The sequence below is a fragment of the Pantoea sp. X-Soil-MYKO-1785 genome, from assembly GCF_059730675.1.
Window position 1 is genome coordinate 3,375,993 of the sequence record NZ_AP036000.1, and the last position, 457,142, is coordinate 3,833,134.

General features: G+C 55.9%; 443 protein-coding genes, 8 tRNA genes, 4 rRNA genes, 2 other RNA genes, 2 pseudogenes and 1 riboswitch (2 of these 460 cut by a window edge). Of the genes and pseudogenes, 162 read left to right on the forward strand and 297 right to left on the reverse strand.

Annotated features, from left to right (window positions below; genetic code table 11):
- The 3 genes from AC6I8D_RS15955 to AC6I8D_RS15965 form a co-directional block, all read left to right on the forward strand.
- Positions 1-389: the 3' portion of a TerC family protein gene (locus tag AC6I8D_RS15955; protein ID WP_031376195.1), read on the forward strand. Its footprint begins 322 nt before the window's first position; only the last 389 of its 711 coding nucleotides appear in the window; the start codon falls outside the window, past its left edge; the stop codon is at positions 387-389.
- A 118-nt stretch (positions 390-507) separates the two neighbouring features.
- The gene (locus AC6I8D_RS15960) at positions 508-726 is read left to right on the forward strand and encodes a YgdI/YgdR family lipoprotein (RefSeq protein WP_031376196.1); all 219 of its coding nucleotides are present in this window, start codon (positions 508-510) and stop codon (positions 724-726) included.
- Positions 727-866: 140 nt separating this feature from the next.
- Positions 867-1,907, forward strand: coding sequence for an NADP(H)-dependent aldo-keto reductase (locus AC6I8D_RS15965; protein ID WP_312056029.1), 1,041 nt, complete (start codon positions 867-869; stop codon positions 1,905-1,907).
- Between the two features lie 40 nt (positions 1,908-1,947).
- Here the strand turns inward: AC6I8D_RS15965 and AC6I8D_RS15970 are convergent, their stop codons facing one another.
- The 5 genes from AC6I8D_RS15970 to AC6I8D_RS15990 all read right to left on the reverse strand — a co-directional run bounded on the left by AC6I8D_RS15970 (position 1,948) and on the right by AC6I8D_RS15990 (position 6,372).
- Entirely contained in the window at positions 1,948-2,397 is a 450-nt protein-coding gene (locus AC6I8D_RS15970) for a GNAT family N-acetyltransferase (protein ID WP_312758433.1), read from the reverse strand.
- Positions 2,397-3,170, reverse strand: coding sequence for an FCD domain-containing protein (locus AC6I8D_RS15975; protein WP_031376199.1), 774 nt, complete (start codon positions 3,168-3,170; stop codon positions 2,397-2,399). The genes AC6I8D_RS15970 and AC6I8D_RS15975 overlap by 1 nt, the downstream gene beginning before the upstream one ends.
- A gap of 95 nt (positions 3,171-3,265) precedes the next feature.
- Positions 3,266-3,583, reverse strand: a complete 318-nt coding sequence (locus AC6I8D_RS15980; RefSeq protein ID WP_031376200.1) for a PTS sugar transporter subunit IIB — start codon at positions 3,581-3,583, stop codon at positions 3,266-3,268.
- 15 nt (positions 3,584-3,598) lie between these two features.
- Positions 3,599-5,026, reverse strand: a complete 1,428-nt coding sequence (locus AC6I8D_RS15985) for a glycoside hydrolase family 1 protein (protein WP_497820458.1) — start codon at positions 5,024-5,026, stop codon at positions 3,599-3,601.
- A complete protein-coding gene (locus AC6I8D_RS15990) occupies positions 5,023-6,372 on the reverse strand; it encodes a PTS sugar transporter subunit IIC (protein ID WP_312056026.1) in 1,350 nt (449 codons plus the stop codon). Before AC6I8D_RS15990 ends, AC6I8D_RS15985 begins: the two co-directional genes overlap by 4 nt.
- Before the next feature lie 179 nt (positions 6,373-6,551).
- On the opposite strand from AC6I8D_RS15990, the gene AC6I8D_RS15995 reads away from it, so the two are divergent.
- Positions 6,552-6,884 carry a PTS lactose/cellobiose transporter subunit IIA gene (locus AC6I8D_RS15995; protein ID WP_312056025.1) on the forward strand — a complete coding sequence of 111 codons (333 nt, stop codon included), beginning with the start codon at positions 6,552-6,554 and terminating at the stop codon, positions 6,882-6,884.
- A gap of 8 nt (positions 6,885-6,892) precedes the next feature.
- On the opposite strand, the gene lysA is transcribed toward AC6I8D_RS15995, so the two are convergent.
- Positions 6,893-8,149: a diaminopimelate decarboxylase gene (gene lysA, locus AC6I8D_RS16000; protein ID WP_312056024.1), complete on the reverse strand. Its 1,257-nt coding sequence runs from the start codon at positions 8,147-8,149 to the stop codon at positions 6,893-6,895.
- A gap of 102 nt (positions 8,150-8,251) precedes the next feature.
- Here lysA and AC6I8D_RS16005 point away from each other — a divergent pair, with 102 nt between their 5' ends.
- On the forward strand, positions 8,252-9,172 hold the full coding sequence (locus AC6I8D_RS16005; protein ID WP_312056023.1) for a LysR family transcriptional regulator: 921 nt from the start codon (positions 8,252-8,254) through the stop codon (positions 9,170-9,172).
- Here the strand turns inward: AC6I8D_RS16005 and AC6I8D_RS16010 are convergent.
- Positions 9,169-10,332, reverse strand: a pseudogene (locus AC6I8D_RS16010) (MFS transporter). The gene AC6I8D_RS16005 and the pseudogene AC6I8D_RS16010 sit on opposite strands and share 4 nt — an antisense overlap.
- A gap of 367 nt (positions 10,333-10,699) precedes the next feature.
- On the opposite strand from AC6I8D_RS16010, the gene AC6I8D_RS16015 reads away from it, so the two are divergent.
- Positions 10,700-11,326 (forward strand): serine protease, encoded by a 627-nt coding sequence (locus AC6I8D_RS16015; protein WP_312758438.1) that lies wholly within the window; start codon positions 10,700-10,702, stop codon positions 11,324-11,326.
- Positions 11,327-11,408: 82 nt separating this feature from the next.
- On the opposite strand, the gene lysS is transcribed toward AC6I8D_RS16015, so the two are convergent.
- The 5 genes from lysS to xerD form a co-directional block, all read right to left on the reverse strand.
- Positions 11,409-12,929 carry a lysine--tRNA ligase gene (gene lysS, locus AC6I8D_RS16020; protein WP_312056020.1) on the reverse strand — a complete coding sequence of 507 codons (1,521 nt, stop codon included), beginning with the start codon at positions 12,927-12,929 and terminating at the stop codon, positions 11,409-11,411.
- Positions 12,930-12,938: 9 nt separating this feature from the next.
- Positions 12,939-14,037 (reverse strand): peptide chain release factor 2 gene (gene prfB, locus AC6I8D_RS16025; RefSeq protein WP_312056019.1). Its coding sequence is split into 2 segments (ribosomal slippage): positions 12,939-13,961 and positions 13,963-14,037, totalling 1,098 coding nucleotides; the frame shifts between segments, so codons are not numbered across the junction.
- Between the two features lie 218 nt (positions 14,038-14,255).
- Complete coding sequence (gene recJ / locus AC6I8D_RS16030) at positions 14,256-15,992, reverse strand: single-stranded-DNA-specific exonuclease RecJ (RefSeq protein WP_497820459.1); 1,737 nt, start codon at positions 15,990-15,992, stop codon at positions 14,256-14,258.
- A 3-nt stretch (positions 15,993-15,995) separates the two neighbouring features.
- Positions 15,996-16,709 carry a bifunctional protein-disulfide isomerase/oxidoreductase DsbC gene (gene dsbC / locus AC6I8D_RS16035; RefSeq protein WP_497820460.1) on the reverse strand — a complete coding sequence of 238 codons (714 nt, stop codon included), beginning with the start codon at positions 16,707-16,709 and terminating at the stop codon, positions 15,996-15,998.
- A gap of 21 nt (positions 16,710-16,730) precedes the next feature.
- Positions 16,731-17,624 carry a site-specific tyrosine recombinase XerD gene (gene xerD / locus AC6I8D_RS16040; RefSeq protein ID WP_312056016.1) on the reverse strand — a complete coding sequence of 298 codons (894 nt, stop codon included), beginning with the start codon at positions 17,622-17,624 and terminating at the stop codon, positions 16,731-16,733.
- Positions 17,625-17,726: 102 nt separating this feature from the next.
- Between xerD and fldB the strand changes: the two genes are divergently transcribed.
- On the forward strand, positions 17,727-18,245 hold the full coding sequence (fldB, locus tag AC6I8D_RS16045; RefSeq protein ID WP_031376212.1) for a flavodoxin FldB: 519 nt from the start codon (positions 17,727-17,729) through the stop codon (positions 18,243-18,245).
- 82 nt (positions 18,246-18,327) lie between these two features.
- Here fldB and AC6I8D_RS16050 read toward each other — a convergent pair whose 3' ends face one another.
- Positions 18,328-18,738, reverse strand: coding sequence for a protein YgfX (locus AC6I8D_RS16050; protein ID WP_312056015.1), 411 nt, complete (start codon positions 18,736-18,738; stop codon positions 18,328-18,330).
- Entirely contained in the window at positions 18,713-18,979 is a 267-nt protein-coding gene (gene sdhE / locus AC6I8D_RS16055; protein ID WP_031376214.1) for an FAD assembly factor SdhE, read from the reverse strand. Before sdhE ends, AC6I8D_RS16050 begins: the two co-directional genes overlap by 26 nt.
- 226 nt (positions 18,980-19,205) lie before the next feature.
- On the opposite strand from sdhE, the gene ygfZ reads away from it, so the two are divergent.
- A complete protein-coding gene (gene ygfZ, locus AC6I8D_RS16060) occupies positions 19,206-20,192 on the forward strand; it encodes a tRNA-modifying protein YgfZ (RefSeq protein ID WP_497820461.1) in 987 nt (328 codons plus the stop codon).
- 44 nt (positions 20,193-20,236) lie between these two features.
- Here the strand turns inward: ygfZ and AC6I8D_RS16065 are convergent, their stop codons facing one another.
- From AC6I8D_RS16065 to AC6I8D_RS16090, 6 genes are all read right to left on the reverse strand, one after another.
- Entirely contained in the window at positions 20,237-21,211 is a 975-nt protein-coding gene (locus AC6I8D_RS16065) for a sugar-binding transcriptional regulator (protein WP_046289226.1), read from the reverse strand.
- 122 nt (positions 21,212-21,333) lie between these two features.
- On the reverse strand, positions 21,334-22,191 hold the full coding sequence (locus AC6I8D_RS16070; RefSeq protein WP_089561208.1) for a phosphogluconate dehydrogenase C-terminal domain-containing protein: 858 nt from the start codon (positions 22,189-22,191) through the stop codon (positions 21,334-21,336).
- Positions 22,192-22,193: 2 nt separating this feature from the next.
- Positions 22,194-23,003: a sugar phosphate isomerase/epimerase family protein gene (locus AC6I8D_RS16075; protein ID WP_312056013.1), complete on the reverse strand. Its 810-nt coding sequence runs from the start codon at positions 23,001-23,003 to the stop codon at positions 22,194-22,196.
- Positions 23,000-23,779: a triose-phosphate isomerase family protein gene (locus AC6I8D_RS16080; RefSeq protein WP_312056012.1), complete on the reverse strand. Its 780-nt coding sequence runs from the start codon at positions 23,777-23,779 to the stop codon at positions 23,000-23,002. The genes AC6I8D_RS16075 and AC6I8D_RS16080 overlap by 4 nt, the downstream gene beginning before the upstream one ends.
- A gap of 2 nt (positions 23,780-23,781) precedes the next feature.
- Complete coding sequence (locus tag AC6I8D_RS16085; protein ID WP_497820462.1) at positions 23,782-25,527, reverse strand: dihydroxyacetone kinase family protein; 1,746 nt, start codon at positions 25,525-25,527, stop codon at positions 23,782-23,784.
- On the reverse strand, positions 25,524-26,846 hold the full coding sequence (locus AC6I8D_RS16090; protein ID WP_312056042.1) for an MFS transporter: 1,323 nt from the start codon (positions 26,844-26,846) through the stop codon (positions 25,524-25,526). The genes AC6I8D_RS16085 and AC6I8D_RS16090 overlap by 4 nt, the downstream gene beginning before the upstream one ends.
- A 451-nt stretch (positions 26,847-27,297) precedes the next feature.
- On the opposite strand from AC6I8D_RS16090, the gene rpiB reads away from it, so the two are divergent.
- Positions 27,298-27,756 carry a ribose 5-phosphate isomerase B gene (gene rpiB / locus AC6I8D_RS16095; RefSeq protein ID WP_312758454.1) on the forward strand — a complete coding sequence of 153 codons (459 nt, stop codon included), beginning with the start codon at positions 27,298-27,300 and terminating at the stop codon, positions 27,754-27,756.
- 142 nt (positions 27,757-27,898) lie between these two features.
- Positions 27,899-28,849, forward strand: a complete 951-nt coding sequence (gene tal, locus AC6I8D_RS16100) for a transaldolase (RefSeq protein ID WP_312758456.1) — start codon at positions 27,899-27,901, stop codon at positions 28,847-28,849.
- Positions 28,850-28,898: 49 nt separating this feature from the next.
- Here the strand turns inward: tal and trhA are convergent, their stop codons facing one another.
- Positions 28,899-29,552 (reverse strand): PAQR family membrane homeostasis protein TrhA, encoded by a 654-nt coding sequence (gene trhA / locus AC6I8D_RS16105; protein ID WP_312758458.1) that lies wholly within the window; start codon positions 29,550-29,552, stop codon positions 28,899-28,901.
- 167 nt (positions 29,553-29,719) lie between these two features.
- Between trhA and AC6I8D_RS16110 the strand changes: the two genes are divergently transcribed.
- Together AC6I8D_RS16110 and AC6I8D_RS16115 are read left to right on the forward strand one after the other, a co-directional pair.
- Positions 29,720-30,439, forward strand: a complete 720-nt coding sequence (locus AC6I8D_RS16110) for a MurR/RpiR family transcriptional regulator (RefSeq protein ID WP_312056008.1) — start codon at positions 29,720-29,722, stop codon at positions 30,437-30,439.
- Between the two features lie 115 nt (positions 30,440-30,554).
- Positions 30,555-31,994 carry a 6-phospho-beta-glucosidase gene (locus AC6I8D_RS16115; RefSeq protein WP_497820463.1) on the forward strand — a complete coding sequence of 480 codons (1,440 nt, stop codon included), beginning with the start codon at positions 30,555-30,557 and terminating at the stop codon, positions 31,992-31,994.
- Between the two features lie 38 nt (positions 31,995-32,032).
- On the opposite strand, the gene AC6I8D_RS16120 is transcribed toward AC6I8D_RS16115, so the two are convergent.
- From AC6I8D_RS16120 to AC6I8D_RS16155, 8 genes are all read right to left on the reverse strand, one after another.
- Positions 32,033-32,776: an SDR family oxidoreductase gene (locus tag AC6I8D_RS16120; RefSeq protein WP_312056006.1), complete on the reverse strand. Its 744-nt coding sequence runs from the start codon at positions 32,774-32,776 to the stop codon at positions 32,033-32,035.
- Positions 32,777-32,852: 76 nt separating this feature from the next.
- Complete coding sequence (gcvP, locus tag AC6I8D_RS16125; protein WP_497820464.1) at positions 32,853-35,726, reverse strand: aminomethyl-transferring glycine dehydrogenase; 2,874 nt, start codon at positions 35,724-35,726, stop codon at positions 32,853-32,855.
- A gap of 80 nt (positions 35,727-35,806) precedes the next feature.
- Complete coding sequence (gene gcvH / locus AC6I8D_RS16130) at positions 35,807-36,193, reverse strand: glycine cleavage system protein GcvH (protein ID WP_312056004.1); 387 nt, start codon at positions 36,191-36,193, stop codon at positions 35,807-35,809.
- A 23-nt stretch (positions 36,194-36,216) separates the two neighbouring features.
- The gene (gene gcvT, locus AC6I8D_RS16135; protein WP_312056003.1) at positions 36,217-37,314 is read right to left on the reverse strand and encodes a glycine cleavage system aminomethyltransferase GcvT; all 1,098 of its coding nucleotides are present in this window, start codon (positions 37,312-37,314) and stop codon (positions 36,217-36,219) included.
- A 437-nt stretch (positions 37,315-37,751) separates the two neighbouring features.
- Entirely contained in the window at positions 37,752-38,954 is a 1,203-nt protein-coding gene (gene ubiI, locus AC6I8D_RS16140; protein WP_497820465.1) for an FAD-dependent 2-octaprenylphenol hydroxylase, read from the reverse strand.
- 13 nt (positions 38,955-38,967) lie between these two features.
- Complete coding sequence (ubiH, locus tag AC6I8D_RS16145; RefSeq protein ID WP_497820466.1) at positions 38,968-40,146, reverse strand: 2-octaprenyl-6-methoxyphenyl hydroxylase; 1,179 nt, start codon at positions 40,144-40,146, stop codon at positions 38,968-38,970.
- The gene (pepP, locus tag AC6I8D_RS16150) at positions 40,143-41,465 is read right to left on the reverse strand and encodes a Xaa-Pro aminopeptidase (RefSeq protein WP_497820467.1); all 1,323 of its coding nucleotides are present in this window, start codon (positions 41,463-41,465) and stop codon (positions 40,143-40,145) included. Before pepP ends, ubiH begins: the two co-directional genes overlap by 4 nt.
- 59 nt (positions 41,466-41,524) lie before the next feature.
- Complete coding sequence (locus AC6I8D_RS16155) at positions 41,525-42,103, reverse strand: YecA/YgfB family protein (protein WP_031375757.1); 579 nt, start codon at positions 42,101-42,103, stop codon at positions 41,525-41,527.
- Positions 42,104-42,273: 170 nt separating this feature from the next.
- Here AC6I8D_RS16155 and zapA point away from each other — a divergent pair, with 170 nt between their 5' ends.
- From zapA to AC6I8D_RS16170, 3 genes are all read left to right on the forward strand, one after another.
- Positions 42,274-42,603 carry a cell division protein ZapA gene (gene zapA / locus AC6I8D_RS16160; RefSeq protein WP_031375758.1) on the forward strand — a complete coding sequence of 110 codons (330 nt, stop codon included), beginning with the start codon at positions 42,274-42,276 and terminating at the stop codon, positions 42,601-42,603.
- A gap of 39 nt (positions 42,604-42,642) precedes the next feature.
- Positions 42,643-42,826: non-coding RNA, 6S RNA (gene ssrS / locus AC6I8D_RS16165), on the forward strand.
- Positions 42,827-42,948: 122 nt separating this feature from the next.
- Positions 42,949-43,554, forward strand: coding sequence for a 5-formyltetrahydrofolate cyclo-ligase (locus AC6I8D_RS16170; protein ID WP_497820468.1), 606 nt, complete (start codon positions 42,949-42,951; stop codon positions 43,552-43,554).
- 271 nt (positions 43,555-43,825) lie between these two features.
- Here AC6I8D_RS16170 and serA read toward each other — a convergent pair whose 3' ends face one another.
- Positions 43,826-45,064: a phosphoglycerate dehydrogenase gene (gene serA, locus AC6I8D_RS16175; RefSeq protein ID WP_312055998.1), complete on the reverse strand. Its 1,239-nt coding sequence runs from the start codon at positions 45,062-45,064 to the stop codon at positions 43,826-43,828.
- 279 nt (positions 45,065-45,343) lie between these two features.
- Positions 45,344-46,003 (reverse strand): ribose-5-phosphate isomerase RpiA, encoded by a 660-nt coding sequence (rpiA, locus tag AC6I8D_RS16180; RefSeq protein ID WP_312758482.1) that lies wholly within the window; start codon positions 46,001-46,003, stop codon positions 45,344-45,346.
- Positions 46,004-46,185: 182 nt separating this feature from the next.
- Here rpiA and AC6I8D_RS16185 point away from each other — a divergent pair, with 182 nt between their 5' ends.
- Positions 46,186-47,091, forward strand: a complete 906-nt coding sequence (locus AC6I8D_RS16185) for a LysR family transcriptional regulator ArgP (RefSeq protein WP_009087111.1) — start codon at positions 46,186-46,188, stop codon at positions 47,089-47,091.
- A gap of 36 nt (positions 47,092-47,127) precedes the next feature.
- Here the strand turns inward: AC6I8D_RS16185 and AC6I8D_RS16190 are convergent, their stop codons facing one another.
- The 7 genes from AC6I8D_RS16190 to tkt form a co-directional block, all read right to left on the reverse strand.
- Positions 47,128-47,850 (reverse strand): oxidative stress defense protein, encoded by a 723-nt coding sequence (locus tag AC6I8D_RS16190; RefSeq protein WP_031375762.1) that lies wholly within the window; start codon positions 47,848-47,850, stop codon positions 47,128-47,130.
- 144 nt (positions 47,851-47,994) lie between these two features.
- Positions 47,995-48,618, reverse strand: coding sequence for an arginine exporter ArgO (gene argO, locus AC6I8D_RS16195; RefSeq protein WP_312055996.1), 624 nt, complete (start codon positions 48,616-48,618; stop codon positions 47,995-47,997).
- A 126-nt stretch (positions 48,619-48,744) separates the two neighbouring features.
- Positions 48,745-49,626 (reverse strand): small-conductance mechanosensitive channel MscS, encoded by an 882-nt coding sequence (gene mscS / locus AC6I8D_RS16200; protein ID WP_312055995.1) that lies wholly within the window; start codon positions 49,624-49,626, stop codon positions 48,745-48,747.
- Positions 49,627-49,818: 192 nt separating this feature from the next.
- A complete protein-coding gene (fbaA, locus tag AC6I8D_RS16205; RefSeq protein WP_031375765.1) occupies positions 49,819-50,898 on the reverse strand; it encodes a class II fructose-bisphosphate aldolase in 1,080 nt (359 codons plus the stop codon).
- Between the two features lie 105 nt (positions 50,899-51,003).
- Positions 51,004-52,167 (reverse strand): phosphoglycerate kinase, encoded by a 1,164-nt coding sequence (gene pgk / locus AC6I8D_RS16210; RefSeq protein ID WP_031375766.1) that lies wholly within the window; start codon positions 52,165-52,167, stop codon positions 51,004-51,006.
- A gap of 51 nt (positions 52,168-52,218) precedes the next feature.
- Positions 52,219-53,238, reverse strand: a complete 1,020-nt coding sequence (gene epd, locus AC6I8D_RS16215; RefSeq protein WP_497820469.1) for an erythrose-4-phosphate dehydrogenase — start codon at positions 53,236-53,238, stop codon at positions 52,219-52,221.
- A 308-nt stretch (positions 53,239-53,546) separates the two neighbouring features.
- Complete coding sequence (gene tkt, locus AC6I8D_RS16220) at positions 53,547-55,541, reverse strand: transketolase (protein ID WP_497820470.1); 1,995 nt, start codon at positions 55,539-55,541, stop codon at positions 53,547-53,549.
- A 271-nt stretch (positions 55,542-55,812) separates the two neighbouring features.
- On the opposite strand from tkt, the gene loiP reads away from it, so the two are divergent.
- The gene (gene loiP, locus AC6I8D_RS16225; RefSeq protein WP_312055992.1) at positions 55,813-56,568 is read left to right on the forward strand and encodes a metalloprotease LoiP; all 756 of its coding nucleotides are present in this window, start codon (positions 55,813-55,815) and stop codon (positions 56,566-56,568) included.
- Positions 56,569-56,627: 59 nt separating this feature from the next.
- Here loiP and AC6I8D_RS16230 read toward each other — a convergent pair whose 3' ends face one another.
- The 3 genes from AC6I8D_RS16230 to speA form a co-directional block, all read right to left on the reverse strand.
- Positions 56,628-57,038, reverse strand: coding sequence for a YidB family protein (locus AC6I8D_RS16230; RefSeq protein WP_497820471.1), 411 nt, complete (start codon positions 57,036-57,038; stop codon positions 56,628-56,630).
- 217 nt (positions 57,039-57,255) lie between these two features.
- Entirely contained in the window at positions 57,256-58,176 is a 921-nt protein-coding gene (gene speB / locus AC6I8D_RS16235; RefSeq protein ID WP_312055990.1) for an agmatinase, read from the reverse strand.
- A 170-nt stretch (positions 58,177-58,346) separates the two neighbouring features.
- A complete protein-coding gene (gene speA, locus AC6I8D_RS16240; RefSeq protein WP_072051014.1) occupies positions 58,347-60,323 on the reverse strand; it encodes a biosynthetic arginine decarboxylase in 1,977 nt (658 codons plus the stop codon).
- 845 nt (positions 60,324-61,168) lie between these two features.
- Between speA and metK the strand changes: the two genes are divergently transcribed.
- On the forward strand, positions 61,169-62,320 hold the full coding sequence (gene metK / locus AC6I8D_RS16245; protein ID WP_069728849.1) for a methionine adenosyltransferase: 1,152 nt from the start codon (positions 61,169-61,171) through the stop codon (positions 62,318-62,320).
- A gap of 453 nt (positions 62,321-62,773) precedes the next feature.
- Entirely contained in the window at positions 62,774-64,171 is a 1,398-nt protein-coding gene (locus AC6I8D_RS16250; protein ID WP_072051015.1) for a sugar porter family MFS transporter, read from the forward strand.
- Between the two features lie 72 nt (positions 64,172-64,243).
- Here AC6I8D_RS16250 and AC6I8D_RS16255 read toward each other — a convergent pair whose 3' ends face one another.
- Positions 64,244-65,503 (reverse strand): O-antigen ligase family protein, encoded by a 1,260-nt coding sequence (locus AC6I8D_RS16255; RefSeq protein ID WP_312758490.1) that lies wholly within the window; start codon positions 65,501-65,503, stop codon positions 64,244-64,246.
- Positions 65,493-66,602, reverse strand: coding sequence for a glycosyltransferase (locus AC6I8D_RS16260; protein ID WP_497820472.1), 1,110 nt, complete (start codon positions 66,600-66,602; stop codon positions 65,493-65,495). The genes AC6I8D_RS16255 and AC6I8D_RS16260 overlap by 11 nt, the downstream gene beginning before the upstream one ends.
- Positions 66,603-66,884: 282 nt before the next feature.
- Between AC6I8D_RS16260 and AC6I8D_RS16265 the strand changes: the two genes are divergently transcribed.
- From AC6I8D_RS16265 to ruvX, 6 genes are all read left to right on the forward strand, one after another.
- Entirely contained in the window at positions 66,885-67,397 is a 513-nt protein-coding gene (locus tag AC6I8D_RS16265; RefSeq protein WP_312758494.1) for a SprT family zinc-dependent metalloprotease, read from the forward strand.
- A 78-nt stretch (positions 67,398-67,475) separates the two neighbouring features.
- On the forward strand, positions 67,476-68,183 hold the full coding sequence (gene endA, locus AC6I8D_RS16270; RefSeq protein ID WP_312758496.1) for a deoxyribonuclease I: 708 nt from the start codon (positions 67,476-67,478) through the stop codon (positions 68,181-68,183).
- Between the two features lie 75 nt (positions 68,184-68,258).
- On the forward strand, positions 68,259-68,990 hold the full coding sequence (gene rsmE, locus AC6I8D_RS16275; protein WP_312055986.1) for a 16S rRNA (uracil(1498)-N(3))-methyltransferase: 732 nt from the start codon (positions 68,259-68,261) through the stop codon (positions 68,988-68,990).
- A 114-nt stretch (positions 68,991-69,104) separates the two neighbouring features.
- Positions 69,105-70,049, forward strand: a complete 945-nt coding sequence (gshB, locus tag AC6I8D_RS16280; RefSeq protein ID WP_031375778.1) for a glutathione synthase — start codon at positions 69,105-69,107, stop codon at positions 70,047-70,049.
- An 87-nt stretch (positions 70,050-70,136) separates the two neighbouring features.
- Entirely contained in the window at positions 70,137-70,700 is a 564-nt protein-coding gene (locus tag AC6I8D_RS16285) for a YqgE/AlgH family protein (RefSeq protein WP_312055984.1), read from the forward strand.
- Positions 70,700-71,119 carry a Holliday junction resolvase RuvX gene (gene ruvX, locus AC6I8D_RS16290; protein WP_312055983.1) on the forward strand — a complete coding sequence of 140 codons (420 nt, stop codon included), beginning with the start codon at positions 70,700-70,702 and terminating at the stop codon, positions 71,117-71,119. Before AC6I8D_RS16285 ends, ruvX begins: the two co-directional genes overlap by 1 nt.
- On the opposite strand, the gene AC6I8D_RS16295 is transcribed toward ruvX, so the two are convergent.
- Positions 71,113-72,108, reverse strand: coding sequence for a type IV pilus twitching motility protein PilT (locus AC6I8D_RS16295; RefSeq protein WP_312056041.1), 996 nt, complete (start codon positions 72,106-72,108; stop codon positions 71,113-71,115). The genes ruvX and AC6I8D_RS16295 overlap by 7 nt on opposite strands.
- A gap of 14 nt (positions 72,109-72,122) precedes the next feature.
- Between AC6I8D_RS16295 and AC6I8D_RS16300 the strand changes: the two genes are divergently transcribed.
- The 4 genes from AC6I8D_RS16300 to hemW are packed head-to-tail and all read left to right on the forward strand — an operon-like array spanning position 72,123 to position 75,144.
- Entirely contained in the window at positions 72,123-72,830 is a 708-nt protein-coding gene (locus AC6I8D_RS16300) for a YggS family pyridoxal phosphate-dependent enzyme (protein ID WP_312057593.1), read from the forward strand.
- Between the two features lie 12 nt (positions 72,831-72,842).
- Entirely contained in the window at positions 72,843-73,397 is a 555-nt protein-coding gene (locus tag AC6I8D_RS16305; protein ID WP_031375783.1) for a YggT family protein, read from the forward strand.
- Between the two features lie 21 nt (positions 73,398-73,418).
- Complete coding sequence (locus AC6I8D_RS16310) at positions 73,419-74,012, forward strand: XTP/dITP diphosphatase (protein WP_312057596.1); 594 nt, start codon at positions 73,419-73,421, stop codon at positions 74,010-74,012.
- A complete protein-coding gene (gene hemW / locus AC6I8D_RS16315) occupies positions 74,005-75,144 on the forward strand; it encodes a radical SAM family heme chaperone HemW (protein ID WP_497820473.1) in 1,140 nt (379 codons plus the stop codon). Before AC6I8D_RS16310 ends, hemW begins: the two co-directional genes overlap by 8 nt.
- Positions 75,145-75,183: 39 nt before the next feature.
- Here hemW and AC6I8D_RS16320 read toward each other — a convergent pair whose 3' ends face one another.
- The 3 genes from AC6I8D_RS16320 to trmB form a co-directional block, all read right to left on the reverse strand.
- The gene (locus AC6I8D_RS16320) at positions 75,184-75,900 is read right to left on the reverse strand and encodes a YggN family protein (protein ID WP_312057600.1); all 717 of its coding nucleotides are present in this window, start codon (positions 75,898-75,900) and stop codon (positions 75,184-75,186) included.
- Between the two features lie 106 nt (positions 75,901-76,006).
- Positions 76,007-76,333 (reverse strand): YggL family protein, encoded by a 327-nt coding sequence (locus AC6I8D_RS16325; protein ID WP_031375786.1) that lies wholly within the window; start codon positions 76,331-76,333, stop codon positions 76,007-76,009.
- Entirely contained in the window at positions 76,333-77,052 is a 720-nt protein-coding gene (gene trmB, locus AC6I8D_RS16330) for a tRNA (guanosine(46)-N7)-methyltransferase TrmB (protein WP_031375787.1), read from the reverse strand. Before trmB ends, AC6I8D_RS16325 begins: the two co-directional genes overlap by 1 nt.
- Positions 77,053-77,206: 154 nt before the next feature.
- On the opposite strand from trmB, the gene mutY reads away from it, so the two are divergent.
- Genes mutY through mltC form a run of 3 tightly spaced genes read left to right on the forward strand, consistent with a single transcriptional unit; the run spans position 77,207 to position 79,698 of the window.
- Entirely contained in the window at positions 77,207-78,292 is a 1,086-nt protein-coding gene (gene mutY / locus AC6I8D_RS16335) for an A/G-specific adenine glycosylase (RefSeq protein WP_312057602.1), read from the forward strand.
- Positions 78,292-78,564, forward strand: coding sequence for an oxidative damage protection protein (locus AC6I8D_RS16340; RefSeq protein WP_497820474.1), 273 nt, complete (start codon positions 78,292-78,294; stop codon positions 78,562-78,564). Before mutY ends, AC6I8D_RS16340 begins: the two co-directional genes overlap by 1 nt.
- A gap of 54 nt (positions 78,565-78,618) precedes the next feature.
- The gene (gene mltC / locus AC6I8D_RS16345; protein ID WP_312057605.1) at positions 78,619-79,698 is read left to right on the forward strand and encodes a membrane-bound lytic murein transglycosylase MltC; all 1,080 of its coding nucleotides are present in this window, start codon (positions 78,619-78,621) and stop codon (positions 79,696-79,698) included.
- A 1,571-nt stretch (positions 79,699-81,269) separates the two neighbouring features.
- On the opposite strand, the gene AC6I8D_RS16350 is transcribed toward mltC, so the two are convergent.
- Both AC6I8D_RS16350 and AC6I8D_RS16355 read right to left on the reverse strand, forming a co-directional pair.
- Entirely contained in the window at positions 81,270-83,423 is a 2,154-nt protein-coding gene (locus AC6I8D_RS16350) for an ornithine decarboxylase (protein ID WP_497820475.1), read from the reverse strand.
- A 96-nt stretch (positions 83,424-83,519) separates the two neighbouring features.
- Positions 83,520-83,738, reverse strand: coding sequence for a hypothetical protein (locus AC6I8D_RS16355; protein WP_497820476.1), 219 nt, complete (start codon positions 83,736-83,738; stop codon positions 83,520-83,522).
- Positions 83,739-84,021: 283 nt separating this feature from the next.
- On the opposite strand from AC6I8D_RS16355, the gene acuI reads away from it, so the two are divergent.
- Positions 84,022-85,005, forward strand: a complete 984-nt coding sequence (gene acuI, locus AC6I8D_RS16360) for an acrylyl-CoA reductase (NADPH) (protein ID WP_497820477.1) — start codon at positions 84,022-84,024, stop codon at positions 85,003-85,005.
- Between the two features lie 39 nt (positions 85,006-85,044).
- Here acuI and AC6I8D_RS16365 read toward each other — a convergent pair whose 3' ends face one another.
- From AC6I8D_RS16365 to AC6I8D_RS16390, 6 genes are all read right to left on the reverse strand, one after another.
- Positions 85,045-85,542, reverse strand: a complete 498-nt coding sequence (locus AC6I8D_RS16365; protein WP_312053009.1) for a CinA family protein — start codon at positions 85,540-85,542, stop codon at positions 85,045-85,047.
- A 94-nt stretch (positions 85,543-85,636) separates the two neighbouring features.
- A complete protein-coding gene (locus AC6I8D_RS16370) occupies positions 85,637-86,413 on the reverse strand; it encodes a heme ABC transporter ATP-binding protein (RefSeq protein WP_497820478.1) in 777 nt (258 codons plus the stop codon).
- On the reverse strand, positions 86,410-87,405 hold the full coding sequence (locus tag AC6I8D_RS16375) for a FecCD family ABC transporter permease (protein WP_497820479.1): 996 nt from the start codon (positions 87,403-87,405) through the stop codon (positions 86,410-86,412). Before AC6I8D_RS16375 ends, AC6I8D_RS16370 begins: the two co-directional genes overlap by 4 nt.
- The gene (locus AC6I8D_RS16380; RefSeq protein WP_312053014.1) at positions 87,395-88,219 is read right to left on the reverse strand and encodes a heme/hemin ABC transporter substrate-binding protein; all 825 of its coding nucleotides are present in this window, start codon (positions 88,217-88,219) and stop codon (positions 87,395-87,397) included. The genes AC6I8D_RS16375 and AC6I8D_RS16380 overlap by 11 nt, the downstream gene beginning before the upstream one ends.
- Complete coding sequence (locus AC6I8D_RS16385; RefSeq protein ID WP_497820480.1) at positions 88,216-89,247, reverse strand: hemin-degrading factor; 1,032 nt, start codon at positions 89,245-89,247, stop codon at positions 88,216-88,218. The genes AC6I8D_RS16380 and AC6I8D_RS16385 overlap by 4 nt, the downstream gene beginning before the upstream one ends.
- Before the next feature lie 50 nt (positions 89,248-89,297).
- Positions 89,298-91,670 (reverse strand): TonB-dependent receptor domain-containing protein, encoded by a 2,373-nt coding sequence (locus tag AC6I8D_RS16390; RefSeq protein ID WP_497820481.1) that lies wholly within the window; start codon positions 91,668-91,670, stop codon positions 89,298-89,300.
- A gap of 238 nt (positions 91,671-91,908) precedes the next feature.
- Here AC6I8D_RS16390 and AC6I8D_RS16395 point away from each other — a divergent pair, with 238 nt between their 5' ends.
- A complete protein-coding gene (locus AC6I8D_RS16395; protein WP_312053017.1) occupies positions 91,909-92,205 on the forward strand; it encodes an Rdx family protein in 297 nt (98 codons plus the stop codon).
- Between the two features lie 34 nt (positions 92,206-92,239).
- On the opposite strand, the gene AC6I8D_RS16400 is transcribed toward AC6I8D_RS16395, so the two are convergent.
- From AC6I8D_RS16400 to AC6I8D_RS16430, 7 genes are all read right to left on the reverse strand, one after another.
- Positions 92,240-92,776 carry a PadR family transcriptional regulator gene (locus AC6I8D_RS16400; RefSeq protein ID WP_497820482.1) on the reverse strand — a complete coding sequence of 179 codons (537 nt, stop codon included), beginning with the start codon at positions 92,774-92,776 and terminating at the stop codon, positions 92,240-92,242.
- A 77-nt stretch (positions 92,777-92,853) separates the two neighbouring features.
- Positions 92,854-93,636, reverse strand: a complete 783-nt coding sequence (locus tag AC6I8D_RS16405; protein ID WP_312053020.1) for a siderophore-interacting protein — start codon at positions 93,634-93,636, stop codon at positions 92,854-92,856.
- Between the two features lie 495 nt (positions 93,637-94,131).
- Positions 94,132-94,335 carry a hypothetical protein gene (locus AC6I8D_RS16410; protein WP_497820483.1) on the reverse strand — a complete coding sequence of 68 codons (204 nt, stop codon included), beginning with the start codon at positions 94,333-94,335 and terminating at the stop codon, positions 94,132-94,134.
- 231 nt (positions 94,336-94,566) lie between these two features.
- A complete protein-coding gene (locus tag AC6I8D_RS16415; protein WP_312053024.1) occupies positions 94,567-95,436 on the reverse strand; it encodes a helix-turn-helix domain-containing protein in 870 nt (289 codons plus the stop codon).
- A 207-nt stretch (positions 95,437-95,643) separates the two neighbouring features.
- Positions 95,644-95,811 (reverse strand): DUF2474 domain-containing protein, encoded by a 168-nt coding sequence (locus AC6I8D_RS16420; protein WP_312053025.1) that lies wholly within the window; start codon positions 95,809-95,811, stop codon positions 95,644-95,646.
- 1 nt (position 95,812) lies between these two features.
- Entirely contained in the window at positions 95,813-96,817 is a 1,005-nt protein-coding gene (cydB, locus tag AC6I8D_RS16425) for a cytochrome d ubiquinol oxidase subunit II (protein WP_312053027.1), read from the reverse strand.
- 1 nt (position 96,818) lies between these two features.
- The gene (locus AC6I8D_RS16430; RefSeq protein WP_312053029.1) at positions 96,819-98,231 is read right to left on the reverse strand and encodes a cytochrome ubiquinol oxidase subunit I; all 1,413 of its coding nucleotides are present in this window, start codon (positions 98,229-98,231) and stop codon (positions 96,819-96,821) included.
- A 784-nt stretch (positions 98,232-99,015) separates the two neighbouring features.
- Here AC6I8D_RS16430 and yghX point away from each other — a divergent pair.
- Positions 99,016-99,903, forward strand: a complete 888-nt coding sequence (gene yghX / locus AC6I8D_RS16435; protein WP_497820484.1) for a YghX family hydrolase — start codon at positions 99,016-99,018, stop codon at positions 99,901-99,903.
- A 72-nt stretch (positions 99,904-99,975) separates the two neighbouring features.
- On the opposite strand, the gene AC6I8D_RS16440 is transcribed toward yghX, so the two are convergent.
- Complete coding sequence (locus tag AC6I8D_RS16440; protein WP_497820485.1) at positions 99,976-100,362, reverse strand: winged helix-turn-helix transcriptional regulator; 387 nt, start codon at positions 100,360-100,362, stop codon at positions 99,976-99,978.
- 103 nt (positions 100,363-100,465) lie between these two features.
- On the opposite strand from AC6I8D_RS16440, the gene AC6I8D_RS16445 reads away from it, so the two are divergent.
- Positions 100,466-101,323 carry an SDR family oxidoreductase gene (locus tag AC6I8D_RS16445; RefSeq protein ID WP_312053033.1) on the forward strand — a complete coding sequence of 286 codons (858 nt, stop codon included), beginning with the start codon at positions 100,466-100,468 and terminating at the stop codon, positions 101,321-101,323.
- A 366-nt stretch (positions 101,324-101,689) separates the two neighbouring features.
- Positions 101,690-103,348 carry an alpha,alpha-trehalase gene (locus AC6I8D_RS16450; RefSeq protein WP_497820693.1) on the forward strand — a complete coding sequence of 553 codons (1,659 nt, stop codon included), beginning with the start codon at positions 101,690-101,692 and terminating at the stop codon, positions 103,346-103,348.
- 99 nt (positions 103,349-103,447) lie between these two features.
- Here the strand turns inward: AC6I8D_RS16450 and AC6I8D_RS16455 are convergent, their stop codons facing one another.
- The 5 genes from AC6I8D_RS16455 to AC6I8D_RS16475 all read right to left on the reverse strand — a co-directional run bounded on the left by AC6I8D_RS16455 (position 103,448) and on the right by AC6I8D_RS16475 (position 107,186).
- Complete coding sequence (locus AC6I8D_RS16455) at positions 103,448-103,954, reverse strand: ferritin-like domain-containing protein (RefSeq protein WP_312053034.1); 507 nt, start codon at positions 103,952-103,954, stop codon at positions 103,448-103,450.
- A gap of 10 nt (positions 103,955-103,964) precedes the next feature.
- A complete protein-coding gene (locus AC6I8D_RS16460) occupies positions 103,965-104,447 on the reverse strand; it encodes a YciE/YciF ferroxidase family protein (protein WP_312053036.1) in 483 nt (160 codons plus the stop codon).
- A gap of 511 nt (positions 104,448-104,958) precedes the next feature.
- Positions 104,959-105,123 (reverse strand): con-10 family general stress protein, encoded by a 165-nt coding sequence (locus AC6I8D_RS16465; RefSeq protein ID WP_031377082.1) that lies wholly within the window; start codon positions 105,121-105,123, stop codon positions 104,959-104,961.
- Between the two features lie 757 nt (positions 105,124-105,880).
- The gene (locus AC6I8D_RS16470; RefSeq protein WP_312758535.1) at positions 105,881-106,846 is read right to left on the reverse strand and encodes a diguanylate cyclase domain-containing protein; all 966 of its coding nucleotides are present in this window, start codon (positions 106,844-106,846) and stop codon (positions 105,881-105,883) included.
- Between the two features lie 264 nt (positions 106,847-107,110).
- Positions 107,111-107,186, reverse strand: a tRNA-Phe gene (locus AC6I8D_RS16475).
- Between the two features lie 225 nt (positions 107,187-107,411).
- On the opposite strand from AC6I8D_RS16475, the gene AC6I8D_RS16480 reads away from it, so the two are divergent.
- Positions 107,412-108,731 (forward strand): methyl-accepting chemotaxis protein, encoded by a 1,320-nt coding sequence (locus AC6I8D_RS16480; protein WP_497820486.1) that lies wholly within the window; start codon positions 107,412-107,414, stop codon positions 108,729-108,731.
- 40 nt (positions 108,732-108,771) lie between these two features.
- Here AC6I8D_RS16480 and mrdA read toward each other — a convergent pair whose 3' ends face one another.
- The 13 genes from mrdA to AC6I8D_RS16545 all read right to left on the reverse strand — a co-directional run bounded on the left by mrdA (position 108,772) and on the right by AC6I8D_RS16545 (position 122,737).
- Positions 108,772-110,655, reverse strand: a complete 1,884-nt coding sequence (gene mrdA, locus AC6I8D_RS16485; RefSeq protein WP_497820487.1) for a penicillin-binding protein 2 — start codon at positions 110,653-110,655, stop codon at positions 108,772-108,774.
- Positions 110,656-110,869: 214 nt separating this feature from the next.
- The gene (deoD, locus tag AC6I8D_RS16490) at positions 110,870-111,583 is read right to left on the reverse strand and encodes a purine-nucleoside phosphorylase (protein WP_010248951.1); all 714 of its coding nucleotides are present in this window, start codon (positions 111,581-111,583) and stop codon (positions 110,870-110,872) included.
- 29 nt (positions 111,584-111,612) lie between these two features.
- The gene (gene deoB / locus AC6I8D_RS16495) at positions 111,613-112,836 is read right to left on the reverse strand and encodes a phosphopentomutase (RefSeq protein ID WP_312053042.1); all 1,224 of its coding nucleotides are present in this window, start codon (positions 112,834-112,836) and stop codon (positions 111,613-111,615) included.
- 95 nt (positions 112,837-112,931) lie between these two features.
- Positions 112,932-114,260 (reverse strand): thymidine phosphorylase, encoded by a 1,329-nt coding sequence (gene deoA, locus AC6I8D_RS16500; protein ID WP_497820488.1) that lies wholly within the window; start codon positions 114,258-114,260, stop codon positions 112,932-112,934.
- 66 nt (positions 114,261-114,326) lie between these two features.
- Entirely contained in the window at positions 114,327-115,106 is a 780-nt protein-coding gene (gene deoC, locus AC6I8D_RS16505; protein ID WP_312053046.1) for a deoxyribose-phosphate aldolase, read from the reverse strand.
- Between the two features lie 284 nt (positions 115,107-115,390).
- Positions 115,391-116,203 (reverse strand): TatD family hydrolase, encoded by an 813-nt coding sequence (locus AC6I8D_RS16510; protein ID WP_312053048.1) that lies wholly within the window; start codon positions 116,201-116,203, stop codon positions 115,391-115,393.
- Positions 116,200-117,249, reverse strand: a complete 1,050-nt coding sequence (locus AC6I8D_RS16515) for a patatin-like phospholipase family protein (RefSeq protein WP_497820489.1) — start codon at positions 117,247-117,249, stop codon at positions 116,200-116,202. The genes AC6I8D_RS16510 and AC6I8D_RS16515 overlap by 4 nt, the downstream gene beginning before the upstream one ends.
- Before the next feature lie 225 nt (positions 117,250-117,474).
- Positions 117,475-117,636, reverse strand: a complete 162-nt coding sequence (locus tag AC6I8D_RS16520; protein ID WP_003848537.1) for a DUF1328 domain-containing protein — start codon at positions 117,634-117,636, stop codon at positions 117,475-117,477.
- 101 nt (positions 117,637-117,737) lie between these two features.
- Positions 117,738-118,352 carry a molecular chaperone OsmY gene (gene osmY / locus AC6I8D_RS16525; protein ID WP_031377075.1) on the reverse strand — a complete coding sequence of 205 codons (615 nt, stop codon included), beginning with the start codon at positions 118,350-118,352 and terminating at the stop codon, positions 117,738-117,740.
- Between the two features lie 259 nt (positions 118,353-118,611).
- Complete coding sequence (gene prfC, locus AC6I8D_RS16530) at positions 118,612-120,198, reverse strand: peptide chain release factor 3 (RefSeq protein WP_031377074.1); 1,587 nt, start codon at positions 120,196-120,198, stop codon at positions 118,612-118,614.
- Between the two features lie 293 nt (positions 120,199-120,491).
- Positions 120,492-121,595, reverse strand: coding sequence for a M20 peptidase aminoacylase family protein (locus AC6I8D_RS16535; RefSeq protein ID WP_497820490.1), 1,104 nt, complete (start codon positions 121,593-121,595; stop codon positions 120,492-120,494).
- A gap of 4 nt (positions 121,596-121,599) precedes the next feature.
- Positions 121,600-122,079: a YjiG family protein gene (locus tag AC6I8D_RS16540; protein WP_031377072.1), complete on the reverse strand. Its 480-nt coding sequence runs from the start codon at positions 122,077-122,079 to the stop codon at positions 121,600-121,602.
- The gene (locus AC6I8D_RS16545) at positions 122,066-122,737 is read right to left on the reverse strand and encodes a nucleoside recognition domain-containing protein (RefSeq protein ID WP_031377071.1); all 672 of its coding nucleotides are present in this window, start codon (positions 122,735-122,737) and stop codon (positions 122,066-122,068) included. The genes AC6I8D_RS16540 and AC6I8D_RS16545 overlap by 14 nt, the downstream gene beginning before the upstream one ends.
- Before the next feature lie 490 nt (positions 122,738-123,227).
- Between AC6I8D_RS16545 and ftnA the strand changes: the two genes are divergently transcribed.
- Positions 123,228-123,734: a non-heme ferritin gene (gene ftnA / locus AC6I8D_RS16550; RefSeq protein WP_089561944.1), complete on the forward strand. Its 507-nt coding sequence runs from the start codon at positions 123,228-123,230 to the stop codon at positions 123,732-123,734.
- 66 nt (positions 123,735-123,800) lie between these two features.
- Here ftnA and AC6I8D_RS16555 read toward each other — a convergent pair whose 3' ends face one another.
- Positions 123,801-126,164, reverse strand: a complete 2,364-nt coding sequence (locus AC6I8D_RS16555) for a glycoside hydrolase family 31 protein (protein ID WP_497820491.1) — start codon at positions 126,162-126,164, stop codon at positions 123,801-123,803.
- A 10-nt stretch (positions 126,165-126,174) separates the two neighbouring features.
- Positions 126,175-127,485, reverse strand: coding sequence for an MFS transporter (locus tag AC6I8D_RS16560; protein ID WP_312053059.1), 1,311 nt, complete (start codon positions 127,483-127,485; stop codon positions 126,175-126,177).
- 223 nt (positions 127,486-127,708) lie between these two features.
- On the opposite strand from AC6I8D_RS16560, the gene AC6I8D_RS16565 reads away from it, so the two are divergent.
- Entirely contained in the window at positions 127,709-128,773 is a 1,065-nt protein-coding gene (locus AC6I8D_RS16565; protein ID WP_031377067.1) for a LacI family DNA-binding transcriptional regulator, read from the forward strand.
- On the opposite strand, the gene AC6I8D_RS16570 is transcribed toward AC6I8D_RS16565, so the two are convergent.
- From AC6I8D_RS16570 to AC6I8D_RS16595, 6 genes are all read right to left on the reverse strand, one after another.
- The gene (locus AC6I8D_RS16570) at positions 128,770-131,619 is read right to left on the reverse strand and encodes an EAL domain-containing protein (protein WP_497820492.1); all 2,850 of its coding nucleotides are present in this window, start codon (positions 131,617-131,619) and stop codon (positions 128,770-128,772) included. The genes AC6I8D_RS16565 and AC6I8D_RS16570 overlap by 4 nt on opposite strands.
- 204 nt (positions 131,620-131,823) lie before the next feature.
- Positions 131,824-132,912, reverse strand: coding sequence for an MBL fold metallo-hydrolase (locus AC6I8D_RS16575; protein ID WP_497820493.1), 1,089 nt, complete (start codon positions 132,910-132,912; stop codon positions 131,824-131,826).
- Entirely contained in the window at positions 132,900-134,639 is a 1,740-nt protein-coding gene (locus AC6I8D_RS16580) for an ABC transporter permease (RefSeq protein WP_497820494.1), read from the reverse strand. Before AC6I8D_RS16580 ends, AC6I8D_RS16575 begins: the two co-directional genes overlap by 13 nt.
- 2 nt (positions 134,640-134,641) lie before the next feature.
- Positions 134,642-135,643, reverse strand: a complete 1,002-nt coding sequence (locus AC6I8D_RS16585) for an ABC transporter substrate-binding protein (protein WP_312053066.1) — start codon at positions 135,641-135,643, stop codon at positions 134,642-134,644.
- Between the two features lie 15 nt (positions 135,644-135,658).
- A complete protein-coding gene (locus tag AC6I8D_RS16590; RefSeq protein ID WP_312053068.1) occupies positions 135,659-136,726 on the reverse strand; it encodes an ABC transporter ATP-binding protein in 1,068 nt (355 codons plus the stop codon).
- Between the two features lie 135 nt (positions 136,727-136,861).
- Complete coding sequence (locus AC6I8D_RS16595) at positions 136,862-137,464, reverse strand: cupin domain-containing protein (protein ID WP_031377796.1); 603 nt, start codon at positions 137,462-137,464, stop codon at positions 136,862-136,864.
- A gap of 304 nt (positions 137,465-137,768) precedes the next feature.
- On the opposite strand from AC6I8D_RS16595, the gene AC6I8D_RS16600 reads away from it, so the two are divergent.
- A complete protein-coding gene (locus tag AC6I8D_RS16600) occupies positions 137,769-138,251 on the forward strand; it encodes a YlaC family protein (RefSeq protein ID WP_312053069.1) in 483 nt (160 codons plus the stop codon).
- On the opposite strand, the gene AC6I8D_RS16605 is transcribed toward AC6I8D_RS16600, so the two are convergent.
- The 3 genes from AC6I8D_RS16605 to AC6I8D_RS16615 all read right to left on the reverse strand — a co-directional run bounded on the left by AC6I8D_RS16605 (position 138,230) and on the right by AC6I8D_RS16615 (position 144,098).
- A complete protein-coding gene (locus tag AC6I8D_RS16605; protein ID WP_312053070.1) occupies positions 138,230-139,642 on the reverse strand; it encodes an aminotransferase-like domain-containing protein in 1,413 nt (470 codons plus the stop codon). The genes AC6I8D_RS16600 and AC6I8D_RS16605 overlap by 22 nt on opposite strands.
- Positions 139,643-139,732: 90 nt before the next feature.
- Positions 139,733-141,868, reverse strand: a complete 2,136-nt coding sequence (locus AC6I8D_RS16610; RefSeq protein WP_312053071.1) for a putative bifunctional diguanylate cyclase/phosphodiesterase — start codon at positions 141,866-141,868, stop codon at positions 139,733-139,735.
- Between the two features lie 151 nt (positions 141,869-142,019).
- Positions 142,020-144,098 (reverse strand): putative bifunctional diguanylate cyclase/phosphodiesterase, encoded by a 2,079-nt coding sequence (locus AC6I8D_RS16615; RefSeq protein WP_497820495.1) that lies wholly within the window; start codon positions 144,096-144,098, stop codon positions 142,020-142,022.
- A 530-nt stretch (positions 144,099-144,628) separates the two neighbouring features.
- Between AC6I8D_RS16615 and AC6I8D_RS16620 the strand changes: the two genes are divergently transcribed.
- Genes AC6I8D_RS16620 through AC6I8D_RS16640 form a run of 5 tightly spaced genes read left to right on the forward strand, consistent with a single transcriptional unit; the run spans position 144,629 to position 149,891 of the window.
- A complete protein-coding gene (locus AC6I8D_RS16620; RefSeq protein ID WP_312053073.1) occupies positions 144,629-145,198 on the forward strand; it encodes a spore coat protein U domain-containing protein in 570 nt (189 codons plus the stop codon).
- A 16-nt stretch (positions 145,199-145,214) separates the two neighbouring features.
- On the forward strand, positions 145,215-145,736 hold the full coding sequence (locus tag AC6I8D_RS16625) for a Csu type fimbrial protein (protein ID WP_497820496.1): 522 nt from the start codon (positions 145,215-145,217) through the stop codon (positions 145,734-145,736).
- 27 nt (positions 145,737-145,763) lie between these two features.
- Positions 145,764-146,462: a fimbrial biogenesis chaperone gene (locus AC6I8D_RS16630; protein ID WP_312053077.1), complete on the forward strand. Its 699-nt coding sequence runs from the start codon at positions 145,764-145,766 to the stop codon at positions 146,460-146,462.
- A gap of 7 nt (positions 146,463-146,469) precedes the next feature.
- On the forward strand, positions 146,470-148,917 hold the full coding sequence (locus tag AC6I8D_RS16635; protein ID WP_312758567.1) for a fimbria/pilus outer membrane usher protein: 2,448 nt from the start codon (positions 146,470-146,472) through the stop codon (positions 148,915-148,917).
- Positions 148,914-149,891, forward strand: a complete 978-nt coding sequence (locus AC6I8D_RS16640) for a Csu type fimbrial protein (RefSeq protein ID WP_312758569.1) — start codon at positions 148,914-148,916, stop codon at positions 149,889-149,891. Before AC6I8D_RS16635 ends, AC6I8D_RS16640 begins: the two co-directional genes overlap by 4 nt.
- Here AC6I8D_RS16640 and AC6I8D_RS16645 read toward each other — a convergent pair.
- From AC6I8D_RS16645 to exbB, 3 genes are all read right to left on the reverse strand, one after another.
- Positions 149,888-151,210 (reverse strand): MFS transporter, encoded by a 1,323-nt coding sequence (locus tag AC6I8D_RS16645; RefSeq protein WP_497820497.1) that lies wholly within the window; start codon positions 151,208-151,210, stop codon positions 149,888-149,890. The two genes, AC6I8D_RS16640 and AC6I8D_RS16645, sit on opposite strands and share 4 nt — an antisense overlap.
- A gap of 235 nt (positions 151,211-151,445) precedes the next feature.
- Positions 151,446-151,868, reverse strand: coding sequence for a TonB system transport protein ExbD (exbD, locus tag AC6I8D_RS16650; RefSeq protein ID WP_031376525.1), 423 nt, complete (start codon positions 151,866-151,868; stop codon positions 151,446-151,448).
- A 6-nt stretch (positions 151,869-151,874) separates the two neighbouring features.
- Positions 151,875-152,597 (reverse strand): tol-pal system-associated acyl-CoA thioesterase, encoded by a 723-nt coding sequence (gene exbB / locus AC6I8D_RS16655; protein WP_312053082.1) that lies wholly within the window; start codon positions 152,595-152,597, stop codon positions 151,875-151,877.
- Between the two features lie 353 nt (positions 152,598-152,950).
- Between exbB and AC6I8D_RS16660 the strand changes: the two genes are divergently transcribed.
- The 5 genes from AC6I8D_RS16660 to AC6I8D_RS16680 all read left to right on the forward strand — a co-directional run bounded on the left by AC6I8D_RS16660 (position 152,951) and on the right by AC6I8D_RS16680 (position 157,961).
- Positions 152,951-153,922 carry a TRAP transporter substrate-binding protein gene (locus tag AC6I8D_RS16660; protein WP_312053084.1) on the forward strand — a complete coding sequence of 324 codons (972 nt, stop codon included), beginning with the start codon at positions 152,951-152,953 and terminating at the stop codon, positions 153,920-153,922.
- A 49-nt stretch (positions 153,923-153,971) separates the two neighbouring features.
- The gene (locus tag AC6I8D_RS16665; RefSeq protein WP_031376523.1) at positions 153,972-154,478 is read left to right on the forward strand and encodes a TRAP transporter small permease; all 507 of its coding nucleotides are present in this window, start codon (positions 153,972-153,974) and stop codon (positions 154,476-154,478) included.
- 13 nt (positions 154,479-154,491) lie between these two features.
- On the forward strand, positions 154,492-155,778 hold the full coding sequence (locus AC6I8D_RS16670; RefSeq protein ID WP_031376522.1) for a TRAP transporter large permease: 1,287 nt from the start codon (positions 154,492-154,494) through the stop codon (positions 155,776-155,778).
- Between the two features lie 135 nt (positions 155,779-155,913).
- Positions 155,914-157,104 (forward strand): cystathionine beta-lyase, encoded by a 1,191-nt coding sequence (gene metC, locus AC6I8D_RS16675; RefSeq protein WP_497820498.1) that lies wholly within the window; start codon positions 155,914-155,916, stop codon positions 157,102-157,104.
- Positions 157,105-157,298: 194 nt separating this feature from the next.
- Positions 157,299-157,961, forward strand: coding sequence for a DedA family protein (locus AC6I8D_RS16680; RefSeq protein ID WP_312053090.1), 663 nt, complete (start codon positions 157,299-157,301; stop codon positions 157,959-157,961).
- A 33-nt stretch (positions 157,962-157,994) separates the two neighbouring features.
- Here the strand turns inward: AC6I8D_RS16680 and AC6I8D_RS16685 are convergent, their stop codons facing one another.
- Positions 157,995-158,903 (reverse strand): AraC family transcriptional regulator, encoded by a 909-nt coding sequence (locus AC6I8D_RS16685; RefSeq protein WP_312053091.1) that lies wholly within the window; start codon positions 158,901-158,903, stop codon positions 157,995-157,997.
- A 204-nt stretch (positions 158,904-159,107) separates the two neighbouring features.
- Between AC6I8D_RS16685 and dkgA the strand changes: the two genes are divergently transcribed.
- Positions 159,108-159,935, forward strand: a complete 828-nt coding sequence (dkgA, locus tag AC6I8D_RS16690; RefSeq protein WP_312053092.1) for a 2,5-didehydrogluconate reductase DkgA — start codon at positions 159,108-159,110, stop codon at positions 159,933-159,935.
- Between the two features lie 91 nt (positions 159,936-160,026).
- On the opposite strand, the gene ftsP is transcribed toward dkgA, so the two are convergent.
- From ftsP to AC6I8D_RS16710, 4 genes are all read right to left on the reverse strand, one after another.
- Positions 160,027-161,457, reverse strand: a complete 1,431-nt coding sequence (gene ftsP / locus AC6I8D_RS16695) for a cell division protein FtsP (protein ID WP_497820499.1) — start codon at positions 161,455-161,457, stop codon at positions 160,027-160,029.
- A 145-nt stretch (positions 161,458-161,602) separates the two neighbouring features.
- The gene (locus AC6I8D_RS16700) at positions 161,603-162,340 is read right to left on the reverse strand and encodes a 1-acylglycerol-3-phosphate O-acyltransferase (RefSeq protein WP_312053095.1); all 738 of its coding nucleotides are present in this window, start codon (positions 162,338-162,340) and stop codon (positions 161,603-161,605) included.
- A 45-nt stretch (positions 162,341-162,385) separates the two neighbouring features.
- Positions 162,386-164,659, reverse strand: a complete 2,274-nt coding sequence (parC, locus tag AC6I8D_RS16705) for a DNA topoisomerase IV subunit A (RefSeq protein ID WP_312053096.1) — start codon at positions 164,657-164,659, stop codon at positions 162,386-162,388.
- Between the two features lie 167 nt (positions 164,660-164,826).
- Entirely contained in the window at positions 164,827-165,594 is a 768-nt protein-coding gene (locus AC6I8D_RS16710; protein ID WP_497820500.1) for a transporter substrate-binding domain-containing protein, read from the reverse strand.
- A gap of 162 nt (positions 165,595-165,756) precedes the next feature.
- Between AC6I8D_RS16710 and AC6I8D_RS16715 the strand changes: the two genes are divergently transcribed.
- Together AC6I8D_RS16715 and AC6I8D_RS16720 are read left to right on the forward strand one after the other, a co-directional pair.
- On the forward strand, positions 165,757-166,338 hold the full coding sequence (locus AC6I8D_RS16715) for an NAD(P)H-dependent oxidoreductase (protein WP_312053100.1): 582 nt from the start codon (positions 165,757-165,759) through the stop codon (positions 166,336-166,338).
- A 47-nt stretch (positions 166,339-166,385) separates the two neighbouring features.
- On the forward strand, positions 166,386-166,694 hold the full coding sequence (locus AC6I8D_RS16720; RefSeq protein ID WP_312053102.1) for a putative quinol monooxygenase: 309 nt from the start codon (positions 166,386-166,388) through the stop codon (positions 166,692-166,694).
- Positions 166,695-166,993: 299 nt separating this feature from the next.
- On the opposite strand, the gene AC6I8D_RS16725 is transcribed toward AC6I8D_RS16720, so the two are convergent.
- The 6 genes from AC6I8D_RS16725 to nudF all read right to left on the reverse strand — a co-directional run bounded on the left by AC6I8D_RS16725 (position 166,994) and on the right by nudF (position 172,458).
- Positions 166,994-167,893, reverse strand: coding sequence for a LysR substrate-binding domain-containing protein (locus AC6I8D_RS16725; protein ID WP_497820501.1), 900 nt, complete (start codon positions 167,891-167,893; stop codon positions 166,994-166,996).
- 107 nt (positions 167,894-168,000) lie between these two features.
- Positions 168,001-169,896 (reverse strand): DNA topoisomerase IV subunit B, encoded by a 1,896-nt coding sequence (parE, locus tag AC6I8D_RS16730; RefSeq protein WP_031376511.1) that lies wholly within the window; start codon positions 169,894-169,896, stop codon positions 168,001-168,003.
- A gap of 49 nt (positions 169,897-169,945) precedes the next feature.
- Entirely contained in the window at positions 169,946-170,527 is a 582-nt protein-coding gene (gene yqiA / locus AC6I8D_RS16735) for an esterase YqiA (RefSeq protein WP_312053106.1), read from the reverse strand.
- A gap of 3 nt (positions 170,528-170,530) precedes the next feature.
- Positions 170,531-171,358: a 3',5'-cyclic-AMP phosphodiesterase gene (gene cpdA / locus AC6I8D_RS16740; protein WP_312053108.1), complete on the reverse strand. Its 828-nt coding sequence runs from the start codon at positions 171,356-171,358 to the stop codon at positions 170,531-170,533.
- Between the two features lie 42 nt (positions 171,359-171,400).
- A complete protein-coding gene (locus AC6I8D_RS16745) occupies positions 171,401-171,826 on the reverse strand; it encodes a DUF1249 family protein (RefSeq protein ID WP_312053110.1) in 426 nt (141 codons plus the stop codon).
- On the reverse strand, positions 171,823-172,458 hold the full coding sequence (gene nudF / locus AC6I8D_RS16750; protein ID WP_031376507.1) for an ADP-ribose diphosphatase: 636 nt from the start codon (positions 172,456-172,458) through the stop codon (positions 171,823-171,825). Before nudF ends, AC6I8D_RS16745 begins: the two co-directional genes overlap by 4 nt.
- A 213-nt stretch (positions 172,459-172,671) precedes the next feature.
- Between nudF and tolC the strand changes: the two genes are divergently transcribed.
- The 3 genes from tolC to AC6I8D_RS16765 all read left to right on the forward strand — a co-directional run bounded on the left by tolC (position 172,672) and on the right by AC6I8D_RS16765 (position 176,124).
- Complete coding sequence (gene tolC, locus AC6I8D_RS16755; RefSeq protein ID WP_312053111.1) at positions 172,672-174,138, forward strand: outer membrane channel protein TolC; 1,467 nt, start codon at positions 172,672-172,674, stop codon at positions 174,136-174,138.
- 143 nt (positions 174,139-174,281) lie between these two features.
- Complete coding sequence (locus AC6I8D_RS16760) at positions 174,282-174,956, forward strand: DUF1190 family protein (RefSeq protein ID WP_312053113.1); 675 nt, start codon at positions 174,282-174,284, stop codon at positions 174,954-174,956.
- 7 nt (positions 174,957-174,963) lie between these two features.
- The gene (locus AC6I8D_RS16765) at positions 174,964-176,124 is read left to right on the forward strand and encodes a glutathionylspermidine synthase family protein (RefSeq protein WP_312053115.1); all 1,161 of its coding nucleotides are present in this window, start codon (positions 174,964-174,966) and stop codon (positions 176,122-176,124) included.
- A gap of 38 nt (positions 176,125-176,162) precedes the next feature.
- Here the strand turns inward: AC6I8D_RS16765 and ygiD are convergent, their stop codons facing one another.
- Both ygiD and ribB read right to left on the reverse strand, forming a co-directional pair.
- Complete coding sequence (gene ygiD / locus AC6I8D_RS16770) at positions 176,163-176,948, reverse strand: 4,5-DOPA-extradiol-dioxygenase (protein ID WP_312758585.1); 786 nt, start codon at positions 176,946-176,948, stop codon at positions 176,163-176,165.
- A gap of 250 nt (positions 176,949-177,198) precedes the next feature.
- Positions 177,199-177,855: a 3,4-dihydroxy-2-butanone-4-phosphate synthase gene (ribB, locus tag AC6I8D_RS16775; RefSeq protein WP_046289251.1), complete on the reverse strand. Its 657-nt coding sequence runs from the start codon at positions 177,853-177,855 to the stop codon at positions 177,199-177,201.
- A gap of 110 nt (positions 177,856-177,965) precedes the next feature.
- A riboswitch (FMN riboswitch) is annotated at positions 177,966-178,124 on the reverse strand.
- 170 nt (positions 178,125-178,294) lie between these two features.
- Here ribB and ubiK point away from each other — a divergent pair.
- A complete protein-coding gene (ubiK, locus tag AC6I8D_RS16780) occupies positions 178,295-178,687 on the forward strand; it encodes a ubiquinone biosynthesis accessory factor UbiK (RefSeq protein ID WP_497820502.1) in 393 nt (130 codons plus the stop codon).
- 42 nt (positions 178,688-178,729) lie between these two features.
- On the opposite strand, the gene hldE is transcribed toward ubiK, so the two are convergent.
- From hldE to AC6I8D_RS16795, 3 genes are all read right to left on the reverse strand, one after another.
- Positions 178,730-180,157 (reverse strand): bifunctional D-glycero-beta-D-manno-heptose-7-phosphate kinase/D-glycero-beta-D-manno-heptose 1-phosphate adenylyltransferase HldE, encoded by a 1,428-nt coding sequence (hldE, locus tag AC6I8D_RS16785; RefSeq protein WP_312053122.1) that lies wholly within the window; start codon positions 180,155-180,157, stop codon positions 178,730-178,732.
- Positions 180,158-180,227: 70 nt separating this feature from the next.
- On the reverse strand, positions 180,228-183,080 hold the full coding sequence (gene glnE / locus AC6I8D_RS16790; protein ID WP_497820503.1) for a bifunctional [glutamate--ammonia ligase]-adenylyl-L-tyrosine phosphorylase/[glutamate--ammonia-ligase] adenylyltransferase: 2,853 nt from the start codon (positions 183,078-183,080) through the stop codon (positions 180,228-180,230).
- 33 nt (positions 183,081-183,113) lie between these two features.
- The gene (locus AC6I8D_RS16795) at positions 183,114-184,424 is read right to left on the reverse strand and encodes a CYTH domain-containing protein (protein ID WP_312053126.1); all 1,311 of its coding nucleotides are present in this window, start codon (positions 184,422-184,424) and stop codon (positions 183,114-183,116) included.
- A gap of 272 nt (positions 184,425-184,696) precedes the next feature.
- On the opposite strand from AC6I8D_RS16795, the gene AC6I8D_RS16800 reads away from it, so the two are divergent.
- Entirely contained in the window at positions 184,697-185,317 is a 621-nt protein-coding gene (locus tag AC6I8D_RS16800; RefSeq protein ID WP_312053128.1) for a TIGR04211 family SH3 domain-containing protein, read from the forward strand.
- Between the two features lie 158 nt (positions 185,318-185,475).
- Positions 185,476-186,708: a multifunctional CCA addition/repair protein gene (locus AC6I8D_RS16805; RefSeq protein ID WP_312053130.1), complete on the forward strand. Its 1,233-nt coding sequence runs from the start codon at positions 185,476-185,478 to the stop codon at positions 186,706-186,708.
- A 15-nt stretch (positions 186,709-186,723) separates the two neighbouring features.
- Here AC6I8D_RS16805 and bacA read toward each other — a convergent pair whose 3' ends face one another.
- Complete coding sequence (gene bacA / locus AC6I8D_RS16810; RefSeq protein WP_497820504.1) at positions 186,724-187,542, reverse strand: undecaprenyl-diphosphate phosphatase; 819 nt, start codon at positions 187,540-187,542, stop codon at positions 186,724-186,726.
- Positions 187,543-187,735: 193 nt separating this feature from the next.
- A complete protein-coding gene (folB, locus tag AC6I8D_RS16815) occupies positions 187,736-188,095 on the reverse strand; it encodes a bifunctional dihydroneopterin aldolase/7,8-dihydroneopterin epimerase (protein WP_312053133.1) in 360 nt (119 codons plus the stop codon).
- Positions 188,096-188,203: 108 nt separating this feature from the next.
- Here folB and plsY point away from each other — a divergent pair, with 108 nt between their 5' ends.
- Positions 188,204-188,809, forward strand: coding sequence for a glycerol-3-phosphate 1-O-acyltransferase PlsY (plsY, locus tag AC6I8D_RS16820; protein WP_046289254.1), 606 nt, complete (start codon positions 188,204-188,206; stop codon positions 188,807-188,809).
- Positions 188,810-188,839: 30 nt separating this feature from the next.
- Here plsY and tsaD read toward each other — a convergent pair whose 3' ends face one another.
- The gene (tsaD, locus tag AC6I8D_RS16825) at positions 188,840-189,853 is read right to left on the reverse strand and encodes a tRNA (adenosine(37)-N6)-threonylcarbamoyltransferase complex transferase subunit TsaD (protein WP_312053136.1); all 1,014 of its coding nucleotides are present in this window, start codon (positions 189,851-189,853) and stop codon (positions 188,840-188,842) included.
- A 278-nt stretch (positions 189,854-190,131) separates the two neighbouring features.
- Between tsaD and rpsU the strand changes: the two genes are divergently transcribed.
- The 3 genes from rpsU to rpoD all read left to right on the forward strand — a co-directional run bounded on the left by rpsU (position 190,132) and on the right by rpoD (position 194,431).
- The gene (gene rpsU, locus AC6I8D_RS16830) at positions 190,132-190,347 is read left to right on the forward strand and encodes a 30S ribosomal protein S21 (RefSeq protein WP_001144069.1); all 216 of its coding nucleotides are present in this window, start codon (positions 190,132-190,134) and stop codon (positions 190,345-190,347) included.
- Positions 190,348-190,465: 118 nt separating this feature from the next.
- Complete coding sequence (dnaG, locus tag AC6I8D_RS16835; protein ID WP_497820505.1) at positions 190,466-192,211, forward strand: DNA primase; 1,746 nt, start codon at positions 190,466-190,468, stop codon at positions 192,209-192,211.
- A 375-nt stretch (positions 192,212-192,586) separates the two neighbouring features.
- Positions 192,587-194,431 carry an RNA polymerase sigma factor RpoD gene (gene rpoD / locus AC6I8D_RS16840; protein WP_031376492.1) on the forward strand — a complete coding sequence of 615 codons (1,845 nt, stop codon included), beginning with the start codon at positions 192,587-192,589 and terminating at the stop codon, positions 194,429-194,431.
- Between the two features lie 83 nt (positions 194,432-194,514).
- Here rpoD and mug read toward each other — a convergent pair whose 3' ends face one another.
- Both mug and AC6I8D_RS16850 read right to left on the reverse strand, forming a co-directional pair.
- Positions 194,515-195,027, reverse strand: a complete 513-nt coding sequence (gene mug / locus AC6I8D_RS16845) for a G/U mismatch-specific DNA glycosylase (protein ID WP_031376491.1) — start codon at positions 195,025-195,027, stop codon at positions 194,515-194,517.
- Complete coding sequence (locus AC6I8D_RS16850) at positions 195,024-195,608, reverse strand: TetR/AcrR family transcriptional regulator (protein ID WP_497820506.1); 585 nt, start codon at positions 195,606-195,608, stop codon at positions 195,024-195,026. The genes mug and AC6I8D_RS16850 overlap by 4 nt, the downstream gene beginning before the upstream one ends.
- A gap of 138 nt (positions 195,609-195,746) precedes the next feature.
- Between AC6I8D_RS16850 and AC6I8D_RS16855 the strand changes: the two genes are divergently transcribed.
- Both AC6I8D_RS16855 and AC6I8D_RS16860 read left to right on the forward strand, forming a co-directional pair.
- The gene (locus AC6I8D_RS16855) at positions 195,747-196,538 is read left to right on the forward strand and encodes an SDR family NAD(P)-dependent oxidoreductase (protein WP_497820507.1); all 792 of its coding nucleotides are present in this window, start codon (positions 195,747-195,749) and stop codon (positions 196,536-196,538) included.
- Positions 196,539-196,728: 190 nt separating this feature from the next.
- Positions 196,729-196,804, forward strand: a tRNA-Ile gene (locus tag AC6I8D_RS16860).
- A gap of 623 nt (positions 196,805-197,427) precedes the next feature.
- Here the strand turns inward: AC6I8D_RS16860 and fliB are convergent.
- Together fliB and AC6I8D_RS16870 are read right to left on the reverse strand one after the other, a co-directional pair.
- A complete protein-coding gene (gene fliB, locus AC6I8D_RS16865) occupies positions 197,428-198,645 on the reverse strand; it encodes a flagellin lysine-N-methylase (protein WP_497820508.1) in 1,218 nt (405 codons plus the stop codon).
- A gap of 492 nt (positions 198,646-199,137) precedes the next feature.
- Positions 199,138-199,497, reverse strand: a pseudogene (locus AC6I8D_RS16870) (GntT/GntP/DsdX family permease); the annotation flags it as partial.
- An 86-nt stretch (positions 199,498-199,583) separates the two neighbouring features.
- Here AC6I8D_RS16870 and AC6I8D_RS16875 point away from each other — a divergent pair.
- The 6 genes from AC6I8D_RS16875 (at position 199,584) to ddlA (ending at position 206,471) form a co-directional block, all read left to right on the forward strand.
- Complete coding sequence (locus tag AC6I8D_RS16875; protein ID WP_497820509.1) at positions 199,584-200,327, forward strand: serine acetyltransferase; 744 nt, start codon at positions 199,584-199,586, stop codon at positions 200,325-200,327.
- Positions 200,328-200,923: 596 nt separating this feature from the next.
- Positions 200,924-201,613 (forward strand): DUF1120 domain-containing protein, encoded by a 690-nt coding sequence (locus AC6I8D_RS16880; RefSeq protein WP_312053147.1) that lies wholly within the window; start codon positions 200,924-200,926, stop codon positions 201,611-201,613.
- A 63-nt stretch (positions 201,614-201,676) separates the two neighbouring features.
- On the forward strand, positions 201,677-202,357 hold the full coding sequence (locus AC6I8D_RS16885) for a fimbria/pilus chaperone family protein (protein ID WP_312053148.1): 681 nt from the start codon (positions 201,677-201,679) through the stop codon (positions 202,355-202,357).
- A gap of 18 nt (positions 202,358-202,375) precedes the next feature.
- A complete protein-coding gene (locus AC6I8D_RS16890; protein ID WP_497820510.1) occupies positions 202,376-204,736 on the forward strand; it encodes a fimbria/pilus outer membrane usher protein in 2,361 nt (786 codons plus the stop codon).
- Between the two features lie 80 nt (positions 204,737-204,816).
- A complete protein-coding gene (locus tag AC6I8D_RS16895; RefSeq protein ID WP_312053152.1) occupies positions 204,817-205,284 on the forward strand; it encodes a DUF1120 domain-containing protein in 468 nt (155 codons plus the stop codon).
- 89 nt (positions 205,285-205,373) lie between these two features.
- Entirely contained in the window at positions 205,374-206,471 is a 1,098-nt protein-coding gene (ddlA, locus tag AC6I8D_RS16900) for a D-alanine--D-alanine ligase (protein WP_312053154.1), read from the forward strand.
- Between the two features lie 20 nt (positions 206,472-206,491).
- Here the strand turns inward: ddlA and AC6I8D_RS16905 are convergent, their stop codons facing one another.
- The 4 genes from AC6I8D_RS16905 to AC6I8D_RS16920 form a co-directional block, all read right to left on the reverse strand.
- On the reverse strand, positions 206,492-207,913 hold the full coding sequence (locus tag AC6I8D_RS16905) for a GGDEF domain-containing protein (protein WP_497820511.1): 1,422 nt from the start codon (positions 207,911-207,913) through the stop codon (positions 206,492-206,494).
- Between the two features lie 278 nt (positions 207,914-208,191).
- Entirely contained in the window at positions 208,192-209,667 is a 1,476-nt protein-coding gene (locus tag AC6I8D_RS16910; protein WP_312053156.1) for a SulP family inorganic anion transporter, read from the reverse strand.
- Positions 209,664-210,299 carry a carbonic anhydrase gene (locus tag AC6I8D_RS16915; protein ID WP_497820512.1) on the reverse strand — a complete coding sequence of 212 codons (636 nt, stop codon included), beginning with the start codon at positions 210,297-210,299 and terminating at the stop codon, positions 209,664-209,666. Before AC6I8D_RS16915 ends, AC6I8D_RS16910 begins: the two co-directional genes overlap by 4 nt.
- 581 nt (positions 210,300-210,880) lie before the next feature.
- Positions 210,881-211,690 carry a 5'-nucleotidase, lipoprotein e(P4) family gene (locus AC6I8D_RS16920; RefSeq protein ID WP_497820694.1) on the reverse strand — a complete coding sequence of 270 codons (810 nt, stop codon included), beginning with the start codon at positions 211,688-211,690 and terminating at the stop codon, positions 210,881-210,883.
- 108 nt (positions 211,691-211,798) lie between these two features.
- On the opposite strand from AC6I8D_RS16920, the gene AC6I8D_RS16925 reads away from it, so the two are divergent.
- Together AC6I8D_RS16925 and AC6I8D_RS16930 are read left to right on the forward strand one after the other, a co-directional pair.
- A complete protein-coding gene (locus tag AC6I8D_RS16925; protein WP_312053158.1) occupies positions 211,799-212,506 on the forward strand; it encodes a purine nucleoside phosphorylase YfiH/LACC1 family protein in 708 nt (235 codons plus the stop codon).
- A gap of 150 nt (positions 212,507-212,656) precedes the next feature.
- The gene (locus AC6I8D_RS16930; RefSeq protein WP_312758617.1) at positions 212,657-214,678 is read left to right on the forward strand and encodes an oxidoreductase; all 2,022 of its coding nucleotides are present in this window, start codon (positions 212,657-212,659) and stop codon (positions 214,676-214,678) included.
- On the opposite strand, the gene rlmG is transcribed toward AC6I8D_RS16930, so the two are convergent.
- Positions 214,679-215,797 carry a 23S rRNA (guanine(1835)-N(2))-methyltransferase RlmG gene (rlmG, locus tag AC6I8D_RS16935; protein ID WP_312758619.1) on the reverse strand — a complete coding sequence of 373 codons (1,119 nt, stop codon included), beginning with the start codon at positions 215,795-215,797 and terminating at the stop codon, positions 214,679-214,681.
- Positions 215,798-215,880: 83 nt separating this feature from the next.
- Between rlmG and AC6I8D_RS16940 the strand changes: the two genes are divergently transcribed.
- On the forward strand, positions 215,881-216,384 hold the full coding sequence (locus tag AC6I8D_RS16940; RefSeq protein ID WP_046289263.1) for a M48 metallopeptidase family protein: 504 nt from the start codon (positions 215,881-215,883) through the stop codon (positions 216,382-216,384).
- On the opposite strand, the gene AC6I8D_RS16945 is transcribed toward AC6I8D_RS16940, so the two are convergent.
- Positions 216,381-218,069 (reverse strand): chloride channel protein, encoded by a 1,689-nt coding sequence (locus AC6I8D_RS16945; protein ID WP_497820513.1) that lies wholly within the window; start codon positions 218,067-218,069, stop codon positions 216,381-216,383. The two genes, AC6I8D_RS16940 and AC6I8D_RS16945, sit on opposite strands and share 4 nt — an antisense overlap.
- A gap of 146 nt (positions 218,070-218,215) precedes the next feature.
- On the opposite strand from AC6I8D_RS16945, the gene AC6I8D_RS16950 reads away from it, so the two are divergent.
- The 3 genes from AC6I8D_RS16950 to sstT all read left to right on the forward strand — a co-directional run bounded on the left by AC6I8D_RS16950 (position 218,216) and on the right by sstT (position 221,895).
- Positions 218,216-219,202: a Gfo/Idh/MocA family protein gene (locus AC6I8D_RS16950; protein WP_497820514.1), complete on the forward strand. Its 987-nt coding sequence runs from the start codon at positions 218,216-218,218 to the stop codon at positions 219,200-219,202.
- Positions 219,203-219,458: 256 nt separating this feature from the next.
- Positions 219,459-220,427 (forward strand): TerC family protein, encoded by a 969-nt coding sequence (locus AC6I8D_RS16955; RefSeq protein ID WP_312053166.1) that lies wholly within the window; start codon positions 219,459-219,461, stop codon positions 220,425-220,427.
- 235 nt (positions 220,428-220,662) lie between these two features.
- Positions 220,663-221,895, forward strand: a complete 1,233-nt coding sequence (gene sstT / locus AC6I8D_RS16960) for a serine/threonine transporter SstT (protein ID WP_312758624.1) — start codon at positions 220,663-220,665, stop codon at positions 221,893-221,895.
- Between the two features lie 274 nt (positions 221,896-222,169).
- On the opposite strand, the gene AC6I8D_RS16965 is transcribed toward sstT, so the two are convergent.
- The 3 genes from AC6I8D_RS16965 to uxaC are packed head-to-tail and all read right to left on the reverse strand — an operon-like array spanning position 222,170 to position 226,531.
- Positions 222,170-223,660, reverse strand: a complete 1,491-nt coding sequence (locus tag AC6I8D_RS16965) for a UxaA family hydrolase (RefSeq protein ID WP_312053169.1) — start codon at positions 223,658-223,660, stop codon at positions 222,170-222,172.
- A gap of 4 nt (positions 223,661-223,664) precedes the next feature.
- Positions 223,665-225,113, reverse strand: coding sequence for a tagaturonate reductase (locus AC6I8D_RS16970; protein WP_312758626.1), 1,449 nt, complete (start codon positions 225,111-225,113; stop codon positions 223,665-223,667).
- A 2-nt stretch (positions 225,114-225,115) separates the two neighbouring features.
- Positions 225,116-226,531, reverse strand: a complete 1,416-nt coding sequence (gene uxaC, locus AC6I8D_RS16975) for a glucuronate isomerase (RefSeq protein WP_312758628.1) — start codon at positions 226,529-226,531, stop codon at positions 225,116-225,118.
- A gap of 397 nt (positions 226,532-226,928) precedes the next feature.
- Between uxaC and AC6I8D_RS16980 the strand changes: the two genes are divergently transcribed.
- The 10 genes from AC6I8D_RS16980 to AC6I8D_RS17025 all read left to right on the forward strand — a co-directional run bounded on the left by AC6I8D_RS16980 (position 226,929) and on the right by AC6I8D_RS17025 (position 233,699).
- Positions 226,929-228,233, forward strand: a complete 1,305-nt coding sequence (locus AC6I8D_RS16980) for an MFS transporter (RefSeq protein ID WP_312053175.1) — start codon at positions 226,929-226,931, stop codon at positions 228,231-228,233.
- An 85-nt stretch (positions 228,234-228,318) separates the two neighbouring features.
- Positions 228,319-229,095, forward strand: a complete 777-nt coding sequence (gene exuR, locus AC6I8D_RS16985) for a transcriptional regulator ExuR (protein ID WP_031377212.1) — start codon at positions 228,319-228,321, stop codon at positions 229,093-229,095.
- Between the two features lie 322 nt (positions 229,096-229,417).
- Positions 229,418-230,092, forward strand: a complete 675-nt coding sequence (locus AC6I8D_RS16990) for a DedA family protein (RefSeq protein ID WP_031377213.1) — start codon at positions 229,418-229,420, stop codon at positions 230,090-230,092.
- On the forward strand, positions 230,092-230,439 hold the full coding sequence (gene mzrA, locus AC6I8D_RS16995; protein WP_497820515.1) for an EnvZ/OmpR regulon moderator MzrA: 348 nt from the start codon (positions 230,092-230,094) through the stop codon (positions 230,437-230,439). Before AC6I8D_RS16990 ends, mzrA begins: the two co-directional genes overlap by 1 nt.
- 196 nt (positions 230,440-230,635) lie before the next feature.
- Positions 230,636-231,010 (forward strand): DUF1090 domain-containing protein, encoded by a 375-nt coding sequence (locus AC6I8D_RS17000; RefSeq protein ID WP_312053181.1) that lies wholly within the window; start codon positions 230,636-230,638, stop codon positions 231,008-231,010.
- 35 nt (positions 231,011-231,045) lie between these two features.
- On the forward strand, positions 231,046-231,351 hold the full coding sequence (locus AC6I8D_RS17005; RefSeq protein ID WP_312053183.1) for an ElaB/YgaM/YqjD family protein: 306 nt from the start codon (positions 231,046-231,048) through the stop codon (positions 231,349-231,351).
- A gap of 2 nt (positions 231,352-231,353) precedes the next feature.
- The gene (locus AC6I8D_RS17010; protein WP_312053184.1) at positions 231,354-231,749 is read left to right on the forward strand and encodes a phage holin family protein; all 396 of its coding nucleotides are present in this window, start codon (positions 231,354-231,356) and stop codon (positions 231,747-231,749) included.
- Positions 231,749-232,033: a YqjK-like family protein gene (locus AC6I8D_RS17015; RefSeq protein ID WP_312053186.1), complete on the forward strand. Its 285-nt coding sequence runs from the start codon at positions 231,749-231,751 to the stop codon at positions 232,031-232,033. Before AC6I8D_RS17010 ends, AC6I8D_RS17015 begins: the two co-directional genes overlap by 1 nt.
- Before the next feature lie 202 nt (positions 232,034-232,235).
- On the forward strand, positions 232,236-232,649 hold the full coding sequence (locus AC6I8D_RS17020) for a DoxX family protein (protein ID WP_312053370.1): 414 nt from the start codon (positions 232,236-232,238) through the stop codon (positions 232,647-232,649).
- Between the two features lie 75 nt (positions 232,650-232,724).
- Positions 232,725-233,699, forward strand: a complete 975-nt coding sequence (locus AC6I8D_RS17025; RefSeq protein ID WP_497820516.1) for a glutathione S-transferase family protein — start codon at positions 232,725-232,727, stop codon at positions 233,697-233,699.
- Positions 233,700-233,764: 65 nt separating this feature from the next.
- On the opposite strand, the gene fliR is transcribed toward AC6I8D_RS17025, so the two are convergent.
- From fliR to fliF, 13 genes are all read right to left on the reverse strand, one after another.
- Positions 233,765-234,544, reverse strand: a complete 780-nt coding sequence (gene fliR, locus AC6I8D_RS17030; RefSeq protein ID WP_312758632.1) for a flagellar biosynthetic protein FliR — start codon at positions 234,542-234,544, stop codon at positions 233,765-233,767.
- Between the two features lie 3 nt (positions 234,545-234,547).
- Complete coding sequence (gene fliQ, locus AC6I8D_RS17035; RefSeq protein WP_312053190.1) at positions 234,548-234,817, reverse strand: flagellar biosynthesis protein FliQ; 270 nt, start codon at positions 234,815-234,817, stop codon at positions 234,548-234,550.
- Between the two features lie 12 nt (positions 234,818-234,829).
- Positions 234,830-235,582, reverse strand: a complete 753-nt coding sequence (gene fliP, locus AC6I8D_RS17040; RefSeq protein ID WP_312053191.1) for a flagellar type III secretion system pore protein FliP — start codon at positions 235,580-235,582, stop codon at positions 234,830-234,832.
- Positions 235,579-235,983 (reverse strand): flagellar biosynthetic protein FliO, encoded by a 405-nt coding sequence (gene fliO, locus AC6I8D_RS17045; protein WP_312053192.1) that lies wholly within the window; start codon positions 235,981-235,983, stop codon positions 235,579-235,581. Before fliO ends, fliP begins: the two co-directional genes overlap by 4 nt.
- Positions 235,983-236,387, reverse strand: coding sequence for a flagellar motor switch protein FliN (fliN, locus tag AC6I8D_RS17050; protein WP_312053194.1), 405 nt, complete (start codon positions 236,385-236,387; stop codon positions 235,983-235,985). Before fliN ends, fliO begins: the two co-directional genes overlap by 1 nt.
- A 3-nt stretch (positions 236,388-236,390) precedes the next feature.
- Positions 236,391-237,389: a flagellar motor switch protein FliM gene (gene fliM / locus AC6I8D_RS17055; RefSeq protein ID WP_312053196.1), complete on the reverse strand. Its 999-nt coding sequence runs from the start codon at positions 237,387-237,389 to the stop codon at positions 236,391-236,393.
- A gap of 5 nt (positions 237,390-237,394) precedes the next feature.
- On the reverse strand, positions 237,395-237,913 hold the full coding sequence (fliL, locus tag AC6I8D_RS17060; RefSeq protein ID WP_312053198.1) for a flagellar basal body-associated protein FliL: 519 nt from the start codon (positions 237,911-237,913) through the stop codon (positions 237,395-237,397).
- A gap of 147 nt (positions 237,914-238,060) precedes the next feature.
- Positions 238,061-239,371 carry a flagellar hook-length control protein FliK gene (locus AC6I8D_RS17065; RefSeq protein ID WP_312758635.1) on the reverse strand — a complete coding sequence of 437 codons (1,311 nt, stop codon included), beginning with the start codon at positions 239,369-239,371 and terminating at the stop codon, positions 238,061-238,063.
- Positions 239,368-239,817, reverse strand: a complete 450-nt coding sequence (gene fliJ / locus AC6I8D_RS17070) for a flagellar export protein FliJ (protein WP_312053201.1) — start codon at positions 239,815-239,817, stop codon at positions 239,368-239,370. Before fliJ ends, AC6I8D_RS17065 begins: the two co-directional genes overlap by 4 nt.
- A 20-nt stretch (positions 239,818-239,837) precedes the next feature.
- Positions 239,838-241,199 carry a flagellar protein export ATPase FliI gene (gene fliI / locus AC6I8D_RS17075; RefSeq protein WP_312053202.1) on the reverse strand — a complete coding sequence of 454 codons (1,362 nt, stop codon included), beginning with the start codon at positions 241,197-241,199 and terminating at the stop codon, positions 239,838-239,840.
- A complete protein-coding gene (locus AC6I8D_RS17080; protein ID WP_312758637.1) occupies positions 241,196-241,915 on the reverse strand; it encodes a flagellar assembly protein FliH in 720 nt (239 codons plus the stop codon). The genes fliI and AC6I8D_RS17080 overlap by 4 nt, the downstream gene beginning before the upstream one ends.
- Entirely contained in the window at positions 241,902-242,888 is a 987-nt protein-coding gene (gene fliG / locus AC6I8D_RS17085; RefSeq protein ID WP_312053206.1) for a flagellar motor switch protein FliG, read from the reverse strand. The genes AC6I8D_RS17080 and fliG overlap by 14 nt, the downstream gene beginning before the upstream one ends.
- A complete protein-coding gene (gene fliF, locus AC6I8D_RS17090) occupies positions 242,888-244,534 on the reverse strand; it encodes a flagellar basal-body MS-ring/collar protein FliF (protein WP_312053208.1) in 1,647 nt (548 codons plus the stop codon). The genes fliG and fliF overlap by 1 nt, the downstream gene beginning before the upstream one ends.
- A gap of 281 nt (positions 244,535-244,815) precedes the next feature.
- Here fliF and fliE point away from each other — a divergent pair, with 281 nt between their 5' ends.
- The 8 genes from fliE (at position 244,816) to AC6I8D_RS17130 (ending at position 252,149) form a co-directional block, all read left to right on the forward strand.
- Entirely contained in the window at positions 244,816-245,148 is a 333-nt protein-coding gene (fliE, locus tag AC6I8D_RS17095) for a flagellar hook-basal body complex protein FliE (protein ID WP_497820517.1), read from the forward strand.
- 219 nt (positions 245,149-245,367) lie between these two features.
- On the forward strand, positions 245,368-246,234 hold the full coding sequence (locus AC6I8D_RS17100) for a CheR family methyltransferase (protein ID WP_312053211.1): 867 nt from the start codon (positions 245,368-245,370) through the stop codon (positions 246,232-246,234).
- Positions 246,231-247,277, forward strand: coding sequence for a protein-glutamate methylesterase/protein-glutamine glutaminase (locus AC6I8D_RS17105; RefSeq protein ID WP_312053212.1), 1,047 nt, complete (start codon positions 246,231-246,233; stop codon positions 247,275-247,277). The genes AC6I8D_RS17100 and AC6I8D_RS17105 overlap by 4 nt, the downstream gene beginning before the upstream one ends.
- A gap of 88 nt (positions 247,278-247,365) precedes the next feature.
- Positions 247,366-247,755, forward strand: a complete 390-nt coding sequence (gene cheY, locus AC6I8D_RS17110) for a chemotaxis response regulator CheY (protein WP_312053214.1) — start codon at positions 247,366-247,368, stop codon at positions 247,753-247,755.
- A gap of 3 nt (positions 247,756-247,758) precedes the next feature.
- On the forward strand, positions 247,759-248,400 hold the full coding sequence (gene cheZ / locus AC6I8D_RS17115; RefSeq protein ID WP_312758640.1) for a protein phosphatase CheZ: 642 nt from the start codon (positions 247,759-247,761) through the stop codon (positions 248,398-248,400).
- 106 nt (positions 248,401-248,506) lie between these two features.
- Complete coding sequence (flhB, locus tag AC6I8D_RS17120) at positions 248,507-249,652, forward strand: flagellar biosynthesis protein FlhB (RefSeq protein ID WP_312758642.1); 1,146 nt, start codon at positions 248,507-248,509, stop codon at positions 249,650-249,652.
- Entirely contained in the window at positions 249,652-251,748 is a 2,097-nt protein-coding gene (gene flhA, locus AC6I8D_RS17125) for a flagellar biosynthesis protein FlhA (RefSeq protein WP_312758644.1), read from the forward strand. Before flhB ends, flhA begins: the two co-directional genes overlap by 1 nt.
- A complete protein-coding gene (locus AC6I8D_RS17130; RefSeq protein ID WP_312758646.1) occupies positions 251,745-252,149 on the forward strand; it encodes a flagellar protein FlhE in 405 nt (134 codons plus the stop codon). Before flhA ends, AC6I8D_RS17130 begins: the two co-directional genes overlap by 4 nt.
- A gap of 38 nt (positions 252,150-252,187) precedes the next feature.
- On the opposite strand, the gene fliT is transcribed toward AC6I8D_RS17130, so the two are convergent.
- From fliT to fliD, 3 genes are all read right to left on the reverse strand, one after another.
- On the reverse strand, positions 252,188-252,517 hold the full coding sequence (gene fliT / locus AC6I8D_RS17135) for a flagellar protein FliT (protein ID WP_312053222.1): 330 nt from the start codon (positions 252,515-252,517) through the stop codon (positions 252,188-252,190).
- Entirely contained in the window at positions 252,514-252,918 is a 405-nt protein-coding gene (fliS, locus tag AC6I8D_RS17140; protein WP_312758649.1) for a flagellar export chaperone FliS, read from the reverse strand. Before fliS ends, fliT begins: the two co-directional genes overlap by 4 nt.
- A 61-nt stretch (positions 252,919-252,979) precedes the next feature.
- The gene (gene fliD, locus AC6I8D_RS17145) at positions 252,980-254,464 is read right to left on the reverse strand and encodes a flagellar filament capping protein FliD (RefSeq protein ID WP_312758651.1); all 1,485 of its coding nucleotides are present in this window, start codon (positions 254,462-254,464) and stop codon (positions 252,980-252,982) included.
- A gap of 448 nt (positions 254,465-254,912) precedes the next feature.
- Here fliD and AC6I8D_RS17150 point away from each other — a divergent pair, with 448 nt between their 5' ends.
- Positions 254,913-255,734, forward strand: a complete 822-nt coding sequence (locus AC6I8D_RS17150; RefSeq protein WP_312053226.1) for a flagellin N-terminal helical domain-containing protein — start codon at positions 254,913-254,915, stop codon at positions 255,732-255,734.
- Between the two features lie 653 nt (positions 255,735-256,387).
- On the opposite strand, the gene cheW is transcribed toward AC6I8D_RS17150, so the two are convergent.
- From cheW to flgB, 18 genes are all read right to left on the reverse strand, one after another.
- Entirely contained in the window at positions 256,388-256,897 is a 510-nt protein-coding gene (gene cheW / locus AC6I8D_RS17155) for a chemotaxis protein CheW (RefSeq protein ID WP_312053228.1), read from the reverse strand.
- Positions 256,898-256,922: 25 nt separating this feature from the next.
- Positions 256,923-258,944, reverse strand: coding sequence for a chemotaxis protein CheA (cheA, locus tag AC6I8D_RS17160; RefSeq protein ID WP_497820518.1), 2,022 nt, complete (start codon positions 258,942-258,944; stop codon positions 256,923-256,925).
- Positions 258,931-259,914, reverse strand: a complete 984-nt coding sequence (motB, locus tag AC6I8D_RS17165) for a flagellar motor protein MotB (RefSeq protein ID WP_312053232.1) — start codon at positions 259,912-259,914, stop codon at positions 258,931-258,933. Before motB ends, cheA begins: the two co-directional genes overlap by 14 nt.
- On the reverse strand, positions 259,911-260,807 hold the full coding sequence (gene motA / locus AC6I8D_RS17170; RefSeq protein ID WP_312053234.1) for a flagellar motor stator protein MotA: 897 nt from the start codon (positions 260,805-260,807) through the stop codon (positions 259,911-259,913). Before motA ends, motB begins: the two co-directional genes overlap by 4 nt.
- A 172-nt stretch (positions 260,808-260,979) precedes the next feature.
- The gene (gene flhD, locus AC6I8D_RS17175; protein WP_497820695.1) at positions 260,980-261,390 is read right to left on the reverse strand and encodes a flagellar transcriptional regulator FlhD; all 411 of its coding nucleotides are present in this window, start codon (positions 261,388-261,390) and stop codon (positions 260,980-260,982) included.
- 63 nt (positions 261,391-261,453) lie between these two features.
- Positions 261,454-262,182 (reverse strand): RNA polymerase sigma factor FliA, encoded by a 729-nt coding sequence (locus tag AC6I8D_RS17180; RefSeq protein ID WP_312053236.1) that lies wholly within the window; start codon positions 262,180-262,182, stop codon positions 261,454-261,456.
- A 178-nt stretch (positions 262,183-262,360) separates the two neighbouring features.
- On the reverse strand, positions 262,361-264,055 hold the full coding sequence (locus tag AC6I8D_RS17185; protein WP_497820519.1) for a methyl-accepting chemotaxis protein: 1,695 nt from the start codon (positions 264,053-264,055) through the stop codon (positions 262,361-262,363).
- Between the two features lie 89 nt (positions 264,056-264,144).
- Positions 264,145-265,065, reverse strand: a complete 921-nt coding sequence (gene flgL / locus AC6I8D_RS17190; protein ID WP_312053240.1) for a flagellar hook-associated protein FlgL — start codon at positions 265,063-265,065, stop codon at positions 264,145-264,147.
- A 44-nt stretch (positions 265,066-265,109) separates the two neighbouring features.
- Positions 265,110-266,753 carry a flagellar hook-associated protein FlgK gene (gene flgK, locus AC6I8D_RS17195; RefSeq protein WP_312053242.1) on the reverse strand — a complete coding sequence of 548 codons (1,644 nt, stop codon included), beginning with the start codon at positions 266,751-266,753 and terminating at the stop codon, positions 265,110-265,112.
- A gap of 106 nt (positions 266,754-266,859) precedes the next feature.
- On the reverse strand, positions 266,860-267,801 hold the full coding sequence (flgJ, locus tag AC6I8D_RS17200; RefSeq protein WP_497820520.1) for a flagellar assembly peptidoglycan hydrolase FlgJ: 942 nt from the start codon (positions 267,799-267,801) through the stop codon (positions 266,860-266,862).
- The gene (locus AC6I8D_RS17205; protein ID WP_409455969.1) at positions 267,801-268,922 is read right to left on the reverse strand and encodes a flagellar basal body P-ring protein FlgI; all 1,122 of its coding nucleotides are present in this window, start codon (positions 268,920-268,922) and stop codon (positions 267,801-267,803) included. The genes flgJ and AC6I8D_RS17205 overlap by 1 nt, the downstream gene beginning before the upstream one ends.
- Positions 268,923-268,932: 10 nt before the next feature.
- Complete coding sequence (locus AC6I8D_RS17210; protein ID WP_312053372.1) at positions 268,933-269,652, reverse strand: flagellar basal body L-ring protein FlgH; 720 nt, start codon at positions 269,650-269,652, stop codon at positions 268,933-268,935.
- A gap of 80 nt (positions 269,653-269,732) precedes the next feature.
- A complete protein-coding gene (flgG, locus tag AC6I8D_RS17215; RefSeq protein ID WP_312053246.1) occupies positions 269,733-270,515 on the reverse strand; it encodes a flagellar basal-body rod protein FlgG in 783 nt (260 codons plus the stop codon).
- Positions 270,516-270,538: 23 nt separating this feature from the next.
- Positions 270,539-271,294 carry a flagellar basal body rod protein FlgF gene (locus AC6I8D_RS17220; RefSeq protein ID WP_312053248.1) on the reverse strand — a complete coding sequence of 252 codons (756 nt, stop codon included), beginning with the start codon at positions 271,292-271,294 and terminating at the stop codon, positions 270,539-270,541.
- Between the two features lie 12 nt (positions 271,295-271,306).
- Positions 271,307-272,512: a flagellar hook protein FlgE gene (gene flgE / locus AC6I8D_RS17225; RefSeq protein ID WP_312053249.1), complete on the reverse strand. Its 1,206-nt coding sequence runs from the start codon at positions 272,510-272,512 to the stop codon at positions 271,307-271,309.
- Between the two features lie 35 nt (positions 272,513-272,547).
- A complete protein-coding gene (locus AC6I8D_RS17230) occupies positions 272,548-273,237 on the reverse strand; it encodes a flagellar hook assembly protein FlgD (protein WP_497820521.1) in 690 nt (229 codons plus the stop codon).
- Between the two features lie 11 nt (positions 273,238-273,248).
- Complete coding sequence (gene flgC, locus AC6I8D_RS17235) at positions 273,249-273,653, reverse strand: flagellar basal body rod protein FlgC (protein ID WP_312053252.1); 405 nt, start codon at positions 273,651-273,653, stop codon at positions 273,249-273,251.
- 8 nt (positions 273,654-273,661) lie between these two features.
- Positions 273,662-274,075, reverse strand: coding sequence for a flagellar basal body rod protein FlgB (gene flgB, locus AC6I8D_RS17240; protein ID WP_312758675.1), 414 nt, complete (start codon positions 274,073-274,075; stop codon positions 273,662-273,664).
- Between the two features lie 286 nt (positions 274,076-274,361).
- Between flgB and flgA the strand changes: the two genes are divergently transcribed.
- The 6 genes from flgA (at position 274,362) to AC6I8D_RS17270 (ending at position 280,110) form a co-directional block, all read left to right on the forward strand.
- Positions 274,362-275,066 carry a flagellar basal body P-ring formation chaperone FlgA gene (flgA, locus tag AC6I8D_RS17245; RefSeq protein WP_312053256.1) on the forward strand — a complete coding sequence of 235 codons (705 nt, stop codon included), beginning with the start codon at positions 274,362-274,364 and terminating at the stop codon, positions 275,064-275,066.
- A gap of 111 nt (positions 275,067-275,177) precedes the next feature.
- A complete protein-coding gene (gene flgM / locus AC6I8D_RS17250; RefSeq protein WP_497820522.1) occupies positions 275,178-275,474 on the forward strand; it encodes a flagellar biosynthesis anti-sigma factor FlgM in 297 nt (98 codons plus the stop codon).
- A 16-nt stretch (positions 275,475-275,490) separates the two neighbouring features.
- Entirely contained in the window at positions 275,491-275,934 is a 444-nt protein-coding gene (locus tag AC6I8D_RS17255; RefSeq protein ID WP_312053259.1) for a flagella synthesis protein FlgN, read from the forward strand.
- A 725-nt stretch (positions 275,935-276,659) separates the two neighbouring features.
- Entirely contained in the window at positions 276,660-277,010 is a 351-nt protein-coding gene (gene flhD, locus AC6I8D_RS17260) for a flagellar transcriptional regulator FlhD (protein WP_312053373.1), read from the forward strand.
- 10 nt (positions 277,011-277,020) lie between these two features.
- Positions 277,021-277,560 (forward strand): flagellar transcriptional regulator FlhC, encoded by a 540-nt coding sequence (gene flhC, locus AC6I8D_RS17265; RefSeq protein ID WP_312053260.1) that lies wholly within the window; start codon positions 277,021-277,023, stop codon positions 277,558-277,560.
- Between the two features lie 240 nt (positions 277,561-277,800).
- Positions 277,801-280,110: an HAD family hydrolase gene (locus AC6I8D_RS17270; RefSeq protein WP_497820523.1), complete on the forward strand. Its 2,310-nt coding sequence runs from the start codon at positions 277,801-277,803 to the stop codon at positions 280,108-280,110.
- Positions 280,111-280,609: 499 nt separating this feature from the next.
- Here AC6I8D_RS17270 and rnpB read toward each other — a convergent pair.
- Together rnpB and rsmI are read right to left on the reverse strand one after the other, a co-directional pair.
- An RNA gene (gene rnpB, locus AC6I8D_RS17275) (RNase P RNA component class A) lies at positions 280,610-280,988 on the reverse strand.
- 33 nt (positions 280,989-281,021) lie between these two features.
- Positions 281,022-281,885, reverse strand: a complete 864-nt coding sequence (gene rsmI / locus AC6I8D_RS17280) for a 16S rRNA (cytidine(1402)-2'-O)-methyltransferase (RefSeq protein WP_031377220.1) — start codon at positions 281,883-281,885, stop codon at positions 281,022-281,024.
- A 62-nt stretch (positions 281,886-281,947) separates the two neighbouring features.
- Between rsmI and AC6I8D_RS17285 the strand changes: the two genes are divergently transcribed.
- From AC6I8D_RS17285 to dolP, 4 genes are read left to right on the forward strand one after another with little or no spacing between them, the layout of a single operon-like run.
- The gene (locus tag AC6I8D_RS17285) at positions 281,948-284,014 is read left to right on the forward strand and encodes a penicillin-binding protein activator (RefSeq protein ID WP_497820524.1); all 2,067 of its coding nucleotides are present in this window, start codon (positions 281,948-281,950) and stop codon (positions 284,012-284,014) included.
- Positions 283,972-284,367 (forward strand): YraN family protein, encoded by a 396-nt coding sequence (locus AC6I8D_RS17290; RefSeq protein WP_031376378.1) that lies wholly within the window; start codon positions 283,972-283,974, stop codon positions 284,365-284,367. Before AC6I8D_RS17285 ends, AC6I8D_RS17290 begins: the two co-directional genes overlap by 43 nt.
- A gap of 14 nt (positions 284,368-284,381) precedes the next feature.
- The gene (gene diaA / locus AC6I8D_RS17295; RefSeq protein ID WP_031376379.1) at positions 284,382-284,969 is read left to right on the forward strand and encodes a DnaA initiator-associating protein DiaA; all 588 of its coding nucleotides are present in this window, start codon (positions 284,382-284,384) and stop codon (positions 284,967-284,969) included.
- 14 nt (positions 284,970-284,983) lie between these two features.
- A complete protein-coding gene (dolP, locus tag AC6I8D_RS17300; protein ID WP_031376380.1) occupies positions 284,984-285,556 on the forward strand; it encodes a division/outer membrane stress-associated lipid-binding lipoprotein in 573 nt (190 codons plus the stop codon).
- Between the two features lie 53 nt (positions 285,557-285,609).
- Here dolP and AC6I8D_RS17305 read toward each other — a convergent pair whose 3' ends face one another.
- On the reverse strand, positions 285,610-286,314 hold the full coding sequence (locus AC6I8D_RS17305) for a pirin family protein (protein WP_312053269.1): 705 nt from the start codon (positions 286,312-286,314) through the stop codon (positions 285,610-285,612).
- 129 nt (positions 286,315-286,443) lie between these two features.
- On the opposite strand from AC6I8D_RS17305, the gene AC6I8D_RS17310 reads away from it, so the two are divergent.
- On the forward strand, positions 286,444-287,343 hold the full coding sequence (locus AC6I8D_RS17310; protein ID WP_031376382.1) for a LysR family transcriptional regulator: 900 nt from the start codon (positions 286,444-286,446) through the stop codon (positions 287,341-287,343).
- Between the two features lie 38 nt (positions 287,344-287,381).
- Here AC6I8D_RS17310 and AC6I8D_RS17315 read toward each other — a convergent pair whose 3' ends face one another.
- From AC6I8D_RS17315 to pmbA, 11 genes are all read right to left on the reverse strand, one after another.
- A complete protein-coding gene (locus AC6I8D_RS17315; RefSeq protein WP_497820525.1) occupies positions 287,382-289,292 on the reverse strand; it encodes a BglG family transcription antiterminator in 1,911 nt (636 codons plus the stop codon).
- 126 nt (positions 289,293-289,418) lie between these two features.
- On the reverse strand, positions 289,419-290,159 hold the full coding sequence (dagF, locus tag AC6I8D_RS17320) for a 2-dehydro-3-deoxy-phosphogluconate aldolase (RefSeq protein ID WP_031376384.1): 741 nt from the start codon (positions 290,157-290,159) through the stop codon (positions 289,419-289,421).
- Entirely contained in the window at positions 290,156-291,277 is a 1,122-nt protein-coding gene (locus AC6I8D_RS17325; RefSeq protein ID WP_497820526.1) for a DgaE family pyridoxal phosphate-dependent ammonia lyase, read from the reverse strand. The genes dagF and AC6I8D_RS17325 overlap by 4 nt, the downstream gene beginning before the upstream one ends.
- Positions 291,261-292,391: an amidohydrolase/deacetylase family metallohydrolase gene (locus tag AC6I8D_RS17330; RefSeq protein ID WP_497820527.1), complete on the reverse strand. Its 1,131-nt coding sequence runs from the start codon at positions 292,389-292,391 to the stop codon at positions 291,261-291,263. Before AC6I8D_RS17330 ends, AC6I8D_RS17325 begins: the two co-directional genes overlap by 17 nt.
- Positions 292,392-292,434: 43 nt before the next feature.
- Positions 292,435-293,076 carry a DUF4310 family protein gene (locus AC6I8D_RS17335; protein WP_031376386.1) on the reverse strand — a complete coding sequence of 214 codons (642 nt, stop codon included), beginning with the start codon at positions 293,074-293,076 and terminating at the stop codon, positions 292,435-292,437.
- 12 nt (positions 293,077-293,088) lie between these two features.
- Positions 293,089-293,865 (reverse strand): DUF4311 domain-containing protein, encoded by a 777-nt coding sequence (locus AC6I8D_RS17340; protein ID WP_312053277.1) that lies wholly within the window; start codon positions 293,863-293,865, stop codon positions 293,089-293,091.
- 120 nt (positions 293,866-293,985) lie between these two features.
- The gene (locus tag AC6I8D_RS17345; protein WP_312053278.1) at positions 293,986-294,285 is read right to left on the reverse strand and encodes a DUF4312 family protein; all 300 of its coding nucleotides are present in this window, start codon (positions 294,283-294,285) and stop codon (positions 293,986-293,988) included.
- A gap of 2 nt (positions 294,286-294,287) precedes the next feature.
- The gene (locus AC6I8D_RS17350) at positions 294,288-294,650 is read right to left on the reverse strand and encodes an SFCGS family glycine-rich protein (protein ID WP_312053280.1); all 363 of its coding nucleotides are present in this window, start codon (positions 294,648-294,650) and stop codon (positions 294,288-294,290) included.
- A gap of 7 nt (positions 294,651-294,657) precedes the next feature.
- Positions 294,658-294,993 (reverse strand): glycine dehydrogenase, encoded by a 336-nt coding sequence (locus tag AC6I8D_RS17355; protein WP_031376390.1) that lies wholly within the window; start codon positions 294,991-294,993, stop codon positions 294,658-294,660.
- A 295-nt stretch (positions 294,994-295,288) separates the two neighbouring features.
- Positions 295,289-295,675 carry a cytochrome b562 gene (cybC, locus tag AC6I8D_RS17360; RefSeq protein WP_031376391.1) on the reverse strand — a complete coding sequence of 129 codons (387 nt, stop codon included), beginning with the start codon at positions 295,673-295,675 and terminating at the stop codon, positions 295,289-295,291.
- A gap of 67 nt (positions 295,676-295,742) precedes the next feature.
- Positions 295,743-297,083, reverse strand: a complete 1,341-nt coding sequence (gene pmbA / locus AC6I8D_RS17365) for a metalloprotease PmbA (RefSeq protein ID WP_312053282.1) — start codon at positions 297,081-297,083, stop codon at positions 295,743-295,745.
- Positions 297,084-297,197: 114 nt separating this feature from the next.
- Here pmbA and yjgA point away from each other — a divergent pair, with 114 nt between their 5' ends.
- A complete protein-coding gene (gene yjgA, locus AC6I8D_RS17370; RefSeq protein WP_031376393.1) occupies positions 297,198-297,740 on the forward strand; it encodes a ribosome biogenesis factor YjgA in 543 nt (180 codons plus the stop codon).
- A gap of 480 nt (positions 297,741-298,220) precedes the next feature.
- Here yjgA and mpl read toward each other — a convergent pair whose 3' ends face one another.
- Complete coding sequence (mpl, locus tag AC6I8D_RS17375; RefSeq protein ID WP_497820528.1) at positions 298,221-299,573, reverse strand: UDP-N-acetylmuramate:L-alanyl-gamma-D-glutamyl-meso-diaminopimelate ligase; 1,353 nt, start codon at positions 299,571-299,573, stop codon at positions 298,221-298,223.
- 168 nt (positions 299,574-299,741) lie between these two features.
- Here mpl and fbp point away from each other — a divergent pair, with 168 nt between their 5' ends.
- The gene (gene fbp, locus AC6I8D_RS17380; RefSeq protein ID WP_497820529.1) at positions 299,742-300,749 is read left to right on the forward strand and encodes a class 1 fructose-bisphosphatase; all 1,008 of its coding nucleotides are present in this window, start codon (positions 299,742-299,744) and stop codon (positions 300,747-300,749) included.
- A gap of 48 nt (positions 300,750-300,797) precedes the next feature.
- Here the strand turns inward: fbp and AC6I8D_RS17385 are convergent, their stop codons facing one another.
- Positions 300,798-302,357 carry a methyl-accepting chemotaxis protein gene (locus AC6I8D_RS17385; protein ID WP_497820530.1) on the reverse strand — a complete coding sequence of 520 codons (1,560 nt, stop codon included), beginning with the start codon at positions 302,355-302,357 and terminating at the stop codon, positions 300,798-300,800.
- Between the two features lie 171 nt (positions 302,358-302,528).
- Between AC6I8D_RS17385 and AC6I8D_RS17390 the strand changes: the two genes are divergently transcribed.
- The 3 genes from AC6I8D_RS17390 to ppa all read left to right on the forward strand — a co-directional run bounded on the left by AC6I8D_RS17390 (position 302,529) and on the right by ppa (position 304,083).
- Positions 302,529-302,939: a lysozyme inhibitor LprI family protein gene (locus tag AC6I8D_RS17390; RefSeq protein WP_497820531.1), complete on the forward strand. Its 411-nt coding sequence runs from the start codon at positions 302,529-302,531 to the stop codon at positions 302,937-302,939.
- A 63-nt stretch (positions 302,940-303,002) separates the two neighbouring features.
- Complete coding sequence (locus AC6I8D_RS17395) at positions 303,003-303,452, forward strand: DUF441 domain-containing protein (RefSeq protein ID WP_312053289.1); 450 nt, start codon at positions 303,003-303,005, stop codon at positions 303,450-303,452.
- 100 nt (positions 303,453-303,552) lie between these two features.
- On the forward strand, positions 303,553-304,083 hold the full coding sequence (gene ppa, locus AC6I8D_RS17400; protein WP_031376399.1) for an inorganic diphosphatase: 531 nt from the start codon (positions 303,553-303,555) through the stop codon (positions 304,081-304,083).
- Positions 304,084-304,143: 60 nt separating this feature from the next.
- On the opposite strand, the gene AC6I8D_RS17405 is transcribed toward ppa, so the two are convergent.
- Genes AC6I8D_RS17405 through tamA form a run of 3 tightly spaced genes read right to left on the reverse strand, consistent with a single transcriptional unit; the run spans position 304,144 to position 309,982 of the window.
- Positions 304,144-304,497, reverse strand: a complete 354-nt coding sequence (locus AC6I8D_RS17405) for a gamma-glutamylcyclotransferase family protein (protein ID WP_312053291.1) — start codon at positions 304,495-304,497, stop codon at positions 304,144-304,146.
- A gap of 2 nt (positions 304,498-304,499) precedes the next feature.
- Entirely contained in the window at positions 304,500-308,270 is a 3,771-nt protein-coding gene (tamB, locus tag AC6I8D_RS17410; RefSeq protein ID WP_497820532.1) for an autotransporter assembly complex protein TamB, read from the reverse strand.
- Positions 308,267-309,982: an autotransporter assembly complex protein TamA gene (gene tamA / locus AC6I8D_RS17415; RefSeq protein WP_312053375.1), complete on the reverse strand. Its 1,716-nt coding sequence runs from the start codon at positions 309,980-309,982 to the stop codon at positions 308,267-308,269. The genes tamB and tamA overlap by 4 nt, the downstream gene beginning before the upstream one ends.
- Before the next feature lie 520 nt (positions 309,983-310,502).
- Between tamA and paeA the strand changes: the two genes are divergently transcribed.
- Positions 310,503-311,825, forward strand: a complete 1,323-nt coding sequence (paeA, locus tag AC6I8D_RS17420; protein ID WP_031376402.1) for a polyamine export protein PaeA — start codon at positions 310,503-310,505, stop codon at positions 311,823-311,825.
- A gap of 193 nt (positions 311,826-312,018) precedes the next feature.
- Here paeA and AC6I8D_RS17425 read toward each other — a convergent pair whose 3' ends face one another.
- Positions 312,019-312,225, reverse strand: coding sequence for a DUF1107 domain-containing protein (locus AC6I8D_RS17425; RefSeq protein ID WP_003855513.1), 207 nt, complete (start codon positions 312,223-312,225; stop codon positions 312,019-312,021).
- 315 nt (positions 312,226-312,540) lie between these two features.
- Between AC6I8D_RS17425 and AC6I8D_RS17430 the strand changes: the two genes are divergently transcribed.
- The gene (locus AC6I8D_RS17430; protein WP_312758702.1) at positions 312,541-313,098 is read left to right on the forward strand and encodes a YtfJ family protein; all 558 of its coding nucleotides are present in this window, start codon (positions 312,541-312,543) and stop codon (positions 313,096-313,098) included.
- Between the two features lie 44 nt (positions 313,099-313,142).
- Here the strand turns inward: AC6I8D_RS17430 and cysQ are convergent, their stop codons facing one another.
- Entirely contained in the window at positions 313,143-313,886 is a 744-nt protein-coding gene (cysQ, locus tag AC6I8D_RS17435; RefSeq protein ID WP_312053295.1) for a 3'(2'),5'-bisphosphate nucleotidase CysQ, read from the reverse strand.
- Positions 313,887-314,179: 293 nt separating this feature from the next.
- Between cysQ and AC6I8D_RS17440 the strand changes: the two genes are divergently transcribed.
- Positions 314,180-316,120 carry a bifunctional 2',3'-cyclic-nucleotide 2'-phosphodiesterase/3'-nucleotidase gene (locus tag AC6I8D_RS17440; protein WP_497820533.1) on the forward strand — a complete coding sequence of 647 codons (1,941 nt, stop codon included), beginning with the start codon at positions 314,180-314,182 and terminating at the stop codon, positions 316,118-316,120.
- A 127-nt stretch (positions 316,121-316,247) separates the two neighbouring features.
- Here the strand turns inward: AC6I8D_RS17440 and bamJ are convergent, their stop codons facing one another.
- Positions 316,248-316,868 carry a BamJ family beta-barrel-assembly machinery protein gene (gene bamJ / locus AC6I8D_RS17445; protein WP_031376406.1) on the reverse strand — a complete coding sequence of 207 codons (621 nt, stop codon included), beginning with the start codon at positions 316,866-316,868 and terminating at the stop codon, positions 316,248-316,250.
- Positions 316,869-317,086: 218 nt separating this feature from the next.
- On the opposite strand from bamJ, the gene AC6I8D_RS17450 reads away from it, so the two are divergent.
- Positions 317,087-317,758: an OapA family protein gene (locus AC6I8D_RS17450; RefSeq protein ID WP_497820534.1), complete on the forward strand. Its 672-nt coding sequence runs from the start codon at positions 317,087-317,089 to the stop codon at positions 317,756-317,758.
- Positions 317,759-317,828: 70 nt separating this feature from the next.
- Here AC6I8D_RS17450 and rplI read toward each other — a convergent pair whose 3' ends face one another.
- Genes rplI through rpsF form a run of 4 tightly spaced genes read right to left on the reverse strand, consistent with a single transcriptional unit; the run spans position 317,829 to position 319,269 of the window.
- Positions 317,829-318,278: a 50S ribosomal protein L9 gene (gene rplI, locus AC6I8D_RS17455; protein ID WP_312758709.1), complete on the reverse strand. Its 450-nt coding sequence runs from the start codon at positions 318,276-318,278 to the stop codon at positions 317,829-317,831.
- Between the two features lie 39 nt (positions 318,279-318,317).
- A complete protein-coding gene (gene rpsR, locus AC6I8D_RS17460) occupies positions 318,318-318,545 on the reverse strand; it encodes a 30S ribosomal protein S18 (RefSeq protein ID WP_000135199.1) in 228 nt (75 codons plus the stop codon).
- A gap of 4 nt (positions 318,546-318,549) precedes the next feature.
- A complete protein-coding gene (gene priB, locus AC6I8D_RS17465; protein ID WP_312053301.1) occupies positions 318,550-318,867 on the reverse strand; it encodes a primosomal replication protein N in 318 nt (105 codons plus the stop codon).
- 6 nt (positions 318,868-318,873) lie between these two features.
- Positions 318,874-319,269, reverse strand: a complete 396-nt coding sequence (gene rpsF / locus AC6I8D_RS17470; RefSeq protein WP_031376410.1) for a 30S ribosomal protein S6 — start codon at positions 319,267-319,269, stop codon at positions 318,874-318,876.
- A gap of 405 nt (positions 319,270-319,674) precedes the next feature.
- On the opposite strand from rpsF, the gene AC6I8D_RS17475 reads away from it, so the two are divergent.
- Positions 319,675-319,878 carry a hypothetical protein gene (locus AC6I8D_RS17475; RefSeq protein ID WP_312053303.1) on the forward strand — a complete coding sequence of 68 codons (204 nt, stop codon included), beginning with the start codon at positions 319,675-319,677 and terminating at the stop codon, positions 319,876-319,878.
- Positions 319,879-319,933: 55 nt separating this feature from the next.
- Here the strand turns inward: AC6I8D_RS17475 and yjfP are convergent, their stop codons facing one another.
- Positions 319,934-320,683: an esterase gene (yjfP, locus tag AC6I8D_RS17480; RefSeq protein WP_312053304.1), complete on the reverse strand. Its 750-nt coding sequence runs from the start codon at positions 320,681-320,683 to the stop codon at positions 319,934-319,936.
- Positions 320,684-320,840: 157 nt separating this feature from the next.
- On the opposite strand from yjfP, the gene AC6I8D_RS17485 reads away from it, so the two are divergent.
- Both AC6I8D_RS17485 and bsmA read left to right on the forward strand, forming a co-directional pair.
- Positions 320,841-322,772, forward strand: a complete 1,932-nt coding sequence (locus tag AC6I8D_RS17485) for a methyl-accepting chemotaxis protein (protein WP_497820535.1) — start codon at positions 320,841-320,843, stop codon at positions 322,770-322,772.
- A 56-nt stretch (positions 322,773-322,828) separates the two neighbouring features.
- Entirely contained in the window at positions 322,829-323,155 is a 327-nt protein-coding gene (bsmA, locus tag AC6I8D_RS17490; protein WP_497820536.1) for a biofilm peroxide resistance protein BsmA, read from the forward strand.
- Here bsmA and AC6I8D_RS17495 read toward each other — a convergent pair.
- From AC6I8D_RS17495 to nnr, 15 genes are all read right to left on the reverse strand, one after another.
- Positions 323,129-324,757: an isovaleryl-CoA dehydrogenase gene (locus AC6I8D_RS17495; protein WP_497820537.1), complete on the reverse strand. Its 1,629-nt coding sequence runs from the start codon at positions 324,755-324,757 to the stop codon at positions 323,129-323,131. The two genes, bsmA and AC6I8D_RS17495, sit on opposite strands and share 27 nt — an antisense overlap.
- Positions 324,758-324,977: 220 nt before the next feature.
- Positions 324,978-325,712 (reverse strand): 23S rRNA (guanosine(2251)-2'-O)-methyltransferase RlmB, encoded by a 735-nt coding sequence (gene rlmB / locus AC6I8D_RS17500; protein ID WP_031376415.1) that lies wholly within the window; start codon positions 325,710-325,712, stop codon positions 324,978-324,980.
- Between the two features lie 70 nt (positions 325,713-325,782).
- Positions 325,783-328,275, reverse strand: a complete 2,493-nt coding sequence (gene rnr / locus AC6I8D_RS17505) for a ribonuclease R (RefSeq protein WP_497820538.1) — start codon at positions 328,273-328,275, stop codon at positions 325,783-325,785.
- 16 nt (positions 328,276-328,291) lie between these two features.
- The gene (nsrR, locus tag AC6I8D_RS17510; RefSeq protein ID WP_312053308.1) at positions 328,292-328,735 is read right to left on the reverse strand and encodes a nitric oxide-sensing transcriptional repressor NsrR; all 444 of its coding nucleotides are present in this window, start codon (positions 328,733-328,735) and stop codon (positions 328,292-328,294) included.
- A 218-nt stretch (positions 328,736-328,953) separates the two neighbouring features.
- Positions 328,954-330,252, reverse strand: a complete 1,299-nt coding sequence (locus AC6I8D_RS17515) for an adenylosuccinate synthase (protein WP_312053310.1) — start codon at positions 330,250-330,252, stop codon at positions 328,954-328,956.
- A gap of 163 nt (positions 330,253-330,415) precedes the next feature.
- Complete coding sequence (locus AC6I8D_RS17520) at positions 330,416-330,619, reverse strand: DUF2065 domain-containing protein (protein WP_312053311.1); 204 nt, start codon at positions 330,617-330,619, stop codon at positions 330,416-330,418.
- A gap of 56 nt (positions 330,620-330,675) precedes the next feature.
- Entirely contained in the window at positions 330,676-331,680 is a 1,005-nt protein-coding gene (gene hflC / locus AC6I8D_RS17525; RefSeq protein ID WP_312053313.1) for a protease modulator HflC, read from the reverse strand.
- A 3-nt stretch (positions 331,681-331,683) separates the two neighbouring features.
- A complete protein-coding gene (gene hflK / locus AC6I8D_RS17530) occupies positions 331,684-332,919 on the reverse strand; it encodes an FtsH protease activity modulator HflK (protein ID WP_312053314.1) in 1,236 nt (411 codons plus the stop codon).
- Between the two features lie 227 nt (positions 332,920-333,146).
- Positions 333,147-334,427, reverse strand: coding sequence for a ribosome rescue GTPase HflX (gene hflX / locus AC6I8D_RS17535; protein WP_497820539.1), 1,281 nt, complete (start codon positions 334,425-334,427; stop codon positions 333,147-333,149).
- Positions 334,428-334,503: 76 nt separating this feature from the next.
- Positions 334,504-334,815 (reverse strand): RNA chaperone Hfq, encoded by a 312-nt coding sequence (hfq, locus tag AC6I8D_RS17540; protein ID WP_279771160.1) that lies wholly within the window; start codon positions 334,813-334,815, stop codon positions 334,504-334,506.
- Positions 334,816-334,918: 103 nt separating this feature from the next.
- Complete coding sequence (gene miaA, locus AC6I8D_RS17545; protein WP_312053320.1) at positions 334,919-335,869, reverse strand: tRNA (adenosine(37)-N6)-dimethylallyltransferase MiaA; 951 nt, start codon at positions 335,867-335,869, stop codon at positions 334,919-334,921.
- Complete coding sequence (gene mutL / locus AC6I8D_RS17550) at positions 335,862-337,715, reverse strand: DNA mismatch repair endonuclease MutL (protein WP_312053322.1); 1,854 nt, start codon at positions 337,713-337,715, stop codon at positions 335,862-335,864. The genes miaA and mutL overlap by 8 nt, the downstream gene beginning before the upstream one ends.
- Positions 337,716-337,764: 49 nt before the next feature.
- Positions 337,765-339,435, reverse strand: a complete 1,671-nt coding sequence (gene amiB / locus AC6I8D_RS17555) for an N-acetylmuramoyl-L-alanine amidase AmiB (protein WP_312758720.1) — start codon at positions 339,433-339,435, stop codon at positions 337,765-337,767.
- Positions 339,432-339,908 (reverse strand): tRNA (adenosine(37)-N6)-threonylcarbamoyltransferase complex ATPase subunit type 1 TsaE, encoded by a 477-nt coding sequence (gene tsaE, locus AC6I8D_RS17560; RefSeq protein ID WP_312053325.1) that lies wholly within the window; start codon positions 339,906-339,908, stop codon positions 339,432-339,434. The genes amiB and tsaE overlap by 4 nt, the downstream gene beginning before the upstream one ends.
- Positions 339,905-341,425, reverse strand: a complete 1,521-nt coding sequence (gene nnr / locus AC6I8D_RS17565; protein WP_312758722.1) for a bifunctional ADP-dependent NAD(P)H-hydrate dehydratase/NAD(P)H-hydrate epimerase — start codon at positions 341,423-341,425, stop codon at positions 339,905-339,907. Before nnr ends, tsaE begins: the two co-directional genes overlap by 4 nt.
- Here nnr and queG point away from each other — a divergent pair.
- Entirely contained in the window at positions 341,424-342,563 is a 1,140-nt protein-coding gene (gene queG, locus AC6I8D_RS17570) for a tRNA epoxyqueuosine(34) reductase QueG (protein WP_312758724.1), read from the forward strand. The two genes, nnr and queG, sit on opposite strands and share 2 nt — an antisense overlap.
- Before the next feature lie 348 nt (positions 342,564-342,911).
- On the opposite strand, the gene AC6I8D_RS17575 is transcribed toward queG, so the two are convergent.
- From AC6I8D_RS17575 to orn, 4 genes are all read right to left on the reverse strand, one after another.
- Positions 342,912-342,987 (reverse strand) — tRNA-Gly (locus AC6I8D_RS17575).
- A gap of 24 nt (positions 342,988-343,011) precedes the next feature.
- Positions 343,012-343,087: transfer RNA gene (locus AC6I8D_RS17580), tRNA-Gly, on the reverse strand.
- Positions 343,088-343,111: 24 nt separating this feature from the next.
- Positions 343,112-343,187, reverse strand: a tRNA-Gly gene (locus AC6I8D_RS17585).
- A gap of 154 nt (positions 343,188-343,341) precedes the next feature.
- Complete coding sequence (gene orn, locus AC6I8D_RS17590; RefSeq protein WP_312053330.1) at positions 343,342-343,890, reverse strand: oligoribonuclease; 549 nt, start codon at positions 343,888-343,890, stop codon at positions 343,342-343,344.
- Between the two features lie 101 nt (positions 343,891-343,991).
- Here orn and rsgA point away from each other — a divergent pair, with 101 nt between their 5' ends.
- The 3 genes from rsgA to mscM all read left to right on the forward strand — a co-directional run bounded on the left by rsgA (position 343,992) and on the right by mscM (position 349,499).
- On the forward strand, positions 343,992-345,041 hold the full coding sequence (rsgA, locus tag AC6I8D_RS17595; RefSeq protein WP_312053331.1) for a small ribosomal subunit biogenesis GTPase RsgA: 1,050 nt from the start codon (positions 343,992-343,994) through the stop codon (positions 345,039-345,041).
- Between the two features lie 211 nt (positions 345,042-345,252).
- Positions 345,253-346,152, forward strand: coding sequence for an archaetidylserine decarboxylase (asd, locus tag AC6I8D_RS17600; protein WP_031375108.1), 900 nt, complete (start codon positions 345,253-345,255; stop codon positions 346,150-346,152).
- Positions 346,153-346,166: 14 nt separating this feature from the next.
- Positions 346,167-349,499, forward strand: coding sequence for a miniconductance mechanosensitive channel MscM (gene mscM / locus AC6I8D_RS17605; RefSeq protein ID WP_312053333.1), 3,333 nt, complete (start codon positions 346,167-346,169; stop codon positions 349,497-349,499).
- A 46-nt stretch (positions 349,500-349,545) separates the two neighbouring features.
- Here the strand turns inward: mscM and mdh are convergent, their stop codons facing one another.
- Entirely contained in the window at positions 349,546-350,484 is a 939-nt protein-coding gene (gene mdh / locus AC6I8D_RS17610; protein ID WP_312053335.1) for a malate dehydrogenase, read from the reverse strand.
- A gap of 431 nt (positions 350,485-350,915) precedes the next feature.
- Between mdh and argR the strand changes: the two genes are divergently transcribed.
- From argR to yhcN (AC6I8D_RS17630), 4 genes are all read left to right on the forward strand, one after another.
- Positions 350,916-351,386, forward strand: coding sequence for a transcriptional regulator ArgR (gene argR, locus AC6I8D_RS17615; RefSeq protein WP_031375110.1), 471 nt, complete (start codon positions 350,916-350,918; stop codon positions 351,384-351,386).
- Between the two features lie 489 nt (positions 351,387-351,875).
- The gene (yhcN, locus tag AC6I8D_RS17620; protein ID WP_031375112.1) at positions 351,876-352,139 is read left to right on the forward strand and encodes a peroxide/acid stress response protein YhcN; all 264 of its coding nucleotides are present in this window, start codon (positions 351,876-351,878) and stop codon (positions 352,137-352,139) included.
- Between the two features lie 94 nt (positions 352,140-352,233).
- Positions 352,234-352,506, forward strand: coding sequence for a YdgH/BhsA/McbA-like domain containing protein (locus AC6I8D_RS17625; protein ID WP_312053337.1), 273 nt, complete (start codon positions 352,234-352,236; stop codon positions 352,504-352,506).
- Positions 352,507-352,606: 100 nt separating this feature from the next.
- Positions 352,607-352,870, forward strand: a complete 264-nt coding sequence (gene yhcN / locus AC6I8D_RS17630) for a peroxide/acid stress response protein YhcN (RefSeq protein ID WP_312053339.1) — start codon at positions 352,607-352,609, stop codon at positions 352,868-352,870.
- A 53-nt stretch (positions 352,871-352,923) separates the two neighbouring features.
- On the opposite strand, the gene AC6I8D_RS17635 is transcribed toward yhcN (AC6I8D_RS17630), so the two are convergent.
- The 5 genes from AC6I8D_RS17635 to aaeX all read right to left on the reverse strand — a co-directional run bounded on the left by AC6I8D_RS17635 (position 352,924) and on the right by aaeX (position 357,918).
- On the reverse strand, positions 352,924-353,193 hold the full coding sequence (locus AC6I8D_RS17635) for a barstar family protein (RefSeq protein ID WP_312053341.1): 270 nt from the start codon (positions 353,191-353,193) through the stop codon (positions 352,924-352,926).
- A gap of 55 nt (positions 353,194-353,248) precedes the next feature.
- A complete protein-coding gene (locus AC6I8D_RS17640) occupies positions 353,249-354,700 on the reverse strand; it encodes an NAD-dependent succinate-semialdehyde dehydrogenase (protein WP_497820540.1) in 1,452 nt (483 codons plus the stop codon).
- Positions 354,701-354,812: 112 nt separating this feature from the next.
- Positions 354,813-356,765, reverse strand: coding sequence for a p-hydroxybenzoic acid efflux pump subunit AaeB (gene aaeB / locus AC6I8D_RS17645; protein ID WP_312053344.1), 1,953 nt, complete (start codon positions 356,763-356,765; stop codon positions 354,813-354,815).
- 9 nt (positions 356,766-356,774) lie between these two features.
- Complete coding sequence (gene aaeA, locus AC6I8D_RS17650; RefSeq protein WP_312053346.1) at positions 356,775-357,707, reverse strand: p-hydroxybenzoic acid efflux pump subunit AaeA; 933 nt, start codon at positions 357,705-357,707, stop codon at positions 356,775-356,777.
- A 7-nt stretch (positions 357,708-357,714) separates the two neighbouring features.
- Positions 357,715-357,918 (reverse strand): p-hydroxybenzoic acid efflux pump operon protein AaeX, encoded by a 204-nt coding sequence (aaeX, locus tag AC6I8D_RS17655; protein WP_031375118.1) that lies wholly within the window; start codon positions 357,916-357,918, stop codon positions 357,715-357,717.
- Between the two features lie 232 nt (positions 357,919-358,150).
- Here aaeX and aaeR point away from each other — a divergent pair, with 232 nt between their 5' ends.
- On the forward strand, positions 358,151-359,068 hold the full coding sequence (gene aaeR / locus AC6I8D_RS17660; RefSeq protein ID WP_031375119.1) for an HTH-type transcriptional activator AaeR: 918 nt from the start codon (positions 358,151-358,153) through the stop codon (positions 359,066-359,068).
- 33 nt (positions 359,069-359,101) lie between these two features.
- On the opposite strand, the gene tldD is transcribed toward aaeR, so the two are convergent.
- From tldD to csrD, 8 genes are all read right to left on the reverse strand, one after another.
- Positions 359,102-360,547 carry a metalloprotease TldD gene (gene tldD, locus AC6I8D_RS17665; RefSeq protein ID WP_312053349.1) on the reverse strand — a complete coding sequence of 482 codons (1,446 nt, stop codon included), beginning with the start codon at positions 360,545-360,547 and terminating at the stop codon, positions 359,102-359,104.
- Positions 360,548-360,611: 64 nt separating this feature from the next.
- Positions 360,612-364,433: an AsmA2 domain-containing protein YhdP gene (gene yhdP, locus AC6I8D_RS17670; RefSeq protein ID WP_497820541.1), complete on the reverse strand. Its 3,822-nt coding sequence runs from the start codon at positions 364,431-364,433 to the stop codon at positions 360,612-360,614.
- A 157-nt stretch (positions 364,434-364,590) separates the two neighbouring features.
- Positions 364,591-366,060, reverse strand: a complete 1,470-nt coding sequence (gene rng / locus AC6I8D_RS17675; RefSeq protein WP_279810019.1) for a ribonuclease G — start codon at positions 366,058-366,060, stop codon at positions 364,591-364,593.
- A complete protein-coding gene (locus AC6I8D_RS17680; protein ID WP_497820542.1) occupies positions 366,050-366,643 on the reverse strand; it encodes a Maf family protein in 594 nt (197 codons plus the stop codon). Before AC6I8D_RS17680 ends, rng begins: the two co-directional genes overlap by 11 nt.
- 8 nt (positions 366,644-366,651) lie before the next feature.
- Positions 366,652-367,140 carry a rod shape-determining protein MreD gene (gene mreD, locus AC6I8D_RS17685; protein ID WP_312053356.1) on the reverse strand — a complete coding sequence of 163 codons (489 nt, stop codon included), beginning with the start codon at positions 367,138-367,140 and terminating at the stop codon, positions 366,652-366,654.
- Positions 367,137-368,159, reverse strand: coding sequence for a rod shape-determining protein MreC (gene mreC, locus AC6I8D_RS17690; RefSeq protein WP_312053358.1), 1,023 nt, complete (start codon positions 368,157-368,159; stop codon positions 367,137-367,139). The genes mreD and mreC overlap by 4 nt, the downstream gene beginning before the upstream one ends.
- 148 nt (positions 368,160-368,307) lie before the next feature.
- On the reverse strand, positions 368,308-369,351 hold the full coding sequence (gene mreB, locus AC6I8D_RS17695; RefSeq protein ID WP_003855260.1) for a rod shape-determining protein MreB: 1,044 nt from the start codon (positions 369,349-369,351) through the stop codon (positions 368,308-368,310).
- 309 nt (positions 369,352-369,660) lie between these two features.
- Positions 369,661-371,610 carry an RNase E specificity factor CsrD gene (gene csrD, locus AC6I8D_RS17700; RefSeq protein ID WP_312053360.1) on the reverse strand — a complete coding sequence of 650 codons (1,950 nt, stop codon included), beginning with the start codon at positions 371,608-371,610 and terminating at the stop codon, positions 369,661-369,663.
- 285 nt (positions 371,611-371,895) lie between these two features.
- Between csrD and msrP the strand changes: the two genes are divergently transcribed.
- The 14 genes from msrP (at position 371,896) to AC6I8D_RS17770 (ending at position 385,046) form a co-directional block, all read left to right on the forward strand.
- Positions 371,896-372,900, forward strand: coding sequence for a protein-methionine-sulfoxide reductase catalytic subunit MsrP (gene msrP, locus AC6I8D_RS17705; RefSeq protein WP_312760719.1), 1,005 nt, complete (start codon positions 371,896-371,898; stop codon positions 372,898-372,900).
- The gene (gene msrQ, locus AC6I8D_RS17710) at positions 372,901-373,506 is read left to right on the forward strand and encodes a protein-methionine-sulfoxide reductase heme-binding subunit MsrQ (protein ID WP_312053363.1); all 606 of its coding nucleotides are present in this window, start codon (positions 372,901-372,903) and stop codon (positions 373,504-373,506) included. It begins immediately after the preceding gene.
- Positions 373,507-373,738: 232 nt separating this feature from the next.
- The gene (gene aroQ / locus AC6I8D_RS17715) at positions 373,739-374,191 is read left to right on the forward strand and encodes a type II 3-dehydroquinate dehydratase (protein WP_312057530.1); all 453 of its coding nucleotides are present in this window, start codon (positions 373,739-373,741) and stop codon (positions 374,189-374,191) included.
- Positions 374,192-374,216: 25 nt separating this feature from the next.
- A complete protein-coding gene (gene accB, locus AC6I8D_RS17720) occupies positions 374,217-374,678 on the forward strand; it encodes an acetyl-CoA carboxylase biotin carboxyl carrier protein (RefSeq protein ID WP_312057528.1) in 462 nt (153 codons plus the stop codon).
- 11 nt (positions 374,679-374,689) lie between these two features.
- On the forward strand, positions 374,690-376,039 hold the full coding sequence (accC, locus tag AC6I8D_RS17725) for an acetyl-CoA carboxylase biotin carboxylase subunit (RefSeq protein ID WP_312057526.1): 1,350 nt from the start codon (positions 374,690-374,692) through the stop codon (positions 376,037-376,039).
- A 72-nt stretch (positions 376,040-376,111) separates the two neighbouring features.
- Positions 376,112-376,354, forward strand: coding sequence for a YhdT family protein (locus tag AC6I8D_RS17730; protein ID WP_312057524.1), 243 nt, complete (start codon positions 376,112-376,114; stop codon positions 376,352-376,354).
- On the forward strand, positions 376,344-377,789 hold the full coding sequence (gene panF, locus AC6I8D_RS17735; RefSeq protein ID WP_312057522.1) for a sodium/pantothenate symporter: 1,446 nt from the start codon (positions 376,344-376,346) through the stop codon (positions 377,787-377,789). Before AC6I8D_RS17730 ends, panF begins: the two co-directional genes overlap by 11 nt.
- Positions 377,790-377,805: 16 nt before the next feature.
- Positions 377,806-378,687, forward strand: a complete 882-nt coding sequence (prmA, locus tag AC6I8D_RS17740; RefSeq protein ID WP_312057520.1) for a 50S ribosomal protein L11 methyltransferase — start codon at positions 377,806-377,808, stop codon at positions 378,685-378,687.
- A gap of 369 nt (positions 378,688-379,056) precedes the next feature.
- On the forward strand, positions 379,057-380,022 hold the full coding sequence (gene dusB / locus AC6I8D_RS17745; RefSeq protein WP_031375133.1) for a tRNA dihydrouridine synthase DusB: 966 nt from the start codon (positions 379,057-379,059) through the stop codon (positions 380,020-380,022).
- 23 nt (positions 380,023-380,045) lie between these two features.
- Positions 380,046-380,342 (forward strand): DNA-binding transcriptional regulator Fis, encoded by a 297-nt coding sequence (gene fis / locus AC6I8D_RS17750; RefSeq protein WP_003855228.1) that lies wholly within the window; start codon positions 380,046-380,048, stop codon positions 380,340-380,342.
- Between the two features lie 544 nt (positions 380,343-380,886).
- Complete coding sequence (locus AC6I8D_RS17755) at positions 380,887-381,912, forward strand: amino acid ABC transporter substrate-binding protein (protein WP_312057518.1); 1,026 nt, start codon at positions 380,887-380,889, stop codon at positions 381,910-381,912.
- Between the two features lie 69 nt (positions 381,913-381,981).
- Positions 381,982-383,160: an amino acid ABC transporter permease gene (locus AC6I8D_RS17760; RefSeq protein ID WP_497820543.1), complete on the forward strand. Its 1,179-nt coding sequence runs from the start codon at positions 381,982-381,984 to the stop codon at positions 383,158-383,160.
- 15 nt (positions 383,161-383,175) lie between these two features.
- Positions 383,176-384,276 (forward strand): amino acid ABC transporter permease, encoded by a 1,101-nt coding sequence (locus AC6I8D_RS17765; RefSeq protein WP_312057516.1) that lies wholly within the window; start codon positions 383,176-383,178, stop codon positions 384,274-384,276.
- An 8-nt stretch (positions 384,277-384,284) separates the two neighbouring features.
- Positions 384,285-385,046: an amino acid ABC transporter ATP-binding protein gene (locus AC6I8D_RS17770; protein WP_031375137.1), complete on the forward strand. Its 762-nt coding sequence runs from the start codon at positions 384,285-384,287 to the stop codon at positions 385,044-385,046.
- Between the two features lie 171 nt (positions 385,047-385,217).
- Here the strand turns inward: AC6I8D_RS17770 and rrf (AC6I8D_RS17775) are convergent.
- From rrf (AC6I8D_RS17775) to AC6I8D_RS17805, 7 genes are all read right to left on the reverse strand, one after another.
- Positions 385,218-385,333: ribosomal RNA gene (gene rrf, locus AC6I8D_RS17775) — 5S ribosomal RNA — on the reverse strand.
- Positions 385,334-385,366: 33 nt separating this feature from the next.
- Positions 385,367-385,442 (reverse strand) — tRNA-Thr (locus tag AC6I8D_RS17780).
- A 13-nt stretch (positions 385,443-385,455) separates the two neighbouring features.
- Positions 385,456-385,571, reverse strand: a 5S ribosomal RNA gene (rrf, locus tag AC6I8D_RS17785).
- A 131-nt stretch (positions 385,572-385,702) separates the two neighbouring features.
- Positions 385,703-388,606, reverse strand: a 23S ribosomal RNA gene (locus AC6I8D_RS17790).
- Between the two features lie 211 nt (positions 388,607-388,817).
- Positions 388,818-388,893, reverse strand: a tRNA-Ala gene (locus tag AC6I8D_RS17795).
- Positions 388,894-389,039: 146 nt separating this feature from the next.
- Positions 389,040-389,116 (reverse strand) — tRNA-Ile (locus AC6I8D_RS17800).
- Positions 389,117-389,189: 73 nt separating this feature from the next.
- Positions 389,190-390,729 (reverse strand): 16S ribosomal RNA (locus tag AC6I8D_RS17805).
- Together the 16S, 23S and 5S rRNA genes with 3 tRNA genes alongside form the textbook arrangement of a ribosomal RNA operon.
- A gap of 491 nt (positions 390,730-391,220) precedes the next feature.
- On the opposite strand from AC6I8D_RS17805, the gene AC6I8D_RS17810 reads away from it, so the two are divergent.
- Positions 391,221-391,775: a gamma carbonic anhydrase family protein gene (locus AC6I8D_RS17810; RefSeq protein WP_497820696.1), complete on the forward strand. Its 555-nt coding sequence runs from the start codon at positions 391,221-391,223 to the stop codon at positions 391,773-391,775.
- On the opposite strand, the gene AC6I8D_RS17815 is transcribed toward AC6I8D_RS17810, so the two are convergent.
- Genes AC6I8D_RS17815 through dprA form a run of 6 tightly spaced genes read right to left on the reverse strand, consistent with a single transcriptional unit; the run spans position 391,742 to position 395,527 of the window.
- Positions 391,742-391,999, reverse strand: coding sequence for a DUF1488 family protein (locus AC6I8D_RS17815; RefSeq protein ID WP_312057154.1), 258 nt, complete (start codon positions 391,997-391,999; stop codon positions 391,742-391,744). The two genes, AC6I8D_RS17810 and AC6I8D_RS17815, sit on opposite strands and share 34 nt — an antisense overlap.
- The gene (gene aroE / locus AC6I8D_RS17820; RefSeq protein ID WP_312057155.1) at positions 391,996-392,814 is read right to left on the reverse strand and encodes a shikimate dehydrogenase; all 819 of its coding nucleotides are present in this window, start codon (positions 392,812-392,814) and stop codon (positions 391,996-391,998) included. The genes AC6I8D_RS17815 and aroE overlap by 4 nt, the downstream gene beginning before the upstream one ends.
- A gap of 3 nt (positions 392,815-392,817) precedes the next feature.
- The gene (gene tsaC / locus AC6I8D_RS17825) at positions 392,818-393,390 is read right to left on the reverse strand and encodes an L-threonylcarbamoyladenylate synthase type 1 TsaC (protein WP_312057156.1); all 573 of its coding nucleotides are present in this window, start codon (positions 393,388-393,390) and stop codon (positions 392,818-392,820) included.
- A gap of 6 nt (positions 393,391-393,396) precedes the next feature.
- Positions 393,397-393,942, reverse strand: a complete 546-nt coding sequence (locus tag AC6I8D_RS17830; protein WP_312057158.1) for a DNA topoisomerase family protein — start codon at positions 393,940-393,942, stop codon at positions 393,397-393,399.
- Between the two features lie 24 nt (positions 393,943-393,966).
- Entirely contained in the window at positions 393,967-394,440 is a 474-nt protein-coding gene (gene smg / locus AC6I8D_RS17835; RefSeq protein ID WP_069729811.1) for a DUF494 family protein Smg, read from the reverse strand.
- Entirely contained in the window at positions 394,412-395,527 is a 1,116-nt protein-coding gene (gene dprA, locus AC6I8D_RS17840) for a DNA-protecting protein DprA (RefSeq protein WP_497820544.1), read from the reverse strand. The genes smg and dprA overlap by 29 nt, the downstream gene beginning before the upstream one ends.
- 115 nt (positions 395,528-395,642) lie before the next feature.
- Here dprA and def point away from each other — a divergent pair, with 115 nt between their 5' ends.
- The 5 genes from def to mscL all read left to right on the forward strand — a co-directional run bounded on the left by def (position 395,643) and on the right by mscL (position 400,399).
- A complete protein-coding gene (def, locus tag AC6I8D_RS17845) occupies positions 395,643-396,155 on the forward strand; it encodes a peptide deformylase (protein ID WP_312057161.1) in 513 nt (170 codons plus the stop codon).
- A 20-nt stretch (positions 396,156-396,175) separates the two neighbouring features.
- Positions 396,176-397,120, forward strand: coding sequence for a methionyl-tRNA formyltransferase (fmt, locus tag AC6I8D_RS17850; RefSeq protein WP_497820545.1), 945 nt, complete (start codon positions 396,176-396,178; stop codon positions 397,118-397,120).
- Between the two features lie 49 nt (positions 397,121-397,169).
- Complete coding sequence (gene rsmB / locus AC6I8D_RS17855) at positions 397,170-398,468, forward strand: 16S rRNA (cytosine(967)-C(5))-methyltransferase RsmB (RefSeq protein WP_497820546.1); 1,299 nt, start codon at positions 397,170-397,172, stop codon at positions 398,466-398,468.
- Positions 398,469-398,490: 22 nt separating this feature from the next.
- Positions 398,491-399,867 carry a Trk system potassium transporter TrkA gene (trkA, locus tag AC6I8D_RS17860; protein WP_312057164.1) on the forward strand — a complete coding sequence of 459 codons (1,377 nt, stop codon included), beginning with the start codon at positions 398,491-398,493 and terminating at the stop codon, positions 399,865-399,867.
- Positions 399,868-399,988: 121 nt separating this feature from the next.
- The gene (gene mscL, locus AC6I8D_RS17865) at positions 399,989-400,399 is read left to right on the forward strand and encodes a large-conductance mechanosensitive channel protein MscL (protein WP_031376667.1); all 411 of its coding nucleotides are present in this window, start codon (positions 399,989-399,991) and stop codon (positions 400,397-400,399) included.
- Here the strand turns inward: mscL and AC6I8D_RS17870 are convergent.
- From AC6I8D_RS17870 to rpsJ, 32 genes are all read right to left on the reverse strand, one after another.
- Complete coding sequence (locus AC6I8D_RS17870) at positions 400,370-400,636, reverse strand: alternative ribosome-rescue factor A (RefSeq protein WP_312758929.1); 267 nt, start codon at positions 400,634-400,636, stop codon at positions 400,370-400,372. The genes mscL and AC6I8D_RS17870 overlap by 30 nt on opposite strands.
- A gap of 58 nt (positions 400,637-400,694) precedes the next feature.
- Complete coding sequence (gene zntR, locus AC6I8D_RS17875; protein ID WP_312057166.1) at positions 400,695-401,111, reverse strand: Zn(2+)-responsive transcriptional regulator; 417 nt, start codon at positions 401,109-401,111, stop codon at positions 400,695-400,697.
- On the reverse strand, positions 401,112-401,483 hold the full coding sequence (locus AC6I8D_RS17880; protein WP_312057167.1) for a DnaJ family domain-containing protein: 372 nt from the start codon (positions 401,481-401,483) through the stop codon (positions 401,112-401,114). It abuts the gene before it with no gap.
- A gap of 97 nt (positions 401,484-401,580) precedes the next feature.
- The gene (rplQ, locus tag AC6I8D_RS17885; protein WP_009087575.1) at positions 401,581-401,967 is read right to left on the reverse strand and encodes a 50S ribosomal protein L17; all 387 of its coding nucleotides are present in this window, start codon (positions 401,965-401,967) and stop codon (positions 401,581-401,583) included.
- Between the two features lie 40 nt (positions 401,968-402,007).
- Positions 402,008-402,997, reverse strand: a complete 990-nt coding sequence (locus tag AC6I8D_RS17890; RefSeq protein ID WP_003850179.1) for a DNA-directed RNA polymerase subunit alpha — start codon at positions 402,995-402,997, stop codon at positions 402,008-402,010.
- Positions 402,998-403,022: 25 nt separating this feature from the next.
- Positions 403,023-403,643 carry a 30S ribosomal protein S4 gene (gene rpsD / locus AC6I8D_RS17895; protein ID WP_008927131.1) on the reverse strand — a complete coding sequence of 207 codons (621 nt, stop codon included), beginning with the start codon at positions 403,641-403,643 and terminating at the stop codon, positions 403,023-403,025.
- Positions 403,644-403,675: 32 nt separating this feature from the next.
- On the reverse strand, positions 403,676-404,065 hold the full coding sequence (rpsK, locus tag AC6I8D_RS17900) for a 30S ribosomal protein S11 (RefSeq protein ID WP_004160563.1): 390 nt from the start codon (positions 404,063-404,065) through the stop codon (positions 403,676-403,678).
- 16 nt (positions 404,066-404,081) lie between these two features.
- Entirely contained in the window at positions 404,082-404,438 is a 357-nt protein-coding gene (rpsM, locus tag AC6I8D_RS17905; RefSeq protein ID WP_003850176.1) for a 30S ribosomal protein S13, read from the reverse strand.
- 146 nt (positions 404,439-404,584) lie between these two features.
- The gene (gene rpmJ, locus AC6I8D_RS17910; RefSeq protein ID WP_004160566.1) at positions 404,585-404,701 is read right to left on the reverse strand and encodes a 50S ribosomal protein L36; all 117 of its coding nucleotides are present in this window, start codon (positions 404,699-404,701) and stop codon (positions 404,585-404,587) included.
- Between the two features lie 32 nt (positions 404,702-404,733).
- On the reverse strand, positions 404,734-406,065 hold the full coding sequence (gene secY, locus AC6I8D_RS17915) for a preprotein translocase subunit SecY (RefSeq protein ID WP_003850175.1): 1,332 nt from the start codon (positions 406,063-406,065) through the stop codon (positions 404,734-404,736).
- 7 nt (positions 406,066-406,072) lie between these two features.
- Positions 406,073-406,507, reverse strand: coding sequence for a 50S ribosomal protein L15 (rplO, locus tag AC6I8D_RS17920; protein ID WP_159861842.1), 435 nt, complete (start codon positions 406,505-406,507; stop codon positions 406,073-406,075).
- Positions 406,508-406,510: 3 nt separating this feature from the next.
- Positions 406,511-406,690: a 50S ribosomal protein L30 gene (rpmD, locus tag AC6I8D_RS17925; RefSeq protein ID WP_031376672.1), complete on the reverse strand. Its 180-nt coding sequence runs from the start codon at positions 406,688-406,690 to the stop codon at positions 406,511-406,513.
- A gap of 5 nt (positions 406,691-406,695) precedes the next feature.
- A complete protein-coding gene (gene rpsE, locus AC6I8D_RS17930) occupies positions 406,696-407,196 on the reverse strand; it encodes a 30S ribosomal protein S5 (protein WP_003850164.1) in 501 nt (166 codons plus the stop codon).
- A gap of 14 nt (positions 407,197-407,210) precedes the next feature.
- Positions 407,211-407,564, reverse strand: a complete 354-nt coding sequence (rplR, locus tag AC6I8D_RS17935) for a 50S ribosomal protein L18 (protein WP_031376674.1) — start codon at positions 407,562-407,564, stop codon at positions 407,211-407,213.
- Between the two features lie 9 nt (positions 407,565-407,573).
- Complete coding sequence (rplF, locus tag AC6I8D_RS17940) at positions 407,574-408,107, reverse strand: 50S ribosomal protein L6 (RefSeq protein WP_003850161.1); 534 nt, start codon at positions 408,105-408,107, stop codon at positions 407,574-407,576.
- Positions 408,108-408,119: 12 nt separating this feature from the next.
- A complete protein-coding gene (gene rpsH / locus AC6I8D_RS17945) occupies positions 408,120-408,512 on the reverse strand; it encodes a 30S ribosomal protein S8 (protein ID WP_031376675.1) in 393 nt (130 codons plus the stop codon).
- A gap of 32 nt (positions 408,513-408,544) precedes the next feature.
- Complete coding sequence (rpsN, locus tag AC6I8D_RS17950; RefSeq protein ID WP_010618564.1) at positions 408,545-408,850, reverse strand: 30S ribosomal protein S14; 306 nt, start codon at positions 408,848-408,850, stop codon at positions 408,545-408,547.
- Positions 408,851-408,864: 14 nt separating this feature from the next.
- Positions 408,865-409,404, reverse strand: a complete 540-nt coding sequence (gene rplE, locus AC6I8D_RS17955; protein ID WP_031376676.1) for a 50S ribosomal protein L5 — start codon at positions 409,402-409,404, stop codon at positions 408,865-408,867.
- A 14-nt stretch (positions 409,405-409,418) separates the two neighbouring features.
- A complete protein-coding gene (gene rplX, locus AC6I8D_RS17960) occupies positions 409,419-409,733 on the reverse strand; it encodes a 50S ribosomal protein L24 (protein ID WP_003850150.1) in 315 nt (104 codons plus the stop codon).
- Between the two features lie 10 nt (positions 409,734-409,743).
- On the reverse strand, positions 409,744-410,115 hold the full coding sequence (gene rplN, locus AC6I8D_RS17965) for a 50S ribosomal protein L14 (RefSeq protein WP_006120590.1): 372 nt from the start codon (positions 410,113-410,115) through the stop codon (positions 409,744-409,746).
- 127 nt (positions 410,116-410,242) lie between these two features.
- Entirely contained in the window at positions 410,243-410,713 is a 471-nt protein-coding gene (locus AC6I8D_RS17970; protein WP_312758923.1) for a hypothetical protein, read from the reverse strand.
- Positions 410,714-411,980: 1,267 nt separating this feature from the next.
- Positions 411,981-412,235 (reverse strand): 30S ribosomal protein S17, encoded by a 255-nt coding sequence (rpsQ, locus tag AC6I8D_RS17975; RefSeq protein ID WP_003850147.1) that lies wholly within the window; start codon positions 412,233-412,235, stop codon positions 411,981-411,983.
- A complete protein-coding gene (rpmC, locus tag AC6I8D_RS17980; protein ID WP_003850146.1) occupies positions 412,235-412,426 on the reverse strand; it encodes a 50S ribosomal protein L29 in 192 nt (63 codons plus the stop codon). Before rpmC ends, rpsQ begins: the two co-directional genes overlap by 1 nt.
- Positions 412,426-412,836, reverse strand: a complete 411-nt coding sequence (gene rplP, locus AC6I8D_RS17985) for a 50S ribosomal protein L16 (protein ID WP_008927134.1) — start codon at positions 412,834-412,836, stop codon at positions 412,426-412,428. The genes rpmC and rplP overlap by 1 nt, the downstream gene beginning before the upstream one ends.
- 12 nt (positions 412,837-412,848) lie before the next feature.
- Positions 412,849-413,547, reverse strand: a complete 699-nt coding sequence (rpsC, locus tag AC6I8D_RS17990; protein WP_009087585.1) for a 30S ribosomal protein S3 — start codon at positions 413,545-413,547, stop codon at positions 412,849-412,851.
- A gap of 17 nt (positions 413,548-413,564) precedes the next feature.
- Positions 413,565-413,897: a 50S ribosomal protein L22 gene (rplV, locus tag AC6I8D_RS17995; protein WP_046289651.1), complete on the reverse strand. Its 333-nt coding sequence runs from the start codon at positions 413,895-413,897 to the stop codon at positions 413,565-413,567.
- A gap of 13 nt (positions 413,898-413,910) precedes the next feature.
- Positions 413,911-414,189, reverse strand: coding sequence for a 30S ribosomal protein S19 (gene rpsS / locus AC6I8D_RS18000; RefSeq protein WP_001138115.1), 279 nt, complete (start codon positions 414,187-414,189; stop codon positions 413,911-413,913).
- A gap of 16 nt (positions 414,190-414,205) precedes the next feature.
- Positions 414,206-415,027, reverse strand: a complete 822-nt coding sequence (gene rplB, locus AC6I8D_RS18005; protein WP_031377829.1) for a 50S ribosomal protein L2 — start codon at positions 415,025-415,027, stop codon at positions 414,206-414,208.
- Between the two features lie 17 nt (positions 415,028-415,044).
- Positions 415,045-415,347 (reverse strand): 50S ribosomal protein L23, encoded by a 303-nt coding sequence (gene rplW, locus AC6I8D_RS18010; RefSeq protein WP_031377828.1) that lies wholly within the window; start codon positions 415,345-415,347, stop codon positions 415,045-415,047.
- On the reverse strand, positions 415,344-415,949 hold the full coding sequence (gene rplD / locus AC6I8D_RS18015; protein WP_003850711.1) for a 50S ribosomal protein L4: 606 nt from the start codon (positions 415,947-415,949) through the stop codon (positions 415,344-415,346). Before rplD ends, rplW begins: the two co-directional genes overlap by 4 nt.
- Positions 415,950-415,959: 10 nt before the next feature.
- Positions 415,960-416,589 carry a 50S ribosomal protein L3 gene (rplC, locus tag AC6I8D_RS18020; protein WP_312057173.1) on the reverse strand — a complete coding sequence of 210 codons (630 nt, stop codon included), beginning with the start codon at positions 416,587-416,589 and terminating at the stop codon, positions 415,960-415,962.
- 32 nt (positions 416,590-416,621) lie between these two features.
- Entirely contained in the window at positions 416,622-416,933 is a 312-nt protein-coding gene (rpsJ, locus tag AC6I8D_RS18025; RefSeq protein WP_001181005.1) for a 30S ribosomal protein S10, read from the reverse strand.
- Positions 416,934-417,328: 395 nt separating this feature from the next.
- Between rpsJ and AC6I8D_RS18030 the strand changes: the two genes are divergently transcribed.
- On the forward strand, positions 417,329-418,111 hold the full coding sequence (locus tag AC6I8D_RS18030; RefSeq protein ID WP_497820697.1) for a prepilin peptidase: 783 nt from the start codon (positions 417,329-417,331) through the stop codon (positions 418,109-418,111).
- Here AC6I8D_RS18030 and bfr read toward each other — a convergent pair.
- From bfr to fkpA, 11 genes are all read right to left on the reverse strand, one after another.
- Positions 418,098-418,571, reverse strand: a complete 474-nt coding sequence (bfr, locus tag AC6I8D_RS18035) for a bacterioferritin (RefSeq protein WP_312758919.1) — start codon at positions 418,569-418,571, stop codon at positions 418,098-418,100. The genes AC6I8D_RS18030 and bfr overlap by 14 nt on opposite strands.
- 128 nt (positions 418,572-418,699) lie before the next feature.
- Entirely contained in the window at positions 418,700-418,894 is a 195-nt protein-coding gene (gene bfd / locus AC6I8D_RS18040) for a bacterioferritin-associated ferredoxin (protein ID WP_312758939.1), read from the reverse strand.
- A gap of 173 nt (positions 418,895-419,067) precedes the next feature.
- Positions 419,068-420,252: an elongation factor Tu gene (tuf, locus tag AC6I8D_RS18045; protein ID WP_105099977.1), complete on the reverse strand. Its 1,185-nt coding sequence runs from the start codon at positions 420,250-420,252 to the stop codon at positions 419,068-419,070.
- Positions 420,253-420,320: 68 nt separating this feature from the next.
- Positions 420,321-422,435 (reverse strand): elongation factor G, encoded by a 2,115-nt coding sequence (gene fusA, locus AC6I8D_RS18050; RefSeq protein ID WP_031376823.1) that lies wholly within the window; start codon positions 422,433-422,435, stop codon positions 420,321-420,323.
- Positions 422,436-422,525: 90 nt separating this feature from the next.
- Positions 422,526-422,996 carry a 30S ribosomal protein S7 gene (gene rpsG / locus AC6I8D_RS18055; protein WP_013510774.1) on the reverse strand — a complete coding sequence of 157 codons (471 nt, stop codon included), beginning with the start codon at positions 422,994-422,996 and terminating at the stop codon, positions 422,526-422,528.
- 96 nt (positions 422,997-423,092) lie between these two features.
- A complete protein-coding gene (gene rpsL, locus AC6I8D_RS18060) occupies positions 423,093-423,467 on the reverse strand; it encodes a 30S ribosomal protein S12 (protein WP_003852912.1) in 375 nt (124 codons plus the stop codon).
- 124 nt (positions 423,468-423,591) lie between these two features.
- Entirely contained in the window at positions 423,592-423,879 is a 288-nt protein-coding gene (tusB, locus tag AC6I8D_RS18065) for a sulfurtransferase complex subunit TusB (RefSeq protein WP_031376822.1), read from the reverse strand.
- A 9-nt stretch (positions 423,880-423,888) separates the two neighbouring features.
- Positions 423,889-424,248, reverse strand: a complete 360-nt coding sequence (tusC, locus tag AC6I8D_RS18070) for a sulfurtransferase complex subunit TusC (RefSeq protein WP_312758913.1) — start codon at positions 424,246-424,248, stop codon at positions 423,889-423,891.
- On the reverse strand, positions 424,248-424,634 hold the full coding sequence (tusD, locus tag AC6I8D_RS18075; protein ID WP_312054419.1) for a sulfurtransferase complex subunit TusD: 387 nt from the start codon (positions 424,632-424,634) through the stop codon (positions 424,248-424,250). The genes tusC and tusD overlap by 1 nt, the downstream gene beginning before the upstream one ends.
- Positions 424,634-425,356, reverse strand: coding sequence for a helix-turn-helix transcriptional regulator (locus AC6I8D_RS18080; protein WP_031376819.1), 723 nt, complete (start codon positions 425,354-425,356; stop codon positions 424,634-424,636). Before AC6I8D_RS18080 ends, tusD begins: the two co-directional genes overlap by 1 nt.
- Before the next feature lie 165 nt (positions 425,357-425,521).
- Positions 425,522-426,358, reverse strand: a complete 837-nt coding sequence (gene fkpA / locus AC6I8D_RS18085; protein ID WP_031376818.1) for an FKBP-type peptidyl-prolyl cis-trans isomerase — start codon at positions 426,356-426,358, stop codon at positions 425,522-425,524.
- A 268-nt stretch (positions 426,359-426,626) separates the two neighbouring features.
- Between fkpA and AC6I8D_RS18090 the strand changes: the two genes are divergently transcribed.
- Positions 426,627-426,845, forward strand: a complete 219-nt coding sequence (locus tag AC6I8D_RS18090) for a SlyX family protein (RefSeq protein ID WP_013359251.1) — start codon at positions 426,627-426,629, stop codon at positions 426,843-426,845.
- A gap of 101 nt (positions 426,846-426,946) precedes the next feature.
- Here the strand turns inward: AC6I8D_RS18090 and slyD are convergent, their stop codons facing one another.
- The 4 genes from slyD to kefG all read right to left on the reverse strand — a co-directional run bounded on the left by slyD (position 426,947) and on the right by kefG (position 430,280).
- On the reverse strand, positions 426,947-427,507 hold the full coding sequence (gene slyD / locus AC6I8D_RS18095; RefSeq protein ID WP_312054415.1) for a peptidylprolyl isomerase: 561 nt from the start codon (positions 427,505-427,507) through the stop codon (positions 426,947-426,949).
- A 197-nt stretch (positions 427,508-427,704) separates the two neighbouring features.
- Positions 427,705-427,899 carry a YheV family putative zinc ribbon protein gene (locus AC6I8D_RS18100; RefSeq protein ID WP_010253033.1) on the reverse strand — a complete coding sequence of 65 codons (195 nt, stop codon included), beginning with the start codon at positions 427,897-427,899 and terminating at the stop codon, positions 427,705-427,707.
- Between the two features lie 23 nt (positions 427,900-427,922).
- A complete protein-coding gene (gene kefB, locus AC6I8D_RS18105; RefSeq protein ID WP_312054413.1) occupies positions 427,923-429,728 on the reverse strand; it encodes a glutathione-regulated potassium-efflux system protein KefB in 1,806 nt (601 codons plus the stop codon).
- Positions 429,729-430,280 carry a glutathione-regulated potassium-efflux system ancillary protein KefG gene (gene kefG, locus AC6I8D_RS18110; RefSeq protein ID WP_312054411.1) on the reverse strand — a complete coding sequence of 184 codons (552 nt, stop codon included), beginning with the start codon at positions 430,278-430,280 and terminating at the stop codon, positions 429,729-429,731.
- Between the two features lie 112 nt (positions 430,281-430,392).
- Here kefG and AC6I8D_RS18115 point away from each other — a divergent pair, with 112 nt between their 5' ends.
- Positions 430,393-432,297, forward strand: a complete 1,905-nt coding sequence (locus tag AC6I8D_RS18115) for an ABC transporter ATP-binding protein (protein WP_497820547.1) — start codon at positions 430,393-430,395, stop codon at positions 432,295-432,297.
- 52 nt (positions 432,298-432,349) lie between these two features.
- Here the strand turns inward: AC6I8D_RS18115 and tauD are convergent, their stop codons facing one another.
- Genes tauD through tauA form a run of 4 tightly spaced genes read right to left on the reverse strand, consistent with a single transcriptional unit; the run spans position 432,350 to position 435,767 of the window.
- On the reverse strand, positions 432,350-433,189 hold the full coding sequence (tauD, locus tag AC6I8D_RS18120; RefSeq protein ID WP_497820548.1) for a taurine dioxygenase: 840 nt from the start codon (positions 433,187-433,189) through the stop codon (positions 432,350-432,352).
- On the reverse strand, positions 433,186-434,013 hold the full coding sequence (gene tauC / locus AC6I8D_RS18125) for a taurine ABC transporter permease TauC (RefSeq protein ID WP_497820549.1): 828 nt from the start codon (positions 434,011-434,013) through the stop codon (positions 433,186-433,188). The genes tauD and tauC overlap by 4 nt, the downstream gene beginning before the upstream one ends.
- The gene (gene tauB / locus AC6I8D_RS18130) at positions 434,010-434,777 is read right to left on the reverse strand and encodes a taurine ABC transporter ATP-binding subunit (protein WP_031376811.1); all 768 of its coding nucleotides are present in this window, start codon (positions 434,775-434,777) and stop codon (positions 434,010-434,012) included. The genes tauC and tauB overlap by 4 nt, the downstream gene beginning before the upstream one ends.
- Positions 434,778-434,786: 9 nt before the next feature.
- Positions 434,787-435,767 (reverse strand): taurine ABC transporter substrate-binding protein, encoded by a 981-nt coding sequence (tauA, locus tag AC6I8D_RS18135; RefSeq protein ID WP_497820550.1) that lies wholly within the window; start codon positions 435,765-435,767, stop codon positions 434,787-434,789.
- Between the two features lie 237 nt (positions 435,768-436,004).
- On the opposite strand from tauA, the gene AC6I8D_RS18140 reads away from it, so the two are divergent.
- Positions 436,005-436,985, forward strand: coding sequence for a LacI family DNA-binding transcriptional regulator (locus AC6I8D_RS18140; protein ID WP_312054404.1), 981 nt, complete (start codon positions 436,005-436,007; stop codon positions 436,983-436,985).
- Position 436,986: 1 nt separating this feature from the next.
- Here the strand turns inward: AC6I8D_RS18140 and AC6I8D_RS18145 are convergent, their stop codons facing one another.
- Positions 436,987-437,589, reverse strand: a complete 603-nt coding sequence (locus AC6I8D_RS18145) for a LysE family translocator (protein ID WP_312054402.1) — start codon at positions 437,587-437,589, stop codon at positions 436,987-436,989.
- A gap of 60 nt (positions 437,590-437,649) precedes the next feature.
- On the opposite strand from AC6I8D_RS18145, the gene AC6I8D_RS18150 reads away from it, so the two are divergent.
- The 3 genes from AC6I8D_RS18150 (at position 437,650) to AC6I8D_RS18160 (ending at position 439,820) form a co-directional block, all read left to right on the forward strand.
- On the forward strand, positions 437,650-438,666 hold the full coding sequence (locus AC6I8D_RS18150; protein WP_312054401.1) for a hydrolase: 1,017 nt from the start codon (positions 437,650-437,652) through the stop codon (positions 438,664-438,666).
- Between the two features lie 4 nt (positions 438,667-438,670).
- Positions 438,671-438,889: a YheU family protein gene (locus AC6I8D_RS18155; protein ID WP_094120254.1), complete on the forward strand. Its 219-nt coding sequence runs from the start codon at positions 438,671-438,673 to the stop codon at positions 438,887-438,889.
- A gap of 61 nt (positions 438,890-438,950) precedes the next feature.
- Positions 438,951-439,820: a phosphoribulokinase gene (locus AC6I8D_RS18160; RefSeq protein ID WP_312054399.1), complete on the forward strand. Its 870-nt coding sequence runs from the start codon at positions 438,951-438,953 to the stop codon at positions 439,818-439,820.
- Positions 439,821-440,296: 476 nt separating this feature from the next.
- Here the strand turns inward: AC6I8D_RS18160 and AC6I8D_RS18165 are convergent, their stop codons facing one another.
- On the reverse strand, positions 440,297-440,701 hold the full coding sequence (locus AC6I8D_RS18165; RefSeq protein ID WP_031376804.1) for an OsmC family protein: 405 nt from the start codon (positions 440,699-440,701) through the stop codon (positions 440,297-440,299).
- A gap of 303 nt (positions 440,702-441,004) precedes the next feature.
- Between AC6I8D_RS18165 and crp the strand changes: the two genes are divergently transcribed.
- Positions 441,005-441,637, forward strand: a complete 633-nt coding sequence (gene crp, locus AC6I8D_RS18170; protein WP_000242758.1) for a cAMP-activated global transcriptional regulator CRP — start codon at positions 441,005-441,007, stop codon at positions 441,635-441,637.
- A gap of 57 nt (positions 441,638-441,694) precedes the next feature.
- The gene (locus tag AC6I8D_RS18175) at positions 441,695-443,770 is read left to right on the forward strand and encodes a YccS/YhfK family putative transporter (RefSeq protein ID WP_312054397.1); all 2,076 of its coding nucleotides are present in this window, start codon (positions 441,695-441,697) and stop codon (positions 443,768-443,770) included.
- A 1-nt stretch (position 443,771) separates the two neighbouring features.
- Here AC6I8D_RS18175 and argD read toward each other — a convergent pair whose 3' ends face one another.
- From argD to ppiA, 5 genes are all read right to left on the reverse strand, one after another.
- Positions 443,772-444,992, reverse strand: a complete 1,221-nt coding sequence (gene argD / locus AC6I8D_RS18180; RefSeq protein ID WP_312758900.1) for a bifunctional acetylornithine/succinyldiaminopimelate transaminase — start codon at positions 444,990-444,992, stop codon at positions 443,772-443,774.
- An 81-nt stretch (positions 444,993-445,073) separates the two neighbouring features.
- Positions 445,074-445,649, reverse strand: coding sequence for an aminodeoxychorismate/anthranilate synthase component II (locus tag AC6I8D_RS18185; protein WP_312054393.1), 576 nt, complete (start codon positions 445,647-445,649; stop codon positions 445,074-445,076).
- Positions 445,650-445,690: 41 nt separating this feature from the next.
- A complete protein-coding gene (locus tag AC6I8D_RS18190; RefSeq protein ID WP_312054392.1) occupies positions 445,691-446,284 on the reverse strand; it encodes a putative adenosine monophosphate-protein transferase Fic in 594 nt (197 codons plus the stop codon).
- Entirely contained in the window at positions 446,274-446,444 is a 171-nt protein-coding gene (gene ficA / locus AC6I8D_RS18195) for a FicA/YhfG family antitoxin (protein WP_312054390.1), read from the reverse strand. The genes AC6I8D_RS18190 and ficA overlap by 11 nt, the downstream gene beginning before the upstream one ends.
- A 99-nt stretch (positions 446,445-446,543) precedes the next feature.
- Entirely contained in the window at positions 446,544-447,116 is a 573-nt protein-coding gene (gene ppiA / locus AC6I8D_RS18200; RefSeq protein WP_031376799.1) for a peptidylprolyl isomerase A, read from the reverse strand.
- A gap of 260 nt (positions 447,117-447,376) precedes the next feature.
- Between ppiA and tsgA the strand changes: the two genes are divergently transcribed.
- Positions 447,377-448,555, forward strand: a complete 1,179-nt coding sequence (gene tsgA / locus AC6I8D_RS18205; RefSeq protein WP_031376798.1) for an MFS transporter TsgA — start codon at positions 447,377-447,379, stop codon at positions 448,553-448,555.
- 36 nt (positions 448,556-448,591) lie between these two features.
- Here tsgA and AC6I8D_RS18210 read toward each other — a convergent pair whose 3' ends face one another.
- Positions 448,592-449,869 carry a cytosine deaminase gene (locus AC6I8D_RS18210; RefSeq protein ID WP_497820551.1) on the reverse strand — a complete coding sequence of 426 codons (1,278 nt, stop codon included), beginning with the start codon at positions 449,867-449,869 and terminating at the stop codon, positions 448,592-448,594.
- Positions 449,870-450,089: 220 nt separating this feature from the next.
- Here AC6I8D_RS18210 and nirB point away from each other — a divergent pair, with 220 nt between their 5' ends.
- Genes nirB through cysG form a run of 3 tightly spaced genes read left to right on the forward strand, consistent with a single transcriptional unit; the run spans position 450,090 to position 454,367 of the window.
- Positions 450,090-452,627, forward strand: coding sequence for a nitrite reductase large subunit NirB (nirB, locus tag AC6I8D_RS18215; protein ID WP_312054385.1), 2,538 nt, complete (start codon positions 450,090-450,092; stop codon positions 452,625-452,627).
- Complete coding sequence (gene nirD, locus AC6I8D_RS18220; protein ID WP_312054383.1) at positions 452,627-452,953, forward strand: nitrite reductase small subunit NirD; 327 nt, start codon at positions 452,627-452,629, stop codon at positions 452,951-452,953. Before nirB ends, nirD begins: the two co-directional genes overlap by 1 nt.
- 49 nt (positions 452,954-453,002) lie before the next feature.
- On the forward strand, positions 453,003-454,367 hold the full coding sequence (gene cysG, locus AC6I8D_RS18225; RefSeq protein ID WP_312054382.1) for a siroheme synthase CysG: 1,365 nt from the start codon (positions 453,003-453,005) through the stop codon (positions 454,365-454,367).
- Between the two features lie 69 nt (positions 454,368-454,436).
- Here the strand turns inward: cysG and trpS are convergent, their stop codons facing one another.
- From trpS to dam, 4 genes are all read right to left on the reverse strand, one after another.
- A complete protein-coding gene (gene trpS, locus AC6I8D_RS18230) occupies positions 454,437-455,441 on the reverse strand; it encodes a tryptophan--tRNA ligase (RefSeq protein ID WP_312054380.1) in 1,005 nt (334 codons plus the stop codon).
- 16 nt (positions 455,442-455,457) lie between these two features.
- Positions 455,458-456,135: a phosphoglycolate phosphatase gene (locus AC6I8D_RS18235; protein ID WP_497820552.1), complete on the reverse strand. Its 678-nt coding sequence runs from the start codon at positions 456,133-456,135 to the stop codon at positions 455,458-455,460.
- Positions 456,119-456,802 (reverse strand): ribulose-phosphate 3-epimerase, encoded by a 684-nt coding sequence (rpe, locus tag AC6I8D_RS18240; RefSeq protein WP_031376791.1) that lies wholly within the window; start codon positions 456,800-456,802, stop codon positions 456,119-456,121. The genes AC6I8D_RS18235 and rpe overlap by 17 nt, the downstream gene beginning before the upstream one ends.
- A gap of 67 nt (positions 456,803-456,869) precedes the next feature.
- A protein-coding gene (gene dam, locus AC6I8D_RS18245) for an adenine-specific DNA-methyltransferase (RefSeq protein WP_312054376.1) crosses the window boundary here: on the reverse strand, positions 456,870-457,142 show its end. 543 nt of this gene lie beyond the right edge of the window; only the last 273 of its 816 coding nucleotides appear in the window; its start codon lies off the right edge, out of view; the stop codon is at positions 456,870-456,872.

The window sequence follows — 457,142 nt, forward strand, 5'->3', positions numbered from 1 at the left end:
AAACCATCGAAGGTAACGAAGCGGAACAAAAATCTAACGTCCATTCGTTCCTCGGTGCGATCGTGCAGATCATGCTGCTGGATATTATTTTCAGTCTGGATTCGGTGATTACCGCCATCGGCCTCTCCGATCATCTGTTTATCATGATGGCGGCCGTGGTGATCGCGGTGCTAATGATGATGTTCGCTGCCCGCAGCATTGGTGAGTTCGTTGAGCGCCATCCGTCGGTTAAAATGCTGGCGTTAGCTTTCCTGATTCTGGTCGGTTTTACCCTGATTCTGGAGAGTTTCGCGGTGCATGTACCAAAAGGTTACATTTATTTCGCCATGTTCTTCTCAATGGCGGTTGAGTGCCTTAACCTGATGCGCAGTAAGAAAAAAACCGCATAGAAATGTCAAGGGCGAGCGTGCTCGCCCGCAAATTTTCAGATTCCTACGATTACTCCGGCCGGCAAAACGATTTATTACTACACTTTTTGCAGTCGATGATGTGTGGAGATGAGGCGTGATGAAAGGATGGGCAGGTATCGCCATTGTGGCACTAACCGCAGCGATGTTAAGCGGATGCAGTTCTGATTATGTGATGGCAACGAAAGATGGCCGGATGATTATGACCGAAGGTAAGCCGACCATTGATAAAGAGACCGGGCTGGTGCAGTACACCGATCAGTCGGGTCACGCAGTACAGATTAACGGCGATGAGGTTTCGACCATCATTGAACGCTAAGTGCGAAATTGTCTCGCCTGCCACAGATTCCCCACTGGCAGGCGATTTCCCCGACTTTTCCCCCTTCCTTCCCCGCCATTGCTCGCGCTATAGTCCCTGAGGACACAACATTCCATTCCATAAAGAAAAGGAAGCTGGCAATGCACTATCATCGTATTCCCCATAGCACGCTGGAAGTGAGTCAGCTGGGGTTGGGCACCATGACGTTTGGCGAGCAGAACAGTGAAGCCGACGCCCATGCCCAGCTGGATTTGGCTATTCGTTCCGGCATTAATTTTATTGATACCGCCGAAATGTATCCGGTACCACCGCGTCCGGAAACCCAGGGTCTGACCGAACAGTACATTGGCAGCTGGCTGAAGCAGCGCGGCAGCCGTGACAAAATCATTCTGGCCAGCAAAGTGTCGGGCCCGTCGCGCGGTAATGATGCGTCGATTCGCCCTAACATGGCGCTGGACCGCAAGAACATCCGTGAAGCGCTGGATGCCAGCCTGAAACGCCTGAATACCGACTATATCGATCTTTATCAGCTGCACTGGCCGCAGCGTCAGACCAACTACTTTGGCAAGCTGGGCTATCAGTACAGTGAAACTACCGCCCAGGTGACGCTGCTGGAGACGCTGGAAGCGCTGACCGAGCAGGTTCGCGCCGGTAAGATTCGCTATATCGGGGTGTCGAATGAAACCGCATGGGGCGTGATGCGCTATCTGCAACTGGCGGAGAAGCATGAACTGCCGCGCATCATCAGCATCCAGAATCCGTACAGCCTGCTGAACCGCAGCTTTGAAGTGGGTCTGGCCGAAATCAGCCAGCATGAAGGGGTTGAATTGCTGGCCTACTCCAGCCTGGCGTTCGGTACCCTGAGCGGTAAGTATCTGAATGGCGCGCAGCCTGCCGGTGCCCGTAATACGCTGTTTAGTCGCTTTACCCGCTACAGCGGCGAGCAGTCGCAGCAGGCGATTGCCGAGTATGTGGCGTTAGCCCACCAGCACCAGATTGATCCGTCACAGATGGCATTGGCCTATGTGCGTCAGCAGCCGTTTGTTGCCAGCACCCTGCTTGGTGCGACCACGCTTGAGCAGCTGCAGACCAACATCGACAGCTTCAATCTGACGTTAAATGCAGAGATCCTGGAAGGCATTGAGGCGATCCACCGCCGTTATACCTATCCGGCACCCTGAGCCCTCCGCTGCCGGCCGCCACGAGTGCGGCTGGCACACCTTATATATCCCGATAATAGAGCTGCACGCGCTTATCGGGATACTCCAGCGCCTCGCCCTGCGGCTGCCAGCCAAAACGGTCATAGTAGCCGCTGAAGGTCGACCATAACCACAACCGCGAATACCCCTGATCCTGGGCGTGTGTAATCACCCGCTGCTGCAACGCGTCGCTGACGCCTTTGCCGCGCGCCGGCGCATCGACATAGAGTGCCGCCAGCCACGGGAACAGATCCTGACGGCTGATCAGATCGCATCGCCAGAAGCCTGCCGTGCCGATCGCCCTGCCCGCCTCGACGGCGACAAAGGTGACCGGGAAATCGGCGCCGCTCAGGCTGCTGGCGACGATGCTGGCGAAGAAGTCACGGCTGTTGGGGTCGCCGAAAGCGCGCCACTGCCATTCGGTGATCTGATCGGCAAAATGGGGCACGGCGCTGAGCGGCACAATCTCCATTACATCAGTTTTCCCTGGAAGATTGGCACTGAATCAAACAGGTAACCGTCGAAGTCTGGCGCATCCGCATCCGACAGCTCAAGCAGGGTGTTTTTCACATTTTCCAGGTGCTGCCAGGTGGCCTGCCATGCGCCCATCACATCGCGGCGACGCAGCGCGGCCAGAATGGTCTGGTGATCGCCCAGCCATTTCAGCCGGTAGGCGCGGGTTTCAAACTGAGGGCGTAGCTGCTGCCACAGCGGGCTGCTGTCGTGATGACGCCAGATACTGGTGACGGTGTCGAGCAGCATCTGATTCTGACTGGCTCCCGCCAGCAACAGGTGAAATAACTTGTCGTTATCCTGACTGCTGTCGTTGGCGGCGATGGCGCGCTGTTCCTGCTCCAGCGTGCGGCGCAGGTTTTCAATATCCGCTTTGGTGGCCATTTTAGCGGCAAACGCGGCGATGTTGCTTTCCAGCAACTGGCGCGCCTGCAGCATTTCAAACGGACCGACATCGCTGCGGAAAAAGGCCTCTTCTTCATCATCGCTGGCGGAGGGAATGCGCATCACGTAGACGCCGGAACTCTGGCGAATATCCACCGTTCCTTCCAGCTCCAGCATTAATAGCGCTTCGCGGACGATGGTCCGGCTGACGCCCCAGGTTTCAGCCAGCTGGCGTTCAGGCGGCAGGCGCGATCCCACCGGATAGTGTCCGTCGCAGATTTGCTGGCGCAGATGCTGACCAATTTCCTGATACTGTTTTTTTTCTTGCGGCGCTTCGGCTTTGTCCACGCTGTCACCCTTTGCAATCATTGCGCTAACGGCATTGCCGCCGTTCCCTGCGCGACAATGCCCGCGAGCCAGAGAAGTGACCCGCAAACTGAGACTCAGTGTATCAAAGCCAGCGCCTGATCGAGTACCTTTGCGCCATTCAGGGTGCCATAGGCAACAGAATCGATTACCGCAATCGGCAACTGATAGCTGTCGGTCAGTTTTTTGTTCGCTTCCAGCTTAAAGCGCACCTGCGGCCCCAGCAGCACCGCCACCACCTCGTGGCCGTAATTTTGCAGCTCCTCTTGCAGGTTCTGCTCGGGAATGGCGTAGATGTGGAAGGCTAATCCACGCGCGGCGGCCTCTTTTTCCATCCGCGTTACCACCATTGAGGTCGACATGCCTGCGGCACAGGCCAGCACAATACGTTTCATCCTCGCTTCCTCTTGTTATTTCGGCTCATCATCAAGCCACAGGGTAAATTGCTGACTGTCGCGCAGCGCCCGGAACCAGTGGGCGGATTTTTTCATGCGACGCTGACGCTGGTTATCTAAGTCGATTTCGATCAGGCCATAGCGGTTTTTGAAGGCGTTCATCGGCGAGACGTTGTCGGTGAAGGCCCACAGCATATAGCCCTGACAGTTGATGCCCGCCTGATGCGCACGGACCGCCTGATGCAGGTGCTCGCTGATAAAGTGAATGCGGTAGTCGTCCTGAATTTCCCCCTCAGCGTTTTTAAATTGCGCTTCGTTTTCGACGCCCATTCCGCTCTCGGCGACAAACCACGGGATGTTGCCGTACTCATCACGCATCCGCTGCGCCATATCCCAGATGATTTCCGGCTGAATTTCCCAGCCGCGTGAACGGTTCATCCGCCGGCCCGGCAGCTCAAAGTGCTCGTAATAGCAGGCAGGATGGAACGGCGTATCAGGATGCCAGGCACGGGACGGCGCCTTCACGCGGTGTGGATAGTAAAGGTTAAGCCCGACCTCATCGACGGTATTGGCGGCGATGATCGCCAGCTCCTCCGGCGTGGCCTGCCACTCAATCTGATGTTTATCCAGCAGCGCCAGCAGCTCCGCCGGGTACTCGCCTTTGATGGCGGGATCGAGAAACATCCGGTTATAGAACAGGTCGTAGATCTGCGCCGCCTGCTGGTCATGCGCGGCCGACGATCGTGGATAGGTCACTTCCGGGTTGAGGATGGTCCCGATGCGACCGGCATAGCCCTGCTGGCGGAACAGCTGCACCACCCGGGCGGTGGCGAGATTTTTGTGGTGGTTCCACTGCATCCATTTATGGGTGTTTTGCTCGTATGGCCAGCGCAGCGCGTCGAGATAGACCCGGGTCTGCACCACAATCGGCTCATTAAACACAAACCAGCGTGTTACCCGACCGGCATAGCGTTTAAACACCTGTTCGACGTAACGGATAAACAGTTCAACCACGTGCTTTGACTGCCAGCCGCCATACTGCTCCAGCAGCGTAGCGGGCAATTCGTAATGCTCCAGACAGAGCATCAGTTCAATGCCCTGGCGCTGCATTTCGTCAATCAGCCGGTCATAGTAAGCCGCGTACTCCTCATCCACCGTGGCGTTTTCATAATCGGTGAGAAAGCGCGACCAGTTGATCGAGGTGCGATAGTGGGTCAGCCCGCTGGCCTTCATTAGCGCCACATCTTCGGCAAAGCGGTTGATGAAGTCGGTCGCCACGGCCGGGCCATAGCCCTGATGCCAGACGTGCCGATCCTGCTGATACCAGGCGTCCGGCCACGAGTCCTGCCCGGCTTTTTTGCCGCTCCAGCCCTCGGTTTGCCAGGCTGACGCAGCGGCGCCCAGGATAAAATTCTGCGGGATCTGAATAAGCTGGCGACTCATAACACCTCCGATTGGTTGCGAGCCAGTTCAGGTTGTTGATTCTTCGCTTCGGCGGCATCGGCGCGACGGGCTGCCACTTTGACAAACGGCAGGTAGATCAGCACCGACACCATAATGCAGATAATCTGGGTCACCACCGCGCCCATCGATCCCGCAGTCGACAGCCAGGCGTTAATGATCGGCGGCGTGGTCCACGGCACCATCACCACCGCTTTGCCGGCAAACCCCATCACCGTGGCGAAATAGCCGATTGTGCCGGTTACCAGCGGCGTGATGATGAATGGGATCGCCAGGATCGGATTGAGCATAATCGGCATGCCAAATATTACTGGCTCATTGATATTGAAAATGCCGGGGCCGAACGAGAGTTTGGCGATTTCGCGCATCTCTTTGCGACGCGTCGCCAGCATCACCGCGGTCAGCAGCCCGATGGTCAGCCCGGAACCGCCGATGCTCATATAAACATCCCAGAACGGCATGGTGATGATATTCGGCGCCTCTTTACCCTGCTCAAAGGCGGTCATATTGACCATAATCGCCCCCAGCAGCAGCGGTTCACGAATCGGTTTCACCATCTGATTGCCGTGAATGCCGATCACCCAAAATAGCTGGGCGACGAACATCAGGATCAGAATCCCCCACAGGCTCTGCACCACCGACTCCAGCGGTTGCTGCACCACCTGATAGACCGCGTCATACAGATACATGCCGGTAACGCGATGGAAAATAAAGCCAAAGGAGGCGACCAGCGTCACGGTGATAATCGACGGGATCAGGGCGGAAAAAGAGGCGGCAACGTTGGGCGGCACGGTGTCAGGCATCTTAATTTTCAGCCGCTCAACCTGTTCGAGGCGGCAATAGATCTCCACCGACAGAATGGCGATAAACATGCCGAGAAACAGGCTCTTGGTATCGGAGAATTGTTTAGCCAGCACGTCGGTGACCAGATGCATCTGACCGTCGACCATCATCTGTAAAGTGGTCGGCGTCACGGAGACAAAGCAGATGATCGCCAGCAGACCAGGGAACAAGGTTTTGATGCCGTTGATGCGGCCCAGCTCAATGCCAATCAGGAACACCGCGCCAATGTTGAGGAAGCTGAGCGTGGCATAGTTAATGCTGCTGGTGATCGGTTTCAGGTCGGCTAAAAACCCCAGCGCAGCGAAGCTGGCGAGGCCATTTTTGCTGTCCAGCACCATGTTAGAGATCAGCACCGAGAAAGCGCCAACGATGATCACCGGCATCAGGGTGATGAACGAGGCTTTGATCGCCATGATGTAGCGATAGCTATTGAAGCGGGTGGCAAAGCTGCCCAGGGAATCGATAAGGCGGTCCTGTAGAGACATGGGTCAACCCTCAGAGATGTAAGATTGGCATTCCAGTAGTGGTCACTATCTTCCCGGTTAGTGGCATACCAAAATGACGATTCTTAACCTTCCTTTCTGTGACAAAGCTCCCGGAAACGTTTTTTGGCATTCCAGTAAGATGAAAAAACTGAATTTGGCATACCAATAATGAGGATTGTATGGATTTCGAACAAACCATGATGGAGTTGCTGATCAATGCAGGTGAAGCACGATCGTCAGCGATGATGGCGATCCAGTGTGCGCGCCAGCGTGACTGGCCGGCTGCCGATGCGGCGCTGGCTGCTTCCGATACCGCAGCAAAACAGGCGCACAAGATTCAGACGCAGTTGATTGGCGCGGATGAAGGCAGCGGCAAATTGCCGGTGACGCTGATCCTGGTGCATGCACAGGATCACTTAATGAATGCGATGCTGTGTCGCGATCTGGCGGAGGAGATGGTGATACTGCGTAAAGAGCTGTTTAGCGCTCAGGCGGCAGCGGATACCGCCTGAGCGGGCGGTTAGCCGCCTTCCAGCGCCAGTAACTCCTGAATAGTCTGCGCGCGACGGATCTCGCGCGGCTGCCCCTGTTCGAACAGCACTTCCGGGATCAGGGGGCGGCTGTTGTAGTTCGATGACATAGATGCGCCATAGGCACCGGTGTCATGAAATACCAGATAATCGCCGACCTGCGCAGCCGGAATCGCTCGGGTATCGACTTTGCCGCCTTCCAGCTGGGTAAAGACGTCGCCTGATTCACACAATGGCCCCGCCACCACGCTGTCGAGGGTCTGCTGCTCATCAATCTGCCGCCCATCGCCCGCCATCAGCGAGATATGGTGATAGCTGCCATACATTGACGGCCGCATTAAATCGTTGAAACCGGCATCGACCAGCACAAAGTGACGGCTGCCCATCGCTTTGACCGCCCGTACCTGCGACACCAGCACGCCCGACTCGGCCACCAGAAAACGGCCCGGCTCAATCTCCAGTTTGACGGCGTGGCCCAGATGCTGAGCAATGCGCTGACGCGCAGCGTCCCACAAGCCAAAATAGTGCCCGGTATCGATCGCCTCTTCACCGTAACGATAAGGAATCGACAAGCCGCCGCCCGCTGAGATCGCCGTCAGATCCTGACCAAACTCCACCACCAGGCTGACCATCGCATCACACACCTGTTGCAGATGCGCATAATCGACGCCGGAACCGATGTGCATATGAATGCCCACCAGCCGCAGATCGTACTGCTGGATTGCCGCCAGCGCTAAAGCCAGATCGCCATGCCAGATTCCGTGCTTGCTGTTTTCGCCGCCGGTATTGGTTTTCTGACTGTGGCCGTGCCCGAAACCGGGATTCACCCGCAGCCATACCGCATGACCCGGAGAAACAGCGCCCAGCTGATGCAGCATATCGACCGAACCGGCATTAACCGGCACCTGCAGCGCCGCAACCCGCTCCAGCGTTGGCTGATCAAACAGATCAGCGGTAAAGACGATTTCATCTCCGCCCGGCTGATACCCCGCCACCAGCGCACGTTCAATCTCACCCAGCGATACCGAATCAACCTTTACTCCGGCCGCCCGCATCAGGCGCAGGATATGAATATTCGAACAGGATTTCTGGGCGAAACGCACCACATCAAACGCCTGCAACTGGGCGATGCGTGCCTGAATGATTTGCGCATCGTAGGCCCAGAAAGGCCCGGCATAGCGGCGTGCCAGCGGCAGCAGATGAGTGATGTTGAGCGCGGTTTCAGTAGTCTGTATGGAACGGGGCATAAGGATTCTCCTGTGGCGATAAGCGCATTAAGCCAGAATCGTGTCATAGCGAAAAATATCTGTTTTAATAGCATCTATGCAAAATTGATATGGCCTAATCCGATGGCGAACATTAACTGGCGACACATCGAAATTTTTCACGCGGTGATGACCAGCGGCAACCTGACGCAGGCCGCCACCCTGCTGCACACCTCACAGCCTACGGTCAGTCGGGAACTGGCGCGGCTGGAGCAGCAATTGGGGCTACAGCTGTTTGGTCGGGTACGCGGACGTCTGCAGCCTACGGTACAGGGGCTGCGCCTGTTTGAAGAGGTTCAGCGTTCCTGGTACGGGCTGGATCGCATTATGGAGGCGGCTGATAATCTGCGTCAGTTTCGTCAGGGTGAGCTTTCTGTCGCCTGTCTGCCAGTGTTTTCGCAGTCGCTGCTGCCACCGCTGTGTCAGCCTTTTTTGCAGCGCTACCCGGATGTCAGCCTGAATGTGATCCCGCAGGAGTCGCCGCTGCTGGAGGAGTGGCTGTCAGCACAGCGCTATGACCTCGGCTTAACCGAAACTCAGCATGCGCCGGCCGGCACTGACCGCCATGCGCTCTTAACCTGCGATGAAGTCTGCGTGTTGCCGCCGCAGCATCCGCTGAGCCAGCGGGCCGTGCTGACGCCGCAGGATTTTGCCGGTGAGAATTATGTCAGCCTGTCGCGCACCGACAGCTATCGCCAGCTGCTGGACGCGTTGTTTCATGAGCAGGGGGTTGAACGTCGTCTGGTGCTGGAGACCCACAGCGCCGCATCGGTGTGCGCGATGGTCAGGGCGGGCGTCGGGGTATCGATCGTTAACCCGCTGACAGCGCTCGATTACGCCGACAGCGGTGTGGTAATGCGGCGATTCAGCGTTTCGGTACCCTTTACCGTCAGCCTGGTCAGACCGCATCACCGCCCCGCCTCGGCGCTGGTCGATGCGTTTGTCAGCCATCTGCAGCAGCAGGTGGCTGACTTTCCGGCACGTATCGCCGCCCGCTTAGCTTAAGCGCGCACCGCAGACGTCGCGCCACCCGATTTGCGGAAGGTGATCAGGCAGACCAGCAGACCGATCAGTGCCAGTGCGGCGGCGGCAACCGGCACCGCCGTCAGGCCGTAGCCCCGACCAATTACTGCTCCACCGACCCAGGCTCCCAGTGCATTACCAACGTTGAATGCAGAAATGTTCAGGGTCGACACCAGGTTGGGTGCCTCTTTACCGTGGCGCACCACGTTAATCTGCAGGCCCGGCACGGTAGCAAAGGTAGCCATCGCCCACAGGAACAGGGTGATTTCGGCCAGCCACAGCGCATGGCTGGTCCAGCTAAACAGCAGGGAGAAGATCGCAATCAGCGAAAAGCTGAGGATCAGGCTGAAAGAAACTTTCCAGTCCGCCATCTTGCCGCCCAGAATATTGCCGACCGTCAGCCCTGCGCCAATCAGGAACAGCGTCCAGCTGACGCCACGGTCGCTGATGCCGGTCACCTGTAACAGCAGCGGCGCGATATAACTGAACAACGCAAACATCGCCGCGGCAAAAAACACCGTCATCAGCAGTGACAGCCACAGTTTACCGTTGGCCAGCGCGCTCACTTCACTCGCCAGGTCGACCGGTTTTTCCTGCTTGTTATTCGGCAGGCTGACAATCAGGGCGATAAAGGCCAGTACGCCGATGATCGCTACGCCCCAGAAGGTGGCACGCCAGCCAAACAGCTGACCAAACTAGGTGCCGAGCGGCACGCCCAGCACGTTCGCCAGCGTGAGGCCAGTAAACATCAGCGCCACGGCAGAAGCCTGACGACCTGGTGCGACCAGACTGGCTGCGACCACCGCACCAATGCCAAAGAAAGCACCGTGACACAGCGCGGTTACAATGCGCGCCAGCATCAGCAGGTTATAGTTGTACGCCAGCGCGCACAGCAGGTTGCCGACGATGAAGATCACCATCAGCAGCGTCAGCGTCTTTTTACGCGGCAGCCGGGCGGTCAGCAGCGCCATAATCGGTGCGCCAATCGCCACGCCCAACGCATAGCCGCTGATTAACCAGCCCGCTGACGGAATCGACACCTGAAGATCGGCCGCCACGTCCGGCAGCAGCCCCATAATGACGAACTCAGTGGTGCCGATGGCGAATGCACTCAACGCCAGCGCCAGTAACGCTACAGGCATAACATTTCTCCCAATACCATGAAAATGCAGGTGAACCACGCGAACGCGTGGCCCAATCGACGCTTATTAAAATTTGATCTGCGTCACGCTGGCTATTACAGCACAGCCGATGAAGCCCATATACCCCAATAGCAGCAAAGGATTATTGCCACACCCGCAATAATTTCTGTCGCCCCTCAGCCCGCCGGTCACCGCCAGCGGGCCGGAAAATTCCAGGAATCACCCCCGCAGGCAATCTCTGGTTGTCATTTGCCTGTCACCGGTTACGCTTTTTAATGTGTTAACAATAAATAAAATTTTAGCGTTGCCGATAACCCCATTATGAAACGCCAGGTGATGTGATCGAATTCTGACGCGGGGAGAAAGAATGCAACGGCTCATTGCCTTGATGGTTTTTGCTTTAACCGGCTGCTCGGTTGGCCACTATGAGTACAGCAGAGAGGCCGAAAAGCGGGTCGATATGACCGTGACCGGCATTCCTACCGTGCTCGGCTTAGGCACGCTGGGTACCACCATTCCGCTGACGGCGGAATACAGTCTGACCGCCGCGCACGTGGCGAAATTTTCACTTTACCGGGTCAAAGCCTGGCATCCGCAATGCGATCTGGCGGTGGTCTACCACAAAAACAGCGAAGCGAGCCTGCCGCCCAGCTTTCGCAACAGCCATATCGGCGACCAGGTCAATCTCTACGGCTACAGCTTTATTTCGGCGATGCCGGTCAGTTCCAGCGGCCAGAACCTGATTAATACCACGCTGGCAAACAGCTGGAACAAAGCGGATTGTGTGGTGGTGGCGGCCAATGCCGGCGTGGTGAAAGGGATGTCGGGCGGCGCGGTGTATAACGCCTCTGACGATACGCTGGCGGGAGTGATCATCGGCTACAGCGACCGTATTAATGACAATACCAGCGGCAAAACTCTGTATAAGAACGTGGCGCTGTATGTACCTTATGCGCGGTTTCAGCAGTGGCTGGATGGCGTAGTGAAGTCGTGACCGTCGGTGTCTGAGCCGGACAGCGGCGAAAAAAAAGGCCGGAATCTCCGGCCTTTCTGCATTCTGCTTAACGCAAAGTGAGTTACTTGCTGCCCGGGCGCAGCGCCGGGAACAGGATCACGTCGCGGATGGTGTGGCTGTTGGTAAACAGCATCACCATACGGTCGATACCGATACCGAGACCCGCAGTAGGCGGCAGACCGTGTTCCAGCGCGGTGACGTAATCTTCGTCGTAGAACATCGCTTCGTCATCGCCTGCATCTTTGGCATTCACCTGCTGCAGGAAACGCTCAGCCTGATCTTCCGCATCGTTCAGCTCGGAGAAGCCGTTACCGATTTCACGGCCGCCGATGAAGAACTCAAAGCGATCGGTGATCTCCGGATTCTGATCGTTACGACGCGCCAGCGGTGACACTTCAGCCGGATACTCGGTGATGAAGGTTGGCTGAATCAGATGTGCTTCTGCCGTCTCTTCGAAGATCTCGGTGACCACACGGCCCAGTCCCCAGCTCTTCTCAACTTTAATGTGCAGCGATTCAGCAATCGCTACCGCTTTATCAAAGTCTTCCAGATCGGCCAGGTCGGTTTCCGGACGATACTTCTTGATCGCTTCGCGCATCGTCAGTTTTTCAAACGGCTTGCCGAAATCGAACTGATGTTCGCCATACGGCACCACGGTGGTGCCCAGCACATCCTGCGCCAGCGTACGGAACAGGCTTTCGGTCAGCTCGATCAGATCTTTGTAATCCGCATACGCCATATAGAGTTCCATCATGGTGAACTCAGGGTTATGACGTGGCGAAATGCCTTCGTTACGGAAGTTACGGTTGATCTCGAACACCCGATCAAAGCCCCCCACCACCAGGCGCTTCAGATAGAGTTCCGGAGCAATACGCAGGTACATATCGATATCCAGCGCATTGTGATGGGTGATGAACGGACGCGCCGATGCGCCGCCTGGGATCACCTGCATCATCGGAGTTTCCACTTCCATAAAGTCGCGGCTGACCATGAACTGGCGGATACCGGCCATGATTTTTGAGCGAATTTTGAAAGTGTTACGTGATTCGTCGTTGGCGATCAGATCGAGGTAACGCTGACGATAACGGGTTTCCTGGTCAGCCAGGCCGTGGAACTTATCCGGTAACGGACGCAGGGCTTTGGTCAGCAGACGCAGCTCAGAACAGTGAATCGACAGTTCGCCGGTTTTGGTTTTGAACAGCTTGCCGCGCGCGCCGAGGATATCGCCGAGGTCCCACTTTTTGAACTGCTCGTTGTAGATCCCTTCGGCCAGATCGTCACGCGAAACATAAAGCTGAATGCGTCCGCCGACGTCCTGCAGGGTAACGAATGATGCTTTACCCATAATACGACGGGTCATCATGCGTCCGGCAACGCTGACTTCAATGCCGAGATCTTCCAGCTCTTCGTTGCTCTTCTCGTCATAGCGTTCATGCAGCTGGTTCGAGAGGGTGTCACGACGGAAATCGTTAGGAAACGCCACGCCATTTGCACGCAGCGCGCTCAGCTTTTCGCGACGCGTTTTCAGTTCGTTGTTTAACTCAAGTGCGGCGTCAGCGCTCTGCGGTTGTTGTTCAGACATGTCGGTTCCTTATAACCCTGCTTTTAAACTAGCTTCAATGAATCGATCCAGATCGCCGTCCAGCACCGCCTGGGTGTTGCGCGTTTCCACACCGGTACGCAGATCTTTAATGCGCGAATCATCGAGCACGTAAGAACGAATCTGGCTGCCCCAGCCGATGTCGGACTTGTTGTCCTCCAGCGCCTGTTTCTCAGCATTTTTCTTTTGCATCTCAAGCTCGTACAGCTTCGCCTTCATTTGCTTCATCGCTTGATCTTTGTTCTTGTGCTGGGAACGGTCGTTCTGACACTGGGTCACGGTACCGGTTGGAATATGGGTAATACGTACCGCGGATTCCGTCCGGTTAACGTGCTGGCCGCCGGCACCGGAGGCGCGATAGACGTCAATGCGCAGATCGGCCGGATTGATGTCGATATCAATATCGTCATCCACTTCCGGATAGATAAAGGCTGAGCTGAAGGAGGTATGACGACGACCGCCGGAGTCGAACGGGCTCTTACGCACCAGGCGATGCACGCCGGTTTCGGTACGCAACCAGCCAAAGGCGTAGTCGCCTGACACGCGAATGGTCACGGATTTAATACCCGCTACTTCGCCTTCAGACTCTTCAATAATTTCAGTTTTGAAGCCGCGAGCTTCAGCCCAACGCAGATACATACGCATCAGCATGCTGGCCCAGTCCTGCGCTTCGGTACCGCCGGAGCCCGCCTGCAGATCGATATAGCAGTCGGCGCTGTCGTACTCACCGGAGAACATGCGGCGGAATTCGAGCTCGCCCAGTTTGCTTTCGAGGACATCCAGCTCGGCCACCGCTTCGTTGAACGTCTCTTCGTCGTCCGCTTCGACTGCCAGCTCCAGCAGACCCTGGACATCTTCCAGGCCTTGCGTCATCTGATCGAGAGTGTCAACAATCGCTTCAAGCGAGGAGCGCTCTTTGCCCAGTGCCTGGGCGCGTTCCGGTTCGTTCCACACGTCTGGCTGTTCCAGCTCGGCGTTTACTTCTTCGAGGCGTTCTTTCTTGGCATCGTAGTCAAAGATACCCCCGAAGAACGTCGCTGCGCTCACTGAGGTCCTGAATACGGTTTTTGACCGGGTTGATTTCAAACATGGCTTTAGCGTCTTTTTAGCGTTCGATGGGACAGGAAAATTAACGCATAAGTTTACCCGAAACTGACGACAGTTTGTAGCGCTGATGCGGTGGTGGCGCGGCGATCGATTAACCGCGTGGCGAGGGGTGTTTCACGTGGAGACTGGCGTGAAGAAAAGAAGGCGGCCCTGAGCCAGGCGGTCGGCCGCACACAGCTGATGTGCAACCACCGCCAGTGGTCAGTTTATTGGCCAGAGATGATCAATGATCAGCTGCACCGAGCGGTTACCGCGATACTCATTGATATCCAGTTTGTAGGCCAGCTCAACCTGACGCACGCTGGTGTCGGGCCACAGCGTGGTGTCGACATTGAAGGCGATGCCATCGATCAGCGGGCCGCCGCCCAGCGGTTCCACCATTACTTTCAGGTGCCGCTCGCCGACCAGCCGCTGCTGCAACAGCTTAAATTTGCCGTCGAACGCTGGCTCCGGGAACGCCTGGCCCCACGGACCCGCTTCACGCAGCATCTCTGCGGTCTGCAGGGAAAATTCCTGTGGCTGCAGCGCGCCATCGGACCAGATGATGCCCTGTAGCGATTCGCCATCCAGCCATTCGCCGACCAGTTCGGCAAAACGCTGGCGGAACTCCTCATAGCGTGCGGTTTCCAGCGACAGTCCCGCCGCCATCGCATGGCCGCCAAACTTCAGCATCAGGCCCGGATTAAGGGTATCGAGCCGCTCCAGCGCATCGCGCAGATGCAGACCGGCAATCGAGCGGCCGGAGCCTTTCAGCGTGCCGTCTCCGGCCGGTGCAAAGGCAATCACCGGGCGATGGAAACGCTCTTTCAGTCGCGAAGCCAGAATCCCGACCACGCCCTGATGCCACTCCGGATGATAAAACGCCAGCCCCAGCGGCAGGTCGCTCTGCTCACGTTCCAGCGCCTGACACAGCGCCAGCGCTTCGCTCTGCATGCCCTGCTCAATCTCTTTGCGCGTCTGGTTGAGCGCATCCAGCTCGCTGGCCAGCATCCGCGCCTGGCTGAGATCCTCAGTCATCAGTAACGCCACGCCGACCGACATATCATCCAGCCGCCCTGCCGCATTGAGCCGGGGGCCAAGCGCAAAGCCGAGATCGCTGGCCGCCAGCTGGCGCGCATCGCGGTTAGCGATCTCCAGCAGCGCACGAATACCGGGACGGCATTTACCGGCGCGAATCCGGCTTAGTCCCTGCCACACCAGAATGCGGTTATTGACGTCGAGCGGCACCACATCGGCTACCGTGCCGAGCGCCACCAGATCCAGCAGTTCAGCCAGATTAGGTTCGCTGCGGGTGGTGCCGAACCAGCCCTGCGTGCGTAGAAAGGCACGCAGCGCCAGCATCAGATAAAACGCGACGCCGACACCGGCCAGCGCGCGGGAAGGAAAATTGCAGTCCGCCAGGTTGGGATTAACGATCGCTTCCGCCGCCGGCAGGGTTTCGCCCGGCAGATGGTGATCGGTGATCAGCACCGGAATACCGTGCTGGTGCGCACACTCCACACCGGCATGCGATGAAATCCCGTTATCCACCGTCAGGATCATCGCCGCACCGCGCGCGCGCGCCTGCTCAACCACTTCCGGGCTGAGGCCATAGCCATCGTCAAAGCGGTTCGGCACCAGATACTGCACGTTGCTGCCGCCCATGCTGCGCAGCGCCATCACCGTCAGCGCGGTACTGGTGGCACCATCGGCATCAAAATCGCCCACCACCATAATGCGACGGCCATCAAGCAGCGCCTGATGCAGCAACGCCACCGCGTTATCGATGCCGCTCAGCGCCTGGAACGGCAGCAGGTTTTTCGCGCCGCGCTCCAGCTCAGCCGCGTCACGCACCCCGCGCTGCAGATAAAGACGTTTCAGCAGCGGCGGCAGGGTTGCCGGCAGCGCATCCTCAACCATCACCTCGCGGCGACGCAGTTCCACTTCGTTTTTTACCACCGATTAACCACCACGCTTTTGATTATCCAGCACCTGCTTCAGCTCCTGCGGACCCTGATAGCCCGGAATCATCATGCCGCTGTCGGTCAGGATGGCTGGCGTGCCCTGAATGCCAAACAGCACCCCGAGCTGGTAGTGTTGTGCAATATTGATTTTGCAGCTATCTGGTGCAGACATTTTTGGCGCATCGCCCTTCATCGCGTCGTCAAAGGCTTTATTACGATCGGCGCTGCACCAGATCGCTTTCATCGCGCCTTCAATCTGGCCATGCAATCCTTCACGCGGGAACGCCAGGTAGCGCACGGTGATACCCAGCGCATTGTAATCGGCCATCTGCTCATGCAACTTGTGGCAGTAGCCACAGGTAATGTCGGTAAACACCGTCACCACATGCTGCTCTTTTGGCGCTTTGTAGACGATCATTTCCGGCACCAGCGCCTCGACTTTTTTATCGAGCAGCTTGTTGGTTACGTTGACCGGTTGTGCGCCGCTGACGTCATACAGCGGGCCCTGAATCATGTGTTTGCCATCATCGGTCACGTAAAGCACGCCGCTTTCCGACAGCACGGTTTTAAAGCCCGGCAGCGGTGATGCGGTAATCTCAGTCTGATTTAAGCCGAGCTTTTTCAGGGATTGCTGAATGGCGCTGTCATCGGCCTGCGCCAGGCCGGAAAAGGCGCTGGCTAACAGCGCCAGCATGGCAAAATGCTTGTTCATCTCTTTCCTTATTTCCGCAGATCAGGCCCGCGGATGATGTTGTTGATGCAACTGACGCAGGCGCTCAGTGGCGACATGCGTATAAATTTGGGTGGTGGAGAGATCGCTGTGTCCCAGCAACATCTGTACGACACGCAGATCGGCTCCGTGGTTCAGCAGATGAGTAGCAAACGCATGGCGCATCACATGGGGCGACAATTTTTCACTGTCGATGCCGGCCAGCGTGGCGTAATGCTTGATGCGGTGCCAGAAGGTCTGCCGCGTCATCTGCTGCGCCCGGTTGCTCGGGAACATCACATCCAGCGTCTGTCCGTTAAGCAACCACGGACGCCCATGCTCCAGATAATATTCCAGCCAGTAAACCGCTTCTTCACCTAACGGCACAAGTCGCTCTTTATCGCCTTTGCCGATCACCCGCACCACACCCTGGCGCAGGCTGATGTCACTCAGCGTCAGGCCGACCAGCTCAGAAACACGCAAACCGGTGGCGTAGAGTAACTCCAGCATCGCTTTGTCGCGTAGCTCAAGCGGGATGTCGATATTCGGTGCCTGCAGCAGCCGTTCAACCTGCGCTTCACTGAGATCTTTCGGCAGCCGCTGCGGCAGTTTTGGTGCCGATAACAGCGCACTGGGATCGTCCGCGCGCAGCTTCTCGCGATAGAGATATTGAAACAGGCGGCGCATGGCGCTCAGCAGCCGGGCTGAACTGGTCGCCTTGTAGCCGCCCTCCAGCCGCTCGGCCAGAAACTGCTGCAGATCCAGCGGCATCACGCTGAGCAGCGTCAGGTTATGATGCGCCAGCCAGCTGGTCAGCGTCTGGAGATCCTGGCGATAGGAGGAGAGTGTATTCTGCGCCAGATTGCGTTCAATCCAGAGCGCATCGAGAAACTGTTCTGTCAGATCGCTGTCCTGCACGTTATCCCCGCCGTTCGCTGTAAAATCATGCTCATTATGCCTGATTCAACGGCGCTTCTGGTACAATTGCGCCAAAGTCAGTATTTACAGAGTGTTATCTGCATGAAAATCGGTCTTTTTTACGGTTCCAGTACCTGTTACACCGAAATCGTAGCGGAGAAAATTCGCGATTTTATTGGCGAAGAGCTGGTCACCCTGCACAACGTCAAAGATGACGATCCGCGCCTGATGGAACAGTACGATCTGCTGATCATGGGCATCCCGACCTGGGATTTTGGCGAGCTGCAGGAAGACTGGGAAGCGATCTGGCCGCAGCTGTCGACCCTGAATCTGCGCAATAAGATTGTGGCGCTGTACGGCATGGGCGATCAGATTGGCTACGGTGAATGGTTCCTGGATGCGCTCGGTATGCTGCATGAGCTATTGCAGCCGATGGGGGTGCGTTTTGTCGGTTACTGGCCGCTGGAAGGGTATGAGTTCACCAGCCCGAAACCGCTCAGTGCCGATGGGAAGCAGTTTGTCGGTCTGGCGCTCGATGATGTGAATCAGTTTGAGGTGACCGACGAGCGCGTCGAGCAGTGGTGCGAGCAGGTATTAACGGAAACCGCCGAACTGCTGTGATCGCTAAATGGCGTGGTCCGGCAGGCGGCTTTCGCCCTGACGCCTTAGCCGGATGCCGTAACGAGTGCTCTTCGTATTGCCATCAGTGATGCGCCTCGCTGAAGCAGCAGGCGCGTAACGCCCGCCATTCGCCAGGCTGCATATTGTCTTTCATCAGCCACCAGCGCAGCGTCTTACCCTGCTCGCTTTTCGCCACCAGCAGCACGCCAAACGGCAACCAGCGCAGCGGCTGAGTCGGCCGCCAGCGTGCGCCCTGCCAGCACCAGATTTGCGCACTTTCCCGTTGCAGCGAACCGCGCCGCTGAAGGAGCCGTCGATGATTACGCCAGCCTTCGGCCAGCAGCAGTCCGATCATCGCCAGTTTCATCAGCCATCCGCTGACCGGCAGCGTCAGCAGCAGTACCGCCGTTACCGTCACCCCCAGCCAGACGCCCAGCAGGCCGCGCGCCAGACGGGATGGCCGCAGCTTACATTGCCACGGGGCCGCGTTCACGATTGCGCTGCTGAATCAGGTTAACCATCCGCTTCAGCTCAGGATCGCTGGGTTCACCGTGGTTCATCAACCAGTTAAACAGGTCGGGATCGTCACTCTTCAGCAGCGCGATAAACACCTGCTTATCGGTGTCATTCAGGCTGTCATATTCATATTTAAAGAACGGCATAATAGCCACATCCAGCTCCAGCATGCCGCGGCGGCAGGCCCACTGAATACGTGATTTATCATTGATATCCATGCGTCAGTTTCCACAGTTCACAACCTGGCGGCTAGTGTAACCTGGATTGTGGCGGGCTGCAGGCGCAGCGCAACATACTGTGCAATCTGCCGCAAAGCAAACCGCATTTTTTCAGGGTTATCACGCGATTTGTGCGCCGTTATCGGTAAACAGGTTGCATTGCCGGTCGGCTCTTTTAATATTGAAGATATTGTTTCGGATGAACCCTCATACTCAGGATATCTCCATGCCAACCTTTACCTTACCGCCGCGCCAGCCTGCAGCCTCGTCCCGTCTGCCGTTAACGCTGATTTCACTGGATGCCTGGGCGCTGGTTTCCGTCTTCGGTCCCGACAGCACCGCCTATCTGCAGGGTCAGCTGACGCTGGACGTCGCCGCGCTGGATGCGGCGCACCATCTGCCCGCCGCCCACTGTGATGCCAAAGGCAAGATGTGGAGCAACCTGCGTCTGTTCCATCGTGGCGAAGGCTACGCCTACCTGGTTCGTCGTGAACTGCGCGACACCCAGCTGAGCGAATTAAAGAAATATGCGGTGTTCTCTAAAGTGACGCTGGCGGCCGACGATGAGGCAGTGTTACTGGGCGTGGCTGGTTTTCAGGCACGCGCCGCGCTGGCCAACCTGTTTGAACAGCTGCCCGACAGCGAAACCCCGGTGGTGCAGCAGGGCGAAACCACGCTGCTGTGGTTTGCGCATCCGGCAGAGCGTTTCCTGATCGTTACCTCGCTGGCCCAGGCCGAATCACTGCAGCAGAAACTGGCGGATGATGCCCGGTTAAATGACAGTCAGCAGTGGCTGGCGCTGGACATTGAAGCCGGCATTCCGGTGATTGATCCCGCCACCAGCGTGCAGTTTATTCCGCAGGCCACTAACCTGCAGGCGCTGGACGCCATTAGCTTTAAAAAAGGCTGCTACACCGGTCAGGAGATGGTGGCGCGGGCCAAATACCGTGGTGCGAACAAACGCGCGCTCTACTGGCTGGCGGGCCAGGCCAGCCATCTGCCAGCGGCAAATACGGCGCTGGAACTCCGGATGGGTGAGCGCTGGCGTCGTACCGGCAGCGTGCTGGCGGCAGTGCAGCTGGATGACGGTGTCAGTTGGGTGCAGGTGGTGATGAATAACGATCTGGAGCCGGATAGCGTGCTGCGGGTTGAGGGTGATGAAGGCGGACAGCTGACGATTCAGCCGCTGCCCTACTCGCTGCAGGAAGAGTAACCACTCAGGCACGCAGCCGCATAAGCTGCGTGCCTGCCCGGCGATTACTCCGTTTTCTGCGTCATGTTCAGCAGAGTGCGGATGTTTTGCGCCGTGGTGGCGATAATGTCGATGGCACCGGTACGCAACGCACCGAGAATCGCCATTGCTTTGGTGTTCTCTGAGGCGATGGCGATAACGCAGGGGATCTTGCGCAGCTCATCAATGCTCAGACCAATCACCCGATCGTTCATTACGGTATCGACGTGCTGTCCCTGCGAATTGAAAAAATCATAGCCGGCAATATCGCCCGTCACGCCCTGATTCAGACTGGCGTCGATAATTTCATGCGGCGTAAACCAGCCTAATTTCACCATATAGCTGTTTTCATTCATGTCGCCAATGCCGACCAGGGCAAAGTCGGCTTTGCGCGCCCGATCCAGCGTCTCTTTAATGGTGCCGTTTTGCATAAACGCCTCTTTCAGCGCCCGATCTTCAACATAAGCCGGGGCGTAGAGCGTTTCGCTGATGCCACCAAATTTCTTCGCCAGACGACGGCTGATATGGTCGGCATTGATCGCATCACCGGGGCGGTGCGTGCCGCCGATGCCGCTGATAAAGTGACAGTTACGCGTCGGCACCTGGCCCGGATGATCGGCGACCGCCGCCACGTTGCGCCCTTGCCCGACCGCCACCACCGAATTCTCTTTAAGCGATTGTTCCAGCCAGGAAGAGACCAGCGCCGCCACCTGACGCCGCTGCTCATCATTGTCCTGCAGGTCGAGGGCGATCAGCGCGCGCTGTAAGTGGGGGAAACGGTCAAGCAGCTGTTGCTCAAGACGGGTGCTGAACACCGGATGGTAACGCACGTTAATTTCAACAATGCCCTCTTCCCTGGCGCGCTTCAGCAGCCGTCCGACTTTGATGCGTGAAATGCCAAACTTACGCGCAATCTCTTCCTGGGTAATTTCGTCCTGATAATAGGCGACTGCGATTTCGGTCAGCAGTTCGGAGTCCTGAGAAAGCGTGTGTTTTTCCATGCGTTATCTGTCTCGCAGTGAGTTACCTGACTAAGCACAGGCGTTTCAGGAGGGAATTTATACCATTGATACGGCTCACCTCGCCAGGCATTGACGCGGCGAGCCGCTAGCAGTGTCACAGATTAGCGACGAATCGCGTCGATTTTCAGCATGCGGGCAATCACAATATCCAGCTCTTTCTGCTCGAAAATCTGCTTCCAGTCAGGCTTCACAATCTTCTCACGACCATACTCCATGGCGATCATGCAGGCATCAGAGAACGGGTTGGTGGCACGGAAGGCTACCGCCAGCGCAATCTGAATATGTCCGTAGAGCATCGCCTTTGCGGCCTCTTCCGGTACGCCACTGTGCTTAACCGTTTCGTCCAGCGCCTCTTTCATAAAGGCCCCGACCATGCAGGCAACGGTCTCCACCAGCGTCGGCTCAAGGTAGGCTAGCTGCGTTACGGTCACCCAGTGCACCTGCTCCACCGGACCATACATCACGCGGATAACCTTGCTGAGTTCGTCGCGCTGCGCATCACTGCCCGCTTCCCAGGCGGCGGCCACATGCTGAATAGCTGCAATTCCGCCAAACGCGTCGGCGTGCTCTTCTTTGGTGTAGCGCTCAAGGAAGACGGACGGGTGACACGGATGCGCCACCGCATAGTCGATATCGTCACGCTGGAAGATCAGGTTGGCATAAGCGGCCGCCGGATCGAGCGTTAACAGTACAGCGCCTGGCTTCATCTGCGGCACGACCGCTTCAGAGACCTTACCCAGCACAATGTCCGGCACCGCCAGAATGACGACGTCGCTTAACGGCACCACCGAATCGGCATCCGAAAGCTCACGCCCCTGTTGAGTAACCTGCTGCTGCGCAGCGGGCGAATTCTCGCAGTAAAAAACCTGGTAATCACTTTTCTGGAAGTTGGCTGAAATGCGCATGCCCATTTTGCCGCCGGCACCAATCACAGTAAGGGTTTTCAGTTGATTCATTATTATTACTCCCGATGTTGTTTACTACGTAAGAATTCCACGCTGCGCGCTGTCCATTCGGCCTCACGCTGACAGGTGGTGGCGGCGTCTTCCTGCCACGGCAACCAGTGTTCAATAATCTGGTTAATGCCTTTTTCGGCCGGGCGCACGCTGGCGATCATCTGGTCATAATCCAGCAAGCCTTCGCCCATCGGGCAACCGGCATAGGTGAAGCCAACCCAGCCGTCACGCCGGGTAAAGGCAAAATCTTTGATGTGAAGATTGCCGACCCGCGCCGCAGTCTGCGCGATGACCTGTTCAGGTAACTCCAGCCCGGCAACGCAGTTGGCCGGATCGAGACAGACCGCCAGCCACGGCGATGAAAAGCGGTTAATTACTGTCATCAGGTCGGCAGTTTTGACCTGTTCGTAGGTTTCAAGACATAGTCTCACCTGCTGACGCTCATAGTCAGGCAGCACGCGGGCGATCAGCTGCGCCGCTTGCTCCAGCGACGGCCGATGAGTGGCGGTATAGAACATGGAGCGCACCACCTGCGCGTCGAGCAGCTGGGCCAGTTGCAGATAACGTTGCAGATGGGCGGTGTCCAGCCCGCGCGTCCCCAGCTCCAGCGTGATGCCCAGCGCATCAGCCTGCTGACGCAACCGTTGCAGGTCAGCATCAGACCAGCTCTCAATCGCCGGATAATCACAAATCTGAAACAGCGACAAATCCAGCGCGGCGGTCTGTTCCAGCATCTGCTCCAGCGTCAGCGGCTGCGGTACCCGGTCTGACATGCGCCAGAAAAAGGCATAGGTGCTAAGTCCGATCTGGCTCATGGGTGACGCTCCGCCAGCAGCGCGCTGGCCTCATCGATAATCTGCGCCAGCGCGGCCGGATCATGGGCAAAGCGGCCGAGGAACAGGCCATCAACCGTTCCGCCAAGGCGCTGAATCAAACCCGGACCGGCGCTGCCACCGTAAATCACCTGCAGGGTAATACCCGTGGGCGTCGGCAGCTCGCGTAGCCCTTCGCAGACCGCGCGGATATAGTGTTCCGGAGCCGGTTGCGGTGCGCCTATCGCCCATTGCGGTTCCCAGGCGAAAAATAGCCTACCGGTCAGACCCTGCTGCTGCGCCAGCGACAGCGCCTCGGCCAGCTGCTGCTGGCACAGGGCGATCGCCTGCGAAGGTTCACCCTGTTGGGTTTCACCAATGCACAACACCGGCGTCAGGCCGTGTCGGAGCGACATCGCCACCTTGGCGGCTATCTGCGCGGCGTCTTCATGAAAATAGCGGCGGCGTTCGGCGTGACCAATTTCAGCCAGGCTGCAGCCGAGTTCCTGCAACATGCTGGCACTGACTTCGCCGGTCCAGGCGCCGTTTTCAGCCTGGCAAACATCCTGGCCGCCAATGCGTACCGGGGTATCGGCAAAAATAGCGGCAGCCGCCGGAATCGCCGGATAGGCGGGCAGGACAAACAGTCCGATATCGCCGCGCTGAATCGCCGGATGCCGACGCGCCAGCGCGGCAACGTCGTGGCACCAGTCGAGGGTTTGCTGGTAGCCGAAGTACATTTTCAGGCTGACACCCAGCCACAAAGCAGGTTGCGTCATGCTCAGGCTCCCTGCTCAGCGGTTGCGTGATCTTTCAACAAATCAGCCACGGTATTGACAATCATTGCCAGCGAAATCGCGCCTGCATCGGGCGTGCCGAGGCTTTTTTCGGCCAGCGGACGGGCGCGGCCCATTTTGGGCAGCAGTTGCGCCGTGGCCTGCGCCGCCTGGTCAGCCACGCGTGCGGCCTGATGCCAGGCCTCTGTCAGCGAGGCACCGCGCGCGACGGCTGCATTCAGGCTGTCGCTGAACGGCACCAGCACATCAACCATGGTCTTGTCACCGACCTGGGCTTTACCAAAATGCTGAATTCCTTCCTGCGCCTGCCGCACGCCGTTGGCGATTCGCACGGCGTCCGGCGTCTGGTTATCACCGATGGCGGTTCCGATGGCGGTCAGCGCCACGCCCCACAGTGCGCCAGAGGTACCGCCCGCTTTGTCTGCCCAGGCATCAGCAGCACGGCATAATAGCGTGCCGGCACCGGCGCCCCGGGCCGCAACTTCACGCGCCTTTTCCACCGCGCCCAGCACGCCGCGTTCCATGCCAATGCCGTGATCGCCATCGCCGGCGACTGCATCAATATCACCCAGTTTTTCGGCGTTGCGTTGCAGCATCGCGGCCACCGCCTCAAGCAGTTGCAGTACCTGTTGGGCGCTCTGCTGCGAGGCGGCGCTGGCGACGGGCAAGCTCTCTTCTGTCTGTTCCTGCATGGCGTCCTGACCCAGCGGTTCGGCCACGATAACGCTGCCTTTTCGATAGGCCGGCGCATTCGCCGGGGCGCGCCAGAAGGTTTCCAGCTCATCATCCAGCCACATTAAGGTCAGTGAGGCACCGGCCATATTGAAGCTGGTGACGAATTCGCCGACGTCCGGTTCGACGATCTGCAGCCGGGCCGCTTCAAGCAGCTGCGCCACCCGCCGGTAGACCACAAACAACTCTTCATATTTCACCGTGCCGAGACCGTTAAGAATTACCGCCACCCGCTGTCCCGCCGTCTGGCTGACGCCCGGCGGCAGCTCACCGAGCAGCCGGCTGACAAAAATGTCGGCCATCTCATCGGCGGTCGGCACCTCCGTTTCTTTAATGCCCGGTTCGCCATGAATCCCCAGTCCCAGCGCCATCCGCCCTTTTTCAACTTCAAACAGCGGGTGTGACGCGCCGGGTAAGGTGCAGCCAGAAAACGCCACGCCAAACGAACGGGTCCGGTTGTTGGCATGCTGCGCCACCCGCAGCACCTCCGCCAGCGTATAGCCCGCTTCAGCGGCGGCACAGGCGACTTTGAATACCGTCAGATCCCCCGCCACCCCGCGCCGCTTTTCAATCTCGTCGATGCCGGCGCTGGAGATGTCGTCGGTGACCGCCAGAATGTCGCACGGAATACCCTCGCCGCGCAGACGCTCACAGGCCTGACCGAAATGCAGCACGTCACCGGCGTAGTTGCCGAACATCAGTAATACGCCGCCGCCATTATTTGCCGCGCGGGCCACGTTATAAATTTGCTGCGCTGACGGCGAGGCGAACAGGTTGCCCATTGCCGCGCCGTGCGCCAGCCCCTGCCCAACCAACCCGGCGAACGCCGGATAGTGGCCGGAGCCACCGCCGACCACCACCGCCACGCTGCCCGGCTGGCTGCGGGTGTTGCGTACCACTCCGCCGGGCACCTGACGCACTTTATCGGCATTGGCGGCCACAAAGCCTTCGATCAGTTCAGCCGCGAAGGCTGAAGGTTGGTTAAACAGGTAAGTCATGGTAATTGCTCCTGTGCTAGAGAGGTCGGTTGCTGCTGGCGACTGCGATTCAGCAACAGCATCAGCACGGCTGACAGCAACATGAATCCGCCCACCACAAACATCGGTACGGTGTAACTGCTGGTCGCATCGTGCAGCGCGCCAGTGATATAGCCCGCCGAGAAGCCCGCGACATTACCCAGCGTATTGATCAGGGCGATAGCGGCCGCGGCAGAGGCACCGGTCAGAAACTGAGTCGGTAAAGTCCAGAAATTGGGTAAGGCGGCAAAGATCGAGCTGGCGGTAATCGCAATCACCATGATGGTGGTGAACGGTGAGTCCATGAACAGCGCCAGCGGCACGCTAATCCCACCGGTCACCGCCGGGATAGCGATATGCCAGGTTTTGCAGCCGCGCCGTGAGGCGTCACGGGACCAGAAGAACATCACTACCGCCGCGATCAGATAAGGCACGCCGGTGATCAACCCTTTCTGCATTACATTGAAGGTGGTGCCGAACTGCTGCTGGAAACCGCCGATGATGGTCGGCAGGAAGAAAGCCAGCGCGTAGAGGCCATAGATAAAGCCGAAGTAGATCAGACACAGCATCCAGACCCGACCATTACCCAGAATGCTGCGGACGCCCTGATGTCCGGTATGCTGCTTGGCCTGATGCTCAGCATCCAGCTCGCGGGTCAGCCAGTTTTTCTCCTCCGACGTCAGCCATTTCGCCTGACGCGGTGAATCCACCAGCCAGAACAGCGCCACAATGCCGATCAAAATCGCCGGGATGGAGACGCCGAGGAACATCACGCGCCAGCCCGCCAGGCCAAACAGGCCATGCTGCTCAATGAACGATGCCGCCAGCGGTGCGCCAAAGACCACGGTCAGCGGCTGAGCCAGGTAAAAAAGCGACAGGATTTTGCTGCGATGGCGCGCCGGTACCCACATGCTGAGATAGAGGATTGCGCCCGGGAAAAAGCCCGCCTCGGCAATACCCAGCAGCAGACGCAGGGTATAAAGCCCATTAATGCTGCTGACCCAGGTGAACAGCAGCGACACGATGCCCCAGCTGATCATGATGCGCGCCAGCCATCTGCGGGCGCCAAAGCGATGCAGGGCCAGATTGCTCGGCACTTCCAGCAGGATATAGCCGATGAAAAAGATACCGGAGGCGAGGCCGAACTGTACGGCAGTCAGGCCGAGGTCCTGCGTCATGCCATTCGGCCCGGCGAACGAAATTGCCGTACGGTCGAGGAAGTTGATAAAAAACATCAGGGCGACGAACGGCACCAGTCGCCAGGAGATCTTACGAATCGCGGATTGCTCCACTGCGGTCATTGTGGTTTGGGTCACGACGCACCTCCGGTCCGGGCGCGATGAAAGAGAGTGTCAGGTGTTGGCAACGCACGCGGTGCATTGTCGAAGCAGGTGCAAAAAACAGAGCCTGGGTAATCCATGTGCGAGTCCTCAATGGGTCTTCTTGTACATTGGTATCACTATTCGAACAAATGAACAGTACACGTATAATTGCGCAGCACTCAACTGCAACAATGAGATCTGTGATCCTCTTCAAACGAATCAAAACTGCTGCACTTTTCAGATAAACCGCCGAAATTGCCGCGCTGTGCGGCGTGAGCGCCCCATTTTCCGGTTTTTCACTGTCAGATCACCCGCCCAAACAAATGAAATAGACTTGAACATATGAACAGAAGTATGTCAGGCTGATGCTGAACATTTTTGCGCCTGCTGTTGCATGGCGGGCTGAGCGGGTAACTTGCTGGAGAAGACGATGAAAACGATCGCGATTGGCGCCGATGATGCGGCGATTGAGCTAAAAAACCTGATTAAACGTCATCTGGAAGAGAAGCAGTACGAAGTGGTGGATTACAGCAATGACGCCCGTAACGACCGGCCGATGTATCCGGATGTGGCGTTTGCGCTGGCGACCGCTATCCAGCAGGGAAAATATGAGCGTGGGATTCTGCTGTGCGGTACCGGAATCGGGGTGGCGATTGTCGCCAACAAAGTTCCCGGTGTTCGCGCGGCCCAGTGTCATGACACCTTCTCTGCTGAGCGCGCCCGTAAAAGTAACAATGCGCAGGTGATGACCATGGGCGCACGCGTGGTCGGTCCGGAGCTGGCGAAAACTATCGTTAACGCCTGGCTGGCCTCAGAGTTTGAAGCCGGCGGCTCAAGCGCTAAAGTCGATAAAATTGAGTACTACGAGCAGGCCAGCCTGAATAAATAAGCCGCCTTTGCTGTGCGGGCGAAGTCAGTCAAGCCAGGGCTTCGCCTGATCCCCTGTACCGACACCAGCAGAAATGCGACGCAGCTTTCGCAGGGAAAAGTGTGCCCGCCATGGCGCTGCAGAGCTGAATATGGAGTGAAAAATGACCCCCTTAGAGGCGTTGAAACAGTACACCACCGTGGTCGCCGACAGCGGCGATATCGAGGCGATACGTCGCTATCATCCGCAGGATGCCACCACTAATCCCTCACTGATTCTGAAAGCGGCGACCCTGAGCCGCTACCAGCCACTGATTAAAGAAGCGCTGGATTACGCCCGAACGCAGGGCGGCAGTAAACAGACGCAGATTATCAATGCCTGCGATCGGGTGGCGGTCAATCTGGGCGTGGAGATCCTGAAAAGCGTGCCGGGCCGGGTTTCGACCGAAGTTGATGCGCGGCTCTCATTTGACCGCGGCATGTGCGTCACCAGGGCTGAAAAGCTGGTACGGATGTATGAACAGCAGGGCATCGACCGCTCACGTATTCTGATTAAGCTGGCATCAACCTGGGAAGGGATCCGTGCGGCTGAAACACTGGAGCGCAACGGCATTCAGTGCAACCTGACGCTGCTGTTTTCTTTTGCTCAGGCGCAGGCCTGTGCCGAAGCAGGAGTGTTCCTGATTTCGCCGTTTGTCGGACGCATCTCTGACTGGCATCACAGCCGCAATCCGCAGGCGGAATACGCAGCGCAGGACGATCCGGGCGTGGTGTCGGTTCGCAACATTTACCATTACTACAAATCTCACCGCTATCAGACGGTGATTATGGGAGCCAGCTTTCGTAAAACCGAACAGATCCTGGCGCTGGCCGGTTGCGATCGGCTGACCATCTCACCTGAGCTGCTGCAGAACCTGGAAAACAGTAATGTGCCGGTGACGCGCCAGCTAACGCCTTCGACGGCGGTGGCGAATCGGCCCTCGCCCCTGACGGAAGCGCAATTTCGCTGGCTGCATAATCAGGATGCGATGGCGGTCGATAAACTGGCAGAAGGCATCCGCCAGTTCGCCCTCGATCAGCAGAAGCTGGAAGATATGCTCGCCTCACAGCTGTGATCGCAGTCAGGCGGAGAGTCGCTCCGCCTGACTATCCCCGACATACCGACTATCCGACATAAAAATAAATCGCGCAGAAGTGACAGACACAGCCGCCCAGCACAAATCCGTGCCAGATCGCATGGTTAAACGGAATGCGACGCGCGACGTAAAAAATGACGCCGAGCGAATAGATGATGCCGCCGATTGCCAGCAGCCAGATACCGCCGGGTGCCAGCGTCATCGCCAGCTGATACACCACAATCAGCGACAACCAGCCCATGCAGAGATAGGTCACCAGTGACAGCACTTTGAAGCGGTGCGCAATGGTCAGCTTAAAGATGATGCCGGCCAGCGCCAGGCTCCAGATCACTACCATCAGACCGTAGGCCAGCGGCGACCTCAGGCCCACCAGCAGGAAAGGCGTATAGGTGCCAGCAATCAACAGGTAGATGGCGCAGTGATCCAGCTTTTTCAGCCAGGGTCTGGCCGGGCCGTTGGGAATGGCGTGATAGAGCGTCGAGGCCAGAAACAGTAAAATCATGCTGCCGCCGTACAGGCTGTAGCTGGTGATCGCCATGGCATCCGCGCCCGTCTCTCTCGCCTGATTGAGCATTAATACCAGTGCGACAACGCCAAACAGACAGCCCAGTCCATGACTGATGCTATTAGCAATTTCCTCGGCCAGTGAGTAGCCTGCTGTGGGTAAACGCGTGGTGGTCATATGGTGTCCTGAAAGTGAAGCGATACGAAAAAACCGTAACCAGAGTAGCCAACATCGGTTTCGGTGTACAGATGTACGCTGAAATTGATCTGTGAGACCGTGTAACGGGCAAAGAAGCCGATGAATCTGGTAAACTGCCGGCTGGTCAACTGTACAATGAGTTACTCATGTTTTCGCATCGCGATCTCGCCCGCCTTAACGACCTGGAAATGCAGGTTTATCAGTTCATCATCAAACATCGTGAACGTGTCGGCTATATGACCATTCGCGAGCTGGCCGAGCAGGCTGCGGTCTCCACTACTACCGTGCTGCGCTTTTGTCGCAAGATGCACTGTGAAGGCTGGTCGGAATTCCGTATCCGGCTGCGCTTAACCGAGCAGCAGGCTGTGCCACAGGTTAATACCGCCAGCGTCAATGAGATGCTGAGCTTTTTTAAAAGTATTAATAATGCGGAGTTCGAGCAGATCGTTGCCCAGGCGGCGCAAAAGATTAACCGGGCGGAGCGGGTGTTTTTTATTGGCGTCGGCACCTCAGGCAGTCTGGCAAAATATGGCGCCCGTTTTTTCTCTAACCTGGGGAAATTCAGCCATGCGATTGACGATCCCTATTATCCGGTCAGCCCTGACCTGTATGAAAATGCGATTGCGATTATTTTATCCGTCTCCGGCGAGACCGAAGAGATCCTGCGCATTGCCAGCCAGTTCAGCCTCAACAAGTGCAAAATCATTGCCATAACCAACACCGAGAGCTGCTCGCTGGCGAAAATGAGTGATTTCAGCCTCTGCTATCACGTCCCGATCATTCGGATGGCTGATAATTCAGATATTACGACGCAGGTGCCGGTCACCTATATTATTGAAGCGATTGGCCGCCAGCTGGGAAAATAAAACAGCCTGTTTTTTTGCTGTAACAGATCACATTACTGGCGCGCTGTTATATCGTGACTTTCATTATTGCCTTGCTACACTCTCTCCAATTTCAATATCCGTAATGGGGTGAAGCATGAGTGCAGAATTGCAGTTACCAAAAGGGTTTCTTTGGGGCGGTGCGGTTGCGGCGCATCAGGTTGAAGGCGGCTGGGATCAGGGCGGCAAAGGCGTCAGCATCGCTGATGTGCTGACCGGCGGTTCACACGGCGTCGATCGGGTAATTACCGACGGTGTCCAGCCCGGCAATTTCTATCCTAACCATCAGGCCGTTGAGTTCTACTCACACTACAAGCAGGATGTCGCGCTGTTTGCTGAAATGGGCTTCAAATGTTTCCGCACCTCGATTGCCTGGACCCGCATTTTCCCGAATGGCGACGAGCAGCAGCCAAACGAAGCTGGCCTGCAATTCTACGACGATCTGTTTGATGAACTGCTGAAGTACGGTATTGAACCGGTCATCACCCTCTCCCACTTCGAAATGCCCTATCACCTGGTGAAACAGTACGGCGGCTGGCACAACCGCAAAGTGGTCGATTTCTTTGTGCGCTTCAGCGAAGTGGTGCTGAATCGCTATAAGAACAAAGTGAAATACTGGATGACCTTTAATGAGATCAATAACCAGCGTAACTGGCAATATCCGCTGTTTGGTTACTGCTGCTCTGGGGTGATCTTTACCGAGCATGACAAACCTGAACAGGCAATGTATCAGGTGATGCACCACCAGTTTGTCGCCAGCGCTAAGGTGGTCAAACTCGGTCATGCCATTAATCCAGACTTCCGGATCGGCTGTATGATCGCCATGGTGCCGGTCTACCCATTCTCCTGTCATCCTGATGATGTGGTGCTGGCGCAGGAAGCGATGCATCAGCGTTACGTGTTCAGTGATGTGCAGATGCGCGGTTACTATCCGGCCTACACGCTGAAAGAGTGGGCGCGTAAAGGCTATCAGATCGAGATGGAAGCGGAGGACGCCGACACCCTGCGTGAAGGCTGTGCGGACTACGTCGGTTTCAGCTACTACATGAGTAACGCGGTGAAGACCGATGCCAGCGGCGTGGACGATCCGATCACCGGTTTCGAAGGGGTGGTAAAAAATCCACACGTTAAAGCATCGGACTGGGGCTGGCAGATTGACCCGGTCGGCCTGCGTTACGCGCTTAACGAGCTGTATGAGCGTTATCAGAAGCCGCTGTTTATCGTAGAAAATGGCTTTGGCGCGATCGACAAGCCAAACGACGACGGGGTGATTGAAGATGATTACCGTATCGATTATCTGCGCGCCCACATCGAAGAGATGAAAAAGGCGGTAACGCACGACGGCGTGGAATTAATGGGCTACACGCCATGGGGCTGCCTGGATTGCGTCTCCTTTACCACCGGCCAGTACGATAAACGTTACGGCTTTATTCACGTCAATAAAAACGACGACGGCAGCGGCGATTTCTCCCGTTCGAAGAAGAAAAGCTTTAACTGGTATCAGCAGGTCATCGCCAGCAATGGCGAAAACCTGTAACGGATGACGCCGCGGCTGAAAAGCGGCGGCGCTGTCGGTTAGCGTCCGCCGGCGGCATCAATGATGCTGCCGGTAACGTAAGAGGCCGCCTCACTGGCCAGCCAGACGATCGCTTCCGCCACCTCCTCTGCCTGCCCGCCGCGGCCCATCGGGATCACACCGGCAAGGCGATCAACCCGGTCTGCTTCACCCCCGTCGGCATGCATCTCGGTATAAATAAATCCTGGACGAACTCCGTTTACCCGAATCCCCTGCTGCGCGACCTCCAGCGATAACCCTTTGGTCAGCGTATCCATCGCCCCTTTAGAGGCGGCGTAATCGACGTACTCTCCCGGTGCGCCAAGCCGTGCGGCGGCTGACGAGACGTTAACAATCGCGCCGCCCTGACCGCCGTGATGGGTCCCCATGCGTTTTACTGCTTCGCGGCTGCAGAGAAAGGTGCCGATGACGTTGGTGGCAAATACCTTATGCAGGCGTGCCGCATCCAGCTGCTCAACCCGGCACTGCTGGAACAGAATTCCGGCGTTATTGACCAGCAGCGTCAGCGGCGCTGACTGTTGATCGAGCTGCGCAAACATCGCCATCACCTGGGCTTCATCGGCAATATCTGCCTGCAGCGCAAAGGCCTCGCCGCCCTGCTGCTGAATCTCTCTCACCACCTGCTGTGCTTCAGCCTCGCGCTGGCGATAATTGACCGCCACCCGATACCCTCTGGCGGCCAGTAATAACGCCGTGGCGCGTCCGATACCGCGGCTGCCGCCGGTAACCAGTGCTAATTTCATTTTGCCTCCAGATAAAAAAAGGGCCGACGAATCGGCCCTGCTCAGGTTTGATTAGCTGCTATACGGTTGGCGTGCGTTACTGATAGTCGCTCATCGGTACACAGGAGCAGAACAGATTGCGATCGCCAAACACATCATCCAGACGTTTTACCGTCGGCCAGTATTTGTTGTGACTGCCCGCCGGGAATACCGCCAGTTCACGGCTGTAAGGATGCGTCCACTCGCTGACGATTTCCAGCTGGGTATGCGGCGCATTCACCAGCGGGTTATCTTCCAGTGGCCATTCGCCCGCCGCGACCCGGTCGATCTCCATACGAATAGAGAGCATCGCATCAATAAAGCGGTCCAGCTCGATTTTGCTTTCCGATTCGGTCGGCTCCACCATCAGCGTGCCCGCCACCGGGAACGACATGGTTGGCGCATGGAAACCGTAGTCGATCAGGCGTTTGGCAATATCCAGTTCGCTGATGCCGGTCTGCTCTTTCAGTGGCCGGATATCGAGAATACATTCGTGCGCCACCCGACCATCACGGCCGGTGTAGAGCACCGGATAGGCCGACTGTAAACGACTGGCAATATAGTTGGCGTTCAGGATCGCCACTGAGCTGGCCTGCTTCAGCCCTTCTGCTCCCATCATGCGAATATACATCCAGCTGATCGGCAGAATAGAGGCGCTGCCAAACGGGGCCGCGGACACCGCACCCTGCTGGGTTAATACGCCATCGATCTGCACCACGCTATGGCCTGGAACAAACGGTGCCAGATGCGCTTTTACGCCAATCGGCCCCATTCCCGGTCCGCCGCCGCCGTGCGGGATACAGAAGGTTTTATGCAGGTTAAGGTGCGAGACATCCGCGCCAATGTAGCCCGGCGTGGTGATACCGACCTGGGCATTCATGTTTGCGCCGTCGAGGTAAACCTGACCGCCGTACTGATGCACAATCTGGCAGACTTCGCGGATAGTCTCTTCATAAACGCCGTGCGTTGACGGATAGGTCACCATGATGCAGGAGAGTTTGTCGCCCGCCTGTGCCGCTTTCTCACGCAGATCGCCGAGGTCGATGTTGCCCTGCTTGTCACAGGCCACCACCACCACATCCATGCCGGCCATCTGGGCCGACGCCGGATTGGTGCCGTGCGCCGAGCTGGGGATCAGGCAGAGGTGACGGTCGCCCTGATTGCGGCTTTCATGATAACGACGAATTGCCAGCAGACCGGCATATTCGCCCTGTGCGCCGGAGTTCGGCTGCATGCAAAGCGCGTCGTAACCGGTGAGCTGCACCAGCCACTGTGACAGCTGACCGATCATCTGCAGATAACCGCTGGCCTGTTCTGCCGGGCAGAACGGGTGCAGTTCGGCAAATTCCGGCCAGGTAATCGGGATCATTTCTGCCGCAGCATTGAGCTTCATGGTGCAGGAGCCCAGAGGGATCATCGCCTGATTCAGCGCCAGATCCTTTTTCTCCAGGCTGTGCATGTAGCGCATCATCTCTGTTTCGCTATGATGACGGTTGAACACCGGATGGGTCAGAATATCGCTGTGGCGCTGCAAACCGGCGGGAATCGACTGGCTCTCCAGCGCGACTTCGCTGTCGAGCTTATCCAGATCCAGGCCGTGCGCATCGCCCAGCAGAATGGCGAACAGCGCCAGAATATCTTCACGGCGGGTGGTTTCATCCAGCGTGATGCCAACAGCATGGTGAATATCGCTTCGCAGGTTGACGCCAAAGCTCTGGGCGCGGTTCAGCACCGCCGCTTTGTCTGTTACCTCAACCGTCAGCGTATCGAACCAGTGCTGATGACGCAGCGTCAGGCCACCCTGTTTCAGGCCCGCCGCCAGAATGTTGGTAAAACGGTGAATACGTGAGGCAATGCGTTTCAGTCCGGCCGGACCGTGGAATACCGCATACAGGCCGGCGATATTCGCCAGCAGCACCTGTGAGGTGCAGATGTTAGAGTTGGCCTTTTCACGGCGAATATGCTGTTCACGGGTCTGCATCGCCATGCGCAGCGCGCTATTACCGGCGGCATCGCGCGAGACGCCGATGATGCGGCCCGGCATTGAGCGCTTATGCTCATCGCGGCTGGCGAAGAAGGCGGCGTGAGGACCGCCGTACCCCATCGGCACGCCAAAGCGTTGCGCGGAGCCAAAGACAATGTCGGCACCCTGTTTGCCTGGCGCTTCCAGCAGAACCAGCGACATGAAATCTGCTGCGACGCTGACCACCACTTTGCGGGCTTTCAGCGTGGCAATCAGCGCGCTGTAATCGTGCGCTTCACCGGTGGTGCCAACCTGTTGCAGCAGCACGCCAAACAGATCGTCATGATCCTGCGCTTTTTCAGCCCGATCGATAATCAGTTCAAAACCAAAGGTTTCGGCGCGGGTCCGCACCACATCCAGCGTTTGCGGATGAATATCATCGGCAATAAAGAATTTGTTGGCGCTTTTCAGCTTGCTGACGCGTCTGGCCATCGCCATCGCTTCTGCCGCAGCGGTCGCTTCGTCCAGCAGCGAGGCCGAGGCGATATCCATACCGGTCAGATCGAGGGTCACCTGCTGGAAGTTTAATAACGCCTCCAGCCGTCCCTGCGAGACTTCCGGCTGATAGGGAGTATACGCGGTGTACCAGCCTGGATTTTCCAGCATATTGCGCAGGATAACCGGAGGGGTGATCACCGCACTATATCCCATCCCGATCCAGGATTTATAACGCAGATTCTGGCTGGCAATCGCTTTCAGTTCAGCCAGCGCCTGTTGTTCCGTCGCCGCTTCACCTACCGCTGGCGGGCCGGGCAACTGAATGTCGGCCGGGACAATGGTGCCGATTAACGCCTCCAGCGAGGGGGCACCAATCGCCTCAAGCATCATCGCTTGCTGCTCGGGTGAAGGACCGATATGGCGCTCAATGAATGCACCGTTGTGTTCAAGCTGGCTGAGAGTCTGGGTCATTAGCAGTAAATCCTGAATCGGGCTGGGGAACAGAAAGTGCAAACAGAAATCTGCGGCCTCTGCGCGAGGCCGCCTGACGATTACTCGTCGATAGAGGCTTTGTAAGCGTCCGCATCCAGCAACGTGTCAATTTCAGACTCGTCGCTGGCTTTGATTTTGAATAACCAGCCGCCGCCATAAGGTTCGCTGTTGACCTGCTCTGGCGAATCGGACAGAAGCTCGTTGACCGCAACAATCTCACCGCTGATCGGTGCATAGATGTCGGAGGCTGCTTTGACGGATTCGGCGACCGCACACTCTTCACCGGCAGCAAAGGTTGCGCCGACTTCAGGCAGATCGACAAATACCATGTCACCCAGCAATTCCTGCGCGTGTTCAGTGATGCCTACGGTGTAAGAACCATCTTCTTCTTTGCGCACCCACTCGTGGCTGTCGCGGTACTTCAACGTATTCGGCACATTGCTCATTGGCCATTTCTCCTGAATAAAATTTACTGGGCGACCGGTTTACCGGCGCGGACAAAAATCGGTCGGGTAACCTTTACCGGCATCTGGCGGTTACGGATCTCAACGATGGCGGTGTCACCGATACTGGCTGGGACGCGCGCCAGGGCAATGCTGTAACCCAGAGTGGGCGAAAACGAACCGCTGGTGATGATTCCTTCCTGTGGCTGGCCCTGATCGTCGGTAAAGCGCACGGGCAGGCCGTTACGCAGCACGCCTTTTTCGGTCAGGATCAGCCCGACCAGTTTTTCAGTGCCGCGTTCGCGCTGTAACGTCAGCGCTTCACGCCCGATAAAGTCACGGTCGGCCGGTTCCCAGCTCACCGTCCAGCCCATGTTGGCAGCCAGCGGTGAAACGCCTTCGTCCATCTCCTGACCGTACAGGTTCATGCCGGCTTCCAGCCGCAGCGTGTCACGTGCACCGAGACCGGCAGGTTTAACCCCGGCGGCCAGCAGCCGTTGCCAGAAATCGGCCGCCTCTTCTGCCGGTAACGCAATCTCATATCCCGCTTCACCGGTGTAGCCGGTGGTGGCAATAAACAGCGCCTCCGCCTGCACGCCGAAGAACGGCTTCATGCCGGAAACCGCCTGCCGTTGTGCCTCGCTGAACAGCGTCTGCGCTTTTTGCTGGGCCTGCGGCCCCTGCACGGCAATCAGCGCCAGATCGTCACGTTCGGTGAGCGTAATGCCATAGCCCTGCGCATGTTCAGCGATCCAGCCGAGGTCTTTCTCCCGCGTCGCGGAGTTCACCACCAGCCGGAAAAAGTCTTCGCTCATAAAGTAAACAATCAAATCATCAATGACGCCACCCGATGCATTCAGCATGCCGGTATAGAGCGCCTTGCCGGGCTGAGTCAGTTTTGCCACGTCATTTGCCAGCAGGTAGCGCAGGAATTCGCGGGTACGCGGGCCTTCCAGGTCAACAATGGTCATGTGGGAGACATCAAACATGCCGGCGTCATTGCGCACCGCATGATGCTCATCCATCTGGGAGCCATAGTGCAGCGGCATCATCCAGCCATGAAAATCCACCATGCGAGCGCCGCAGGCCTGATGCTGTTCAAACAGAGGTGTTTGCTGAGTCATAACCATCCTGTGCAGAAGCGAGTGAGTACCAAACCGCGCCGCAAACCGTGCCGACGCAAACGTTCTCTTTAAGCTGACGTTACCACCGAACCTGACGATTCACCATAAGCAAACCGGGGTCGAAAGCTGATGCACAGCCTAACCAGGAATAATCACCGGCAGGATAAAAAACTGCGATTTTGTGATTAATCGCGCAATAAATGTAGGGAGGTTAAATATACGCAGCAAATTTATGCGAGAAGCCGTTCAGGATGTTAAAAAAATGCCGTCACCGACAAGTCACCAAATAAGAAAAAGTAATGCGAATTGAGCGGCAAAATTAGAATAAATCAAACGAGGGGCGATAGTGGTGCGGCACTGCCTTGTGATGGTGCAGAGGGGTTTCAGACAGAAAAAAAGCCAGCAAATGCTGGCTCAGAAGCGGGTCAGATCGGGGTTCAGCGTAGCCACGCCGGCAGGTCATTCAGGCCCATCGCCTGCTTCAGCATCCGCGGTTTAACGCCCGGCAGGCTGTCTGCCAGCTTCAGGCCGACATCGCGCAGCAGTTTTTTGGCCGGGTTGTTACCGGCAAACATCTCGCGGAAGCCCTGCATGCCAGCCAGCATCAGCGCGGCGCTGTGCTTGCGGCTGCGTTCGTAGCGGCGCAGATAGAGGTGCTGTCCGATATCTTTACCCTGCTGATGCAGTCGGCGAATCTCACCGATCAGTTCCGCCGCGTCCATAAAGCCCAGGTTTACGCCCTGCCCTGCCAGTGGATGAATGGTGTGGGCCGCATCCCCGACCAGCGCCAGACGATGTGCGGCAAAATTACGCGCATAGCGCGCCGTCAGAGGAAACGATTTACGCTCGCTTTCCAGCTGGCACAGGCCGAGCCGCATATCAAACGCCACCGACAGCTGCTGATTGAATAACGCTTCCGGCATGCTCTCCAGCCGGCTCGCCTCCTGCGGTGACAGCGACCAGACAATCGAACTCAGATGCGGGTCCTGCATCGGCAGGAAAGCCAGAATACCGTCGCCATGGAACACCTGACGCGCTACCGCATCGTGCGGCATCCCGGTGCGGACGTTAGCGACCAGCGCGTGATGATCGTAATCCCAGAAGGTCAGCGGGATATCGGCTTTGTTACGCAGCCAGGAGTTGGCTCCGTCAGCCGCAATCATCAGACGCGCGGTTAACATATTGCCATCCTGCAGGGTAATAAAGGCTTCGTTATCGCCAAACGCCACCTGCTGCAGCTCGGCGGATGCCATCAGCGTCACGTCGCTGCAGGCGCTGGCGCGTTGCCACAGGGCGCGATGAATCACCGGATTTTCGATAATATGGCCCAGGTGAGACAGCCCCTGCTGTCGATCGTCAAAGGCGATACTGCCGAAACTGTCCTTATCCCACACTTCCATACCGTGATACGCACTGGCACGCAGCGAGAGAATGGTCGACCAGACATCCAGCTTCTGTAGCAGACGCTCACTGGCCGCATTGATAGCCGAGACGCGAATCGAGGGTGTATCACTCAGGCTGACTGGCGGCTCGGGAGATTTTTCCAGTACCGCGATGCGCAGTCCGCTGCCCTGCAGGCCACAAGCCACTGCCAGTCCGACCATACCGCCACCGGCAATCACCACATCAAAAGTTTGCATCAAAGCCTCTTTATTAACGCTTAACCCAGCCAAGCGTGCGCTCAGCCAGTTGATTTCGTAGCCACGGCAGATGATCCATCGCCAGCAGACCCAGATTACGCCCGATGACCAACGGCGTATGACGGTTGGCAAAGATACGCACTAAGCCGTCGGTAATACCGATGGTCGCGGCGCGATCCTGCTCACGGCGCTGCTGATAATGTTGCAGTACCGCATAGCTGCCGGGATCCTTTTGCTGTTGATGGGCTGACGCCAGCGTCCCGGCCAGCGACATTACGTCACGCAGGCCAAGGTTAAAGCCCTGTCCGGCAATCGGGTGCAGCGTCTGCGCCGCATTGCCGACCACCGCCACACGATGTGTGACCGGCTGTAGCGACCGGTGCAGCGCCAGCGGGTAATATTCACGCTGGCCGGCATGGGTAAATTTGCCCAGCCGCCAGCCAAACGCCCGCTGCAGTTCACTGAGGAATTCGGCTTCGCTCCAGCGCGTGAGCGCGTCACGCTGTGACAGCGGATGGCACCACACCAGCGACAGGCGATGATCTGACATCGGCAACAGGGCCAGCGGACCGTGCTCGGTGAAGCGTTCAAACGCCTGCCCCTGATGTGGCAACGCCGTAGTGACGTTGGCAATCAACGCCAGCTGCTGATAGTCATCGGTTTGCCACTGAATGCCGCAGGAGGCGGCCAGCGCAGAGCGTGAGCCGTCTGCCGCCACCAGCAGATCGCCATTTAGCTGCTCGCCATTATCAAGCGTTACCGTTACCTGTTGCTCGCTGCGGCTGGCCTGAGTAACGCGAGCCGGACAGCGCAGAGTGACGCCCGGCGCTTTCTTCAGTTCAGTAAACAGACGCTGTCCGACATCAAACAGCTCTACCACCTGCCCCAGCGCCGGAATGTCATAGTCAGCCGCCGCCAGCGAAACAAAGCCCGCATGACCGCGATCGGAAACATGAATCCGGGTAATTGGCGTGGCGCAGCCGGCAATGCGCTGCCACAGGTTGATATCGGCCAGTTGCTGGCAGGTGCCCGCCGCCAGCGCAATGGCGCGACCATCATAGCCGGGGTGTGCCCGGCTGGCGGGTTCGCTGCTTTCAATCAGCGTCACCGGCAACCGGCCCTGGGTCAGATGGGATATTGCCAGCGCCAGCGTCGCGCCGGTCATGCCGCCACCGGCAATCAGAATGCTCATGCTGTTTTTGCCGCCGCCATTAATGCTTCGATCGCTGCGGCATCCTTCACCACGCTGTCGGTAAGATTTTCATTGCCGGTTTCGGTGATCAGAATGTCATCTTCGATACGAATACCAATGCCGCGATATTCTGCCGGTACATCGGCATCCGGGCCGATGTAAAGCCCTGGCTCAATGGTCAGGACCATGCCTGGCTCAAGCACGCGATCGCGGCTGGGCGTGCCATAGTGACCGACATCATGCACATCTAACCCCAGCCAGTGGCTGAGGCCATGCATATAAAACTGGCGATGCGCCTCTTCGGCAATCAGTGTGTCGACCTCACCCTGCAGCACCCCCAGTTCAACCAGTCCGCTGACCATAATCTGCACCACTTCATCATTCACTTCGCGGATGCTGATCCCCGGACGGAACAGGCTGAGCGCGGTATACAACGATGTCAGTACGATGTCATACAGTGCGCGCTGCGGGGCACTGTACTTGCCGTTAACCGGGAAAGTACGGGTAATGTCACCGGCATAGCCGTGGAACTCGCAGCCAGCGTCGATCAGCACCAGGTCGCCGTCGCGCAGTTCGCTTTCATTCTCGGTGTAGTGCAGAATGCAGCCGTTTTCACCGGCGCCAACAATGGTGTTGTAGGCGGGAAAGCGCGCCCCGTGGCGATTAAATTCGTGATGAATTTCGCCTTCGAGCTGATATTCAAACATCCCTGGGCGACAGGCCTGCATCGCACGGGTATGGGCCAGCGCGCTGATTTCGCCAGCGCGGCGTAACAGCGCAATCTCATCGGCATCTTTGAACAGGCGCATCTCATGCACCCACGGGCGCCAGTCGGTCACCGTGGCCGGTGCGCTAAGATTCTGGCGGAAACCGCGGCGCAGTTTATCCAGCGCGTTAAACACCAGCGTGTCAGCTTGCGCATATTCACCCTGCGCGTGGTAAACCACATCCAGACCGTTGAGCAGCAGGTGCAGTTGCTCGCCAATATCGTTCCACGGCAGGGCGCGATCGACACCCAACGTTGCCGGTGCCGCATCCTGACCCAGACGACGTCCGAACCAGACTTCTGCCGTCAGATCGCGTACCCGGTTAAACAGCACGCTATGGTTATGCGTTTCATCACTTTTAATCAGCACCAGCAGCGCCTGCGGCTCGTTGAAGCCGGTGAAATACCAGAAGTCGCTGTTTTGACGGAATGAGTATTCAGTGTCGTTGCTGCGCGTCACTTCAGGCGCGGCAAACAGCAACGCGGCGCTGCCAGGAACCATTTTCGCTAACAGCGCCTGTCGACGCTGCTGGAATCTGTCCAGTGAAATCATCTCTGCACTCCCTGTAATCTGACCTGTTTAAACTGACCAGGTGACCCGTTATCGTAAGCTTAGTGTAGCGTCGGTTTCTGAACTTCTGGCGCGGTCGGCTGTGGACGGGTAAAGGTATCGTGGCACAGCAGCGCTGCAACACGGACATACTCAATCACCTCTTCCAGCGACTGCTCCAGCTCTTCCTGATCTTCATCTTCTTCGTAACCCAACTGGGCGATGGTGCGTAAATCATCAATCGCCTCACCGGTTTCGCCAGTGACTTTATCCAGTTTAGGCTGTGTCACGCCAAGGCCGAGCAGAAAATGATTCACCCAGCCGGCCAGCGCGTCGGCGCGATCGAATACCGTGATGTCATCATCGCTGGGTAACAGCAGCTGAAACAGGAATCCCTCATCTTCCAGGGTGGTGGCGATATTTTCATGCAGTGCCTGTAACGGCATCGACAGGCTTTGTGAAAACGCCATGCCTTCATTGGCCAGATCGTGCACCAGGGTCTTCCAGCTGGGGTCCTGATTGCCGCCGCACAGGATGCCGCTCAGCAAGCCGTGCATTTCTGCGGGGGTCATCCCTACGCCCTGCTGTGAGAGCGCCGCCGCCAGCGCGTTGTAATCGGGGGTTGCGTTCTGTAAGGACATAAGTTTTCATCGTCGTTGGCAGAATAAGTTCGTGTTATGCTACCACTAGCTGCCTCAAGGTTTCCAGAAAAGGGGTTGTAACTTATTTCGCGGGTCTATATAGTTGCCCGCCTCCCAAGCCATTGACTGCTAAGGGAGTTGCGGGCGAAGTAATCAGTCAGGAAGGTGGCATGTCTGCACAACCGGTAGATTTACAAATTTTTGGTCGTTCGTTGAGAGTGAATTGTCCGCCTGAACAGCAAGATGCGCTGAATGCAGCGGCTGAAGATCTCAATCAACGGTTGCAAGATCTAAAAGTTCGCACTAGAGTCACCAATACAGAACAACTGGTGTTCATCGCCGCGTTAAACGTCTGCCACGAGCTGGCGCAAGAGAAAGTGAAAACGCGCGATTATGCTGCTAATATGGAACAGCGTATCCGTATGTTGCAGCAGACGATTGAACAGGCACTGGTTGAGCAAGGTCGCATCTCTGAGCGTGAGGGTGCGAAGTTCGAATAAAACTTCATGGTTGCTATACTCAGGCAACGGTGAGGTAAATTTTCTCTGAGATGTTTGCATGTGGGCCAGTCCCCTGAGCCGATATTTCGAAAAAACAGAATGTGACGCTCTGTAACCTGTGTGCATGCTCGGTTCGTCCGAGAAGCCTGATGGTTACGACGGCATGTTCACCTTGAACCAAGGGTTCAAGGGTTACAGCCTACGGCGGCATCTCGGAGATCTCTCTTCTGTAGTTCCAGCTAAAGTTCCCAGAGTAGTTCCCTGCTCGTCCCCTTGCGGTACCGGTATTTTCCCCGACTGTCATGTTATAGTTGCTTCAACTGCGACTTACCCGGCGGGGAAACCATGTCTGATTCTTCTCAGCTCCAGCTTCAAAGCCAGCGTCAGGCGATTCGCCAGCACGTTCGCCATTTGCGACGCGCCCTGACCGATGAGCAGCAGGAACAGGCGGCAGAGCAACTCGCTGAACATGCCCTCAATTACGCCCCGCTCACCGCCGCACAAAACGTGGCGCTGTTTCTGTCGGTCGATGGCGAACTCAACACCCGACCGCTGATTGCCCGACTATGGCAGCAGAAAAAGCAGGTGTTCCTGCCGGTGTTACATCCCTTCTCGCCCGGCAACCTGCTGTTTCTGCGTTATTCCACCGAAACCCAGTTGATGCGCAATAAGCTGCGCATTCCCGAGCCGCCGCTGGACATCCGGCAGTTGATTACCCTGGATCAGCTTGATGTGATGATGGTGCCGCTGGTGGCTTTCGACCAGTATGGACAGCGGCTGGGGATGGGTGGCGGTTTTTACGATCGCACCCTGCAAAACTGGCGGCAGCACGGTTTCCTGCCGGTGGGCCTGGCGCACGACTGTCAGCGCGTCGATAGCCTGCCGGTGGCCGACTGGGATGTGCCTTTGCCAGCAATAATGACGCCGTCAAAACTCTGGCAGTGGGAGTAGACGAATCGCAGTCACGCGCAGTTTCAGCCGGCCAGACACCCCGAATCAGAATGAATCTGGCAGCCACGAATCAGCTCAACGTGCAGGCACGGTCAGAAGGGGAAAGCGTCCCGCGCAAGGGACTGCGCGGGCCGGGCAGCAGGGATAACGTCTTTGCGACTTTCCGATCTGACCGTGTTTCCTGTGCATGCACGGTTTCACAGCAGATCGGGCCTGACGTTATCAATCATCTGAAGAGAGGTGACTGAGCCCCTCTTCAGGTTGATATTGCTTAGTAAAGCAGACGGGCGCGAATAGTACCCGGAATCGCTTTCATCAGCTGTAACGCTTTATCAGCCAGCTCTGGCTCAGCATCGATATCAATTACCACATAGCCCATAAATGGCGATGTCTGCAGATACTGCGCCGCAATGTTGATGCCCTGCTCAGCAAAAATCTGGTTGATCGCCGTCAGCACGCCAGGACGGTTTTCATGGATGTGCAGCAGACGGCTGGCGCTGACGCCGTGCATCGGCAGTGACACTTCCGGGAAGTTGACCGCTGACAGCGTGGAGCCGTTATCGGAGTATTTCGCCAGCTTACCCGCCACTTCAATCCCGATATTCTCCTGCGCTTCTTCGGTCGATCCGCCAATGTGTGGCGTCAGGATTACGTTATCAAACTCACTGAGCGGTGAGATGAACGGATCGCTGTTAGTCGCTGGCTCAACCGGGAAGACGTCAATAGCTGCGCCGCCAACCTGTTTGCTGGCCAGCGCTTCGCACAGCGCCGGAATATCCACCACCGTACCGCGTGAAGCATTAATCAGCAGTGCGCCAGGCTTCATCTGCGCCAGCTGTTCGGCACCGATCATATTCTGGGTGGAGACCGTTTCCGGCACGTGCAGGCTGACCACATCGCTCATGTTAAGCAGATCGGCCATATGGCGTACCTGAGTCGCATTGCCCAGCGGCAATTTGTTTTCGATATCGTAAAAGAAAACGTGCATACCCAGGCTTTCAGCCAGCACGCCCAACTGCATACCGATATGGCCGTAACCGATGATGCCCAGCTTTTTGCCACGCGCTTCAAATGAGCCTTTGGCGTTCTTGTTCCAGATACCGCGGTGGGCCTTGGCATTTGCTTCCGGAATGCCGCGCAGCATCAGCAGCATTTCGCCAATCACCAGTTCCGCCACCGAGCGGGTGTTGGAGAATGGGGCGTTAAACACCGGGATGCCGCGGCTGGCAGCAGCCTGCAAATCAACCTGGTTAGTCCCGATGCAGAAACAGCCGACCGCGACCAGCTTTTCAGCGGCGGCAAAGATCTCTTCGGTGAGTTGGGAGCGGGAACGGATACCAATAAAGTGCGCATCACGGATCGATGCTTTTAACGCGTCGGCGTCCAGCGCGCCCTTGTGGAATTCGATGTTGGTATAACCTGCAGCCCGCAGGTTTTCCAGCGCGCTCTGATGGACACCTTCCACCAGCAGGAACTTAATCTTGTCTTTTTCCAGTGATACCTTTGCCATTTCCCGACCCTATTCAGAATTCAATGAGGACTGCCATAAGCCAGCCTTCTGTCAAAATATCAAAAAATTCGCGTCCGGCAATACAAACGATTGCCTGCCCGACAGCACGGCAAGGCTCAGCAACAGCACATTGCCGTACAAAATCGTGATGTCTGCGATGAAGGAAGAACGAACCCGCTGTGGATGACGTTAATGTGACATAAGTCACCAAATTTCACCCTGACGAGAAAAGATGTTTTGCGGACAGAAATAACCGGCGTCGCACTGACGCCGGACAGATCATTTTTTGATGGTTTTAACCCCGTCAGGCCCGCCAATCAGTGCGATATCGGCACCTCGTGCGGCAAAAAGACCAACCGTGACCACGCCGGGCAAGGCGTTGATGGTTTTTTCCAGCGCGATCGGATCGAGAATGCGCAGATTATGCACGTCGAGAATAATGTTGCCGTTATCGGTGACCACATTCTGACGGTATTCCGGTAATCCCCCGAGTCTGACCAGCTGACGCGCTACGTAGCTGCGCGCCATCGGGATCACTTCAACCGGCAGCGGAAAGCGTCCCAGCACGTCGACCTCTTTGGAGGCGTCGGCAATGCAGATAAAGGTTTCCGCCACCGCGGCGACGATTTTCTCACGCGTCAGCGCGGCGCCACCGCCTTTGATCATCTGCATCTGCGGGTTAATCTCATCGGCACCGTCGACATAAACCGACAGAACGTCGATCTCGTTCAGATCGAACACCTGAATCCCCAGGCTTTTCAGCTTCTGGGTCGAGGCGTCGGAACTGGAAACCGCGCCCTCAATCTGATGCCTGACGGTCGCGAGCGCATCAATAAAGTGGGCCGCGGTCGATCCGGTGCCAACGCCGACAACCGTCCCAGGCTGCACATAATCGAGTGCAGCCCAGCCTACGGCTTTTTTCAGTTCATCCTGGGTCATGGTATGTTTAAAACCTGTGCGACAACGAAGTGCGCGTAGTATAAAACAAGGCTGACTGAAAATGCTCGGGTGACAGGCGCGGATTTATCGCTTTGGAAGCCAGACCACAAAAAACACCCGGTCGCTCACAGGTGACACTTTTGTGGCATAGTAACGTCCACCCTGAAGGAGAGAGAACAACAATGAAACGCCCGGATTATCGTACGCTTCAGGCGCTGGATTCAGTGATTCGTGAACGCGGTTTTGAACGCGCCGCACAGAAATTATGCATCACGCAGTCGGCGGTTTCACAGCGTATCAAGCAGCTGGAGAATCTGTTTGGACAGCCGCTGCTGGTGCGTACCGTCCCGCCCCGCCCGACCGAACAGGGCCAGAAGCTGCTGGCGCTGCTGCATCAGGTAGAGCTGCTGGAAGAGGAGTGGCTGGGTGATGAAAACAGCGGTACTACGCCGCTGCTGCTGTCGCTGGCGGTCAACGCCGACAGTCTGGCAACCTGGCTGCTGCCTGCGCTGAAAGATGTGCTGGCCGACTCACCGGTCCGGCTGAATTTGCAGGTAGAAGATGAAACCCGTACCCAGGAGCGTTTACGCCGTGGCGAAGTGGTCGGTGCGGTGAGTATTCAGCCACAGCCGTTGCCGAGTTGCCTGGTGGATCAGCTGGGTGCGCTCGACTATCTGTTTGTCGCATCACGTGACTTTGCCGACCGCTTTTTCCCCAACGGCGTCACCCGCTCTGCCCTGCTGAAAGCGCCTGCCGTGGCATTCGACCATCTGGATGATATGCATCAGGCGTTCCTGCAGCAGAACTTCGATCTGTCGCCGGGCAGCGTGCCCTGCCATATCGTTAACTCATCGGAAGCTTTTGTGCAGATGGCGCGACAGGGGTCGACCTGCTGTATGATCCCGCATCTGCAGATTGAGCGTGAGCTGGCGAGCGGTGAGCTTATTGATTTGACGCCCGGCCTCTATCAGCGCCGGATGCTCTACTGGCATCGCTTCGCGCCGGAGAGCCGTCTGATGCGGCGGGTGACCGATGCGCTGATCGCGCATGGCCATCGCGTGCTGCGTCAGGATGACGTCGCCGCGTAACCACAAAAGAAAACGGGGCGCAGGCCCCGTTTTGCATTATGGCGTGTTCGGTTTGATCTCAAACACCACATCGACCTGATCGTCAAAGTTGATGCTTTGTTGATCGTAGGTTTCCTGAGCCGAGGTATCGGCGGCAGCGGCGGCCTTATACATCCGGTTCATCGGCATCGGCTGATAGTTAGCCACCTGATAGCGAATGCTGTAGATCGATCCCAGCTGGGCGTTGAAGCCGGCTGCCAGCTCTGAAGCTTGCTGAGTGGCATTTTTGATCGCCGCTTTGCGGGCCTGCTGCTTATAACTTTCCGGATTTGCCACGCCTAACTCAACGCTGCGAACCTCATTCAGGCCGGACTTCAGCGCGCCATCCAGCAGGTCGTTGAGTTTGTCCAGCTGACGCAGGGTCACCTGCACCTGACGCACGGCACGATAACCTTTCAGTACCGATTTACCCTCTTTGGTGTAATCGTATTCTGGCTGGGTGCTCAGGTTGGCAGCATCGATATCTTTCTTCTCAATGCCATTTTTTTGCAGAAAATCGAAATACTGCGCAACCCGGCTATCGGCCTGCTTTTTCGCATCGGCGGCATCTTTTGATGAGACGTTAACCACGATGGATAAGGTGGCGATGTCCGGACGGGCATCGACCGTTGCCTTGCCAGAGGTCACGACGTGCGGCCCATTCGGCAACTCATCAGCTTGTACGCCGGGCAGTGCCCCAGCGCTCATTATTGCGGCCAAAGCCAATGCTTTCAGTTTCATGAAAGTCCTCCTTGAAAAGGTCAATATGACGGCTTCCAACCGGCGAAGCCCAAAAGCGCATCGGTATGCGCCATGCTTTGAGTGGTCATTATGGCAAAAGTTCGCCCTCAGCGCGGCAATTACCGCAGCCTGTTCGGGTGAAGTTTAAAAACCGGCGATGCCCTGACGCGCCAGCTGCAGCGCAATAAACCACATCACCACCCCGACCAGCAGGTTAATAATGCGCTGTGCCCGGGCGGTGCGCAGCCGTGGTGATAACCAGGCAGCCAGCAGCGCCAGGCCAAAAAACCACAGAATAGAGGCGCTGATGGTGCCCATGGCGAACCACTGACGGGCGGCAGTGGTCGGCAGCTGACCGCCCAGACTTCCCAGTACCACGAAGGTATCGAGATAGACGTGCGGATTCAGCCAGGTCACCGCCAGCAGCGTGGCGATAATCCGCGCCCTTCCCTGCTTCATCGGCTGGCCGTCGCCTAAATCAACGCTGCCGCTAAAAGCAGTACGCAGCGCGCCCCAGCCATACCACAGCAGAAAAGCTACCCCGGCCCAGGTAATCAGCATTAACAGCAACGGCGACTGGTTCAGTAAGGCGCTGCCGCCAAAGATACCGCCGCAAATCAGCACGATATCACTCAGCGCGCACAGTGAAGCGGTCATCAGATGATACTGGCGTTTTACGCCCTGATTCATCACGAACGCGTTTTGTGGTCCCAGCGGCAGGATGAGCGCAGCACCAAGAGCAAGCCCTTGAAAATAGAGAGTCAGCACCGGTTTAGTCCCAAGAAAGTTAAGATGGGGTGCAGTATAAAGAGGCTGGATGATTAGCGGAAATTGAAAGAATTAATCTGTGATAAGAGAAATTAATGGGCGACGCTTGCCGCCCATTGAGAGGGATTACTGCGGCTGAGCCTGAGAGGGCGCCGCGTCAGGCTGAGTTTGCTGATGCAGATGCACATCCAGCTGTGGATACGGAATGCCGATCTCTTTGGCATCCAGCGCCCGCTTGAAGTTCTTCAGCAGGTCCCAGTAGACGTTCTGCAGATCGCCGCTGTTGCTCCAGCAACGCACCACAAAGTTCATTGAGGAGGCAGCCAGTTCGTTCAGGCCAATCTGAATGCCCATCTCTTTCAGCACCCGGCTGTCGGCTTCAACCACCTGCTGCAGTAACGCAATCACCTCATCAACATCCGCATCGTAAGCCACGCCAATGATGAACTCATTCCGGCGGATTGGCTCACGGGAGAAGTTAACGATGTTGCCGCTGATAATCTTGCCGTTTGGCACCACCACGACTTTACCATCGGCCGTTTTAAGGGTGGTTGAGAAGATCTGCACCTGCTGTACCGTTCCCATCACGCCACCCAGATCGACGAACTCGCCGGTACGGAACGGACGGAAGGTCACCAGCAGTACGCCAGCGGCCAGGTTAGAGAGCGATCCCTGCAGCGCCAGACCAACGGCCAGACCCGCCGCACCCAGTACCGCAATCACCGAGGCGGTTTGTACTCCAATCCGCCCTAATGCCGCGATGACGGTGAAGGCAATCACCCCGTAGCGTACCAGCGCAGAGAGGAAGTCAGCCACGGTGGCATCGATATGCCGTGCGCGCAGCAGACGGTTTACAGCGTTAGAAATGATGCGGGCGATGATCATCCCGACGATAATGATGGCGATGGCCGCCACAATATTGACGGCATAGCTGATGATCAGCGCCTGATTGCGCACCAGCCAGCTGCCTGCGTTGGATAAGCCATCGACGACGTGTAAATCTTCCATTAATAAGCCCTGTAATTGGATTCCCGCCGGGAATAAACAAAAACTGCCAGATGTAATCCGACACCCCGTGATCTAGGGTAATCAATTATTGTTTGAAGCGCCAAAAAGCGGGTCGTTTAACCGCAATTTTCTGCCGCAGCTGCATAAAAAAAGGCCCTTTCGGGCCTTTTTTGTACGCTAACTCACTGGTTATTACAGTACGTCGACAGCGTTAAGCTCTTTGAAAGCCTGCTCCAGACGGACCACCATAGAGGCCTGGGCAGAACGCAGCCAGACGCGTGGGTCGTAGTATTTTTTATTTGGCTTGTCAGCGCCTTCCGGGTTACCCAGCTGCGACTGCAGATAGCCTTCGTTCTTTTTGTAGTACTGCAGGATGCCGTCCCAGGTCGCCCATTGGGTATCGGTATCGATGTTCATCTTGATCACGCCGTAGCTGATAGACTCTTCGATTTCTGCAGCAGAAGAACCTGAACCACCGTGGAAAACGAAGTCCAGCGCGTTGTGCGGCAGACCGTGTTTTTCACACACGTATTTCTGCGAATCGCGCAGAATGGTTGGGGTCAGTTTCACGTTGCCTGGCTTATAAACGCCGTGCACGTTACCGAATGATGCCGCGATGGTGAAACGCGGGCTGATGGCATTCAGTTTTTCGTAGGCGTAGTTAACATCTTCTGGCTGGGTGTAAAGTGCAGATGCGTCCATGTGGCTGTTGTCGACGCCATCTTCTTCACCACCGGTGCAGCCCAGTTCGATTTCCAGCGTCATGTCGATTTTCGCCATGCGCGCCAGGTACTTGCTGCTGATTTCGATGTTTTCTTCCAGTGACTCTTCAGACAGGTCGATCATGTGAGAAGAGAACAGTGGCTTACCGGTTTTCTTGAAGTGCTCTTCGCCTGCGTCCAGCAGACCGTCGATCCACGGCAGCAGTTTCTTGGCACAGTGGTCAGTATGCAGGATAACCGGCACGCCGTACTGTTCTGCCATCAGGTGCACGTGGTGTGCGCCAGCGATAGCACCGAAAATAGCTGCGCCCTGTGGCTTGTCGGTTTTGAAACCTTTACCGGCGATAAACGCGGCACCGCCGTTAGAGAACTGGATAATGATCGGCGCTTTTACTTTTGCCGCTGCTTCCAGTGCCGCATTGATCGAGTCGCTACCGACGCAGTTAACCGCTGGCAGTGCGAATTTGTTCTCTTTCGCAACTTTGAAGATCTTCTGTACGTCATCACCAGTGACAACGCCGGGTTTTACGAAATCAAAAATTTTAGACATGATTGTGTCCTGTTTCGTGACCGTGGATCCCCTGTGGGGACCTCGATTTAAACGCCCTGACGGGCAAGACTTCAGGCGATGCCACCCGGCATCGCCCCCAAAGGATTACTGCTTCGCACGCTCTTCCAGCATGGCAACGGCTGGCAGTTTTTTGCCTTCCACGAACTCGAGGAACGCGCCACCGCCGGTCGAGATGTAAGAAATTTTATCTTCGATACCGAACAGGTCGATGGCCGCTAAGGTGTCACCGCCGCCTGCAACCGAGAACGCTTCGCTGTCGGCAATCGCATTCGCCACGATTTCGGTGCCTTTACGGAAGTTCGGGAACTCAAAGACGCCAACCGGACCGTTCCACAGGATGGTTTTAGCCTCCTTCAGAATGGCGGCCATTGCCTGAGCGGTTTCGTCACCGAAGTCCATAATCTCTTCGTTATCCGCCACTTCCGAAACCTTTTTCACGGTTGCCGGGGCAGTTTCAGAGAATTCCGTGCCAACGCGTGAGTCGGTTGGAACCGGGATACCGTACTGGTCACGCAGGCCTTTAGCCGCTTCAACGAAGTCTGGCTCATACAGTGATTTACCGACGTTGTTGTCGATAGCCACGAAGGTGTTAGCGATGCCGCCACCGACGATAACGGTGTCAGCAATTTTCACCAGCGACTGCAGTACGTCGAATTTAGTCGATACTTTAGAACCGCCCACGACGGCGACCAGCGGACGCTCCGGGTTGCTCATCACTTTACCCAGCGCTTCCAGCTCTGCTGACAGCAGCGGACCGGCACAGGCGATCGGGGCAAATTTGCCGACACCGTGGGTAGAAGCCTGCGCACGGTGCGCGGTACCGAACGCATCCATCACGAACACGTCGCACAGGGCAGCGTATTTTTTAGACAGTGCTTCGTCATCTTTCTTTTCGCCTTTGTTAAAGCGAACGTTTTCCAGAACCACCAGTTCGCCAGCGCCCACTTCAACGCCGTCGAGGTAATCTTTTGCCAGGGTCACATTAGTGCCGCTCAGCTTCTCTTTCAGGTAGTTAACTACCGGCAGCAGTGAGAACTCTTCGGTGTATTCACCTTCGGTCGGACGACCCAGGTGAGAGGTAACCATCACTTTCGCGCCCTGTTTCAACGCCGCTTCGATGGTAGGCAGAGAAGCACGGATACGTGCATCTGACGTCACTTTCCCTTCTTTCACTGGTACGTTGAGATCGGCGCGGATCAGAACGCGTTTGCCAGCAAGATCCAGATCGGTCATCTTAATTACAGACATGGTGAACCCTCTCGTTGATTCTCATAAGTTTTGCCAGGCGCAAACCGCGCCCTAGCTGAAACCGCTTGCGGCCATTGCTAACGTCGTGTCGAGCATTCGGTTAGCAAAGCCCCATTCGTTATCACACCAGACCAGGGTCTTGATCAGGTGTTGACCACTGACCCGCGTTTGGGTGCCGTCCACAATGGCACTGTGCGGATCATGGTTAAAATCGACTGAGACTAACGGTAATTCCGTATAGTCAACTATACCACGAAATGCCCCTTCTGCCGCGCTTTGCAACAAGGCGTTAACTTCACACGCCTTCACCGGCTGGCGTACAGAAACGCTGAGATCAATCGCCGTCACGTTAATCGTTGGCACGCGCACGGCAATCGCCTCAAAGCGATCGTTGAATTTCGGAAAAATACGGGTAATCCCGGCCGCCAGCCGAGTATCAACTGGAATGATCGATTGGCTGGCGGCACGGGTACGACGCAGATCGCTGTGATAGGCATCGATCACCTGTTGATCGTGCATCGCCGAATGAATGGTGGTGACGGTGCCGGACTCAATACCAAACGCGTCATCCAGCAGTTTGATCACCGGAATAATACAGTTGGTGGTGCAGGAAGCATTCGAGACGATGCAGTCAGTCGCTTTCAGCCACTGCTGGTTGACGCCATACACCACCGTGGCATCGAGATCGTTGCCGCCCGGATGTGAGAACAGCACTTTCTTCGCGCCGGCCTGCAGATGCGCTTCGCCGTCGGCGCGCGAGCCGTAGACGCCGGTACAATCCAGCACCACGTCGATATCGAGTTCGCGCCACGGCAGATCGGCAATCTCAGCGCGGTGTAAAATGCGCAGGGTATCGCCGCCGACCCACATCACGTCGCGCTCCTGCCGCACATCAAAGGCAAAACGGCCATGGCTGGTGTCATATTTCAGCAGATGCGCCATACCGGTCGCTTCGGCCAGCTCATTGATGGCGACAACGGTGATCTCAGCACGACGGCCGGTTTCATACAGCGCACGCAATACGTTGCGTCCAATACGGCCAAACCCATTTATTGCTACCCGTATGGTCATTTCTCTCCTGCCACGTCAGACGGAAAAAACGTGCCGTTAGCCTGAGCGCTTCGCTGTAGTTTGTACAGGAGATTCTTACCCGGCATTGTCTGAAACCGGGGCGATCTGCCCGGCAACTGAAACGGTTCAGCCACAATAAAGGATGGGAGGAATAACAGGAATGATTGTGATCAATCGGACTGCGTATATTTGGATCTATGTCACAAAATGGCGCAAAAGATAGTTATTACTGCAGGAATAAAAAACGAAAAGGACGCCTGAAGCGTCCCTGATTTTAATCAGGCGGGTGTGAGCCCGCCTGACGGATGTTACGCCAGCAGCGCTTTCGCTTTAGCGACAACGTTGTCGACGGTAAAGCCAAACATTTCGAACAGCTGATCGGCCGGTGCTGATTCGCCGAAGCTGGTCATGCCGACGATAGCGCCGTTCAGACCGGTATATTTGAACCAGTAATCAGCGATACCCGCTTCGATTGCTACGCGTGCGCTGACCGCTTTCGGCAGCACAGATTCACGGTAAGCGTCACTCTGCTTGTCGAATGCATCGGTTGATGGCATAGAGACCACGCGTACCTGACGACCTTCGCTGGTGAGTTTATCCCAGGCGCCAACCGCCAGTTCAACTTCTGAACCGGTGGCGATCAGGATTAATTCAGGCGTCGCGTCGCAATCTTTCAGTACGTAGCCACCGCGCGCCACGTTAGCCAGCTGCTCAGTGCTGCGTTCCTGCTGCGCCAGATTCTGACGCGAGAAGATCAGCGCTGTCGGGCCATCTTTACGCTCAATGGCATATTTCCATGCCACTGCCGATTCAACCTGGTCACACGGACGCCACAGGCTCATGTTCGGCGTAGTGCGCAGGCTGGCCATCTGCTCTACCGGCTGGTGAGTCGGGCCATCTTCGCCCAGACCGATTGAGTCGTGGGTATAAACCATGATCTGACGGATCTTCATCAGTGCCGCCATACGCGCCGCGTTACGCGCATATTCAACGAACATCAGGAAGGTGGCGGTGTACGGCAGGAAACCGCCGTGCAGAGCCAGACCGTTAGCAATCGCGGTCATACCAAATTCACGCACGCCGTAATGGATGTAGTTACCCGCGGCGTCTTCGTTGATTGGCTTAGAGCCGGACCAGATGGTCAGGTTGCTTGGCGCCAGATCGGCTGATCCCCCCAGATATTCCGGCAGGATTTTACCAAAGGCTTCAATGGCATTCTGTGACGCTTTACGGCTGGCGATTTTAGCCGGGTTAGCCTGCAGTTGTTCGATAAACTTCTGCGACTCCTGCTGCCAGTTTGCCGGCAGCTCATTGCTGACGCGACGTTTGAACTCGGCGGCCAGTTCAGGGTGTGCCTGAGCGTAAGCGGCAAATTTCTTATCCCATGCGGCTTCTTTTGCCTGGCCCGCTTCTTTAGCGTCCCACTCAGCGTAGATGTCAGAGGGGATAACGAAAGGCGCGTGTTCCCAGCCCAGCTGTTTGCGGGTCAGTGCGACTTCATCATCGCCCAGCGGTGCGCCGTGCGAGTCATGGGTGCCCGCTTTGTTCGGTGAACCGAAGCCGATAACGGTTTTACACATCAGCAGCGACGGCTTATCGCTGACGCTTTTCGCTTCGTCGATCGCTTTAGCAATCGCATCAGAATCGTGACCATCTACGCCACGCACCACGTGCCAGCCGTAGGCTTCAAAGCGTTTTGCCGTGTCATCCGTGAACCAGCCATCAATATGACCGTCGATTGAGATGCCGTTGTCATCATAAAACGCCACCAGTTTGCCCAGCTTAAGGGTACCGGCCAGTGAGCAGACTTCGTGTGAAATACCTTCCATCATGCAGCCATCACCCATGAAGACATAGGTATTGTGGTCTACGATGTCATGGCCCGGACGGTTAAACTGTGCCGCCAGCGTACGTTCAGCAATGGCGAAACCGACCGCGTTAGCGATGCCCTGGCCCAGCGGACCGGTGGTGGTTTCAACGCCTGCGGTGTAGCCATATTCTGGATGACCTGGAGTTTTTGAATGCAGCTGACGGAAGTTTTCCAGCTCGCTGATCGGCAGATCGTAACCGGTGAGGTGCAGCAGGCTATAAATCAGCATTGAGCCATGACCGTTGGAGAGCACGAAGCGGTCGCGGTCGGCCCACAGCGGATTGGTTGGGTTGTGATTCAGGTAGCCGCGCCACAGAACTTCAGCGATGTCCGCCATGCCCATCGGGGCACCCGGATGTCCCGATTTAGCTTTCTGTACTGCATCCATACTTAACGCGCGAATGGCGTTGGCGAGCTCTTTACGAGAGGGCATTTTCTACTCCAGGTCGGATTAATGCTTCGCACCTTAACTTATTGTAATTAATGAGTTATCGGGCAAAACAAGGAAAAAGTTGCAGATCAATGTACATGAAAAACATGGCAAAAGTACATGCTGTAAAACGCTAAATGTGCCCGCTTCGTCTGGCTTTTCCGGCGATGTCTGCTAGCAATGCGAGGAGTGGCGCGCTATAACCGAAGAGTTTAATCACCTGGCAGTGTTTCAGGTGTTTGTTTTTCTTACCTTGTTATGAATGGGATACGGAATGAAAATCCAAAAAACGGTCGTCGCTCTTGGGCTGGCAACGCTGCTGAGCGGCTGTCAGGGTTTAGATAATAACGCGTTGATGCAGTCGGGCGCGCAGGCTTACCAGGCCTATACCCTGAGCGATGATCAGGTGAAGCAGCTCAGCGATCAATCCTGTGAGCAGATGGACAAAGAGAATCAGGTTGCACCTGCCAGCAGTGAATATCAGCAGCGTCTGAATAAAATTGCCGCCGCGCTGGGCGATAACATTAATGGCGTACCGGCTAACTACAAGGTGTATCAGACCAAAGACGTCAATGCCTGGGCGATGGCCAATGGCTGTATTCGCGTCTATAGCGGCCTGATGGATATGATGGATGACAACGAAGTGGAAGGCGTGCTGGGCCATGAGATGGGCCACGTGGCGCTGGGCCATACCCGCAAAGCGATGCAGCTGGCGTATGCTACCACCGCCGCCCGCACGGCTGCCGCCTCGGTCGGTGGGGTGATCGGTTCACTGTCGCAGTCGCAGCTTGGCGAACTGGGTGAAAAACTGGTCAATGCTCAGTTCTCACAGACCCAGGAAAGCCAGGCTGATGACTACTCTTACGATCTGATGAAGAAGCGCAACATCGATCCAATGGGTCTGGCGACCAGTTTCGAGAAACTGGCAAAACTGGAACAGGGACGCCAGAGTTCAATGTTTGATTCGCACCCGGCGTCAGAGGCGCGCGCCCAGCACATCCGCGAGCGCATCGCAGCAGACAGCAAATAACCTTTACCTGCGGAGCGCGTACCCGGTGCGCGCTTTCGCTCGCTGAGCCAGGCAGATCGCTAGCGCTTGAATATCTGATCCACCATCGAGCCTAAATCCAGCTTATTGTCGTGCAGCGCCTGTTCATCCATCCGTCCCTGCGGCGACATTTTATCGATCAGCTGTGGCAGCAGCGCCGCCAGCGTACCCGATGCGCCTTTGACGTCGGTGCCAAGCTTATCCGCCAGTGACTGCAGTTCCTCCTGACCAAAGGCCGACTGAATCTCGCTGTGGCCGACCGGATGATTATCGCCGGTGCCGATCCACGAGCTGAATATCTCGCCTAATCCCCCCTGCTGGAACTTATACAGCAGTACTTCAATACCGCCCTGCTCCTGCACCCAGTGCCAGACCGCCTGCAACTGCCCGGGCGGATGCCCTTCGCTCTGACTGCCGTCGAGTGCGCCTGCCAGTTCATCAAGAAAGCCCATGATCATCTCCACTCTGCAATTTTTACGCTGTAAGTTTAGTTGCAGATAGCGGTTCGCGCCTGGCGTACCTGAAGGGGATCATCGGGATTAAAAAGCGAGGATGGTGCAGCGGGCGAGGCGTCAGGTGACGATCAAAGCGGCGTCTGTCCGACAGGCAGAACACCGCTTTCAGTGCTGGCAAGCTGGCCGGCTTACGCAGTCCGGCCAGCGTATCGCATTAGCCTTTATTGACCGCCTGCACGTGCAGCATATCCAGTGCCAGAGTGGCCGCGGCCAGCGCAGTCAGGTCGGCGTGGTCGTAGCCTGGCGCCACTTCCACCAGATCCATACCGACGATGTTCATGCCCTGCAGACCGCGAATCAGCTTGGTGGCTTTATCGGTGGTCAGTCCGCCAATGACCGGCGTACCAGTGCCCGGCGCGTGTGCCGGATCAAGGCAGTCAATATCGAAGGTCAGATAGACCGGCAGATCGCCCACGGTGCGTTTCACTTCGGCCAGAATGTCATCGACGCTGCGATCGTTAACCTGCGCTGCATCCAGCACGTTGAAGCCGAGGCTCTGATCAAACTCGGTACGGATACCGATCTGGACCGAGTGCTGTGGATCGATCAGACCTTCTTTCGGCGCGGTGAAGAACATGGTGCCGTGGTCGAAGGTCGGGCCGTTGGAATAGGTATCGGTATGCGCATCAAAGTGAACCAGCGCCATCTTACCGAAGTGCTTCGCATGTGCGCGCAGCAGCGGCAGCGTCACGTAATGGTCGCCGCCAAAGGTCATCATGCGTTTGCCGTTCGCCAGCAGTTTTTCGGCATGCGCCTGCAGCTTGTCAGAAAGATCCTGTGAGTCACCAAAGGCATAAACCAGATCGCCACAGTCAACCACCTTCAGGCGCTGACGCAGATCGAAATCCCACGGCCAGCGGCAACCTTCCCACGCAAGGTTGGTTGAGATCTGACGGATAGCACCCGGGCCCAGACGGCTGCCGGGACGGCCCGAGGTGGCGGCGTCAAATGGAACGCCGGTGATCACCCACTCTGCATCGCTGTCGTAAGGCTGGAAGTTGAGCGGGAAGCGCATGAAACCAAAGGCGTTTGAGACCAGGGAGTTGTCGTACTGGTTGCCGAGGGTATTGTACATAGATCGTCCTCTCTGTTGGCATCCGTCGGGCCAGGCCCGCGAGCCATTAAGCTATAGATGAAAAAAATCCCCTCCGCGTCGTTAGGCCCGACGAGGAAGGGATTGTATGCGTCAGATTATCGACATTTCACCGGCAACTGCAATATGAGATTGCCGGCGATCTGAGCCGATTACTCGTCTTCCAGATAGGTGTAACCGTACAGGCCGCTCTCGAATTCTTCGAGGAACTGCGCACGCAGCTCGTCATCCAGATCGGAGGCCTGCACCTGATGACGGAACAGTGCCATCAGTTCGTTCGGATCGAGCTGCACGTAGCGCAGCATATCCGCCACGGTGTCGCCTTCGTCCGACAGCTGAACTTCGACGTCGCCATTCTCACGGGCATAGACATCCACCGCTTCGGTGTCACCGAACAGGTTGTGCATGTTGCCCAGAATTTCCTGGTAAGCGCCGACCATAAAGAAGCCCAGCATTGGTGGATTATCCACGTCATATTCTGGCATCGGCATGGTGGTAGCGATGCCGTCGCCATCAACGTAGTGATCGATGGTGCCATCGGAATCACAGGTGATGTCGAGCAGCACGGCGCGGCGCTCCGGCTTCTTGTTCAGCCCTTCCAGCGGCAGCACCGGGAACAGCTGATCGATACCCCAGGCATCCGGCATCGACTGGAACAGTGAGAAGTTAACGTAGATCTTATCCGCCATCCGCTCCTGCAGTTCGTCGATAATCGGACGGTGCGCACGGTTGCTCGGATCAAGATGCTGCTGAATGTAGTGGCAGATGCTCAGATAGAGCTGCTCAGCCCAGGCGCGCTGTTTCAGATCGTAGGTGCCGGACGAATAACCGGTATGGATATCAAACAGATCCATCTGGCTGTCATGCAGCCATTCACGCAGCGAACGACGGGTGTTCGGCTCGTGCATCTCCTGCCAGGTTTCCCACATGCTGACAATCGGGCGCGGCGCATCAGCATCCGGCGTTTCCGGGTTACTGAACTCGTTACGCTCAACACCGATGATGTTAGAAACCAGAACCGTGTGGTGCGCGGTTACCGCACGACCCGACTCGGTGATCACCGTAGGATGCTCCAGGCCGTGCTCATCACAGGCATCGCCAATCGCCCAGATGACGTTGTTGGCATACTCGTTCAGGCCGTAGTTGACTGAGCAGTCAGACTGCGAGCGCGTTCCTTCGTAATCCACGCCCAGACCGCCACCCACGTCGAAACACTTGATGTTAACGCCGAGCTTAGCCAGCTCAACGTAAAAGCGCGCCGACTCACGCACGCCTGTGGCGATGTCGCGAATGTTGGCCATCTGCGAACCGAGATGGAAGTGCAGCAGCTGCAGGCTGTCGATGCGGCCCGCTTCACGCATGATCTCTACCAGCTTCAGCACCTGGGTCGCCGACAGGCCGAATTTCGACTTTTCGCCGCCGCTCGACTGCCATTTACCCGAGCCCTGAGAGGCCAGACGGGCGCGAATGCCAAGACGCGGCACCACGTTCAGACGCTCCGCCTCTTCCAGCACCAGCCGGACTTCGGTCATCTTCTCCAGCACCAGATAGACCTTGTGGCCCATCTTTTCGCCGATCAGCGCCAGACGAATGTACTCGCGATCTTTATAGCCGTTACAGACGATCACCGTCCGGGTCTGCCCGGCGTGCGCCAGCACTGCCATCAGCTCAGCTTTCGAGCCGGCTTCCAGTCCCAGCGGTTCGCCAGAGTGGATCAGCGATTCGATCACGCGTTTGTGCTGGTTCACCTTGATTGGATAAACCAGGAAGTAATCGCCGGTGTAGCCGTAGGATTCACGCGCGCGCTTGAACGCGGCGTTAATTGAGCGCAGACGGTGTTGCAGAATCTGCGGGAAACAAAACAGTGCAGGCAGACGCTGGCCCTGCGCTTCACGCTCTTTGACCAGCCTGGCTAAATCGACGCGCACATCCGGGCGATCCGGATCGGGGCAGACACTGATGTGGCCCAGTTCGTTGACGTCGTAATAGTTGTTGCCCCACCAGGCAATGTTGTAGGTACGCAACATTTTGCTCGCATCCTGATCGTTCATTGCTACCTCCTGCATTGAGCGGAGTGCACCCTGTTCGCCAGCTGACGAACCCTTGATATTCTTTATGTCGTCAGACATCGCGAACCTCAATTTTCCGTTGAAAGATGAAACTGTTAACCGGCTTTCTGGCCGCTAATCTGAAAACTCGTTGCCACATTAAACGCAATGTCCTGTTCACCTGACGTTGCCGTCAGCGCGATTCACGCATGAGAGTTAAGTGTAAAACACCCTGGCCATATCCGTTGAAACCGAATGCATTTAACAGATTTGTATAAGAGGACCACGGATAACGTGCGTCGTTCAGCTGCGCACGCGCAGAGAAGAGACAAAACCGTAAGGATAGTGGTACAGATTAACCGGCGCTCGTGTCGGTAAAATTACCGCATCGAACATATTGTCGGCAGGACAGAGAAAGAGATGGGAGGCAGGAGACAGCCAGCGCAGCGCCGCAGCGCGCAGAACCGCAAAAAGAGAAAACGTGGTTCATTACTCGTATCACCTCCACACATGCCAGCGGCACATGGAACACAACTGGGTGAAAGTCAGACGCGTGTCTGACGGGCGCGACGCGATCTGGCGTCATCCTGATTGCTGCTACCAAAGCAGCGGCGTTTTATACAGTTTACAGCGGCAAAAAGCAAAAAGATTATCGGGGAAATGCGTGGAGTGTCAGGAAATTATGCCGATAAGCCCGTCAGGTAAAATGCTGAAACAGAAAAAGGGCTGGTAATTCGCTCATCCTGTAACCTAAAATAGCCGTCCAGATGGTTTTCCATCTAAACAGGTTAATATCCAGGCGGTGTTGGCCTGCTGTGCTGACACAACCTCACTGCTCGCGGCTTTGCCTGAAGGGGCGTTAAGTCAGATGATACTCACTTGCGCTATGCAGTCGAATTCAAACCATTTGTAAGGTAAAGAACAGAATGGCTAAACACCTTTTTACGTCTGAGTCCGTATCAGAAGGACATCCTGATAAAATCGCCGACCAAATCTCCGATGCGGTGCTGGATGCGATCCTCGAACAGGATCCTAAAGCACGCGTGGCCTGCGAAACTTACGTTAAAACCGGTATGGTTCTGGTTGGCGGTGAGATCACCACCAGCGCCTGGGTCGATATCGAAGAGATCACCCGTAACACCGTACGTGAAATCGGCTATGTTCATTCCGATATGGGCTTTGATGCCAACTCCTGCGCAGTATTAAGCGCGATTGGTAAACAGTCCCAGGATATCAACCAGGGCGTTGACCGCAGCGATCCGCTGGAGCAAGGCGCCGGTGACCAGGGCCTGATGTTCGGTTATGCCACCAACGAAACCGACGTGCTGATGCCTGCGCCGGTGACCTATGCGCACCGTCTGGTGCAGCGTCAGGCTGAAGTGCGTAAAAATGGCACCCTGCCGTGGCTGCGTCCGGATGCCAAGAGCCAGGTCACTTTCCAGTATGACGACGGCAAAATCGTTGGCATTGATGCGGTGGTGCTGTCGACTCAGCACGCCGAATCCATCAGCCAGAAAGATCTGCAGGAAGCGGTGATGGAAGAGATCATCAAGCCGGTTCTGCCTGCAGAATGGCTGAGCGCCTCGACCAAATATCATATCAACCCGACTGGCCGTTTTGTTATCGGTGGCCCGATGGGCGACTGCGGCCTGACCGGACGTAAAATCATCGTTGATACCTACGGCGGCATGGCTCGACACGGCGGCGGCGCGTTCTCGGGCAAAGACCCGTCAAAAGTGGACCGTTCAGCAGCCTATGCTGCCCGTTACGTCGCGAAGAACATCGTGGCGGCCGGTCTGGCAGATCGTTGTGAAATTCAGGTCTCTTACGCGATTGGCGTGGCGGAACCTACCTCCATCATGGTTGAAACCTTCGGTACCGAGAAAGTTTCAACTGAGCAGCTGACGCTGCTGGTGCGTGAGTTCTTCGATCTGCGTCCGTATGGTCTGATTCAGATGCTCGACCTGCTGCACCCAATCTATAAAGAGACCGCGGCTTACGGTCACTTTGGTCGAGAACATTTCCCATGGGAAAAAACCGACAAAGCGGCACAGCTGCGCGAAGCCGCTGGCCTCTGATTTAAGCCGGAATGATCAAAACCCTGCCACGACGGCAGGGTTTTTTTATGCCTGATGCCGGTCAGTCAGCCTCAAATCCGCGGTTACGCGCCCTGCCTGCAGCAAATCTTCTGATCTCAGCTACACTTCTTTTCGCCATTTCTGACAACAAAATGTTAACGATTACAATTTGAAACGCTTTGTTTATCTGCTATTTAGGATTTACTCTACGTAGTTATTCTTCTGAAAATGCGTTATTTTCAGCGTCGTCTGATAGCCAATAAATAGAGCCTTGTCAGAAACTTAATGAGTGCTATACCTCACTGGTTAATTAACCTTTCCGGGCAAAAAATGCTGAATTTCAGGGTTTCAGCGTGTGTAAACGATTACACTGATGTGATCGGACTCACTTTTTTCGCGCAAAGAGTTTTTTAACATTGATAAAAACAATGATGGATAAACCTGGAGGCTAAAATGCCTGGCAATACACACAAAAGCAGAACATCAAATAAGGCGATGACCTTATTTGTCTGCTTTCTGGCGGCCCTTGCGGGTCTGCTGTTCGGTCTGGATATCGGCGTTATCGCCGGTGCTCTGCCGTTTATCGCAAAAGACTTTAACGTTACCGCCCATCAGCAGGAGTGGATCGTCAGTTCCATGATGTTTGGTGCTGCGGTCGGTGCTATCGGCAGTGGCTGGATGTCCTCTCGCCTGGGCCGTAAAAAGAGCCTGATGGCCGGCGCGATCCTGTTCGTGATTGGTTCACTCTGGTCGGCTATGTCACCAAACCCTGAAATGCTGATCAGCGCCCGCGTTCTGCTGGGTCTGGCTGTCGGTATCGCGTCTTACACCGCCCCGCTTTATCTTTCTGAAATTGCACCAGAAAAAATTCGTGGCAGTATGATTTCGCTTTATCAGCTGATGATCACTATCGGTATCCTGGGCGCTTACCTGTCCGATACCGCGTTCAGCTTTACCGGCAACTGGCGCTGGATGCTGGGCATTATCACCATTCCTGCTCTGCTGCTGCTGGTTGGCGTCTTCTTCCTGCCAAACAGCCCACGCTGGCTGGCGGCGAAAGGCAACTTCCGTGATGCGCAACGGGTGCTGGATCGTCTGCGTGACACCAGCGAACAGGCGAAGCGTGAACTGGATGAAATTCGTGAAAGCCTGAAGATTAAGCAGTCTGGCTGGGGTCTGTTCACCAGCAGCAGCCACTTCCGTCGTGCGGTCTACCTCGGTATTCTGTTGCAGGTCATGCAGCAGTTCACCGGCATGAACGTCATCATGTATTACGCACCAAAAATCTTCGAAATTGCCGGTTTCACTAATACCACTGAGCAGATGTGGGGCACGGTAATTGTTGGTCTGATCAACGTACTGGCCACCTTTATCGCTATCGGCCTGGTCGATCGCTGGGGTCGTAAACCAACCCTGATCCTCGGCTTTATGGTGATGGCAGCCGGTATGGGCGTGCTGGGTACCATGCTGCATTTCGGTATCCATTCGCCGGGCGCGCAGTACTTCGCCGTGGGTATGCTGCTGATGTTTATCATTGGTTTTGCGATGTCAGCCGGTCCGCTGATCTGGGTTCTGTGTTCTGAAATTCAGCCGCTGAAAGGCCGCGACTTCGGTATCACCGTCTCCACCACCACCAACTGGATCGCTAACATGATTGTCGGTGCGACCTTCCTGACAATGCTGAACACGCTGGGCAACGCCAATACCTTCTGGGTCTACGCGCTGCTGAACCTGTTCTTCATTCTGTTGACGGTGATGCTGATTCCGGAGACCAAAAACGTCTCGCTGGAGCACATCGAACGCAACCTGATGGCCGGTAAAAAACTGCGCGACATCGGTTCACAGAATTAATCATCAAGCGTAAAAAAAACGGCGGGGTTTCTCTGGAAACCCCGCCGTTTTTATTTTATCCCTCGCCTCACGCTAGATCCGCGATGGTGCTACCGGTAGCCGCAGACAGCAGAGCGCCAGCGCCATAATGAAAATGGTGGCTGTCTGGTTATAGGGCAGCACCGAATCGGTCAGTCCAGCGACAAACAGCGCCAGCAGCGGCAGCGCCACCCCGCGCAGATCGCAGCGCTTCATTCCCCCCGCCAGTGCCACCAGATACAGCAACGCCAGCGACGCGGTCCCGAGCCATCCCTGTAAGGTGGTAACTTCGAGGAACTCGTTGTGCATGTTGTATTTAACGTTGGTGTAGCCTTCAAGGTTATTCGGGTAGTGCGCGCTAATAAACTGACGCGCCTGGGTGGTGCGCTCATCCGGAGTCGCAAAACCGGAATGATGCTGAATAAAGTTAACTGCCCCGCCCCAGATCGCCACCCGCGCGCCCAGCGACGTTGAACTGTTGGAGCCGTAGTTCTCAATATCCTGCACCCCTTCCACCCAGCGGTTACTGGTCATCAGCACCAGCACCGCCAGCAAACCCACCACCAGCGCGCTGGCACGCCAGTTTTTCAGCATCGCCAGACGATAGGTCTGTAACAGGAACAGCAGACCAACCGCGACCAGGGCAATAATGGTCACCCGGGTGCCGCACAGATAGAGCAACGCGAAGGTGACGAGCAAAGCGGCCACGTCCGCAATCTTCCAGTAAGGCTGGGTCTCAAAGCGGCTCAGCCAGAGCCAGGCGCAGTAGATAAACAGAATCATGTAGGAGGACATGGAGGCCGCTTCGGTGGTGAGCTTAATCCGTACGTTGGCGGTATAGAGATGCTCATAAATGCCGAAGCCGAGGGTGATCAGCAATCCCAGCAGGATCAAAACTTTCCCTGCCCGCAGCGTAGTGAGCGACACCCGCTGACTGTAAATTGCCAAACTCAACAGGACAAATGCGCCAAGCAGCAGGCGCTTAGCGCCCAGCAGATAGTTGCTGATGTTGGTGATACTGTCGCCCGAAGGGGCGGTTTCAATCGCTTTGACCTGAATCGCCCAGACCAGGCGAATCAGCGAAAAGATAATCAGCACGAAAAACAGGACGATGAAAAAGCGGTTTGGCTGAAAGGCTATTTTCCGGCGCACCAGTCCATAGGCAATCGACGCCACGGAGAGGTAAGAGACAATGTAGAAGATTTTTTGTGGCAGGCCGGTGACAAACATATTTAGCGCCAGCGCCAGGCAGAGCGCGATGACAGAAAAATTCACCGCTAAGGACAATCCATTAAGTTTGGTCTTATTCGTCATGCTTAACCTCAGAGAGGCGGTTAAGCACGTCCTTCAGATGCTTCATATAATTCTCCTCATAAAAACCGGTAATGCTCTGTTTAATAAGCTGGTGATCGGGAAAGTGAACCTGCCCGCTCAGGGCACTGAGAATCGCCGCCAGCGCCATGCTGTCATTCTTTTGATACAGTTGACCGTTGATGCCCGGCTTAATGATTTCCGCCGGGCCACTGACGCAGTCAGAAGAGACGCAGTAAACGCCGCGTGACATCGCTTCCAGCAGGATCAGCGGGAAGCCTTCGAAGTTGGAGGTCATCACCAGACAGGTGACCTGTTTGATCTGGCGGATCACGTAGTCCCAGGCATTCTCCTGCCAGCCATGCCAGCTGATGCGATCCTGAATTCCCCGCTGCGCCACATACGCCTGGCAGCGCGCCAGATCTTCTCCGTCGCCGACAATCTCCAGCGTCCACGGCACCTCTAGCAGACTGAGTGCATCGAACAGATCTTTAAGCTGCTTCTGGCGCTCAAAATGGACCCGGCCGATATATAAAAATTTCAGTTCCGCCGGCCGGCCGATCACGCTGTCGTTGCGTTTTACCGGATTATAAATCACGTCAATATCCGCCGCGCTGGCACCCAACTCGACCAGCTGCTGCCTGATCTGCTGACTGATGGCAAAATGGTGATCGGCGCGCAACAGATAGTGAGGACGGTAACGCTCACGCGGCGGCAGATGCATCCAGCTCGACAGCACGATTTTCCGGCCGGAGAGCGTAATCGCCCGGCGCGTCATCAGGCAGGGAATGGTGTTTAAGGTAATGACATGATCGGGCTGATAGCGGCGAAAAAAAGCGGCCATTCGCAGCGTATGAATGAAGTTCTTTATTTTTTTATTGCGCAGGGTACAGACGCTTTCCTGGAGCACCGCATTGGCGGTCCAGGCGCGTGAATGACTCTCTTCGCCGCTGTTGATGATAAACAGCCCGGCTTCCCATTCCGGGTCAGCATTCAGCGCCGTGATCAGCTGACCGGTCACGTTCTCCATCCCACCGCGTCCCGCCATCAAATCGGTGACCAGCACAATCCGTTGTTTCTTCACATTATTATTATCTTTCATCGCTTTATCCGTGCCCTGTGCCTTTCACCTGACGTCCATCCACCCTGCGGCAAATGCTAACCATAGGATATTCTAAAAAGGAGCATAACAATATTTAAACCAAAATTATCACCTGACGCCTGATGCGGGCTGCCGCGCCGGTTTCAGCCCGGCCGTCGCGGTGCGCGCGGGTCTGGCGGAGCAGAGAACGCTAACAGGCCGCCTGCACATTAATGGCATCGGTAAACGGCGATCTGTTCTGCCCGGTTGAGTTCCCGCCTGACGCCGATTATTCTGAGCGCCATGAAAACACCTCGTCTCCCCATTGCTCTGCAACAGGCCGTGATGCGCGCGCTGCGTCAGGCGCTGGAGCGCGCCAATCTGGCACTGAAAACCAACTACCCTGAACCAACGCTGCTCTATCAGCAGCGCGGCACCGCTGCCGGCACCGCCTGGCTGGAGCCGTGGGAAATCCGCCTTAATCCGATCCTGCTGCTGGAAAACCAGCAGGCGTTCATTGAGGAGGTGATTCCGCACGAACTGGCGCATCTGCTGGTGTGGAAGCAATTCGGTCGCGTGGCGCCGCACGGCAAAGAGTGGAAGTGGATGATGGAGCAGGTGCTGGGCGTGCCGGCGCGACGAACCCATCAGTTCGAGGTGCAGTCAGTCCGCAGCCGCACCTTTGCTTATCGCTGTCAGTGCCAGCAGCATCAGCTCACGGTACGCCGTCACAATCGGATACTGCGCGGCGAGAGCGAATATCGCTGCGTTCACTGCGGCAGCCTGCTGAAAGCCGGTGAGTTTGTGCCCGCCTGAGCCGATTTCTCATTCCGCGTGATTCCGCATTCTGTTACCCTGCCGCCCTTTTTAGAGCACTGAGTAGAAATCTGGAATATGTCTCGCATCATTAGTCTGGCCGTTGCGCTGTTATCGGTTCCTTTTGCGGCTGACGCCCTGAACCTGAATAATTACCATCAAAACAATTTCCAGCAGGCCAAAGCTTTTGCCGCTGAACTCAACGCCGATGCGCCGGGGTCTTTTTACTGCGGCTGTAAAATTAACTGGCAGGGAAAAAAAGGCCTGCCTGACCTGAACAGCTGCGGCTATCAGCCGCGTAAAAATGCCAATCGTGCGGCACGCATTGAGTGGGAACACGTTATGCCGGCGTGGGAATTTGGTCACCAGCGTCAATGCTGGCAAAACGGCGGCCGTAAAAACTGCAGTAAAGACCCGGACTATCGTCGCATTGAAACCGATCTGCACAACCTGCAACCGGCTATCGGCGAAGTAAATGGCGACCGCGGCAACTTCGCCTACAGTCAATGGAACGGCAGTGAAAAGCAGTATGGTCAGTGTGAGATGAAGGTGGACTTTAAACTTAAGCAGGCAGAGCCACCGGCGCGCGCACGCGGTGCGATTGCCCGTACCTACTTCTATATGCGTGACCAGTATCATCTGCGAATTTCGCGCCAGCAAACCCAGCTGTTTACCGCCTGGAATAAGCTCTATCCGGTGACGAAATGGGAGTGTGAGCGTGACCAGCGCATCGCGCGGGTACAGGGCAATCACAATCCTTATGTGCAGCAGGCTTGCCAGCGCTAAAAAGCCTGCCCTAAACTAGCTCTTTTCCCGATGACGCCGTGTCATTCCACACGGCGCTTAGTTCTCAGGAACCTTATGCGCATACCTCGCATCTATCACGCCGGGCCGTTGAGCGTTGGCAGTGACATTACGCTGGATGAAGATGCATCCAATCACGTCGGCCGGGTGCTTCGCATGTCGCCGGGACAGCGTCTGGAACTCTTTGATGGCACTAATCTGACTTTTGCAGCAGAGATCACGCATGTTGATAAAAAGCGTGTAAAAGTATCGGTCACAGAGAGCCAGCCGGACGATCGCGAGTCGCCGTTGCACCTGCATTTGGGTCAGGTGATGTCGCGCGGTGAAAAGATGGAGTTCACTATCCAGAAATCGATTGAGCTGGGAGTGAACGTCATTACGCCGCTATTTTCCGAGCGCTGTGGCGTGAAGCTGGACGCTGAACGCCTGGCTAAAAAGATTCAGCAGTGGCAGAAGATTGCGATTGCCGCCTGCGAACAGTGCGGCCGTAATCGCGTGCCGGAAATCCGTCCGGCGATGACGCTGGAAGCCTGGTGCGCTGAAGCAGAGAGCGGATTGAAGCTTAATCTGCATCCGCGCGCCAGCCACAGTATCAATACGCTGCCGCAGCCGGTTGAACGGGTGCGGCTGCTGATTGGCCCTGAAGGCGGGCTTTCCGCTGACGAAATCGCCATGACGGCGCAGCACGATTTTACTGACATCCTGCTTGGCCCACGGGTTTTGCGTACCGAAACCACCGCGCTGACCGCCATTACGGCACTTCAGGTGAGGTTTGGCGACCTGGGTTAAGCGATACTGCCAGCGGGCAGTCACAGACGCCGGTTCGCTGACGTGCTGACTGAACGGCCCACTGCTGACCGAACGAGACGAGACGGTAACCGCCGCCTCCCTGAGGAGATAATAATGATTAAACTTGGCATCGTGATGGACCCTATTTCGTCCATCAATATTAAAAAAGACACCAGCTTCGCCATGTTGCTGGAAGCACAGCGCCGTGGTTATGAAATTCACTACATGGAGATGCGCGATCTCTCCCTGCGCGGTGGTGTGGCGTTTGCCCGCACCCGTCTGTTAAGCGTTGAGCAGAATCCGGACAGCTGGTATCAGTTTGGCAGCGAGCAGGAGATCCCCCTCGCCGACCTGAACGTGGTACTGATGCGTAAAGATCCGCCATTCGATACCGAATTCATCTACGCAACCTATATTCTGGAGCGCGCAGAAGAGCTGGGCACGCTGATCGTGAACAAACCGCAGAGCCTGCGCGACTGTAACGAAAAGCTCTATACCGCCTGGTTTGCTGAGTTCACGCCGGACACGCTGGTAACCCGCAGCAAAGAGAAACTGCGTGCCTTCTGGCAGGAGCATGGCGACATCATCATGAAACCGCTGGACGGCATGGGTGGCGCCTCTATTTTCCGGGTGAAGAAAGACGATCCGAACTTTGGCGTCATCACTGAAACCCTGACCGAACATGAAAGCCTGTTCTGCATGGCGCAGAACTATATTCCGGCGATCAAAGAAGGCGACAAACGCGTGCTGGTGGTGGATGGCGAACCGGTGCCTTACTGCCTGGCCCGTATTCCGCAGGGCGGTGAAACCCGGGGTAACCTGGCAGCAGGTGGCCGCGGTGAAGCCCGTCCGCTGAGTGAAAGTGACTGGGAAATCGCCCGTCGCGTCGGCCCGACCCTGAAAGCAAAAGGGCTGATTTTTGTCGGACTGGACATCATCGGTGATAAACTGACAGAAGTTAACGTGACCAGCCCGACCTGCGTGCGTGAAATTGAGGCAGCCTTCCCCATCTCCATCACCGGCATGTTGATGGATGCCATTGAGAAGCGCCTGGGCTGAGCATGACGCCGGGGCCATGCTCCGAGATCAACCCAATACCGGTGCGGACGTCGCGTGCCGGTTATTTTTTTGGTACATCGTGTGAGAATGAATTTACAGCATCACTTTTTGATTGCCATGCCTTCACTGCAGGACCCTTTCTTCAAACGTTCCGTGGTCTATCTCTGCGAACATAACGAAGAAGGCGCAATGGGTCTGATCATCAATAAACCGATGGAAAACCTGACGGTTGAAGGCATTCTGAAGAAGCTCAAAATCTCTGCCGAGGATCGCGATCCGGCGATCAAACTGGATAAGCCGGTGTTTACCGGTGGCCCGCTGGCGGAAGATCGCGGCTTTATCCTGCATTCGGCTCAACGCACGTTTACCTCCAGCATCCGTATTTCAGATAATACGGTGATCACCACCTCCCGCGACGTACTGGAGTCGATTGGCACCGCCTCTCAGCCGGACAACGTGCTGGTGGCGCTGGGTTACTGCGCCTGGGAAAAAGATCAGCTGGAGAATGAGCTGATGGAAAATGCCTGGCTGACCACGCCGGCCAACAGCAACATTCTGTTCCAGACGCCGATTTCAGAGCGCTGGCGCGAAGCGGCGCGCAGTATTGGCGTCGATATTCACAACATGGCCAGCGACGCCGGACACGCCTGATGTCAACACAAACTCTGTTAGGTTTCGACTTCGGCACCAAAAGTATTGGTGTCGCGGTAGGTCAGCAACTGACCGGTACCGCCCGTCCGCTAGCGGCTCTCAAAGCGCAGGATGGCACGCCCGACTGGCTGCAAATCGAAAAGCTGCTGAAAGAGTGGCAACCCGATTTTGTGGTGGTGGGTTTACCGCTGAATATGGATGGCACCGAGCAGCCGCTGACCGCCAGAGCGCGCAAGTTTGCTAACCGGTTGCACGGCCGCTTCGGCATCCGGGTTGAGCTGCAGGATGAGCGTCTCAGCACGGTCGAAGCACGGGCCGGATTGTTCGAACGCGGCGGCTATCGCGCGTTAAACAAAGGCTCAGTGGATTCACAATCTGCCGCCATCATTCTGCAGGACTGGTTCGAGAACCATTACTGAAGCCACCCTTCTGCCTGGCGGGCCAGCCGGCTCTGCTCAAAGGTCTGCATACCGGCCTGCGCGCCGGTCTGCAGCAGCGCCGGGATCTGGTGCATCTTGCCTTCACGGATCAGGTTAGCGATGGCGGGCGTCGCTATCAGCACCTCGAACAGACCGATGCGTTTCTCATCGATCGACGGCACCAGCCGCTGGGCTATTACCGCCTTCAGGCTGCCCGCCAGCTGGCTGCGCACCAGCGCTTTCTCTTCAGCCGGGAACACATCGACCAGCCGGTCAACCGCCTGCGCTGCGCTGCGGGTGTGCAGCGTCGCCAGCACCAGATGACCGGTTTCCGCCGCGGTTAGCGCCTGACGGATGGTTTCGCTGTCGCGCAGTTCACCCAGCAGGATCACATCCGGATCTTCCCGTAGCGCCGCCTTTACCCCAAGGCTGAAAGAGGCGCAGTGTGGCCCTATTTCACGCTGCTGAATCAGTGACTGCTGGCTGTGATGGATAAACTCAATCGGATCTTCCAGCGTAATAATATGGCGCGCCTGCTGACGGTTCAGCGCATCCACCAGCGCCGCCAGCGTGGTTGATTTACCGCTGCCGGTCGCGCCGGTGATCAGGATCAACCCATCGCGCTGCTCCAGCAACGCCGGCACTATCGGCGGCAGCCGCAGGCTTTCCAGCGTCGGGCACTGCGCGGCGATGATGCGTAGCGCCAGCGACAGGCCGTTACGCTGCATAAACAGGCTGGCACGCAGCCGCTGGCCGGTTGCCAGCGTCAGGGCAAAATCAAGCTGCCGGTCGCGTTCCAGCTGCTGACGCTGCGGCTCATCGAGCCGGTGATCAATAAACTGCGCCATCCACGCGGCCGACAGTCTGACCTGCTGCGGCACCGTCTCCAGCTTTCCGTGACGTCGCCAGTAGGGCAAATGTCCGCTGCAAAGGTGCAGATCGGCGGCATTATGCTTTACACTAAGCTCCACCATTTCATCCAGATTCATAATTTCTCCTGACTATGACTTCAATCCAGCACAACCTACAGCAAGTGCGGCAGCGAATTGCCGCCGCCGCCGCGCGTTGCGGCCGCGCGCCAGAAGAAATTACGCTGCTTGCAGTGAGTAAAACCAAACCTGCGAGCGCAGTCGAAGAAGCTGCCGCTGCCGGTCAGATCGCCTTTGGCGAAAATTACGTTCAGGAAGGGGTTGAAAAGGTTCAGGCACTGACCGCACATCCTCAGCTGGAGTGGCACTTCATCGGCCCGCTGCAGTCGAACAAAAGTCGTCTGGTGGCGGAAAACTTTGCCTGGTGTCACACCATTGACCGTCAGCGCATTGCACAGCGGCTCAACGATCAGCGTCCGGCGACGCTGCCGCCGCTTAATGTGTTAATTCAGGTAAATATCAGTGACGAGAACAGCAAATCTGGCATCATGCTGGATGCCGTTTCCGGGCTGGCACAGCAAATCGCTGCGCTGCCGCAGTTGCGCCTGCGCGGACTAATGGCGATACCGGCAGCGGAAAGTGACTATGACCGGCAACTGGCGGTGTGCCAGCAGATGGCTGAGGCCTTCCGGCAGTTGCAGCAGGACTATCCGGCTATCGACACGCTCTCGCTGGGAATGAGCGATGACATGGAGGCGGCAATCGCCGCAGGCAGTACGATGGTGCGCATCGGCACCGCCATTTTTGGCGCACGCGACTCTGCGCGCAACTCACAACAATAATAGAGGAACTTCATGTTAACAATGACGTTTTTAGTAAAAACGCTGATCGATCTCTACGTCATGGTGCTGCTGTTACGCATCTGGATGCAGTGGTCCCGCTGCGATTTTTATAACCCGCTGGCACAGTTCGTGGTGAAAGTGACACAGCCGATAGTCAAGCCGCTGCGTCGCGTGCTGCCGGCGCTTGGCCCGATCGATACTGCTTCGCTGCTGCTGGCGTTTGTCCTGACGACGCTGAAATATCCGATTCTGTTGCTGATTCAGGTCGGGGTGTTCTCGGTCGATCCAACCAACCTGCTGGTCGGCTTGTTGTCGCTGGTCAAATCCGCCGGCTATCTGGTGTTCTGGGTGATTATTATCCGTTCACTGATGAGCTGGATCAGTCAGGGTCGCGGCCCGATTGATTATGTGCTGATCCAGCTGACCGAACCGCTGATGGCGCCGATTCGCCGCGTGCTGCCAGCAATGGGCGGCATCGATTTCTCGGCAATGATCGTCATCCTGGTACTGTATGCCCTGAACTTTCTCGGCATGGACCTGTTCCCGGGTCTCTGGTATCTGCTGTAAATGAACCAAACTGGAACTGTTATGCAAAAAGTTGTCCTCGCAACCGGCAATCCCGGCAAAGTGCGTGAACTGGCGGATCTGCTCTCCGCCTTCGGCCTGGATATCGTCGCTCAGACTGAACTCGGGGTAGAATCGGCTGAAGAAACCGGCCTGACTTTTATTGAGAATGCCCTTCTCAAAGCACGTCACGCAGCGCAGATCACCGGTTTACCGGCGATCGCCGATGATTCCGGCCTGGCGGTCGATGCGCTGGGCGGCGCGCCGGGTATCTACTCGGCACGTTACGCCGGTGACGAGGCCAGCGATCGGCAGAACCTCGAAAAACTGCTGCAGGCGCTGGAAAACGTGCCAGACGGCCAGCGTCAGGCGCAGTTCCACTGCGTGCTGGTCTATCTGCGCCACGCCGACGATCCGACGCCGCTGGTGTTCCACGGCAGCTGGCAGGGTGAGATTACCCGCGCGGCGGCCGGCGCTGGTGGCTTTGGTTACGACCCGATTTTCTACGTTCCGGCGCTGGGTAAAACCGCAGCCGAACTAAGCAAAGCGGAAAAAGGTGAAGTTTCTCACCGGGGTAAAGCATTGACGCTGTTGCTGGAAGCGATGCGTAATGCCTAATCTGCCGCCGTTAAGTCTGTATATCCACATTCCGTGGTGCGTACAGAAATGTCCCTACTGTGATTTTAACTCCCACGCGCTGAAAGATGAGGTGCCGCACGTCGAGTATGTGCAGCACCTGCTGCGCGATCTGGAGCAGGATTTACCGCTGATCGCTGACCGTGAAGTACGCACCATTTTCATCGGCGGCGGCACGCCCAGCCTGCTGAGCGGCAGTGCGATGCAGCTGCTGATGGATGGCGTACGTTCGCGTCTGGCGCTGACACCCGACGCGGAAGTCACCATGGAAGCTAATCCCGGTACCGTTGAAGCCGATCGTTTCAGCGCCTATCAGCGGGCCGGTATCAACCGGATCTCCATTGGCGTGCAGAGTTTCAGTCCGCAAAAACTGCAGCGGCTGGGGCGTATTCACGGTCCGGACGAGGCGAAGCGTGCCGCTAAGCTGGCGCAGGGATTAGCCTTACGCAGCTTTAACCTCGACCTGATGCACGGCCTGCCCGATCAGTCGCTGGACGAAGCGCTCGACGATCTGCGTCAGGCGATCGCGCTTAATCCGCCGCATCTCTCCTGGTATCAGCTGACCATCGAACCCAACACCCTGTTTGGTTCACGGCCGCCAGTGCTGCCGGATGATGATGCGCTGTGGGATATTTATGAGCAGGGTCACCAGCTGCTGAGCGCCGCCGGTTATCAGCAGTATGAAACCTCGGCCTACGCCAAACCGGGTTATCGCTGTGAACATAACCTCAACTACTGGCGCTTCGGGGATTATCTCGGCATTGGTTGTGGCGCGCACGGCAAACTGACTCAGCCCGACGGCCGCATCGTTCGCACGGTGAAGACCCGTCATCCGCGTGGCTTTATGCAGGGTAATTATCGCGAGAAACAGTACGACGTCGCCGATATCGACAAGCCGTTCGAATACTTCATGAACCGCTTCCGGCTGCTGGAAGCCGCGCCACGCAGTGAATTTGCCCGTTATACCGGTTTAGCGGAACAGGTGATTCGTCCGCAGATGGATGCGGCGATTGAGGCAGGTTATGTGGTGGAAACCGCTGAGCAGTGGCAGATCAGTGAGAAAGGGAAATTGTTCCTGAATTCGCTGTTAGAGCTGTTTTTGCCGGAAGAGTAACCAACAACTGAGCCTCAGCCAGCTGGCTGAGGCTCAGGATTATTTCTTCAGACCGGCAACCAATCCTTTGCGCTGGTCTTCTAACGAAATGACGCGATTGCAGACTTCGTGACCGAAGTTCTGGAAATCCTGCTCCTGCTTGCTCCACTCCGCCTGAATAGACTGCTGCAGACCGCCCAGATTACCCATAATGGCCTGCAACGGATTACTGCCGCCGCTGGCCTGCTGACTGCCCATCTCATTCAGGCTGTCCTGCATCACGCCACCGAGCGTTGACTGCACCAGCTGTTCGCCGTCGGCACGCACTTTGTCGATCGCCTGATGATGGAAGGTCAGGCCATCCGGCCGGTGTTCGATGATGCGGTTCATCTGCTGTTTCAGCTGGCCGTTCAGGGTGGTCAGGCGATTACGCACATTACTGTTCTCGCCCAGCTTCTCAACAATCACCCGATCCAGCGCCGCCCGCCCTTTTTCCAGCCGGGACGTCGCCCCGCTGTCAATCCACGGCAGATCTCGCCGCAGTGCGCTCTGGTAGTCGATGGCTTTCTGCCGATCGGCGGTATCCAGTGATACCTGCTGGCCGTTAAACTGCACCTCGCCCTGTGGCGTAATTTGCAGATTGCCGTTGGCGCCCACCACCTGCACACTTTGCGGCGTGATCACCACATCATCCTGTGGCTTAACGCTGCATTCATAGGCAGCCTGGGCCTGAGTCGCTGCTACCAGCAGCACAGCAAGAAGCGCTTTACGCATCATTGAATCTCCCTCACCTTCTGTCTGAACCGGATCCTGAAGGGCCGGGCGGCCTCGCCGTTATGGATCATCTTTCCATCCCGCGTCAGCCGGCCCGGCGTCGTGTTACTTAGTCCCACCAGACATCAAACAGTTCAGTCACCTGCACGTCCTGCAGCTTGCGCTCTTCCAGCCATTTACGTACCAGCTCGCGATGCTCATCGGTGCATTTGCCGGTTTTTTGCAGGCAGATTAGTCCTTCCCACACCAGGTAACCGCTGCCATCGAAGGCCAGACCGTTAGGATCGATCGCTTCATCAATGAACTGATTCAGCGTCTCATCGATCTCGCTTTCACTGGTGCCTTCCGGGAAACGCCAGGCGACGGAGAAACCCAGTTCCTGAAACTCATCGATATGCAGTTTTTTACGTAAACGGCGGCTGCGTTGTGTGGCCATTATTTCACCCTCTCAAACATTAAATCCCATACGCCATGGCCTAAACGCTGCCCGCGCTGCTCAAACTTGGTCAGTGGACGCGTCTCGGGACGCGGCACGTAATTCTGCTGCTCAGACTGATTGCGGAAGCCATCGATGCTGTTCATCACTTCAAGCATATGTTCCGCGTAGGCTTCCCAGTCGGTCGCCATGTGGAATACGCCGCCCAGCTTCAGCTTACGCATCACCAGCTCGGCAAACGGCACCTGAACGATACGACGTTTGTTGTGACGGGCTTTATGCCACGGATCCGGGAAAAACAGCTGGACCATACGCAGCGAGTTATCCGGGATCATTTTCTCCAGCACTTCCACCGCGTCGTGACACATTACGCGCAGGTTATCGACGCCCGCTTCTTTCGCGGAAGCCAGGCAGGCACCGACGCCCGGCAAGTGTACCTCAATGCCGAGGAAGTTCTGCTGTGGCGTATTTTGCGCCATGGTGACCAGCGAGGCGCCCATGCCAAAGCCGATTTCCAGCGTGACCGGCGCGTCCCGGCCAAACAGCTGGGGCAGATCGATCGGCTCCGGCTGATATTCCACCCCCATCTCCGGCCAGTAGGTGTCCACTGCCTGCTGCTGTCCTTTGGTTAAGCGGCCCTGGCGGCGTACAAAACTGCGGATCCGGCGCAATGGCCGCCCGTTCTCATCAAATTCTGGGGTGATGACGTCATTAATCATGTCGAAGCCTGCTGGTTAGCCTGTTCTGGGAAACGGGCATTATGCAAAGTTCATAAGCAGAAGCAAGCCTTTGCAATCTTCCGGTTTACACCCAGGTGCGCATGTGCTGGAATTCCTGCCTGAGTGTAGAGTAAACACGGAAAATTTCCTTCTTATGATGCAAGCGCCGCAGTTCGCGCAACAAGTGCTGGACTGGTACCAGCGCTTTGGCCGCAAAACCCTGCCCTGGCAGCTGGAAAAGACGCCTTATAAGGTGTGGCTGTCCGAAGTGATGTTACAGCAAACCCAGGTTGCCACGGTTATTCCCTATTTCGAACGCTTTATGGCGCGCTTCCCCACGGTTGGCGATTTAGCGGCGGCGCCGCTGGATGAAGTGCTGCATCTGTGGACCGGCCTCGGCTATTACGCCCGGGCGCGCAATCTGCATAAGGCGGCGAAGCAGGTTGTTGAGGTGCATCAGGGCGAGTTCCCGCGTAACTTCGATGACGTCGCCGCCCTGCCCGGCGTCGGTCGCTCAACTGCCGGGGCGATCCTGTCGTTATCACTGGGTCAGCACTTCCCGATTCTCGACGGCAACGTGAAACGCGTGCTGGCGCGGTGTTACGCCGTCGGCGGCTGGCCGGGGAAAAAAGAGGTTGAGAAACGCTTATGGCAGATCAGCGAAACCGTCACTCCCGCCGAGGGCGTCAGCCAGTTTAATCAGGCGATGATGGATTTGGGGGCGATAGTTTGCACCCGCTCGAAACCGAAATGCGATATCTGTCCGCTGAACAGCGGTTGCGAAGCCTATGCGCATAACAGCTGGGCCAGCTACCCCGGTAAAAAACCGAAGCAGGTATTGCCGGAGCGCAGCGGCTGGTTTTTGATGATGCAGCATGGCGATCGGGTCTGGCTGGAGCAGCGTCCTCCGGTCGGATTGTGGGGCGGCCTGTTCTGCTTTCCGCAGTTCACCAGTGAAGAGGCGCTGACTGACTGGCTGGCGGCACGCGGTATCCATGCTAAGCCACAGCAGCTTACCGCCTTCCGTCACACCTTCAGCCATTTCCATCTGGATATTGTGCCTATGTGGCTGGCGTGGCCTTCTGTCGGGGCGGCGATGGATGAAGCGGGCGGTCTCTGGTATAACTTAGCGCTGCCACCATCTGTGGGATTAGCTGCGCCCGTTGAGCGCCTGTTACACGAATTGCGCCATCCCCGACAACTGGCTTTGGGCAGTTGTGAGATCAATGAGGAAGAATAATGAGCCGCACTATTTTTTGTACTTTTTTACAACGCGACGCGGAAGGGCAGGATTTCCAGCTCTATCCTGGCGAGCTGGGCAAACGTATTTACAACGAGATTTCGAAAGAAGCCTGGCAGAAATGGATGGCGAAACAGACCATGCTGATCAATGAGAAAAAGCTCAACATGATGAATCCGGAAGATCGTAAGGTGCTGGAAAAGGAGATGATTAATTTCCTGTTTGAAGGCAAAGAGGTACATATCGAAGGCTATACACCGCCAGAAGCGTAAACAGTTTGGGCCTCAGCGTTGAGGCTCTTTATCCCGATCAGGCATGCATTCCCAATGAACAAAAAATTGATCGCCTTGCTGGTGATGGCACCACTTTTGGTTTCCTGCTCCGGACAAAAAAAACAGCAGTTTCATGAAGATTGGGTAAAAGACACCAACGGTTTCGATATTCTGATGGGCCAGTTTGCCCACAACATTGAGAATATCTGGGGTATTAATGAGGTCCTGATCGCCGGGCCGAAAGATTACGTCAAATATAGCGACAATTATTACACCCGCAGCCACATCAACTTCGAAAGCGGTAAGCTGACGATTGAGACCATCGCGGGCACCGATCCGATGGCCAGCCTGCGTCAGGCGATTGTCACCACGCTGCTGATTGGCGAAGATCCGGGCAACGTCGATCTCTATTCCGACGCCAATGACATTGTGATCAGTAAAGAGCCGCTACTTTACGGTCAGGTGCTCGACAACACCGGCCAGCCGATCCGCTGGCAGGGACGCGCCGAAGCCTTTGCCGATTATCTGATCCAGAATAAATTGCAGCGCCGTACCTCGGGTCTGCATGTGATCTACTCGGTCTCGATTCCGATGGTGCCTAACCATCTGGATAAGCGTGCGCACAAATATCTGCCGATGGTGCGCAAAGCGTCGGAACAGTATGGCGTCGATGCCTCGCTGATTCTGGCGATCATGCAGACCGAGTCGAGCTTTAACCCTTACGCCGTCAGCCACGCCGATGCGCTGGGTCTGATGCAGGTGGTGCAGCATACCGCCGGGGTCGATGTGTTCCGCATGAAAGGGAAATGGGGTAAACCAAGCCGCAGCTATCTGCTGGATCCGGAGAACAATATTGATGCCGGTACGGCCTATCTGTCGCTGCTGCAGCGCAGTTATCTGGGCGGCATTCAGGACCCGGTATCACGCCGTTATGCGGTGATCACCGCCTACAATGGCGGTGCAGGCAGCGTGTTGCGGGTCTTCTCCAGCGATAAAGATCGCGCGTTTTCGATGATCAACAACATGTCACCGAACAAGGTTTACCAGACCCTGACCAGCCAGCACCCTTCGGCGGAGTCACGTCGCTATCTGTATAAGGTGAGTACCGCGCAGCGTAGTTATCGTGGATTCTGATAGCAGGTGGGTTCGCCTGGCGGCGGGCTGGCATTGAGCGGGTTTCGCCCGCTGTGGGCTGGCATTGAGCGGGTTTCGCCCGGCGGCGGGCTGGCATTGAGCGGGTTTCGCCCGCCAGGCGGTGGGAAGTTTCAGCCTGCCCGGGCAGGCGGACGCGTCAAGGGGCGGCCGCCCGCCCCTTAACAATCCTGGCGTCCGGCTACCTGCGCGCCACGCTTCGCGCGGTCCCTTCGTCACTCCCTGCGGCCGACGGACCGGCCGGACGCGCCATCCCTGGCGCGATCCGTCCTTTCGCCGACCTCCTGTCGGCTCTCCTGGCCTCCGGTTGTTCCTCAGCGCTGCGGACGCCTCTGGTAAAACCTCGCCTGTAAGCTCTCTTTCTTTTATATGGACTGGTTTTGCCTGGTGGCTGGTGGCTTACGCCTGGCGGCGGTGCGCTTTGTAGCAGGTGCATGCTGTGCAGAGTGACCTCTGGCTGGTCTGGCATAAAGCAGGGTTTCACATGGCTGTGGGCTGACATAGAGCAGGTTACGCCCGCCGGGCGGTGGGGAGTTTCAGCCTGCCTGAGCAGGCGGTCGCGTCAAGGGGCGGACGCCTCTCACAACCCCCCGCCTGTTATATCTTTTATTTTCTGGGATTAAGTGTCGTCTGCTGGCCTGAAAGCCAAAAACAATCCCGAAAATCTTCAGCGATAAGATACTGAATCTTTTGAGAAGAGATAACAGCAGGGGGTTTAGGGAGGCCGTCAGAACCGCTAAGCCGATGAGGGATTTCAGGACGAGCGACAGGGATGTCGCGAAGAGGCGGGATCGCGCCACGGATGGCGCGTCCTGGCGTTCCGTAAGAAATCCGGAAGAGGCGAAGGGACCGCGAAGCGGCGGTGAAGCAGGCCGGAGCCCGGGGTCAAGGGGGCGCGGCGACTGGCGGCCCCTTGTCGGTCGCCGGCAGCGGCGAAACTGAAACTGCCGCTGCCAGCCGGCGAACGAAAACCTCTCAGCGCCTATTCGCGCTGCGAATATCCAGCCCGCTACCGCCCGGCGAACGGAACCTTATCAGCCCGTTCGCGCCGCGAACATTTCTGGCCCCCCGTCTGTGGTTTCTAAAACGTCTGGCAGCGGTGGATGAATGCTTTCTTTTTCTGGCGGCTAACGTCCCTGAACGTAACAGCAACGCTGAAAGTAATATTGCTCACTCCCCACAGCAACGCAGCACCAAACAAAGAAAAAAAGAGATAACAGCGAGAAGTTAGGAGGCCGTCAGAACCGCTAAGCCGATGAGGGATTTCAGGACGAGCGACAGGGATGTCGCGAAGAGGCGGGATCGCGCCACGGATGGCGCGTCCTGGCGTTCCGTAAGAAATCCGGAAGAGGCGAAGGGACCGCGAAGCGGCGGTGAAGCAGGCCGGAGCCCGGGGTCAAGGGGGCGCGGCGACTGGCGGCCCCTTGTCGGTCGCCGGCAGCGGCGAAACTGAAACTACCGCAGCCAGCCGGCGAACGAAAACCTTTCATAGCCCGTTCGCACAGCGGACAAAAGGCCCGGCGGGCCGCTACCCGCCTCTGCCCACGCTCAGGTCAGCGGCCCACCATCATGTTAGCCACCAGATACTTACGCCCTGCGGCGTCCTCTTCGGTGTAAACTCCCTGCAATTCCGGCGAGAAGCCCGGCAGTAAATTAACGCCCTCTTCCAGCGCCAGGAAGTAGCGCTGCACCGCCCCGCCCCACACTTCACCCGGTACCACGCAGAGCACGCCCGGTGGATAAGGCAATGCGCCTTCTGCAGCAATCCGCCCTTCGGCTTCAGCGATCGGCACCAGTTCAACCTCTCCGCGAATGTACGCCTGATGCGCATCCTGAGGATTCACCGCCACCGGCGGCAGACCTGCTTCGCGGAACATCATCCGTTGCAGGCTCTTCACATCGTGGCTGACATAAAGATCGTGCATCTCCTGGCACAGTCGGCGCAGGGTATAGCCGGCATAACGTTGAGCATTCTTGCGGTAAATCGTCGGCAACACTTCAGCCAGCGGCGCATCCTCCTTAACGTGCTGTTCGAACTGCGCCAGCATCGCCACCAGATTGGCCATTTTCTCCGGGCTTTCGGCTGGCGTCAGCAGGAACAGGATCGAGTTAAGATCGCACTTCTCCGGCACGATGCCGTTCTCACGCAGATAGTTCGCCAGGATAGTGGCGGGAATGCCAAACCCGGCGTAGTCACCGCTCGCCGCATCAATGCCCGGCGTGGTCAGCAGCAGCTTGCAGGGATCAACACGATACTGATCGCGGGCATAACCCGCAAAGCCGTGCCAGTTGGCCTGCGGTTCAAAGCTGAAATAGCGCAGATCGCGGGCGATCGTCTCAGTCGGGGCCGCCTGCCAGGGTTGCCCATCGACCGTTTCCGGCACAAACGGCAGGATCATCTCACACCGCTCAAGGATCGCTTTACGCGCCTCGATCCCCAGCGTAACGCACTCATCCCACATCCGCCGTCCCGCCTCACCCTGATGCATGCGGGCGTTGATGTCCAGCGCGGCGAACAGCGGATAGAACGGACTGGTTGAGGCGTGCAGCATAAAGGCGTTATTCAGGCGCTTATGCGGGCAAAAGCGTCGCTGACCACGGATGTGGTTATCTTTTTTATGGATCTGCGAGGTCTGCGAAAAGCCCGCCAGCTGCTTGTGCACCGACTGGGTGACAAAAATGCCGGGATCGTTTTCAGTCAGCGTCAGGGTCAGCGGCGAACAGCCTTCCATCAGCGGAATAAACTGCTCATAGCCGAGCCAGGCGGAATCGAACAGGATGTAATCACACAGGTGGCCGATGCGATCCACCACCTGACGCGCGTTATAAACCGTGCCGTCGTAGGTGCCCAGCTGAATAATCGCCAGCCGGAAAGGACGCGCTTCTGCGGCACGCTGAGGGGCCACCTTGCCGATCTGCTCGCGCAGATAAGCCTCATCGAAGCAGTGCGCGTCAATGCCGCCGATAAAGCCGAAAGGATTACGCGCGGCTTCAAGATAAACCGGCGTCGCACCCGCCTGAATCAGTGCACCGTGATGATTCGATTTGTGGTTATTGCGGTCAAACAGCACCAGATCGCCGCGCGTCAGCAGCGCATTGGTCACCACTTTATTGGCGCTGGAGGTGCCGTTAAGTACGAAGTAGGTTTTATCGGCGTTAAACACCTTTGCCGCGTACTTCTGCGCATCTTTAGCCGATCCTTCGTGAATCAGCAGGTCGCCCAGTTTGACGTCGGCATTGCACATATCAGAACGGAAAAGGTTCTCGCCATAAAAATCATAGAACTGTTTGCCCGCCGGATGCTTTTTGAAGAATGCCCCGCCCTGATGCCCCGGACAGGCGAAAGTACTGTTCTGCATATCCACATAGCGGGTCAGCGTCTCGAAAAACGGCGGCAGCAGAGCCGCTTCATACGCCTGCGCGGCGGCTTCCAGCGCGATCCAGTCCTGCGGTTCACCGTTCAGCTCACCGCTGACGCCAGGCAGGTGCATCACCTCTTCCTCAAACGCGTTAGCCACAAACACCGGCAGATTAAAGCCGGTGTGGCGCAACAGGGCCAGCACGCCGCTGCGGGTATCCGCCAGTGAGACGACCACCGCCGCAACATCGGTAAAGTCAGTGTTATCCAGCGTCACCACGTCGCGCGCAGTGTTAAGAGTAAGATTGGGCGCCACCGCGGCGCTGGCAGCAATTTTCAGTGGGGTCATAAGGCAAATCCCTAACGTCAGGGCGTGAGTGCCAGAGGCACAGCAATGGGGAGATCTCCCCGGCGGATAATGTCAAACAGGGGCATGCGGCTGCTTTCAGCCACCGATGATCGGTAATACGACATCTTTACCGATAGCCAGCAGCCAGCGCCAGACTCGCCTCACCGCATGGTGATGCAGAACGTGATCGGCGGAGCGGAGAATAATCGGGCGTAAGCCGGAAACAACGAACGGTAACCAGAGCGAGTGCGCGGTGAACCGGACATGGCAACGTCCTCTGAAAGCGATAAGCGGGTGCAAAAAAGTGGCGGTCATGATGTCATCTTTTTTTGGCGCGAACAAGCCGCAGAAAGCAATTAATTAGTCAACCTGCTAAAATTACAAGCTATTGTTTTAATTGATTTAAATAAAATTAAACCTGAAATATTCGACTAATTAACTGAATTATATGCTGATTTATGCACTCCTCCTTCGCTAATCCGTTCAGCGTTGCCGGCGGGGAGAGCGGCGCGGCCAGCCGTTAGCGGCCCTGTCCCTACCGTAATCACGCCAGCAGGCGTAAACTTATTTCCCTCTTTCCTATTTTGCCGGAGGCTGCATGTTCAAGGCACTGGTCATTGAAAATGACGAACAGGGTTACCGTTCTCTGCTGAAAGATCTTCCCGAATCTCAACTGCCCGACCACGATGTCACTCTCGACGTCAGTTACTCATCCCTGAACTATAAAGATGCGCTGGCGATCTGTAATAAAGGTCCGATCGTGCGTCAGTTTCCGATGGTTCCGGGTATCGACTTTGTTGGACGGGTCACCGCCAGCCGTCATCCCGACTGGCAACAGGACGACGTCGCCCTGCTTACCGGCTGGGGCGTGGGCGAAAAACAGTGGGGTGGCCTGGCGCAGAAAGCCAGCGTGACCGGCGACTGGCTGGTAGAGGTGCCCGCTACGCTCAGCCCGCTGCAAACCATGGCGATTGGCACCGCAGGCCTGACCGCGATGCTGTGCGTGATGGCGCTGGAAAAACAGGGAATTACGCCGGATCGCGGTCCGGTGCTGGTAACCGGTGCCAGCGGCGGCGTCGGCAGCTTTAGCGTCAGCCTGCTGGCCCGGCTCGGCTATCAGGTGATCGCCTCCAGCGGACGCGCCAGCGATCACGCTTATCTGCTGGATACGCTGGGTGCGGCTTCAGTTATTGACCGCAACGAACTCTCCCAGCCCGGTAAGCCGTTAATGAAAGAGCGCTGGGCGGCAGCGATAGATAGCGTCGGCAGCCACACGCTGGCCAACGTGCTGGCCGCGACCCAGCGTGACGGCGCGGTCGCCGCCTGCGGAATGGCGCAGGGACTGGATCTGCCGACCAGCGTTGCACCGTTTATCTTACGCGGCGTCACGCTGGCCGGCGTGGACAGTGTGATGTCTCCGATCCCGCTGCGCCAGCAAGCCTGGCAACGGCTCGGAGAATTACTTGATAGCGATCTGCTGAGCCAGCTGACGCAGGTGATCCCCTTAAGCGAAGCCCGCCAGGGGGCTCAGGACCTGCTGGAGGGCAAAGTGCGTGGCCGCCTGATCGTCGACTGTCGCTAAAACGGTTACACCTGTCGGATAAGGCGCAGCATTGCGCCTTTATTCCACCGGCAGCTGAAGTCGTTTAATCAGGCCTGCCAGCGCAAACTGCGCGCCCTGCTCCATTACCGATTTGGGATCGCCACTGAACTGATGACACTCGGCATCATCACGGCCATTCGGCAATACCCAGCCGAACCAGATGGTGCCCGCCGGCGTGCCATCTTCACCACCATCAGGCCCGGCATAGCCGCTGATCGACAGCCCGACCGGCTCGCCGGAGCGCGCGCAGGCCCCCTGCGCCATTTCCCGCACCGTCTGTTCACTGACCGCCGTATGCTGCTCCAGCGTCGAGGGACGAACCCCCAGCAGGCGGACCTTGGCATTCTCGCTGTAGGTCACAAAGCCACTGGTATAAAAGTTGCCGCTGTTCTCCACCGCCGCCAGCGTCATGCTAATTAACCCGGCGGTACAGGATTCGGCAGTAGCAAGATGAAGTCCGGAAGAGAGTAAAATTTCACCCAGTTGTTGAGCGGTCTGGTCTAATGATTGCGCCATTATTGTCTCCTTAATAACTCACCCAGGAACACAAGTATGGCGCAAAACTGGCAACACAGAGCCTCGCAACACAATGTTTTAAAAGCGAAACGGCCTAAACCCGCAGCTGGATATGCGGCTGTCCGCTCGCACCCTGCGTGACCTGCAACTCAGCCTGATACCAGCGGGTCAGCGTCGCTTCCGTCATCACCGCCTGCGGCGTACCCTGCGCCACCAGCCTGCCGGCGTGCAGCAGCAGGATGCGATCGGCCCATAACGCCGCCTGATTCAAATCGTGCAGCACGGCGCAGACGCTAAGCTCACCGGCCCGGGTGAGCTGTCGCAATAAACGCAGCGTCTGCTGCTGCCAGAAGAGATCCAGCGCCGAGGTCGGTTCATCCAGAAACAGCCAGCCGCGCGGCGCGCCATCCTGCCACAGCTGTGCCAGCACCCGCGCCAGTTGCACCCGCTGCTGCTCGCCGCCGGAAAGCTGGCGGTAGTCGCGCTGGGCCAGCGAATCACAGCCGGTCAGCTGCATGACCTCAGCCACAATCTGCCGGCTTCCGGCCTCCGGCCAGGGCGCACGTCCCATTGCCACCACCGATTCGGCGGATTGAGAAAAGGTCAGCTGGGTTTGCTGACGCATCACCGCCCGGCGGCGTGCCAGCTGATGGCGTGACCAGTCCGCCAGCCGGGTTGCGCCCAAGCGACATTCACCCCGATCGGGCGGCAGGAAACCCGTCAGCAGGCGCAGCAATGTCGATTTACCGGCACCGTTGGGGCCAATCAGCGCCACCATCTCACCGGCCGCCAGCGTCACGTCAAGCCGATCGATAATCGCCTTGCCGTCGCGGAATAAACAGAGATCCGTGGCCTGCAGTAATTCGTTCATTCGATGCCTCGCTGTTGACGCAGGATCAGCCAGAGAAACCACGGCCCGCCAATCAGGCTGGTGAGCAGGCCGACCGGCATCTCCGCCGGCACCACCACCGTGCGCGCCAGGGTATCGGCCAGCAGCAGCAGGATCGCCCCGGCCAGCGCTGAACCGGGCAGCAACCAGCGATGATCGCTGCCAAGACAAAAACGCATCACGTGTGGCACCACTAAGCCGACAAAGCCGATCACCCCGCTGACCGAAACCGCGGTGCCGACCAGCAGCGCGCTGAGGATCAGTAACTGGTGCTGAGTGCGTTTCACATCAACGCCCATGTAATGGGCATCTTCTTCCCCCGCCTGCAGCAGATTCAGCTGGCGCGCCCCGGTCTGTAACAGCAGCAGCGCCGGTAAAATCAGCACCGCGCAAATCAGCAGCGCCGGCCATTGTGCCTGGCTCAGGCTGCCCATTCCCCACAGCGACAGCTGACGCAGTTGCTGATCGTTGCTCAGCCACGACAGCACACCGACCGCCGCCCCGCACAGCGCATTAATGGCGATGCCCACCAGCAGCAGTCGCGACAGATTGCCGCGCGCCAGACCGCTGAAGCTGAAGATGAGCAGCGTCACCAGCAGGCTGCCGATAAACGCGGCGATCATCGGCAGCCACAGCGCCAGCGACGGCGGCAGGGCCAGCGGAACAATGATTGCCAGCGCCACCGCCAGTCCGGCACCGCTGCTGATGCCGAGCAGACCCGGATCGGCCAGCGGGTTGCGAAACACACCCTGCATCACCGCGCCCGACACCGCCAGCGCCATGCCGATCAGCACCGCCAGCAGTACGCGCGGCAGGCGGATATTCAGCCAGATTTGCCAGATCATATCGCTGAGCGGTGCCTGCCACAGGGCGCGCAGCGACAGGGACATCGCGCCAAGGTTGGCCGCCAGCACCATCGATACCAGCAACAATAGGGCCATCAGCGCCAGACCGCGCAGCGTATTACCGTTCATGCATCAGAGATTCCGCTGCCTGGCGTAACCGGAGGATGGCCCGCGGCGTATCCAGACCAAAGCCCAGCAGTGCCTGAGTATCGATCACCAGTAAATGATGCTGCTGACCAGCTGGCGTCAGTGCCAGACCGGGTAGCTGCCACAAACGCTGTTCGCCGCCGATAGTTTGCAACCCCTCTTCACCCATCACCACCAGGTCCGGCGCGGCAGCGATCACCCCTTCCTGCGACAGCGCCTGATAGTGCGGCACGCTGCCCATCGCATTTTCCAGCCCGGCGCTGCGGATGGCGCTATCGGCAGCGGTCTGCTGACCCGCGGCCATCGATTTCATGCCGCTGTTGGCCATAATATAGAGCACCTTTACCGGCAGCGTCTGCCGTGGCAGCTGGCCGATCTGCTGCGTCATCTGTTGTGCCAGTGCCTGCGCCTCGTTCTGATGGCCGAGCGCCTGGCCGATAGTGATAATTTTTTGCGGGATCGCCTGCAGGCTGTTCTCGCCGCTGACCGTGACCACGCGCACCCCGGCCTGGGCAATCTGTTGCAGTACCCGCGACGGCCTGGCCTGCGCACTGGCGATCACCAGCGTCGGTTTAAGCGCCAGAATCCCTTCGGCATTGAGCTGGCGCATGTAGCCAACATCCGGCAGCCGGGTGGCCAGCGCCGGATGCAGACTGGTGCTGTCGCGCGCCACCAGCTGCTGCTGGGCATCCAGCGCATAGATAATCTGGGTGACGTCACCGCCAATCGATACCACCCGCTCCGCCGCCAGCGCAGGCAGCACCAGCAACAGGCCCAGCAGACTCAGCCATTTCATGCCATTGCTCCCGCCGCGCGCAGGGCCTCGATCTGCTCGCGCCAGCGTCGCTGTTCCGCCGTGCCTTCATTACGCTGCCCGTACAACTGGGCGATCTGCGTGCCGTCGGCGGCAAACAGTTCCAGGCTGGTGACAAAGCCGTCGCCACTCGGTTTGCGGGTGATCCAGCTTTCGCTGATCTGGTCCGCCATCAGATGCAGGGTAAAGTGAGGATTAAAGACGTTGAGCCAGTTTTCCAGCGGCACCAGTTTGTCGATCGCGCCGGTGAAAATCTGGGTACAGCCCCGGTTACCGACAAAAATCATAATTTCGTTACCCGCCTGCTGCGCCATCTGCAACAGACGCGCCAGCGCATCGTTGCTGGTCTGCGAGGCCAGATCGTCACCGGCAGCGCGGAACGCCTGCTGGCGCGACAGGTTATGCCGCCTGAGCAGGCTGAAAAACTGATGAACGTCGGTCATGGCGCGCCATTCGCGATCGACGGCGGCGGCATCGACCGCAGGGTTGTGAGCGACGGCAGCGACCGGCTCCACCTGTAGCGGCGGCGCACTGACCTCGGTAAACGCGACGATCAGCGCCTGCCACGCCGCCCGGTCGGTCTGATCGGTCGCATAGATCTTCAGTACCGCATCACCGTGGCGATCGAAAATCTGAATGCTGTGCCGTTCGCCCTGTGCGGTTTGCTCCTGCAGGGCAAACGCACTGCGCCACTGGGCGACAAACAGACGCTGATCCAGCGCGCGCGGGTTCAGCACCAGGCCAGCATGGGCACCGAGCTGCAGGTTTTTATACTCGCCCAGCTGTTCATGAACGGCATAGGCGTTACGGGTAATGCTTTTGGTCTGGCCGACCGACTCCAGCGCTTTCAGCAGTGCCGGAAAGTCGCACTTCAGCCGTCGGGCATCTATCCCGATTCGTGCCTCACACAGCGCCGCTTCGCTGATGCCGATCAACGCCGCAAGGTCACGGGCATATTTTTTCGGTTGTTCGCCTTTCAGGGCGAGGTAGTGCTGGTAAACAGAATTCATGATGAGGTGCTCCCATGGTGATGCCCGGCATCAGCGCCGGGTATCAATGATCAGAAATCGACGTTAACGCCCAACTGGAAAGTACGGCCCGGCATCACCGCCAGCGCCTGATCGTTGCGTTCCTGCTGGGTGGCACTGGTCAGTTCACGGCTGCTGAGGTAATCCCGGTATTTACGATCGGTGATGTTATACAGCCCACCACTCAGCCTGACCTGTGGCGTCATCCGCCAGTAAGCCGTCATGTCCACCATGCCGTAACCGGGCACCCGCATATAGTCGGTGCTGGACTCTGTCAGGCTGCCGCCGCTGTTGGCATAACTGTTACGGTTGGTGGCACTGGCCTGTTTGCCTTTAACAAAGGTGGCGGTGACGGCCGCGCCATAGCCGCGCGCCTCGTCATCCCAGGCCAGTCCGACAATCGCTTTCATCGGAGCCACGCTCTCCAGGTCAATGTAGCGGTCGCCGAGGTAGCTCGACTTTGCCGCTCCCTGGGTGTAGCCAAACGCCAGCCTGGCGCTCAGGCCATCCACCTGCCGGAACCAGCTGCCGAAGTTCACTATGCTGATGATTTCCGCGCCGTAGATATACGCCTTGTCGCGGTTCTCCGCCTGGTAAGTGGTGTAGATGTTGCCGGGGACATTAACGAACTTACCCGGATTTGCCGCGCGGCTGTAGCGGGTAAAGGCGATAAAGTTTTTGTAGTCGTTATAAAACGCCGCGGCATTGACCGTAATGCCGTCGGTCAGCTGGCCTTTCACGCCCCACTCATAGTTATTGCTGGTCTCGGTTTTTAAATCCGGGTTGCCAATCAGCGCATACTGCGCGGGGCCGGCATAGCTGGAGCCGAGGTTCCATGAGCCATACAGCTGGCTGTCGTTGGGGAACTGCGCCCCGCGGGTATATTGCAGATAGGTCATCAGGCCAGGCGTGAGATCGTACTGGAAGGCGATCGACGGTAACACCTGAGTATCGGTGTTGGCCGAACCGTACAGCGCGGAGACTTCACTGGCATCGAGAACGCTGCTGTTGGTGGTCAGCGTTCCGACATCACGTGGTTTGGTGTTCTGGTATGCCACCCGCACGCCAGGGATCAGCGCCGCTTTATGTCCGTCAGCATCAAAATTGATTCTGTCCTGCAGATAGCCGCCCAGCGTATAGCTGCGACTGTTGGCCTGCGGCTGCATGATAACACTGTAAACACTGGGGGCCGGCGACTGACGGAACGGCCGCTCGGTATCCACCTGCCGCGCATTCAATCCGCCACTCAGCTCATGACGTCCCAGGGTTTTGGTCGCCCGAGTGTCGAAACCGTAGGTGTCACTGTTGTAATCGGAATAGACGTTTTGCCAGGCAGTGGCACTTGATGGCATCAGGGTATTGTCGTGCGCCTCAGTTTGTTGCCAGTAAATACGGCTGGTCAGGCTGTCGATGATCTCATTGTAAGGAGTGTATTCATCAGCAAGGCTGATGCCCCAGCGGCGCGTATCGCTCTGCTGCTGTGCGGTGCCCCAGATTGTATTGCCTGAGGTATCCCAGCTGTCGTAATGGCTGTGATTGGTTTTGTGGTAGTAGTCAACGGTAGCGCTCAGCTGATGCGCATCGTTGGGCTGCCAGATACCGGAACTCATAAAGGCGTCGGAGTGCCAGTTAGCAGGATACGCATCCAGCGTGTCGCTGTTATTGCGGGTTTGCTGGCCGTCGCGGCGGCTGTAGACAAAGATACCGCGCAGCTCATCGTCGCCTGCCGCGGCGGTAAGGCCGTTATGCCAGCTGCGGTTGGCGGAGTCGTAGTCGCTCTGGTAGCCAAAATAGGTCGATTTGCCGGGACGCAGGTAATCGTCGGGGGATTTGTTGCGGAACGAGACATTGCCGCCAATCGAGGTGTTGGGCTGATCAACCGCAGTGGCGCCCTTTTCAATGTCGATGCGGCCAAACAGATAAGGGTCGATGTAGTCCCGGCCAATGCCAAAACTGTCCAGCCCGGCACGTCCGACGTAACTGCGACCGGTTGCCTGGGGTAACGGGATGCCATCCACGTCCAGCCCGACGCGGTTACTTTCCAGCCCGCGAATGTTATAGCCGGTATAGCCCGCCCGATCGAAGCCGCTCTTGCCGGCAGACGATCCCCCCTGCGCGCCGGTGGCGCTGATCAGCGGTTCATAACGCATGATTGAGCCAAAATCGGTGGCCCCGCGCCGTTGCAGATCGGCTGCCGACAGGCTGGTTTTGCTGCCTGCCGTTTTTTTGATTTCGGGTGCCGTGACCATCATTACCGTTTCGGCCTGGCTTTGGCTGTAATCGGTGCGCGCCAGCGGAGCAGATTCGCTCCCGGCGGCATAACTGCAGGTGGCCTGGATGGCAGAGGCGAGTAACGCCAGTTTACACCGACGCAGTTGCGTCAATCCCTGAAAAAGTCGTGACATGGGCGCGAATTACCTGATTAATTGTTAGTATTCGCTCACTTGCTTGCTGGCATCATCAAAACGGCTCTGTATCAAAGCCGTAAAAACCGGACTTATTTCTGAATATAAATTATGATCCGCAATTTAATGCAATTGATAATCATTATCAATCTTATTTACATTTAACTCTATTTTGCAGCGCACAGTTTGTTAACTACAATTAACCGGTAATTTATCAATACGTTAAAGGAATAGAGTTATGGCACAAAAACCTGTGGTCGTTATCCACTACTGTATGCAATGCAACTGGCTGATGCGGTCAGCGTGGATGGCACAGGAACTGCTGCACACCTTCGCTGACGATTTGGCGGAAGTGACGCTCAGGCCGGGCACCGGCGGTATCTTCGAGATTACTCTTGATGAACATCTGCTGTGGGAGCGTAAACGGGACGGCGGCTTTCCTGACGCCACCAGCCTGAAGCAGCGGGTGCGTGACATCTGTTTCCCGGATCGTACGCTGGGCCACATTGATAAGCACAAACCTGAAGTAAGCTAAGTCGCCGGCTGGCTACCCGCAAAGGGGGAGAAGGTCAGCTACGGGTTATTTTTTCTGCCGCGTCCTGCAGTGCCGCGATCAGCGTCTGCAGCGCGGCCTCGGAGATATCCTGCTGCGCCAGTCGCGTATTAAGCGCCATTTTCAGTTCGTAAATCGCCTGTTCAACCACCGGAATACTGCGGTTGTTGACCAGAATAGCCAGTGACGATAAACGCCCGATCAGGCTGGCAATCTGGTCGCGGTTGGCGGCCAGCAGCGTCTCGCCAGCCCCGGTCAGCCGGTAGGCTTTGCGGGTGGCCTGCGCGTCCACCACCTCAATCGCCTCCATCTCTTCCAGCAGCGTCAGATTGGGATAAATGATGCCCGGACTGGGCGAATACTCCCCTTTCGACAACTCTTCCACTGACTTGATCAGCTCATAGCCGTGCGCGGCATTCTGCGCCAGAAAATGGAGCATCAGCAGACGAATATCACTCGCCTCCAGCATTTTTTCCCGACGCTTACGCCGGCTGCCGCAACCGCCCGCGCGCGTGGATTGATCGCCAGATGAAGATGCTGAATGGTCTTTCATTGCCTGCCCGGGGAGAAGAAAAGGAGATTGATGGTAGAACGCCGCCTGGCAAAATTCAACACAGGCGGCGGACCCGCTTACTTCTGGTGCCAGTACGCCACGGCCCGCACGTAATCACTGTTTAGCCCGCGCTGGACGGTGAAGTAATCACTCAGCGCTTTAACAAACTCGCCTTCGCCGGTGAGCCAGATGAAGTAATCTTCCGACGGCATTGCCAGTCGATCCAGCCGATCGGTTAGCTGGCTGAGCTGCGCCAGTTGCATCTGGCCGCTGCCGAGCCAGTTCAGATTAACGCCCGCCGTATCGGGTAAATAGTCACGGCCGGTGGCCTGATCGACATAGGCGAACAGGTGCAGATCCGACCCGGCAATATCAGGCTGACGGCGCGCAAAAGCAGGCAAGCCGGTCTCATCACAGACATAGAGCTGGAACGCGTAATCGGTCGGTACGATCAGCGAGCCGCGCGGACCGCCGACAATCAGACTGTCGCCGATCTGCGCCTGGCTCGCCCAGTCGCTGGCCACGCCCTGCTGATGAATGTAGAAATCGAGCGTCAGCGACGAGACGCCATCAAAGGCCAGCGGCGTGTATTCACGGGCCAGCGGACGCAAACCGTCTGGCCAGACAATCCCCTGGTCGGTTATCTGCGGCAGTACCGGCGTTTCACCGGCGGTGGCGGGAAAGAAGACCTTAATGTGGTCATCGAAGCCCGGCGAAGTAAAGCCCGCCAGATCGCTGCCGCTAAATTCAATGCGCCAGAAATTACCGGCAATGTTAGTTTTACTCGCCACCTGAATATGACGAAAGCGCAGTTCGTTACGGACGCGTTGAGGAAGACGATCAGAGTTAGCGTTTGGCAAAATATCTCTCCTGGAACGGGGTGAATGCCCGTCACGTCAGGGCATCAGCTAAACTATGGAATCAAAATCATTCTCATCTGAGTGGCTCAGGTTAGCTATGATATATCTTCAACACAATGACGAAAAATGCGATCGATCCAGATTAAGATATATTTTAGCTGCACATCTGATGCGACGTCAGGTGGCAATGTCAGCGATGAAACGGCGGGTCAGGATTGAAAAGGCCGGTCAGCAACAAAGGGCAAGCGATAGCGGCCAGTCAGCATCTGGTGCAGCTCAGTGAAGGCAGGAGAATAAACAGAATTGATAACCGGGCGGTTGCGCTGTCGGCTGGACGTGATGCAGGCGAGTGGTCATGTCGGCAGAAAATGGTGCAGTCAGGTAGTTGTCGACGAGAAGCGCTATCACCGTCACCGCAGGTGACAGGCGAGCTTTTCTGCCGGTAATGCCCGCCGCGCCGTTATCTGGGCGGCCTCGCGATTACCGGCAGAACGGTTACAGCGTGTCGTTAAATCCGGATGCGGCAGGATTATTCTGGGTATGCTGCGGCAGCTGGCCGTCGCCCAGAATTTCGTGCTGAGAGATCTGTGAATGCGGGTGCAGCCCGGCAGGTGGCGAGAACGGTTCTGCCAGTTGAGCCGCAGCCAGCATAGGCAATGCCGAAAGCATTGAAATAAGGAACAACATTGAGCGTCGCATAATTTTCTTCGTTTATCGTTTTTAGCCAGAAATGGCCGGAAATGCAGATGATTGTTTCAGCCCCGCCAGGAAAGCACGATGAATGGAGCACAGCAGGGTTTCGGTGAAGGATTTTACGCCAGAATGGTAAGTTATTTTATAAAATCGTGCGGTTTGTCACGGTTTACCGCACGGAATATGCATTTGTCTCACTGATGCCGCCTGGATCGGGCTAATGCGGCCTGCCGGAACTCAGGCTGGGGTCACCGGAATAGAAAAAACACCGCTCAGCCAGTCGGATTTACAGAGCGCAAAATCGAGCTGCAGCAGATCTTTGCCCTGGCGACGCGCCACGCCCAGCGTCGGCAGGTGCAGATAGTAGATATCCGCAATGAACCGCGTCAGCTGCTCGGGTGTGCCACTCCAGTCAATCCGCGCATACAGTCCACGCGTCTCGCTCCAGGTTTCACGCGGCCCTTCCAGCAGCGCGGCATGCTGCGGCTCCAGCGCCTGAAACAGGCTGATATTCTGCTGTTCGGCCGATGAATGGCCGGGGCCATACTGAAAACCCAGCCAGCCGTGCCGGGCCTGACTGCCGGCCAGCGCCACCAGCCGCCGCGCCTGCTCGGCCACCCGATGCTGATGATCGGCGATGTACTCGCCAAACTGGCACTCCCACTCCAGCGTCTCACCACACAGAAGCAGGTCATCATCCCGCTCAACCAGCGCTGCGCGTTCAATCGGCGAACGCACCGGAATCCGGCCATGGAAGTTTTTCACTGGCAGATGAGGAATGCGCCGAAACGCGCCGGGCGTCAGGGAAAAATGGCTTTTAAACACCCGGGTAAAGTTCTGCTGGTTATCAAAACCAAAGCGTACCGCAATGTCGATCAGCGGCATTCGCGTCAGCCGCAGTGCCATCGCCGCCATGGTCAGGCGCCGTTTACGGGTGTAGGCCGCCAGCGTTTGCCCGGTCATCTCTTTGAACATGCGCTGCATGTGCCATTTGGAATAGCCCGATTTGAGGGTGATCAGATCGATGTTGATGTCGTCGGTCAGATGGGCTTCTATCCACTCTACCAGAGCGTTAATGTGCTGTTTTTTAAGGGCCTGACTGAGCATAATGGCGATTTACGACGCGGATTGAAGGGTGATATTTGTCACAAAAGAATAACAAAAAATGTGACCGTCTGTAAGGAAAGGCCTGACCGGAGCGGTAGCCTGACGTCGATTTCGCATTAATTGCTTAGGTGACTAATTAAAAAAGGCTGACCGAAGTCAGCCTTACCTCTACACCGTCGCCGAACAAAGGGCGACGGTCGGTGACAATCAGTGACTGCGCATACCCGCGGCAGTCATCATCATGCGGAACAGTGAAGCGACCACGCCCAGTGCCAGCACGCTTGCGGCGTAAATAACCACCAGCCACATCACGCGTTTCCACCAGGGAGCCTTAGCCTCATTGTGGTTTTTCATGCTGCTGAGCTCGGTTTTCATATCAATGGTATCCTGCGTCTGGTTTGATTTTTCCACGGAACACGTAGTAGCTCCAGAAGGTGTAGCCCAGAATCATCGGAATGATCAGCAGGCTTCCGACCAGCATAAAGGCCTGACTCTGCGGCGGTGACGCGGCGGCCCAGATAGTAACGGACGGCGGAATGATGTTAGGCCAGATACTGATCCCCAGGCCGGAGAAGCCGAGGAAAATCAGCGCCAGCGTCAGCAGGAACGGCGAGTAGTGCGCCTGACGTTTGATCGCCCGCACGATACCCCATGAGCAGAGCAGCACCAGCACCGGAACCGGCAGGAACCAGAACAGATTGGGCTTGCTGAACCAGCGTTGCGCGATATCGGCGTGTGCAAACGGCGTCCACAGACTGATGATGCCGACAATGACCAGCAGCGCGATCACCAGCGGCGTCGCCAGCGCTGACATTTTGCGGTGCAGTTCATCTTCGGTTTTCATGATCAGCCAGGTGCAGCCCAGCAGCGCATACGCCACCACCAGACCGACGCCGCAGAACAGCGGGAACGGGGCCAGCCAGTCCATCGCGGAACCGGCAAAGTGACGTCCTTCAACCGGGATACCATCCAGCATTGCGCCAACGGCCACGCCCTGGCTGAAGGTCGCGAGGATCGAACCGGCGATAAACGATTTGTCCCAGAATGCCCGGTGCCCTTCTACCGCTTTAAAACGGAACTCAAAAGCGACGCCACGGAAAATCAGGCCAATCAACATCGCCGTCAGCGGAATCGACAGCGCATCGGCAATCACCGAGTAGGCCAGCGGGAACGCGCCATACAGCCCTGCCCCACCCAGCACCAGCCAGGTTTCGTTACCATCCCAGACCGGCGCAACGGTGTTAACCATCATGTCGCGCTCGCCCGCGTCCTTATTGAACGGGAACAGCAGGCCGATGCCGAGATCAAAACCATCCATCACGATATACATCAGGGTGGCGAAGACGATAATCGCGAACCAGATAATTGAAAAATCGATCATCTTAGTGGTCTCCATCCTTAAATGTGGCAGCCGAAAGTGGACGCGCCGGCGTTTTCTTCTGGCCCGGACCACCCTGCTCAGTAATGTGCCCTTCGCCGGTTTCAGGTCCCTGTTTAATCAGACGCATCATATAGTGGTAGCCGACACCGAACACCGAGCTGTAGACCAGAATAAAGGCCAGCAGACTGATGCTCATGTGCAGGTCGCCGTGCGCCGAGACCGCATCAATGGTGCGCTGTACGCCATACACCACCCACGGCTGACGGCCGATTTCCGTGGTGAACCACCCTGCCAGAATCGCAATCAGACCGGAGGGACCCATCAGCAGCGCAAACCACAGGAAAGGACGAGACTCATACAGACGCCCTTTGAAACGCAGCCACAGGCTAAGCACGCCGAGGGTAATCATCAGCAGCCCCATCGCCACCATTACGCGGAATGACCAGAAAATCACGGTGGAATTCGGCCGATCCTCTTTCGGGAAGCTCTTCAGCGCCGGAACCTGCTTATCCAGGCTGTGGGTCAGAATCAGGCTGCCGAGGTAAGGCACTTCCAGCGCATATTTGGTGCGCTCCTGCTCCATATCCGGAATACCGAACAGAATCAGCGGAGTGGCTTCGCCTGGCGGGTTTTCCCAGTGTCCTTCAATCGCCGCAATCTTCGCCGGCTGGTGTTCCAGCGTGTTAAGACCGTGCGCGTCACCGATCATCGCCTGAATCGGCGCGACAATCAGCGCCATCCACAGCGCCATCGAGAACATTTTGCGGATTGCCGGGTTATTTTTGCCTTTCAGCAAATGCCAGGCTGCTGACGCTCCCACAAAGAAGGCGCTGGCGAGGAAGGCCGCCACGGACATATGGAACAGCCGGTACGGGAACGACGGGTTAAAGACGATCTTAAACCAGTCCTGCGGGACCACGATGCCATTCTCAATGATGTAACCCTGCGGCGTATGCATCCAGCTGTTGGAGGCGAGGATCCAGAAGGTAGAGATCAGCGTGCCCAGCGCCACCATGCAGGTCGCAAAGAAGTGCAGTCCGGGACCGACGCGATTCCAGCCGAACAGCATGACGCCAAGGAAGCCCGCTTCAAGGAAGAAGGCGGTCAGGACCTCGTACGTCAGCAGCGGGCCGGTAATACTGCCGGCGAACTGCGAGAAGCCGCTCCAGTTAGTGCCGAACTGATACGCCATTACCAGACCCGATACCACGCCCATACCGAAGTTAACGGCGAAGATTTTCGACCAGAAATGGTAGAGATCACGATAGGTATGATCGCGGGTTTTCAGCCACATTCCTTCAAGCACTGCCAGGAAACTGGCGAGGCCGATGGTGATGGCGGGAAAGATAATATGGAAGGAAACAGTAAATGCGAACTGAATCCTCGCCAGATGAAAGGCATCTAATCCGAACATTGCTTACCTCTTTGCCACATAGAACACCACATATTTACTTATAATTAACAACTTAAGCCTGACGCACTAATTTCGTTGCGCTTAAATTAATTCCCGCCGCGAATTTAAAACTATTCGCAGCGAGGAAACAGAAACAATCGGGTTAATGAAAACTATAACAGTCTTTTTTGATTATGATCATTGTTTTTCATGGGAATTACTTATTTAAAAATAAGGCGTAAAGGTTAATTACAGCGTAGTTATGTGACATGAATGTTATGGTATTTGTCTGCTAAAAATGCCCGCCAGCTTAGGCCACCTTTAGCTAAAAAAAACCCTCAAGCTGCTGTTTTCCGGTGTTATTATTTTATAAACCCTGTTACCAGAAAGGTCAAATTTGACAGTAACCCCAGGAAATAGACTTACTTTTTAATGGGTTAGAATGCCCGATATTTTTGCCTGCCGCTTTGTTTGCTTTTTTGCCTGAGATTGTCTATTAACGCGTTTGAAATTGCAGGCGAAGCCGCATAATCGGGCTATTAGCCGGCTGCGCAGATGTTAATAAATTGGAATAATTCATTAACCCTAATTAACAGCCAGCGCATCGCTGGCGGTTATTCTGTTGCCTGTAGCAGCAGAAGCGGTTTAATAAGCGGCCTTCGCCCTGGGCGGGCTGAGTGAGTTATTTCCCTCTGCCGTTTCGTTAGCGCCGTTTTAATCGGCTGCTGCATACAGGTTGCCTGCGCGCTCAGGCTGTGCTTTGTTAAGGTGGCACACATCCTCTTATCCGGGTTAAAGAGTCGCTATGGCACGTCTGACCGCACAGGATTTTCCGCAGGAACTGCTGGAGCTTTACGATTACTACGCCCACGGCCGCATCAGTAAACGAGAGTTTATTGCGATGGCCGGGAAACTGGCGATTGGCGGTATGACCGGCGCAACGCTGCTCGGTATGCTCAGCCCCAACTATGCGCTGGCGACCCAGGTTGAGTTTACCGATCCCGACATCAAACCAGAGTATATCCACTACCCTTCGCCGCAGGGTCATGGTGAAGTGCGCGGCTATCTGGTGAAGCCAGCCAATCCCAAAGGCAAGCCGCCAGCGGTAGTGGTGGTACACGAGAACCGCGGTCTGAATCCCTATATTGAAGATGTGGCGCGCCGGGTCGCCAAAGCGGGTTATATCGCGCTGGCACCTGATGGCCTGAGTTCGGTCGGTGGTTATCCCGGTAATGATGAAGAGGGACGCGCCTTACAGGCGAAGGTCGATCCGGCCCGGCTGATGAACGATTTCTTCGCCGCGCTGACGTTCTTAATCGAACATCCGGAGGCGAGCGGAAAAGTGGGGATTACCGGCTTCTGTTATGGCGGCGGGGTTGCCAATGCGGCGGCGGTGGCGTTTCCGGAACTGGCCTGCGCAGTGCCTTTTTATGGCCGGCAGCCGAAAGCGGAAGATGTGCCGCGCATCCAGGCTCCGCTGCTGCTGCACTATGCCGCGCTGGATAACAACATTAATGCTGGCTGGCCCGCCTATGAGGCGGCGCTTAAGCAGCACCATAAGATCTATCAGGCCCACCTTTATCCCGGCGTGAATCACGGTTTCCATAACGATTCCACGCCGCGTTACGATAAACCGGCGGCGGAACTGGCGTGGCAAAGAACCCTGGCCTGGTTTGAAAAATATCTGCACTGACCCACGCGACTGGCGGGCGTCAGCGGCGAGCAGATGCGGCGGAAAACAGCGCCGCTGCGCCTGAGCGTAGACTTACTCTCTGTCCGCCTGGGCTTTTTCACGCTGCGCCAGAATCCGGCTCAGATTGACCTCCAGCCAGTCGGCCAGTCCGACCACCTGCTCACTCACTTCACGGCCAAGCGGCGTCAGAGAATATTCCACGTGGGGAGGCACCACATCGTAGGCGATGCGCTGCACGAAGCCATCTTCTTCCAGATGACGCAGGTTCTGCGCCAGCATCCGCTCACTGATGCCGCCGACTACCCGCCGCAGCGCGCTGAAACGCAGCGTTTGATCCTGCAGCGCCAGCAGAATCAGGACGCTCCAGCGGCTGGTGACCCGTTTGAGCACCTCGCGCGAGGGGCAGTTCACATTGAGCAATTCTCCCCGAATAAATTTTTCGCTCAGTTTTTCAGTCATTTACTCAGCAAACCCCATACTAACTCATCTGTAAGTACTTACGAAAAGTTAGTTTATAGCCCAGGATTGATTTTACCAACAGCGAAATAATCGGAGCGATACCATGTTTGCAGTAACCGGTGCCACCGGCCAGCTTGGCCGTTTAGTGATTGATGCATTATTGAAAAAAGTCCCGGCGGACGAAATCGTTGCCGCCGTGCGTACGCCAGCCAAAGCGGCCGATCTCGCTGCGCGTGGCGTCGTGGTTCGTCAGGCCGATTATGGCCAGCCTGAAACGCTGGTCACCGCATTTGCTGGCGTCGACAAGCTGCTGCTGATTTCCGGCAGTGAAGTGGGCCAGCGTGAAGCCCAGCATAAAGCGGTGATTGAGGCTGCCCGCACCGCCGGTGTGAGTTTTATCGCTTACACCAGCCTGCTGCACGCCGATCGCTCTCCGCTGGGGCTTGGCGTTGAGCACCGCGCGACCGAAGCGCTGCTGCAGGCTTCCGGCATACCGTTCGCCCTGCTGCGTAACGGCTGGTACAGTGAAAACTATGCCGCCAGTATCGCTCCGGCACTGGAACACCATGCCTTTATTGGCGCGGCAGGCGAAGGCCGGATTGCCTCGGCGGCACGGCAGGATTATGCCGACGCGGCAGCCGAAGTGCTGACCCGCGATAATCAGGCGGGCAAAGTGTATGAACTGGCCGGGGACGACAGCTACACTCTGGCGCAGTTTGCCGCTGAGATTGCCGCGCAGAGCGGTAAGAAGGTGGATTACGTCAATCTGTCTCAGCAGGAGTTTGCCGCGGCTCTCAAGGCGGCAGGATTACCTGAGGGTCTGGCAGAAATGCTGGCCGACTCGGATGCGGGCGCAGAGCAAGGCGGGCTGTTTGATGACTCTCACCAGCTGAGCCAGCTGATTGGACGTCCGACTACACCTTATCAGGATGTGATTGGTGCCGCACTGGCGCAGCACTAAGCCGCTATCCACCCGGCGGGCAGGATTTGCCCGCCCTTTTCGCCCGACTGAGGCGCGCTTTATGCCATTCTGGCGCTGCGTATGCCATCTTTTGCACCCTATTTTCCGCCGCGCTTATCTTACAGAATGTAAATAAACGCCGATTTTCTTCAGACAAAATATTTTTCTTTTGCTGACTAAGAGATTCATCTGAAATGCGTTTTTTATGAACAACCGCATATTTGGTTGAATTGTCTGGAATTTATGCAAAAACGCCGATTAATAGACAATTATTATTACGTTCATAGATATTCTGCATTGTTGTACCGCAGCATCAGAGGGCTATAATTTGTCCTTTGTGCAACCCCGACCGCTCAGGAGGCCGCTATTAATACTTATCGCCAGCAACTAAATGCACTTGAAGAGGTTCGTGCCGGGGCGGAAGTTGAGTATCAATACGATCCCCATGAACTGAAACTGGATCGCATGCAGGATTCTGAACCGGAGCCCGAGCTGATTGAAGGCTTACCGGCTCCGGATGCGCTCACCCCTGCCGATCGTTATCTGGAACTGTTTGAACACGTTCAGATGTCGCGCATTTTCGAGGATAGCAAAACCTTTCCCGACTGCTCGCCAAAATACGATCCGCTGGATGTGCTGATGCGCTATCGTCGACAGAAACGCAGCAGTGATTTTGACCTGTCGCGTTTTGTCGCCGATCACTTTTATCTGCCTGGCGTAAATGAAAGCTTTTATGTCTCCAACCCGGATAAAACGCTGAACGAGCATATTGATGACCTGTGGCCGGTTCTGACCAAAATGCCACAGCAACATATGCCGCACTCCTCTCTGCTGCCGCTGCCGAAACCCTACGTGGTGCCGGGCGGACGTTTTGGCGAGACCTACTACTGGGACTCCTATTTCACCATGCTCGGCCTTGCCGAGTCAGGTCGTGATGACCTGCTGCGCCATATGGCGGATAACTTCGCCTGGCTGATTGATAACTATGGCCATGTGCCAAACGGTAACCGCACCTATTATCTCAGCCGCTCTCAGCCGCCGGTGTTTGCGCTGATGGTCGAGCTGTTTGAAGAAGATGGCGTACGCGGTGCCAAGCGTTATCAGGAACAGCTGATGAAGGAGTATCAGTTCTGGATGGACGGTGCCGGTTCACTGATGCCGAACCAGGCCTACCGCCACGTGGTGCGGATGCCGAACGGTTCGCTGCTGAACCGCTACTGGGACGACCGCGATACGCCACGCGACGAATCATGGATCGAGGATGTGGAAACAGCGCGCCAGTCTAAACGTCCGGCGAGCGAAGTCTATCGCGACCTGCGTGCCGGTGCGGCATCAGGCTGGGACTATTCGTCACGCTGGCTGCGCAACCCGAAACGCCTGTCGAGTATCCGGACAACCCAGTTTATCCCGATCGACCTTAACGCGTTTCTCTACAAGCTTGAGCTGATGATTGCGACGCTGTCGCACGCCAAAGGTGAAGAGCTGACGGCGCTGGCCTGGCAGAAAAAAGCCGAGGCGCGTAAACGTGCAATTACCCGCTATCTGTGGGACAGCACGGCTGGCGTGTTCCGCGACTATGACTGGCGTCGTGAACGCTTCGGTGCGTTTACCGCCGCCTCGGTGGTTCCGCTGTTTGTCGGCTTAGCCACGCCGCATCAGGCGCATCTGCAGGCGATTGCGCTGCGTCACCTGTTGCTGAGCAACGGCGGTCTGCTGACCTCTATGGTGGAAAGCGGCGAGCAGTGGGATAAACCCAACGGCTGGGCCCCGATGCAGTGGATGGCGATTGTCGGCCTGAATAACTATGGCGAAGAGACGCTGGCGAGTGAAATCGCGGTGAACTGGCTGAATACGGTACATAATTTCTATCAGCTGCACCACAAACTGGTCGAGAAATATGACATCAGCGGCGATCGCGCCCGTCCCGGCGGCGGCGGCGAATATCCGTTGCAGGATGGATTCGGCTGGACCAACGGCGTTACGCGTCGGCTGATGACCATGTATGGCCATCTGATGGCGGATTAAGCCAGTTCTGGTGTATCGGCGTCGGGTAAGGTTTACCGCTTCATCTGACAGCCAGCCACAAAAAAGCCGGGCTTGCCCGGCTTTTTTTCGCGTTGGATATTATTTCTTAGCTTCAACACCTGGCTGTGCCGCACGCTGCAGGAACTGTTGCGTTACCTCAGGCAGATGCTGAAGCAGCCACTCGGCCATCGCCACTTCCTGCTCACGAATCTCGGTAAGCACTCTGACGCCCTCGGCATCACCGACCTGTTCAGCTGCGGCAATCAGGCTGGTATAGCTGGCGATCTCCGCGTTTTCGAAGACATAACCGCTGATAGCGCCTTTTACCACCTCATCTGAATTGAACATGCCGCCTACTGCCTGGCCGGTCGCGGCCACTTTGCCCATCACATCTTTCATCACTGAATGATCAATGCCGTGGGTGTCGAGCAGCTGCTCCAGCAGCCTGAGCTGATGTTTGGTCTCTTCCAGATGCTGAGCCAGACGCTGTTCCAGCGCCGGGTAATGCTCCAGGCGGCCAGACATTTTGCTCAGCATGCTTTCAGCCTGCTTTTCCATCGCATGCGCATCGCGCAGCCAGTCATGATAATTTTCGATTGCAGTCATTTGCTACTCCTTAAGACACAGTAATGGATTCCGCCACCGAAGTGAGCTTCACATCCGTCTGCTTCTCTTCATTCAGGGTCTGTTCCAGCAGTTTTGCCGCCTGGGTGTAACCCAGCTTCAATGCCAGCGCATGCAGGGTACCGTAGGTAGCAATTTCATAGTGCTCAACTTTTTGTGCCGCACCAATCAAGCCCTGATCGCGCACTTCACCCTTCTCTACCGAATCAATGATTTCCTGCGCTTCTTCAACCAGACCTTCAAGCGCATGGCATTTCATTCGCTTGATTTTTACCTCTGGCGTGGCTTCCACTAACTCGTCCAGCCGTTCGATTTGGCCACGTGTCTCTTCAAGATGCTGATTAAACGCAGCGATAAGTTTTTCATCACTGGCAGCGCGTGCCATTTTCGGCAATGCACGAGTTATCTGTTTCTCAGCGCTGTAAACATCAGACAAATCATGGATGAAAAGATCGTTTAGCGTTTTAATTGTCATAAGATAGCCTCATTGATTGAAAAGTTGCGGTAAGTCAGAAATAACGCAACGCCAGTCGTATCGTTGACACCTAAAAATTCTAGCGGAGATTTTTTATATCGCACGCCGCGTCGGTACGAATTTAAGCCAGAAGTAGCATGCAAAATGCATTTTTCTTTTTGCAGCAATACGTTAGCCATCTGATGTTTTTTGTTATTACGGCTTCGCTAAGACAGGAAACCTGTACAAATAAAAGTTAGCCTGTATAAATTCGAGCCGTTAAAAAACCAGTCATAAAATCTAACCGGCAGCCTGACCTGTACAACGTCTTATTAATCCGTACAACTTAAAAGCATAAGAAATAAAAAAACCGGAAGGGGTTATACCTTCCGGTTCAATCGACTATTCTGCCACCGCTATTGATTAAGCACTGGCATAATGCTGGCAGTAATTATCATGCAGGAGAATTAAATAGATTTAACATTGCCCAGCGAACTGATGGTAACTGCTGTTACAGCAGAGTTAAAGACGTTCAGCTCCGGCGACTTACTTTGCCTCCTTTCCGACCCGCCTCAATGGCGCGCTCGGGATCATTTTTAAAGTTACCGCCGCTTTTCTGGCCCCCTTTACGTCCCGCTTCAGCCGCACGCTCTCTGTCCGCAGCAAAATTTCCCGCTCCACCACGATATTGAGTCATTCTGTGTTCCTCATTGGATTTAATAATAGAAATAGCACAGTTGATGCTTCATCAGGCCGATTCAGCAAATATAAATGTAGCCATAAAATTCCGTCTATCAAGCCGGTCAAATAGAAAACCCCTGCCGATTTTGGTTAATTTATGGCGATTAGCTTTACTGGCTGATAAAGCTCCGCAACTAATCTTCATAACCACTGAAAAAAGTGCCATGGAAAATCAAAGGCCTTTCCAGAGCAATTGCGAACTCCATTAATCGATCATTTTCAAAAAAGTCCAATTGAAAACAATATAAGCGAAGCGGTGGGATAACATCGCCACTCAAAACAGTTAGTGAAGATGATCAACAAACGATCAATTTACCTAAGCGAAGCGTGAAAGCGGTTCCAAAGAGATTTCAATTTTGTAAAAAATAAGCGAAGCGTGAGTTAAGATTAAAACCAGATAAAAGCCGAGCGAATTGATCAATAAATGATCAAATAACCCTGTTTACAGGTAAAATTTATAAGCAGAGAGCTAAAAGCGGGACGGAGAAGCGTTTTATATAAGCGAAGCGTAAAAAATGTTTTGTATAATGACTGGCTGTTTTTTCTCGGATTAATACTAAAAATGTTTTTTTGTTTGAAAGCGCACTAAACAAACAGTGAAAAGAGAGGCAGTCTGGCTGGATTAGGGGATGTTGCTAACCGGTCAGCCAGCCTCGTACCGGTTCAGTTGACGGCACGATTCGCTCTGACGAGAGTAAGGCAGCAATGAAAACTCAGGCAGGATCGGGAAAGAGCGGGTCAAATGCGACACCGCGCTTACCACTTTTCTTAATGCGATACATCGCTTCGTCCGCACGCGCCAGGGCAGAATCAAAATCATCTTTTTTCTGCACCTGAGCCACACCAATCGATGCACCAATCATCGCATGGCCATTGGCCATATCAAATGGCGTCAGAACCGCATCCAGACAGGCATGCGCCAGCTGACTGACCAGCGGATTGTGCAGCGTAAACGGCATCAGAAGCACAAATTCATCTCCGCCCGGACGACCAATGATGACCGCTGGCGGACAAGCGTCGATAAAACGCTGACTGAGGAGGATCAGGACTTCATCGCCGCTGCGGTGACCGAGCGTATCGTTAACGTGTTTGAAATTATCTAAATCGATAAACGCGACGCACAGGGGTCCCTGAGCTTTGAGTTGGCGAAAATGATTTTGCAGCGCATGGCGGTTAGTCAGCATGGTCAGCGGATCGTGCAGTGCCAGCAGCGCGAGTTGCTCCTCATACTGCTTCTCTTTGGTCATGTCGATATGGGTGCCGGTGACCTTCAGCGGCCGGCCTTGTTCATCCCACTCGCTGACCCGTCCCCGATCCAGCACCCAGGTAATGCTGCCATTTTTAGCGATCATCCGGTGCAGCGCTTCATAATAGGGGGCTTTACCGGCGATATGATCGTTAAACGCTTTTAATACCTCAGCGGCATCATCGGGATGCAGGCTCTCTTTCCAGGATTCGAAAGTGGCGTCGGTTTCCTTTGGCTGAAAGCCCAGCATCGCGCCCCAGCGTCGGTTGAAGATCACCAGCTTGCCGCTGGGGATATCCAGTTGCCACAGGAACAGACCGGTCCCATCAAGCGCTGCGTTGAGTTTGTTACGGGCGTCATGGGCTATACGCTTCAGTCGCGCATTATGCTTTTTCAGGTTTTGTATCTGTAGTCGCAGCGCTTCTTCTGACATAGCCATAACAGAGGAGTTAAAGAGGCTATTGTGCCTGTACGCATGATTCTGTAAAGGGAGGCTTATAAAACACGATTAGGCGCGGCGAATTGCAGGCTGGACAGGATATCAGGCGGCCCGGCCCTGACGTTACAGCATAGAGGCGGGCTGAGAAATTAGTTTCCCGGTGAAATCTGTTCAGTCAATACCGCTGTAAAAAAGAGCGAGTGGCCGGGTTCGTTGCTCTGAAAAGCAAAAACCCGCCAGAGGCGGGTTCTTTAAAGATGGTGCCCGAACCCGGAATCGAACCAGGGACACGGGGATTTTCAATCCCCTGCTCTACCGACTGAGCTATTCGGGCAACGGGGCGCATTAAACCAAAGCGGCCCGACAGCGTCAAACGCTTTTCAACAAAATGAAATCGACTGACGGCTTTTCCATCAAACCTGCCTGCCCGCCCCGCCGCTGCCGGTAAAAATCGTGCTATCGGCTGCCGAAATTTCAACCTGGATGCCCGTTGAGGCTGAATTGTGGCGCTACCAGGCCGATAAATGTGACGAGACCAACACTAATAATAAGGATCACCATGTTTTACACCATTACATCAGGCATTGCTTCCCGCCTCAGTTGGCAGAAGCGTACACACTCCGCAGCAACCCTCACCTCGCTTAACGACTCGATCGCCATGATTGAGTTCACGGCCGATGGCACCGTTATCGGCGCAAATGCCCTGTTTCTTGAGCGGATGGGCTACACGCTGGCAGAAATTGCGGGCCAGCATCACAGCCTGTTCTGTACGCCGGATCAGCTGCAATCCAGAGACTACAAAGATTTCTGGCTGCGGCTGAACCGGGGCGAAAGTTTCAGCGACAAGTTTCTCCGCGTCGCCAAAAACAGCCGACCGGTGTGGCTCGAAGCCAACTATGTGCCGGTGCAGGATCGCCACGGACGGGTATTTAAGATCGTTAAGCTGGCGACCGACATCACCAGCCACATAAACGATGCACAAGAGCAGCGCGCCATGACCAATGCGATTGAGCGCTCAATGGCGGTGATCGCCTTTAACCTGAAAGGCGAAGTGCTCAAAGCCAACGACAATTTCCTTAAGACCATGGGATACCGTCGTGAGGAGATTGAGGGTGCGCACCACAGTCTGTTCTGTTCAGAGGCGATGCGAAACAGCCGCGAATACAGTGAACTCTGGCAGCAGCTGAATCGCGGTGAATTTATCTCGGGTCAGTTTCCCCGGGTGAATAAACAGGGCCGAACCGTCTGGCTGCGCGCCACCTACAATCCGGTGTTCGACCAGCAGGGCAAACTGTATAAAGTGGTGAAATTTGCCACCGACGTCACCGCCCAGGTTGAGAAGAATCAGCAGGAGCGTGAGGCGGCACAACGGGCCTATCACACCGCACTGCAGACCAACGAAAGCACCCGCGTCGGTGCAGATGTGATCGCTAATAGCGTGCAGACCATGAACGCGCTGGCGGGGGAACTGCAGGGAATTTCCGGCGATATCTCCGGCCTGAGCGAATCGTCAGACCGCATCGGCTTTATCGTGGAGAGCATTCGCCGCATTGCCGATCAGACCAATCTGCTGGCGCTGAATGCGGCGATTGAAGCAGCGCGAGCGGGCGCCCATGGCCGCAGCTTTGCCGTGGTTGCCAACGAAGTCAGAACGCTGGCGGCCAACATCAACCGCGCCACCGCAGAGATTGAGAGCCGGGTACAGCAAAACCACCTGCTGGCGAATAAGGCGCTGAAGGGAATTGAATCGAACCTGAAGCGCGCAGATCAGGGGGTGCAGCTGGCGCAGGAAGCGGGCGGCGTGATTGCGGAAATTCGTGAAGGCGCAACGGATGTGGTGCGCGCCATCAGCCACGTCACGGAGACGCTGAAATCTTAACATCCAGGGGGCCATGGCCCCTTTTTTTACCCCTGCACGGCTACTTCTTTTCTGCCGCCTCCGGCGCTTCTGGTGCTTCTGGCGCGGGCGGAATAAAGATGTGATCCAGAATGGCACGCATCACCGGTGCTGCCGTCACCCCTTCCCCACCGCCATTTTCCAGTATCAGCGTCACCGCCACTTTAGGCGCGTTAAACGGCGCAAACGCGGTATAGAAGATATGGTCACGCAGCCGGACCGGGATCATTTTGGCGTTATAGGTCTGGTTCTGTCGCAGACCAAACACCTGCGAGGTGCCACTTTTCGCTGCGATGCCATAAGGTGCGGTATGAAAATATTTATAGCCGGTGCCGTTAGGCGCATTCGCCATACCAAACATCGCGTGGCGCACCAGTGACCAGTACGGCGAATGCGGATCGCCAATCTGCGCCGCCGGCTGTTTCGGTTGATAGTTCTCCACCTGGTTACCGCGCTGCGCTTTCTGCAGCAGGTGCGGCGCAATCACCCGACCGTTATTAATCAGCGCTACCATCGCTTTTTCCATCTGAATCGGCGTCGCGATCCAGTAGCCCTGACCGATGCCGACTGAAATGGTGTCGCCCTGATACCAGGCTTTTTTGTGCACCTTCTGCTTCCACTCGCGGCTCGGCAATAAGCCGTTGTACTCTTCATTCAGGTCGATGCCGGTCGATTTGCCGTAACCAAACTGACTGAGCAGGGTGTGGATACGGTCGATGCCCATCATGAACGCCACCTGATAGAAGAAGGTATCGGCAGACTCCTCAATCGCCCGCGTAACATCCAGCATGCCGTGGCCGGTTTTTTTCCAGTCGCGATAGCGGCGATCGGTGCCCGGCAGCGTCCAGGTGGGCGCGCCAAAGAACTGCGACTGCGGCGTAATCACATGGGTCAACAGCGCAGACATCGCCATATAGGGCTTCACCGTCGAGGCGGGAGGATAGAGCCCCTGGGTAACGCGATTGATCAGCGGCAGATCCTTATTCTGCAGCAGCGATTTGTAGGCCTGATAGCTGATGCCCTTCACGAACGGATTAGGGTCGTAGCTGGGACTGGAAACCATCGCCAGCACCGAACCGTCACGCGGGTCCTCAATCAGCAGCGCTGCTCGCTGGCCGGCCAGCAGGCTTTCGGCGTACTGCTGCAGATGCAGATCCAGCGTCAGGGTGAGGTTTTTCCCGGCCACCGGCGGCACCTCTTTCAGCACCCGCACGATGCGGCCGTGGTTATCCACTTCCACTTCCTGATAGCCCGGCTTACCGTGTAGCAGAGTTTCGTAATAGCCTTCAATGCCCTGTTTACCGATGTTGTGGTCAGCGGCGTAGTTCTCGGCGATGCCTGCCGCATTCAGCCGTTTGTAGTCGTTATCGTTGATTTTCGACACATAACCGAGCACGTGCGCCAGATCGGCACCGTAGGGATATTCACGATCCTGATAAACTTCGATACTGGCACCGCTAAAACGAAACTGGTTAACCGCGAAGCGGGCCACCTGCTCCTCGCTCAGCTCCTCTTTCAGCACCACCGGCTTGTAGCGGCTGGTCTGTTTTAACGCATGCTGGAAGGTTTCAATCTCATCAGGTGTCAGGTCAAGGATCGGCGTCAGCGCCCGCAGCGTGGCCTGCATATCGGTGATTTTATACGGCGTCAGAGTGATGGCGTACCAGCTGACGTTGCGTACCAGCGGAATGCCGTTGCGGTCATAAATCAGCCCGCGCGTCGGGGCGATGGGGATCATTTTGATGTCGTTCTGGTTGGATCGGGTCTGATAGTAGCTGTGGTCGCGCACCTGCAGGCGATACAGATTCACAGCAAGAACAGTGAAGCAGAGACAGACCAGAGCGAAAGCTACCGTCGCGCGACGGGCAAACAGTTTCTCTTCAGCGTCGAAATTACGAAAATTCATCAGGCAGCATTATCAGGCGGTTATTTATTATTTGTTGTTCCGCAACATGATAAAGCGCGATCGCCGGGGCACCAGCGCGAAGATGCACAAGCCTGGCGAAAAGTGTGTCATTTGATGTGAATGTTACAGGACGGATAAGGCGAAGAAGATCGGGTCCTCCTCATCAGAAGAGGACCCGGCAGGCTGCAGGCGGTAACGTTACCCGCCGGATGGATTAATCCCCCAGCAGCACCGACTCCAGCGCAATTTTAATCATGTCGTTGAAGGTGGTCTGACGTTCAGCGGCAGTGGTCTGCTCGTGAGTACGGATGTGGTCCGATACGGTGCAGATGGTCAGCGCTTTAGCACCGAACTCTGCCGCCACGCCGTAGATGCCAGCCGCTTCCATCTCTACGCCGAGGATGCCATATTTTTCCATCACATCGAACATCTGCGGATCCGGGGTGTAGAACAGATCGGCGGAGAAGATGTTACCGACGCGGGCTTCAACACCCAGATTTTTGGCTGCATCGACGGCGTTACGCACCATGTCGAAATCAGCAATCGCCGCGAAATCGTGATCTTTGAAACGCATCCGGTTTACTTTGGAATCGGTGCAGGCACCCATACCAATCACGATGTCGCGCAGTTTAACGTCTGCACGGACCGCGCCACAGGAACCTACACGAATGATTTTCTTCACACCGAAGTCGGTGATCAGCTCTTTGGTGTAGATCGAGCAGGAAGGAATGCCCATGCCGTGGCCCATTACCGAGACTTTACGGCCTTTGTAGGTGCCGGTGTAGCCCAGCATGCCGCGCACATTGTTTACTTCAACCGGGTTTTCCAGGAAGGTTTCTGCAATGTGTTTCGCACGCAGCGGGTCGCCCGGCATCAGAACGACGTCAGCGAAATCACCCATTTCGGCATTAATATGCGGAGTTGCCATTGTTACTTTATCCTTGTTAAATCGCTGGGTTACAGCATGTTCTTGCCATAGTCCATGTCGGACAGGCCAAAATAGTGTGCAATTGTCTGACCAATATCGGCGAAGGTTTCGCGATAACCGAGTGAACCCGGCTCAACTTTCGGTCCGTAAATCAGAATCGGAATGTGCTCACGGGTGTGTTCGGTGCCTTGCCAGGTCGGATCGCAGCCGTGGTCAGCGGTCAGGATCAGAATGTCATCCTCGCCCACCAGCTCCATCAGCTCCGGCAGGCGACGGTCAAACAGTTCCAGTCCGCCAGCATAACCGGCGACATCACGGCGATGTCCCCACGTCGAGTCGAAGTCGACAAAGTTGGTGAAGACAATCGAGTGATCCGGCGCGATTTTCATCTCCTGAATGGTGGCGTCAAACAGCGCATCCAGACCGGTCGCTTTGACCTTTTTGGTGATGCCCTGCTCAGCGTAGATGTCCGCGATTTTACCCACCGAAATCACCTGACCGCCCTTCTCATCCACCAGCTTTTTCAGCATGGTGGCTGACGGCGGCTCAACCGCCAGATCGTGACGGTTACCGGTACGTTCGAAGTGACCGGCTTTGTCGCCGACAAACGGACGGGCGATAACGCGGCCGATGTTATAGCCGCCTTCCGTCAGCTCTTCGCGGGCGATTTCGCACAGCGCATAGAGGCGATCCAGGCCAAAGGTCTCTTCATGACAGGCAATCTGGAATACCGAGTCCGCAGAGGTGTAGAAAATTGGCTTGCCGGTTTTCATGTGCTCTTCACCCAGCTGATCGAGAATCACCGTCCCCGATGAGTGGCAGTTACCGAGGTAGCCCGGCAGCTCAGCGCGCTGCACCAGCTTATCGAGCAGTTCCTGCGGGAAACTGTTCTCCTGATCGCTGAAGTAGCCCCAGTCAAACAGCACCGGAACCCCGGCGATTTCCCAGTGGCCTGACGGCGTATCTTTGCCTGACGAAATTTCGCTGGCGTAAGCGTAAGCGCCGGTGATCTTCGCGTTCGGGTCGAGGCCCGCCGGGAAGCGGCCGGTCGAAAGCTCTGCGGCCTTACCCAGACCCAGCGCGGTCATATTAGGCAGATGTAAGGGCCCTTTACGGCCTTTGTCCGCTTCACCTTTGAAACAGGCTTCAGCAATGTGACCAAGCGTATCTGAACCCGCGTCACCGAATTTATCGGCATCTTTACTGGAGCCGATCCCGAAGGAGTCGAGAACCATAATAAAAGCACGTTTCATGCAAGTCTCCTGCGCAATGGCGCGTGACAAGTCAAAAAAAAGCGATCAGATCAGTATACCCGAATGCGTTGCCGCTGGCACCGATTACTGCCCGATTAACTGACATCGCTCACACGACGATAAACCACTGGCGTAGCGGCTGGCGCGCTATCGCCGATCACCAGCGCGGCTTTGACCGCAGCGGCAGCCTGTTGCCACTGCGCTTCGTTGCTGGCGTGGATTATCGCCAGCGGGCGCTGCGCATCGGCGCGTTCACCGAGAGTGATCATTTCGCTTAAGCCAACGCTGTAATCGATGCTGTCGCTGGCACGCTGGCGTCCACCGCCCAGTGCCACGACCGCCAGACCAAGCGCCCGGGTATCCATGCTGCTGACAATGCCAGGCTGGTCGGCATAGACCGCCTTGCTCAGCGTCGGCGCAGGCAGATAAGCATCGTAGCGCTCGACAAAATCGGCCGGCCCGTTCTGCGCCGCCACCATGCGGGCAAAAACCTCTGCCGCCCTGCCGTTATCCAGCACCTTCATCAGCTGCTGGCGCGCTTCTGTCTCATTAGCCGCCAGCTTGCCGGAAATCAGCATTTCGCTGCACAGCGCCAGCGTCACTTCCAGCAGGCGCGGGTTGCGCTGTTCACCGGTCAGGAAGCGCACCGCTTCCCGCACTTCCAGTGCGTTTCCGGCTGACGAAGCCAGCACCTGGTTCATATCGGTGAGCAGTGCGGTGGTCTGGCAGCCGGCTCCGTTGGCTACGCCAACAATCGACTGCGCCAGATCCTCGGAGGCTTCATAGGTTGGCATAAAGGCGCCTGAGCCTACTTTGACATCCATCACCAGCGCATCCAGCCCTTCCGCCAGTTTCTTTGCCAGAATCGAGGCGGTAATCAGCGGGATCGAGTCTACGGTGGCGGTAATGTCACGCGTGGCGTAGAAGCGTTTGTCGGCCGGAGCCAGTGAGTTGGTCTGGCCGATAATCGCCACCCCGACCTGTTTGATGATCTCCCGGAAGCGGTCATCGCTGGGGAAGATGTCAAAGCCCGGAATCGCTTCCAGCTTATCCAGCGTGCCGCCGGTATGACCGAGGCCACGGCCGGAGATCATCGGAATATAACCACCGCATGCGGCCACCATTGGTCCGAGCATCAGCGACGTGACATCGCCAACGCCGCCGGTCGAATGCTTATCCACCACCGGCCCATTCAGATTGAGCGATTTCCAGTTCAGCACGGTACCGGAATCACGCATCGCCATGGTCAGCGCCACGCGCTCAGGCAGCGTCATGTCATGAAAATAGATGGTCATGGCCAGCGCGGCAATCTGGCCTTCAGAGACGCTGTTATCACGAACACCGTTGATGAAGAAACGGATTTCAGCCTCAGTCAGCGCGTGACCGTCACGTTTTTTGCGAATAATTTCTTGTGGCAGGAACAAGGTAGCCCCCTTGGCTCAGGGAAATGCGGTGTGACAGAGGCGGTCAGTGACCGCCACAGGATGAGTTTAATAACCGGCTTTGCTGGTCTCGCTCTGATGACCCAGAGTATTCAGCAGACTCGCCAGCAGGCTTGATGCGCCAAAGCGGAAGTGACGCGCATCGGCCCATTCTGCACCCAGCGTATCTTCCGCCAGTTGCAGATAGATGGCGGCATCTTCAGCGGTGCGTACGCCACCCGCCGGTTTGAAACCGACCTGCTGGCTGACGCCTTTATCACGGATGACGCTCATCATGATCTGCGCCACTTCAGGCGTGGCGTTGACCGGGACTTTACCGGTAGAGGTTTTGATGAAGTCAGCACCGGCATCAATTGCGATTTCAGACGCCTGACGGATCAGCGCTTCCTGCTTCAGTTCACCGGTTTCAATAATCACTTTCAGCAGTACGTTGGCCTCAGCACAGGCGGTCTTACAGGCTTTCACCAGATCAAAACCGACCTGACTGTTACCGGCGATTAGCGCGCGGTACGGGAACACCACATCCACTTCATCGGCACCGTAGGCGATAGCGGCGCGGGTTTCAGCCAGCGCAATCTCAATGTCGTCATTGCCGTGCGGGAAATTGGTCACCGTGGCGATGCGGATCTCTGGCGTACCCTGCTCACGCAGCGTTTTACGCGCAATCGGAATAAAGCGCGGATAGATGCAGATGGCTGCGGTGTTACCCACCGGGGATTTTGCCTGATGACAAAGTGCGATCACTTTTTCGTCAGTGTCGTCGTCATTCAGGGTGGTTAAATCCATCAGTTTCAGGGCACGCAGGGCTTGCTGTTTGATATCGGTCATGAGGCTCTCCAAAGGATCGGGGTGCGATCCACCGGCTGGCCGGCGGAATGTTATAATAATAACACCGTCAGTCGGCCTGTTATGTGCCAGCAGTCACATCGGAATAAGAAAATGATGCAATTATGCCACGCTTACCGTGATCAGAATCGCATTTAACGCCGTTAACAGCCCATTATACGCCAGTCAGCGAAATGTTACTATTATCACATTTAGTGGCGCGGACCGGCATAGGTTGCAGGTATAGGTTGTGGGCATAGGTTGTGGGCATTAGTTGAGAGCATAGTTTAAAGCTTAGCGGGTTCATTACGAATGGCGGGAAAAGCGGGATCGAGCTGAAATAACTGCTGGCTGTTACGCCACAGCGCCCCGGCAATCACTTCAGGTGGCTCGTCGCGCAGGGTGCAAAGCGTCTCCCATACCTGGCGCGCCCGTTCAGGTCGGTTAGGCTGGCCCTGAAAGCCTTTTAACGGCATATCCGGTGCATCCGTTTCCAGCAGCAACGAGGAGAGCGGCAGTTGTGCCAGCGTCTGGCGGGTTTTGCTGGCGCGCTCATAGGTGATGGTGCCGCCGACGCCAATCGCATAGCCGAGCTTAATAAACGCCTGCGCCTGTTGCAGACTGCCGGCGAAGCCATGTACCACACCACGACGCGGCAGATCGTGGCGACGCAGATGCTGGGCCAGTTTGTCATGGGTGCGACGCGAGTGCAGGATCACCGGCAGATCATAGCGTTTCGCCAGCTTAAGCTGAGCATCCAGAAAGCGTTGTTGCTTATCAAACTGCGGATCGTCGCGATAAAGATCCAGCCCGATCTCACCGATCGCCACCAGCTTAGGCGGTCGCTGCTTAAGCCTCTGCTCCAGCTGATCGAGATGCGCTTCCTGATGTGCTTCTATAGCGATCGGATGCAGTCCGAGCGCGGCGTAGAGCGCAGCATGTCCGGCCGCCAGTTCGCACACCCGGCTGAAGCGGCTGGCATCGATCGCCGGGATGATGATCTTCTCGACGCCAGCCGCCGCAGCCCGCGCCAGGCTGGCAACGGTATCGCCCTCAAACGGCGGGAAATCAAAATGACAGTGGGTATCGATAAACTTCATGCCAGCGATCCTTTATCGTAATCAGCATCATTATCCGCCAGCGGCGGCGTAATAATCTCGCGGTTGTCCGGCGCATTGGCCACCGGTGCCGGCGGCGTGACGATACGAGGCGTGATGGGCTCTGCGTCGCTTAACCACTGGCCCAGCGTGGCGAGGAAATAGCGGCCGCAGCGCCGTCCAAGATGGTAATCCTGATTCAGTGACGAAATACGGCTGCCGAGCGCGCTGCTGGCCAGCACATGCGGTGGAAAGATCTCTATAATCCGTAAGTCACCGGGCGGATTTTCAATAAACTGCTGAATTTCCCGGTAGCTTTTTTCATGGTGATTGAGCACGTTAATCATCGGCTGAAAGGCACCGGCGCTTAGCCAGCGCTCCATCCGCTTAATCCATTTCGGCGTATAAAACATCTGAGAAGGCACGGTGCGGATCACCACAATGGTGTCTGCGCCACGGCGCGCCGCTTCCCGCACCGGAATCGCATCGCTGATGCCGCCATCCAGATAGCTAATCCCTTCAAGATTGACGCCAAGCCGGTAGAAGCCGGGAATGGCGCTGGAGGCTTTAATCAGCTCCAGCCAGTTGTCCGCCGTGGGGGTGAAATAGCCGGGCGCATAATCGTCGCTGCGGCAGGCGCACATATAGAACTCAAGCCCGCGCGAGAACATTTTTTCAGCGTGGGTCATCGCCAGTGGAAATTCACTGCGGGTGGTTTCCACCAGCCAGTCGAGATCGATCAGATTACCGCCGCGAACAAAACGCAGCGGATCAAAAAACAGTTTATTGGTGGTGTAACGGGTGATCACGCGGCGGGCATAGCCTGGCTGGCCGCAGACAAACGCCGAGAGGTTTTGCGCGCCCGCAGAGGTGCCGAGCAGCAGGTGAAACGGATTAAATCGGGCACGCTGAAATTCATCAAGCACCCCGGCGGTGAAAATGCCGCGTTGACCGCCGCCTTCACAGACCAGCGCAATTTTATGCGATTTGAAAGGGGTCAGCGCAAGAGGTTCAATGGCGCCGAGCGTAACAGGAATGCGAATACCCACTGTGTGAACCTCAGATGGGGTTCCGACGGGCAGGCTGATGGATGTTAACGTCTATCCAGCAGCATTCCGGAGAACCAGTCATACAATCCTTTAGCCGGACAGCCCGCGCAGGGGGGCTGCCCATGTAGCCGTGTGAAAAAATCCCGCTTCTCACTGATCTGGCTACAGATGACTGGTCTCCGCTTTATGCTTACTTGCTTTGCATTAAACTGCAGGACTCATCGGCTAAAGCTTTTTACGGCCGGTAAACAGGCTGATGAGGAACAGAATAATACCAACAACGAAGACAACTTTAGCTGCCCATGCTGCTGTACCTGCTAAACCACCAAAACCTAACGCTGCAGCAATCAGTGCGATCACCAGAAAAATAATGCCCCAACGAAACATAAGCCTCTCCTTACCCTATTGAAAATCGAACTGCTTATTTCATCCCCGGATGGGTATCTTTTATCCGTGCGGCCGGCAGTGACGCGACCGCACGGTTACCATTAAGATTTAACCGTCAGGTCATTCTTAACGCTTTTCACGCCTTCAATGGCTTTAGCGATGCTTTCAGCACGGTCTGACTGTGCCTGATTTGCAACCTGCCCTGAAAGCTGAACAACGCCGTCGGTGGTTTCAACTTTTACGTTGCGCGACGGAACAATATCATCCGCTAATAGCTTAGCTTTAATTTCGCTGGTCGTAGCGGCATCGCCCGCATAACCTTTCATCGATTGGGATTTGCTGTCTTTAACGTGTAGTTTGTCGCTGACGGATTTAACACCTTCGATTTTCTGCACCACGGCCACAGCTTTTTCAGCCTGATCCTGGGAAGTGACGAAACCGCTTAAGGTCACCACGCCCTGATGAGTTTTTACCGAGATATCCGTACTTTTAATCGCGTCATCATCAACCAGTGCCGCTTTGGCTTTGGCGGTGATGCCGCTGTCATCCATATAACCATCGACTTTTTTCATAGAACTATCGATTTTCGCACCCGTGCTGTCTGCCGTCTGCGACGCTTTCTGGGAAAGCGACTCGTCGGCCAGCGCGCTGCCGCTGATCAGTGCTGAGCCAATCATTGCAGCCATCAGGGTTTTGGCAATCTTAGTCTTGTTCATCGATATATTCCTTCTATCAGTTAACTCGCCCAAAACTGTGGGCGCAACAGCAGCAAACGGCGCCGCTGGGTTACAGGACGTAAGGACAAGAGAAGTCTCTTCCGCCGTCCGATAGAATAATCATAGACGGCATTTCGCGATTTGCCTGGCTAACTGGTTGATCACACGTCAAAACGAGAGGAAAAGCCGTTTTTTAGGAGGAGTCTGTAGCGGGGAAAACAGGGCCATTTCCTGCTGGAATGGCCCGGATAGCGTGCGATCAGTGCTCGCGGGTTTTACGGAATCTGACGTCAGGATAACGTTCCTGGGTAATATTCAGGTTCACCATGGTCGGCGCGATATAAGTCAAATTATCGCCGCCATCCAGCGCGAGGTTAACCTCGTTTTTACGCTGGAAGTCTTCGAATTTTTTCGCATCGTCGCACTCAACCCAACGCGCGGTAGAGACGTTGATCGCTTCATAGATCGCTTCGACGTTATATTCGCTCTTCAGACGCGCCACCACCACATCGAACTGCAGCACCCCGACGGCACCCACGATCAGATCGTTATTGTGTACCGGACGGAACACCTGCACTGCACCCTCTTCCGACAGCTGAACCAGCCCTTTCAGCAGCTGTTTCTGCTTCAGCGGATCGCGCAGGCGAATACGACGGAACAGCTCCGGCGCGAAGTTCGGAATACCGGTGAACTTCATGTTTTCACCCTGAGTGAAGGTATCGCCGATCTGAATTGTGCCGTGGTTATGCAGGCCGATGATGTCGCCAGGATAGGCTTCTTCAACGTGAGAGCGGTCGCCGGCCATAAAGGTCAGCGCATCGGAAATCACCACATCTTTGCCGGTGCGGACCTGACGCAGCTTCATTCCTTTTTCATATTTACCCGACACCACACGCATAAAGGCCACGCGGTCGCGGTGTTTCGGGTCCATATTGGCCTGAATCTTGAACACAAAGCCGGTAAATTTCTCTTCGCTGGCTTCGACGGTACGGGTATCGGTTTTACGCGGCATCGGACGCGGTGCCCATGACACCAGGCCATCCAGCATATGATCCACGCCGAAGTTACCCAGTGCAGTACCGAAGAATACCGGCGACAGCTCACCATTGAGGAACGCTTCCTGCTCGAACTCGTGTGATGCGCCCTGCACCAGCTCCAGCTCTTCACGCAGCTGCGCCGCCAGATCTTCACCCACCGCGGTATCGAGATCCGGGTTGTTCAGCCCCTTAACGATACGCACTTCCTGAATGGTGTGGCCTTTACCGGTCTGGTAGAGATAGGTTTCATCGTTATAAAGGTGGTAAACCCCTTTAAACAATTTGCCGCAGCCGATGGGCCAGGTAATCGGCGCACAGGCGATTTTGAGTTCGCTTTCGACCTCATCCAGCAGCTCCATCGGATCGCGGATATCACGGTCTAGTTTGTTCATAAAGGTCAGGATCGGCGTATCGCGCAGACGGGTTACTTCCATCAGCTTACGGGTACGATCCTCAACGCCTTTGGCGGCGTCGATCACCATCAGACAGCAGTCAACCGCCGTCAGGGTGCGGTAGGTATCTTCCGAGAAATCTTCGTGGCCCGGGGTGTCCAGCAGGTTGACCAGGCTTTCACGGTAAGGGAACTGCATCACCGAGGTGGTGATGGAGATACCACGTTGTTTCTCCATTTCCATCCAGTCGGATTTGGCGTGCTGATTCGAGCCACGGCCTTTTACCGTACCGGCGGTCTGGATAGCCTGTCCAAACAGCAGGACTTTTTCGGTAATGGTGGTTTTACCGGCATCCGGGTGCGAAATGATCGCGAAGGTGCGGCGGCGTGCCACCTCTTCTAAAAAGGGATTAGACATGAGTGAATTCTTCTCAATGGAGCAGCGCTCTCTGTCTGGCGCTGCTGATAAATCACGGTGGCCGGCAGAACCTTACCGGCGGGTAAACGGTGCCGAAGGCGACATTAAGTCGTCGGCGGGTCAGCGCGAAGTTACATTGGCGTGAATTCCGGTTACCTGGTCAGCTTTAAGGCGGCATAGCATACAATATTTTGCGCGCGCGGCCTACAGGGGAAGGCGGGGGATTTGGTCAGTGGCTCAGGTCGCTGAACCCGACAAACGGCCGGGACAGGCCAGCGCCCGTCCCGACATCATCAGCCCAGTACCTTGCGGACGCAGGCTTTAAAGATCTGCACGCCAATTTCCAGCGAATCGAGATCGAAGCGCATATCGGGATGATGCAGACCTGGCGTCAGGTTGGTGCCCAATCCCCAGAAGCCCGCCTTCACGCCGGGGCGTTTTACCGGGTAGTAGAAAAAGTCCTCGCTGCCTGGGGTGGTTTTAGTCGGCAGCAGCCCCTCTTCTCCCAGCACCTCGACAATCGCTGCGCGGATCACCCCCGTCGCCTCATCATCGATCTCTGCCGCAGGCATCTCTTTCAATACCCTGACCTGCGCCGTGGCCCCCAGCGCCGCCACGCTGTTAACGATGGCGCGCGTGACCTGCTCTTTCAGCAGCTCCATCGGAGCATTTTCCTGCGAGCGCAGATCCCACACCACCCGCGCTTCGTCCGGCACCGAGTTGGTCACGCCCGCGTCACACAGGAAACGCGTCGCTTTAACGCTCCAGTTAAGGCCCGGCGAAAGGTGCAGTGCGTTGACCGCATTCACCGCCTGCACTGCCGCATCCAGCGCGTTGACACCGAGATGCGGGCGCGCCGCGTGAGCCGGCTGACCTTTAATGGTCGCTTCCAGCGTACTGCAGGCCGAATAGAGTACCGCAGGCACCGCCTGCCCGACCACGCACTCCTCCAGCGGCCGCAGGTGAAAACCCAGAATCATCTCCACGTCATCCAGCGCGCCGCCTTCTACCATCGCCAGCGCGCCCGCGCCCAGCTCCTCCGCCGGCTGGAACAGAATTTTCAGCCGGCCGCGCTTCACAGCGCCTTCTTTCAGCAGCGCCGTCGCCGCCGTCAGCACCACCGAGGAGTGACCGTCATGGCCGCAGGTGTGACGCGCGCAGGGCACGCCATCGATGATGTGCCCCAGCGCATCCATATCGGCGCGCAGCGCCAGCACCGGGCCGGGCACTCCGCTGTCGATCTCCGCCACAATGCCGGTGGTGTTATTAATGTTGCGTGTCACCTTCAGACCCGCCTGCTCCAGTTGCCCGGCGATGTAAGCGGAGGTTTTTACCTCCTGGAATCCCAGTTCCGGGATCTCATGCAGAAAATGGTAATGCTCTAATACCTCAGACACGGCTTCACTCCTGAATAAACAGACGCATAACAAACATCGCGATCAGCGCATTGATGATGCTCACCAGCATCAGCAGCGGCCAGTATTTTTTCGGCACATCGGCCACGCCCAGCAGCCGTCCCATATATTGCAGTTGCGATCCCATCAGAAAAATCGCCGGCGCCAGTACGGTCACATCGGCGCCGGTCAGTAGCCCTTTGGTCAGCAGGCTGACCGCCACACCGGTCCCGGCAGACGAGGAGAGCCAGGCAGTCAGCAGCACGGTAATTGCTTCGCCCGGCAAGCCGAATACGCCCATCACCGGTGCAAACAGCTGGCCGAGAAACTGCATAATACCGAGCAGATTGAGCACTTCCGCCAGCACATACGCCATCACCACATTGGGCATCAGATTATGAATGGCAATATGAAAGCCTTTACGCGCGCCGGTGACAAACACATCAAACGGGTTATTACTGACGCTGACGACTTTATTGGTTTCCATCGCTGAAATCCTTTTTATAAACACTGTTTAACACGAAGCGGGTAATCGCCGCACCGACAAATTTCAGCACCAGCATTAAAATCAGCGGGATGATGATTGGCAGCGTCATTGAGGCAAACAGCGCCGAACCGATAGCAAAATAGTTGTTGATTAAACCGGCGCCGGAATATTGCCAGGCGCTCATTACCACCACCTCTTTTTTACCGATCTGCCTCTGGTCATACATCTCTTTGGTTAACGCCGCACCCGCATCGGTACTTTGCAGGTCGGTAATTAATGCCAGCCCGCAGCGTCCCGGCAGACCCATTAAGGGTTTCAGTAACGGCGTCAGCAGCCGGTGCGCCGCGCGTATCGCCCCGTAGTGGGTGAAGATTTCCAGTACGCCGAGCGCCAGCATCACGGTCGGCGTAAGGGATAACGCAAACAGGAAGCCTGCTTTGGCGCTGAGTCCGCCAGCCCCCAGAAAGGTGTTGCTGGCAGGATCTTTCATGGTGCCAAAACTGCCGCCCAGCGTGGTGAAGTCAAATGCCCCCAGCCATTTCAGCCCGTCAACCTGATAAAACAGCCCGGAGAAAAACAGAATGGCAAAAATTAACGCCACATAGCTGCCTTTTCCGGCACTGACCTTTTCCGCCTTAACCACACTCTGTTCCGACATTATTTTCTCCCGATAAGGCTGACCCGCCGGCGGTTTCGCGGCGCGGTAAGTTTCAATATATGGAACTAAGTTCTAAGCAGGATTTATGCCAGAGCGGCCAGCAGACTGATTATTTATCGCCATCGCCAGCCTGACGGAGCAATATTCGGTGCGCACGGGCTGAAATTAATTAGCAGGTGAGGGATAACCAGCAAAATAATATTTGCCGGCTGAAATCAGATTGCTGGAATTTAAATCACCGGAAAACAGCCTGCACCAGCATGATTCAGTCAGACCGTCCTGTTTCGCACTATAATGGTGCCAGTGGGTGAAGCCATAAGGTTGATGAAAAATGAGAATCCGTCGCATTCAATTTGTGAAATAATTCTATTTAAATCAACCAGATAAATTAGCCTGTTTTGCCGAAAAGGCTTCACATTGCTAACATGTTTGATGCATAATTCATCGCCTCTCACCTGTTTATTTAACATATTCTTATAAGGACTCGGCCATGCTGACTGCTGAAATGACTGGGCGTCTGAACGACCAGCTGAACCTGGAATTTTTCTCCGCTAATCTTTATCTGCAAATGAGTGCCTGGTGCAGCGACAAAGGATTTGAAGGTGCCGCCTCATTCCTGAAAATGCACTCACGTGAAGAGATGGAACACATGCAGCGCCTGTTCGATTATCTGAGCGACACTGGCGCGATGCCGGTGCTGGGCACCATTGCCGCGCCGCCGGTCTCTTTCACCTCACTGAATGAAATCCTGCAGCAGGCGCTGGAGCACGAGCAGCTGATCACCACCAAAATCAACGAGCTGGTGCATGCGGCGATGACCTCACAGGACTACCCGACCTTCAATTTCCTGCAGTGGTACGTGGCTGAGCAGCACGAAGAAGAGAAGCTGTTCAAAACCGTGCTGGATAAACTGGCAATGGTGAGCAACAGCGGTAACGGTCTGTTCCTGGTCGATAAAGATCTTGGCCGGATGAGCACCGAAAACCACTCCGCGTAATACTATCGGCCCGGTAAATGGGCCGACCTTTTTCTGCTGCGCCGGTGTTTCCACCGGCTGCGCTGTTTAGTCCAGCCGGTAAACGTCTGCTGGCTCGCCGTTAACCCACAGCGGCCGGGTTTCACCCGCGGGCAGTCGCAGGCTGATTTCACGCCATGCTGGCTGGTAATCACCGCGTTTTTCAATCGTCAAATCGATCCGCGTGGCGCTGCTGCTCAGCGTCCAGTTCAGCCACAGCGCATTTCCCTGTTGCCAGCCATAACTCTCACCGTCATCGTCGAACACCTCTCCATGCGATACCCCATCAGCGGGCGCCGGCCATAACTGCCACTGACGGACCGTATCCCGCTGCGCATCGGTGGTGCTTTCACACTCGCCCAGCGGAATCACCGCCCCGGCACGAACCAGCAACGGCAGCCGATCGAGCGGCGCATCCAGCGTGATCTGCTGACCACCGACAAACCACTGGCCGCTGTGCCAGTCATACCAGCCCTGGCCGTTATGCGGCAGATAAACTTCACGCTGCCGCGCGCCCTGCTCAACCACGCTGGCGACCAGCAGATCGCGTCCCAGCATAAAGTCATCATTCTCCTGCCAGCTGCGCGGGTCCTGTTCATGATCGAGAAAGGTCGGACGCAGCATCGGCTCATCCTGCTCACTGGCCTGCCACGCCAGGGTATAGAGATACGGCATCAGGCGATAGCGTAGCCGGATCGCCTCGCGGATCATCGGCGTCACCTCCGGATACATCCAGGGTTCGTTGACCGTGTGATCGTCATTCCAGGAGTGAATGGTAAAGCGCGGATGCATCACGCCGTTCTGTACCCAACGCACAAACAGCTCGGCATCGGGCTTGTCGCCAGAAAAACCGCCGACGTCATGGCCGACGTTGTACAGTCCGGAGAGGCTCATTCCCAGCCCCATGCGGATGTTGTAGCGCAGGGTTTGCCAGCTGGTCCGGTTGTCGCCGCTCCAGGTTTGCACATAGCGCTGCATCCCGGCACAGCCGGATCGCGATATCAGGTAGGGCCGTTTGTCGGGCGCAAACTGCTGCTGCGCTTCCATTGAGGCACGCATCATCAGCAACGGCATCACCGGCCGGATATGCTTGATGGCGATCGGCTGACCGAAGCCGTGGCAGCGTGCTTCACCATCCCACACCTCATACTCATTGTTGTCGTTCCAGGTGGCATCAATGCCCTTTTCCAGCAGCTGACGGGTGACATTCTCCTGCCACCAGCGCACCGCCTGCGGATGGGTAAAGTCGAGGTGTGACCCTTCATCGTCCCAGAACACCGAACGCTCGGGACGGTCCTGTTCGGAATCACGAATAAACAGCCCCTGCGCGGCCACTTCCTGATAGCGCGGATGATCCTGCAACAGACAGGGTTTGATATTGGCCGCCAGCTTCATGCCGGCACGATGAAACGCCTCGCTCAGCGCATTGGGGTCAGGGACTTTGTCGTAGTTCCAGTTGAAGACGTAACGTTTATTGTTAATCGAGGTATAGCCCGACGACAGCTGGAACGAGTCGCAGGGAATTTCATGCTCACGGCACAGGCGAATAAACGATTGCAGCTGCTGTTGCGCGTCGGGCGCATCGGTGTAGTGCATGGTCGAACCGCTGTAGCCGAGGCTCCATTTCGGCTGAAACAGCGTGCGGCCAGTCAGTCGCACAAAGGCTTTAGTGACCTCCAGCAGCGTCGGCCCCAGCATCATGTAGTAATCAAGATCGCCAGCCTCGGCGCGATAACGGCGATAAGGCAGATGGTAGTTATCCAGTTCGTTACCGAGGTCGAGCCAGCTGCTGCTGAGATTGTCATAAAACAGGCCGAAACTGACGCCGTCGCGCTGCGTCAGGGTAAACGGGATATGTTTGTAGAGCGGATCGGTGCTGGCGGCGTTGTAGCCCATCGCATCCAGATTACGCATCTCGAAGCGACGGTTGGCGCGATTCAGATCGCCGCTCTTTTCACCCAGGCCATAAACCCGATCCTGCGGCTGACGGCGCTGATAGTGTTCGACGCCGTCGCCGTGGACATTCAGCATATAAGCACCGGTATGGCGGTCAGCCGCCAGCGGTTGCCAGTTTGTACCATCGAACTGCTCCCAGCTCAGGCAGAGCGGCTGATGTACCGTCACCCGCAGCCGTCCGGTGCCGATCTGTACCTGCTGCGCATCATGCACCAGCGTAAAGTCGGGCAGCGCAAAACCGTCCAGCGCTTCGCGATCGCGGCCCTGCCACGGCACATCCTGACCGGGCGCAATGCTCCAGGTGCGGTTCAGCGCCAGCTGGCCGTCGCGCTTCAGCAGCACCCGCATCAGTCCCTCTTCGAGCACATAGATGCGCAGAAAATGACGATCCTCCACCTTCAGCTCAACGAAATGCGCAGCCTGCTGATGCAGTGTCCAGTTCTTCAGGGTTTTCATCGGGATATCCTTAATGGTTTACCGGGCGCTGGCGGCGTTCGGCGATCAACATCACCAGGAAAACCGCGCCAATCAGGTCAAAAAAGCCCATCGCCACAAACAGCGGATTGAAGCCGATGGTATCGGCGGTGACACCGATAATCAGCGAGAAAATAAAGCTGGCGATCCACGCGCAGGAGCCGCGCATACCGTTAACCGTCGCCATCTGGCGGCGATCAAAGCGCTCCACCACCAGCGCGCTCAGCATGCAGGAGATCACCTGGTGACCGAAGCCGCCGACTGAAATCAGCGCAATCGCCAGCCAGGGATCGTCAACCAGCGTCATCAGCGCCAGCGAGACCATCAGCAGCGCGCCGGTGACGGAGCTGGCGACAATCGAATTGACCCGGGTCAGGCCGAACCAGCGCACGTAAATTTTGGTCAGATAGCCGCTGGCGACGCTGCCGAGATCGGCGGCGAGAAACGGCAGCCAGGCAAACATCACAATCTGTTTCAGATCCATGCCGCGTTCGTTCGCCAGATAGAGCGGCACCCAGAAGCTCAGCACCGCCCACGCCGGTTCCGCCAGGAAGGCCGGGATGGCGATACCGTAAAATTTCTTCTCTTTACCGATCACCTTTAACGCGGTGAAGAACGGCAGCTTCTCCCCGATCGCTTCGTTATCCTGATTGATGAAAGCACGCTCTTCATCGGACAGACGCGGATGGCGGTCCGGTGCGTGATAGCCCCACCACCACAGCCCGACCCACAGCAGACCCAGCCCGCCGGTCAGCAGAAACGCGCCCTGCCAGCCAAAAGAGATGTGGGCAAGGTAGATGATCGGCGGGGCCAGCATCGCGCCGACCGAGAAGCCAACGCCCGCCCAGCCTGCCGCCACCGGGCGCTCTTTTTTCGGGAACCAGTCACCAATCGCTTTGGCGTTGGCCGGTGTCGCGGCCGCTTCTGACGCGCCCATCACGAAACGCAGCAGCGCCAGATGCAGCCAGCTGCCGGCACCCGCATGCAGCAGACAGGTCACCGACCAGATCAGCGCACAAATCAGGAATCCCATCTTCAGCCCGATCACATCGATCAGCCAGCCGCAGACCGGCTGGAACAGGGTGTAGGCCAACTGGAATCCCGCCACCACCCACGAATACTGTTCGGTACTCATGTTGAGGCTGTTTTTTAGCTCCGGTGCCAGGATACCGAGCGAGTTGCGGGTGATGTAGTTAACCGTCACCCCCAGCAGAAACATCCCCAGCATCCACCAGCGTAAATTTTTAATCACGCGCACCGTGCGCGAGGCGCTGATCGGCTTGGTTGTTGAATCGAGGCTCATAGTGCCACTCCTGATATGCATTAATGACTCACACCGCCGACTGGCGTACCGCGTGTCTGTGCAACGACGTTAGAAAAGTGTGAAACGTGGGTACAGCCTCTTTTTTGCAACTCTTTTCATGGCAGGCTAAAGCCAGCGCAAAAAGCGTGATCAATCGCTTATCTGACGCGATTCAGCACGTTATGAAAAATTTTTCATCAACAGATTTGAAGGCGATCACAGAATGAAACAAAGGTTGAAAGTGAGTGAAATTGCGGCGTTAAGTGGCGTCTCGATCAGCACCGTATCGCGGGTGCTGGCGGGCAAAGCGAATACCCGCCCCGCCACCCGTGACAAGGTACTGGCGATTGCTCAACAGCAGGGCGTGCTGGACAACCTGCACAGCGGTCGCCTGCTGCTGAATAATCTGATGGTGTTTGCCCCGCCGCGCGCGTTTGACGTGCGCAGCGACATTTTCTACTACAAAGTGATTCAGGGCATCAGTCAGGCGGTAGAGCCGCACGAGGTCAGGCTGCGCTACTGCGCGCTGGAGGAGATTGAGAGTGATGCGGCGCTGTTTATCGACAAGATGCAGCAGACCGAGGCCGCGCTGCTGATCGGCATTGATGACGAGCATATCCACCAGCTGGCGGCAGAGATGAACAAACCCTGCGTGCTGATTAACGCCCGCGATCGCCGGATGCGTTTACCTTCGGTCTCGCCGCATCATCAGCTGATTGGCGAGTTTTCAGCGCGCTATCTGTTTGAGCAGGGGCACCGGCAGATTCTGTCGCTGCACTGCCTGCGCCGTTACACCATGGAGCAGCGCTTACAGGGCGTGCGTGACGCCTGGCACGCGATGAACCTGCGGTTTGACAGCCGTCAGCATCTGCTGACCCTCAACAGCTTCAGCAGCAATGAGGCGGCGGAACGGCTGAGTGAATATCTGCGCCACTGCCCTGAAGCGCTGCGCCCGACGGCCATTCTGGCCAGCGGCGACTACATCGCGGCCGGTGCGGTCAGCGCGCTGGAGCAGGCCGGACTGCGGGTGCCGCAGGATATTTCGGTGATGAGCATGGATGGCTTCAATCTGGCCGCCATCCACGATATTCCGCTGACCTCAGTCCAGGTGCCACGTGATGAACTGGGCGCGGCGGCGGTCAGAATGCTGCAGGAACTGCGGCTGCATCCGGGCGCACCGCCCGGCACGCTGCTGCTGAATGGCAAACTGGTGGTGCGCGATTCGGTGCGCCGCATCCGCGATAATCTTAGCCATGCGCCGGTCCAGCAGCATGGCCTGTATGATTAATCCAGCGTTTTCAGCCGCAGCTCCGAAGGCTGCGGTCGGCCGAACAGGAAGCCCTGGAACAGCGTACAGCCCTCATCACGCAGCTTAGCGAACTGTTCGTTGCTCTCCACCCCTTCCGCGGTGATCTGAATATCCAGGCTACGGCTCATGCCGGTAATCGCCCGGATAATCGCCAGCGCCTCGCGGCTGTCGCCCATATCGTTAATAAACGACTTATCGATTTTAATCTTATCGAACGGGAAGGATCGCAGATAACTCAGGGAAGAGTAGCCGGTGCCGAAATCATCCAGCGCAATCTGAACCCCCAGCGCTTTGAGGTTTTGCAGGGTTCGGATATTGCCGAGCGAATCATCCAGCAATACCGACTCGGTGATTTCCACCTCCAGCCGCGCCGGGTCCAGCCCCGATTCCGTCAGCGCCCCTTCCACCACCGACACCAGCGAGCTGTTTTTGAACTGCAGCGGTGACAGGTTAACCGACACCGACTGCACTCCTTCCCAGCTTGACGCTTCACGACAGGCTTCATACAAGGCGAAAGCCCCCAGCATGTGAATCAGCCCGGTCTCTTCGGCGATCGGAATAAAGTCGTTCGGCATGATCAGCCCGCGGATCGGATGATGCCAGCGCATCAGCGCTTCATAACCAATGATGGTTTTGTTGTCGCCGTTGGTGATCGGCTGATAGTAGAGCTTGAGGTGCCCGCCGCTGATCGCATCGCGCAAATCATTCTCAATCACCCGCCGGCTGCGCGCCACGTCATCCATCGCCAGGGTGAAATGCTCGAAGCGATTACGGCCATTGCGTTTGGCTTCATACAGCGCCATGTCGGCGCAGCGCAGCAGCTGTTCCGGCGTATTGGTGATGGTGGTGCTGAGCGCGATGCCGACGCTCAGGCCGACCGACAGGTTATGACCTTCAATATTAACCGGCGGCCGAATCGCCTCGATCAGGCGCTGCGCCACGATGCTGGCTTCCTCGCTGCTGGTCACTGAGGGCAGCACAATGGCGAACTCATCGCCGCCAATGCGCGCCAGCGTATCCTGATCGCGCAGAGTACTGCGCAGACGTTTTGCCACCGAGCGTAACAGCTCATCGCCAATCTGGTGGCCCAGCGCATCATTGACGTTCTTGAAGTTATCCAGGTCAAGGCAGAGTGCCGCCGTCTGGCGCTCAGTCTGGCTGGCGGTGCGCAATGCTTCGCTCAGACGCTGGCGGAACAGGATGCGGTTGGGCAGGCTGGTGAGATTGTCATGGTGCGCCATATGGTGAATGCGGGCGTCGGCGGCACGCTGATCGGTGACATCTTCAACAATCAGCATCAGGTAGTTACGCCGTGCATCCTGACCATTAATCGCGGTCGCGCGGGTATGCAGAATGCGTTCGCCGCTGGCGGTCATCAGCAGCTGCTCACGCTGATGGATGCCTTCACTGCGCAGCGCCACGTCGGCGAGGTTGTTGAAATAGTCGCTCAGCTCGGGCGACATACATTCGTGTGGTCGTTTGTTGACGATCAGCGATTTCGACAGGCCAAACAACTGCTGCGAGCGGTCGTTGACCAGCAGGATCTCGCGGGTGATCGCATCTTCGACGATCACGCAGGAGGGAATATTGGCGATGATGTTGTCAAGGAACTTCGACAGCGCGGTCTTCTGCGCACTCTGCGCCTCAGCCAGATCGCGGGCGCGCAGCACCTGCTGTTCCTGTTCACGCCGTTCGGTACGATCGCGGGTGATTTTAGCAAAGCCCACCAGCTTGCCGTCATCATCATGGATCGCGTCGATCACCACATGCGCCCAGAACGCGCTGCCATCTTTGCGGTAACGCCAGCCCTCATCCTCAAAGCGACCGGTCTTCAGGGCGATGCCGAGATTGGCTTCCGGGGTGCGATTCAGCCGTTCCTGCGCGCTGTAGAACAGGGAGAAATGCTGACCGACAATCTCTTCAGCAACGTAGCCTTTAGCGCGCTGGGCACCGGCATTCCAGTTCACCACCCGCCCTTCAATATCCAGCATGTAGATGGCGTAATCGGTGACGCCTTCGACCAGCAGGCGGAAACGCTGCTCCTGTTCACGCTGCAGATTACGGATGCGCTGCCGCTCACTGCAGTCGCGGGTGATTTTGGCATAGCCGATCAGTTTGCCCTGATCGTCACGGATCGCGTCGATCACTACGTGTGCCCAGAACGCGCTGCCATCTTTGCGGTAGCGCCAGCCCTCATCTTCGAAACGGCCGGTGCGATAAGCGGTTTGCAGGTTCTGAGCCGGCAGATGATTGAGCCGATCCTGCGCGCTGTAGAAGCGCGAGAAATGCTGGCCGACAATCTCTTCGGCAACGTAGCCTTTGGCGCGCTGGGCACCGGCATTCCAGTTCACCACGTTGCCGTCGTGATCGAGCATATAGATAGCGTAATCGGTGACGCCTTCGACCAGCAGGCGAAAGCGCGCCTCCTGCTCACGTTCTTTGCGCTGATGCTCCTGCTGCCGGGTACAGTCGCGGATAATGTGGGCGTATCCCACCAGCTGACCGGCATCGCTGCGCATCGGATTCAGCACTTCATGCGCCCAGAACGCGCTGCCATCTTTGCGATAGCGCCAGCCTTCGGTTTCATACTGTCCGGCGGTGGCGGCGAGATCCAGTCCGCGCTGCGGCAGGCCCCGGCGACGATCCTCTTCGCTGTAAAGCAGGATGACGCTGCGGCCGATAATTTCGTCTGCCGTATAGCCCAGAGTGCGCTGGCCTCCGGGGTTCCAGCTGGCGACGGTGCCGTCCGGTTTTAGCATAGTGATGGCGTAATCCATCACGCTTTGTACCAGCATGCGATAGATGACATCAGCGTTATTATCCATTGTTTTTAGCCTGCTGCTGTGTAGCCGGATAGTGGCTTAGGAATGTTCTTAATAATGTGCGCAGACTACAGCCGAAATGGGCCGGGATCACAAGCGCAATAAGAAGAATCACCAAACTTAGTAGGAGGTTTATCGGCAGCAGCGGGTAAATATTCAATCGTGCCGCCGCGTCAGCCAGAGGAGAGACGCGGCAATGGCGATGCGTCAGGCGACGCTTTCCCAGCGCGAGGAGAGCGGATAATGAGGCTGCCAGCAGAGCGTTGCCGGACTTTGTCTTATCAGCTGCTGACACTGTTCCGGCGCGACGAACGCCGCGATCACTTGCCGGGCGGCCGTCTGTCTGATCAGCGTCAGCTGGTCGTCGAGCGGTGGATGGACGTTCCACGGCAACCAGCGTGCCGTGCCGGTTTGCAGCATCTCAAAGGCACGGGTGCCGGCGGAGACGTGGCTGCTGAAGATCAGGCGAAACCCGGCTTGCTGGCTGAGCTGCGCCGCCAGGCCACTGTCGGCGACTGCATCCGCCGCGACGATTACCGCGTCCGGTCGCCAGCAGTCCGGGGTGGCGACGCGCAGCAATCTGGCCAGTGCCAGCGTGGCGGCAACCGGCAGGCTGTTGAGCGCCAGCAGCTGCGCCACCTCTTCCCGCACCTGCGGGCACATCACCACCGGCAGCCCGCGCGCGCTGAGCTGCAACGCCATCTCCGGTCCGCGTCCGTGCAGCGGCGCGGTGACCACCGCGCCCGGCCGTGCTGCCAGCGCCAGCGCGTCGACCTGCTGCGCCAGCCGTTGGGTGCGGTCGCCATAGGAGCCATCGGTGATCAGCAGCCGGGCGCGCGGCGGGCAGTCAAACGGCAACAGCAGCGACTCGCGGCTCCAGTCGCCCATATAGGTGATGCCGCCCGCCACCGGCAGATGAAACCAGATCGATCCCGGCGAATGCCCGCTACGCCCGGTGAACAGATTCAGCGGCCCCAGCGCGCACTGGCCACGCAGCGGCAGGATGCGTCGCGCCTCTGGCGGTACGCCGCACTCGCCCAGCTGCTGCCAGGTGATGTCACTGGCATAGACCGGCGGCGAGCCAATATCGGCCCAGCTATCCAGCGCGGCCGCATGATCAACGTGGGAATGGGTCAGGCAAAGCGCATCGACCTGGCCGATGGCGGCGGCGTCGGGTCGGACGCCCGGCTGCGGCCCGGCGCCCAAATCCCACAGCAGCCGGTAGCCTTCGACCTCCAGCAGGAAAGCGGCCGGCAGTTTACCGCCGACGCCGCTGATCACCGTCAGGCTTGCCATGGCAGCACCCCCTGCGGCAGACGGCGCGTCAGCCGGCTGGCCAGCGCCATTAAGCCCAGCACCACGCCGATCATCAGACAGCCCACCGCCGCCGCCAGCGGGGCCGATCCGCCTTCATCAAGGAAGATAATGGTCGGGCCAAGCGTCTGGGTTTGCGCTGTGACCAGCAGCACCGAAACCTGTATTTCATTCAGCGCCGTGAGGAACACCAGCAGCGCACCAGCCAGCACCGAAGGGGCCGCCAGCGGCAGCAGGATGTCAGTCATCCGCCGCATCAGCCCCGCCCCGCACAGGCGCGCCGCTTCATCCAGAGAAGGTTCGATTTGCGCGAACCCGGCCAGCGTCGGCCTGAGCACCAGCGCCAGGAAATTGGCCAGATAGGCGGCGAGAATGATCCACACCGTGCCGTAGAGGGAAACCTCCAGCAGCGGCAGCGGCCGCAGGAAAAACAGCATCGCCGCCACGCCGGTGACAATGCCGGGCAGTGCATAGGTCAGTTCGCTGGCGAAGCCCAGCCCGCGCACCAGTCGGCTGCGACGCCAGCTGAGAAAGAACGCCAGAAACAGCGCCATCACGCTGAGTACTATCGCGCTGAGGCCGGTGAGCCACAGGCTGGTGACGAACGCCTGGCGGATCGCCGGATAGCCCCACAGCGCCTGCTGAAAATTCTCCAGCGTCAGGGTTTGCCAATTCAGCGCCTGACCAAAACCGCGGGTTAAGGCGGTGACCAGCAAGGCGCTCAGCGGCAGCAGCAGAGTGATTACCATCCACAGCCAGGCGAGGATTTCAGCTGGCAGCCGGGCGTGCCGCAGCGGCTGGTGCCAGGGACGCGGCGAGCCGCTGACCCGCACGTCACGCCGTCCACCGAGCCAGCTGCTGATCAGCATTCCGGCGAGGGTAATCAGTGCAATCAGCATCGAGTAGACCGCCGTATTGGGCAGCGCTCCCGGCCCGAGCGTATTGAGCTGTTGATAAACCAGCGTAATCAGCGTCGGCACCCGCGCCGGAATCCCCAGCATCGCCTGAATGCCGAAGTTACCGACGGCGGCGACAAACGCCAGCGCCGCCCCGGCGAAGATTGCGGGACGCGCCAGCGGCAGGATCACCGTGAACAGGATTTGTCGCGGCGAGGCGCCGCTGATGCGCGCTGCCTCTACCAGCTCGGCGGGCAAACGGCGCAGCCCGGCACGCACCGTCAGAAACACCAGCGGCGCATTGTGCAGGCCCAGCAACAGCACCATGCCGGTTGCCGAATAGAGCGGCTGTTCGCCGGCAGCCAGCCAGGTTCCCCCCAGCGCGCTGACCCGCGTGGCCAGCCAGCTGCCCGGTGCCAGCGCCTGTATCCAGGCCAGCGCGGTCACCTGCGGCGGGATCATCAGCGGCAGGATAAAGGCAAATACCCAGGCCGCTTTGGCACGCAGGTCGGTCAGCGCCACCAGCCACGCCGCCACCGTCCCCAGCAGCAGCGCCAGCAGGGTTGCGCTGATGCCGATCGCCAGCGTATTCAGCGTGGCGCTGAGCACGCGCTGGCTGACCAGTAATCGCAGCAGGCGATCGGGGTCCACCACCCCATCGGGCGCCAGCGCGGTGACCATCAGCCGGGCAAACGGTGCCACCGACAACAGGCCGATCGCCAGCACCAGTAGCGCCAGTACCAGCGGTTCCGCCCGCCATCTGCCGCGCCTGGCGGCCAGGCTGCTACGCCATTCGTTGCCCAGCACGCTCATCGTCAGCCACCAAACAGTTCGCTAAAGGTTTCACGTACCGCGGCGTCATCGGCCACCGCTTTCGCCACGTCCGGGGTCAGCAGTTTGATCTGATCAATCGGCGCAAAACCTTCAGGGGCCGCTACCCGCGGATCGACCGGCCGGTTGCCCTGCTTCGCCACCAGCTGCTGACCCGCTTCCGACAGCATAAAGGTAACAAACGCTTTGGCGGCCGGCAGGTTATGCACCGACTTCATGATCGCCACCGGTTCGGTGACGTAGGAAACGCCCTCCTGTGGATAGACCAGATCGATCGGCGAGCCCTGCTTTCTGGCGCGGATAATATCGGCGTCGGTGATCACCCCATACTTGTCCATGCCGCTGGCGACCGCTTTCAGCGCCGGTCCGTTGCCGCCCTGCGGCGCGATGCCGATGGCGGCCAGCTGCTGATAGAATTCCCAGCCGATAGACGGGGTGTTGATGTCAGTGTGCAGCTTGTACAGCGCCGCGCCGGAGTAGAGCGGACTCGGCACCGCAATCTGGCCTTTATTTTCTGCCACCGCCAGCGCTTTCCAGCTCGTGACCGGTTTGGCGCGCTGGGTGTTGTAAGCGATTACCGTGGCGATGATTTTGGTGCCGAAGAAGGTTTTATCCGCATCGTAATAGGCGGGATTAAGCTGGCTGACCGGCGCATCCTGCCAGGCATAAAGCTGGCCCTCTTTCTTGAGCGCGCCAAGATTGATCGCGTCGGCCACCAGCAGCACATCAGGTTTGACCTGGCCGCTCATCATCTCGGTGTGCAGTACGTTCATCAGCTGGGTGGTGCCGTTGCGGGTCCACTCCACCTCAACCGCCGGGTAAGCGGCCTTAAACGCGTCGATGGTCTGTTGCGCAATTTCAGGGGCCTGAGAGGTGTAGATCACCAGCTTGCCGCCGGGCGCGTCCGCCGCCAGCGACAGGGATGCGGCCGTGAGGCCCGATAACAACAACAGCGCGTGCAGCGAGGTGCGAAAAGCCGTTTTCATGGTGTCTGAAACCCTTTATGCAGGAAGAATCCAGCCGTCATCGACGGCGACGCCGACGGTGTCATCCACCGCCAGTAATGCAGCATCGTTAAGCGTCAGCGACAGGCTGACATCCGGTTGATTGAGGGGACGCAGATTGATCTGGTGGTAGCCGCCGCGGAAGATAATCCGCTCGACGCGGGCGGCAAACTGACGTTCACCGCTATCCGCCAGGCGGAAACTGACGTTATGGAAGCTGGCTTTGCCGTGCGGTAGCGGACGCTGCTGAAGCGAGCAGCGCAGCAACACCCGCAGCCCGCACAGCGTGGCGGTCGCCTTGCCCGGATCGAGCGGTTCAATATCGCTGACCGGCAGTACCCGTCCTTCATCAATAAAGGTGGCGACCATCTCGTTAGCCGGTTCGCGCCACAGGGTTTGCGGCGTGGCGAACTGCATCACTTTGCCGTGATCGAGCACCACGATGCGGTCGGCTAAGGCCATCGCTTCGCGTTGGTCGTGGGTGATATAGAGTAAGGTGGCACCACTGTGGCGGTGGAAGCGGCGGAACTCCTCTTCCATGGTGGCGCGCAGGTGAACATCCAGATTGGCCAGCGGCTCATCCAGCAGCACCAGCGTAGGCCGCGCCACCAGGCAGCGGGCCAGTGCCACGCGCTGGCGCTGGCCGCCAGAGAGGTCGGCCGGCCGGCGAGCGGCGAAGCGTTCCAGCCCGACCAGCGTCAGGGCCTGGCTGGTGCGCAGCTGGCGTTCGGCGCGTGCCACGCCGTTGACCTTCAGGCTGTAGGCGACGTTTTCCGCCACCGTCATATGCGGCCATAAAGCGTAGTTCTGAAACACCACGCCGAGATTGCGCGCTTCCGGCGGCAGATGCAGTCCGTCAGCCGCCACCCGCCGCTCACCGATGCTGATTTCACCGCTGTCGAGGGTTTCAAAACCCGCCAGCAGCCGCAGCAGCGTGGTTTTGCCACAGCCCGACGGCCCGAGAACCGCGACAAACTCGCCCTGGTTAATCTGTAACGAAATCGCATCCAGTACCGGCTGCGCCCCGAAGGCTTTGTGCAGTCCGGTTAACGAAATTGCCGCCATCTTACTCTGCCCCTGCCGTTAACGTTCCGGGCAAAACGTTACGACAGTTTGATGACAGCCCGGTGACAGTCAGGCCTGATGATGGCAGCCGAACGGGCGGTTACACTCCGGGAGGCATACGCCGCCGTTGCTGGCTTATTGCTGTGCGGTCAGCGCGGCAATCGGCTGCCAGATATCGGTCATGGCGCCCTCTTTGCCGGTAAACGGGTCCTGATGCGGCAGCGGAACGTTTTTGACCTGCGCCTGCGACGTTTTCAGCTTCGCTGGCTCATCCCGCAGCGTTTCCGGTGACATGCCTTGCGGATAAGCGCCAACCACGAGGAAATCTTCGCTGGCGCTGACCTGCCTGTGGCCGACGCCCGCCGGGATCAGTACCGCATCACCGGCACGCAGCGTCACCATCCGGCCGCTGTCACCGCCAAACAGCACTTCTGCCCAGCCCGCCGCCACACCCAGCAGTTCGTGGGTATTCGGGTGATAATGGGTATAGGGAAAGATCGGATAGCGCCAGGCTGGCGGCCAGCCGTGTTGTCCGAAGGTGGTTTCAAACCACGCAGCGATATCCTCTTCTTCATCCGGCGCCACGCGCGGCCAGATAATCAGGGGTAACGGGTTATTTGGCACGCCGCCCGACGGGCTGGCGAGCATCAGGTGCTGGGGATTGTCAGAAGCCCCGGCAGAGAAGGTGCCCGCGGCGAACGACATCAGCAACATCAGACTGGAGGATTGAACAGTCATACAGGTTCTCCGGTTTTTTTCTAAGTGTGGCAAAGCCCGGCCACAATGCAATGTGCGCCAGCCAGCACAATTAACATAATTAACTGATATTGCTAACTAAAGCCAAATGTGTCGTTAACAATGTTGCGACGCCATAGCACAGCGGTTGAGGATGGTGGTTATCACTGCACGAAATTGTTGCAAAATGTCAGGCGGCGGGCGCAGTGATGAGGGCAACTGTTATATAAAAAGTGCACAAATCTGTTTCTGATATTCTTGACTGTTATCTGTTCTAATCGCTAACAGATGACAGTGAGGTAAAAAAATGGACGCCATTAAACAAATCCTGATCGATGAGATCGCCACGCTTAACCGCGAAGAACGTCGCGACAATCGGCCGCGCTTTAGCCTCTCATTTCTGAAAAACCATCCCGGTCTGTGGGCGGTGATGTACCTGTGCTATGGCCTGTGCGTCGCGCTGATCTTCACCACTGAGATGCTCGGCTGGCCGGCCTTCTGGTTTGCCACCGCGTTCGTGCTGGTGATGAGCTTTTTGATGCTGCTGGATATCAATCCTAAATACCGTTTCGAAGATATCGATGCGCTCGATCTGCGCGTCTGCTACAACGGTGAATGGTATTACGTTCAGCCGGTTCCCGAGCACGCGGTGTCACGTATCCTGTCGCTGCCGGAGACGCCAGAGCGGGTTAAAAGCGGTATCCAGCGCCTGCTGACGCAAAAAGGCGAAGTCGATTTTTATGATGTCTACTACCTGACCTGGGGACATCAGGAAGCGGCGCGCGTCTGACCCTGCGCCATCAGCTTACCCAGCGTTTCAATCGCCGCCTCGGCTCGCGTATCCCACGGCCAGGCGGTATTGAGTCGAAAGCAGTGACTGAACTGCTCCCCCGCCGAAAATAACTGCCCCGGTGCAATACTGATCCCCTGCGCCAGCGCCTGCTGATACAGCTGGGTGGTGTTGATGCTGTCCGGCAGCGTCACCCACAGGAAATAGCCACCGCGCGCTTCGCTCAGCGTCGCCTGCGGCGGCAACACTTTCAGCAATGCCTGACGCACCATCTGCTGGCGCTTCGCCAGAATCTGTCGCAGCCGTTTCAGGTGGGTGTCGTAACGTCGGGTGGCGAGGAAGTCGGCCAGCGCCAGCTGCATCGGCGCGCTGGTAGAGAGGGTGCTCATCAGTTGCAGACGCTGAATACGCTGCGCATGCTGGCCGGCCGCCACCCAGCCAACGCGGAATCCGGCCACCAGCGACTTTGAGAACGAGCCACAGTGCAGCACGTTGCCCTGACGATCCCAGGCTTTAGCGGGCAGCGGCGGCGTGTCGCCTGCCCAGAGTTCAGCATAGACATCATCTTCAATCATCGGCACCTGGTAACGCGCCAGCAGTGCCACCAGCTGCTGCTTGCGCTCGGCAGACAGGGTGACGCCCAGCGGGTTCTGTAGCGTCGTCATCAGCCAGCACGCTTTGACCGGCCAGCGCTGCAGCGCCTCTTCCAGCTGCAGCAGATCGATACCGGTCTGCGCATCAACCGGAATCGCCAGTGCCTTGAGCTTCAGCCGCTCAATCGCCTGTAATGCGCCATAAAAGCTCGGCTGCTCAATCACCACATAATCGCCCGGCTCGGTTAACGACTGCAGGCTGAGGTTAAGCGCCTCCAGCGCGCCGCTGGTAATGACGATCTCATCCGGCGACAGGGTAATCCCCTGTCGCGCATAGCGTTGCGCCAGCAGCTGCCGCAGAGTGGCGTTGCCGGGCGGCAGATTGTGCAGCGCATCGGTCGGCGTCAGCTGATGGGAGACGTTGGCCAGCGATCGCATCAACTGGCGTTGCGGAAACAGTGCGGGATCGGGAAAGGCGGAACCAAAAGGAACGATGGCCGGATCGCGGGTCGCCTGCAGCACATCAAACACAAAGTCGTTGATATCGACCTGCTCACTGATGGTGACGCTGAGCGGTGCTGGCGCTAAGGCACGCGGCGCGACGTAGTAACCAGACTGTGGCCGGGAGACGATCCAGCCCTGACTCTCCAGCAGCTCGTAGGCGTGCAGCACCGTCATCAGGCTAAGCCCCTGCTGCGCAACCTGCTGGCGCAACGAGGGTAAACGGGTGCCAGGCAACCAGATGCCGGCCTCTATCTGCTGCTGAATCTCATCCATCAATCGCTGGTATTTCGCCACGGGTCGCCTCTCCTTTTCTACCCGCGAGACTTTACCATGCACAACGGTTAATGACAGGCCGGGCTTGCCACTTATCTTACCCGCGCCACGTCAGGCTGATACACCCTGGACCGCTAACGGCGATCCATCCGGCGTCTGCGCCGTGCCGATCGCCACTTTTTCATCGCCGACAAAATTAGCCAGTTCGTTGACCCGGTCAGGCGGGATCGGCTTACCCAGCAGATAGCCCTGCAGGGTGTTACAGCCGAGGCTGGTGAGAAAGGCCTGCTGCTCAGGCGTTTCCACCCCTTCCGCCACCACTTTCAGCTGCAGCGACTGCGCCAGCGCCACAATCGCCGAAACGATGGTGGCATCTTCGCTGTGATGCTGCAGCTCATTGACGAACGCCCGATCGATCTTCAGCTCGCTGGCCGGTAAACGTTTCAGGTAAAGCAGGCTGGAATAGCCGGTGCCAAAGTCATCAATCGAGGCTTTCACGCCAAGCTTGGTCAGCTCGGTCAGGATACGCACGCTTTCATCAGGATCGCGCATAGCGGTGGTTTCGGTCACCTCCAGCGTCAGCAGCTCTGGCGGGATCTCATGCTGCGCCAGCGCCCGGGTGACGGTCTCCACCAGGTTGCTCTGTTCAAACTGCAGCGCCGAGAGATTCACCGCCACCGACCAGTGCGGGTGGCCCTGCAGGTGCCACTGTCGCAGCTGGCGGCAGGCTTCGTTGATCACCCAGTTGCCGATGCCGACGATCATCCCGGTTTTCTCCGCCATCGGTAAAAACTGGTCCGGCGTCAGCAAACCGCGTTGCGGATGCTGCCAGCGCAGCAGCGCTTCAAAACCGAGGATCGGCCCGCGCGGCGCACAATATTTAGGCTGATAGAACAGGCGCAGCTCGTGGTTATCCAGCGCCTGCCAGAGATCGTTATTGAGCTGTAGCTGGCTCTGTGCCAGCAGGTTCATCGACGGCTGGAAGAAGGTGTAGCCGTTACGTCCGTTGTTTTTGGTGTGATACATCGCTGCATCGGCGTTGAACATCAGTTCACGTTCATCCTCGCCGTCGCCCGGATAGACCGCAATCCCGATACTGAGCGACACCACCAGTTCATAACGCGAGATATCAAATGGACGATCGACCGCTTTCACCAGCTTATCGGCGACCGCAGCCGCATCGTTGGGATCGTCAATCTCAATCAGCAGCACAAACTCATCGCCGCCCAGTCGCGCCAGGGTGTAGTAGCCGTTCATTTGCTGGCTCATCCGCTCGGTGACGCCTATCAGCAGATTGTCGCCAATATGGTGGCCAAAGGCGTCGTTGACCGCCTTAAAGCCATCCAGATCCATAAACATCAGCGCAAACTGCGTCTGCTCCCGATTCGCCTTGTTGATCGCCTGCTCCAGCCGATCCTCCAGCAGGATGCGGTTCGGCAGGCGGGTCAGGTTATCGTGCAGCGCCAGCTGGGCCAGTTCGCGGTTCGCCTCCGCCAGCGAACTGGCCAGAATCGAGGTGCGCGCCTGCATGCGGGCATCCAGCATCGACACCAGCAGCGTAATGCCGAGGATTGAGATGGTAACTACCGTGACCAGAATCGCCAGCCAGTTACTGTTGACGCCGTGGGTGGTCGGGTGGCTGTGCAGCGGAAACTCTGCCGCCATCATGCCGGTGTAGTGCATGCCGGCAATCGCCGCGCCCATTACCACCGAGGCGCCGATACGCAACAGCGTCACCCGGCCGGTCTGGCCTTCGCGCAGGTTAAAGGCCAGCCACAGCGCCGCGCCGGAAGCCGCCAGCGCGATGACCACCGACACGGCGATCCAGTGCCAGTTCCAGACAATACCCGGTGAGAACATCAACGCCGCCATGCCGGTATAGTGCATGGCGACCACGCCGCTGCCGAGGATCAGCGCACCACCCATTAACCGCGGTAACGGCAAATCACCGTTGCACACCAGCCACAGCGCAAAAATAGAGGCGCAAACCGCAATGCCAGCCGAAAAAGCCGTGAGCCCGGCGTTGTAGCTCATCACCATTTCCATATTCATCGACAGCATGCCGATGAAATGCATCGCCCAGATGCCGATGCCCATGGCAAAACCGCCGCCGAACAGCCATACCAGCGCTACTTTGCCGGTTGAATGCACCACCCGTCCCGCCATGTCTAATGCGGTAAACGAAGCAAGCATCGCAACAAGAATCGAAACGATGACGATAAAAGAGTCGTATGAGGTCACTAACATAGTGCATTCCCGAGAAAAGCCGTGCCAGCAGCTGGGTAGTAGGAGTAAGAATCAGGGATTGTGGTGTTGTATACATTATCGGCAGCACCTGCGGGTTAATTAACCCGTCACGATACATGTTTCCGATTTGTTCAGGCGTTAAAACCTATCGTCATGCGCCGCTCAGCCGGGGCACCGGCGTCGGCAGGCTGAATTCGCCGACCCGATCGGCCGGGGTCGGCTTGCCCAGCAGGTACCCCTGCAGGGCGTCAAATCCGAGGCCGGTCAGTAAGCGCTGCTGCTCTTCCGTCTCGACCCCCTCCGCCACCATCCGCAGATTCAGGCTTTGAGCCAGCGTCAGCATCGCGGTCACCACCGTAGCATCTTCGCTGTCGGGTCGCAGACAGTTGATAAAGCTGCGGTCAATTTTCAGCTCACTGGCATCCAGATGTTTCAGATGCAGCAGGTTAGCGTAGCCGATACCAAAGTTATCGATCGCCACACTGACGCCAGCCTGCTGTAATTCACCAATACGCTGCTGACTGAAGAGCGGATCGCGCATGGCGATGGCCTCGGTAATCTCCAGCATCAGCGCGCCCGCCGGGAGTTGATGGTGCGCCAGCGCCTGGCTGATGGTCGTCAGCAGATCGCGTTGATGAAACTGCAGGGCTGACAGATTTACCGAGACGGTCCAGTCGCTGTGCCCCTGATTATGCCAGATCTTCAGCTGACGACAGGCTTCATTAATCACCCAGTTACCGAGCGCAACAATCTGGCCGGTCTTTTCCGCCCGCGGCAAAAACAGGTCTGGCATCAGCAAGCCGCGCAGCGGATGCTGCCAGCGCAGCAGCGCCTCGAAGCCCATCAGCAGGCTGCCGCTGGAGCGAAATTTAGGTTGATAGAACAGCCGCATCTCCTGGCGTTCAATCGCTTTCCACAGATCGTTCGCCAGCTCAAGCTGATGCTGGGTCGCGGCGCTCATCGCCGGTTCAAACAGGCACCAGCCGTTGCGTCCGTTATGTTTGGTGTGGTACATCGCCGAGTCAGCATTCAACAGCAGCTCCTGCCTGTTGCGACCGTGCCGCGGGAAGATAGCGATACCGGCGCTGAGCGACACGTGCAGCGAGTAGCGGTCAAGCTCAAAAGTGACATCAATCACCCGCACCAGCTGTTGCGCCAGTTGGGTAGCGGCGCTGACATCGTAACCTTCCGCCATCAGCACAAACTCATCGCCGCCGAGGCGTACCAGCAGTATCGCCTCGCTGAGCTGATTGCGCAGCCGTTCCGCCACCGCAATCAGTAACCGATCGCCGACGTGATGTCCCCAGCTATCGTTGACCGCCTTGAAGCCGTCGAGATCCATGTAGATCACCGCAAAGTGGCTGTCATTCAGCGTGGCCTGCTTAATCGCCAGATCCAGCTGTTGCTCCAGCATCACCCGATTGGGCAGCGCTGTCAGGGTGTCATGCATCGCCAGCTGGCGCAGCTCCTGATTAGCCCGGTTAAGCCTGGCGGTCAGCCGCGCGGCGCGTAGCTGTGCATCCAGCATCGAACTCAGCAGGGTGACGCCCAAAATGGTGAGCGTAATCAGGGTGACCCACACCGCCAGCCCCTGATTGCTGACCCCGTGATGCTGCATGGCGCTGAGGTGACTGAACTGCGCCGCGGCCATGCCAACATAGTGCATCCCGGCGATGGCAACCCCCATCACCAGCGACGCCAGCCCGCGCATGATCAGCAGGTTGTATTCTCCCTGCCGCAGATGAAACGCCAGCCACAGCGCGACGCCGGACGCGACAAACGCAATCAGCATCGACAGCGCCACCAGCGGCCGGTTCCACCCGGGCTGCGGCGAAATCAGCAACGCATGCATGCCAAGATAGTGCATTACCACCATGCCCGCGCCGAGGATCAGGCTGCCGCGCAGCAGTCGACGCCGGGTCAGCTCGGCTCCGCTGACCGTCTGACTAAACGCCAGCATTGAGGCGATAATCGCCACCAGCAGCGAGATAATGGTCAGCCGGACGTCGTAACGCAGCGTCATCGGCATCATCATCGCCAGCATGCCGATGAAGTGCATCGCCCAGACGCCAATGCCCATCGCGGTTCCGCTCACCAGCAGCCAGAGCCGGGCGCACCAGCCACGGGACGCCGCCACCCGCCCCGCCGTGTCCAGCGCAGTGAAAGCAGCAATAAACGCGACGATCAGCGAAGCGCAGACCAGAACGCCATCCCAGGAGACCTGTAGCATGTGTAACTCCTCACCACCCGCTGGTAAACGGGCACTGTGTAAAGCCTGAAAAAACATTCTGAAAACACCCGTGGGTGAAAGTTATTTAGCGCCAGGGTTGATGTTGTCTTGACGTCCTGGCAACGCGCGACCTGCTCAGGGCAGCCGGTTATCACTGGCTGCTGTTGAGCAGTAAAACGTTATTTTGTCTGATTGGTGCAAGAACATATCACCGAAGCAGAAAGGACGATAGAGGGCAGGAAAATTATGATTTTCGTTTTCCTTTCTCGCTGTCACGCCTTGCTGTTACTGGGTTATCGGCGCTGAAGGCAATTTGATTAATGAAAAATAACTGCGCGTAATTAGCGTGACGCTTTAACTGTTCTATAGTAAATAAAACTGATATAAATCATTTAGCTTAAGTCAGCGATGTTTCTCAGGACGCTGGCATTACTTACATCATTGTGATTATTTTCTTTATTTTGGGTTGAACCGTTAAATTAACACCGGGTGAAAAAGCACTGACTCTGGATAATCGGTAAGGAATGATTATGAAACTCAAGCTTTTTCTTTTGGCCGCTGCGGGCATCTCCACAGCACTTCCGTCATTAACGCTGGCGGCGACCACCTCGGGAACCATCAATGCGACCCTGACGCTGACCACCGGTTGTCTGGTTAACGGTCAGTCAGCCACCGCCGGGGTTAATTTCGGTACCTTAAACTTCGGTAGCAGCGCGGCAACCTTTGATACCCTGAACGCCACGCTGGTCGGCGCGGCGGGTAACGGCATCTTCGTCCGTTGCACCACCGGTCAGGACTATAACGTGGTGGTTACCAGCAGTAATACTGCGCCCGCCACCGTCTATGGTACGGCCTCCACTTCACCGCGCTATCTGGTTCTGGGTTCTGATAACGCCCAGGGAATCGCCTATACGCTGTATAGCGATGCCTCCTTTACCACGGCGATTGCCAATAACACGCCAATTGCCGCCAGCGGCACCACCGATCCGACCTTAGGCACAAACTATGCCATTTACGGTCGGGTCATCGGCGGTGGTTTCAATCCGCTGATCCCGGCGGGCACCTACACCGATACCATTAACGTCGCCGTGAACTATTAACTGCATTCGCGGGTGAATGTGGGTGGCTGTCACGCGGTCCTGCCTGACGATTGTACGCGGTCTGTCCCTGCTGATATGGAGCGTTAGCGCCTGGAGTCTGCCGACCAGCACATTCCAGGTAACCGCTTCGATTGTGGCAGGCTGCGTGATATCCGGTACCAATACCGGCGTTTTTGGCACGCTCAATTTTGGCTCCCAGTCGGGGGTGGCAACCAGCGTTGTCAGCGCCAGCTATGTGCAAAGCACCACCCTCAACCTCGCCTGCACGCCAGGCACCACGCTGAGCATGAGCATTAATCAGGGCAATAACTACACCACGACGCGCAACCTGAAACTGCCGAACTTCAGCAATACCGTTCCTTATACGCTTTACAGCAACGCCAGCCGCACCACGGTGATTCCGGTGAATCAGGCGGTGCCGCTGAGCTACAGCAATGCCAATAACATTACGCTGCCGATTTATGGCCAGCTACAACTGCCGGGTACCGCGCGCGCCGGCGTCTATAGCGACACTCTGACCGTCACCCTGAGCTGGTGAGGCGATATCAACAACAAGGAAACCACGATGAAGTCACTGCGCGCCCTGCTATTACTGATCGGCACCAGCTTGCTGCCGCCGGCCTTTGCCGCCAACTCGGTGATGATCTGGCCGATCGATCCGGCCATCAACCCGGCGGAGAAGGCCAGCGAGTTGTGGCTGGAGAATCGCGGCAACACCACCACCATGATGCAGGTTCGGGTCTTCAGCTGGCAGCAGGTCAATGGCCAGGAGCAGTACCAGACGCAGCAGCAGGTGGTCGCCAGTCCACCGATGGTGCGGATGGAGCCCGGCCAGAAGCAGCTGGTCCGGCTGATCAAGCAGACCCCGCCGGCTGCCGGTCAGGAGCTGGCCTATCGGGTGGTGCTGGATGAGATCCCGACGCCGCGCCAGCCGGGCGAAAACCAGGCCGGCCTGACCTTCCAGATGCGCTATTCGGTGCCGCTGTTTGTCTATGGCGATGGACTGAACACCGACAGTGCGCACCCCGACCTCAGCTGGCAGACGCTCAGCGAAGGCGGCAAACGCTGGTTACAGCTGACCAACCGCGGCAACGGGCATGCCCGTCTCAGTAACGTCAGTATCGGCGGCCGCAAGCTGGGCGAAGGCTTATACGGTTACGTGCTGGCTAACAGCACCTATCGCTGGCCGCTGAACGCGGCGGTCAACGGTGAACTGGTGGCGGAGGTGAACAAGAACCCGTGGCGCAGCGCTGCCCTAAAGTAAGCGCCGGATGAAACCTTTTCCCCTCCATCGCTGTACGCTGGCGGTTGCCAGCGTTCTCTACTGTCTGACGTCGGGTAGCACGCTGGCGGAAACTTACTCATCCCTGCCGCCGCCGCCCAGCCTGCAAAATCAGGGTAACGGCCAGCAATATATGCTGGAGCTGGTGGTTAACCAGCAGGCGCGCGGTGACATCGTGACGGTTGAGCAGCGTGACGGCCATTTCTGGCTGCGCAGTGGCGACCTGCAGCGCGCCGGTCTGCCGCTGGATAAGCTGGGCCAGCAGCCACAAATCGACGTCAGCGCGCTGCCGCAGGTCAAAGTGGAGTATGACGATGCGCGGCAACGCCTGCTGCTCACCGTGCCGCCCGGCTGGCTGCCGGGTCAGGTGATTGGCGAGGCGCAAAACGGACCGCGCTACCCCGGCCGCACCAGCAGTGGCGCGCTGATCAATTACGATCTCTATGCCAGCCGGACCGATAACACCGGCACCCGCCTTTCCGCCTGGAACGAGCTGCGGCTGTTTGGCGCGGCCGGACAGTTCTCCAGTAATGGCGTCTGGCAGCAGCAGCTGGAGGGCAGCAACAGCTATCAGGATGACGGCTATATCCGCTACGACAGCTGGTGGAGCAATGAAAACGAAAATGCGGCGATCAGCTGGCAGGTCGGCGACCTGGTGACCGACTCACTGGCCTGGAGTAACAGCGTGCGGCTGGGCGGCGTCCGGATTGGCCGTGACTTTAGCGTCCGTCCCGATCTGGTGACCTATCCGCTGCCCGCCTTTTCCGGCCAGGCCGCCGTGCCCTCGACCGTCGATCTGTTTATTAACGGCTATCGTTCCAGCCAGGCCAATGTGCAGCCTGGGCCGTGGTCACTGACCAACGTGCCGTTCGTCAATGGCGCGGGCGATGCGGTGATCACCACCACCGATGCAGTTGGCCGGCGCATTACCACCACCCTGCCGTTTTATGTTTCCAGCAGCCTGCTGAAGTCGGGTCTGTCCGACTACGCCTTTTCAGCCGGGGCGATCCGTCAGAACTACGGGATAAAGAATTTCGATTATGGCGCGGCGGCGGCCAGCGGGTCTTATCGTTATGGCATGACCGACTGGCTGACGCTGGAGAGCCACGCGGAAGGAAGCGACAGCCTGGCGATGGGCGGTGTCGGCGGGCTGCTGCGCGTCGGCAGCTGGGGTGTGGTGAATGGTGCAGTGGCGCAAAGCCAGCTCGACGGCCAGACCGGCACGCAGTACAGCTGGGGATATCAGTACAACAACCGCTGGTTTAACCTCGGCACCCAGCACACCCAGCGCAGCCGTGACTTCGGCAATCTGGCGCTGGTCGGCAGCCGCGCTGGCACCGACGCCGGCAGCAGCTATGCACTGTCGCGCCGCAGCGCTCAGTACAGCGCCAGCGTGTCGCTCAACCGCTTCGGCAGCGTCGGCGCGGCCTATATCGACATCACCGGTGGCCGCGGCGATCGCACCCGGTTATGGAACCTCTCGTGGAGTAAAAATTTGTGGGGTAACAGCAGCCTCTATGTTTCAGCCAGCCGCGATCAGCAGGAAAAAAGCTGGACCGGGGCTATTTCGCTGGTGATCCCGTTCGGCGAACAGGGCAGTGCCGCCATCAGCACCGAACGCGACCAGCTGGGGCGCGATAATCAGCGGCTCTATGTCTCACGCGCAATGCCCAGTGACGGCGGCATCGCCTGGGACGCTTCGTGGGCCAATCAGAGCGGCGACAGCGGGGATTATCGTCAGGGCAGCCTGCGCTATCGCAACAATCAGATCGATACCTCGGCGGGCTTTTATGGCGATGATGACAACACCACCCAGTGGGCTGACCTCTCCGGCGCGCTGGTGTTGATGGACAACAGTCTGTTTATCGCCAATGAGATTAACGACGCCTTTGTGCTGGTCAAAACCAACTATCCCGACGTCACGGTCCGTTACGAGAACCAGTCGATGGGCCGCACCAATCAGCAGGGCTATCTGCTGGTGCCGTCGATCAGCAGCTACTATCCGGCCAAATATGATATCGATACCCTCGACCTGCCCGCCGATATGACCACCCCGCGGGTAGAGCAGCGTTTTGCCGTGAAACGTCAGAGCGGTTATCTGCTCAACTTCCCGGTGGAAAAACTGCGCTCCGCCAGCGTGATCCTGCACGATGCGCAGGGCCAGCCGTTGCCGGTATCCAGCCTGGTGCAGCGCCCCAATCACCCCACCGAATATGTCGGCTGGGATGGCATTGTCTGGATGGAAGATCTGACCGCCAGCAATCCGATACAGGTCGTGACGCCGGATGGCCGCCACTGTGATACCGAACTGCAAATTGCCGGCGGTCAGCCGCAGGCGCTGAGAACCTATGGGCCATTGACCTGCGCGCTGCCGGCAGCGGCGGCTGGCAGCGCCGCCCATCCTGCTGATGCTTTTACTACCGGAAACTCACCATGATAAATCGTCTGCTATTAGCCGGCCTGTTGTTGCTGCTGCCGTCATTCGGCTACGCCGCTTGCGCCCTGCCCGCCTCCACGGCCAGCTTCGGCTCCGTCACCACCTTTGTCGCCAATAGCACCGTCAGCGCTGTCACTACCAACGCCAACGTCAACTGTGGCGCCGGTGCGGCGCTGTCGCTGCTGGGCAATAACCAGATCACCTTTCAGCTGACCGGTGCCACTAACAGTAACGGCACCCGCGGCACGCTGAAGCGCAGCGGTGATACCGGCAGCGATAATGTGCCGGTCCGGCTCTGTACCGACAGCGCCTGCGCCACTGAACTGACGGTCGGTGGCACCCCGTTTGTCTATGGTTCGCAAACCCTGATCAACCTGGCTGGCCTGCTCGGCAGCCTGAACTTCGCGATTCCAGTCTATCTGCGCACCGTGCCCGGTCAGGTGGTCGCGGCGGGCACCTATCAGGTGACGCTGAATATGGCGGTCACCTACCGCATCTGTACCAGTATCGCGATCGGTAATCTCTGTTTAAGCGAACAGACCGGCAGCGGGGTGATTCCGATTACCGTCACGGCGATCCTGACCAATGACTGCACCACCATTACCGCGCCGAATATCAGCTTTGGCAGTGCGCCACTGGTCGGCAGCTTCTCCAGCGTGTCACAGACCATCAACGTACTGTGCAGCAAAGGCAGCACCTATACCGTCGGCCTGAGCAACGGCAGCTATCCGGTCGGTAGCGTCAGGAACATGGCGAGTGGCGCAAATCGACTGAGCTATGAGATCTACAAAAGCACCACCAGCAATCGCTGGGGACCGGGCGGGACTGAACGCTGGAGCAGCACCACCTCGTCGGCGGTGTCGGCAGATGGACTGACGCGCGGCTTTAACTACACCGCGCGGGTCCTGACCAGCCAGAACACGCCGCCGGCCGGAAACTACAGCGACAGCGTGGTGGTGGATTTGTCATTTTAGAGCGAGGCGCTGACCGGTGCACCGCTGTGGCGCGCCTGATACTGCTTCACCATCCGGCCAATCAGCAGCGTACCGATTAAGCCACAGACGGCGGCGAAGGTCAGCCAGACGCCCGGCATCGCTTTGTCGCCGGTGGCGTGGATCAGGTAGCTGGAAATCGCCGGGGTAAAGCCGCCAAACAGCGCAGTCGCCAGGCTGTAAGCCATAGAGAAACCGGCGGCGCGCACCTCGGCGGGCATGATTTCCGCCAGATACACCACCATCGCCCCGTTATAGCTGGCGTAGAGAAACGACAGCCACAGTTCCGCTTCCAGCAGGTGAGCGAAGCTGGCCGATCCCACCAGCCAGTGCAGCACCGGCCAGGTGGTGGCAATCATCAGCAGGGTAAAGACGATCAGCAGCGGGCGACGGCCGATGCGGTCTGACAGCGATCCCATCAGCGGCAGCCAGATCAGGTTAGAGATGCCGACGCACAGCGTCACCAGGAACGCCTGCTTATCGCTCATCATCAGCACCGTTTTGCCGAAGGTCGGCGTAAACGCGGTGATCATGTAGAACATCACGGTGGTGGTGACCACCATCAGCATCCCCGCCAGCACCAGCGCCCAGTTACTGGCCACCGAACGCATAATCTCGGTCATCCGCGGATGGTGTTTACGCTGGCTGAACGCTTCGGTCTCTTCCAGCATCCGGCGGATATAGAACAGGAACGGCACGATCAGGCAGCCGACCACAAACGGAATGCGCCAGCCCCACTCGGTGACCGCCTCTTTCGCCAGCAGATGATTCAGCGCCAGGCCGAGCAACGCGGCAAAAATGACCGCAACCTGCTGACTGCCGGATTGCCAGCTGACAAAGAACCCTTTGCGTCCTTCTGGCGCCACTTCCGCCAGATAGACCGAGACGCCGCCCAGCTCAACGCCTGCCGAGAAGCCCTGCAGTAAGCGGCCGAGCAGGATCAGTATCGGTGCCGCCGCGCCCAGTGTGGCGTAGCCAGGCACCAGCGCAATGGTCAGGGTGCCGATCGCCATCAGACCCAGCGTCAGCAGCAGACCTTTGCGGCGGCCATGATGGTCAATGTAGGCCCCCAGAATGATCGCCCCGAGCGGACGCATCAGGAAGCCGGCACCAAAGGTCATTAGCGTTAACATCAGTGAGGCGAACGGGTCGTCGCCCGGGAAAAAGGTTTTGGCAATGGCGGTGGCGTAATAGCCAAACACCATAAAGTCGTACATTTCGAGAAAGTTACCGCTGGTAACGTTGAAGATGGTTCTGGCCGCGCTTTTGGGCGACTTTTGTAAAGACGGGGTGTGACTCATAACGGCTTCCTGAAGTTTTTTAGCCGTTTTAGCCCGCCTGAGGCGGCATTAATGTGAGCGGGCTCACCATTGCACTTTACAAAACTGTGTTGAGTGGTAACAACCAATTAACAGGACTGTTTCAGCAGCATAACCGATCGGTGCAACAGCCGGTTCGCCTGATTTCGTCTGGTCTGGCTGAGGCAATAAAAAAGGCGGCTGAGTCAGCCGCCTTCTCTCTGTGCCGGTTAAGCCGCTATTTCTTCACGGTTTCCATGCCCATCAGACCAATTTTCAGATAGCCGGCGGTTCGCAGTTGATCCATCACGCTCATCAGCGTTTCGTAATCCACCGACTTGTCCGCCTGGAAGAAAATGGTGGTTTCTTTGTTGCCGCCGGTCTGACCGGTCAGCACGCTGACCAGCGATTCCGGCGTCACCTGATCGTTACCGACATAAAGCTGTTTATCGGCCTTGATCGACAGGTAAACCGGTTTTTCCGGCCGCGGCTGCGGGGCGCTGGTGGAAGCAGGCAGATTAACGCGCACGTCGACAGTTGCCAGCGGTGCCGCCACCATGAAGATGATCAGCAGAACCAACATCACGTCGATAAACGGCGTCACGTTGATCTCATGCATTTCGCCATCTGTTTCCAGGTCGTCGTTTAATCGCATTGCCATAACAGCTTACCCTAAGCGCAGTTTCTGGGTCGCCGCTGGACGCGGAACGTCAGTGGCGACGTTTCCCAGGTCAATATCACGGCTCTGTAAAAGCAGCACCTGCGCCGCCACATCACCGAGCGAGGCTTTGTAGTTAGCGATCATGCGGGCAAAGACGTTATAGATCACCACCGCCGGAATCGCTGCCACCAGGCCAATTGCCGTTGCCAGCAGCGCTTCCGCGATACCCGGTGCAACGACAGCGAGATTGGTGGTCTGGGTTTTGGCGATGCCGATGAAGCTGTTCATGATGCCCCACACGGTGCCGAACAGACCGATAAACGGCGCGACCGACCCGATAGTCGCCAGGAAGCCGTTGCCCCGGCCGGCATGGCGGCTAAAGGCGGCAACGCGGCGCTCAAGGCGGAAGCTGGTACGATCTTTAATGCCGTTGGTATCTTCAACGCCAGTGGAGAGCTCAAGTTCGTTCTGCGCGTCGTTCAGCAGCACACTGCTGTGGCTGTGCGCGGCGAACGCCTGGGCAATGCGGGCGGCGTCATTCAGATTGCGGGCTTCACCCAGCGCCAGTTGCTCACGCTTCAGGCGACGTTTAGCGGCGCTCAGTTCGGCATATTTGCCGAAGAAGATCGCCCAGGTCACCACTGAGGCCAATAACAGGCCAATCATGACCACTTTTACCACGATATCGGCATGTTGATACATGCCCCAAACGGAGAGGTCCGTTTGCATCAAATCACTGGCTACCACGCTGCTTCTCCAACTTCATCTACAGGGATGCAAGACAAGCGCGAATAATAGCAAAATAACGGCGAATTGATAGTCGTTCTCATTAGTATTTACAAAATCTGGCACCCGCTCTGCCCTGCCACGCCGTCAATATCACCCGAGGTTGCAGGTTCGTTTCGAAAATGTGATGTTGCATGAAAATTTATTAAAACAACGTTTCAAAATGTGATCTCATTCATTCAATCAGCATTGCCGCATTTTTCCAGCGGCAGTTTTCACTATGCTGGCTGCACGCGGCCCCTTGCTACACACGCCGGATTCCTGAGCGCCGCCCTTCCTCTGCTGGAGACAACATAATGAGAATGACCCAAACACGCCTGGCATGTGCCCTGGCGGCAATGATGGTGAGCGCCACCGCCTCGGCACAGGTGATTAAAGTGGCAGAAGTGCAGCCTGCTGGCTACCCCACCGTGGTGGCCCTGCAACACATGGGCGACAAACTTAAGCAGGCAACCGATGGACGGCTGGAGATGAAGCTCTATGCTGGCGGTGTGCTGGGCGATGAGGATCAGACCCTGCAGCAGGTGCAGCTGGGCGCAATTGATATGATCCGCGTCTCGCTGGCACCGGTCACCAGCATTGCGCCGGAAACCAGCGTATTGACGCTGCCCTATATTTTCCGCGACGTCGATCATATGCACAAAGTGCTGGATGGTGAAATCGGCAAAGAGATTGCCGATAAATTCGATAAAGATCCCAACGCCCGGATGGTGTTTCTCGGCTGGACCGACGCCGGTGAACGCAACATGATCACCAAAAAACCGCTGGCGAAGCCCGAGGATCTGAAAGGCATGAAGATCCGGGTGCAGAACAGCGCCATCTCCCTGGCGACGCTGAAAGCGATGGGCGCCAACCCGGTGGCGATGGGCGTCAGCGAAGTGTTCAGCGCCATGCAGACCGGCGTGGTTGATGGCACCGAGAATAACCCACCGACCTTCGTCGCCCATAACTATATGCCAGTCGCGAAGTACTACACCCTGAGCGGCCACTTCATTCAGCCAGAGATGATTCTGTTCTCGAAACGCGCCTGGGATCGTCTCAAGCCTGAGGATCAGGCGCTGCTGAAGAAACTCGGTAAAGAGGCGCAGGATGAAGAGCGTCAGCTGTGGGCAACCTATACCGAACAGTCGATCGCGAAAATGAAAGCGGGCGGCGTCACCTTCCAGCAAACTGACCGCGACTATTTCGTCAAGGCCACCCAGCCGGTGCGCGATCAGTTTGGCGGTAAATACCAGGATCTGATGACCCGGATCGCTGACGTGAAATAACCCTTCCCGCGCCACACTGCCGTGTGGCGTGCTTAATCAGGTATCAATTATGGCTGCTTATACGCGTCTGATGGATGGGCTCTATCTGCTGTGCATGCTGGTTGCCGCCGTGGCGCTGATGATTATGGTGACGGTGATCCCGATCGGAATTTTTGCCCGCTACGTAATGAACGGCGCGCTCTCCTGGCCGGAACCGGTCGCCATTATCTGCATGATCATTTTTACCTTTATCGGCGCGCCGGTCGGCTTACGCGCCGGCACCCATATCTGTGTCTCAATGATGACCGATCGGCTGTCACCTGCCCTGCAGCGTCTGCTGCTGCGGGTCTGCGATCTGCTGATGATTATCACCTGCCTGGTAATCTTTCAGGCCAGTTATAGCCTGTGTGAGGCGATGTGGGTGCAGTCGCTGGCTTCGCTACCCGCCGTTACCTATGGCGAGATGTATCTGCCGATCCCGATTGGCGCGCTCTTTACCCTGCTGTTTGTTGTTGAGCGATTGCTGACCGGCGATCAAAGCCAGCGGCCGATTGTCACGCTGGGCGGCACCCACTAATCCGGAGCAGAAGATGGACGCATTGATTTTATTAGGCAGTTTGCTGGCGTTGCTGCTGGTGGGTTTTCCGGTGGCGTTTGCGGTCGGCCTGAGCGCCTTTATCGGCGCCTGGTGGATCGATCTGCCGCTGGAAGCGGTGGTGATTCAGATTACCAACGGCATTAACAAATTCTCGCTGTTGACCATTCCGTTCTTTATTCTCGCCGGGGCGATCATGGCTGAAGGCGGCATCGCCCGACGGCTGGTCAATTTCGCCTACATCTTTGTCGGCTTCATCCGCGGCGGCCTGTCGCTGGTGAATATCGTCGCCTCAACCTTCTTCGGCGCGATTTCCGGCTCATCGGTGGCCGATACCGCCTCGATCGGCTCGGTGATGATTCCGCAGATGGAAGAGAAAGGCTATCCGCGTGACTTCGCCGCCGCCGTTACCGCCAGCGGTTCGGTGCAGGCGGTATTAACCCCGCCAAGTCATAACTCAGTAATCTACTCGCTGGCCACCGGCGGGCTGGTCACCATCTCGTCGCTGTTTGTCGCCGGAATCTTACCTGGCCTGATGCTAGGTGGCTGTCTGATGATAATGTGCCTCGGTTTTGCCCGTAAACGCGGCTACCCGAAAGGCGAGCGGATCCCGTTTCGTCAGGCGCTGAAGATCTTCTTTGATGCGTTCTGGGGCCTGTTCACCGTGGTGATCATTATGGGCGGGATTCTGTCCGGTATTTTCACCGCGTCGGAGTCTGCGGCGATTGCCTGTATCTGGGCCTTCTTCGTAACGATGTTTATCTATCGTGACTTTAAATGGAACCAGCTGCATATCCTGCTGTTCCGCACCATTAAAACCGTCACCATCGTGATGGTGCTGATCGCCTTCGCCGCCGGGTTTGGCGCGGTGATGACCTTTATGCAATTGCCGACCCTGATCACTGAAGCGTTTACCAGCCTGTCGGACAACAAGTATGTGATTCTGATGTGCATCAACATTCTGTTGCTGGTGGTCGGTACGCTGATGGATATGGCACCGCTGATTCTGATCCTCACGCCGGTGCTGCTGCCGGTCGCGACGACACTGGGCATCGATCCGGTTCACTTCGGCATGATCATGCTGACCAACCTCGGGATCGGCCTGATCACCCCGCCGGTTGGTACGGTACTGTTTGTCGCCAGTGCGGTCAGCAAGCAGAAGATCGAACAGGTGGTCAGCGCGATGCTGCCGTTTTACGGCATGCTGTTTATTGTGCTGATGCTGATTACCTATATTCCGGCCATCTCCCTCTGGTTACCGCGCCTGATGGGCGTGATGTAGCGTCAACCAAATCGGGTCCGTCAGCGGGCCCGATTTTTATCCTGCGACGCACTCTGATAATCGCCATTGAGTCTCAACCCTGCTGGCCGTTTCGTGATAACGTGAAGGCTTAGGCAGAAGCGGCAAAGGCGACTCATGACCACCAAAAAAATTGATACCACACTCGTCAGTGCAGGACGCAGCAAGCGTTATACTCAGGGCTCGGTAAACAGCGTGATTCAGCGTGCCTCCTCGCTGGTTTTTGACACGGTGGCGGAAAAAAAACGCGCCACCGCCGGTCGGGCAAAAGGCGAACTGTTTTATGGCCGCCGCGGCACCCTGACCCACTTTGCGCTGCAGGATGCCATGACCGAACTGGAAGGCGGCGCGGGCTGTGTGCTTTACCCGTGCGGCGCGGCTGCGGTCGCTAACGCGATTCTGGCTTTTGTCAGCGCCGGCGATCACCTATTGATGAGCGGCGCGGTCTATGAGCCGACGCAGGACTTCTGTCATAAAATTCTGCAAAAGATGCAGGTGTCGATCGGCTGGTTCGATCACTGCATTGGCAGCGAAATTGGTGCGCTGGTTCAGCCCAACACCCGGGTGGTATTTCTCGAGTCACCCGCCTCGATTACCATGGAAGTGCAGGATATTCCGGCCATCGTCGCGGCGGTTCGTGCCAAAGCGCCTGAGGCGATCATCATGATCGACAACACCTGGGCCGCCGGGATTCTGTTTAATGCTCTGGCGCATGGCATTGATATTTCAATTCAGGCCGGCACCAAATATCTGATTGGGCACAGCGACGCGATGATCGGCACCGCCGTGGCCAATGCGCGCTGCATCGATCAGCTGCGTGAAAACTCCTATCTGATGGGCCAGATGGTCGATGCGGATAGCGCCTACATGGCGAGCCGCGGCTTACGCACGCTCGGCACCCGACTGCGTCAGCACGAAGAGAGCGCGCTTCAGGTGGCGGAGTGGCTGGCGGCGCGTCCTGAAGTCGAACGGGTTAACCATCCGGCGCTGGCGCAAAGTAAGGGCCACACCTTCTGGCAGCGCGATTTCAACGGCAGCAGCGGGCTGTTCTCCTTTATCCTGAAACAGCAACTTAGCCCAGCGCAACTGGCGGAATATCTCGATCACTTCCATCATTTCAGCATGGCCTACTCGTGGGGCGGCTATGAATCGCTGATCCTGGCGAATCAGCCGGAGGAGCTGGCGGCGATTCGGCCGGTCGGTGGGGTTGATTTCACAGGCACGCTGGTACGACTGCATATTGGCCTGGAGCACGTTGAGGATCTGATCGCTGACCTTGAGGCGGGCTTTGCGCGCCTGACGCGCTGAGTAAACTAAACAGAACCTAAACGCAGTGGCCGCCGCCAGCCGAGATAGCCAGGCGGCGGCAAGATTATTGTTAAAATTTGTCCCGGACCGTTCAGGCGGCAGGCCGAAAATGAAGCGCTGAGTCAGCAGCTTCTGCATTTTCCGACGCGGCAGCCTGACAGGCGGGTTCTCCTTGTGACGTGATGGAATAGCTAATGGGTGTTTTACACGAGATTGTCCACGCGCTCTGGCATCAGGATTTTGCCGCGCTGGCGAATCCGGACGTAGTATGGGTGGTGTACGGCGTAATGTTCCTGACGCTGTTTCTGGAAAACGGACTGTTGCCGGCCTCTTTTCTGCCGGGCGACAGCCTGCTGCTGCTGGCGGGAGCGATGGTCGCCAAGGGCGTAATGGATTTCATTCCGACGATGGTGATCCTCACCACTGCCGCCAGCCTCGGCTGCTGGCTGAGTTATCTGCAGGGGCGCTGGCTGGGCAATACCCGGCTGGTCAAAAGCTGGCTGATGCACCTGCCGGCGCAATACCATCAGCGCGCCTGGAATATGTTTAACCGCCATGGCCTGATGGCGCTGCTGGTGGGGCGTTTTCTCGCCTTCATCCGCACTATTCTGCCGACCATGGCTGGCATTGCGGGCTTACAGAATGGCCGCTTCCAGCTGTTTAACTGGCTGAGCGGCGTCTTATGGGTCGGCATCGTGGTGGCGTTTGGCTACGGCATCAGCCAGGTGCCGTTCATCAAGCGTCATGAAGATCAGGTGATGGCGATTCTGATGGTGCTGCCGATGGTGTTACTGTTTCTCGGCCTGTTCGGCAGCATTCTGGTGATCTGGAAGAAACGTCGGCAGAAACAGGCCTGACGTTCCCCCAATCTGGTGAGGACCCACCGCCTGTCAGGCGGAAGGGTCCGCCACCGTCTGACGTACCCGACTCACTTCCTCGCCCGGCGTGACGCCAAAATAGCGCTTAAACTCGCGCGAAAACTGCGACGGGCTTTCATAGCCAACCCGCACCGCCGCCGCACTGGCTTTCAGTCCATCATGCAGCATCAGCAGCCGCGCCTGATGCAGGCGATAGCGTTTGAGATACTGCAGCGGGGAAGTCTGGGTCACCGCCTTAAAGTTGTGGTGAAAAGCTGAAACGCTCATGTTCACCTCCGCCGCCAGCGCGTCGACGCTGAGATTATCGGCGAAGTGATTTTCAATGCGCCTTAGCGCCCGGGCAATCTGACTGAACTGGGTCTGGCGACTCACCAGCGACAGCAGCGCGCCGCCAATCGGACCGGTCAGTACGTAATAGATAATTTCACGCACAATATGCGGTCCCAGTACCCGGGCATCGCGCGGCTGCGTCATCACATCCAGCAGCCGTTCCGCCGCACATAGCATCGGTTCGGTCAGCCACGCCGAGTGGATGCCGGAAGTCAGCGGCTGTGGCTGAAACTGTTCATCATCACCAATCTCAATCAGCAGATCCTGCAGGCTGGCGGTATCGACATTCAGGCACAAACCGGCGATCGGCACCTCCGGCGAAGCCCAGGTTTCGCACTCAACCGGCAGCGGCACCGTGAGCATCAGGTACTTGCTGGCGTCATACTGGAATACCGTGCTGCCGAGATAGCCGGTTTTACTGCCCTGAAACAGGATCACAATGCCGGGCTGATACATCATCGGCGTGCGCGGACGATACTGATTGGCATAAATCAGTGAAACATTACTGACCGGACAGAGGCGATCGCGGCCGTGGGTCATTAAGGTCACAACCTGCTGCGCCAGGCGGTGACACAGAGCATCATGCGCCATTGGGACTCCTTATCAGGACAAAAACTTAGTGTGCCGCGACACTGCCTGAACCGCCAGCAGATTGCAGAATCAGGCAAGAAGTTTGCCGGATCGGGCATGCCCCTGCCGTCGTGCCTGCTCAGCACGCCAGGCAGGGTGTAAATTGTTGGCTAGACTTAAGCACAGTGAAATCTCACTGGTTAACTGCAACGGAAAGGAGCAACTATGGCAGACCAACCGATTATCAAGCTGCACGATGGCAACATGATGCCGCAACTGGGACTGGGCGTATGGCAGGCCAGTATCGACGAAGCGCGTCAGGCGGTGCTGAAAGCCTTACAGGTCGGCTATCGCTCGATTGATACCGCTGCCGCCTACAAGAATGAGGAAGCGATTGGTCAGGCACTGCAGGAAACCGAGGTGCCGCGCGACGAGATTTTTGTTACCACCAAGCTGTGGAATGACGATCAGCAGAACGTTCAGCAGGCGATGGAAACCAGCCTGCAGAAACTGCAGCTGGAGCAGGTTGACCTCTATCTGATGCACTGGCCATGTCCGGAAAAAGATCACTACGTTGATGCCTGGAAGAAGATGATTGAGCTGCAGCAGCAGGGGCTGACCAAAAGTATCGGCGTCTGTAACTTCCATGAATCCCACCTTAAACGCCTGCTGGATGAGACCGGCGTGACGCCGGTAGTCAATCAGATTGAGCTGCACCCAATGTTACAGCAGCGCACCCTGCACGCCTGGAATGCGATGCACCAGATTCAGACCGAATCCTGGAGCCCGCTGGCGCAGGGCGGTAAAGGCGTGTTTGATCAGGAAGTGATTAAATCGCTGGCTAAGAAATATGGCAAAACCCCGGCGCAGATTGTCATCCGCTGGCATCTGGATAGCGGGCTGGTGGTGATTCCGAAATCGGTGACGCCGGCGCGTATCGAAGAAAACTTCAAGGTTTTCGACTTCCGTCTGGATAAGCATGAAGTCAGCGATATCACTAAGCTGGATAGCGGCAACCGTCTGGGACCGGATCCGGAAACCTTTAACGGCTAAGGTTTGTGGCGCGGCGTGACGCGGGTCATTGCTGTTGCCACACTGAAAAAAAGGGCAACGTAATGTTGCCCTTTTCGTTACGCCGCACGGTTTACTGGGTCGGCTGCACCACCAGTTGACCGGCGGTGCCGCGGTCGGCCAGTTCCAGCGTCTGGCTGTAATAGACAAACGGGAAATGGTCTGACGAACTCTGCGGGAAGCTGACCATCAGTTCCACATCACCGTCGACCCACACCGTATCTTTCCAGCCGCGATCTTCACCCATCGGCTGCGCGCCGTTGACGCTCTTAATCAGGAACATTACGCCCTGAATATGCAGCGCCTGGGGCCGATCGGCATGCACAATCCAGCGCTCAAAGGTGCCCTGCTGCGCGGTGGTATCAATACGGTTCATATCCCAGATCGCCCCGTTGATGCCCGGCATGCTGTCACCGATGCGGAATTCACGCGTGCGCACCGCCACCCCATCCAGAATCTGATCGGCCAGCAGCCGCATCGGCAGATTATCGGTGACCAGCGGCAGCAGGCCGGTCGGCCGTAAGGTCAGGATCAGGGTTGAGGTCAGGATGGAAGACGGCTCAAAGAAGCCGCGCAGCCGATCCATAATCCCCGCCGCGGTGCCGGCGGTAATCGACACTTCATCGCCCTGCGACATATCGATCAACACTTCGCGGCGTTCGCCCGGAGCCAGCGACAGACGCTGCACCGCAACCGGCGCAGGCAGATAGCCCTGATCGCTGGCTATCACCATAAACGGCCGGCTATCGCTCAACATCATCTCATAACGTCGCGCATTCGAGGCGTTCAGCAGACGCAGACGCACCCAGCCACGCGAGACCTCAACAAACGGGTTACGCACCCCATTGACCAGCAGCGTGTCGCCAAGGAAGCCGCCATCCTGCGGTGGATCGTAAACCGGCGTAGCGAAGTTATCGAGCCGCTTGTCCTGAATGATGATCGGGAAGTCGTCGACGCCATAATGTTTTGGCAGCGGCAACTGCTTGCTGACCTCATCTTCAATCAGCCACATACCCGCCAGCCCGTTATAAATATGCGGCGCCATGCGGTTTGGCGTGTTGGCGTGGTACCAGCAGGTCGAGGCCGCCTGACGAATCGGCAGGACCGGCGCCCAGTCGACCCCGGCGGACATCATCCGCGGTGCGCCGCCCATTAGCGCGCCCGGTAACTGCAGGCCGCTAACGGTCATTGAAACCGGCTCATTGAGGCGATTGCTGTAGATCAGCTTCACATCGTCGCCGCTGTAAACACGCACCGTCGGGCCGAGATAGAGGCCATTAATGCCCCACACCGGCACTTTGTTGTTGTCGCCATTGAATGACCAGTGGCTGCGCTGCATGGTTAAAAACAGCGGCTGGCCGCGACGGGATTCCAGCAACGGTGGAATCGGAAGTGGCGTATCACCATTGGCTGAGGACGCGGCACGGGCCGCATGAGGCATAACACCGGCGCTAAGCGCCACTCCAGCAGAAAGCTGGATGAACTGACGTCTGCTGAAAGACATAAAACTTCTGACCTTTTACGCGTGGCGCTCAGCGCCAACCCTGTTTTTATTGCTGTTATGTGCTGTGCTGCGTTCACGGCGAGCGGTTAATCACCGCGTCGCCGTGCGGCATCCCTGCAGGATAGTTCGGCGAAGCGATCGCCGGTCAGATTTTACCGTTTTTTTCGCGTTCTTCGACTTCGGCGTTGAGCTCTTCCAGCTTCGCCGCCATCAATTCACGGCAATGGGTTGCCAGCTTACGCACTGAGGAAGACTCGAACTGTTTAACGTCAACCGGCGGCAGCATCTCAACGATCACCAGCCCATTTTTCCAGCGGTTCAGTTTGATCTTATCGTGGGTATTGGACACCACAATCGGGATGATCGGAACACCCGCTGCAACTGCGGCGTGGAACGCACCGGTTTTAAACGGCAGTAAACCGCGTCCGCGACTGCGGGTGCCTTCCGGGAACATCCAGAACGAGATGCGCTTACGGTTAAACTGATCGACCAGCTGGCCGATAGTACCGTGTGCTTTCGCCCGGTTATCCCGGTCAATCAGCAGGTTGCCGGTCAGCCAGTAGAGCAGACCGAAAAACGGCACCCACAACAGACTCTTTTTGCCGACCGTCACCGTGGTTGGCTGCACGATTTTGGCGGCGGTCACCATGTCGTAGTTGTTCTGATGGTTAGCGATGTAGATCGCATTACCATAATTGTCGGCCCCTTCCGGTCGACGCAGTTCTACTTTAAGGCCAAATACCGTCGACAATTTACCGAACAGACGGCCAAAAGTAGCGACGTGGCGCGGATTGCGCGGTGAAAAAAGACACCAGATACAGCCAAACACAGAAACGAGTATCGAATAAATTACCACGATAATGGTACGCAGTATCAGTAACATAGTTCCCTCATTAAGCCACGGCTGACACAGCGTCAGCCGGGTAGTTTACGCGTCGCTGTCCGGGCTGCCCGGACGCGCAGGGGCATCCAGTTCAACACGATCAATTTTTTGCAGGCCGCGCGGCAGCAGCGTGCCGCGGCGTCCACGGTCGGCGCGGAATTTTTGCAGTTCTTCACTGCGCAGCAGCATCTTACGCTTGCCGACGTGCAGGGTAATGGCGCTGCCCGGTGGCAGAATCATCAGCCACGCCAGTTTATCCTGACCGGCGGCAGCTTCAGCGGCAGGGATCGAGATAATCTTGTTGCCCTTGCCCTTCGACATTTGCGGCAGTTCACCCACCGGGAACATCAGCATCCGTCCCGCCTGGGTGATCGCCAGCAGCATGTCATCTTCATGATGCACCGCCATAGGCGTCATCACCCGGGCGTTTTCCGGCAGCGTCAGCAGCGCTTTACCGGCGCGGTTACGCGAGACCAGATCGGCAAAGGTGCAGATAAAGCCATAGCCTGCATCGGAGGCCATCAGTAAGCGCTGCTCATCCGGCTCCATCAGCACCTGCTCAACCACCGCACCCGGCGGCGGCGTCAGCTTACCGGTCAACGGCTCGCCCTGCCCGCGTGCCGACGGCAGCGAGGTCGGATCCAGCGTGTAGCTGCGTCCGGTGGAGTCGATAAAGGCCACCGGCTGGTTGCTCTTACCACGTGCGGCGGCCAGGTAACTGTCGCCCGCTTTGTAGCTCAGCCCGGCAGGATCGATATCATGCCCTTTGGCGCTGCGCACCCAGCCCATCTGCGACAGCACAATGGTCACCGGCTCAGACGGGATCAGCTCGGTTTCGCTCAGCGCCTTCGCTTCTTCACGTTCGCGCAGCGGAGAACGACGCTCGTCGCCATAGCTGGCGCTGTCGGCCTGTAACTCTTTCTTCAGCAGGGTGTTCATCTTGCGTTCAGAAGCCAGCGTCGCCTGCAGCTGATCGCGTTCTTTCTCCAGCTCGGCCTGCTCAGCGCGGATCTTCACCTCTTCCAGCTTCGCCAGGTGGCGTAACTTCAGTTCGAGGATCGATTCAGCCTGGGTTTCGCTCAGTTCAAAGCGTGACATCAGCACCGGCTTCGGCTCATCTTCGGTACGGATGATGTGGATCACTTCATCGATATTGAGGAAGGCCACCAGCAAACCGTCGAGGATATGCAGACGACGCAGCACGCGGTCGAGCCGGTGATTAAGGCGACGTTTTACCGTATCACGGCGGAACACCAGCCATTCCGACAGGATTTCGTGCAGGTTTTTAACCGCCGGACGGTTGTCCAGGCCAATCATGTTGAGGTTTACCCGGTAGCTCTTTTCCAGGTCGGTGGTGGCGAACAGATGGTTCATCACCTGATCAAGATCGACCCGGTTAGAGCGTGGCACAATCACCAGACGGGTCGGATTCTCATGATCCGATTCGTCACGCAGGTCCTCGACCATCGGCAGCTTTTTATTGCGCATCTGGCTGGCGATCTGTTCCAGTACCCGCGCGCCTGACACCTGATGCGGCAGCGCGGTGATCACCACCTCGCCCTCTTCCTTCTTCCACACCGCACGCTGGCGAATAGATCCGCGCCCGTTCTGATAGATTTTGCGGATCTCGTCACGCGGCGTAATGATCTCCGCCTCGGTCGGATAATCCGGGCCCTGCACGATATCCAGCAGCGCATCCAGCGTGGTTTTGGGATGGTCGATCAGGGTGATCGCCGCCTGCGCCACTTCACGCAGGTTATGCGGTGGAATATCGGTCGCCATACCGACCGCGATACCGGTGGTGCCGTTCAGCAGAATGTTCGGCAACCGCGCCGGCAGCATCTTCGGCTCCTGCAGGGTGCCATCAAAATTCGGCTGGTAATCGACCGTGCCCTGACCCAGCTCACCCAGCAGCAGTTCCGCATATTTTGACAGGCGGGATTCGGTGTAACGCATCGCGGCGAAGGACTTAGGATCGTCCGGTGCGCCCCAGTTACCCTGTCCATCCACCAGCGGATAGCGATAAGAGAACGGCTGCGCCATTAATACCATCGCTTCATAGCAGGCGCTGTCGCCGTGCGGATGGTATTTACCCAGCACGTCACCCACGGTTCGCGCCGATTTTTTAAATTTGGCGCTGGCGGTGAGGCCCAGCTCGGACATCGCGTAGATAATGCGTCGCTGTACCGGCTTTAGCCCGTCACCAATGTAGGGCAACGCGCGGTCCATGATGACGTACATCGAATAGTTTAAGTACGCATTCTCAGTAAATGTGTGCAGGGCAAGACGCTCTGCACCATCCTGCGTCAGTTCACTCATTAATTTCTCATCCTCACATCGTGGCCCACAACGGCGGGACACCCGGCGGTGGTTTGGCGAGGATAGTACCTTATTCGCCGGTGTTAGTCACAGGGGAAGCGCGCGGTGACAGGCGCTCAGCTGGCGGGGGTTACGCCGTCAGCTGAGCGGGGATCAGACAGAATGCATTACGGCTGTGCACCTATCCACTGTCGGGCGATCTCGCGATACTCACCGGTGGCGGTGCTGAGGTGCAGCCACTGATCAACATAGAGTTTCCAGCTGATGTCATCGCGCGGGATCATGTAAGCTTTTTCACCATATTGCAGCGGCCGATCGGCATTGATCGCACACAGCGTCGGGAAGCGCTGCTGCTGATAGCGCGCCTCAGAGGCATCGGTGATCATCACATCAGCGTGGTTGTCGACCAGCTGCTGGAAGATGGTGACGTTATCGTGGAACAGGGTCAGCGAGGCCTGCGGCAGATGGCTGTGAACAAAGGCTTCATTGGTGCCGCCCGCCGGCTCCACCAGACGGACCTCCGGGCGATTGAGCTGCTCCAGCGTCTGATAGCGATCCTTATCGGCGCAGCGCACCAGCGGGATTTTGCCGTCCACGCCGAGCGGCTGAGCGAACCAGGCGGTCTGCTGCCGCTTCAGGGTAACGGATACGCCACCCAGCGCGATATCACACTGCTTCGCCAGAAAATCGGGCATCAGGGTTTTCCAGCTGGTGGCTACCCATTCTACTTTCGCGCCCAGCGAGGCGGCCAGCGCCTTCGCCATGCTGATATCCAGCCCTTCATACTGGCCGTCGGGACGCAGAAAGCTGTAAGGCTTGTAGTCGCCGGTGGTACAGACTTTCAGCACTTTACTGCTGAGAACACTGTCCAGACGTGACTGGGCCTGAGCGGCACCGCTGGCCAGCAGCAGAGCAAGGATGACAATTTTTTTCATTATTTTGTTTTCTCAGGCAGGTTGGTTTGCGTACTGAATGGTGCCATAAATCGGCGTATTGTTGCCGCTACAGCAAAAGTGTTGTGATCAGCCTCCCATTTCTCTGTCACCGCTTCGCGCGTAAGCTGAGCGTCATACACAGAAAACGGAGCAGATATTCAAATGAGTAAGATCTTAATTATCGACGGCGGTAAAACCTTTGCCCACTCAAAAGGCGAACTGAACCACACTTTGACCGACGTCGCCGCCAGCCAGCTGCGTGATATGGGCCATGAAGTTTCTGTCACCGTGGCGGACAGCGACTACGTGGTGGCTGACGAAGTACAAAAATATGTCGACAGCGATGTGATTATTTATCAGATGCCAGGCTGGTGGATGGGTGAACCCTGGACCGTTAAGCGCTACATTGATGAAGTCTTTACCGAAGGTCACGGTTCGCTGTACGCCAGTGATGGCCGCACCCGCTCTGACGCCGCCAAAAAATATGGTTCCGGCGGTCTGCTGCAGGGCAAAAAGTATATGCTGTCACTGACCTGGAATGCGCCACTGCAGGCGTTTACCGATCCGGAGCAGTTCTTTGAAGGCGTTGGCGTGGATGGGCTTTACCTGCACTTCCATAAAGCCAACCAGTTCCTGGGTATGGAAGCCCTGCCGACCTTTATCTGTAATGACGTGATCAAGCAGCCTGATGTACCGCGTGACATTGCGGCCTATCGCGCCCATCTGACGCGCGTTTTTGCCTGAGTCAGGCTGCCGTTAAGCTTTATCTCCCGCGAAAGAGGAATCCGCGAATGTTAACAGTCGTTGCTGAAATTTGTGTAAAACCCGGCCGCCGTCAGGCGGTGCTTGAGGCCGTGAAAGCGCTGATCCCGACCGTGCTGCAGGAAGAGGGATGCCACCAGTATGATGCGCTGCTGGACCATCAGGCACAGGTGCCGTGGAAACAGAACTCGCCGGACTCCATTTTTATGCTGGAACAGTGGGAAACGCTGCGTCATCTGGAGCAGCATCAGCAGATGCCGCACATGGATGCGCATCGCGCCATCATTAAAGATGATGTAGTGGATGTGAAAATCCTGGTGCTGGAACCCAGTGCCTGATGATTGCTGAAGCCCTGCCCCTTGTTCTGTAACCGGGCAGAGTCTGGCGATAAGCCTGAAGCAGGGTGCCTCTCGCAGCGATACATTAGCTCAACGCGCAGAGAGTATGGTCAGAAGAGGAAAGCGTCCCGCGCCAGAGACGGCGCGGGTCGAGCGTACCATGGATGGCGGTTGCTGGGCCTTTCGGATCTGACCCTGTTCCCTGCGCATGCACCCTCCCACAGCGAATCCAGCCAGACCTTATCAGCCTCCTCAAACCTCTGCCTCGTGGCAGGGGTTTTTTATGATGACATCAAAGCTTATAGCAGCTGGCGACAGTCGATCTCGGTGCGAAGAAAATCGAGAAAGCAGCCAATACGTGAGGAGAGCGTGGTGTTGCGATAGTAGACCGCGTGAACCGGCAGCCGCAGTTCGCGGGTTTCATCGGGCAATACCGGCACCAGCCGTCCGGCGGCGCAATCTTCCCGGCTGACAAAGTCGGAGAGGCGCGCAATGCCCTGCCCGGCCAGCGCCAGCTGTCGGATGGTTTCGCCACTGGAGGCGGAGAGCGTTGGCTTGATCCGCATAAACTCGCCGTCGGGCTGCCAGACCGGCCAGACGTTGTGATTATCAAGATGACTGAAACCGATGATCTGATGCTGTTCAAGATCGGCGACGGTTTGCGGCGTGCCGGCTTTCGCCAGGTAGGCCGGGCTGGCCATCAGACGAATGGCGCTGCTGCCCAGCATCCGCGCACGCAGCGTGGAATCGCGCAGTTCGCCGATGCGAATGGCAATATCGGTTTGCTGCTCCAGCAGATCGATCAGAATATCGTCGGTATTGAGTTCCAGCTGAATCAGCGGATATTGCGCGCGAAACGCATCCACCAGCGGCACAATCACATGCAGCATAAACGGGGTGGCGGCATTGACCCGCAGCCGTCCTGAAGGCATTTCGCGCCGCTGGGCAATCTGCTCTTCCGCCTGCTCTACCGACGCCAGAATCTGACGCGCATGCTCCAGAAATACCTGCCCTTCCTCTGTCAGTGCCAGCCGTCGGGTGGTGCGATGAAGCAGGGTGGTTTGCAGTTTGCTTTCCAGCCGACTTAAGGCGCGACTGATGCCTGAACTGGTCTGCGCCAGCTGGTCGGCTGCGGCGGTAATCGATCCGCTATCCACTACCGCGACCCAGGCACGTAACTCTTCCAGTGTAATTTTCACAATTGCTGCTGTCTCTGCTGTGTAGGCCTTCGCGGGCGGCTTGTTGCCCACCGGTCAGGGTTGACGCGCGCCACCTGTAAAACAGGACGCTGGCGCGTCCTGTTTTTTTATACTTCGATGTCGGCCATGTCGCCTTTTTCCTGCAACCAGTTTCGCCGGTCTTCGGAACGTTTTTTCGCCAGCAGCATATCCATCATACGTAACGTCTGGTCGACGTCTTCATCACTGATGGTCAGCTGCACCAGCCGGCGGGTATTGGGATCCAGAGTGGTTTCGCGCAGCTGCAGCGGGTTCATCTCACCCAGCCCTTTAAAGCGCTGGACGTTAGGTTTGCCCTTTTTACGCTTCAGCTGCTCCAGCACGCCCTCTTTCTCATCTTCATCCAGCGCGTAGTAAACCTCTTTGCCCAGATCGATGCGGTAGAGCGGCGGCATCGCCACATAGACGTGACCGCCTTTAACCAGCGAACGGAAATGCTTCACAAACAGCGCGCAGAGTAAGGTCGCGATATGCAGACCATCGGAGTCCGCATCCGCCAGAATGCAGACTTTGCCGTAGCGCAGCTGCGAAAGATCTTCACTGTCGGGATCGATACCGATCGCCACGGAAATATCGTGCACTTCCTGCGAGGCCAGCACTTCATCCGAAGAGACTTCCCAGGTGTTAAGGATCTTACCTTTCAGCGGCATGATCGCCTGATATTCACGATCGCGCGCCTGCTTAGCCGATCCACCGGCTGAATCCCCTTCGACCAGGAACAGCTCGGTCTTATTCAGATCCTGCGCGGTACAGTCCGCCAGTTTGCCAGGCAACGCCGGGCCGCTGGTGAGCTTTTTACGCACCACTTTCTTCGCCGCGCGCAGGCGACGCTGGGCGCTGGAAATTGCCAGTTCGGCCAGCTGCTCAGCCGCCTGCACGTTCTGGTTGAGCCACAGGCTGAAGGCATCTTTTACCACGCCCGACACAAAGGCCGCGCACTGACGTGAAGAGAGGCGCTCTTTGGTTTGTCCGGCAAACTGCGGATCCTGCATCTTCACTGACAGCACGTAGGCGCAGCGATCCCAGATATCTTCTGCGGAGAGTTTTACGCCGCGCGGCAGGATGTTGCGGTATTCACAGAATTCACGCATCGCATCCAGCAGGCCCTGACGCAGACCGTTAACGTGGGTACCGCCCTGCATGGTCGGGATCAGGTTAACGTAGCTTTCGGTGAGCAGTTCGCCGCCTTCCGGCAGCCACAACAGCGCCCAGTCGACCGCTTCAACGTCACCGGCAAAACTGCCGACGAACGGTTTTTCCGGCAGCGTTGGCAGCCCGTTAACCGCTTCGCACAGATAGTCAGTCAGGCCATCTTCGTAGCACCAGCGCTGCTCGGTGTTATTCAGCTTGTCTTTAAAGACGATTTCGACGCCCGGACAGAGCACCGCTTTGGCTTTCAGCAGGTGCGACAGGCGCGATACCGAGAAGCGCGGGCTGTCGAAGAAACTTTCATCCGGCCAGAAGTGCACGCGGGTGCCGGTATTGCGCTTAGCCACCGTGCCGGTGACCGTCAGTTCCTGCACCTTTTCGCCATTTTCAAAGGCGATGTCATACACTTCGCCATTACGGCGTACCGTGACTTCCACCCGTTTTGACAGGGCGTTCACCACCGAAATGCCGACGCCGTGCAGGCCGCCCGAGAACTGATAGTTTTTGTTGGAGAACTTGCCGCCGGCGTGCAGACGACAGAGGATCAGTTCCACCGCAGGCACGCCCTCTTCCGGGTGAATATCCACCGGCATGCCGCGACCATCATCAATAACTTCCAGTGATTGATCGGCGTGCAGAATCACTTCAACCCGCTTCGCGTGGCCGCCCAGCGCCTCATCGACGCTGTTATCAATCACTTCCTGACCCAAATGGTTGGGCCGCGTCGTGTCGGTGTACATGCCCGGGCGACGGCGAACAGGCTCAAGGCCAGTCAGGACCTCAATGGCATCCGCGTTATAGTTTGATTGACTCATCGTAAATGTCTGATTAGAAGGGTGAAATGGGGTGCGATTTCCGCATTACTCAGGGATGATTCAGACCGAGAAAGTCCAGAATCTGCGGGAAATGGCGCTCGAATCCAGTAAATGTATGGTTTCCGCCCTCTTCAACCGTATGGCGGCACGCGCTGTAATAGTCGAGCGCCTGACGGTAATCGAGAACTTCATCGCCGGTTTGTTGCAGCAGCCAGAGTAAATCGGGCGCTTCCAGCGGTTCAATCTGCATTACTTTCAGATCGTAAATGTGGCGTGACTCTAACACATATTGCTGGCCGGTGTAGGGATTCTGATTGTCGCCAAGGTAATCCGCCAGCAACTCAAAAGGCCGTACCGCAGGATTGACCACCACGGCGGGCAGCATAAAACATTGCGACAGCCAGGTGGCATAATAACCGCCGAGAGAAGAGCCAACCAGACCCAGAGTTTCACCGCTGCGGCTCAGCACTAACTCTTCCAGCATCGCGGCGGCATCGGCCGGAAAGGTTGGCAGCTGCGGCACGATCATCTCGATCGCCGGATGCGTTGCCTGTAGCCACTGACGGAACTGCGTCGCTTTCGCCGACTGGGGTGAACTGTTGAAACCGTGCAGATAAAGCAGCGCCGCCATCGGTCAGTATCCTTCAGAGTCTAAATCGGGACGGAAGATGTCGGTATCCAGACGGTTAACCTCGGTTTCAAGCTGACCGTCCGGGTGCAGGGTAAACCAGCGCCAGCCCGGTGCCACGGTATCAATCGCGAAGCTGGTGCAGTGCGGTTTGAACTGCACGCAGGTGGAAGGCGTCGCCAGGACCCGGCGGCCGTGCCACTCGACGTCCAGCTCCTGATGGATATGGCCACAGACCAGCGTTTTCGCCAGCGGAAACTGTTGCAGCACCGCATCCAGCTGATGCGAATTACGCAGGCTGTGCTGGTCAAGCCAGGTGCAGCCGGACGCCAGCGGATGGTGATGCAGCAACACCAGAGTGTGCCGTTGCGGATAGCGCGCCAGCGCATTTTCCAGCCACTCCAGCTGATAGTCGCTCAGCATGCCGTGCGGTACGCCGAACACCTGGCTGTCGAGCAGGACAATCTGCCACTGCTCGCCGATCAGCACCTGTTTGTGCGGATTAATGTGGGCGTCAGCTAAGGTATCGACCATTGCAGGCTGGAAATCGTGGTTGCCGGGCAGCCAGACGCAGGGTCTGGGCAAACGTGAAATACCCTCAGCAAAATGCTGATAGGCTTCAACAGAGTGGTCCTGGGCCAGATCGCCGGTGGCGATGATCAGGTCATAGTCCCGATGCTGCGCAATAATCGCATCCAGGACCGCCTTATAGCTCGACCAGGTGTTCACCCCAAGTAGCGATTCATGTTTTCCTGCGAACAGGTGGGTGTCCGTGATTTGCAGAATCCTGATTGCGGAACCGTTCGCTGCAGGAAGAGTTAGCAGGCTATCCAAAGCGTTTCCTTCGTCTCCACGCCATTTAACGCATTATACGCATCAGCAGACCGGAACTGCCATCGCGCCGTGCGCCAGGCAGTAGCGCAACCAGTCAGCGAGAAACTGGTTTATCTGATGTTTTTCATCACGCTGATGCAGTTTTTTATTAGGATAATCATAGCGCGCTTTGAAACGATAGATCTGTTGCGTTGAACACACTTCGGCGACCATCGCATCGTGATAGAGCCGCACCGACATTGAAGGCAGGCTCCAGTAGCTCACGGCGGGCGCCACCTGGCGGATCTCCACCAGCGTGGTGTAGCGCGTCGACTCCTGAATCGTCAACTGATAACGGGCGCCACTCACCTGATAGATCACCGATGCACCCGCTTGATCGTCGCGTGGCAGCAGGCGGCGTAACTGGGCGAAATTGGTTTCGCACAGCCGCATCATTTCGGGAAAGTCAGGGGTATAGCGCTGTTTCATTGTGGTATCCACTCTTCTCGTAGTTTCTCATGGTGCAGTGCCAGCCATTGCAAGGCGATGACAGACGCCGCATTATCAATAATCCCCTCTTCCACCCAGCGATAAGCCTGTTCGCGGCTCACCACATGGACAAGAATATCCTCATTCTCTTCCTCCAGACCATGGCATCCTGTTGCCTGGCTGGCATCCACTTCCCCAATCAGCACCGATAAACGTTCACTGGTACCGCCGGGGCTGGCCAGGTAATTAAGCATTGGCTTAATCCGTCCGACCTGTAATCCTGCTTCTTCGACCGCTTCGCGACGCACCACCTGCTCAACGGTTTCACCGGGATCGATAATGCCGGCCACCATCTCCAGCAGCCAGGGTGATGCACTGCTGTCATAGGCCGGGATGCGGATCTGTTCGATCAGCACCACTTCGTCGCGTAAGGGATCATAAGGTAGCAGCACGGCAGCATGTCCGCGCTCAAAAACTTCGCGCTGCACTTCGGCACTCATTTCGCCATTAAAACGGCGGTGACGGAAGCGATAGCGTACAACTGAAAAAAAACCATCGTAGACGGTTTCGCGTGCAATAATTTCTACATCGTTTTTTGTAAAAGTCACAGGGGATTTTTTTTCTTCCGACATCATCTGGTTCCTTATGCAGATTGGGGTGGAGCGAAAAAAGCCTGGCACAGTGCTCCATCTGAGTGGTTCTTTCTGAATTATTTACGTAAATTAGGGGAAGAAGGCACGTTCAGCCAACTTATCTCACAGTTGCCCTCTGCTAGAATCGGCGATAATTTTTTGGCTTACCCGGCAGCGCTACCACTGCAATTTGCTGCAACAAAAGGAATGCAAATGAAAAAACTGCTCCCATTTTTTATTGGGCTGAGCCTGGGCGGTTTCAGCTTCGCCAGCCAGGCCGAAGACCTGCTTCAGGTTTATCAACAAGCGCGTCTGAGCAACCCGGATCTGCGCAGCGCCGCTGCCGATCGCGATTCTGCCTTTGAGAAAATCAACGAAGCGCGTAGCCCATTATTACCGCAGCTCGGTCTGGGTGCGGATTACACCTATAACAACGGCTACCGTGACAGCAGCGGGCTTCATTCCAACACGACCAGCGGCACGCTGCAATTAACCCAGACAATTTTCGACATGTCGAAATGGCGCGCCCTGACCCTGCAGGAAAAAGCCGCCGGCATCCAGGACGTTACCTATCAGGTTGCGCAGCAGGATTTGATTCTGAACACCGCGACCGCTTACTTCAACGTACTGAAAGCGATTGATACCCTTTCTTACACCGAAGCGCAGAAACAGTCGATCTATCGCGAACTCGATCAAACCACCCAACGTTTTAACGTCGGCCTGGTGGCGATCACTGACGTGCAAAACGCCCGTGCGCAGTATGACAGCGTATTAGCTAACGAAGTCACCGCGCGCAACAATCTGGATAACGCAGTTGAATCACTGCGCCAGATTACCGGCATGGATTATCAGGCTCTGGCGTCGCTTAATATCGACCGCTTCAAAACCGATAAGCCGGATGCGGTCAGCGCCCTGCTCAAGCAGGCTGAAAGTCGTAATCTGACGTTGTTGTCTGCCCGTCTGAATCAGGATCTGGCACGTGAGCAGATTCGTTCAGCAGAAACCGGCCACATGCCGACGCTGGATCTGACTGCCTCAACCGGCATGTCTAACAGCAAATATGGCGGCAGCCGTGCTAACCAGAGCGCCGGTTCAACCGATTCGATTACCGGTTCTAACCAGGTTGGCCTGAGCTTCTCTCTGCCACTCTACAGCGGCGGCAGCGTGACCTCGCAGGTGAAACAGGCGCAGTATAATTTTGTCAGCGCCAGCGAGCAGCTGGAAAGTGCGCACCGCTCAGCGGTGCAGACCGTGCGCTCATCGTTTAACAACGTGAATGCATCGATCAGTACCATCAACGCCTACAAACAGGCGGTGGTCTCAGCGCAAAGCTCACTGGATGCGTCTGAAGCCGGTTATCAGGTCGGTACGCGTACCATCGTCGATGTGCTGGATGCGACCACCGCGCTGTATAACGCCAAGCAGCAGCTTTCTGATGCGCGCTACAGCTACCTGATCAACCAACTCAACATCAGCTATGCACTGGGAACGCTCAACGAGCAGAACCTGCAGGCGCTGAACAGCCAGCTGGGTAAAGAGATCCCAACCTCACCAGAAACGGTGGCACCGGAAAACGCACAGCAGACCGCGCGCGTGGATAATGGCCCGTCTGCCAACGGCTCTGCCGCCGCAGCACGCCCTGCGGCTCGCAATAGCAGCAGCAATCCTTTCGGTAACTGATGACGATGACGGGTCGCTTTGCGGCCCGTCTCTCTATCGAACGTATAGCTAAGTAAAGATCCCTACAGTATCAGGCCCTCAGCTTCAATTTTGACCCCTCATCCCCTATTCTATGCGCTACCTTTGGGCACAGGATAATCATAATGAAACGCACAAAATCTATTCGCTATGCCGCTTTTCGTAAGAGCTGGCAGGCACGCCATTTAACGCCCGTCGCGATCGCCGTTTCAGCGGTATTTATGCTGGCAGGCTGTGAACAAAACGATGAATCCGTTTCGATGTATCAGAACGCGGATGACTGTTCGAAAGCCAATCCAGGCCAGAGCGCACAGTGCACCACCGCCTTCAATGAAGCCAAAAAAGAGGCAGAACGCACCGCACCTAAATATGCGACCCGCGAAGATTGCGTCGCCGAATTCGGCGAGAATCAGTGTCAGCAGACCCCGGCTCAGGCTGGCGTCGGCAGCACCAACAATGCGGAAGCGCAACAGAGCGGCGGCAGCTTCTGGATGCCACTGATGGCCGGTTACATGATGGGCCGGATGATGGGCGGCGGCGCAGGCTTCGCTCAGCAGCCGCTGTTTTCCCCTAAAACGCCTAACAGTCCGGCAAACGGTCAGTTTGTTGATGCGTCCGGTCGTAACTATGGTGCAGCCACCTCAGGTAAAACCATGAACGTGCCGAAGACGGCGCTGGCACCGAAGCCTGCCACCACCTCGACCATCACCCGTGGCGGCTTTGGCGAGACGGTAGCCAAACAGAACAGCATGCAGCGCAGTAGCGCTACCGGCACCTCCAGCCGTTCAATGGGAGGCTAACGCCCCGATGCAACGCATTGCCATTTCAGAACGCCCAGGCTGGCGGGAAAAAGCCACCGAGTTTGGTTTTCGTTTTCATACCATGCACGGCGAGCCGTACTGGTGTGAAGATGCTTACTACCAGTTTACGCTGGCACAAATAGAGCAGCTTGAGGATGTCACCGCTGAGCTGCATCAGATGTGCCTGCAGGTGGTCGACAAAGTCGTTAACGATGAAGCGTTGCTGACCAAATTCCGCATTCCCAAACATACCTGGGATTTTGTGCGTGATTCCTGGCACCAGCGTCAGCCTTCGCTCTATTCCCGTCTTGATCTCGCCTGGGATGGCAAAGGCGACGCCAAATTACTCGAGAACAACGCGGATACGCCGACCTCGCTGTATGAAGCGGCATTTTTCCAGTGGCTATGGCTGGAAGATCAGCTCAGCGCCGGGCAGTTGCCGACAGGCAGTGACCAGTTCAACAGTTTGCAGGAAAAGCTGATCGCGCGCTTTGCGGCGCTGCATCAGCAGCACGGTTTTAACTGGCTGCATTTCGCCTGCTGCCGCGATACTGACGAAGATCGCGGCACGGTGCAGTATCTGCAGGATTGCGCCACTGAAGCAGGCCTGCCGAGCGAATTTCTCTATATGGATGAAATTGGTCTGGGTGAAAAAGGTGAGTTTACCGACGTCCACGACCAGGTCATCAGCAACCTGTTTAAGCTCTATCCGTGGGAATTCATGCTGCGTGAGATGTTTTCCACCAAGCTGGGCGATGCCGGTGTACGCTGGCTGGAGCCAGCCTGGAAGAGCATTCTGTCGAACAAAGCGCTGCTGCCGATGCTGTGGCAGATGTTCCCGAATCATCCTAACCTGCTGCCCGCCTTCTTTGCCGAAGATGAGGTGCCGCCGATGGACAAATATGTGGTGAAGCCGCTGTTCTCCCGCGAAGGCGCTAATATCCGCATTGTTGAAAATGGTCAGGAGATTGCCCGCGTCGACGGCCCGTATGGCGAAGAGGGCATGATCGTCCAGCAGTTCCATCCGCTGCCAAAATTTGGCGACAGCTACACGCTGATCGGCAGCTGGCTGATTGACGATCAGCCAGCCGGTATTGGCCTGCGTGAGGATCGCGATCTGATCACTCAGGATCTTTCGCGCTTCTATCCGCACGCCTTCATCGGGTAACGCCCTGATAAACAGACCCGTTTCGGGTCTGTTTGCATTCAGCCGACCTGCACTGACAACATGCTGATCGCGCCCATCTCCATGCCGTCCACCGGAATCGTGATCGCTTCCCCCTTCTGACGTGCGCCCAGCACATACAACAGCGGCAGAAAATGTTCCGGCGTCGGGTTTGAGAGCGCAGCACCAGGATGCTGCATAAAGTTGACCAGCGGATGCAAAGCCGCGTCACTCTCTGCCGTCAGGTTGTCACGCACAAACTGCTCAAAACTGCTGGCCCACGGATAGACCTCATCGCCGCCGTCCCAGCGTACCTTTCTCAGGTTATGCACCACGTTACCACTGGCAACGATCATCACGCCCTGGTCACGCAGCGCCGCCAGCTTCTGACCCAGTTCAAAATGCCAGGCCGGTGATTGGGTGCTGTCGATACTTAACTGCACCACCGGAATATCCGCCTGCGGATACATCTTGATCAAAACGCCCCACGAGCCGTGATCGAAGCCCCAGTCGTAATCCCGCTGTACCTGAATCGGTGCTAACAGAGTGACAAGTTGTTCAGCCAGTTCGGGCGATCCCGGCGCCGGATAGCGGGTATCAAACAGCGCCTGCGGAAAACCGCCAAAATCATGCAGCGTGCGGGGATCTGCCATCGCCGTTACCGCAGTGCCACGCGTATACCAGTGGGCCGAGACTGCAATTATGGCGCGGGGCCGCGGCAGCGTATCGCCCGCGTGACGCCACGCGGTGGTATAGCGGTTTTCATCCAGGGCGTTCATCGGGCTGCCATGGCCCAAAAACAGCGCTGGCATACGTGACTGGCTCATAACGGGTTCTCAGAATTGAATGTTTGATAGCCACTACGATACGCGCTTTACCCGCTATATCACGCGGATAAGCCTGATTAAGATGCTCAGAAAAATTGAATAAGATAGGCAACGAAGAGAATGATCGATCGGGGATAACGCCAGACGAAGTCGGGCTGACGGCTCAGATTACCGTCACCGAAGCGGACGTGCGAATTAACCACCGGTAAAACAGGCCGCGCTGGCCTGTTTTACCGCGTCAGCACGCTGATTAGCTGGCGTGACGCGTTTCGTGGCTGCGACGCCAGGCCACTAAATCCTCAATCGTCACCACCGGCATATTGTGCTGTCTGGCAAACGTAATGGCTTCCGGCGCATGGGCCATGGTGCCGTCATCGTTGGTCAGTTCACACAGTACCCCTGCCGGCTTGAAGCCCGCCAGAGTCACCAGGTCGATGGTCGCTTCGGTGTGGCCGCCACGGGTCAGCACACCGCCTTCGCGCGCACGCAGCGGGAAGACATGTCCAGGGCGATTGAGATCGCTGGGTTTGGCGTTATCAGCAATCGCGGCACGAATAGTGGTAATGCGATCCTGGGCAGAAACACCGGTGGTCACGCCTTCGGCTGCTTCAATCGTCACGGTAAAACCGGTGCCGTAGGAGCTGGTGTTGTTCTCCACCATCATCGGCAGATCTAACTGCTGACGACGCTCTTCGGTCAGGCACAGGCAGACAATGCCGCTGCCGTGGCGAATGGTCAGCGCCATCTGTTCAACGGTCATGGTTTCCGCGGCGAAGATCATATCGCCTTCGTTTTCACGATTCTCATCGTCGAGCACCATTACACCGCGTCCCTCACGAAGGGCGGCGATAGCACGTTCTACACGCTGTTCAGGCGTGCCAAATTCAGAAAGTAGCGTCTGATTCATGGTAATAAAAACCTTTAAATGTATGGGTTACCAGAATCAGGGCGAGCTTAGGAGTGACGTCAAAAAGACGTGGCAATAACGTGAAGCAGACACAATTGTCCGACAGATGTCGTTACCCTCTCCCATCCGGACTGTAACCGTCGGCCCCGGAATTACACCGGATCTGCTGACCTTCATAGCGAATTTTCATCATCATGAAGCGCTCGCGGGCTTTCAGCCAAGGCTGATTTACCGCCGGTGGGGAATTGCGCCCCGCCCTGAGAATAAGCGTTTTTACTATAGCGCCGTTTATCTGGAGCGGCAATCATCAATAGCGCAATTGCTTTTGCATTTCCTGCGTTGCCGATTTGAGGTTTATCCTTTTCATTTCTGGCATTACACTTAACCGTTATCAGGTTAGTAAAATGCTGACACAGCTCCCCGAAACCAGGAAATCATCATGATCGACACGAAAAAAATTGAACAACTTGCACGTCAGGTTCACGAAGCGATGCCGAAAGGGGTACGTGAGTTTGGTGATGATGTCGAAAAGAAAATTCGTCAGGTTCTTCAGGCGCAGCTGACGCGTATGGATCTGGTCAACCGTGAAGAGTTTGATGTGCAGACGCAGGTATTGCTGCGTACGCGGGAAAAACTGGCGGCGCTGGAACAGCGTCTGGCTCAGCTGGAAAGCCAGAGCGGCGCAACGCCGACAGCGCCAACCGCCAGCGCAACTGTTGCCACGGCAAACACCACAGCGGCGGGCGCAGCGACCTCTCCTGCCGCCTCACCCGCACCGTCAGTCATCACCACGCCGGATGTGGCCAAACCTGATACTGACAGCAACAGTTAATCACTGGTTTAGCGGGAGCACGCCTCCCGCTGACTACCGATTTTAGCTGTCGCCGCGAATGGTTTTAATAATATTGGTGGTTGAGATGCCATCTTCAAAATTAAGCACCTGCACGTCCCCACCGTTGGCCCACACTTCTTTACTGCCGGCGATATCTTCCGGTTTGTAATCACCGCCTTTCACCAGCAGGTCCGGCAGAATGCTGGCGATCAGCCGCTGCGGCGTATCCTCTTCAAACACCACTACCCAATCAACCGCTTCCAGCGCACCGAGTACGATCATGCGATTTTCCTGCGGATTTACCGGGCGGCTCGGGCCTTTCAGCCGTTTGGTCGATGCATCGCTGTTCACGGCCACGATCAGGCGATCGCCCAGCTTACGCGCATTGGCCAGATAAGAGACGTGGCCGGCATGCAAAATGTCGAAAACACCGTTGGTCATCACCACCTTTTCGCCGCGCCGACGCGCCATCTCCACTGCGGCTTTCAGTTCCGCTTCGGTCATGATGCCGAAGCCCTGCTCCGGACGGGCATGAATCGCATTTTCCAGCTCAACGGTGCTGACGGTGGAGGTCCCAAGTTTACCCACCACCACGCCAGCGGCGGCATTGGCGAGGAAACAGGCCTCTTCCAGCGAGTCACCTGCCGCTAACGCCGCCGCCAGCACGCCGATAACCGTGTCGCCCGCACCCGTCACGTCGTAGACTTCCTGGGCCTGAGTCGGCAGATGCAACGGCGCTTTGCCGGGTTGTAGCAGCGTCATGCCATTTTCTGAACGGGTCACCAGCAGCGCGGAGAGATCGAAATCAGCGATCAGCTGCATACCGCGCGCCACGATCTCCTCTTCGTTTTTACACTTACCGACCACCGCTTCGAATTCAGACAGATTAGGTGTCAGCAACGTTGCGCCACGGTAGCGGGCAAAGTCGGTGCCTTTCGGATCGATCAGCACCGGGACGTTTGCTTCGCGCGCCAGGGCGATCATGGTCTGCACGCTGCAGAGCGCGCCTTTGGCGTAGTCAGACAGCACCAGTGCGCCCGCAGCCGCCAGCGAAGCACGCATTTTCTGGTGGATCGGTTCCGGATCGACCTGCTCGAATCCCTCTTCAAAGTCGAGGCGAATCAGCTGCTGATTACGTGACAGCACGCGCAGCTTGGTGATGGTCGGATGGCTTTTCACCGCCACGAAATCGCACTGTACGTTGACGTCTTTCAGCGTGTTACTCAACACGCGCGCCGCATCATCTTCACCGGTCAGGCCAATCAGCCGTGAGGCGGCACCGAGTGCTGCAATGTTCATCGCCACGTTTGCTGCGCCGCCAGGACGCTCCTCAACGGTATCCACTTTCACCACCGGAACCGGTGCTTCAGGGGAGATACGGCTGGTAGGGCCATACCAGTAACGATCCAACATCACATCGCCAACGACCAGCACTGAGGCTTGGCCGAACGCGGGCAGAGTAACTTTCATTCCAGACACTCCAGACTGCATTAAAAAAAGTGCGCGGATGATAGCACAGTTGCGATTTGTGCTATCAGCATCACGCCGGGAGAGACGCGGGCGAGTTCAGCCAGCGCTGCCAGCTGGCAACAACCGTTTGCCGTTCGGCGGCGAAAGCATCCGGCTCCACATGGCCGGGCAGCTCCTGCAATGCCCGATGGTGCAAGGCATCACGCAGGGTAACGTACGCCTGCGTCAGCGCCTGTGCTTCATCGGCGGGCATTTTATGGTATTTCGCCATCAGTTCAAAAATACGCACATTGTCGGACCAGCGTGTCAGCTCAGGTTGTTCAGCGGCGTAGCGTAAGACAAGATATTGGGCGATGAATTCAATGTCGGTGATTCCACCCTGATCGGTTTTAATCTCCCAGCGTCCTTTATGCTTGTTACTGAGGTGAGCGCGCATCTTTTCTCGCATCTCTCGCACTTCAGTCTGTAACGCCTCAGCGGGACGCGGCAGACAGAGGATCGCCTGGCGGATGGTGTTAAAACGTTCGCCCAGCGCAGGTTCGCCAAACACCACGCGCGCCCGCACCAGCGCCTGATGCTCCCAAGTCCAGGCCTCATTACGCTGATACTCCTCATACGCCTCAAAGGTGCTGACCAGCATGCCCGCCGCGCCGGAAGGACGTAGCCGCGCGTCCACTTCATACAGAATGCCGGATGAGGTGCGGGTACTGAACAGATGCATAATGCGCTGGGCGAGGCGCAGATAGAACTGGCGGCCATCAATGCTGCGTTCGCCTTCGGTCACCGCATCCGCCGGGCAATCGTGCAGAAAAACTAAATCGAGATCGGAACTGTATCCCAGCTCCCAGCCTCCCAGTTTGCCGTAGCCCAGCACCGCAAAACCGCGTTCATGCTCATTACTCAGGTGCGATGGCCGGCCGTAGCGCTGCACCATCATATGCCAGGCCTGGCGCACCACCGATTCGATGATCGCCTCGGCCAGCCAGGTGAGGTGATCGCTCACTTTCATCACCGGTAGCGTGCCAGCGATGTCGGCAGCGGCAATACGCAGATGCTGCGCCTGCTTGAACTGCCGCACCGCCTCAAGCTGCTGCTCCTCATCATCGGTGGGAATGCGCATCAGATACTGACGCAGCTCATCACGGTAGGCGTCGGTGGCGGTTGGCTGGTAGAGCGTGGCGGGATCGAGCAGTTCGTCCAGCAACAGCGGGTGCCGGGCCAGCTGACTGGCCACCATCGGCGAGGCGGCGCACAGACGGATCAAATGCCGCAGTGCGCCGTGGTATTCGGTTAATAATTCGAGGTAGGTACTGCGGGTCAGCACGCCAAGCAGTAACGGCGTCAGGCGGCTGAGGGTGACGGCAGCATCGTCGCGCGGACAGACTTCGCTTAACAGACGCGGCATCAGCTGGTCCAGCGCCTGACGACCGCGCGGGCCGATAGTGCGCCGGCTGATATCCTGGCGAAACGTCTCCAGCGTCTGGTGCAGCGTGCGGCACTGTTCATCGCTGAGTTGTGGCACCAGCGGCGCCAGTTCGCTCTCTTCCAGCGGGTCCTGCCACAGCATCTGGTACTCAGCCAGTTCGCGCTGATCGCCAATCTCTGGCGTATCTTCGCCAATCAGCTCATCAAAAATAGCGCGAACCGCCGCCATCTGGCTTTCGAGCGCCGCCATCAGGGCGGGCCAGTCCGCGCTGCCCATCGCCCACGCCAGCCGGGCGCGATGCAGCTCATCTTCAGGTAACGTCTGGGTCTGCTCATCTCCAAGGCTTTGCAGCAGATTTTCCAGCCGCCGCAGGAACAGATAGGCTTCACGCAGCGCATCGACCTGGTCTGCCGTTAATAACGCCAGCGCTTTTATCGCTTCCAGCGTCGGCAGTAAGGCGCGCAGTTGAAGTGAGCGCTCACGCCCGCCACGAATCAGCTGAAATACCTGGACGATAAATTCGGTTTCACGAATCCCGCCTGCGCCCAGTTTGATGTTGTTTTTCAGGCCGCGCCGCCGCACTTCCCGGCTGATCATCCCTTTCATGTTACGCAGCGACTGGATCACGCTGAAGTCGATATAACGCCGGTAGACGAACGGCCGCAGCATCTGTTGCAGCTCCAGGCTCCAGCGATCGTGTTCGTCTCCCATCAGGCGCGCTTTGACCATCGCGTAGCGTTCCCAGTCGCGCCCCTGCTCCTGGTAATAATCTTCCAGAGCGGCGAAGCTCATCACCAGCGGGCCGCTGTCGCCAAACGGACGCAGACGCATATCAACCCGGTAGACAAAACCATCCATGGTCGGCTGATCGAGCACCTTGATTAGCCGCTGTCCCATGCGGGTAAAGAACTGGGCGTTATCCAGTTCACGCCTTCCGCCGCGGGTACTGCCGTTTTCCGGCCAGGCAAAAATCAGGTCGATATCGGATGAGAAATTTAGCTCGCCACCGCCCAGCTTGCCCATGCCGAGGATCAGCATCGGTTGCGCTTCGCCGTCAACGTTGCAGGGAGTACCAAAATCGCGACAGCAATCCTGATAAACCCAATCGCGCGCCCGGCTGATTAACACTTCCGCCAGCACGCTGAGCTGCTGCAGGCTCTGTTCCGTACTGGCGTGTTGCAGGCACTGCATCCACGCGATACGCACCAGCATCCGGCGGCGAAACAGTCGCAGTTCCCGCATCAGGCTGGCTTCGCTATCAACCGTCACCATCACCTGATTTAGCCAGTCAGCGTAGTGTTGCCACTCGTCAGCCTGCGGCGGCGCATGGCAAATAGCCTGCCACCAGTCGGGATGCTGTTGCAGGTTTTCCAGCACAAAATCACTGAAAGCCAGCCCGGCCGCCTGCTCCGCGCTCAGTGAAGCAAGGGGAACCTCAAGCTGCTCTGCGGCGCGTGCCGCCTGTTCGCGTATCAACGCGGGAAGTGCTGACAACATAAATCCCTCCATGATGGCGTGGCACAGCTCAGGTTAGCGGGCAGAACCGCTGGTGAGCCAGAACGGTGGCTGTTTCAGCGCCTGCGTGGTCAGCCAGGCTAATCCGGCTTCCTGTTGTTCATGAATCGCAGACAGCAGCTGTTGCCACGGTGCCAGCCAGACCGCCACCTCTTCCTGCGGATAGGCGCCGGCCAGCAAATGCACCGCCAGCAGCTGACGCGCCAGGCGCGTCGCTTTATCCCGATACTCATTAGGCTGTTTAACCGTGCTGAAAGTCTCTCTGAGATCGGCATTGATGCGGCTCAGCATGATGTCGCCAAAGCGTTTAAACGAGCCTTGTAATTTGGCCTGGCCTTTGGCATCCACCCACTGCTGCCAGTGCGATTCCACCAGCCAGTGCGTCAGCGCCAGCTGGGTTTCCACCGCCAGCGACGAGAGGCAGAAGCTGGTTGCGTCCACTTCATCATTGACCAGCGTCTCTTCCAGCGTGGTCAGCTGCTGACGTAAAGCACTGCTGGCCTTGCGTGGCACCAGCGCACCAAACAGGGTAAACGCCTGACGCAGCACATCCAGCGCTTCACGCACCGCATCCTGGGCCGCCGCATTGCCGCGCAGCCAGACTTCTTCGTGATACTGCCAGTGGCTGAGACCGGCCGACATGGCTGCCACCATGCCCTCTTCTACCGTGGCTTTGTTGCCGGCTTTCAACAGCGGGAAAGGCCGCAGCTGACGCGGCGGATTGCCCTGCGCCAGCTGATAACCGCGGGCGGCTTTACTCAGGCTGCCCATCCGTAAGCCGCCCATCGCCACCAGCTGCCGGGCAAAGGTCAGCATATCTTTTCGCTCACCGCGCTTTAATTCCAGTTCGATTTCGCACAGCGGTTCGCTCAGGGTTCCCGCCGTGACGTCGCCCTGATCAAACGCCAGCTCAATCTCGCTGTCGCCCACGGTAATCAGCCAGGTTTCACGCTGGAAATGGGTAGTGAACAGCGGCTGTAAACGTGACTGTAACGCCGCAATGTCGGTGCCCTGCGGCCAGATGTCGGCCGGCAGTTGCGCAATATCCAGCGTCGGCTCGCTCAGATCGACGTTATATTCCGGGCGCTGATGCAGCCCGCCAAGCGTTTTACCGGCCGCTTTCAGCGTCATTTCATAACGCTTATCGACGCCACGGATGCGCAATCCCATATCCCAGCGTCGCAGCTGGTTATCGTCGGTTTCAAAATAGATGTTGGTCAGCTCACGCGCAGGCTGATGCTGATGCGGCCACGCCGCGACAAGGTCAGCCAGTTTTCCGGCCGCCTGAGGAGTTGCAATGAACTTTAGTTCGATTTCGATGGTCATAATTTTTTATTCACTACGCCGCTGGCACTTAAGAGGATGTTTCCTGCATATTTCAGGCGATAATCAGCAGGTTACTCATGCTGTCGCCTGGAGGGCAAGGGGTTATCAGGCGAAGATTAATGCACAGAAGCCGCGCTGTCTCTGCTTTCTTTGTGCTTTCGCAGACCTTTTCGCACTCTCATGAGACCAGGATAGTTCTCATAGTGATTTATGCGAGGCCTCTCCAGACTGTGCCGGTAAATTTTTAGTCAGACTAAGCAAAACGAAATCGAATGAAAAAAATTACACTCGCTGGACTCACTTTGCTGGCCCTCAGCACCCTTGCACCTGCCCACGCCGAAGAAAAACGCTACGTGTCTGATGAATTATCGACCTGGGTTCGCAGCGGACCGGGCGATCAGTTTCGCCTGCTCGGTAAGCTGAATGCCGGGGAAGAGGTGCAGCTGCTTCAGACCAACAATGATACCCATTATGGCCAGATCCGTGACTCGGAAGGCCGCACCACCTGGATACCCCTGTCGCAGCTGAGCGCCAGTCCCAGCCTGCGTACCCGGGTGCCGCAGCTGGAACAACAGGTTAAAGATCTTACCGCCAAGCTGGATAATATCGACAACAGCTGGAATCAGCGCACCGCTGAAATGCAGAACAAAGTCGCCAGCAGCGACGGCGTGATCAACGGACTGAAGGGCGAAAACCAGAAGCTGAAAAACGAGCTAATCGTTGCGCAGAAGAAAGTCAGCGCCGCTAACGTCCAGCTTGATGACAAGCAGCGTACCATCATCATGCAGTGGTTTATGTATGGCGGCGGCGTGCTGGGTGTTGGCCTGCTGTTAGGTTTACTGTTGCCCCACATGCTGCCGCGCCGCAAGAAAAACGATCGCTGGATGAACTGACCCGTCTCTGCCGTTTTTCATCAGGGGATCGCCAGATCCCCCTTTTGGCATGCCTGCAATCTGCTGAATCTGTGCAACAATAGAGCAACATGCACTGCTGAAGTGTCGCGCGGGATGCGCCCGGCGTGCAGGTCATTTCTTTTTCTCTGGAGTTTTGCGTGAAGACGTTTCTTGTGGGCGGCGCAGTGCGTGATGCACTGCTAAAGCTGCCGGTTAAAGACAAAGATTGGGTGGTGGTCGGTGCCACGCCCGAGGCCATGCTTGAGCAGGGCTATCAACAGGTCGGTCGCGACTTTCCCGTTTTCCTGCATCCTGACAGCCGCGAAGAGTATGCGCTGGCGCGTACTGAGCGGAAAAACGGGAAAGGCTATACCGGATTCGTGACCTGGTCCGCGCCCGATGTAACGCTGGAACAGGACTTACAGCGCCGCGATCTGACCATCAATGCGATTGCACAGGATGAAAACGGCGAGCTGATTGACCCTTACCACGGCCAGCGTGATATTGCCCAGCGCCAGTTGCGCCATGTTTCTGACGCTTTCCATGAAGATCCGCTGCGGGTGTTACGCGTGGCGCGTTTCGCGGCGCGTTTCGCCCATCTCAACTTCCGTATTGCCGCCGAGACGCAGCAGCTGATGCAGCAGATGGTCAGCAGCGGCGAACTGGCCCATCTGACCGCTGAGCGGGTGTGGAAAGAGACGGAAAAAGCGCTGACCAGCCGCAATCCGCAGGTCTATTTTCAGGTGCTGCGCGACTGCGGCGCGTTGCAGGTGCTGTTCCCGGAACTCGATAATCTGTTTGGCATTCCGGCACCGGCGAAGTGGCATCCGGAGATCGACACCGGGGTGCATACCCTGATGACGCTGACCATGGCAGCCGCGCTCTCTGAATCAGTCGATGTGCGCTTCGCGACGTTGTTCCACGACGTCGGCAAGGCGCTGACGCCACCTGAAAAATGGCCCAGCCATCACGGTCATGGCCTGGCGGGCGTGCCGCTGGTGGAGGCGATTTGTCAGCGGCTGCGGGTGCCTAATGCGATTCGCGATCTGGCGCTGATCGTCACCGAATTTCACGACATCGTGCATACCATTGAGCGCCAGTCGGCCACCTCGCTGGTGGCGCTGTTTGATCGGATCGATGCCTGGCGCAAACCGCAACGCGTCGAGCAGATGGCGCTGACCAGCGAAGCCGATGCGCGCGGGCGTGCCGGTCTGGAAAGTATGGCGTATCCACAGGGTGACTATCTGCGGCGGGCGTTTGCGCTGGCGCAGGCGGTGCCGACCAAAGCGGTGATCGAGGCGGGCTTTAAAGGCGCAGAGGTGCGGGAAGAGTTAACGCGACGACGGATTGACGCCGTCGCGCAGGGTCTGGCTATACCGCAGCCTGACTAGCAGGCGGCGATTGGTTTACATGAAAACCATGTAAACCGCTGCCGCCACGATAAAGCGGTAGATGGCGAAGGAGACGAACGAGATACGCTTAATCAGCTCCAGGAAGGCTTTAATCGCGATCAGCGCCACCACGAAGGCGGTTACGAAGCCCACGGCGAACATCGGAAAGTCAGCCATGGTCAGGAAGCCGATGCTCTTGTACATATCCAGCACCGTCGCGCCCATCATCATTGGCACCGCCAGGATGAAGGAGAACTCAGAGGCCGCATAGCGGCTCACGCCCATCAGCATGCCGCCGGAAAGGGTCGCGCCTGAACGAGAGAAGCCCGGCCACAGCGCTAAGCACTGAAAGCAGCCAATCATAAACGCCTGACGATAGGTAATATCGTCGACGCCGACCGCTTTCGGCTGCTTCGGTTTGAGGTATTCTGCCGCCAGCAGCAGCACACCACCCACCACCAGCGCATACATCACGTTGATCGGATTAAACAGCGTTTTGATCTGATCGTGCAGTACCAGCCCCACGACTACCGCTGGCACCATGCCCAGCAGAATGTGGATCAGCGATAAACGTCCGCTACCGACACCTTCATGTTTGACTTCGCCAAAGTGGATACCGATCAGGCCAAACAGACGTCGCCAGAACATCACAACCACCGCCAGAATCGAGCCTAGCTGGATAACTACCTCAAAGGTCTCTGCTTTCTCGCCCTCAAAGCCCAGCAGGTGCCCCACTATAATCATGTGCCCTGTGGATGAGACCGGTAAAAATTCGGTCAGCCCTTCCACAACGCCCAGGATTGCAGCTACCCAAAGCTGATGAATATCTGCCATCAAATTTTTCCTCTATCCGTTTCAAAACCATTAAAAAGGCGCTAGCGCAAAGGCTATCGCCTGAAATCATGCCTGCATCAGCCTGAGTAAAACCTTAAGGTCTTAGGCCATTTCGCTGGCTCCAACGAAACGGCACTCGCTATGACAGACAGTAATTTGGTTTGGTTTCATTGTGATGGCAATCACATCGCATTTATTTAGGAATAGTCCCGCGCTCAATTCGCACGCCAACCTGCGCTGCCTGGGCGATAGCGCCCGGTTTGCTTACCTTTATGCGTACGCCAGGCGAATTGAAACGGTTCATCAACAGATCCGCGATTTCTTCAGCAACCCGCTCAACCAGCGCAAAACGACTGCCGGTCAGGTGCGTCAGAATCGCTTCAGAGACGTCGGCATAGCTGAGACAGTCGTTCACATCGTCACTGCGCGCCGCCAGACGGTTATCCCATGCCATTTCGACATCGAGCACCAGCTTCTGCTGCATCCCCTGTTCCCAGTCGTAAACGCCAATGGTGGTGAACACCGTGAGTTGTTCTATAAATACGATATCCATGATGATGGTCTCTGTTTTTGGCTAAGCCGGATACCACTTCCGGCGGATTATGCGTATTATCCACGGTTGATGAGATCAAAACGACCCAAAAGGTAACGGTACGGTGTTATGAGTGCTTTCGCGCCTGGTATGATTATTTTCGCGTATCTCTGCGGTTCGATTTCCAGTGCGATTCTGGTCTGCAAACTCGCTGGCCTGCCCGATCCCCGTACGCACGGCTCAGGTAATCCTGGCGCTACCAATGTGTTACGGCTAGGTGGCAAAGCGGCCGCAGCCTGCGTGCTGGTGTTTGATGTGCTGAAAGGGATGGTACCGGTCTGGCTGGCATATCTGCTGCATGTGACGCCGCTGTTTCTGGGCCTGACGGCGATCGCGGCCTGCCTCGGTCATATCTATCCGGTATTCTTCCAGTTCCGCGGTGGCAAAGGGGTGGCGACGGCTTTCGGGGCGATTGCGCCGATTGGCTGGGACTTAACCGGACTGGTGACCGGCACCTGGCTGCTCACCGTGCTGCTTAGCGGCTACTCATCACTCGGCGCGATTGTCAGCGCGCTGATTGCGCCGTTCTACGTCTGGTGGTTTAAACCCCAGTTCACCTTTCCGGTTTCAATGCTCTCCTGCCTGATCCTGTTACGCCATCACGACAATATCCAGCGTTTGTGGCGCGGTCAGGAAGGGAAGATCTGGAAGCGTAAGAAGAAATCGCAGGAATAAAAAAAGCCGGCGAAGCCGGCTTTTTTACCCTCAGATGGCGGGCAGTTCCGCCAGCGGCCAGCGCGGCCGTACGCTGACGCCTAATCCCCCGCGCGTTCCGCCTTTCAACCGTACCATGCCCGCATACGCGATCATCGCACCGTTATCGGTACAGAACTCAGGACGCGCGTAAAAGACTTCTCCGCCACGCTTCTGCATCATCACCGCCATCTGCTCGCGCAGCGTTCGGTTGGCGCTAACGCCGCCGGCAATCACCAGACGTCTGAAGCCGGTTTGATCCAGCGCGCGTTTGCATTTGATCGCCAGCGTGTCGACTACCGCATCTTCAAAGGCCCGGGCGATATCGGCGCGGGTCTGCGCGTCATCATCATTGGCGCGGATGGTGTTAGCGGCAAAGGTTTTCAGGCCCGAGAAGCTAAAGTCCAGCCCCGGACGGTCGGTCATCGGACGCGGGAAGGTAAAGCGCCCTGCCGTTCCCTGCTGCGCCATCTTCGACAGCATCGGGCCACCGGGATAATCCAGTCCGAGCAGCTTGGCGGTTTTATCGAACGCTTCACCGGCCGCATCATCAATCGATTCGCCCAGCAAGGTATATTCACCGATACCGGTGACGCTAATCAGCTGGGTATGGCCGCCCGACACCAGCAGCGCTACAAACGGAAACGCGGGCGGATTGTCTTCCAGCATCGGTGCCAGCAGGTGGCCTTCCATATGATGAACCGGCACCGCGGGCACTTTCCAGGCAAAGGCCAGCGCGCGGCCAATGGTGGCACCGACCAGCAGTGCGCCGACCAGTCCCGGACCGGCCGTATAAGCCACCGCATCGATTTGATTCGGCGCTAACCCAGCCTGTTTCAGCGCTGCCTGAATTAACGGCACGGTTTTACGCACGTGGTCGCGTGATGCCAGTTCCGGCACCACACCGCCATAGTCGGCGTGCAGTTTTACCTGGCTGTACAGCTGATTCGCCAGTAACCCGGTCTCATCATCATAAATTGCGATGCCGGTTTCATCGCATGACGTTTCAATACCCAGAATTCGCATTGCATCACCTCTTTCTCGCGGCGCGCAGTTTAGCACAGCAATTGTGCGGGCAGAGCGGGCAATCCTCGCAAAAAGTCATTTTCTGTCGGCTAAAGAGTACGCTATACTCCCGCCCCTGGAAAAACCGGCAGCCGCACAGGCAAACGCTCCTGTTGGTTTCAAATTATCCATGGTGCTTTACAAACCAACGCGAGTTGGAGTAAAATGCTGCACCATTTTGAAATGTGCTGGCGCCGCAGTCAGCAGCAAAAACCGAATTTTATCGAGGTGAGAGTTACATGCCGGTAATTAAAGTACGTGAAAACGAGCCATTTGACGTAGCATTGCGTCGCTTCAAGCGTTCCTGCGAGAAAGCAGGCGTTCTGGCTGAAGTTCGTCGTCGTGAGTTCTATGAAAAACCGACTACCGAACGTAAGCGCGCTAAAGCGTCTGCAGTTAAGCGTCACGCCAAGAAACTGGCTCGCGAAAACGCACGCCGCACTCGTCTGTACTAATTTCTTTTGGAGGTCCGCCTCCACCGCGTGTTAAACGCAGACAGAGTCAAGTAAAAGGCCGTGCTTTCCGAAAGGAAGCGCGGCTTGTTGCCGTTTATGAGCTGAAAATCTGGGGCGTATGGCTGGACGAATTCCACGCGTATTTATTAATGATTTACTTGCCCGCACGGATATCGTGGATCTGATCGATGCCCGCGTTAAGCTGAAAAAGCAGGGTAAGAATTTCCACGCGTGCTGTCCTTTCCATAATGAAAAAACGCCCTCTTTCACCGTAAACGGCGAAAAACAGTTCTATCACTGTTTCGGCTGTGGCGCACACGGCAACGCTATCGACTTTTTAATGAACTACGATCGTCTCGAGTTTGTTGAAAGTATCGAAGAGCTCGCTACCTCCCACGGTTTAGACGTGCCTTATGAAGCAGGCAGCGGGCCCAGCCAGATGGAACGCCATCAGCGCCAGAGCCTGTATCAGCTGATGGAGAACCTGAACGGTTTTTATCAGCAGGGCCTGCAGCAATCCAGTGCGCAGCCAGCACGCGACTATCTCGATCGTCGTGGTCTGAGCGCCGATATCATCAATCATTTCGCCATTGGTTACGCGCCTGCCGGCTGGGATAACGTTCTCAAACGGTTTGGTAAGCAGTCGGAAGACCGTGAGTCGTTAATGGAAGCTGGCATGCTGGTCAGCAATGATAAGGGTCGCACCTATGACCGGTTTCGCGACCGCGTCATGTTTCCGATTCGCGATAAGCGTGGCCGCGTCATTGGTTTTGGCGGACGGGTATTAGACAACGATACGCCTAAGTATCTGAACTCGCCGGAAACACCTATTTTTCATAAAGGTCGCCAGCTTTATGGCCTGTATGAAGCACTAAAAAACCATCCGGAACCCGCCCGTTTACTGGTGGTCGAGGGATACATGGATGTGGTGGCACTGGCGCAGTATGGCATTGATTACGCCGTCGCCTCGCTGGGCACCTCAACCACGGCTGAACATATTCAGCTACTGTTTCGCAGTACCGACAACGTGATTTGCTGTTACGACGGCGATCGCGCTGGCCGTGAAGCCGCCTGGCGTGCACTTGAGACCGCATTACCTTACATGAATGATGGTCGTCAGCTACGCTTTATGTTTTTACCGGATGGCGAAGACCCGGATACGCTGGTGCGCAAAGAAGGCAAAGCGGCTTTCGAAGCGAGGATGGAGCAGGCAATGCCGCTCTCTTCGTTTTTATTCGACAGTCTGCTGCCGCAGGTCGATCTGAGTTCACGCGACGGTAAAGCCCGCCTGAGTACGCTGGCTTTGCCGCTGATTTCGCAGATTCCTGGCGAAACCTTGCGTATTTATATGCGTCAGGAGCTGGGTAACAAGCTGGGTATTCTGGATGACAATCAGCTTGAAAAGCTGATGCCGAAGCTGGCCGCAAGCGGAACGGTGCCGGTTGCGCCACCGCTTAAGCGAACCACCATGCGGGTGCTGGTCGCGTTGCTGATTCAGAACCCGCAGCTGGCTTCTATGGTGCCGTTGCTGGATGGGCTTTCTGAGTCAAAAATGCCGGGATTACCGCTATTTATCGAATTAGTGGGCCGTTGTAATGAGAATCCTGGATTGACCACCGGACAGCTACTAGAGTTATATCGCGGGACAAATTTTAGTCAGACGCTTGAAACTCTGGCGATCTGGAACCACATGATAGTAGATGAGGAAGCCGAAGCGGTGTTTCAGGACTCGCTGGCCAGTATCTACGATTCTGCTCTGGAAGAGCGTCTGGAATTTTTGATTGCGCGCGAGCGCACCCAGGGATTGAGCGCCGATGAGCGCCGCGAACTCTGGACACTGAGCCAGGCTTTTGCCAGAAAATAACCATTTTTAATGATTTGCCCGTTCTGATGTATGAAAGGGCAAATTAAGCGTTTTATGGCCGGAATGGCGAGTAAGCCAGGCCATTAGCACAAATTTTAACGGCCGTCGGCGTCGCTGCCAGTCGGGTTACCGCCAGCGCACAGCCTCCGCAGCGTACTGAAGTACGTGAGGAAGGCGAGCACTGCCGGGGACCGGAATGGCGAGTAAGCCAGGCCATTAGCACCGAGTTTATACAAGCGGCTTAAGTGCCGAATACTGATGGGCAAAGCCCACGCCGCGACGAGGGCAGCGGCAAGAATTAAACGCCTTCACTGCTATTGTTGGCTCGCTGCCGACCGACACCAATCTAATTAACAGAAGTGTGGATACCGTCTTATGGAGCAAAACCCGCAGTCACAGCTTAAGCTTCTTGTCACCCGTGGTAAGGAGCAAGGCTATCTGACCTATGCTGAGGTCAATGACCATCTGCCGGAAGATATCGTCGACTCAGATCAGATCGAAGACATCATCCAGATGATTAACGACATGGGTATTCAGGTGGTTGAAGAAGCCCCGGATGCCGACGATCTGATGCTGAACGAAAACAGCTCCGATACTGACGAAGATGCCGCGGAAGCTGCAGCTCAGGTGTTATCCAGCGTTGAATCTGAAATTGGGCGTACTACCGACCCGGTCCGCATGTATATGCGTGAAATGGGTACCGTCGAACTGCTGACGCGCGAAGGCGAAATCGACATCGCGAAGCGTATTGAAGACGGTATCAATCAGGTTCAATGTTCCGTTGCTGAATACCCTGAGGCGATTACTTACCTGCTGGATCAGTACGACAAAGTTGAAGCAGGCGAATCACGCCTGTCCGATCTGATCACCGGTTTCGTCGATCCTAACGCGGAAGAAGATCTGGCCCCTACGGCAACGCACGTGGGCTCTGAGCTTTCTGAAGCCGATCGTGTTGACGATGAAGAAGAAGATGAAGAGAGCGACGATGACAGCTCCGATGACGATAACTCTATCGACCCGGAACTGGCGCGCGAGAAGTTTTCTGACCTGCGTAAGCAGTATGAAACCACCCGCAATGTGATTAAGAGCAAAGGCCGCAGCCACGCTGATGCCGTTGCCGAAATCCAGAACCTCTCTGACGTCTTCAAACAGTTCCGCCTGGTACCGAAGCAGTTCGATTACCTGGTGAACAACATGCGCGAAATGATGGAACGTGTCCGTACTCAGGAACGTTTGATCATGAAGCTGTGTATCGAACTGTGCAAAATGCCGAAGAAAAACTTCATTACCCTGTTCACCGGCAACGAAACCAACGAAAGCTGGTTCAAAGCGGCGCTGGCCATGAACAAGCCATGGTCTGAGAAGCTGCTGGAAGTGCAGGATGACGTGATGCGTTCCCTGCAGAAACTGGCGCAGATCGAAGAAGAGACCGGCCTGACCATTGAACAGGTAAAAGATATCAACCGTCGCATGTCGATCGGTGAAGCGAAAGCGCGTCGCGCGAAGAAAGAGATGGTGGAAGCAAACCTGCGTCTGGTTATTTCGATTGCCAAGAAATACACCAACCGTGGTCTGCAGTTCCTCGACCTGATTCAGGAAGGTAATATCGGCCTGATGAAAGCGGTTGATAAGTTTGAATATCGCCGTGGTTACAAATTCTCGACCTATGCGACCTGGTGGATCCGTCAGGCAATCACCCGCTCTATCGCTGACCAGGCACGTACCATCCGTATTCCGGTGCATATGATTGAGACCATCAACAAGCTCAACCGTATTTCGCGCCAGATGCTGCAGGAAATGGGCCGTGAACCGACGCCGGAAGAACTGGCTGAGCGTATGCTGATGCCAGAAGATAAGATTCGCAAAGTGCTGAAAATCGCTAAAGAGCCGATCTCAATGGAGACGCCGATTGGTGATGATGAAGATTCGCATCTGGGCGATTTTATCGAAGACACCACGCTGGAGCTGCCGCTGGACTCTGCTACCTCAGAAAGTCTGCGTTCTGCGACCCACGACGTGCTGGCTGGCCTGACCGCACGTGAAGCGAAAGTGCTGCGCATGCGTTTCGGCATCGACATGAACACTGACCATACGCTGGAAGAAGTGGGCAAACAGTTCGACGTGACGCGTGAGCGTATTCGTCAGATTGAAGCCAAAGCACTGCGTAAACTGCGCCATCCGAGCCGTTCGGAAGTGCTGCGCAGCTTCCTCGACGATTAAGTCAGACAAAAACCCCGGCACGCCGGGGTTTTTTATGCCTGTCGTTTAGCAATAACCGCCCTGCCCTGCTGTTACCGTCGGTTTTAACCCGCCTGCAATGCGTTATGGAGCTGTCGATAGGCTTCAACCATCTCATCCAGTGAAGCGCGATTCAGTCCACTGGGATTCGGCAGTACCCACACCGCCGTTTTACCGATCGCTATCGGCTGTTTACCCCATTCCACTTTGCTCTGCTGAAAGGCGCGCCGGAAGGCATCTTTACCCAGAATCGCCAAGGCTGCGGGCTGGTAATGCAGCACCTTTTCAATCAGGCGCTTGCCGCCATCGCGTAATTCATCCGGTGCTAACTCATTCGCCTGCACGGTTGGACGCTCAACCAGCATGGTGATGCCACATCCCGTCTCGGTTAACCGCTGCTCCTCTTCCGGTTTAAGCAGCTGTTGAGTAAAACCGGCCAGATGGATCACTTTCCAGAAGCGATTGCCGGGATGGGCAAAGTGATAGCCCTGATGTGCAGTTGACTGACCCGGATTAATGCCACAGAACAGGACGTTCAGATTGGCGCTGATGATGTCGCGGATACTGTGCTCAATCATGCTGCCACCAGTCCGGCGCGCTGCTTCAGGGCGTCACGGCTGCGCTGTAACAGCTGACCGGCATGCTTCGCATCCGGGCAGGCACGCGCCAGCGCCAGCGCCCCGACCATCTCGGCCTGCATACTGGATGCCAGCGCATCCGCATCTTCACGCTCCAGCTCGCGCAGCAGTTGCGCCAGGCCGTCATGCAGCGCATCGATACCCTGCGTAAAAATAGAGCGGGTCTGTTCAGGCAGATGCGCGACTTCGCTCACCAGCGCAGCGATTGGGCATCCTTCCGCTGGGGTATTGCGATGCGTCTCGGAAAGGTAGGTATCAATAAATCCGGCTAACCGTTGGCCTGGCTGGGTCACCTGATCCGCTGGCGCAAAACTGCCCGCCTCGGCAAACATATGCTTAAGCACCTCCTGTACCAGTTCCTCGCGTGAGGCAAAATGCGCATAAAAGCCGCCGTGCGTCAGGCCAACCCGCCTCATCAGAGCCGCCACACCAATGCCCTCGGTGCCGGTCTCACGCATAACTCGCGCAGCCTCACTCAGGATACGCTGCCGCGTATGCGCTTTGCTGGTCTGCTTCTCCATATCCTCTCCTGCGGTTTCAGATGCGTTGCTTCTGGCTATTATAGTAATTATTACGCTCATCATATTCCAGCTTGACGGCGCATATGATGGTCGTCATATTGGTGTGAATTATGACGACCATCATACGAGGAGTAAATTATGTCAACATCAGGTACGGCGTTAATAACCGGTGCGTCCAGCGGCATCGGCGCAACTTATGCAAAACGACTGGCTGCACGCGGTTACGATCTGATTCTGGTGGCACGCGACGAATCGCGTCTGAACCAGCTGGCGGCGTTACTGAGTGAGCAGCACGCTATTCAGGTTAAGGTGTTGGCTGCTGATTTAACCAGTGAACAGGATGTGCAGCGGGTAGAGTCTGAACTGGTCACTAATGCCAGCATTACACTGCTGCTGAACAACGCGGGTATGAGCGTGGAGGGAGAGTTCCTTGAGGCGGACATCAACCGCATCAATACCATGCTGACGTTAAATATCGTGACGCCCACCCGGCTGGCGCAGGCCGCTGCCCGGGTCTTCAAAGCGCGTGGCAACGGCATCATTATTAATATTGCCTCGGTGCTGGCACTGGTGCATGAGATGTTCAACGGTGCCTACAATGCCACTAAATCTTACGTACTGACGCTAACGCGTGCGATGCAGCGTGAGCTTGCTGACAGCGGTGTGCAGGTGCAGGCAGTGCTGCCTGGCGCAACCCGTACCGAGATTTTTGACCGTGCCGGCCAGCCGATCAACACCATCCCTGCCGAAATGCTGATGGAAGTCGATGAAATGGTCGATGCGGCGCTGGCGGGCCTCGACAACAAGGAAGCGGTAACGATTCCACCGCTGGAAGATCTGCAGATGTGGCAGGATTACGATCGCGTACGCGGCACTATGGTGCCTCACCTGTCGCGTAATAAATCCGCTACGCGCTACCACCAGAGCTGATTCCGCTACCCGTCAGGGCGTTTTTGATGAGGGTACGGCGGCATCCTGCCGTACCAGTTTGAGACCCTGTTACGGTTTATCAGGATATTTGTTATAGAAATCAGCAATTAAAAGCTTGCTGCTTATTTCAGCAACCGGTGGCTGAGTGCTGGATCGCTCAGAAGAGATACTTTATAATCCCCGCTCCGCTGGCCCCTTAGCTCAGTGGTTAGAGCAGGCGACTCATAATCGCTTGGTCGCTGGTTCAAACCCAGCAGGGGCCACCAAATTAAGCACTAAAAATCATATAGTTAAGCCGCTCATTGAAGCGGTTTTTTTGTTTCTGGATTTCCGAGTGGCGGTAAAGTGGCGGCACTGTTTAAGCTGGCATAAAGCAAAGCGCCAGTCTGAGGTCAGATTTGGGTTTGCAAAATAAATCCTGAATGTCACCCAGCTATTTATTTTACTGCTGAAATAATTCGCTAAGTAAGAATTCTACCAGGATAGGTTGCAATAACGGATGAAGTGAATGTCTTCACGATCGATAGCAAACATTATGATGACCCCTTCAAACGCTTGGCTTGTAGTTTTTCAAGCACCAGCTTTAGCAGATTGCGGGTGTGGAATTGCGCCTGATCGTAAACGCAGCTTCAGCCTCAAGGGGCAGGCTTTCTGCTCCTGCAATCAAGATATCGGCTTTCCGCTGCACATCTCAAAATAGCGCTGGCAATATCAAATGAACCAACTTGAGTGTGTTGATTTCAACCGTCAGGCGGTGTCAATACGGTCAATGACATTGACCGTTTCAGGCGGGGAAATGACCGCAGGAAAAAGCTTGCTGATGGAAAATCACCCCTGGGGTATGCTTAGCCGGCAATAACAAACGATGACTGCCCTTCTGCAGAAGGGTTTATCCAATCAAAAGCAGACAAGAGAATTTGTCATCGCTGTTGATTATATCAATCGCAGTATCCATGCGATCATTTATCTTTTTATCGTGCATCATATAGGCTGAAAAGCTCGCGAGGGTTTTCATCACAGCCTTCTGGTCGATATCATCCTGCATCGATTTTACGCTAAGTACGGTTTTCATATAGAAAAAATCCAGAACAATACGATACAATTGGTGCATGATGGTTGCCATATTGTTGGCGGGAAAATAAGTGCTATAGAGTTTATACAGCAGGTAGTTTCGTAATACCCAGGGCTCTGACAGACATGATTCCCTGCATAACATTTGCCACTGTTGATTGATCCTATCGAATTTAGCATCAAGTTCAGTGGGGTCAGTCTGGTTTGTATACCCCAGGTATTCTATAACGGTTTGATGTTCATTAATAATGAAACTGTCTCGTACGGTTTTTTTAGCGAAGAAATTGCCCATTGCGGATAGCGCCAGATAGCGTATTGCGTTTGTACGGGTCGGATTGCCTGGCCCCAGCAAGGATATACCGCCTTGTAACTCAGCCAGCAATGCTTCATAGACGTTTTCAACATCGGTTAAATGACTCTGCAAATCAAAGTTGATGCTTTGCAGATATAAAATAAATTGTGTCAGCGCCATTAAATTTTCTTCAATTTTAACAGCAGGCGACTTTATTAAATTCCAGGCAAAAAGATGGACCACCTTTTCGGCCTGCGTGACCGATGGGCGTTGTTCAACAAGGTGAGTTTCATACTTTGTCAGTTGTCGTTCCTGCTGCTGTAACACCATCGCATCCGGATCAAAAAGCACAAGCCGAACGACCTCCGGGCATGAGAGCGACATAATATGGCGAGTCTGGTCATCAAAACAGTTTCTAAGCCGTGGGTAGGAACTGCAGGTATACGATAGCGCACTCTCGCCTAAATCCTGGTGTACCATACAAAGCTTATTTTCATTGAGGAACGGACACTCCCCCTTTTCATTCATCTTAATAATTGAATAATCATCTTCCCCTTTATTTCTAAGAATAAGGTTATCCTTAGCTATCTTTGAAATCCCGGAATGAGCAGATGTGATATATTTTTTATGGTTTTTTTCATCAATGATTACGGCCCAACCCCTACAGCACAATATTAAGCACTCTGGCCCTACACACTGAAACCTGTTGAAGAAAGCGGGTATGATGATTTTATGAATTTGCATAGCGAATTTGTCATTATATAAAAAACAGAAAATACCATGACATCAGTGATTTCCTAAAGCGACATAACCCCACATTATATTTAGCAATTACCAGAATAAAATCATAATTAAATTTCACGTAAATCGTTTTAACATCGGCTAAAAGAATTGCAGAGCACACAAAAATCTCTTCAGCGCAGGTTAAAATTCAGCCTAGATCATCCGTTCTTTCAACGGCTTAAACAAAAAGGTCTTTTGTTTTATGCCGCCAGATCTGGCTTTCCAGCCTGTTTAAATCGGCTGCTTCCAGCAAACTATTTCCAGATGAGTTTTCGTGTCGACGTTCAATATGCTCGATGTTATGAGTTTTTCCGTACTGTTCTTGCCATGCATAACAGGCGTCACAGCGGCCGCCGACATCCTTCCCGGCCGGCGGGTGGAGAACTCACCTGCTGGCCGGGGAATGAATATTAACTCACGAACAATCCGGCTGAGTTTTGCAACCCAACATCCGATAAACTGACTAATCAGCATCACCATCCCCAACCCGACGACCGGGTTAATTAATTCCAGTAATCTCCCGGTTTTAAACGTGTCCTTCATAGAGATGCCAAACGATTCCTGAAACAGCAAAAAGCCGCCGTCATACATCAAGGTAATCGTGTTACTGCCACAGGCGACAGCAAGCAACATTAAGGCGGGATTGAGATCGAAGGCGCCAATCATCGGCGCGACAATGCCGGCAGAGGTGATTGCGGCAACTGCGCTTTGCCCGGTAAGAATGCGGATAACGGCAGTGATTTACCCGGCGATAGTAAAGGGCGAGAACGGAACGTGGCTCATTAACTGAACAATGCTGTCACCAACATCAGAACCTGGTCGCTGGTTCAACCCCAGCAGGGGCCACCAAATTAAGCTGTTAAATCAGAAGATTAAAGCCACCTTTTTGGGTGACTTTTTTGTTTTCTGAGATCGCTGCCCCTTTATTTATTGCCCCCTCATTTTTCCCTTTTCAGCAATCATCCAGTATCAATCACCAACTCTGCACGGGAAAAACATTCCCCGCTTCAGGCTGGTTCCACGTTGCCTCAGGCACTTTTTTCATTTACATTGCCGCGCAAATACCCAGGGATAAAAAGGTTATGGATAAACAATCAGGATCAGAACATTTACGCGAATGTTTACAACGCGAAGTGATGATGAGTGATAAGCGTTTTTCGTGGTTCAGCGTGCTGCATAAAGCAATAAAATGTCCCGACCGACGTTACTACTTCTGGTGGCGTATCGCCTGTTACTGGCATCATTCAGACAGTAATTTCCTGCGAAAGCGGGCAAAAAAGATCAACAGAAACCTTATTTTCAAATATGGAACGGATATACAACTGGGGGCACGCATTGGACCGGGCATGGTGATTTCACATCATCATGGAATTGTGGTGAATGGTTCCGTTGTCATCGGTCACTCTTTGCGGATAAGGCAGAATACCACCATCGGCATTACCGGCACCAACGTGAAAAAACAGCCGATAGCGATCTTAATTGGCGATAATGTTAGCATCGGCGCAGGTTGCTGTATAATTGCAGATCAGATTCAAATTGGTAATAATGTTGTGATTGGTGCGATGTCTTTTGTGAATAAGGACATTCCCTGTAATGTCACTGTTTATAATAATAAGACTTTACATGTCGTATCCAATAATTGATATACAATCTCAACCTGGATATGCAAAAGCGGATTTCATTTTCAGCTCAACAACCTCCGCCTGGGCTGCATTGAATCATGCGCGGTAGGTTTTGCTTTACTCTTAAGGGCAATAATTCGTGACAGGTATCAGCCACCTGCTGCCCGAGCTACCGCCTGTTTCCATCAGGGTATGCCGCATGGTATCGACGCTTCCCCCGGTAATGACGTGTTCCATGTCCGCAGCACTAAATTAGCCACGCGCATTGATTCTTTACTTTTTTTACACCAGCCTGTTTACCGTCAATACTAAATTGTAAAAATACAACCCATGTAATAGAAATGGAAAAATAGTGTTATATTTTTCAGTCAACAACGCTACTATAGAAACAACGAATGCCTTTTGATAATAGTTTTATTATTTGTCGCGGCACCGCTCAGACAATTCCTCATGATAATATCCCCCCTCTGATTTAAACTTTTATTTAGCAAATATCACCTTATGCTATATCTCAGAGTAATTAATCAGAACCTGCACCTTTCATTAATAATTACAGCAATTTAAACAGGGTGATATTTAACACCTGTTTGTAACCATAAATGACTCGAGATAATATTATGCGTAAATTACTGATCAACTCAGCTCTATTAATGGCCGTCACTACCGCCAGTTTCTCTGGACTGGCGGCAGAATCAGCCACTTTGTCTGTCACCGGCACCATCAATCCGGCTGCGTGTGATGTGTCGTTAAGCTCATCCTCAATCGCGCTGGGTTTTATTACGGCGTCGTCGCTGAAGCAGGCCATGAATACAAAAACAGGCAATGATATCACTCTCAACGTTGACTGTGACGCAGCCGCGGCAATCGCTGTGCAGACGACGGATAACCGAGCCTCCACTGCGATGACGGTCGCAGAGATAAGCGATGAATTGCAGACCAGCCTGCCCGAAATGACAGACGCTAATATCTTTGGTCTGGGCGCAGATACGGCTAATAACAAAATTGGCGTGCTGTTGCTGGGAATTACCGCCGCGACCAAAGACGGCGTAGCCAATTCTAATCTGCTTAGCAGTACCGATAAATCCAGCTGGACCGCAAAAAGCGCTTCACCTTCTTCTATTGTGAGCCTGGCTAAAAATGGTTATTTCGCGCTGGCTGCAGATTCCAGCAGCACTATTCCGGTTGCCGCGACAAAGGAAACTTACAATATCTATTCGGGAATTATGCTGAAAAAGTCGGATAAATATCCGTCAGGTGAAGCGGTAGAACTGGATGGTAACGTCACGTTCTCTGTGGTTTATCTTTAATTGTTAACAGGTGCAGCGAAGATATTTGATTCTACGCTGCACAGCACTGCTGGAATAAATGCCTTGCGTAAATTTTTACCTGTAACCCTGCTGTTTTGGTGTGCCACTTCCACCGTTTTTGCCGCCGGAATGAAGCCAGAAACACCGGTTTTATTTATTGATGACCAAACTCGCGAAGCGACTATCAACGTACTGAATACCGATACCGGCACAGCGCTGCTGCACAGTAGCCTGCAGACACTGCCGGAGGACAACGAAAACCAGCTGATTATTACTCCGCAACTGTCCCGTGTGGATGCAGGCAAAAAACAGCAGATCCGGGTGGTTCTGAAAGATGGCATTAAACTGGATACACAGAGAATGCAGCGTATTAATTTTGTCTCAATCCCGCAGGATGATGGTCAGAAAAATCGCGCACGCCTGCTGGTCGGGCAAAATATCCCTGTCATTATTTCCCCTGCAAATTTGCCGTTAAATACCACGCCATGGACCGGTCTGACCTTCCGCCGCTCAGGTGCGTCGCTTAGGGTGGAAAACCCGACGCCTTATATCGTCAGGCTGACCAAAGAGGTGGATTTAATGCCGGGGAAACAGCGTATTGAACTGCCAAAAACCTACATATTACCCGGCGAAAAATTTACTTTGCTGTTGCCGCAGTCGGGCAGTGATCAGGTAAAGGCGGTACGCCTGCATCCGGTCACCCGATTCGGCATTTTAACCACGCCGTTCGACGCTCAGCTGTAATTCAGTTTGCCGTTATCAATGAAAAATATTCTGTTGCCGATCCTGTTTACCTTATCTGCCACGGCGCTGGCAGAAAGCAAATACGATCAGGAGATGCTGCGTTCGCTGGGCTACGATGCTGGCGTAGCGGAGTTACTTGAGGCCGGCGCGCATTTTCTGCCCGGTCAACACCCGGTCAACATCGTGCTCAACGGCCAGGGTAAAGGGGTCCATATCGTGACGTTCGATCAGGCCGGTATTCCCTGCTGGTCGAAAAGTTTGCTGCAAACGCTTGGGATCGACGCACAGCATTTTATCCCGGCTTCGATTGCGGCCTGCATGGTTCCCGGCACAGACAGCGACATCATCATTGAGCAACAGGTTGACCGCAGCAGCCTGGTGCTAACCGTTCCGCTCGATGAGCGTTTGAGCGACCCGCAATATGCAGGCGGTGGCAAGGCACTGATGGTTAACTATGATGGCAGAAGCTATCAGTATCAGACCCACTCCGGCGGGCACAGCCGTTCGCAGACGTTAACCTCAGAGCTCGGGGCTAATTTCAACCACTGGATAATACGTAGCGGCCAGAGCTACGCCCGTTCTGGCAGCAACAGTCAGCTTACGCGCCTGTACAGCTATGGTCAGCGCTCCGTTCCCGGCTGGAATTCCGTCATACAGCTTGGAGAGATTAGCTCCAGCGATCCGCTATTTGCCGGCATTAATCTGGTCGGGGCGCAAATAACACCCGAACAAGGTTTGCAGCAGGGTGGCGGCAATCAGGTTTCACTCGATATATTGATGCCGCAGGGCGGTACGGTTGAAATCTGGCAGGCTGGAGTATTATTAAAAAATTTCCCGGTCTCGGAGGGAATGAACCGGCTGACAGGCATTACGGCACTCAGTCAGCAGGATGATTTCGTGGTGATCAGCCACGATGCCTCCGGCAATCAACAACAACGCATCATTCCTTATCTTCAGGCCCAACCGAATAGAGCTTTAGTGAAAACCGCGACCTCACTGGCTATCGGACAGCAACGCCTGAGCCCGCAAAAATCATCTCTGTTAATGGGCTCAACCGGCCTGTACAGCAGCGATCGGATTGCCCTTGTGGCGGGTGGGTTTGTCAGCCAAAACTATCAGGCAGCCTCGTGGCTTACCACGCTGCGACTCACTCAACGGCTGATGGCGACGCTGTCTCAGACCGGCTCAGTAACCCACCAGGCTGACGGTGAAGCGAAAAAACCGGGGCTGAGTCATCAAATCAGTGTCAGCAGCGCCATGACCTCATCCCTGTCGCTGAACGCCTCGGCTAATTTCCGCAGTCGTGATTATATCCATCCAGGCAGTGCCGGGTCCGCAGCGCAACCTCATGTTCAAAGCGGGCAGATCAAATCGCAATATGCAGCGGGATTGAGTTTTAATCAGCCGTGGCTTGGCGTCTTTTCCTTTGCCGGCAGCCAGTCGAAAAGCTGGCAAGGTTCCGATAGCCTGGGCTATATGTTGGGCTGGGGCCGATCGTTTGGCCCGGTGAACGTTAATCTGGGCATACAAAACAACCGCCTCACCGACGATCAACGTCACTATGATAATCGCTATGTTTATCTGACTTTCTCCGTCCCTCTGGACCGTAACCGCAGCGTGCGTAGCTGGGTTAACCGCACCGGCAAGAACAGCCGTGCCGGAGTTGGCTACGACAGTACGGTGAACGATAAATTTGCCTGGAGTGTCTCGGGCGAAAAAAGTGAGCGCCAGGATCCTTCGATGTCAGGTTCTGCGACCTGGACCAGCAAATACAGCCAGATCAGTGGCGGTGCTTCGCACAGCGATAACAATGCCAGCTATAACCTCGGAGCGCGTGGCGGCGCGGTATTACACAGTGAAGGAGTGACCTTCACCCCGCGTAAAGTCGGTGATACCTTTGGCATTATTTCATTGAACAGCCCTCAGCCTGACGTGGCGATTCGTACCCCAGGCGGCGTGGTCTGGAGCGATCGCAGCGGCCATGCCATCACCTCCTGGACCGCGTGGCAAAAAAATACGGTACAAATAGATAACCAAAGCCTGCCGAAAAATGTCCAGGTCGTCAGCGGCATTGCGGATGTTTCCCCGTTCCGGGGTGCGGTGGTGCCGGTGATGCTGCCCGCCTTCACGGTCCGCCGGGCGCTGGTAACCTTCCCGCCGAATCAGGGCCCGCTGCCCGGCAGCGCCATCAAAAACGATAAAGACGTGCTGCTCGCCTTTGTAAATGACGATGGGACGCTATTTTTTGACGATCTGCCCAGCGAGCCGCTGTTTGGTCAGCGACAGGACGGCAGCCGTTGCGCGTTAGATATCATTACGCCCTGGTCTGAACAACCCGGCTCTCTTTATGCTTCCCTGTCAGCGAGATGCCTCACGTGAAACATCATTTTTTATCCTCATTGTTGCTCGGTCTTGGCTGCACCATTGTCGCTTTCACTTCCCGTGCCGAATGTCAGATTATGCTAAGCGACCCTCAGATTAATTATGCCGAAACCACCCGCGGCGAACTGCTATCACGCCCCGGAAATTCTCTTGCCGCCAATGAGTTGCAGATCGGTGCCGATCGCGAGCTGAATATCACGGTCAACTGCGCCAGCCAGACTGCAATCGCCCTGCGCTTTGCTGGCCCGGTAACCACAGGGCGTCAGTATCTGTTTGGTGAACGTGGTCGGGTAAGCCTGGTGCTGCATGATGTCAGGATTGACGATCGCCCGGCACTGATTGCAAGCTCCGCCAGCCCTGCGGCCAGCCAGCCTTTCACCGCCGGTGAGGTGTTGCACTTCTGGCAGCAGGGACAGCCGGCCAGCGGCACCACCTTGCGCGGTAAAGTCACCCTTTCAGCCTGGTTGCCAAATGAGGCGACGCGGGTGAAGGACCGCCAGAGCTGGCAGCTAAACGGCAGCTTCCTGGTCGAAAGCGCAGAATAACACCGCCCCACAATCTGCTGCCCCACCCTGTTTTGATCGGAGAGCTGCGTGCTATCTTGTGGTTTTGATTTTTCAGCAGGCAGAAATTGATGACAAAGTTGCGGGTAGGGATCGTGTTTGGCGGCAAATCGGCTGAGCATGAAGTGTCGTTGCAGTCGGCCAAAAATATTCTTGATGCGATCGACAAAACCAGGTTTGAGGTGGTGTTGCTGGGCATTGATAAGCAGGGGCACTGGCGTCTTAATGATGCTTCTGACTTCTTACTGAATGCTGAAAATCCGGCCCTGATTGCCCTGAATCGCGCGGCTGAAGATGTGGCGCTGGTGCCCGGCAACCAGCAGCAACCGCTGATAACCCGTCGTGATGCGCATCCGTTGTCGCAGATCGATGTGATTTTCCCGATAGTACACGGCACGCTGGGCGAGGATGGTTCTCTGCAGGGTTTACTGCGCATCGCCTCGCTGCCGTTTGTCGGTTCTGACGTGCTGGGTTCTGCGGTCAGCATGGATAAAGACTTTACCAAGCGCCTGTTACGCGATGCCGGCCTTAAGGTCGCGCCGTGGCTGAGCGTCACCCAGGCTCAGCGCGCCACGCTGGACGCTGAAGCGGTAATTGCCCGCCTTGGCCTGCCGCTGTTTATCAAACCGGCCAATCAGGGCTCTTCCGTTGGCGTCAGCAAAGTCGACAGCGCGGACGCCTTTGAGGCGGCGCTGGAACTGGCCTTTACCTTTGACCGTAAAGTGCTGATTGAAACCGGGATAAAAGGCCGCGAGATCGAGTGTGCGGTGCTGGGAAATGATGCCCCGCAGGCCAGCCCGTGCGGCGAGATCGTGGTGCACGATGCGTTCTACTCTTATGACACCAAATATATCTCTGAAAGCGGCGCGCAGACGGTGGTGCCTGCGGCGATTCCTGCGGCGGTCAGCGAGGCGATTCGTGAGGTTGCCATCAGGGCGTTCAGTGCGCTGGAGTGTTTCGGTATGGCGCGGGTCGATGTGTTCCTGACCGATGAGGGCGAGATTATCGTCAATGAAGTCAATACTCTGCCCGGCTTCACCAATATCAGCATGTATCCCAAACTGTGGCAGGCTGCCGGGCTCAGCTATCAGGATCTGATCACCCGCCTGATCGAGCTGGCAATGGAACGTCACCAGCAGGCCAGCAGCCTGAAAAGCAGCGTCAGCTAATCGCTCTCAGCGACGTGGTTTCAGGCCACGTCGCTGGTAATGGCGCGATTATTAACCGGCGAGGTCTGATTACGGCCATTGCGTTTCGACAGATAGAGGTTTTTATCGGCTGCTGAAATCAACCGGTTAATCACCCGCGGCCACTCGCCGGCGTCACCCGCGATGCCGTGCGCCAGCCCTAAACTGACCGTCACCGTGACCGTACTGCCCTGCAGCCAGAATTTCTCTTTCGCCATCGTCTGACGAATCGATTCGGCGAGAAAATAGAGCGCTTGCGGATCCTGATCGAACAGCACCACCACAAACTCTTCCCCGCCAAACCGGCAGATGCGCCCTTTTTTGCCCACCACCCGCTGCATGCGACGGGCGATCTCTTCCAGCACGCTGTCGCCGGCATCATGACCAAAATTATCATTAATGGTTTTGAAATAGTCGACATCCAGCAGGATCACACCGGTTATACGCGACGGGCTGAACGGTTCAGTTCGAAGACTCTCATACAGACCGGAGCGCGACAGCAGCTGGGTCAGGAAATCGTAATTGGCCCGCAGCGCAAGTCGCTGATTGAGCTGACGGATCGCATCCATGCTCGCGGCCACAATCAGCGGGCTGATGGCAATTGTCGCTACGCCCAGCCGCGCCGAGGTCAGATGGCTGATCGGCAGCAGATTATCATTGCCCTGAATGTTCATCACGCCATGAGAAACCAGAATAATTTCCGTAATGCCGGTCAGCAAAATCACCAGGCTGGTGAGGGTCATCGGCAATACGATAGCGCACCAGACCAGCGCTGGCACCGGGAACGTCAGGCTGCCCGCGCCGCCCATCATCGCACCGATCACCAGCGAAAAGACCACCGCGATCACCGGCGAAAGCTTGCGGAGCTGCAACAGCTGACGCGGCGACAGGGTTCGCCAGTCGCGCGTCAGTAAAAACGGCAACAGCATCAGCCCGGTTGAGAACTGTTCACTGAACCAGTCGCCCCAGGCCGTCGCCAGCGCCGCATCAAAATTGGCCTGCTGCGCCAGTGCGCCCCACGACGCACAGACCAGCGCCGCCAGCAGGCAGGCCGGGAAGATGCGTAACACGCTGGTGATGCGTTCGCTGCCGGAGTCATGCTGAAGATGTTTTATCAGCAACGATACGGCGACCAGAATAAACAGCAGATTAGCAATGTTGAGCGTCAGGGCCGCCAGCGTCCAGCCGGAAAAAACCGCGTCGTTAAACACCATGGCGGTGAAGCAGGCGAAATAATAGCGAGCCTGATGCAGGAAAGGGTTGCGGACAATCACTCCGGCGACAATCGCATTGACCGGCCAGAACAGCGACAGCTCCTGTGGAATGCGCAGATGCCCACCGATAAAGCAGAACAGCAAGGTAATCAAAAACAGCGAGAGTGCATTTTTTATAACGTTGTGCTCTTCAAACAGCTTAACGTGCATACATCCGGACCTTGTCGCAGAGAGACGGGCTGTCCACGCCAACCTGAACGGGGCGTGGCGTCAGAATGATTTAATCCTGGGCGCCACCAAAGTCATCCTGCGATAAAACCACTATTCATGGGCTAACTTTGAAATCAGCGGGCAAATTTACCCCCTCACAGGTAAAACACGTCAGGCGGCAGCGGGAATGGGGCCAATTATGCCCGGTAAACAAAAAAATCGGATATCCGAGATATCCGATTTTTGCTGCTCTGACGATTTTACCGTTGCGCTTAACGCTATTTTACCGCAACCGGCCACTGACTGAGACGAATTCCGCGTTTATCTGCATTATCGCCAAAATCCTTCAGCACCGCTTTGACGTCCGGATCGATATATTCGGCGTTATCGTTATCAACAATCACCACGCTATTTTCCGGGATCTCGTCCAGCAGTCCCTGCAGCTTCGGGTTATGCATAAAGGTCAGGTTCTGCTGAAAGCGCAGCACATAGTGGTCGTCGTAACGGGTAAGCTGCAGCGCGTTGCGATGACTTTTGTAGATGCTGTAGAGGATCTGCGTCGCAATACCGATACCAATACCGACCAGCATCCCCAGGGTAATAATACCGACGATGGTGGCGAGGAACGGCACGTATTGCTGAGCGCCCATGCGGAACTGTTCGACAAACAGCCGCGGCGTTGCCAGCTTGTAGCCGGTATAGAGCAGCACTGCCGCCAGGCTGGCCAGTGGAATGGCGTTCAGCATCTCGCTAAACCACATCCCGCAAATCAGCAGCAGTACACCGTGAATGAAAATTGACAGTTTGGTTTGTGCGCCTGCACTGACGTTCACCGAACTGCGGACGATCACCGCGGTAATCGGCATTGCGCCAAGAAAACCGGCGGTCAGGTTACCGATCCCCTGGGCAAACATCTCTTTATTCGGCGAAGGCGCTGGCGTCTGTGGACGAAGCTTTTTCAGCGCCTCCTGGCTCAGCAAAGTCTCCAGGCTGGCCACCAGCGCTAAGGTCAGCGCCACCACCCACACCTGCGGGTTCTGCCACGCCATCCAGTCTGGCGTCTCCAGTTCCGCCACCAGCGCAGAGACGCTATCAAACGCCGGCAGTGAGATGCGCGCCAGGCCGCCCGCCATCTCAGGATAGAGCCGTCCACCCACTACCGTGGCCAGACAGCCAATCAGTACGGCAATCAGCGGTCCCGGGATCCACGCCAGTGCCTTGATGCGTTTCACCGGTGCGGTGGTCCACAAACACAGGATGGCTAAGCCGATGCCCGCTACCAGCATCGCCGGCAGTGAGAAGGTCATCTCGCCGGTGACCAGCGACACCAGTTCGGCATCCCCTGCCGCCCCCAGCGCCACCGGAATCTGCTGCATGATCAGTAACAGGCCAATCGCTGCCAGCATGCCCTTAATCACGCTGCCCGGCACCAGCGAGATAAATCGCCCGGCGCGCAGCAGGCCAAACAGGCACTGCAAGGCACCGGCGATAATCAGCGCGGTGAGAAAAGCAGAGAAGCTGCCGAGCGACGCCATGGAAGCCACCACAATCGTGACCAGTCCGGCCGCCGGGCCGCTGACAGCAAACCGTGACGGACTCAGCGAGGTGACGACCAGGCCGCCAATCACACCGGTCAGCAGACCGGCAAACGGCGGTAATCCGCTGGCTTGCGCAATGCCAAGACAGAGCGGCAATGCGACCAGGAAAACCACCAGACCCGCAGGAATGTCGCGGCGAAGGGTATCGAGATTCATGGTGAAGGTTCCTCTGCAGATTGCTGAATCAACTCTTTGAGATGGCCGGTGCGCAGGTCATAAACACAACCAAACACCTCCAGTGGCTGGCCCGATTGCCAGATTTGCCGGACCGGTGCGGTTTTCACCAGTCGGGCGAATTGTGCCTTCACGTTGGCCTCAACCAGGCGGTCGAGCAGCTCGCTCTGGCTCTCTGCTGCTGCGGGCGTTTCCGCCAGGCCGGCTTCAATCGCCTGACGCAGCGCGGTGATGCGGCGCGCCAGCGCCGAGTCCTGATGTTCCAGCACGCTGCCGGGCAGATTCAGGGCGGCTTCTACGCCGCCGCAGCCGTAGTGACCGCTTAATACGATCCGTTTCACACCGAGAAAAAACAGTGCGTATTGCAATACGCTCAGCAAATTGTCGTCATCCTCAACCACCATATTGGCGATATTGCGATGCACAAAAAGTTCGCCAGGATGGGAGCCGGTTAACACCTCTGCCGGTACGCGACTGTCCGAGCAGCCAATCCATAATGAGTGAGGCTTTTGTTGATGCAGGAATTTTTCAAAATAATTCGGATTACGCTGGCGGCGCTGTAATGCCCAACTGCGATTTTTCGCTAATAAGGGTTTAAGTGTCGTCACAATCATCTTCTCTCTACTACCGGGAGGTCGCATCCCGGCCAACCACGAAGTGTATCGGCTCATAAATAAAGCCGGAGCCGTCAGGGAAATAAGAAGCCAGTCACAGAAAAACGTTATAGACGCTAATCAATGTCAATGCACGACCAATATTCTGGCGTGCCGTCAGGCGTGACTTTTTGTCAGCACCAGGTCAATTATGGTCAGCGATAAGTAAATTTAATTAAGCGCGGCGGGATCGGATGAAAGCGTTAAATCAATATTTAATTGCATAAAATCAGTTAATTAAAATAAAATTATTTAGTAACTAAAGTTACCCATGACAAATAAATACAATTACTTTCAGCAGGGATAAACGCTGCCATACCAGGCGGACCGTTATTTACCAGGAATACTCTTAATTATAAATATTAACCATTAGCATAATTCACCGCCTTTAAGCCTGACAGGCAGTGGAACGTGCCGGATTTAATAGAGGAATGGAGCAAGAGATGATTTATTTAATTTGCAGCAAAATAGTGACAGATGAAAGTAAATCAGGACCGGTTGTTAACAGAGCCTGAACCGGTCAGGCTCTTTTTCTTGACGAATTATTTACCGTTCCAGCTTTGCAGTCGCGATTCCCGCACCGACAGCTGCTGTTCCGGCGTCAGTTTATTGTAATTTTCCGCCATTCCGCTCTCCCAGTCGCCGTACAGCGGATTAGGCAGCACGATAAACTGCGTGCCGAACTGCTGATGGTTCAGGTTCACAAAATCACGACGCTGCTGATTGCCCTGATGCCAGGTCGCACCGCCGAAGTCGTTCAGGTTATCGCCGACGTACAGCACTACGTTGTAGCCTTCATTTTTGATGGCATCGAAACGTGCCTGTTTGTTTGAGCTGTCGGTTTTCAGACGGACCGTTTTGTCGCTGACGTTGGGAAAGCCCAGCTGCTGCATATTGGCGACCGTTGCGGCATAGTCCTGCCGATCGCGATTCGACACATAGAATAGCGTGCCGCCGTGCCGGGTGACATAGCGCGCAAATTCCAGCGCGCCCGGCACCGCTTTGGCCTGACGCGCCTGGGTCCAGGCTGACCAGCTTTTACTGCTGAACGGCTGGCCGTTCTTCGCCTGCCAGGCGCTGTATGCGCTGTTATCCAGCATGGTTTCATCCAGATCAACAATCACCGCTTTGGGTTTGCCGGTCAGTGATGGCGCCTGGTCAAACGCAAGGCGCGCGCTGTTAAAGGCCTGCCAGGTCAGGGCCTGATATTCGCCTGACTGCTGGAACCAGTTCACCGCCAGTACCGATTGCTGACCGAGTTGCTGCTGCGCCGTCTGGTGCGACGAGGTTGCGCAGCCGGTTAGCAGCAGCGCGACCAGTCCGGACGCGGCGAGTTTTGCTGAGGTTTTCATCATGTCATCCTTAAGGTGAGAAAGGTCGGGGTGGGAAAGCTTCAAAAATGTAGCAGTTAACGTAAGCTGTGGGGAGCTCAACGCACGCCGTTATGACAGGAGATTCTTATGGCCGTGACCCCGCGCTCAACCTTACTCGACTCGCTCGACTGGCTGGATTACGCCTTTCAGGCCGCTGGCGACCCTCCGCCTGCCGATGCGGCTTATGGTCATCAGCGTCATAGCGCCACCGTGGTGACCGATGTTGAAAATACGCCACCAAAAAGCTGCGAGTCAGATGGCATCATCAGCACCGGCCGCCGCCCGGTGGCGGTCTACACCGCCGATTGCTTACCGGTGCTGTTCGCTGATTCTGAGCGTAAAACCGTGGCGGCGGTGCATGCCGGCCTGAAGGGCACGCTGGCGGGCGTGCTGACCCGCGCGGTCGAAAAGCTGCAGCAACAGGGCAGCGATCCACGAAACCTGACGGTGGCGATCGGTCCGGCAATGGGTCCCTGCTGTTACGAGCTGGGTGAACCGCAGCTGGCTGAGATGCAGCAGCGCCCGTCCCTTGCTGGCTGGCTTCGCTGGCAGCGCCATCAGCCGATCAATCCGCGGGCACAGCGTCCGCAGGCGATCGCCCGGCAGCAGGGTGTCTGGTTTGATCTGCCGGCGCTGGCGACGCAGATGCTGATACAGACTGGCGTGCCGCCGCAGCAGATCGAAAACGTCAACGTCTGTACCTACTGTATGGCGGAGAGCGGATCGAGCTATCGACACAATACCCACTTCGGCAGCGGCTATCATTCCCGCTACTCGTGGATCCGACGTCGTTAATCGCCCGGCTGGCACCGGCAAGGCTGCCCTGCCCGGCCCGTCGCCGGGTCAGATGTTTTTGATTTCACTCACACCCTGACACTGTTTCACTTTTTTTTAACCGGGAAGCCGCTAGAGTTGACTCATCCGACCACTTCGCAGTGAGTGATTATGACCCAGCTCAATCCACACTATCCCGCGCTGTTTACGCCGCTGGACCTTGGCTTTACCCAACTTAAAAACCGTTTTCTGATGGGGTCGATGCACACCGGACTGGAGGAACATCCGCAGGGTGCGGCGCGGCTGGCCGCGTTCTATGGCGAACGGGCGCGTGAAGGGGTGGCGCTGATCGTCACCGGCGGCATCGCTCCGAACCCACAAGGGGTGACAACCGCACACGGCGCAATGCTCACCGATGCGTCACAGTGTGACTGGCACCGGCCGATTACCGCCGCCGTGCACCAGCATCAGAGTAAAATCGCGCTGCAGATCCTGCACACCGGTCGTTACAGCTACCAACCGGATCTGGTCGCACCCTCAGCTTGCCAGGCGCCGATTAATCCTTTTACGCCTCAGGCGATGAGCGATGCCGACATCGAACAGACCATTGCGGATTTTGCCCGCTGCGCCCGACTGGCGCAGCAGGCAGGTTACGATGGCGTAGAGATCATGGGATCGGAAGGCTACCTGATTAACCAGTTTCTGGTTAAGCATACCAATCAGCGCACCGATCGCTGGGGCGGTGACTTCAGCCAGCGTATGCAGTTCGCCCTGGCGATCACCCGCGCGGTCCGTGCCGCCACGGGTGAGGCCTTTATCATTATTTTCCGCCTGTCGATGCTGGATCTGATCAAGGACGGCAGCACGCTGGAAGAGACGTTGCAGCTGGCGGCCGAGCTGGAGCAGTGTGGCGTGACGCTGTTCAACACCGGCATTGGCTGGCATGAGGCGCGCATTCCGACCATCGCCACCTGCGTGCCGCGTGCGGCGTTTGCCTGGGTGACGCAGCGCCTGCGTGAGCAGGTAAAGGTGCCGGTGATCGCCACTAACCGTATTAATCATCCCGCCGTCGCCGAGCAGCTGTTGCAGTCAGGCTGCGCCGATATGGTGTCGATGGCGCGCCCTTTTCTGGCCGATGCCGCCTTTGTCAGTAAAGCGCAGCGTGGTGACGATAACAGCATCAATACCTGTATTGCCTGTAATCAGGCCTGCCTCGACCAGGTTTTTGCCGGCAAGATCACCTCATGCCTGGTCAATCCTCGCGCCTGCCATGAGTCACTGATGCCGGTGGTCGCCACCACCGCGTCACGCCGTCTGGCGGTGGTCGGAGCCGGTCCCGCCGGGATGGCGTTTGCGCTGCAGGCGGCGCAGCGTGGCCATCAGGTGACGCTTTACGATGCCGCGCCCGACATTGGCGGCCAGTTCAATATTGCCCGGCAGATCCCCGGTAAAGCGGAGTTCAGCGAAACGCTGCGCTATTTCCGCCATCAGCTGGCGGCGGCGGGCGTAAAGGTCATCACCGGTTGCCGGGTCGAGGCTGACCAGCTCAGCGCCGCCGATGAAGTGATCCTGGCGACCGGCATTCAGCCGCGCACCCCGGCAATTCCCGGCATCGACCATCCCTGCGTGCTGAGCTACCTTGAGGTATTACGCGACAAACGCCCGGTTGGCGCGCGCGTCGCGATTATTGGCGCGGGTGGAATTGGTTTTGATACTGCGGAATATCTGTCCCAGCCGCCGCATCAGGATGAGCTGGCCGCGTTCTACAGCGAATGGGGCATCGATCGCAGCCTGAGCCAGCGTGGCGGCCTGATAACGCCGCAGCCGCCTGCCGCTGCCCGACAGATCTGGCTGTTGCAGCGCCGGGCCGGTAAACCGGGCGCATCGCTGGCTAAAACCACCGGCTGGATCCATCGCACCAGCCTGCAGGCGCGCGGCGTGCAGATGTGGGGCGGCGTAGAGTATCTGGCGATTGATGATGCCGGACTGCATCTGAAACGCGACGGCGAAACGCTGCTGTTAGCGGTCGATAACGTGATTATCTGCGCCGGGCAGGAACCGCAGCGCGAACTGGAAGCTGCGCTGCGGGCAAGAGGTCAAACGGTCACGCTGATTGGCGGGGCGGATGTGGCGCAGGAACTGGATGCGCGCCGCGCCATCGCGCAGGCGACGCAGCTGGCGCTCAGCATCTGATTAGCGCATTTTCACCGCACGCAGCACCACGAACTTCTGGTTCGAGGCGACCAGCGTGCAGTTGCCAAACAGCTTTTTCAGTTTGTGGTGATAATCGAGGTGGCGGTTGCCGACAATGCGCAACTCGCCGCCATATTGCAGGCAGCGTTTTGCATCGCGGAACATCTGCCACGCCAGATGATCGGTAACCGCATGCTGCTGATGGAATGGCGGGTTGCACAGCACCGCGTGCAGACGATCGGAAGGATAGCCACTCAGCACGTTATTGACGCGGAACTGGCAGCGGGTTAAATCCTCAGGCCGGTTAACTTCCACGTTACGCTGGCTGGAGGCGACCGCCATGTAGGACTCATCAAGGAAATGCACCTCGGCCAGCGGGTTCTGCTCCAGCGCCACCAGCCCTACCACGCCGTTGCCACAGCCGAGATCGACAATCTCGCCCTCAATATTTTCCGGCAGATGCTGCACAAACAGTCGCGCCCCGATATCCAGCGACGCACGTGAGAACACGTTGGCGTAGTTGTGAATCTGATAAGGGGTGCCATCCAGCGGCCAGACCAGCGTTGGCTCTGCGTCACGCAGCGCGGGCTGGGTGAACTGGCTGTAAATCAGCCGCGCTTTTTTCCACGCCAGCGAAGTGCGGGTTTCACCGATAACCTGTTCAAACAGCTGCAGCGTCGAATTATGGATCTCTTTGGCACGCGCCGCGGCCAGGATTACCGTCTCTGGCGTCGCCACCTGACGGATCGCGCGCAATTGATGTTCCAGCAGCGCCAGCGTTTTCGGCACCTTGATCAGCACCGCGGCCGGAGCGGCTGGCAGCGCAGCCAGGCTATCGAGGAAATGGACCTCGCCGTCATCCAGCGCGTTTAACGCCAGGTTCTGACGTGTCGCCTGCTGGCTCAGCCAGGAGTCGCTGACGTGCCAGACGGTACGCGGATTGAGCGCGCAGGTTAACGCACCAAAGCTGTCGTTAACCACCAGCACCGGGCCATCGGGCAGCGTCTGCTGCAACAGATATTCATCAGCCGCATCCCAGGCTTGTAATGGACTTTCGTCACGCATCTGCGGGAAACGATGCAGGATCAGTGTGCGATCGTTCAGTTCAAGTTGGCTCATGAATTCTCCGGCGTGGTACACTTTGATTGATTTTCGCCCCAAAAACGGGGGCGCAGTATACTGTCTTTCGTCGGGAATCCCTAATGTCCTCACTGATCTACCTGCAGGGTTATCCTGCCCCCATTCTTGAGCAGGTGCAGACGTTGATCACTCATCAGCGTTTAGGCGCGTTTCTGCAGCAACGTTATCCCGACACGCACGACGTGATGAGTGATAAAGCGCTGTATGACTACACGCTGGCGCTAAAAAACCGCTACATGCGCAACGCGCCACCGATCAGTAAAGTGATCTGGGATAACAAGATTAAGGTAATGAAACATGCGCTGGGTTTGCATACCGCCATTTCGCGGGTGCAGGGCGGCAACCTGAAGGCCAAGGCCGAAATTCGTATTTCGACCTTTTTCCGCCTCGCGCCGGAACCCTTTCTGCGGATGATCGTGGTGCATGAGCTGGCGCACCTGAAAGAAAAGGATCACGACAAAGCGTTCTACCAGCTCTGCTGCCATATGGAGCCGGATTACCACCAGCTCGAATTTGATGCCCGCCTGTGGATGACCGATCAGGCGATGCGCGGCAACGCGGCTTAAAGAAACTCCTGCGCTTTCTGGATCAGGCTGGTTTTAGTCAGCGCCCCAAGAAAGCGCCGTTCCTGCGGATTGTTCAGCACCGGCAACCGCTCCAGCGTCACCGCCGCAAACGCTTCCCAGCCCTCACGCATACTCTGATTCTGATAAACCACCGGAAACTCGTCATCCATCACGCACTGCACCGGTGAGTCGAGCGTGATCTCCTGCGCCAGCACCCGCCGTGAAATCTCATGGATCGACACCACGCCCAGAAACGCCCCGTTTTCATTGATCACATAGACGTAGCGTTCCCGCTTCAGCGAACTGACCGCCAGCGCCTGGCCGACCGACTCATGGGGCTGCAACGCCGCACCGGCAATGATCAGCTCAGCGATGCGCATATTATCGAAATCGTATTTGGCTTCGGACCGGTTGAAGTGATGACTCACTACCGGGTAGGTGCTGGTCGATTGCAGCCGGTAGACCACCATCGACGCCAGCACCGAGGCGATCATCAGCGGGAACAGCAGGCTGCTATTGAGCGTCATCTCCAGCACCATCAGCATCGCCATTAACGGAGCCTGACTGACGGCGGCCAGCACCGCCGCCATGCCAATCGCGGCATAGAGCAGCACGTTGCCGAGCGGCAAATGCAGTGCTGCGCCGCCGCTGGCGATAATTACCCCCAGCAGCGCACCAATCAGCAACGACGGGGTAAACAGGCCGCCGACCGCATTCGATCCCACCGACAGGCTGGTGGCGAGCGTTTTCAGCAACAGCAACAGCAGCAGGCCTGGCAGCAGATAGTGGCCCGCCATCACCTTAACGATCACTTCGTAGCCGTTACCGAGAATATCGGTGGAAATCAGCGCCAGTAAACCGACCGCGACGCCACCCGCGCCGAGCCGCAGCGGCAGCGACGCCACCCGGCTGAATAGCCGCTTGCTGCGGGCAATCAGCTTAATCAGCAGCCAGCCGGCCAGGCCAGCAACCAGACCAATCACCACCGTCATCAGCAGGCTGCTGAGATCCATCTGGAAACTGGCTTCTGCCAGCGGATAAAGCGCACTGCGAAAACCCAGCGACCACATGGTCATCACCGCCACCGCCGAGGCGATGATCAGCGGTATCAGCCGCTGCAACGCTGAAATGCCAAAGGCAATCTCCGCCACAAAAATCGCTGACGCCAGCGGCGCGTGATAGACCGACGACAGACCCGCGGCCGCTGCCATCGCCACCACGTCACTGTTTTTCAGGTTAAGCGACGCCGGTAACAGCCGGCCAATCGCGCTGCCGCACAGCGCCGACAGCTGCACCATCGGCCCCTCTTTCCCTATCGACGCGCCGCTACCGATACTGGCAATCGAAGATAAGGCGCGAAAAAGCGAGGTTTTGGTCGGAACCGCATCGAGACGGGCATTTATCACCTCAAGATAGTCGGTTTTAACCGTCTGCTGCTGCTCAATGGCGACCGCGTAGCGCAGAAAATAACCCGCCAGCACCCCGCCGCCGCCCACCAGCAGCGGCCAGAAAATCCACGGCCAGAGGTGTACCGATTCGGTGATTTCGCCGCCGCTGGCGAACAGCAGATGATTAATCAGTTCGATAACGCCACGAAACGCCAGCGTCACCAGCGAGGCCGCGCATCCGACCGGAATGGCAATCAGTACGGTGGTCCAGTTTAATGCGTGCTTGCTTGCTTTCACCTGCGCTCCCTGGTTTGTCCCTGAAAATCATCGCGCCATCATATTATTGGAATGCGGATCGCAGGATCAATGCCTGCCCGGCTGGACCCATTGCACCCGGCCGGAGAGATGTTACTCTGCCGCTTTACTACTGCCGGAGAGATGACGTGATTCGTTTTGCCATTGTGGGAACAAATTGGATTACACGCCAGTTTATTGATGCCGCCCATGAAACCGGGGCGATGAAACTGTGTGCGGTCTATTCACGCAGTCAGCAGCAGGCCGAGGCGTTTAGCCACGATTATCCCTGCCAGCAGACCTTTACCTCGCTGGAGGCGCTGGCCGCCAGCCCGCAGATTGATGCGGTCTATCTTGCCAGCCCTAATGCCCTGCATTGTCAGCAGGCGCTGCTGTTTTTATCGCACGGCAAGCATGTGATTTGTGAGAAACCGCTGGCCTCTAATCTGCAGGAAGTGGAGGCGATGATCGCCTGCGCCCGCCAGCATCAGGTGGTGCTGTTTGAGGCCTTTAAAACCGCCAGCCTGCCTAACTTCCTGCGGCTGCAACAGGCGCTGCCTGAGGTCGGCAGGCTGCGTAAAGCGTTGCTGAGCTACTGCCAGTACTCCTCACGTTATCCGCGCTATCTCAACGGTGAAAACCCCAACACCTTTGATCCGCGCTGGTCTAACGGTTCGATTATGGACATTGGCTATTATTGCCTGGCGTCGGCGGTGGCGCTGTGGGGCGCACCGCAGCGGGTGCAGGCCAGCGCCACCCTGCTGGAAAGCGGCGTGGATGCGCACGGCGTCGTGGTGCTGAGCTACGGCGATTTTGACGTGACGATCCTGCACTCTAAGGTGAGTGATTCCTCACTTCCGAGTGAAATTCAGGGCGAAGCGGGCACGCTGGTGATTGAGAAACTCTCCGAGTGTCAGAAGCTGACCTTTATTCCGCGCGGTGCGGAAAAGCAGGCGCTAAGCCAGCCGCAGCATATCAATACCATGCTGTATGAAGCCGAAACCTTTGTCCGGCTGGTTGAACAGCGCCAGGTGGACCATCCGGCACTGGAGGTTTCACGTATTACCGCCGCGCTGCTGACCGAAATTCGCCGCCAGACCGGGGTGATTTTTCCGGCCGATCGGCCAGCAGTGTAAATATTTCTAAATATTAACAACAACGATTGATTCCTGTTCGGCTAAGCCGTAACTTACGCTCCTGCAAAGGGGAGTAACTTGTAAGCTGATCGATCGTCACTACGTTGCGTAAGCATCCGGTCATCAGGCAACCCGGAATCTATTCTGTGTTGTAAGTGAGACCTTGCCGGAAGGCGAGGTTTGCTTACACCAAAAATAAGCGGCTGACGTCTTCTGACTTCAGCCGTTTTTTTTATTTTTCAGACAGGATACGAATATGCAAACTGTGGGTACGCCATTACTCTGGGGCAGCTTTGCGGTTGTGGTGCTGATCATGCTGGCCATCGACCTGCTGTTGCAGGGACGCCGCGGCGCGCAGACCATGACGTTTAAACAGGCGGCCGTCTGGTCGTTAATCTGGGTGTCAGTTTCACTGCTGTTCAGCGCCGCGTTCTGGTGGTATCTGGAAGGCAGCGCCGGCCGTGAAGTCGCCAACACCCAGACCCTCGCCTTTTTGACCGGTTACGTGCTGGAAAAAGCGCTGGCGGTGGACAATGTCTTCGTCTGGCTGATGCTGTTCAGCTACTTCTCGATTCCGGCGAACCTGCAGCGTCGCGTATTGATCTACGGGGTATTAGGTGCCATCGTGCTGCGTACCATCATGATCTTCGCGGGCAGCTGGCTGGTAACGCAGTTTAGCTGGATCCTCTATGTCTTCGGGGCGTTCCTGCTGTTTACCGGTGTTAAAATGGCGCTGGCAAAAGAGGACGATCATGCGGTCGGCGACAAGCCGGTGGTGCGCTGGCTGCGTAAACATTTGCGCATGACCGACGCGCTTGAAGGCGAGAAGTTCTTCACCCGTAAAAATGGCGTGCTGTTTGCGACACCGCTGCTGCTGGTGCTGATTATGGTGGAGCTGAGCGACGTTATCTTCGCCGTCGACAGTATTCCTGCCATCTTCGCGGTGACCACCGATCCGTTTATCGTGCTGACATCAAACCTGTTCGCGATTCTCGGTTTGCGCGCCATGTACTTCCTGCTGGCGAACGTGGCCGAGCGCTTCTCGATGCTGAAATATGGCCTGGCGATCGTGCTGGTGTTCATCGGCTTTAAGATGCTGATTGTCGATCTCTACCATATTCCGGTTGGTATCTCCCTCAGCGTGGTCGGCCTGATCCTGGCGTCAACGCTGCTGATTAATGCCTGGGTTAACCGCAAAAGAGACCAGAAAAAGCTGACACCATAATTACCTACAGGGGCAGCGGATGCCCCTGTTTTATTTTGCAGCTGCGTGCAGCGACATTTCATACCTCTGTCACACTTCCCATATCCAGCATAATAAAAATCCGACAGCGGCCACACTGGCAGAATTATCTCTTTTCTCATCCGATCTTTTCCTTATACTCCGCCGGGCAAACCGCTTTAGCCGATGCAAAACATCGCCGCTAAAACTACATCCGCGACAAAATATAGAAAACACTATGCAGAAAACTCTCTCCTCACGTCTGGGCGCACTGTTCGCAGGCAGCCTGGTGAAGCAAATCATGATTGGGCTGGCTGCCGGTGTGGCGCTTGCCTGGATTTCTCGCGATGCGGCACTGGCCGTTGGACTGCTGGGCGAACTGTTTGTCAGTGCGCTGAAAGCGGTGGCCCCGTTGCTGGTACTGATGCTGGTAATCGCCTCGATCGCTAACCACCAGCAGGGCCAGAAAAGCAATATCCGGCCGATTATCATGCTCTATCTGCTGAGTACCTTTTTCGCCGCCGTGGTGGCCGTGGTGTTCAGCCATCTGGTGCCACAGACGCTGACGCTGGCGGTCGGCAGCACCGAAATCACCCCGCCTTCCGGCATCACCGAAGTGTTACGCGGTTTGCTGATGAGCATGGTGGCGAACCCGATCACCGCGCTGATGAACGCCAACTACATCGGCATTCTGGTCTGGGCGATTGGCCTCGGGCTGGCTTTTCGTCACAGCAGCGACACCACCCGCAACTTACTGAATGATGCCTCTCACGCGGTGACCTGGCTGGTACGATGCGTTATCCGCTGTGCGCCGATCGGTATTTTCGGTCTGGTGGCATCGATTCTCGCCTCTACCGGTTTTGGCGCACTGTGGCAATACGCCCATCTGCTGACGCTGTTAATCGGCTGCATGTTGCTGATGGCGCTGGTGGTTAATCCGCTGCTGGTGTTCTCTAAAATTCGTCGTAACCCGTATCCGCTGGTGTTTACCTGCCTGCGCGAAAGCGGCGTCACCGCCTTCTTCACCCGCAGTTCAGCCGCCAATATTCCGGTGAATATGGCGCTGGCGAAACGTCTGGGACTGGATGAGGACACCTACTCGGTTTCTATTCCGCTGGGCGCGACTATCAGTATGGCGGGCGCATCAATCACCATTACGGTCCTGACGCTGGCGGCGGTGCATACGCTGGGTATCAGCATTGACGTCCCATCCGCGATTCTGCTCAGCCTGGTCGCCTCGCTATGTGCCTGTGGCGCGTCCGGCGTGGCGGGCGGTTCGCTGCTGCTGATCCCGGTGGCCTGTAATATGTTTGGCATCCCCAACGATCTGGCGATGCAGGTAGTGGCGGTCGGCTTCATTATTGGGGTATTGCAGGACTCGGCGGAAACCGCACTGAACTCCTCAACCGACATCCTGTTTACCGCCGCGGTCTGTCAGGCTGAAGCCGAACGCGAAACCAGCCGGGCTTAATCTTTCTGATAGCTCACCAGCTCAAAGAGCGGGTGGCAGAGTCCGAAAAGCAAAGCGTCCCGCCGTCCGGATAAAAACGCCGGGCGCGTTTTTGAACCACGCCAGGCGTTGGCCCGGCTACGGGCGCACCTCAGGGATGAGGTGCGTAATCGCGCGGGCCGGGCGGGTCATGGATGACGGCCTTTGCGATCTGACCGTGTTCCCTGCGCAAGCTCAGTCTCAGCGCCACGGAGCCGGACTTTTTCAACGATCTTAAACGACCCGCACTTTATTTTTACAACGTCACTCCACTTTTGAAGATCGCCAGTTCACGGAAATCATTCTTTTCGTTGTTGGTCTGTTTGCCATTGGCAATCGCCACAATGGTATCCACGAAATCTTCCAGCATTTGATCCATGCTCATGCCATCAATCAGCCGTCCGGCATCAAAATCGATCCAGTGTGGCTTTTTCCCGGCCAGCGGCGTGTTGGTCGCCAGCTTCACCGTCGGGACAAAACCGCCATACGGCGTGCCGCGGCCGGTACTGAACAGCACCATGTGACAGCCGGCACCCGCCAGCGCGCTGGTTGCCACCGCATCGTTGCCCGGCGCGCTCAGCAGGTTGAGGCCTGGCGTTTTTAACCGTTCGCCATACTTCAGCACATCCACCACCTGGCTTTGTCCGGCTTTCTGGGTGCAGCCGAGCGACTTCTCTTCCAGCGTGGTGATGCCGCCCGCTTTGTTGCCTGGCGATGGATTCTCGTAGATCGGCTGATGATGATCGATAAAGTACTGCTTGAAGTCATTAATCATCGCCACCGTTTTGCCGAAGATCGCTTCATCACGGCAGCGGCTCATCAGAATGCGTTCGGCACCAAACATCTCCGGCACCTCGGTCAGCACGGTGGTGCCGCCATTGGCGATCATCTGGTCAGAGAAGCGACCCAGCAGCGGGTTGGCGGTAATACCGGAAAAGCCATCCGAGCCGCCGCACTCGAGACCAAATTTCAGCTCACTGAGCTTGCCGGGCTGACGCTGGTCATGCCGCATTTTTTCATACAGCGCATGCAGCCGTTCCACCCCGGCTTCCACTTCATCGTCGTGCTGCTGACAGACCATAAACTCCACCCGGTCGCTTTCAAACGCGCCGAGGGTGTCACGGAAGGTATCAACCTGATTATTTTCGCAGCCCAGACCAATCACCAGCACCGCACCCGCATTCGGATGACGCACCATATTTTGCAGCATGGTGCGGGTGTTTTCGTGATCCTGACCGAGCTGAGAGCAGCCAAAGGTGTGGCTGAACAGGAAGACGCCATCAATATCTTCCGCCTGCTGCGTCTCTTTCAGGAAACGTTGCAGGATCTGCCGGGCGATGCCGTTAACGCAGCCGACGGTTGGCAGGATCCACAATTCATTGCGAATACCGACTTCACCGTTAGGGCGACGGTAGATCTGCACCTCACGATCGCCCGGCTGTGGCGGAATGGCCACGAAGTCGGGCTGATACTGATAGTGATCCAGATCGCTGAGGTTGGTGCGGGCGTTCTGTGAATGGATCAGCTCTCCGGCAGCAATCGGCTGGGTGGCGTGGGCGATCGGCAGACCATATTTGATCACCAGTTCGCCTTTGGCGATCGGCTGCAGGGCAAACTTATGCCCGCGCCCGATAGCCTGTTGCAGCGCCACTGAATGCGCCGGGAGTTCTGTGGTGACGCCGGCGTCTAAGTCACGCAACGCCACGGCGACGTTGTCGCGGGAATGTATTTTAATTGCGTCTTGCATAGCGTTATCTCAGTTGACTCAGCGCCTCACGCATGCCGTGGGCGATGATGTTTTGCAGGTGTCGGGTCACCACAGCCACCAGATCGGGCCGCTGGGTTAAATCTTCGCCCCAGTGCTGCGCATCACTCAGGATGCTGCGCACCAGTTGCTCTGGCGAAAGCTGATCGGCCTGTAGCGCCGTCCAGCCTTCGGCGTAGCGCTGCAGCCAGTGTGCATCATCCTGCAACGGCCAGCTTTTCCCGGCTGATTCGCCGCGATAAAAAGCGATCAGCGCCGCCAGGGCAAAGGTGATGCGAGTCGGCCACTCGCCGTTCTGCTGCTGCGCAGCCAGCAGCGGCGTCAGCAGGCGGGTGCGGAATTTGGTCATGCCGTTCAGCGCAATCGACAACAGCGCATGGCGAATAAACGGATTGCGGAAGCGACGCTGTACCGCGTCGGCAAAGGCGTGCAGTTCGTTCGCGGGCAGGTCGAGCGTCGGAATGACCTCGTCGCGCAGCAGCGCGTCCACGAAGCCGGCAATCGCCGGATCGTCCATCGCCTCGCCCACGCTCTCCAGCCCGGCAAGAAAGGCCACCGGCACCATCGCGGTGTGCGCGCCGTTGAGGATCGCCACCTTCTGCGCTTTGTACGGCGCAATGTCATCGACGTGTCGCACCTGGGGTGCCAGCGCGTCCAGCTTCAGCTCGCTAAACAGCGCCGACGGCCCCTGAATAACAAACTGGTAGTAGACTTCGCCCGCCACCAGATAGCGATCTTCATAGCCCAGCTCCGCCTCAATCTGCGCGCTTTCGGCCGGAAAGCCGGTGACGATGCGATCCACCAGCGTGTTATAGAAGGCGCAATGCTGGTTGATCCAGCGGTTAAATTCGGCGGGCAGCTGCCAGTGCTCAGCGTAGCGCAGCACCAGATCGCGCAGCGTATCGCCGTTGTGGTCAATCAGTTCGCACGGCACCACCAGCCAGCCTTTATCGCTGGCGCCCTCAAAGTGGCAAAAGCGCGCCCACAGCAGCTGGGTCAGCTTACCAGGGAAGCTGCTGGCAGGCTGGTCGGTGAGCCGATCGCGGCCGTCAAAAGCGATCCCTGCCTCGGTAGTATTCGAAAACACCATGCGCAAATCGGGGTTGTGCGCCAGCGCCATAAAATCATCGAACTGCTGATAAGGCTGAATCTCGCGGTTCAGGCTGCGAATCAGCCGGGTTTCGCTCACTGACTCGCCCCGATCGTTCAGGCCGCGAATCAGCGTAGTGTAAAGCCCGCCCTGCTGATTCAGGCTGTCGCTGACCTCACGGTTACGCGGCCGCACCACCACGATCCCGGCATCGGTGCCCTGGTGCTGGTTAAGCCAGTCAATCTGCCAGTCGATAAACGCCCGCAGAAAGTTTCCTTCACCGAACTGGATCACCCGATCGCGATAAACCGCACCCGGGAAGTCGTGCCGATTGAGCCTTTTCATCGTTAAGCTCCCAGCTCAATGCCGAAGTAATCGCGGGCATTGTTGAAGCAGATGTTTTGCACCATCTCGCCTAACAGCGCTTCATCCGCTGGCGCTTCGCCCTGCTCTACCCAGCGACCGATCATCTGGCACAGCAGACGACGGAAATATTCGTGGCGGGTGTAAGAGAGGAAGCTGCGGCTGTCGGTCAGCATCCCGACAAAGCGACTCAGCAAACCAATCTGCGCCAGCTGGGTCATCTGGCGCTGCATGCCATCCAGCTGATCGTTGAACCACCAGGCGGAACCAAATTGCATCTTGCCCGCCAGGCCTTCACCCTGGAAGTTGCCGGCCATGGTCGCCAGCACTTCGTTGTCGCGCGGATTAAGGCAGTAGAGAATGGTTTTTGGCAGCGCATTATTCAGATTCTGCGCCCCCAGCAGCCGGGCAAGCGGTTCAGCCAGCGGCTGATCGTTAATCGAGTCGAAGCCCACATCCGGCCCTAACAGCTGATACTGACGCGGGTTGGTGTTGCGTAACGCGCCAATGTGATACTGCTGCACCCAGCCGCGGCGGGCATATTCACTGCCCAGCCACACCAGCACTGCGGTTTTGAACTGGGCGGTCTCCTGCGGATTGGGTGCCGTGCCGCTGCGGCGGCGCGCCAGAATTCCATCCAGCGTGGCGTCATCCGCTTCGGCATAACAGACCACGTCCAGCGCGTGATCGGAAACTTTACAGCCGTGCGCCGCAAAATGATCCAGCCGCTGATAGAGCGCGCTGCGCAGATCGTCAAAACGCTGCACGCTGATGTCGGTCAGCTGCTCCAGCGTCTCAATCCACGGCAGGAAGGTTTCCGCTTCAATATTGAATGCTTTGTCCGGTCGCCAGCTCGGCAGCACTTTGACGGCAAAGCTGCTGTCCTGCGCCAGTGCGTGATGATGACGCAGATCGTCCAGCGGATCGTCGGTGGTGCCGACCATTTTCACCTTCATCTGCTGCATGATGCCGCGGGTGGTAAAGCTGTCCTGCGCCAGCAGTTCGTTGCAGCGATGCCAGATGTTATCCGCGGTCTTTTCCGACAGCAGCGTATCGGTAATTCCGAAAGGCCGGCGTAATTCCAGATGGGTCCAGTGATAAAGCGGGTTGCCGATGGTATGCGGCACGGTACGCGCCCAGGCGTCAAACTTTTCACGATCGCTGGCGTCGCCGGTACACAACGCCTCCGGTACGCCGTTGGCGCGCATTGCCCGCCATTTGTAGTGATCGCCTTTCAGCCAGATGTCGTAAAGGTTAGCGAAGCGATAATTTTCGGCAATCTGCTGCGGCGGCAGATGGCAGTGATAGTCGAAAATCGGCTGATCCTTCGCATAGTCGTGATAAAGGCGACGGGCGAACTCGTTATCCAGCAAAAAATCCTCGGTCATAAAACGCGACATACACACTTCCTCATCTACTGAACCGCTAATGGCTCAAAGTTATCATACCAATTTCAGCGCGCTGCGGATTTATTTGCGATCCTGCTCACATAAACGACGTTGCCTGCCGACGGTTATGGACACTTTTGTCGCCTGTAGCGTGCTAAATGGCTGTCATTTCGCAGGTTTCCAGTATCCCACAGCGCAGAAAGGGTTTTTGTGATGGCTCTCAACTTTTAAAGTTGTATAACAAGTTAGGCTCTCGCTCCATCGTGAGGGCGTTTTGACTCACAAACGGCAAGGTCATTAATGGTCGCTCAGACAGGACCTGCGGGCGTGAGCAGAGCTGCATCACGAGCTGTCCCGCTCCAGATAACAACAGCGGCATGACCGCATACAGAACTGGAAGAGGTAGAGGATGCGTAAAATCAAAGGGTTACGCTGGTACATGATTGGACTGGTGACGCTCGGCACGGTGTTAGGGTATCTGACCCGCAACACCATCGCGGTGGCGGCCCCCACCTTACAAACTGAACTGCATATCACCACCCAGCAGTACTCCTACATCGTCGCGGCCTATTCAGCCTGTTATACGCTGATGCAGCCTGTGGCGGGCTACGTGCTCGATCTGCTGGGCACCAAAATCGGTTATGCGGTGTTTGCCGTGCTGTGGGCCATCTTCTGCGCTGCCACCGCAATGGCCGGTAGCTGGGGCGGCTTTGCGCTGGCTCGCGGTGCGGTGGGTGCGGCAGAAGCGGCGATGATCCCGGCGGGTCTGAAAGCCAGCAGCGAATGGTTCCCGGCTAAAGAGCGCTCGGTGGCGGTTGGCTATTTTAACGTCGGTTCGTCAATCGGGGCGATGCTGGCACCGCCGCTGGTGGTGTGGGCGATTATGGCCCACAGCTGGCAGATGGCGTTTATCATCACCGGCGTGCTGAGCATGGCGTGGGCGCTGTGCTGGCTGGTGTTTTACAAGCACCCGAAACAGCAGACTAAACTCAGCGATGAAGAGCGCGACTACATCATTTCCGGTCAGGAAGCGCAGCATCAGACCGGCAACACCCGCAAAATGTCGGCGCTGGAAATTATCCGTAACCGGCAGTTCTGGGGGATTGCGCTGCCGCGCTTCCTGGCTGAACCCGCCTGGGGCACCTTCAATGCCTGGATCCCGCTGTTCATGTTCAAGGCTTACGGTTTCAATCTGAAAGAGATCGCGATGTTCGCCTGGATGCCGATGCTGTTCGCCGATTTTGGCTGCATCCTCGGCGGTTATCTGCCGCCGCTGTTCCAGCGCTGGTTTGGCGTCAATCTGATCGTCTCACGTAAACTGGTGGTCACCATGGGTGCGGTGCTGATGATTGCGCCGGGTACTATCGGGCTGTTTACCAGTCCGTACGTGGCCATCGCCCTGCTGTGCGTCGGCGGTTTTGCTCATCAGGCACTTTCTGGCGCCCTGATTACCCTCTCCTCTGACGTTTTCGGCCGCAATGAAGTGGCGACCGCTAACGGCTTAACCGGCATGGCCGCCTGGACAGCCAGCACCATGTTTGCGCTGGTGGTGGGGGCGCTGGCCGACACGCTCGGCTTCAGCCCACTGTTTGCCGCGCTGGCGGTATTCGACCTGTTGGGCGCGGTGGTGATCTGGACAGTGCTGAAAAACAAACCGGTTTCGGAGCTTACGCCTACCGTAACCGCACCGCCTGCCGCGGTGGCCCGCAGTTAGTCTTCCGGGCTGGCGCAAGCCAGCCCATTTCCTCGCCCGTCGCAAAGTGGTATAACAACTCTCTGTTTGCTACCTGGACTGTGCTATGGACCTCACTGAATCCCGTCGACTCTATCAACAGCTGGCCAGCGAGCTGAAACGCCGCATTGAAGCCGGAATCTACCCGATCGGCGAGAAACTGCCGGCCGAGCGTCTGATTGCTGAAGAGATGGAAGTGAGCCGCACCGTGGTCCGTGAAGCGATCATCATGCTGGAAGTCGAAGGCTATGTTGAGGTACGCAAGGGCTCGGGCATCCACGTGATGGCCAGCCAGCAGCAGAACCGCATTGCACCGACCAGCAGCCAGCTGGAATTCGCCACCTTCGGCCCGTTCGAGTTACTGCAGGCACGCCAGCTGATTGAAAGTAACGTGGCCGAGTTCGCCGCCACCCAGGTAACCCGTCAGGATATTATCGACCTGATGGCGATTCAGGAAAAAGCCCGTCAGGAAGATCATTTTCGTGATTCCGAATGGGATATGCAGTTCCACGTTCGTATTGCCCAATCCACTCAGAACAGCGCGTTAGCCGCCATCGTTGAAAAAATGTGGCTGCATCGCCTGCACAATCCCTACTGGCTCAAACTCCACGAGCATATCGACCAGCGCAGCATCCTCAGCTGGTGCGACGACCATGATCAAATCCTTAAAGCTCTGATGCGCAAAGATCCGGCCGCCAGTAAACTGGCGATGTGGCAACATCTGGAAAATACTAAACAGATGCTGTTCAATGCCACGGCGGATGATTTCGAATTTAACGTCGACCGTTACATGTTCGGGGAAAATCCGGTCATCCTGCCAGACGGGTCAAATAACGCCCGTTAACGGCGGTGGAAAAGCGCCCGGCATGGTCAGTTAATCTGCAATAGTGTCAGGTCATGTAAAGCTCCTTTTTACACGCCGTTTCACAAGGTAAAACTCCTGTTCGCCGAACAGTTTTCCTGTTTCGGGTGGGTGATTTTTGTTACAGTTATCGCCCTTTTCTTACCCTTTGCGACAGGGGTTTATAAAGTCGCTGATTTAACGATCAATTCTGGAAGGATCCGGAAAATCCTGCCCAGGCTGCGCGCCTAAAATTTACAACTAAATGCCAGTCTGTGCTCAAGTCCTGTGGGACATGTTTAACAATGATGTTCAGGAAAGATTGATGGATATTTTGCAAGCGTTGCTGCATGCCTTGTGGCAACAGGATTACGAAACGCTTTCCGACCCCACGCTGGTATGGGCCATTTACGGCGTGCTGTTTATGATTTTGTTTCTGGAAAATGGCCTGCTCCCCGCCGCCTTTTTGCCGGGCGACAGTCTGCTGATTCTGGTCGGCGTGCTGATTGCTAAAGGCACCATGAGTTTTCCCTTAACCATTCTGGTATTGACGACCGGCGCCAGCCTCGGCTGCTGGGTGAGTTATATTCAGGGGCGCTGGCTCGGCAATACGCCGACGGTGCAAAAATGGTTATCCCATCTGCCCGCGCAATATCATCTGCGCGCTCACAGCCTGTTTCACCGGCACGGTTTATCGGCGCTGCTGATTGGCCGCTTTATCGCCTTTGTCCGCACCCTGCTGCCGACCATCGCCGGATTATCCGGCCTGAGCAACGCCCGCTTTCAGTTCTTCAACTGGGTCAGCGCTTTCCTCTGGGTAGTGATTTTAACCGTGCTGGGCTTTGCACTGGGCAAAACGCCGATTTTCCGCCGTTATGAGGATGAACTGATGTTCTTCCTGATGATGCTGCCGCTGGCGCTGCTGGTGTTTGGCCTGGTGGGATCGCTGGTGGTTTTATGGCGTAAACGACAGGCGGATCAAAACGGGAAAGCGGAGTAATGAAATTACTACAGGCTATTCCTAAACGGTGGATGCCGTGGTTGATTGCTGGCGTTTTTGCGCTGATTGCCATCGGCGTTGCGCCGACGCTGATGCGCCATGAAACGGTGGTGCAGATTCGCGTTTCCCACGCCGGTGCCACTCTGCCCGACGGCTTCTACCTTTATCAACAGCTGAGCGCCCAGGGGATTCGCATTAAGAGCATTACCCCGGCCGGCGACGCGCTGATCATTCATTTCGACAGTGAAGAACAGAGTCTGGCCGCGCAAAAAGTTCTGCGCCGTCTGCTGCCTCAGGGCTTTATTGTGGCGCAACACGAACAGTCTCAACGCCTGTCGCTGGCGTAATCTCCTTTTCCTCGCTGTTATCACCTCAGGGCGTGTCGCCGGCGGGCACGCTCTGAAGTGAACTCTATCTCCCGGTGTTCTTTGAACTTTTTACCGCTGATGTCTATGCTTAACCGAGAGTTGATTCTCAGCACGCAGCGCCAGCGGATTCGCGGCGTGGTGATGGGTCAGGTAGCAACGGAAGGTACAAAGCCTGATGAAATATCAAGTATTACTGGGAATCGCGCTGTTCTCGCTGTCAGGATCGTTGCTGGCGGCAGAATCACTGTGTCAGCAGAAAGAGCAGGACATTCAGCGCGAGATTGAGGTGGCGCAGAAGCATAACAATCAGCGTCGCGTTAACGGTCTGGAGCGCGCACTGACCGAGGTGCGTGCCGACTGCACTGACAAGAAGCTTGAAGCTGCGCATCTGGAAAGAATTAACGCTCAGAAGCAGAAAGTTGCTGAGCGCGAACACGAACTCAGGGAAGAGCGTGATGAGGGCCATGACAAGGAGAAGATTGCTAAGCGAGAACAAAAACTGGATGACGCGCGCCGGGAGCTGAAGAAGTTACAGGCGGAGCCCTATTAATCGGAATTAATCTACTGATGTTAAAGGAGTATTTTATGTCTAAAGACACATCATCGGAACATTTGCGTGCTGAACTGAAAAACCTTGCTGACACCCTCGAAGAGGTGCTGAGCAGCAGCACTGAGAAATCCAAAGGCGAGCTGGATAAGCTGCGTAACAAAGCGCGTGTGGCGCTGGACAGCTCACGTGAGCGCTTAGGCGAATCAAGCGAGCGCATCGCTGCCACTACCCGCGAAGCCGCGCAGAAAGCGGAAGGCTACGTGCGTGAAAATCCATGGCAGGGTGTTGGTATCGGTGCAGCGATTGGCGTCGCACTGGGCATCCTCATTTCGCGTCGTTAATCATGGCAGATTCACAGCATAACCACGGCCCGGCTAAAGGGGTCATTAACATTGGTCAGCGTATCGTTACCACGCTGGTTGGTATGGTTGAGACGCGCGTTCGTCTGGCAGTGGTGGAACTGGAAGAAGAGAAAGCGAACCTGATACAGCTGCTGTTGATGGTTGGCCTGACGATGCTGTTCACCGCTTTTGGCCTGATGAGTCTGATGGTATTGATCATCTGGGCCGTGGATGCGCAGTATCGTCTGATGGCCATCGGGATCACCACCGGGACGCTGTTCCTGCTGGCGATTATCCTCGGACTCTGGACGCTACGTAAATCACGTCAGTCCACGCTGTTGCGCCACACGCGCAAAGAGCTGGATACTGACCGCAGCTTACTTGAGGATCAGCGTTAATGAGCCGCCGCGAGCGTGAAGAACGCATCCATGAACTGCTTAAGCATGTGCAGCAGCAGCGGCTTGATCTCAGCGCTGCGCGCCGTGACTGGCTGGAAGGGACCGCCCATTACGACCGCGGCTGGTTTGCTTTCCTCAGTTTACGTCGCTATCTGGCGATCGGCAGCAGCGCGCTGGCGATCTACTCGATTCGCAGTCCCAACATGCTGTTACGCTGGGCAAAACGCGGGTTTGGCGCCTGGAGTACCTGGCGCATGATTAAATCCGCCCTGCCGCCGCGTTAATCCTGCTTAAAGCCGGTCCTGAAAAGACCGGCTTCTCTTCATCAGAATTTCTGAAAAACATCGACAGTTTATATCGCTTACAACCTTTCCGCGCCGCGACTATTATCTCCAGCTATCAACCCAATGAATGGCAGCACAGCTTTCAGCGGGAATAAACCCTGCGGGCAACGGTCCTGCAATATTTATAGCGCTGGAGTAAATGATGAAAAAATTCGAAGATACTGGTTTGTTGCTGGCTCGCATCCTGATGCCAATCCTGTTTATTACCGCGGGCTGGGGCAAAATCACCGGTTATGCGGCAACCCAACAGTATATGGAAGCGATGGGCGTGCCTGGCATAATGCTGCCGCTGGTTATCCTGCTCGAATTCGGCGGCGGCCTGGCGATTCTGTTCGGTTTCCTGACCCGCTTTACCGCGCTGTTTACTGCCGGTTTCACCATCCTGACGGCGTTCCTGTTCCACAGTAACTTTGCCGAAGGCGTAAACCAGCTGATGTTTATGAAGAACCTGTCGATTGCCGGCGGCTTCCTGGTGTTAGGTCTGGTGGGTCCGGGCGCTTACAGCATCGACCGCCTGCTGAGCAAAAGAAAACCACAGTCTGCGATTGCACGCTAAACTCAGATAAGCATCATCACAGACAGACTTAACAGGGCGAGGAAATAACCTCGCCCTGTTTGCATTGGAGGCAATATGGGACAGCTAATTGACGGTGTCTGGCATGACACCTGGTACGACACCAAATCGACCGGCGGACGCTTCAAGCGTTCAGCCTCTGCCTTTCGCAACTGGGTCACGGCTGACGGCAGCGCCGGCCCGGACGGTAAAGCGGGATTCACCGCTGAGCGTGAGCGCTATCATCTCTATGTGTCGCTGGCCTGCCCGTGGGCGCACCGCACCCTGCTGATGCGTCAGCTTAAAGGGCTGGATAGCATGATTGATGTGTCAGTGGTGCACCCGCTGATGCTGGAAAATGGCTGGACCTTCGACGATGAGTTTGAGCAGGCAACCGGCGATAAGCTCTATCAGAATGAGTTTCTCTATCAGCTCTATCTGCACGCCGATCCACACTACAGCGGCCGCGTGACGGTGCCGGTATTGTGGGACAAGCAGCAGAACACCATCGTCAGCAATGAATCAGCCGATATCATCCGGATGTTCAACAGCGCGTTTGATGCGGTTGGTGCCCGGGCCGGTGACTATTACCCCCCTGACCTGCGTGAAAAAATCGATGAGCTGAACGGCTGGATTTATGACACGGTGAATAACGGCGTCTACAAGGCGGGCTTCGCCACCTCACAGTCGGCCTATGATGAAGCGGTCACCGCGCTGTTTCATTCACTGTCACGGCTGGAGCAGATCCTCGGCCAGCACCGTTACCTGACTGGCGATCGGCTGACCGAAGCGGATCTGCGCCTGTGGACCACGCTGGTGCGTTTCGATCCGGTCTACGTCACCCATTTCAAATGCGATCGTCACCGCATCGGTGATTTCATTAATCTCAGCGGCTTTCTGCGCGATATTTACCAGATGCCCGGTATCGCAGAGACGGTTAACCTGCCGCATATCCGCCATCACTACTATTGCAGCCATAAGACCATCAACCCGAACGGCGTGATTTCGCTGGGACCGGCGTTTGACTGGGATGAGCCGCACGGCCGCGGTTAAGCCAGCCTGCTCAATGCGGATCGGATGATGCCAGAGATGTCTCGCCCGATCCGCCGCCGCAGGGGTCAGCGAAAACCGATCAGAATACTGTTTAGCGTGGTGAAAATATCATTCATCAGATCGTGAAAGATCGGCGGGAAGTTATACATCACCAGCAACAGCGATCCGATCCCCAGCGTGATCGAGATAGGAAAACCGATGACGAAAATGGAGAGTTGCGGCGTCAGCCGGTTGAGTAAGCCCAGCGTCAGATTAAGCGCCAGCAACAGCGTAATCACCGGCATGCCAATTCTTAAGCCGCAGCTGAAAATAATCGCCGCCGCCTCGGTTAACAGATAAAAGCCGCTGTTACTGACCGGCGCGGCGCTAACCGGTAGCAGGTTATAGCTGTCGGCCAGCACCTTAATCAGGTAAAGATGCCCATCCAGCGCCAGAAACAGCAGGGTGAAGATCACATTCAGAATTCTGGCCAGCACCGGCATGGTCTGATTGCCGGAGGGATCAAAAAAAGCGGCAAATGAAAGCCCCATCTGCAGGCCGATCACTTCACCGCTATAGCGCATGGCGGCAAAAATAAACTGCACCGTCAACCCGATAGCAGCGCCAATAATCACCTCTTTCAGGGTAATCCATAAGCCGGTTAACGACAGCAGGGCAATCTGGCTGTCCGGCAGGTTTTGCCCGATAAGAAATGCGATCAGCACCGCCAGCCCAATCCTCACTTTCTTTACCGCCACTCTTTCGCTGAAAATCGGCGCGGTAGAAAACAGGGCCAGCGTGCGGGTTAATGGCCAAAAGTAGTGATTAATAAGGTCGGTGATCTCAGGCAGCGGCAGGCTTTGCATAATTTAACGGATTATCGTGGCGATATTACTGAATACGTTGTGCATATAATCCATTAACGTCCCCAGCATCCACGGCCCGAGCACAATAATCACCACGATCACCGTCAGGATCTTGGGAATAAACGACAGCGTTGATTCATTAATCTGGGTGGTGGCCTGTAATATGCTGACGATCAATCCGGTAAACATCGAGCCGAGCAGTAACGGCGCAGCCACCATCAGGGCCACCTTGATTGATTGGAAACCCAGCCCTATTACACTTTCTGGCGTCATTTTATGTCTCGCTTAGCTATAGAAACTTTGTGCCAGTGAACCGAGGATTAACTGCCAGCCATCGACCAGCACAAACAGCATCAGCTTGAAGGGTAACGACATGGTCGCTGGCGGCACCATCATCATTCCCAGCGCCATCAGCACGCTGGCGACCACCAGGTCGATAATCAGAAAAGGCATGAAAATAGTGAAACCAATCTGGAAACCGCTTTTCAGCTCACTGGTGACAAACGCCGGTAGCAGGATACGCATCGGCACCGCATCGCGGCTGGCGTAATTTGGCAGCCTGGCGATACGGGTAAACAGGGCCAGATCGGTCTGGCGGGTCTGCTCAAACATAAAATTACGCATCGGCAGCGCCCCTTTTTCCAGCGCTTCCTGCAGGGTGATCTTATCCTGAGAAAGCGGCAGCCAGGCATTATCGTAAACCTGGGAGAGCACCGGCGACATGACAAAAAAAGTCAGAAACAGCGCCAGTCCAAGCAGCACCTGATTCGGTGGAGAAGAGGCGGTGCCTAAAGCGTTTCGCAGCAGCCCCAGCACGATGATGATCCGGGTAAAACCGGTCATCATTAACAGCACGGCAGGCAGCAGCGTCAACGAGGTTAACAGCACCAGCGTCTGCACCGGCAGCGACCAGTTTTCGCCGTGCGCGCCATGTCCAATCAGAATATCGCCGTTAGCGGCCCAGGCTGAACGCGAACAGAGCAGCATCAGCAGCAGTAGCGGCACCAGACGGCCGATCCAGCCCGTGGCGCGTTTCATCCGCGATTCCCCGATTTTTTAGTGAGACTGCGCAACAGCATCTGCTGGAAATTGCTGGTAGTCGCGTCATCCTCCTCGTCAGGCGCGTGGTACTTATCCATTTCGGTCAGCAGCGTAATGCCGCTCGGCGTGACGCCTAGCAGTAACCAGCGATCGGCGACTTCGACAATCACCACCCGCTCGCGCTGGCCCAAAACAAAACTGTGTTTAATTTCCAGCAAACCTTTGCCGCTGGACAGCGCGCCTCCCCACCGACTGCGGCGCAGCAGCAAGGCGGCAATCACAATCGTTATCACCACCAGCGATAATGCACCACTGATGTTCAGCAACATTGATCCGGTCGACGCCGTTTCATTTAACAGCGGAATAGCCTGGATGTGGGCGGGGATCGCGGTATTCATTATCGACTCAGTCGCTGCATTCTTTCTGAAGGCGTAATAATATCGGTAATGCGAACGCCAAATTTATCCGACACCACCACCACTTCGCCCTGGGCAATCAGATAGCCGTTGATCAAAATATCCAGCGGCTCACCGGCCAGTCCCTCAAGCGGAACCACTGATCCCTGACTCAGGCGCAACAGTTCTTTAATTGTCATTTTGGTGCGGCCTAATTCCACGGTCATTTTTACCGGGATATCCAGCACCAGATTCAGATCCTCTGACAAACTTACCAGCGGTTCTTCTTTCGTCAGCGCCGGGGTGGCAGCGCTGCTTTCAACAGCCAGTTGCTCACTCATGGCTTCACCCCAGAGATCGTCAACGGCCTGCTCGTCAGTACCGGTTGGCAGAATGGTGTCACTCATTCGTTATTTTTCCTTGTTGAAAGGTAATAAAGAGGGCGCGAAAATGTCGTCAATTTTAATCGCCAGCTGTTTATTAAGCAGACCATATTTACCGCTAAAAACAGGATGTCCGTCTGAATAGACCTGAATGACATCAGGCTTATCCAGTGAAATGACATCCCCTTTCTTTAAATTCATAATTCGGGAAACATGGGTAGGAATTTCCGCCAGTCTGGCCACCAAATCCAGTTCAGTATCCCGTACCTGATGCGATAAGGTACTGTGCCATTGCTCATTTTCATGACGTGAATGTTCACGCGGTGGATTGGTTAACAGCTCACGCAGCGGCTCAATAATGCTGAACGGAATACAGATATCCAGCTCCCCGGTGTGCGAGCCTATCTCAATTGAAAATGAGGTGGTCACCACAATGTCATTGGGTGATGAGGTGATATTAGTAAACTTGATCTGCGTTTCTGAGCGTACAAACTGGGTCTGAAGCTTGAATATTGAACTCCATGCCTCATCATACGAGGACTGCGCCATCGACATAATACGTCTGATAATACGCTGTTCTGTCGGCGTAAATTCACGCCCGTCGACCTTGGTCGGAAAGCGCCCATCGCCGCCAAACAGGTTATCCACCGCCATCGACACCAGGTGGGGTGAGAAAGCGAAGAGCGCGGTACCGCGCAGCGGATTCATATGCACTAAATTAAGATTAGTGGGAACCGGTAAATTACGCGCAAATTCATGGTAAGGCTGAATACGGATAACGCCAGCGGTGACGTCCGGGTTACGGCGCAGCAGGTTAAACATATCCATCCGAAACTGGCGCGCGAACCGTTCATTAATGATTTCAAGCGACTGCATACGATCGCGAATAACACGACGCTGCGTATTAGGGTCATAGGGTCTGATCTCGTCATCCCCTGATGTTGCCTTAACATTTTCACTTTCTGCGCTGTTGCCGCCATTTAAAAGACGGTCAATTTCAGCCTGAGATAATATACTGTCAGACATAGTTTCTACCGTATAATAAAGGCATTAAATAATACGTCATCAACTGTTGCGTGGTGCTGATCGGTTAATGGCAGACTCACGACGTCTTTTATTTTCCTGATGAGATCAAGCTTACCCGTCTCGGTTGCCAGTTCAGCCCCGCTTTGCTGAGAAAACAGCAGCAATAAACGGCTGCGAACTTCAGGTAAGAATTGCCCAATCAGCACCTTCGAATCTTCATCTTTTAACCGCAGCGTTAAACCAACATATAACACGCGATCGCTATCATTTTCGACCGGCTTAAGACTGACGGTAAAGGTATCCAGTTCGATATAGATTGGCTGCTTTGCGGCGACATTTTTTTCAGCGGGTTCAGTTTTTTGCGCGGTCTCTTTCTCTGCCTTACCCTGAGACTTTATGGTATTAATTTGGTAAAACATGTAACCAGCCATGCCGCCCAATGCCACAATAATTAACATCAGCAGCAAAATAATTAATGATCGTTTACTTCCGTTTCCAGATGCTTTCTTTTTTGTTTTTGGCATTAGATTTAAATATCCTGTTCACAATCCTGTCAGGTCTGACGTTAAGCGACGTGCTGGATGAGCGGTGCATTCTATTCTATTATTCCGTCGGGTAATTGATTTAAAAGATGATACAACTGTCAACAATTCCCGACTTAATATTCATCCTTAGGCGAAGGTATTAACGCCCGTACTATAACTTACTGTTCTGACAGTTTTTTCAATCTGCTCTTCTCTGTTTTGATTAATTTCACTGCGCTGCGCCTGGGCGAAATTCTGCCGGTCAGCCTGTTCTGGCTGGCCCGATTCATTCCAGCCAGACGAGGAATCAGCCCCCACGCTACTCTGACCCAGCTCAATGCCTGATTCCGCCAGCGAGCTGCGCAGATGAGGTACCGCCGCTTCAATCGCCGCGCGCACCTGATGACTGGCCGAAACAAAGTGCATTTGTGCCTGTTCATTTTTGAGTTGCAGCGTGATCTGAATCGAGCCCAGCTCCTCCGGATGTAAACGCAATTCCGCGTGTTGAATCCCGTTACGGGTAAAACAGGCCAGCTGCTGGCCCAGCGACTGCTGCCAGGCCGGCGTACCCATCTGCTGGGTTAGCTGGCCACTGGCGGCTGGTGGCTCGGTTCCCGCAGCGCTGTCGGACGGGTGCAGCGCTGCAGAGGAGAGCGCAAGTTCAGGCTGAGCAGCGACCGGCTCTGCAGGATGAGCAGGTGCCGCGACTTTTAGCGGCATCGCGGTGATTGCCTGTTGCAGCGTGGCAGGAGGCTGCTCCGCCGCCGCGCTCATTACGCTAAAAGGGATGATTGCTGTGGCGTCAGCCTGCACCAGCTGCTGATCGGCCGCCGGTTGTCGCACCGCAGCCGGCGTGGCAGGTTGGGTAAAATCAGCGGCACCCCCCTCTTCAGCAAGTCCGGTCGATGGGTCTGCGGTGACCGGCAGCACTGCCGCTTCCGCCATCGCTACGCCAGGTTGATCGGATGCCGCGCGCTCTGCACTCAGCGGCCCCGCCGCAACGGTCTGCGCTGCCGGCTCAACGGCCAGTGGCGCCGTCTCAACGGTCTGCGGGGTCACATCCGGCACGATCATCTGCGCCAGCGGCTGAGCCACGCCAAAAGGTAAGCCACCGTCCGGCAGCGCATCATCCTGCGCCGACAGCGTCACTTTTTCGGCCGTCTCTTCAGTCGGCAGGCTATCGTGAAGCTGATTCAGCCACACCATCAGTGACTCACTCGCACTATTTTCTGCTGACCCAGTGCCGTGCTGATCGGCTACCCCGGTGGGCGTGTCGTCTGCCGGTTTGGCGGCCTTGCCCTTTGGCTGGCCGCGAGACGGCAGCGGCGATTTTGCCGTTGAGCCGGTGGTTTTCTCATCCAGTACCCGGCTAAACGCCTGCGCATCGGCTGGCGTCTCATCCTGCGCGAGCCGCGTGCCAGCCACTGGCTGTATAGCGGCGACTTTGGCAACCATCATACGAATTTCTTCCTTAATAAAGTCTGGCTGGCGAACTCATCCATTAACTTCTGTTCCAGCCGGTTTTCTTTTAGCTGAGCGGCCGCATCCGCCCGGTTTTTCAGCGTGGTAAAGGCGTTAAGCCGCAGATGGTCATGTTTCCACGCGGAAACCGCGTGATTGACGGCGGTTTCGCAGGCCGTTACGTGGTGGCTGTATTGCTTTACCACCCGGTTTAATGAGTCGATAAACGACTGATAACTCAGGATATGGGAAATCAGCAATCCTGAGTCGGCGGTGCGCGCCGTCAGCTGTTGCTGATACTCCTGTTGGTAACTCTCCAGCTGGCGCAGCTGGGCGCACGCCTGTTCATAGCTCAGCCGGGTTTTACCCAGTTGCTGGGTGGTATCATCCAGCTGCTCGCGGGCTTTTTCGCGCAGCATTTCCATTGGCGATCGGGTTGCCATTATCACCACTCACTTGGTTGTCAGGTCGAAGGAAACAGCGCGTTTAGCTGTTCAAGGGCATTTTCATATTCGCTGCAGTCATACATGCCCTGCTGCAGATACCCTTCCATTTTTGGGTAGAGGGCGATGGCGTCATCCAGCCGCGGATCGCTGCCGGCGGCGTAGGCACCAACGCTGATCAGGTCGCGGTTATGCTGATAAGCGGAAAGAAGCTGTTTGAAGCGCTGGGTTTTCTTATAGTGCGTGTCGTCGATCAGTTCGGTCATGGCACGACTGATCGAGGCTTCAATGTCGATAGCCGGATAGTGTCCCGACTCCGCCAGCTGGCGTGACAATACAATGTGCCCGTCAAGAATGGCGCGCGCCGAGTCCGCTACCGGGTCCTGCTGATCGTCACCTTCGGTCAGCACGGTATAGAAGGCGGTAATTGAGCCTCCGTTTTTGATGCCATTACCGGCACGCTCCACCAGCGCGGGTAGCTTCGCAAACACCGAAGGGGGATAACCTTTGGTGGCGGGCGGTTCACCGATCGCCAGCGCGATTTCTCGTTGCGCCATCGCGTAGCGGGTCAGTGAATCCATAATCAGCAGCACGTCGTTGCCGCGATCGCGAAAATCTTCTGCAATCCGGGTGGCGTAAAGTGCGCCCTGCATTCTTAATATCGGCGACACATCGGCCGGCGCAGCAATCACCACCGAACGGCTTCGTCCCGCTTCACCGAGAATATTTTCGATAAAATCTTTTACTTCGCGGCCGCGCTCGCCAATCAGCCCGACCACAATCACGTCCGCTTTGGTATAGCGGGCCATCATGCCCAGCAGCACGCTTTTGCCGACGCCGGAACCGGCGAACAGGCCCATTCGCTGGCCGCGTCCGACCGTCAGTAAGCCATTGATTGCCCGCACCCCGACATCCAGTACCTGGCGGATCGGGTCACGCTGCAGCGGGTTAACCGATGCGGTAAACAGCGAACCGGCAGTTTTGCGGCTCGGCGCGGGTAAGCCATCCAGCGGTCGTGCGCTGGCATCCAGCACCCGGCCGAGCAGCTCCGGCCCCAGCGGTAACTGTTTACCGTGGACCGTGGCCTCTGGCTGGGCGCACACCCGCGCACCCGGTAGCACGCCCTCGACGTTTTCCAGCGGCATGATATAGAGTACCCGGTCGTTAAAACCGACTACTTCGCCTTCGACAAACGCGGTGCCAGCGGCACGTTTGCGCTCGATCATGCAGAGCGTGCCTATCGGCAGTTTCAGCCCGACCACCTCCATCACCAACCCTGTGGCGCGGACCAGCTTGCCATACTGCTGATAAGGCGGCAGCGTCATGATCTGTTGCTCGCAGCGGACCAGGGTGTCGAGCCAGTTTTTGAGACGCGTGCTCATGAGGTGTAATCTTCCTTGCTCAGGTTGCACAGCCTCTGCCACTGGGTGGCCAGCGTTGCATCCAGCTCGCCCTCGTCCGAGGTGACGCGGCAGCCGCCCGGCGCAATGCTTTCATCGGCGCGTAATGCCCAGTGCTGGCTCGCCAGGATCTCGCCCAGCTGCTGCTGTACCAGCGGGAAATCCTCTTCACTGACCGACAACACAATGTGGCTGGTAAACTGCAGGTTCTCCTGCAGCAGATGCTCAATCTTTTGCAGTAACAGCGTGGTATCAAAGATAATCTGCTTACCGAACAGCGAGCGGACGGCATTCAGCGAAAGCTGAACCAGCCGGGCCGGGATCACGCTGTCGAGGCTATCCAGTGCGGCCTGAAATTCATTGATTAGCGATGAAAATCGACTGACCAGCAACTGCTGCTGCTGATCGACGTCTGCTGCGCCCTGCGCCCGTCCGGCTTTTTGACCCTCGCTGAATCCCTGCTGATACCCGAGATCCTGGCCCTGTTCCCGTCCTTTCTGTTCTCCTGCCGCATAACCTTCCCGCTCAGCCTGCTGCCGTAAGCGGGCCAGCTCGGCCTGGAATTGCAGATCGGTAGCCGGATCGGCAGCCGGTGTGGCTGGCTGAGCCTCCGCGCTAACCGGCGCGACACCCTCCAGCAGATTTTCCGGCTGCCAGCGTTGCCAGCTGCCCGCTGCCGGGCGATCAGACGTAGACATCTTCACCTCCGCCCAGCACAATCTCTCCGCTTTCCGCTAAGCGACGGACAATCAACAGAATATTTTTCTGCTCAGCTTCAACCTGCGACATGCGCACCGGTCCACGCGAATTGAGATCTTCCATCATGATGGCGGCAAAACGCTTCGACATATTGCGGAAGAACGCATCGCGCAGCGGTTGCTCTGCTCCTTTCAGTGCAATGACCAGCGTTTCGTTTTCCACATCCTGCAGCAGGCGTTGAATGCTGCGATCGTCGAGTTCGACCAGATTTTCGAACAGGAACATCTCATCAACAATTTTCTGCGCCAGCTCATGGTCAAACTCACGTACCGCCTCAATCGCCGCCTCTTCCAGATGCGATTTCATCAGGTTAAGGATTTCAGCGGCCGGTCGTACCCCACCCATTTTACTGCGCTTCATATTCTGGCCGGTCAGCAGGTTATTCAGCACCTCGGTGAGCTCCTGCAATGCCACCGGCTGAACGCCGCCAAAGGTGGCGATACGCAGCATGATGTCGTTACGTTCGCGATCGTCAAACTTGGCCAGCACATCTGCCGCCTGGGCGCGTTTTAAATGCACCAGGATGGTGGCAATAATCTGTGGATGCTCTTCACGGATCACGTCAAAGACCGATTGAGGTTCCATGAAGTTAAGCGTTTCAAGGCCATTAACGTGGGAATGCGTATCCAGCAGATCTTCCAGTAAACTGGAGGCGCGTTCCTCACCCAGCGCTTTCACCAGCACGTTGCGCAGATAATCGTTGGTATTGAAGTTCAGCGCGGCGAAGTCAGAGACCTCGCGTTCAAACTCTTTCATCACCCCGGCAAGGTTATCGTGGGTCACGCCTTCAAGATTGAACATGGCGCTACTGATTTGCGTCACTTCATGGCTATTCAGGTGTTTAAAGACTTCCGCTGCGCACTCATCGCCCAGCGTTAACATCACCATGGCACATTTTTCGGCTGCGTTCATTACGGCTTTTGCTCTCTCATCAACCACTTACGAATTACAGCAGCCAGAACATGCGGTTCCTGCTCGGCAAGTTGTCGCAAATGCTGAGTGGTAATTTCAGTATCGACGCGCTGTTTGGCTTTATTTTTCTCAATGCTCTCTATGCGGCTGGTTTCTGCATCCAGTTCAGCCTGCCGCGCCTGTTTTTCCATTTCGAGCCGCTGCAGCGCCAGTTGCTGATGTTTGATCCAGAAAGGCTGCACCGCTTTATGCCACAGCAGCCAGGCGACCAGCAGCAGCAACAGATAGCGTCCGGCCTGCAGGGATACGCTGATCACCTCCGGCTGTTTCCAGAGCGGCACCGCCGCCTCTTCGTCCGAATGGGTAAACGGCGAGTTCACTACGCTCAGGCTGTCGCCACGCTGCGCCGAAAAGCCAATCGCCTGCTTCACCAGCTGATTAATCTGGTCGATCTGCTCTTTCGCCAGTGCAACCGGCTTGCCGTCTTTACCGGGCAAATAGTTGATCACCACCGCAGCGGAGAGCCGCTCGATTTCACCGGAGTTACGCCGGATATGCGTCAGGGTCCGATCAAGCTCGTAGTTGACGGTTTCATCGTTATGGGTGTTGTAAGGAAGACGTCTGACGGTCGCGCTATTTCCTTTTTGCGCCGTCGCATCAATCGGCGCGGAAGTGGGTACCGGAGGCTGATTGCTCAGCGCACCCGGCACGCCGCCGACCGCCTCTTTACCGCCCTGCTCACTGCCGCTGCTCTGGCGACTGCGGATCGACTTTTTATCCGGTGAGCTATTGGGCTGATACTGCTCCGCCGTCTGCTCATTGACAGAGAAATCAATTTTGGCGGTCACCTGCGCGCGCACGTTACTACTGCCGACAATCGGCGCGAGGATCGCCTGAATGCGGCTCTGATAATCGCTTTCTACTTTGTTGATGTACTTAAGCTGGGAAGTCTGCGTTGCCCGTTCGCCACTTTGCGTCAGCAGGTGGCCATTTTGATCAACAATGGTGACATCATCAGCCGACATGCCGGCAACCGCACTGGAGACCAGATGGCTAATCGCGCTGATCTGGCCCGCATCCAGCGTCCGTCCACCCAACAGGTTAAGCGTGACCGACGCCGACGCCGGTTTCTGCTCCTGCACAAACAGCGACGCTTTCGGCAGCGCCAGATGAACGCGAGCGCTTTTTACCGGCCCCAGGGTGTCAATGGTGCGCGAAAGCTCCCCTTCCAGCGCGCGTTGGTAGTTAATCTGTTCACTGAACTGGCTGATACCAAACTTTTCCTGGTCCAGCAGTTCAAACCCAACCGATCCGCCTTTCGGTAAACCCTGCTGAGCCAGTTTTAACCGCACGCCGTAAACCTGATCGTCGGGCACCATAATGGCACCCCGCCGTTGATCAAAACGGTAAGGTACATTCATTTTGGTCAGCTGCTCGACCACCGCACCGCCATCCTGGTCGCCGATGTTGCTATATAACACGCCATAGTCCGGCGTATTCGCCCAGAAGAAAACAATAATGACGATCGAAATCGCCGCGGCAGCAATAATAATAAAAATGATTCTCGGGTTTGAACGAAACCGATCAAAAGCTGCCAACAGGCTCATGGTATTTTTGTTGTTATTACCGCTAGATGTGGCATTCATGCCATTTTCCTGTAAAAAATATAATGACACAATGTAAACGTGATATGACTCACTAACGCATAATTCATTGGTAAGCACTCATGCCGTTACAGCATTTCAAATAGCCAAATCAGGCCACTTATTATGTACAATTTTATCGCCACCTTAATCAGGAATAAGCGAAAGCTTCTGTCAGCTATTCATATTATATTTTCCAGGCTTTCCTGGTTATCATGCTGCGATTGAACTGGCAAGCAGATAACGCCAGATAAAAAATTCCAAGAGTGTGAAGGATTCAAGCGATGTCTATTCAGTCGATGACTGACATTATCGATCAAATCCATTTTCAGGCCCGCGAACTGTCGGGCCTGAATAAGGCTGATCGTGCAACCGCGACGAAAACGGGCAACATCATGCCGTTTTCCGATCTGCTGCTTAACAGTATTAACAGCCTTAATCAGTCGCAAAATATGGCTAAAGATCAGTCTCAGGCATTTATGAAAGGTTCATCGGATATCGGATTGAATGATGTTATGGTCTCGTTGCAGAAATCATCACTCACCCTCAATCTGGGTATTCAGGTGCGCAATAAACTGGTCAGTGCTTATCAGGATATAATGGGAATGTCATTATAATAAAATTTTGAAGAGCGTTATTTACCACCCGCGAGCATGTTCTCGTGCCGTCAGCCAGAATGCTTTGCCAGTGGCAGAACATACCGCCTGAGCGGGTTTCCCAGACCTTTAACGTGTGCATATTGCTCATATTTTTCCGCCAGCGTATTGACTGGCGGCGTGCGATGCCGCTACCGGCTGACTCTTTCGCCTGACTGAATGACTACGAAGCTATAATCCATGCCTGAGATATTGAATAAGAATACAGTGGTTCTCGCTGACCGGTATGCACAAAGCAACCTGACGGATATAGAATTAGATAAAATTATTAAATTAATTTATCAGCGTGCCGGTATCGTCATTACCCGGCAGCGTCGTGATATGGTTTATAACCGGCTGGCGCCGCGTTTACGTGAGCTGGGCATAGAGAGTTTCAGCCGTTATTTAGCCCTGCTGGAATCGATGCCGGGCAATGATGAATGGCAATTATTTATCAACGCCTTAACCACTAACCTGACCTCTTTTTTCCGCGAGGCGTATCACTTCCCTATTCTGGCGAAGCATGCGGCCAGCAGAAGCGGCGGTTATAACGTCTGGTGTACCGCGGCATCGACCGGTGAAGAACCTTACTCTATCGCCATGACGCTGGATGAGGTGCTGGGAAGTACTCTGACCGGTCCGCGCATTCTGGCTACCGATATAGACACCAATGTATTGGCCAAAGCCAGAGCCGGTACCTATCGACTGAATGATATTAATAACCTGACCCAGGAACAGAAAAAGAAATATTTTCTGCGAAAAATTACCACCGCTGAACAGCAGCAGGTCAAGGTCAGAAATTCTTTACAGAAAGATGTGCATTTTCAGCAGTTAAATCTGATCGCCGAAAACTGGAATATCCCCGCACCTTTCGACGCCATTTTTTGCCGCAACGTTATGATCTATTTCGATAAGCCTAACCAGCAACGATTATTAAACCGTTTTTCGAAACTGTTAAAGCCGGGTGGTCTGCTGTTTGTGGGTCATTCTGAACATTTCAACAATATGGACAGTCCTTTCCGTCTGCAGGGTCAGTCGGTCTATTATCTGGCTAAGGATAAGGTATGAGCAAAATAAAGGTACTTTGTGTTGATGACTCAGCCCTGATTCGTACCATCATGACCAATATTGTTAATCAGCAACCCGATATGGAGATGGTGGCGACCGCGCTCGATCCGATTATCGCTCGCGATTTAATTAAACAGCATAATCCGGATGTGCTGACGCTGGATGTCGAAATGCCGCGCATGGATGGCCTCGATTTTCTCGAACGGCTGATGCGCCTGAGACCGATGCCGGTGATCATGATCTCTTCCCTCACCAGCAAAGGCTCAGACATTACCCTGAGCGCACTGGAGTTAGGCGCGGTCGACTTTGTCACCAAACCACAGATGGGGCTGCATGAGGGCATGTTGCAGTACGCGGAACTGATTGCCGAAAAAATTCGCACCGCCGCCAAAGCGCATATCCGCCGCGGCCTGACGGCTGCACAACAGCCAAAAGTTATCCGCACCCCGCTGATCGGCAGCGAAAAGATCATTGCGATTGGCGCCTCGACTGGCGGCACCGAGGCTATCCGTCAGGTGCTGATGTCGATGCCCGCCTCGTGCCCTGGCATTGTGATTGCGCAACATATGCCGCAGGGCATTACCCGCTCCTTTGCTGAACGGCTGGATAAAATGTGCCAGATCTCAGTGAAAGAAGGTGAAGACGGCGAACGCGTCCTGCCCGGCCACGCCTATATTGCACCGGGCGGTCGCCATATGGAGATGTACCGCAGCGGTGCTAACTACCATATCCGCTTAAATGACTCACCGCCGGTCAATCGTCATCGCCCGTCAGTGGACATGCTTTTGCAATCGGTGGCGAAAGCGGCCGGCAAAAATGCCGTCGGGGCGATCCTGACCGGTATGGGCCATGACGGCGCAAAAGGTATGCTCCAGTTACACCAGACCGGTGCCAAAACGCTGGCACAAAGCGAACAGACCTGTGTTATTTACGGCATGCCTCGTGAAGCTGTCGCCCTGAATGCGATAAGCGAAATCGTTGATCTCGACCAGATTGCACAAACTATTCTGAAAAATGTTGTCGGGCAGGCACGCCGAATTTAGGCACGGTATCGCGTTATTATTCCGAGCCACCTGTCGTTATTCACCACTAAGCCCAGATAAAGGCGCAATTAACAGGACCATTATTACTATGGCTGATAAAAACTTACGTTTTCTCGTCGTCGATGATTTTGCCACCATGCGCCGTATTGTGCGTAATTTACTTAAAGACCTCGGATTTAATAATGTCGAAGAGGCAGAGGATGGTCAGGATGCGTTGAATAAAATGCAGCAAACCAACTTTGACTTCATCATCAGTGACTGGAACATGCCCAATATTGACGGACTGCAGCTGCTGACGCAAATCCGAAATACGCCGGCATGGAGTACGCTGCCGGTATTAATGGTCACCGCAGAAGCCAAGAAAGAGAACATTATTGCGGCGGCTCAGGCTGGCGCCAGTGGTTACGTTGTTAAACCTTTCACCGCTGCCATTCTGGAAGAAAAGTTAAATAAAATTTTCGAAAAAATCGGGTGGTAATCAGTGGAAACTCAAGAAAAAACGCCAGAATCAGATAATTTCAAATCTATTTTTTCGCGCATCGGGCATTTAACCCGCCAGCTGCGCGACGGGATGTCCAGCCTCGGCCTGGACCGCGCCATTATGGATGCCGCTGAGGCGATTCCGGATACGCGTGAACGGCTTAATTATATCGTTAACAAGACCTCTCAGGCGGCCGATCGGGCATTAACCTGCGTCGAAGAAGCACGCCCGCTGCAGGACCGATTAAACAGCGAGGCTAAGGGGCTGACCGGGCGCTGGGATGCCTGGTTTGAGCAGCCGGTTGAGCTGCCAATAGCCCGTGATCTGGTGAGCGACACCCGGCTTTTTTTGCGTGACGTCCCGACGCTGACCGATCAAACCAATGCGCAACTGATGGAAATCATGATGGCGCAGGATTTCCAGGACCTGACGGGCCAGGTGATTCAGCGCATGATGCACCTGATTGAAAATATTGAAAAAGAATTGATTCAGGTGTTGATAGAAAACATGTCTGGCATGGCTATTCCGGTGGCCGCCGAGCCGGAAAGCCTGAAAAACGGTCCGCAGATTAATCACGCACAAACCGGCGTGGTGGCGACCCAGGATCAGGTGGATGACCTGCTCGCCGACCTGGGCTTTTAAGTTGCGGTCAGTGTTCAACGGGCCGGCAAACCCGCTTATTTTCCGTCTGACAGATTGACCTCTGTCAGCCACTGAACGTTGCGAGTCCGGCACGCCAGGTTGAGTCATGTCTGAAGAAAGTGATGTAGAAAAAACCGAGGAACCCACTCCCCAGCGACGGCAGAAAGCGCGTGAAGAGGGGCAAATTCCGCGTTCAAAAGAGCTGACATCTTTAATGATGCTACTGGCTGGCTGGTCATTAATTTTTGTCAGTGGTGCAAGTACGGCTGACCAGCTGGCGCAGCTGCTGCATAACGGCCTGATGTTTGACCGTCTGCTGCTGACCGATATCGCCAGCATGCTGCATAAAACCAGTGGATTAATGTCGCTGATGTTAACCGCGTTACTGCCGATGCTGCTGGGGCTATTTTTGGTGGCGATTGCCTCATCGACCTTTATTGGCGGCCTGCATTTCAGTAAGAAATCACTAAAAATCGACCTTACCCGCCTTTCACCAGGCGCCGGTTTAAAACGCTTATTTTCTTTTCAGGTAATTTCTGAACTCGCTAAAAGCCTGATGAAGACCCTGTTAGTCGGCAGCGCATTTACCTTCTTTCTTATTAAGAATAAAAGTCATTTTATTCAGCTGGCTAATGAATCGCTCGGCGATTCACTCGGTGATGCTCACCGGTTGATCTCTCACTGTTTAATTATGGTGATTTGCGCGCTTATTCCGATGATGGGCTATGACGTTTTTTACCAGTTAATGAGTCACCTAAAAAAATTGCGTATGACCCGCCAGGAGATCCGTGACGAATTTAAACAGAGCGAAGGGGATCCTCATGTAAAAAGCCGCATCAGGCAGCTGCGCCGTGCAATGGCCCAGAGCCGGATGATGGAGGATGTGCCTCAGGCAGATGTGATTGTGAATAACCCCACCCACTATTCGGTCGCGATCAGCTGGAAAGCGGGAAAAATGGCGGCACCGGTGGTGCTGGCAAAAGGCGCAGGCGACATCGCTCTGCGTATCCGTGAGCGGGCTCAGCAACATAACGTTCCGATGCTGGAAGCGGCCCCGCTGGCGCGTGCGCTTTACCGCCATTGTGATATTGGCGAACCGATTCCGGCGGAGCTGTATAGCGTGGTCGCTGAAATCCTCGCCTGGGTTTATAACCTGCGCCGCTGGCGAAAATCCGGCGGCAGTAAGCCCAAAAAACCTGTCAACCTTTCAGTGCCTGCGGCGCTGGATTTTGCCCATGAGAGTCAAGAGTGATGGCAAATTTAACCACTAAACTCCGCCTGCCCGATTTAAAACAGACCCAGTGGCAGATACTGGCCGGGCCGATCCTGATCATGATGATTCTGGCCATGATGGTGCTGCCGCTGCCGGCATTTATGCTGGATACGCTCTTCACCTTCAATATTGTGCTGTCACTGATGATATTGCTGGTGGCGATGTTTACCCAAAAGACGCTGGAATTCTCCTCATTCCCGATTGTGCTGCTGTTCTCCACCCTGCTCCGGCTGGCGCTGAATATCGCCTCAACCCGCATCATTCTGATGGAGGGGCATACCGGTGCTGGCGCAGCGGGCCGCGTAGTGGAAGCCTTCGGCCATTTTCTGGTTGGCGGCAATTTCGCGATCGGTATCGTGGTATTTGCCATTCTGATCATCATTAACTTTATGGTGATCACCAAAGGTGCCGGACGTATCGCCGAGGTCGGCGCACGCTTCGTACTGGATGGTATGCCCGGTAAGCAGATGGCGATTGATGCCGATCTCAACGCCGGCTTGATTGCCGAGGAAGAGGCGAAACGCCGTCGCAGCGAGGTGACGCAGGAGTCTGACTTCTACGGCTCAATGGACGGTGCCAGTAAATTCGTGCGTGGCGACGCCATGGCCGGCTTGATGATCATGGCGATCAATATTGTTGGCGGCCTGATCATCGGCATCGCTCAGCACGATCTCTCCTTCAGCGACGCGGCACAGACCTATACGCTGCTGACCATTGGTGATGGTCTGGTGGCCCAGATCCCGGCCCTGATTATCTCGACAGCGGCCGGTGTGATTGTCACCCGGGTTTCTAATGAGACCGATGTCGGCGAGCAGATGGTCAGCCAGCTGTTCAACAGTCCGCGCGTGATGATACTGGCGGCCGGCGTCATCGGACTGCTGGGCGTGATCCCGGGCATGCCGAATACGGTCTTCCTGCTGTTTACCGCCGCCCTGCTCGGCCTGGCCTGGTGGCTGCGCGGTCAGCAACTTAAACAGCCGGCCAGCGTGAACGGCGTCGCAGGCAGCATGGCGGGCAGCGTCAGCGAAGCGACGCAGGCGCCTGAGGCGTCGTGGTCAGATGTGGAAATGGAAGATGTGCTGGGGCTGGAAGTCGGCTACCGGCTGATCGCCATGGTGGATGATTCGCAGGATGGCCAGCTGTTGATGCGGATCCGCGGAATTCGCAAAAAATTCGCGCAGAAAATGGGGTTCCTGCCGCCCGCTATCCATATCTGTGACAACCTGGATCTGAAACCAACCGCCTACCGCATCATGCTGAAAGGCGTCGAGATTGGCAGCGGCGAAGTGAAGCCGGAACGCTTAATGGCCATCGATCCCGGCTGCGCAGAGGGAGAACTTGAGGGTATTGCCGGGCTTGATCCTACCTTTAAATTGCCGGCCGTCTGGATTGATGAGGTGCTGCGTGAGCATGCCCAGATTATGGGCTACACGGTAGTCGATCCGGCGTCGGTAATCGCCACCCATCTGAATCATCTGATTGAGATGCACACCGATGAATTGTTTAGTCGTCAGGAGACTCAGCTGCTGCTGGAACGCATCTCCCGCGAGATGCCAAAACTGGTTGAAGATTTCATTCCGGGGATTATGTCGCTCTCGCTGTTTCATAAGGTGTTGCAGAACCTGCTGGCGGAACATATTTCGATTCGCGATATGCGCACCATTATTGATACCCTGGCGGAACATGCCGATAGCCAGCATGATGCCGATGATCTGACCTCGCAGGTGCGGATCCGGCTGGGTCGGGCAATAACCCATCAATGTTTCGGCAATGAGCCGGATATTCAGGTGATTGGGCTGGCGCCCGCCCTTGAAGGGTTACTGATTCAGGCGAAACAGAATGGCAGCGCGCTGGAACCCGGTATCGCCGAGAAGATGATTGAACAAACCGGCCAGGCGATCAGCCAGCAAAACGCGATGGGCGCCGCACCGGTTCTGCTGGTTAATCAGTCTCTGCGACTCATGCTGTCACGCTTTCTGCGGCGGGTTTATCCGCAGCTGGTGGTGCTGTCCAACCTGGAAATCAGTCACAACCGCACGGTTCACATGTCCTGTACCATCGGCGGCGCACAGTGAAGCGCTGGCTGGTGATGCTGGCTGGAGTGGCGTTGAGCGCAGCGGCGAGCGGTGGCAGTGGCAGCTGGAGCGGAAGCAGCGTCGGCGGTCGGGTGAGTGTTGGTCAGCAGACGCTGGTCAGCCGGCCCATCAGCCCGGCAGCACCGCTGCCGGCTACGGCAATCCTCCGTTCGCTGACATGGCGGATCACCCTGCTCAACCGGCCGCCGCCCGGCTTACAGATTAAACTCTGCGCCCAGGCGGCCTGCTTCCCGCTGCCGGGCTTATCCGGCACGCTGCAGCTCAGCACACCGCACCCGGCGAATACCGTTTTTCATTTTATTTATTCAGTGAACAGCCGCGGGCCGCTAATGCCGGCCCTGCAGGTGGTGAGTAATCAGTTGAACGTGAACTACCATTGAAGGAATCTGTGGATAACCTGATGTCGCCGCGTTGCCAGTCAGCCAATGCGGCGCGGGGTTTGCGCGGCATAATCCCGACAGCCGCTCTTACTCTGTTGTAGTCTGACCATATTCTGTTCCAGCTGATGCATCCTGGCCCGCAACCGCTCGACAATCTCTCCCTGGCTGCGCTGTATCGCCTGCAGCTGTTCGGCCATCGCCTGCTTTTCTGCTGCAGCCGACGTCTGCTGGTAAGCGCCGATCATCTGCTGCACCGCTGCCAGATAAGGGGGTGAGCTAACGGCAACCGCGTCCCACTGCCCCTCTCTGAGCTGTTCCAGCAAGGCCTGACTCATCTGAGCCAGGGTGAAAAGCGATGCATCAGTCATGCAGCCCCCGCCTGAATCTTCGGTAAGATTTCATCCCAGACGGCGGACATTTCCGTCAGTAACCGATCGGCTTCCAGCAGTTTGTTCACATCACCCTGGCTATTGGCCTGTAACAGCAGCCGGGAGATATAGTCATACAGCCGTTCCAGATCCGTCGCAATTTGCTGGCCTTTTTCATGATCGAGTGAGGCGCGTAATCCCTGATCGATGATGTTGATCGCTTTACCGATCATTTCACAACGCTTAGCTACCGCGCCTTTTTCAAAATAGATTTTTGCCCGCAGCAGCGCATTATGTGCCGCTTCAAACAACATCGCGATCAGCTGGTGTGGCGTAGCGCCTGCCAGCCGCGCATCAAGCGAAACCTGGTCATAAGCCTGTGAGCTTTGCATTTGGTACATTATCATTTCCTGCATATAAAACAGGGACATCGCCCGGTCTGCGACAACCCCTGCGTCGGGATTACAACTTGCTGAACATACCCGCCAGGGTAGTACTCATATTGTTCATCTGATTAAACAGGGAATCGGCATTGGCATACTGCTTTCTCAGTAACTCAACTTTAGAGTCGATCAACGCCTGCGTGCGGGTTATCTGATCGGTGGCATTATCGATTTGGCTATTGAGCAGATCGGTAGCGGCTTCGAACACCCCCTTGATATTTTTCTCGGGATTACCGACAAGGTATTGAGTGAAAATTTCTCCCAGCCTATTGTTCAGGCCGCCATTTCCCCCTACGCCCTGAATCATTTTCTGTACATCTTCGGGATTATCGGCAATGGCTTTATCCACTTTGGTTTCATCAAGCGTCATCAGGCCCGTTTTGCTGTCCGTGGTGATGCCCAACTGCGAAAGAGAGGTGTAGATATTGCCTTTGTAGCTGCCATTGACGGCATTGCGAATGTCGCTGACCAGGTTACGTAACCATGATTCTCCCCGCAACGCACCGCTCTGCTCGGTGGTCTTCTCACTATCCCCGTCTTTGCTGGGTGCGACATATTTGCTGTCGGCCGTCGCTTCGGTTAACAGCGCATTGTATTGCTTAACAAAGTCCTGCAGCCCGGCTTTGATGGCGCTGGTGTCCACCGTCAGGGTCAGCTGTTCCGGCTCACTATCGGCTGCGGATACCGCATTCAGGTTGAGGGTCACGCCGTCAATGACGTCGCTGATGGAATTTTTGAAACGGGTGTAATCGATGCCGTCGACGCTGAACTTAGCGTCCTTAGCCGCAGAGACAGCGCTCATCTTATCTGCGCCTGTCCCGCCATTGCTGGTATTAAGGATAGCGCCGAGACTGTCATCACCCTCCACGCTGATCGACATCTCGCCAATTGTCCCGGTGACTTTTGAACTCAGCATCAGCTGATAACCGCCGTTACCATCACGCTGAACCGAGGCGGAAACGTTGCCACCTTTTGCGGTGTTTTCCTTGTTGATCAGGTTGGCGATGTCGTTCAGTGCGGTCTCACCGTCCTTTAATTCCACCTGCAGCGGTTTAATATCATCATCATCAATGTCCCCGTCCCCGTCGGTATCGCCGTTTCCCTGGGTAATGGTAATGGTACGGGTCCCGCCGCTGGTCGTGCCGCCAAGTTGCGTAATGGCGCTGTCAAAGACAGTACTTTTCAGCTTGTGCGCAATCGCCAGCTGATCAACTTTTACCGTATGGGTGTCCGCCAGGGCACCACTTGCGGCGGTGGCGGTAAACGCGGTATTAGACGTGACTTTCATAGTGTCAAAGGCCGAATGATTGAGTACGTCAATCGAGGTCTGCAGGTTAGTGGTTAAATTTTTAATGCTGCCCCAGGCAGAGATTTTCTTTTTACAGCTATTCTGCAGATTGGTGTAAGGATTGAGACGCAGTTGTTCGCTATCCGCCATGCTATTTAACAGATCGGTATAATCCCAGCCGCCAACCCCCGCGCTGGCTATTGATGATATTGCCATGTTAATCTCCTGTTAATATTAACCAATCTTCATTTTCTTTTGGTCTATAAAATATCGGCGCCGGCCAGAAAAAATAAAGGCAGAATAAAAAATTTAACTGCGCCGTTTAATCTTTACACCACTACCCGCCAGTTCTGACCTTTTTTTTAAATCGACGCATCGATAAGTAAAAAATCAAATCACCCGAAATAAGGGCAACTCTGTCATTAATTCACCTTACAGAGAAGATTAACTTTACCGCGACGGGTAAAACCGGTCTTCTGCCCTCTTTATACAGTCAAAAAAACGTGCAGGCCTGTCTGCCTGAACCGCAGGTTTAAATTTCCCTTCGCTTATAACCGCAGTAAAAAAAATTTCAGTAAATTTTCACCACGCCGATATTTAATATCATGCGAAGTGAACACGCATACTCACATTTAATAACCTAATATTAGTGAAGGAAAATTACATGACACAGGTCATTAACACCAACACCCTGAGTTTGATTGCGCAGAACAACCTGAATCGCTCACAGTCAAGCCTCGGCACCGCGATCCAGCGCCTCTCTTCTGGCCTGCGTATTAACAGCGCTAAAGACGACGCTGCTGGCCAGTCAATCAGTAACCGCTTCACCGCTAAAATCAATGGCCTGTCTCAGGCTTCGCGTAACGCTAACGACGGTATTTCAATCGCGCAGACCACTGAAGGTGCGTTAAACGAAGTTAACGATAACCTGCAGAAAATCCGTACGCTGACCGTTCAGGCTAACAACGGCACCAACTCTGATTTGGACAGAAAATCAATCCAGGCTGAGATTACTCAGCGCCTGGCTGAAATTAACCGTATCTCTGAACAAACCGAATTCAACGGCGTGAAAGTGCTGAGCGCAGACACCTCACTGAACATCCAGGTTGGCGCCGACGATGCCCAGTCGATTTCAATCGGTTTGCAGAAAATGGATGCTACCACTCTGGCCATGGATTCTTATGACGTCACCACCATCGACGGTACCGGTTCAGACGGTCTGATCAAAAAAGTTGACGCCGCACTGGATATGGTCGGCTCACTGCGCTCCGATCTGGGTGCGGTGCAAAACCGATTTGACTCAGTCATCAACAACCTGAATAGCACCGTGATTAACCTGTCGGCCTCTCAGTCACGTATTCAGGATGCCGATATGGCGACCGAAGTGTCCAATATGTCCAAAGGTAACATCCTGCAACAGGCAGGTACCGCGGTACTGGCGCAGGCGAACCAGACTCCAAACAATATTCTTTCGCTGCTGCGTTAATATTAAACCGCCCGACAGACTGACAGTATTAAAGTCGTCGGGCGGGTTACTATCATCCAATGCGCAAGGCCCGATGCCGGTTGCTACCGACATCGGGCTTTTTTGCATTAAAGATTATCGTTTTTTCACCTCTCCTTTAGCGCGTTTCCCGGCTCCCCGCCCGGTAGACAGCGGCTGAACAGCCCGTAACTACCCTATTCCGCTTTCCTTAACACTATCCCAGTACAGCGTCATCCTCTGACAGCCTGAATCGCCACAGCGCACCGCCGGCGCGCATCCAGCCTGCCGGTTGATCTCATGAGGTCGCCGCTGGAGGCTGTCGCCGGTGCGGATCGGCTGACAGCTTCAGCGCACCCCGAGTCGCTCGCAGAGAAACCGGTCGATGGGCGGCAACCCGCTGCAACAGCGTCCGCGTTTACCCCGCGTCACAACGGCGCACGCTGGCAGTATCCTGGGAAATTTCCATGGCGCAAGCCATACGGCAACCGCCAGATTGCAGCGTTGCATGGCTTGCTTCAGATTAAGGGCTGAGTGTGAGGGCGGCTGAGTTCAGAGCAGGTCTTATCGGGGGGAATGGCAGGCGAATGGCGTGAAAAGCACGCCAGGCCGACACTGAACGCGTGTTGTGGCCTGGCAATAGATAAAAACGGCGTTTAGTCGCAGGTCGCGAGGGCGCTATTTTTTTCGACCAGCTCCATCTCTTCACTGTTTAACAGCTTTTCGATATTAACCAGAATCAGCATCCGGTCATCAATCGATCCTAATCCTTCGAGATATTCCGTCGACAGCGTCACCGAGAAATCCGGTGCCGGACGAATTTGCTCAGCAATTAATGACAACACGTCAGAAACGCCATCGACAATAATCCCCACCACCCGGCTGCCAAAATTCAGCACGATCACCACGGTGTGTTCATTAAATTCGGCGGAACTCAGGCGGAATTTAACCCGCAGGTCGACTATCGGGACAATGACGCCACGCAAGTTGGTGACGCCCGCAATAAAGTCAGGAGAGTTAGCGATACGGGTCATCCGTTCACAACTGCGGATCTCCTGAACTTTTAGAATATCAATGCCATACTCTTCATTGCCTAACCTGAAGACCAGATATTCGTGGCCAGCAATATCGCCAGCATCTTTATTTTCCGAGCCAGATAAATTCATTTTTTCACCTTAAAACAGCACGCTATTAACCGGCTTTGGTTGCCTGTCGCTTTTCCTTCGCCAGCATGGCTAATACCGCGACATCCAGTATCAGTGCCACGCTGCCGTCGCCAAGAATGGTCGCCGCCGACACGCCAGGAACCCGGCGGTAATTAAGCTCAAGATTCTTGACCACCACCTGATGCTGACCAACCAGTTGATCCACTAACAGGGCGTAACGGCAGCCGGCACTCTGCACAATCACCGCAATGCCCTGATTGCTCTCATCAGCCTGGCCCGGCAGATTAAACACCTGTCGCAGTTCAACCAGCGGCAGATACTCTTCGCGGACCTGAAGCATCAGTTCGTCACCGGCCATGCGGTAGAGCGCTTTCTCTGACGGCAGCCGCGACTCCATCACCGTGCCGAGCGGCAGAACATAAATTTCGTCACCGACCCGCACCGACATCCCGTCAAGAATCGCCAGCGTCAGCGGCAGAATAATGCGGATGGTCGAGCCTTTATCCTGTTCAGAATAGATTTCGACATGGCCGCCCATCGCCTGAATGTTACGTTTCACCACGTCCATGCCGACTCCGCGGCCTGAGACATCCGTCACCTTCTCGGCGGTGGAGAAGCCCGGAGCGAAGATCAGCATCCAGATCTCTTCATCACTGGCGTTTTCAGCCACCATCAGGCCTTGCGACTGCGCCCGGGCGAGGATCTTCTCGCGGTTAAGGCCGGCACCGTCGTCAATCACTTCAATCACAATATTGCCGCCATGATGCTCAGCAGACAGGATCAGATTGCCTTTTTCCGGCTTTCCTTTGGCCACTCGGGCTTCGACCGGTTCAATGCCGTGATCGAGGCTGTTACGCACCAGGTGGGTCAGCGGATCGATAATTTTTTCAATCAGCCCCTTATCCAGTTCCGCCGAGCCGCCACGCAGGATCAGCTCAACCTTCTTATTCAGTTTTGTCGCCAGGTCATGCACCAGTCTTGGGAAGCGGCTGAAGACATATTCCATCGGCATCATACGAATCGACATCACCGATTCCTGCAGATCCCGCGCATTGCGTTCCAGCTGGGCAATGCTGTTCACCAGCGCATCATGCTGGGAGGCATCGAGCCGCGACGAGAGCTGCGTCAGCATCGCCTGCGTAATGATCAGTTCACCCACCAGATTGATAATCTGGTCAACCTTATCAACCACTACCCGGATGCTGCCGCTTTCACTGGCGGGTGCTTTCGGTGGCGCTTTGTGTCTGGCTGGGGCGGGTGCGGCGGACGCGTCCGGCTTCGCCACGGGTGCCACCGGGACAGCGGCGGCTTCAGCTTCAACCGCCTCAGCAGCGCTGGCTGGGGTAATCACTATCTGATGCGGTTCCAGCACAAAGCACATCACCGCGATGATGTCGTCGATGCTGGTGGTGGTTTCGAGGGTAATGTCAATCTGGCCGCCATCATCCTGCTTGTTGATAATGGTCCCCAGATTAGCCAGCTCATCGGTTAACGGCTGTTTATCCAGCTCATTAATGCCGGTCAGTCTGACAGCGAGTACCGAACCGCCGGTTGCCGGCTCCGGTTGCGCTTGCTGGGCGGCTACCGGTGGCACGCTCTCCGGCTCTGGCGCCGCCGCAACGGCAGGCTGCGACGCCGTGGCAGCAGACGGCGGCTCAGCTTTGCTCTCTAACGCAATTTGCCGCAGCGCTTCGCAGATATAGCGGAAGCTTTCTTCATCCGGCTGTTGCGAAGATTTATACGCATTCAGTTGTTCCTGCATAATATCTTTACTCTCAAGAAACAAATTAATAATTTCACTGGTCAGCTGTAATTCGCCGCAACGGGCCTCATCGAGTAAATTTTCCAGTATATGGGTTGTTTCTTGTAATACCGTAAAGCCAAACGTGCCGGCACCACCCTTGATTGAGTGAGCGGCCCGAAATATGGCATTTAATAAATCCTTATCGGGTGAAAGGAAGTCCAGATCCAGCAGATGTTTCTCCATATCTGCCAGTAACTCATCAGCCTCATCGAAAAAAGTCTGATAAAAATCACTTATGTCCATCGTTTTCCCTCTGCTCTATTTTTCCTGGAGAGATAACCGGCTGCCCAGGGGCTTGCGCATCGGCAGGCACAATCTTTAACGCCGACGTTAATTTTTCCGTTTCCGGGGTTGCAGTGAGTTTATTTAAAAGCGACTGCTCTTTGAGAATTTCCTTCTCTTTTTCTTTACTGTGAACCAGTATGGTTATCCGTCGATTAAGCGGATTATCCTGGCCGCCGTTATCGAGACTGACGCTATCAGCCATGCCGACAATGCGCAGGAATTTATCCGCCGACATGCCACCTTTAATTAACGCGCGACGCGAGGCATTAGCACGATCGGCCGACAGCTCCCAGTTACTGTAGGCGGCATCACCACCGGCATAACGCAACGAATCGGTGTGACCAGAGAGGGTAATGCGATTGGTTAAGCCATTCAGCGCCGGTGCCAGCGCCTCAAGAATGGCGCGCATATACGGCTCGGGTTCGCGGCTGCCAACCTTAAACATCGGCCGGTCCTGACTGTCGGTGATCTGAACCAGCAGCCCATTATCAGTCAGCGACAGTCGTATATTGGACTGGAAATTACTCAGCCGTGGATCCTGGACGATCAGGCTCTGCAGCTTTTCACGCAGCGCCTGTAAATTGTGATCGGACTTTTGCTTCTTATTTTCCAGCTTATCCGGCGTTTGCTTAAGCTCTTCACCGTCCTGCTTAATCACGTTATCGCCGCCGCCGGGGATCACGCTGTCACTCAGGCTCGATTTGTTGCCCTTCGCCAGTGCAACCCGTAACGGCATTTTAAAATACTCCGCCACCTGCTCACGGGTTTGCGGTGTTGAGGTTGAGAGTAACCACATCACCAAAAAGAAGGCCATCATTGCCGTCATAAAGTCGGCATAAGCAATTTTCCACGAGCCACCGTGATGGCCACCATGGGCAGACTTACGCTTCCGTTTGACCACGATGACGGCATTGTTTTTCTTATTCATGCAGCCTCTTCCGCTGCCGCCGCTGGCTCTGAAGGTGCCGCTTTCACATCACGAATGTGCTCTTCCAGCTGATAGAAGGTCGGGCGCACCGAGGAGTAGAGCGTTTTGCGACCAAACTCCACTGCGATTTGCGGTGCGGATTCATTAATCGCCGCCAGCAACACCGCTTTAATGCAGAACAGCGCTTTGGTTTTTTCCGCACTTTTCTGACGCAGCAACGCCGCCAGTGGACTGACGAAGCCGTAAGCCAGCAGGATACCGAGAAAGGTGCCGACCATGGCATGGGCGATCAACTCGCCGAGTTCGGCAGCCGGACGATCGGCGGACGCCAGCGCATGCACCACGCCCATCACCGCGGCGACAATACCAAACGCCGGAAAGCCGTCACCCAGCGCGCCCAGACTGTCGGCGGGGACCGCCGCTTCATGTTCAGCGGTTTCAATCTCTTCATCCATCAGCGCTTCAATTTCAAACGCATTGGTACTGCCGCTGATGATCAGGCGCAGATAATCGAGTAAGAAATTCATCAGGAAGCTATCAGCCAGTAACCGCGGATAACGGGTGAAGATGGCGCTATTTTGTGGATCTTCGATCTCCGCCTCCAGTGACATCATTCCTTTCTGGCGACCGCTGGCCAGCAGCAGATAAAGCAACGTCAGCAGGTCGATATACACCGCTTTGGTATAACCGGCGCCTTTAAAGAGCTGCGGCAACGCTTTAAGCGTGGCTTTTATCGCTTTCGCATTATTCCCCACGATAAAGGCACCGACGCCTGCGCCACCAATAATTAACAGTTCAGTTGGCTGAAACAGCGCGCCTAATTCGCCACCCGACAGTAAAAATCCGCCAATGACTGCGGCAAAAACCACGATATAGCCCAGAACAACCAGCACAATAACCTCTTCATTATTAACAAACCTTTCGCCAGCCGGAACCGATCCCAGGTGATAAAAGGGGGATACCTAAATAGCCGTTAACGACCCGGCGAGCCAAAAGGGTTTACCTGGCTGAACAGCGTTATTTCATGGTCTCTTCAGCATTCGCTGCAATAACCCGTCGTTCGGATTAAACCGGAAAGGCTTTTTTATCCGCACTCGCCAGGCTGACAACGTTGTTCATCGAATCTGAGAGAGACTCTTTTTTCTCCATGCCGTGCAGCAAATGGGTCGATAAAATAATGCCGGCATGAATCCCCTGCAGCGCTTCAAGACGAGAGCTTTTGGTAATGGTATTTAATACCGCTTCGCTTTCAATGCGTAACTGACAGATCAATCTGTCTACCGACGCCAGCCGTAATAATTCCGGCAGCGGCAGATTCTTTAACAAATTAATCAGTTCTTCATTAATGCCTAAAAAAAAAGCTGCCGTACAGGCGTCCTGCTGGATAAGATGCTGAGCAAGCAGCAGGTAAGAAAGATTGAATGCATAAATATTTTGCAGCCGATCATCATAACTATACATACCTGTTTTCATCATATTTATCACTCGATTAGACTTTTTGCGTCGCCCGGCGCGATTAGCGCGATTAATCAGGCAGCACTACGATGATTTATTGACATCTAACCTGGCGCGCAGTCGTTTAATTGCCTGACTGTGCAACTGACTGACCCGCGTTTCGGTGATGCCAAGCACGTAGCCCACCTCTTTCATATTCAGCTCCTGCTGGTAATAGAGATTCAGCAAGGTTTGCTCCCGGTCAGGCAGGTTTTTTATTTCCCGGCTGATGTGAGCGGTTAATCGGGTAAACAGCGCTTCGTTGAGTGGATTTAACGCTTCGTGATTGCTGTCTGGCTGTTCAAAGTTATCGCCATACTCTTCCTGCAGCTCATCCAGCGAATAGATCATGCTGTTGTTATTTTCTGCCAGCATCGACTGATATTCTGCCAGCGAAACGCCCATTTCCTGCGCCACGTCCGCCTCTGTAGCCGTTTGCCCACTCTCCTGCTCAATCCGCTGGATCGCTGTAGAGAGCCGACGGGAATTACTGCGAACCCGCCGAGGTACCCAGTCACGCTCACGTAATTCGTCGATTAATGCCCAACGAACCCGCTGACTGATATAGGTACTCAGAGCAATGCCTTTTTTTGGATCATAATTATCAATCGCATTTAATAACCCAACGGCCCCGGCCTGAATAAGATCGTCCAGTTCCACGCTGACCGGTAATTTCACCTTTAACGTCAGCGCTTCTTTACGCACCCAGAAACGGTACTTCAACCACAGCGCATTTTTATCGATCACACCTTCTGAGGTATAGATACCATCCAAAATTAGCTATTCCACTACAACAAAACAGAAGACGATTATTAACGATTGACCAATAATCAAATAGTCTGATAAGCCCGTATAACTACGCGCATTTCGCCTGCCGGGGGAAATGAATATAAGGGATAAACAAACAACGGTGAAATACCCTTGTTTGTTTATCGACTTAGCTGTTATTTACTCAGAAATCAGACCAGTCGCCTTCAGATTTATTTTTTCCGAACGCCGGTTCGCTCAGTACCATGGTTTTTTTAATGGTGTTAGTTGCGGCATATTTGCTGCTTTTTTCTTCACTTGCCTGATTTCCTTCCTGAAGTGAAAACTGCGACACCGCCTGCTCCAGATTATGCGCATACTCTTCGACACTGCGCGCAACGCTGGCAGCCTGCTCCACCATGCCGGCATTTTGTTGGGTGACGGAATCCATCTCATTCACCGCCTGCGCGATTTGGTTGATGCCGGTGCTTTGCTCATCTGACGCCGAGGTGATCTCTGACATGATATCGGTAACCTGGGTAACCGATTTCACCACTTCGTTCATCGCGGTGCCGGCCAGTTCCACTTCCTGCGAACCGGTATTCATGTTGGCGACGGCGATATTGATCAGCTGACGGATCTCTTTCGCTGCATCCGCACTGCGCTTCGCCAGGCTACGAACTTCACCGGCCACCACGGCAAATCCACGACCTTGTTCCCCGGCACGCGCCGCTTCAACGGCCGCATTCAGTGCCAGAATGTTGGTCTGGTTAGCAATGCTGTCGATCACGCCGTTGATATCCGCAATCTGCCGTGAATTATCGGTAATTTCACGCATGATGCTGTCGAGGTTAACCATCACATCGCCACCCTTACGGGCACTGCTGTTGGCCGTTTCAACCAGCTGTTTGGCGCTGTGGGCATTGTCGGCGTTCTGACGCACGGTAATTTTTAACTCTTCCATGCTGGCCGCGGTTTGTTGTAACGCCGAGGCCTGCTGCTCGGTGCGCGAAGAGAGTTCGTTGTTGCTGTTGGCAATTTCTTTTGCACTGCCGTAAATGCTGGTGACACCATGGCGGATATCCGACACGGTTGCGGTCAGCGTGACGCGCATTTTCTCCAGCTCGGCCAGCATTTCACCGATTTCATTTTTCGAGCCAATATCAATCGGCTGACTTAAGTCACCGGAAGCCAGCATCGCAAAGGTTTCGCGGGTCTGATGTAAGCGGGTGAACACGGTTCTTTTCAGCCAGATACGCATGAAAATCATCATGCCTATCGCCACTAACAGGATGACACAGGCGTAGCTCAGCATTCTTGAGTTTTGCGCATCTGCCAGCGCTTTACGCTCTTCCATTAACGTGTTGAGAATGACGCGGTATTCATACAACGCTTGTCTTATTGCGGTATTGTATTTGGCCGTTTCATCTGCGACTTCATCCGGAGAAAGCAGGGATTTCTTCGGATCAATAATAGTATCGCGAATTCTTAGGGTGAAATTATGTAAATCGTCATACGCTTTCTTAATCTCTTTCTTTTTTTCCGTTTCCCTATGCGATATCACAGGCTGACTCATAAATAGCTTGTAGTTATCGTCCGCTAATTTAATGTCTTCGTTAATTTCTGCTAATGCCTGTTCATCGAGATTGCTGGTGCCTGTTTTAACAAACTCCTCATGCTGAGCAATAGATGAAAGCGAAACTGAACCCAGTGCAATATTGAGCCTGCCGATGGAATCCTGAATGACATTATCTGCATTTGAGATAGTGAGTGCTTCCGTCCGCTGTCTGTCGAACCGATGTGCACCAGAGATATTAAAGAACGAAATTAACGCCAGGAACAAGATAAAAACATACATCAGGGAGTTTATCCCTGTTGAAACTTTAATATTTTTTAACATGATAACCCTACAGGATTCTAATGAATCGATGAATAATTACTGATGTTTTCACTTTGCCATTAAGCCGAAAAATGAGTAATAGATTTTTATTATGTGAAGTTGAAAATCGATATTTTCTGCATGGCCTGAAATACTGTCATTGACGAGGTAAGGGCAAATTCAGACATTTTAGACTGGGTAATCAGGCCAATCTGGGTGTCAGAATCTGATCCTATCGCCTGCTGCAGTCGCGCCGTGACGTTGATTTTTTGCGCCTCGGCGCTGAAGGTCAGGGTGTCGAGGTGTTGCTGGTTAGTCCCCACTTCTGACTGGATTTTGCCAATGTTATCCACATTTTTTTTGACGGTAACGTTCACGCTGTCCAGCGTATCCATCAGCGCCTGACGATCGGCATCACTGGCACAGGGCTTATTTAATGCGGCGATCGCCTTGTCGACAGCGGCCAGCAGATCATCACTGCTGCCGCTCATGAAAAGCTGTTGCCCGGTATGGCTTACCGGTATCTCAAGGTTATCGCTGATCTTTTGAGTTATCTGCGTATCGCCGCCCACGTAGCTGCCATCCTCAGCGAACGGCGCGCTGCCGGTTTTATAACCAGCAAAGATATAGCGCCCGCTGCTGTCGCGGGTATTGCCCAAATCGGCCAGATTGTTGCGAATGCCCTGTAACTCAGTCGCCAGTGCCTGACGGTCCTGATCGGAATAAGCGCCATCGCCGCCGGCAATAATTTTTGACGTCAGATTACCGGTCAGCACGCTTTGAATACTGCTCAGGGTGTTATCTTCCTGGCCTAACGCATCCTGTGCGTGAGTTCTGGCCGTATCGTACTGGCTCATTCCGGCTAAGCTATTTTGCAATGCCACCGCCTCAGACGCGCCAGCAGGGTCGTCCGACGGTGTTAATAGGGTCTGCCCGGCAGCAAGGCGTGCATTAACGTTATTTCCGCTGGACATTGATTTAGTGATGCTATCAATATTGTGTTGGTACATATAGTGAGTACTAAAACGCATCCCTATACCCTCTGTTAATTAATGAAAATCGGCCACGAAAAGATCTATTTAATATTAAGTATGGTATCGAACAGCGTAGTGGCCGTTTGTAATACCTGGGAATTAGCCTGGTAGTACTGGGTATACATCTGCATGTTGATATACTCTTCGTTGATATCTACCCCAGCAACCGACTGCTGTTGCTGGCCCCACTGATCCAGTACGCCGGCAGCGGTCGAGCAGGCCGATTTCACCGATGTCATTGAAGAACCCACCGAACTCACCAGGCTGGCGTAGGCCTCGCTCAGGGTCGCTTTACCAATCAGCTGCTGATTTTTGATATCAACCATCTGTTTAATATTTTCATTATTGCTTTCCTCGGTTGCATCAGCAGAGCTTGAGGCGGCAATTTGATCACCACTGCTAATCGCCACCGTCAGCGAGGCAGCGGCACCGGCCAGCGGATTACATTCAAAGCTGTCGCCAGCCTGCGGTGTGCCCTGCGGGGTAACCGTGATGCCATCAAAACTCAGCGAGCCATCGCTGCCGACCGTCGGGGTAATCGCTTGTCCGTCAGCAGTTTTTACCGTCCAGTCGCTGGCGGAGGGACCGGTGAAGGTCAGGGTATAATCCTGTCCCTGGACTGCGCTGTTGTCGCTACGTGAAACCGTCAGTGACGCATTGCCGCTGTTATTGCTGTTGGCAATCGCCTGCGGCTCGTCAAGGGCGAAAATAGCGGTACCGGCGTCGCCATTCTGATCGTAACCCGCCTGGTTAACCTGATTGAATGTATTTGCCATCTGCAACGCCAGCTGATTAAGCTGATTTTCGGCGTCTTTCAGATCGGTATTGCGGAATTTAAGCAACCCACCCAGCGTACCGGTACTGATGGTATTGTCATCCAGCAGCCGGTCGGCACCGGTATTATCGGTGTACGCCACCACCAGTGTGTTCGGGTCCGCGGCTGAGGGCTTGGCTTTTAATTGACAAGTATCATCGCCATTCACCAGTGAGTAACCGTTCGCTAGCGTGACATCGACCCGGCCCGTGGTGCTGTTCTCATTCACTTTAATGCCGGTCAGCCCGCTGAGCTGGCCTAATACCTGATCGCGTTGGTCCATCAGGTCAGAGGGCAGTTTGCCGCTGGAGGCATGCACTTTGGCGATTTCTTTATTCAGGTTGGCGAGCTGGCTGGCGCAGGCATTGATATCGTCAACCGCCTGACTGATTTTAGTATTGGTGCTTTTTTCTAACCCTTTCAGCGTATCGCTGCTGGTGCGGTATTGATTCGTCAGTGCCTTGAACTGTGAATAGACTTCCTGGCGTGCCGCCGGGCTGGCGGCATTACCGTTGATCTCTTCTAGCGCAGTAAATACATTTCCCAGCGTGACGGAGACATTATTGGTGGTATCACCGAACATGTTATCAATCTGGCTCAGCTGCTCGTAACGCCCGTTCAACCCTTCAAACTGCGCGTTAGCACCGCGAACCTGATTATTCAGGAAACTGTCGTAGCTGCGCTTAACATCATTTGTCTGAACGCCATAGCCGAAAAAGCCGTAATTAGTGCTGCGACCGCCGGCTTCCCCCAGAATGATATTTTGTCGGCTGTACCCGTCGGTCATCGCATTACTTAAGTTGTTACCTACCACAATCAGGGCAGATTGGGCTGAATCCAGTCCGCCCTGGGCAATATTAAATAAACTCATCGCTTTACCAGCCTCATATTTTATGAGTCGAGGCCAGACTCTGGCCTGGAAATTTTATATCGTTATTTATTTATCGTGAGTTCCGGCTAAAACTAAAATGAAAACGCTAAAATATTTCCTCCAGCGTTTTTTTCACGCCACCCGCGCGGTTTGCAACATTTCCCTGAACATAATGAATAATGTTCATTAACTTTTTCGCATAATTCGGATCGGTTGCATAACCGCTTTCCTGTAAAGCATGCGCCGCTTTTTCAACTGACGGGCTATTAATCACGTTCTGATAACGCGGATTGCCGGTTAAGAAAGTGGCATAGTCTGTTAAGGCATCCGCGTAATTTTTATAAACCTTAAACGAGGCTTTTACTTTCCGCAGTGCGCCGTTGATATACTCCGAGGTGGTGATCTCAGTGGTTTCCCCTTTCCAGTCAGGCGTCGCTTTGATACCAAACAGGTTATGGCTCGGCTTGCCATGTCGGGTCGGGATCTCACGATTTCCCCAGCCTGACTCCAGTGCCGCCTGGGCGATAATCAGCTGATGCGGTATCCCGCTGTGACGCGCCACTTCCCTGGCGGGTGCCATCAGGCGTGCGATAAAGCTGTCGTTGTCCGGCTGCGCCTCCACCGGCGCACGCGGATGCGCCGGGTGGGTGTAGGGCTCTGCCGTCTGCGCCATCGGCTGTGGACGCAGGCTGGCGTTGATCAGCGTTGAAATCAGGGTTTCGTGCGCCGGTGCAGCGGGCTCGGGTTCGCTGGCCGCCATCTGCTGCATCATTTGATCGGCAAAGCCCAGCGTTCCCTGCGCCGCGATATCCTGAGAAATCTGCTGATCGTACATTGAGGTAAACATCTGCGACTGTTGATTATCGAACAGCCCGCCTTTGAAGGACGCCTCACGCATGCTTTTCAGCATCATCTGGATAAACAGCCCTTCCATCTGCTGAGCCGCGGCTTTCAGCCCCTGCTGAGGTGAACGCTTTGCCGTCAATTTGAGCGCTTCCAGATTGCGTAAATCGAAGGCGGCTCCGCCAGTAATGCTGCTGTCGCTCATCAGTCAGTTTCCAGTCGGGCATGGAGACAACCGGCGCTTTTCATCGACTGAAGAATCGCCATTAAATCGTTCGGCGTCGCGCCCAGGCTGTTTAGCGCGCGTACCACACTGTTGAGATCGGCGCTGGTGTTGAGCCGCTGCAGCGATCCGCCGCTGTTGCGCACCGACACCTGAGTGTCAGGCGTGACCACCGTGTTACCGCCTGCCAGTGGCGTATCGGGCTGGCTGACCTGGTTGTTGCGCGTCACTTCGACGGTTAAATCCCCCTGCGCCACCGCACAGGCATCCAGCGACACATGGCGATTCATCACCACCGAACCGGTACGGGAGTTGATGATAATCCGGGCGTCACCCGCATCGACCCTGATCGGGATATTCTGGATATTAGCCAGAAAACGGACCCGCGCCGCACTGTCCTGCGGCGCGTTCAGGCGCACGGTTCTGGCATTTTCCGCCGACGCGGTGGTGCCGCCGTAGCGCCGGTTGATTTCATCGCTGATCTGCTGCGCTACGGAAAAATCATCTTCATTCAGCTGCAGACGCAGCACGTTGTCACCGGCGAAGCTGGTCGGCACTTCACGTTCGACCATCGCGCCATTGCTGATGCGCGCGCCGTTCAGCTGGTTAACCTGAACCCGGCTGCCGCCGCCCTGCGCACCTGCGCCGCTGACCAGCAGATTCCCCTGGGCGAGGGCATAAATCTGGTTATCTACTCCTTTGAGAGGCGTCATCAGCAGCGTGCCGCCGCGCAGGCTTTTGGCGTTACCCATGGAAGAGACCACCACATCGATCTTATCGCCTGCCCGGGCAAAGGCCGGCAGTTCGGCGGTGACCATCACCGCAGCCACATTTTTCAGCTGCATATTGGTGCCGGACGGCACGGTAATGCCCAGCTGAGAGAGCATATTGTTCAGGCTTTGGGTGGTAAACGGCGTCTGCATGGTCTGATCGCCGGAGCCATCCAGCCCGACCACCAGACCGTATCCCATCAGGGAATTGCTACGAATACCCTGCACTGAGGTTAAATCGCGGATGCGTTCTGCGTGCACCGCAACCGGGAGTAAGATATTCAGACCTACGCAGAGCAGAGTCAGATAACGCTTTAGGTGTGCGATTTTCATAATCAGTGAGTTAAAACGGAGAAAGGTTAAGGAAAAGGCGCTGTAACCAGCCCATTTGCTGCGCTTCGTTGATATAGCCGTTGCCAACATATTCAATTCGGGCGTCAGCCACCTGCGTTGAGGCAACGGTGTTCATACCACTGATGGTGCGCGGATTCACCACGCCGGAGAATCGGATAAACTCGGTTCCCTGATTGATCGCTATCTGCTTTTCACCCACCACCCGCAGGTTGCCATTTTCCAGCACCTGGTTGACGGTCACCGTCAGCGTGCCGCTAAAGGTATTTTTGGCTGCTGCGCCGCCTTTGCCGCTGAAATCATTGTTTGCGCTGATGCTGGTGTTGGCTCGGTCACTGCCAAATAAGCCAGCCAGAAATCGCGGTGTCGCATCAAATGCCAGCGAATCAGAGCCATCCCGGCTGGCGTTGGCCGAGGAGCTTTTACTGGCGCTGACATTTTCCTGCAGGATGATGGTCAGGATGTCGCCGACGTTACGCGGCCGGCGATCTTCAAACATCGGCTGATAGCCATAATTCATCGCCTGGCCGGTCTGGAACACCGAACCGTTGTTTACCGCCGGCACCGCAACAACCGGAGCGGCGGTGGTTTTTCCCTCTACCAGCGGCGCGTGCGGGATATACGCACAGCCGCTGAGCGCTAACACCAACGCGATGCCAAAAAAAAGGGTGCCAGAACGGCGCAAAATACGAGGGGGGGCGATGAGCGTCATCGCCGAATAAGCCTTACCATTCATGTTATAACCACATCTCTTTATGCGGCGGTGCCGTTAACAGCCCGCGGCGACCCGCGTTATAAATTCGACAGCCGCTGCAACATCTGATCGGATGTTGAGACCGCTTTACTGTTAATTTCATAGGCGCGCTGGGTCTGGATCATATTGACCAGCTCTTCCGCCACGTTGACGTTAGAAGTTTCGACATAGCCCTGTCTGAGCGTCCCGCCACCGTTCATGCCCGGTGTGGTTTCATTCGGTGCGCCGGACGCCTGGGTTTCGTGGTAGAGGTTCTCACCCAGACTTTCCAGCCCGGACTCATTGATGAAGGTGGTGAGCGTTAGCTGCCCCACCTGCTGCGGTGCGGTTTGTCCCGGCAGGGTTACGCTCACCAGACCGTCGGTGCCGATAGTCAGCGACTCGGCATCCTGCGGGATGGTGATGGCGGGCTGAACCGGATAGCCGCTGGAGGTCACCAGCTGACCATTCTGGTCAAACTGAAACGAGCCATCGCGGGTATAACCGATGGTGCCATCCGGCAGCTGGATCTGGAAAAAACCGCCGCCCTGAATCGCCACATCTTTACTGTTGTTGGTCTGCGTCATGCTGCCCTGGCTGTGGATACGCTCCGTCGCCACCGGACGAACGCCGGTACCAATTTGCAGACCGGAAGGAATGGTGGTCTGCTCAGAGGACTGGGCGCCGGGCTGACGCAGCGTCTGGTAGATCAGGTCTTCAAATACCGCACGCTGGCGTTTGAATCCGTTGGTGCTGACGTTAGCCAGGTTATTGGATATCACATCCATATTGGTCTGCTGCGCTTCGAGACCGGTTTTAGCAATCCATAAAGAACGGATCATGGTTTGAATTCTCCTCGCCGGGTTTAGCCCAGCGTTAGCAACTGATTGGCGCTTTTTTCATTTTCATCAACGGTGCTGATGATCTTCATGTGCATATCGAAGCTACGCGCGGTGGCGATCATATCGACCATGGTCTTCACCGGGCTGACGTTGCTGCTTTCCAGCATGCCCGGCATCAGTCGCAGCGTCGGGTCCAGCGGCAGGGGCGCAGCACCGCCCGCGGCTGCGCTGTTACTGAGATGGAACAGTCCGTCATCTCCCATCTTCAGGGCAGCGGCCTCAGCCTTTACCATCTTGATCTGCCCGACCTGCGCCAGTGCCGTTGGCTGATCGCCGGCACCCAGCGCACTCAGGGTGCCATCGGGCGCAACGGTGACCTGCGACTGCGGCGGTACGCTGAGCGGGCCACCGTCACCCATCAGCGGCAGACCATGCACCAGCAGCCCGCCTTCGCTGTCCACTTCAATATTGCCATCGCGGGTGTAGGCCTCACTGCCATCCGGCAGCTGAACGGCCAGCCAGCCATCCTGCGGTAGCGCAACATCCAGGTCGCGATCGGTCTGATGCACCGCGCCCATGGTGGTGTCGTTCCACGGAGTCGATTCCGCCACCAGCGTGCGGGTCGCCACCGACGGTCCCTCAACCGGCACCGCCCGATACGCCATCAGCTGCGCCCGGAAGCCGGTGGTTGAGGCGTTAGCCAGGTTATTTGCCGTGACCGCCTGGCGGTTAAGCGCCGCATTCGCCGCGCCCATGGCGGTGTAAATCGCACGATCCATAGTGATCCGCCGTTAGCCGAGGTTAACCAGAGTCTGCAGCAGCTCTGATTGGGTCTTGATGGTTTGTGAATTGGACTGGTAGTTACGCTGGAAGACGATCATGTTGACCATCTCTTTACTCAGATCGACGTTAGAGGCTTCCACCTTATTGCCGTACAGGGTGCCGAGACTGCCTGAGCCGGAGATGCCGGTCACCGGCTGACCCGACTCTGGCGTTTCGCTCCAGCAGTTATTGCCCTGCGACGAGAGTCCGCCTGGATTGGTAAAGTTGCTCAACACCACCTGGCCCAGTAACTGCTGCTGGCCATTGCTGTAAGAGGCGATCACCTGGCCGCTATCACCGACGGTGTAGCCATTCATCAGGCCGGGAGCATAACCGGTGGTGGAGGGGCTGTTCATTGAGAACTCTGACGCCTGCTGGGTCATGCCGGTCAGGTCTAAATCGAAATTAAGCGCTTCACCGCCGTCATAGGCCGCGCCCTGAACGTTGAGTTTCGCCGGGCTTGTGGTGAGCTGGCCGGAGGTATCAAACTGCAGCGCGGTCTGCTGAAAACCCGTGCCTGGCGCGGTAATGTCCTGGGAATAGGCTGTCCACTGGTTATCCGCCGTTTTGGCGAAGTAAACATTGATGGTGTGCTTGTTACCCAGACTGTCGTAGGCGTCAATCATGGTTGGCGCGGTGCTGTAGCTGGTGCTGTCGGTCGGATCAAAGGTGGTGTTGGTGACCACCTCGCTGCCGGATGGCAGGTTACCGTTGAGCGTGCCGCTGTCCGAGGCGCGCGCTGGCATCTGGCCGTCAGGGATCTGAATCGGGCCGACGGCGGCACCCGGCTGAATCGTTGGCGGCGTGCCGGTGGCTTGATAGCCGGTAAGGAACATGCCCTGGTTGTTAATCACATAGCCATTGGCATCTTTCTGGAACTGTCCATTGCGGCTGTAAAAAACGCGCCCGGCTTCATTCTGCAGACGGAAGAAACCGTTGCCCTGGATACCCATATCCAGGCTGCCGGTGCCTGCGCCCAGCACACCATCGGTGAAGCTCTGGTTTACCGCCGAGACCTGTACCCCCATACCGACCTGCGAACCGGCGAACACGTCGGCGAAGGCAATTGATCCGGTTTTAAACCCTACCGTCTGGGAGTTAGCGATATTGTTACCAACAACATCCAGCGCTTGTGACGCCGCATTCAACCCGCTAAGGCCTTGTGAGAAGCTCATTATTCTTTTTCCTGGTCGATCACTAAATGATTGAATTACTCGATTTCGTAAACCTGTCCGAGCGTCGCGGTGCCGTTAACGCCAAGTTCCAGCAGTGAGCCGCCGGAGGAGAAGGCTACGCTGTCGACTTTGGCTTTTTTCAGCGCCACAATGTTCGGTGTGTCACCGTTGCTGTTGGTGGCGGTAAAGGAGACGTCAAAGCGGGTGCCTTCCGGCGGTAAAGCAGGATCAAAGTTACGCAGGTCATCAAGGCTGTAGCTCTTAACGCCCGCTTTGACGTTTGACAGTTCGGCGTGGTAAACACGGTCTTCTTTGTCAGTGAGCGTCACTTCGACATTATCCGCATCGCTATCCAGCGCGAATGAGAAGACCTTGTTGGCGCCCTGCTGGCCGCTGGTATCGACCACCGGTTTGCCTTCAACCATCACCGTGCGGCCGACCCATTCCGCTGCATTCATCTGCTGCATACTGGACACCAGCGTTCCGACGCTATTGAGCGTGTCGTTAAGCTTCTCGACCCCGGAGGCGGTATTAAATTGCGCCAGCTGCGAGGTCATCTGGTTATTATCCATCGGGTTTGTCGGGTCCTGGTTTTGCATTTGCGCCACCAGCAGCGTCATGAAATTATTCATTAAGTCCGCGCTGCTGGTGCCATCCGTGGCCGCAGTGGTGGTGCTATTCACGTTGCTGTTGTTGTTACTGCCCATTACTGGCGAGACTGCCATTCTGTTATTCCTTATTGACCCAGCGTCAGCGTTTTAAGCATTAAGGTTTTCGCGGTATTCATCACATCGACATCAGCCTGATAGCTGCGCGAAGCGGAAATGGTATTCACCATTTCACCGGCCACATCGACATTCGGCATATGGACATAACCTTTACCGTCCGCTAAAGGATTACCCGGCTCATACATCATTCGATCCGGCGCGGTACTTTCCACCACCTCACTCACCCGAACGCCACCAATTTGCTGGCCCGGCGCGCCATCAACTTTGAAAATAACCTGTTTTGCCCGGTAAGGTTTACCATCCGGACCGGCAACGCTGTCGGCATTGGCCATATTACTGGCGCTGACATTGAGCCTTTTCGATTGCGCCGTCATGGCTGAGCTGGAAATATCAAAAATACTGAGCAGTGACATCTCAATAATTACCCCTGATTAATCGCATTCATCATATTTTTAATTTGCGCACCGAGAATCGTCAGGCCTGATTGATATTTCACACTGTTATCAACAAAGTTGGCGCGTTCGCGATCCATATCAACCGTATTCCCGTCTGCAGAGGGCTGATCGGGAATGCGATACAAAAGATTGGGGTCACTCATCGCCGGTGCCTTTGCCGCAATGTGCTGGCCTGAGGTCAGGGTTAATGCCAGCGGCCCCGACTGACTGGCGGTGCGGGAGAACGCCGCGTTTAACTGCGACGAGAAATCGATATCTCTGGCCAGATAGCCCGGCGTGTCAGCATTTGCCACATTTGAAGCCAGAATATTCTGGCGCTTATTGAGCAGAGACAGCGCGGCCTGCTGGAAGCCTAACTCCCTGTCGAGTTTATCAAGCATAAGGATTATTTATCTCGTGCCGGTGGAATTCTAATTGCGCCATTTTAAAAGAGAGCAGCAGAAATCTATAATTTGAAAAATCGACAGAAGCAGCACTACTTGGTCGGTTAACAAGGCAATTAAAAAAGAAGCGCAGGTGCAATCCGGCTAAATAGCCACATTTATGTCATTACTTTCTTCATCAGAAAGTTAAGCTTTTACCGTAGAATTATTCAATGCCGATGGTTCAGGCCAGATCATTATTAATCCGCAACTTTTCATTGTTTCCGTTCAGGACATTCATATCGTGGCAACACAATATTCCGTTATCATTAAAATCATCACGCTCATCGCACTGCTGACAGCCGCCGATATTTGCAGTGCCGCGCAGGCGGATATTCAGCTAACGGAAGCAATTACCGCCCTGTTGAACAACAACATCAATTTACCGCCATCGGTGCGACCGCGCCTGAGGGTGCGGTTGCTCACGCCCAGGGCGCAACTTGCCACCCTCTGTGCCAGTCCGGTACTGACGCTGAGCGGAAATCTGAGCCGGTTGGCTGGCGCGCACAGCATCATTGCGCAGTGCGACGCCCGCCGGCACTTTATTCAGATTCATCTGGATGTCACGGCGACCTGGTGGCAGGCAAGTCGCCTGTTGCGGCCCGGAGAGCGGGTCAGCCGGGAATCGATTCATCCGCAACGCGGCTCGCCTGAACATCTGCCCAGCGGGCTGATCTACGATCCGCAGCGGATTATCGGGCGCGTCACGTTACGCGCGATTCATCCGGGTGAGAACCTGGTCGAAAGTCAGCTGCGCCAGCGCTGGGCGATCGTTGCCGGAGAGAAGCTGGAAGTCAGTTATCAGGGGGATGGCTTTACTGTCCATGCCGCCGCGAAGGCGCTGGACAATGCCGCGCTGGCGCAACATTTACGGGTGCAGACCCCGACCGGTCAGATCCTCACCGTGACGGCGACGGGCACAGGCCAGGCCGCCGTGGCGGTAGATTAATCCGGCTGGCGTAAAAGATAACCGGTCGGCCGCCTTCAGTAATTTCGACAACGCCCGATAATTTACTTTAACTGGAAAATATTTTTACCGAACAGATTGTCGAGGATATTGATGAGCATAGAACGCAGCCAAAAGATCACGCCTGCCGTATTCACCGAAATTCATCCGGAAGCCTCAAAGCGTGCTGACCGACGTCATGTGGAGGGAGCCACCTCCGCCAGCAAAACCCGTACCGGGACTAAAGTCAGCCTGAGTAATCAAATCCAGTCGCTGCAAACTAACAGCAGCCAGGATATCAACATTGAATATCTGGACAAGATCAAAGCCGCACTCAGCGCCGGTGAACTGCCGATTAATACCGATAAGATTGCCAGCGCGCTGACCAAAGAAATGTTTCAGATAATCTGACGTGGGTAGTTAACTGATGAATGATCTCCGTATTACCCTGGTAAAACTGCACAGTCTGTTAGCAGAGCTGAAACCGGTGCTGGAAGAAGAGCTAAGCCAGCTCAACCGGCCACAGCTTAATCCGGTGACCCTGCAGATGCTGTCTGACAATAAAAGTCGTCTGCTATCGACGATTAATTTTTACGAAGAGCAGCGCAAAGTAGAAGAAAACCGGCTGGGTATGGCCGCACCTTATCACCAACAGCCTCTGCTGAATTCGCTGTGGGACAATGTGATCGCCATTGCCCGCCAGACCAGCTCGATGAATATGAGCATCTATCCGATTTTAGAACTTCAGATGCAGAAAGCCTTAACTCTGAAAAGTATGGTAAAGCAGGTGAGCCATCGCGCAGCGCTGTATGGCGCGGATGGTACCGCACAGCAAAACCTCAAAGGAATGGCGTACAACATCAATATTTAATGGCAGAGGATGCCCGGCCAAAGAGATAAGCCGTAAAATACCCCCAATACAGGGGGAAGGATGACCGGAGAATAACGGTTTCATGACGGCAGGAATTGTCCAGGCTTATCTCAAAGTAGCAGAACAGTACGGCAGTCACTGCCTCACATATACCTCTAAATGGTTATTCCAGCACCTTCTTCTTCGCTAATCATCATTCGCTTAGATCGACCGTGTCCGGTAGCATTTCAAAAACTGCAATAATTCTCATAACATTCTCTTTTCAAAAACCAGCATTATTTAAATCAGAGGCATGACAAAAAACATGCTGCACCAAAAGTCACAGCCAGATCTGACAAAATGAATCACACTGAATAATCGCACCTTCAGAAAATGAATTTCTTTACGACGGAAACAGTGTAATGATCTAAATCATAGACGCTGAGACAACCGACTGTTCCGATAGCGATTATCAAATTGAATAAATTTCCGCGCTCGCGAATAACCTTTTAAATAATGTGGTTACTTGCCAAATAGCCTCTATTATTTTGCTTATTTAGTGACATCAGGCTTCGCTCAGAAAAATTACAATGGTATACTTATGTAAATAATCTTTTTATTTCCCCCTGGCAGTAGTAAGGCGGTAATAAGCAGCGCTACGGCGCTGACATTACCTGCCTCGCATGTCAGCATCTGTCGAAACATAAAGGTAACATAACCAAAGGAAATACCAACAAGTGAAAAATATGCATTACCAGAATACAACAAACGAGCATGTTCAGAATATCAATGATTTGAACTTATCTTATCTGTTGCTGGCGCAACAATTAATAAACCAGGGAGATAAAGACGCCGCAAGCTTCCGGCTTGGACTGCCTGACCCATTGATTTCTATGCTTAAAGACCTGTCAATTTCACAGCTGATAAAATTAGCTTCGACCAATCAGCTTATTTGCCAGCTGCGGATTAACAGTGAAGCGGTGATCGAATTCCTGACTAAAGATTCCCGTCTTGACGCGCTCCAGCATATTCATACCGGTATCATTCTTTCGAGTGATATTCTGCATTCTCTTTCTGAACCAACCCTGGCAAAGTGAAGATAACCCCATGAATGATCAAAGCATTTTGGATGAAATTTATGACACGCAGCTGGCGATGGAGCTGGTCTCTTCTGGTGCACGTATGCAGGTACTGGAGAGCGAAACATCACTTAGCCGCCGCAAGCTGTTGCGCCTGTATAAAGAGATAAAAGGCTGTTCACCGTCTAAAGGCATGCTGCCCTTTTCACCCGACTGGTTTACCTCATGGGAACAAAATATTCACTCTTCTTTATTTTATAACATCTATCTTTATCTGCATAAAACAGAGAACAAACGTCCTGTCGAATCGTTACTAAAGGCATACAGACTTTACAGCGAACAGTGTCCGTGCGAACCTGGTGAAAAACCGGTACTGGAATTTACCCGCGCCTGGACGTTGCTGCGCTTTATTGACTGCAACATGCTGGAGCAGATTCCCTGCTCGACCTGTGGCGGGAAATTCATTTCGGCACCACGCTACATCAATACGCTATTTATTTGTAGCTTATGCCATCCCCCTTCACGCGCGAGCAAGAAAAATTGCGCTAAGGCCCACGTATCTCATTGATATCGGAAATACCTGTTGTTTTTTCCAGGCCGGTAAACGGTAAATATCTGTTTCCGGCCAGGGGTTAACGGGCAAAAAGCTGACACTAACCTCCGCTACTCTTTCAATATTCATTAACATCGATCAGGTAAAATAAAAATGTCTATATAACAATAATTTTTACGGATATTTATGATGAATATGCCCTCTGTTTCATTTGAACGTATAGAACAAATATTTCAGCAAAGTAATGCTAAAGTCTTGTCCCTTGACTGTTTCGATACGCTTTTCTGGCGTAACGTTTCTCGCCCGTTTGATATATTTACCCGACTGCAACATGGCCTGTGTCCGCTTGCCAGAGGCGTAGCCGAAGCCGATGCCAGAAAGAAAAAGCGTATCGCAACCGGGCTGGAGGAAGTCAGCCTGGCGGAAATTTATGGCGAGCTGAAAGGCCAGTTTGATGCTGAACAACAGCAGCAGATGATGGAGCACGAGCTGGCGCTGGAGATCGACAACGGCTTTCTGTTTCCACCGGCGCTGGCGCTATTACGTCAGGCAAAAGCACGCGGTATCCGCACCATTATTGTCAGCGATACCTATTTAGATGCCGGCCAGTTGAGTCGCCTGTTAGCGGCGCACTGTGATGAGATTCCAGACCTGATTGACCATATCTATTGTTCGTCAGAATTTGGTCACAGCAAATCAGGCTCGCTCTGGCCAGAGATCGTTCAGCGCGAGCAGGTTAAGCCGCAGGATATTTTTCATGTCGGCGATAATCACCGGGCGGATTACCTGCAGCCGGTGAAGTCCGGCATCACTGCCATTCACTTTAAACAGAATGAAGCGTTGGTGACCAACGTGCTGGAACAGCGCAGCGTTGCGGCTAAGCTGCTGTTCCCGGCCTGCGGGGCGACAGCACCGGTCCCCTCACTGTTCCATGCCTGTTACTCCGTCGCGCTGCGTAATGAGATCAGCAGCGAGCAACTCACCGGCTGGACCACGCTGGGTCCGATACTGTATGCATTTGCGCTCTTTATTAAACAGCAACGCGACCTTATGCCCGGCGTCCGGCTGGGCTTTTTGATGCGGGATGGCTACATGCTCCGCGAGGCGTATCATGCGCTTTATCCTGACGAACAATCTGCCTCGCTGAATATTTCCCGTTTCACCGCCATAAAAAGTGCCTTTCACTCTCGCCAAAGCATCGTCGACTATTTAGGGAAAACATTACGTGCGGCGGAGCGAGTCACTGCGGCGGGATTCGACATGATTAGCCGACATCTGATGCTGAGCGAACGGCGGAAAAAAAAGATCGCATCGCAGCTTAAATTACACAATCACTCGGCAGATTACCTCTATAAGTCACTTCTGAGCCATGAGGTGGTGAAGGAAACACTTGCCCGTTCAGCGGCCTGCCGCCAGCGGCTGATAACCCATCTGCAAAATAAGCTGCAGCTGCAGCCGGGCGAAACCCTGATGCTGATCGATCTTGGCTATGCGGGCACGGCGCAAAACCTGCTGGCACCGCTGCTGGAAGCAGCGCTGAATATACAGGTCCGCGGCTGCTACCTGATTGCCGCCTGGACAGCCGGCTGGCAGCAGAATCGCACCGCGCTGGTTAATCCTGACACCGCTGATTTCCGCCTGATTCGCACCCTGACCCGCTTCATCGCCTCGTTTGAAATGCTCTGCTCTTCGCACGGTTTTTCGGTGGTGGATTACACCGATGATGGCGAGCCGATAGGTGAAGGCGTGATGCATTCAGAGAAAATGATCTCGGCGGTAAAGGCGATTCAGCATGAAGCCTTAAGGTGTGTCCGCCAGGTGGGAGAACGGGCAATCCCGGCTTCACCGGCGCTGTGGGACTCTGCGGCTATCGATCTGGTCCGTTATACCTATTTCCCGCTGGCGATTGAAACTGATCTGCTGCAACACCTGACGTTCGACATTAATATGGGAACCGATGCGACGCAGCAAATGGTTGATGCGGAGAAGGCGATTGGCTATATGCGCCGCTACGGCGTAGCGCGTCTGGCGCAGGATGAAAACAGCGAGAGCCGCACCAATACCCCTTCTGAACTGCGTCATTGCGGTATTGAATATTCTCTGTCACTGCTGTCGGCTTCCCGCAACGCACTCTCCTGGTCGCTCTCTCAAAGCTCACAGCGTCAGCAACCGCTGGAGGTATTATTTATCCGCAACGATCAGCCTCCGCTGACGGAAAAGCTGTTTGCCACCAGCACCTTCGACGGTTTTTTCTCAATTTATATTCCAATGGTCACCGCTGAGGTGGTGATTGCTATCGGAAACTCATTGCGGGATTTTGAAGTGGATAGCCTCAGCCTGACGTCGCAGCAGGCGCTGTTTAAAAGCACTGAACAGCAGCAGTCCTACCGGCTGGATAAGGATAAAGACTACTTTATTGATGGTGCGACCCAGCACGATAAGCTGGTATTAAATATGCAGCCAGACGGCTTTATCTATGTCAAACCGCAAAAAAGCCCTGCCCAGGCGGTGCTGCATTTTGTCTATCGGCCGTTAAACCCACAGATTCAGGCAGTGAATGACTGAAATAAAATAGGGGTATCTCAGCTGCCGGGCAGCATGCAACAGGGTGACGGGGAAATCCGTTATCGCAATGGTGCAGCATCCATCTTGTGCGGCATCCCGTCGGCTGTTCGCCGACGGGATGCACTCATCTCTCCCGCACACTGCGGACTATGACCACAACGTTACATTCCCTCTGGCCCAGCCCAGCCCAGCCCAGCCCAGCCCAGCCTGAAACAGCCCGGCCTGCTGCTGACGACAAAAGCATGACTGCCGTTAACTGTGAAAAATCGCATGACGGGATTGATTCTGTCAGCAGGGAGCCGCCGCTGTGCGATCGGCTGACCGTAAACCGGATCGCTAACCAAGGGGGCACAGGAATAAGGTAAACAACGGGTGCCGGAACAGGAAAAGGGCTCATGTCGCCCGGCAGACGCGCTCCAGTTCCGGGTGAGGGTGGTGGCACCTGAGAAGGGTTGGGTCTTTAAACGGAAAACCCCGCCGAAGCGGGGTTTTTAGAAGTAGTCGAAGCTGACCGTTAAGCCGGGTTCTGTCGTGGACAGTCATTCATCTAGGCCAGCAATCACTCACTGGCTCAAGCAGCCTACCCGGGTTCAGTACGGGCCGTACCTTGTGAACCCCTATTTGGCCTTGCTCCGGGTGGAGTTTACCGTGCCACGAACTGTTGCCAGTCGCGCGGTGCGCTCTTACCGCACCCTTTCACCCTTACCTGATCCCATTTCTGGGCCATCGGCGGTTTGCTCTCTGTTGCACTGGTCGTAGGCTTGCGCCTCCCAGGCGTTACCTGGCACCCTGCCCTATGGAGCCCGGACTTTCCTCCCCTCTGCCCGTCTCCCCACAAGTGAGGACGACGACAAAGCGGCGACTGTCTGGTCAGCTTCGGCGCGGGATGATAGGGCATTCGCCGCCATTTGTCACGCCTCTTGCTGCTCCAGCGCATATTTGTAGAGCGCATTTTTCTTCACGCCATGGATCTCAGCGGTCAGGGCAGCGGCTCGCTTAAGCGGTAGCTCTTTCTGCAGCAGCGCCAGCGTGCGCAGTGCGTCAGGCGGTAGCGCCTCTTCGTCCGCCTTGTGGCCTTCGACAATCAGCACCATCTCGCCTTTGCGACGATTTTCATCCTCTTTCACCCACGCCAGCAGCTCGGCGACCGGCGCACCGTAAATCGACTCCCAGGTTTTAGTCAGCTCGCGCGCCAGCACCACATACCGGTCAGCGCCCAGTTCAGTCACCATGTCCTGCAGGCTGTCCAGCAGACGGTGGGTCGATTCGTAGAAGATCAGGGTACGTGGCTCCTGCACCAGCGCACGCAGGGTATCGCATCGGCCTTTGGTTTTGGCCGGCAGAAACCCTTCGTAACAGAAACGATCGGACGGCAATCCGGCAGCACTCAGGGCAGCGATGGCGGCACAGGCGCCTGGCAGCGGCACCACCCGAATCCCCGCTTCGCGACAACGTCGTACCAGATGGTAGCCGGGATCGTTGATCAGCGGCGTGCCGGCATCAGAAACTAAGGCTATGCTTTGACCCTCTTGCAGCTTCGTCAGCAGCAGCTCGGCCTTCTGTTGCTCGTTGTGGTCGTGAAGTGCGAAGAGTCGCGCAGTGATGGCGAAATGTTGTAGCAACAGCCCGGTATGACGTGTATCTTCCGCAGCGACCAGATCGACGCTCGAAAGCACCGTCAGCGCCCGCTGGGTGATATCACCCAAATTACCAATCGGGGTTGGAACGATGTAGAGCGTGCTGGCAGAAATCTCTGCCCGATCGAGTTGTTTCATTGTTTCATCCGAATTGCCGATTTAATATTGAGCATCTTGAAAAAAACATCACTGGATACAGTATGCTTCCTTCAAAAGTCGTTCGTCGTAAAGCAGGACGCTTTCTGCCTGTCATTCTTGCCGGGCTGATTTTAGCCGCGTGTAGCGGTCAGGGGCCGCAAACCTCAACCGTCAATATTCAGGGGCCTGCTACCGCCAGCTCAGCCTATTATCTGCAACAAGCGCAGCAGAGCAGCGATGATAGCAAGACCGACTGGCAATTACTTGCAATCCGCGCCCTGTTGAAGGAAGGAAAGTATCCTGAGGCGACCCAGCAGCTCAGCCAGCTGCCGCAGCAGCTTTCAGACACTCAGCAGCAGGAACTCTTGCTGTTGCAGGCGCAGCTACAGCTGTCGAAACAGCAGATTAAAGAGGCGCAGGCGCGTTTAGAGCAGGTGAAAACCAGCGAACTGTCGCAGGATCAGCTGGCCCGCTACTACGGTTTGCAGATTGCTCTCGCCCAGGGCCGTCCCTCGCTCTCGCTGCTGCGCACCTATATTGCGCAGGAGCCGCTGCTGAAAGGCCCGGATCATCAAAGTAATATTGACGCCACCTGGCAGGCACTGACCCAGATGCCGCCGCAGGAAGTCAGTAATCTGGTGATCAACGCCGACGAAAATGTTTTGCAGGGCTGGCTGGATCTGCTCGCGGTCTGGCGTGCCAATAGCCAGGATGCTGAGATGCTGAAATCCGCCATTAAAGACTGGCAGACCCGCTATCCGCAGAACCCGGCAGCCAAAACCTTGCCGACTCAGCTGAGTCAGATGCAGAACTACACCAAAGCCTCCACCAGCACCATTGCGCTGCTGCTGCCGCTCAACGGCCAGGCGCAGGTGTTCGCCAATGCAATTCAGAAAGGCTTTAATGACGCCAAAAATGGTGCCCTGACGCCAGCGCCGCAGCCTGCAGCAGCCCAGCCCGCGCCAGCGGATGCCAGCGCCAGTGCGCAGCCCGCCGCTGCTGATGCGGTGGTCAGTCCTTCTGCCGCCCCTATCAGCGCGCCGCAAGCGCAGCCAGCCGATGCGGCAACGCCACAGCCGGCTGCCACCCAACCTGCTGAGACTCAACCTGCGGCGACCCCACCCGCCGCCGCCGAACCGGCCAGCAACGCGCAGATCAAGGTCTACGACACCAGCAGCCAGCCGATTCAGCAGGTGATGCAGCAGGCGCAGCAGGATGGCGCCACCATCGTGGTGGGTCCACTGCTGAAGAGTGACGTTGAGCAGGTCGCTAACAGCCAGACACCACTGAATGTGCTGGCGCTTAACGAACCGGAAAAGATCCAGAACCATCCGAATATTTGTTACTTTGCGCTTTCTCCTGAAGACGAAGCGCGCGATGCCGCGCACCATATCTGGGAGCAGGGCAAGCGTCAGCCGCTGCTACTGGTGCCGCGCAGTGGGCTGGGCGATCGCGTGACCAACGCATTTGCTCAGGAATGGCAGTCGCTGGGCGGCACCACCGTGCTGCAGCAGCGCTTCGGTTCCACCGCTGAGCTGAAACAGGGCATCAACAGTGGCGCAGGCATCAGTTTATCCGGCACGCCGGTTAACGCCGCACCTGCCGAGCCGCAGGGCGTCTCGATTGCGGGCGTGAACATTCCGGCTCCGCAGCAGAGCACGCCAGACGTCGCCAGCCCCAGCGGTGACGGCGCGGTCGATGCGGTCTATATCGTCTCAACACAAGGCGAGCTGCAGCTGATTAAACCGATGATCACCATGCGTACCGGCAGCCGCAGCAACATCGCGCTGTATGCCAGTTCCCGCAGTGCCCAGGCGGGTGCCGGTGCCGACTTCCGGCTGGAGATGGATGGCCTGCAGTTCAGTGATATTCCGCTGCTCTCCGGCAACAATCCGGGTCTGATGCAGCAGGCGTCTAAGTCCTTTAACAATGACTATTCGCTGGTGCGTCTGTATGCGATGGGAATTGATGCCTGGACGCTGGCGAATCACTTTAACCAGATGCGTCAGTCACCGGGCTTTACGCTGGACGGCAATACCGGCAAGCTCAGCGCCGATGCGGATTGTGTGATCAACAGGAAGTTGACATGGAACCAGTATCGTCGGGGCGAAATCGCGCCGGCCAACTAAATCGCCGTCAGATTGGTGCCGGGCACGAACAGCGTGCCCGCCGCTATCTGGAGCAGGCAGGCCTTAAATGGGAAGCCAGCAATGTCCATTGTCGCGGCGGGGAACTTGACCTGATTATGCGCGACGGGCACTGTTGGGTGTTTGTCGAAGTTCGCTACCGGCGCGATGCGCGTTACGGTGGCGCCCTCGCCAGCGTGACCCGCGAGAAACAACATAAGCTGCTGCGTGCTGCCGCTCTCTGGCTGGCACAACGCGGCGGCAGTTTTGAAACAGTGAATTGCCGTTTCGACATCATCGCCATTACCGGCACGGCGCTCGAGTGGCTGCCGAATGCCTTTAATGCAGACGTTTAGAACCAGGTGGTCGTGTGCAGGACAGAATTAAAGCGTGTTTTACCGAAAGTATCCAAACCCAGATTGCCGCTGCAGAAGCGTTGCCCGATGCCATTTCCCGTGCGGCGATGACGCTGGTGCAGTCGTTACTGAACGGCAATAAAATCCTCAGCTGCGGCAATGGTGCCTCATCAGCCAATGCGCAGCACTTTGCCGCCAGCATGATCAACCGTTTCGAAACCGAGCGCCCCAGCTTACCCGCGCTGGCGCTGAGTGCCGACAATGTGATGCTGACCGCGATTGGCAACGATCGCCTGCATGACGAGGTGTACGCCAAGCAGGTGCGGGCCCTCGGCCAGGCAGGCGACGTGCTGCTGGCCATCTCCACCCGCGGCAATACCCGTGACATTGTTAAAGCCGTTGAGGCAGCAGTGACGCGCGATATGACTATCGTTGCGCTTACCGGGTATGATGGGGGCGAACTTGCCGGACTGCTGGGCCCACATGATGTGGAAATTCGCATCCCGTCGCACCGCAGTGCCCGTATTCAGGAGATGCACATGCTGACCCTCAACTGTTTATGCGATCTGATCGATAACACCCTGTTTCCACACCAGGAATGACCGAAGGAGCTCCAATGAAAGCATTGAACGCTGTAGCCATCCTGTTAACCGCAATGCTGCTGCAAGGCTGTGTTGCCGTGGTTGCCGGCAGCGCCGCTGTCGCCACCAAAACGGCCACCGATCCACGCACCGTTGGCACCCAGGTCGACGATGGCACGCTGGAATTACGCGTCTCTAACGCCTTAGCCAAAGATCAACAAATCAAAAGTGATGCCCGCGTTATCGCTACCGCTTATCAGGGCAAAGTCCTGCTGACCGGCCAGGCCCCTTCGCAGGAGATCGCCGACCGGGCTAAACAGATCACCATGGGCGTTGATGGCGCAACCGAGGTGTATAACGAAATTCGTATCGGCCAGAAAGTGACGCTGGGAACCTCTTCTTCAGATACCTGGATTACCACTAAAATCCGTTCGCAGCTGCTGGGCAGCGATCAGGTGAAATCATCTAATGTGAAAGTCACCACTGAAAATGGCGAAGTGTTCCTGTTGGGTCTGGTGACGCCGCAGGAAGCGCAGGCAGCAGCCGATGTGGCCAGTCGGGTAAGCGGCGTGAAGCACGTGACCACCGCATTTACCATGCTGAAGTAAACCTTCAGACAGCAAAAAGGCGGCCATGGCCGCCTTTTTTTATGGCTGAATCATCAGACCGGGATATCAATAATTAACGCCCGGGTGGCAGTTTTCGCCGTCAGCCTGAGCTGCTGCTCTTCCTGCAAAAATGCCCCATCACCACAGCCGAGCTTCTCCTGATACTCGGTACCAGAGACCGCTTCCAGCGAGCCATGAATCGACTGCAGGTAGGCGCGCGGTCCGTGCAGCTGCATCAAATGCTGTTCACCGGGAGCCAGTTCCACCTGATGAATCCACACCTGCTGCCGCAGTTGCAGACTGCCGTCCGCACCGTCTGGCGAGGCCAGCAACTGGGTGGTTTGCCCCTCTGACAGCGCGATTTTCTGCATCCGTGGGTTTTCCCGCTCCGGACAAGCGGCCAGCCACAGCTGCATCCGCGTCAGCGGGCGCTCTTTGCTCAGGTTGATCTCACTGTAACTCACGCCCGGCTGGGCAGAGAGCAGCAGCGCTTCCCCTTCACGAACGATGATGTGGTTGCCCTCGCTGTCGCGGTATTCCGCTTCACCCTGCAGTACGATGTTCAGTACATCGACCTGCGGATAGGTGCGCGGCTGAAAAGCAGCGCCCGGTGCCAACACTTCCTGGTTGAGGACCCGGAGTGAGGCATAGCCCATCAGTTTGGGATCAAAATAGTGGCCAAAAGAAAAACTGTAGCGCGCCTGCAACCAACCGAAATCGGCCTGACCACAAGCGGACGCACTGCGTGTTGTTATCATTGTTTACCTCCAGCATCCGGTGGCGAGGATCGGCCACGGACTTTATGCCCATATGGTAAAAGTCTGGACGCCGGATTGTTAGCCAGTTAATCTGCCTGGCATGTTCAAATTTCCTGACAGAGAACCGGGATGGCTAAAGAGCGTGCGTTAACCCTTGAATCTTTACGCGTTATGGATGCAATTGATCGACGCGGAAGTTTTGCAGCAGCCGCTGACGAGCTAGGCCGGGTGCCTTCCGCTCTCAGCTACACCATGCAAAAACTGGAAGAAGAGCTGGATGTGGTGCTGTTCGACCGTTCCGGTCACCGCACCAAATTTACCAATGTGGGACGCATGCTGCTGGAACGTGGCCGGGTGCTGCTGGAAGCGGCCGATAAGCTGACCACCGATGCGGAAGCGCTGGCGCGCGGCTGGGAAACCCATCTGACCATCGTCACCGAAGCGCTGGTGCCGACCGAGGCATTGTTTCCGCTGGTGACGCGGCTAGCTGACAAAGCCAATACTCAGTTTTCGCTGGTCACTGAAGTGCTGGCTGGCGCGTGGGAACGGCTGGAACAGGGACGGGCCGACATTGTGATTGCCCCCGATCTGCACTTCCGCGCCTCAACCGAGATCAACACCCGCAAGCTTTACACCATGATGAGTGTCTATGTCGCCAGCGCCGACCACCCGATTCATGACGAACCCGAACCGCAGTCTGAAGTGACGCGCGTGAAATATCGCGGTATTGCAGTGGCGGATACCGCGCGTGAGCGCCCGGTGCTGACCGTTCAGCTGCTGGACAAGCAACAGCGCCTGACTGTCAGCAGCATGGAAGATAAACGCCGCGCCCTGCTGGCCGGCCTGGGCGTCGCCACCATGCCCTATTCGCTGGTTGAGCAGGATATTGCCGAGGGCCGTCTGCGGGTGGTGAGTCCGGAATATACCCGTGAGGTGGATATCATTATGGCGTGGCGTCGTGACAGCATGGGTGAAGCCAAAGCCTGGTGCCTGCGCGAGATCCCCCGCCTGCTGGCGAAAAAGAACTGACTCTCTCCCCGCGCCGCCGGGGAGCATCCCTTCGCCGCTTATAACCGGCTGAGACAGTCGATCGCCACCGCCTTAAAGCAGGCGAAGTCGGTGCTGTCGCGCAGCCGGCTCATCGCCCTTTCGCGCAGAAACGTCACGAACAGATCGTAGATCGCCATCGCTTCTTCATATTCACTTTTGCTGATGGCCAGCAGAAAAATCACGTAGGCGGTGTCGTCTCCCCAGGCGATGCCGTGCGGGGCCAGCACGGTGTAGACCACGGTTTTCTTCGCCAGCAGCCCCAGCGAGTGCGGCAGCGCAATGCCTTCGCCCAGCATGGTGCTGACAATCGCTTCACGCTCCTCTACCGACGGATAAAACGCCGCATCAACATAGCCCTCCGCCTCCAGCTGGTCACAGAGCTGCCGGAACAGTTCAGACTGGGTCATTGGCCGGTCAACGATGTGAAAATGCTGAGCATCAAAAAATTTAGCCAACATGTAAGGCCGGGTGCGATCCACCAGCACCAGCTTGCCTATCTGCTCCAGCTGGAAACCGGTCGGGAACGGCGACATCACCACCACCGGCTTCTCTTTTTCGCTGAGGCGGATGGTTGAGATGACAAAATCCTCATCAATCCGGCTGCGCGCCTCATATTCCCGCTGCGACAATCGCCCCGTCACCTGCAGCTGCGGATAACGGCGCAGCAGCATCGCCTCAATCATGCGTAAGGTTGAATTACCGCTGTCGCACACCAGCAGCACCTGCGGATGGCGCTGATAGCCGACATCATAATGCCGCTCCAGCCCGACGCCGATATGCAGCACCAGGAAGCCGATTTCGTTTTCACTGATCACGTAAGGGGTATATTTTCCCCAGCTGGTTACCGCCGCCAGCGTGACGTCATAGGCCATCGGATAGTGCTGTTTGATGTTGCTCAGCAGCGGATTAGGAATGTGAATCTGGTAGCGCACCCGGGTGATCATGGTTTTAATATGGGTCAGCAGATCGGCCCGCAGCTGCTGGTCGTTTTGCAGGTTGAAGTTGTAGTGGGTATTGATAAAACTCAGCAGGTAATCGACCAGGGCATCGGCATCATCGGCATTGATGGCGCTGGGAGCGATTGCCTGAATGCGTCGCGCGGCGATATTCACCCGCAGCCAGTTCTCTTCAGCGGGCGAGATCGGTTTGCTTACCAGCGGGCGCATCAGGTTAATCAGCTGATGCGCCGCTTCCCGCACCTCGTCGCCAATCTCTTCCGCGCCGGGATCGTTGAGCGGATAGCCTTCACTGATGCGCCGAACCGCCACCGCACAGTAGAGCCGCAGGTAACGTTCGCCTTCATCGCTGATGCGGATGTTGTGCTGGGCAAAGCAGCTTTGCAACAGCGGACGCAGCGTATCAAGCATGCCGCTGTTTAACGCTTCGATCGTCAGCAGCGGGCTGTCCGGCTGCGCCTGATCGATCTCCCACAGCAGATCGGTCAGGCAGGTACGGATCGCCACTTCGCTGCCAAACAGCTTCATGCCGTAGTGCGGTTTGCTCTCGATCGTCAGGTGATAGCGACCCAGCCACTCCCGCACTTCCGCCATATCATTTTGTAACGTGGCGCGGCTGACGAACCACTCTTCCGCCAGCTCCTCAAGCTTGATCGAATAGGCCGCGGTGAGAAACCGGGTCAGTAAATAGCGCACACGATCCGGCGAAGTACGCGGCACCCGCAGCGGCGATGCGGTCTGCTGTTGCAGGTGCTGGAAACGCTGAGCATCCTCAATCTTCAACTGGTAACCTGCGCCGCGGTTCAGGATAAACTGCGCGCCGTGCTGCGCCAGCAGCGCATTCAGCGCGGTGATATCGGTGCGTACGGTGCGCGTCGACACGGCAAAACGCCGCGCCAGTTCATCCTGGGGCAGCGTTTCGTTTTGCAGGGCATCAAACAGTTGCGCAAGGCGCTGATTGGGAAATCTCACGATGGTTTACCTGTTGCTGCGGTTGGAAAAAAGCCGGGATTCAGCGGTCAGCCTACGGGGATCGTGGGGCAACGTCCATGTTGTCTGACGCCCACCCGGTTAGCGGCGGGCGTCTGGCAAAGATCCTCAGGCCAGCAGCTTTTTACAGATTGCCAGCAGTTGCTGCACATCTTCAATACGGGTTTCACCGCTGGCTTTATCAATGATCGAACTGTAGACGTGCGGGATCACTTTACTGACGCCCGCCTCCAGCGCGATACGAATGATCTGCTCAACGTTATCCAGATCGATACCACCGGTTGGCTCCAGCCAGAAATCCTGTCTGGCGCAGGCTTCCGCCACCGCACGATATTCATCAATCGTCTGCAGGCCGCCCATCGGGAAGTACTTCACCGAGCTGCCACCCATGTCCTGCAGCATAGCGATGGCGGTGCCGATCGGAACGATCGCGTCGTCGCTTTTTGCGCTGCGGGGTCCGGTGGAGATTTTTACCTTGCCCGGCGTGCCGGTGGGCGAGATCAGACCATTGACCACCGTCTGCGACTGACCCAGCAGCGCACGGCTGGTGGCGACGCCGGTGAACACCTGGTTCACATGCTGCGGTTGCAGCACGGCCGAGATCTCACTCACCATCTGCGACTGACCCGGATCGCCCGCTCCCAGACCGACCGACAGCGCATTATCGATCAATGCGGCATATTCCCGCATATCGGCGATCGCCGCCTCATTGCTGGCGTAGTTTTTTGACAGCACCCCGACCAGCACGTGCCCTTCCGCCGCCTGCCAGATGGCGCGCGCATTCTCTTTCGATCCTGCCAGCACGTTAAGGCACAGGCGATCCTGATAAAAATTGGGTGTCAGCGTCATGCGTTTTTCTCTCCGGTTAACAGCGCCTGAATACGGGCAAAAATGGTCTGCAACTGATCGGCGCTGACGCTGCGCACGTCCGCCTCAATGATCCCTTCGTTAGCTTTGTAGCCGCGAAAATAGATGGCGGTGTCACCCTTTTTCAGCGCCTGCACCAGATCGCCGGTGCGCTGCTGGATCGTCGCCTCATCAAAGGCGATCTCGGCACGGGCGATATCCCGTCCCGCCGCATCCCACACTACCCGGGCCGTGACGCCCTGCAGTTGGTTAAGCTGGTTGATAAACGGCGTCATTTTTTCCACCATCTGCGCGCCGCTGATTTTCGGCTGCGTCAGATAGTTTTCAATGGCCTGCGTCAGGCCAAGGATGCCCTCTTTGCCGACTTTCATCGCACGGCCAATGCCGTTGGTCTGACGTTTCACCCATTCAACGTAGTCGTGACGGCCAATCACCAGCCCGCTGGTCGGCCCTTCGATCGCTTTTGCACCGCTGTAGATCACCAGATCCGCGCCCGCCTGGTAATAACAGTGCAGATCTTCTTCCGCGGCCGCATCGACGATCAACGGCACGCCATGTTCACGCGCCACTGCCGCCGCCTGCGCCACGTCGAGGTGGCTTTTCTGCACGCAGTGATGCGATTTTACATAGAGGATCGCCGCAGTCTGTGGGGTGATCGCCGCTGCCAGCTGTGCTGGCGAACACTCATTGCTGTAGCCCGCTTCGACCAGCTGTCCGCCGCCCAGCGCCACCATGCTGCCGACCGGCGCGCCGTAGTTAACGTTATGTCCTTTCGGTACCACAATCTGGTGCGGCACGCTGAGCGGCGCTGCGTGCAGATTATCCAGCAGCCAGTCGTTATCTTTAACGATCACCGCCGCCACGCTCTGGGCGATGCCGGCTGAGGCGCAGGAGACCACCAGCGCATTCTCTGCGCCAAGCAGACCGGCAATGTAGGCACCGGTCTTGTCCACCAGATCCTTCATTTCGAAGTAGTGATCGAGACCATACTTCACCGTATCGATCACATCAGAGGACGGGGTGGAAACCCCAAGAATCGTCATACGGCCAGAGGCGTTAATTACCGGCTTCAGGCCATACTTTTCATATACCGAGCTCATTTACTGCTCCTTCTTCTGTCGCGATCCACTGACCGGCGACCACTGCCGCCAGTGGGACCAGATGCTGCTCACCCGCCACCTGTTCACCTTCTGAATCGATAAACGGTCGGGTCTGCTGTTTGACGGTAAAAATGGTCAGGTCGGCGTCGTAACCTACCTCCAGCCGGCCTTTACGCGTCAGGCGCAGCGCGTCCGCCGCGTGGGCCGTGACGCAGTTAATCACCTGCGGCAGCGTCATGCCGACGCTGAAAAATTTCGACATCACGTGTGCCAGGTTGTGTACCGGCCCCGCCAGCCGGTTGCGGCAATAGATGTCGGAGCTGATGGTGTCCGGCAGAATGCCCTGAGCGATGGCCACGCGCGCGACCTCAAAGCTGAAGCTGGCGCTGCCATGGCCGACATCCAGCTTAACGCCACGGGCGATAGCCTGCTTTACCGCCGCTTTCAGTTCACCCTGCGGCGTCAGAATGCGGTTAGGCTTGCCGTTAAAACAGTGGGTGATGATGTCGCCGGAGGTGAGTAAATCGGCAATCTGCGCCAGATCGGGCGGATTGTTACCGATGTGAACCATCAGCGGCAGGCCGCCGACTGACTGCTGGATCGCCTTGGCTTTCACCAGCGGCTTAACGCCGTTTTTGCCCACTACGCTGCTGCTGATGCGTGCCTTAAGCCCAACGATAAAATCGGGCAGTCGGGCCACCGCCTCAGTCACCGCCTGCTCGTCAATCTGCGTCATGTCAGCCAGTTCGTTCTGAGTGACAATGCCGGTGCGGGCGATGTTGATCAGCGCATAAACCTGGGTCTGTGCCGCGCGCGTCAGCTGATAGAAATCATCAATGTGCTGCGCGCCGGTGCTGCCGGCATCCACCACGCTGGTAACGCCGTGACTGACGCCGATTGCATCCGCTTCATCATGATAAATCGGCGATTTCGGGTAGCAGTGAACGTGGGAATCGATCCAGCCAGCGCTGAGGTAGCAGCGGCCAGCCAGATCGCGCTCGCTGTGCGCCTGGCCCTGTACCTCGCCGATGGCGGCGATTTTGCCGTCCTGCAAGGCAATATCCACCACCTGCTCATCGCTGAGGCGTGCACGGCGAATAATTAAGTCGAACATGGGGACTCCTTAGCGGCGGCCCGCTGCCGGACCGCCGGTGACATCAGAGCGCAATCGGGAAAATCGCACCAAGGATCATCGCACCGAGGATAGCGCCGCCGGTGATGGGCTTGTTCCACAGGTAGAACAGCAATGCGCCCAGCAGCGAACCGAGGCCAATCGGAATAGAGGCGGCCATCGCTGACAGAATGATCAGCGGCCCCAGGAAGCGGCCCGACGTGTTACCGGCTCCCATCATCACGTCGGCCCCGTAGGTGGAGTCGCTCTGATTGATGGTGAATTTACGCGCCAGAATAATCAGGTAGCCAATCGCCACCCCGATGACCAGACCGGTCACCAGCGAGGCAGCGAAGTTGGCAACCGGGAAGATGATACCGGCACCCAGCAACAGCGCCGGCACGCCCAGCCCGACGCCGGTCTGAATTGCGCCGCCGATATCGAGAATGCCGACCAGCGATCCTTCAATAATGCGGGCGAACAGAAAGCTGGCACCGAATGCGGCGACCGCGCCGTAGACGCCGGTCTCCATGCCGGCACGCAGCATCGAGACAAACGCCACCTCGTTGAAGGCACCAATGCCATACAGGTAGTACATGTGCGTCCCGGCAAATACGCCGGATGAGAGCAGGCCAACAAAGATCGGGAAGGACCAGTCGGCGTACCAGAAGCCTTTATTTTCGTTCATCAGCATCGCCTCTTATTTGCCGCTTACTGAGTTATGAATCATGTCGAGCCAGCCAGGAATGCCGAGCTGGAAGGACTGCAACAGCTTCATGTCGAAGCCACGGAAGAAACCGCTGAGGACAAACAGCAACACGATGGCGGTCATCATCACTTTGGTGACCTTGTTCCAGCCGCTCTCTTCCACGCCTTTGCCGATCAAAATACCCAGCACCAGTCCCGGCACCGCGTTTCCCATAATCAGCTGCGCCAGGCCGCCAAAAATAGTGGCCCAGAAGCCCGATTTGCGGCCCGCATCAATCGCCGCCAGCCAGAAGATCACCGGCATCACGGTATTGACCAGCAGGTTAGCCGCTGGCACCAGCACTTTCACCGCGGTAACCTGCAGCGCGGCCGGTACCGCTGAGGCGGTAGAGTTGAGAAAGGCGACCACGATCATGCCGATGATGCCGCAGGCGATAGCCATTTTTTTCGGGTCGTGCAGCGTTTCGGCCACGTTGCGGTTTTTGACCATCAACGCGGCGGCGCCCCAGTTTGGAATGATGCGGTGATCCACATCCTGCGTGAACGAACCGGCTGCAACAGAAGATGCCCAGGCGTTAAAGAAGAAGCCAAGACCAAAGGAGAAGTGAGAGGCTGGATCGCCTTCGCACGAGTTCAGTTCGCCCAATGTACGAAAGGCGCCCATTCCCTGGGTGGTCGGCGCGTGAAACATCCGCGCAGCGCCGGCACCGACGCCGACACCCACCAGCCCGCCAATGATCAACGACTTAAACAAAATGATTAAAAACATGTTGTTGTACCTTTGTTGTCGTTTTTACCCATCACGCGTCAGCCGTCGCCTTGACCGCCGCGACGCTGCGGCCAGCGCGCCGTCGGGCAACCGGCTTTCTGACATGAAAGGGCACTGTTTTTAAGGTGTCACCGTGAACGTGACCTGTTCGGTGTCGAAAACGGTGACGCTGACGGTGATCTCCAGCTCTACGCTGTAGCTCCGCCGTTGGCGCGCCAAAAAGAAGAACAGAAATTTTTCGGTTTTGACGCTCTCCCGTGCGTTCAGCACCCGCACATCTTCGGGCTCAATCCGCAGCAGAATTTTTTGCGTCGCGCGCAGAACCTGGTTCTGTACGCGACTCAGGGCATCGGCAAAGGCTTTCGCTTTGCTGTCGCCTTTGCCCTCTACCGTCACCTGCGTAACGTATTGTTGTTTCATAATCAGCTGCCGTGCTTCTTGTTCCAGGCCTGCACCAGCCGTTCGCCCAGCTCTTCTTTATCCATGAAACCGAAACCCAGGACGTTAGCGCCTTCGTTGATGGCGGTGACGCCTTCATCGATGGAACGCATGCCGTGTTTCGCCTTGTAGCCATATTTGTTCTGGGCGGTGATGGCACCTGCGCCACCGCTGCCGCAGAAGGAGATGCCGAAATCGGCATTTTCTGCCTTCATCACGTCGCCGAGCTTCATGTCTGCTGCCACGCCCGGTACCACCACCGCGCGTCCACCGGCTTTCTCGATGCCTGCCGCAACTTTCTGTCCTTTACCTAAACGATCGCCAATCACTACGGTTACCATGTTCATTTCCTCTTCAGTTGTTTGATCGGGCGACTTCGATATGCACCGAGAGCAGCCATGCTTCTTCGCGTGGCAGATTGCCAAACAGATCCACTACCTGCTGCGCCAGCTGCAGCGTTTCTGGCGGGATATCCTCGAACAGCTCGGCTTCCACCTCGGGCAGCGGTTCACCGCTCAGGGAGCGTGATGCCATTGCGCCGACATGCGACACCAGCATCTGCTGCTGGACCGCATTCGGCACAATGCCGTGCTGCTGATAGATCGTCGCAATCTGCGCCATTACCCTGTCCGCCAGCTGCTGCACTTTCTCCGGTGGCGCGTCTTGCACCGGAACGCCGTTATTGCTCACCTTGCTACTCCTGTTAGACCGGATAATTCGCGTTGAAAATAAATTACCCCTGATAGCGATCCCTGTGGAGACGCAACATTTCCAGCACCAAGCGGAAATCGAGGTGAAGAGCGTGCGCCAGATCGCAGGCTGCACGCTTAGTGCGACACAGCTCTCAAAATGCGTTAAATATGTGTCAGGTCAGCAGGATGCGCGCAGGCTGTGCGGTGAAGTTCGGCGAGGCGAGGGGAAAAACGGTGAGTAATAAGCAGAAGTGATGATAAAACTCGCCGGTCGGGAGTGACCGGCGAGAGCGTTAACGGAATTTCTTATGGTTGGCGTTGCGGATGTCGTCAAATTTCGCCGCTTCGCGTTTCGCACCGTCGACGTTATTGGCTTTTGCCAGCGTGCTGACCACATCAATCTGCGCAATCAGCGAGTCGATACCGGCGTGAAAATCTTTGACCTGCGCGCTGTCAGCCGGCTGGCCTTCCAGCTTGTCTGGCGTGCCCTTACGCGCATCCTGCGCCGCGGCACGCATTTTGGTCAGCGCCTGCTGCATCTCCTGCGCATCGTCGGTTTTCTTGACGATCTTCAGGTTGGCATTCAGCGTATCCATATCCTGCTCCAGATCGGCCGCATAGAGGCTGACGCTGGAGAACAACAGAGAAGCAGACAACATTGCAATCACATGCTTACGCATCGCTCTTTCCTTTCTTATTGTGATGAAAAAAAAGCAGCCATCAGGCTGCTTTCAGAATCCATCTTTCTTATTGTCCCGCGATCTTCATTTCGGGCAGTAACACCGAACCGCACTGGATGTTGCTGCGGGTTTCGATGTCATCACCGACGGTCACCATGTTACGCCACATGTCTCGCAGATTGCCGGCGATGGTGATCTCACTGACGGGATACTGAATTTCGCCATTCTCGACCCAGAAGCCAGCCGCACCGCGCGAGTAATCGCCGGTAATGGCGCTGACGCCCTGCCCCATTAGTTCGGTGACCACTAAGCCGGTCCCCATCTGCTTCAGCAGGTCGTCAAAGCTGTGGCCCTGACCGGCGATGCGCCAGTTATGGATGCCACCGGCATGACCGGTGCTTTTCAGGCCAAGTTTGCGGGCTGAGTAGGTAGTCATTAACCAGGTTTGCAGCACGCCATCTTTAATAATGTCGCGCGCCTGAGTCCGCACGCCTTCGCTGTCGAACGGCGTCGACGCCAGACCTTTCAGCAGGTGCGGCTGTTCGTTAATCGTCAGCCACTCTGGCAGGATCTGCTGTCCCATTGAATCGAGCAGGAAGGTCGATTTGCGGTAAACGCTGCTGCCGCTGATCGCCCCGACCAGATGGCCGAACAGGCCGGTTGCCACTTCAGCGGCGAAAATCACCGGCGCTTTCATGGTGGAAAGCTTACGCGGTGCCAGACGCGACAGCGTGCGACGCGCACATTCCGCACCGACCCACTCCGGGCTCTGCAAATCTTCAAAGGCGCGGCCAATGGTGTAAGCGTAATCGCGCTCCATGTTGCCATCCTGCTCGGCAATCACACTGCTGGAGAGCGAGTGACGGCTGGAGCAATAGCTCTGCAACATGCCGTGGCTGTTACCAAACACTTTGATGCCGACGTGGCTGTTGAAGCTGCCGCCTTCGGTATTGACGATGCGTTTGTCGGCCCGCAACGCCGCCTGTTCTGCCTGCGCCGCCAGCTCAATCGCGCGATCGGCATCGATCTCCCACGGATGGTAGAGATCCAGATCGGGCGCGTCATATGCCAGCAGATCAGCATCCGCCGGACCGGCAAACGGATCGGGCGAGGTATAACGCGCAATATCGATGGCCGCCTGCACGGTGCGTTTAATCGCGTCCGGGCTGAGGTCGGTCGACGAGGCGCTGCCTTTACGATTCTGATGATAAACGGTGATGCCAAGCGCGCCGTCGCTGTTGAATTCGACGTTTTCCACTTCACCGTAGCGGGTGCTGACGCCGATGCCAGTGGTTTTACTGACCGCCACTTCCGCGCTGTCAGTGCTTGCTTTAGCCAGTTCGAGCGCCTGTGCAATCGCCTGCTCTAACACTTTTCGCTGTTCTGCAACCTGAGTAGATACGTTCATCGACCTGCCGTCTAATCTTATGTATGTATGATTTGAGTCTATCAGAGTCAGAGAACAATTTCGCAGTCACCCGATAAACTGGTAGGATTAGCCTCTTTTTTTGGGAGTCCACTAATGACCAAACAGCCCGATGAGTGGCTCGACGATGTGCCAGATAATCATGAAGAAGAAGATGAAGAGATTATCTGGGTCAGTAAGAGCGAAATAAAGCGCGACGCTGAAGAGCTGAAACGCCTGGGTGCCGAACTGGTCGACCTGGGCAAAAATGCCCTTGATAAGATCCCGCTGGATGAGCGTCTGCGTGCCGAAATCGAACTCGCGCAGCGCATTAAGAAAGAGGGTCGCCGTCGCCAGTTGCAGCTGATTGGTAAAATCATGCGCAGCATGGACGTCGAGCCGATCCGCCAGGCGCTGGATAAGCTGAAGAACCGCCACAACCAGCAGGTTGCGCTGTTCCATAAGCTAGAGATGTTGCGTGACCGCCTGATTGAACAGGGCGATGACGCCATGACGGATGTGATCGCCCTCTATCCTCAGGCCGATCGTCAGCAACTGCGCAGCATGATCCGTAATGCGCAGAAAGAGAAAGCGGGCAACAAGCCGCCGAAATCTGCGCGACAGATCTTCCAGTATCTGCGCGAGCTGGCCGAAAGCTAAGCGATGTCGGGGCGGGCAGTTTGCCCGCCTGCAGGCAGCGTTACGCGACCCGATGCCGCTGTGCCATCACAGCAGGCGTTTACCGGCAGCGGCCGGACCTCCGCGATAATCCCCAATCCTCTGCCGCAATCCGACGCGCTCCCCAGGCGCCAGGATGCACGGCCCTTCTCCGCATTCTCAGGCTACGGGTGAGTAAACGATCGGGCATTGTCTTTGTCGGCCCGCTTATTTATCCCGCCCCGGCACGCTGTCAGGCAGTTCGCTGCCGGTCACTCTCACGGCAGACGCCACATCACGCGTATTGGCTTCAGCTCAGGTTAGCCCTCACGGCGCGCGGCGATACGGTTGCAGTTGCAGCACGGCGCTACGTTAAGCGTGCCGTGGCGTGTGAAGTCAGGAGCGGCGAAGTCGGGCGGGCAATAAAATGCGGAGCGTTGTCAGGCTGAGGTAAAAAAAGCGCCCCGGTGGGCGCTTGTTCGGTTAAGCCAGTTTATCGAGCAGCTTCTGGTGAATACCGCCGAATCCGCCATTGCTCATCACCAGGATCGAATCACCCGGCTGCGCCGCTTTGGCAATCATCGCGACCAGGGTATCGATATCCGCAGTGGTGTGGGCAGGCTGCATACAGGCGTCAGCGACGTCTGAAACCTGCCACGGGATGTGGTGCGGCTGGAACAGAAAAACTTCGTCAGCACGCGCCAGTGACGGTGCCAGTTCGTTTTTATTCACACCCATTTTCATGGTGTTCGACCGTGGCTCCAGCACCGCCAGAATCCGGGCCGTTCCGCCCACTTTGCTGCGCAGCGCAGCCAGGGTCGCCAGAATCGCGGTCGGGTGATGCGCGAAATCGTCATACACTTTGATGCCGTTGACCTCGCCGCGCAGCTCCAGCCGGCGACGCGCGTTGATGAAGCTGTTCAGCGCATGGCCGGCATCTTCTGGCTTCACGCCGACATGCCGTGCTGCGGCGATCGCCATCAGTCCGTTGTGCATGTTGTGCTCACCCACCAGCGCCCAGTTCACTTCGCCCACTTTGGCACCATCAAGCCACACTTCCCACTGCGACGCATCCGCGGTGAGTTTTTTCGCCTGCCAGCGGCCGTGCTCGCCGATACTCTCCTGCTCGCTCCAGCAGCCCATCGCCATTACCTGCCTGAGGTTATGATCGTTTTCTGGCAGCAGGATCTTACCCTGCCCCGGCACGATCCGGATCAGATGATGGAACTGCTTCTGGATCGCCCGCAGATCGTCAAAAATATCCGCATGATCGAATTCAAGGTTATTGAGGATCAGCGTGCGCGGGCAGTAATGGACAAACTTGGAGCGCTTATCAAAAAACGCGCAATCGTACTCATCCGCTTCGATCACGAAGAATGGACTTTTTCCTAATTTTGCCGAAACGTCGAAGTTTCCTGGCACACCACCAATAATGAAGCCCGGCTCCAGCCCGCAGGCCTCCAGAATCCACGCTGCCATGCCGGCGGTGGTGGTTTTGCCATGGGTTCCCGCCACGGCCAGCACCCAGCGATCGCGCAGCACGAAGTCGTGCAGCCACTGCGGGCCAGAGAGGTAAGGAATGTTGCGTTCCAGAACTGCTTCCACACAAGGATTACCGCGCGTCATCGCATTACCGATGATCACTAAGTCCGGTGCCGGATCGAGCTGGCTTGCGTCATAACCTTCTGTTAATTCAATGCTTTGCTGCTCAAGCAGCGTGCTCATTGGCGGGTAAACGTTGGCGTCCGAACCGGTCACCTGATGGCCAAGCGAACGGGCCAGCATCGCCATACCGCCCATAAACGTGCCACAAATCCCAAGGATGTGAATGCGCATAACGAGATCCATTACTCAAAAGTTCGGCGCACAGTGTAACCCTGCTCGCAGACGGAAGAAACGGATTAGGACTATGGTTTTTGAAGTTCAATCGGCTAAACTGCGTACGCATACGTTGGCAGACTGTTACGCATGCTGCCACTCCATCGAAGATTCAGGGAATGTGTTATGAAAACGTTAGGCGAATTTATCGTCGAGAAGCAACACGACTTTCCGCACGCCACAGGTGAACTGACGGCGCTGATTTCAGCCATCAAGCTGGGCGCCAAAATTATCCACCGCGACATTAACAAAGCCGGTTTAGTGGATATTCTCGGTGCCAGTGGGGTTGAGAATGTTCAGGGTGAGCAGCAGATGAAATTGGATCTGTTCGCCAACGAAAAACTGAAAGCGGCATTGAAAGCCCGTGGCATCGTCGCCGGTATCGCGTCTGAAGAAGAGGACGAGTTCGTTATCTTTGAAGGTGAGGAAAACGGTAAGTACGTGGTGTTGATGGATCCGCTGGATGGGTCGTCAAACATCGACGTTAACGTTTCGGTCGGCACCATCTTTTCTATCTATCGCCGCGTCAGTGAGCCGGGTACTCCGGTGGTCGAAGCTGACTTTATGCAGCCGGGCAACAAACAGGTCGCTGCCGGTTATGTGGTGTACGGTTCGTCAACCATGATGGTCTACACCACCGGCGCAGGCGTGCATGCGTTTACTTACGATCCGTCGCTGGGCGTTTTCTGCCTGAGCCACGAGCGCATGACCTTCCCGGCAACCGGTTATACCTATTCGATTAACGAAGGCAACTATATTCGTTTCCCGCAGGGCGTGAAGAAATACCTGAAGTTCTGTCAGGAAGAGGACATTGCTACGCACCGTCCTTACACTTCCCGCTATATCGGTTCGCTGGTGGCTGATTTCCACCGTAACCTGCTGAAGGGCGGCATCTATCTCTACCCAAGCACCGCCAGCCATCCGCAAGGTAAGCTGCGTCTGCTGTATGAGTGCAACCCGATGGCGTTCCTTGCGGAGCAGGCGGGCGGTAAGGCCAGCGATGGTCAGAAACGTATTCTGGATATCCCCCCGGTCACGCTGCATCAGCGCTGCCCGTTCTACTGCGGTAATGAGGCGATGGTCAACGACGTTGAACGTTTCCTCGGCGAATTCCCGGATTGCCGCCAGGGCTAATCTGACGACAATCTCAGGGCGCGAATATCGCGCCCTTTTTTTTTGCTTTCAGACCGGCTGCAAGCGGAACTGCGCCATGGTCGCCTGTAGCTGACCGGACTGGGCCTCCAGCGACTGGGTTGCCGCAGTTGCCTGCTCCACCAGCGCGGCGTTCTGCTGCGCAGCTTCATCCATCTGCGTTACTGCCAGGTTGACCTGCTCAATGCCGCGGCTCTGCTCGTCAGAGGCCATCGAGATCTCTTTCATCAGTGCGGTGACGCGCATCACCTCACCTGAAATTTCATCCATGGTTTCCCCGGCACGCGTCGCCATCTCGCTGCCCTCTTTGACCCGCGACTGCGAATCGCCGATCAGCGTGCGGATCTCTTTGGCGGCGTTGGCACTGCGCTGCGCCAGGGTGCGTACTTCATTGGCGACCACCGCGAAGCCGCGGCCCTGTTCACCCGCGCGCGCCGCTTCTACCGCCGCATTAAGCGCCAGGATATTGGTCTGGAAGGCGATACCGTCGATTACGCTGAGAATGTCGCCGATGCGATTGGCGCTGTCGGTGATCTCATGCATTTTCTCCATTACGTAGCACACCACTTCAGCGCCGCGATCGGCGGTATCTGACACCGCGTTTGCCAGCTGATGTGCCTGCTGCGCGTTGCTGGCATTGAGCCGCACCGTTGCGGTTAACTGCTCCATACTGGCTGCCGTCTGCTCCAGCGAGGCTGCGGACTCTTCGGTGCGCTGCGACAGATTGACGTTGCCTGCGGCCAGTTCACGGCTGCCGATGTCTATTTGCAGGCTGGCTTCCCGCACCTGGCTGACCGAGGCGCGCAACGCCTGCTGCATCTCTGCCAGCGCATGGTTGAGCCGTCCCAGCTCATTGTTACCCGCTGCCGGCAGGGTTTGTGATAAATCGCCAGCGGCAACCTGTTCGAGGTGCACAATGGCGTTGTTAAGCGGCTGAAGCAGCATCCGGCGCAGCAGGTGCCAGGCGAGTACCAGCAGCAGCAGCGTCAGCACCACCGCGACGGCGATCAGAACTTTCATTTTGGTTTCGTTATAGGCCGCCTGCGCCAGCTGCGCGGCGGTCACCTGATTGGCGTACTGGCCGAAATCGTCCACCGCTTTGCTGTAGCGGGCGGCCAGTGAGGCCAGGTTACCCTCCAGCAGCTGGTAATATTCGTCGGTATATTGCTTATCCAGCGCGCTCATCATCGGCCGGATGCCCTGCTCAAGATAGGCTTTGTAGCTGCCCGCCACCGCATCCGCCAGCGTTTTGCCGTGTGCCGTGACCGTGCCCGCATCAATAAAACGTTTCAGGTTCTGCTGCGATGTCACTACATCGGCCTGCGCCAGCTTAGTGACGCCGGCACCTTCTTCCAGCAAGCCAATTTCAATTTTCCGCACCGCCAGCGCCGCGTTGGCACGGGCGCGCATTAAATCCGCGTTGCTCTGATACAGGCTGTTCAGCTCAACTCCCTGAATGCGATTAATCACATCCAGCGATCGGTTCCCTTTGTTAATTGCCACGATACCCATAAAACTCACCGCCAACAGCAGCAGTGTCATAAATGCCAGCAATGCCAGCAACCCCGTGCGAAGTGATAACTGTTTCATCTTGATAGTTTCCGTGTATGAGAAAAGGCGAAATTTCCAGCGGCCCTAAAACGGAACAGGTATCGGCCATCACCCCGCTAAACTTTAACCTTAATGAATGGTTATCGGCTTGATCATCACGGAGACATCTATCAAGCTGGACGCCGCTTATCAGTTACCCGGAGAAGAATAATGAAAACAGGATGGCTTCTGGCCCTGCTGTTGGCCAGCGACGTGGCAATGGCGCAGGATCTGCCAGCGGATGCCGCACTGACACGCTGCCTGAACGGCGCATCGACCACCCTTGCGATGAATCAGTGCTATGCCACAGCCAGTAAAGCCTGGGATCTGGAGATGAATAATCAGTATGGCAAACTGATGAACCGGTTAACCGGCGAGCCTAAAAACAGCTTACGTCAGGCCCAGCGTGCGTGGCTCAGCTACCGCGACAGCTGGCTGGCGGCCAGCCGCAGTCAGCTCAGTAGCCAGGGCACGCTCGGCAGCGTGGCGCTGAGTGCGCAGAGCGTTAGCCTGGTGCGTAACCCGGCGTTGATGCTGCAATCGCTGAACACCGGCAGCTGCGCTAATCCGGATGATTGTTGATGACCACCCGTTTATGCGCTGGCTGAAGTCCTCAGCGCATCCATTCATTTTCAGGGAGAAACCATGGCTGCTTATGCCTCGACCATTATTCTGATCTGCCTCGCCGTGCTGAGTTATTTCGTTCATAACAACGCCGTCACCCTCTCCATTCTGGTGCTGCTGGCGATCAAGATCACGCCGCTGGCGCAGTTTTTCCCCTACGTGGAGAAGCAGGGCATTACCTTAGGCATCATTATCCTGACCGTGGCGGTGATGGCGCCGCTGGCCAGCGGATCGCTGCCCGCCTCAACCTTGCTCAAATCCTTTGCCAACTGGAAGTCGATCGTGGCGATTCTGGTCGGCATTTTTGTCGCCTGGCTGGGCGGTCGCGGCGTTAACTTTATGAGCGTTCAGCCCTCGGTCATTGGCGGGTTATTGATTGGTACGGTGATTGGCGTGGCGTTTTTCCGTGGCGTGCCGGTTGGACCGCTGATTGCAGCCGGGATTGTTTCGCTGTTTGTCACGGCAAAGTAGCGTTAGGGTGCATTCCGAAACGCCAAAAAGAGGGCATACTTTCAGAGTCAGTTGGCTATAATAGCCGACACTCAACATACGACTACTGAAGGAATGCCCGATGAGTTTGAACCAGGTGCCAGCAGGTAAAGACCTGCCAGAAGATATCTACGTAATCATTGAGATCCCGGCCAATGCCGATCCGATCAAATATGAAGTTGATAAAGAATCTGGTGCCCTGTTTGTAGACCGTTTCATGTCTACCGCCATGTTCTATCCGTGCAACTACGGCTACATCAACCACACCCTGTCACTGGATGGTGATCCGGTTGACGTGCTGGTCCCAACACCTTACCCGCTGGAGCCAGGTTCTGTGATCCGCTGCCGTCCGGTTGGCGTGCTGAAAATGACCGACGAGTCTGGCGAAGATGCCAAACTGGTGGCGGTTCCGCACACCAAACTCTCTAAAGAGTATGATCACATCAAAGATGTGAACGACCTGCCAGAACTGCTGCGCGCACAGATCACCCACTTCTTTGAACATTACAAAGATCTGGAAAAAGGCAAATGGGTGAAAGTAGATGGCTGGGATAATGCCGAAGCTGCCAAAGCCGAAATCATCTCTTCTTACGAGCGCGCACAGAAGAAATAATTCTGCTGTCAGCCGATAAGTCGAAAAAAAAAACACCGTCCAACTGGACGGTGTTTTTGTTCAGGCCTCTGGCTCCTCATCACGCTTTAGCCAGTCCCCGCTCATGATACGCTGGCGTCCTGCCACTGAGCGTTGATAAACATAAAGCCATGCGCTGCCAAACGGCGTCTGAATCAGATGACGTTTGTACTCCCCACCCTTAGTGCGTAACGCATCCAGCTCGCCAAGGGTGGAGGCATCAATGCGGTACACTTCACACTGTACCGTTCCATTGCCTTCAATCACGCCGGGATAATGTCCCAGACTGTAAAGCTCAAAGCCCTCAATCTGGAAATCACCCAGCCATTGCGCATTCGTCATCCAGTGACTGTTTCCCTGTTTGCGCCGTAAACTGCCGTAGACAATTATTCGCATTGCTAAAACTCAAACTGATAGAGCAAATCGAGAGCCTGATCCACACCGGACACGGCTTCCAAATAGAGTTTAGGCATCAGGCGGTAACGCAAGGTTAACGTCGCCAGTGAATCAAAAATGCCGACACCGTATTTTACCTGCAGACCCGGTAGCACATAGCCGCTGACCTGCACCTGCTGGCTGTCGCCAACACCGGCAGTATCAAGGGCCAGATTACTGACACCGAAGGTCTCGCCGATTTTACCCACAACCTGCCCACTTTGTGCAACCCCTAAGCCAACAAGCGCTGAGGTTAGCGCATTACTGTCGCCGTCGCTGCCGAGTCCCTGACCGCGCAGCAGGTAAGAGAGCGCTTCCTGTTGCGACATCGCCGGATCGGAGAAGACTTCAGCTTTTGGCTCATCCGCCAGGCCGGTGACGCGCAGTCCGGCGGTGACATCATCTTCAGTCGCCTCCGGGTTACGGATCGCTTCAAGGTTGATGTAAGGCTGGTCAGGCGGTCCGGCAAACTGCAGTTCGCCCTTACGCACAATCAGATCCTGACCATAGGCGTGGAAGCGGCCGGAAGGAATATTGATCTGGCCGTTGAGGCCGAGACCGGATTTATCCTGCACCAGTTTAAGATCGCCATTGAGCTTCGCTTTCAGCCCGAACGCAGAGAGGCGGACATCGTTACCGACGTGGATCACCAGGTTGCTGTTGATCGGAATGGCGGCGGTTTGCGGCTGAATCGGTTTGAGGTTCTGATCCAGCATCACTTCATCCGAAGAGACCCCGGTGGCGCTTTCCGGCACTTCCTGCACCGTGATGCGCGCCCAGGGAACATCCACCCGGCCCGACAGGTTAAATGCGGCTGGCGTGGCTTCAAACACCAGATCCGGCGAGACATCCATCCGCACCATCGGCGGCACCGTCACCCGCACCCGACTGCCCTGCGCCGCCACGCGTGCACGCCAGTTATCAAGCTGGCTCCAGTCGGCGTTACCGTTGAGGTTAATGTTGCCCTGCGCGGTCTGAATCAGCCCGTTGAGGGTCGAACTCATGCCGTTAAACACCAGATTGAGGTTAGCGGCGGTCAGATCGACCGGCATGAAGCTGCCGTCAACATCGACATCCGACAGGCCGAGCTGACCAAACACCTGCGGCTGCTGCACGCTCCCCCCCAGCCGTAAGCTGCTGTTCAGGTTGCCTTTGATCTTCTCACCCTGCATCAGCGCCGGGTTCAGCATCGCCAGTGACAGATTGCGGATATTGACGTTACCGCCCAGCGTGCGGCGGTTTTCCGGATCGGTGATCTGGACGTTACCATCCAGCTGACCGTTGTTGGCAATGCGGATCAGCCAGTCGAGCTGCGCACGGCCGTCACGCAGTGCCGCATTCAGGTTCAGGGTGTCGAAGGCGACGGGCAACGTATTGCCCTGCACGTCCTGCTGCACTTTGACGCCGTTACCTTTCAGCGCCACCGTACCGGTTGGCAGGCCCTCGCCGGCACGCCAGTTAACCCGCACGTCACCGCTGAACACCCCGCTGAGCTGGGTCGCATCAGGCATAAACGGTTTAACCATCGCCAGATCGAAGCGATTCAGTACCACGTGCGCCTTGCCGCTCGGACCGGCCTCCACCGGTTCCGGTACGCAGAGCTGGGCGTTCGGGTTCTGCCAGCAGTGCGGCCCGATGGTGGCGGTCTGTTTGCTATTGAGGTAGTCGATGGCCATGGCGCGCGTCAGGCGCCATTCCCCTACCGGGGTATCGAAGCGGGTATTGTTCAGTTCGCCTTTCCAGCGCTGCGCCTGGCGATCAAAGCTGCCGTTCAGCGCCAGCTGACCTGACACCGGCTCGCCCTGCACATTGAGCTTCAGCTGATGCTGATGCTCGTTGCCGTCAGCATTCAGGGTCAGCAGGTTAATGCTGAGCGCATCCTGCTTCAGCTGTTCAACGCGCAACTGCAGCTTGCCAGCCACCTGCTCGCCGGAGCGGACATCTCCGTTCAGCGTGACGCGGTTAATCTGCATCTGCTGCCAGCGCAGGCCACGGGCATTAAGATCGGCCAGCAGCTGCGGCGCGCTCAGGGTGCCACGCGCTTTGATTGTGCCGTTGACCACGCCGCCCAGACCGGGCAGCGCATTGTCGAGCTGCGGCGCGTCGATGCGGGCATCAAGATCCAGCTGCTCACCCAAAGCGCCCTTCACGTCCAGATGGTTACGACCCAGCGTCAGTTTAATGCCGGGTATTGTCCACTGGTTGTAGCTGTTGCCGGTGAGCGAGCCATCCGCCGTGACCGCGTTCTGCTTCACGTTCCCTTTCAACTGCAGCTGCGGCACGCTTAACTGCCAGCTGCCACCGTAAAGGCTACCGCGGGTGGTGATTTTGCCATCCAGCCGGGCGGGCCAGTCGGGATACTGCTGAGCGGTGTTGATGCCGGCCAGCATCAGTTCGCTGCGCCAGCTGATCGCCTTACTCCAGTCGACCAGCGCGGTCAGATCGATATTGCCCTGCAGTGCCGCGATGCGCAGTTTATCGAGGCTGAACTGCTCAACGTTACCTTTACCGGTCAGTGAAATATTGGCCGGTGGCACTGCATCCCCTTTCACCGCAGTCCGCAGCGACATCACGTAGTCGGTCGCTTTACCTTTGAACTGGTAGTCGAGGTTATCGGCCTGGTACTGCACTGCGCCGGTTAACGGCCAGCGCAGCTGCGGACTGGTGAGCCGCAGCGACAGCGGCAAACCCGCTACCGCCAGCTGGGTGGTGGCATCCAGCTGTGCTTTCACCGGACCGGAAAGGTTGAGCGCCAGCTTCAGCTCATCGCGCATCGCACCGTTAAGCTTCAGCGCGATTTTTTCGCCTTTGATCGGCTCGCTATTCACGTCACCGTTAAGCGAGAAATCGACCGGCCAGTTATCCGCCAGCGTTGCCTGACCGCTGCCGTTCAGCTTGCCGAGGTTCGAGTCCACCTCCAGCGTGCTGAGCTGCATCTGGCGGTCAGCGGTTTTGGCTTTCAGCAGCAGCCGGCTAATCGCAATGTCGGTATCACCGGTGATGCGCAGCTGTTCGCCAAGGATCTGCTGCACATCAATATCCAGCGGCAAGCGGAAATCGGGTAACGCCGGCAGCAACGGCTGCGCGAACATCGCCTGCAGGGTTTCACCCAGCGGCTTTTCCGCCGGTTGCGGCTGCTGCACTTTCGGTTGTACCACCTGCTCATCAGCCACCTGCGCCGCTTTCGGCAGGGCAATCAGCAGGCTTTGAATGTGAGTCGGATTGAGCGTCAGCGCCCGATCCTGCCACTGCAGCCCGGTGGTGAAATCCAGCAGCGAGATGGCGGTATCATCAACTTTCACATTGATATTGTGCAGGCCAAGATGCCGCAGGGTGATCGGATAAGGCGTGCTGAGGTTGGCGTTGCCGCTCTGCTCTTCCGGCGGCGGCTCGCTGGCCGGCGTCATCTTCTTGCTGTCGACCACCACGCTGATATCACTCAGCGAAACATCGTTGACGCAGACCGATGAGTGCAGCAGACAGTTGAGATCGACAGCGAGGTGAATCTTCCCGGCATCGACGCTGACGCCAGGCATTTCATAACGCAGCCCACTCAGGGTCAGATTACGCCAGCCGCCATCGACCTGCTTGATCGATAAACCCGGCACCCAGCGCGAAGCGCCGTTTAGCAGCAGATGTAAACCGGGCGTGGTGCCGACTAAAAACGCCACGCCGCCTAATAGCAGCACCAGAAAAATCAGAATGCCGATCAGGACCTTTTTCCACAGCTTCATAGTTCAGGCCCCAGTCCGATGTAAAATTGCAATCCATGCTCCTCGTCATCCCCAATCGGTCGGGCGATATCCAGCTTGATCGGCCCCACCGGTGAAGACCAGCGTACGCCGAAACCGGCGCCGGTTTTAAGGTTGCTCTGTTTGATATCGTTGACGGCTTCGCCCGAGTCGACAAATACCGCTCCCCACCATTTGCCACTGACGTTGTACTGATATTCCAGCGATCCGGTGGCGAGCTTAGAGGCACCGGTCAGTTTGCCGTCCTCATCGCGTGGTGAAATGTCTTTGTATTTATAACCGCGAATGCTGCGGTCGCCGCCCGCGAAGAAGCGGAGATCCGGCGGCACTTTTTCGAAGTTGTTGGTTTCGATCCAGCCGAGATTGCCGCGCGCGACGAAACGGTGTTTATCGCCGAGCGTGCGGATCCAGACGTTCTGCGCCTGCAGAATCAGGAAGTCGACATCCGAGCCCCAGGTGGTATCGGAGACATCCACCGAGTAGCGCTGTGAGTCGCCCCAGGTCGGCATTAAGCCACCGCGTGAGCGGGTTCGGTTCACGCTGACCCCAGGATAGAGCAGCATGGTGGTGTCGGTGACGCTGCCCTGGGTAAAGTGGTCCAGGCTCCAGCGCAGATTAATCGCTTTCTGCCAGCCGCTGCTGCTGTCCCAGTTGCGCGACATCGCCAGCGTGGTGGTATCGGCTTTGGTATCGTTGAGATCGGTGCGCTTCAGGCCACCTGAGAAGGTGTAATACTGCTCCAGCGGGCTTTTCAGCAGCGGAACTTTATAGCTCAGATCGACCTGCTGCTCCGGCGCTGAAACATAGGCGCTGGCCGCCAGACTGTGGCCGCGATCGTTGATCCACGGTTTTTTCCAGGTGCCTTTCAGTCGCGGTCCGACATCCGTCGAGTAGCCAACCCCGGTTTCAATGGTGTTTTCGGTGCGTGGCGACATCACCGCATTGAGCGGCAGAACTTTGGTTTTGCGCCCCTGTTTAAACTCCGGAGCCACCACCACGGAATTAAACCAGCCGGTGGCGGAGAGGCGGCGGTTCAGCTCGGCTAAATCGCGGGAGGTGTAGTAGTCGCCCTGCTTAAAGGGCACCAGATTTTGCAGATACTCCTCGCGAATTTGCGAGCCTTCAAAGCTGACGTCGCCAAAACGGTAACGCTGACCGCTGTCGTAGTCGATATCCCAGAACGCTTCGCGCCGTTCGACCGATACGCCTAACTGGCTTTTCTTAAAGTTGCCATCGAAGTAACCATTGCGCAGAGCAAGATTAGAAAAACCACTTTTGAATTTGTCATACTGACCGTGATTGAGCTGGGTGCCCACTTTGGGCCGTCCCTGCGCCACCCAGGCTTTATAGTCGGCATCGTTACGCGCATCGCCTTCAATGACGATGCTGCTGCCGCCAATTTTAACCGGTTCGCCGGGCGTGACCCGCGCCACCAGCACCGGACGACCGCCGTTTGCCGGCGCAGGACGGGATTCGAAGTCAATCACCGGCTCATAATAGCCGAGCGCGCGCAGGCCCTCTTTTATCGCTACCGAGACGCGCGCGCGAAAGCGGCCGTCGTTCGAAACCTCATCGTTGCCAATGGTCGACAGGCGCGCCCTGACGTTTTTTTGCAAATCCCCGGTTAAGCCTTCTACCTGTAATCGTACCGTTGCCGCCTCAAGGGCGGGCGCGGCAAGCAGCAGGCTGGCCATACAATAGACATAAAATCGTGGCACCTGTACTCCTGTTAAACATGCCGGCCCCTTTTCCGCGGGGCACTTATTAATCATCTTTGCCTGCGCTAGCGCGACGGCAACACCCTCATCATAGCCGCACTTTATGCTAATCGGCGGCGTAAAATCGACTTCTAAGTCAAATGCCCGGGTATTGTCGGTAAATGACGCGGACGATACAACCACTGTGGTGAGGAATGATTGTCGCCGCTGACTCCACTCAGATCAATCCGAGTGCAGCCAGGCCGGACCGGTCAGCTCTCCGCGCGTCAACAGGGCGTTTGCCCTCTGGCGGCCCGGTGATAGCACCTGCTATAATCTGCCACCACAGGCATTTCGCCTGTTTTCATTTCTGCCCCGACATTGTCCTTTCCTGTCGAACTGGCGCAGACATTTTTGGCACGGATAGCCCTGTTTGACGGGTAAGCAGATCACTTGCGATCTCACCTGTACGCTGCCCAGGCCAAAAATGACAAGTGGATAACCCTTTGGATCTCTTATGTTAGATAGCTTACTTGTCATCCTGTTACTGATCGTAATCAGTGCATTTTTTTCCCTGTCGGAAATCTCGCTGGCAGCCGCCCGCAAGATAAAACTCAAGCTGCTGGCGGATGAGGGCAATATCAATGCGCAACGCGTATTGAAAATGCAGGAAACGCCGGGCATGTTCTTTACCGTGGTGCAAATTGGCCTGAACGCCGTGGCCATCCTCGGCGGTATTGTCGGCGATGCGGCTTTTTCACCGGCGTTCAGCAGCCTGTTTAACCGCTTTGTCGCGCCGGAACTGGCGGAGCAGCTCAGTTTCATCTGCTCGTTCACCATCGTCACCAGCCTGTTTATCCTGTTCGCCGACTTAACGCCAAAACGGGTCGGTATGATCGCCCCGGAAACCATCGCCCTGCGCATCATCAATCCGATGCGTTTCTGCCTGCTGTTAATGCGCCCGCTGGTGTGGCTGTTTAACGGTCTGGCTAACGTCTTCTTCCGCATCTTTAAACTGCCAATGGTGCGTAAGGACGATATCACCTCTGATGATATCTACGCGGTGGTGGAAGCCGGGGCGCTGGCCGGGGTGCTGCGTAAACAGGAACATGAGTTAATCGAGAACGTGTTTGAGCTGGAGTCACGTACCGTTCCGTCGTCGATGACCTCACGCGAAAACATCGTCTGGTTTGATCTGCATGAAGATGAAACCAGCCTTAAAACCAAAATCGCCCAACATCCCCACTCTAAATTCCTGGTCTGCAGCGGCGATATCGATCATATCGTCGGTTACGTTGACTCGAAAGAGCTGCTGCTGCGGGTGCTGGGAAATCAGAGTATGGCGCTGAACAGCGGTTTGCAGATCCGTTCTGCGCTGATTGTGCCGGATACGCTTACGCTGTCTGAGGCGCTGGAGAGTTTCAAAACCGCCGGGGAAGACTTCGCGGTGATCATGAACGAATATGCGCTGGTGGTTGGCATCATCACCCTGAACGACGTGATGACCACGCTGATGGGCGACCTGGTCGGTCAGGGCATGGAAGAGCAGATTGTGGCGCGTGATGAGAATTCATGGCTGGTAGAAGGCGGTACGCCGATTGATGATGTGATGCGGGTGCTGGACATCGATGACTTCCCACAGTCAGGCAACTACGAAACCATCGGCGGCTTTATGATGTATATGCTGCGTAAGATTCCTAAGCGTACCGACTTCGTGAAGTTTGCCGGTTATAAGTTCGAAGTGGTGGACATCGACAGTTATCGCATCGACCAGCTACTGGTGACCCGCATTGATGAGCGGCCGCCGGTGCTGAATATGACCAAAAGCGAAGAAGAGTAGACTGACTAAGCGCCTGGCCCATCAGGCGTAATTTTTGCAGACAGTCTGGACTCAGACAGCGCGGAACAAGCAGGCTTACAGGTACTACGTAAGGGTTGGGCGCACTGACCCGGTTAAGACTGGCAACGTTCAGACTGACAAATAACATAGCCTGACTGGATAAACGCTAAGGGCGCCATCGGCGCCCTTGTGATTAGTTGAACTCAAGTTTCAGACGAACGACCTGGCGGTTAATTTCTGACATCACGCTCAGGTGCTGTTTGTCTTTCACGCGCGGGATTAACACTTTCCCTTTATCAAACTCAAACGCGCCGACATCCTTGATATACAACCTTCCTTTGAACAGCGTTTTTACATATTTCGCTATTTGCAGCGGATTATAGCGCTGGAAGATCTTCATACTGATTAACTCCTGTACAATTTTAAGCACGCTTCGCCGTTTCCAAAATAGGTACGAGCCCATGAAGCGCGAATTCGGGGTAAACTATAGAACACTCAGCGCTGCTGGTGTTCCGAAAAATGAATTTTTTTACTGAGTTGACACATCATTACAGAACACTCTGTTATTACGCTCACACAACACAGTATAAACCTTCAGTCGTTAAGGATTTGTGGTGCTGATAACAAACCTGACACCTTTCCAGGACAGCTGCATCATCCCCGCCTACTATTGCAATAAAATGACTAACTGGTCTGATCACTTAAGGAAACAGCGATGCGAATCACTCTGGCAGCGATAGTTTTGTCGTTACTGATACCGGCAAGCGTTATGGCGCATGATTTGAAGCAGGATGCGCGTGTACCGGCCGTCGGCGTGAATGACAAAGGTGAGCTGTTATTGCAGCAGGATAAGTTTAGCTATAAAAACTGGAACAGTGCGCAGCTGAGCGGGAAAGTTCGCGTGATTCAGCATATTGCCGGGCGTTCATCAGCCAAACAAATGAATGCGGCCTTAATTGAAGCGATCAAAGCCGCGAAGCTGCCGCATGAACGTTATCAGACCACCACCATCGTTAATACCGATGACGCGATTCCGGGTACCGGCATGTTTGTGCGCAGCAGCATTGAGAGCAATAAGCAGCAGTACCCATGGTCACAGTTCATCGTCGATGACAAAGGCAATGTGCAGCGCGCCTGGCAGCTGCAACAGGGCGGCTCTGCCATTGTGGTACTCGATAAACGCGGCACGGTGAAATTTGTTAAGGATGGGCCGCTGACGCAGGAAGAAGTACAGCAGGTGGTGACGCTGGTGACCTCCCTGCTGGCGCAGTAGCGGTTGCAGAGTGGCGGGAGGCGAGCCTCCTCCCGCTTAACCGGCTAGAACAGAGAGACGCGAAAGCCGGGATTGAGGAAGGATTCGCGTGGCGCGTAATCCAGGGTTTTGCCCTGCCAGTCGTGTACGTGGGCACCCGCCGCCATCGCCACCGCGTGACCTGCGCCGGTATCCCAGATGTTGGTCGGCCCGAAGCGCGGATAGAGCTGGGCTTTGCCTTCCGCCACCAGGCAGAACTTCAGCGATGAACCGGTCGCCACGGTCTGATGTTCACCCAGCTGTTTCAGATACTGTTTCATCTCATCATCGTCGCCGTGTGAGCGGCTCACCACCACCAGCGGCGGCCGGGCGTCACGCGCCTGAATCTGTTCACGGTGGCCGCCCTCTTCTTTCCAGGCTTTGCCTTCTGCGGCAGAGTACATCACCCCCAGCGCGGGCGCATAGACCACGCCCAGCACCGGTTTGCCAGCGTCAATCAGCGCAATATTGACGGTGAATTCGCCGTTACGCTTGATGAACTCTTTGGTGCCATCGAGCGGATCGACCAGCCAGTAGCGCTGCCAGTGCTGACGCACCTCCCAGGCCGGCGGGTCCTCTTCTGACAGGACCGGCAGGTCAGGCGAAAGCTGCGCCAGACCGTTAACGATCACCTGATGCGCGGCGATATCGGCCGCGGTGACCGGCGAGTCATCCGATTTGTGAGAAACGTCAAGCGGCGCGGCGTCGTTGTAAACCTGCATAATCGCGTCGCCCGCTTCGCGTGCCAGTTGGCAAATTTGCTCTAACATTTTTCACCTCGTTGTGTCCATCTGCTGCACGTTCAGTTCAACGCCTGATGGTTACATTTTAGCAGTTCCGCTCCGCCAGCCGATCGCGCGACGGCAGTCCGGAGCAATTTATAGATATATCAATATCATAGTTAACTGCTTATCGCCACGCCTGCCGGCCCTGCCACAGTCTGAAAGCTATAAACCGCTGAGCGATGCGCCAAAACGATACATCCATCACGATTTAAACTGACCACTCGTCAGGCTTTTACATTACTTTGAGAGCCTTAACTTATCTGGCAGCAGGAGCAAGCATGTTTAAGCCTGGAATGATGTTACTGGCCCTGAGCATTTCCGTCGCCGCATCGGCGGCAACGGTCGATTTGCGGATACTCGAAACCACCGATCTGCACAGTAACATGATGGATTTCGACTACTACAAAGATACTCCGACCGAGAAATTTGGCCTGGTCCGGACCGCCACGCTGATTCATGCGGCGCGCCAGCAGGTTAAAAACAGCGTACTGGTCGATAACGGCGACATCATCCAGGGCAGCCCGCTCGGCGATTATATGGCAGCCAAAGGGCTGAACGCGGGCGAGATCCATCCGGTTTACAAAGCGCTTAACACTCTCGACTACAGCGTCGGCAATCTGGGTAATCACGAGTTTAACTATGGCCTGCCTTACCTGAAAAAAGCGCTGGCCGGCGCACGCTTTCCTTATGTCAACGCCAACGTTATTGATCTCAAAAGCGGCAAGCCCCTGTTCACCCCCTACCTGATTAAATCGACCGAGGTGGTAGATCGTGACGGCAACGCGCAGACGGTGAAGATTGGCTACATCGGCTTTGTGCCGCCACAGATTATGGTGTGGGATAAAGCCAATCTGCAGGGCAAAGTGCGGGTGGATGACATCACCGAAACCGCCCGCCGCTACGTTCCTGAAATGCGCGCTCAGGGTGCCGATATTATCGTCGCCATTCCCCATTCCGGCCTGAGCAGCGAGCCGTATCACGCGCTGGCGGAAAACTCGGTTTACTACCTCAGCCAGGTTGAAGGTATCAACGCCATTATGTTTGGCCATGCACATGCGGTGTTCCCGGGCAGTGACTTCGCCACTATCAAAGGCGCAGATATCGCCCAGGGAACGCTGAACGGCGTTCCGGCCGTGATGCCCGGCATGTGGGGCGATCATCTGGGTGTGGTCGATCTGGTGCTGAATAATGACGGCGGACGCTGGCAGGTCAGCAGCGGCAAAGCCGAGGCGCGGCCGATTTATGACAGCGCAGCGAAAAAGTCGTTAGCGGCGGAAGATCCGGCGCTGGTGCAGGTGCTGGCTGACGATCATCGTGCTACGCGGGCATTTGTCGCTAAGCCGATCGGCAAATCCGCCGATGTGATGTACAGCTATCTGTCACTGGTGCAGGACGATCCGACCGTGCAGATCGTGAATAATGCGCAGCGCGCCTACGTTGAACATTTTATTCAGGGCGATCCGGATCTCGGTCGACTGCCGGTCCTCTCTGCGGCAGCACCGTTTAAAGCGGGTGGCCGCAAGAACGATCCGGCCAGCTATGTTGAAGTAGAGAAAGGACCGCTGACCTTCCGCAATGCCGCCGATCTCTATCTTTATCCGAATACCCTGGTGGTGATGAAAATCAGCGGTGCGCAGGTGAAAGAGTGGCTGGAATGTTCGGCGGGCCAGTTCAATCAGATCGATCCGCACAGCAGCAAAACCCAGTCGCTGATCAACTGGGATTTCCGTACCTACAACTTTGACGTGATTGATGGGGTAAATTATCAGATCGATGTGACCCAGCCAGCGCGTTATGACGCTGAGTGTCAGCTGATCCATCCGCAGGCGTCGCGCATTCGCCAGCTGAGCTGGCAGGGCAAGCCGATCGATCCACAGGCAACCTTCCTGGTGGCGACCAACAACTATCGCGCTTACGGCGGCAAGTTTGCCGGCACCGGCGATAAGTACATTGCCTTTGCTTCACCGGATGAGAACCGTTCCGTGGTGGCCGCCTATATCAGTGCGGAAACCAAAAAACAGGGTGAAGTCAGGCCGCAGGCGGATAATAACTGGCGTCTGGCGCCGATTGCCTCTGCCACGCCGCTGGATATCCGCTTTGAAACCGCGCCTGCCGATAAAGCGACCCACTTTATTCAGCAGCATGCACAGTATCCGCTCCAGCCAACGGGCACGGATGCGATCGGTTTTGCTCTCTGGCAGGTAAATTTACAGCAGTAAGAAGGAAGAGGCAGCGGCGGGCAGAACCGCCGCTGGCGTTCCCTTTGTCTGGTCATCTGACAGAGGCTCAGGTCAGGCCCGCGAGGGGACGCAATGCTGCCCCCGCCAGGGGAGCAGCGCCGGGGTATTACAGGATTTCCAGCAGCTCTACTTCAAAAATCAGGGTGCTGAATGGCGGGATAGAGGCACCGGCACCACGCTCGCCGTACGCGAGGTTGTGTGGGATCACCAGTTCCCATTTTGAGCCAACCGGCATCAGGGTCAGCGCTTCAATCCAGCCGGCGATCACGCCGCTGACCGGGAATTCTGCTGGCTCACCGCGTGCTACGGAGCTATCGAACACGCTGCCGTCAATCAGTTTGCCGGTGTAGTGCACGCGAACGCGGTCCTGGCGTGAAGGGATAGGACCTTCGCCCTGGGTGATGACGCTGAACTGCAGGCCGGATTCGGTGCTGCTCACGCCTTCACGCTGCGCATGTTCCAGCAGGAATGCCTGACCTTCTGCCGCCATCGCTTCGGTGCGCTCACGGCGCACGCCTTCTGCGCGTTCATGCACTTCACGCAGTGCGCGATGAACCACATCAACCGGTACCGCCGGCGAGTTCCCTTCCAGCGCGTCGCGCAGGCCCGCGAGCAGTGCTTCTGGCTGCAGCCCCTGCAGACCAGATTCCAGCAACTGCTGGCCAACCTGTAAACCAATACCGTAACTTGCTTGTGCTTCGACGCTGTCGAAAGAAGGGGTAGTCATCTTCGTTCCTTTCACTCTCGGATAAATTCGAACCGGCAGCATAGCAGTGCAGGCCGCTGGCGTAAAATGCCCTGCATCGCAGATGACTTTTCGCGGCGAAAGAGAAACAATACCCCGGTCAAATTTATCAATGCTGGCAGGCACTTCGCGCCGGTATTGCCCATACTATAACTGTTGACGGAATTACGCCGTCTGTTACACACAAAAAGAGAGAACACATGGGCCAGATCGCCCCACGACGCCGCAGGACGCGCGCAACGCGTATTGTATCCCGGCTGCAAACCTGGCTGGCCGCACGCAAGCCGCAGCAACCCGCTGGAGAGGAGGAACCACGAATGGCTTCAGACGCGTCATCACGGCTACCGACATGGCTTCATCGTATCTGGCATGTTACCGACCACATCGGCTGGATGGACCCGCTGCCTGCGCCGCATCGCCGTGGCATTGTTATCGCGCTGCTGGTGATGCTGCTGGCGTTTCTCTGGCCGGTCAGTACACCGCGCTATCCGGTGGAGCGTCCGGTTACGCCGTCGGCTGAGAAAGAGGTGCCGATGCAGGCGGATATTTATGACAACAAAACCGACTCATCCGCTTCTCAGCCGCAGCCGACGCCAAAAGCGGATTCACAGGGAGAGTGGCGCAACTATACGGTCGCCTCAGGCCAGACGCTGGCCCAGCTGTTCCGTGACAACAGTCTGCCGGTGAATGATGTGTTTGCGATGGCGCGGGTGGAAGGCAGCGATCAGCCGCTGAGTTCACTGAAAAGCGGTCAACAGGTCAAAATCCGTCAGGATGCACAGGGCGCAGTGACCGGACTGACCATCGAGGGCGCTAACGGCCCGGTGCTGTTCACGCGTCAGCCGGATGGCAGCTTTATTCGCGCGCAATAGCGTTCTGGCGGCGATAAAAACAAAAACGCCGGCACAAGGCCGGCGTTCCCGCAGCGCTCAGTAATAAAAATTACTCAGCAACGATATTCACGATCAGTTTCGCGAATACTTCACTGTGAACCTGGAAGTTCACTTCGTGCTCACCGGTGGTGCGCAGAACGCCGTTCGGCAGACGAACTTCGCTCTTAGCCACTTCAACGCCAGCTGCAGAAACTGCATCAGCGATGTCGCGGGTACCGATAGAACCGAACAGTTTACCTTCGTCGCCTGCTTTAGACGCGATGGTTACGGTGCCCAGTGCATTGATTTTCTCAGCGCGTGCATTTGCTGCAGCCAGAACGTCGGACAGTTTAGCTTCCAGTTCTGCACGGCGTGCTTCGAAGAATTCAACGTTTTTCCTGGTAGCAGGAACAGCTTTGCCCTGTGGTACCAGGAAGTTACGAGCGTAGCCCGCTTTAACGTTAACCTGATCACCCAGGCTGCCCAGGTTTGCTACTTTATCAAGCAGAATAACTTGCATTACCTTATCCTCTTAAAGTCGTTAATGGACAGTTGCCGATTACTGATGACGATCAGTGTACGGCAGCAGAGACAGGTAACGCGCGCGCTTGATAGCACGAGCCAGCTGACGCTGGTATTTTGCGCGAGTACCAGTGATACGGCTTGGTACGATCTTGCCGCTTTCAGTGATGTAGTTTTTCAGCGTTGCGATATCTTTATAATCGATCTCTTGAACGCCTTCCGCGGTGAAACGGCAGAACTTGCGACGACGGAAATAACGTGCCATTTGGCTAGTCTCCAGAATCTATCAATTCAATCTGCTCGGCATGTAACACCATTTTGCTCTGGCCATTGCGTGCCTGATGGCAGCTAATGAAACCGTCGAGTGTGAGTTGCGTGCCGACCGTTATATGTTGAGTAATCACCTGATGGGCAGTGCCGCTGATAATCACCGGCATACGACACCAGGCTTGCCGGTGAAACCCGGCCTCCTCCTGCACTGAGCGGTGCTCAAGCACAAACTGACAGTGCGGAATTCCTGACGGGCTAATTTTTCGAACCGGCGTCTTGCACACCGTGCCAGACAAGCGCAGTCGATTAACCGTCACGATGGATTACTCTTCAGAATCCCCAGCATCTGAGTCATCAGCGGATTCGTTAGCAAAATCTTCGCGGCGCTCACGACGCTCGTCTTTCGCTTTAACCATCGGTGATGCTTCAGTTACCGCGTTTTTAACGCGCATAACCATGCTACGGATAACGGCGTCGTTGAAGCGGAAGTTCGTTTCCAGCTCATCGATCGCTTCCTGCGGCGCTTCAACGTTCAGCAGAACGTAGTGCGCTTTGTGCAGTTTGTTGATCGGGTAAGCCAGCTGACGGCGGCCCCAGTCTTCCAGACGGTGAATCGTGCCCTGTGCACCAGTGATGGCACCAGTGTAACGCTCGATCATGCCCGGAACCTGTTCGCTCTGGTCAGGATGGACCATAAATACGATTTCGTAATGACGCATCGAAATTGCTCCTTACGGATTATTCAGCCTCCTGTCGGGGTCAACCGCGGCCCATGGAAGCAAGGAACGTTATAGGCTGTGTCCCACAAAGGTTCGTTGTGACGAGCACTTGTGGGACACAGCCTGAGAATGCGGCTGAAAAATTGACGCGTAATCATACTGGCGGCGACCACTAAACTCAAGCGCACATTTCAACAAATGCCATCCGGCGTGCCAGATACGCAGCCTTTTCGTGCTAATCATGTGAATACAGCGGGTTAAACGGGGATTGTTCAAAAACGTTGATAAAGAGGTTCAGGCGGACGATCTGGCGATAATATCGCCAGTCGCTAAACTTAATGCAGACGTTACGGTTTGGCTTATCGGCGTCTAACAGAGTGTCTTCCCTGAAGTGAGGAGTCGGCCATGAAAAGGTACGTCATCGCCACTTTACTGGGTCTCTTCCTGTCTCTACCCGCTCTTGCCAGCAATGCTGACTGTGCGCAGCAGATGAGAAGTCACAGCAGCAAAGCGGCCGCGGGTTATGTTTACGTTAATCGACTGGATGCACCGGAGAATAATCCGGTCAGTGCGCCAGCCCGACTGTCAGAACGGTTCACTGCCCGCTGATAAACGGGTCGGACCCGGGCGGAGCAGACCCCTCCGCCCTTTTTTACGTCTGAGGTTAAAGCTGGTGCTTAAAGAAGCTCACCAGCGCCGTCAAACCTGACGGCGTAATCTTATGCCCAATCTGCGTCTCCGACAGGGAAGTCAGATGCTGCGCTAATCCTTTGCTGCGCAGCGCGGTTTCCAGCCGGGCGCTTTCAGCAAAGGGCACCACCTCATCGGCTTCGCCATGCCACAGCAGCAGTGGACGATTGGCCAGTGTCTCCAGCCGGGTGCTGGGATCGTATTCTGCCAGCGGGGCCATGCGGGCCTCAAACTGTGCCTGCTGTTCCGGCGAGCGCACCACCAGCGGTGGGAACAGCGTCTGGCTGAGCTGCATAAAGTAACCGGAGCCCATCATACAGGCGACGCTGTGAATCTGCGGATAGCGGGCCATCGCCCCCAGCGCCGTCATACCACCCATCGACGCCCCGGCGACCGCAAACCGTTCTCCGGCAATCAAATCCGCACTGCGCAGCGCCGATTCCAGCTGCGGCAGCTCATCAATATTTTTTTTCAGGATATCCCAGAAGCGACTCAGGCGGCTTTCGGCATCGCCGTGATAGCGTGCGCCGTGCAGATCCGCATCCGGCATCACCGCCCGGAATCCGGCCTGCGCTAAGGCGACGGCGAAATAGGCATAGACCTCTTTCGACGAGGTGAAGCCGTGATAAAACAGCACGGTCGGCAGCCGGTTACGCCGCTGACCAGCCGGCGCGGCGTGCAGACACTCAATTCCTGCCAGCGTTTCCGTGTTGAGTTCGATCATATTCTCTCCTGAAGGGGCAAAGCACAGGCTTTGAGTGTAGGTTCTGCCACCCCATTTGCGAAGCCATTCCTCGCAGCCCGTCGTCAGCTTCCGCACTAAACTTTTCCGTGTTGCTGCCGTTGATCCGGTATCCCCCTCAAGTGATCAAAGGTAATTTATGAAGCGTCTCTCTCTCAGCGGCCTGAGTCTTGGAGTTAAGCTGTCTGTACTGACGTCTCTCAGCGTAGCGTTATTACTGCTGGTTCTGACGCTGACCCAGAGCCACACCGCCTCACGCCAGCTGGAAAACCTCGCGATTGATGATATGCACAATCAGGTGCAGGGCATCAGTGAAATGGCGACCATGTTCAACGCCACGCTTTCCGAAGAGGTGAGCAACTACACCACTTTGTTTAGCAGCTTTTTACCCAAGCGCTTTAGCCTCGATGAGAGTGCCCGGGTGCAGGTGGGCAGCTTTTCGACGCCGGTGCTGCGTGCCGGCTTAAAGACGCTCAACCTCGATCAGACGGCGGTGGACGATTTCACCGAGCGCACCGCCGCGGTCGCCACCATTTTCGTGCGTGACGGCGATGATTTTATCCGTATCTCCACCTCACTGAAGAAGCAGGATGGCAGTCGCGCCATCGGCACCCAGCTCGACCGCGCCAGCGCCGCCTGGAAAAGCGTGCATCAGGGGGAAATCTACCGCGGCCTCGCCACGCTGTTTGGCCATCGCTACATCACCCAGTATCAGCCGGTCAAAGATGCCAGCGGTACGGTAGTCGCCATTCTGTTTGTCGGGGTCGGAATCGATCAACAATATGCCCTGATGCGGGAGAAGATCCTCGCACGCCGGCTGGGCGACAGCGGCCATTTTTATGTGATTAACGGCGCGCCCGGCAGCGCTCAGGGTCAGTATCTGTTTGATCAGCAAAACGAAGGGAAACTGCCGGGCTGGGATAACGCGATACAGCAGCAACTGCTGACCCAGCCGCAGGGGATACAACAGCTGGAGGTAGCCGGTGAGACCCGCATGCTGGCCTGGCAGCAGTTACCGGGCTGGAACTGGGTGATTGTCGGCGAGGTTAACCGCGCCAGCCTGCTGGCACCGATTACCCACAGTCGTAACCTGTTTTTACTCACCGGCCTGGCGCTGGTGCTGGTGTTTGCGCTTGGCTTTGTCTGGTACAGCCGCCGGGCGATTACCCGCCCGCTGCAGCAGGTGATTCATCTGGCGCAGCAGTATGCCGCCGGTAATTTGCAGGTGCATCTTGATACGCCGCGTCGCGACGAAGTGGGCCAGCTGATCAACGCCATCAACGGCATTGGCGATGGCCTGGAGAAGATCGTCGGCCAGGTGCGCAGCGCCGCGCAGGAGATCAGTGACGGCACCGATACCATCGCCGCCAGCAGCCACAATATCAGCGAACAGATTGGTCGTCAGGCCAGCAGCGTTGAGCAGACCTCGGCCAGCATGGAGCAGTTTGGCGCGACGGTAGAACATACCGCCGATAGCCTGCGCCAGGCGATGTCGCTGGTGTCTGAAGCCAGCGCTATCGTCAGCCAGGGCAGCCAGACCGTGGTGCGCTCGGTTAACACCATGTCGGCCATAAAAATCTCGTCGCAGAGCATTGCTGATATCACCCATGTGATCGAATCTATCGCCTTCCAGACCAATATCCTGGCGCTGAATGCGGCGGTTGAAGCCGCGCGCGCCGGTGAACAGGGACGCGGATTTGCGGTGGTAGCGGCCGAAGTGCGGGCGCTGGCGCAGCGCTCGGCGCAGGCCGCGAAAGAGATTGATGGGCTGATCGCCACCTCAATCGGCAACGTGGCGGAAGGCCATCTGTTATCTGAGCAGACCCGCGACGCGATGACCCACATCGTGACGCACATTGAGCAGGTTCAGGCGCTGATGGGCGAGATTAACGTGGCGGCGCAACAGCAGGCCGCCGGCATTGGTCAGGTTAATCTGGCGATGAACCAGATTAGCCAGGCGACGCATCAGAACAGTGAACTGGTGGCACAGGCGGAAAACAGCGCCCAGAACCTGAGCGATAAAGGCCATCATCTGACCCAACTGGTCAGCGTTTTTAGCCTCAAATCCTGACGGCATTCGGGACGATGACATACACTTAATGCTTCGTCCTGCATGAGGGTTTTTCTATGCGTTTCGCTTACTTACTGGTGTTAAGCCTGTCACTGGCAGGCTGCTCTGCGTTTCAGACGACCCCAAAAGCGCCGCCCGCGCCAACGCAACAGGCGCAGGAAATTTTACGGGCGCAAAGTGCCGGTTTACCGAAGCTGGGCAATATCACCGTCAACGTGCACGGTTCACCCGATGATGCACAGCGCGCCGTGGCCGCCCGGGCCAATCAGTCCGGTGCGACTTACTATCAGATCGTGGCGCTGAGTGAAACGGTGATGCCTGGCTTATGGTACGCCAGCGCGATCCTCTACGGCGCTTCACCCACCGCAGGCGCGGGCCAGTAAGCGGTCGGCCAGCGCGGCGTCAAGTGGACGTGAGCCGCGCTGATCGAGCCATTGCCGGCACCAGCCATCCGCCAGCGGTGGCTCGGCGTATTTCAGCAGCTGTGCGCCCGTTGCCAGCAGCAGCAGGCTGCGGGTCAGTTCCCGCGCCTGCGCCTCCGGTATTTTGTGCAGCCGCAGACGCAACTGTCGCCAGCGCGCATCGAAATGGCGGTTGCTGCCTTTGACCGCCTCAAATTCCTGGCTGAGCATCTCTGCCGCATCGCTCTGCCGCGAAAGCGCGCGCAACACGTCGAGGCACATCACATTGCCCGACCCTTCCCAGATACTGTTAACCGGGATATCGCGATACAGGCGCGGCAGCTCACTGGCTTCGCAGTAGCCGATGCCGCCTAACACCTCCATCGCTTCCGCCACAAACGGCGCGCCCGCTTTGCATATCTGGTACTTCGCCGCCGGGGTAAACAGGCGGGCAAAGGCAACCTCATGCGGTTTTGCCGGCTGCGACCAGGCGCGGGCCAGCCGCATCAGTAAGGCGGTCTGCCCTTCCAGCTGCAGCGCCTGCTGCGCCAGCACCTGATGCATCAGCGGCTGATCTACCAGATTTTTACCCAGCACCTGACGCTGGTGCGCATGATAGAGCGCAACTGAAAAAGCGCGCCGCATCTGACCGTGACTGCCAAGCGCGCAGTCAAAGCGGGTCATGCCGCCCATTTTCAGGATCAGCCGCACGCCTTCACCCTCTTCCCCCAGCAGCCAGCCGGTGGCATCGCGAAACTCAACTTCGCTGCTGGCATTGGATCGATTGCCCAGCTTATCTTTTAGTCGCTCAATCAGGATGGCATTGCGGGAACCGTCCGGTAGCAGGCGCGGCAGGAAGAAGCAGCTCAGGCCGGCCGGCGTCTGCGCCAGCACCAGATGCGCATCGCTTTGCGGCACTGAGAAAAACCACTTATGACCGGTCAGCCGGTACCTTTCACCGGGGCCGCGCGCACCCAGCGGCTCAGCACGGGTGGTGGTAGTGAGCAGATCGCTGCCGCCCTGTTTTTCTGTCATGCCCATGCCGATCAGCAAGCCGCGTTTTTGATCGCCAGGCTGGGCATGGGTGTCATAGCGATCGCTGAGCAGCGGATCGAGCCAGCCTTCGAACGCGGCCGGCAGATAGGTCTGGAGCAGCGGGATGGCCGCGTGGGTCATCGTCACCGGGCAGAGCGTGCCCGCTTCAACCTGAGCATGCAGAATAAAACGGGCGGCACGCGCCACACTGGCATGTTCGCGCACCGTTGGTTGCCAGCTGAGATTGTGCAGACGGCTGGCGCAGACGCCCTGCATCAGCAGATGCCAGGCGGGATGAAAACGCACTTCATCAAGCCGCACGCCACGCGCATCGTAGCGCAGCAGTTCAGGCGGTTCGGCATTGGCCAGCCGGCCAAGCTCCAGCGATTCAGCACTGCCAAGCTGCAGTCCGACGGAAGCCAGCCATTCGCGATCCCACTCCGCGCCCTCGCGCTGTAGCGCTTCACTCAGCGGCGTATCGGAAAGGAACAGATTGCTGTTACTGAGAGGATGGGGCTGATTAAAAACGGTGTGTGTTGTCCAGGTCATAACCACTCCTCGCGGATGTCACTCAGTAAGTATACCCGTCGTCTTTCAAGCTGCATTTTTGTTGGCTGCGTTCACTCACCCGAATCACTTACTCATGTAAGCTCATCGGGATTCGTTCTCTTACCGCCTCAATGCAACCCGAAATCCTTTGGGTATATACGAATGACGCGCAGTTATGCCTGGTACAGAAACTAATTTGTGGCGAGGATCACAGCGGGGATCAGGCGTTGCGCTGGCGCACCGCTTCAAACAGGCAGACGCCGGTCGCGACCGAGACGTTCAGCGAAGAGACGCTGCCCGCCATCGGAATACTGATCAGCTCATCGCAATGTTCACGGGTCAGGCGACGCATACCTTCACCCTCTGCGCCCATCACCAGCGCCATCGGGCCGGTCATTTTGCTCTGATACACGGTATGATCGGCTTCACCTGCGGTGCCGACTACCCAGATGTTGTACTCCTGCAGCAGACGCAGCGTCCGGGCCAGGTTAGTGACGCGGATTAACGGCACGTTCTCTGCCGCACCGCTGGCTACTTTTTTGGCGGTGGCATTCAGCGGAGCGGAGCGATCTTTTGGCACGATCACCGCATCCACGCCCGCCGCATCGGCGCTGCGCAGACAGGCTCCGAGGTTATGCGGATCGGTAACCCCGTCCAGCACCAGCAGAAACGGTTTCTCCAGGCTCTGCAGCAGATCCGGCAGATCGCCTTCCTGATACTGACGGCCCGGCTTAACCTGCGCCACGATACCCTGATGCACGCCGCCTTCAACCTGGCTGTCCAGCCACTTACGCTCTGCCAGTTGAATCACGATCCCCTGAGCTTCCAGCGCGGCGACCAGGGGTTGCAGGCGACGATCGTCGCGGCCTTTGAGGATAAAGACCTGCTGGAAACGTTGTGGGTCGCGTTCCAGCAGCGCCTGCACGGCATGGATACCAAAAATAATTTCGCTCATCGATCTGCTCAGTGTTTGGAAATGAATAAATTACCGCCCTTTCCCGGCTGAGAAAGGGCGGCTATGCGCATCAGTCAGTTTGCGCTTTTTTGCTGGCGCGCTTAGCCCGCGTGGCGGCGGCGATTTTACGGCTTTTTTCCGAGACGGTTTTACTTTTTTTCTCGGTTTTTGCCGCTGCCGGTTTGCCCTTGTCACCGCGGAAAGCTGCGTCTGGTTCAAAATTGGACTTCTTGCTGACATCACGACGGCGTTTTGACGGTGGCTTACCATCACGTTTCGCCCGATCGCGCTCGGTTTTACCTTCGCCGCGCACCTGACGCTGGCTGGAGATCAGGGCAAAGTCGATTTTACGCTCGTCCATGTGCACCGCTTCGACCCGCACTTCCACAATATCGCCAAGACGATAGGTGCGGCCGCCGGACTCGCCAATCAGGCGCTGACCCACCGGATCAAAACGGTAGTAGTCGTTATCCAGCGTCGAAACATGCACCAGACCATCGATAAACAGATCGCTTAAGCGAACAAAGAAGCCAAAGCCGGTGACGCTGGAGATCACGCCATTGAACACGTTACCGACCTGGTCCTGCATGAAGTCACACTTGAGCCAGTCCGCGACGTCGCGGGTCGCTTCATCAGCCCGGCGTTCGGTCAGGGAACAGTGCAGCCCCAGCTGCAGCATCTCCGGCATATCGTAGTGATAGCCACCGGTCGCGGTCATCCGATCTTTGATCGCGTTGCTGTCTTTCGGCATCAGATATTTGATGGCGCGTTGTACCAGACCTTTACCTTCACCCTGCTCTTTTGCCAGCAGATATTTGATGGCGCGATGCAATGTCAGATCCGGGTAGCGGCGGATTGGCGAGGTAAAGTGGGCATAGGAAGTCAGCGCCAGACCGAAGTGGCCGCGGTTTTCCGGATCGTAAACTGCCTGCTTCATCGAACGCAGCAGCATGGTTTGCAGCATTTCCGCATCCGGACGATCGGCCACCTGTTTCAGCAGCGCCGCGTAGTCGATCGGCTGTGGTTTGTTGCCGCCGGGCAGGCTCAGTCCCAGCTCGTTTAATACGGTACGGAAACTTTTGATGCTTTCGTCGGTTGGGCGATCGTGATCGCGGAACAGCGCCGGTTCCTGATTTTTCTCAACGAAGCGTGCCGAGGCGATGTTCGCCAGGATCATGCACTCTTCAATCAGTTTGTGGGCGTCATTACGTGAAACACGCTCAACACGCTCAATGCGGCGCTCGGCGTTGAAGATGAACTTCGCTTCTTCAGTCTCAAACGAGATACCGCCACGCTCTTCACGTGCTGCTTCCAGCGCCTGATACAAGTTGTGCAGCTCTTCAAGGTCTTTCACCAGCGGCGCATACTGCTGACGCAGCTCTTTGTCGCCCTGCAGAATGTTCCAGACTTTGTTGTAAGTCAGACGCGCATGCGAATTCATTACCGCTTCGTAGTGTTTGAAGCCGGTCAGTTTCCCTTTCGAGGAAACGGTCATTTCGCACACCATACACAGGCGATCGACCTGTGGATTGAGCGAACATAAACCGTTCGACAGCACTTCCGGCAGCATCGGTACCACCTGCGACGGGAAATAGACCGAGGTACCGCGCTGATGGGCTTCGTTATCCAGCGGCGTGCCGGGGCGAACGTAATAGCTCACATCGGCGATAGCCACCCACAGCCGCCAGCCGCCACCGCGTTTTTTCTCACAGTAAACCGCGTCGTCAAAGTCACGGGCGTCTTCGCCATCAATCGTGACCAGCGGCAGCTTACGTAAGTCAACGCGTCCTTTTTTGGCCTCTTCCGGCACTTCTTCTTTCAGCTTGCTGACCTGCTCTTCAACCTCTGGCGGCCAGCTGTGCGGGATTTCATGGGTCCGCAGCGCCATATCGACCGCCAGGCTGGTGCCCATATCGTCGCCCAGAATCTCAGCTACTTTACCGATCGCTTTGCTGCGACGCGTTGGACGCTGAACTAACTCCACCACCACGACCGAGCCCATGCGGGCATTCATGGTTTCTTCCGGTGGGATCAGGATGTCAAAGCTCAGGCGGCTGTCGTCCGGCACCACAAAACCAGCACCGGCGTCGGTAAAGTAACGGCCAACAATCTGGTTGTTGCGAGGTTCCTGTACCCGGACCACGCGCGCTTCGCGGCGGCCTTTACGATCGGCACCCAGCGGCTGTGCCAGGATAACGTCACCGTGCATGCAAAACTTCATCTGTTCGGCGGAGAGGTAGAGATCGTCCTTCTGACATTCTGCCCGCAGGAAGCCGTAGCCATCACGGTGGCCGATGACCTTCCCGCGCAGCAGATCCAGACGTTCCGGCAGGGCATAGCATTGACGGCGGGTGAACACCAGCTGACCATCACGCTCCATGGCGCGAAGACGGCGACGCAGAGCCTCAATGTGCTCTTCTTCCTGCAGGTTCATCTCTTGCGCCAGCTCTTCGCGGCTGGCCGGTTTTTCACGTTTTTCTAATAGCGCCAGAATAAATTCACGGCTTGGAATAGGGTTTTCGTATTTTTCAGCTTCTCTATCCTGAAAAGGATCTTTTGACATAGCGGTTCCTCCGATGTCATTGAGTATTTATTGCCACCGGCGGTTCGGACAATATGATTTCATATAGTTGGGTGTTCCCTTCAACCAAATCCGCCAACGTGTAACTATCCAGTTCCTGCAGGAAGCACTGCACCGCGTCATGTAGCGCCTTCTTCAGGCGACAGGCGGGCGTGATGGAACAGGATGCGCAGTCCACTAACTGTAGCGGCTCCATCTTACGCACTACGTCACCAATCACAATCTGACTGGCTGGCATGCCAAGACGAAGTCCCCCGTTTTTGCCGCGCGTTGCTGCGATATATCCCGCCCGGCTCAGTTGATTAATAATTTTGACCATGTGATTACGTGATACACCGTAAGTGTTGGTCACTTCAGTGATGTTGGTCTGCCGGCCTTCGGGTAACGAAGCCAGATAAATCAGGGCCCGTAAACCATAATCAGTAAAACTCGTCAGCTGCACAGTAACCTCAGTGAATCATCAAAAGTGGCATCGCATAACTCGCCTTGCGATTGATGTCAGGAATAAATCGGATCGCCATGCGATTGGCTACGATGATAAACCAGAGTCTGATTGATCGTGCGTTTTTTTCAGCCAGCACTGGGTTGGACAAGCGAAGGGAGGTTTAGTGGCATCAATGAGTGGAAAAACAAAGGCCGGACAGGGTCCGGCCTGGGTGATTATGCGTCGAACGGATCGCGCAGAATCATCGTTTCACTGCGGTCCGGGCCAGTTGAGATAATATCAACCGGAACACCCGTCACTTCCTCAACACGCTTGATATAGTCGCGAGCAGCTTGTGGTAAGCCCTCCAGCGTTTTGACACCAAAAGTGGTCTCGCTCCAGCCTGGCAGCGTTTCGTAGATCGGCTCAATGCCTTCCCAGTTCTCTGCCGCCAGTGGCGTGGTTGTTACTTCACGGCCATCCGGCATCCGGTAAGCCACGCAGATTTTAACTTCTTTCAGGCCATCCAGCACGTCCAGTTTGGTCATGCAGAAACCAGAAAGGGAGTTGATCTGCACCGCACGACGCACCGCAACCGCATCCAGCCAGCCGGTACGACGACGACGGCCGGTGGTGGCACCGAACTCGTTACCCTGCTTACAGAGGAACTCACCGGTTTCGTCAAACAGCTCGGTCGGGAATGGACCAGCACCGACGCGGGTTGAGTACGCTTTCACAATACCCAGCACGTAATCGACATAGCGCGGGCCAATGCCTGAACCGGTCGCCACGCCGCCAGCGGTGGTGTTGGACGAGGTCACGTACGGATAGGTACCGTGATCGATATCCAGCAGCGTACCCTGCGCGCCTTCAAACATGATCAGATCGCCACGCTTACGCGCGCCGTCCAGCAGCTCAGAGACGTCAACCACCATGCTGGTCAGGATGTCGGCAATCGCCATCACATCGTTCAGCACTTTATCGAAGTCGACCGCCTGCTCTTTGTAGTAGTGAACCAGCTGGAAGTTGTAGAAATCAACCACTTCTTTCAGCTTGGCGGCAAAGGTCTCTTTGTTGAACAGATCGCTGACGCGCAGCGCACGGCGGGCGACTTTATCTTCATAAGCCGGACCAATACCGCGGCCGGTGGTTCCGATCGCCTTCGCACCACGCGCTTTTTCGCGCGCCATGTCCATGGCAACGTGATACTGCAGAATCAACGGACAGGCTTCAGAAATCAGCAGACGTTCGCGTACCGGAATCCCGCGCTCTTCGAGGCCTTTCATCTCTTTCATTAAGGCTTCAGGAGAGAGCACTACGCCGTTACCAATAATGCTGGTGACGTTATCGCGCAGAATGCCAGAAGGGATCAGGTGGAGGACGGTTTTTTCACCGTTGATGACAAGTGTGTGGCCCGCATTGTGGCCGCCTTGATAACGCACAACGTAATTCGCGCGTTCAGTCAGAAGGTCTACAATCTTACCTTTACCTTCGTCACCCCATTGGGTGCCCAGTACGACGACGTTCTTACCCATTTCTCAAAATCACCGATTGCTTAAAAAAGGATTCTACCATCTGATCCGGTGGTTTTCAGCACTTTTAGCATACGATTGCGCGCTTTTTTGCCTGCGTTTTGATCTCTACAACATGTTGGGGAAAATAACGGTAACAGGCACAATTTATGCGCCAGGCCAGCCACTATGACAGGTTACCGTGCAGGCTGAGCATGCAATAGATCACCATTCCGGCCACCACCAGCCCGCCACCAAAACGGTGCAACAGGCGATCGGGCAGCTGCGTCATTGCCAGGATCATCCGGCGCCAGGCGCGCGGCATAAACATCGGGCCCAACCCTTCCAGCACTAATACCAGCGCCAGTGCCATCCAGATGCTTGTTTTCATACTGATACCCAAAAAAAAGGCCGACAACATTGTCGGCCTGTAGGTTATATCAGTTCTTAACGTGTCGCGTTAGAGGGCGCTTTCATATATCGGAAGAAGTCGCTGTCCGGGCTCAACACCATCACATCCTGATTGTCATTGAAGCTGTTTTCATAAGCTCGCAGGCTACGGATAAAGGCGTAGAAGTCCGGGTCCTGACTGAATGCCGCGGCAAACAGTCGCGCCGTCTCCGCATCGCCATCACCACGGGTAATCAGCGCTTCACGCTGGGCCTCGGCCAGGGTACGCGTTACCTGGTAATCAGCCTGGGCGCGCAGTTTTTCCGCCTCTTCCTGACCTTGTGAACGCTGGCTACGCGCTACCGCTTCACGCTCTGCACGCATACGGTTGAAGATCGCGTCAGAAACTTCGGTCGGCAGGTTGATCTGCTTAATCCGCACATCCACCACCTGAATACCTAACGCCGCCATACTGTTCGGGTTCGGTGCCGGTTCGCTGCTGTTGGTTTCACGTTCTACGCGGGCCGCTGCACTGGCAATCGCATCATCGGCGGCCGGGGTGGCGATTTCGTCATCGCTGCCTGCGGTACCGGTGTTCAGCGCATCACGCACGTCGGTGGTAAGACGACCACGCGAGTCGGTCACGATGTCTTTCACATCCAGACGACCCATTTCAGAACGCAGACGGTCGCTGAACTTACGTTTCAGCAGTACTTCTGCCTGAGAAACATCGCCGCCACCGGTGGCCAGGTAGTAACGACTGAAGTCGCTGATACGCCATTTGATGTAGGAATCAACGATCAGATCTTTCTTCTCTTTAGTGACGAAGCGATCGGCCTGGTTGTCCATGGTCTGAATGCGGGCATCCAGCGTTTTAACCGTTTCGAGGAATGGGATCTTGAAATGCAGACCCGGCTCAAACACCTGCGGTTTGTTTTCGTCGTCGCGCAGAACTTTACCGAAGCGCAGTACAATGCCGCGCTGACCTTCCTGCACCACAAACAGCGACGCATAGAGCGCCACCAGCACGACGATGATTAATACTACTATTGGCTTACGCATCGATTACTCTCTCCCTTCGCGCTGGCTGTCGTTGCGCAGAGCGTTAGCCCGACGCTGATCCATGATGCTGTCCGGACTGTATGACGACGTGTCACTGCGGCTGGCGCTGCGATCGGAGAGCGCAGGCTGCGCACCATTGCCCCCTTTCTGACCGTTGTGGCCGGTTGATGCCTGACCGCCACGCATCAGTTGATCGAGTGGCAGCACCATCAGGTTATTACCCCGATCGTTAACCAGCACTTTACGCGTGTGGCTGAGCACCCGTTCCATCGTTTCGATATAGAGACGCTCTTTGGTGATTTCCGGTGCCGCTTTGTACTCAGGCAGGATCTTGGCAAACCGCGCCACTTCACCCTGCGCTTCCAGTACCGTCCGCTCTTTATACGCGCGGGCCTCTTCCAGAATACGCTGCGCCTGACCGTTAGCACGCGGCTGAACTTCGTTGGCGTAGGCTTCCGCTTCGCGGACATACTGCTCGCGGTTTTCACGTGCGGCAATCGCGTCATCAAACGCGGACTTCACTTCTTCCGGTGGACGGGCCGCCTGGAAGTTAACGTCCAGCACCGCGATGCCCATATTGTAAGGGCGAATCGTTTCGTCGATTTCACGCTGGGTTTCGCTACGAACTACGGTACGGCCTTCGGTCAGGATACGGTCCATGGTAGAACGACCAATGACGCCGCGCAGTGCGCTGTCGGTCGCCTGACGCAGACTGTCATCCGCGCTGGTAACGGCATAAAGATAACGTTCCGGATCGGTAACCCGGTACTGGACGTTCATCTCAACCCGCACCACGTTCTCATCCGAGGTCAGCATCACGCCTGACGCGGCCAGTTCACGTACTGCTTCAACGTTAACCGCACGCACCTGATCGATAAAGGTCGGTTTCCAGTTCAGACCCGGCTCAACCAGATGACTGAACTTGCCGAAGCGCGTTACCACGCCACGTTCCGCTTCTTTGATGGTGTAGAAACCGCTTGCTGCCCAGATGACGACGGCTGCAACAGCTACAATACCAACAATTTTGCCGCCGCTGCCGGAGCCGCGCTGACCGTTGTCGTTCTGTTTGCCACCGCCCAGACCACCAAGCTTCTTGCTCAGCTTACGGAAGATATCATCCAGATCAGGAGGCCCGGATTCCCGTCCTCCTTTATTCCCCCCAGAGTTGCCGCCTTGATTATTGCTGCTTCCCCACGGGTCGCGGTCCTGTCCGTTATTTCCGGGCTGATTCCACGCCATGTCTCTACTCCATTTATTGTATTTGCGATTTTTACCCTTCATCTTTCGGATTGCAGCGGTGTTGGCTGCCTTCGCTCACCCCGTTCACTTACCTGCGTAAGCTCCCGGGGATTCACTCAGTTGCCGCCTTGCTGAAATCCGAAATACTCGGGTAACGCCTGCGTATTCGGGTCTGCAACGAAAGTGCGACAATCTTCAATTTTTAAGGTAAATGCGTTTGGGCAATATCAAACAATATAACTGGTCAGCGACGGTTCCTGTTTGCATAAGCGCAACCATTCAATGATTGGCATACGAATCTGCAATCCTACACTGCCGTCTTCCTGATTCCACTCTTTCTCAATCGCCTGCAACTGGTAGAAACGGCTGCGCAAGCGCCCCGCTTCGGGTGGCAGACGTAATTCGTATTGGGCAATTTCGCCCGACAGCCGCTCAGACAGCGCCTGCCATAATAACGGAATGCCAGCACCGGTCTGGGCAGACAGCCAGACGCGAATCGGCAGATTTTCTTCGTTACGATCGATGCGCGGTTCAAAGCCATCGAGCATATCGATCTTATTCATGACCAGTAAGGTGGGAATTTCGTCAGCGTCGATCTCTTCCAGTACGGTATCAACGGCTTCAATATTTTCCGTGACGCGAACGTCAGCACCGTCAATCACATGCAGCAGCAGCGTCGCCTGACGCGTCTCCTGCAGAGTCGCTTTAAAGGCAGCAACCAAATCGTGAGGAAGACGGCGGATAAAGCCGACCGTATCCGCCAGCACCACTTCACCGACATCGGCGACGTTCAGGCGGCGCAGCGTTGGATCAAGGGTCGCAAACAGCTGATCGGCGGCAAAGACGTTGGCTGAGGTCATGGCGTTAAACAGTGTCGATTTACCGGCGTTGGTATAACCGACCAGCGACACGGTTGGCACATCGGCCTTGGCGCGTGCCTGACGTCCCTGCTCACGCTGTTTCTCTACCCGTTCCAGACGGGATAAAATCTGGCTGATACGGCCGCGTAATAGGCGGCGGTCCGTTTCTAACTGTGTTTCACCCGGACCGCGTAAGCCGATTCCGCCTTTCTGGCGTTCAAGGTGCGTCCAGCCACGTACCAGACGCGTGGCAAGGTGGCGTAGCTGTGCCAGCTCAACCTGCAATTTACCTTCGTGGGTGCGTGCGCGTTGGGCGAAGATATCAAGAATTAAGCCGGTACGATCAATCACCCGGCATTCGCACAGGCGCTCGAGATTTCTTTCCTGAGCGGGCGTAAGGGCATGATCGAATAAGACGACCGATGCTCCTGTTGTTTTTACCGCATCGGCAATTTCAACGGCCTTTCCTTCACCGACAAAATACTTGGGATGTGGCGCTTTGCGGCTGCCAGTGACCACTTGCAGCGCGTCAACGCCAGCAGAAGAGACCAGGGTTTCAAACTCCTGAAGATCTTCTACTTCTTTGTCTTGGGAGAACCAGATGTGTACCAGTACGGCCTGCTCACCGGCATCATAACGGTCAAACAAGCTATAACCTCGCTAAAATAAAAGACCAGGACGGAAAACCATTTACGCTCTCCGGTCCTGGCTGTACGGCGACGCGTTATTCTGCGTTATCACCGTCTTGTTGTGGCTGTGGCTGCGCAGATGAGTTGCTGCCGCCATGATGATAATTGTTGCTGCCGCCACCGGTATTATTACTATGGTGAGAAACCGGGCGCGAAGGAACAACGGTAGAAATGGCGTGTTTATAAACCATCTGACTTACCGTGTTTTTCAGCAAAATTACAAACTGATCAAATGACTCAATCTGACCCTGCAGCTTGATACCGTTAACCAAATAAATCGAAACCGGAACACGTTCACGACGCAGTGCGTTCAAAAACGGGTCTTGTAATGATTGCCCCTTAGCCATTCTATCTTTTCCTTATATGCTTGTTGTTTGTTGCTCGTAGAACCTATGGTTCTGAAAAAACTGCGTAAAAATTTGCGCACGATAACCCGTCAATTGTACACAATCACCCATGCTTCGCACTAAGAACCTGTAGCACCTTGTCACGCGCCAGTTGGGGTTCGTCACTGTCGAGCCAGTGGACATTTTCCCAGCCGCGTAACCAGGTCATCTGGCGCTTAGCGAGTTGCCGGGTTGCGCAAATTCCCCGATAAACCATCTCGTCATAATCGATTTCGCCCGATAAATAAGACCACATCTGGCGATAGCCAACACAACGAATGGAAGGCATGTCCGTATGCAAATCACCTCGTGCAAACAGGGCCCGAGACTCCGCTTCAAATCCTGACGCTAACATCTGCTCAAAACGCAACGCGATGCGCTGATGTAACAGTTCACGGCTCGCGGGGGCGATGGCAAACTGGTACACGTCGTAGGGTAACGCTTCACCGGACGTTTTTGTCAGTTCCGTTAAAGTTTTACCCGAAATGAAAAAAACTTCCAGTGCTCGCGAAAGTCTCTGCGGATCATTCGGATGAATACGACTGCCGGCAACCGGGTCGATTTCACACAGCTGGCGGTGTAAAGCTTCCCAGCCTTTTTCACGCGCCGTTTGCTCTATCCGCTGACGAACCTCGGGATCGGCCGAGGGCAACGGCGACAATCCTTCAAGTAACGCCTTGAAGTAGAGCATGGTTCCACCAACAAGCAACGGAATTCGTCCGGCCTGAACGATATCCGCCATTTCTGCTAACGCATCACGTCGAAATTCCGCCGCCGAATAGGCTTCCGCGGGGTCGCGTATGTCCAGCAAACGATGGGGCGCCACTGCTAACTCCTCAGCCGACGGTTTCGCCGTGCCAATATCCATCTGACGATAGATTAAGGCAGAATCTACGCTGATTAGTTCCACTGGCAAATGCTTACGTAGCTCAATCGCTAACGCCGTCTTGCCAGACGCCGTGGGTCCCATCAAAAATATAGCCTTTGGCCGGCCAGCCTGGTTTAGTTCACTCATGCTTCAACGCGTCAATCGCGCTCTCAATCTCTATGGCCTGTATCAGACCTGAAGGCGGCGATTTTAATAGCTGTGGACAGAGCCGTTCCAGCTCAGCCAGCAGGTTAATCGCCTGTGAGTGATTCCAGTCAGATGACTCTGCATCCTGACGTCGCGCCAGCCACTGGGCCAGTTGCGTCGCAGAGTTATCTTGCTGCCGGGCGAGATAGCCTAACAGGTCAGGAATCAAGATTTGTAAATTTTGTGTTCGTAACGGTAAAGGAACCGCGCGCAGGGTCACATGGTCACCTTCCAGCTGCAGTTCTATTCCCATCTGATTGAGCAGACTGCTGTTTTTCTGTGCAGCCTGCCGTTCAGCCTCGGCAATTTTGAGCCGCACCGGAATCAGTAATGGCTGCGGTTTTAAGCCGGTTTCGCCGGGCTGAAGCTGCGCCTGTTTTACCCAGCGCGCCGCCACCGGCAGCGCCAGCAGCAGCAGTTTCTGGTCCTGCTCCAGCAGCGCATAGTGGTGATGCAGCACCGTCAGTACCCGGCCAAAACTCTGCGCATGCGCCGCCAGCGGTGACGCTTTGACGACGGCACGCGGTGCCGGTTCAGCAGGCTGTGCCGGTGGCGCACTGCCGGTGGGGGTTTTCAGCAGCTGCTGATAGACAGCACCTTCCCGCTGACGATAACCGCTCTCTTTGCTTTGCCAGGCTGGAGCGGGTCCCGACGCCGAAGCTGCCGGCGCTGGCTCGCTGCGACGCGCGGCGGGCTGTGAAAAATGGTTTCCCCCGGCCGCCTGACGATTCTCGGGCTGCCAGCGCGGCGCGGGTTCTTCCGCCTGCCGTGTCGGCAGTACCGGGGCCGCGCTCGCCTGTAACACGCTCATCACGCCCTGATAGATAAAATCATGCACCAGCCGCGACTGATGAAACCGCACCTCATGTTTTGCCGGATGAACGTTGACATCCACCTGGTGCGGATCGATTTCCAGATAGAGCACATAGGCAGGCTGCTGATCCTCCTGCAGCTGGGTCTGGAAAGCCTGACGGATAGCATGATTGATCAGTTTATCCCGCATCATGCGGCCGTTTACGTAGCAATACTGCAGGTCGCTGACCTGACGCGAACCGGTCGGATCGGCCACCCAGCCGCGCAGCGACAGATCGTCGTGCTGCCAGTCGATGCGTAACGCATGCTGCATGAAGGTGACGCCACAGATAGACGCCAGCCGCCGTTCGCGCTGACTCTCATCACTGACCGCCCGATACTGACGCATCATTTTGCCGTTGTGACTGAGCGAAATCGCCACGTCAAAGCGAGCCAGCGCGATGCGGCGTATCACTTCATCGATGTGACCGAACTCGGTTTTTTCGGTACGCATGAATTTGCGGCGCGCCGGGGTGTTGTAAAACAGATCCAGCACTTCCAGCGTGGTGCCGCACGGATGCGCAGCAGGCTTAACCGTCACCGCCATATCGCGCCCTTCGGCATAGGCCTGCCAGGCTTCAGTTTGATCGGCGGTGCGCGAGGTCAGGGTCAGGCGAGAGACCGAGCTGATACTGGCCAGCGCTTCGCCCCGGAAACCGAGGCTCATGATCGCCTCCAGATCATCCAGTGAGGCAATCTTGCTGGTGGCATGGCGGGCCAGCGCCATCGCCAGTTCGCTTTTTACGATGCCGCACCCGTTGTCACGGATGCGTATCAGCTTCGCGCCGCCCTTTTCAATCTCAACATCAATGCGCGTTGCGCCAGCATCAAGGCTGTTTTCCACCAGCTCTTTCACAACCGATGCAGGACGCTCGACCACTTCACCCGCCGCAATCTGGTTTGCCAGTTGCGGCGGTAAAATTTGTATCGGCATGGTGGATATCCTTTTAGCTGATAGCCCGGCGCAGTGGCCGGGCGAACATTCAGGATGCAGGAATTTTAAGGTTCTGCCCCAACATCACGTTGGTCGACTTCAGATTATTGGTCTGCATTATCGCTTTCGGACTGACGCCGTAGTGGGCGGCAATACCGGTCAGCGAGTCGCCGCGCACCACTTTATGCCGGACTATGCCGCCGCGCGTAGAGGCTCGGTTGGTCCGGCTGGCGGCAGCGCTGGCCGGCACTTTCAGGCGCTGTCCAACCCACACCACATCTCGCTTCAGCGTATTCATCTCGCGCAGGGTGGCCATGCTAACGCCGTACTTCGCGGCGATGCCCGACAGCGTCTCGCCGCGCGTCACCGTATGACGCTGAATAGCACCGGTATACTGCGTCACGCCGGTCGCCGGATTGCTGGCGACGCTAACCGCTGGCGACGAGTCCAGCGGCCGGTTTTCCTCCTTTGGGATGGATTGCAGCGGGTGCGCCAGGAAATAAGTGCGCAGACCTTTATAGATCGACTGCGCAATCTTATCCTGGTGTGCGCTACTGCCAAGCAGTCGCTCCTCCGAGGAATTACTGATAAAGCCGGTTTCCACCAACAGCGAAGGAATATCCGGCGAACGCAGCACGCCAAGGCTGGCATGCTCTGGTAAGCGTTTATGCAGCGAGGTGACGCCGCGTAATTGCTGTAATACCCGCTGGGCAATGTCATAACCGACGCGCTGTGAATGACCAAACTGCAGGTCGAGCACCGCCTGGCTGAGATAAGGGTCCGCCTGACTGTTCGCCAGCAGATCGCCTGCGCCGCCCAGCAGTTCAGACTGCTTCTCTTTCTGCTCCAGCCAGTTTGCCATCTCACTGTTGGCACGACGGTTTGACAACACCCAGACCGACGCACCGGTCGCCGCATGGCTTGGCGCGGCATCGGCGTGAATAGAAACCAGCACGTTGGCGTTGGCTTTACGCGCCACGTCAGAACGGCCCATCACCGAGATAAAATAGTCGCCATCACGGGTCAGTACGCCTTTAAACATCGGGTCGTTGTTCAGCAACACCCGCAGCTTACGGGCGATAGCGATGGTGACATTCTTCTCTTTCAGTCCGCGCTGTCCGATAGCGCCGGGGTCCTGACCGCCGTGCCCGGCATCAATCGCCACAATCACCGTGTCGTTGCGGCTGACTGTGCTGCCCGGACGTACCGTGCTGGCTGTGCTGGTGACGGCGGTAACCGGATTGGCATTAAACGGGTTGGCGGCGGCGCTCTGAACCGGGGCGCGGACCGGCGCAGGATCCGGCTTCGGTGCCGGGCGGGTTACCGCCGGCCGTGAACCGGTAATGGTAAATACCACGCTGTAGCTGCTGCCGTTACGCTGCGTTACCGCCCGGGTTTTGCCCGGCTGCGTCAGTTCAAACACCAACCGTACGCTCTGTTTATCTTTTGGCGTGCTGGTGCGGATGCGCTTTACAATGTTTTCTCCGCTGAAGTTCAGCGGCAGTCCCTGCACCACACCGCTCTGGCGCACGTCCAGCACCACCCGATCCGGGTTGCGCAGCGGGAAGAAGCCATACACCGGCTGCCCGGCAAAGTTCAGGGTCACCGTGGCCTGGTTATCGCCATTGGCGACTTTGATATCCGACAGGGTGGCCGCGAACAGCGGCGTGCAGACCAGCAGCAGCAGGGTCATCAGGGCTAATTTCATCCGTGACTTCATGCCGGGTCCCTGTGTTGTGTGAGTGAGGTCATCCACTGCTCTGCCTGCGGCGTGTGGGCCGCCAGCTCCGCTTCACGCGCATCATCAACATAGCGCAGGGTTAAGGAGAGATCGGGCGGCGGCAGAAACCCTTCGCCCTGCTGTGGCCATTCGACCAGACAGATGGCGTCACCGCTGAAATAGTCGCGGATGCCCATAAATTCCAGCTCTTCCGGGTCGGCCAGTCGATAGAGGTCAAAATGATAAAGTGAGCGCTCACCCAGGGTATAAGGCTCAACCAGCGTGTAGGTCGGGCTTTTTACGTTGCCCTGATGACCCAGCGCCTGCAGAAAGCCGCGGCTGAAGGTGGTTTTACCCGCCCCCAGATCGCCATAGAGATAAATGACCGCCGCGTTGCCACAGGCACGCGCCAGTTGAGCGCCCAAACCGAGCGTAGCCGCCTCATCGGGCAAAGAAATAACACAGGTCTTCATGCTTCTTGATTCATCTCAGGATTAACAAATTGCCACAGCAGCTCAAGTAAATCTGTTGCCAGCATACCGCGCGTGCCACGTTGTGCGGCCACCGCATCCGCTGCCGCACCGTGTGCGACGCAGCCGGCACAGGCCGCATCAAACAGCGTCAGTTTCTGCCCCATCAGCGAGGCGATAATCCCACTCAGGAGATCGCCCATGCCGCCGGAGGCCATGCCAGCATTGCCTACATCGGCAAACGCCATTTCACCCTGCTCGCTGGCGATCAGTGTTCCGGCACCTTTCAGTACCACCACGCCACCGTAGCGCTGGGCTAAGCTCTGCGCTGCATGTAAGCGGTCACTCTCAACTTCACTGGTCTTGATGTTGAGCAAGCGCGCTGCTTCGCCAGGATGCGGCGTAATGATGCGATTCTGACGTTTCTCTGCACTGATTGCCAGCAGGTTAAGTGCATCCGCATCCCAAAGCATCGGCTTTTCGCTTGCCGCGACCCGTTCCAGCGCCCGGTTGCCCCACTCACGCTGCCCCAGGCCCGGTCCAATCGCAATCACATCAGCCCATTCCAGCGCCGCGCTGAGCTGTTCATCGGTCAGCTCATCGACCATGATTTCCGGCCGCGCCGTCAGGATCGGGATAATATTATCTTTGTGAGTAAGTACTCGCACTAGCCCGCTACCGCTGCGTAACGCCGCTTCTGCCGTCATCCGAACCGCGCCGGCGGTACCGGCATCGCCACCCACCACCAGCAGGCGGCCGTGATCGCCTTTGTGCGAGGTCGGCTTACGCGGTCTGAGCCACTGGGTGAGCGCGCTGGCATCATAGCGCGCCATCGGGGCGGTTTCCGCCGCCAGAAAAGCCTGCAGGCCGAGATCGGCATAGAACAGCTCGCCGATATAGTCCCGCGCTTTACCGGTAATCTGGCCCGGCTTAAGCGCCACCACGCTCAGGGTGTGCGTGGCCTGTATTACCTCGCCGGGCGCGCTGCCGGTGCTGGCAACTAGTCCGGACGGCATGTCGATAGCGAGGATCGGCGCAGCATGAGCATTCGCCTGCTGTATCAGGGTGCGGTAAGGTTCGCCCGGCGCGCGATTAATGCCGGTTCCCAGCAGCGCATCAACGATCACCCCGACCTGCTCTGGCCAGGCGGCATCGGCGGCATGAATTTCGCCGCCCGCATCCAGCCAGGCGTCCCGGGCGCGTTGCGCCTCCTCGGGCAGCGGTTTCTCATCGTCACAGGCCAGCAGTGTGACCTGCCGGCCCGCCGCCTGCCCCAGACGAGCCACCACGTAGCCATCGCCGCCGTTATTGCCATGACCACACAGAATCAGCCAGTGTCGGGCGTCAGGCCAGCAGGCGGTAAGGTGTTCATAGGCTGCCTGTCCGGCGCGCAGCATCAGTTCATATAAAGTGATGCCGAGCGCATCAGCACCTTCACGCTCCAGTTGCGCCACGGCCTGCGCAGGCCAGACAGAATATGGTAAACTGCGGCTGTTTTTCTTCGAACCCTGGTCACTCATGTCATACCCTCTCGATCTTCATCAACTCGCACAACAGATTAAACAGTGGGGATTGGATCTCGGCTTTCAGCAGGTCGGCATCACCGATACCGATCTGAGTGCGGAAGAGCCGCGTCTTCAGGCGTGGCTGGACAAGCAATATCATGGCGAGATGGAGTGGATGGCGCGCCACGGTATGATGCGGGCGCGTCCGCATGAACTGCTACCCGGTACGCTGCGCGTCATCAGCGTTCGCATGAACTACCTGCCAGCCAAAGCGGCTTTTGCCAGTACGCTGAAAAATCCCCGACTGGGCTATGTCAGCCGTTATGCCCTCGGTCGTGATTACCACAAAGTATTGCGCAATCGACTGAAAAAGCTCGGAGAAATGATCCAGCAGCATTGCGGTGAGCTTAATTTCCGGCCATTTGTTGACTCCGCCCCGCTGCTTGAGCGCCCGCTGGCGGCTAAAGCGGGACTGGGCTGGACCGGTAAACACTCTTTGATTCTCAATCGTGAGGCGGGTTCATGGTTTTTCCTCGGCGAGCTGCTGATCGATCTGCCGCTGCCGGTGGATACGCCTCAGCCGGAGCAGTGTGGACGCTGCGTCGCCTGCATGACCATCTGCCCGACCAACGCCATCGTTGAACCCTATGTGGTCGATGCGCGGCGCTGCATCTCCTATCTCACCATCGAACTGGAAGGGGCCATTCCGGAAGAATTCCGTCCGCTGATGGGCAACCGGATTTATGGCTGTGACGATTGTCAGCTGATCTGTCCGTGGAATCGTTACGGGCAGCTCAGCGATGAAAGCGACTTTTCGCCACGCGCCGCCCTGCATGCGCCCGAACTGATCGATTTGTTTCAATGGGATGAAGCGAAGTTTCTGCGCATTACGGAGGGATCGGCGATTCGGCGCATCGGTCATTTACGCTGGCTGCGCAATATCGCTGTGGCGCTGGGTAATGCGCCCTGGTCGCCCGGGATTATTACGGTGCTGGAACAGCGGCTGGGTGAGAGTGATTTGCTGGATGAGCACATTCAGTGGGCCATCGCCCGGCAGCAGGATAAGCGTCAACAGGTGGTTATCGACGTGCAGCCCGCGCAGCAAAAGCGCCTGGTTCGTGCAGTTGAGAAGGGGTTACCGCGTGATGCATGAGTGTACAGCCAGCCCGCAGAATTGCGTTTTCCACATGCTGTGAATAAAAATAAAAAGCCGTTGTCATTCAACTGCCATAAGGCTGATAACGCAGGTAAATAACAATCTGAAATATTTTCATATTGTTAATTATCAACCAGTTAACGAAAAGTTGTGTTTATTTAATAATGAGTCTATCGCTTCGGTTAACAGATAAAGCTGTGGATAACTCTGTTCAAAAGCATTTTACAGATCGGGGTATATGGCGCAAATGATGGGGTGCAGCGCTGTGGATAACCTTCTGGAAACTATCCTGGCCCGCAACAATTAATAACCTGGTAATTGGCTTGATAGGGTCTGACGTAAAACTGGAGCGGGAAACGAGACTCGAACTCGCGACCCCGACCTTGGCAAGGTCGTGCTCTACCAACTGAGCTATTCCCGCATAGAAGGGCACTGCTAAAAAATCTGGAGCGGGAAACGAGACTCGAACTCGCGACCCCGACCTTGGCAAGGTCGTGCTCTACCAACTGAGCTATTCCCGCAAAGAGGGTACTGCTAATTAAATCTGGAGCGGGAAACGAGACTCGAACTCGCGACCCCGACCTTGGCAAGGTCGTGCTCTACCAACTGAGCTATTCCCGCGCCTTGTACCGTTAATAAATTCTTCACCGGTACGGGGTGCGCATTATACGAGAAATCGTTGCTGCTGCAAGCCTCTGAAAGCAAAATTTTGCGCTTTCAGCGCGATTGCCGATTAAATCAGCAACCTGGTGATTTCCTGCGCACCCATTGTCGATTAAAGCTGCAAAAAGTGCTCGCGGTAGTAAGCCAGCTCCGCCACTGACTCGCGAATGTCATCCAGCGCCTGATGCGAACCGCTCTTTTTGAAGCCGGGCAGGATGTCGGGCTTCCAGCGGCGCGCCAGCTCTTTCAGCGTGCTGACGTCCAGATAGCGATAGTGGAAGTAGGCTTCCAGTTCAGGCATATATTTGAACAGGAAACGCCGATCCTGGCCAATGCTGTTGCCGCAAATCGGCGAGGTGTTGGCCGGTACCCACTGTTGCAGGAAGGCAATGGTCGCCAGCTCCGCCGCCCGATCGTCAATCTGGCTCGCCTTCACCCGTTCCACCAGCCCGCTGCTGGTATGGGTGCGGACATTCCAGTCGTCCATCAGGGCCAGTTGTGCATCGGACTGGTGCACCGCCATTACCGGGCCTTCCGCCAGGATGTTTAAATTGGCGTCCGTTACCAGGGTAGCAATCTCAATAATGCGATCGCGCTCCGGATCCAGTCCGGTCATCTCAAGATCAATCCAGATCAGATTCTGTTCATTTCCAGTAGCCATGCTGTTTCCTGCGGTTGCTGTAGTCGTCATTCAGGATGAATAAGGTGTATCATAGACGTTTTGCCCAGCCGGGCGAAATCTGGCTAACGCTGTGAGGGTGAGTGAGCAAAAATAAACTGTCGAAGGGCCAACAACGTCGCGTAAGCGCTAACCACGATCGCCGTCTCAACCAACGCAGAGAGCGTCCGGATGCGGATGATAATCTGTTTGGTGAAACTGCAGATGGGGTCGTTGTCAGCCGTTTTGGCATGCACGCCGATGTCGAGGACAGCGCAGGCGTCGCCCACCGCTGCAATATTCGCCGCACGATCCGCTCGCTGGTAACCGGCGACCGCGTGATGTGGCGTCCGGCGCTGAGCGGCGGCAAAGGCATTGTCGAGGCGGTGCATGAACGCACCAGCGTGTTAACCCGTCCCGATTTTTATGACGGCGTGAAACCGATCGCCGCCAATATCGATCAGATCATTATCGTGTCGGCGATCCTGCCGGAACTGTCACTTAACATCATTGACCGCTATCTGGTCGCCAGCGAAACGCTGGATATCGAACCGTTGCTGGTGCTGAACAAAACCGATCTGCTGGATGACAAGGCACGCGCTTTTGTTGATCAACAGATGGATATTTATCGCGAGATTGGTTATCGGGTGGTGATGGTGTCCAGCCGGGCGAAAAACGGCCTTGATGAGCTGGAAGCGGCGTTAACTGACCGCGTCAGCATCTTCGCCGGCCAGTCGGGCGTCGGCAAATCCAGCCTGCTAAATGCCCTGCTCGGCCTTGATAAAGAGGAGCAGGTCGCCATTCTGACCAATGAAGTGTCGGATGGCTCCGGACTGGGCCAGCACACCACCACCGCCTCGCGCTTGTATCACTTCCCGCATGGCGGCGACGTGATCGATTCGCCTGGGGTGCGGGAGTTCGGTTTATGGCACCTTGAACCGGAACAAATCACCCGTGGATTTGTCGAATTTCGGGCCTACCTCGGCGATTGCAAATTCCGTGACTGTAAGCACGGCAGCGATCCCGGCTGTGCGATCCGTGAAGCGGTAGAACAGGGAAAAATCAACGTTTCCCGTTTCGATAACTATCACCGCATTCTGGAAAGCATGGCGCAGGTAAAAACGCGTAAAAATTTCCCTGACGGCGAGAGTTAACCGGTATAACCGCGTCCTGAGTTCAGATTTCATCCGCCGCGCGGTGCGACCCACAGCAAGGTGTCGCCGGGCTACAGTGCCACGCGCGGATCGGCCTGTGGCCGACGATTCGCCGCGCGCCATAAATCGGCTATAGTCGCCATCTGACCGGGGCGCTGCTACAATCCGCTCCCTTTTTTATCAACGTCATGAAAATAGCCAGGAGGCTAAGGTGTTTGATCGTTTGAAACTCGGCTTGAATCATATTCTCCCGAAGAAATGGCTGACTGAACTCGCCGGTTGGGGCGCCAGTCGCCGCGGTGGTTGGTTGACCAAACTGGTCATTGACATCTTTGTCTGGTTTTACAAAGTCGACATGGCGGAAGCGCGTAAGCCAGACACCGCCAGCTATCGCACCTTTAACGACTTCTTCGTCCGTCCGTTAAAAGACGATGCGCGTCCGGTGGATGCTGACGCCAACCTGATCGCCCTGCCCGCTGATGGCGCAATCAGCCAGCTCGGCCACATTGATGGCGACCAGATTTTCCAGGCGAAAGGTCATCACTACACGCTTGAAGCCCTGCTGGCCGGCAATGAGCAGATGGCCGCCCGCTTTGTCGACGGCGAATTCGTCACGACCTATCTGGCGCCGCGCGACTATCACCGGGTGCATATGCCGTGCAACGGCATCCTGCGTGAGATGATTTACGTACCCGGCGATCTCTACTCGGTCAACCCGCTGACCGCGCGCAACATTCCTAACCTGTTTGCCCGTAATGAGCGCGTTATCTGCTATTTCGAAACCGATATCGGACCGATGGTGCAGATTCTGGTCGGAGCCACCATTGTCGGCAGCATCGAGACGGTATGGGCCGGTACCATTACGCCGCCGCGTGAAGGGGTGATTAAGCGCTGGCATTATCCGGCAGCGGATGATGAAGGAGCGGTGGTGCTGCTGAAAGGCCAGGAAATGGGCCGCTTCAAGCTGGGCTCGACCGTCATCAACCTGTTCGCACCTGGCCGGGTTAAACTGGCTGAAAGCCTCGAAGCTGAGAGCAAAACCCGTCTGGGCCAACCGCTGGCGATTGCCCTGCCGGTAGCAACAGACGTTTCCGACGTTATCGTCGACTAAGTTGAGTATCTCCTGTGCGTTCGATTCTCCTCCTGCTGCTGAGCCTGTGGCTCAGCAGCCCGGCCTTTGCGGCCAGCCTGCCTGACGCCAGCCAGCTTAAACAGCAACTGGAAGAGACCAAAGCCGCCAAAAGCTCACCGGCCCAGGCGGAACAAATCCAGTCGATTGAAGCGGCGTTAAACTTCCTCTCTGAACGTGATGACTCGCTGGAGCGCGCCGCGCAATACCAGCAGGTTATCGACGATTTTCCGCGGCTGGCACGCGAGTTACGCCAGCAGATCGCCACGATGGGCGACAGCGCGAAAACCGTGCGCAGCAACATGAGCAGCGCCGAACTGGACCAGGAAATTCTGCAGGTCAGCAGTCAACTGCTGGAAGAGGGTCGCCAGGCGCAGCAGGAGCAGGATCGGGCACGCGAGATCAGCGACTCCCTGTCGCAGTTGCCGCAGCAGCAGACCGAAGCGCGCCGTGCCATGACCGAAAGTGAGCGTCGTTTGCAGGGGGCCAGCAACAGCGCCTCGCCGCAGGGCCAGCTGCAACTGGCGGCGCGTCAGGCGGAAAATGCCGCCAATAAAGCCCGGGTCGATGAGCTGGAGCTGGCGCAGCTCTCCGCCAACAACCGTCAGGAACTGGCGCGGATGCGGGCCGAAGTGCACCAGCGTAAGGCTGCCCAGCTGGATAACTATCTGCAGGCACTGCGCAATCAGCTCAACGATCAACGTCAGCGTGAAGCCGAACTGGCGCTGGCGCGTACCGAACAGCTGGCCGAAAACAGTGGTGATTTGCCACCAGCAATCAGCGATCAATTCCGCATTAACCGCGATCTCTCCGTCGCCCTGAATCAGCAGGCGCAGCGGATGGATCTGGTGGCGTCGCAGCAGCGACTGGCGACCAATCAAATTATTCAGGTGCGTCAGGCGCTCTCTACCCTGCGCGAACAGTCACAGTGGCTGGGCGCGTCCAATCTGCTGGGCGAAGCGCTGCGGGCCCAGGTGGCGCGCCTGCCGGAAATGCCAAAGTCGCAGCAGATTGATAATGAGATGGCCCAGCTGCGGGTTCAGCGTCTCTCTTATGAAGATCTGCTGGAGCGCCAGGAGGCGCTACGAAAGGGTCACCAGGCCGATGGTCAGCCCTACACCAGCGAACAGAAGCGCATCCTTGATGCCCAGCTTCGCACCCAGCGCGAACTGCTTAATTCGCTGATCTCCGGTTGCGATACCTTGATCCTGGAGATCACCAAGCTGAAGGTCGGCAATACACAGCTGCAGGATGCGCTGACCGAAGTGAAAGATGCCACCCACCGTTATCTGTTCTGGACCGCCGACGTTAGCCCGATCGGCCTGAGTTACCCGCTCGATCTGGCTAAGGATCTGTCGCGTCTGCTGTCGCTGGATACGCTGGGCCAGCTCGGCAAAGCGATGGCCATGATGTTCACCAGCCGCAGCACCGTACTGCCGATCATTGGCGCCCTGCTGCTGGTCGGCTTTAGTATCAGCTCACGGCGTCACTTCAATGCCTTCCTTGAGCGCTCCGCCAGTAAAGTCGGCAAAGTAACGCAGGATCGCTTCCGGCTCACTATCCGTACCGTTTTCTGGTCGATTCTGGTGGCGCTGCCGCTGCCGGTACTGTGGGGGACGCTGGGTTATGGACTGCAGAACGCCTGGCCCTACCCGATTGCGGTCGCCATTGGTGACGGGATTACCGCGACGCTGCCACTGCTGTGGGCCTTTATGATCAGCGCCGCCTTTGCCCGCCCGAACGGACTGTTTATCGTTCATTTCCGCTGGCCGCAAAACCGCGTGGCGCGTGCCATGCGCTATTACTCCCTGAGTATCGGGCTGATTGTGCCGCTGATCATGCTGTTAATCGCCTTCAGCAATCTGGAAGATCGCCAGTTCTCCTCGTCACTGGGACGTCTCTGCTTCATCCTGATCTGCGGTGCGATCAGCATCGTTACCGTCAGCCTGAAACGCGCCGGTATTCCGCTCTATCTGGATAAAGAGGGCAACGGCGACAACATGGTCAACCGCATGTTGTGGAACCTGATGATCGCCATGCCGCTGATGGCGGCCCTCGCCTCGGCGATCGGTTATCTGGCGACGGCGCAGGCGTTGCTGGCAAGGCTGGAAACTTCGGTAGCTATCTGGTTCCTGCTACTGGTGATCTATCACATCATCCGCCGCTGGATGCTGATTCAGCGGCGTCGTCTCGGCTTTGATCGCGCCCGTCAGCGTCGTGCTGACATGCTGGCTAACCGTGCGCGCAGTGAAGAAGAGAAAGAGCAAGGCGCACAGAATACCGACGCGATTGAAATCGAAGAGCCGGTGATCGATCTGGATGCCATCAGTGCTCAGTCCCTGCGGCTGGTGCGCTCAATCCTGACGCTGATTGCGCTGGTGTCGGTGATCGTACTGTGGTCGGAGATCCACTCCGCGTTCGGCTTCCTGGAGAATATTCAGCTGTGGGATGTCAGCACCTCGGTGCAGGGCGTGGAGTCTATCCAGCCGATTACGCTGGGCTCGGTGCTGATCGCCATTCTGGTGTTTATTATCACCACCCAACTGGTGCGTAATATGCCAGCGCTGCTGGAGCTGGCGCTGTTGCAGCACCTTAACCTGACGCCCGGTACCGGCTACGCCATCACTACCCTGACCAAATATCTGCTGTTGCTGATTGGCGGACTGATTGGCTTCTCGCTGATTGGTATTGAGTGGTCGAAGTTGCAGTGGCTGGTCGCCGCGCTGGGTGTCGGACTGGGTTTTGGTTTGCAGGAAATTTTCGCCAACTTTATTTCGGGTCTGATCATCCTGTTTGAGAAACCGATTCGTATCGGCGATACCGTTACCATTCGCGATCTGACTGGCAGCATTACCCGCATCAATACGCGCGCCACCACCATTACCGACTGGGACCGCAAAGAGATAATTGTGCCGAATAAGGCTTTTATCACCGAGCAGTTTGTTAACTGGTCGCTGTCAGATTCGGTGACGCGCGTGGTGCTGACTATCCCGGCACCGGCGAAGGTGAGCAGTGAAGAGGTGACCACCATCCTGAAGCAGGCGGCTGAACGTTGCAGTTATGTGCTGGATTCGCCGCCGCCGGAAGTGTTCCTGGTCGATTTACAGCAGGGGATCCAGCTGTTCGAACTGCGTGTGCATGCAGCCGAGATGGGACATCGCATGCCGCTGCGTCACGAACTGCATCAGCTGATTCTGAGCGGATTTGAGCAGCACGGCATCGAGATGCCGTTCCCGCCTTTCCAGATGCGAATGGAAACGCTGGGCAAGAAACTGCCGGCCAGCAACGGGACACCGGCCGCACGCGCCTATAAATCAGGCGGCCTGTAAACGACAACGCCCGGCTAAGCCGGGCGTTGTTGGATTCAGGCGGCGATTACTGCTTCACAAATGCTTCGCCCTGCTCGATATCTTTCTTCAGCGTTTCCAGCATGCCGTTCAGCGCCTGCTGTTCGAAAGCGCTCAGGGTGCCAATCGGCTTGCGTTCGGCAATGCCGTTTTTACCCAGCAGCAGCGGCTGTGAAAAGAAACGCGCATATTCGCCGTCCCCTTCTACGTAAGCACACTCCACCACGTTAGCCTCGCCGTTAAGCGCCCGCACCAGCGACAAGCCGAAGCGAGCCGCAGCCTGCCCCATCGACAGCGTCGCAGAACCGCCACCGGCTTTGGCCTCAACCACTTCGGTTCCGGCATTCTGGATGCGTTTGGTGAGGTCAGCTACTTCCTGCTCGCTAAAGCTGACGCCTGAAACCTGCGACAACAGCGGCAGGATGGTCACGCCGGAATGACCGCCGATAACCGGCACCTCAATCTCGCCAGGCTGTTTGCCTTTCAGCGCCGCGACAAAGGTATTGGCACGAATAATATCCAGCGTGGTGACGCCGAACAGACGATTTTTGTCATAGACGCCGTGTTTTTTCAGGACTTCAGCCGCAATCGCCACCGTAGTATTGACCGGATTGGTGATCACACCGATTAACGCTTTGGGCGCGGTGGTCGCCACCTGGTCAATCAGGTTACGCACAATGCCGGCGTTAACGTTGAACAGGTCGGCGCGGTCCATACCGGGTTTGCGTGCCACACCGGCAGAAATCAGTACCACATCGGCACCCTGCAATGCTGGCGTGGCGTCTTCTCCACTAAATCCCTTGATCGCCACCGCAGTCGGAATATGGCTGAGATCGACGGCAACGCCCGGTGTCACCGGCGCGATGTCATACAGTGAAAGTTCTGAACCTGCGGGAAGCTGGGTTTTGAGTAGAAGTGCGAGCGCCTGGCCTATGCCGCCAGCGGCACCGAGTACGGCAACTTTCATTCTTAACTCCTTATTAAGGTGGGGCAGAGAAGAGCCGGAATTCCATCTGTGTCAGACCTTAATCAACTGCTCAGGTGATGACGCGTATCCGTTGTCAATTCTACGTGTTTTCACACGCGATCGCCGGATTCATAAGTTACTTATCATCTTAATACCTGAATGACCGACAACTTTGCCGTCGGCAGACAGAGAACGGCTACGTGCGTTTTCTGTTACTACACCACCAATAATATAACAACTTTGCAACCTTCGCCTTTCGGCGCTGTGACAGGGGTTTTGGTCTGGGACGATTTCTTTGCTATTATCGCCGCCCGCTAGCCGCCCGAACCCTGCTCATCAATCAACCGATTGCATAAAAATGCATTTAAATGCATAATCACCACTCTGCCGCGGGCGGATGTGCGGTTATTCCCTCTATTTATTGGTAACCTATGCGAAACCCATCGAAACAAGACGATCTGATCAAGGCTTTCAAAGCCTTATTAAAAGAAGAAAAATTCAGTTCCCAGGGCGAAATCGTTCAGGCGCTCCAGGATGAAGGCTTCGAGAACATTAACCAGTCAAAGGTTTCTCGTATGCTGACCAAGTTTGGCGCGGTACGCACCCGTAATGCCAAGATGGAGATGGTTTACTGCTTGCCCGCCGAGCTTGGCGTGCCGACTACCACCAGCCCGTTAAAAAATCTGGTGCTCGACATCGATTACAACGATGCGCTGGTCGTGATTCATACCAGCCCAGGCGCCGCGCAGCTGATTGCGCGCCTGCTTGACTCGCTGGGTAAATCAGAAGGCATCCTCGGCACCATCGCTGGCGATGACACTATCTTTATTACCCGCGCGCGCGACTTTACGGTTAAGCAGCTGCACGGGGCGATTCTTAACCTGTTTGAACAGGAACTCTGATAACGAGGCTGTTGATCGGGCCGCGCGCGACCGGTCAACAGCCCTTTCTGCCCGCCCCTGCCTCTTTTCCGGCCTCATCCTGTTTTAAAACAAATAGTTAGCCCGCACTTCGACCTGCTTTCGTCTTTGAAAATATTGGTCATACCTTTTGGTCTGCTTAACCTTTTGCGGTATTTTACACTGCTTTACATCACTACTCTGGCGTCATTACCCAGATCTAAATCAAAGACCAGTCTGATCGACCAGGGATTTTCGCACAAAAAGATAAATTGGTTTATCTCCCTGTTTTTGCAATAAAAAACGGCGAAAAGGTCATTTTTCCGCCGTTTTTTATAACGTTGAGTTATTAAAAGTAGCCATAAGGATAAAGAATCACAAAAAAACATTATTAGCGGGGTATTAATTTCTTACGTTATTAGTTCTATACTTCTTTTCGTGATGCAAATCACACCAACTAAAAAGATAAAAATTGACGACGAGGAAAAATATATGAACGTAAAAACGACTATCGCCACCCTGAGCATTCTCTCTGCCCTCTCTTTTGGTGCTGTAGCAGCAGAATCTGTCACAGCCGCACAGGCTCAGGATCTGCAACCGGCGGGTACCATTAGCGTCAGCGGCGTTGCGGGCTCACCGATGGAAATTAATCAGCAGTTGAGCGAAAAAGCCGATCAGCAGGGTGCAAAAGCCTACCGCGTGATTGAGGCGTACAACAACGGTAACTATCACGCTACCGCCCGTCTGTACAACTAAGTTCAGCCCAACCCCATATCGCCAGTAGCCCACTTTTTGATGCGCGGTTATGCGCCTCGGTGGGAAACGGCAACACAGTTCAGGAGAGTTGACCATGAAAACCACATTCGCTATTGCCGTACTCGGTCTGGCTTCGCTGTTCTCAGTGGGAGCCAGCGCAGCCAGCCTGGTTTCTAACCAGCAGGCACAGAGCCAGAATCTGCAGCCGATGAATCAGACTATCAGCGTCAGCGGTCGTGACGGAGATCAGACCAATATCCGTCAGGTTCTGTCAGAGAAAGCGGATGCGCAGGGCGCCAGCCACTATCGCATCATCGAAAACAACCAGGATGACACCTATCACGTCACCGCTGAGCTGTATAAATAATTAACCGTTATGACGCCGTGAAAGGCGCCTGAGAGACCAGAGTCGACGACCCGCTTCTTCTTTTCACCGCAGGTTGTTGAACGTATTGAGGAGACGAAAAATGAAAATCAAAACAACCATCGCTACAGTCAGCCTGCTTTCCGTTATGGCGTTCGGTGCATCTGCCGCCCAGCTGGTAACCGGCGAGCAAGCGCAGACTCTGCAGCCTGCGGGCACCGTAACCATCAGCGGTACAGCGGGAGCCCCGATGGATTATCGCGCTGAGCTGTCTCAGAAAGCCGATGAACAGGGTGCCAGCGCTTATAAAGTGATTGAAGCGCGCACCGGTGATAACTATCACTTCACCGCTCAGCTGTATAAATAATTCCTCGTCAGATTCATGACGAACCCTTTGGCCCCGCTCGCCGGGGCCCTTTTTCATCTGACGTTAAAATGCAGCTGGCCTTCCAGCTCCTCTTCCGCTTCATCAAACAGCAGAATCAGCGCGCCATAACGTCGTCGCTGCCCTTTCCCCAGGTTCACAAACTCTATTTCCAGCGGCATCGGCAATGATTCGCCGGTGACCACATCCCATAATCCATCCAGGTCGCAGATCCGCCGCTCCTCCAGCGAAAAACGCTCGCTGAACTGGCGAAAGAAGTGGGCCTGATCGACGATCTCATTGAAATCAAAACGCTCGGTTTTCATGCTGACGGCTCCCATGCTCCGTCTGCGGGCGACCCGCGCCGCCCGTTCATATCCGCTAGCCCAAACCGCCGAGGTGCAGCGCTTTGACCTCCAGATACTCTTCCATGCCCAGCACTGAACCTTCGCGGCCCAGGCCAGACTCTTTCACGCCACCAAACGGCGCCAGTTCGGTCGATACCGCGCATTCGTTAATGCCGATCATGCCGCTTTCCAGCGCGGCAGAGACGCGGAATACCCGCTGCAGGTTCTGGGTGTAGAAGTAGGCGGCCAGACCGAACGGCGTATCGTTGGCACGGCGAATCACCTCATCTTCGTCATCGAAACGAAAGCAGGCCGCGACCGGACCAAAAGTCTCTTCCTGCGCCAGCTGCATCCCTTCGTGCGCCTCGGTAATGACCGTCGGTTGCCAGAAGTTGCCGCCCAGCGCGTGGCGTTCACCACCGGCCAGCAGTTTGCCGCCTTTGGCGACCGCGTCCTTCACGTGCTGCTCCACTTTTTCCAGCGCAGAGGCTTCAATCAGCGGTCCGACAATCACCCCTTCCTCCATGCCGTTGCCCACTTTCAGCTTGTTCACTTCCTCTGCCAGCTGGCGGGTAAAACGGTCATAGATGGCGTTATGAATGTAGAAGCGGTTAACGCTGACGCAGACCTGGCCTGCATTACGGAATTTGTTGGCGATAGCCCCCTGCACCGCCGCATCGATATCCGCATCCTCGAATACAATATAAGGCGCATTACCGCCCAGCTCCATTGAGACCTTTTTCATGGTTTCTGCCGCATTGCGCATCAGCAGCTTGCCGACCTCTGTCGAGCCGGTGAACGAGATTTTACGCACCGCTTTGCTGGCCATGATGGCGTCACTGATGGCATGCGTATCACCTGCCACCGCGTTGAGCACGCCATCCGGCACGCCCGCCTGTTTCGCCAGCGCCAGCAGCGCGAAGGCCGAGAGTGGCGTGTTGTTCGCCGGTTTAATGATGCCGGTACAGCCAGCGGCCAGCGCCGGCCCCAGTTTGCGGGTCAGCATCGCCATCGGGAAATTCCACGGCGTGATGGCGGCGACGACGCCAATCGGTTCACGCGTTGCCAGAATGCGGGAACCCGGTTTGGCTGGTGGAATAATTTCGCCGTTGGCGCGTTTTGCCTGTTCGGCAAACCACTGGATAAAGCTGGCGGCATACTCGACTTCGCCTTCCGCCTCTTTCAGCGGTTTACCCTGCTCGGCGGTCATCAGCTGGCCCAGCCAGCGTTTGTTTTCAATCATCAGCTGATACCAGCGATAAAGGATTTCAGCGCGCGCTTTGGCCGTCCGGGCACGCCAGGCGGGGAAGGCCCGCTCGGCGGCGGCTATCGCCTGTTCGGTTTCTGCTTTGCCCGCTTTAGCGACCTGCGCGATCACCTCGCCGGTGGCGGGATTGGTGACGTCAAACATGGTGGAGGTGCGATGCCATTGGCCATCGGCTAAATAGCCAGTCTGGAATAGTTCGCTTGATTGCAGTGATGTCATTGATTCGCTCCTGTCATTTTACCCTTCCGTCCGAAGAGTATAGTTGGCAAAAGCGACAGGTTTTGTGACGGGATGGCATTGCGCAGGCCGCTGCGGGTGACAGCGGCCGGTTTCAGATTTGGATGAGGGTGTTCTGATACTTGTTCAGCATGGTCGCCAGCCGTTTTACCGGTTCGGTGACGCTAATCGGCGCATCGTAGTGCAGCAGTTTTTCCTGATACACCTCCAGCTCCTGCAATAGCTGCTCAAAGTAGTGGCGGCGCTTGTCGTCGCTGCTGGCGGAGATCACCCGATCGGCGGTGTAGCGCAGTTGCCGGTGGTAGGCTGACAAATCATCATTCACCGGTATTTCCGCATTGCGTAACCGCTGATGTCCAATGATCAGCGTCAGCGCGATACGGTATTTGTCGATATCGCCGGGGAACAGATTCAGCAGCAGAAACAGTTGCTGGTAGAGCGCCGGCAGATGGTTTTCACGGCGGCGCGCCTGATTGGTGGTCATTGCCGACACCGCGGCATACATAAAGCGGTTAAGCAGTTTACGGCCGGTGCGCGCTTTAGATTTATCGCGGATCAGCAGGATCACCATCATTGCCACGAAGCAGCCAATCACCTGGCCGAGCACGTTGTCGAGAAAGACGTTAAATTCGAACTTCATCGGATTATCCAGCACCAGTACGTTAATGGTGCCGATTAGCGCCCCCAGGGTGCCCAGCTGTCGTCGCTGAATGAAGATCCCGCCAATAAAGCCCAGCAGGCCGATAGCAATACAGAGCAGCAGCGCGCTCTGCTGGGTGTTGGGCAGCACATAGATGAAGTAGAGCGCGCCGAGCGGCACCGCCACCGTCATGCCGTAGAGGAAATCTTTCGCCATCATCAGCGGATTCGGCATGCGCATCGCCAGGGCGGTAATCACTGCCAGCATCACCATGCAGCCGCTGCCGGACGTCCAGCCGGTATACAACCAGAACAGCGACCCCAGCGCGGTGGCCACAAAGGTGCGGATGCCGTTGATCATCGCATGATGGGTCTCAGCCGATCGCGCCTGAATCAGCACCTCGCGCTGCAGGATCTCCTCCTCCAGCGGGGTGATACGGCTGTTACTTTTAATGCCGTTGCGCAGCAACAGATATTCGGTCGCCGCACCGACCCAGCTCACCAGCGTAACCGGCGTGGTTTTGCCGCTGGCGCCAATCACCCGTCGCATCACCTTCATCCGCTTATGAACCTCATCAGCGGTTGTCGCCTCTTTTTCAACCAGCAAACGGTACTGCGGCGGAATGTAGTCAGGTCGTGAATTCTGGATCAGAAAGGTTTCTGCCGCCTGAGTAATCAGGGTCAGAGAGAGGGTGTTGAGCATCTGCAAACGACGGTTGCTGTTCTGCCAGCGCGAAGATTCCATCATCAGCTGGCTGCGCATACTGTTTAACGCCGTGGTACGCCGCACCAGCGCGCTCCAGGCTTTATCAACTTCCTCTTTATCGCCGTGCGCCACGCACAGCTGCAGCAGCTGATAATGCGCCACCAGCAGGGAATCCACTTCAGCGTCGATCACTTTTTTAATCGAGCGCGGCGAGAAGATCATATCCGCCAGAATGGCGCACAGAATCCCGAGCACGATTTCACTGCAACGCTCTACCGCGTACTGCGGTGCCAGCGTCAGGCCACCACTGGCGTCTGCGGTGACCACGATAATCAGCGCGGTGTAGCCCGCCAGTCCCAGCGCGTAGGAGTTTTCAACTTTAATCAGCGAAGAGAGCCAGACGCAAAGCCCGGCCCAGATGCAGCACAGTAGCAGCATCACCACCGGCGCACGCACCGTGGCAATCATGATGGTCAGCGCGGCGATACAGCCGATGAAGGTGCCGATAATACGCAGAATGCCGCGATAACGCAGTGCGCCTGAATAGGGATCGCCACCGGCGGCGAAGGCGGTACCGCCAGCCACAATGCCCGCGGTCATCACCGCCCAGCGAGGCGTTTCAAGATTAAGGTGAAAGCCAATCATCAGCGCTGCAACCAGCGCGAAGGTCAGCTTCACCGGGAAACGCAAAAACTCGATCATATCGCCCTCTTAACCAAACTCACGCAGGCGATTGAACAGTCGGGTCATCGGCGAAACCTGTTCCGGCTGGCGATCGGCCTGGCCGGTGATCACCACCGTTGCCGTGGTGCCTGCCGGGAAGCGGTTGCCTGGCTGTTGATCAAGACGAATACGCACCGGCACACGCTGCGCCAGACGGACCCACTCCAGATTAGAGTCGATGGTTGCCATCCCTTTGCTGTCGACCGAACTGCTGCTGTTGGTAACGCCGGCAGCCACGCTGTCCACCGTACCGCGCAGCACTACATTACTGCCCAGCGGCGTCACTTCCGCGCGGAAACCCCGTTCAACGCCGTGTAGTTTGGTCTCTTCCAGGTAGGCCAGCACGTAGAAGGAGTGCTGCTGAACCAGCGCCACCGCCACCGAGCCGCGGGTGATGAACTCCCCTTCGTAGACATTCAGGTTGGTCACCCAGCCATCGGACGGCGCTTTCACGGTGGTGCGTTCCAGATCGATCTTCGCCAGATCGCGGGTCGCCACCGATTTCGCCAGCTGATGTTCGCTGGTTTGCAGATCGTTGTTCGCCTGGTCGATCGCTTCGCGTGACATGGCGGAGGTGCCCAGCTGGTTACGACGTCCCGCTTCACGGCGTTTCTCGCTGACCAGCGCCTGGTAATATTCGACGTCTGCCTGTGCCTGATCCAGCGCTTTCTGGTAGCGCGGCCGATCGACCACAAACAGGGTATCGCCCTTCTTCACCAGCTGATTATCGTGAATCGGAACATCGGTAATCAGACCGGTGACATCGGGTGAGATAGCGACGACGTCGGCAGCGAATTTTGCGTCACGGGTCCAGGGCGATTCGGTATAAAACACCCAGGCACGGAAAATAATCACCACAGCAATGATGACCAGCAGGATCGTAATCGCGTAACGCGCGATTTTTCTTATGAGTGCTTTCACTTAAACCTCAGACAAATAAACGGGATACAAGGTAAAACACACAGCAGTAAAGCGCTGTATTAAAAAGTGCCGGATGCCAGACAAGATCATAAATACCGCTCGGCGTCAGCACGCGTTTCACTAACCAGAACAGCATTAGCGAGATAATTAATTCGATGAAAACGGGCGGAAAAGAGAGCCCAAACATGACAAATACCGGAAGCACACTCATCAGAAATCCTTAGTTCGACCTTGCCGGGAGACTCCTTTGCCTCGTCAGATGTCGCAGGAAAACCCACTGGCTGCTCTATCCGAACCCCAGCTGGCTTAATAATAGCGTATCATCGAAGGGCATCAGGCAATGAAGAATCACCGGGAGATACCCCGGCGCGCTTATAGTAACGCGCCTGACTATAAGTTTTCTACAGAATGTGATCTAAATCACTTTTAAGCCAGAGTAAATAATGGAACGACTGAAGGGCATGTCCATTTTCGCCAAAGTGGTTGAACTGGGTTCATTTACCGCTGCCGCGCGCCAGCTTCATCTGAGCGTCTCATCCATCAGCCAGATCGTGGCAAAACTGGAAGATGAGCTACAGGTCAAACTGCTTAATCGCAGCACCCGCAGCATCGGACTGACCGAAGCGGGCAAAATTTATTATCAGGGCTGTCGTCGCATGCTGGCCGAAGCCACTCAGGTGCACGAACAGCTTTATGCCTTTAACAACACCCCGATTGGCGTGCTGCGTATTGGCAGCTCTTCGACCATGGCGCAGAACGTGCTGGCTGGCATGACCAGCGATATGCTGCGTGAGTATCCGGGACTGAGCGTTAATCTGGTCACCGGCATTCCGGCCCCGGACCTGATCGCCGATGGACTGGATCTGGTGATTCGGGTCGGGGCGTTAAAAGATTCCAGCTTGTTTTCGCGTCGCCTTGGGGCGATGCCGATGGTGGTGTGCGCAGCCAAAAGTTATCTGGCACAGCACGGCACGCCGGAAAAACCGGGAGATATCGATAATTTCGCCTGGCTGGAATACAGCGTACGTCCCGATAATAACTTTGAGCTGATTGCGCCAGAAGGTCTGGTAACGCGACTGGCACCGCAGGGGCGCTTTGTCACCAATGATTCCCTGACCCTGATTCGCTGGCTGAAGGCGGGTAACGGCATCGCTTATGTGCCGATGATGTGGGTGATTGATGAGATCAACGCCGGTGAGATCGATATTCTGTTTCCGCAGTATCAATCCGAGCCCCGTCCGGTCTATGCGCTTTATACCGAAAAGGATAAGCTGCCGCTTAAGGTGCAGGTCTGTATCGACTATCTGACCGGCTATTTCCAGCAGGTGGCGGAACAGTATCAACAGCAGCGTAAAAGCTAACAACCCGCCTGGCGGCGGGTTGTTAACAGACTATCAGGCGGTGCCGCCAATCGTCAGTTTATCCAGCTTCAGAGTAGGCTGACCGACGCCAACCGGCACGCTCTGGCCTTCCTTGCCGCAAACGCCAACGCCTTTATCCAGCGCCAGATCATTCCCTACCATTGAGATCTGCTGCATCGCTTCAATGCCGGAACCAATCAGCGTCGCCCCTTTCACCGGTTTGGTGATTTTGCCGTTCTCAATCAGATAGGCTTCTGAGGTTGAGAAGACAAATTTGCCTGAAGTGATGTCCACCTGGCCGCCACCAAAGTTGGGCGCATACAGGCCATATTCCACGCTTTCAATGATCTCCTGCGGCGTCGACTTACCGGCCAGCATGTAGGTGTTGGTCATGCGCGGCATCGGCAGGTGGGCATAAGATTCACGACGACCGTTACCGGTAGGACTGACGCCCATCAGGCGCGCATTGAGTTTATCCTGCATATAGCCTTTAAGTACGCCGTTCTCAATCAGCATATTGTACTGACCCGGCACGCCTTCATCATCGACCGCCAGTGAACCGCGCAGCCCTTCAAGGGTGCCGTCATCGACCACGGTGCAGAGTTCTGATGCCACCAGCTGACCCATCTTGCCGCTGAATACCGAGGTGCCACGACGGTTGAAGTCGCCTTCCAGTCCGTGTCCGACGGCTTCATGCAGCAATACGCCCGGCCAGCCTGCGCCCAGCACCACCGGCAGCGTACCGGCAGGTGCCGCCACGGCAGAGAGGTTAACCAGCGCCATCCGCACCGCTTCACGCGCCCAGGCATCAGCGCGCACATCGCCGTTTTCATCGGCGAGGAAAAATTCATAACCGGTACGCGCACCGCCGCCGCTTGAGCCGCGTTCACGTTTACCCTGATCTTCAACCTGCACACTGATTGAGAGACGCACCAGCGGACGCACATCGGCCGCCAGCGTGCCGTCCGTCGCGGCGACCAGCACCTGCTCGTATACACCGCTCAGGCTGGCGTTGACCTCCTGCACGCGCGGGTCGGCAGCACGAGCCACCTGATCGACACGGTGCAGCAGGGCAATTTTATCTTCACGCGTCAGGCTGCTAAGCGGATCAACCGGGGAATAGAGCGAGCGGTTCATCACTGCGGAAAGGGTATGCGCCTTACCGTTGCCCTGTTCACGTACGATGCTGCGCGCCGCTTCCGATGAGAGGCGCAGCGCATTCAGGGTGATCTGATCGGCATAGGCGAAGCCGGTTTTCTCACCGCTGACGGCGCGCACGCCGACGCCCTGGTCAATATGGTAAGAGCCATCTTTAATAATTTTGTCTTCCAGCACCCAGGATTCGTGGAAACTGGACTGAAAATAGAGATCGGCATAATCCAGACGACGTTCTGAAAGCTGCCCTAACAGGGAAAAAAGGTCCTGCTGATTAATGCCGTTAGCAGTCAGTAACTGCTCACTTACCAGGTTCAGAGTCATCGTTTCTCACTCATTATGTGCTCGGATAATCATAGCCTGCGGTAATTCCGGTACCGCGTCAAATTCACTTGTTGTCAGTTTCACGCGGTTTACGCAGCACTTCATTGATTTCCGGTTTATCCAGCGGGCCGCTGATGTGATAACGCAGCAGCGAAATCCGGTTCCACACCGGTCCCAATACTTTACTGGCGGCGAACACTGCCGCGCCAATCACCGGATTGACCACGAACGCCGCCGCGACGCCGACCGAGGCAGAAATTTCCGGGGTGATGACCGCTTCCATATCGATTCGACGTTTAACCAGGTCCATATTGCCCTGCATCGCGATGTCCGCTTCCAGTCCATCGACCTGCAGGTTATCGGTGCGCATTACGCCATTTTCGATCCAGGCGGTACCGTTAATCGAATCAAAATAGAAGCCATCATTAAAGGTGTCACTAAAATCGAAGCGCAGCTTGCGCAGCAGTGCATCAAAGCTGAACAGACGCAGAATTTGTCCAGCGGTCCCGGTGTTCACATCGGCAATCTGGCCTTTGCCAAAGTGGGTTTTCAGGGTGCCGCTCAGGGTTTCGGCTGACGGCTGCCACGGTGCCGCACGCCAGTGCAAATCGTAATCGATATTGAACGGCGCATCGCGCAGCGGGGTATTCACGCCAAACCAGTTGGTGGCGTTATTGATATTCGGCCCTTTCAGCGTGCCTTTCAGTGAGGTGCGCGGGTCATCGTGACGGTTAACCCATTCACCCTTAATTTTCAGCTGCGAGCTGCCGGTGTCTACCGTGCCGTTAGTCAGTGCTAACGTATCGCCTTTCGGTTGCAGCGTCGCCGCGACCCGGCCATATTTCTGGCCCAGCACCCAGCACTCCGCACAGCGCAACTGCAAGGCTGGCCAGCCGCTGAAGTTAATCTGGCTGGCTGGCTGAGCGCTGGCGTTGCCGCCCTGCTGCGCGTCATGATCCCACTGTGGATTGTAATAGAGGTAATCCAGCCCGATCTGCCACGGCGCCTTCGCGGCTATTTCCAGCTTACCGCGTATTTCCTCAGCGTTAATGCTGACCTGCGCGTTGCCACCGGCCGTTTCTGCCAGCGTCGCGTCTACCGCATGCCACTGCTGCCCCGCCAGCGTGACCGCCGGACTGCGCAGTGTGAGGTTGCCCGGCAGCGTCACGCCGCCCAGCTGACGCTCTCCGCCGCTGCCGCCGGCAGCACCATTTGCGCCAGCCATCATCGCCACCCAGGCTTCGCCATCCAGCGGCGGCAGATTCAGCACCATGCCGGCATGATCGGGAAGCGCTGGGGTTTTCGCTGCGTCATTCAGCCAGATGCCGCGATCGACGCGTAAGGTCGGCTCGAGCAGCCAGCGGCTGTTAAATCGATGGCGCGCAGCCACGCTGCCACTGAGATCGAAATGCTGAAGGTCGCCACTGGCTTTGATATTCACCGGCATCGCTTCACCGGCCTTTTTATCCAGTGGTGAAGGTAAGCGACTGCTCACTTCTTTGGCATCGCCTTTTAGCTCTACCTGATACCGCGCCCCGCCCCGATGCGGCAGCGTGATATCCACGTCGCCCTGCCACGGCAGATGCCCGGCGAGCTGGCGGCTAACGGCGGCAGGAAGCTGGCTGATTTTAGCCGGTTGCCAGTCACCCAGCAGTTTCACCTTAACGCCAAAATCATCCGGGTTCTCTTTGGTGCTGAAACTGACACCCAGCGGCTGTCCGAACCACAACGCCTGCATCTCTTCACTTTCCAGATTGCCGTTGTTGTAACGAAAACGACCGGTGAGATTGGTGAGCGTGGTTTTTAGCGGCTTGATAAACAGCGAATTATTGTTCATGACCACGTTACCGCTGGCGTGGACCTGCTGGCCATCCAGCGGGATATCGAGATTCAGGTGGCCACGGGTGGTGCCTTTAATTTCCAGCTGCTCCAGCGCGGCGCCGAGTGACGCTTTCAACGGGGTCTGCTGGAAGTAGTCGGCGATTTGTTTCCCGCCTCCGCTGACGTCGCCATCAATAATCAGCTTCTCTTTGAGGTAGTCCGGGATAACCGCACTGACGTTACGTGCCTCAACCTCGCCAAGGCGCGCGTTTGGGGCGTTCATCCACAAGCCGTCGTTCAGGAAGTTAAGATCGATATCCAGATCGCTGAGCGCTGGCCATTTGGGCTGGAAGGCATAGGTCGCCTGGCGCAGCGGTACCCAGACCTGGAACATACCGTCGTTGTGCTTGAATGGGAACAGCGCCGGATTACCGGCAAACAGCAGCGTGGCGTTATCTACTTTTCCGCCCTTCACCGCCCCGCTCAGATAATGCGTCAGTCCGTTGCCCATCAATGGCACCGGGAAATAGCGCCAGGCATCGCCCGCATCGGTTATCCGGATACCGGCAAGGATATCCAGCCGCGGCTCGCCTCCGCTATTTTGCTGGTAGCTAAAGTCGCCCCGCGCCCACAGCGAGCGCGCCTGCAAATCGAGGTTTTCCCCACTCAACGTCAGGCCATGTTCATCGCGCTGCCAGCTTACGGCACCGGTAACCTGCTTAATCTCAAGCGGAGCCTGGAAAACATCGCCATAAGGCACGGTCGCCGCGCCCATATCAACGCTGACCTGGCCGTGATTCATGCTGCCTCGCGCTTCGCCGCTTAAATGGCTGATGCCGGGCAGAAGCTTCCACTGTTGCCAGCTGAAGTCGCGCCATTTCACCTGCAGACGAGTCTGTTCAGGCTGCTGTAACGGAATGTCCAGCGCCAGGCCATCAATGGTGCCCTGAGGCCGCAGCGTACGCCAGTTTTCAAACAGCGCCGGCGAGAGCGGCGCAAACAGCGGCACGACTGGAGCAATATGATCCAGCGCCAGCTGGGTCGCGCGGACCCGCACTTCCGGCTGACCATTGGCGCCCAGCATCTGTTTATCTTCCGGTCGCCACAGCAGCGAGAAGTGGCCAGCCGGCCAGGGATTGCCGTCGGTGCTGAGGCGGTTTTGTGGCACATTCACCAGCCAGCCGTTCTGGAAGCGCGACAGGTGCGCCGTCAGGCCGTCCATCTGCAACGTATGCTGGCCGGTTTCGCCCTGCCAGCTGGCACCGCCGCGACGCAGCAGCAGATCACCGGCGTAAATATCGCCGTCGCGCAGGTTGACCCAGGCCGCCAGGCTAAAACGGGCGCTCTCGAGCCGGGTATTATCCCGCATCCAGCGCCCCAGCCACGGGCGCACATCCACGTCATCGGCCTGCATCCAGATGCGGCCATCATTCAGCAGCCCGTTGCTGTCATTCAGATCGAGCCGCACCTGAACCACGCCGTGCTGGCCGGTAAAGCTCGACAGGCTGACTTCACCCTCTGCCCGATGGCGGGTTTTCTCATTCAGCCAGGTGAGTCGCGGAATAGCCAGCTCGGCATGCTGCCCGGAAGGCGTACGAAAACGAATGGTGCTGTCACGCAGATCGAAGTGGTCAAACTGGCGCAGGAACAGTTCATTAATCTGCGCCGGACGGAAGCTGTTCTTCTCTTTGTCGCTGTCCAGCAGCGGGCGGTTGCTGTCGAGGTGCAGCTGCCAGAAAGTGAGGTCGCGGAATTGCCAGCGCCAGTGCAGCAGGGATTGCCAGACGTCGAGCGCCAGATTGATGCGGGCGATGGTCAGCTTGCCGTTTTCCTGCAGATCGACGCTGAGATCCCGGACCTGCAGGGTGGGACCAAAATTCTCCCACTTGCCCTGCAGCTGGCTGGCGTGAACCGGCACGCCGGTGCGATCCGAGACGAATTGCAGAAGGTTATTGCGATAGCTGTCGAGATGCGGCATCACCAGACGCAGCCCGCTGACCAGCAGCGCGACAATCACGATGATCGCGGCGACCAGCAGTAACAAGATCCTCGGCAACTGCCTCACTCACACCTCTCCTTGCCTTCCGTAAACGACGGATAGTTAGTTCTGATACCCGGCCGTCTTCAGACAACAGCGCCGGCAAGGCGGATGTTATCGCAGACAAGGGCGATTTTTTAGCCCGACGATTTGAGCAAAGCCGGTCGGGCTGACGGGTCTGATTTTACATCATCACCACGTCAAACTGCTCCTGGGTATAGAGCGCTTCGACGTGGACTTTGACCTGTTTACCGACAAATATTTCGACCTCTGCCAGCGCATGGGACTCATCGGTTTTCAGTGCTTCGCCGACGGTCGGCGAGACGTAGACCAGGAAGCGGTCAGCATCATAGGCATGATGTACCCGCACAATCTCACGCATGATTTCATAACAGACCGTTTCAACCGTCTTCAGCGTGCCGCGTCCTTTACACACCGGACAATCTTCACACAGCACGTGCTCAATACTTTCACGCGTTCGTTTGCGCGTCATCTCCACCAGGCCGAGCGCCGAGAAGCCACTGATGCCGGTCTTCACCCGATCCTTACTGAGGGCGGTCTCCAGCGAGTGCAGCACCCGACGGCGATGCTCTTCGTTGCTCATGTCGATGAAGTCGATAATGATGATGCCGCCAAGATTACGCAGCCGCAGTTGACGCGCTATCGCCTGAGTGGCTTCAACATTGGTATTAAAAATGGTCTCATCAAGGTTACGATGGCCGACAAAGGCACCGGTGTTGATGTCGATGGTGGTCATCGCTTCGGTTTGATCGATGATCAGGTATCCGCCAGACTTTAGTTCAACTTTGCGATCCAGCGAGCGCTGAATCTCATTTTCTACATCAAACAGATCAAATATCGGCTGTTTGCCATTGTAGAGCTCCAGCTTACCGGCCATTTCCGGGATATATTCACTGGTGAACTCCACCAGCATATCGCAGGTCAGACGCGAATCGACCCGGATGCGGTCCAGCGCTGCGCCGGCGAAATCACGCAAAATACGCTGGGCTAATGCCAGCTCACCGTAGAGCAGACAGCGAGTCTGGTTGCGCTTTTTACGCTCGCTGACTTTGGTCCACAGACGCTTGAGAAACGCCGCGTCCTGCGCCAGCTCCTCTTCGCCGATGCCTTCTGCGGCGGTGCGGATGATAAAGCCGCCCAGGTGATCGCAATAGTCGGCGACCACCGCCTTAAGACGTTCGCGCTCTTTTTCACTGTCGATACGCTGAGAAACGCCGACGTGCGACGCGCCCGGCATAAACACCAGGTAGCGCGACGGCAGCGTGATATCGGTAGTCAGGCGTGCGCCTTTGGTGCCCAGCGGATCTTTCACCACCTGCACCACCAGGTCCTGCCCCTGACGCACCAGCTCGGCGATATCACGCACGACAAAGTTTTTCTTTTCATCACCTGCCACACATTCGGTGTGCGGCATGATGTCTGAGGCGTGCAAAAAAGCGGCCTTATCCAGACCGATATCGACGAACGCGGCCTGCATGCCCGGCAACACCCGGCTCACCCGGCCTTTATAAATATTGCCGACGATACCGCGTCGGGCTTCGCGCTCAATGTGAATTTCCTGCAGTATGCCACCATCAATATAGGCAACACGCGTTTCAGAAGGCGTGACGTTAACCAGTAATTCAGCCGTCATGTTGACCCCTTACGGCACGCAGTGACTGAAAGTGACTGAGCAACTCTTCGATCTCAACCAAAGGCAGTCCAACCACCGCGTGGTAGCTCCCATTAATTTTGCGGACAAAGTTGCCGCCCCTGCCCTGAATGCCGTATGCACCGGCTTTATCCATTGGCTCACCGGTGGCAATATAATCGGTGATATCGGAGGCGGTTAAGGTGCGAAATGTCACATCGGTGGTCACCACACAATCCAGCGCCTGGTGACGATCGGCCAGCGCCACTGCGGTCATCACCTGATGCGTCTGTCCGGAGAGCTTATGCAGCATTTCGGCCGCATGCGCCGCATCCTGCGGTTTTTCCAGTACTTCACCGTTCAGCACCACGATCGTATCAGCCCCCAGCACCGGCAGATCCTGCGCGGCCAGCCGGACACCCGCCTGCGCTTTGTCATTGGCCAGGCGGCGAACATAGTTTTCTGCCACTTCATTTGGCTGACGCTGTTCTTCAACGTCAGTCACGATGCGCTCGAAGGTCAGGCCAAGCTGCGTTAACAGCTCACGCCGACGCGGTGAACCGGAAGCAAGATAAAGGGTTACCATAAATTTCCTTATTGAACAGCAAACTGACGACGAATCTTTCTCATGAGTAAGAATAGCCATGGCCAGAGAATACCGTCGACGACACTGCTCCAGAAAATTTCAGGTCGGAATGAAACGTTGATAACCAGGAATTCCGCCCAGAAGACAATCACATCCATAGCCAGAGACAGCACCATAACCATTAACGCTTGCTGCCACAACGCTAAGTTGCGGAATAACTGGAACTTAAAGGCGATCAGATAGGCGATAATGCTGAGCGCCAGCGCCCGCACGCCGAGGGTGGAACCGGCGATCAGATCCATGATGGCGCCCAGCAGGAAGCCGCTGCCGACGTTAACCCGATGCGGCAGGGCGAGCACCCAATAGATAAGGATCAATAACAACCATGAGGGCCGGAACATATAGATCTGATCCGGCCACGGCATGATTTGCAGGACCAGCGCAACCAGGAAAGAGAGCCAGATGACCCAACGTCCCTGGCTACGATATCGACTCAAGGCTGACCTCCGCGTGAACGCGAAGAATTACCCTGTCCGGCATTGCTGCCGTTTGCCGGTGCTGGCGGGCCCATCTGCGCAGCTGGCGCAGGCGGTCCCATTTCTCCGGCTGGCGGCAGAACCTGCGGCATCATTTGCATCAGCCGTTCGTTGGCGACGCGATGCACTTCATCCTGCGGCAGCGGCATATCACCATTGCGGTCGGCTCCCCACAGCAGCAGCAGATAGCGCAGACGCTGCAGGCCTGCGGTCGGATGGGCCTGAATCACGGTATAAGCGCGTTGGGTATCGACCTTAACCGAGGAAACCACCCCCACCGGATAACCTTCCGGGAAGCGGCCGCCAATACCGGAAGTCACCAGCACGTCACCGACCCGGATATCGGTGTTACCCGGCAGATGCTCAAGCTGGAGATCTTCGGTACAGCCGTTACCGGCGGCAATGACGCGAATGTCATTACGCAATACCTGGATCGGCAGCGCATGCGAGGCATCGCAAATCAGCAATACGCGGCTGGTCAGCTGACTGACCGCAATCACCTGTCCGACCACCCCTTTATCACTGATGACCGGTTGACCTTCATAGACACCGTTAACGCTGCCTTTGTCGATCACCACCTGGTCGGTATAAGGGTCAGTGCCGGTTGAGATGACCTGCGTTACCATCTTTTGCTCGTCCTGACGCAGCGGTGAACCCAGCAGTTCACGCAGGCGTGCGTTTTCCTGCTTGTATTGCCCCAGCATTAGCAGGTTACTGTTTTTCAGGAAGAGCTCGCGACGTAAGGCTTTGTTTTCCTGCTCAAGCTGCTGACGTGACGCCAGCGACTCTGACACACCATCCAGAATCTGGCGCGGCCCATTGGCCAGGAAGTAAAACGGACTGACCGACGTATCCAGATAGTTGCGTATTTGGGTAAAAGAACCCACACGGCTGTCAGCAATGATAATGGCAATCGCCACGATGACGGCCAGGAAAAGACGCAACTGCAGGGATGGTCCCCTGCTAAAAATCGGCTTCATATAATCTGCGTGATCCTCGACGACAGGTAAGGAAGCCCGGTATAAAACCGTGCTTCCCTGAGCTGGACGCATTGCACCGGCGCATAGCGCGCCGGTTGACACGCGACTTCCTGCGCATCGTCATGACGTTCCCAGCCGGTTGAGGCAATTATTCTTCGCTGAACAAATCGCCGCCATGCATGTCGATCATTTCCAACGCCTTGCCGCCACCGCGCGCCACACAGGTCAGCGGATCTTCAGCGACAACCACCGGAATGCCAGTCTCTTCCATCAGCAGACGATCCAGATTACGCAGCAGCGCACCGCCGCCGGTCAGCACCATGCCGCGTTCGGAGATATCCGACGCCAGCTCTGGCGGACACTGTTCCAGGGCGACCATCACCGCGCTAACGATGCCGGTTAACGGCTCCTGCAGCGCTTCAAGAATTTCATTGGAGTTCAGCGTAAAGCCGCGCGGTACACCTTCAGCCAGGTTACGGCCACGGACTTCAATTTCGCGAACTTCATCGCCTGGATAGGCTGAGCCGATCTCATGCTTGATACGTTCTGCGGTCGCTTCACCAATCAGTGAACCGTAGTTACGACGCACATAATTAATAATAGCTTCATCGAAACGGTCGCCACCAATACGGACCGACGAGGAGTAAACCACGCCGTTCAGCGAGATCACCGCCACTTCTGTGGTACCGCCACCGATATCGACTACCATTGAACCGGTCGCTTCTGATACCGGCAGGCCAGCGCCGATCGCTGCCGCCATCGGCTCTTCAATCAGGAAGACTTCACGTGCGCCAGCACCCTGAGCGGACTCACGGATGGCGCGACGTTCTACCTGCGTTGCCCCAACGGGTACGCAGACCAGCACGCGCGGGCTGGGACGCATGAAACTGTTGCTGTGAACCTGTTTGATGAAGTGCTGCAGCATCTTTTCGGTGACGAAAAAGTCAGCAATTACGCCATCTTTCATCGGGCGAATCGCTGCGATATTGCCTGGCGTTCGGCCAAGCATCTGTTTTGCGTCATGACCCACGGCCGCGACACTTTTCGGTGAACCGGCACGATCCTGGCGAATAGCTACCACGGAAGGCTCGTTCAGCACGATGCCTTGTCCTTTCACATAAATCAGGGTATTCGCGGTACCCAGGTCAATGGACAAGTCATTGGAAAACATGCCACGAAATTTTTTAAACATACTAAGGGATAATCCTGCAAGCTGGGGGCGGAAAATAAAATCCGCTTACTTTACCAACCACACGAAGCTGCCACAAGGCGCAAAAACGTTCTGCTTCGGTGAAAAAAGACGCCAAATTGCGTTTAAGTCATCGGAACCGGCCATCATTGACAGCGGAAGGGCGATAAGACGCCATCGGTGCCGCTTTTTATCGCCGTAGAGGCCGATGTTTCCGACATAAAATCTAACATTTCCGGCCAGCAGTTTTGCGCCCCGACCCGGACTCAAGGCTAAAAAAAGCCTGCGTCAGCGTCAAAAGCTGGCAATCCGCTAAATCCGGTAACGTTGTGAGTACTTTTTCACATTACTGTTTACCGGCTGCGAAGGGGCAAAGAAGTCGCCCTGTCCGCCCGCCACGCCTAACGCCACCAGCGCCTGCCACTCCGCTTTAGTGCGAACGCCGGCAGCAAACACCTGGGTATGGGTCGATTTGCACACTTCCAGCAGGCTCTGCACAAACAGCTGATTTTCGGTGCGGCGCTCAATATTGCGCACCAGACCGGCATCAAGTTTGATCAGTTCAACCGGAAGCTGGCGAATGTAGGCGCTGCTGACCACGGTTAAACCAGCCTGATTAACCGCGACACGACAGCCAAATGCCTTAAGGGCGCGGAACACCGGCGTTAAACGGCTGATGTGTTGACAGACATCTGCCTCGGCAAGTTCAAATAAAAATCGCTTTCTTTGCCCTTTGGGGCATTGCAGCAACATATTCTGCAACCAGAGCACGAAAGATCGGTGCAGCAGCGAGTTAATAGTGACCGGTATCACCAGCGTCTCTTCCGGCCAGAGTTCAGATAAGGCGGCAATGCGGGTGACCATCTGGCGATCCCAGCTATCGGCCATGCCGAGCTGCTGCACCAGCGGCATATATTCAGCCGCCAGCACCTCTTTATCACCATCAAAGATACGGGTCAGCATCACGCGGTGCTGCACCTTGCCTTCAATATTGACCGCCGGTTTCTGATACAGGCGCGGACCGCCGCGGCTGAGGGTGTTTTCCAGCAGAGTACGCCAGCGCACGCTTCCGCGCCCGGCATCCTGAGGATTACCGGCCCCGTTGGTCCAGTTGTTGCCTCCTAACAGCGCCGCGCGTCGGGTAGCCATTTCGACATTGTCCATCACCTGCGGCACCGTCTGCCCGCTGTGCCAGGCGCTGATACCGATATGGATCAGGTCATCGCGATTCACCATCCGCATCGGCGGTAGAGAATCGACGGCATTGATCAGCTGATCGGCGATGCTGTTGGCCTCTTTCAGGCTGCGGTGCGGCAGTAACACGGCAAAATCACTGCGGAAATAGCGCGCCAGTAGTGCGCCAGGATAACGCAGCACAAAGGTGGAGAGCATGTTGACGATATTAAACAGATACTCATCGACCAGCCCTGGCTCCAGCGTTTCGCTCAGCGTCTCCAGATCCGGCAGCCGCACCATCATCACCACGCCATGGGTGCCGACATCCTCCTGATCCTCCAGCAGCGTGGCGAGCTGACTATCAAAGAACAGGCGATTATTCAGACCGGTACGGCCATCCTGAGCAGCAAAGGTGCGGATCAGCGTATCGATACGCAGACGCTGCTCCCCGGCTTCCTGTAAATCGGTGAGCAGTACATCCAGCGCGCGGCTCGCCCTGGGCGGCCATTCATCCAGATTGCGTTTTGGCCCCACCCCACGCTCACCGTCAATAATCGCTTCTGCGCGTATTTCCAGGTGCTCCATGCCGCGCCACTGGCGGCGTAGCCAGCGATGCAAAATAAACAGCAGCAGGCTCATTATCAGCACTACCGTCGACACCGTGCCCATTGCATAGGTGCCAATAATTGAGCGCAGCCAGGTCCGGGCGGGATCGAGGGTGACAACCCGTACATTTACACCCGGCTGATGGATTAACGGCACCTCAAACTGGATGAAGCGATTGGGCTGGTGGTCGAGCATCAGGTTTTCGTGACGGGAAAGAGAGAAAAAGATGTGGTCGCCGCTGTAAAGTTGAATCTGCTCGGCATTAATGATCGGCATTAATCGGGTAATCCAGCCGTGCAACTGGTCGGGCGACTGGACAAGCAGCGCCTGATCGACCTCGGTTGCCAGCACCTGCGCGCGCTGTTCTCCCCGCTGTTGGCTGAACCAGAAAACGCTAAAAGCACAGCCCACCAGCATTAATATCATTGCCAGTATGCTAAGAAAGGTAATAAACGCAGATAGTTTTGTGGTTAATCGCATCCCTGTGCCTGTGTTACTGCGGTGATAACCGGATCACCCAACCTTGTACCGTCAGCCTGACGAAAACGCGAGCAAAATAGCATAATTTGCCTTTAGCGACAGTATCGTGACGACTGAAGCGGAAGTATATCGTCGGGAAAGCGAAGCTGATGTTGATCCCGGCGCTTTTCGGCGCATTCTCATCGACGCTGGCAACCAGGAAATTTCACATTTTAACGGCGAAACTGGCGGCGATCGGTAATAGTCATCATGCTGGTCAATAAGACCACGGCTGGAGAGTGCACCATGAAGCGCAATGATTATCTGACGGAAGCCGACGTAACGCCGGAAAGCATCTTTAATATGAAGCGCCGCCAGGTGCTGAAAACGCTGGGACTGAGCGCAGCGGCGATCGGTCTGCCCGGCGTGGCCAATGCGGACATTCTCAGCTGGTTTAAGGGCAACGATCGCCCGCCCGCCCCTGCTGGTCGGGCGCTGGACTTTAGCAAGCCGCCACAATATCAGGCCGACCTGACCTTAACGCCGGCCGGGAAGGTTTCTGGCTATAACAACTTTTATGAGTTTGGCCTGGATAAGGCCGATCCTGCAGCCAATGCCGGCACGCTGAAAACCGATGCCTGGAAACTGACGATTGATGGCGAAGTGGCGAAACCGATCACTCTGGACATGGATGATATCTTCAAACGCTTTGCCATGGAGCAGCGTATCTACCGCATGCGCTGTGTCGAAGCCTGGTCGATGGTGGTGCCGTGGGTCGGTTTTGAGCTGAATAAGCTGATTTCTCTGGCTGAACCCACCAGCAAAGCGCGTTTCGTCGCCTTTCAGACGCTGTATGACCCTGAACAAATGCCGGGCCAGAAAGATCGTTTTATCGGCGGCGGGCTGAATTATCCCTATGTTGAAGGGCTACGACTGGATGAAGCGATGCACCCTCTGACGCTGCTGAGCACCGGCGTCTATGGCAAGGCGCTTCCGCCGCAGAACGGCGCGCCGATTCGCCTGACGGTGCCGTGGAAGTATGGTTTTAAAGGGATTAAATCGATCGTCAAAATCACCCTGACCGCTAATCAGCCGCCGACGACCTGGAACCAGATTGCGGCGGATGAATATGGCTTCTATGCCAACGTCAATCCGCACGTCAATCATCCGCGCTGGTCGCAGGCCACCGAGCGCTTTATTGGCCCCGGTGGCAGCCTGAAAGTTGAGCGTCAACCTACCCTGCTGTTTAACGGCTACGCCGATCAGGTCGCTTCACTCTATCGCGGACTCGACCTGCGGGAGAATTACTGAGTGGTACGCCTGTCGTTAAAACAGATCACCTGGCTCAAGGTGATCCTGCATCTGGCGGCTTTGTTGCCGCTGGTTTATCTGATTCTTGCCGCCATGCAGGGTGGATTAAGCGCAGACCCGGCGAAGGATATTCAACATTTTACCGGGCGCATGGCGCTGAAACTGCTGCTGGGCACGCTGCTGGTATCGCCTCTGGCGCGCTATGGCAAACAGCCGCTGTTGATCCGCACCCGCCGTCTGCTGGGCGTCTGGACCTTTGTCTGGGCCTCTCTCCATCTGCTGAGCTACTATCTGCTGGAATTGGGCGCCGATAACCTGCGACTGCTCGGCAGCGAGTTAATTTCTCGTCCCTATCTGACACTCGGTATTATCAGCTGGCTGATACTGCTGGCCCTGACGCTGACCTCATTTCAGCGGGCGCAGCGCAGGCTCGGCAAACGCTGGCAAACGCTGCATAACGCCATCTATCTGGTAGCGATCCTGGTGCCGATTCACTACATCTGGTCGGTCAAAACCGTGTCGCCCCAGCCACTTATCTATGCCGGACTGGCCGCCTTATTGTTAGCGTGGCGTTACAAAAAGTTTCTTAAATGGTGGCCCCGCTAGTCCTTCTGTGGTTGTTTTCCTCCCCGACTATCTGCTAAAAGATGTGGCCTTCGGGTCACATCCGATCATCTTCGCAGATAAGACCAGTATTTTGCTGCGAAATGACACGAAACGGATATAATGCCCGGCTTTATTGCAAAGCGGGTCTTGTTTTTCATCGTGAAAGGTGACAAATGGAGATTGGCAAGGTATTTTACGCGATGCCTCAATGATTGCGGGAGATGGCAGCAAGATGGCGCATAAATTACATATTCTGCTTTTAAACGGTCCCAACCTGAATCTGTTGGGCAGCCGTGAACCTGACAAGTATGGTCACACCACGCTGCAGCAGATTGTGGACGATCTTGCTCGTCAGGCAGACCAACTGAATGTGGAGTTAAGCCACTTGCAATCCAACGCTGAATTTCAGCTGATTGATCGCATTCATGAGGCCAAAGGCAATGTGGATTACATCATTATCAATCCTGCCGCGTTTACCCATACCAGCGTCGCGCTGCGTGATGCCCTGTTAGCGGTGTCGATTCCGTTTATTGAGGTTCATCTCTCAAATGTGCATGCACGCGAGCCCTTTCGCCATCACTCCTATCTCTCTGATGTATCAGCTGGCGTCATCTGTGGGCTTGGCGCTGACGGCTACACATGGGCTTTACAAACGGCAGTAAAACGCCTGTCTCAAACTAATTAATCACACTGAGTACGGAACCCCACTCATGGATATTCGTAAAATTAAAAAACTGATCGAACTGGTTGAAGAATCTGGCATCTCCGAGCTGGAAATCTCCGAGGGCGAAGAGTCCGTTCGTATCAGCCGTGCACCTGCAAATGTTGGCTATCCGATGATGCAGCAGGCTTATGCTGCGCCAGTACAGCAGCCTGCCCTGGCGACCGCCGTAGCACCTGTTGCTACCATCGCGGAAGCGGCGCCAGCTGAAATCAGCGGCCACATCGTGCGTTCGCCAATGGTCGGGACGTTCTATCGCACCCCGAGCCCGGACGCGAAAGCCTTCGTCGAAGTGGGTCAGAAAGTTAACGCTGGCGATACCCTGTGCATCGTCGAAGCTATGAAGATGATGAACCAGATCGAAGCCGACAAATCTGGTGTGGTGAAAGCCATTCTGGTCGAGAGCGGTCAGCCGGTCGAGTTTGACGAGCCACTGGTTGTCATCGAATAACGGGGCGGACCATGCTGGATAAAATTGTTATTGCTAACCGCGGTGAGATCGCGCTGCGCATTCTGCGTGCCTGTAAAGAACTGGGCATCAAGACTGTGGCGGTACACTCAAGCGCGGACCGTGACCTGAAGCACGTGCTGCTGGCGGACGAAACCGTCTGCATCGGCCCGGCGCAGTCAGTCAAAAGTTACCTCAACATCCCGGCGCTGATCTCCGCAGCAGAAATCACCGGCGCGGTGGCGATTCACCCCGGCTACGGCTTCCTGTCTGAGAATGCTGATTTTGCCGAGCAGGTTGAGCGCTCAGGCTTTATCTTTATTGGCCCGAAAGCCGATACCATTCGCCTGATGGGCGATAAAGTGTCCGCGATTAACGCCATGAAGAAAGCCGGTGTACCAACCGTCCCCGGTTCTGACGGATCGCTGACCGATGACATGGAAAAGAACCGTGCGTTCGCGAAGCGCATTGGTTACCCGGTGATCATCAAAGCCTCTGGCGGCGGCGGCGGTCGTGGTATGCGCGTAGTGCGCAGCGACAAAGATCTGGAACAATCCATCAACATGACGAAAGCGGAAGCCAAAGCGGCTTTCAACAACGACATGGTTTATATGGAGAAGTATCTGGAGAATCCTCGTCATATCGAGATTCAGGTACTGGCCGACGGTCAGGGCAACGCCATCTATCTGGGCGAACGCGACTGCTCAATGCAGCGTCGTCACCAGAAAGTCGTGGAAGAAGCGCCAGCGCCAGGCATCACGCCAGAACTGCGTAGCTTCATCGGCGATCGCTGTGCCAAAGCCTGTATTGAGATTGGCTACCGCGGTGCAGGTACTTTCGAGTTCCTGTATGAAAACGGCGAGTTCTACTTCATTGAGATGAACACCCGTATTCAGGTAGAGCATCCGGTGACCGAGATGATTACCGGCGTTGACCTGATCAAAGAGCAGCTGCGTATTGCTGCCGGTCAGCCGCTGTCGATCAAACAGGAAGAGGTGATCATTCGCGGCCATGCGGTTGAATGCCGTATCAATGCTGAAGATCCGGTTTCTTTCCTGCCGAGCCCGGGCAAAATCACCCGTTTCCACGCGCCAGGCGGTTTCGGCGTGCGCTGGGAGTCGCATATTTACTCCGGTTACAGCGTGCCGCCTTACTACGATTCCATGATCGGCAAGCTGATCACCTACGGCGAAACCCGTGAGGTGGCGATTGCCCGCATGAAGAATGCGCTGGCGGAACTGATCATCGACGGTATCAAGACCAATATTGAACTGCAGATGAAGATCATGTCCGACGAAAACTTCCAGCATGGTGGAACCAATATCCACTATCTGGAGAAAAAACTCGGCTTGCACGAGAAGTAATCGCAACGCTGAGTTAGTCTGAGGCCGGTTAATCCGGCCTTTTTCTTTTGCCGCTAGCGTTAAGGTTGAAACATGGATGCTCGTTTTATACAGGCGCATAAAGAGGCCCGCTGGTCACTCTATCTGACCCTGCTCTGGCTGGCCGTTTGGGGGCTTGCCGCCTGGCTGGGCGGGAGTGAAACGGGGATCACCGGCTTGCCGCGCTGGTTCGAACTTTCCTGCGTGTTTGCTCCGCTGCTGTTCATTTTTTTATGCTGGCTGATGGTCCGCGTGATTTTCCGCGACATGTCGCTGGAGGATAAAAATGAATTTTGAAATTATCCTTCCGTTATTAATTTATCTGGTGCTGATTGCCGCGCTGTCAGTCTTCGCGGTCCGTAAACAGCGTCAGGGCAACTTTCTGACCGAATACTTTCTTGGCAGCCGCTCTATGGGCGGGTTCGTTCTGGCCATGACCCTGACCACCACCTATATCAGCGCCAGCTCGTTTATTGGCGGGCCCGGTGCCGCCTATAAATATGGTCTGGGATGGGTCTTGCTGGCAATGGTGCAGGTGCCTGCCGTCTGGCTGTCCCTCGGCGTGCTGGGCAAGAAATTCGCTATTCTGGCGCGTAAGCACAATGCGGTGACGCTGAATGACATGCTCTATGCGCGTTATCAAAGTCCGCTGCTGATCTGGCTGGCCAGCCTGAGCCTGCTGGTAGCATTTATCGGGGCCATGACGGTGCAGTTTATCGGCGGCGCACGGTTGCTGGAAACCGCGGCGGGCATCCCGTATGACACCGGCTTACTGATTTTCGGCGGCACCATTGCGCTTTATACCGCCTTTGGCGGCTTCCGTGCCAGCGTGCTGAATGACGCGATGCAGGGCGTGGTGATGCTGATCGGCACGTTCCTGCTGCTGTTCGCCGTGATCCATCAGGCTGGCGGACTGGGTACTGCCGTGCAGAAGCTGCACGCTATCGATCCGCAATTACTGACGCCACAGGGACCGGGCGAGATCATTACCCCGACCTTTCTGAGTTCGTTTATCGTGCTGGTCTGCTTCGGCGTGATCGGCCTGCCCCATACCGCCGTGCGCTGCATCTCCTATAAAGACAGCAAGGCGGTACATCGGGCGATCATGCTGGGCACCATCGTGGTGGTGATCCTGATGCTGGGTATGCATCTGGCGGGTGCGCTGGGGCGGGCCATACTGCCCGATCTGACGGTTCCGGATCGGGTGATCCCGACGTTAATGATCACCGTCCTTCCGCCGCTGGCGGCCGGGCTGTTTCTGGCGGCACCGATGGCGGCGATTATGTCGACCATTAATGCCCAGCTGTTGCAGGCATCCGCTACGCTGATTAAAGATCTCTATCTGCGCGTGGCACCGCAGCAGATGGAAAATGAGCCGCGGCTGCGACTGTTATCTGGCGCCATTACCTTTGCGCTCGGCATCCTGCTGCTGATTGCCGCCTGGAATCCGCCCGATATGATTATCTGGCTCAACCTGCTGGCGTTTGGCGGTCTGGAAGCGGTATTTCTTTGGCCGCTGGTGTTGGGACTTTACTGGGAACGCGCCAACGCAGCAGGAGCCATTACCGGCATGGTCACCGGCGGCGGTTGCTACGCGTTTCTGGCGAGCCTTAACCTGCAAATCATGGGATTCCACCCGATTGTGCCTTCCCTGCTTTTAAGCCTGCTGGCATTTTTAGTCGGCAACCTGTTTGGACGCGCGCCGCAAACTGCCGACGCGCCGCAACATTGAATGTAAGAGAGACGTTATGCCGTGGATTCAAATCAAGATAAACAGCTCGGGTGAACACGCTGAAACGCTGAGCGATGTGCTGATGGAGACCGGTGCTGTTTCGGTCACTTTTCAGGATACGCATGACAACCCGGTCTATGAGCCGTTGCCGGGCGAAACTCGCCTGTGGGGCGATACTGACGTTATCGGCCTGTTCGATGCCGAAAGTGATATGGCGGCGATCGTCGCTGAACTGGCGCAACATCCACTGTTAGGTGCTGATTTCCGTCATAAGATCGAACAGATCGAGGATAAAGACTGGGAACGCGAGTGGATGGAAAACTTTCACCCAATGCGTTTTGGCGAGCGGCTGTGGATCTGTCCAAGCTGGCGCGATGTACCGGACCCCGAGGCGGTGAATGTGATGCTCGATCCGGGCCTGGCGTTCGGCACCGGCACGCATCCGACCACCTCGCTGTGCCTGACCTGGCTGGATGGGCTGGATCTGACCGGTAAAACGGTGATCGACTTTGGCTGTGGCTCAGGGATCCTGGCGATCGCTGCGCTCAAGCTCGGCGCGGCGCAGGCGATTGGTATCGATATCGATCCACAGGCGATCCAGGCCAGCCGCGATAACGCTGAGCGCAATGGCGTTTCCGATCGTCTGTCGCTCTACCTGCCCCACCAGCAGCCGGAAAATCTGCAGGCGGATGTGGTGGTCGCCAATATCCTGGCGGGCCCGTTACGTGAGCTGGCACCGCTGATTAGCGTACTGCCGAAGCCCGGCGGCCATCTGGGACTCTCTGGCGTACTGGAGAGCCAGGCGGAAGGCGTCTGCGAAGCCTATGCAGCGCAGTTCGCGCTCGACCCGGTGGCGGTCAAAGAAGAATGGTGCCGGATTACCGGTGTGAAGAACTGAATCTGCGAAGCGCGCTTGTTGCCTGAATGCCCTCCAGGCCAACGCTGAAAGGGCTTAACAGCATATTCAGCCAGCCCGTAGCGTAAGTTACGGGCTTTCTGCATTATCAATGGTTGCTTGTATCGTTAATCACGGCATGTGACGTTTATTATCTGGCTAAGAGATCTGCTTTTTCGGAAAAACGTTTGCTCACAATTTCAGCATAAATGCCTAATATCATGATATTTAAGTATAATTTTAACGTCGAGTGGTAATCACCCGGATTTCATTGATCTTTCTTGCCAATTGTTCAAAGTTTGGCCTTTCATCTTCCGGAAAAAATGCGTAATATACGCCGCCTTGCAGACACAGTATGGCCATTCTGACTTCATGCGTATTGGAAACCTCCAGCTGAGAAATCGACTGATTGCAGCACCGATGGCCGGGATTACCGACAGGCCATTCAGGACGCTGTGTCATGAAATGGGTGCAGGCATGGCGGTCTCTGAGATGTTGTCTTCGAACCCGGAAGTCTGGGCCAGCGACAAATCTCGTTTACGTATGGTGCACAGTGATGAGCCAGGCATTCGCGCCGTGCAAATCGCCGGTTGCGATCCCAGCGAAATGGCGCAAGCTGCACGGATTAATGTTGAGGCCGGTGCACAGGTTATCGACATTAATATGGGCTGCCCTGCCAAGAAGGTTAACCGCAAAATGGCGGGTTCAGCCTTGCTGCAATATCCCGCCGTGGTGGAGTCAATCCTCTCCGCAGTGGTCAATGCAGTGGATGTGCCGGTAACACTGAAAATTCGTACTGGCTGGGATCCTGAAAACAGGAACTGTGTCGCGATTGCCCAATTGGCTGAACGCTGTGGTATTCAGGCTCTGACGATACATGGCCGCACTCGTGCCTGCCTGTTCAACGGGGAAGCTGAATATGACAGCATTCGGACAGTTAAGCAGAGTGTTTCTATTCCGATTATCGCGAATGGAGACATAACTGACCCGCATAAAGCCAGAGCGGTGCTCGACTATACAGGGGCCGATGCTCTGATGATAGGACGCGCTGCTCAGGGAAGACCGTGGATCTTCCGGGAAATCCAGCATTATCTGGACACTGGGGAGCTGCTTGCCCCGCTGCCAATGGCAGAGGTCAAGCGCTTGCTTGTTTCGCATATACGTGAGCTGCACGACTTTTACGGTTCAGGCAAGGGATACCGTATAGCGCGAAAGCACGTCTCCTGGTATCTGCAGGAGCACGCCCCGAATGACCAGTTTCGGCGCACATTCAACGCCATTGAGGATGCCAGCGAACAGCTGGAGGCGTTGGAGGCATACTTCGAAAATCTTGCGTAACGAAATAAAGAGCTGAAAGAACTATGTTCGAACAACGCGTAAATTCTGACGTACTGACCGTTTCTACCGTTAACTCACAGGATCAGGTAACTCAAAAACCTTTGCGTGATTCGGTTAAACAGGCACTGAAGAACTATTTTGCTCAACTGAACGGTCAGGATGTTAGTGACCTGTATGAGCTGGTTTTGGCTGAAGTCGAGCAGCCTCTGTTGGACATGGTGATGCAGTATACCCGTGGCAACCAGACCCGTGCTGCCCTGATGATGGGTATCAACCGCGGTACGCTGCGTAAGAAATTGAAAAAATACGGCATGAACTGATTCTGGTTCTGTCTGTTAATTACGCCAGTCTTTGGGCTGGCGTTTTTATTTGTGCGCTGTTCCACAAAGCGTCGGCAAAACCCGTGAAACAGTTACCGTCAATATGGTAACTATAGTTGCAATCGCTGAGGTGATATTTCACTGCCTCGCTTTCTTACCCTGTTCTTCTGCCCCCTCCTTCCCACCGCGTCTGCCTGCCAGCCGTTCCCGGTCAGCACTGGCTTCTGTGATCCTGTACACCTTAAAAAGCAAAGCATCTTCCACATACATTTCCGTCTGAGCGATGGCTCACATTGCTTCCATATAGTGAAACTAATTGCACTAAATGTGATCGGGTCGACTCGCATTGCTTCCTTTTGGTGCGCGATATTAGCGGAACTTTCAAATCACTTCTGATTATTAACCGTACCTTCATGAGAATTCAGGATTCTGCAAACCTGGCATCAGCTTTGCAGAGTCGTGAATGGCTGACCGCCACAGACAGTAAAAACGCACATTAAAGTGCGCAAACATAACAACATGATTCCTCCACACAGGATGCTTTATGAAAAAGATGATGCTCTCTACGCTGGTTGCTGCGGCCTCGCTGTTGGCCGTTGCTCAGCAGGCACACGCCGGCACGACTCTGGATGCAATTAAGAAGAAAGGCTTTGTTCAATGCGGGATCAGTGACGGCTTACCCGGCTTCTCTTATGCAGATGCCAGCGGCAAGTTTACCGGTATCGATGTTGACGTCTGCCGGGCAGCGGCTGCAGCGGTGTTTGGCGACGCAACCAAAGTGAAATATACCCCGCTGACTGCCAAAGAGCGTTTCACTGCGCTGCAATCAGGCGAAGTCGACATCCTGTCGCGCAATACCACCTGGACCTCATCACGTGATGGCGGCATGGGCTTCCTGTTTGCGGGCGTCAATTATTACGACGGCATTGGCTTCCTGACTCACCAGAAAGCCGGGCTAAAAAGCGCTAAAGAGCTGGACGGGGCCACGGTTTGTATTCAGGCGGGTACTGATACCGAACTGAACGTGGCTGACTTCTTCAAAGCCAATAAGATGCAGTACACGCCGGTGACCTTTGACCGCTCCGATGAGTCCGCCAAGGCGCTGGACAGCGGTCGCTGCGATACGCTGGCCTCTGACCAGTCTCAGCTCTATGCGTTGCGCATCAAGCTGGGCAAACCTGACGAATTTATCGTGCTGCCGGAAGTTATCTCAAAAGAGCCGCTGGGTCCGGTGGTCCGTCGCGGTGATGACGATTGGTTCACCATCGTTAAATGGTCGCTCTACGCCATGCTGAATGCTGAAGAGATGGGCGTTTCATCGAAAAACGTTGATCAGATGACTGCCAAACCGACCACGCCAGATATGGCGCACCTGCTGGGTGCCGAGGGTGATTTTGGCAAGGATCTGAAGCTGGACAATAAATGGGCCTACAACATCATTAAGCAAGTGGGCAACTATCAGGAAAGCTTTGATCGTAACGTCGGTAAAGATAGCGCTCTGAAGATCGCGCGTGGTCAGAATGCGTTGTGGAACCAGGGCGGCATTCAGTACGCACCGCCAGTACGTTAATTCTCCCTCGCCAATCGGGCACCGTATTCTGCGGTGCCCTACCCCAGCTTTCGTTACTGAGGTTTCAACATGTCACAACGCCCAACCGTGAAAAGGGATTTTTCATTCGGTAATCCCACGGTTCGCGCCTGGCTTTATCAGTTAATAGCGATAGTCGCGGTGCTTGGTGTGGTGGGTTATCTGGTTCATAACACCATTATCAACCTGGCTAACCGCGGTATCACCTCCGGGTTTGGATTTCTTGAGCGCACTGCCGGTTTTGGTATCGTTCAGCATTTGATTGATTACACTGAGGGAGATACCTACGCCCGGGTGTTTATGGTCGGATTAACCAACACCCTGCTGGTCTCCGCGCTCTGTATCGTTTTTGCTTCTGTTCTCGGTTTCGCTATTGGTCTGGCGCGCCTTTCCGACAACTGGCTGCTGCGGAAGCTCTCCAATATCTATATCGAAACCTTCCGTAATATCCCGCCGCTGCTGCAGATCTTCTTCTGGTACTTTGCCGTGTTACGCAATTTGCCAGGCCCGCGTCAGGCACTGAATGCGTTTGACCTGGCGTATGTCAGCAACCGTGGTTTATACGTTCCGTGGCCAACCTATGCGCCAGGCAGCTGGCCGTTTGTGATCGCACTGCTGCTGGCGATAGCCGCCAGCTATGGGCTGTACCGCTTCAACCGCAAGCATCAGTTGAAAACCGGTCAGCTACGTCGTTCGTGGCCGGCGGCTATCGCGATGCTGATTCTGTTCCCGCTGATTGCGCACCTTGGTTTCGGCGCAGCGATCCACTGGGATGTGCCACAGCTACGCGGTTTTAACTTCCGTGGAGGCTCGGTGATGATCCCTGAGCTGGCGGCGCTGACCCTCGCCTTGTCGATCTACACCTCATCGTTTATTGCTGAGGTGATTCGCTCAGGGATCCAGTCCGTGCCGTACGGGCAGCATGAGGCGGCACGTTCGCTGGGTCTGCCTAATCCAGTGACCCTGCGACAGGTGATTATTCCGCAGGCGATGCGTGTGATTATTCCTCCGCTGACCAGCCAGTATCTGAACATTGTGAAAAACTCCTCACTGGCTGCCGCCATCGGCTATCCCGATATGGTGTCGCTGTTTGCCGGATCGGTACTCAATCAGACCGGACAGGCGATTGAAACCATTGCTATCACCATGGGTGTTTATCTGATTATCAGCCTGCTGATTTCACTGTTAATGAACCTATACAACCGCAAAATCGCGCTGGTTGAGCGTTAAGAGAACGGGATGACTATGTCTGTTACAACACATGAAACGCCCCCGGTCCCGACGAATCTGGCGAGTCGCGCCTGGCGTTGGGCGCGTAAGAATTTATTCTCCAGCTGGTTTAACTCCCTGCTGACGCTGTTTTGCATCTGGGTCATCTGGCACGTGATCCCGCCTGCGCTGAACTGGCTGATTTTTCAGGCTAACTGGTTCGGTACCACCCGTGCCGACTGCACCAAAGAAGGTGCCTGTTGGGTGTTTATTCACGCCCGCTTCGGTCAGTTCATGTATGGACTCTATCCGCATGAACTGCGCTGGCGAATCAACCTGGCGCTGGTGATTGGGCTGCTGTCGATCGTTCCGATGTTTATCAAAAGCCTGCCGTCTCGTGGGCGCTACATCGCACTCTGGGTGGTGGTTTATCCGGTGATTGTCTGGCTGCTGCTGTATGGCGGCTATCTGGGACTCGAGCGGGTCGAAACCCGGCAGTGGGGCGGTTTAACCCTGACACTGATTATCGCTTCGGTCGGGATTGCCGGCGCCCTGCCGCTGGGGATTTTGCTGGCACTGGGACGTCGTTCAAAGATGCCGGTGGTGCGTACGCTGTCGATTATCTTCATCGAGTTCTGGCGCGGCGTTCCCCTGATCACCGTGCTGTTTATGTCATCGGTGATGCTGCCGCTGTTTATGGCTGAAGGCACCACCATCGATAAACTGGTACGTGCGCTGGTTGGGGTGATTTTATTCCAGTCCGCCTATGTGGCTGAAGTGGTGCGTGGCGGTTTGCAGGCGTTGCCGAAAGGTCAGTATGAGGCCGCCGAGTCTCTGGCGCTGGGTTACTGGAAAACACAGATGCTGGTGATTCTGCCGCAGGCTCTCAAGATGACCATTCCGGGTCTGGTGAATACCATTATTGCGCTATTTAAAGATACCAGCCTGGTCATCATCATCGGCCTGTTTGATCTGTTCAGCAGCGTCCAGCAGGCTACCGTCGATCCGACGTGGCTGGGCATGTCGACCGAAGGCTATGTCTTTGCCGCGCTGGTCTATTGGATTTTCTGTTTTAGCATGTCGCGCTACAGCCAGTATCTGGAAAAGCGCTTTCACACCGGGCGTAAATCGCACTGAGGTTTTACATGACACACTCTATGACACACTCTTCCGACGCGTTGATGATTTCGCTTGAGAACGTGAATAAATGGTACGGACAGTTTCACGTACTGAAAGACATCAACCTGCAGGTTAAACCCCGCGAGCGCATCGTGCTGTGTGGCCCATCGGGCTCCGGTAAATCGACCACCATTCGCTGCATAAATCATCTTGAAGAGCATCAGCAGGGACGCATTGTCGTCGATGGTATTCATCTGAATGATGATGTGCGCAATATTGAGCGGGTCCGTACCGAAGTGGGAATGGTCTTCCAGCACTTTAATCTGTTTCCGCATCTGACCGTGTTACAGAACTGTACGCTGGCGCCTTCCTGGGTCAGAAAGATCCCGAAGAAAGAGGCCGATGAGCTGGCGATGCACTATCTGCAGCGGGTGCGTATTGCCGAGCATGCGCACAAGTTTCCGGGCCAGCTCTCCGGCGGCCAGCAGCAGCGTGTAGCCATCGCACGATCGCTCTGCATGAAGCCGAAAATTATGCTGTTCGATGAGCCGACGTCAGCGCTCGATCCTGAGATGGTGAAGGAAGTGCTGGATACCATGATCGGCCTGGCTGAGGATGGCATGACAATGCTGTGCGTTACTCATGAAATGGGCTTTGCCCGCACCGTTGCCGACCGGGTGATCTTTATGGATCGGGGGGAGATCGTTGAAGTAGCGCCACCACAGGAGTTCTTTGCTCATCCTAAATCAGAACGCACCCGTGCTTTTCTGTCGCAGGTGATTCACTGATGTAGCGTGTAATCTCTTATCACCCGGCCTGGTGCCGGGTTTTTTATTGCCGACAAATCAGGCTGCGGCTGTTGAATGCGGTGGTTTGCAGCGAATAAAGAGGAGGGATTCTGACGGCTGCCACAACGAAAAAAGCCCTTCGCATACGCGAAGGGCTCTCTCTTATTTGATGCCTGGCAGTTCCCTACTCTCGCATGGGGAGACCCCACACTACCATCGGCGCTACGGCGTTTCACTTCTGAGTTCGGCATGGGGTCAGGTGGGACCACCGCGCTACAGCCGCCAGGCAAATTCTTTATTTACCGAACTCATGTCTTAACTGGTGCTGATACCCAGAGTCGAACTGGGGACCTCACCCTTACCAAGGGTGCGCTCTACCAACTGAGCCATATCAGCACACTAATTTGATGCCTGGCAGTTCCCTACTCTCGCATGGGGAGACCCCACACTACCATCGGCGCTACGGCGTTTCACTTCTGAGTTCGGCATGGGGTCAGGTGGGACCACCGCGCTACAGCCGCCAGGCAAATCTTGGTGCACGGAACGAATCTTTTACGTCATGGCCGTGCTGCCATGCCGCAGAATCCTTCGTTCCCGCTAATTTTTATCCGGTAACAAGCTGAAAATCTGTCTCTCAAAAACGCCTCTGGCGTTGTAAGGTTAAGCCTCACGGGTCATTAGTACCGGTTAGCTCAACGCATCGCTGCGCTTACACACCCGGCCTATCAACGTCGTCGTCTTCAACGTCCCTTCAGGACCCTTAAAGGGTCAGGGAGAACTCATCTCGGGGCAAGTTTCGTGCTTAGATGCTTTCAGCACTTATCTTTTCCGCACTTAGCTACCGGGCAATGCCATTGGCATGACAACCCGAACACCAGTGGTGCGTTCACTCCGGTCCTCTCGTACTAGGAGCAACCCCCCTCAATTCTCCAGCGCCCACGGCAGATAGGGACCGAACTGTCTCACGACGTTCTAAACCCAGCTCGCGTACCACTTTAAACGGCGAACAGCCGTACCCTTGGGACCTACTTCAGCCCCAGGATGTGATGAGCCGACATCGAGGTGCCAAACACCGCCGTCGATATGAACTCTTGGGCGGTATCAGCCTGTTATCCCCGGAGTACCTTTTATCCGTTGAGCGATGGCCCTTCCATTCAGAACCACCGGATCACTATGACCTGCTTTCGCACCTGCTCGAGCCGTCACTCTCGCAGTCAAGCCAGCTTATGCCATTGCACTAACCTCACGATGTCCGACCGTGATTAGCTGACCTTCGTGCTCCTCCGTTACGCTTTAGGAGGAGACCGCCCCAGTCAAACTACCCACCAGACACTGTCCGCACCCCGGATCACGGGGCCACGTTAGAACATCAAACATTAAAGGGTGGTATTTCAAGGTTGGCTCCACGCAGACTGGCGTCTGCGCTTCAAAGCCTCCCACCTATCCTACACATCAAGGCTCAATGTTCAGTGTCAAGCTGTAGTAAAGGTTCACGGGGTCTTTCCGTCTTGCCGCGGGTACACTGCATCTTCACAGCGAGTTCAATTTCACTGAGTCTCGGGTGGAGACAGCCTGGCCATCATTACGCCATTCGTGCAGGTCGGAACTTACCCGACAAGGAATTTCGCTACCTTAGGACCGTTATAGTTACGGCCGCCGTTTACCGGGGCTTCGATCAAGAGCTTCTCCTTGCGGATAACCCCATCAATTAACCTTCCGGCACCGGGCAGGCGTCACACCGTATACGTCCACTTTCGTGTTTGCACAGTGCTGTGTTTTTAATAAACAGTTGCAGCCAGCTGGTATCTTCGACTGGCTTCGGCTCGGGGAGCAGGTCCCTCCACCTACGCGCCAGCGTGCCTTCTCCCGAAGTTACGGCACCATTTTGCCTAGTTCCTTCACCCGAGTTCTCTCAAGCGCCTTGGTATTCTCTACCTGACCACCTGTGTCGGTTTGGGGTACGATTTTGTGTTACCTGATGCTTAGAGGCTTTTCCTGGAAGCAGGGCATTTATCACTTCAGCACCGTAGTGCCTCGTCGTCACGCCTCAGTGTAAAGTGAACCGGATTTGCCTGGAACACACACCTACACGCTTAAACCGGGACAACCGTCGCCCGGCCGATATAGCCTTCTCCGTCCCCCCTTCGCAGTAACACCAAGTACAGGAATATTAACCTGTTTCCCATCGACTACGCCTTTCGGCCTCGCCTTAGGGGTCGACTCACCCTGCTCCGATTAACGTTGAACAGGAACCCTTGGTCTTCCGGCGAGCGGGCTTTTCACCCGCTTTATCGTTACTTATGTCAGCATTCGCACTTCTGATACCTCCAGCAGCCCTCACAGGCCACCTTCGACGGCTTACAGAACGCTCCCCTACCCAACAACATATAGTGTCGCTGCCGCAGCTTCGGTGCATGGTTTAGCCCCGTTACATCTTCCGCGCAGGCCGACTCGACCAGTGAGCTATTACGCTTTCTTTAAATGATGGCTGCTTCTAAGCCAACATCCTGGCTGTCTGTGCCTTCCCACATCGTTTCCCACTTAACCATGACTTTGGGACCTTAGCTGGCGGTCTGGGTTGTTTCCCTCTTCACGACGGACGTTAGCACCCGCCGTGTGTCTCCCGTGATAACATTCTTCGGTATTCGCAGTTTGCATCGGGTTGGTAAGCCGGGATGGCCCCCTAGCCGAAACAGTGCTCTACCCCCGAAGATGAGTTCACGAGGCGCTACCTAAATAGCTTTCGGGGAGAACCAGCTATCTCCCGGTTTGATTGGCCTTTCACCCCCAGCCACAGGTCATCCGCTAATTTTTCAACATTAGTCGGTTCGGTCCTCCAGTTAGTGTTACCCAACCTTCAACCTGCCCATGGCTAGATCACCGGGTTTCGGGTCTATACCCTGCAACTTAACGCCCAGTTAAGACTCGGTTTCCCTGCGGCTCCCCTATACGGTTAACCTTGCTACAGAATATAAGTCGCTGACCCATTATACAAAAGGTACGCAGTCACCCCATAAAGAGGCTCCCACTGCTTGTACGTACACGGTTTCAGGTTCTGTTTCACTCCCCTCGCCGGGGTTCTTTTCGCCTTTCCCTCACGGTACTGGTTCACTATCGGTCAGTCAGGAGTATTTAGCCTTGGAGGATGGTCCCCCCATATTCAGACAGGATACCACGTGTCCCGCCTTACTCATCGAGCTCACAGCCTGTGTGTTTTTGTGTACGGGAGTATCACCCTGTACCCTGCGACTTTCCAGACGCTTCCACTAACACACAAGCTGATTCAGGCTCTGGGCTGCTCCCCGTTCGCTCGCCGCTACTGGGGGAATCTCGGTTGATTTCTTTTCCTCGGGGTACTTAGATGTTTCAGTTCCCCCGGTTCGCCTTGCAGCACTATGTATTCATGCTGCAATGATGCACTGAGTGCACCGGGTTTCCCCATTCGGACATCGACGGCTGTAGCGGTTCATATCACCTTACCGTCGCTTTACGCAGATTAGCACGTCCTTCATCGCCTCTGACTGCCAGGGCATCCACCGTGTACGCTTAGTCGCTTAACCTCACAACCCACAGGCGTTTTTCAACGCTGCGTGCTGCAAGCATTTGAGAGACTCGAACGCATCGCCTTGTTATTCCCTATTACGGAGGAATAACGCGCTGCGTCGTTTCAATTTTCAGCTTGTTCCGGATTGTTAAAGAGCATAATACTTCGCAGCACACCGTTGCCGGTACGCTCTGAAGTATTTTTTCAGAAAAAACAGTAAAGCGGTATGGTGGAGCTAAGCGGGATCGAACCGCTGACCTCCTGCGTGCAAGGCAGGCGCTCTCCCAGCTGAGCTATAGCCCCATACAGTTACTGCAGAGACCACTACTACCACTCAACCGAGTAAACATCCTTGCGTTAAGGATGCAATTTCTTTTCAGGCAAGGCATGCGTAAGGGACGTTTACTCGGGTAAACGACCGCGCGCATAACGCAGCATGAGAAGAAATTTGGTAGGCCTGAGTGGACTTGAACCACCGACCTCACCCTTATCAGGGGTGCGCTCTAACCACCTGAGCTACAAGCCTGTAGAGGTTTTTTCTGCTCGTTACTTTTTATCAGACAATCTGTGTGGACACTTCGCGGGAAGGTATCTTCAGGTAAGGAGGTGATCCAACCGCAGGTTCCCCTACGGTTACCTTGTTACGACTTCACCCCAGTCATGAATCACAAAGTGGTAAGCGCCCTCCCGAAGGTTAAGCTACCTACTTCTTTTGCAACCCACTCCCATGGTGTGACGGGCGGTGTGTACAAGGCCCGGGAACGTATTCACCGTGGCATTCTGATCCACGATTACTAGCGATTCCGACTTCACGGAGTCGAGTTGCAGACTCCGATCCGGACTACGACGCACTTTGTGAGGTCCGCTTGCTCTCGCGAGGTCGCTTCTCTTTGTATGCGCCATTGTAGCACGTGTGTAGCCCTACTCGTAAGGGCCATGATGACTTGACGTCATCCCCACCTTCCTCCGGTTTATCACCGGCAGTCTCCTTTGAGTTCCCGACCGAATCGCTGGCAACAAAGGATAAGGGTTGCGCTCGTTGCGGGACTTAACCCAACATTTCACAACACGAGCTGACGACAGCCATGCAGCACCTGTCTCAGCGTTCCCGAAGGCACCAAGGCATCTCTGCCAAGTTCGCTGGATGTCAAGAGTAGGTAAGGTTCTTCGCGTTGCATCGAATTAAACCACATGCTCCACCGCTTGTGCGGGCCCCCGTCAATTCATTTGAGTTTTAACCTTGCGGCCGTACTCCCCAGGCGGTCGACTTAACGCGTTAGCTCCGGAAGCCACTCCTCAAGGGAACAACCTCCAAGTCGACATCGTTTACGGCGTGGACTACCAGGGTATCTAATCCTGTTTGCTCCCCACGCTTTCGCACCTGAGCGTCAGTCTTCGTCCAGGGGGCCGCCTTCGCCACCGGTATTCCTCCAGATCTCTACGCATTTCACCGCTACACCTGGAATTCTACCCCCCTCTACGAGACTCAAGCCTGCCAGTTTCAAATGCAGTTCCCAGGTTAAGCCCGGGGATTTCACATCTGACTTAACAGACCGCCTGCGTGCGCTTTACGCCCAGTAATTCCGATTAACGCTTGCACCCTCCGTATTACCGCGGCTGCTGGCACGGAGTTAGCCGGTGCTTCTTCTGCGGGTAACGTCAATCGACGCGGTTATTAACCGCATCGCCTTCCTCCCCGCTGAAAGTACTTTACAACCCGAAGGCCTTCTTCATACACGCGGCATGGCTGCATCAGGCTTGCGCCCATTGTGCAATATTCCCCACTGCTGCCTCCCGTAGGAGTCTGGACCGTGTCTCAGTTCCAGTGTGGCTGGTCATCCTCTCAGACCAGCTAGGGATCGTCGCCTAGGTGGGCCATTACCCCGCCTACTAGCTAATCCCATCTGGGTTCATCCGATAGTGAGAGGCCCGAAGGTCCCCCTCTTTGGTCTTGCGACGTTATGCGGTATTAGCCACCGTTTCCAGTGGTTATCCCCCTCTATCGGGCAGATCCCCAGACATTACTCACCCGTCCGCCACTCGTCACCCAAGAGCAAGCTCTCTGTGCTACCGTCCGACTTGCATGTGTTAGGCCTGCCGCCAGCGTTCAATCTGAGCCATGATCAAACTCTTCAATTTAAGTTTGATTTGCTTAAACAAGTTAAGCGGTGCTCATCTGTAAAACGTCATAATGAATTTCATTATGTGTTCACTCGTGAGACTTGATATTTTTTACGTCCGGAGACGCTGATATCAATCCTGCGAGTGCCCACACAGATTGTCTGATAAATTGTTAAAGAGCAGTGCGAACAGCGGGTTAACCGTCTGTCGCGAGGTGGCGTATATTACGCTTTCCTCCTTCAGAGTCAACTTTTTTTTCAGAAGTTTTTCTCCGGCGGCGCAGTCTCCTGTGCCTTTCAACCCGGCGGCCGGTAAGCCGTTGTTCCGTGTCGATGGAGGCGCATTATAGGGATCCCGCTTCAGAGCACAACCCTTTTTTTGGATCTTTTTTCTGAATGGTTATAAATGATCCAGATTGGTGAGATCGCCAGCGATCCGAGCCAGAATAGGCTTGTCAGCTGCCTGAAATCACATCAGGCTGCCATCAATTCAGCATAAAGGAGAACATGATGACTTCCGCCCTTCGCCCGTATAAAGATCTTTTCCCGCAAACCGGCCAGCGCGTTATGGTCGATCCAAGTAGTGTCGTCGTCGGTGACGTCATTATGGAAGATGACGTCAGTATCTGGCCACTGGTCGTGATTCGCGGCGACGTGAACCAGGTTCGCATTGGCGCCCGTAGCAATATTCAGGATGGCAGCGTACTGCATGTCACGCATACGTCGGCGTCAAACCCGCAAGGCTTTCCGCTTATTATTGGTCAGGAGGTCACGGTAGGACATAAAGCGATGCTGCACGGCTGCACTATTGGCGATCGTGTACTGATCGGCATGGGGTCAATCCTGCTGGATGGGGTAATAGTAGAAGAAGAGGTGATGATTGGTGCCGGAAGCCTGGTGCCGCCGGGTAAACGACTGGAGAGCGGCTACCTATACCTCGGCAGTCCGGTCAGGCAGGTCCGTCCGCTTAACGAGCAGGAAAAAGAAGGGTTACGCTACTCGGCCAGCAACTATGTCAGCTGGAAAAATGATTACCCTGGTGCAGATAACCAGACCCAGCCCTGATTATCGACCTCGTCCTGACGGATAGCCGCTTCGGCTTCCTCTTCCAGATCCCAGCGATGGTGCTGAAACAGCATCATCGCTTCTCCCTCACCAAAGCGGGATTTTAATGGCCCGATGCCGATGGCACAGGTCAGCCGCATGCCGTTTACCAGCACCGGAAAACAGATGGCCTGACGTGCTGCGTCATAGTGCTCATCATCGGGAAACTGGATTGCCTGATTCATGACCGCATGGCCTGCTTCAGCTGCGCAATCACCGGGGTAATTTCTGGCATCACGCCGTGCCATAGATGAAAGGCATGTGCTGCCTGGCCCACCAGCATCCCCAATCCATCCGCCAGATAGCGTGCGCCCTGCGCCTGGCACCACTGCAGGAAAGGCGTCAGCCCGCGTTGGTAGAACATGTCATAACAGCGCAAATCAGCATGAATAAGTGTCACAGGCAGAGGCGGCGTTTTGCCGTCTACGCCGCTTGATGTTGCATTGATCACCAGATCAAAGGATTTGTCTGCCAGCTGCTCAAAGCCACAAGCATAAATTGCGCCGTTTTGCCGGAACAGGTCTGCCAGCTCTTCGGCCCGGGTAAAGGTACGGTTGACGATCGTAATTGTGGCCCCGGCTGACAGCAGCGGCAGGATCACACCGCGAGCTGCGCCGCCTGCCCCCACCAGCAACACTTTATCACCGGGTTTGATCATCGCCAGCCGCTGAAGATCACTCAACAGGCCAATGCCATCGGTGTTATCACCAAAGATCTGACCATCGCTGAGTTTCTTCACGGTATTTACCGCACCCGAACGGGCAGCACGCTCGCTGAGCTGATCGGCAAGCTCCCACGCCTGCTGTTTGAAAGGAAGAGTGACATTCGCACCTTGCCCTCCCTGTTCAAAAAATGCGGTCAGCGCCTGCGGAAATCCCTCTACCGGCGCGCAGATCCGACCATAACGATGCTCTATCCCGGTCTGTTCTGCAAAAGCCTGATGAATTAACGGCGACTTGCTGTGGTTGATGGGATTACCGAAAACGGCGAATTGGTCCATGAGTTAGCCTTGACGTATAAGTTCGCCGCTGATGACATCGCGGATTTCTGAGGGGTTCTGCCGTCCACCCGTTTTGCCCGATAAGACTGGGAACTCATCGCCAAACTGACGCTTCACCTCTTCGACCGTGCGGCATGGAGGCTGGCCCGAAAGATTGGCACTGGTTGAAACCAGCGGTTTACCAAACGAGCGGCAAAGCGCCTGCACATCGGGATGATCGCTGACGCGAATAGCCAGCGAATCGAACTGTCCGGTTAACCAGCGTGGCGTCTGCGGTGGAACTGGCACCACAAAGGTCACCGGGCCCGGCCAACTGGCGAACATCCGTTCACGCTGAATCACCGAAAGTTCGCGATCGGAAATATAGGGTTCGAGCTGCGAATAATCCGCAGCAATAAGGATCAGCCCCTTTTCGACCGGACGCTGTTTCAGCGCCAGCAATGCCATAACGGCAGACTCGCTGTCAGGATCGCAACCCAGCCCAAACACCGCTTCAGTCGGATAGGCAATAACCGCCTGACGGTTCAGTTGATTCACACAATGCTCAAGTGAGCCGGCGAGATGATGATTATCCATAATGTCTTAGTTCTCTTCAGCGATGGCTTTGCCACAACTCTTACTGGCACAAAAGCGTTTAACGCCCTGCGCCGTCTTCTTTTCTACTAATAGTGGAAACTGGCAATAGGGACAGGTGCCAGCCACGGGCGTCAGGTTCACCGCAAACTGACAAGCCGGATAACGATCGCAGGAATGAAACGTTTTGCCGTAGCGTGAACGTCGCTGCACTAATTTACCTTGCTGACATTGCGGACACGCCAGCGTAGTTTCATCCGGTTTGTCGATGGTTTCGGTATAGCCGCATTCCGGATAGTGGCTGCAGCCGATAAACATGCCAAAGCGCCCCTGACGTAATACTTTATCCGCGCCGCAGTCCGGGCAGGCGTGTCCTTCCAGCACTTTGACCACGTGTCCGTCCGCCTGGCTTTTCAGGGGCCGAATATAGTCACATGCAGGATAGTTTGCGCAGCCCAAAAACGGGCCGTGTTTGCCGGAGCGTATAACCAGTTCTGCCCCGCAAGCGGGGCAGGGATCCTGTTTACGCACGGTGAAGAGTGCAGCTTTACTCATAACGATAAATGCATGAAAGGAAATTTAATGCAGCATACCTTCATTGACGTCGAATAGCAGTTCTTCCATTTGCTGATACGCGTTTTCACATCCAGGGATGTTAAACAACACCATCAGCACCACCCATTTGAGATCCTCTAAGTCAAACTCAGGGGTATCAAGCGCCATGACTCGTTCGATAACCATTTCGCGCGTTTCCAGACTCAGCACCTGGATTTGTTCCAGGAAAAGCAGGAAACCACGGCTTTCAGCATCTAAACGGTTGCTCTCTTCATCGGTATAGATGCGCATAGAGAGCGGATCATTTGCCAGCAAAATTGGCGCAACCAGCCCTTCCTGATAGTCGGCCAACCTTTCTAACCAGTTCAACGCGCTGTAAATATCTTCACGATGAAACCCGGCATCCGTCAAGTCATCTGTCAATCTGTCCTGATCAACACCCATTTCTGCTTCGTTGTGGATATATGTCTCAAACAAGTACATGAGTACGTCGAACATGGCATGCCCTCCTTAATCGGACATAGCCGCCGGGTACAGCTGCGATCCATCCTGCTAACTCCAGTTCCAGCAACTGAGCTGAGATAACTGGCACAGGTTGGCCGGCACGTTCAGCGACAACGTCAACAGGTGTAACATCATCACCTACGTTAGCCAACACATCAGCAAATGGCAATGGAGCAACGTCACTGACATCAGAATAAATTTGGTCTGAGTGTGTAAGCGGTAACCAGTTCAGCGCACTCGCCAGATCCTCCAAAATATTATTCGGATGAGCCACCAGCAGCGCCCCCTGTTGAATCAGCCAGTTAACGCCCTCACTCAGCGGATTACCTAATGCGCCAGGCAGTGCGTAGACATTCCGGTTCTGTTCCAGTGCATAACGGGCAGTTACCAGTGAACCGCTCTTCAGCGACGCTTCAACCACCAGCACGCCCAGGCTTAAACCGCTGATAATACGATTACGACGCGGAAAGTTGTGTGGATGGGGAATAGTGGTCAGTGGAAACTCTGAGATAAGCGCGCCGCCCTGCTCAACAATCTCGCCGGCCAGACGCAGATGACTCTTCGGGTAGAGGTGCTGAAGGCCACTGCCTAATACCGCCACCGTTTTACCTCCCACGTTGAGGGCAGCCTGATGCGCCACACCGTCAATACCGCGTGCCAGCCCGCTGGTAATGGTGAGGCCGCTCAGCGCCAGTTGCTGGGTAAACCAGTCGCACCAGTAACGGCCAGAGTGTGACCCGTTACGGCTGCCTACTACGGCCAGCTGAGGATGATTCAGTACACCAGGATCGCCCTGAATATACAGCACCGGAGGAAAACGTGCGGTTTCTGTTAACCGGGCAGGATAACCGGTATCGAGGGCAGTGATCAGATGATGATGGTGGCTGCTTACCAGCCAGTTGCGGACCTCATCCACCCGCTTTTCGGGCAGCGCATGGTACTGCTGGCGTTGCGCGGCATCCAGCCCGGCCAGCGTAAGATTGCCACCTGCGGCGTCCAGATGAGTAGCCATTTCAACCCAGCGTCTGCCGGTCATTCCACTGACCGTAGCCAGCCGTACATAGCGCGCTATTTTGTCCATTTCTGACTCCCTGATCCCGCTGGCTTCCTGCCGCAGAATGCTGTCAATCAGCCCTCAAAAAGTCTACAATATGAGGTAGTAATCTTTTCATAACCGAATACAGATCTGGATATTTATGTCAGTTTTGCAGGTATTACATTTCCCTGACGAGCGCCTCCGCAAAATCGCAGCGCCCGTCAAAGAGGTTAACGCGGACGTTCAGCGTATCGTTGATGATATGTTCGAGACCATGTACGCCGAAGAAGGTATCGGTCTGGCCGCTACTCAGGTGGACATCCACCAGCGCATCATCGTTATCGATGTATCTGAGAGTCGTGAAGAGCGTTTAGTATTGATCAACCCGGAACTGCTGGAAAAAAGCGGCGAAACCGGTATCGAAGAGGGTTGTCTCTCTATCCCTGAACAGCGTGCTTTTGTGCCGCGCGCGGAACGGGTAAAAGTTCGCGCACTGGATCGTGACGGTAACAGTTTTGAACTGGAAGCCAGCGATCTGCTGGCCATTTGCATCCAGCATGAGATCGATCATCTGGAGGGCAAGCTGTTTATTGATTACCTGTCGCCTTTAAAACGCCAGCGAATCAAAACCAGGTTAGAGAAGCTGGCGCGCCAGAACGCGCAGGCTTCCTGAGCATCGAAGAAGGGATAAACGTGTCTGCCCCGCTAAAAATTATCTTTGCCGGCACACCTGACTTTGCAGCGCGTCATCTTGACGCGCTGCTTGCTTCTGAGCATCAGGTAGTTGGCGTATTCACCCAGCCCGACCGTCCCGCCGGTCGCGGTAACAAGTTAACGCCCGGCCCGGTTAAAACGCTGGCGCTGGCACACGATATTCCGGTTTATCAGCCTAAGTCGCTGCGACCTGAAGAGAACCAGCAGCTGGTCGCCGATTTACAGGCCGATGTGATGGTTGTGGTGGCATACGGGCTGATTTTACCGAAAGCGGTGCTCGATATGCCGCGTCTCGGCTGTATCAATGTGCATGGTTCCCTGCTGCCGCGCTGGCGTGGCGCAGCGCCGATTCAGCGTGCGCTCTGGGCGGGTGACAGCGAAACCGGTATCACCATCATGCAGATGGATGTGGGCTTAGATACCGGTGATATGCTGCATAAACTGACCTGCCCGATCACCGCTCAGGATACCAGCGCGACACTGTACGACAAGCTGGCGCAGCTGGGGCCGCAGGGCTTGCTTGATACGCTGAGCTTACTCGCCAGCCAGCAGGCGGTGCCCGAAAAGCAGGATGATTCACTCGCTAATTACGCTGAGAAGCTGAGTAAAGAAGAGGCACGTCTGGACTGGATGCTATCGGCCGAACAGCTCGAACGCTGTATCCGGGCATTTAACCCCTGGCCGATGAGCTTCTTCACGGTTGATGACCAGCCGGTTAAAGTCTGGCAGGCCAGCGTATTGCCCCACAGCGATCATCAGCCCGGTGAAATCATCCGAGCTGATAAGCATGGCATCCAGGTGGCTACCGCTCAGGGTGTGCTTAATCTGTTGCAGTTGCAGCCCGCCGGTAAAAAACCGATGTTGGCTCAGGATCTTCTCAACTCGCGCCGGGAATGGTTTGAAGCTGGAACCCTTCTGGACTGACTCTCTGGCCCGGTCATGCGCCGGGCTTTTTGTTTGATGACAAAACCCTATGAATAAATCAACTAACCTGCGTAGCCTCTGCGCTCAGCTCATTGAACGCGTTGTCGATAAGGGCGAATCGCTCAATACGGCATTACCGGCGGCGCAGAAAAAACTCTCTGATAAAGACAGCGCGTTAGTGCAGGAGATCTGCTTTGGCGTATTGCGTACGCTGCCGCAGCTTGAAGCCTTAATCGGCAAGCTGATGGAGCGTCCACTTACCGGTAAACAACGTGTTCTGCATTACCTGATTATGGTCGGCCTTTATCAGCTGGAATATACCCGCGTTCCTGCTCATGCGGCACTGGCTGAAACGGTTGCCGGTGCTGAGGTCCTGAAACGGACCAGCCTGAAAGGGTTGCTGAACGGCGTTTTGCGTCAGTATCAGCGTCAGAGAGAAGAGTTGCTTGCCAGTATTCAGGAGGGTCCGCAACGCTATCTGCACCCGGGCTGGCTGTTAAAGCGATTACAGCACGCCTGGCCGGAGCAGTGGCAGCAGATCGTAGAAGCAAACAACCTGCGACCGCCGATGTGGTTGCGCGTCAACCGTCAGCATCACCACCGTGACGGATGGCTGGCGATGCTGACCGACAGCGGTAAGCTTGCGCACCCCGCAGCAGATGCACCGGATGCGCTGCGTCTTGAATCACCGGCGCCGGTCGGCCAGTTACCCGGCTTCGATCAGGGCTGGGTGACCGTTCAGGATTTATCAGCCCAGCGCTGTGCGTTGCTGCTGGAGCCGCAGAATGGCGAGCAGATCCTTGATCTTTGCGCCGCGCCAGGCGGCAAAACAACCCACATTCTGGAGGTGGCTCCTGAGGCTCAGGTACTGGCGGTGGATGTGGATGCGCAGCGCCTTAAACGCGTAGATGAAAATCTTCAGCGTCTGGGAATGAAAGCTGAAGTGAAACAGGGTGATGGACGTACCCCACAGCTGTGGTGCGGCGAACGTCAGTTTGATCGTATTCTGCTGGATGCGCCCTGCTCAGCAACCGGCGTCATTCGTCGTCATCCGGATATTAAATGGCTGCGTCGCGATCGCGACATCGCTGAACTGGCGAGGCTGCAAAGCGAAATTCTGGATGCGGTCTGGCCACATCTCAAACCTGGCGGCACCCTGCTCTACGCCACCTGTTCGATCCTGCCGGAAGAGAATCATCAGCAAATTGAAGCCTTTTTACAGCGTCAGTCCAATGCTGAAGCGCAGCCGCTGCGGGATGCGCCAGCCAGTGGCTGGCAGGTCTTTCCGGAGGCTGAAGGCGGAGATGGTTTCTTCTACGCTAAGCTGATAAAAAAAACCGGATGCTAATTGATATGAGCGTTGATGAGCGATGAAAATAATCATTCTGGGTGCAGGACAGGTCGGCGGGACGCTGGCAGAAAACCTGGTCGGTGAAAACAACGATATCACCGTGGTCGATACCGACGCAGCGCGCTTACGTCATCTGCAGGACAAGTTCGATCTGCGCGTGGTACAGGGTCATGGTTCGCATCCGCGGATACTGCGTGAAGCGGGTGCGGAAGATGCCGACATGTTGGTCGCCGTGACTAATTCCGATGAAACCAATATGATCGCCTGCCAGATCGCCTATTCGCTTTTCAATACGCCTAATCGTATCGCCCGGATCCGCGCAGCAGACTATCTGCGCGATGCGGATAAACTGTTTATTCCTGAAGCGGTCCCTATTGATCACCTGATCTCACCCGAACAGTTAGTGATCGATAATATTTACCGACTGATCCAGTATCCCGGTGCGTTACAGGTGGTGAATTTTGCCGAAGGCAAAGTCAGCCTGGCAGTGGTGAAAGCCTATTATGGCGGGCCGCTGGTCGGTAATCCGCTCTCTATCCTGCGTGAGCACATGCCGCACATCGATACGCGCGTAGCCGCCATTTTTCGTCAGGATCGCCCCATCCGTCCGCAAGGCTCAACCATTGTTGAAGCGGGCGACGAAGTGTTTTTCATCGCCGCCAGCCAAAACATTCGGGCAGTGATGAGCGAAATGCAGCGACTGGAGAAACCGTACAAACGCATTATGCTGGTGGGCGGCGGCAATATTGGTTTTGGTCTGGCGCAGCGGCTGGAGAAAAATTACAGCGTTAAGCTGATTGAACGTAATCCACAGCGCGCCGCAGAACTGGCAGAACATCTGCAGGACACCATCGTTTTTTATGGTGATGCGTCCGATCAGGAGCTGCTGGCAGAAGAACATGTCGAGCAGGTCGATCTGTTCATCGCCGTCACTAATGACGATGAAGCCAACATCATGTCTGCCATGCTGGCGAAAAAGATGGGAGCCAAAAAAGTGATGGTGCTGATCCAGCGCCGCGCCTATGTCGACCTGGTACAGGGCAGCGTGATCGACATTGCGATTTCGCCGCAGCAGGCCACCATTTCCGCCTTGCTGGGCCACGTACGTAAAGCTGATATCGTTGGCGTATCTTCACTCCGACGTGGCATAGCCGAAGCGATCGAAGCGATAGCACACGGTGACGAAACCACCTCACGCGTGGTCGGTCGCTCAATTGATGATATTAAATTGCCGCCTGGCACCATCATTGGTGCGGTAGTACGCGGCGATGATGTGATGATTGCCAATGACAACCTGCGCATTGAGCAAGGCGATCATGTCATCATGTTCCTGACCGACAAGAAGTTTGTCTCGGATGTCGAAAGACTGTTCCAGCCGAGTCCGTTTTTCCTGTAACGGCAGCCTGATTACCGGTGAATTAACCCAGCGGGAAACTGCCGCTTAATTCCATGGGATAATGGCAAAAACAGCAGGGTTTGTTAGACTTTAGGGCATTGGCCAGGGCAAGGAGATAAGTATGAGTTTATTCAAAGAGTTTCGTGATTTCGCAATGCGCGGTAACGTGGTGGATCTGGCGGTGGGTGTGATCATCGGTGCCGCGTTTGGCAAGATCGTGTCGTCATTAGTTGCCAACATCATTATGCCGCCGTTGGGTCTGCTGATTGGTGGTGTCGACTTCAAATCGTTTAGCTGGGTGCTTAAGCCTGCGGTCGGTGATACGCCTGCCGTTGTGATGCAGTACGGTGTGTTTCTGCAGACCATCTTCGACTTTGTCATCATCGCCTTTGCCATTTTCATGGCGATCAAGCTGATGAACCGCCTCTACACTAAAAAAGAAGTCGAGAAGCCGGCTGCCAAGCCATCCAATGAAGAAGTCCTGCTGACAGAAATTCGTGATTTACTGAAGCAGCAAAATACCCGGGTTTAAGAAAAATAAGCCGCCTGCCTGGCGGTTTTTTTTCGCGCTGAAAGCAGAAGGCCAGTGATAAGATGCTGTCTTATCACTGGCCTCCCAGCTCTGTCCCTTAACGTGTTTATCTTTGCGTTTAAAACTTCCCTTCCCCTTTTGCTTCTGTTCTATGCGCTGCCGAAATAGTGGATCATGTAACAGTGCTTCAATCGCATTGTCGCGAATCTGCCCTTTAGTATGCTGATATTTACTCATGGTTCCTCCTGTTGGAATCGCAGATACTTTATTCCTTTGGATGAAAAAAACAATATCTCTAACTGCTCAGACTCTCACCGCGTTCGAGGGCTTCGAGAATTGAGCACGAAATGCTACTGTGACTGTCACCACAGCAGGCATCCGACAGATGCTGAAGCGAGCGCTGCATGGTTTCCAGCTCTGCAATCATCTGCGCAACCTCATTGAGTCGTTTTTCAACAATCGACTTCGATTCCTGGCAGGTGTGATGTGCCGGATCAACGCGGATTGATAGCAGCTCCCGGATGGCTTCGAGACTGAAGCCAAGTTTGCGGCCGTAGCGGATAAACTTCAGGCGTTGCAGATCGCTTTCACTGTACAAGCGGAAACCGCCTTCAGTTCGTCCATCATGATCCATCATTTGCTGTTTCTCATAGAAACGGATGGTATCTGGCGTAACGTCGGCGAGTTTTGCCAACTGACCAATCCTGAACATCTATTTCTCCTGATTAAAACGTTGCTGGAGTGCAGTGGCATAGTCACCATGCAGAAAATCGGTGCGCATGCCGGCTTGCTGAAGCCGGAGCTCCAGAACCTTAAGGCGGCGATGCTGATCCTGATAACGTGGATCGGCGGGATCGAGCTGGCGTAGCAAATCGTTAACTTCGATCGCTTCACGACGCAATTCGAGTTCGGGCGGCAGGAAACCGGCGTTCTTTAGCAGGCGATAGCCAGCGCGAAGTTCTGGCGGCACATGACTGTCATCATCAAGCTGAAGCGGCTTACCTTCACCCGGTAGCTGGCTCAGTTCGCCCTTTTCCAGCGCGGCTTTAATGTGTTGCTCTGCAAGTTGATCAACCAGCCACATTGTCGACTCCTCAGCTTAGCGAATTACTCAGCCCTAAAGGTAGTAAATTTTGGGCAATAAAAAACCCGCCGAAGCGGGTTTTTTACTTTACTACAGATTACTCTGCAGCTGCTTCTGCTTGAGCTTCTGGACGATCAACCAGCTCGATGTATGCCATCGGAGCGTTGTCACCAGCGCGGAAGCCACACTTCAGAATGCGAGTGTAACCACCGGCACGGCTCGCGAAACGCGGGCCCAGCTCATTAAACAGTTTTGCCACGATCTCGTTATCACGAGTGCGGGCGAATGCCAGACGACGATTAGCTACGTTGTCGGTCTTGGCAAGAGTAATCAGCGGCTCAACTACGCGGCGCAACTCTTTGGCTTTCGGCAGAGTCGTCTTGATGATCTCATGACGAACCAGAGAGCCAGCCATGTTACGGAACATAGCCTGACGATGGCTGCTGTTGCGGTTCAGTTGACGACCACTCTTACGATGGCGCATGACCTTATCCTTCTCAGTGAAACCTTAACCTGTGATCGGGTTATTCATCAGCAATGCTTGCCGGCGGCCAGTTCTCGAGGCGCATGCCCAGAGAAAGACCACGTGAGGCCAGCACATCTTTAATCTCAGTAAGAGATTTTTTACCCAGGTTAGGCGTTTTAAGCAGCTCAACCTCGGTACGCTGTACCAGATCACCGATGTAGTGGATAGCTTCTGCCTTCAGGCAGTTAGCAGAGCGGACAGTCAATTCCAGATCGTCAACAGGGCGCAGCAGGATCGGATCGAATTCTGGTTTCTCTTCTTTAACTTCCGGCTGACGTACATCACGTAAGTCAACGAAAGCTTCAAGTTGTTCTGCCAGAATGGTTGCCGCACGACGAATCGCCTCTTCAGGATCGATTGTACCGTTGGTTTCCATTTCGATGACCAGCTTATCCAGGTCGGTGCGCTGTTCGACGCGCGCTGCTTCAACATTGTAGGCAATACGGTCTACAGGGCTGTAGCAAGCGTCAACCAACAGGCGGCCGATTGGGCGCTCATCTTCTTCCGAATGAATTCGGGCAGAAGCCGGCACATAACCACGACCACGTTGAACTTTGATACGCATGCTGATAGCGGCGTTCTCATCGGTCAGATGGCAGATCACGTGCTGAGGCTTGACGATTTCGACATCACCATCATGGGTAATGTCGGCTGCAGTCACAGGGCCAATGCCAGATTTATTCAGGGTCAGAATGACTTCATCTTTACCCTGAACTCTTACCGCCAGCCCTTTCAGGTTGAGCAGGATTTCCAGGATATCTTCCTGTACGCCCTCTTTGGTGCTGTACTCATGTAGTACACCATCAATTTCAACCTCGGTCACCGCGCAACCCGGCATGGAAGAAAGCAGAATACGGCGCAGTGCGTTACCAAGAGTATGGCCAAAGCCACGCTCTAAAGGCTCAAGGGTCACCTTGGCGTGCGTCGAACTCACTTGCTCGATATCTACCAGGCGCGGTTTTAGAAACTCTGTCACAGAACCCTGCATTGTGTCCTCTCTTTGGTACTAAGCTTTACTTAGAGTAAAGCTCGACGATCAGGTGTTCGTTAATGTCCGCAGACAGATCAGTACGCTCAGGAATACGCTTGAACACACCTTCCATCTTAGTCGCATCAACTTCCAGCCAGGTTGGCTTTTCACGCTGCTCAGCCAGCTCCAGAGCGGCCTTCACGCGAGATTGCTTTTTGGCTTTCTCACGGATGCTAACGACATCATTCGGAGATACCTGATAAGAAGCGATGTTAACAACGCGGCCATTTACCAGAACAGACTTATGGCTCACCAGCTGACGTGCTTCCGCACGAGTGGCACCAAAGCCCATACGATAAACTACGTTGTCCAGACGGCCTTCCAGCAGAGCCAACAGGTTTTCACCGGTGTTGCCTTTCAGACGTGCTGCTTCTTTATAGTAGTTACGGAACTGACGCTCGAGCACGCCGTAGATACGACGAACTTTCTGCTTCTCACGTAACTGACCGCCGTAATCAGACAGACGCGGTTTACGCGCACCATGCTGACCAGGCGCTTGTTCGATCTTACACTTGGAATCAATCGCGCGAACGCCAGACTTAAGGAATAAGTCAGTGCCCTCACGACGGCTCAGCTTGAGCTTAGGACCCAAATATCTTGCCATTTTCTTTCTCCAACTATCCTAAAAAACGGGCGTTATACGCGACGTTTTTTCGGCGGACGACAACCGTTATGAGGGATCGGAGTCACATCAGTAATATTAGTGATGCGGAAACCAGCGGCGTTCAGTGCACGAATTGTTGATTCGCGACCCGGACCCGGACCCTTAACCATAACTTCCAGGTTCTTAATACCGTAATCTTTTACCGCTTCTGCACAGCGCTCTGCAGCGACCTGAGCAGCAAACGGAGTGGATTTACGTGAACCGCGGAAACCGGAACCACCGGCGGTTGCCCAACCCAGTGCGTTACCCTGACGATCAGTAATAGTAACGATGGTGTTGTTAAAAGAAGCATGGACATGAGCCACGCCATCTGAGACTTGTTTTCTTACACGCTTACGTGCACGAACTGGTGCCTTTGCCATTATTTACTCACCCCGATTATTTCTTGATCGGTTTACGCGGACCCTTACGGGTACGTGCGTTGGTCTTAGTACGCTGACCGCGAACCGGAAGACCACGACGATGGCGCAAACCACGGTAGCAACCAAGGTCCATAAGACGCTTGATGCTCAGGGTGATTTCACGGCGCAGATCACCTTCTACAACGAATTTCGCAACTGCATCACGCAGCTGATCAATTTGTTCTTCAGACAGCTCACTGATCTTAACATTTTCAGCAATACCCGTTGAAGCGCAGATGGCTTTTGAACGGGTTTTACCGATACCGAAGATCGAAGTTAATGCGATAACGGTATGTTTTTGATCAGGAATGTTAATGCCTGCTATACGGGCCACTATGCACTCCTATAATTAAATAAGCACGTCCCATGCTGAAAAGCCCGTTTTCAGGATACTCAAATGGAAACGCACTGACATACAAAAGATTGGCTGGCTAATCTAGCCAGCTCAACCCGACTTTGCAAGAAAAATATGTGACAAAATCAGCCTTGGCGCTGTTTATGCTTTGGCTCGGCGCTGCAGATCACACGGACGACACCGTCGCGACGAATGATTTTGCAGTTACGACATAATTTCTTGACGGAAGCACGAACTTTCATTTTTACTCTCCGTAACTTCTCAACCACCTGAATTAACGGCCGTAGCCCTTCAGGTTAGCTTTCTTCAGTGCCGACTCGTACTGACTTGACATCATCAGAGTTTGCACTTGAGCCATAAAGTCCATGATGACGACCACTACGATGAGCAGTGAAGTACCGCCAAAGTAGAAGGGAACCTTCATCGCATCACGCATGAACTCCGGGATAAGGCAGATAAAAGTGATGTACAGCGCACCGATTAAGGTTAAACGCGTCATAACTTTATCGATGTACTTCGCCGTTTGCTCTCCCGGACGAATTCCCGGTACGAATGCACCAGACTTCTTCAGGTTATCTGCTGTTTCACGCGGGTTGAAAACCAACGCCGTATAGAAGAAACAGAAGAAGATGATTGCAGTCGCATAGAGTAGCACATAAAGCGGCTGTCCTGGCTGCAAATACAGCGAAATTGTTGTCAGCCAGTTCCAACCGGTACCGCCCCCGAACCACGATGCAATCGTTGCCGGGAACAGAATAATGCTGGAAGCAAAAATAGCCGGGATTACGCCCGCCATGTTCACTTTCAACGGTAAATGTGTGCTCTGTGCAGCGTAGACACGACGACCTTGCTGACGTTTTGCATAGTTCACCACAATGCGGCGTTGACCACGCTCAACGAAAATAACAAAGAAGGTCACGGCGAATACGAGTACTGCAACCAACAGCAACAGAAGGAAGTGCAGGTCACCTTGCCGCGCTTGCTCGATGGTATGGCCAATGGCCGGCGGGAGACCCGCAACAATACCTGCGAAGATAATGATCGAAATACCGTTACCGATACCGCGCTCAGTAATCTGTTCGCCCAGCCACATCAGGAACATTGTCCCTGAGACCAGACTCACAACAGCGGTAAAGTAGAAGGCAAAGCCTGGATTCATCACCAGGCCCTGCATTCCTGGCATATTCGGTAAACCGGTAGCAATACCGATCGACTGAAATATAGCCAATACCAACGTACCGTATCGGGTGTACTGACTAATCTTACGACGGCCAGCCTCCCCTTCTTTCTTGATTTCCGCTAACGCTGGATGAACCACCGTTAATAACTGGATGATAATCGATGCCGAAATATACGGCATGATACCCAGTGCGAAAATAGAAGCACGGCTGAGAGCACCACCAGAGAACATGTTAAACATTTCAATGATGGTGCCACGCTGTTGCTCAAGCAGTTTGGCAAGTACAGTGGCATCAATACCAGGGATCGGAATGAAAGAGCCAATACGGAAGACAATCAGTGCACCGATTACAAACAGCAGTCTGCGTTTCAGTTCACCAAAGCCGCCTTTGGCACTTTGAAAATCTAACCCCGGTTGTTTAGCCATCTGCTACTTATTCCTCAATTTTACCGCCAGCAGCTTCGATTGCAGCACGAGCACCTTTGGTGACACGCAGGCCGCGAACCGTTACCGGTGCAGAAACTTCACCAGAAAGAATGATTTTAACAAATTCAATCTGGACACCGATAATATTGGCCGCTTTCAGCGTATTCAGGTCTACGATACCGCCTTCAACTTTCGCCAGATCAGACAGACGAATCTCTGTGGTGATCATTGCTTTGCGAGAGGTGAAACCGAATTTCGGCAGACGACGATACAGAGGCATCTGACCGCCCTCGAAACCGCGACGTACGCCACCGCCAGAACGTGAGTTCTGACCTTTGTGACCACGACCACCGGTTTTACCGAGACCAGAACCGATACCACGACCCAGACGCTTGCTCGCGTGCTTAGACCCTTCGGCCGGAGACAGAGTATTTAGACGCATCTCTTACTCCTCCACTTTAACCATATAGGAAACCGCGTTAACCATACCGCGTACTGCAGGCGTATCTTCACGCTCAACGGTGTGGCCAATACGACGCAGACCCAGGCCAACCAGAGTGGCTTTATGCTTAGGCAAACGGCCAATAGCACTGCGGGTTTGAGTGATTTTAATAGTCTTAGCCATCGTGATTACCCCAGAATTTCTTCAACGGATTTACCACGCTTAGCAGCGACCATTTCCGGAGATTTCATATTGCCCAGGCCGTCGATAGTTGCACGAACCACGTTAATCGGGTTGGTGGAACCATAGGCTTTTGCCAGAACGTTATGAACTCCAGCGACTTCCAGGACGGCGCGCATTGCACCACCGGCAATAATACCGGTACCTTCTGAAGCCGGCTGCATGAACACGCGGGAACCCGTGTGTGCACCTTTAACTGGGTGCTGCAGGGTGCCGTTGGTCAGCGCGACGTTAACCATGTTGCGACGGGCTTTCTCCATCGCTTTCTGGATCGCTGCTGGAACTTCACGCGCTTTACCGTAACCAAAACCTACGCGACCGTTACCATCGCCTACCACAGTCAGTGCTGTGAAGGAGAAAATACGACCACCTTTAACAGTTTTAGAAACACGGTTTACCGCGATCAGTTTTTCCTGCAGTTCGCCAGCTTGTTTCTCGATGTGTGCCATCTTAGACCTCTACCTTAGAACTGAAGGCCAGCTTCACGGGCAGCATCTGCCAGTGCCTGGACGCGACCATGATATTGGAAACCGGAACGGTCGAAAGAAACACCAGTGATGCCTTTTTCGATTGCGCGTTCTGCAATAACTTTACCTACTGCAGCTGCGGCTTCTTTATTACCGGTATACTTCAGTTGTTCAGTGATAGCTTTTTCTACTGTAGAAGCAGCGACCAGAACTTCAGAACCGTTCGGGGCGATTACCTGTGCGTAAATATGACGCGGGGTACGATGTACCACCAGGCGAGTAGCACCCAGCTCTTTGAGCTTGCGACGTGCACGGGTCGCACGACGGATACGAGCAGATTTCTTATCCATAGTGTTACCTTACTTCTTCTTAGCCTCTTTGGTACGCACGACTTCGTCGGCGTAACGGACACCCTTGCCTTTATAAGGCTCAGGACGACGGTAGGCGCGCAAGTCAGCTGCAACCTGGCCGATCAGCTGTTTATCAGCGCCTTTCAGCACGATTTCAGTCTGAGTCGGACATTCTGCAGTGATACCTGCGGGCAGCTGGTGATCGACTGGATGAGAAAAGCCCAGAGACAGGTTTACCACGTCGCCTTTAACGGCTGCACGATAACCTACACCAACCAGCTGCAGCTTCTTAGTGAAGCCTTCGGTAACACCGATAACCATTGCGTTCAGCAGCGCGCGAGAAGTACCCGCCTGCGCCCAGCCGTCAACGAAACCTTCGCGCGGAGCGAAAGTCAGAGCGTTGTCAGCATGCTTAACTTCAACAGCATCATTGATAGTACGAGTCAGCTCGCCGTTCTTACCTTTAATCGAAATTACCTGACCGTTGAGTTTTACCTCTACGCCGGCAGGAACAACGACAGGTGCTTTAGCAACACGAGACATAGTATCCTCCGATTACGCTACGTAGCAGATAATTTCGCCACCAAGACCTGCCTGGCGCGCTGCACGATCAGTCATGACACCTTTAGATGTAGAAACTACAGCGATGCCCATACCAGCCATTACCTTTGGCAGCTCATCTTTTTTCTTATAGATGCGCAGACCAGGACGGCTTACTCGCTGAATGCTTTCCACAACCGCTTTGCCCTGGAAATACTTAAGAGTCAGTTCCAGTTCCAGCTTGGTGTCGCCTTCGATTTTGAAATCTTCAATATATCCTTCTTCCTTCAGAACGTTGGCAATTGCCAATTTCAGCTTGGAGGAAGGCATGGTGACCGCAACTTTGTTCGCGGCCTGACCGTTACGGATACGGGTCAGCATATCCGCGATCGGATCTTGCATGCTCATCTGTGTTACTCCCGTGATTCAATTGGTGACAATTACCAGCTAGCCTTCTTCAGGCCCGGGATTTCACCGCGCATGGCGGCTTCGCGGACCTTGATACGGCTCAACCCAAACTTCCGCAGGAAACCGTGCGGACGACCTGTTTGACGGCAGCGGTTACGCTGACGTGAAGGGCTGGAATCACGCGGCAGACTCTGCAGCTTCAGAACGGCATTCCAACGATCTTCGTCGGAAGCGTTCACATCAGAAATGATCGCTTTCAGTTCAGCGCGTTTTGCGAAGAATTTGTCTGCTAATTTCACACGCTTAACTTCGCGTGCTTTCATAGATTGCTTAGCCATTAAGTAACCCTACCTTACTTACGGAACGGGAAGTCAAAGGCAGCCAGCAGAGCACGGCCTTCATCATCAGATTTCGCAGTAGTGGTAATGGTAATATCCAAACCACGAACGCGATCGACTTTGTCGTAGTCGATTTCTGGGAAGATGATCTGCTCACGTACACCCATGCTGTAGTTGCCACGACCATCGAATGACTTAGCGGACAAGCCACGGAAGTCACGGATACGTGGAACAGCAATGGTGATCAGACGCTCAAAGAACTCCCACATGCGTTCGCCACGCAGAGTTACTTTACAGCCGATCGGATAGCCCTGACGGATTTTGAAGCCTGCAACTGATTTGCGTGCTTTGGTGACCAGCGGTTTTTGACCGGAGATTGCTGCCAGGTCAGCTGCTGCGTTATCCAGCAGTTTCTTGTCAGCGATCGCTTCACCAACACCCATGTTCAGGGTGATCTTCTCGACCCGAGGGACTTGCATGACAGAATTGTAGCCAAACTCTGTCATGAGTTTCTGGACTACTTCGTCTTTGTAGTAATCATGCAGTTTCGCCATCGTACTACTCCAAATTACTTGATAGTTTCGCTGTTAGACTTGAAGAAACGGACTTTTTTGCCGTCTTCGAATCTAAAGCCTACACGGTCAGCCTTACCAGTTGCCGCATTGAACAGTGCAACGTTAGAAACCTGAATTGCAGCTTCTTTTTCAACGATGCCACCTGGTTGGTTCAGAGCCGGAACCGGCTTCTGATGTTTCTTCACCAGGTTGATACCTTCAACGATGACCTTACCAGAAGACAGGACATTCTTAACTTTACCGCGCTTACCTTTATCTTTACCGGTTAACACGATAACTTCGTCGTTACGACGGATTTTAGCTGCCATTGTTCGCTCCTTAGAGTACTTCTGGTGCCAGAGAGATAATTTTCATGAACTTTTCAGTACGAAGTTCACGAGTTACCGGCCCAAAAATACGCGTACCGATAGGCTGCTCACTGTTATTGTTTAAAATAACGCATGCATTACCATCGAAGCGAATGACAGAACCGTCCGGGCGACGAACACCCTTCCTGGTGCGCACCACTACCGCCTTCAGGACATCACCTTTTTTGACTTTACCACGCGGAATTGCTTCCTTGATGGTAACTTTGATGATGTCACCGACGCCTGCGTAGCGACGGTGCGAGCCACCCAGAACCTTGATACACATTACGCGACGTGCACCGGAGTTGTCGGCGACGTTCAGCATAGTCTGTTCTTGGATCATTTTAGTGCTCCGCTAATGTCAACTACTACTTCGGGACCTAAACCTCAGGTCGTTAGAAAGCCCCATAATTGAGGGCGCGGCATTGTAACACCGGTTCTCACAGATGGGTAGAAAAAATAAACGGCTCTCAATCGAGCCGCTGATTTTCCCTGATGACAGGGAGGGCGTATTCTAGGGAATAGTGCGAACAGTAGCAAATGTAATCTGCCTTATTTTTCGTCGCTTCTGTAATAAAGTGTCTGATTGGCCCCACTAACCCGTTTACTGGCCGGTTGGTTATGCTGACGCAGCAGCGCCGGAAGGTCAATTCCGACCAGGTGGCCGTGTCCCCTGGGCCGTTGACGATGCTGTATGCCACCGGCTCCGGATTACAGAACACCCGTGCCGGGGCAAGATCATGCCCCGGCCTCTCCGTCTGGTTCAGGTCGAAAGCCGCCCGCGTGGCCATTGTGCCGGGAGTGAGGATTCCCATCTCAGCACGATTAAACCCTTTCGCGGCTGCCAGCGTCGCCAGCTCAGGTGCCGGAGGCGCTGTCATCGCATCGGGTCCAAAGCCGACACGTTGCAGCAGCATCGCCTGACGCACTGCTGCTGTCATCTCTCTGCGCTGTCATTTAGAAGCAGAGCCATTAACATCCAACCCGACAGGGACAGCGGCATCGCATATATGATGTATCGGGGTGTTCCTCCCCGACCCAGGCCGCATACTGGAGCCGGGACCGAGCGCGACACCCGCTGCGGCTCGCGCAAACCGCTCAATGCCATACCGCTCACGCTTAACGCAGTGCGCATAACAGCCGTTATGCCCTCATTCATCTGCTGTGCCGGCAACATAGGGAATGTCTTAAGGCTAAAACGGATATGGTTATCATTTTCTTCCGGATGAGTTGGCATTGAAACACCCTGGTACGCACCAGCGCAGCAGCGGGACTTACAGCTTTCGGCTGAATGAAAATGACGAGCATGGCGCTATCTCCACACGGAGCATCGCCCCATCGCGGGCACCGTGATAGCGATCTGTCACCCGCCGGGCATCGGTTACCATCGTCGCCTCATCGTTTACCAGCCCATCACGCTCATGCTGCCGTGACTGGCATGGAAATACATTCCTATTCCGGTCGCCGTTTCAATGCTGTCATCTGGCTGGCAGTAGGAATTGAAATACAGGCGATCGCTTATGGTGGGAAAGCTCGTGAGCAGCAGCCCCACCTTCGATATCTGAGTTGAAATGCATATTATCTCTGGTGTCCGGTGCTGCTACAGTGGATAGAGTGGGGTCAGCCAGTTGAACACCTCAGCAGTTTGCACCGCGGGGATAGCCCAGGTTAGGCTCCGGGACACGTAATGATGGGGATTGATCAATCCGGCAATAACGATGTACCTGTACCGCTCGACGATTTCATCCGCGCATTAAGGCACTGGCTCAGCGCCCTACGGCGATGAGAGTATTTGCCTTAATCAGGATGCTGGCGTGACGGATTTCTCGCCGTGCAGCATCCATGCCTATCACAGGCGTGCTTAAATAACAGTGTTCTTTGCATGCTATCACCTGCTGGATGTCATTAACGGGCAATGGATGATAGCGGTAGACCAGACGCTGAGTCACTGATTAGCAGCGCTCTGATATCACACGACGCTCGCGCGCTGACAAGCTGACAAGCTGACAAGCTGACAAGCTAACAATAAGTGTCCGCCTTTTACAGTCCGCAGGCTTAAGCCGTCCTGACCAAAAGCCACAACCTGTTCCACCGCACAGCTGCTCCTCATCTCCGATGATCCTCTGATAAAGGGATCGATGCCCGATCCACAGGCAAAAAAAAACCCCCTGCCGAAGCAGAGGGTTTTCTCAGAAAAAACCATTCTTATTACAGAACAGCTTTCTCAATTACGCGAACCAGGGTCCAGGATTTAGTCTTGGACAGTGGACGGCATTCGCGGATTTCTACCACGTCGCCAATTCCACATTCATTGTTCTCGTCATGGATGTGCAGCTTAGTCGTACGTTTGATGAATTTGCCGTAGATCGGGTGTTTCACGAAACGTTCGATAGCAACAACTGCAGATTTCTGCATTTTGTCACTTACTACACGACCCTGCAGAGTACGGATTTTATCGGTCATTACGAACCCGCCTTCTCAGTCAGTAAAGTCTTAACGCGTGCAACATCACGGCGCACTTGCTTCAGCAGATGAGTCTGCTGCAGTTGGCCAGATGCTGCCTGCATGCGCAGGTTAAATTGCTCACGCAGCAGATTAAGCAGCTCAGTGTTCAGCTCTTCAACGCTTTTTTCACGCAGCTCTGTTGCTTTCATTACATCACCGTCTTAGTTACAAAGGTGGTTTTGATAGGCAGTTTTGCTGCTGCCAGCTTGAATGCTTCACGGGCCAGCTCTTCTGGTACGCCGTCCATTTCATACAGGACTTTACCAGGCTGGATCAGGGCAACCCAATACTCTACGTTACCCTTACCTTTACCCATACGCACTTCCAGCGGCTTCTCGGTGATCGGTTTGTCCGGGAATACTCGGATCCAGATCTTACCTTGACGCTTAACTGCACGGGTCATAGCACGACGTGCTGCTTCGATCTGACGAGCAGTCAGACGACCACGGCCAACAGCTTTCAGACCGAAAGTACCGAAGCTGACATCCGTACCCGCAGCCAGACCGCGGTTACGGCCTTTGTGCACTTTACGGAATTTCGTACGCTTTGGTTGTAACATCAGCGACTCTCCTTACTTACGGCCTTTACGCTGCTGCTTTTTAGGTTGAGCAGCCGGTTCCGGTTGTTCAACAGCAGCCATACCACCCAGGATCTCACCTTTGAAGATCCATACCTTAACGCCGATTACACCATAAGTGGTGTGCGCTTCAGAGGTGTTGTAGTCAATGTCAGCACGCAGAGTGTGCAACGGCACGCGACCTTCACGATACCATTCGGTACGTGCGATCTCGGCACCGCCCAGACGGCCGCTAACTTCAACTTTAATCCCCTTCGCGCCCAGACGCATGGCGTTCTGAACCGCACGCTTCATAGCACGACGGAACATCACACGACGCTCCAGCTGTGAAGTGATGCTGTCAGCTACCAGTTTCGCGTCCAGTTCCGGTTTACGGACTTCAGCGATGTTAATCTGTGCAGGAACGCCAGCGATGTTCGCGACGACCGTGCGCAGTTTTTCTACGTCTTCACCTTTCTTACCGATCACGATGCCCGGACGAGCAGTGTGAATAGTCACACGGATGCTCTTCGCTGGACGCTCGATAACGATACGAGATACAGACGCTTTAGCCAGTTCTTTTGTCAGGAACTGACGTACTTTAAAGTCGCTGTCCAGGTTGTCAGCGAATTCTTTGGTGTTCGCAAACCAGGTAGAGTTCCATGGTTTTACAATACCCAGGCGAATACCATTAGGATGTACTTTCTGACCCATTGCTAGTCTCCAGAGTCTCAGCGATCGGACACAACCACAGTAATGTGGCTGGTGCGCTTCAGGATGCGATCTGCACGACCTTTGGCACGCGGCATAATGCGTTTCATGGTCGGACCTTCATCTACGAAAATTTTCGTGATTTTCAGATCGTCGATATCAGCGCCATCGTTGTGTTCGGCGTTAGCAATGGCAGATTCCAGGACTTTCTTAACCAGTACAGCCGCTTTCTTGTTGGTGTAGGTTAAAATATCCAGAGCCTGCGACACTTTCTTACCGCGAATCAGGTCCGCCACCAGGCGTACCTTCTGAGCAGAAGAACGAGCATGGCGATGTTGAGCAATAGTTTCCATCTCTTCCTCCTACTTATTTCTTCTTGGCTTTTTTATCAGCCGCGTGACCGCGATAAGTACGTGTCGGCGCGAATTCACCCAGTTTGTGACCAACCATTTCGTCGGAAACAAAGACAGGAACGTGCTGACGACCATTATGGACAGCGATGGTCAAACCGATCATGTTAGGAAAGATCGTTGAACGACGGGACCAAGTGCGCAAAGGCTTCTTGTCACCGCTTTCCACCGCTTTCTCTACCTTCTTCAGCAAGTGCAGGTCAATAAAAGGACCTTTCTTGAGAGAACGTGGCATGGCTTATCCTCTAATATTATTTGCTACGGCGACGTACGATAAATTTATCAGTACGCTTGTTGCTACGGGTCTTCTTACCTTTGGTCTGAACGCCCCACGGAGTTACCGGGTGCTTACCAAAGTTACGACCTTCACCACCACCGTGCGGGTGATCAACTGGGTTCATCGCGGTACCACGAACGGTCGGACGAACACCACGCCAACGGGCTGCACCAGCTTTACCCAGAACGCGCAGCATATGCTCAGCGTTGCCGACTTCGCCCAGTGTTGCGCGGCAGTCAGATTCGACTTTACGCATTTCACCAGAACGCAGACGCAGGGTAACGTAAGAACCTTCACGCGCAACGATCTGCACGTAAGCACCGGCTGAGCGAGCAATCTGACCGCCTTTGCCTGGTTTCATTTCTACGTTATGCACGGTAGAACCCACCGGGATGTTACGCATCGGCAGAGTGTTACCTGCTTTGATCGCAGCATCAACGCCAGATTGGATCTGGTCGCCGGCTTTCAGGCCTTTAGGGGCCAGGATATAACGGCGCTCGCCGTCTTTGTACAGAACCAGTGCGATGTTCGCAGAGCGGTTCGGATCGTACTCAAGACGTTCAACAACTGCCGGGATACCATCTTTGTTGCGTTTGAAGTCAACCAGACGGTAAGCCTGCTTATGACCACCACCGATGTGACGGGTAGTGATGCGACCGTTGTTGTTGCGGCCACCGGATTTGCTGTTTTTTTCCAGCAATGGAGCAAACGGCTTGCCCTTGTGCAGCTCTGGGTTCACCACTTTTACGACGTGGCGACGACCCGGAGATGTCGGTTTACATTTAACAACTGCCATTGTCTTTCTCCTCCGACTTACTCAGCGCCGCCGACGAAGTCCAGATTCTGGCCTTCCTTCAGGGTGACGTAAGCTTTTTTCCAGTCGCTACGACGACCGATACGCTGTCCGTGACGCTTAACTTTACCCTTAACGACCAGGGTGTTTACGTCTTTCACTTCTACTTCGAACAGTTTCTCAACAGCAGCAACGATCTCTGCTTTGGTCGCGTCATTAGCTACTTTGAGTACGATGGTATTGGTTTTTTCCATCGCGCTAGATGCCTTTTCAGATACGTGCGGCGCGCGCAGTACTTTCAGCAGACGTTCTTCACGGATCATGCCAGCATCTCCTCAACTTGCTTAACTGCATCAGCAGTCATAACGACTTTGTCGAAGGCGATCAGGCTAACTGGATCGATACCTGATGCATCACGCACGTCTACCTTGTACAGGTTACGCGCAGCCAGGAACAGATTCTCATCCAGTTCGCCAGTGATGATCAGCACGTCTTCCAGCGCCATGTCTTTCAGTTTCTGTACCAGCAGCTTGGTTTTCGGTGCTTCTACAGCGAATGATTCGACAACGATCAGACGATCTTGACGTACCAGTTCGGACAGGATGCTTTTCAGCGCGCCGCGGTACATCTTTTTGTTAACTTTTTGACTGTGGTCCTGCGGCTTCGCAGCAAAGGTCACACCACCTGAACGCCAGATTGGGCTCTTTACAGAACCTGCACGCGCACGGCCGGTGCCTTTTTGACGCCATGGCTTTTTGCCTGAACCGGTTACTTCTGCACGCGTTTTCTGCGCACGAGTACCCTGGCGGGCGCCAGATGCGTAAGCAACAACAACCTGGTGAACCAGCGCTTCGTTGAAATCACGACCGAAGGTAGTTTCGGAAACAGTCAGCGCGCTCTGCGCGTCTTTCAATACTAATTCCATTGCTATCCCCTTACGCCTTCACAGCTGGTTTAACGATCAGGTCGCTACCGGTTGCACCCGGGACAGCACCTTTAACCAGCAGCAGGTTGCGCTCAGCGTCAACACGTACTACGTCCAGACTCTGAACGGTTACGCGCTCATTACCCAGCTGACCTGCCATTTTCTTGCCTTTGAACACTTTGCCCGGAGTCTGGTTCTGACCGATAGAACCCGGAACGCGGTGAGACAAGGAGTTACCGTGAGTCGCGTCCTGGGTACGGAAGTTCCAGCGCTTAACGGTACCGGCGAAACCTTTACCTTTAGAGGTACCGGTTACGTCAACTTTTTTAACTTCAGCGAAAATCTCAACGCTGATGCTCTGACCTACAGAGAACTCTTCACCTTCAGCGGTGCGGAATTCCCACAGGCCACGGCCAGCTTCAACGCCAGCTTTAGCAAAATGACCAGCTTCAGGTTTGTTCACACGGTTTGCTTTTTTAGCACCGGTGGTAACCTGAATTGCCTGGTAACCATCGTTTTCCAGGCCTTTGACCTGAGTAACGCGGTTCGCTTCAACTTCGATTACGGTGACGGGGATAGAAACGCCATCTTCAGTGAAGATGCGGGTCATGCCCACTTTTTTACCGACTAAACCAATCATTGTTTCAACCTCTCAATCGCTCGATGACCTGATTAACCCAGGCTGATCTGCACGTCAACACCGGCAGCCAGATCCAGACGCATCAGAGCATCAACGGTTTTTTCAGTTGGCTCAACGATGTCTACCAGACGCTTGTGAGTGCGGATTTCGTACTGATCACGCGCATCTTTGTTAACGTGCGGAGAGATCAGAACGGTAAAGCGCTCTTTGCGGGTTGGCAGCGGGATCGGACCACGAACCTGCGCACCAGTGCGCTTGGCGGTCTCAACGATTTCCGCGGTTGATTGATCGATCAGACGATGATCAAACGCTTTAAGACGGATACGGATTCTTTGGTTCTGCATGAGACCAGAGCTCCAAACTTTTTATAGACGAAAAAAATTACTACTCGAGCCCATTACGATTGATGGGAGAGTGTAATCGTTCAGCATATAACTCCCCAATTGGGAGTATTGTCAGGCGGCCTAAAATTCTGCCGTCTGCGATTCTGCTCGAATCGCGCCTGCAATATCTGCAGGCCCGCGCATTATACGTAAATCTGCTCAGGAAGCAACCCGTGTTGTGGTTTTAACCGGGTTTATCGTCCGTGCTTTTCAGATCCAGCTCGCACTGCCCTGCCATCCTGCGGTTGAGTCCACCACTTTTATTGTGCGCTGTTTTCCTGTATCAGCATTCCCGTCATGACAGACAACCGGGTTATGCGCAAAGTCACCTCAGACCCGTTGCTGAATCAGGAGCCCTGACCGTGCCGCATTACTTCATGATCGATATTGTCATTTTTATTATCGCCAGCGCTCTGGGTAGTTTTATCGCTCTGGTCTGTCAGCGCTTCTCTCCGACTGATTCGCCCGCCGAGTGGTTCCATTCACTCTGCGTCCCCGGCTCGCAGTGTGAGCACTGTCAGCGCCCCTTGTTATGGCACGATCGTTTACCGCTGATTAGCTGGCCAGCCTTACGCGGTAAATGTCGCGTCTGCCGCCACCCCTTTAGTCCGCACAGCCTGGTTGTCGAAACACTGGTAGCGCTGCTGTGCCTGCTGGCGTTTAGTACCTTTGAACGAATAACCGACAGCCTGTTCATCATTGCCAGCTCGTGTCTGCTACTGGTGCTGGCCGCGATTGACCGCCGGCATTTCTGTCTTCCGGACCCGCTCAACTATATGCTGCTCTGGCTCGGCTTAACTCATGCACTGACCACCGGATCGGGGGCGGCGGCTGTTATCGGCGGCCTGACAGGCTACAGCACGCTATGGCTGCTGGGATGGGGGTATCGGCTAGCCCGGGGCATTGAGGGGCTGGGATATGGCGACATGAAGCTGTTTGCGGCGCTGGGAAGCTGTTGTGGCTGGCAGGCACTTCCCTGGATTGCGGTAGGGGCAACCTCTCTGGCGTTAGGGACGGTACTGGTCGGGCGGTGGCGAGGGTCAACAGAGAGAGGTAACAGCCCGCTGCCGTTTGGCCCATTCCTGGCCATTGCGGGCTGGATGATGATGGTGCTGCAGACGCGGTTTACTCTTCTTTGATCTGCGCCTGCAGGTAATTCTGAATGCCCATTTTGCGGATAAGCTCAAGTTCGGTTTCAATCCAGTCGATGTGATGCTCTTCATCCGCCAGGATTTCAATCATCATGTCCCGACTGACGTAGTCATGGACTTTGTCTGCGTAGGCAATCGCCTCACGCAAATCTTTTGCGCCTTCCAGCTCCAGGCTGAGATCGGAACCCAGCATCTCTTCGACATCTTCACCAATGCGCAGCCGGCCTAGATCCTGCAGATTGGGAATACCCTCCAGAAACAGAATGCGCTCAATGTACTTGTCGGCATGCTTCATCTCATCGATTGATTCATGGTATTCGACATCGTTGAGGCGGATCAGCCCCCAGTTTTTGAACATGCGCGCATGCAAAAAGTACTGGTTGACAGCAACCAGCTCATTTCCAAGCAGTTTATTGAGATGACTGATAACTTTTATATCGCCCTTCATTGTTAACCCTCCGCGTCCGGTTTATTAGAGCGTAGATGCGGTTAAAAAGAAGTCAAAAAAACGCGACAAATAATGTGGTTATTAGCACGCAGCACAGAGTGCATGACGATCGGTCATGTGCTTTATGCTCAGGCTATCTCTTTATACAGCGGGGCATGTTGCATTTCTGCGTCCATGATTTCACGCGCGGCGCGAATACACTTGCCACACTGCTTTCCAACCGGCACAAACTGCCGAAGCTGCTGGATTGATCGGGGCTGATAGCGGCGAACGACTTCACGAAGGGTTTTATCACTAATGGCATTACACAGGCAGACGTACATTGATTCATCACTCTGGTACATTTTCTGTACACAGTGTAAATGCGAATCGTTTTTATTTCAAACCCAGCATTTGTAGGGACATCCCCTTTTCCGACCGGCAAAAAAAAAGAGCACCGAAGTGCTCTTTTATTCTGTTGCAGTGGCCGTTTGCACGACCACAGCAGATATCACAATTAAGCGATAACTTTAGCAACAACACCCGCACCAACGGTACGGCCGCCTTCGCGGATTGCGAAGCGCAGACCTTCGTCCATTGCGATTGGGTGGATCAGGGTAACAACCATTTTGATGTTGTCGCCTGGCATTACCATCTCAACGCCTTCTGGCAGCTCAACTGAGCCCGTTACGTCAGTAGTACGGAAGTAGAACTGAGGACGGTAGCCTTTGAAGAACGGAGTATGACGGCCGCCTTCGTCTTTAGACAGAACGTAAACTTCTGACTCGAACTGGGTGTGTGGCTTGATGCTGCCTGGCTTAGCCAGAACCTGGCCACGCTGGATGTCTTCACGCTTGATACCGCGCAGCAGAACACCACAGTTTTCGCCTGCCTGACCCTGGTCCAGCAGCTTACGGAACATCTCAACACCGGTACAGGTTGATTTCGCAGTATCTTTGATACCCACGATTTCAACTTCGTCGCCGACTTTAACGATGCCGCGCTCAACACGACCGGTAACAACAGTACCACGGCCAGAGATTGAGAATACGTCTTCGATTGGCAGCAGGAACGGCATGTCGATCGCACGCTGTGGCTCTGGAATGTAGTTATCCAGGTGCTCAGCCAGTTCGATGATTTTCGCTTCCCACTCAGCTTCGCCTTCCAGCGCTTTCAGAGCAGAACCACGAACGATTGGAGTGTCGTCGCCTGGGAAGTCATAGGCTGACAGCAGGTCACGAACTTCCATCTCAACCAGTTCCAGCAGCTCTTCATCATCAACCATGTCACACTTGTTCAGGAACACGATGATGTAAGGAACGCCAACCTGACGACCCAGCAGGATATGCTCACGGGTCTGTGGCATTGGGCCATCAGTCGCAGCAACAACCAGGATCGCGCCGTCCATCTGCGCAGCACCGGTGATCATGTTTTTCACATAGTCGGCGTGGCCTGGGCAGTCAACGTGTGCATAGTGACGAGTCGGGGTTTCATACTCAACGTGTGAAGTGTTGATGGTGATACCACGTGCTTTCTCTTCTGGTGCGTTATCGATCTGATCGAATGCACGCGCCTGGCCGCCGTAAGTTTTAGACAGTACGGTGGTGATAGCTGCAGTCAGGGTGGTTTTACCGTGGTCGACGTGACCGATGGTGCCCACGTTTACGTGCAGTTTGTTACGCTGAAATTGCTCTTTCGCCATGGCGATAATTCCTTACGTTGTGCCTTCACCGTCTGGGTGAAGGCATCAGTTCAAATTTAAACCGTAGCTTATTTGCTACGAGCTTCAATAACGGCCTGCGCTACGTTGTTCGGCGCATCGTCATACTTCAGGAACTCCATGGAGTACGAAGCACGACCTTTGGTCAGAGAACGCAGCTGAGTTGCGTATCCGAACATTTCAGACAGCGGAACTTCAGCGTGAATCTGAACGCCAGTAGCGTTAGATTCCTGCCCTTTAAGCATACCACGACGGCGGCTAAGGTCACCGATGACATCACCCGTGTTCTCTTCTGGCGTTTCAACTTCAACCTTCATGATAGGTTCAAGCAGAACAGGTGTCGCTTGTTTAAAGCCTTGTTTGAAGGCAAGAGACGCGGCCAGTTTAAACGCCAGTTCTGAGGAGTCGACATCGTGGTAAGAACCGAAGTGCAGACGCACGCCCAGATCCACAACCGGGTAACCAGCCAGAGGGCCTGATTTCAGCTGCTCCTGGATCCCTTTGTCAACCGCAGGGATGTATTCACCAGGAATCACACCACCTTTGATGTCGTTGACAAATTCGTAGCCTTTCGGGTTCGAACCTGGCTCCAGTGGGTACATGTCGATAACAACATGACCATACTGACCACGACCACCAGACTGCTTGGCATGTTTACCTTCAACATCGGTAACTTTGGTGCGAATCGCTTCACGGTAAGCAACCTGTGGTTTACCCACGTTTGCTTCAACGTTGAACTCACGCTTCATACGGTCAACGATGATGTCGAGGTGCAATTCACCCATACCGGCGATGATGGTCTGGTTAGATTCTTCATCAGTCCATACGCGGAATGATGGGTCTTCTTTTGCCAGACGGCCCAGAGCCAGACCCATTTTTTCCTGGTCAGCTTTGGTTTTTGGCTCAACGGCGATAGAGATTACCGGCTCCGGGAACTCCATGCGCTCAAGGATGATGACGTTATCTGGGTCACACAGGGTGTCACCAGTGGTCACATCTTTCAGGCCGATCGCAGCTGCGATATCACCCGCACGAACTTCTTTAATCTCTTCACGCTTGTTAGCGTGCATCTGAACGATACGGCCCAGACGCTCACGGTTTGACTTAACCGGGTTGAACACGGTGTCACCCGTGTTAACAACACCAGAGTAAACGCGGAAGAAGGTTAAGTTACCCACGAACGGGTCGGTAGCGATTTTGAACGCCAGTGCAGCAAACGGCTCGTTGTCATCAGAGTGACGAACAGCCGGCGTGTCTTTACCGTCGTCCAGCATACCGTTGATCGCGGTAACGTCAGTCGGTGCTGGCAGATATTCAACAACTGCATCCAGCATCGCCTGAACACCTTTGTTCTTAAATGCAGAACCACAGGTTACCAGGATAATTTCGTTGTTCAGAACGCGCTTACGCAGAGATGTTTTGATCTCTTCTTCAGTCAGTTCTTCACCACCGAAGAATTTCTCCATCAGCTCATCAGAGCCTTCAGCAGCGGCTTCAACCAGCTTCGCATGCCATTCTTCAGCCAGTTCCTGCATATCAGCTGGAATATCTTCGTAGTCGAAGGTTACACCCTGGTCTGCGTCGTTCCAGTTGATTGCTTTCATTTTCACCAGGTCAACAACACCGGTGAATTTCTCTTCTGCGCCGATAGCCAGCTGCAGAGGAACTGGAGTTGCGCCCAGACGAACTTCCATCTGGTTAACAACTTTCAGGAAGTTAGCACCCATGCGGTCCATTTTGTTGACGAACGCAATGCGTGGAACTTTATATTTGTTAGCCTGACGCCATACGGTCTCAGACTGTGGCTGAACGCCACCAACTGCACAGTAAACCATTACCGCGCCATCAAGCACACGCATAGAACGTTCAACTTCGATGGTGAAGTCAACGTGTCCTGGGGTGTCGATGATGTTGATGTGGTGTGGTTCAAACTGCTTAGCCATACCAGACCAGTAACAGGTGGTCGCAGCGGAAGTGATGGTAATACCACGTTCCTGTTCCTGCTCCATCCAGTCCATGGTTGCTGCGCCGTCATGTACTTCACCGATTTTGTGGTTTACACCGGTGTAGAACAGAACGCGTTCGGTAGTGGTAGTCTTACCGGCGTCGATGTGCGCACTGATACCGATATTACGGTAGCGAGCAATGGGTGTTTTACGAGCCATTTGATTCCTCTGATTCTCGGGCGTTCAAGGTAAGTCGACCCCAGCGGGTTGGCTAATTGAGCGCCCGCTGGTTTAACATCTACGTGGTGATTACCAACGGTAGTGTGCGAACGCCTTGTTGGCTTCTGCCATGCGGTGAACGTCTTCACGTTTCTTAACTGCAGTACCTTTGTTCTCTGCAGCATCAGAAAGTTCGTTCGCCAGGCGAAGAGCCATTGATTTATCACCGCGTTTACGAGCAGCTTCTACGATCCAACGCATTGCCAGAGCATTACGACGAACCGGACGGACTTCTACTGGTACCTGATAGGTAGAACCACCAACGCGACGTGACTTAACTTCGACAGTCGGACGTACGTTTTCCAGGGCTACTTCAAAGGCTTCCAGTTCGTTTTTACCTGAACGCTGAGCCAGGGTCTCAAGCGCGGTATAAACGATTGATTCAGCAGTAGATTTTTTACCATCTACCATCAGGATATTTACAAATTTGGCCAGCAGCTCTGATCCGAACTTAGGATCTGGCAGAATTTTACGCTGACCAATGACGCGACGACGTGGCATGGAAATACTCCGTTGTTAATTCAGGATTGTCCAAAACTCTACGAGTTTATTTTGACATTTAATTTAAAACGTTTGGCCTTACTTAACGGAGAACCATTAAGCCTTTGGCTTCTTCACGCCATACTTGGAGCGAGCCTGCTTACGGTCTTTAACACCTGAGCAGTCAAGCGCGCCACGAACGGTGTGGTAACGCACACCTGGCAGGTCTTTTACACGACCGCCACGGATCAGGATCACGGAGTGTTCCTGCAGGTTATGACCTTCACCGCCGATGTAGGAGGTAACTTCAAAACCGTTAGTCAAACGCACACGGCAAACTTTACGCAGTGCTGAGTTTGGTTTTTTAGGAGTGGTGGTGTACACACGAGTACAAACGCCACGTTTTTGCGGGCAAGCTTCCAGCGCCGGCACGTTGCTCTTTGCAACTTTGCGGACGCGTGGTTTGCGAACCAGCTGGTTAACTGTTGCCATTAAATAGCTCCTGGATTTGCTTTTGCTTCGTAAACACGTAATAAATCGCCTCGTAGAATTACGAGGAGGCAGAATTTTAGGGCTGCGTCAAAAGGGTGTCAAGAAATAACCAGGTTTTAGACGATTACCAGGTCATTTGTTGCGGATGCTTTACCGTCAGCGCGACGAAACCAGTATAGTCTACCGGACGCACACTGGTCGAAATTTGTCCAGCGAGGCCGCGAGCACGCACATCTTCGTCCAGTACCCACAGTGCAGCCGCACAGCCTGAAAGCTGTTGCAGTGCCCGACTACCGGCTAAGGCGGCGATCACACCATCCTGCAGTAACAGTATGTCGTCATCCGCATCCACCATTAACAGCAGAGTCTCAAGATCGCTGTAAGCCGGTGAGTGCAGGAGAGTATGCAGCATGAAGAGCCCTTAAAAGGTAAGAATGCGGTCAAAACCGGCCAGCGTCTGGCGCAGTTCCACCGCGGACAATAGCGTAACATCCATCACCCGGGCGGCGTCAACCTGCATTCCACGCGCGGTGAGCGACTCCTGACAGAGATAGCAGTGCTCAATGTCGTACAGCGCCAGCACGCCAAAGGTCGGCGCATAGTGGCGGCTCTCTATCGCCTCGGGCTGTTGCTGTGTATTGAGCTGCAGTACACCATCGCCAATAAAGAACAGCCCGATGTCGTCACTCAGTGCGCCAGTCGCCAGGGCGGCATCCAGCCCTTCACGTCCGGCACTGCTGCCGTGCGGTGCGCGGGTAAATACAAAAGCCACTCGATTCATCAGAACTGCACCAGTCGTTCGCAGCTTAGCGCCGCTTCGGCCAGCGCTCCCAGACCGCTCAGGGTAAACCCTGGCTGGAGATTACTGCCGGACAGCTGCAGGCGTGCCGCTTCCTGTTGATCGGTCACGCCACGCCGCAACGCCGCCGCAACGCAGATATTAAGCGCCACACCCTGCTGTTGATTCAGCGCCTGCCATGCCCGTACCAGATCATATTCATCACTGGCCGGCGCGGTCAGCTGATTGGCATTCAGCACCCCTTCACGATAGAAGAAGACGCTCTCCAGCTGATGACCGGCTGCCACCAGCGCCCGGGCAAACAGTAGCGCGCTGGTCGCCTGCTGCGTACCGTAAGCTGGCCCGGTGACCAGTAAGGTGTAACGCATTACCGATCCTGTCCCTGAAAATCGCCGTTTTTGAACTGGCGAATGTAGAGATAAACCGTGTGCTTCGAAATATTAAGACGCTCGGCAACCTGGTTGATCGCATCTTTAATATCGAAGATTCCCTTCTCATACAGGTTCAGGACGATCTGCCGATTTTTAGCGTTGTTAGAGACGTTGCGATCGGCGCTGACTTCCTCGATGGTAAATTCAAGCGTCTGCATCACCAGGTCGTCGACAGAGCTGGCAAAGTTAACGCTGGAATCAACCTGCTGCATCTCCGGCGGCAGGAAAGTCGACATAATCTGCGAGAACGGCACATCCAGGTTCATGTTGATGCAGAGCAGACCAATCACCCGCTGCTGCCGGTTGCGGATGGCGATGGTGACGGATTTCATCAGTACCCCGCTTTTGGCGCGGGTAAAGTAGGCGCGGGAGACGTTGCTGTCGGCGCCGTGCATATCATGCAACATCCGCAACGCCAGATCGGTAATCGGCGATCCCACTTTACGGCCGGTGTGCTCACCATTGGCGATACGCACCGCCGAGCATTTGAGATCTTCCAGCGAGTGCAGGACAATTTCGCAATGCGAACCGATCAGCATCGCCAGTCCGTCGACGACAGCCTCGTATGATTTCAGAATATCGTAATCTGTTTGTTCGAACGGGCGTTGCTCCAGCAGATCGAAGTCGCTCAGTTCACCGGGATTGAATGGATTAGACATTGAAGAGATCACCCTGAATGGCTGGAGCCTGTCACAGCGGCTTATGGGCAGACTCAATATTGGGATAATTAGGCAGGCGCTAGTCTGGCAAATGTCGTCGGCTTATGCCAGTGGTTTGTCATGAAGCAGAAATGAAACCGCCGCCCGAAGGCGGCGGTGAGCAGATTACTGTGCTTTTTTCGCGTCAGCAGCAGGTGCCTGCGCTTTTTCGTCTGCTTTAGGGGCCGGTTTGATATCAAGCAGCTCGACATCAAATACCAGCGTGGAGTTAGCCGGAATACCCGGAACGCCATTTTTGCCGTAAGCCAGCTGTGGTGGGATCACCAGCTTAATCTTACCGCCTTTCTTCACGTGCTTCAGACCTTCGGTCCAGCCCGGAATCACACCATCCAGACGGAAGGAAAGCGGCTCACCGCGAGTATAGGAGTTATCGAACTCGGTGCCGTCGATCAGGGTCCCTTTGTAGTTCACGACCACCGTGTCGCTATCAGTCGGGGCAGCGCCGGTGCCTTCTTTCTCGACTTTATACAGCAGGCCGCTTTCAGTTTTCTTCACGCCGCTCTCTTTCGCGAATTTGGTTGCGTAAGCATCACCCTTTTCGGCGTTCTCTTTCGCATCTTTTTCCATTTTCGCGGAGGCTGCGCCTTTCACGCGGCCTTCAAAGGCCTGCAGCGTCTGCTCGATCTCTTCGTCAGACAGCTTGCTCTTGCCGCCGAAGGCATCCTGAACACCCGCGATCAGCTGTTGCTTATCCAGCTTGATGCCCAGTTTTTCCTGCTCCTTCAGGGAGTTGTCCATGTAGCGACCCAGTGAGGCGCCCAGTGCATAGGCAGACTGCTGGTCTTCATCTTTGAAGGCAGCATTTTTCGGTGCCTGAGGAGCAGACTGTGGTGCCGCTGCCGTTGCCGGTGCAGCCGCGGTTTCTGCCGCCATTGTCAGCGGTGCATTCAGCGCGACGGCCATAGTGGTAGCTAACAATGTGACTTTAAACAGTGATTTCATCCATTCTCCAAAACCGAAGCGTCTAACCTCGGGAATCATTGCGGACTTCAGAGTCCACACTATAACTTTACGTGGCAGTGGCGAACACTGCCACAATGTAATTACCCGGTTAACCTCCGACCTTTTTTGCATCAGGAAGTTTCATCAGAGATGATGCCGCGCTGCGCTTTTTCAAGCGAAACGCCACAGATAGTTTAAAAATCAGGTGATTCTTCGCGTCCAGCCCGTAGAATCACGTCCGAGTCGCACCTTAACAGAGGAACAGGTCATGCAACAATCTGAGTGGGAACAGCGTCTGGAGACGTTAGAGAGTAAACTGGCCTTCCAGGAGATGACCATTGAGCAGTTAAACAGCGCGGTGGTGCAGCACGAACTGGAGATGAATAAGATGCGTGAGCAGATGCGTATTCTGACCGACAAGCTCAAAGCTAACGCGCCGTCGATGGTCGCGTCACAGTCTGAAGAGACGCCGCCGCCGCACTACTGATCTGCCGCCTGGCCAGATCAGCCTGAACCGGTGGCAGCGGCGTACGCTGTGCAGCCAAAAGAAAGGCCACCCGAAGGTGGCCCTGAAACTGATAATCAGTCTTAGTGGCTGCAGCCGCAACCGCCAGTACCGCAACCACCCTTGCCGTGATCGTGGTCATGCCCGTGATCATGGTCGTGGTCGTGATGATGGCCGTCTGCACCGTGAACGTGACCATGGGCCAGTTCTTCCGGTGTGGCTTCACGAATCGCGACCACTTCGACGTTAAAGTTCAGGTTCTGACCCGCCAGCATGTGGTTACCATCAACCACGACGTGATCGTCTTCCACTTCGGTAATTTCTACCGGCACCGGACCCTGATCGGTTTCTGCCAGGAAGCGCATGCCAACCTGCAGTTCGTCAACGCCCATGAAAACGTCTTTCGGTACACGCTGTACCAGGTTGTCATCGTACTGACCGTACGCGTCGTTTGCCGGAATATGCACGTCAAACTTGTCGCCGGCTACGTGGTTTTCCAGCGCATTTTCCAGACCAGAAATCAGGGAACCATGACCGTGCAGATAGTCCAACGGTGCACTCACCGGTGACTCGTCAACTAACACGCCGTCTTCTGTACGTACCTGATAGGCCAGGCTTACCACCAGGTCTTTTGCTACTTTCATGATATCTCCTAACCGTTGAGAGCTGAGATCCCGTCTCATTGGTCTATTCTTGCGTGCAATAACACCAACCAGAAAGGTTCGTTGCTGAGTGCAAGAGGACATAACCTTTCTCTTGCGACCACAGCGTTAATGGCGCCAATTGTAACGGAATTCAATCCCGCTGTAAGTTTAAGCTTAAAAAAAGCTGAGCCATTCCGCTACTCGGGATGGAAAATCCCGATAACCTGCTCATTGGTGCGAACCTGATCGCGGGCCTGTTTATCGGCCTCACGCATCTGGTGGCCGCACTTAACGCACTCCACCACATCAACATTGTTTTCACGCCACATCGCCAGCGTGTCTTTTTCCTGACAGTGCGGACAGGTCGCACCGGCAATAAAACGTTTACGCATGATATCCCGCCTGTTTAATCACGTTATTCATCATCGTCCCAGCCATCGAGCTGCCGCTTCTCCTGCTGCATTTCGCGCTGGAAGATATCCTCCAGTTCCCGCCGCGCCTCACGTACCCGTGAAACCTGGGCACTGTCGGTGAGATTTGGCATCAGTTCGCGCAGCATGCGCATATCCAGCCGACGGAAATGCTGCTGAGCGCGATGCGCCTGATGGGGATGCACCCCCAGCGATATCAGCGTTTTACGTCCCAGCTCCAGCGCACTGGAGAAGGTTTCACGCGAGAACTGGGTTACGCCGGCCTGCAACAACTCGTGCGCTTCAACACGGCCACGGGCGCGTGCCAGAATCTGCAGGTGTGGAAAATGCTGCTGACATAAATGCACGATGGTCATCGCATCTTCAGGCTCATTACAGGTAATCACGATCGACTGCGCACTGGCAGCCCCGGCGGCGCGTAACAGCTCCAGTTCGGTCGCATCGCCATAGTAAACCTTATAGCCATATTTCCGCATCAGGCTGACCACGCTGATATCGCGCTCCAGCACGGTAATCCGGCTATGGTTGGCCATCAGTAAACGCCCCACCACCTGGCCAAAGCGACCAAAGCCCACCACAATCACCTGCGGCTGATCGTCTTCGACAAACGGTTTTTCCGCCTCATCGTCCGGCTCGTTGAAACGGCGTGCCAGCAGGCGATCGATGCCTTTCATCAGTAGCGGCGTGGTCATCATCGACAGCGTTACCGTCACCAGCAGCATCGGCAGCTGATCGCCAGAGAACAGCTTCGCAGAGGCGGCAGCGGAAAACAGCACAAAGGCAAATTCACCGCCCTGGCTCAGCACGCCGGCAAACTGCTGCCGTTCTGAACTGCGCAAACCGTAAATCCGCGCCAGCACGTACAGCACCAGCGTTTTGACCACCACCAGCGTCAGCACGCCCAGCAGAATGGTAATAATATGGGTATAGAGCACCCCGAGGTTAAGCGCCATGCCGACCGAAATAAAGAACAGGCCAAGCAGTAACCCTTTAAACGGATCGATAGCGACTTCCAGCTCGTGGCGATATTCACTTTCCGCCAGCAGGATACCGGCGATAAAGGTCCCGAGCGCCATCGACAGGCCAAGTGCATCCATAAACAGCGCCGAGCCCAGCACCAGTAGCAGCGAGGCGGCGGTAAACACTTCACGCACCCCGGATGCTGCGATATAGCGGAAGATCGGCCGCAACAGATAGCGTCCACCGACCAGCATGCCGGCAAACGCCAGCACCTTCATGCCGACCTTCATCCAGTCGACATGCCCGCTATCGGTGCCTGCCAGCAGTGGAATCAGCGCCAGCGCCGGGATAACCGCGATATCCTGAAACAGCAACACCGAGAAGCCCAGCTGCCCCGCTTCGCTGCGGTTCATGCCCTTATCCATCATCAACTGCAACGCCATGGCGGTGGAGGACATCGCCAGACCAATCCCGCCAATCACCGCCGCCTGCCAGCTAAAGTGGGTCAGCCACAACAGGCCGCCCAGAATTGCGGCAGAGAAGATCACCTGCGCGGCACCGACGCCAAAGATTGAACGCCGCAGTGCCCAAAGCTTGGCCGGGTTCAGCTCCAGCCCGATGATAAACATCAGAAACACCACACCCAGTTCAGAGAAGTGCAGGATCTCATCGACGTCGCTGATAAAGCCTAATCCCCACGGTCCAATGGCAATACCCGCCACCAGATAGCCCAGAACTGCACCGATACCGAGGCGAGCGGCCACCGGTACGAGCAGAACCGCCGCCACCAGATAGATCACCCCCGCGGTCAGCAGCGTTTGTCCTTCCATTTACACCCCTCCATTCGGCAGCGGTGCTGCCAGCCAGTCGCCATAGGCACGGGCATAATTTTTCATTAAATCGGGATTCTGACGGCGCGCCCAATAGACGACCATCGGTGGCATCCAGTGCATTCGGCACATCTGCGCCGTCAGTTCGAACGGCCGCATAATATCGTTCATCGAATAGCGATTCAGACCATGGTGTTTAAAGGCGCTTTCCGGTTCGCCGGTGGTGATCACGCTGCGCCAGTACTTACCTTCCAGCGCATTGCCATCCACGCCGTTAGCAAACCCGCGCGACAGCACCCGATCCAGCCACTCTTTCAGCAACGCCGGGCAGCTGTAGGTATAGAGCGGATGCTGGAAAATGATCACCTCATGTTCGCGCAGCAGCTGTTGCTCGTGATGAATATCGATAAAAAAATCCGGGTAGGCGGCGTACAGATCGTGCACCGTGACATGGTCCAGCGCCTGAGCCGACTGCAGTAAAATCCGATTCGCAATCGAATCCTGCGATTCCGGATGAGCATAAAGCAGTAAAACCTTGGGTGGCTGCGACATCCTTTCCCTCCAAAGCGTCGTCATTGGCGCGGTTTTCCGCTACCATGCACGACGCAGCAAAATCTCATTATGTTGCCTGTAAATTAACATATTCTGACGATACGGCGCTTACATGATTGTCTTCTCTTCCTTACAAATTCGCCGCGGCATCCGCGTTCTGCTCGATAACGCCACCGCCACCATCAATCCTGGCCAGAAGGTCGGTCTGGTGGGTAAAAACGGCTGTGGTAAATCCACGCTGCTGTCGCTGTTAAAAGGTGAGATCACCAGCGACGCCGGCTCCGTCACGTTTCCGTCCAACTGGGCGCTGGCCTGGGTCAATCAGGAGACGCCAGCGCTGGGTAAACCGGCTCTGGAGTACGTGATTGACGGTGACCGTGAGTATCGCCAGCTTGAGGCGCAACTGGCGGACGCCAACCAGCGCGACGACGGCAATGCCATTGCCCTGCTGCACGGCAAGCTTGATGCGGTGCAGGCGTGGAGCATCCATGCGCGCGCCGCCAGTCTGCTGCACGGCCTGGGCTTCAGTCAGGAGCAGTTGCAGCGTCCGGTCAGCGACTTTTCCGGCGGCTGGCGCATGCGTCTTAATCTGGCGCAGGCGCTGATCTGCCGTTCCGATCTGCTGCTGCTTGATGAACCGACCAACCACCTCGATCTCGATGCGGTAATCTGGCTGGAGCGCTGGCTGAAAAGCTACGAAGGCACGCTGATCCTGATCTCCCATGACCGCGACTTCCTCGATCCGGTGGTCGACAAGATTGTGCACATCGAACAACAGGCGATGTACGAATATACCGGCAACTACACCTCGTTTGAGCGGCAGCGCGTCGCCAAACTGGCGCAGCAGCAGTCGCTGTATGAGAGTCAGCAAGAGAAAGTGGCGCACTTACAGAGCTATATCGACCGCTTCCGAGCCAAAGCCTCCAAAGCCAAACAGGCGCAGAGCCGCATCAAAATGCTGGAACGCATGGAGATGATCGCGCCTGCTCACGTCGATAACCCATTCAGCTTCAGCTTCCGCGCACCGGAAAACCTGCCGAATCCGCTGCTGAAGATGGAAAAAGTCACGGCCGGTTATGGCGATCGCATTATTCTCGACGCGATCAAACTCAACCTAGTGCCCGGCTCTCGCATCGGTTTGCTCGGCCGCAACGGGGCCGGTAAATCGACCCTGATCAAACTGCTGGCTGGCGAGCTTGAGGCGATGGAGGGCAAAATTGGTCTGGCAAAAGGGATCAAGCTGGGCTACTTCGCACAGCATCAGCTGGAGTACTTACGGGCTGATGAGTCACCGGTGCAGCATCTGGCGCGCATCGCGCCCAACGTGCTGGAACAGCAGCTGCGTGACTACCTCGGCGGATTCGGTTTTCAGGGCGACAAAGTCAGCGAAATCACCGAACGCTTCTCAGGCGGTGAAAAGGCGCGACTGGTGCTGGCCTTGATCGTCTGGCAGCGCCCTAACCTGCTGCTGCTCGATGAACCGACCAACCACCTCGATCTGGATATGCGACAGGCGCTGACCGAAGCGTTGATCGATTTCGAAGGCGCGCTGGTGGTGGTATCGCACGATCGCCATCTGCTGCGGGCTACCACCGACGATCTCTATCTGGTGCATGATGGCAAAGTGGATGTGTTTGAGGGCGACCTCGAAGATTATCAGCAGTGGCTGAGCGATCTGCAGAAGCAGCAGGCGCAACAGGATGCGCCGCCAAAGCAGGATAATGGCAACAGCGCTCAGGCACGTAAAGATCAGAAGCGTCGGGACGCGGAGTTGCGCAGCCAGACACAACCGCTACGCAAAGAGATCGAGAAGCTGGAAAAGCAGATGACCCGCTGGCAAAGTCAGCTGGCCGAAGCGGAAAGCCAGCTGGCCGACAGCGCGATTTATGAGCAGAACCGTAAAGCGGATCTGACGGCCGCCCTGCAGCGTCAGGCGGAAAGTAAGTCGGCGCTGGAAGAGGTCGAGATGGCCTGGCTGGACGCGCAGGAAAAATTAGAGCAGATGATGGCCGGTTAAACGGCTGACGTTCTCCCCCATCACCGGGGGAGAAACCCTCTGTCTCTGCGCCTTAAAATGGCTTATCCCCCAGCACCGTCGCCCGCTGCATTATCCGCCGCGCCGGGTAGTAATCGGCATTAGCATAATGCTGGGTAACCCGGTTATCCCAGATAGCCAAATCGTTCGGCTGCCAGCGCCAGCGCACCTGGAATTCCGGCTTAGAGACGTGGCTGAACAGGAAACTCAGCAGCGTTTCACTCTCTTTCTCGCTCAGATCAACAATCCGCGTGGTAAAGCCTTCATTCACAAACAGCGCTTTTTTGCCGCTGACCGGATGCGTACGGATAACCGGATGCTGCACCGGCGGATGCTTCGCCACCGCCTGCTGCCAGCGCTGATGCTCCTCTTCCGTTTTACGGTACTTATATTCCTGAAAAGACTTTTTAAAATCGTGTTCGGCGGTCAGCCCAGCCAGCAGCGTTTTAAACGGTGCCGAGAGCGCCTGATAGGCAGCAATGCCGCTGGTCCACAGCGTGTCCCCCCCCGCCTCCGGCAAAACTTTTGATGCCAGCAATGCAATCGCCGGTGGCGTCTCGATAAACGTCACGTCGGTATGCCAGTTATCATTATCCGGCGGATTGTCCTGGTGCGTGTCCAGCACGATGATCTCTTCAACCCCGTCGGCGTGCGGATAGACCGGATGAATATGCAGATCGCCGAAGCGGATCGCCAGCGCCCGGTGCTGCTCCGGTGTAATCACCTGGTCACGCAGAAACAGCACCTGATGACGCAGCAGGCCATGGTAGAGCTGTTCAAACTGCGCATCGCTGAGCGGCCGTGAAACATCAAGGTTGGAAACCTGGGCACCAATATACGGGCAGAGCGGTTGAAAATTCAGACGTTCATTCATGATTGTTCTCCATTCCACAGCGTCAGACGGCGCTGCAGGGCCCGTAAGCCGAGTTCTAAACTAAACGCAATTAAGGCGATGACCGCGATGCCCGCCAGCACCACATCGGTGGCGAGGAACTCCCCGGCCGACTGCACCATAAAACCGAGTCCGCGGGTGGCGGCAATCAGTTCAGCCGCCACCAGCGTTGACCAGCCCACCCCCAGACCGATGCGCAGCCCGGTCAGAATTTCGGGCAGTGCGCCCGGCAGAATGACCCAGCGCAGCAGCTGCCAGCGGGATGCACCCAGCGACTGCGCCGCCCGGATGCGTACCTGTTGCGCATTGCGCACCCCGGCTAAGGTAGAGAGGGTGACCGGCGCAAAAATGGCCAGGTAAATCAGCAGGATTTTCGAGGTCTCACCAATACCGAACCAGATCACCATCAGGGGCAGATAGGCCAGCGGTGGGATCGGACGATAGAGTTCAATCAGCGGATCAAGCAGCCCACGCGCCACCGGGCTCAGGCCCATCAGAATCCCGACCGGAATCCCGATAGCAGCGGCGGCAAACAGCGCGATCAGCATGCGGGTCAGGCTGGCCGTCAGATGCTGCCACAGCGTGGCGTCCATAAATCCCTGTGGGCTGGCAATCAGCAACAGCTTGCTGAATACCTGCTGCGGCGGCGGTAAAAATAGCGGCGCGATTAACCCCAGCGCGGTCACGCTCCACCACACCAGCAACAGCAGTAATACGCTCAGTACGCTTAACGAGAAGCGGGTGGAAAATGGCCAGCGCAGCCGGCGTCGCACCGGCAAGGTTTTGTCGTTGATCAACGCACTCATGCGAATGCCTCCCGTTGCTCAAACACCCGGCTCAGCACATATTCGCGCTGGGCAATAAACTGCGGATCAGATTTGATGCTGCGGCACGGCTCACCGTCGGCAAAGCGCTGACCAAAATCGGGTCGCAGTCGCTCGACAATGCGTCCGGGTCCCGGCGACAGCAGAATCAGTTCGCTGGCGAGGAAAATCGCCTCTTCAATATCGTGAGTAATCAGCAGGATCTGTTTGCCGCTGTCGCGCCACAGCGTCAGCAGCAAGGTCTGCATCTGTTCGCGGGTAAAGGCATCGAGCGCACCAAATGGCTCATCCAGCAGCAGCAGTCGCGGATCGGTCGCCAGCGCGCGCGCAATGCCAACCCGCTGCCGCTGACCGCCTGATAACTGCCAGATAGCCCGCTTTTCTGCCCCTTCCAGCCCGACCTGCCTGATCAAGCGGCGCGCAATAGCTTCACGCTCCTGACGCGCCATACCGGCCAGTTGCAAACCGAAGGCGACGTTATCCAGCACGTTGCGCCACGGCAGTAAGCCTTCATGCTGAAACACCACTCCGCGGTCAGCGCCCGGCCCGGTGACCGGCTGGTTATCCAGCGTGATGCTGCCCGATTCCACCGGCAAAAAACCGGCTACCAGGTTGAGCAGCGTGGTCTTGCCGCAGCCCGACGGCCCCAGCACCACCAGCAGTTCACGGCGATCGATTTGCAGATTGATATCCTGCAACACCGGTTGCCCGGCATAACGCGCATTCAGATGAGCGATGCGTAGCATGAGGACTCCTTAAGGTTTGGCTAACGGCTCGACAAAGCGGGAGGTTACGTAACTGCTGTAATCGTTATCCGCCTGCGGCACTCTGCCCTGCGCTTTCAGAAACTGAGCGGTGTCGACAATCGCCTTGTTCACCGGCTTGCCCAGCTGTTCAATCTGCTGTTGCGCCGTCAGGTAGGTATTGCCTTTTACCAGGCCGGGCACCTGCGCTTCCGGTACGCCGCTCAGGCGCGACAGCTTGCTGAGATTGTCGGGCTGCTTCAGCCAGCTATCAGGATTGTCGAGATAGGATTGCTGCGCGGCCAGTGCGCTGCGGGCAAAGGCGGTGACGATCTCCGGATGCTGCCGGGCAAAGTCTTTGCGCACCACCCAGACGTCGAGAGTCGGCGATCCCCAGCTTCCCACCTGTGCAGAGTCGGTTAACACCTTGCCGTTTTTCTCCAGCTCATTGACCGCAGGTGCCCAGACGTATGCACCGTCAATGTCGCCACGCTGCCAGGCAGCGATAATTGCCGGCGGCTGCAGATTGACCAGCTGCACCTGTGACGGCTGGATGCCCCAGTGTTTCAGCGCCGCCAGCAGACTGTAATGGGTGGTTGAGATGAACGGCACGGCGATGCGCTTACCAATCAGATCCTGCGGTGTGGTGATGTTCTTCTTCACCACTAATGCTTCGGAGTTACCGAGCCGGGAGGCCAGCAAAAACGCTTCGATGGGCAGTTTCTGCGCTGCGGCGACCGCTAACGGGCTGGAGCCGATATTGCCGATTTGTACGTCGCCCGATGCCAGCGCACGCAGTACACTGGCACCGCTGTCAAACTTACGCCAGTCGACGCTGGCGCCACTCTGTTTGGCGAAACTGTTGTCCGCCTGCGCCACCTTAGCCGGCTCGGCAGAAGTCTGATACGCCACGGTGACATTGACCGCGTCCGCCCGGAAGGCCAGCAGCGCCAGGGCTGCGGCTAAAAACGTTAAACGTGCTGTGACTGCCATGATTGCTACCCCACCCTTTTTATGATGGCAGCAGTGTCTCTGGCGGCATTAATTTCACCAAGGAATTAAAAATTATCCCTAATAGAAATAAGTTCTTAGATCACTATCTGCAAAACTAAGCTAAAAATCGCAAATGCTGAAAAACCGCGCCAGCATAAAAAATGTCAGGCGCTCACATTCGGCCTGTGCTATTGATATGCGTTCCGGTTTATTGCTTGTAAAAGGTCTTTGTGTTCGATGTCGATTGAGAAAGTCGCTCAGCTGGCTGGCGTCTCTAAAGCCACGGTGTCGCGGGTTCTCAACGCCCATCCCGGCGTCAAACCCGATACGCGTGAGAAAGTGCTGTCGGCTATCGCCGCCTGTGACTACCAGCCCAACTTATTAGCCCGACAGCTGCGCACGGCGCAAAGCCACATGCTGCTGGTGCTGATTTCAGACATCACCAACCCTTTCTGCTCGCGGGTGGTACAGGGGATTGAGGCGGAGGCTGAACTGCACGGTTATCACATCCTGCTGTGCCACTCCGCTTCGCAGTTACAGCGTGAAGCCGCCTATCTCACGCTGCTGACCGGCAAAGTGGTAGATGGGGTGATCACCATGGATGCGGCGTCGGGACTGCAGGATTTGCAGCATATCATCGCAGGCGCGCCGTGGGTCCAGTGCTCGGAATTCGATCCGGCCATCCCGGCCTCTTCGGTCACTATTGATCATCTCGACGCGGCGCGCGATACCGTGCACTACCTCGCCGGCAAAGGCCGCAAACGCATCGGGCTGGTTAACGGGGATATGCGTTACCTCTACTCGCACCATCGCGAACAGGGCTACCAACAGGCAATAAACGCGCTGGGACTGGACTGGTCAGGTGTCGCCTACGCCAGCGATATCTCCACTGAAGCGGGCAGCCAGGCATTGCAGCAATTGCTGGCGATGCCGCAACCGCCGGATGCGATCTTTGCCGTATCGGATGTGCTGGCTGTGGGGGTGATTCATGCCGCGCTGCAAGCGGGGCTGCGCGTGCCGGAAGATCTGGCGGTGGTCGGTTTTGACGGCATTCCATTCACCGGTAGCCTTAACCCGCCGCTGACCACCATCGAACAGCCGATGTATCAGCTCGGGGCGCGCAGCGTGCAGCTATTGTTGCAGAAAATTCGTCAGCCGCACGCGCCGGTGATCCGTGAAGTCCTGCCGTGGAAGCGCGTTGAACGCGCCTCCAGTTAACTCAGTGCCAGATCAACAGTACGCAGGCTGCCGTCAGCAGCCCCATAGCGAGATTAAAGATTTTCCAGGCGCGACGGCTGCGTAAAATGCGGCCAATCATTGCGCCGAATCCCATCCAGATCAGGCCGGACACCAGATTGACGATAAACATGCCGAGACTGATCGCCATCACTGATTGTCGATAGGCGTCGCCCGCCAGGCTAAAGCTGGCGACCGCCCCTAGCGCCATCAGCCAGGCTTTGGGATTGATCAGCTGCAACAACCCGCCCTGCCAGAACGGCATGGGCGACTCTGCTACCCGGTCGGTTTCCAGCTTTTCGTAGCTGGCGGTGGCAATTTTCCATGCCAGCCACAGCAGGTAGAGGCTGCCGGCAATTTTCAGCACCAGATGCAGCGAAGGATAGAGCAGAATCAGTCCACCAACGCCAAACGCCACCATCAGCAGCATCACCTGCATGCCGATCATGATGCCAATCATCAGGGGAAGGGTCCGCACAAAGCCAAAATTGGCGCCGCCCGCGGTAAGTAACATATTATTAGGGCCTGGCGTGATTGCGGCGACCCATAGAAATCCCAACATCGATAAGAAAAGACTCAGTTCCATGGCAATCGGGTGCTCCTCACCCCCAGCAAGCAAAAAACCTATCGAAGCTAACAGTGTGATATGGAACAGACAAGCTTTTACAACATGAAATTTAGCGGGCCGGAAGCCGGGGATTTTACGCCGCTGGCCGGCATGCGTAATGCCCATCTGCAAACGGTGCTGCCACGCCTGCTGCGGCGGCAGATCAACCTCGATCCCTGGTGGCAGCGTCTCGATCTGCCCGATGGCGATTTTGTCGATCTCGCCTGGAGTGAAGATCCGCAGCTGGCGCAGCACAAACCGCGGGTGGTGTTGTTTCACGGACTGGAGGGCAGTTTCCACAGTCCCTATATTCACGGCCTGATGGCGATCTGTCGCGCACGCGGCTGGCTGGCGGTGGTGATGCATTTTCGCGGATGTAGCGGCGAACCTAACCGGCTGAACCGCATCTATCACTCCGGCGAAACCGAAGATGCGCGCTATTTTTTGCACTGGTTGCAAACCCGCTGGGGCCGGGTACCGACCGTGGCGGTGGGTTTTTCGCTGGGCGGCAACATGCTGGGCTGCCTGCTGGGCCAGCAGGGATCCGCTGTGCCGGTTGATGCGGGCGTCATCGTCTCCGCGCCGCTGCTGCTGGCGCCGTGCAGCCTCAAGCTGGAGCGCGGCTTTTCACGCTTTTATCAATACTATTTACTGGCGCAGCTGAAGAAGAATGCCCGGCGCAAACTGCACGCCTGGCCGGAAACGTTGCCGGTGAACCTGGCGCAGCTTAAAGCGCTACGCCGGCTGCGCGACTTTGATGACGCAATCACCGCCCGCGCCCACGGTTTCAGCGATGCGGCTGACTATTATCAGCGCGCCAGCGCCCTGCCATGGCTGAAACAGGTCGATAAGCCGCTGCTGATCATTCATGCCAAAGATGACCCGTTCATGAGTGATGAAGTGATACCGCACAGCAGCCAATTATCTGCCACTATTACTTATCAACTGACGCCGCACGGCGGTCACGTTGGCTTTGTCGGCGGGACGTTGCGCCAGCCCGAAATGTGGCTTGAACAGCGCATACCCCAGTGGATTGCCCCTTTTCTGGAAACCTAACGTTGTGATTATTCCCTGGCAACAGGTCTCACCTGAGACGCTTGAAAATCTGATTGAAACTTTCGTACTGCGTGAAGGCACCGACTACGGCGAGCAGGAACGCAGCCTGAACGAAAAAGTGGCTGACGTGCGCCGCCAGCTGGAAACCGGCGAAGTAGTGCTGGTGTGGTCGGAACTGCATGAATCGGTCAATATCATGCCGCGCAAAGAATTTCGCGGCTGATGCAGCCAGCGGCAATTCATGTTAACAATGCGCATGACCCGATTTCACAGGGAGCTTTTTTATGTCAGCACGCCATCCGATAATCGCCGTCACCGGTTCCAGCGGCGCGGGGACCACCACCACCAGTCTCGCGTTCCGTAAAATTTTTCAGCAGCTTGATCTGCACGCTGCCGAACTGGAAGGCGACAGTTTCCACCGCTTCACCCGGCCTGAAATGGATATGGCGATCCGCAAGGCGCGCGATTTAGGCCGTCATGTCAGCTATTTCGGTCCGGAAGCCAATGACTTTGGCTTACTGGAGCAGAGCTTCAGGCAGTATGGGCTCGACGGCCAGGGCCAGTCGCGTAAGTACCTGCATACCTATGATGAAGCGGTGCCGTGGAATCAGGTGCCGGGCACCTTTACGCCGTGGCAGCCGCTGCCGCAAAACACCGATATCCTGTTTTACGAAGGACTGCACGGTGGCGTAGTGACCGCCCAGCATAACGTGGCGGAACATGTCGACCTGCTGGTAGGCGTGGTGCCGATTGTTAACCTCGAGTGGATTCAGAAGCTGGTGCGTGACACCAGCGAACGCGGCCATTCGCGTGAAGCAGTAATGGATTCGGTGGTGCGTTCAATGGAAGATTACATTAATTTCATTACGCCACAGTTCTCGCGCACCCACCTGAACTTCCAGCGGGTGCCGACGGTCGACACTTCGAATCCGTTTGCCGCCCGCGCGATTCCGTCACTGGATGAGAGCTTCGTGGTGATCCATTTTCAGGCGCTGGACGATATCGACTTTCCTTATCTGCTGGCGATGCTGCAGGGATCGTTCATTTCGCATATCAATACGCTGGTGGTGCCGGGCGGGAAAATGGGGCTGGCGATGGAGCTGATCATGGGTCCGCTGGTGAAGCGGCTGGTGGAAGGCAAGCGGATAGAGTAAGAGGCCAGCAAAAACCGCTCTGAGAGCAGATGTCTTTAACAAAGATAGTAAAACTGGCTTTCCTGCGGCTAAAGACTTACCCCTGGGCAGGCTTCAGGGAGCATACACCTTTCGCAAAGACGCAAAACCGCTATCCCTGGCAGGCTCAGCGCGGGCCATCCCTGGCCCGCGATGCTTTGCTACAGGCATATGCTCCCTTCGCTTCACGTCCGACAACCGCATCCGGTTTCAGGAAGGTCGCTACAGACAAACCCTGGGCAGAAAGAATCTGGCAGCAATAGATAAGTTCAACACGCAGGGAACCGGGTCAGAAGAGGAAAGCGTCCCGCGCCAGGGACGGCGCGGGTCGAGCGGCCAGGGATTGGCTTAAGCGACTTTCCGATCTGACCCGGTTCCCTGCCCAGGCACAGTCTTAAATCAACCTGCATCAGATACTGGAAGTGAAGTTAGCAGGTCTGCAATGACCCTTGCGGCTATTACAGTTCGATCACTTCATAGCTGTGGGTGATGGTGACGCCTTTACCCAGCATGATAGCGACCGAGCAATATTTTTCAGCAGAAAGATCCACCGCGCGTGAGACCGCCTTATCCTGTAGCGCTTTGCCGCTCACGATAAAGTGCAGGTTGATGTGCGTAAAGATTCGCGGCGCTTCTTCACGACGTTCTGAGGTCAGTTTCACTTCACAATCAGCCACATCGTTGCGACCTTTTTGCAGAATTGAAACCACGTCGATGGCGCTGCATCCGCCTGCCGCCATCAGCACCATCTCCATTGGGCTGGGCGCTTTATCACCCGAATTGCCATCCATTAACACCTGATGACCGGATGACGACTCACCGAGGAATGTCAGTCCTTCTACCCATTTCACTCTTGCCTGCATGATTTTCGCTCCAGAATATGCGGTTTTGCCGTCAGAGTACGCTTTCGCCTGGTAAACAGCAATCCAGAGAAATCCGCTGTTAGCTGAAGCGAGACAACAGAAGACAGTCGGCAAAAGCTGTGCTACAAACAGTGCTGAAAATATTTTTCGTCACCTGATGGCGAAGCCGGGAAGAATGATGCGCACTGCGCCGAATGCAGCCCGAATAATTTCCTGTAAGGGAAACGCTTGAAGCTTTCATCGCCTGACAGGGAAAACTGCCCCCTGTATTTTGGGCACGATTACAACAGAGGATAATAGCGAATGGTTCTCGGCAAACCGCAAACAGACCCTACACTCGAATGGTTCCTGTCCCATTGCCATATTCACAAGTATCCATCCAAAAGTACGCTGATTCATCAAGGTGAAAAAGCTGAAACGCTTTACTACATCGTGAAAGGTTCCGTTGCGGTTCTGATCAAAGATGAAGAAGGCAAAGAGATGATTCTTTCTTACCTGAATCAGGGCGATTTCATTGGCGAGCTTGGCCTGTTCGAAGAAGGTCAGGAGCGCAGCGCCTGGGTACGTGCGAAAACCGCGTGCGAAGTGGCGGAGATTTCCTACAAGAAATTCCGTCAGCTGATCCAGGTTAACCCGGATATCCTGATGCGACTGTCGTCGCAGATGGCGCGTCGCCTGCAGGTTACGTCTGAAAAAGTGGGTAACCTCGCTTTCCTCGACGTGACCGGACGCATTGCTCAGACTCTGCTTAACCTGGCGAAGCAGCCAGACGCCATGACGCATCCCGACGGCATGCAAATTAAAATTACTCGTCAGGAAATTGGCCAAATCGTTGGTTGTTCACGTGAAACCGTGGGCCGTATTTTGAAGATGCTGGAAGATCAGAATCTGATCTCTGCACACGGCAAAACCATCGTCGTTTACGGCACCCGCTAATTCCTGTCACCCACGGCGTGATGGCAACATCGCGCCGTTATTGTTTGTGTTGGGCCGATGTGGCGTCGAATTATTTACCATCCTGAAGTCAACTACGCCTTGCGGCAAACCCTGGTGCTCTGTCTGCCCGTGGCGCTGGGCTGGCTGGCTGGCGACCTGCAAAAAGGTCTGCTGTTCTCGTTAGTTCCCGCCTGTTGCAATATCGCCGGTCTGGATACCCCGCATAAACGCTTCTTCAAACGCCTGATTGTCGGCGGCAGCCTGTTTGCGCTCGGCAGCTTCCTGATTCAGTGGCTGACGCAGCACGCCATTCCGCTGCCGCTGATTCTGTTCGCCTTGCCGTTGCTGCTGGGGGTCACCGGCGAAATCAGTCCGCTACACGGCCGCCTGCTGCCCGGCACCCTGATCGCCGCCATCTTCACGCTGAGCCTGATTGGCCGTATGCCGATCTATGTGCCGCCGCTGCTCTATATCGGCGGCACGCTATGGTATGGGCTGTTTAACTGGTTCTGGTTCTGGCTGTGGAAAGAGCAGCCGATGCGTGAAAGCCTGAGCCTGATCTACCGCGAACTGGCCAACTATTGCGATGCCAAATATACCCTGCTGACCCAGCTGACCGACCCGGAAAAGGCCCTGCCGCCGCTGCTGGCGCGCCAGCAGAAAGTGGTCGATATGATCACCACCTGTTACCAGCAGATGCACATGCTTTCCGCCAGCCGGGATCACAGCCATAAGCGGCTGACCCGCGCCTTTCAGGTGGCGCTGGACCTGCAGGAACACATCTCGGTCAGCCTGCATCAGCCGGAAGAGGTGCAGAAACTGGTGGAGCAGAGCCATGCCGAAGCGGTGATCCGCTGGAATGCCCAGACTATTTCGGCCCGCTTACGGGTGCTGGCGGATAACATTCTCTATCACCAGTTGCCGGATCGTTTTGGCATGGAGAAGCAGCTCAGCGCGCTGGAAAAAATTGCCCGTCAGCATCCTGATAATCCGGTGGGGAATTTCTGCCTCTATCACTTCAATCGTATTGCGCGGGTGCTTCGCACCCAAAAGCCGCTCTATCAACGTGACCTGATGGCCGATCGCCAGCGCCGTCTGCCGCTTTTGCCGGCGCTGCGCAGCTACCTGTCGTGGCGTTCATCGGCGCTGCGCACCGCCGGTCGCTTTGCGGTGATGCTGATGCTGGGCAGCGCGCTGGCGCTGTTTTTCAACATTCCTAAGCCGTACTGGATTCTGATGACCATTATGTTCGTCAGCCAGAACGGCTACGGTGCCACCCGCGTCCGCATCCAGCACCGGGCGCTGGGCACGTTTGCCGGTCTGGTGATTGCGGCTGCCACCTTACGCCTGGCGGTGCCGGAGTCGCTGGTGCTGCTGATCATGCTGCTGATCACCTTTATCAGCTACCGGTTTACCCGCCAGTTTTACGGCTGGTCGATGATTGGTTTTACGGTGACGGCGGTCTACTCGCTGCAGCTGCTGTCGCTGAACGGGGCGCAGTTCCTGCTGCCACGCCTGATGGATACGCTGATGGGTTGCCTGATCGCCTTTGGCGGAATGCTGTGGCTGTGGCCGCAGTGGCAGAGCGGCTTACTGCGGCAGAACGCCCACGACGCACTGGAAACCTATCAGGATGCGCTACGGCTGCTGCTGGGGGCGGAACAGTCGCCGGAGAAACTGGCGTACCAGCGGATACGGGTCAATCAGGCGCACAATGCGCTGTTTAACTCCCTGAACCAGGCGATGCAGGAACCGGCTTTCAACGCTCAGTACCTCAAAGATATGCGTCTGTGGGTCACCCACAGCCAGTTTATTGTTGAGCACATCAATGCAATGACGATTCTGGCGCGCGAACACACCATGCTGACCGCCTCGTTAGCTGAGCGCTATCTGCAGTCCTGCGAAATTGCGCTGCAACGTTGTCAGCAGCGGCTGGAATATGACGGTGCCAGTTCGCAGGTTAACCTGCTGGATGAGGTAGAAAATATTAATGAAGGGCCGGTGACAGTCGTCGAACAGCATGTGCGCCGTATTCTGGATCATCTGAGCGTGATGCACACCATTTCTTCTCTGGCGTGGAGCCAGCGACCGCAACATGGCCGCTGGCTGATCAGACGGTTACGCAAAAACTAAATCAGCCGCTAATCACCTTGCCGACGGCGGCGGCGAAGCGGCGCATGCCCTCTTCGATGTCGGCGGGTTCGATGATCAGCGAAGGTGCAAAACGCATCACGTCGGTGCCGGCCACCAGCACCATTACCCCTTCTGCGGCTGCCGCATTGAGGATATCGCGCGCCTTGCCGCTATGCTGAGGCTTCAGCGCCGCGCCAATCAGCAGGCCTTTGCCGCGAATATCACTGAACAGATCGTACTTCGCATCAATCGCCTGCAGCGCGCTGACAAATTGCTGACGCCGGACGCTAACGCCTTCCAGCACCGCCGGGGTATTGATAATGTCCAGCGCGGTCTCGGCAATGGCGCAGGCCAGCGGATTGCCGCCGTAGGTGGTGCCGTGCACGCCAGGCGCCATGGTAGAGGCGATCTCATGGGTGGTCAGCATGGCGCTGACCGGGAAACCGCCGCCCAGTGCTTTGGCCGAGGTCAGAATATCGGGCTGCACGCCATAGTGCTCATAAGCAAACAGCTTGCCGCTGCGTCCCATACCGCTCTGGACTTCATCCAGCACCAGCAGCGCCTGATATTGATCGCACAGTTCACGCAGCCCATGCATAAATTCTTCGGTTGCGGGCACCACGCCGCCCTCGCCCTGAATCGGCTCAACCACGATAGCGCAGGTGTGATCGTCGATAACCGCCTTAACCGCAGCCAAATCATTGAACGGCACGTGGACGATATCGGCCGGTTTGGGGCCAAAGCCATCAGAATATTTTGGCTGTCCGCCAACTGTTACGGTAAACAGCGTCCGGCCGTGGAAAGCGTTGTGGAAGGCGATAATCTTACTTTTGAACGGACTGTGACGTTTGCAGGCGTAATAGCGTGCCAGCTTAAACGCCGCCTCATTCGCTTCTGCACCGGAGTTGGCGAAAAACACCCGCTCAGCAAAGGTGGCGCTGATTAACTTGCTGGCGAGACGCAGCGCCGGTTCGTTGGTGAAGACGTTACTGGTATGCCACAGCGTTTCGCCCTGGCTTTTCAGCGTTTCCACCAGCGCAGGATGGCAATGGCCGAGCGCGGTCACGGCGATGCCGCCCGAAAAGTCGATATACTCTTTGCCCTGCTGATCCCAGACGCGGCTGCCCTTGCCTTTCACCGGCACGAACTGCGCTGGTGCATAAACAGGCAAAATAACGTTATCGAACGTTTCCCGTGTGACCGCAATTTTTTCGGCTGCCATTAGTGACCCCATTTGAATGATCGTTGTACTGCCGTGAAATAATAATCACAAAATATGCATAAAAAATCACTTAAAGGCAAACTATTGCGACAGGAAGTTGCGCAGCAGCTGGTGTCCCTGCTCGCTGAGAATGCTTTCAGGATGGAATTGCACCCCTTCCAGCGCCAGAGTTTTATGGCGGATCCCCATGATTTCGTCGGGTTGACCGTCACGCAGGCTCCAGGCGGTGACTTCAAAGGCGTCAGGCAGCGTATCGCGTTTTACGATCAATGAATGGTAACGGGTGACGGTAAGTGGATTATTCAGCTGGCGGAACACGCCGCTGTTGCTGTGCTGAATCAGCGAGGTTTTACCGTGCATCACCTGACGGGCGCGCACCACCTCGCCGCCCCACGCCTGAGCAATCGCCTGATGTCCGAGGCAAACGCCCAGCACCGGCAAACGTCCGGCAAAGTGGCGAATCGCCGCCAGTGAAATACCGGATTCGTTGGGAGTACAGGGTCCCGGGGAGATCACCAGATGGGTCAGCGGCAGCGCATCCATTTGCTGCAGGGTGATGGCATCGTTGCGCACCACCCGAACCTGCGCGCCCAGCTCGCAGAAATATTGATAAAGATTCCAGCTAAAGGAGTCGTAGTTGTCGATCAGCAGCAGCATGACTAATCCAGAGTGGTTAACAGCGCCGCTATTCTACGCGGTTACGTCGGCTCGCTCACCACTTTCGCAAATACCTGCTCCAGCGGCTGCAGGTCGCCGGCAACGCCTGCCTGATTCGCCGCCCGCCAGCTTTCGGCATCGGTCGCCTCCCATGCCAGCAGATAACCAGCATGCAGCGCCAGCTGCTCGAAAAAGATGCGTTGCGCCCGGCCATTTCCTTCCCGGAAAGGATGCAGCACGTTGATTTCACAGTAGTAGTGGGCGATACGCTGTACAAAGGCATCACGCGGCAGGTCGGCGAGGCCGTTTTCCTCTTCCAGCGCCGCCATCAGCGCATTGCCCTCTTTTTCGATATATTCGAAATGGCAGAACGGCGTCTCGTCGCGCCAGATATCGATGGTGCGCAGCTCACCGGCCCAGCTGTAAACATCCTGGAACAGGGTACGATGAATCAGCCGCAGCCACGGCAAGCCGGCATTACGCGGGCCCAACTCCAGCGTCGCCAGACGAGCCGCACTGAAGCTCAGTTCCGCTTTACGCAGCTGGACAGCGTCGTGAATATCGAGCAGGTTCTTCAGCACGTTGTCGTTATGCCACAGGTAGGGATCCTGGCTGACCGCGATATTAGAGACCATATTGCCTCCTCAGCGAAGCCAGTCGTGCCGCCGCCTCGTCGCCTTTTACCGCAGATTCATTGTGACTGAAGCCTTCCAGCCGACAGCTGGCCTGATAGCTGGCGCTGCGCCGCTGTTGCCACAATGTGGCCTTTTGTTTCTCGGTGAGTTTGTTCGCCATGCCGCCTCCTGCTCAGGTTTTTGCCCTAAGTATAAGAGCATTTTCTGGCTTTGCCGGAGTGGGGAAAGCGCCGCCATCGACAGATGACGGCCTGAAGCGTTAAGGCAGAACTTTAGCGGAGAGGATAACTACCGGTTTAGACGGGACATTCTGGTAAGGACCGACATCTTTGGTCGGTACCTGAGAAATTTTTTCAGCCACATCCTGACCTTTCACAATCTTACCGAATACCGCATAGCCAAAATCACGCTGGCCATGGTCGAGGAACGCGTTATCGGCCACGTTGAGGAAGAACTGGCTGGTGGCGCTGTCTTTATCAGCGGTGCGGGCCATTGAGATGGTACCGCGCAGGTTACGCAGGCCGTTATCCGCCTCATTTTTGATCGGCGCATTGGTCTGCTTCTGCTGCATGTCGGTGGTAAAGCCGCCGCCCTGCACCATAAAGCCTGGGATCACGCGATGAAAAATGGTGTTGTTGTAGAAGCCACTGTTGACGTAATCAACAAAGTTTTTCACCGAGACCGGCGCTTTTTGGTCATTCAGTTCGAGTTCGATATTGCCGGCGGAGGTGGTGAGCAGAACATGAGTATCGCCTTTTGCGGCCAGGGCCGAGGCAGAAACAGATGAGAGCGCTAACAGGGTAATCGCCGCTGTTAAAGTACGTTTAAACATGAAAGATTCCTTACCTTGGAGAGCTAGCTCAAAAACGTGATTGATTGTAAAGAGCATGTAATACAAGAGCCAGCGTTTTACCTATATTTACGCTGCGGCTCAAAAAGCGCGAGCAATCGATAAACCCCGGCAATTGCGTGATTAAAATCACACAACACATGAAATGTAGATCTCCAGTTTCACTGGTTGTTTATTAAGATCACAGTTCCGTTTACACTTTCTGACACTTTTTGCCACCGGTTTCCTAACAGGTTCAGAACATGACAAACCGTAATCGTATCGGCCTTACCTGGATAAGCTTCTTCTCGTATGCGCTTACCGGCGCATTGGTGATCGTCACCGGCATGGTAATGGGCGATATCGCGAAAGATTTCCAGATCCCCATCTCCAGCATGAGTAACACCTTCACTTTCCTGAACAGCGGGATCCTGGCCGCCGTTTTCCTCAATGCCTGGCTGATGGTTATCGTGCCACTCAAGCGCCAGCTGATTTTCGGTTTCGTCCTGATGGTACTGGCGATTATTGGCTTAATGACCAGCCGCGATCTCAGCATCTTCTCGCTCTGCATGTTCGTGCTGGGTGTGGTCAGCGGCATTACCATGTCGATCGGGACATTCCTGATTACCCACATGTATGAAGGACGCCAGCGCGGCTCACGCCTGCTGTTTACCGACTCCTTCTTCAGCATGGCGGGCACGCTGTTCCCGGTGCTAGCGGGTATCCTGCTGGCGCGTCAACTGCCATGGTACTGGGTTTACGTCTGCATCGGCTTTATCTATGTGGCGATTTTCATCATGACGCTGTTTGTCGAGTTCCCGGTGCTGCGCAAGCCGGAAAACAGCCCGACGGTTGAAAAGGAAAAATGGGGCGTTGGCGTGCTGCTGCTCGCGGTTGCCGCCCTGTGCTACATCCTCGGTCAGCTCGGTTTTATCTCGTGGGTACCGGAATACGCCACCAAAGTGATGGGCATGAATATCGATAATGCCGGACAGCTGGTTGGCAGCTTCTGGACCGCCTATATGGTCGGAATGTGGGCGTTCAGCTTCCTGCTGCGCTTCTTCGATCTGCAACGTATCCTGATGGTGCTGGCTGGCCTGGCGACGCTGCTGATGTACTGGTTCGTCAGCAGCCAGGATGCCGGCATGCTGAAGTGGATCATTATGGTTCTGGGCTTTAGCTCCAGCGCGATTTACACCACCATCATCACGCTCGGCTCACTGCAAACCAAAGTAGCTTCACCAAAACTGGTGAACTTCATTCTGACCTGCGGCACCGTCGGCACCATGCTGACCTTTGTGGTTACCGCGCCTATCGTCGAGAAGAGCGGCGTACATACCGCGCTGGTCACCGCTAACGGGCTGTATGCGGTGGTGTTTGTCATGTGTGTCCTGCTGGGACTGGTGACCAAACATCGTTCGCACGGTCACGTCACCCATTAATCTTCTCCGGGCGGCGATCCCTCGCCGCCCTGCTTGTCAGCGCCGAAAGTCGACGCGCTCCTGCTCCCGCCAGTAAATCTCACTCTCTGCCGGTCTGGTTGCCGCAATCACTTCACCGCGACGCAGTGAATAGCGCACCGGAACCTGTCTTCTTACCGCATCAAAGCCGCTCTCGGCAGGCAGAATGATCAGGCTGGCCTCGTGGCCGCTCTGAATACCGTAGCCGGAAAGCTGCAGAGTTCTGGCACTGTTATGGGTAATCAGATCTAAGCCGGCATCAATCTGTTCGTAACCCATCAACTGGCAGACGTGCAATCCCATATGCAGCACCTGCAGCATATTGGCGGTGCCCAGCGGATACCAGGGATCAAACACATCATCGTGCCCGAAGCAGACGTTAATCTCCGCCTCCAGCATCTCTTTCACCCGCGTAATGCCGCGCCGCTTAGGATAGTGGTCGAAACGGCCCTGCAGATGAATGTTAACCAGCGGATTAGCGACAAAATTAATGCCTGACAGTTTTAACAGACGGAACAGCCGCGAGGTGTAGGCACCGTTATAAGAGTGCATAGCGGTAGTGTGGCTGGCGGTGACCCGCGCGCCGTTACCGTCACGATGCGCCAGCGCCGCCACGGTTTCGACAAAGCGCGACTGCTCATCGTCAATTTCATCGCAGTGCACATCAATCAGCTTGTCGTAGCGGTTGGCCAGCGCAAAAGTTTTGTGCAGTGACTCAACGCCATATTCGCGGGTGAATTCGTAATGCGGAATCGCCCCGACGACATCTGCGCCGAGCCGCAATGCTTCTTCCAGCAACGCTTCACCATTGGGATAAGAGAGAATGCCCTCCTGCGGAAAAGCGACAATCTGCAAGGTTATCCACGGTGCCACCTCTTCTTTCAGCTCCAGCATCGCTTTTAACGCGGTCAGGCTGGGGTCGGAGACGTCGACATGGGTACGGACATACTGAATGCCGTTGGCGATCTGCCATTTCAGCGTCTGTAATGCCCGCTGCTTCACGTCCTGATGACTGAGCAGCGCCTTGCGCTCAGCCCAGCGCTCAATGCCTTCAAACAGCGTACCGGACTGATTCCAGGCCGGTTCACCGGCCGTCTGGGTGGTATCGAGATGAATATGCGGCTCAATGAACGGCGCACAGGCGAGGCCGCCCTCACCGTCAAGCGATGCTTCAGCCGGCGTCGCCTGCTGCGGCTGGGGAGTGATACGGGCAATGTGACCCTCGGCAATTTCAATCTGCCATAAGCCCTCTCGCCAGGGTAAACGCACGTTATTAATCCACTTAAGTGAAGCCATTAGCCGCTCCTTTTCCGGTTAACCGTCTGCGGTTAAAACTAGCACGATTCACCGCGTCGCGGACAACGCCGTTATCCCCTTTACAGGCTCGTCGGATAAAGTTAATTCAAATCAACCACATACCTCTAAATAGGTATATGGAGGAGCGGTTGATGTATATCAATGAGCGTCAGAAATGGCGCGCTATTGTAGCCGCAGATATCGTAAATTTGAGGCAAAAATGAGCAAGCACAATGTCGTCATTATCGGTAACGGCATGGTCGGGCACCGTTTTATAGAAGAATTACTTGAGAAAGCTGAGCCTGACCAGTTTTCGCTAACCGTCTTTTGTGAAGAGCCGCGTGTCGCCTACGATCGTGTCCACCTTTCCGCCTACTTTTCCCACCATACAGCCGAAGAGCTCTCCCTGGTTCGCGACGGGTTTTATGAGCGGCATCAGGTCAATCTGCTGCTGGGTGAGCGTGCCATTACCATCAACCGCGACGAGAAGCTGATCCATTCCAATACCGGCCGCGCGGTGCATTACGATACGCTGGTCTTTGCCACCGGATCTTATCCGTGGATCCCGCCGATTAACGGCGCGGAAGGCAGCGACTGCTTTGTTTATCGCACCATCGAAGATCTGAATGCTATCGAAGCCTGCTCGCGCCGCAGCAAACGCGGTGCGGTGATCGGTGGCGGACTGCTGGGACTGGAAGCGGCGGGCGCGCTGAAAAACCTCGGGGTCGAAACCCATGTGATTGAGTTCGCGCCGGTGCTGATGGCCGAGCAGCTTGATCGACAAGGCGGCGAGCAGTTACGCCGTAAAATCGAGCAGATGGGTGTGCGGGTGCATACCGGTAAAAATACCCAACAGATCCACCATCATGAAAACGGCGGTAAAACGCTGCAGTTTGCCGATGGCACGGAGCTGGAGGTTGATTTCATCGTCTTCTCGACCGGTATCCGGCCGCAGGACAAGCTGGCGAAACAGTGTGGATTAGCGCTGGGGCCGCGCGGCGGCATCGCCATTAATGACCAGTGCCTGACCAGCGACAGCGATATCTACGCCATCGGTGAATGCGCCGCCTGGCAAAACCGGGTCTACGGACTGGTGGCACCCGGCTACAAAATGGCGCAGGTTGCCAGCGATACCCTGCTGGGCCGTCCTAACGCCTTCACCGGCGCTGACATGAGCGCCAAACTGAAATTGCTGGGCGTCGATGTGGGCGGCATTGGGGATGCGCGTGGCACCACGCCTGGCGCACGCAGTGTGGTGTGGCTGGATGAGAGCAAATCGATCTACAAACGCTTAATCCTCAGCGAAGACCAGCAAACTCTGCTCGGCGCGGTGCTGGTGGGTGATACCAGCGACTACGGCAATCTACTGCAGCTGGTACTGAATGCGATACCGCTGCCGGCTAATCCGGAAGCGCTGATTTTACCGGCCGGCAGCGGCGAAAAACCGGCCATCGGGGTTGACTCCCTGCCCGACAGTGCACAAATCTGCTCCTGCTTTGACGTCAGCAAAGGCGACATCATTAATGCGGTTCAGGCTGGCTGCCACACCGTAGCGGCACTGAAAAGCGCTACCCGCGCCGGCACCGGCTGCGGCGGCTGTATTCCGTTAATCACCCAGGTGCTGAACAGCGAACTGAGCCGTCAGGGAATTGAGGTCAATAATCATCTTTGCGAACACTTCGCTTATTCGCGTCAGGAGCTGTATCACCTGATTCAGGTTGAAGAGATCAAAACGTTTGACGATTTGCTGGCGAAATATGGTCAGGGTTACGGCTGTGAAGTGTGTAAACCGACGGTCGGTTCCCTGCTGTCTTCGTGCTGGAATGAGTATGTGCTCAAGCCGCAACATGCTCCGTTGCAGGACAGCAACGATCTCTACCTCGGCAATATTCAGAAAGACGGCACCTATTCGGTGATCCCGCGTTCACCTGGCGGTGAAATCACGCCCCAGGGATTGAAAGCGGTCGGCGAGATTGCCGAGCGCTATCAGCTCTACACCAAAATTACCGGCTCACAGCGCATCGGCATGTTTGGTGCCCGCAAAGAGGATTTACCCGCCATCTGGTCTGAGCTGATTGCTGCGGGCTTTGAGACCGGCCAGGCCTACGCTAAAGCGCTGCGTATGGCGAAAACCTGTATTGGCAGTACCTGGTGCCGCTATGGCGTGGGCGACAGCCTTGGCTTTGGCGTGATGCTGGAGAACCGCTACAAAGGGATTCGCACCCCGCATAAGATGAAATTCGGCGTCTCCGGCTGCACCCGTGAGTGTGCTGAAGCACAGGGTAAAGATGTTGGCATCATCGCCACCGAAAAAGGCTGGAATCTCTACGTCTGCGGCAACGGCGGCATGAAACCACGCCATGGCGATCTGCTGGCTGCGGATCTCGATCAGCAGACGCTGATCGCCTATCTCGACCGCTTCATGATGTTCTATATTCGCACCGCCGATCGCCTGCAGCGCACCTCAACCTGGCTGGAAAGCCTGGAAGGCGGTATCGACTATCTGCGTAAAGTGATCGTTGACGATAAGCTGGGCCTTAACAATCATCTCGAGCAGGAACTGAAGCGGCTGCGCGCCAGCGTCCACTGCGAGTGGAAAACCACGCTGGAACAGAGCGACAACCTGACGCACTTCGCCCACTTTATTAACTCATCGCAGCGCGATCCGGCGATACAGGTGGTGGCCGAACGCGATCAGCATCGTCCGGCGCGCCCTGAAGAACGCATCGCCGTCACCCTGATTGAGGAGACTGAATAATGAGCCAGTGGAATGCGGTGTGTCAGCTGACACAAATCCTGCCCGCCACCGGTGTTTGCGCACTGGTCAAAGGCCAGCAGATTGCCATCTTTCGTCCGCGTAACGATGAGCAACTGTATGCCATTAGCAATATCGACCCGTTTGCCGAGGCCAGCGTGCTATCACGCGGTATCATCGCCGAGCATCAGTCAACGCTTTGGGTCGCCAGCCCGTTGAAAAAGCAGCATTTTCGTCTTAGCGATGGCTATTGCATGGAAGATGAAACACGCTCAGTGGCGGCGTATCCGGTACGGGTGAATGCCGGTCAGGTCGAAGTCTGTCTCTGATTTTTGTCTACAGCCCGCCGCTGGCGGGCTTTTTTTTTGAGGACCGCTTATGGACTATTTCCCGCTGTTTTGCCGTTTGCAGGGTAAACGTTGCCTGCTGGTCGGCGCGGGCGAAGTGGCTGAGCGCAAAGCCCGCCTGCTGCTGGAGGCCGGGGCCGATCTGTGGGTTGGCGCACGCGACTTCTCGCCCGCCTTCCGGCAATGGGCACAGCAGCAAGCCGTGACCCTGCTGCCGGGCGAGTTTGATCCGCACTGGCTGACCGATTGCTGGCTGGTGGTCGCCGCCACCAACGATGATGCGGTCAATCAGCAGGTGGCGGCGGTGGCCGAACGTCAGCGAATTTTCTGTAACCTGGTCGATGCGCCGCAGCAGGCCAGCGCCATTATGCCCTCCATCATCGACCGTTCGCCGCTGATGGTGGCGGTCTCATCGGGTGGCCGTGCGCCGGTGCTGGCTCGCTTACTGCGGGAAAAGCTGGAAGCGATGTTGCCGCAACATCTGGGCCAGCTGGCGCAGCTGGCGGGCAACTTACGGGCGCGGGTCAGGCAGCAGTTTGCGTCGATTGCCACACGCCGCCACTTCTGGGAACGTTTCTTTAGCAGCGAACGGCTGGCGCAAACCCTGGCAAACGGCGACGGCGAACGTGCGCAGCAGTTAACTGAGACGCTGTTTGCGGCGGATTTGCCGACACAGGGTGAAGTGACGCTGGTGGGTGCTGGTCCTGGCGATGCCGGTCTGCTGACGCTGAAAGGGCTGCAGCAGATCCAGCAGGCGGATATCGTGGTGTATGACCGGCTGGTCTCTGAGGAGGTGCTAAACCTGGTGCGACGCGATGCCGAGCGGATCTTTGTCGGCAAGCGCGCCGGTCACCACTGCGTCCCGCAGGAGGCGATCAACCAGCTGCTGCTCGAGCAGGCGCAGCGCGGTAAACGGGTGGTGCGGCTGAAAGGCGGCGATCCGTTTATCTTTGGCCGCGGTGGCGAAGAGCTGGAGATGCTGGCGCAGCACCAGATCCCGTTCAGCGTGGTGCCCGGCATCACGGCGGCCTCAGGCTGTGCGGCGTACAGCGGCATTCCTCTGACCCACCGCGATCATGCACAAAGCGTCAGGCTGGTTACCGGGCATCTGCAGAAAGAGGGAACGCTCTGCTGGCAGACGCTGGCGGCGGAGCAGCAAACGCTGGTGTTTTATATGGGGCTGACGCAGGCCGCAGAGATTCAGCATCAGCTGCTGCAGCACGGTATGCGCAGTGATATGCCGGTCGCGCTGGTAGAAAACGGCACCAGCACCCGTCAGCGGGTAGTCACCGGCACCCTGACCGAACTGGCGGCGCTGGCGCAGCAGGTCAGCAGCCCGAGCCTGATGATCATCGGCAGCGTGGTCAGCCTGCGCGATAAGCTGCGCTGGTTTTAACGATTGTGCCACCGGCATAAACGAAAACGGCGGGCTATAAGCCCGCCGTCTGTGCTGTTGGCAATGCCGTTACGGCATGGCGACAAAGCCGACAGCCTGGTAGACTTTCTTCAGGGTTTCCTGCGCCTGGGCACGGGCTTTCGCCGCGCCGTCTCGCATCACCTGCTCCAGCAGCGCGTCGTCGTTACGGAAACGATGATAGCGTTCCTGCAGCTCGGACAGCATGCCTGAAACCGAATCCGCTACCGCCCCTTTCAGGTGGCCATACATCTTGCCTTCGAACTCCTGCTCCAGCTCAGCGATGCTTTTTCCGGTCACGCCCGACAAAATATCCAGCAGGTTAGAGACGCCCGCTTTCTCTTTCACGTCGTAGCGCACCACTGGCGGCTCTTCGGAGTCGGTTACCGCACGCTTGATCTTCTTCACCACCGATTTCGGATCTTCCAGCAGGCCGATCACGTTATTACGGTTTTCATCCGACTTGGACATTTTCTTCGTCGGTTCCAGCAGCGACATGACGCGTGCGCCTGACTTTGGAATAAACGGCTCTGGCACTTTGAAAACGTCGCCATACAGCGCATTGAAGCGATGGGCGATATCGCGGCTCAGCTCCAGATGCTGCTTCTGATCTTCGCCAACCGGGACCTGATGGGTCTGATAGAGCAGAATATCGGCCGCCATCAGCACCGGATAGTCGAACAGGCCGGCATTGATGTTCTCTTCGTAGCGCGCCGACTTATCCTTGAACTGCGTCATACGGCTGAGTTCACCGAAATAGGCGTAGCAGTTAAGGATCCAGCTCAGCTGGGTGTGCTCTGGCACATGCGACTGAACAAAGATGGTGCTCTTTTGCGGATCGATACCGCAGGCGAGATAGAGCGCCAGCGTATCCAGCGTGGCTTTACGCAACGCCACGGGATCCTGTCGAACGGTAATGGCGTGCAGATCGACGATGCAGTAAATGCAGTGGAAATCATCCTGCATCTGCACCCACTGACGCAGCGCACCCATATAGTTGCCAATGGTCAGTTCGCCGGACGGCTGTGCGCCGCTGAAAACAATGGGTTTGCTCATGCTTAAGTCCTGATAATTACAGCCCGAGAGCGGGCAAAAGTTGGTCAAAAGAGTCGAGTGTCAGGCTGGGCTGGCTACTGGCGATCGATTCGCCATAGTTGTAGCCATAGGTCATGCCGACATTGGGCACGCCCGCCGCCTGGGCAGCCTGAATATCGTTGCGCGAATCGCCGATAAACAGCAGCTGATCGGGCAGGACACCAAAGGTGCCCAGCACCAGAAAGATTGCGGCAGGATGCGGTTTCTTCACCGGCACATCGTCACCGCCGATAATCAGCGAAAAAGCCTCGGCAATGCCAAGCGATTGAAGCAGCGGCGCGACAAACGGCGTCGGCTTATTGGTGACAATCGCCAGCGGTAAACCGGTGGCCTGCAGTGCAGCCAGCGTCTGTTTCACCTGCGGGAACAGTGTGCTGCCCGCATCAACCGTGTCAGCATAGTGTTTGTCGAACAGGGCGCGCGCATCGTGCTGCTCGTGCGGCTGCGGCTCACGGCCCAGCGCATAGGTCATGGCGCGCGACATCATGATGTCTGCCCCGTTACCAATCCAGGTTGAGACGCGCTCAAGGCCAGCGAGCGGCAGGTTGAGATCGTTCAGCGTCCGATCGATCGCTTCAGCGAGGCCCGGCGCGCTATCGACCAGCGTGCCGTCGAGATCAAACGCCAGCGCCCGGATATCAGTGAAATGAGCCATTGGCTTTCTCCAGTTCGTTACGCATCTCATCGATTACTTTCTTGTAATCCGGGTGACCGAAAATGGCAGAACCGGCGACAAACATGTCGGCACCTGCCGCCGCGATCTGACCGATGTTATCAATCTTCACGCCGCCATCCACTTCGAGACGGATATTGTAACCGCTCTGATCGATACGCTTGCGCGCTTCACGCAGCTTATCCAGCGTACCTGGAATAAACGACTGGCCGCCAAAGCCCGGATTAACCGACATCAGCAGAATAATATCCAGCTTATCCATGACGTAATCGAGGTAGCTCAGCGGGGTTGCCGGATTGAAGACCAGCCCGGCTTTGCAGCCATGTTCTTTAATCAGCTGCAGGGTGCGATCAACGTGCTCGCTGGCTTCGGGATGAAAGGTGATGTAGGTCGCGCCTGCACGGGCGAACTCGGGGATCAACGCATCCACCGGTTTGACCATCAGGTGGACATCGATCGGCGCGGTAATGCCATAGTCGCGCAACGCTTTCAGTACCATCGGTCCCATGGTCAGGTTGGGAACATAGTGGTTATCCATCACGTCGAAGTGAACTACGTCGCCTCCGGCCTCCAGCGCTTTCGCGGTATCTTCGCCCAGGCGAGCAAAGTCCGCCGAAAGGATTGAAGGGGCCAGCAAATATTGTTTCATCCGATTCTCCCACTGTTGTGCGCCAGCCCTGCGGCTGGCGTAATGCGTTGGTCGCGGACGAAACAGACTAGCTATAGAGCGCCAGCAGTTCGTCGACCTTAGTGCGACCGGCTATGCTTCGGCTAATGGAACGCCGGGCTTTGACCACATGTAACACTGCATCCTGATACCATAAACGCGTCAGTGCAGTGTCGTGGTTAGAAATCAGTACCGGAATCCGGTGTTCTGACGAGGCCAGCTGTGCCGCTAACGTCGCCAGGTGCTGCTGCTCGCGCAGGCTAAAACTGTTGGTGTGATAAGCCGTAAAGTTCGCCGTCGCCGACAGCGGCGCATAGGGCGG

Coding starts and splice junctions, on each gene's coding strand:
- AC6I8D_RS15960 (WP_031376196.1), top strand. CDS start 508: ATGAAAGGATGGGCAGGTATCGCCATTGTGGCACTAACCGCAGCGATG.
- AC6I8D_RS15965 (WP_312056029.1), top strand. CDS start 867: ATGCACTATCATCGTATTCCCCATAGCACGCTGGAAGTGAGTCAGCTG.
- AC6I8D_RS15970 (WP_312758433.1), bottom strand. CDS start 2,397: ATGGAGATTGTGCCGCTCAGCGCCGTGCCCCATTTTGCCGATCAGATC.
- AC6I8D_RS15980 (WP_031376200.1), bottom strand. CDS start 3,583: ATGAAACGTATTGTGCTGGCCTGTGCCGCAGGCATGTCGACCTCAATG.
- AC6I8D_RS15985 (WP_497820458.1), bottom strand. CDS start 5,026: ATGAGTCGCCAGCTTATTCAGATCCCGCAGAATTTTATCCTGGGCGCC.
- AC6I8D_RS15990 (WP_312056026.1), bottom strand. CDS start 6,372: ATGTCTCTACAGGACCGCCTTATCGATTCCCTGGGCAGCTTTGCCACC.
- AC6I8D_RS15995 (WP_312056025.1), top strand. CDS start 6,552: ATGGATTTCGAACAAACCATGATGGAGTTGCTGATCAATGCAGGTGAA.
- lysA (WP_312056024.1), bottom strand. CDS start 8,149: ATGCCCCGTTCCATACAGACTACTGAAACCGCGCTCAACATCACTCAT.
- AC6I8D_RS16005 (WP_312056023.1), top strand. CDS start 8,252: ATGGCGAACATTAACTGGCGACACATCGAAATTTTTCACGCGGTGATG.
- AC6I8D_RS16015 (WP_312758438.1), top strand. CDS start 10,700: ATGCAACGGCTCATTGCCTTGATGGTTTTTGCTTTAACCGGCTGCTCG.
- lysS (WP_312056020.1), bottom strand. CDS start 12,929: ATGTCTGAACAACAACCGCAGAGCGCTGACGCCGCACTTGAGTTAAAC.
- dsbC (WP_497820460.1), bottom strand. CDS start 16,709: ATGAACAAGCATTTTGCCATGCTGGCGCTGTTAGCCAGCGCCTTTTCC.
- fldB (WP_031376212.1), top strand. CDS start 17,727: ATGAAAATCGGTCTTTTTTACGGTTCCAGTACCTGTTACACCGAAATC.
- sdhE (WP_031376214.1), bottom strand. CDS start 18,979: ATGGATATCAATGATAAATCACGTATTCAGTGGGCCTGCCGCCGCGGC.
- ygfZ (WP_497820461.1), top strand. CDS start 19,206: ATGCCAACCTTTACCTTACCGCCGCGCCAGCCTGCAGCCTCGTCCCGT.
- AC6I8D_RS16065 (WP_046289226.1), bottom strand. CDS start 21,211: ATGGAAAAACACACGCTTTCTCAGGACTCCGAACTGCTGACCGAAATC.
- AC6I8D_RS16075 (WP_312056013.1), bottom strand. CDS start 23,003: ATGAGCCAGATCGGACTTAGCACCTATGCCTTTTTCTGGCGCATGTCA.
- AC6I8D_RS16080 (WP_312056012.1), bottom strand. CDS start 23,779: ATGACGCAACCTGCTTTGTGGCTGGGTGTCAGCCTGAAAATGTACTTC.
- AC6I8D_RS16085 (WP_497820462.1), bottom strand. CDS start 25,527: ATGACTTACCTGTTTAACCAACCTTCAGCCTTCGCGGCTGAACTGATC.
- AC6I8D_RS16090 (WP_312056042.1), bottom strand. CDS start 26,846: ATGACCGCAGTGGAGCAATCCGCGATTCGTAAGATCTCCTGGCGACTG.
- rpiB (WP_312758454.1), top strand. CDS start 27,298: ATGAAAACGATCGCGATTGGCGCCGATGATGCGGCGATTGAGCTAAAA.
- tal (WP_312758456.1), top strand. CDS start 27,899: ATGACCCCCTTAGAGGCGTTGAAACAGTACACCACCGTGGTCGCCGAC.
- trhA (WP_312758458.1), bottom strand. CDS start 29,552: ATGACCACCACGCGTTTACCCACAGCAGGCTACTCACTGGCCGAGGAA.
- AC6I8D_RS16110 (WP_312056008.1), top strand. CDS start 29,720: ATGTTTTCGCATCGCGATCTCGCCCGCCTTAACGACCTGGAAATGCAG.
- AC6I8D_RS16115 (WP_497820463.1), top strand. CDS start 30,555: ATGAGTGCAGAATTGCAGTTACCAAAAGGGTTTCTTTGGGGCGGTGCG.
- AC6I8D_RS16120 (WP_312056006.1), bottom strand. CDS start 32,776: ATGAAATTAGCACTGGTTACCGGCGGCAGCCGCGGTATCGGACGCGCC.
- gcvP (WP_497820464.1), bottom strand. CDS start 35,726: ATGACCCAGACTCTCAGCCAGCTTGAACACAACGGTGCATTCATTGAG.
- gcvH (WP_312056004.1), bottom strand. CDS start 36,193: ATGAGCAATGTGCCGAATACGTTGAAGTACCGCGACAGCCACGAGTGG.
- gcvT (WP_312056003.1), bottom strand. CDS start 37,314: ATGACTCAGCAAACACCTCTGTTTGAACAGCATCAGGCCTGCGGCGCT.
- ubiI (WP_497820465.1), bottom strand. CDS start 38,954: ATGCAAACTTTTGATGTGGTGATTGCCGGTGGCGGTATGGTCGGACTG.
- ubiH (WP_497820466.1), bottom strand. CDS start 40,146: ATGAGCATTCTGATTGCCGGTGGCGGCATGACCGGCGCGACGCTGGCG.
- pepP (WP_497820467.1), bottom strand. CDS start 41,465: ATGATTTCACTGGACAGATTCCAGCAGCGTCGACAGGCGCTGTTAGCG.
- AC6I8D_RS16155 (WP_031375757.1), bottom strand. CDS start 42,103: ATGTCCTTACAGAACGCAACCCCCGATTACAACGCGCTGGCGGCGGCG.
- zapA (WP_031375758.1), top strand. CDS start 42,274: ATGTCTGCACAACCGGTAGATTTACAAATTTTTGGTCGTTCGTTGAGA.
- AC6I8D_RS16170 (WP_497820468.1), top strand. CDS start 42,949: ATGTCTGATTCTTCTCAGCTCCAGCTTCAAAGCCAGCGTCAGGCGATT.
- serA (WP_312055998.1), bottom strand. CDS start 45,064: ATGGCAAAGGTATCACTGGAAAAAGACAAGATTAAGTTCCTGCTGGTG.
- rpiA (WP_312758482.1), bottom strand. CDS start 46,003: ATGACCCAGGATGAACTGAAAAAAGCCGTAGGCTGGGCTGCACTCGAT.
- AC6I8D_RS16185 (WP_009087111.1), top strand. CDS start 46,186: ATGAAACGCCCGGATTATCGTACGCTTCAGGCGCTGGATTCAGTGATT.
- AC6I8D_RS16190 (WP_031375762.1), bottom strand. CDS start 47,850: ATGAAACTGAAAGCATTGGCTTTGGCCGCAATAATGAGCGCTGGGGCA.
- mscS (WP_312055995.1), bottom strand. CDS start 49,626: ATGGAAGATTTACACGTCGTCGATGGCTTATCCAACGCAGGCAGCTGG.
- fbaA (WP_031375765.1), bottom strand. CDS start 50,898: ATGTCTAAAATTTTTGATTTCGTAAAACCCGGCGTTGTCACTGGTGAT.
- pgk (WP_031375766.1), bottom strand. CDS start 52,167: ATGTCTGTAATTAAGATGACCGATCTGGATCTTGCTGGCAAACGCGTT.
- epd (WP_497820469.1), bottom strand. CDS start 53,238: ATGACCATACGGGTAGCAATAAATGGGTTTGGCCGTATTGGACGCAAC.
- tkt (WP_497820470.1), bottom strand. CDS start 55,541: ATGCCCTCTCGTAAAGAGCTCGCCAACGCCATTCGCGCGTTAAGTATG.
- loiP (WP_312055992.1), top strand. CDS start 55,813: ATGAAAATCCAAAAAACGGTCGTCGCTCTTGGGCTGGCAACGCTGCTG.
- AC6I8D_RS16230 (WP_497820471.1), bottom strand. CDS start 57,038: ATGGGCTTTCTTGATGAACTGGCAGGCGCACTCGACGGCAGTCAGAGC.
- speB (WP_312055990.1), bottom strand. CDS start 58,176: ATGTACAATACCCTCGGCAACCAGTACGACAACTCCCTGGTCTCAAAC.
- speA (WP_072051014.1), bottom strand. CDS start 60,323: ATGTCTGACGACATAAAGAATATCAAGGGTTCGTCAGCTGGCGAACAG.
- metK (WP_069728849.1), top strand. CDS start 61,169: ATGGCTAAACACCTTTTTACGTCTGAGTCCGTATCAGAAGGACATCCT.
- AC6I8D_RS16250 (WP_072051015.1), top strand. CDS start 62,774: ATGCCTGGCAATACACACAAAAGCAGAACATCAAATAAGGCGATGACC.
- AC6I8D_RS16255 (WP_312758490.1), bottom strand. CDS start 65,503: ATGACGAATAAGACCAAACTTAATGGATTGTCCTTAGCGGTGAATTTT.
- AC6I8D_RS16260 (WP_497820472.1), bottom strand. CDS start 66,602: ATGAAAGATAATAATAATGTGAAGAAACAACGGATTGTGCTGGTCACC.
- AC6I8D_RS16265 (WP_312758494.1), top strand. CDS start 66,885: ATGAAAACACCTCGTCTCCCCATTGCTCTGCAACAGGCCGTGATGCGC.
- endA (WP_312758496.1), top strand. CDS start 67,476: ATGTCTCGCATCATTAGTCTGGCCGTTGCGCTGTTATCGGTTCCTTTT.
- rsmE (WP_312055986.1), top strand. CDS start 68,259: ATGCGCATACCTCGCATCTATCACGCCGGGCCGTTGAGCGTTGGCAGT.
- gshB (WP_031375778.1), top strand. CDS start 69,105: ATGATTAAACTTGGCATCGTGATGGACCCTATTTCGTCCATCAATATT.
- AC6I8D_RS16285 (WP_312055984.1), top strand. CDS start 70,137: ATGAATTTACAGCATCACTTTTTGATTGCCATGCCTTCACTGCAGGAC.
- ruvX (WP_312055983.1), top strand. CDS start 70,700: ATGTCAACACAAACTCTGTTAGGTTTCGACTTCGGCACCAAAAGTATT.
- AC6I8D_RS16295 (WP_312056041.1), bottom strand. CDS start 72,108: ATGAATCTGGATGAAATGGTGGAGCTTAGTGTAAAGCATAATGCCGCC.
- AC6I8D_RS16300 (WP_312057593.1), top strand. CDS start 72,123: ATGACTTCAATCCAGCACAACCTACAGCAAGTGCGGCAGCGAATTGCC.
- AC6I8D_RS16305 (WP_031375783.1), top strand. CDS start 72,843: ATGTTAACAATGACGTTTTTAGTAAAAACGCTGATCGATCTCTACGTC.
- AC6I8D_RS16310 (WP_312057596.1), top strand. CDS start 73,419: ATGCAAAAAGTTGTCCTCGCAACCGGCAATCCCGGCAAAGTGCGTGAA.
- hemW (WP_497820473.1), top strand. CDS start 74,005: ATGCCTAATCTGCCGCCGTTAAGTCTGTATATCCACATTCCGTGGTGC.
- AC6I8D_RS16320 (WP_312057600.1), bottom strand. CDS start 75,900: ATGATGCGTAAAGCGCTTCTTGCTGTGCTGCTGGTAGCAGCGACTCAG.
- AC6I8D_RS16325 (WP_031375786.1), bottom strand. CDS start 76,333: ATGGCCACACAACGCAGCCGCCGTTTACGTAAAAAACTGCATATCGAT.
- trmB (WP_031375787.1), bottom strand. CDS start 77,052: ATGATTAATGACGTCATCACCCCAGAATTTGATGAGAACGGGCGGCCA.
- mutY (WP_312057602.1), top strand. CDS start 77,207: ATGATGCAAGCGCCGCAGTTCGCGCAACAAGTGCTGGACTGGTACCAG.
- AC6I8D_RS16340 (WP_497820474.1), top strand. CDS start 78,292: ATGAGCCGCACTATTTTTTGTACTTTTTTACAACGCGACGCGGAAGGG.
- mltC (WP_312057605.1), top strand. CDS start 78,619: ATGAACAAAAAATTGATCGCCTTGCTGGTGATGGCACCACTTTTGGTT.
- AC6I8D_RS16350 (WP_497820475.1), bottom strand. CDS start 83,423: ATGACCCCACTGAAAATTGCTGCCAGCGCCGCGGTGGCGCCCAATCTT.
- AC6I8D_RS16355 (WP_497820476.1), bottom strand. CDS start 83,738: ATGACCGCCACTTTTTTGCACCCGCTTATCGCTTTCAGAGGACGTTGC.
- acuI (WP_497820477.1), top strand. CDS start 84,022: ATGTTCAAGGCACTGGTCATTGAAAATGACGAACAGGGTTACCGTTCT.
- AC6I8D_RS16365 (WP_312053009.1), bottom strand. CDS start 85,542: ATGGCGCAATCATTAGACCAGACCGCTCAACAACTGGGTGAAATTTTA.
- AC6I8D_RS16370 (WP_497820478.1), bottom strand. CDS start 86,413: ATGAACGAATTACTGCAGGCCACGGATCTCTGTTTATTCCGCGACGGC.
- AC6I8D_RS16375 (WP_497820479.1), bottom strand. CDS start 87,405: ATGAACGGTAATACGCTGCGCGGTCTGGCGCTGATGGCCCTATTGTTG.
- AC6I8D_RS16380 (WP_312053014.1), bottom strand. CDS start 88,219: ATGAAATGGCTGAGTCTGCTGGGCCTGTTGCTGGTGCTGCCTGCGCTG.
- AC6I8D_RS16385 (WP_497820480.1), bottom strand. CDS start 89,247: ATGAATTCTGTTTACCAGCACTACCTCGCCCTGAAAGGCGAACAACCG.
- AC6I8D_RS16390 (WP_497820481.1), bottom strand. CDS start 91,670: ATGTCACGACTTTTTCAGGGATTGACGCAACTGCGTCGGTGTAAACTG.
- AC6I8D_RS16395 (WP_312053017.1), top strand. CDS start 91,909: ATGGCACAAAAACCTGTGGTCGTTATCCACTACTGTATGCAATGCAAC.
- AC6I8D_RS16400 (WP_497820482.1), bottom strand. CDS start 92,776: ATGAAAGACCATTCAGCATCTTCATCTGGCGATCAATCCACGCGCGCG.
- AC6I8D_RS16410 (WP_497820483.1), bottom strand. CDS start 94,335: ATGCGACGCTCAATGTTGTTCCTTATTTCAATGCTTTCGGCATTGCCT.
- AC6I8D_RS16415 (WP_312053024.1), bottom strand. CDS start 95,436: ATGCTCAGTCAGGCCCTTAAAAAACAGCACATTAACGCTCTGGTAGAG.
- AC6I8D_RS16420 (WP_312053025.1), bottom strand. CDS start 95,811: ATGAAAACCGAGCTCAGCAGCATGAAAAACCACAATGAGGCTAAGGCT.
- cydB (WP_312053027.1), bottom strand. CDS start 96,817: ATGATCGATTTTTCAATTATCTGGTTCGCGATTATCGTCTTCGCCACC.
- AC6I8D_RS16430 (WP_312053029.1), bottom strand. CDS start 98,231: ATGTTCGGATTAGATGCCTTTCATCTGGCGAGGATTCAGTTCGCATTT.
- yghX (WP_497820484.1), top strand. CDS start 99,016: ATGGCACGTCTGACCGCACAGGATTTTCCGCAGGAACTGCTGGAGCTT.
- AC6I8D_RS16440 (WP_497820485.1), bottom strand. CDS start 100,362: ATGACTGAAAAACTGAGCGAAAAATTTATTCGGGGAGAATTGCTCAAT.
- AC6I8D_RS16445 (WP_312053033.1), top strand. CDS start 100,466: ATGTTTGCAGTAACCGGTGCCACCGGCCAGCTTGGCCGTTTAGTGATT.
- AC6I8D_RS16455 (WP_312053034.1), bottom strand. CDS start 103,954: ATGACTGCAATCGAAAATTATCATGACTGGCTGCGCGATGCGCATGCG.
- AC6I8D_RS16460 (WP_312053036.1), bottom strand. CDS start 104,447: ATGACAATTAAAACGCTAAACGATCTTTTCATCCATGATTTGTCTGAT.
- AC6I8D_RS16465 (WP_031377082.1), bottom strand. CDS start 105,123: ATGACTCAATATCGTGGTGGAGCGGGAAATTTTGCTGCGGACAGAGAG.
- AC6I8D_RS16470 (WP_312758535.1), bottom strand. CDS start 106,846: ATGTCAGAAGAAGCGCTGCGACTACAGATACAAAACCTGAAAAAGCAT.
- AC6I8D_RS16480 (WP_497820486.1), top strand. CDS start 107,412: ATGTTTTACACCATTACATCAGGCATTGCTTCCCGCCTCAGTTGGCAG.
- mrdA (WP_497820487.1), bottom strand. CDS start 110,655: ATGAATTTTCGTAATTTCGACGCTGAAGAGAAACTGTTTGCCCGTCGC.
- deoD (WP_010248951.1), bottom strand. CDS start 111,583: ATGGCAACTCCGCATATTAATGCCGAAATGGGTGATTTCGCTGACGTC.
- deoB (WP_312053042.1), bottom strand. CDS start 112,836: ATGAAACGTGCTTTTATTATGGTTCTCGACTCCTTCGGGATCGGCTCC.
- deoC (WP_312053046.1), bottom strand. CDS start 115,106: ATGACCGATATCAAACAGCAAGCCCTGCGTGCCCTGAAACTGATGGAT.
- AC6I8D_RS16510 (WP_312053048.1), bottom strand. CDS start 116,203: ATGAAGTTTATCGATACCCACTGTCATTTTGATTTCCCGCCGTTTGAG.
- AC6I8D_RS16520 (WP_003848537.1), bottom strand. CDS start 117,636: ATGTTTCGTTGGGGCATTATTTTTCTGGTGATCGCACTGATTGCTGCA.
- osmY (WP_031377075.1), bottom strand. CDS start 118,352: ATGAACAAGACTAAGATTGCCAAAACCCTGATGGCTGCAATGATTGGC.
- prfC (WP_031377074.1), bottom strand. CDS start 120,198: ATGTCTAATCCCTTTTTAGAAGAGGTGGCACGCCGCCGCACCTTCGCG.
- AC6I8D_RS16540 (WP_031377072.1), bottom strand. CDS start 122,079: ATGGAAACCAATAAAGTCGTCAGCGTCAGTAATAACCCGTTTGATGTG.
- AC6I8D_RS16545 (WP_031377071.1), bottom strand. CDS start 122,737: ATGTCGGAACAGAGTGTGGTTAAGGCGGAAAAGGTCAGTGCCGGAAAA.
- ftnA (WP_089561944.1), top strand. CDS start 123,228: ATGCTGACTGCTGAAATGACTGGGCGTCTGAACGACCAGCTGAACCTG.
- AC6I8D_RS16555 (WP_497820491.1), bottom strand. CDS start 126,164: ATGAAAACCCTGAAGAACTGGACACTGCATCAGCAGGCTGCGCATTTC.
- AC6I8D_RS16560 (WP_312053059.1), bottom strand. CDS start 127,485: ATGAGCCTCGATTCAACAACCAAGCCGATCAGCGCCTCGCGCACGGTG.
- AC6I8D_RS16565 (WP_031377067.1), top strand. CDS start 127,709: ATGAAACAAAGGTTGAAAGTGAGTGAAATTGCGGCGTTAAGTGGCGTC.
- AC6I8D_RS16570 (WP_497820492.1), bottom strand. CDS start 131,619: ATGGATAATAACGCTGATGTCATCTATCGCATGCTGGTACAAAGCGTG.
- AC6I8D_RS16575 (WP_497820493.1), bottom strand. CDS start 132,912: ATGGCAAGCCTGACGGTGATCAGCGGCGTCGGCGGTAAACTGCCGGCC.
- AC6I8D_RS16580 (WP_497820494.1), bottom strand. CDS start 134,639: ATGAGCGTGCTGGGCAACGAATGGCGTAGCAGCCTGGCCGCCAGGCGC.
- AC6I8D_RS16585 (WP_312053066.1), bottom strand. CDS start 135,643: ATGAAAACGGCTTTTCGCACCTCGCTGCACGCGCTGTTGTTGTTATCG.
- AC6I8D_RS16590 (WP_312053068.1), bottom strand. CDS start 136,726: ATGGCGGCAATTTCGTTAACCGGACTGCACAAAGCCTTCGGGGCGCAG.
- AC6I8D_RS16595 (WP_031377796.1), bottom strand. CDS start 137,464: ATGACTGTTCAATCCTCCAGTCTGATGTTGCTGATGTCGTTCGCCGCG.
- AC6I8D_RS16600 (WP_312053069.1), top strand. CDS start 137,769: ATGGACGCCATTAAACAAATCCTGATCGATGAGATCGCCACGCTTAAC.
- AC6I8D_RS16610 (WP_312053071.1), bottom strand. CDS start 141,868: ATGTTAGTGACCTCATACGACTCTTTTATCGTCATCGTTTCGATTCTT.
- AC6I8D_RS16615 (WP_497820495.1), bottom strand. CDS start 144,098: ATGCTACAGGTCTCCTGGGATGGCGTTCTGGTCTGCGCTTCGCTGATC.
- AC6I8D_RS16620 (WP_312053073.1), top strand. CDS start 144,629: ATGAAACTCAAGCTTTTTCTTTTGGCCGCTGCGGGCATCTCCACAGCA.
- AC6I8D_RS16625 (WP_497820496.1), top strand. CDS start 145,215: ATGTGGGTGGCTGTCACGCGGTCCTGCCTGACGATTGTACGCGGTCTG.
- AC6I8D_RS16630 (WP_312053077.1), top strand. CDS start 145,764: ATGAAGTCACTGCGCGCCCTGCTATTACTGATCGGCACCAGCTTGCTG.
- AC6I8D_RS16635 (WP_312758567.1), top strand. CDS start 146,470: ATGAAACCTTTTCCCCTCCATCGCTGTACGCTGGCGGTTGCCAGCGTT.
- AC6I8D_RS16640 (WP_312758569.1), top strand. CDS start 148,914: ATGATAAATCGTCTGCTATTAGCCGGCCTGTTGTTGCTGCTGCCGTCA.
- AC6I8D_RS16645 (WP_497820497.1), bottom strand. CDS start 151,210: ATGAGTCACACCCCGTCTTTACAAAAGTCGCCCAAAAGCGCGGCCAGA.
- exbD (WP_031376525.1), bottom strand. CDS start 151,868: ATGGCAATGCGATTAAACGACGACCTGGAAACAGATGGCGAAATGCAT.
- exbB (WP_312053082.1), bottom strand. CDS start 152,597: ATGCAAACGGACCTCTCCGTTTGGGGCATGTATCAACATGCCGATATC.
- AC6I8D_RS16660 (WP_312053084.1), top strand. CDS start 152,951: ATGAGAATGACCCAAACACGCCTGGCATGTGCCCTGGCGGCAATGATG.
- AC6I8D_RS16665 (WP_031376523.1), top strand. CDS start 153,972: ATGGCTGCTTATACGCGTCTGATGGATGGGCTCTATCTGCTGTGCATG.
- AC6I8D_RS16670 (WP_031376522.1), top strand. CDS start 154,492: ATGGACGCATTGATTTTATTAGGCAGTTTGCTGGCGTTGCTGCTGGTG.
- metC (WP_497820498.1), top strand. CDS start 155,914: ATGACCACCAAAAAAATTGATACCACACTCGTCAGTGCAGGACGCAGC.
- AC6I8D_RS16680 (WP_312053090.1), top strand. CDS start 157,299: ATGGGTGTTTTACACGAGATTGTCCACGCGCTCTGGCATCAGGATTTT.
- AC6I8D_RS16685 (WP_312053091.1), bottom strand. CDS start 158,903: ATGGCGCATGATGCTCTGTGTCACCGCCTGGCGCAGCAGGTTGTGACC.
- dkgA (WP_312053092.1), top strand. CDS start 159,108: ATGGCAGACCAACCGATTATCAAGCTGCACGATGGCAACATGATGCCG.
- ftsP (WP_497820499.1), bottom strand. CDS start 161,457: ATGTCTTTCAGCAGACGTCAGTTCATCCAGCTTTCTGCTGGAGTGGCG.
- AC6I8D_RS16700 (WP_312053095.1), bottom strand. CDS start 162,340: ATGTTACTGATACTGCGTACCATTATCGTGGTAATTTATTCGATACTC.
- parC (WP_312053096.1), bottom strand. CDS start 164,659: ATGAGTGAACTGACGCAGGATGGTGCAGAGCGTCTTGCCCTGCACACA.
- AC6I8D_RS16710 (WP_497820500.1), bottom strand. CDS start 165,594: ATGAAAAAAATTGTCATCCTTGCTCTGCTGCTGGCCAGCGGTGCCGCT.
- AC6I8D_RS16715 (WP_312053100.1), top strand. CDS start 165,757: ATGAGTAAGATCTTAATTATCGACGGCGGTAAAACCTTTGCCCACTCA.
- AC6I8D_RS16720 (WP_312053102.1), top strand. CDS start 166,386: ATGTTAACAGTCGTTGCTGAAATTTGTGTAAAACCCGGCCGCCGTCAG.
- parE (WP_031376511.1), bottom strand. CDS start 169,896: ATGAGTCAATCAAACTATAACGCGGATGCCATTGAGGTCCTGACTGGC.
- yqiA (WP_312053106.1), bottom strand. CDS start 170,527: ATGGCGGCGCTGCTTTATCTGCACGGTTTCAACAGTTCACCCCAGTCG.
- AC6I8D_RS16745 (WP_312053110.1), bottom strand. CDS start 171,826: ATGAAACAGCGCTATACCCCTGACTTTCCCGAAATGATGCGGCTGTGC.
- nudF (WP_031376507.1), bottom strand. CDS start 172,458: ATGTCGGAAGAAAAAAAATCCCCTGTGACTTTTACAAAAAACGATGTA.
- tolC (WP_312053111.1), top strand. CDS start 172,672: ATGAAAAAACTGCTCCCATTTTTTATTGGGCTGAGCCTGGGCGGTTTC.
- AC6I8D_RS16760 (WP_312053113.1), top strand. CDS start 174,282: ATGAAACGCACAAAATCTATTCGCTATGCCGCTTTTCGTAAGAGCTGG.
- AC6I8D_RS16765 (WP_312053115.1), top strand. CDS start 174,964: ATGCAACGCATTGCCATTTCAGAACGCCCAGGCTGGCGGGAAAAAGCC.
- ygiD (WP_312758585.1), bottom strand. CDS start 176,948: ATGAGCCAGTCACGTATGCCAGCGCTGTTTTTGGGCCATGGCAGCCCG.
- ribB (WP_046289251.1), bottom strand. CDS start 177,855: ATGAATCAGACGCTACTTTCTGAATTTGGCACGCCTGAACAGCGTGTA.
- ubiK (WP_497820502.1), top strand. CDS start 178,295: ATGATCGACACGAAAAAAATTGAACAACTTGCACGTCAGGTTCACGAA.
- hldE (WP_312053122.1), bottom strand. CDS start 180,157: ATGAAAGTTACTCTGCCCGCGTTCGGCCAAGCCTCAGTGCTGGTCGTT.
- glnE (WP_497820503.1), bottom strand. CDS start 183,080: ATGTTGTCAGCACTTCCCGCGTTGATACGCGAACAGGCGGCACGCGCC.
- AC6I8D_RS16795 (WP_312053126.1), bottom strand. CDS start 184,424: ATGACCATCGAAATCGAACTAAAGTTCATTGCAACTCCTCAGGCGGCC.
- AC6I8D_RS16800 (WP_312053128.1), top strand. CDS start 184,697: ATGAAAAAAATTACACTCGCTGGACTCACTTTGCTGGCCCTCAGCACC.
- bacA (WP_497820504.1), bottom strand. CDS start 187,542: ATGGCAGATATTCATCAGCTTTGGGTAGCTGCAATCCTGGGCGTTGTG.
- folB (WP_312053133.1), bottom strand. CDS start 188,095: ATGGATATCGTATTTATAGAACAACTCACGGTGTTCACCACCATTGGC.
- plsY (WP_046289254.1), top strand. CDS start 188,204: ATGAGTGCTTTCGCGCCTGGTATGATTATTTTCGCGTATCTCTGCGGT.
- tsaD (WP_312053136.1), bottom strand. CDS start 189,853: ATGCGAATTCTGGGTATTGAAACGTCATGCGATGAAACCGGCATCGCA.
- rpsU (WP_001144069.1), top strand. CDS start 190,132: ATGCCGGTAATTAAAGTACGTGAAAACGAGCCATTTGACGTAGCATTG.
- dnaG (WP_497820505.1), top strand. CDS start 190,466: ATGGCTGGACGAATTCCACGCGTATTTATTAATGATTTACTTGCCCGC.
- rpoD (WP_031376492.1), top strand. CDS start 192,587: ATGGAGCAAAACCCGCAGTCACAGCTTAAGCTTCTTGTCACCCGTGGT.
- mug (WP_031376491.1), bottom strand. CDS start 195,027: ATGATTGAGCACAGTATCCGCGACATCATCAGCGCCAATCTGAACGTC.
- AC6I8D_RS16850 (WP_497820506.1), bottom strand. CDS start 195,608: ATGGAGAAGCAGACCAGCAAAGCGCATACGCGGCAGCGTATCCTGAGT.
- AC6I8D_RS16855 (WP_497820507.1), top strand. CDS start 195,747: ATGTCAACATCAGGTACGGCGTTAATAACCGGTGCGTCCAGCGGCATC.
- fliB (WP_497820508.1), bottom strand. CDS start 198,645: ATGCAAATTCATAAAATCATCATACCCGCTTTCTTCAACAGGTTTCAG.
- AC6I8D_RS16880 (WP_312053147.1), top strand. CDS start 200,924: ATGCGTAAATTACTGATCAACTCAGCTCTATTAATGGCCGTCACTACC.
- AC6I8D_RS16890 (WP_497820510.1), top strand. CDS start 202,376: ATGAAAAATATTCTGTTGCCGATCCTGTTTACCTTATCTGCCACGGCG.
- AC6I8D_RS16895 (WP_312053152.1), top strand. CDS start 204,817: ATGCTAAGCGACCCTCAGATTAATTATGCCGAAACCACCCGCGGCGAA.
- ddlA (WP_312053154.1), top strand. CDS start 205,374: ATGACAAAGTTGCGGGTAGGGATCGTGTTTGGCGGCAAATCGGCTGAG.
- AC6I8D_RS16905 (WP_497820511.1), bottom strand. CDS start 207,913: ATGCACGTTAAGCTGTTTGAAGAGCACAACGTTATAAAAAATGCACTC.
- AC6I8D_RS16910 (WP_312053156.1), bottom strand. CDS start 209,667: ATGAATCTCGATACCCTTCGCCGCGACATTCCTGCGGGTCTGGTGGTT.
- AC6I8D_RS16915 (WP_497820512.1), bottom strand. CDS start 210,299: ATGATTGTGACGACACTTAAACCCTTATTAGCGAAAAATCGCAGTTGG.
- AC6I8D_RS16920 (WP_497820694.1), bottom strand. CDS start 211,690: ATGAAAACCTCAGCAAAACTCGCCGCGTCCGGACTGGTCGCGCTGCTG.
- AC6I8D_RS16925 (WP_312053158.1), top strand. CDS start 211,799: ATGGCCGTGACCCCGCGCTCAACCTTACTCGACTCGCTCGACTGGCTG.
- AC6I8D_RS16930 (WP_312758617.1), top strand. CDS start 212,657: ATGACCCAGCTCAATCCACACTATCCCGCGCTGTTTACGCCGCTGGAC.
- rlmG (WP_312758619.1), bottom strand. CDS start 215,797: ATGAGCCAACTTGAACTGAACGATCGCACACTGATCCTGCATCGTTTC.
- AC6I8D_RS16940 (WP_046289263.1), top strand. CDS start 215,881: ATGTCCTCACTGATCTACCTGCAGGGTTATCCTGCCCCCATTCTTGAG.
- AC6I8D_RS16955 (WP_312053166.1), top strand. CDS start 219,459: ATGCAAACTGTGGGTACGCCATTACTCTGGGGCAGCTTTGCGGTTGTG.
- sstT (WP_312758624.1), top strand. CDS start 220,663: ATGCAGAAAACTCTCTCCTCACGTCTGGGCGCACTGTTCGCAGGCAGC.
- AC6I8D_RS16965 (WP_312053169.1), bottom strand. CDS start 223,660: ATGCAAGACGCAATTAAAATACATTCCCGCGACAACGTCGCCGTGGCG.
- AC6I8D_RS16970 (WP_312758626.1), bottom strand. CDS start 225,113: ATGAAAAGGCTCAATCGGCACGACTTCCCGGGTGCGGTTTATCGCGAT.
- uxaC (WP_312758628.1), bottom strand. CDS start 226,531: ATGTCGCGTTTTATGACCGAGGATTTTTTGCTGGATAACGAGTTCGCC.
- AC6I8D_RS16980 (WP_312053175.1), top strand. CDS start 226,929: ATGCGTAAAATCAAAGGGTTACGCTGGTACATGATTGGACTGGTGACG.
- exuR (WP_031377212.1), top strand. CDS start 228,319: ATGGACCTCACTGAATCCCGTCGACTCTATCAACAGCTGGCCAGCGAG.
- AC6I8D_RS16990 (WP_031377213.1), top strand. CDS start 229,418: ATGGATATTTTGCAAGCGTTGCTGCATGCCTTGTGGCAACAGGATTAC.
- mzrA (WP_497820515.1), top strand. CDS start 230,092: ATGAAATTACTACAGGCTATTCCTAAACGGTGGATGCCGTGGTTGATT.
- AC6I8D_RS17000 (WP_312053181.1), top strand. CDS start 230,636: ATGAAATATCAAGTATTACTGGGAATCGCGCTGTTCTCGCTGTCAGGA.
- AC6I8D_RS17005 (WP_312053183.1), top strand. CDS start 231,046: ATGTCTAAAGACACATCATCGGAACATTTGCGTGCTGAACTGAAAAAC.
- AC6I8D_RS17010 (WP_312053184.1), top strand. CDS start 231,354: ATGGCAGATTCACAGCATAACCACGGCCCGGCTAAAGGGGTCATTAAC.
- AC6I8D_RS17015 (WP_312053186.1), top strand. CDS start 231,749: ATGAGCCGCCGCGAGCGTGAAGAACGCATCCATGAACTGCTTAAGCAT.
- AC6I8D_RS17020 (WP_312053370.1), top strand. CDS start 232,236: ATGAAAAAATTCGAAGATACTGGTTTGTTGCTGGCTCGCATCCTGATG.
- AC6I8D_RS17025 (WP_497820516.1), top strand. CDS start 232,725: ATGGGACAGCTAATTGACGGTGTCTGGCATGACACCTGGTACGACACC.
- fliR (WP_312758632.1), bottom strand. CDS start 234,544: ATGCAAAGCCTGCCGCTGCCTGAGATCACCGACCTTATTAATCACTAC.
- fliQ (WP_312053190.1), bottom strand. CDS start 234,817: ATGACGCCAGAAAGTGTAATAGGGCTGGGTTTCCAATCAATCAAGGTG.
- fliP (WP_312053191.1), bottom strand. CDS start 235,582: ATGAAACGCGCCACGGGCTGGATCGGCCGTCTGGTGCCGCTACTGCTG.
- fliO (WP_312053192.1), bottom strand. CDS start 235,983: ATGAATACCGCGATCCCCGCCCACATCCAGGCTATTCCGCTGTTAAAT.
- fliN (WP_312053194.1), bottom strand. CDS start 236,387: ATGAGTGACACCATTCTGCCAACCGGTACTGACGAGCAGGCCGTTGAC.
- fliM (WP_312053196.1), bottom strand. CDS start 237,389: ATGTCTGACAGTATATTATCTCAGGCTGAAATTGACCGTCTTTTAAAT.
- fliL (WP_312053198.1), bottom strand. CDS start 237,913: ATGCCAAAAACAAAAAAGAAAGCATCTGGAAACGGAAGTAAACGATCA.
- AC6I8D_RS17065 (WP_312758635.1), bottom strand. CDS start 239,371: ATGATGGTTGCCAAAGTCGCCGCTATACAGCCAGTGGCTGGCACGCGG.
- fliJ (WP_312053201.1), bottom strand. CDS start 239,817: ATGGCAACCCGATCGCCAATGGAAATGCTGCGCGAAAAAGCCCGCGAG.
- fliI (WP_312053202.1), bottom strand. CDS start 241,199: ATGAGCACGCGTCTCAAAAACTGGCTCGACACCCTGGTCCGCTGCGAG.
- AC6I8D_RS17080 (WP_312758637.1), bottom strand. CDS start 241,915: ATGTCTACGTCTGATCGCCCGGCAGCGGGCAGCTGGCAACGCTGGCAG.
- fliG (WP_312053206.1), bottom strand. CDS start 242,888: ATGAACGCAGCCGAAAAATGTGCCATGGTGATGTTAACGCTGGGCGAT.
- fliF (WP_312053208.1), bottom strand. CDS start 244,534: ATGAATGCCACATCTAGCGGTAATAACAACAAAAATACCATGAGCCTG.
- fliE (WP_497820517.1), top strand. CDS start 244,816: ATGTCTATTCAGTCGATGACTGACATTATCGATCAAATCCATTTTCAG.
- AC6I8D_RS17100 (WP_312053211.1), top strand. CDS start 245,368: ATGCCTGAGATATTGAATAAGAATACAGTGGTTCTCGCTGACCGGTAT.
- AC6I8D_RS17105 (WP_312053212.1), top strand. CDS start 246,231: ATGAGCAAAATAAAGGTACTTTGTGTTGATGACTCAGCCCTGATTCGT.
- cheY (WP_312053214.1), top strand. CDS start 247,366: ATGGCTGATAAAAACTTACGTTTTCTCGTCGTCGATGATTTTGCCACC.
- flhB (WP_312758642.1), top strand. CDS start 248,507: ATGTCTGAAGAAAGTGATGTAGAAAAAACCGAGGAACCCACTCCCCAG.
- flhA (WP_312758644.1), top strand. CDS start 249,652: ATGGCAAATTTAACCACTAAACTCCGCCTGCCCGATTTAAAACAGACC.
- fliT (WP_312053222.1), bottom strand. CDS start 252,517: ATGACTGATGCATCGCTTTTCACCCTGGCTCAGATGAGTCAGGCCTTG.
- fliS (WP_312758649.1), bottom strand. CDS start 252,918: ATGTACCAAATGCAAAGCTCACAGGCTTATGACCAGGTTTCGCTTGAT.
- fliD (WP_312758651.1), bottom strand. CDS start 254,464: ATGGCAATATCATCAATAGCCAGCGCGGGGGTTGGCGGCTGGGATTAT.
- AC6I8D_RS17150 (WP_312053226.1), top strand. CDS start 254,913: ATGACACAGGTCATTAACACCAACACCCTGAGTTTGATTGCGCAGAAC.
- cheW (WP_312053228.1), bottom strand. CDS start 256,897: ATGAATTTATCTGGCTCGGAAAATAAAGATGCTGGCGATATTGCTGGC.
- cheA (WP_497820518.1), bottom strand. CDS start 258,944: ATGGACATAAGTGATTTTTATCAGACTTTTTTCGATGAGGCTGATGAG.
- motB (WP_312053232.1), bottom strand. CDS start 259,914: ATGAATAAGAAAAACAATGCCGTCATCGTGGTCAAACGGAAGCGTAAG.
- flhD (WP_497820695.1), bottom strand. CDS start 261,390: ATGATGAAAACAGGTATGTATAGTTATGATGATCGGCTGCAAAATATT.
- AC6I8D_RS17185 (WP_497820519.1), bottom strand. CDS start 264,055: ATGTTAAAAAATATTAAAGTTTCAACAGGGATAAACTCCCTGATGTAT.
- flgL (WP_312053240.1), bottom strand. CDS start 265,065: ATGCGTTTTAGTACTCACTATATGTACCAACACAATATTGATAGCATC.
- flgK (WP_312053242.1), bottom strand. CDS start 266,753: ATGAGTTTATTTAATATTGCCCAGGGCGGACTGGATTCAGCCCAATCT.
- flgJ (WP_497820520.1), bottom strand. CDS start 267,801: ATGAGCGACAGCAGCATTACTGGCGGAGCCGCCTTCGATTTACGCAAT.
- AC6I8D_RS17205 (WP_409455969.1), bottom strand. CDS start 268,922: ATGAAAATCGCACACCTAAAGCGTTATCTGACTCTGCTCTGCGTAGGT.
- AC6I8D_RS17210 (WP_312053372.1), bottom strand. CDS start 269,652: ATGACGCTCATCGCCCCCCCTCGTATTTTGCGCCGTTCTGGCACCCTT.
- flgG (WP_312053246.1), bottom strand. CDS start 270,515: ATGATCCGTTCTTTATGGATTGCTAAAACCGGTCTCGAAGCGCAGCAG.
- AC6I8D_RS17220 (WP_312053248.1), bottom strand. CDS start 271,294: ATGGATCGTGCGATTTACACCGCCATGGGCGCGGCGAATGCGGCGCTT.
- flgE (WP_312053249.1), bottom strand. CDS start 272,512: ATGAGCTTCTCACAAGGCCTTAGCGGGTTGAATGCGGCGTCACAAGCG.
- AC6I8D_RS17230 (WP_497820521.1), bottom strand. CDS start 273,237: ATGGCAGTCTCGCCAGTAATGGGCAGTAACAACAACAGCAACGTGAAT.
- flgC (WP_312053252.1), bottom strand. CDS start 273,653: ATGTCACTGCTCAGTATTTTTGATATTTCCAGCTCAGCCATGACGGCG.
- flgB (WP_312758675.1), bottom strand. CDS start 274,075: ATGCTTGATAAACTCGACAGGGAGTTAGGCTTCCAGCAGGCCGCGCTG.
- flgM (WP_497820522.1), top strand. CDS start 275,178: ATGAGCATAGAACGCAGCCAAAAGATCACGCCTGCCGTATTCACCGAA.
- AC6I8D_RS17255 (WP_312053259.1), top strand. CDS start 275,491: ATGAATGATCTCCGTATTACCCTGGTAAAACTGCACAGTCTGTTAGCA.
- flhD (WP_312053373.1), top strand. CDS start 276,660: ATGCATTACCAGAATACAACAAACGAGCATGTTCAGAATATCAATGAT.
- flhC (WP_312053260.1), top strand. CDS start 277,021: ATGAATGATCAAAGCATTTTGGATGAAATTTATGACACGCAGCTGGCG.
- rsmI (WP_031377220.1), bottom strand. CDS start 281,885: ATGAAACAACTCGATCGGGCAGAGATTTCTGCCAGCACGCTCTACATC.
- AC6I8D_RS17285 (WP_497820524.1), top strand. CDS start 281,948: ATGCTTCCTTCAAAAGTCGTTCGTCGTAAAGCAGGACGCTTTCTGCCT.
- AC6I8D_RS17290 (WP_031376378.1), top strand. CDS start 283,972: ATGGAACCAGTATCGTCGGGGCGAAATCGCGCCGGCCAACTAAATCGC.
- dolP (WP_031376380.1), top strand. CDS start 284,984: ATGAAAGCATTGAACGCTGTAGCCATCCTGTTAACCGCAATGCTGCTG.
- AC6I8D_RS17305 (WP_312053269.1), bottom strand. CDS start 286,314: ATGATAACAACACGCAGTGCGTCCGCTTGTGGTCAGGCCGATTTCGGT.
- AC6I8D_RS17310 (WP_031376382.1), top strand. CDS start 286,444: ATGGCTAAAGAGCGTGCGTTAACCCTTGAATCTTTACGCGTTATGGAT.
- dagF (WP_031376384.1), bottom strand. CDS start 290,159: ATGACGCTGACACCCAATTTTTATCAGGATCGCCTGTGCCTTAACGTG.
- AC6I8D_RS17325 (WP_497820526.1), bottom strand. CDS start 291,277: ATGAGCTCGGTATATGAAAAGTATGGCCTGAAGCCGGTAATTAACGCC.
- AC6I8D_RS17330 (WP_497820527.1), bottom strand. CDS start 292,391: ATGTTCGACTTAATTATTCGCCGTGCACGCCTCAGCGATGAGCAGGTG.
- AC6I8D_RS17335 (WP_031376386.1), bottom strand. CDS start 293,076: ATGAACGAAAATAAAGGCTTCTGGTACGCCGACTGGTCCTTCCCGATC.
- AC6I8D_RS17340 (WP_312053277.1), bottom strand. CDS start 293,865: ATGTTTTTAATCATTTTGTTTAAGTCGTTGATCATTGGCGGGCTGGTG.
- AC6I8D_RS17345 (WP_312053278.1), bottom strand. CDS start 294,285: ATGAAACAACAATACGTTACGCAGGTGACGGTAGAGGGCAAAGGCGAC.
- AC6I8D_RS17350 (WP_312053280.1), bottom strand. CDS start 294,650: ATGAACATGGTAACCGTAGTGATTGGCGATCGTTTAGGTAAAGGACAG.
- cybC (WP_031376391.1), bottom strand. CDS start 295,675: ATGCGTAAGCATGTGATTGCAATGTTGTCTGCTTCTCTGTTGTTCTCC.
- pmbA (WP_312053282.1), bottom strand. CDS start 297,083: ATGAACGTATCTACTCAGGTTGCAGAACAGCGAAAAGTGTTAGAGCAG.
- yjgA (WP_031376393.1), top strand. CDS start 297,198: ATGACCAAACAGCCCGATGAGTGGCTCGACGATGTGCCAGATAATCAT.
- mpl (WP_497820528.1), bottom strand. CDS start 299,573: ATGCGCATTCACATCCTTGGGATTTGTGGCACGTTTATGGGCGGTATG.
- fbp (WP_497820529.1), top strand. CDS start 299,742: ATGAAAACGTTAGGCGAATTTATCGTCGAGAAGCAACACGACTTTCCG.
- AC6I8D_RS17385 (WP_497820530.1), bottom strand. CDS start 302,357: ATGAAACAGTTATCACTTCGCACGGGGTTGCTGGCATTGCTGGCATTT.
- AC6I8D_RS17390 (WP_497820531.1), top strand. CDS start 302,529: ATGAAAACAGGATGGCTTCTGGCCCTGCTGTTGGCCAGCGACGTGGCA.
- AC6I8D_RS17395 (WP_312053289.1), top strand. CDS start 303,003: ATGGCTGCTTATGCCTCGACCATTATTCTGATCTGCCTCGCCGTGCTG.
- ppa (WP_031376399.1), top strand. CDS start 303,553: ATGAGTTTGAACCAGGTGCCAGCAGGTAAAGACCTGCCAGAAGATATC.
- AC6I8D_RS17405 (WP_312053291.1), bottom strand. CDS start 304,497: ATGCGAATAATTGTCTACGGCAGTTTACGGCGCAAACAGGGAAACAGT.
- tamB (WP_497820532.1), bottom strand. CDS start 308,270: ATGAAGCTGTGGAAAAAGGTCCTGATCGGCATTCTGATTTTTCTGGTG.
- tamA (WP_312053375.1), bottom strand. CDS start 309,982: ATGGCCAGCCTGCTGCTTGCCGCGCCCGCCCTTGAGGCGGCAACGGTA.
- paeA (WP_031376402.1), top strand. CDS start 310,503: ATGTTAGATAGCTTACTTGTCATCCTGTTACTGATCGTAATCAGTGCA.
- AC6I8D_RS17425 (WP_003855513.1), bottom strand. CDS start 312,225: ATGAAGATCTTCCAGCGCTATAATCCGCTGCAAATAGCGAAATATGTA.
- AC6I8D_RS17430 (WP_312758702.1), top strand. CDS start 312,541: ATGCGAATCACTCTGGCAGCGATAGTTTTGTCGTTACTGATACCGGCA.
- cysQ (WP_312053295.1), bottom strand. CDS start 313,886: ATGTTAGAGCAAATTTGCCAACTGGCACGCGAAGCGGGCGACGCGATT.
- AC6I8D_RS17440 (WP_497820533.1), top strand. CDS start 314,180: ATGTTTAAGCCTGGAATGATGTTACTGGCCCTGAGCATTTCCGTCGCC.
- bamJ (WP_031376406.1), bottom strand. CDS start 316,868: ATGACTACCCCTTCTTTCGACAGCGTCGAAGCACAAGCAAGTTACGGT.
- AC6I8D_RS17450 (WP_497820534.1), top strand. CDS start 317,087: ATGGGCCAGATCGCCCCACGACGCCGCAGGACGCGCGCAACGCGTATT.
- rplI (WP_312758709.1), bottom strand. CDS start 318,278: ATGCAAGTTATTCTGCTTGATAAAGTAGCAAACCTGGGCAGCCTGGGT.
- rpsR (WP_000135199.1), bottom strand. CDS start 318,545: ATGGCACGTTATTTCCGTCGTCGCAAGTTCTGCCGTTTCACCGCGGAA.
- rpsF (WP_031376410.1), bottom strand. CDS start 319,269: ATGCGTCATTACGAAATCGTATTTATGGTCCATCCTGACCAGAGCGAA.
- AC6I8D_RS17475 (WP_312053303.1), top strand. CDS start 319,675: ATGAAAAGGTACGTCATCGCCACTTTACTGGGTCTCTTCCTGTCTCTA.
- yjfP (WP_312053304.1), bottom strand. CDS start 320,683: ATGATCGAACTCAACACGGAAACGCTGGCAGGAATTGAGTGTCTGCAC.
- AC6I8D_RS17485 (WP_497820535.1), top strand. CDS start 320,841: ATGAAGCGTCTCTCTCTCAGCGGCCTGAGTCTTGGAGTTAAGCTGTCT.
- bsmA (WP_497820536.1), top strand. CDS start 322,829: ATGCGTTTCGCTTACTTACTGGTGTTAAGCCTGTCACTGGCAGGCTGC.
- AC6I8D_RS17495 (WP_497820537.1), bottom strand. CDS start 324,757: ATGACCTGGACAACACACACCGTTTTTAATCAGCCCCATCCTCTCAGT.
- rlmB (WP_031376415.1), bottom strand. CDS start 325,712: ATGAGCGAAATTATTTTTGGTATCCATGCCGTGCAGGCGCTGCTGGAA.
- rnr (WP_497820538.1), bottom strand. CDS start 328,275: ATGTCAAAAGATCCTTTTCAGGATAGAGAAGCTGAAAAATACGAAAAC.
- AC6I8D_RS17515 (WP_312053310.1), bottom strand. CDS start 330,252: ATGGGTAAGAACGTCGTCGTACTGGGCACCCAATGGGGTGACGAAGGT.
- AC6I8D_RS17520 (WP_312053311.1), bottom strand. CDS start 330,619: ATGAAAACAAGCATCTGGATGGCACTGGCGCTGGTATTAGTGCTGGAA.
- hflC (WP_312053313.1), bottom strand. CDS start 331,680: ATGCGTAAGCCAATAGTAGTATTAATCATCGTCGTGCTGGTGGCGCTC.
- hflK (WP_312053314.1), bottom strand. CDS start 332,919: ATGGCGTGGAATCAGCCCGGAAATAACGGACAGGACCGCGACCCGTGG.
- hfq (WP_279771160.1), bottom strand. CDS start 334,815: ATGGCTAAGGGGCAATCATTACAAGACCCGTTTTTGAACGCACTGCGT.
- miaA (WP_312053320.1), bottom strand. CDS start 335,869: ATGAGTGAACTAAACCAGGCTGGCCGGCCAAAGGCTATATTTTTGATG.
- mutL (WP_312053322.1), bottom strand. CDS start 337,715: ATGCCGATACAAATTTTACCGCCGCAACTGGCAAACCAGATTGCGGCG.
- amiB (WP_312758720.1), bottom strand. CDS start 339,435: ATGAAGTCACGGATGAAATTAGCCCTGATGACCCTGCTGCTGCTGGTC.
- tsaE (WP_312053325.1), bottom strand. CDS start 339,908: ATGAAGACCTGTGTTATTTCTTTGCCCGATGAGGCGGCTACGCTCGGT.
- queG (WP_312758724.1), top strand. CDS start 341,424: ATGTCATACCCTCTCGATCTTCATCAACTCGCACAACAGATTAAACAG.
- nnr (WP_312758722.1), bottom strand. CDS start 341,425: ATGAGTGACCAGGGTTCGAAGAAAAACAGCCGCAGTTTACCATATTCT.
- orn (WP_312053330.1), bottom strand. CDS start 343,890: ATGGCTACTGGAAATGAACAGAATCTGATCTGGATTGATCTTGAGATG.
- mdh (WP_312053335.1), bottom strand. CDS start 350,484: ATGAAAGTTGCCGTACTCGGTGCCGCTGGCGGCATAGGCCAGGCGCTC.
- argR (WP_031375110.1), top strand. CDS start 350,916: ATGCGAAACCCATCGAAACAAGACGATCTGATCAAGGCTTTCAAAGCC.
- yhcN (WP_031375112.1), top strand. CDS start 351,876: ATGAACGTAAAAACGACTATCGCCACCCTGAGCATTCTCTCTGCCCTC.
- AC6I8D_RS17625 (WP_312053337.1), top strand. CDS start 352,234: ATGAAAACCACATTCGCTATTGCCGTACTCGGTCTGGCTTCGCTGTTC.
- yhcN (WP_312053339.1), top strand. CDS start 352,607: ATGAAAATCAAAACAACCATCGCTACAGTCAGCCTGCTTTCCGTTATG.
- AC6I8D_RS17635 (WP_312053341.1), bottom strand. CDS start 353,193: ATGAAAACCGAGCGTTTTGATTTCAATGAGATCGTCGATCAGGCCCAC.
- AC6I8D_RS17640 (WP_497820540.1), bottom strand. CDS start 354,700: ATGACATCACTGCAATCAAGCGAACTATTCCAGACTGGCTATTTAGCC.
- aaeB (WP_312053344.1), bottom strand. CDS start 356,765: ATGATCGAGTTTTTGCGTTTCCCGGTGAAGCTGACCTTCGCGCTGGTT.
- aaeX (WP_031375118.1), bottom strand. CDS start 357,918: ATGAGTGTGCTTCCGGTATTTGTCATGTTTGGGCTCTCTTTTCCGCCC.
- aaeR (WP_031375119.1), top strand. CDS start 358,151: ATGGAACGACTGAAGGGCATGTCCATTTTCGCCAAAGTGGTTGAACTG.
- tldD (WP_312053349.1), bottom strand. CDS start 360,547: ATGACTCTGAACCTGGTAAGTGAGCAGTTACTGACTGCTAACGGCATT.
- rng (WP_279810019.1), bottom strand. CDS start 366,060: ATGACGGCTGAATTACTGGTTAACGTCACGCCTTCTGAAACGCGTGTT.
- AC6I8D_RS17680 (WP_497820542.1), bottom strand. CDS start 366,643: ATGGTAACCCTTTATCTTGCTTCCGGTTCACCGCGTCGGCGTGAGCTG.
- mreC (WP_312053358.1), bottom strand. CDS start 368,159: ATGAAGCCGATTTTTAGCAGGGGACCATCCCTGCAGTTGCGTCTTTTC.
- mreB (WP_003855260.1), bottom strand. CDS start 369,351: ATGTTTAAAAAATTTCGTGGCATGTTTTCCAATGACTTGTCCATTGAC.
- csrD (WP_312053360.1), bottom strand. CDS start 371,610: ATGCGATTAACCACAAAACTATCTGCGTTTATTACCTTTCTTAGCATA.
- msrP (WP_312760719.1), top strand. CDS start 371,896: ATGAAGCGCAATGATTATCTGACGGAAGCCGACGTAACGCCGGAAAGC.
- aroQ (WP_312057530.1), top strand. CDS start 373,739: ATGGCGCATAAATTACATATTCTGCTTTTAAACGGTCCCAACCTGAAT.
- accB (WP_312057528.1), top strand. CDS start 374,217: ATGGATATTCGTAAAATTAAAAAACTGATCGAACTGGTTGAAGAATCT.
- accC (WP_312057526.1), top strand. CDS start 374,690: ATGCTGGATAAAATTGTTATTGCTAACCGCGGTGAGATCGCGCTGCGC.
- AC6I8D_RS17730 (WP_312057524.1), top strand. CDS start 376,112: ATGGATGCTCGTTTTATACAGGCGCATAAAGAGGCCCGCTGGTCACTC.
- panF (WP_312057522.1), top strand. CDS start 376,344: ATGAATTTTGAAATTATCCTTCCGTTATTAATTTATCTGGTGCTGATT.
- prmA (WP_312057520.1), top strand. CDS start 377,806: ATGCCGTGGATTCAAATCAAGATAAACAGCTCGGGTGAACACGCTGAA.
- dusB (WP_031375133.1), top strand. CDS start 379,057: ATGCGTATTGGAAACCTCCAGCTGAGAAATCGACTGATTGCAGCACCG.
- fis (WP_003855228.1), top strand. CDS start 380,046: ATGTTCGAACAACGCGTAAATTCTGACGTACTGACCGTTTCTACCGTT.
- AC6I8D_RS17755 (WP_312057518.1), top strand. CDS start 380,887: ATGAAAAAGATGATGCTCTCTACGCTGGTTGCTGCGGCCTCGCTGTTG.
- AC6I8D_RS17760 (WP_497820543.1), top strand. CDS start 381,982: ATGTCACAACGCCCAACCGTGAAAAGGGATTTTTCATTCGGTAATCCC.
- AC6I8D_RS17765 (WP_312057516.1), top strand. CDS start 383,176: ATGTCTGTTACAACACATGAAACGCCCCCGGTCCCGACGAATCTGGCG.
- AC6I8D_RS17770 (WP_031375137.1), top strand. CDS start 384,285: ATGACACACTCTATGACACACTCTTCCGACGCGTTGATGATTTCGCTT.
- AC6I8D_RS17810 (WP_497820696.1), top strand. CDS start 391,221: ATGACTTCCGCCCTTCGCCCGTATAAAGATCTTTTCCCGCAAACCGGC.
- AC6I8D_RS17815 (WP_312057154.1), bottom strand. CDS start 391,999: ATGAATCAGGCAATCCAGTTTCCCGATGATGAGCACTATGACGCAGCA.
- aroE (WP_312057155.1), bottom strand. CDS start 392,814: ATGGACCAATTCGCCGTTTTCGGTAATCCCATCAACCACAGCAAGTCG.
- tsaC (WP_312057156.1), bottom strand. CDS start 393,390: ATGGATAATCATCATCTCGCCGGCTCACTTGAGCATTGTGTGAATCAA.
- AC6I8D_RS17830 (WP_312057158.1), bottom strand. CDS start 393,942: ATGAGTAAAGCTGCACTCTTCACCGTGCGTAAACAGGATCCCTGCCCC.
- smg (WP_069729811.1), bottom strand. CDS start 394,440: ATGTTCGACGTACTCATGTACTTGTTTGAGACATATATCCACAACGAA.
- dprA (WP_497820544.1), bottom strand. CDS start 395,527: ATGGACAAAATAGCGCGCTATGTACGGCTGGCTACGGTCAGTGGAATG.
- def (WP_312057161.1), top strand. CDS start 395,643: ATGTCAGTTTTGCAGGTATTACATTTCCCTGACGAGCGCCTCCGCAAA.
- rsmB (WP_497820546.1), top strand. CDS start 397,170: ATGAATAAATCAACTAACCTGCGTAGCCTCTGCGCTCAGCTCATTGAA.
- trkA (WP_312057164.1), top strand. CDS start 398,491: ATGAAAATAATCATTCTGGGTGCAGGACAGGTCGGCGGGACGCTGGCA.
- mscL (WP_031376667.1), top strand. CDS start 399,989: ATGAGTTTATTCAAAGAGTTTCGTGATTTCGCAATGCGCGGTAACGTG.
- AC6I8D_RS17870 (WP_312758929.1), bottom strand. CDS start 400,636: ATGAGTAAATATCAGCATACTAAAGGGCAGATTCGCGACAATGCGATT.
- zntR (WP_312057166.1), bottom strand. CDS start 401,111: ATGTTCAGGATTGGTCAGTTGGCAAAACTCGCCGACGTTACGCCAGAT.
- AC6I8D_RS17880 (WP_312057167.1), bottom strand. CDS start 401,483: ATGTGGCTGGTTGATCAACTTGCAGAGCAACACATTAAAGCCGCGCTG.
- rplQ (WP_009087575.1), bottom strand. CDS start 401,967: ATGCGCCATCGTAAGAGTGGTCGTCAACTGAACCGCAACAGCAGCCAT.
- AC6I8D_RS17890 (WP_003850179.1), bottom strand. CDS start 402,997: ATGCAGGGTTCTGTGACAGAGTTTCTAAAACCGCGCCTGGTAGATATC.
- rpsD (WP_008927131.1), bottom strand. CDS start 403,643: ATGGCAAGATATTTGGGTCCTAAGCTCAAGCTGAGCCGTCGTGAGGGC.
- rpsK (WP_004160563.1), bottom strand. CDS start 404,065: ATGGCAAAGGCACCAGTTCGTGCACGTAAGCGTGTAAGAAAACAAGTC.
- rpmJ (WP_004160566.1), bottom strand. CDS start 404,701: ATGAAAGTTCGTGCTTCCGTCAAGAAATTATGTCGTAACTGCAAAATC.
- secY (WP_003850175.1), bottom strand. CDS start 406,065: ATGGCTAAACAACCGGGGTTAGATTTTCAAAGTGCCAAAGGCGGCTTT.
- rplO (WP_159861842.1), bottom strand. CDS start 406,507: ATGCGTCTAAATACTCTGTCTCCGGCCGAAGGGTCTAAGCACGCGAGC.
- rpmD (WP_031376672.1), bottom strand. CDS start 406,690: ATGGCTAAGACTATTAAAATCACTCAAACCCGCAGTGCTATTGGCCGT.
- rpsE (WP_003850164.1), bottom strand. CDS start 407,196: ATGGCACACATCGAGAAACAAGCTGGCGAACTGCAGGAAAAACTGATC.
- rplR (WP_031376674.1), bottom strand. CDS start 407,564: ATGGATAAGAAATCTGCTCGTATCCGTCGTGCGACCCGTGCACGTCGC.
- rplF (WP_003850161.1), bottom strand. CDS start 408,107: ATGTCTCGTGTTGCTAAAGCACCTGTCGTTGTTCCTGCCGGCGTAGAG.
- rpsH (WP_031376675.1), bottom strand. CDS start 408,512: ATGAGCATGCAAGATCCGATCGCGGATATGCTGACCCGTATCCGTAAC.
- rpsN (WP_010618564.1), bottom strand. CDS start 408,850: ATGGCTAAGCAATCTATGAAAGCACGCGAAGTTAAGCGTGTGAAATTA.
- rplE (WP_031376676.1), bottom strand. CDS start 409,404: ATGGCGAAACTGCATGATTACTACAAAGACGAAGTAGTCCAGAAACTC.
- rplX (WP_003850150.1), bottom strand. CDS start 409,733: ATGGCAGCTAAAATCCGTCGTAACGACGAAGTTATCGTGTTAACCGGT.
- rplN (WP_006120590.1), bottom strand. CDS start 410,115: ATGATCCAAGAACAGACTATGCTGAACGTCGCCGACAACTCCGGTGCA.
- AC6I8D_RS17970 (WP_312758923.1), bottom strand. CDS start 410,713: ATGACAGCAGCAGTGCGTCAGGCGATGCTGCTGCAACGTGTCGGCTTT.
- rpsQ (WP_003850147.1), bottom strand. CDS start 412,235: ATGACCGATAAAATCCGTACTCTGCAGGGTCGTGTAGTAAGTGACAAA.
- rpmC (WP_003850146.1), bottom strand. CDS start 412,426: ATGAAAGCAACAGAGCTGCGTGAAAAAAGCGTTGAAGAGCTGAACACT.
- rplP (WP_008927134.1), bottom strand. CDS start 412,836: ATGTTACAACCAAAGCGTACGAAATTCCGTAAAGTGCACAAAGGCCGT.
- rpsC (WP_009087585.1), bottom strand. CDS start 413,547: ATGGGTCAGAAAGTACATCCTAATGGTATTCGCCTGGGTATTGTAAAA.
- rplV (WP_046289651.1), bottom strand. CDS start 413,897: ATGGAAACTATTGCTCAACATCGCCATGCTCGTTCTTCTGCTCAGAAG.
- rpsS (WP_001138115.1), bottom strand. CDS start 414,189: ATGCCACGTTCTCTCAAGAAAGGTCCTTTTATTGACCTGCACTTGCTG.
- rplB (WP_031377829.1), bottom strand. CDS start 415,027: ATGGCAGTTGTTAAATGTAAACCGACATCTCCGGGTCGTCGCCACGTC.
- rplW (WP_031377828.1), bottom strand. CDS start 415,347: ATGATCCGTGAAGAACGTCTGCTGAAAGTACTGCGCGCGCCGCACGTA.
- rplD (WP_003850711.1), bottom strand. CDS start 415,949: ATGGAATTAGTATTGAAAGACGCGCAGAGCGCGCTGACTGTTTCCGAA.
- rplC (WP_312057173.1), bottom strand. CDS start 416,589: ATGATTGGTTTAGTCGGTAAAAAAGTGGGCATGACCCGCATCTTCACT.
- rpsJ (WP_001181005.1), bottom strand. CDS start 416,933: ATGCAGAACCAAAGAATCCGTATCCGTCTTAAAGCGTTTGATCATCGT.
- bfr (WP_312758919.1), bottom strand. CDS start 418,571: ATGAAGGGCGATATAAAAGTTATCAGTCATCTCAATAAACTGCTTGGA.
- bfd (WP_312758939.1), bottom strand. CDS start 418,894: ATGTACGTCTGCCTGTGTAATGCCATTAGTGATAAAACCCTTCGTGAA.
- tuf (WP_105099977.1), bottom strand. CDS start 420,252: ATGGCGAAAGAGCAATTTCAGCGTAACAAACTGCACGTAAACGTGGGC.
- fusA (WP_031376823.1), bottom strand. CDS start 422,435: ATGGCTCGTAAAACACCCATTGCTCGCTACCGTAATATCGGTATCAGT.
- rpsG (WP_013510774.1), bottom strand. CDS start 422,996: ATGCCACGTCGTCGCGTCATTGGTCAGCGTAAAATTCTGCCAGATCCT.
- rpsL (WP_003852912.1), bottom strand. CDS start 423,467: ATGGCAACAGTTAACCAGCTGGTTCGCAAACCACGCGTCCGCAAAGTT.
- tusB (WP_031376822.1), bottom strand. CDS start 423,879: ATGCTGCATACTCTCCTGCACTCACCGGCTTACAGCGATCTTGAGACT.
- tusC (WP_312758913.1), bottom strand. CDS start 424,248: ATGAATCGAGTGGCTTTTGTATTTACCCGCGCACCGCACGGCAGCAGT.
- tusD (WP_312054419.1), bottom strand. CDS start 424,634: ATGCGTTACACCTTACTGGTCACCGGGCCAGCTTACGGTACGCAGCAG.
- AC6I8D_RS18080 (WP_031376819.1), bottom strand. CDS start 425,356: ATGTCTAATCCATTCAATCCCGGTGAACTGAGCGACTTCGATCTGCTG.
- fkpA (WP_031376818.1), bottom strand. CDS start 426,358: ATGAAATCACTGTTTAAAGTCACATTGTTAGCTACCACTATGGCCGTC.
- AC6I8D_RS18090 (WP_013359251.1), top strand. CDS start 426,627: ATGCAACAATCTGAGTGGGAACAGCGTCTGGAGACGTTAGAGAGTAAA.
- slyD (WP_312054415.1), bottom strand. CDS start 427,507: ATGAAAGTAGCAAAAGACCTGGTGGTAAGCCTGGCCTATCAGGTACGT.
- AC6I8D_RS18100 (WP_010253033.1), bottom strand. CDS start 427,899: ATGCGTAAACGTTTTATTGCCGGTGCGACCTGTCCGCACTGTCAGGAA.
- kefB (WP_312054413.1), bottom strand. CDS start 429,728: ATGGAAGGACAAACGCTGCTGACCGCGGGGGTGATCTATCTGGTGGCG.
- kefG (WP_312054411.1), bottom strand. CDS start 430,280: ATGTCGCAGCCACCCAAGGTTTTACTGCTTTATGCTCATCCGGAATCG.
- AC6I8D_RS18115 (WP_497820547.1), top strand. CDS start 430,393: ATGATTGTCTTCTCTTCCTTACAAATTCGCCGCGGCATCCGCGTTCTG.
- tauD (WP_497820548.1), bottom strand. CDS start 433,189: ATGAATGAACGTCTGAATTTTCAACCGCTCTGCCCGTATATTGGTGCC.
- tauC (WP_497820549.1), bottom strand. CDS start 434,013: ATGAGTGCGTTGATCAACGACAAAACCTTGCCGGTGCGACGCCGGCTG.
- tauB (WP_031376811.1), bottom strand. CDS start 434,777: ATGCTACGCATCGCTCATCTGAATGCGCGTTATGCCGGGCAACCGGTG.
- tauA (WP_497820550.1), bottom strand. CDS start 435,767: ATGGCAGTCACAGCACGTTTAACGTTTTTAGCCGCAGCCCTGGCGCTG.
- AC6I8D_RS18140 (WP_312054404.1), top strand. CDS start 436,005: ATGTCGATTGAGAAAGTCGCTCAGCTGGCTGGCGTCTCTAAAGCCACG.
- AC6I8D_RS18145 (WP_312054402.1), bottom strand. CDS start 437,589: ATGGAACTGAGTCTTTTCTTATCGATGTTGGGATTTCTATGGGTCGCC.
- AC6I8D_RS18150 (WP_312054401.1), top strand. CDS start 437,650: ATGGAACAGACAAGCTTTTACAACATGAAATTTAGCGGGCCGGAAGCC.
- AC6I8D_RS18160 (WP_312054399.1), top strand. CDS start 438,951: ATGTCAGCACGCCATCCGATAATCGCCGTCACCGGTTCCAGCGGCGCG.
- AC6I8D_RS18165 (WP_031376804.1), bottom strand. CDS start 440,701: ATGCAGGCAAGAGTGAAATGGGTAGAAGGACTGACATTCCTCGGTGAG.
- crp (WP_000242758.1), top strand. CDS start 441,005: ATGGTTCTCGGCAAACCGCAAACAGACCCTACACTCGAATGGTTCCTG.
- AC6I8D_RS18175 (WP_312054397.1), top strand. CDS start 441,695: ATGTGGCGTCGAATTATTTACCATCCTGAAGTCAACTACGCCTTGCGG.
- argD (WP_312758900.1), bottom strand. CDS start 444,992: ATGGCAGCCGAAAAAATTGCGGTCACACGGGAAACGTTCGATAACGTT.
- AC6I8D_RS18185 (WP_312054393.1), bottom strand. CDS start 445,649: ATGCTGCTGCTGATCGACAACTACGACTCCTTTAGCTGGAATCTTTAT.
- AC6I8D_RS18190 (WP_312054392.1), bottom strand. CDS start 446,284: ATGGTCTCTAATATCGCGGTCAGCCAGGATCCCTACCTGTGGCATAAC.
- ficA (WP_312054390.1), bottom strand. CDS start 446,444: ATGGCGAACAAACTCACCGAGAAACAAAAGGCCACATTGTGGCAACAG.
- ppiA (WP_031376799.1), bottom strand. CDS start 447,116: ATGTTTAAACGTACTTTAACAGCGGCGATTACCCTGTTAGCGCTCTCA.
- tsgA (WP_031376798.1), top strand. CDS start 447,377: ATGACAAACCGTAATCGTATCGGCCTTACCTGGATAAGCTTCTTCTCG.
- AC6I8D_RS18210 (WP_497820551.1), bottom strand. CDS start 449,869: ATGGCTTCACTTAAGTGGATTAATAACGTGCGTTTACCCTGGCGAGAG.
- nirB (WP_312054385.1), top strand. CDS start 450,090: ATGAGCAAGCACAATGTCGTCATTATCGGTAACGGCATGGTCGGGCAC.
- nirD (WP_312054383.1), top strand. CDS start 452,627: ATGAGCCAGTGGAATGCGGTGTGTCAGCTGACACAAATCCTGCCCGCC.
- cysG (WP_312054382.1), top strand. CDS start 453,003: ATGGACTATTTCCCGCTGTTTTGCCGTTTGCAGGGTAAACGTTGCCTG.
- trpS (WP_312054380.1), bottom strand. CDS start 455,441: ATGAGCAAACCCATTGTTTTCAGCGGCGCACAGCCGTCCGGCGAACTG.
- AC6I8D_RS18235 (WP_497820552.1), bottom strand. CDS start 456,135: ATGGCTCATTTCACTGATATCCGGGCGCTGGCGTTTGATCTCGACGGC.
- rpe (WP_031376791.1), bottom strand. CDS start 456,802: ATGAAACAATATTTGCTGGCCCCTTCAATCCTTTCGGCGGACTTTGCT.